This window comes from Mucilaginibacter metallidurans, from assembly GCF_003286435.2.
Lineage (GTDB): Bacteria > Bacteroidota > Bacteroidia > Sphingobacteriales > Sphingobacteriaceae > Mucilaginibacter > Mucilaginibacter gossypii.
In genome coordinates this window covers 6794980-7256352 of sequence record NZ_CP043449.1, presented here as the reverse complement: position 1 = coordinate 7256352, position 461373 = coordinate 6794980, and the positions used below count along the sequence as shown (strand labels likewise).

At 43.0% G+C, this 461373-nt stretch carries 434 protein-coding genes, 3 pseudogenes and 1 riboswitch (2 of these 438 cut by a window edge); of the genes and pseudogenes, 210 read left to right on the top strand and 227 right to left on the bottom strand.

The genetic code is table 11. The annotated features are described in order from the left end of the window. The 26 genes from DIU38_RS31395 to DIU38_RS31270 form a co-directional block, all read right to left on the bottom strand. Positions 1 to 585, bottom strand: partial view of a type IV secretion system DNA-binding domain-containing protein gene (locus DIU38_RS31395; protein ID WP_112653887.1) — the 5' end (the start) only. It extends 1434 nt beyond the left edge of the window; 585 of the gene's 2019 nt are visible here — the first part of the coding sequence; the start codon lies at positions 583 to 585; its stop codon lies off the left edge, out of view. 106 nt (positions 586 to 691) lie between these two features. After that, positions 692 to 1459, bottom strand: coding sequence for a DUF4099 domain-containing protein (locus DIU38_RS31390; protein ID WP_167516324.1), 768 nt, complete (start codon positions 1457 to 1459; stop codon positions 692 to 694). 68 nt (positions 1460 to 1527) lie between these two features. Further along, a complete protein-coding gene (locus DIU38_RS31385) occupies positions 1528 to 7059 on the bottom strand; it encodes a helicase-related protein (RefSeq protein WP_112653889.1) in 5532 nt (1843 codons plus the stop codon). Continuing rightward, positions 7049 to 7423, bottom strand: a complete 375-nt coding sequence (locus tag DIU38_RS31380) for a hypothetical protein (protein WP_112653890.1) — start codon at positions 7421 to 7423, stop codon at positions 7049 to 7051. Before DIU38_RS31380 ends, DIU38_RS31385 begins: the two co-directional genes overlap by 11 nt. A 22-nt stretch (positions 7424 to 7445) precedes the next feature. Next, a complete protein-coding gene (locus tag DIU38_RS31375; protein ID WP_243770609.1) occupies positions 7446 to 8267 on the bottom strand; it encodes a DUF4138 domain-containing protein in 822 nt (273 codons plus the stop codon). 1 nt (position 8268) lies between these two features. After that, the gene (locus tag DIU38_RS31370; protein WP_112653892.1) at positions 8269 to 9441 is read right to left on the bottom strand and encodes a conjugative transposon protein TraM; all 1173 of its coding nucleotides are present in this window, start codon (positions 9439 to 9441) and stop codon (positions 8269 to 8271) included. 2 nt (positions 9442 to 9443) lie between these two features. Beyond that, positions 9444 to 9887: a hypothetical protein gene (locus DIU38_RS31365; RefSeq protein WP_146750362.1), complete on the bottom strand. Its 444-nt coding sequence runs from the start codon at positions 9885 to 9887 to the stop codon at positions 9444 to 9446. Continuing rightward, positions 9865 to 10479: a conjugative transposon protein TraK gene (gene traK / locus DIU38_RS31360; RefSeq protein WP_112653894.1), complete on the bottom strand. Its 615-nt coding sequence runs from the start codon at positions 10477 to 10479 to the stop codon at positions 9865 to 9867. Before traK ends, DIU38_RS31365 begins: the two co-directional genes overlap by 23 nt. Positions 10480 to 10492: 13 nt before the next feature. Beyond that, positions 10493 to 11638 (bottom strand): plasmid transfer protein, encoded by a 1146-nt coding sequence (locus DIU38_RS31355; RefSeq protein ID WP_112653895.1) that lies wholly within the window; start codon positions 11636 to 11638, stop codon positions 10493 to 10495. Continuing rightward, positions 11638 to 12417 carry a hypothetical protein gene (locus DIU38_RS31350; protein WP_112653896.1) on the bottom strand — a complete coding sequence of 260 codons (780 nt, stop codon included), beginning with the start codon at positions 12415 to 12417 and terminating at the stop codon, positions 11638 to 11640. Before DIU38_RS31350 ends, DIU38_RS31355 begins: the two co-directional genes overlap by 1 nt. A 64-nt stretch (positions 12418 to 12481) precedes the next feature. Beyond that, the gene (locus tag DIU38_RS31345) at positions 12482 to 13144 is read right to left on the bottom strand and encodes a hypothetical protein (protein ID WP_112653897.1); all 663 of its coding nucleotides are present in this window, start codon (positions 13142 to 13144) and stop codon (positions 12482 to 12484) included. Further along, positions 13141 to 13812, bottom strand: coding sequence for a hypothetical protein (locus DIU38_RS31340; RefSeq protein ID WP_112653898.1), 672 nt, complete (start codon positions 13810 to 13812; stop codon positions 13141 to 13143). Before DIU38_RS31340 ends, DIU38_RS31345 begins: the two co-directional genes overlap by 4 nt. A 5-nt stretch (positions 13813 to 13817) precedes the next feature. Continuing rightward, positions 13818 to 14345, bottom strand: a complete 528-nt coding sequence (locus DIU38_RS31335; RefSeq protein ID WP_208057646.1) for an MT-A70 family methyltransferase — start codon at positions 14343 to 14345, stop codon at positions 13818 to 13820. Positions 14346 to 14358: 13 nt separating this feature from the next. Beyond that, positions 14359 to 15024, bottom strand: coding sequence for a hypothetical protein (locus DIU38_RS31330; RefSeq protein WP_112653900.1), 666 nt, complete (start codon positions 15022 to 15024; stop codon positions 14359 to 14361). Next, positions 15021 to 17474, bottom strand: coding sequence for a TraG family conjugative transposon ATPase (locus DIU38_RS31325; protein WP_112653901.1), 2454 nt, complete (start codon positions 17472 to 17474; stop codon positions 15021 to 15023). The genes DIU38_RS31330 and DIU38_RS31325 overlap by 4 nt, the downstream gene beginning before the upstream one ends. Further along, positions 17455 to 17748 carry a plasmid transfer protein gene (locus DIU38_RS31320; protein ID WP_112653902.1) on the bottom strand — a complete coding sequence of 98 codons (294 nt, stop codon included), beginning with the start codon at positions 17746 to 17748 and terminating at the stop codon, positions 17455 to 17457. The genes DIU38_RS31325 and DIU38_RS31320 overlap by 20 nt, the downstream gene beginning before the upstream one ends. Then, complete coding sequence (locus DIU38_RS31315; RefSeq protein ID WP_112653903.1) at positions 17745 to 18053, bottom strand: DUF4134 domain-containing protein; 309 nt, start codon at positions 18051 to 18053, stop codon at positions 17745 to 17747. Before DIU38_RS31315 ends, DIU38_RS31320 begins: the two co-directional genes overlap by 4 nt. A gap of 71 nt (positions 18054 to 18124) precedes the next feature. Further along, positions 18125 to 18412, bottom strand: a complete 288-nt coding sequence (locus DIU38_RS31310; protein WP_112653904.1) for a DUF4134 domain-containing protein — start codon at positions 18410 to 18412, stop codon at positions 18125 to 18127. Then, positions 18413 to 18718, bottom strand: coding sequence for a hypothetical protein (locus DIU38_RS31305; protein WP_112653905.1), 306 nt, complete (start codon positions 18716 to 18718; stop codon positions 18413 to 18415). Next, positions 18715 to 19050: a hypothetical protein gene (locus DIU38_RS31300; RefSeq protein ID WP_146750361.1), complete on the bottom strand. Its 336-nt coding sequence runs from the start codon at positions 19048 to 19050 to the stop codon at positions 18715 to 18717. The genes DIU38_RS31305 and DIU38_RS31300 overlap by 4 nt, the downstream gene beginning before the upstream one ends. A 4-nt stretch (positions 19051 to 19054) precedes the next feature. Further along, on the bottom strand, positions 19055 to 19699 hold the full coding sequence (locus DIU38_RS31295; RefSeq protein ID WP_112653907.1) for a ParA family protein: 645 nt from the start codon (positions 19697 to 19699) through the stop codon (positions 19055 to 19057). A 17-nt stretch (positions 19700 to 19716) separates the two neighbouring features. Beyond that, on the bottom strand, positions 19717 to 20829 hold the full coding sequence (locus DIU38_RS31290) for a relaxase/mobilization nuclease domain-containing protein (RefSeq protein WP_112653908.1): 1113 nt from the start codon (positions 20827 to 20829) through the stop codon (positions 19717 to 19719). Positions 20830 to 21192: 363 nt separating this feature from the next. After that, positions 21193 to 21597: a plasmid mobilization protein gene (locus tag DIU38_RS31285; protein WP_112653909.1), complete on the bottom strand. Its 405-nt coding sequence runs from the start codon at positions 21595 to 21597 to the stop codon at positions 21193 to 21195. Between the two features lie 172 nt (positions 21598 to 21769). Continuing rightward, entirely contained in the window at positions 21770 to 22729 is a 960-nt protein-coding gene (locus tag DIU38_RS31280; RefSeq protein WP_146750360.1) for a hypothetical protein, read from the bottom strand. A gap of 11 nt (positions 22730 to 22740) precedes the next feature. Continuing rightward, complete coding sequence (locus tag DIU38_RS31275; protein ID WP_243770611.1) at positions 22741 to 23028, bottom strand: hypothetical protein; 288 nt, start codon at positions 23026 to 23028, stop codon at positions 22741 to 22743. A gap of 185 nt (positions 23029 to 23213) precedes the next feature. Then, a complete protein-coding gene (locus DIU38_RS31270) occupies positions 23214 to 23471 on the bottom strand; it encodes a hypothetical protein (RefSeq protein WP_112653912.1) in 258 nt (85 codons plus the stop codon). Positions 23472 to 23918: 447 nt separating this feature from the next. On the opposite strand from DIU38_RS31270, the gene DIU38_RS35015 reads away from it, so the two are divergent. From DIU38_RS35015 to DIU38_RS31245, 6 genes are all read left to right on the top strand, one after another. After that, on the top strand, positions 23919 to 24236 hold the full coding sequence (locus DIU38_RS35015; protein WP_407716475.1) for a DUF6660 family protein: 318 nt from the start codon (positions 23919 to 23921) through the stop codon (positions 24234 to 24236). A 387-nt stretch (positions 24237 to 24623) separates the two neighbouring features. Further along, complete coding sequence (locus DIU38_RS31265) at positions 24624 to 25694, top strand: retropepsin-like aspartic protease (protein WP_167516323.1); 1071 nt, start codon at positions 24624 to 24626, stop codon at positions 25692 to 25694. Between the two features lie 69 nt (positions 25695 to 25763). Continuing rightward, the gene (locus DIU38_RS31260; RefSeq protein ID WP_146750359.1) at positions 25764 to 26108 is read left to right on the top strand and encodes a hypothetical protein; all 345 of its coding nucleotides are present in this window, start codon (positions 25764 to 25766) and stop codon (positions 26106 to 26108) included. A 98-nt stretch (positions 26109 to 26206) separates the two neighbouring features. After that, positions 26207 to 26560, top strand: coding sequence for a hypothetical protein (locus DIU38_RS31255; RefSeq protein ID WP_112653915.1), 354 nt, complete (start codon positions 26207 to 26209; stop codon positions 26558 to 26560). A 654-nt stretch (positions 26561 to 27214) separates the two neighbouring features. Next, on the top strand, positions 27215 to 27640 hold the full coding sequence (locus DIU38_RS31250; RefSeq protein WP_146750358.1) for a MarR family winged helix-turn-helix transcriptional regulator: 426 nt from the start codon (positions 27215 to 27217) through the stop codon (positions 27638 to 27640). 1 nt (position 27641) lies between these two features. Next, positions 27642 to 28607 (top strand): prolipoprotein diacylglyceryl transferase, encoded by a 966-nt coding sequence (locus DIU38_RS31245; protein ID WP_112653918.1) that lies wholly within the window; start codon positions 27642 to 27644, stop codon positions 28605 to 28607. Positions 28608 to 28774: 167 nt separating this feature from the next. Here DIU38_RS31245 and DIU38_RS31240 read toward each other — a convergent pair whose 3' ends face one another. Beyond that, positions 28775 to 29152, bottom strand: a complete 378-nt coding sequence (locus tag DIU38_RS31240; RefSeq protein ID WP_112653919.1) for a YidH family protein — start codon at positions 29150 to 29152, stop codon at positions 28775 to 28777. Positions 29153 to 29163: 11 nt separating this feature from the next. After that, positions 29164 to 29613, bottom strand: a complete 450-nt coding sequence (locus DIU38_RS31235) for an MgtC/SapB family protein (protein ID WP_112653920.1) — start codon at positions 29611 to 29613, stop codon at positions 29164 to 29166. Between the two features lie 297 nt (positions 29614 to 29910). On the opposite strand from DIU38_RS31235, the gene DIU38_RS35010 reads away from it, so the two are divergent. The 18 genes and pseudogenes from DIU38_RS35010 to DIU38_RS31150 all read left to right on the top strand — a co-directional run bounded on the left by DIU38_RS35010 (position 29911) and on the right by DIU38_RS31150 (position 48415). Next, a complete protein-coding gene (locus tag DIU38_RS35010) occupies positions 29911 to 30225 on the top strand; it encodes a hypothetical protein (protein ID WP_407716474.1) in 315 nt (104 codons plus the stop codon). Between the two features lie 256 nt (positions 30226 to 30481). Beyond that, positions 30482 to 34870 (top strand): CusA/CzcA family heavy metal efflux RND transporter, encoded by a 4389-nt coding sequence (locus tag DIU38_RS31230; RefSeq protein ID WP_112653922.1) that lies wholly within the window; start codon positions 30482 to 30484, stop codon positions 34868 to 34870. Positions 34871 to 34877: 7 nt separating this feature from the next. Next, complete coding sequence (locus tag DIU38_RS31225) at positions 34878 to 36098, top strand: efflux RND transporter periplasmic adaptor subunit (RefSeq protein WP_112653923.1); 1221 nt, start codon at positions 34878 to 34880, stop codon at positions 36096 to 36098. Positions 36099 to 36110: 12 nt separating this feature from the next. After that, on the top strand, positions 36111 to 38240 hold the full coding sequence (locus DIU38_RS31220) for a heavy metal translocating P-type ATPase (RefSeq protein ID WP_112653924.1): 2130 nt from the start codon (positions 36111 to 36113) through the stop codon (positions 38238 to 38240). Then, complete coding sequence (locus tag DIU38_RS31215) at positions 38233 to 39552, top strand: Nramp family divalent metal transporter (protein WP_112654010.1); 1320 nt, start codon at positions 38233 to 38235, stop codon at positions 39550 to 39552. Before DIU38_RS31220 ends, DIU38_RS31215 begins: the two co-directional genes overlap by 8 nt. Continuing rightward, positions 39549 to 40229, top strand: a complete 681-nt coding sequence (locus tag DIU38_RS31210) for a hypothetical protein (protein WP_112653925.1) — start codon at positions 39549 to 39551, stop codon at positions 40227 to 40229. Before DIU38_RS31215 ends, DIU38_RS31210 begins: the two co-directional genes overlap by 4 nt. Continuing rightward, a complete protein-coding gene (locus DIU38_RS31205) occupies positions 40226 to 40957 on the top strand; it encodes a ZIP family metal transporter (protein ID WP_112653926.1) in 732 nt (243 codons plus the stop codon). Before DIU38_RS31210 ends, DIU38_RS31205 begins: the two co-directional genes overlap by 4 nt. Positions 40958 to 40967: 10 nt before the next feature. Further along, a complete protein-coding gene (locus tag DIU38_RS31200; protein WP_112653927.1) occupies positions 40968 to 41147 on the top strand; it encodes a hypothetical protein in 180 nt (59 codons plus the stop codon). A 3-nt stretch (positions 41148 to 41150) separates the two neighbouring features. After that, entirely contained in the window at positions 41151 to 41759 is a 609-nt protein-coding gene (locus tag DIU38_RS31195) for a hypothetical protein (protein ID WP_112653928.1), read from the top strand. Further along, positions 41756 to 43102: an RIP metalloprotease RseP gene (gene rseP / locus DIU38_RS31190; protein ID WP_112653929.1), complete on the top strand. Its 1347-nt coding sequence runs from the start codon at positions 41756 to 41758 to the stop codon at positions 43100 to 43102. Before DIU38_RS31195 ends, rseP begins: the two co-directional genes overlap by 4 nt. Next, a complete protein-coding gene (locus tag DIU38_RS31185; protein ID WP_112653930.1) occupies positions 43099 to 43710 on the top strand; it encodes an HD domain-containing protein in 612 nt (203 codons plus the stop codon). The genes rseP and DIU38_RS31185 overlap by 4 nt, the downstream gene beginning before the upstream one ends. Continuing rightward, positions 43707 to 44324: a hypothetical protein gene (locus tag DIU38_RS31180; protein WP_112653931.1), complete on the top strand. Its 618-nt coding sequence runs from the start codon at positions 43707 to 43709 to the stop codon at positions 44322 to 44324. The genes DIU38_RS31185 and DIU38_RS31180 overlap by 4 nt, the downstream gene beginning before the upstream one ends. Next, positions 44321 to 45055, top strand: coding sequence for a hypothetical protein (locus tag DIU38_RS31175; RefSeq protein WP_112653932.1), 735 nt, complete (start codon positions 44321 to 44323; stop codon positions 45053 to 45055). The genes DIU38_RS31180 and DIU38_RS31175 overlap by 4 nt, the downstream gene beginning before the upstream one ends. Before the next feature lie 17 nt (positions 45056 to 45072). Continuing rightward, the gene (locus tag DIU38_RS31170; protein WP_112653933.1) at positions 45073 to 45765 is read left to right on the top strand and encodes a DUF1345 domain-containing protein; all 693 of its coding nucleotides are present in this window, start codon (positions 45073 to 45075) and stop codon (positions 45763 to 45765) included. A 24-nt stretch (positions 45766 to 45789) separates the two neighbouring features. After that, a pseudogene (locus tag DIU38_RS34305) lies at positions 45790 to 46365 on the top strand (D-sedoheptulose 7-phosphate isomerase). Between the two features lie 11 nt (positions 46366 to 46376). Beyond that, positions 46377 to 46781 (top strand): hypothetical protein, encoded by a 405-nt coding sequence (locus tag DIU38_RS31160; protein WP_112653934.1) that lies wholly within the window; start codon positions 46377 to 46379, stop codon positions 46779 to 46781. A 29-nt stretch (positions 46782 to 46810) separates the two neighbouring features. Further along, on the top strand, positions 46811 to 47719 hold the full coding sequence (locus tag DIU38_RS31155) for a cation diffusion facilitator family transporter (RefSeq protein ID WP_112653935.1): 909 nt from the start codon (positions 46811 to 46813) through the stop codon (positions 47717 to 47719). 72 nt (positions 47720 to 47791) lie between these two features. Beyond that, positions 47792 to 48415 (top strand): TetR/AcrR family transcriptional regulator, encoded by a 624-nt coding sequence (locus DIU38_RS31150; protein WP_167516322.1) that lies wholly within the window; start codon positions 47792 to 47794, stop codon positions 48413 to 48415. On the opposite strand, the gene DIU38_RS31145 is transcribed toward DIU38_RS31150, so the two are convergent. Beyond that, positions 48410 to 48652, bottom strand: coding sequence for a helix-turn-helix domain-containing protein (locus DIU38_RS31145; RefSeq protein ID WP_112653937.1), 243 nt, complete (start codon positions 48650 to 48652; stop codon positions 48410 to 48412). The two genes, DIU38_RS31150 and DIU38_RS31145, sit on opposite strands and share 6 nt — an antisense overlap. A 114-nt stretch (positions 48653 to 48766) precedes the next feature. Here DIU38_RS31145 and DIU38_RS31140 point away from each other — a divergent pair, with 114 nt between their 5' ends. Beyond that, positions 48767 to 49039 (top strand): hypothetical protein, encoded by a 273-nt coding sequence (locus tag DIU38_RS31140; RefSeq protein ID WP_112653938.1) that lies wholly within the window; start codon positions 48767 to 48769, stop codon positions 49037 to 49039. Between the two features lie 84 nt (positions 49040 to 49123). Here DIU38_RS31140 and DIU38_RS31135 read toward each other — a convergent pair whose 3' ends face one another. Then, entirely contained in the window at positions 49124 to 49690 is a 567-nt protein-coding gene (locus tag DIU38_RS31135; RefSeq protein WP_112653939.1) for an RNA polymerase sigma factor, read from the bottom strand. Between the two features lie 396 nt (positions 49691 to 50086). Here DIU38_RS31135 and DIU38_RS31130 point away from each other — a divergent pair, with 396 nt between their 5' ends. The 4 genes from DIU38_RS31130 (at position 50087) to DIU38_RS31110 (ending at position 53622) form a co-directional block, all read left to right on the top strand. Then, positions 50087 to 50332 (top strand): helix-turn-helix domain-containing protein, encoded by a 246-nt coding sequence (locus DIU38_RS31130; RefSeq protein ID WP_112653940.1) that lies wholly within the window; start codon positions 50087 to 50089, stop codon positions 50330 to 50332. 287 nt (positions 50333 to 50619) lie between these two features. Then, a complete protein-coding gene (locus DIU38_RS31125) occupies positions 50620 to 51627 on the top strand; it encodes an ATP-binding protein (protein ID WP_112653941.1) in 1008 nt (335 codons plus the stop codon). Between the two features lie 73 nt (positions 51628 to 51700). Beyond that, positions 51701 to 52246, top strand: a complete 546-nt coding sequence (locus tag DIU38_RS31120; RefSeq protein ID WP_112653942.1) for a hypothetical protein — start codon at positions 51701 to 51703, stop codon at positions 52244 to 52246. 746 nt (positions 52247 to 52992) lie between these two features. Beyond that, positions 52993 to 53622, top strand: a complete 630-nt coding sequence (locus DIU38_RS31110) for a hypothetical protein (protein WP_112653944.1) — start codon at positions 52993 to 52995, stop codon at positions 53620 to 53622. A gap of 94 nt (positions 53623 to 53716) precedes the next feature. On the opposite strand, the gene DIU38_RS31105 is transcribed toward DIU38_RS31110, so the two are convergent. Next, positions 53717 to 54328, bottom strand: a complete 612-nt coding sequence (locus DIU38_RS31105; protein ID WP_112653945.1) for a helix-turn-helix domain-containing protein — start codon at positions 54326 to 54328, stop codon at positions 53717 to 53719. 873 nt (positions 54329 to 55201) lie between these two features. Here DIU38_RS31105 and DIU38_RS31100 point away from each other — a divergent pair. From DIU38_RS31100 to DIU38_RS31090, 3 genes are read left to right on the top strand one after another with little or no spacing between them, the layout of a single operon-like run. Continuing rightward, positions 55202 to 56560, top strand: a complete 1359-nt coding sequence (locus DIU38_RS31100; RefSeq protein ID WP_112653947.1) for a redoxin family protein — start codon at positions 55202 to 55204, stop codon at positions 56558 to 56560. Then, positions 56557 to 59754 carry a SusC/RagA family TonB-linked outer membrane protein gene (locus tag DIU38_RS31095; RefSeq protein ID WP_112653948.1) on the top strand — a complete coding sequence of 1066 codons (3198 nt, stop codon included), beginning with the start codon at positions 56557 to 56559 and terminating at the stop codon, positions 59752 to 59754. The genes DIU38_RS31100 and DIU38_RS31095 overlap by 4 nt, the downstream gene beginning before the upstream one ends. Positions 59755 to 59780: 26 nt before the next feature. Continuing rightward, a complete protein-coding gene (locus DIU38_RS31090) occupies positions 59781 to 61136 on the top strand; it encodes a RagB/SusD family nutrient uptake outer membrane protein (protein ID WP_112653949.1) in 1356 nt (451 codons plus the stop codon). Positions 61137 to 61176: 40 nt separating this feature from the next. On the opposite strand, the gene DIU38_RS31085 is transcribed toward DIU38_RS31090, so the two are convergent. The 3 genes from DIU38_RS31085 to DIU38_RS31075 all read right to left on the bottom strand — a co-directional run bounded on the left by DIU38_RS31085 (position 61177) and on the right by DIU38_RS31075 (position 62762). Next, the gene (locus tag DIU38_RS31085; protein ID WP_112653950.1) at positions 61177 to 61491 is read right to left on the bottom strand and encodes a hypothetical protein; all 315 of its coding nucleotides are present in this window, start codon (positions 61489 to 61491) and stop codon (positions 61177 to 61179) included. A 147-nt stretch (positions 61492 to 61638) separates the two neighbouring features. Then, positions 61639 to 62007: a MauE/DoxX family redox-associated membrane protein gene (locus DIU38_RS31080; RefSeq protein WP_208057648.1), complete on the bottom strand. Its 369-nt coding sequence runs from the start codon at positions 62005 to 62007 to the stop codon at positions 61639 to 61641. A gap of 173 nt (positions 62008 to 62180) precedes the next feature. Continuing rightward, positions 62181 to 62762 carry a Crp/Fnr family transcriptional regulator gene (locus DIU38_RS31075; protein WP_112653952.1) on the bottom strand — a complete coding sequence of 194 codons (582 nt, stop codon included), beginning with the start codon at positions 62760 to 62762 and terminating at the stop codon, positions 62181 to 62183. 207 nt (positions 62763 to 62969) lie between these two features. Between DIU38_RS31075 and DIU38_RS31070 the strand changes: the two genes are divergently transcribed. The 4 genes from DIU38_RS31070 to DIU38_RS31055 all read left to right on the top strand — a co-directional run bounded on the left by DIU38_RS31070 (position 62970) and on the right by DIU38_RS31055 (position 67050). Next, complete coding sequence (locus DIU38_RS31070; RefSeq protein ID WP_112653953.1) at positions 62970 to 64235, top strand: aminotransferase class I/II-fold pyridoxal phosphate-dependent enzyme; 1266 nt, start codon at positions 62970 to 62972, stop codon at positions 64233 to 64235. A gap of 2 nt (positions 64236 to 64237) precedes the next feature. Then, positions 64238 to 64819: a GNAT family N-acetyltransferase gene (locus DIU38_RS31065; protein WP_112653954.1), complete on the top strand. Its 582-nt coding sequence runs from the start codon at positions 64238 to 64240 to the stop codon at positions 64817 to 64819. Positions 64820 to 64880: 61 nt separating this feature from the next. Beyond that, on the top strand, positions 64881 to 65747 hold the full coding sequence (locus DIU38_RS31060) for a helix-turn-helix transcriptional regulator (protein WP_243770612.1): 867 nt from the start codon (positions 64881 to 64883) through the stop codon (positions 65745 to 65747). A gap of 196 nt (positions 65748 to 65943) precedes the next feature. Then, positions 65944 to 67050, top strand: coding sequence for an RteC domain-containing protein (locus tag DIU38_RS31055; RefSeq protein ID WP_167516321.1), 1107 nt, complete (start codon positions 65944 to 65946; stop codon positions 67048 to 67050). Between the two features lie 111 nt (positions 67051 to 67161). Here DIU38_RS31055 and DIU38_RS31050 read toward each other — a convergent pair whose 3' ends face one another. Together DIU38_RS31050 and DIU38_RS31045 are read right to left on the bottom strand one after the other, a co-directional pair. Beyond that, positions 67162 to 67491, bottom strand: coding sequence for a YnfA family protein (locus DIU38_RS31050; RefSeq protein WP_208057649.1), 330 nt, complete (start codon positions 67489 to 67491; stop codon positions 67162 to 67164). Continuing rightward, positions 67488 to 67880: a hypothetical protein gene (locus DIU38_RS31045; protein WP_112653958.1), complete on the bottom strand. Its 393-nt coding sequence runs from the start codon at positions 67878 to 67880 to the stop codon at positions 67488 to 67490. The genes DIU38_RS31050 and DIU38_RS31045 overlap by 4 nt, the downstream gene beginning before the upstream one ends. Before the next feature lie 70 nt (positions 67881 to 67950). On the opposite strand from DIU38_RS31045, the gene DIU38_RS31040 reads away from it, so the two are divergent. The 5 genes from DIU38_RS31040 to DIU38_RS31025 all read left to right on the top strand — a co-directional run bounded on the left by DIU38_RS31040 (position 67951) and on the right by DIU38_RS31025 (position 71903). Further along, on the top strand, positions 67951 to 68349 hold the full coding sequence (locus DIU38_RS31040; protein ID WP_112653959.1) for a MerR family transcriptional regulator: 399 nt from the start codon (positions 67951 to 67953) through the stop codon (positions 68347 to 68349). A gap of 908 nt (positions 68350 to 69257) precedes the next feature. Continuing rightward, positions 69258 to 70043, top strand: a complete 786-nt coding sequence (locus DIU38_RS31035; RefSeq protein ID WP_112653960.1) for a hypothetical protein — start codon at positions 69258 to 69260, stop codon at positions 70041 to 70043. A 168-nt stretch (positions 70044 to 70211) separates the two neighbouring features. Next, a complete protein-coding gene (locus DIU38_RS33665; protein ID WP_208809207.1) occupies positions 70212 to 70502 on the top strand; it encodes a hypothetical protein in 291 nt (96 codons plus the stop codon). Positions 70503 to 70579: 77 nt separating this feature from the next. Then, a complete protein-coding gene (locus tag DIU38_RS33660; RefSeq protein WP_208809206.1) occupies positions 70580 to 70963 on the top strand; it encodes a hypothetical protein in 384 nt (127 codons plus the stop codon). 163 nt (positions 70964 to 71126) lie between these two features. Continuing rightward, entirely contained in the window at positions 71127 to 71903 is a 777-nt protein-coding gene (locus DIU38_RS31025) for a CHAD domain-containing protein (protein ID WP_167516320.1), read from the top strand. 179 nt (positions 71904 to 72082) lie between these two features. Here the strand turns inward: DIU38_RS31025 and DIU38_RS31020 are convergent, their stop codons facing one another. Both DIU38_RS31020 and DIU38_RS31015 read right to left on the bottom strand, forming a co-directional pair. Continuing rightward, positions 72083 to 74092 carry a PAS domain S-box protein gene (locus tag DIU38_RS31020; protein ID WP_112653963.1) on the bottom strand — a complete coding sequence of 670 codons (2010 nt, stop codon included), beginning with the start codon at positions 74090 to 74092 and terminating at the stop codon, positions 72083 to 72085. Positions 74093 to 74305: 213 nt separating this feature from the next. Then, entirely contained in the window at positions 74306 to 77092 is a 2787-nt protein-coding gene (locus DIU38_RS31015; protein ID WP_243770613.1) for a hybrid sensor histidine kinase/response regulator transcription factor, read from the bottom strand. Between the two features lie 356 nt (positions 77093 to 77448). Between DIU38_RS31015 and DIU38_RS31010 the strand changes: the two genes are divergently transcribed. The 7 genes from DIU38_RS31010 (at position 77449) to DIU38_RS30980 (ending at position 87990) form a co-directional block, all read left to right on the top strand. Continuing rightward, positions 77449 to 78774, top strand: a complete 1326-nt coding sequence (locus DIU38_RS31010; protein WP_112653964.1) for a sugar porter family MFS transporter — start codon at positions 77449 to 77451, stop codon at positions 78772 to 78774. Positions 78775 to 78786: 12 nt separating this feature from the next. Next, positions 78787 to 79698 carry a carbohydrate kinase family protein gene (locus DIU38_RS31005; protein ID WP_112653965.1) on the top strand — a complete coding sequence of 304 codons (912 nt, stop codon included), beginning with the start codon at positions 78787 to 78789 and terminating at the stop codon, positions 79696 to 79698. A 29-nt stretch (positions 79699 to 79727) separates the two neighbouring features. After that, positions 79728 to 82868 carry a SusC/RagA family TonB-linked outer membrane protein gene (locus DIU38_RS31000; protein WP_112653966.1) on the top strand — a complete coding sequence of 1047 codons (3141 nt, stop codon included), beginning with the start codon at positions 79728 to 79730 and terminating at the stop codon, positions 82866 to 82868. 18 nt (positions 82869 to 82886) lie between these two features. Further along, positions 82887 to 84593 (top strand): RagB/SusD family nutrient uptake outer membrane protein, encoded by a 1707-nt coding sequence (locus tag DIU38_RS30995; RefSeq protein WP_112653967.1) that lies wholly within the window; start codon positions 82887 to 82889, stop codon positions 84591 to 84593. A gap of 120 nt (positions 84594 to 84713) precedes the next feature. Further along, complete coding sequence (locus DIU38_RS30990) at positions 84714 to 86243, top strand: glycoside hydrolase family 32 protein (RefSeq protein WP_112653968.1); 1530 nt, start codon at positions 84714 to 84716, stop codon at positions 86241 to 86243. Positions 86244 to 86499: 256 nt separating this feature from the next. Beyond that, on the top strand, positions 86500 to 87324 hold the full coding sequence (locus tag DIU38_RS30985; RefSeq protein ID WP_112653969.1) for a family 16 glycosylhydrolase: 825 nt from the start codon (positions 86500 to 86502) through the stop codon (positions 87322 to 87324). A 267-nt stretch (positions 87325 to 87591) separates the two neighbouring features. Further along, positions 87592 to 87990 (top strand): response regulator, encoded by a 399-nt coding sequence (locus tag DIU38_RS30980; protein WP_112653971.1) that lies wholly within the window; start codon positions 87592 to 87594, stop codon positions 87988 to 87990. Between the two features lie 407 nt (positions 87991 to 88397). On the opposite strand, the gene DIU38_RS30975 is transcribed toward DIU38_RS30980, so the two are convergent. Continuing rightward, complete coding sequence (locus tag DIU38_RS30975) at positions 88398 to 90617, bottom strand: alpha-N-acetylglucosaminidase (protein ID WP_112653972.1); 2220 nt, start codon at positions 90615 to 90617, stop codon at positions 88398 to 88400. 533 nt (positions 90618 to 91150) lie between these two features. Here DIU38_RS30975 and DIU38_RS30965 point away from each other — a divergent pair. After that, positions 91151 to 94471 (top strand): SusC/RagA family TonB-linked outer membrane protein, encoded by a 3321-nt coding sequence (locus tag DIU38_RS30965; RefSeq protein ID WP_112653973.1) that lies wholly within the window; start codon positions 91151 to 91153, stop codon positions 94469 to 94471. A gap of 11 nt (positions 94472 to 94482) precedes the next feature. Continuing rightward, the gene (locus DIU38_RS30960; protein WP_112653974.1) at positions 94483 to 96291 is read left to right on the top strand and encodes a RagB/SusD family nutrient uptake outer membrane protein; all 1809 of its coding nucleotides are present in this window, start codon (positions 94483 to 94485) and stop codon (positions 96289 to 96291) included. Positions 96292 to 96456: 165 nt separating this feature from the next. Here the strand turns inward: DIU38_RS30960 and DIU38_RS30955 are convergent, their stop codons facing one another. Both DIU38_RS30955 and DIU38_RS30950 read right to left on the bottom strand, forming a co-directional pair. Beyond that, a complete protein-coding gene (locus tag DIU38_RS30955; RefSeq protein ID WP_112653975.1) occupies positions 96457 to 98124 on the bottom strand; it encodes an ArnT family glycosyltransferase in 1668 nt (555 codons plus the stop codon). Between the two features lie 32 nt (positions 98125 to 98156). Then, positions 98157 to 99137 carry a glycosyltransferase gene (locus tag DIU38_RS30950; RefSeq protein WP_112653976.1) on the bottom strand — a complete coding sequence of 327 codons (981 nt, stop codon included), beginning with the start codon at positions 99135 to 99137 and terminating at the stop codon, positions 98157 to 98159. A gap of 111 nt (positions 99138 to 99248) precedes the next feature. On the opposite strand from DIU38_RS30950, the gene DIU38_RS30945 reads away from it, so the two are divergent. Continuing rightward, positions 99249 to 100010 carry a hypothetical protein gene (locus tag DIU38_RS30945; RefSeq protein WP_112653977.1) on the top strand — a complete coding sequence of 254 codons (762 nt, stop codon included), beginning with the start codon at positions 99249 to 99251 and terminating at the stop codon, positions 100008 to 100010. A gap of 15 nt (positions 100011 to 100025) precedes the next feature. On the opposite strand, the gene DIU38_RS30940 is transcribed toward DIU38_RS30945, so the two are convergent. The 3 genes from DIU38_RS30940 to lpdA all read right to left on the bottom strand — a co-directional run bounded on the left by DIU38_RS30940 (position 100026) and on the right by lpdA (position 102597). Next, positions 100026 to 100466 carry a sterol desaturase family protein gene (locus tag DIU38_RS30940; protein WP_112653978.1) on the bottom strand — a complete coding sequence of 147 codons (441 nt, stop codon included), beginning with the start codon at positions 100464 to 100466 and terminating at the stop codon, positions 100026 to 100028. A 1-nt stretch (position 100467) separates the two neighbouring features. Next, positions 100468 to 101085 carry a TlpA family protein disulfide reductase gene (locus DIU38_RS30935; RefSeq protein ID WP_112653979.1) on the bottom strand — a complete coding sequence of 206 codons (618 nt, stop codon included), beginning with the start codon at positions 101083 to 101085 and terminating at the stop codon, positions 100468 to 100470. 108 nt (positions 101086 to 101193) lie between these two features. Then, on the bottom strand, positions 101194 to 102597 hold the full coding sequence (gene lpdA / locus DIU38_RS30930) for a dihydrolipoyl dehydrogenase (RefSeq protein ID WP_112653980.1): 1404 nt from the start codon (positions 102595 to 102597) through the stop codon (positions 101194 to 101196). A gap of 277 nt (positions 102598 to 102874) precedes the next feature. Here lpdA and DIU38_RS30925 point away from each other — a divergent pair, with 277 nt between their 5' ends. The 4 genes from DIU38_RS30925 to DIU38_RS30910 all read left to right on the top strand — a co-directional run bounded on the left by DIU38_RS30925 (position 102875) and on the right by DIU38_RS30910 (position 109129). Continuing rightward, a complete protein-coding gene (locus DIU38_RS30925; RefSeq protein ID WP_112653981.1) occupies positions 102875 to 104731 on the top strand; it encodes a CocE/NonD family hydrolase in 1857 nt (618 codons plus the stop codon). A 149-nt stretch (positions 104732 to 104880) separates the two neighbouring features. Next, positions 104881 to 106551, top strand: a complete 1671-nt coding sequence (locus DIU38_RS30920) for a M1 family metallopeptidase (protein WP_112653982.1) — start codon at positions 104881 to 104883, stop codon at positions 106549 to 106551. Positions 106552 to 106563: 12 nt separating this feature from the next. Continuing rightward, on the top strand, positions 106564 to 108228 hold the full coding sequence (locus DIU38_RS30915) for a M1 family metallopeptidase (protein ID WP_112653983.1): 1665 nt from the start codon (positions 106564 to 106566) through the stop codon (positions 108226 to 108228). 157 nt (positions 108229 to 108385) lie between these two features. Beyond that, positions 108386 to 109129, top strand: a complete 744-nt coding sequence (locus DIU38_RS30910; protein ID WP_112653984.1) for a head GIN domain-containing protein — start codon at positions 108386 to 108388, stop codon at positions 109127 to 109129. Positions 109130 to 109278: 149 nt separating this feature from the next. On the opposite strand, the gene ftcD is transcribed toward DIU38_RS30910, so the two are convergent. From ftcD to DIU38_RS30785, 25 genes are all read right to left on the bottom strand, one after another. Continuing rightward, on the bottom strand, positions 109279 to 110970 hold the full coding sequence (ftcD, locus tag DIU38_RS30905) for a glutamate formimidoyltransferase (RefSeq protein WP_112653985.1): 1692 nt from the start codon (positions 110968 to 110970) through the stop codon (positions 109279 to 109281). A gap of 52 nt (positions 110971 to 111022) precedes the next feature. Further along, entirely contained in the window at positions 111023 to 112249 is a 1227-nt protein-coding gene (gene hutI / locus DIU38_RS30900; protein WP_112653986.1) for an imidazolonepropionase, read from the bottom strand. A 230-nt stretch (positions 112250 to 112479) separates the two neighbouring features. Next, positions 112480 to 114153: a urocanate hydratase gene (hutU, locus tag DIU38_RS30895; protein ID WP_112653987.1), complete on the bottom strand. Its 1674-nt coding sequence runs from the start codon at positions 114151 to 114153 to the stop codon at positions 112480 to 112482. Beyond that, positions 114131 to 115690 carry a histidine ammonia-lyase gene (gene hutH, locus DIU38_RS30890; RefSeq protein ID WP_112653988.1) on the bottom strand — a complete coding sequence of 520 codons (1560 nt, stop codon included), beginning with the start codon at positions 115688 to 115690 and terminating at the stop codon, positions 114131 to 114133. Before hutH ends, hutU begins: the two co-directional genes overlap by 23 nt. After that, a complete protein-coding gene (locus DIU38_RS30885; RefSeq protein ID WP_112653989.1) occupies positions 115683 to 116192 on the bottom strand; it encodes a MarR family winged helix-turn-helix transcriptional regulator in 510 nt (169 codons plus the stop codon). Before DIU38_RS30885 ends, hutH begins: the two co-directional genes overlap by 8 nt. Before the next feature lie 283 nt (positions 116193 to 116475). Next, the gene (locus DIU38_RS30880) at positions 116476 to 117303 is read right to left on the bottom strand and encodes an OmpA family protein (RefSeq protein ID WP_243770614.1); all 828 of its coding nucleotides are present in this window, start codon (positions 117301 to 117303) and stop codon (positions 116476 to 116478) included. Positions 117304 to 117326: 23 nt separating this feature from the next. Beyond that, positions 117327 to 117989, bottom strand: coding sequence for a DUF2461 domain-containing protein (locus DIU38_RS30875; RefSeq protein ID WP_112653990.1), 663 nt, complete (start codon positions 117987 to 117989; stop codon positions 117327 to 117329). Further along, entirely contained in the window at positions 117967 to 118371 is a 405-nt protein-coding gene (locus DIU38_RS30870) for a DUF983 domain-containing protein (protein WP_208057650.1), read from the bottom strand. Before DIU38_RS30870 ends, DIU38_RS30875 begins: the two co-directional genes overlap by 23 nt. A 53-nt stretch (positions 118372 to 118424) precedes the next feature. Further along, a complete protein-coding gene (locus DIU38_RS30865) occupies positions 118425 to 118703 on the bottom strand; it encodes a hypothetical protein (protein WP_091165046.1) in 279 nt (92 codons plus the stop codon). A gap of 25 nt (positions 118704 to 118728) precedes the next feature. Next, the gene (locus DIU38_RS30860) at positions 118729 to 119304 is read right to left on the bottom strand and encodes a DUF420 domain-containing protein (RefSeq protein ID WP_091165042.1); all 576 of its coding nucleotides are present in this window, start codon (positions 119302 to 119304) and stop codon (positions 118729 to 118731) included. 6 nt (positions 119305 to 119310) lie between these two features. Then, positions 119311 to 120009, bottom strand: a complete 699-nt coding sequence (locus DIU38_RS30855; RefSeq protein WP_112653992.1) for an SCO family protein — start codon at positions 120007 to 120009, stop codon at positions 119311 to 119313. Continuing rightward, entirely contained in the window at positions 120009 to 120347 is a 339-nt protein-coding gene (locus tag DIU38_RS30850; protein WP_112653993.1) for a cytochrome C oxidase subunit IV family protein, read from the bottom strand. The genes DIU38_RS30855 and DIU38_RS30850 overlap by 1 nt, the downstream gene beginning before the upstream one ends. Before the next feature lie 13 nt (positions 120348 to 120360). Continuing rightward, complete coding sequence (locus DIU38_RS30845) at positions 120361 to 121080, bottom strand: cytochrome c oxidase subunit 3 (protein WP_090530134.1); 720 nt, start codon at positions 121078 to 121080, stop codon at positions 120361 to 120363. Positions 121081 to 121101: 21 nt separating this feature from the next. After that, positions 121102 to 121686: a cytochrome c oxidase subunit 3 gene (locus DIU38_RS30840; RefSeq protein WP_243770615.1), complete on the bottom strand. Its 585-nt coding sequence runs from the start codon at positions 121684 to 121686 to the stop codon at positions 121102 to 121104. Between the two features lies 1 nt (position 121687). Further along, positions 121688 to 122554 carry a heme o synthase gene (gene cyoE, locus DIU38_RS30835; protein WP_112653994.1) on the bottom strand — a complete coding sequence of 289 codons (867 nt, stop codon included), beginning with the start codon at positions 122552 to 122554 and terminating at the stop codon, positions 121688 to 121690. Then, positions 122551 to 123609 (bottom strand): COX15/CtaA family protein, encoded by a 1059-nt coding sequence (locus tag DIU38_RS30830; protein WP_112653995.1) that lies wholly within the window; start codon positions 123607 to 123609, stop codon positions 122551 to 122553. The genes cyoE and DIU38_RS30830 overlap by 4 nt, the downstream gene beginning before the upstream one ends. A gap of 144 nt (positions 123610 to 123753) precedes the next feature. Next, on the bottom strand, positions 123754 to 125643 hold the full coding sequence (locus DIU38_RS30825) for a cytochrome c oxidase subunit I (protein WP_175490027.1): 1890 nt from the start codon (positions 125641 to 125643) through the stop codon (positions 123754 to 123756). A gap of 20 nt (positions 125644 to 125663) precedes the next feature. Then, positions 125664 to 126851, bottom strand: a complete 1188-nt coding sequence (locus DIU38_RS30820; RefSeq protein ID WP_090530148.1) for a cytochrome c oxidase subunit II — start codon at positions 126849 to 126851, stop codon at positions 125664 to 125666. A gap of 48 nt (positions 126852 to 126899) precedes the next feature. Next, complete coding sequence (locus tag DIU38_RS30815) at positions 126900 to 128168, bottom strand: quinol:cytochrome C oxidoreductase (protein WP_090530151.1); 1269 nt, start codon at positions 128166 to 128168, stop codon at positions 126900 to 126902. Between the two features lie 13 nt (positions 128169 to 128181). Continuing rightward, positions 128182 to 128766 (bottom strand): c-type cytochrome, encoded by a 585-nt coding sequence (locus DIU38_RS30810; RefSeq protein ID WP_112653996.1) that lies wholly within the window; start codon positions 128764 to 128766, stop codon positions 128182 to 128184. Next, positions 128750 to 129286 carry a DUF3341 domain-containing protein gene (locus DIU38_RS30805; protein ID WP_090530157.1) on the bottom strand — a complete coding sequence of 179 codons (537 nt, stop codon included), beginning with the start codon at positions 129284 to 129286 and terminating at the stop codon, positions 128750 to 128752. Before DIU38_RS30805 ends, DIU38_RS30810 begins: the two co-directional genes overlap by 17 nt. Positions 129287 to 129291: 5 nt before the next feature. Continuing rightward, complete coding sequence (gene nrfD, locus DIU38_RS30800; RefSeq protein ID WP_112653997.1) at positions 129292 to 130764, bottom strand: NrfD/PsrC family molybdoenzyme membrane anchor subunit; 1473 nt, start codon at positions 130762 to 130764, stop codon at positions 129292 to 129294. 26 nt (positions 130765 to 130790) lie between these two features. Continuing rightward, the gene (locus DIU38_RS30795; protein ID WP_112653998.1) at positions 130791 to 133853 is read right to left on the bottom strand and encodes a TAT-variant-translocated molybdopterin oxidoreductase; all 3063 of its coding nucleotides are present in this window, start codon (positions 133851 to 133853) and stop codon (positions 130791 to 130793) included. A 36-nt stretch (positions 133854 to 133889) separates the two neighbouring features. Next, on the bottom strand, positions 133890 to 135173 hold the full coding sequence (locus tag DIU38_RS30790) for a cytochrome c3 family protein (protein WP_112653999.1): 1284 nt from the start codon (positions 135171 to 135173) through the stop codon (positions 133890 to 133892). Between the two features lie 252 nt (positions 135174 to 135425). After that, positions 135426 to 136406, bottom strand: a complete 981-nt coding sequence (locus DIU38_RS30785; protein ID WP_090530168.1) for a deoxyhypusine synthase family protein — start codon at positions 136404 to 136406, stop codon at positions 135426 to 135428. Between the two features lie 207 nt (positions 136407 to 136613). On the opposite strand from DIU38_RS30785, the gene DIU38_RS30780 reads away from it, so the two are divergent. Then, positions 136614 to 137741 carry a BamA/TamA family outer membrane protein gene (locus DIU38_RS30780; protein ID WP_112654000.1) on the top strand — a complete coding sequence of 376 codons (1128 nt, stop codon included), beginning with the start codon at positions 136614 to 136616 and terminating at the stop codon, positions 137739 to 137741. A 134-nt stretch (positions 137742 to 137875) separates the two neighbouring features. Here the strand turns inward: DIU38_RS30780 and DIU38_RS30775 are convergent, their stop codons facing one another. Further along, entirely contained in the window at positions 137876 to 138475 is a 600-nt protein-coding gene (locus DIU38_RS30775; protein ID WP_112654001.1) for a hypothetical protein, read from the bottom strand. 44 nt (positions 138476 to 138519) lie between these two features. On the opposite strand from DIU38_RS30775, the pseudogene DIU38_RS30770 reads away from it, so the two are divergent. The 4 genes and pseudogenes from DIU38_RS30770 to DIU38_RS30755 form a co-directional block, all read left to right on the top strand. Then, positions 138520 to 139373 (top strand): annotated as a pseudogene (locus tag DIU38_RS30770) (transglutaminase family protein); the annotation flags it as partial. A 174-nt stretch (positions 139374 to 139547) separates the two neighbouring features. Continuing rightward, on the top strand, positions 139548 to 141077 hold the full coding sequence (locus DIU38_RS30765) for a sensor histidine kinase (RefSeq protein WP_208057651.1): 1530 nt from the start codon (positions 139548 to 139550) through the stop codon (positions 141075 to 141077). A gap of 3 nt (positions 141078 to 141080) precedes the next feature. Next, the gene (locus DIU38_RS30760; RefSeq protein ID WP_243770616.1) at positions 141081 to 141758 is read left to right on the top strand and encodes a LytR/AlgR family response regulator transcription factor; all 678 of its coding nucleotides are present in this window, start codon (positions 141081 to 141083) and stop codon (positions 141756 to 141758) included. 47 nt (positions 141759 to 141805) lie between these two features. Further along, positions 141806 to 142183 carry a nuclear transport factor 2 family protein gene (locus tag DIU38_RS30755; protein ID WP_112654003.1) on the top strand — a complete coding sequence of 126 codons (378 nt, stop codon included), beginning with the start codon at positions 141806 to 141808 and terminating at the stop codon, positions 142181 to 142183. 576 nt (positions 142184 to 142759) lie between these two features. On the opposite strand, the gene DIU38_RS30750 is transcribed toward DIU38_RS30755, so the two are convergent. The 4 genes from DIU38_RS30750 to DIU38_RS30735 form a co-directional block, all read right to left on the bottom strand. Continuing rightward, positions 142760 to 143188, bottom strand: a complete 429-nt coding sequence (locus DIU38_RS30750; protein ID WP_146750357.1) for a hypothetical protein — start codon at positions 143186 to 143188, stop codon at positions 142760 to 142762. A 107-nt stretch (positions 143189 to 143295) separates the two neighbouring features. Continuing rightward, on the bottom strand, positions 143296 to 144210 hold the full coding sequence (locus tag DIU38_RS30745; protein WP_112654006.1) for an alpha/beta hydrolase: 915 nt from the start codon (positions 144208 to 144210) through the stop codon (positions 143296 to 143298). A 207-nt stretch (positions 144211 to 144417) separates the two neighbouring features. Next, a protein-coding gene (gene prfB / locus DIU38_RS30740; protein WP_112654007.1) for a peptide chain release factor 2 occupies positions 144418 to 145510 on the bottom strand; the annotation gives its coding sequence in 2 pieces (ribosomal slippage) (positions 144418 to 145449 and positions 145451 to 145510; 1092 coding nt in all). A 100-nt stretch (positions 145511 to 145610) separates the two neighbouring features. Beyond that, on the bottom strand, positions 145611 to 146048 hold the full coding sequence (locus DIU38_RS30735) for a hypothetical protein (protein WP_112654008.1): 438 nt from the start codon (positions 146046 to 146048) through the stop codon (positions 145611 to 145613). A gap of 253 nt (positions 146049 to 146301) precedes the next feature. Between DIU38_RS30735 and pgi the strand changes: the two genes are divergently transcribed. After that, the gene (gene pgi / locus DIU38_RS30730; protein ID WP_112654009.1) at positions 146302 to 147948 is read left to right on the top strand and encodes a glucose-6-phosphate isomerase; all 1647 of its coding nucleotides are present in this window, start codon (positions 146302 to 146304) and stop codon (positions 147946 to 147948) included. Between the two features lie 10 nt (positions 147949 to 147958). Here pgi and DIU38_RS30725 read toward each other — a convergent pair whose 3' ends face one another. Continuing rightward, positions 147959 to 148144 (bottom strand): hypothetical protein, encoded by a 186-nt coding sequence (locus tag DIU38_RS30725; protein ID WP_149354210.1) that lies wholly within the window; start codon positions 148142 to 148144, stop codon positions 147959 to 147961. 161 nt (positions 148145 to 148305) lie between these two features. On the opposite strand from DIU38_RS30725, the gene tnpA reads away from it, so the two are divergent. Further along, positions 148306 to 148740: an IS200/IS605 family transposase gene (gene tnpA / locus DIU38_RS30720; protein WP_112653183.1), complete on the top strand. Its 435-nt coding sequence runs from the start codon at positions 148306 to 148308 to the stop codon at positions 148738 to 148740. Positions 148741 to 148833: 93 nt separating this feature from the next. On the opposite strand, the gene DIU38_RS30715 is transcribed toward tnpA, so the two are convergent. The 4 genes from DIU38_RS30715 to DIU38_RS30700 form a co-directional block, all read right to left on the bottom strand. Then, the gene (locus DIU38_RS30715; protein ID WP_112653184.1) at positions 148834 to 149907 is read right to left on the bottom strand and encodes a glutaminyl-peptide cyclotransferase; all 1074 of its coding nucleotides are present in this window, start codon (positions 149905 to 149907) and stop codon (positions 148834 to 148836) included. A 5-nt stretch (positions 149908 to 149912) separates the two neighbouring features. Further along, entirely contained in the window at positions 149913 to 150281 is a 369-nt protein-coding gene (locus tag DIU38_RS30710; protein WP_112653185.1) for a YraN family protein, read from the bottom strand. Beyond that, on the bottom strand, positions 150281 to 152224 hold the full coding sequence (gene dnaG / locus DIU38_RS30705; protein WP_112653186.1) for a DNA primase: 1944 nt from the start codon (positions 152222 to 152224) through the stop codon (positions 150281 to 150283). Before dnaG ends, DIU38_RS30710 begins: the two co-directional genes overlap by 1 nt. A gap of 386 nt (positions 152225 to 152610) precedes the next feature. After that, the gene (locus tag DIU38_RS30700) at positions 152611 to 153480 is read right to left on the bottom strand and encodes a DMT family transporter (protein ID WP_112653187.1); all 870 of its coding nucleotides are present in this window, start codon (positions 153478 to 153480) and stop codon (positions 152611 to 152613) included. A gap of 112 nt (positions 153481 to 153592) precedes the next feature. Here DIU38_RS30700 and DIU38_RS30695 point away from each other — a divergent pair, with 112 nt between their 5' ends. The 5 genes from DIU38_RS30695 (at position 153593) to DIU38_RS30675 (ending at position 157199) form a co-directional block, all read left to right on the top strand. Next, entirely contained in the window at positions 153593 to 154084 is a 492-nt protein-coding gene (locus DIU38_RS30695) for a DUF6252 family protein (RefSeq protein ID WP_112653188.1), read from the top strand. A 59-nt stretch (positions 154085 to 154143) separates the two neighbouring features. Next, a complete protein-coding gene (locus DIU38_RS30690; protein ID WP_112653189.1) occupies positions 154144 to 154353 on the top strand; it encodes a hypothetical protein in 210 nt (69 codons plus the stop codon). Positions 154354 to 154535: 182 nt separating this feature from the next. Continuing rightward, complete coding sequence (gene asnS / locus DIU38_RS30685; protein ID WP_112653190.1) at positions 154536 to 155975, top strand: asparagine--tRNA ligase; 1440 nt, start codon at positions 154536 to 154538, stop codon at positions 155973 to 155975. A 164-nt stretch (positions 155976 to 156139) separates the two neighbouring features. Next, entirely contained in the window at positions 156140 to 156604 is a 465-nt protein-coding gene (locus DIU38_RS30680) for an SRPBCC family protein (RefSeq protein ID WP_112653191.1), read from the top strand. Positions 156605 to 156656: 52 nt separating this feature from the next. Beyond that, the gene (locus DIU38_RS30675; protein ID WP_112653192.1) at positions 156657 to 157199 is read left to right on the top strand and encodes an RBBP9/YdeN family alpha/beta hydrolase; all 543 of its coding nucleotides are present in this window, start codon (positions 156657 to 156659) and stop codon (positions 157197 to 157199) included. A gap of 15 nt (positions 157200 to 157214) precedes the next feature. Here the strand turns inward: DIU38_RS30675 and DIU38_RS30670 are convergent, their stop codons facing one another. Next, on the bottom strand, positions 157215 to 157697 hold the full coding sequence (locus tag DIU38_RS30670; RefSeq protein WP_112653193.1) for a hypothetical protein: 483 nt from the start codon (positions 157695 to 157697) through the stop codon (positions 157215 to 157217). A 258-nt stretch (positions 157698 to 157955) separates the two neighbouring features. Here DIU38_RS30670 and DIU38_RS30665 point away from each other — a divergent pair, with 258 nt between their 5' ends. From DIU38_RS30665 to DIU38_RS30640, 6 genes are all read left to right on the top strand, one after another. Beyond that, positions 157956 to 158327, top strand: coding sequence for a methionine-R-sulfoxide reductase (locus DIU38_RS30665; RefSeq protein WP_091171965.1), 372 nt, complete (start codon positions 157956 to 157958; stop codon positions 158325 to 158327). A gap of 560 nt (positions 158328 to 158887) precedes the next feature. Beyond that, positions 158888 to 159862 carry a ribonucleoside-diphosphate reductase small subunit gene (locus DIU38_RS30660; protein WP_090530224.1) on the top strand — a complete coding sequence of 325 codons (975 nt, stop codon included), beginning with the start codon at positions 158888 to 158890 and terminating at the stop codon, positions 159860 to 159862. Between the two features lie 147 nt (positions 159863 to 160009). Continuing rightward, a complete protein-coding gene (locus DIU38_RS30655) occupies positions 160010 to 162382 on the top strand; it encodes a ribonucleoside-diphosphate reductase subunit alpha (RefSeq protein WP_112653194.1) in 2373 nt (790 codons plus the stop codon). Between the two features lie 164 nt (positions 162383 to 162546). Then, positions 162547 to 162753: a cysteine-rich CWC family protein gene (locus DIU38_RS30650; protein ID WP_112653195.1), complete on the top strand. Its 207-nt coding sequence runs from the start codon at positions 162547 to 162549 to the stop codon at positions 162751 to 162753. Positions 162754 to 162886: 133 nt separating this feature from the next. After that, positions 162887 to 163069, top strand: coding sequence for a hypothetical protein (locus DIU38_RS30645; protein ID WP_090530234.1), 183 nt, complete (start codon positions 162887 to 162889; stop codon positions 163067 to 163069). Positions 163070 to 163318: 249 nt separating this feature from the next. Next, the gene (locus DIU38_RS30640; RefSeq protein WP_112653196.1) at positions 163319 to 164008 is read left to right on the top strand and encodes a hypothetical protein; all 690 of its coding nucleotides are present in this window, start codon (positions 163319 to 163321) and stop codon (positions 164006 to 164008) included. Positions 164009 to 164246: 238 nt separating this feature from the next. On the opposite strand, the gene DIU38_RS30635 is transcribed toward DIU38_RS30640, so the two are convergent. Beyond that, on the bottom strand, positions 164247 to 164516 hold the full coding sequence (locus DIU38_RS30635; protein ID WP_112653197.1) for a DUF6881 domain-containing protein: 270 nt from the start codon (positions 164514 to 164516) through the stop codon (positions 164247 to 164249). A 180-nt stretch (positions 164517 to 164696) separates the two neighbouring features. Here DIU38_RS30635 and rpsL point away from each other — a divergent pair, with 180 nt between their 5' ends. From rpsL to DIU38_RS30560, 15 genes are all read left to right on the top strand, one after another. Further along, positions 164697 to 165110: a 30S ribosomal protein S12 gene (gene rpsL, locus DIU38_RS30630; protein ID WP_073405808.1), complete on the top strand. Its 414-nt coding sequence runs from the start codon at positions 164697 to 164699 to the stop codon at positions 165108 to 165110. Between the two features lie 19 nt (positions 165111 to 165129). Further along, on the top strand, positions 165130 to 165597 hold the full coding sequence (rpsG, locus tag DIU38_RS30625; RefSeq protein ID WP_022830654.1) for a 30S ribosomal protein S7: 468 nt from the start codon (positions 165130 to 165132) through the stop codon (positions 165595 to 165597). A 108-nt stretch (positions 165598 to 165705) separates the two neighbouring features. Next, complete coding sequence (gene fusA / locus DIU38_RS30620; protein ID WP_090530243.1) at positions 165706 to 167817, top strand: elongation factor G; 2112 nt, start codon at positions 165706 to 165708, stop codon at positions 167815 to 167817. Positions 167818 to 167972: 155 nt separating this feature from the next. Then, positions 167973 to 168278 (top strand): 30S ribosomal protein S10, encoded by a 306-nt coding sequence (gene rpsJ, locus DIU38_RS30615; RefSeq protein WP_022830652.1) that lies wholly within the window; start codon positions 167973 to 167975, stop codon positions 168276 to 168278. Between the two features lie 173 nt (positions 168279 to 168451). After that, positions 168452 to 168766 (top strand): hypothetical protein, encoded by a 315-nt coding sequence (locus DIU38_RS30610; RefSeq protein WP_112653199.1) that lies wholly within the window; start codon positions 168452 to 168454, stop codon positions 168764 to 168766. A gap of 7 nt (positions 168767 to 168773) precedes the next feature. Then, complete coding sequence (locus DIU38_RS30605; RefSeq protein ID WP_112653200.1) at positions 168774 to 168974, top strand: hypothetical protein; 201 nt, start codon at positions 168774 to 168776, stop codon at positions 168972 to 168974. A 154-nt stretch (positions 168975 to 169128) separates the two neighbouring features. Beyond that, the gene (locus DIU38_RS30600; RefSeq protein ID WP_091171949.1) at positions 169129 to 169482 is read left to right on the top strand and encodes a YciI family protein; all 354 of its coding nucleotides are present in this window, start codon (positions 169129 to 169131) and stop codon (positions 169480 to 169482) included. A gap of 164 nt (positions 169483 to 169646) precedes the next feature. Then, positions 169647 to 170873, top strand: coding sequence for an RNA polymerase sigma factor (locus DIU38_RS30595; RefSeq protein WP_112653201.1), 1227 nt, complete (start codon positions 169647 to 169649; stop codon positions 170871 to 170873). A 168-nt stretch (positions 170874 to 171041) separates the two neighbouring features. Beyond that, positions 171042 to 171512, top strand: coding sequence for a YHS domain-containing (seleno)protein (locus DIU38_RS30590; protein ID WP_112653202.1), 471 nt, complete (start codon positions 171042 to 171044; stop codon positions 171510 to 171512). Positions 171513 to 171556: 44 nt separating this feature from the next. After that, positions 171557 to 172000: a YHS domain-containing (seleno)protein gene (locus DIU38_RS30585; RefSeq protein ID WP_112653203.1), complete on the top strand. Its 444-nt coding sequence runs from the start codon at positions 171557 to 171559 to the stop codon at positions 171998 to 172000. Between the two features lie 149 nt (positions 172001 to 172149). After that, a complete protein-coding gene (locus DIU38_RS30580; RefSeq protein ID WP_112653204.1) occupies positions 172150 to 172833 on the top strand; it encodes a phosphopantothenoylcysteine decarboxylase domain-containing protein in 684 nt (227 codons plus the stop codon). Positions 172834 to 172863: 30 nt separating this feature from the next. Beyond that, entirely contained in the window at positions 172864 to 173262 is a 399-nt protein-coding gene (locus tag DIU38_RS30575) for a DoxX family protein (protein WP_112653205.1), read from the top strand. Between the two features lie 33 nt (positions 173263 to 173295). After that, a complete protein-coding gene (locus DIU38_RS30570; protein ID WP_112653206.1) occupies positions 173296 to 173796 on the top strand; it encodes a DinB family protein in 501 nt (166 codons plus the stop codon). Beyond that, positions 173784 to 175565, top strand: coding sequence for an NRDE family protein (locus DIU38_RS30565; protein ID WP_112653207.1), 1782 nt, complete (start codon positions 173784 to 173786; stop codon positions 175563 to 175565). Before DIU38_RS30570 ends, DIU38_RS30565 begins: the two co-directional genes overlap by 13 nt. A gap of 2 nt (positions 175566 to 175567) precedes the next feature. After that, positions 175568 to 176665 (top strand): thioredoxin family protein, encoded by a 1098-nt coding sequence (locus DIU38_RS30560; RefSeq protein WP_112653208.1) that lies wholly within the window; start codon positions 175568 to 175570, stop codon positions 176663 to 176665. A 91-nt stretch (positions 176666 to 176756) separates the two neighbouring features. On the opposite strand, the gene DIU38_RS30555 is transcribed toward DIU38_RS30560, so the two are convergent. Next, a complete protein-coding gene (locus DIU38_RS30555; protein ID WP_112653209.1) occupies positions 176757 to 177626 on the bottom strand; it encodes an alpha/beta fold hydrolase in 870 nt (289 codons plus the stop codon). A gap of 188 nt (positions 177627 to 177814) precedes the next feature. On the opposite strand from DIU38_RS30555, the gene DIU38_RS30550 reads away from it, so the two are divergent. Beyond that, positions 177815 to 178669 carry a LysR family transcriptional regulator gene (locus DIU38_RS30550; protein ID WP_112653210.1) on the top strand — a complete coding sequence of 285 codons (855 nt, stop codon included), beginning with the start codon at positions 177815 to 177817 and terminating at the stop codon, positions 178667 to 178669. 37 nt (positions 178670 to 178706) lie between these two features. Here the strand turns inward: DIU38_RS30550 and DIU38_RS30545 are convergent, their stop codons facing one another. Beyond that, entirely contained in the window at positions 178707 to 179939 is a 1233-nt protein-coding gene (locus tag DIU38_RS30545) for a serpin family protein (RefSeq protein WP_112653211.1), read from the bottom strand. A gap of 151 nt (positions 179940 to 180090) precedes the next feature. Here DIU38_RS30545 and DIU38_RS30540 point away from each other — a divergent pair, with 151 nt between their 5' ends. The 3 genes from DIU38_RS30540 to DIU38_RS30530 all read left to right on the top strand — a co-directional run bounded on the left by DIU38_RS30540 (position 180091) and on the right by DIU38_RS30530 (position 183955). Then, positions 180091 to 181335, top strand: a complete 1245-nt coding sequence (locus DIU38_RS30540) for an alkaline phosphatase family protein (protein WP_112653212.1) — start codon at positions 180091 to 180093, stop codon at positions 181333 to 181335. A 422-nt stretch (positions 181336 to 181757) separates the two neighbouring features. After that, positions 181758 to 182627 carry a hypothetical protein gene (locus DIU38_RS30535; protein WP_112653213.1) on the top strand — a complete coding sequence of 290 codons (870 nt, stop codon included), beginning with the start codon at positions 181758 to 181760 and terminating at the stop codon, positions 182625 to 182627. 497 nt (positions 182628 to 183124) lie between these two features. Then, on the top strand, positions 183125 to 183955 hold the full coding sequence (locus DIU38_RS30530) for a DUF6263 family protein (protein ID WP_112653214.1): 831 nt from the start codon (positions 183125 to 183127) through the stop codon (positions 183953 to 183955). A gap of 168 nt (positions 183956 to 184123) precedes the next feature. Here the strand turns inward: DIU38_RS30530 and DIU38_RS30525 are convergent, their stop codons facing one another. Beyond that, positions 184124 to 185023, bottom strand: a complete 900-nt coding sequence (locus DIU38_RS30525) for an alpha/beta hydrolase (protein WP_243771219.1) — start codon at positions 185021 to 185023, stop codon at positions 184124 to 184126. A gap of 180 nt (positions 185024 to 185203) precedes the next feature. On the opposite strand from DIU38_RS30525, the gene trxA reads away from it, so the two are divergent. From trxA to DIU38_RS30490, 7 genes are all read left to right on the top strand, one after another. After that, the gene (trxA, locus tag DIU38_RS30520; protein ID WP_090530271.1) at positions 185204 to 185500 is read left to right on the top strand and encodes a thioredoxin; all 297 of its coding nucleotides are present in this window, start codon (positions 185204 to 185206) and stop codon (positions 185498 to 185500) included. Positions 185501 to 185709: 209 nt separating this feature from the next. Further along, positions 185710 to 186363, top strand: a complete 654-nt coding sequence (locus tag DIU38_RS30515) for a TetR family transcriptional regulator C-terminal domain-containing protein (protein ID WP_112653217.1) — start codon at positions 185710 to 185712, stop codon at positions 186361 to 186363. Between the two features lie 4 nt (positions 186364 to 186367). Then, the gene (locus DIU38_RS30510) at positions 186368 to 187702 is read left to right on the top strand and encodes an ABC1 kinase family protein (protein WP_112653218.1); all 1335 of its coding nucleotides are present in this window, start codon (positions 186368 to 186370) and stop codon (positions 187700 to 187702) included. Positions 187703 to 187768: 66 nt separating this feature from the next. Continuing rightward, complete coding sequence (locus DIU38_RS30505; protein WP_112653219.1) at positions 187769 to 188083, top strand: Dabb family protein; 315 nt, start codon at positions 187769 to 187771, stop codon at positions 188081 to 188083. 79 nt (positions 188084 to 188162) lie between these two features. Then, positions 188163 to 189602, top strand: coding sequence for an SDR family oxidoreductase (locus DIU38_RS30500; RefSeq protein WP_112653220.1), 1440 nt, complete (start codon positions 188163 to 188165; stop codon positions 189600 to 189602). 145 nt (positions 189603 to 189747) lie between these two features. Then, positions 189748 to 190653: a TIGR01777 family oxidoreductase gene (locus DIU38_RS30495; RefSeq protein ID WP_112653221.1), complete on the top strand. Its 906-nt coding sequence runs from the start codon at positions 189748 to 189750 to the stop codon at positions 190651 to 190653. After that, positions 190643 to 191956, top strand: coding sequence for a cryptochrome/photolyase family protein (locus DIU38_RS30490; RefSeq protein ID WP_112653222.1), 1314 nt, complete (start codon positions 190643 to 190645; stop codon positions 191954 to 191956). The genes DIU38_RS30495 and DIU38_RS30490 overlap by 11 nt, the downstream gene beginning before the upstream one ends. Before the next feature lie 4 nt (positions 191957 to 191960). Here the strand turns inward: DIU38_RS30490 and DIU38_RS30485 are convergent, their stop codons facing one another. The 4 genes from DIU38_RS30485 to ggt form a co-directional block, all read right to left on the bottom strand. Continuing rightward, entirely contained in the window at positions 191961 to 192887 is a 927-nt protein-coding gene (locus tag DIU38_RS30485) for an FKBP-type peptidyl-prolyl cis-trans isomerase (RefSeq protein ID WP_112653223.1), read from the bottom strand. Positions 192888 to 192959: 72 nt separating this feature from the next. Then, positions 192960 to 193460 (bottom strand): FKBP-type peptidyl-prolyl cis-trans isomerase, encoded by a 501-nt coding sequence (locus tag DIU38_RS30480; RefSeq protein ID WP_112653267.1) that lies wholly within the window; start codon positions 193458 to 193460, stop codon positions 192960 to 192962. A gap of 401 nt (positions 193461 to 193861) precedes the next feature. After that, positions 193862 to 194305, bottom strand: a complete 444-nt coding sequence (locus tag DIU38_RS30475; RefSeq protein ID WP_090530294.1) for a MarR family winged helix-turn-helix transcriptional regulator — start codon at positions 194303 to 194305, stop codon at positions 193862 to 193864. Between the two features lie 157 nt (positions 194306 to 194462). Then, positions 194463 to 196184 (bottom strand): gamma-glutamyltransferase, encoded by a 1722-nt coding sequence (ggt, locus tag DIU38_RS30470; protein ID WP_112653224.1) that lies wholly within the window; start codon positions 196182 to 196184, stop codon positions 194463 to 194465. 244 nt (positions 196185 to 196428) lie between these two features. Between ggt and DIU38_RS30465 the strand changes: the two genes are divergently transcribed. Continuing rightward, a complete protein-coding gene (locus DIU38_RS30465) occupies positions 196429 to 196923 on the top strand; it encodes a hypothetical protein (protein ID WP_112653225.1) in 495 nt (164 codons plus the stop codon). A 27-nt stretch (positions 196924 to 196950) separates the two neighbouring features. Here DIU38_RS30465 and DIU38_RS30460 read toward each other — a convergent pair whose 3' ends face one another. Both DIU38_RS30460 and DIU38_RS30455 read right to left on the bottom strand, forming a co-directional pair. Then, a complete protein-coding gene (locus tag DIU38_RS30460) occupies positions 196951 to 200691 on the bottom strand; it encodes a S8 family serine peptidase (protein WP_112653226.1) in 3741 nt (1246 codons plus the stop codon). Positions 200692 to 200801: 110 nt separating this feature from the next. Continuing rightward, on the bottom strand, positions 200802 to 202451 hold the full coding sequence (locus DIU38_RS30455; protein ID WP_112653227.1) for an NAD+ synthase: 1650 nt from the start codon (positions 202449 to 202451) through the stop codon (positions 200802 to 200804). A gap of 146 nt (positions 202452 to 202597) precedes the next feature. Here DIU38_RS30455 and gldB point away from each other — a divergent pair, with 146 nt between their 5' ends. Then, positions 202598 to 203635 carry a gliding motility lipoprotein GldB gene (gene gldB / locus DIU38_RS30450; RefSeq protein WP_112653228.1) on the top strand — a complete coding sequence of 346 codons (1038 nt, stop codon included), beginning with the start codon at positions 202598 to 202600 and terminating at the stop codon, positions 203633 to 203635. Positions 203636 to 203700: 65 nt separating this feature from the next. Here the strand turns inward: gldB and DIU38_RS30445 are convergent, their stop codons facing one another. The 10 genes from DIU38_RS30445 to DIU38_RS30400 form a co-directional block, all read right to left on the bottom strand. Then, the gene (locus tag DIU38_RS30445; protein ID WP_090530314.1) at positions 203701 to 203898 is read right to left on the bottom strand and encodes a hypothetical protein; all 198 of its coding nucleotides are present in this window, start codon (positions 203896 to 203898) and stop codon (positions 203701 to 203703) included. A gap of 61 nt (positions 203899 to 203959) precedes the next feature. Then, positions 203960 to 204853: a DUF4349 domain-containing protein gene (locus DIU38_RS30440; protein ID WP_112653229.1), complete on the bottom strand. Its 894-nt coding sequence runs from the start codon at positions 204851 to 204853 to the stop codon at positions 203960 to 203962. A 300-nt stretch (positions 204854 to 205153) separates the two neighbouring features. Beyond that, the gene (gene atpG / locus DIU38_RS30435; RefSeq protein WP_112653230.1) at positions 205154 to 206041 is read right to left on the bottom strand and encodes an ATP synthase F1 subunit gamma; all 888 of its coding nucleotides are present in this window, start codon (positions 206039 to 206041) and stop codon (positions 205154 to 205156) included. 146 nt (positions 206042 to 206187) lie between these two features. Beyond that, positions 206188 to 207762, bottom strand: coding sequence for a F0F1 ATP synthase subunit alpha (gene atpA / locus DIU38_RS30430; RefSeq protein ID WP_112653231.1), 1575 nt, complete (start codon positions 207760 to 207762; stop codon positions 206188 to 206190). 42 nt (positions 207763 to 207804) lie between these two features. Continuing rightward, the gene (gene atpH / locus DIU38_RS30425; protein WP_090530328.1) at positions 207805 to 208347 is read right to left on the bottom strand and encodes an ATP synthase F1 subunit delta; all 543 of its coding nucleotides are present in this window, start codon (positions 208345 to 208347) and stop codon (positions 207805 to 207807) included. Between the two features lie 118 nt (positions 208348 to 208465). Next, complete coding sequence (atpF, locus tag DIU38_RS30420; protein ID WP_112653232.1) at positions 208466 to 208957, bottom strand: F0F1 ATP synthase subunit B; 492 nt, start codon at positions 208955 to 208957, stop codon at positions 208466 to 208468. 109 nt (positions 208958 to 209066) lie between these two features. Next, complete coding sequence (gene atpE / locus DIU38_RS30415; protein ID WP_110585792.1) at positions 209067 to 209276, bottom strand: ATP synthase F0 subunit C; 210 nt, start codon at positions 209274 to 209276, stop codon at positions 209067 to 209069. A 47-nt stretch (positions 209277 to 209323) separates the two neighbouring features. Then, positions 209324 to 210403, bottom strand: a complete 1080-nt coding sequence (gene atpB, locus DIU38_RS30410; RefSeq protein ID WP_090530337.1) for a F0F1 ATP synthase subunit A — start codon at positions 210401 to 210403, stop codon at positions 209324 to 209326. 14 nt (positions 210404 to 210417) lie between these two features. Continuing rightward, entirely contained in the window at positions 210418 to 210804 is a 387-nt protein-coding gene (locus DIU38_RS30405) for a hypothetical protein (RefSeq protein ID WP_112653233.1), read from the bottom strand. Continuing rightward, a complete protein-coding gene (locus tag DIU38_RS30400) occupies positions 210801 to 211031 on the bottom strand; it encodes an AtpZ/AtpI family protein (RefSeq protein WP_112653234.1) in 231 nt (76 codons plus the stop codon). The genes DIU38_RS30405 and DIU38_RS30400 overlap by 4 nt, the downstream gene beginning before the upstream one ends. A 70-nt stretch (positions 211032 to 211101) precedes the next feature. Between DIU38_RS30400 and porW the strand changes: the two genes are divergently transcribed. From porW to uvrC, 3 genes are all read left to right on the top strand, one after another. Next, positions 211102 to 214068: a type IX secretion system periplasmic lipoprotein PorW/SprE gene (gene porW / locus DIU38_RS30395; protein ID WP_112653235.1), complete on the top strand. Its 2967-nt coding sequence runs from the start codon at positions 211102 to 211104 to the stop codon at positions 214066 to 214068. Between the two features lie 3 nt (positions 214069 to 214071). After that, positions 214072 to 216336: a transglycosylase domain-containing protein gene (locus DIU38_RS30390; protein ID WP_208057652.1), complete on the top strand. Its 2265-nt coding sequence runs from the start codon at positions 214072 to 214074 to the stop codon at positions 216334 to 216336. 170 nt (positions 216337 to 216506) lie between these two features. After that, positions 216507 to 218330 (top strand): excinuclease ABC subunit UvrC, encoded by a 1824-nt coding sequence (uvrC, locus tag DIU38_RS30385; RefSeq protein WP_112653236.1) that lies wholly within the window; start codon positions 216507 to 216509, stop codon positions 218328 to 218330. 83 nt (positions 218331 to 218413) lie between these two features. Here the strand turns inward: uvrC and DIU38_RS30380 are convergent, their stop codons facing one another. The 8 genes from DIU38_RS30380 to DIU38_RS30350 form a co-directional block, all read right to left on the bottom strand. Further along, positions 218414 to 218809 (bottom strand): hypothetical protein, encoded by a 396-nt coding sequence (locus DIU38_RS30380; RefSeq protein ID WP_112653237.1) that lies wholly within the window; start codon positions 218807 to 218809, stop codon positions 218414 to 218416. 411 nt (positions 218810 to 219220) lie between these two features. After that, positions 219221 to 220198, bottom strand: a complete 978-nt coding sequence (gene porN, locus DIU38_RS30375; RefSeq protein WP_091171862.1) for a type IX secretion system ring subunit PorN/GldN — start codon at positions 220196 to 220198, stop codon at positions 219221 to 219223. A gap of 6 nt (positions 220199 to 220204) precedes the next feature. Beyond that, positions 220205 to 221725, bottom strand: a complete 1521-nt coding sequence (gene porM, locus DIU38_RS30370; protein WP_112653238.1) for a type IX secretion system motor protein PorM/GldM — start codon at positions 221723 to 221725, stop codon at positions 220205 to 220207. Between the two features lie 44 nt (positions 221726 to 221769). Continuing rightward, a complete protein-coding gene (porL, locus tag DIU38_RS30365; RefSeq protein WP_317132414.1) occupies positions 221770 to 222477 on the bottom strand; it encodes a type IX secretion system motor protein PorL/GldL in 708 nt (235 codons plus the stop codon). Continuing rightward, complete coding sequence (locus DIU38_RS34760; protein WP_317132454.1) at positions 222438 to 222569, bottom strand: GldL-related protein; 132 nt, start codon at positions 222567 to 222569, stop codon at positions 222438 to 222440. The genes porL and DIU38_RS34760 overlap by 40 nt, the downstream gene beginning before the upstream one ends. A gap of 62 nt (positions 222570 to 222631) precedes the next feature. Next, positions 222632 to 223948, bottom strand: coding sequence for a T9SS ring complex lipoprotein PorK/GldK (gene porK, locus DIU38_RS30360; protein ID WP_112653239.1), 1317 nt, complete (start codon positions 223946 to 223948; stop codon positions 222632 to 222634). A gap of 252 nt (positions 223949 to 224200) precedes the next feature. Further along, on the bottom strand, positions 224201 to 224959 hold the full coding sequence (locus DIU38_RS30355) for a uroporphyrinogen-III synthase (RefSeq protein ID WP_090530369.1): 759 nt from the start codon (positions 224957 to 224959) through the stop codon (positions 224201 to 224203). Positions 224960 to 224977: 18 nt separating this feature from the next. Further along, positions 224978 to 225883, bottom strand: coding sequence for a DUF4271 domain-containing protein (locus tag DIU38_RS30350; protein WP_146750334.1), 906 nt, complete (start codon positions 225881 to 225883; stop codon positions 224978 to 224980). Between the two features lie 467 nt (positions 225884 to 226350). On the opposite strand from DIU38_RS30350, the gene DIU38_RS30345 reads away from it, so the two are divergent. After that, complete coding sequence (locus DIU38_RS30345; RefSeq protein WP_112653241.1) at positions 226351 to 228228, top strand: glycoside hydrolase family 97 protein; 1878 nt, start codon at positions 226351 to 226353, stop codon at positions 228226 to 228228. Between the two features lie 113 nt (positions 228229 to 228341). On the opposite strand, the gene DIU38_RS30340 is transcribed toward DIU38_RS30345, so the two are convergent. The 4 genes from DIU38_RS30340 to DIU38_RS30325 all read right to left on the bottom strand — a co-directional run bounded on the left by DIU38_RS30340 (position 228342) and on the right by DIU38_RS30325 (position 231840). Then, the gene (locus DIU38_RS30340; RefSeq protein WP_112653242.1) at positions 228342 to 229046 is read right to left on the bottom strand and encodes a hypothetical protein; all 705 of its coding nucleotides are present in this window, start codon (positions 229044 to 229046) and stop codon (positions 228342 to 228344) included. Positions 229047 to 229653: 607 nt separating this feature from the next. Next, entirely contained in the window at positions 229654 to 230094 is a 441-nt protein-coding gene (locus DIU38_RS30335; RefSeq protein ID WP_112653269.1) for an Hsp20/alpha crystallin family protein, read from the bottom strand. A 100-nt stretch (positions 230095 to 230194) separates the two neighbouring features. Beyond that, positions 230195 to 231298, bottom strand: coding sequence for a baeRF3 domain-containing protein (locus DIU38_RS30330; protein ID WP_112653243.1), 1104 nt, complete (start codon positions 231296 to 231298; stop codon positions 230195 to 230197). Between the two features lie 20 nt (positions 231299 to 231318). After that, the gene (locus DIU38_RS30325; RefSeq protein WP_112653244.1) at positions 231319 to 231840 is read right to left on the bottom strand and encodes a YciE/YciF ferroxidase family protein; all 522 of its coding nucleotides are present in this window, start codon (positions 231838 to 231840) and stop codon (positions 231319 to 231321) included. Positions 231841 to 232183: 343 nt separating this feature from the next. Here DIU38_RS30325 and DIU38_RS30320 point away from each other — a divergent pair, with 343 nt between their 5' ends. The 3 genes from DIU38_RS30320 to DIU38_RS34580 are packed head-to-tail and all read left to right on the top strand — an operon-like array spanning position 232184 to position 233473. Further along, positions 232184 to 233089, top strand: coding sequence for a universal stress protein (locus DIU38_RS30320; protein WP_112653245.1), 906 nt, complete (start codon positions 232184 to 232186; stop codon positions 233087 to 233089). 18 nt (positions 233090 to 233107) lie between these two features. After that, the gene (locus DIU38_RS30315; protein WP_112653246.1) at positions 233108 to 233329 is read left to right on the top strand and encodes an SHOCT domain-containing protein; all 222 of its coding nucleotides are present in this window, start codon (positions 233108 to 233110) and stop codon (positions 233327 to 233329) included. A 12-nt stretch (positions 233330 to 233341) separates the two neighbouring features. Further along, entirely contained in the window at positions 233342 to 233473 is a 132-nt protein-coding gene (locus DIU38_RS34580) for a hypothetical protein (RefSeq protein WP_256337497.1), read from the top strand. Here DIU38_RS34580 and DIU38_RS30310 read toward each other — a convergent pair. The 6 genes from DIU38_RS30310 to DIU38_RS30285 all read right to left on the bottom strand — a co-directional run bounded on the left by DIU38_RS30310 (position 233448) and on the right by DIU38_RS30285 (position 238778). Continuing rightward, the gene (locus DIU38_RS30310; RefSeq protein ID WP_112653247.1) at positions 233448 to 234041 is read right to left on the bottom strand and encodes a CDP-alcohol phosphatidyltransferase family protein; all 594 of its coding nucleotides are present in this window, start codon (positions 234039 to 234041) and stop codon (positions 233448 to 233450) included. The genes DIU38_RS34580 and DIU38_RS30310 overlap by 26 nt on opposite strands. After that, on the bottom strand, positions 234035 to 234877 hold the full coding sequence (locus DIU38_RS30305) for a phosphatidate cytidylyltransferase (protein WP_208080586.1): 843 nt from the start codon (positions 234875 to 234877) through the stop codon (positions 234035 to 234037). Before DIU38_RS30305 ends, DIU38_RS30310 begins: the two co-directional genes overlap by 7 nt. Positions 234878 to 234957: 80 nt before the next feature. Continuing rightward, positions 234958 to 235818 carry a universal stress protein gene (locus DIU38_RS30300; RefSeq protein ID WP_112653249.1) on the bottom strand — a complete coding sequence of 287 codons (861 nt, stop codon included), beginning with the start codon at positions 235816 to 235818 and terminating at the stop codon, positions 234958 to 234960. A gap of 95 nt (positions 235819 to 235913) precedes the next feature. Next, positions 235914 to 236918 (bottom strand): lysylphosphatidylglycerol synthase transmembrane domain-containing protein, encoded by a 1005-nt coding sequence (locus tag DIU38_RS30295; RefSeq protein ID WP_112653250.1) that lies wholly within the window; start codon positions 236916 to 236918, stop codon positions 235914 to 235916. Between the two features lie 20 nt (positions 236919 to 236938). Further along, a complete protein-coding gene (locus DIU38_RS30290) occupies positions 236939 to 237589 on the bottom strand; it encodes an SDR family NAD(P)-dependent oxidoreductase (RefSeq protein WP_243770617.1) in 651 nt (216 codons plus the stop codon). A 565-nt stretch (positions 237590 to 238154) separates the two neighbouring features. Next, the gene (locus DIU38_RS30285) at positions 238155 to 238778 is read right to left on the bottom strand and encodes a nitroreductase family protein (RefSeq protein ID WP_112653251.1); all 624 of its coding nucleotides are present in this window, start codon (positions 238776 to 238778) and stop codon (positions 238155 to 238157) included. Between the two features lie 524 nt (positions 238779 to 239302). Here DIU38_RS30285 and DIU38_RS30280 point away from each other — a divergent pair. Then, positions 239303 to 239500, top strand: a complete 198-nt coding sequence (locus tag DIU38_RS30280) for a hypothetical protein (RefSeq protein WP_112653254.1) — start codon at positions 239303 to 239305, stop codon at positions 239498 to 239500. Between the two features lie 68 nt (positions 239501 to 239568). On the opposite strand, the gene fdhF is transcribed toward DIU38_RS30280, so the two are convergent. The 4 genes from fdhF to DIU38_RS33305 form a co-directional block, all read right to left on the bottom strand. Then, on the bottom strand, positions 239569 to 242241 hold the full coding sequence (gene fdhF, locus DIU38_RS30275; RefSeq protein WP_112653255.1) for a formate dehydrogenase subunit alpha: 2673 nt from the start codon (positions 242239 to 242241) through the stop codon (positions 239569 to 239571). Between the two features lie 56 nt (positions 242242 to 242297). Continuing rightward, positions 242298 to 242555, bottom strand: coding sequence for a DUF2061 domain-containing protein (locus DIU38_RS30270; RefSeq protein WP_112653256.1), 258 nt, complete (start codon positions 242553 to 242555; stop codon positions 242298 to 242300). Beyond that, positions 242548 to 242985, bottom strand: coding sequence for a universal stress protein (locus tag DIU38_RS30265; protein WP_112653257.1), 438 nt, complete (start codon positions 242983 to 242985; stop codon positions 242548 to 242550). Before DIU38_RS30265 ends, DIU38_RS30270 begins: the two co-directional genes overlap by 8 nt. A 336-nt stretch (positions 242986 to 243321) precedes the next feature. After that, on the bottom strand, positions 243322 to 243459 hold the full coding sequence (locus DIU38_RS33305) for a hypothetical protein (RefSeq protein ID WP_167516319.1): 138 nt from the start codon (positions 243457 to 243459) through the stop codon (positions 243322 to 243324). A 389-nt stretch (positions 243460 to 243848) separates the two neighbouring features. Here DIU38_RS33305 and DIU38_RS30260 point away from each other — a divergent pair, with 389 nt between their 5' ends. Beyond that, positions 243849 to 244478, top strand: a complete 630-nt coding sequence (locus tag DIU38_RS30260) for a hypothetical protein (protein WP_112653258.1) — start codon at positions 243849 to 243851, stop codon at positions 244476 to 244478. 903 nt (positions 244479 to 245381) lie between these two features. On the opposite strand, the gene DIU38_RS30255 is transcribed toward DIU38_RS30260, so the two are convergent. Further along, positions 245382 to 245813 (bottom strand): helix-turn-helix domain-containing protein, encoded by a 432-nt coding sequence (locus DIU38_RS30255; protein ID WP_112653259.1) that lies wholly within the window; start codon positions 245811 to 245813, stop codon positions 245382 to 245384. A 138-nt stretch (positions 245814 to 245951) separates the two neighbouring features. Here DIU38_RS30255 and DIU38_RS30250 point away from each other — a divergent pair, with 138 nt between their 5' ends. Continuing rightward, positions 245952 to 246359: a helix-turn-helix domain-containing protein gene (locus tag DIU38_RS30250; protein ID WP_112653270.1), complete on the top strand. Its 408-nt coding sequence runs from the start codon at positions 245952 to 245954 to the stop codon at positions 246357 to 246359. Between the two features lie 236 nt (positions 246360 to 246595). Here DIU38_RS30250 and DIU38_RS30245 read toward each other — a convergent pair whose 3' ends face one another. From DIU38_RS30245 to DIU38_RS30205, 9 genes are all read right to left on the bottom strand, one after another. Then, positions 246596 to 246898: a DUF6804 family protein gene (locus DIU38_RS30245; protein WP_208057653.1), complete on the bottom strand. Its 303-nt coding sequence runs from the start codon at positions 246896 to 246898 to the stop codon at positions 246596 to 246598. Next, positions 246888 to 247733 (bottom strand): hypothetical protein, encoded by an 846-nt coding sequence (locus tag DIU38_RS30240; RefSeq protein ID WP_146750335.1) that lies wholly within the window; start codon positions 247731 to 247733, stop codon positions 246888 to 246890. Before DIU38_RS30240 ends, DIU38_RS30245 begins: the two co-directional genes overlap by 11 nt. Further along, the gene (locus DIU38_RS30235; protein WP_149354209.1) at positions 247733 to 248617 is read right to left on the bottom strand and encodes a hypothetical protein; all 885 of its coding nucleotides are present in this window, start codon (positions 248615 to 248617) and stop codon (positions 247733 to 247735) included. Before DIU38_RS30235 ends, DIU38_RS30240 begins: the two co-directional genes overlap by 1 nt. 38 nt (positions 248618 to 248655) lie before the next feature. Further along, on the bottom strand, positions 248656 to 250227 hold the full coding sequence (locus DIU38_RS30230) for an Hsp70 family protein (RefSeq protein ID WP_149354208.1): 1572 nt from the start codon (positions 250225 to 250227) through the stop codon (positions 248656 to 248658). An 11-nt stretch (positions 250228 to 250238) separates the two neighbouring features. Next, positions 250239 to 250616, bottom strand: a complete 378-nt coding sequence (locus tag DIU38_RS30225; protein ID WP_112653262.1) for a hypothetical protein — start codon at positions 250614 to 250616, stop codon at positions 250239 to 250241. Next, entirely contained in the window at positions 250609 to 253050 is a 2442-nt protein-coding gene (locus tag DIU38_RS30220; RefSeq protein WP_112653263.1) for a tetratricopeptide repeat protein, read from the bottom strand. The genes DIU38_RS30225 and DIU38_RS30220 overlap by 8 nt, the downstream gene beginning before the upstream one ends. A 404-nt stretch (positions 253051 to 253454) precedes the next feature. After that, a complete protein-coding gene (locus DIU38_RS30215; RefSeq protein ID WP_112653264.1) occupies positions 253455 to 254096 on the bottom strand; it encodes a hypothetical protein in 642 nt (213 codons plus the stop codon). Further along, positions 254093 to 255049 (bottom strand): relaxase/mobilization nuclease domain-containing protein, encoded by a 957-nt coding sequence (locus tag DIU38_RS30210; protein ID WP_112653265.1) that lies wholly within the window; start codon positions 255047 to 255049, stop codon positions 254093 to 254095. Before DIU38_RS30210 ends, DIU38_RS30215 begins: the two co-directional genes overlap by 4 nt. Further along, on the bottom strand, positions 255024 to 255428 hold the full coding sequence (locus tag DIU38_RS30205) for a plasmid mobilization protein (RefSeq protein WP_112653266.1): 405 nt from the start codon (positions 255426 to 255428) through the stop codon (positions 255024 to 255026). Before DIU38_RS30205 ends, DIU38_RS30210 begins: the two co-directional genes overlap by 26 nt. Before the next feature lie 658 nt (positions 255429 to 256086). Between DIU38_RS30205 and DIU38_RS30200 the strand changes: the two genes are divergently transcribed. Continuing rightward, positions 256087 to 256962: an IS110 family RNA-guided transposase gene (locus DIU38_RS30200; protein ID WP_149354207.1), complete on the top strand. Its 876-nt coding sequence runs from the start codon at positions 256087 to 256089 to the stop codon at positions 256960 to 256962. Here the strand turns inward: DIU38_RS30200 and DIU38_RS34575 are convergent. From DIU38_RS34575 to DIU38_RS30165, 9 genes are all read right to left on the bottom strand, one after another. Continuing rightward, positions 256959 to 257090, bottom strand: coding sequence for a hypothetical protein (locus DIU38_RS34575; protein ID WP_262714343.1), 132 nt, complete (start codon positions 257088 to 257090; stop codon positions 256959 to 256961). The two genes, DIU38_RS30200 and DIU38_RS34575, sit on opposite strands and share 4 nt — an antisense overlap. Positions 257091 to 257239: 149 nt before the next feature. Beyond that, positions 257240 to 258214, bottom strand: a complete 975-nt coding sequence (locus tag DIU38_RS30195) for a DUF5712 family protein (protein WP_112659104.1) — start codon at positions 258212 to 258214, stop codon at positions 257240 to 257242. 26 nt (positions 258215 to 258240) lie between these two features. Next, on the bottom strand, positions 258241 to 258792 hold the full coding sequence (locus tag DIU38_RS30190; RefSeq protein ID WP_112659102.1) for a BfmA/BtgA family mobilization protein: 552 nt from the start codon (positions 258790 to 258792) through the stop codon (positions 258241 to 258243). 225 nt (positions 258793 to 259017) lie between these two features. Next, positions 259018 to 259167 carry a hypothetical protein gene (locus tag DIU38_RS33300; RefSeq protein WP_167516280.1) on the bottom strand — a complete coding sequence of 50 codons (150 nt, stop codon included), beginning with the start codon at positions 259165 to 259167 and terminating at the stop codon, positions 259018 to 259020. A 111-nt stretch (positions 259168 to 259278) separates the two neighbouring features. Further along, the gene (locus tag DIU38_RS30185) at positions 259279 to 260223 is read right to left on the bottom strand and encodes a toprim domain-containing protein (RefSeq protein ID WP_112651014.1); all 945 of its coding nucleotides are present in this window, start codon (positions 260221 to 260223) and stop codon (positions 259279 to 259281) included. 219 nt (positions 260224 to 260442) lie between these two features. After that, on the bottom strand, positions 260443 to 261642 hold the full coding sequence (locus DIU38_RS30180; protein ID WP_112651016.1) for a primase-helicase family protein: 1200 nt from the start codon (positions 261640 to 261642) through the stop codon (positions 260443 to 260445). Positions 261643 to 261650: 8 nt separating this feature from the next. After that, positions 261651 to 261998 (bottom strand): helix-turn-helix transcriptional regulator, encoded by a 348-nt coding sequence (locus DIU38_RS30175; protein WP_112651018.1) that lies wholly within the window; start codon positions 261996 to 261998, stop codon positions 261651 to 261653. Positions 261999 to 262127: 129 nt separating this feature from the next. After that, positions 262128 to 263081 (bottom strand): hypothetical protein, encoded by a 954-nt coding sequence (locus DIU38_RS30170; RefSeq protein ID WP_112651020.1) that lies wholly within the window; start codon positions 263079 to 263081, stop codon positions 262128 to 262130. Between the two features lie 2 nt (positions 263082 to 263083). Next, positions 263084 to 264160 (bottom strand): site-specific integrase, encoded by a 1077-nt coding sequence (locus tag DIU38_RS30165; protein WP_112651022.1) that lies wholly within the window; start codon positions 264158 to 264160, stop codon positions 263084 to 263086. Positions 264161 to 264359: 199 nt separating this feature from the next. On the opposite strand from DIU38_RS30165, the gene hemW reads away from it, so the two are divergent. From hemW to DIU38_RS30145, 5 genes are all read left to right on the top strand, one after another. Further along, a complete protein-coding gene (gene hemW, locus DIU38_RS30160; protein WP_112651024.1) occupies positions 264360 to 265481 on the top strand; it encodes a radical SAM family heme chaperone HemW in 1122 nt (373 codons plus the stop codon). A 100-nt stretch (positions 265482 to 265581) separates the two neighbouring features. Further along, on the top strand, positions 265582 to 266127 hold the full coding sequence (locus DIU38_RS30155) for a fasciclin domain-containing protein (protein ID WP_112651210.1): 546 nt from the start codon (positions 265582 to 265584) through the stop codon (positions 266125 to 266127). 251 nt (positions 266128 to 266378) lie between these two features. Continuing rightward, positions 266379 to 267257, top strand: coding sequence for a cupin-like domain-containing protein (locus tag DIU38_RS30150; protein ID WP_112651026.1), 879 nt, complete (start codon positions 266379 to 266381; stop codon positions 267255 to 267257). A 125-nt stretch (positions 267258 to 267382) separates the two neighbouring features. Continuing rightward, complete coding sequence (locus tag DIU38_RS34300; protein ID WP_244311245.1) at positions 267383 to 267532, top strand: cupin-like domain-containing protein; 150 nt, start codon at positions 267383 to 267385, stop codon at positions 267530 to 267532. After that, complete coding sequence (locus DIU38_RS30145) at positions 267496 to 268263, top strand: cupin-like domain-containing protein (protein WP_244311321.1); 768 nt, start codon at positions 267496 to 267498, stop codon at positions 268261 to 268263. Before DIU38_RS34300 ends, DIU38_RS30145 begins: the two co-directional genes overlap by 37 nt. A 134-nt stretch (positions 268264 to 268397) precedes the next feature. Here the strand turns inward: DIU38_RS30145 and DIU38_RS30140 are convergent, their stop codons facing one another. Next, the gene (locus tag DIU38_RS30140) at positions 268398 to 269375 is read right to left on the bottom strand and encodes a phytanoyl-CoA dioxygenase family protein (RefSeq protein WP_243770620.1); all 978 of its coding nucleotides are present in this window, start codon (positions 269373 to 269375) and stop codon (positions 268398 to 268400) included. Between the two features lie 126 nt (positions 269376 to 269501). Between DIU38_RS30140 and DIU38_RS30135 the strand changes: the two genes are divergently transcribed. Further along, positions 269502 to 270353, top strand: a complete 852-nt coding sequence (locus DIU38_RS30135) for a helix-turn-helix domain-containing protein (protein WP_090530392.1) — start codon at positions 269502 to 269504, stop codon at positions 270351 to 270353. 39 nt (positions 270354 to 270392) lie between these two features. Here the strand turns inward: DIU38_RS30135 and DIU38_RS30130 are convergent, their stop codons facing one another. After that, positions 270393 to 270875: an adenylyltransferase/cytidyltransferase family protein gene (locus DIU38_RS30130; protein WP_167516318.1), complete on the bottom strand. Its 483-nt coding sequence runs from the start codon at positions 270873 to 270875 to the stop codon at positions 270393 to 270395. 190 nt (positions 270876 to 271065) lie between these two features. After that, positions 271066 to 271485 carry a YybH family protein gene (locus DIU38_RS30125; protein WP_112651032.1) on the bottom strand — a complete coding sequence of 140 codons (420 nt, stop codon included), beginning with the start codon at positions 271483 to 271485 and terminating at the stop codon, positions 271066 to 271068. A gap of 182 nt (positions 271486 to 271667) precedes the next feature. Between DIU38_RS30125 and DIU38_RS30120 the strand changes: the two genes are divergently transcribed. The 6 genes from DIU38_RS30120 (at position 271668) to DIU38_RS30095 (ending at position 278295) form a co-directional block, all read left to right on the top strand. Continuing rightward, positions 271668 to 272546: a carbohydrate kinase family protein gene (locus DIU38_RS30120; RefSeq protein ID WP_112651034.1), complete on the top strand. Its 879-nt coding sequence runs from the start codon at positions 271668 to 271670 to the stop codon at positions 272544 to 272546. Positions 272547 to 272737: 191 nt separating this feature from the next. Beyond that, entirely contained in the window at positions 272738 to 273835 is a 1098-nt protein-coding gene (locus tag DIU38_RS30115; protein WP_090531322.1) for a vWA domain-containing protein, read from the top strand. Between the two features lie 95 nt (positions 273836 to 273930). Further along, on the top strand, positions 273931 to 275436 hold the full coding sequence (locus DIU38_RS30110; RefSeq protein ID WP_112651036.1) for a sigma 54-interacting transcriptional regulator: 1506 nt from the start codon (positions 273931 to 273933) through the stop codon (positions 275434 to 275436). A gap of 39 nt (positions 275437 to 275475) precedes the next feature. Next, entirely contained in the window at positions 275476 to 276741 is a 1266-nt protein-coding gene (locus DIU38_RS30105; RefSeq protein WP_243770889.1) for a metallophosphoesterase, read from the top strand. A 33-nt stretch (positions 276742 to 276774) separates the two neighbouring features. Continuing rightward, the gene (locus DIU38_RS30100; protein ID WP_243770621.1) at positions 276775 to 277665 is read left to right on the top strand and encodes a UbiA prenyltransferase family protein; all 891 of its coding nucleotides are present in this window, start codon (positions 276775 to 276777) and stop codon (positions 277663 to 277665) included. Positions 277666 to 277668: 3 nt separating this feature from the next. Beyond that, positions 277669 to 278295, top strand: coding sequence for a class I SAM-dependent methyltransferase (locus tag DIU38_RS30095; RefSeq protein WP_112651040.1), 627 nt, complete (start codon positions 277669 to 277671; stop codon positions 278293 to 278295). Between the two features lie 180 nt (positions 278296 to 278475). Here the strand turns inward: DIU38_RS30095 and DIU38_RS30090 are convergent, their stop codons facing one another. The 3 genes from DIU38_RS30090 to DIU38_RS30080 are packed head-to-tail and all read right to left on the bottom strand — an operon-like array spanning position 278476 to position 282687. Next, a complete protein-coding gene (locus DIU38_RS30090) occupies positions 278476 to 279168 on the bottom strand; it encodes a response regulator transcription factor (protein ID WP_090530416.1) in 693 nt (230 codons plus the stop codon). Positions 279169 to 279171: 3 nt separating this feature from the next. Next, on the bottom strand, positions 279172 to 280818 hold the full coding sequence (locus DIU38_RS30085) for a sensor histidine kinase (protein ID WP_112651042.1): 1647 nt from the start codon (positions 280816 to 280818) through the stop codon (positions 279172 to 279174). Positions 280819 to 280824: 6 nt separating this feature from the next. Then, positions 280825 to 282687: a S9 family peptidase gene (locus DIU38_RS30080; protein WP_167516317.1), complete on the bottom strand. Its 1863-nt coding sequence runs from the start codon at positions 282685 to 282687 to the stop codon at positions 280825 to 280827. A gap of 184 nt (positions 282688 to 282871) precedes the next feature. Between DIU38_RS30080 and DIU38_RS30075 the strand changes: the two genes are divergently transcribed. Together DIU38_RS30075 and DIU38_RS30070 are read left to right on the top strand one after the other, a co-directional pair. Then, positions 282872 to 284680, top strand: coding sequence for a tetratricopeptide repeat protein (locus DIU38_RS30075; RefSeq protein WP_112651044.1), 1809 nt, complete (start codon positions 282872 to 282874; stop codon positions 284678 to 284680). A gap of 124 nt (positions 284681 to 284804) precedes the next feature. Then, the gene (locus tag DIU38_RS30070; protein ID WP_090530427.1) at positions 284805 to 285107 is read left to right on the top strand and encodes a DUF4286 family protein; all 303 of its coding nucleotides are present in this window, start codon (positions 284805 to 284807) and stop codon (positions 285105 to 285107) included. Between the two features lie 121 nt (positions 285108 to 285228). On the opposite strand, the gene DIU38_RS30065 is transcribed toward DIU38_RS30070, so the two are convergent. From DIU38_RS30065 to DIU38_RS30050, 4 genes are all read right to left on the bottom strand, one after another. Next, positions 285229 to 285678 (bottom strand): hypothetical protein, encoded by a 450-nt coding sequence (locus tag DIU38_RS30065; protein ID WP_112651046.1) that lies wholly within the window; start codon positions 285676 to 285678, stop codon positions 285229 to 285231. Positions 285679 to 285846: 168 nt separating this feature from the next. Beyond that, a complete protein-coding gene (locus tag DIU38_RS30060; RefSeq protein WP_112651048.1) occupies positions 285847 to 286335 on the bottom strand; it encodes a molybdopterin-binding protein in 489 nt (162 codons plus the stop codon). A gap of 169 nt (positions 286336 to 286504) precedes the next feature. Continuing rightward, the gene (locus DIU38_RS30055) at positions 286505 to 286840 is read right to left on the bottom strand and encodes a winged helix-turn-helix domain-containing protein (protein ID WP_112651050.1); all 336 of its coding nucleotides are present in this window, start codon (positions 286838 to 286840) and stop codon (positions 286505 to 286507) included. Between the two features lie 47 nt (positions 286841 to 286887). Then, positions 286888 to 287400: a YdeI/OmpD-associated family protein gene (locus tag DIU38_RS30050; protein ID WP_112651052.1), complete on the bottom strand. Its 513-nt coding sequence runs from the start codon at positions 287398 to 287400 to the stop codon at positions 286888 to 286890. A 173-nt stretch (positions 287401 to 287573) separates the two neighbouring features. Between DIU38_RS30050 and DIU38_RS30045 the strand changes: the two genes are divergently transcribed. Continuing rightward, positions 287574 to 288002, top strand: a complete 429-nt coding sequence (locus tag DIU38_RS30045) for a nuclear transport factor 2 family protein (protein ID WP_167516316.1) — start codon at positions 287574 to 287576, stop codon at positions 288000 to 288002. A 71-nt stretch (positions 288003 to 288073) separates the two neighbouring features. On the opposite strand, the gene DIU38_RS30040 is transcribed toward DIU38_RS30045, so the two are convergent. The 4 genes from DIU38_RS30040 to DIU38_RS30025 all read right to left on the bottom strand — a co-directional run bounded on the left by DIU38_RS30040 (position 288074) and on the right by DIU38_RS30025 (position 292148). Beyond that, the gene (locus tag DIU38_RS30040) at positions 288074 to 288727 is read right to left on the bottom strand and encodes a GDSL-type esterase/lipase family protein (protein WP_149354205.1); all 654 of its coding nucleotides are present in this window, start codon (positions 288725 to 288727) and stop codon (positions 288074 to 288076) included. Next, on the bottom strand, positions 288727 to 289218 hold the full coding sequence (locus tag DIU38_RS30035; RefSeq protein WP_091171669.1) for a cytidine deaminase: 492 nt from the start codon (positions 289216 to 289218) through the stop codon (positions 288727 to 288729). Before DIU38_RS30035 ends, DIU38_RS30040 begins: the two co-directional genes overlap by 1 nt. A gap of 170 nt (positions 289219 to 289388) precedes the next feature. Further along, positions 289389 to 291287: a DNA topoisomerase IV subunit B gene (locus DIU38_RS30030; RefSeq protein ID WP_112651058.1), complete on the bottom strand. Its 1899-nt coding sequence runs from the start codon at positions 291285 to 291287 to the stop codon at positions 289389 to 289391. A gap of 156 nt (positions 291288 to 291443) precedes the next feature. Continuing rightward, a complete protein-coding gene (locus DIU38_RS30025; protein ID WP_112651060.1) occupies positions 291444 to 292148 on the bottom strand; it encodes a hypothetical protein in 705 nt (234 codons plus the stop codon). 297 nt (positions 292149 to 292445) lie between these two features. Between DIU38_RS30025 and DIU38_RS30020 the strand changes: the two genes are divergently transcribed. From DIU38_RS30020 to DIU38_RS29995, 6 genes are all read left to right on the top strand, one after another. Next, positions 292446 to 295184 (top strand): DNA gyrase/topoisomerase IV subunit A, encoded by a 2739-nt coding sequence (locus tag DIU38_RS30020; protein ID WP_112651062.1) that lies wholly within the window; start codon positions 292446 to 292448, stop codon positions 295182 to 295184. A 174-nt stretch (positions 295185 to 295358) separates the two neighbouring features. Next, positions 295359 to 296120, top strand: coding sequence for a hypothetical protein (locus tag DIU38_RS30015; protein WP_112651064.1), 762 nt, complete (start codon positions 295359 to 295361; stop codon positions 296118 to 296120). 423 nt (positions 296121 to 296543) lie between these two features. Next, positions 296544 to 296819: a co-chaperone GroES gene (gene groES / locus DIU38_RS30010; protein ID WP_090530466.1), complete on the top strand. Its 276-nt coding sequence runs from the start codon at positions 296544 to 296546 to the stop codon at positions 296817 to 296819. 150 nt (positions 296820 to 296969) lie between these two features. After that, positions 296970 to 298601, top strand: coding sequence for a chaperonin GroEL (gene groL, locus DIU38_RS30005; protein WP_091171658.1), 1632 nt, complete (start codon positions 296970 to 296972; stop codon positions 298599 to 298601). Positions 298602 to 298967: 366 nt separating this feature from the next. Beyond that, positions 298968 to 299759, top strand: a complete 792-nt coding sequence (locus DIU38_RS30000; RefSeq protein ID WP_112651066.1) for a mechanosensitive ion channel family protein — start codon at positions 298968 to 298970, stop codon at positions 299757 to 299759. Between the two features lie 284 nt (positions 299760 to 300043). Next, positions 300044 to 301561: an NADP-dependent glyceraldehyde-3-phosphate dehydrogenase gene (locus DIU38_RS29995; protein WP_149354204.1), complete on the top strand. Its 1518-nt coding sequence runs from the start codon at positions 300044 to 300046 to the stop codon at positions 301559 to 301561. 214 nt (positions 301562 to 301775) lie between these two features. Here the strand turns inward: DIU38_RS29995 and DIU38_RS29990 are convergent, their stop codons facing one another. Then, positions 301776 to 303830, bottom strand: a complete 2055-nt coding sequence (locus DIU38_RS29990) for a M13 family metallopeptidase (RefSeq protein ID WP_112651070.1) — start codon at positions 303828 to 303830, stop codon at positions 301776 to 301778. An 88-nt stretch (positions 303831 to 303918) separates the two neighbouring features. Beyond that, entirely contained in the window at positions 303919 to 304158 is a 240-nt protein-coding gene (locus DIU38_RS29985) for a helix-turn-helix domain-containing protein (RefSeq protein ID WP_112651072.1), read from the bottom strand. A 407-nt stretch (positions 304159 to 304565) separates the two neighbouring features. Here DIU38_RS29985 and DIU38_RS29980 point away from each other — a divergent pair, with 407 nt between their 5' ends. Further along, positions 304566 to 305705 carry an acyl-CoA dehydrogenase gene (locus tag DIU38_RS29980; protein WP_112651214.1) on the top strand — a complete coding sequence of 380 codons (1140 nt, stop codon included), beginning with the start codon at positions 304566 to 304568 and terminating at the stop codon, positions 305703 to 305705. Positions 305706 to 305762: 57 nt separating this feature from the next. Then, the gene (locus DIU38_RS29975; protein ID WP_112651074.1) at positions 305763 to 307004 is read left to right on the top strand and encodes a peroxiredoxin family protein; all 1242 of its coding nucleotides are present in this window, start codon (positions 305763 to 305765) and stop codon (positions 307002 to 307004) included. Between the two features lie 116 nt (positions 307005 to 307120). Here DIU38_RS29975 and DIU38_RS29970 read toward each other — a convergent pair whose 3' ends face one another. The 8 genes from DIU38_RS29970 to pafA form a co-directional block, all read right to left on the bottom strand. Further along, the gene (locus DIU38_RS29970; RefSeq protein ID WP_112651216.1) at positions 307121 to 307837 is read right to left on the bottom strand and encodes an ABC transporter ATP-binding protein; all 717 of its coding nucleotides are present in this window, start codon (positions 307835 to 307837) and stop codon (positions 307121 to 307123) included. Between the two features lie 4 nt (positions 307838 to 307841). Further along, positions 307842 to 309317 carry a DUF5687 family protein gene (locus DIU38_RS29965; protein ID WP_112651076.1) on the bottom strand — a complete coding sequence of 492 codons (1476 nt, stop codon included), beginning with the start codon at positions 309315 to 309317 and terminating at the stop codon, positions 307842 to 307844. Positions 309318 to 309510: 193 nt separating this feature from the next. Next, entirely contained in the window at positions 309511 to 310791 is a 1281-nt protein-coding gene (locus tag DIU38_RS29960) for a replication-associated recombination protein A (RefSeq protein ID WP_112651078.1), read from the bottom strand. 243 nt (positions 310792 to 311034) lie between these two features. After that, positions 311035 to 311379 carry a four-helix bundle copper-binding protein gene (locus DIU38_RS29955; protein WP_112651080.1) on the bottom strand — a complete coding sequence of 115 codons (345 nt, stop codon included), beginning with the start codon at positions 311377 to 311379 and terminating at the stop codon, positions 311035 to 311037. 155 nt (positions 311380 to 311534) lie between these two features. After that, entirely contained in the window at positions 311535 to 312653 is a 1119-nt protein-coding gene (locus DIU38_RS33295) for a DUF6515 family protein (protein ID WP_167516315.1), read from the bottom strand. 149 nt (positions 312654 to 312802) lie between these two features. Then, the gene (locus DIU38_RS29940; RefSeq protein WP_112651084.1) at positions 312803 to 313375 is read right to left on the bottom strand and encodes a thiamine diphosphokinase; all 573 of its coding nucleotides are present in this window, start codon (positions 313373 to 313375) and stop codon (positions 312803 to 312805) included. A gap of 268 nt (positions 313376 to 313643) precedes the next feature. Further along, on the bottom strand, positions 313644 to 314270 hold the full coding sequence (locus DIU38_RS29935) for a thiamine phosphate synthase (protein WP_112651086.1): 627 nt from the start codon (positions 314268 to 314270) through the stop codon (positions 313644 to 313646). 118 nt (positions 314271 to 314388) lie between these two features. Beyond that, positions 314389 to 316071 carry an alkaline phosphatase PafA gene (gene pafA / locus DIU38_RS29930; RefSeq protein WP_112651088.1) on the bottom strand — a complete coding sequence of 561 codons (1683 nt, stop codon included), beginning with the start codon at positions 316069 to 316071 and terminating at the stop codon, positions 314389 to 314391. A gap of 222 nt (positions 316072 to 316293) precedes the next feature. Here pafA and DIU38_RS29925 point away from each other — a divergent pair, with 222 nt between their 5' ends. From DIU38_RS29925 to DIU38_RS29905, 5 genes are all read left to right on the top strand, one after another. Further along, positions 316294 to 317829 carry a carboxylesterase/lipase family protein gene (locus DIU38_RS29925; protein ID WP_112651090.1) on the top strand — a complete coding sequence of 512 codons (1536 nt, stop codon included), beginning with the start codon at positions 316294 to 316296 and terminating at the stop codon, positions 317827 to 317829. Positions 317830 to 318000: 171 nt separating this feature from the next. Next, a complete protein-coding gene (locus DIU38_RS29920) occupies positions 318001 to 318402 on the top strand; it encodes a hypothetical protein (protein WP_112651092.1) in 402 nt (133 codons plus the stop codon). Next, entirely contained in the window at positions 318366 to 319274 is a 909-nt protein-coding gene (locus DIU38_RS29915) for a hypothetical protein (RefSeq protein ID WP_146750291.1), read from the top strand. Before DIU38_RS29920 ends, DIU38_RS29915 begins: the two co-directional genes overlap by 37 nt. 282 nt (positions 319275 to 319556) lie before the next feature. Then, positions 319557 to 320030, top strand: coding sequence for a transcription elongation factor GreA (greA, locus tag DIU38_RS29910; RefSeq protein ID WP_090530524.1), 474 nt, complete (start codon positions 319557 to 319559; stop codon positions 320028 to 320030). A 141-nt stretch (positions 320031 to 320171) separates the two neighbouring features. After that, positions 320172 to 320567 carry an HIT family protein gene (locus DIU38_RS29905; protein WP_112651096.1) on the top strand — a complete coding sequence of 132 codons (396 nt, stop codon included), beginning with the start codon at positions 320172 to 320174 and terminating at the stop codon, positions 320565 to 320567. A 114-nt stretch (positions 320568 to 320681) separates the two neighbouring features. Here the strand turns inward: DIU38_RS29905 and DIU38_RS29900 are convergent, their stop codons facing one another. The 5 genes from DIU38_RS29900 to DIU38_RS29880 form a co-directional block, all read right to left on the bottom strand. Continuing rightward, complete coding sequence (locus tag DIU38_RS29900) at positions 320682 to 321989, bottom strand: carbohydrate porin (protein ID WP_112651098.1); 1308 nt, start codon at positions 321987 to 321989, stop codon at positions 320682 to 320684. Positions 321990 to 322025: 36 nt separating this feature from the next. After that, on the bottom strand, positions 322026 to 322676 hold the full coding sequence (locus tag DIU38_RS29895; protein WP_112651100.1) for an HD domain-containing protein: 651 nt from the start codon (positions 322674 to 322676) through the stop codon (positions 322026 to 322028). A 53-nt stretch (positions 322677 to 322729) separates the two neighbouring features. Beyond that, positions 322730 to 322969 carry a helix-turn-helix domain-containing protein gene (locus DIU38_RS29890; protein WP_091171621.1) on the bottom strand — a complete coding sequence of 80 codons (240 nt, stop codon included), beginning with the start codon at positions 322967 to 322969 and terminating at the stop codon, positions 322730 to 322732. A 251-nt stretch (positions 322970 to 323220) separates the two neighbouring features. Continuing rightward, positions 323221 to 323718, bottom strand: a complete 498-nt coding sequence (locus tag DIU38_RS29885; protein ID WP_112651102.1) for a hypothetical protein — start codon at positions 323716 to 323718, stop codon at positions 323221 to 323223. After that, positions 323719 to 324894, bottom strand: a complete 1176-nt coding sequence (locus DIU38_RS29880; RefSeq protein WP_112651104.1) for a THUMP domain-containing class I SAM-dependent RNA methyltransferase — start codon at positions 324892 to 324894, stop codon at positions 323719 to 323721. It lies immediately after the preceding gene. A gap of 87 nt (positions 324895 to 324981) precedes the next feature. On the opposite strand from DIU38_RS29880, the gene DIU38_RS29875 reads away from it, so the two are divergent. From DIU38_RS29875 to DIU38_RS29865, 3 genes are all read left to right on the top strand, one after another. Further along, positions 324982 to 325350 (top strand): DUF3127 domain-containing protein, encoded by a 369-nt coding sequence (locus DIU38_RS29875; protein WP_112651106.1) that lies wholly within the window; start codon positions 324982 to 324984, stop codon positions 325348 to 325350. Between the two features lie 221 nt (positions 325351 to 325571). Continuing rightward, positions 325572 to 327383: a sensor histidine kinase gene (locus DIU38_RS29870; RefSeq protein WP_112651108.1), complete on the top strand. Its 1812-nt coding sequence runs from the start codon at positions 325572 to 325574 to the stop codon at positions 327381 to 327383. Between the two features lie 128 nt (positions 327384 to 327511). After that, positions 327512 to 328204: a response regulator transcription factor gene (locus tag DIU38_RS29865; RefSeq protein ID WP_091171612.1), complete on the top strand. Its 693-nt coding sequence runs from the start codon at positions 327512 to 327514 to the stop codon at positions 328202 to 328204. Between the two features lie 131 nt (positions 328205 to 328335). Here the strand turns inward: DIU38_RS29865 and DIU38_RS29860 are convergent, their stop codons facing one another. From DIU38_RS29860 to DIU38_RS29850, 3 genes are all read right to left on the bottom strand, one after another. Further along, on the bottom strand, positions 328336 to 328803 hold the full coding sequence (locus tag DIU38_RS29860) for a phosphatidylglycerophosphatase A family protein (protein WP_112651110.1): 468 nt from the start codon (positions 328801 to 328803) through the stop codon (positions 328336 to 328338). 205 nt (positions 328804 to 329008) lie between these two features. Beyond that, a complete protein-coding gene (locus tag DIU38_RS29855) occupies positions 329009 to 329830 on the bottom strand; it encodes a TerC family protein (protein WP_112651112.1) in 822 nt (273 codons plus the stop codon). A 3-nt stretch (positions 329831 to 329833) separates the two neighbouring features. Next, the gene (locus DIU38_RS29850) at positions 329834 to 330796 is read right to left on the bottom strand and encodes a hypothetical protein (protein ID WP_090530557.1); all 963 of its coding nucleotides are present in this window, start codon (positions 330794 to 330796) and stop codon (positions 329834 to 329836) included. A 552-nt stretch (positions 330797 to 331348) separates the two neighbouring features. Here DIU38_RS29850 and DIU38_RS29845 point away from each other — a divergent pair. From DIU38_RS29845 to DIU38_RS35005, 3 genes are all read left to right on the top strand, one after another. Beyond that, on the top strand, positions 331349 to 331930 hold the full coding sequence (locus DIU38_RS29845) for an RNA polymerase sigma factor (RefSeq protein ID WP_112651114.1): 582 nt from the start codon (positions 331349 to 331351) through the stop codon (positions 331928 to 331930). After that, positions 331927 to 332433: an anti-sigma factor gene (locus tag DIU38_RS29840; protein ID WP_112651116.1), complete on the top strand. Its 507-nt coding sequence runs from the start codon at positions 331927 to 331929 to the stop codon at positions 332431 to 332433. Before DIU38_RS29845 ends, DIU38_RS29840 begins: the two co-directional genes overlap by 4 nt. Positions 332434 to 332743: 310 nt before the next feature. Then, positions 332744 to 332926, top strand: coding sequence for a LytTR family transcriptional regulator DNA-binding domain-containing protein (locus DIU38_RS35005; RefSeq protein ID WP_112651118.1), 183 nt, complete (start codon positions 332744 to 332746; stop codon positions 332924 to 332926). A 145-nt stretch (positions 332927 to 333071) separates the two neighbouring features. Here the strand turns inward: DIU38_RS35005 and DIU38_RS29830 are convergent, their stop codons facing one another. The 4 genes from DIU38_RS29830 to DIU38_RS29815 all read right to left on the bottom strand — a co-directional run bounded on the left by DIU38_RS29830 (position 333072) and on the right by DIU38_RS29815 (position 336787). After that, complete coding sequence (locus DIU38_RS29830; RefSeq protein ID WP_112651120.1) at positions 333072 to 333968, bottom strand: SDR family oxidoreductase; 897 nt, start codon at positions 333966 to 333968, stop codon at positions 333072 to 333074. 75 nt (positions 333969 to 334043) lie between these two features. After that, positions 334044 to 334415, bottom strand: a complete 372-nt coding sequence (locus DIU38_RS33655; RefSeq protein WP_208057654.1) for a Crp/Fnr family transcriptional regulator — start codon at positions 334413 to 334415, stop codon at positions 334044 to 334046. 346 nt (positions 334416 to 334761) lie between these two features. After that, on the bottom strand, positions 334762 to 335583 hold the full coding sequence (locus DIU38_RS29820) for an alpha/beta fold hydrolase (protein WP_112651122.1): 822 nt from the start codon (positions 335581 to 335583) through the stop codon (positions 334762 to 334764). Between the two features lie 328 nt (positions 335584 to 335911). Beyond that, positions 335912 to 336787, bottom strand: a complete 876-nt coding sequence (locus DIU38_RS29815) for a winged helix-turn-helix domain-containing protein (protein WP_243770622.1) — start codon at positions 336785 to 336787, stop codon at positions 335912 to 335914. 123 nt (positions 336788 to 336910) lie between these two features. Here DIU38_RS29815 and DIU38_RS29810 point away from each other — a divergent pair, with 123 nt between their 5' ends. Next, positions 336911 to 337516, top strand: coding sequence for a YceI family protein (locus DIU38_RS29810; RefSeq protein WP_112651126.1), 606 nt, complete (start codon positions 336911 to 336913; stop codon positions 337514 to 337516). A gap of 89 nt (positions 337517 to 337605) precedes the next feature. Here DIU38_RS29810 and DIU38_RS29805 read toward each other — a convergent pair whose 3' ends face one another. The 4 genes from DIU38_RS29805 to DIU38_RS29790 form a co-directional block, all read right to left on the bottom strand. Further along, positions 337606 to 338106, bottom strand: coding sequence for an RICIN domain-containing protein (locus tag DIU38_RS29805; protein ID WP_112651128.1), 501 nt, complete (start codon positions 338104 to 338106; stop codon positions 337606 to 337608). 332 nt (positions 338107 to 338438) lie between these two features. Next, positions 338439 to 338633: a hypothetical protein gene (locus DIU38_RS29800; RefSeq protein WP_112651130.1), complete on the bottom strand. Its 195-nt coding sequence runs from the start codon at positions 338631 to 338633 to the stop codon at positions 338439 to 338441. 84 nt (positions 338634 to 338717) lie between these two features. After that, positions 338718 to 339989 (bottom strand): DUF1501 domain-containing protein, encoded by a 1272-nt coding sequence (locus DIU38_RS29795; RefSeq protein WP_112651132.1) that lies wholly within the window; start codon positions 339987 to 339989, stop codon positions 338718 to 338720. Between the two features lie 18 nt (positions 339990 to 340007). Next, positions 340008 to 341951, bottom strand: a complete 1944-nt coding sequence (locus DIU38_RS29790; RefSeq protein ID WP_112651134.1) for a DUF1800 domain-containing protein — start codon at positions 341949 to 341951, stop codon at positions 340008 to 340010. Positions 341952 to 342115: 164 nt separating this feature from the next. Here DIU38_RS29790 and DIU38_RS29785 point away from each other — a divergent pair, with 164 nt between their 5' ends. From DIU38_RS29785 to DIU38_RS29760, 6 genes are all read left to right on the top strand, one after another. Beyond that, entirely contained in the window at positions 342116 to 342484 is a 369-nt protein-coding gene (locus DIU38_RS29785; protein ID WP_112651136.1) for a hypothetical protein, read from the top strand. 144 nt (positions 342485 to 342628) lie between these two features. Beyond that, positions 342629 to 343096 (top strand): response regulator transcription factor, encoded by a 468-nt coding sequence (locus tag DIU38_RS29780; protein WP_112651138.1) that lies wholly within the window; start codon positions 342629 to 342631, stop codon positions 343094 to 343096. 110 nt (positions 343097 to 343206) lie between these two features. Further along, positions 343207 to 343746 carry a DUF4199 domain-containing protein gene (locus tag DIU38_RS29775; RefSeq protein WP_112651140.1) on the top strand — a complete coding sequence of 180 codons (540 nt, stop codon included), beginning with the start codon at positions 343207 to 343209 and terminating at the stop codon, positions 343744 to 343746. A 151-nt stretch (positions 343747 to 343897) separates the two neighbouring features. Beyond that, positions 343898 to 344797 carry a LysR substrate-binding domain-containing protein gene (locus tag DIU38_RS29770; RefSeq protein WP_243770623.1) on the top strand — a complete coding sequence of 300 codons (900 nt, stop codon included), beginning with the start codon at positions 343898 to 343900 and terminating at the stop codon, positions 344795 to 344797. A gap of 77 nt (positions 344798 to 344874) precedes the next feature. Next, positions 344875 to 345885, top strand: coding sequence for an NAD(P)/FAD-dependent oxidoreductase (locus DIU38_RS29765; protein WP_112651142.1), 1011 nt, complete (start codon positions 344875 to 344877; stop codon positions 345883 to 345885). Positions 345886 to 345887: 2 nt separating this feature from the next. Next, positions 345888 to 346205: a 2Fe-2S iron-sulfur cluster-binding protein gene (locus tag DIU38_RS29760; RefSeq protein WP_091167599.1), complete on the top strand. Its 318-nt coding sequence runs from the start codon at positions 345888 to 345890 to the stop codon at positions 346203 to 346205. A gap of 381 nt (positions 346206 to 346586) precedes the next feature. Here the strand turns inward: DIU38_RS29760 and DIU38_RS29755 are convergent, their stop codons facing one another. From DIU38_RS29755 to pdeM, 4 genes are all read right to left on the bottom strand, one after another. Continuing rightward, positions 346587 to 347372, bottom strand: a complete 786-nt coding sequence (locus DIU38_RS29755) for a succinate dehydrogenase/fumarate reductase iron-sulfur subunit (protein ID WP_091167597.1) — start codon at positions 347370 to 347372, stop codon at positions 346587 to 346589. Between the two features lie 102 nt (positions 347373 to 347474). Next, positions 347475 to 349409, bottom strand: coding sequence for a fumarate reductase/succinate dehydrogenase flavoprotein subunit (locus DIU38_RS29750; RefSeq protein ID WP_091167595.1), 1935 nt, complete (start codon positions 349407 to 349409; stop codon positions 347475 to 347477). Between the two features lie 42 nt (positions 349410 to 349451). Further along, positions 349452 to 350243 (bottom strand): succinate dehydrogenase cytochrome b subunit, encoded by a 792-nt coding sequence (locus tag DIU38_RS29745; protein WP_090530615.1) that lies wholly within the window; start codon positions 350241 to 350243, stop codon positions 349452 to 349454. 181 nt (positions 350244 to 350424) lie between these two features. Then, positions 350425 to 351150: a ligase-associated DNA damage response endonuclease PdeM gene (gene pdeM, locus DIU38_RS29740; protein ID WP_243770624.1), complete on the bottom strand. Its 726-nt coding sequence runs from the start codon at positions 351148 to 351150 to the stop codon at positions 350425 to 350427. Positions 351151 to 351255: 105 nt separating this feature from the next. Here pdeM and DIU38_RS29735 point away from each other — a divergent pair, with 105 nt between their 5' ends. Continuing rightward, positions 351256 to 351630: a DUF6249 domain-containing protein gene (locus DIU38_RS29735; protein ID WP_090530618.1), complete on the top strand. Its 375-nt coding sequence runs from the start codon at positions 351256 to 351258 to the stop codon at positions 351628 to 351630. A gap of 117 nt (positions 351631 to 351747) precedes the next feature. Here DIU38_RS29735 and DIU38_RS29730 read toward each other — a convergent pair whose 3' ends face one another. Both DIU38_RS29730 and DIU38_RS29725 read right to left on the bottom strand, forming a co-directional pair. Further along, on the bottom strand, positions 351748 to 352263 hold the full coding sequence (locus tag DIU38_RS29730) for a DinB family protein (RefSeq protein ID WP_243770625.1): 516 nt from the start codon (positions 352261 to 352263) through the stop codon (positions 351748 to 351750). Next, on the bottom strand, positions 352238 to 353455 hold the full coding sequence (locus tag DIU38_RS29725) for a sensor histidine kinase (protein ID WP_112651146.1): 1218 nt from the start codon (positions 353453 to 353455) through the stop codon (positions 352238 to 352240). The genes DIU38_RS29730 and DIU38_RS29725 overlap by 26 nt, the downstream gene beginning before the upstream one ends. A gap of 169 nt (positions 353456 to 353624) precedes the next feature. On the opposite strand from DIU38_RS29725, the gene gltX reads away from it, so the two are divergent. Next, positions 353625 to 355157 (top strand): glutamate--tRNA ligase, encoded by a 1533-nt coding sequence (gene gltX, locus DIU38_RS29720; RefSeq protein WP_112651148.1) that lies wholly within the window; start codon positions 353625 to 353627, stop codon positions 355155 to 355157. Between the two features lie 135 nt (positions 355158 to 355292). Here the strand turns inward: gltX and DIU38_RS29715 are convergent, their stop codons facing one another. From DIU38_RS29715 to DIU38_RS29695, 5 genes are all read right to left on the bottom strand, one after another. Continuing rightward, the gene (locus DIU38_RS29715; protein WP_112651150.1) at positions 355293 to 356051 is read right to left on the bottom strand and encodes a 2-phosphosulfolactate phosphatase; all 759 of its coding nucleotides are present in this window, start codon (positions 356049 to 356051) and stop codon (positions 355293 to 355295) included. A 51-nt stretch (positions 356052 to 356102) separates the two neighbouring features. Further along, entirely contained in the window at positions 356103 to 357188 is a 1086-nt protein-coding gene (gene gcvT, locus DIU38_RS29710; protein WP_112651152.1) for a glycine cleavage system aminomethyltransferase GcvT, read from the bottom strand. A 437-nt stretch (positions 357189 to 357625) separates the two neighbouring features. Continuing rightward, complete coding sequence (locus DIU38_RS29705) at positions 357626 to 358114, bottom strand: TlpA family protein disulfide reductase (RefSeq protein ID WP_167516314.1); 489 nt, start codon at positions 358112 to 358114, stop codon at positions 357626 to 357628. A 39-nt stretch (positions 358115 to 358153) separates the two neighbouring features. Continuing rightward, positions 358154 to 359170, bottom strand: coding sequence for a Gfo/Idh/MocA family oxidoreductase (locus tag DIU38_RS29700; RefSeq protein ID WP_112651156.1), 1017 nt, complete (start codon positions 359168 to 359170; stop codon positions 358154 to 358156). A gap of 121 nt (positions 359171 to 359291) precedes the next feature. Further along, on the bottom strand, positions 359292 to 359900 hold the full coding sequence (locus DIU38_RS29695) for a DUF4142 domain-containing protein (protein ID WP_090530637.1): 609 nt from the start codon (positions 359898 to 359900) through the stop codon (positions 359292 to 359294). A 197-nt stretch (positions 359901 to 360097) separates the two neighbouring features. On the opposite strand from DIU38_RS29695, the gene DIU38_RS29690 reads away from it, so the two are divergent. From DIU38_RS29690 to DIU38_RS29660, 7 genes are all read left to right on the top strand, one after another. Then, a complete protein-coding gene (locus DIU38_RS29690; RefSeq protein WP_090530639.1) occupies positions 360098 to 360703 on the top strand; it encodes a hypothetical protein in 606 nt (201 codons plus the stop codon). Between the two features lie 39 nt (positions 360704 to 360742). Next, entirely contained in the window at positions 360743 to 361402 is a 660-nt protein-coding gene (locus DIU38_RS29685) for a DUF6624 domain-containing protein (RefSeq protein ID WP_112651158.1), read from the top strand. A gap of 243 nt (positions 361403 to 361645) precedes the next feature. Further along, entirely contained in the window at positions 361646 to 361984 is a 339-nt protein-coding gene (locus tag DIU38_RS29680; RefSeq protein ID WP_112651160.1) for a hypothetical protein, read from the top strand. Positions 361985 to 362164: 180 nt separating this feature from the next. Continuing rightward, a complete protein-coding gene (fumC, locus tag DIU38_RS29675) occupies positions 362165 to 363562 on the top strand; it encodes a class II fumarate hydratase (protein ID WP_112651162.1) in 1398 nt (465 codons plus the stop codon). A gap of 54 nt (positions 363563 to 363616) precedes the next feature. Then, positions 363617 to 364201 carry a fumarate hydratase gene (locus DIU38_RS29670; protein WP_146750290.1) on the top strand — a complete coding sequence of 195 codons (585 nt, stop codon included), beginning with the start codon at positions 363617 to 363619 and terminating at the stop codon, positions 364199 to 364201. Further along, positions 364201 to 364995: a S1/P1 nuclease gene (locus tag DIU38_RS29665; RefSeq protein ID WP_112651166.1), complete on the top strand. Its 795-nt coding sequence runs from the start codon at positions 364201 to 364203 to the stop codon at positions 364993 to 364995. The genes DIU38_RS29670 and DIU38_RS29665 overlap by 1 nt, the downstream gene beginning before the upstream one ends. A 125-nt stretch (positions 364996 to 365120) precedes the next feature. Next, on the top strand, positions 365121 to 365555 hold the full coding sequence (locus tag DIU38_RS29660) for a low molecular weight protein-tyrosine-phosphatase (RefSeq protein WP_112651224.1): 435 nt from the start codon (positions 365121 to 365123) through the stop codon (positions 365553 to 365555). Positions 365556 to 365714: 159 nt separating this feature from the next. Here the strand turns inward: DIU38_RS29660 and DIU38_RS35000 are convergent. Further along, a pseudogene (locus tag DIU38_RS35000) lies at positions 365715 to 366220 on the bottom strand (GNAT family N-acetyltransferase). 163 nt (positions 366221 to 366383) lie between these two features. On the opposite strand from DIU38_RS35000, the gene DIU38_RS29645 reads away from it, so the two are divergent. From DIU38_RS29645 to DIU38_RS33650, 3 genes are all read left to right on the top strand, one after another. Next, complete coding sequence (locus DIU38_RS29645; protein ID WP_208057655.1) at positions 366384 to 367613, top strand: DEAD/DEAH box helicase; 1230 nt, start codon at positions 366384 to 366386, stop codon at positions 367611 to 367613. A 185-nt stretch (positions 367614 to 367798) separates the two neighbouring features. Continuing rightward, positions 367799 to 368794, top strand: a complete 996-nt coding sequence (locus tag DIU38_RS29640; protein WP_112651170.1) for a glycoside hydrolase family 43 protein — start codon at positions 367799 to 367801, stop codon at positions 368792 to 368794. A 318-nt stretch (positions 368795 to 369112) separates the two neighbouring features. After that, a complete protein-coding gene (locus DIU38_RS33650; RefSeq protein ID WP_208057656.1) occupies positions 369113 to 370729 on the top strand; it encodes an aminopeptidase P family protein in 1617 nt (538 codons plus the stop codon). Positions 370730 to 370937: 208 nt separating this feature from the next. On the opposite strand, the gene DIU38_RS29625 is transcribed toward DIU38_RS33650, so the two are convergent. The 5 genes from DIU38_RS29625 to DIU38_RS29605 all read right to left on the bottom strand — a co-directional run bounded on the left by DIU38_RS29625 (position 370938) and on the right by DIU38_RS29605 (position 381063). Beyond that, positions 370938 to 372845 (bottom strand): beta-N-acetylhexosaminidase, encoded by a 1908-nt coding sequence (locus tag DIU38_RS29625; protein ID WP_112651172.1) that lies wholly within the window; start codon positions 372843 to 372845, stop codon positions 370938 to 370940. A 308-nt stretch (positions 372846 to 373153) separates the two neighbouring features. Continuing rightward, entirely contained in the window at positions 373154 to 374284 is a 1131-nt protein-coding gene (locus DIU38_RS29620; protein ID WP_112651176.1) for an acyltransferase family protein, read from the bottom strand. A gap of 187 nt (positions 374285 to 374471) precedes the next feature. Next, positions 374472 to 376253, bottom strand: a complete 1782-nt coding sequence (locus DIU38_RS29615; RefSeq protein ID WP_112651180.1) for a RagB/SusD family nutrient uptake outer membrane protein — start codon at positions 376251 to 376253, stop codon at positions 374472 to 374474. Positions 376254 to 376276: 23 nt separating this feature from the next. After that, a complete protein-coding gene (locus DIU38_RS29610) occupies positions 376277 to 379777 on the bottom strand; it encodes a TonB-dependent receptor (RefSeq protein WP_208057658.1) in 3501 nt (1166 codons plus the stop codon). A 221-nt stretch (positions 379778 to 379998) separates the two neighbouring features. Beyond that, entirely contained in the window at positions 379999 to 381063 is a 1065-nt protein-coding gene (locus DIU38_RS29605; protein WP_112651182.1) for a FecR family protein, read from the bottom strand. 241 nt (positions 381064 to 381304) lie between these two features. On the opposite strand from DIU38_RS29605, the gene DIU38_RS29600 reads away from it, so the two are divergent. Continuing rightward, complete coding sequence (locus DIU38_RS29600; RefSeq protein ID WP_091167536.1) at positions 381305 to 381865, top strand: RNA polymerase sigma-70 factor; 561 nt, start codon at positions 381305 to 381307, stop codon at positions 381863 to 381865. A gap of 257 nt (positions 381866 to 382122) precedes the next feature. Here the strand turns inward: DIU38_RS29600 and DIU38_RS29595 are convergent, their stop codons facing one another. Together DIU38_RS29595 and DIU38_RS29590 are read right to left on the bottom strand one after the other, a co-directional pair. Then, on the bottom strand, positions 382123 to 383460 hold the full coding sequence (locus tag DIU38_RS29595) for an efflux RND transporter periplasmic adaptor subunit (protein WP_090530676.1): 1338 nt from the start codon (positions 383458 to 383460) through the stop codon (positions 382123 to 382125). A 36-nt stretch (positions 383461 to 383496) separates the two neighbouring features. Next, positions 383497 to 384942, bottom strand: coding sequence for a TolC family protein (locus DIU38_RS29590; protein ID WP_112651184.1), 1446 nt, complete (start codon positions 384940 to 384942; stop codon positions 383497 to 383499). Positions 384943 to 385043: 101 nt separating this feature from the next. On the opposite strand from DIU38_RS29590, the gene DIU38_RS29585 reads away from it, so the two are divergent. Continuing rightward, positions 385044 to 385667, top strand: a complete 624-nt coding sequence (locus DIU38_RS29585) for a polysaccharide deacetylase family protein (protein ID WP_112651186.1) — start codon at positions 385044 to 385046, stop codon at positions 385665 to 385667. 83 nt (positions 385668 to 385750) lie between these two features. On the opposite strand, the gene DIU38_RS29580 is transcribed toward DIU38_RS29585, so the two are convergent. From DIU38_RS29580 to DIU38_RS29565, 4 genes are all read right to left on the bottom strand, one after another. Further along, complete coding sequence (locus DIU38_RS29580) at positions 385751 to 386545, bottom strand: alpha/beta hydrolase (RefSeq protein ID WP_112651188.1); 795 nt, start codon at positions 386543 to 386545, stop codon at positions 385751 to 385753. Between the two features lie 305 nt (positions 386546 to 386850). After that, on the bottom strand, positions 386851 to 387708 hold the full coding sequence (locus DIU38_RS29575; protein ID WP_112651232.1) for a helix-turn-helix domain-containing protein: 858 nt from the start codon (positions 387706 to 387708) through the stop codon (positions 386851 to 386853). Between the two features lie 105 nt (positions 387709 to 387813). After that, complete coding sequence (locus DIU38_RS29570) at positions 387814 to 388509, bottom strand: alpha/beta hydrolase (protein ID WP_112651190.1); 696 nt, start codon at positions 388507 to 388509, stop codon at positions 387814 to 387816. 95 nt (positions 388510 to 388604) lie between these two features. Continuing rightward, the gene (locus tag DIU38_RS29565; protein WP_112651192.1) at positions 388605 to 389453 is read right to left on the bottom strand and encodes a helix-turn-helix domain-containing protein; all 849 of its coding nucleotides are present in this window, start codon (positions 389451 to 389453) and stop codon (positions 388605 to 388607) included. 194 nt (positions 389454 to 389647) lie between these two features. Here DIU38_RS29565 and DIU38_RS29560 point away from each other — a divergent pair, with 194 nt between their 5' ends. Beyond that, positions 389648 to 390394 carry a class I SAM-dependent methyltransferase gene (locus DIU38_RS29560; RefSeq protein WP_112651194.1) on the top strand — a complete coding sequence of 249 codons (747 nt, stop codon included), beginning with the start codon at positions 389648 to 389650 and terminating at the stop codon, positions 390392 to 390394. Positions 390395 to 390397: 3 nt separating this feature from the next. Here the strand turns inward: DIU38_RS29560 and DIU38_RS29555 are convergent, their stop codons facing one another. The 3 genes from DIU38_RS29555 to bshA form a co-directional block, all read right to left on the bottom strand. After that, a complete protein-coding gene (locus tag DIU38_RS29555; protein WP_112651196.1) occupies positions 390398 to 391786 on the bottom strand; it encodes a voltage-gated chloride channel family protein in 1389 nt (462 codons plus the stop codon). Positions 391787 to 391844: 58 nt separating this feature from the next. Beyond that, a riboswitch (Fluoride riboswitch) is annotated at positions 391845 to 391909 on the bottom strand. 109 nt (positions 391910 to 392018) lie between these two features. After that, positions 392019 to 392210: a hypothetical protein gene (locus DIU38_RS29550; RefSeq protein WP_090530691.1), complete on the bottom strand. Its 192-nt coding sequence runs from the start codon at positions 392208 to 392210 to the stop codon at positions 392019 to 392021. Positions 392211 to 392304: 94 nt separating this feature from the next. After that, positions 392305 to 393459, bottom strand: coding sequence for an N-acetyl-alpha-D-glucosaminyl L-malate synthase BshA (bshA, locus tag DIU38_RS29545; RefSeq protein WP_090530693.1), 1155 nt, complete (start codon positions 393457 to 393459; stop codon positions 392305 to 392307). A 176-nt stretch (positions 393460 to 393635) separates the two neighbouring features. On the opposite strand from bshA, the gene DIU38_RS29540 reads away from it, so the two are divergent. The 10 genes from DIU38_RS29540 to DIU38_RS29495 all read left to right on the top strand — a co-directional run bounded on the left by DIU38_RS29540 (position 393636) and on the right by DIU38_RS29495 (position 405088). Next, positions 393636 to 394058, top strand: a complete 423-nt coding sequence (locus DIU38_RS29540) for a VOC family protein (RefSeq protein ID WP_112651198.1) — start codon at positions 393636 to 393638, stop codon at positions 394056 to 394058. Positions 394059 to 394243: 185 nt separating this feature from the next. Continuing rightward, complete coding sequence (locus DIU38_RS29535) at positions 394244 to 394918, top strand: energy transducer TonB (protein WP_167516313.1); 675 nt, start codon at positions 394244 to 394246, stop codon at positions 394916 to 394918. A gap of 47 nt (positions 394919 to 394965) precedes the next feature. Next, entirely contained in the window at positions 394966 to 395469 is a 504-nt protein-coding gene (locus DIU38_RS29530; protein WP_112651202.1) for a hypothetical protein, read from the top strand. Between the two features lie 233 nt (positions 395470 to 395702). After that, a complete protein-coding gene (locus DIU38_RS29525) occupies positions 395703 to 398021 on the top strand; it encodes a PSD1 and planctomycete cytochrome C domain-containing protein (RefSeq protein WP_112651234.1) in 2319 nt (772 codons plus the stop codon). 4 nt (positions 398022 to 398025) lie between these two features. Beyond that, complete coding sequence (locus DIU38_RS29520) at positions 398026 to 399483, top strand: DUF1501 domain-containing protein (protein WP_112651204.1); 1458 nt, start codon at positions 398026 to 398028, stop codon at positions 399481 to 399483. Positions 399484 to 399686: 203 nt separating this feature from the next. Continuing rightward, positions 399687 to 400712: an NHL repeat-containing protein gene (locus DIU38_RS29515; RefSeq protein WP_112651206.1), complete on the top strand. Its 1026-nt coding sequence runs from the start codon at positions 399687 to 399689 to the stop codon at positions 400710 to 400712. Between the two features lie 25 nt (positions 400713 to 400737). Further along, the gene (locus tag DIU38_RS29510; protein WP_112651208.1) at positions 400738 to 402894 is read left to right on the top strand and encodes a DUF2231 domain-containing protein; all 2157 of its coding nucleotides are present in this window, start codon (positions 400738 to 400740) and stop codon (positions 402892 to 402894) included. Positions 402895 to 403370: 476 nt separating this feature from the next. Further along, entirely contained in the window at positions 403371 to 404378 is a 1008-nt protein-coding gene (locus DIU38_RS29505; protein WP_112657063.1) for an NAD(P)H-dependent glycerol-3-phosphate dehydrogenase, read from the top strand. A 30-nt stretch (positions 404379 to 404408) separates the two neighbouring features. Next, positions 404409 to 404720, top strand: a complete 312-nt coding sequence (locus DIU38_RS29500) for a hypothetical protein (protein ID WP_112657065.1) — start codon at positions 404409 to 404411, stop codon at positions 404718 to 404720. 47 nt (positions 404721 to 404767) lie between these two features. Next, positions 404768 to 405088 carry a hypothetical protein gene (locus tag DIU38_RS29495; protein ID WP_112657067.1) on the top strand — a complete coding sequence of 107 codons (321 nt, stop codon included), beginning with the start codon at positions 404768 to 404770 and terminating at the stop codon, positions 405086 to 405088. Positions 405089 to 405323: 235 nt separating this feature from the next. Here the strand turns inward: DIU38_RS29495 and DIU38_RS29490 are convergent, their stop codons facing one another. Further along, complete coding sequence (locus DIU38_RS29490) at positions 405324 to 407186, bottom strand: DEAD/DEAH box helicase (RefSeq protein WP_112657144.1); 1863 nt, start codon at positions 407184 to 407186, stop codon at positions 405324 to 405326. A gap of 375 nt (positions 407187 to 407561) precedes the next feature. Beyond that, positions 407562 to 408029 (bottom strand): DUF4293 domain-containing protein, encoded by a 468-nt coding sequence (locus DIU38_RS29485; protein WP_112657069.1) that lies wholly within the window; start codon positions 408027 to 408029, stop codon positions 407562 to 407564. Between the two features lie 129 nt (positions 408030 to 408158). On the opposite strand from DIU38_RS29485, the gene DIU38_RS29480 reads away from it, so the two are divergent. The 3 genes from DIU38_RS29480 to DIU38_RS29470 all read left to right on the top strand — a co-directional run bounded on the left by DIU38_RS29480 (position 408159) and on the right by DIU38_RS29470 (position 411445). Then, positions 408159 to 408680, top strand: a complete 522-nt coding sequence (locus tag DIU38_RS29480; RefSeq protein ID WP_167516312.1) for a DUF892 family protein — start codon at positions 408159 to 408161, stop codon at positions 408678 to 408680. Between the two features lie 55 nt (positions 408681 to 408735). Continuing rightward, positions 408736 to 409521 carry a tRNA pseudouridine(38-40) synthase TruA gene (gene truA, locus DIU38_RS29475; RefSeq protein WP_112657071.1) on the top strand — a complete coding sequence of 262 codons (786 nt, stop codon included), beginning with the start codon at positions 408736 to 408738 and terminating at the stop codon, positions 409519 to 409521. A gap of 175 nt (positions 409522 to 409696) precedes the next feature. Further along, positions 409697 to 411445 (top strand): ABC transporter ATP-binding protein, encoded by a 1749-nt coding sequence (locus DIU38_RS29470; RefSeq protein ID WP_112657146.1) that lies wholly within the window; start codon positions 409697 to 409699, stop codon positions 411443 to 411445. A 79-nt stretch (positions 411446 to 411524) separates the two neighbouring features. On the opposite strand, the gene DIU38_RS29465 is transcribed toward DIU38_RS29470, so the two are convergent. Next, complete coding sequence (locus DIU38_RS29465; RefSeq protein WP_112657072.1) at positions 411525 to 411725, bottom strand: hypothetical protein; 201 nt, start codon at positions 411723 to 411725, stop codon at positions 411525 to 411527. A 403-nt stretch (positions 411726 to 412128) separates the two neighbouring features. Here DIU38_RS29465 and DIU38_RS29460 point away from each other — a divergent pair, with 403 nt between their 5' ends. The 5 genes from DIU38_RS29460 (at position 412129) to DIU38_RS29440 (ending at position 416163) form a co-directional block, all read left to right on the top strand. After that, on the top strand, positions 412129 to 413007 hold the full coding sequence (locus tag DIU38_RS29460) for a cell division protein FtsX (RefSeq protein WP_091167461.1): 879 nt from the start codon (positions 412129 to 412131) through the stop codon (positions 413005 to 413007). 91 nt (positions 413008 to 413098) lie between these two features. Beyond that, positions 413099 to 413392 carry a DUF3098 domain-containing protein gene (locus DIU38_RS29455; RefSeq protein WP_112657074.1) on the top strand — a complete coding sequence of 98 codons (294 nt, stop codon included), beginning with the start codon at positions 413099 to 413101 and terminating at the stop codon, positions 413390 to 413392. Between the two features lie 95 nt (positions 413393 to 413487). Then, on the top strand, positions 413488 to 414282 hold the full coding sequence (locus tag DIU38_RS29450; RefSeq protein ID WP_112657076.1) for an undecaprenyl-diphosphate phosphatase: 795 nt from the start codon (positions 413488 to 413490) through the stop codon (positions 414280 to 414282). 156 nt (positions 414283 to 414438) lie between these two features. Further along, positions 414439 to 415161 (top strand): tRNA pseudouridine(55) synthase TruB, encoded by a 723-nt coding sequence (gene truB / locus DIU38_RS29445; RefSeq protein ID WP_112657078.1) that lies wholly within the window; start codon positions 414439 to 414441, stop codon positions 415159 to 415161. A 75-nt stretch (positions 415162 to 415236) separates the two neighbouring features. Then, the gene (locus tag DIU38_RS29440; RefSeq protein WP_112657080.1) at positions 415237 to 416163 is read left to right on the top strand and encodes a bifunctional riboflavin kinase/FAD synthetase; all 927 of its coding nucleotides are present in this window, start codon (positions 415237 to 415239) and stop codon (positions 416161 to 416163) included. Positions 416164 to 416261: 98 nt separating this feature from the next. On the opposite strand, the gene DIU38_RS29435 is transcribed toward DIU38_RS29440, so the two are convergent. After that, complete coding sequence (locus DIU38_RS29435) at positions 416262 to 416885, bottom strand: LysE family transporter (protein ID WP_112657082.1); 624 nt, start codon at positions 416883 to 416885, stop codon at positions 416262 to 416264. Positions 416886 to 417052: 167 nt separating this feature from the next. On the opposite strand from DIU38_RS29435, the gene DIU38_RS29430 reads away from it, so the two are divergent. Both DIU38_RS29430 and DIU38_RS29425 read left to right on the top strand, forming a co-directional pair. Next, positions 417053 to 417979: a cobalamin-binding protein gene (locus DIU38_RS29430; protein ID WP_112657084.1), complete on the top strand. Its 927-nt coding sequence runs from the start codon at positions 417053 to 417055 to the stop codon at positions 417977 to 417979. A gap of 132 nt (positions 417980 to 418111) precedes the next feature. Next, positions 418112 to 420667, top strand: a complete 2556-nt coding sequence (locus DIU38_RS29425; RefSeq protein ID WP_112657086.1) for a family 20 glycosylhydrolase — start codon at positions 418112 to 418114, stop codon at positions 420665 to 420667. Between the two features lie 266 nt (positions 420668 to 420933). Here the strand turns inward: DIU38_RS29425 and DIU38_RS29420 are convergent, their stop codons facing one another. The 4 genes from DIU38_RS29420 to DIU38_RS29405 form a co-directional block, all read right to left on the bottom strand. Next, on the bottom strand, positions 420934 to 423012 hold the full coding sequence (locus DIU38_RS29420) for a TonB-dependent receptor (RefSeq protein WP_112657088.1): 2079 nt from the start codon (positions 423010 to 423012) through the stop codon (positions 420934 to 420936). 413 nt (positions 423013 to 423425) lie between these two features. Further along, positions 423426 to 424556 carry a TlpA disulfide reductase family protein gene (locus DIU38_RS29415; protein WP_112657090.1) on the bottom strand — a complete coding sequence of 377 codons (1131 nt, stop codon included), beginning with the start codon at positions 424554 to 424556 and terminating at the stop codon, positions 423426 to 423428. A 97-nt stretch (positions 424557 to 424653) separates the two neighbouring features. Next, entirely contained in the window at positions 424654 to 425841 is a 1188-nt protein-coding gene (locus tag DIU38_RS29410) for a TlpA disulfide reductase family protein (RefSeq protein ID WP_112657092.1), read from the bottom strand. Positions 425842 to 425899: 58 nt separating this feature from the next. Beyond that, positions 425900 to 427081, bottom strand: a complete 1182-nt coding sequence (locus DIU38_RS29405; RefSeq protein ID WP_091167431.1) for a formimidoylglutamase — start codon at positions 427079 to 427081, stop codon at positions 425900 to 425902. 165 nt (positions 427082 to 427246) lie between these two features. On the opposite strand from DIU38_RS29405, the gene DIU38_RS29400 reads away from it, so the two are divergent. Continuing rightward, positions 427247 to 428215 carry an NAD-dependent epimerase/dehydratase family protein gene (locus DIU38_RS29400; RefSeq protein ID WP_112657094.1) on the top strand — a complete coding sequence of 323 codons (969 nt, stop codon included), beginning with the start codon at positions 427247 to 427249 and terminating at the stop codon, positions 428213 to 428215. A 70-nt stretch (positions 428216 to 428285) separates the two neighbouring features. Beyond that, positions 428286 to 429575, top strand: coding sequence for an HAD-IB family phosphatase (locus DIU38_RS29395; RefSeq protein WP_090530777.1), 1290 nt, complete (start codon positions 428286 to 428288; stop codon positions 429573 to 429575). On the opposite strand, the gene DIU38_RS29390 is transcribed toward DIU38_RS29395, so the two are convergent. Next, positions 429572 to 430054, bottom strand: coding sequence for a universal stress protein (locus DIU38_RS29390; protein ID WP_167516311.1), 483 nt, complete (start codon positions 430052 to 430054; stop codon positions 429572 to 429574). The two genes, DIU38_RS29395 and DIU38_RS29390, sit on opposite strands and share 4 nt — an antisense overlap. Positions 430055 to 430138: 84 nt before the next feature. Between DIU38_RS29390 and DIU38_RS29385 the strand changes: the two genes are divergently transcribed. Then, complete coding sequence (locus DIU38_RS29385) at positions 430139 to 431092, top strand: tryptophan 2,3-dioxygenase family protein (protein ID WP_112657098.1); 954 nt, start codon at positions 430139 to 430141, stop codon at positions 431090 to 431092. Between the two features lie 128 nt (positions 431093 to 431220). Further along, positions 431221 to 432291 carry a branched-chain amino acid aminotransferase gene (locus tag DIU38_RS29380; protein WP_112657100.1) on the top strand — a complete coding sequence of 357 codons (1071 nt, stop codon included), beginning with the start codon at positions 431221 to 431223 and terminating at the stop codon, positions 432289 to 432291. A 171-nt stretch (positions 432292 to 432462) separates the two neighbouring features. Here DIU38_RS29380 and DIU38_RS29375 read toward each other — a convergent pair whose 3' ends face one another. Together DIU38_RS29375 and DIU38_RS29370 are read right to left on the bottom strand one after the other, a co-directional pair. Next, positions 432463 to 433011: a histidine phosphatase family protein gene (locus DIU38_RS29375; protein WP_208057659.1), complete on the bottom strand. Its 549-nt coding sequence runs from the start codon at positions 433009 to 433011 to the stop codon at positions 432463 to 432465. Positions 433012 to 433031: 20 nt separating this feature from the next. Then, positions 433032 to 433313 carry an ATP-dependent Clp protease adaptor ClpS gene (locus tag DIU38_RS29370; RefSeq protein ID WP_090530789.1) on the bottom strand — a complete coding sequence of 94 codons (282 nt, stop codon included), beginning with the start codon at positions 433311 to 433313 and terminating at the stop codon, positions 433032 to 433034. Between the two features lie 99 nt (positions 433314 to 433412). Between DIU38_RS29370 and DIU38_RS29365 the strand changes: the two genes are divergently transcribed. Next, entirely contained in the window at positions 433413 to 434282 is an 870-nt protein-coding gene (locus DIU38_RS29365; RefSeq protein ID WP_146750436.1) for a DOMON domain-containing protein, read from the top strand. Positions 434283 to 434366: 84 nt separating this feature from the next. On the opposite strand, the gene DIU38_RS29360 is transcribed toward DIU38_RS29365, so the two are convergent. The 4 genes from DIU38_RS29360 to dcd form a co-directional block, all read right to left on the bottom strand. Next, the gene (locus DIU38_RS29360) at positions 434367 to 435113 is read right to left on the bottom strand and encodes a TonB-dependent receptor (protein WP_149354202.1); all 747 of its coding nucleotides are present in this window, start codon (positions 435111 to 435113) and stop codon (positions 434367 to 434369) included. Between the two features lie 81 nt (positions 435114 to 435194). Further along, complete coding sequence (locus tag DIU38_RS29355; RefSeq protein WP_149354201.1) at positions 435195 to 437207, bottom strand: hypothetical protein; 2013 nt, start codon at positions 437205 to 437207, stop codon at positions 435195 to 435197. 88 nt (positions 437208 to 437295) lie between these two features. Next, positions 437296 to 440013: a TonB-dependent receptor plug domain-containing protein gene (locus tag DIU38_RS29350; protein ID WP_112657106.1), complete on the bottom strand. Its 2718-nt coding sequence runs from the start codon at positions 440011 to 440013 to the stop codon at positions 437296 to 437298. Between the two features lie 159 nt (positions 440014 to 440172). After that, a complete protein-coding gene (gene dcd / locus DIU38_RS29345; protein ID WP_112657108.1) occupies positions 440173 to 440709 on the bottom strand; it encodes a dCTP deaminase in 537 nt (178 codons plus the stop codon). A gap of 211 nt (positions 440710 to 440920) precedes the next feature. Between dcd and DIU38_RS29340 the strand changes: the two genes are divergently transcribed. The 5 genes from DIU38_RS29340 to DIU38_RS29320 are packed head-to-tail and all read left to right on the top strand — an operon-like array spanning position 440921 to position 443962. Further along, entirely contained in the window at positions 440921 to 441562 is a 642-nt protein-coding gene (locus DIU38_RS29340; RefSeq protein ID WP_090530799.1) for a 4'-phosphopantetheinyl transferase family protein, read from the top strand. Next, complete coding sequence (lipB, locus tag DIU38_RS29335) at positions 441559 to 442317, top strand: lipoyl(octanoyl) transferase LipB (RefSeq protein WP_112657110.1); 759 nt, start codon at positions 441559 to 441561, stop codon at positions 442315 to 442317. Before DIU38_RS29340 ends, lipB begins: the two co-directional genes overlap by 4 nt. Then, the gene (locus DIU38_RS29330) at positions 442318 to 443040 is read left to right on the top strand and encodes an SGNH/GDSL hydrolase family protein (RefSeq protein ID WP_112657112.1); all 723 of its coding nucleotides are present in this window, start codon (positions 442318 to 442320) and stop codon (positions 443038 to 443040) included. 56 nt (positions 443041 to 443096) lie between these two features. Continuing rightward, a complete protein-coding gene (gene parS, locus DIU38_RS29325) occupies positions 443097 to 443504 on the top strand; it encodes a type II RES/Xre toxin-antitoxin system antitoxin (RefSeq protein WP_243770626.1) in 408 nt (135 codons plus the stop codon). Further along, entirely contained in the window at positions 443501 to 443962 is a 462-nt protein-coding gene (locus DIU38_RS29320) for an RES family NAD+ phosphorylase (protein ID WP_112657116.1), read from the top strand. The genes parS and DIU38_RS29320 overlap by 4 nt, the downstream gene beginning before the upstream one ends. Before the next feature lie 4 nt (positions 443963 to 443966). Here DIU38_RS29320 and DIU38_RS29315 read toward each other — a convergent pair whose 3' ends face one another. Beyond that, on the bottom strand, positions 443967 to 445394 hold the full coding sequence (locus tag DIU38_RS29315; protein ID WP_112657118.1) for an L-serine ammonia-lyase: 1428 nt from the start codon (positions 445392 to 445394) through the stop codon (positions 443967 to 443969). A gap of 130 nt (positions 445395 to 445524) precedes the next feature. Here DIU38_RS29315 and DIU38_RS29310 point away from each other — a divergent pair, with 130 nt between their 5' ends. After that, positions 445525 to 445962, top strand: coding sequence for a DUF5684 domain-containing protein (locus tag DIU38_RS29310; protein ID WP_112657120.1), 438 nt, complete (start codon positions 445525 to 445527; stop codon positions 445960 to 445962). 5 nt (positions 445963 to 445967) lie between these two features. After that, on the top strand, positions 445968 to 446294 hold the full coding sequence (locus DIU38_RS29305; protein ID WP_112657122.1) for a DUF2752 domain-containing protein: 327 nt from the start codon (positions 445968 to 445970) through the stop codon (positions 446292 to 446294). A gap of 11 nt (positions 446295 to 446305) precedes the next feature. Here DIU38_RS29305 and DIU38_RS29300 read toward each other — a convergent pair whose 3' ends face one another. Further along, complete coding sequence (locus DIU38_RS29300) at positions 446306 to 447064, bottom strand: RDD family protein (protein ID WP_112657124.1); 759 nt, start codon at positions 447062 to 447064, stop codon at positions 446306 to 446308. Positions 447065 to 447151: 87 nt separating this feature from the next. Between DIU38_RS29300 and DIU38_RS29295 the strand changes: the two genes are divergently transcribed. The 7 genes from DIU38_RS29295 to DIU38_RS29265 all read left to right on the top strand — a co-directional run bounded on the left by DIU38_RS29295 (position 447152) and on the right by DIU38_RS29265 (position 455804). Then, positions 447152 to 448126, top strand: coding sequence for a stage II sporulation protein M (locus DIU38_RS29295; RefSeq protein ID WP_112657126.1), 975 nt, complete (start codon positions 447152 to 447154; stop codon positions 448124 to 448126). Then, entirely contained in the window at positions 448110 to 448955 is an 846-nt protein-coding gene (locus DIU38_RS29290; RefSeq protein WP_112657128.1) for a hypothetical protein, read from the top strand. The genes DIU38_RS29295 and DIU38_RS29290 overlap by 17 nt, the downstream gene beginning before the upstream one ends. A gap of 7 nt (positions 448956 to 448962) precedes the next feature. Continuing rightward, a complete protein-coding gene (locus tag DIU38_RS29285) occupies positions 448963 to 449736 on the top strand; it encodes a DUF4129 domain-containing protein (RefSeq protein ID WP_167516310.1) in 774 nt (257 codons plus the stop codon). Continuing rightward, positions 449733 to 450908 carry a DUF4350 domain-containing protein gene (locus DIU38_RS29280; RefSeq protein WP_112657132.1) on the top strand — a complete coding sequence of 392 codons (1176 nt, stop codon included), beginning with the start codon at positions 449733 to 449735 and terminating at the stop codon, positions 450906 to 450908. The genes DIU38_RS29285 and DIU38_RS29280 overlap by 4 nt, the downstream gene beginning before the upstream one ends. Positions 450909 to 450911: 3 nt before the next feature. After that, positions 450912 to 451889, top strand: coding sequence for an AAA family ATPase (locus tag DIU38_RS29275; RefSeq protein ID WP_112657134.1), 978 nt, complete (start codon positions 450912 to 450914; stop codon positions 451887 to 451889). Positions 451890 to 451898: 9 nt separating this feature from the next. Further along, positions 451899 to 453245, top strand: coding sequence for a DUF58 domain-containing protein (locus tag DIU38_RS29270; RefSeq protein ID WP_112657136.1), 1347 nt, complete (start codon positions 451899 to 451901; stop codon positions 453243 to 453245). Positions 453246 to 453530: 285 nt separating this feature from the next. Next, a complete protein-coding gene (locus tag DIU38_RS29265; RefSeq protein ID WP_112657138.1) occupies positions 453531 to 455804 on the top strand; it encodes a Tex family protein in 2274 nt (757 codons plus the stop codon). 245 nt (positions 455805 to 456049) lie between these two features. Here the strand turns inward: DIU38_RS29265 and prfA are convergent, their stop codons facing one another. Both prfA and DIU38_RS29255 read right to left on the bottom strand, forming a co-directional pair. Next, positions 456050 to 457123 carry a peptide chain release factor 1 gene (gene prfA / locus DIU38_RS29260; RefSeq protein ID WP_091167385.1) on the bottom strand — a complete coding sequence of 358 codons (1074 nt, stop codon included), beginning with the start codon at positions 457121 to 457123 and terminating at the stop codon, positions 456050 to 456052. Between the two features lie 329 nt (positions 457124 to 457452). Then, positions 457453 to 458199 carry a UDP-2,3-diacylglucosamine diphosphatase gene (locus tag DIU38_RS29255; protein WP_091167651.1) on the bottom strand — a complete coding sequence of 249 codons (747 nt, stop codon included), beginning with the start codon at positions 458197 to 458199 and terminating at the stop codon, positions 457453 to 457455. 114 nt (positions 458200 to 458313) lie between these two features. Here DIU38_RS29255 and DIU38_RS29250 point away from each other — a divergent pair, with 114 nt between their 5' ends. Then, positions 458314 to 458556 carry a hypothetical protein gene (locus DIU38_RS29250; protein ID WP_112657140.1) on the top strand — a complete coding sequence of 81 codons (243 nt, stop codon included), beginning with the start codon at positions 458314 to 458316 and terminating at the stop codon, positions 458554 to 458556. Positions 458557 to 458567: 11 nt separating this feature from the next. Beyond that, the gene (locus DIU38_RS29245; RefSeq protein WP_112657142.1) at positions 458568 to 458915 is read left to right on the top strand and encodes a hypothetical protein; all 348 of its coding nucleotides are present in this window, start codon (positions 458568 to 458570) and stop codon (positions 458913 to 458915) included. A gap of 123 nt (positions 458916 to 459038) precedes the next feature. On the opposite strand, the gene DIU38_RS29240 is transcribed toward DIU38_RS29245, so the two are convergent. Beyond that, positions 459039 to 459794, bottom strand: a complete 756-nt coding sequence (locus tag DIU38_RS29240; protein WP_112652635.1) for an outer membrane beta-barrel protein — start codon at positions 459792 to 459794, stop codon at positions 459039 to 459041. Between the two features lie 342 nt (positions 459795 to 460136). Between DIU38_RS29240 and DIU38_RS29235 the strand changes: the two genes are divergently transcribed. Then, on the top strand, positions 460137 to 461373 hold the 5' portion of the coding sequence (locus tag DIU38_RS29235; RefSeq protein WP_112652634.1) for a prolyl oligopeptidase family serine peptidase. It continues 881 nt past the right edge of the window; 1237 of the gene's 2118 nt are visible here — the first part of the coding sequence; it begins with the start codon at positions 460137 to 460139; its stop codon lies beyond the right edge, outside the window.

Below are 461373 nucleotides of genomic sequence, written 5' to 3'. Positions count from 1 at the left end.
CGTCAGGTTTATCCAGCCCCGCCGGACCTTACGTTTGTAATAGAAGAGCATCGGGATATTCACGGAATATTCCGTCGCTATGATCGTTTCCGGTTGCTGGAAACTTTCACCCTCTATATTCCAGACATCTTTACCTAAACCTGATCGTATCAGCTTGGAAATATTGTCCATGGCGATACTGGTCAGCAATGCCCCGGTCACCGATAGCATAAAATAGATCAGATCCCACCAGCGGGTATAGGCAAATACCAGGGGCCCGTCACGCCCGTAACAAAAAAGGCTGCCGAAAAATAACAGCAGCCCTAATGTGAGCGGGTAAACAATATGTTTTTTTGGTTCAAGATCAACTTCCTTTTTTGCAACTGTACCGATACTGACCAGACAAATGAGGGCTAAAGTAGCCAGCTTGCTGTAAATGAGGTTCTGGTAGAAAGGAAGCAGGCTGATCCGGTACAGCGCGTGGTGAAAGATTCCCCAGATCGGCGCCCGGATATAAATAAAAATGGCCGCTTCCAGGGCGACCATGATATAGATCAGACATTGCAGGAAGCCATGCAGCTTCTGCTGTTCGCGTGTTTCTTCCATTTGATTGTTTTTTAAAGGCAGTCAGGAGGGCTTTGCCGTTCTTCCATAAGTGACTTGCTTTTTGGGCTTGAAGGAATGCTTCGGCGTTTTCCAGCATTTAAGATGCTCAGCGTTTCCTGCCTGAAACTTTTAAATTCTCCTGAAAGGTTGGTTGGATTGCCGCATTCATGGCATCATTTTCTTTTTTAAAAGCCGGGCTTTCCTCAGCGATCTGTGCTGTTCCCAATGGCCTGATACCTTCAAGAAGTTCATAGGCCCTTCCATCTTCGGTGTCTTTCGAAAGAATAAGCGACCACCGGTTCGCTAACAAACCGTTGCTGTCCGTAGCTTTATAAACCAGGCTGGTTCCATCCGGCAGGGTTAAGGGGATCGCACGACTGAAGTCGAGCTTTTGGGCCGGACTTAATTCAAAACCATTAATACGGTCCGGCACGGGTACTTTTTCAGGTGCATAGGAAATAAATTCACGGGTTTCCGCATCGTATTCATAGATATACTCATATTCCTTCGACACCTCAGGAGCAATCACGGCAGTCGCCATCCTATAACGGGCGTGCAATTCCCGGCCGTCTAAAAGTGCCTGAATGCTGTCATCTTCTCCTGCAAATGGAAGTTTCGGTTGATGATAAACGGGATGAACACGAATAAATGCCTGCCCCTCGCTATCCCGGTGCAATGATAATTTTGCATCCATTTGTGCGATATTCATGCCATTGGAGGTGAGATCGTGCAGACGCATCAGGGAAGTCCGGCGGCCGGAAAGTAATACATCCAGGTCCTCCGGTTCGATCCTTAAATCGCCGTATTGATCATATAATCCCAGGGACCTCATTTCGGAATCGCTCAGTTCATGGAGCGCAAAAGAGTTACGCATACAAATCATTTAGAGTTAGAACCGCTTGAATGCGGCTAATGCGGTTCGCCGAAGGAGAAAAGGCCATCTTATCTTCCGCCAAATTTTCGTAGCTGCGGTTTTTCTTCCTCTTCCTCCTCTTTTGCTTCGTCATTGTTAAGCGATAACACGTTGTCCTCATCAATATCCTCAACCTCATCGGCATCAATATCCACGATCTTCATCTGGTTATCGCGGATAGTGCCGGCGATCTGTTCCTGCAGGCGGGCAGATTCAGCTTTGAGTTCGGCCAGTTCCTCTTCCTTATCAAAGGTACGGCCCATGATCTTGATGAGTACGGCCTTTTCTTCGTCGGCGATCTTCAGGTCCTTCTGGTACTTCTCGCGCAGGCTGGTTACACGGTCAATGGCACTGATGTAATAGCGTGCGGCCAGTTTCGCGTTGTCGATGTTGGGATGCCCGCTGTTATATAAATACTTGATACCTGAGGCCGGGCTTTCGGCATAGAGGCTGTTGTGATAGCTGTATTCCATAATGCCGTTCCGTTCAATGCCTTCGCGCTGCTGCCGCACATACAGTTCAAAGCCGTATAAGGTGCCGATCTGCTTGTCCTCACTTTCTCCTTTTGCAGGTTTCCAGTTCTGGTACAGGTCGATGATGTGGCGGCCAATGACTTCGGGATCTGCGGCTTGCAATTCAAAGAGCTGGATCGGGTTGTGCTTGGTGCCCTCGGCGTCATGGGTAAGCTGGCCTTGATAGCTTTTCTCGTCGCCGGCCAGTTTTTCCAGTGTCCCGCGCGTTTTTTCCGTATCCCGGTCAATGGTTTCAATGCGGTATCGCGCTTTTGACACTTCTTTAAAATGCGTGGATTTGGAACCTTCCAGTACCGCGATCTTTTTATCGATACGGGTTTTGTCCAGCAGCGAAGTGTCGCCCGACAGGATGGCAATATACTCGGCGAAGTTCATACCGCCCTGCTCGTCCAGAGCGCCCTCATCGATGGAGCGCACGCTGAGCTGGCTGTTTTTGATCTGCGAAATAAAGGTCTGCTTATTTTTCAGCAGGTTGAACTTGTAAGTGTCGAGTGATTGCTCGGTTGCCAGGATGCCTCGGTACACTCTATTATTAAAATGCTGCTTGGCGACCCAGTTGCCGGGGCGTGCGCCGCGCCCGCCGCGCTGGTTGAGGTCGGCAGGACGCCAGGGCAGGTCCAGGTCCCACATGGCGACCACGCGGTTCTGAATGTTATTACCGGTACCCAGCATATCCGTGCTGCCGAACATGGCGCGGATATGGCCCTCGTTCATCAGGCGGAACATTTCCGGGCGTTTCTTTTCCGGCCAGTCGTGGATAAAGGATATCTCGTGGGCCGGGATATTAAAATCCTGCACGAGCTTGTCTTTTAGCGCATTGTAAATATCGAATTGGTCCTTCTTAGGGGTGCCGATGTCGCAAAAGACCAGCTGCGTACCCCGCCATTCCTGGCTCTTATGATAGTATTCATTGATCAGACGTGCGCAGGTGTTGACCTTGTTGTCCGGGTGGTCGCCGTATTTTTCCGCGTCGATCAGGCGCATATCGGCGGACATTTTCTTTGCATAATTGGTCGCGATGAGCATCCGGGCATTATCTTCTTCCTCGGTCAGCGGCGCCCGCCCGATCAGGGTGGCATCGCCGGTTTTTGCAAAGGCCATGAGCCGCTGGATAAAATCCACCTGGTCAGGCGTTGGCTTGAGGTTGATCAGCCGTTCCTCGATCTGCGGCCTGTCCTGTTGGATCTGCTCGGCGGTCTTGTAGTCCGTGATCTCGTTGTAGAACAGCGCCAGCTCAGGCACCTTAATAAAATGCCGGAAGCGCTCTTTCTGGATGATCTCGTTGGTAACCGAAAACTCAAAGTCTACGGTTTTTCGCGCATAGACGGCTGCCCAGGCATCAAAGTTGCTGATCTGCTGCCGTTCCAGTTCACGCGGCCGTAAATACTTAAATATTAAGTACATTTCGGTCAGGCTGTTCGAGATCGGCGTACCGGATAAAAAGGTCACGGCCAGGTCCTGGTCAAACTTCTGCTGCAAAGAGCGGACGGCAAAGAGCATGTTCAGTGCGCGTTGGCTGCCCTGGGGATTACCGAGTCCGGCAACCTTGTTGTGCCGGGTGGTAAAGGTCAGGTTCTTGAACTTATGCGATTCGTCCACGAACAGGTGGTCGATGCCCATCGTTTCAAAGGTGATGCCGGTATCCTGGTTGTTTTCAATGGCATACACGGCGGCATCCAGTTTCGCCTGAAGGTTCCTCTGCTGGATCTGAAGACCTTTAAGCATCTTGCGGGTGATCTCCCCGCCGAGTTCCCGCGCGGTATCTAAATCCAGTTCCACGTTGTTCAGCTCGATCTGCGTGATCTCACGCACGATCTCGGGCGCCTGCGGGATTTTGCCGAACTGGTCGTGCGTCATCACGACGCAATCCCATTGGTTGTTGGCGATCTGACGGAAAAGCTGCTGCCTTTTGCCCGGTGTAAAATCATTTTCACCGGGAGCCAGCACCCGCGCGGCCGGGTAGGCTCTTCTGAAGGTATCTGCGACTTGTACGGCATTGGCTTTTAGCCCTAAAATTGAGGGTTTGAAAACAATGCCCAGCCGTTTCATTTCCATGGCGGCAATGATCATTGTCAGCGTTTTGCCAAGGCCCACCTCATGGTCGATCAGGGCGCCGCGGTTCTGAATGATCCGCCAGGCGGCGTTTTTCTGCGAATCGTAAAGCGCGGGGATACGCAGCGCCTGCAGGTCCAGACCGGGGAACGTCAGGTGGCTGCCGTCATACTCGCGCAGTACATAACAATTATAGGTATCGTTATATTTTTTTTCCAACGCTGATTTCTCGTGGTCCGGCAGCGCCTGCAGCCAGACCAGGAAACGTTCGCGGATGGTTTCGATCTTCTGATGCGCGGCCTGGGTCGCCTCGTTGTCCGGAACTTTCACTTCCTCACCGTTGCGCTTTGTCTTATAGGTAAAAAAAGGCGAGGTGTTTTCCAGTGCGTATTCCAGCAGCGTATGGCCTTTCATTTTCTGGCCGGAACGCGGTGTCACGCTGAACTCCCCATCGGTCACGGCATTGCCGCCGGAATAGCCGACCTTGAACATATCCATCGACGGGAAATACGCTACCTGCGTTTTCAGGCCGAACAGCGAAGTGGCAAAACGCTGATAGTAGTCAGCCGGTATCCAGCGTTCCCCCAGGTTAAAATCCAGCAACTCAAAAGGGATCGGCTCGGGTTGTACCCTGGTAATGGCAGCGAGGCTCCGCGCGACCTGCAGGTCGTCCGGCAGTTCCGTAGCTACGGCTTCGGCCTCGGCGAGTTTCTGCACGACGTTCCCCGACAGGTAATGGTCGCTGGTTTCCCAGGCCATACCTTTAGGGTTCAGATAAATGTGTTTTTCAAGCGCGGCGACCAGTTCGCCCTCCGGCAGCCCGGTCATCTCGCTGATATAGGGCAGATCGACTTTTCCTTTGTCATTCAGACAGCGGGCCAACGCATCGGCGGGGTCGTCAGTTTTGAGCGCTTCCTGCCGTGGAAACACCGGCCCGTTGAGAATATCCGAGCGCACAATGCGCCCTTCCTGCTGTTTTTCCAGCGAATACAAAATGGTAAAACCAAAGGGAGGGTCGTTCAGGATACGCGAGCGATTGAGTGTTTTGTTCAATTCACCATAGGTTTCCGTAAAGGACTGATAATGCCCGTTGAGGGTTGCGCGTAATCCGGGTTGCTCTGTGAGCGATTGCATTTCTGTATCAAAAAGATCGACATAAGCATCCCGGACGGCAACATAAGCCTTATAAAAGGCGCGTTGGTGCTGGTCCTCGAAAGGAAAAAATTCAGCTTCCGTCTCACCCGGTGGACCGATCAGCCCGGCTTTATCGCCATGTATCACGAGCGTATCCTTTACATAAAATGGTTTGAGGTTACGAAAGCCCCTTGGCTTTTCGGCTACCAGTCCGAAGGCAGGTTCCAGGCTGCGGTCGCCTTCATAGACATAATTATATCCAAAACCCTTTAGTTTTGCGGAGAGCACCTTCAGCTCATCAGATAAGGCATTACCACTTAACCATTTGGCTGATAATTTAACTTCCGCGGCATTGGAATACTGCTTATATACATATCGTCCGGTTGCCTTTGAACGGGCGGTCAGCAATACTACCGTATCATGCTCGGGCCTGTCGGTGGTACGAATCGTGCTGATGATACGGGCGGACGATGGTACTACCGTCGCTTCATCGGTATCGGACAAATAAGCCTGCGCCTTACCCACCGGTTGGGGTGCGGTATCAAAAAGTCCGAGCTGGGCAACAACCTTAGTTTCTTTTGGAATGGGAACATCCAGAAAGGTAAACTTTTTGGTTTCTGTTTTTACCGCTTCATTGCGGTGTAACAATTCCCCTTTTTCAAACCCTAACTGTTGCTGCAAGGTCTCAAACCGTATTTTATCGAACCGGGCGTCCAGGTCATTGGCCAGTTGTTCGACCATGGCCGGAAACAGGGCTTCCATATCACCGTTATGCCAGACGACCCGCGCGGGTTTGCCGTATTGATTGGTGCCTTCCGCAATTTCGTCCGCCATGATCAGTTCATGGTGACGGTGGACATAAGCGTTTAATAAATAGTTTCCGTTTTCACCTGTCTGCTCGACGGTGGATAATAACAGTTCCTCCGCTTCTGTAAAACTGTCCTTATGGTCATTCTTTTGCACCAGTAACAAGTGTGAAGGTGCTTCCACATTGGCATTATCCTTCATCAGGTTATCCGGCAGTATCAGCAGACTGACAAAATCCGCCTGCGTAAACAGGTATTTGCGGGCCATAACATTACCGGGCGTGTTTAAAAATGCATCCGTGGTAAGAAATGCCAGCAGGCCGCCGTGACCAATCTTATCCAATCCTTTTGCAAAAAAGTAGTTATGGATGCGATCGGTGATACTGTTGTTTTGAAATGCCTTGTCAAATACAGAGATATTGCCGAACGGGATGTTAGAAGCGATCAGGTCAAACTGCCCCTTTTCATCGGCGGCCGTTTCTTCAAAACCTTTTATCTGAACATCCGAGGGTACTGAAAGCGTTGAACAGATGGCGGAAAGGAGTTTTCCGGTCAGTGAATCTTTTTCTACCGCCGTGATGTTTTGCAGTTCCGGTAAGAGGCGCACTGCTTCCGTAATAAATATGCCGGCTCCGGCGCTTGGCTCATATACGCGTTTGGGAAACAATCCCCGGTCACCGAGTGCAGTATAGATCGCCCTGGGTACGAGGTCTGGTGTATAATAAGCGGTAAGCGAACTATCCTGCAGGTCGTCGAATGCCCGTTTATAACCGTAGCTGCTCAACTTGTCTTTTAATAATGCGTGCAGTTCCATTACCTGCGGATAAAGCCGAAGGTCGGCTTCCGAGGCTTTCATTTTTACCCATTCCTCGCGCTCCGCGTCAGGATAAAGCACCGCCTTCAGACCGCCGAAACCGGAATAGGCTTTGAGTGAGTCAAGCTCATCGCTGTTGAGCCTGCGTTTGCCGTCCCAGTCTAACACGATGCGCAGGGCGGCGATATTGGCCGCCAGTTTCTCACGTGCATTATAGGCCATCACCGCCTCCTTCCAGTAAATAATCGTCAATGGCGGTGATCACCGCATATCGTAACAGGCGGCTGTCGTCCGCTTCCGGCCAGCCGAATTCCTTTAAGGTAATTTCGCAGGCTGCGCAGATATTGAGCAGTTCATAACGGATAATACCTGACTCATGAAAGCGGAGCCAATGCCCATGAAAGTCCTCTTCCAGGACATCTTCCAGAAAATCGAGCGGCGATGATGGCAGGCTTTCGGCAAGGCTGTCAATACCGTCAAAGTCTGCAAGGTATTCCGTTAACGCGTTTCCATCCTGCAGGCGGACATACAAGGCAGGGTCAAGCCGCACCAGCGCTTCTGCGAGGCGAAATGTAGGTTCTGCCATAATTTGTTGGAATTAGGCCCGGCTATCTTGGAAAGACATCGGCGTGAAGCAGATCCTTATAATCAGCTTTCAGGGTCAGGGTGCGCCCCGAAAGCTGTTTTTCACTAAGGCCAATGGCAAATACTTTATTGCCCGGAAAGGTTAGTTTTTTAAATGCGAAGATATTCCGGTAATACCGATCAAAGGAAGGAATGTCCTGTAATACAAAAACGGGTTTAACCTCGACGGACTGTATCGTACTGGCCTTGGTTACTTTCTTGTCCTCGATACTGAAGTGCAACTGGTCAATCGTGTAAGGAAGCCTGGTTTGATTACGAAAGCCGATATCCAGAAAAATATAGTCGCCAAGCGTGTAGATATGGTATAAAAAGCCCTGCAAGCCAAACCCTTTTGCTTTTTCTACCTTATCATCAGGCCGCATGGCCAGCAACCGCAGCGCGTTAGCTTTCAGCTCCGGCTGTGAAAGGCCAACTTCGGGATTATCCAGCGGCCGGCAATCCGATGATTCCACGGCTATTTCCGTCTGTACGGTACCGTCGTGATCATCCTGGCAGAGTACAACGCGATATTGTGCGATAAATTTTTCGCCGGTGATCGTAACCACGGCATCGTTAAAGCGCGTGATGGAATCGCGGGTATGTATGCGCAGGATGTTCGGCACCGGAAGATCACCTGAAATGGCTTTAACGGAAATATCCACAAAGCGGATCGGTTCCGGTGAAACAAAATGGACGGACACGTTTTCAGGCAAATAAACGACCGGGAGGTCGCGTTTTTTTAGCTGGGCAAAACTTTGCCCTTCCATGGTAATGAATGCAGCAAGCAATAACAAATATTTTTTCATGTTAATGGGTATTTTGAATGGTTTGCGGATCGACCAGGTACACATAGGTCCCGTATTTGATCTTTGCCTTATTTTTGCGGATAGCACCGGCAATGGCCGAAGAAGTGGATTGAAATATTTTATCCACGGAGCTCATAAGCAGTTGGTTCCCGGCGCTGCCGGATTCGATGCTTACGCCCTGCATCGTATTACCGCTCAGGTCTTTGGTGAAATCGCGGAAGGCAGATGCGGGAACATACAGCCCTAAAATCCCATCCTGGTCGTATACCGATAATTTTACCGGCAGGATCTGACCACCGGATAGTACCGAGTTGATCACGAAGGTCACCCGTTGCTGGGTAAATCCATTGACCAGGCCATAGAGCGTGCTTCCTTTAGGGATCAGGTTTTTACCAGCCCAAATATCTTCCATCAAGCGCAGGCGGATGCGCGAACCGGCATAGGCAGTTACCTCTTCGTCGATGATCGCCGAGATCAGCTCACTGTGCCCCTCCGGCCTGATGGTGTTGAAATCGACGCTGCCTTCCGGAGCTTTGCGCACTTCGAGGGCTACCGGCTGATTGGCAAGTGCTTTAGCTTTCGCCTGTTGTTTTTGCAGTTCAGCTTTAAGGGCAGGGTCATTCGCTTTTTGCATGCTGTCCACATAGGCCATCTGCTGCTTGAAAACTGCCATAGGATCTTTATCCCTTTGCGTTGCGGTATTCCCGGCATAGTCAGCCGGAGCTGTTTTTGTTTTGCGTTGTGCGGCAAGGGCGTTCAGTGCTGCGGAAACCTGCCGGTCCTGTACAGATGCACTTTGTTTAGGCGGCGGACCGACCATGCCGGAACTGAAGCGCGCTTTCATGGCACGGTCTATGGAATCCAGCTGCATCCGTTGTTTATCGGAATAGCCTGCCGATAATTTGGTGGCTGCGGTTTCGTCATTGGTTACAGGCGTTACCGCTGTGAGCCCGTCGCTTTCTTTATAAGTGTTACGAAAGGCATCCAGCTTATCGGAAAGCGCACTTTTCTTGACATGGGCCGAAACGTCGCCCACATTGCTTTGTATAGCCGCAGCCTGATTAACCGGCACTTTTTCCTTTGCCTTTCCATGAAATACATAAAAGAACAGGCATAGAAAGGGCAGCAATATCAGGGGCACGATATAGCGCGGCTGTTTGAAGTTGATTTGCATAATTAATGAATTTGATGTTGAATAGCGGCAAGGGAATCCAGGGCTCTTTCAAGCCGCAAACTATCCACAGGGGATATCTTCCCTTTAGCCAGGATGTCTTCCACTTCCTGCTTCAGTCCCAGCGTATGTTTCAGTGCCGTCCCTGTTTTCAGTATCCTGGAAAAGCCGTCATCCAGCGGATGCGGGCTTTTTACTTTGGCGGGGTTGTGGTGAGGCGCAGCCGAACCTGGACCACGCCCTTGGGTGGGATGATGAAATATGGTAAAAGACAGGAATACCGACAGCAACAGCAGTACGACCATGCTACCAAAAATGGTCTTGGGGTAGTTCGTACAAAATTGTCCGAAGCTTGTTCCGGCCTGCTCAAAGTAGCTGCCGAATTCCTGCCGCAGCGATCTCCAAAGCGTCTCGCCGGGATCTCTGTTAGAATGAATTCTTTTGAACATCGGAAAGGTCTTTATTTTCAAGGGTCTTCCAGCCGGTGATCAGCACACCATGCGGATTATTGTCGCTACGCGGAATATCTTTCAGGGAGCCTTCGGTGATCAGGGAGCGTGTCAGCGTGGAGCTGCGCCTGTCGATCCGCAATTTGCCATAATAACGGAAATAATGTCTTGGCATATCCAGTACAATAGAGTCCGTTTGCAGGGTCAGTACCGAACTGGAGGACAGAATAGAGGTGAAAAAACCTTTTTCTTTCAGGTCATCATATTCCCGTGCACCGGATTCGTCGATCAGGTACATGGCCCGTTTTAGCTGGTATTCAATGTATTTGTCATCCGGCGTCAGCGAAAAGAACAGCGAATGAAACAGGTCAACGTGTGCCCGGTATTCTGCGGGACGGTTAACTTGAATGTCGGTCTGCCTGGCAAGTATCGGAATATTGTTATCCAGGATATAAACGCTCTGGCGCGCATTCGCTACCTGCCTGAAGGCAAAAACCGATACGATACCGCTGATAACCACCGAACAGATGAGGCTTCCCAAAGCAACCACCGTCGCGAGCCGGATCTTGGCTTCGATATTTTTAATAAGCATGAAACGAATTGTTTTACAGCATGGCACCGCCGGCCTTGCGGGCAGCCATAACTACCATCGAGGCGTTGCGGCCAAATGCTGAAGAAGCTGAGCTGATCCCTGACGTGGAGATAATCCAGGTTGAGATCGATGGAACCGTGAACATACAGACGGCACCGATAAAAAATACGACGATCACTTCGCCGAAAGACAGTACGCCGTTTCCGGCAAAAACTGCGAACTTGGTCATGAGGCCGCTTGCTCCCGGCCGGAGCAGTTCCTGGTATTTGCTGATCTCCGAAGAAAGCGCGTACTTCTGCATCAAGGCGCAGAGATACATGATCAGGTAGGCAATCCCACTGTAAAGATTGACAGAAACGAACCTCGCGACCCAGGTTGAAAAGCTATCCCTGAAGGCCGGGAGAATACTGACCGCCACGGCAAAGGGCCCGAGGATGATCAGTATACTCGAATAAATGATCTGGATCATAAAAATGATGTAGGTCGCAATCCTTAATATCCAGATACCGGCCAGTTCCAAAATCTGCGTCATGAGCAGTTGGATGCTGATCTGCAGCCGGGCTTTGAGCTCCATTAACGGAGCGACAACTGTTGAAATACCTTCTTTGACGGTCGATGTAACGGCGTCCCAGGCTTTGCCATACCAGGTATCCGACTCTTTGGCTGCGACCTCGGTCTGAGCCTGAAAGTTATAGAGTGAATCTGCTACCTGTTTCATGAGGTCCGCCCGCTGAAATCGAAGCTGGTTGACGTTATCCTGCTCGGAGGCAAACATTTGCTGGGTTTCATTGGCTACCAGGTCAGTGGGAAAGGCTACCATTTTCGCAAAACCGCCCCACCAGAGAATGACCATGGCCAGGCCGAAGGGCCTTAACAATGGCATGATCTCCAGTTTTTTATCCCCCGCCATCATCTCATAGCTCTTGATCGCAAAGAAGATGATCATAAAGATGGCGGCCAGTGCTTTCGCATCGGTGATAAAAATGTCGAAATTCGACCATATCGAATCTTTCAGTCCCGTCAGAAAGGTCATCATTCCCGACTCATAAACGCCGTCCCCCTGTAAAAATTCAAGGGACTTTCCGTATGTGCTATCCTGTGCAAAGCAGCTAACGCCTATTATGCAGAGGATAATCATCAATAATATTTTCTTTTTCATCAATACTGCCTTTCTGCCAATACTTTTTTGGCCAGTTGTACATCGGTATCCGGCGTCCAGTCCGTGGTAATGACCGGCGTACTTTTGGCTTTGGCCTGCTGGCTCACCATGCGGATATTTTTTTGTGCGGTGGCGACCCGTGTTGCCCAGGTCGCTGCCAGTGTCCGGTATTCCTTCAGGTAACGGTAATAAGCCATAATGCGTGAACCCCGGTCCATATCTGTTGTCCGGGCGGCATTAACGCGTTCTTTCAGCATGGCCAGTTCATTTTCGTACCAGGGCAGCAGTCCTTCGGCAACAACGGCCGTCCTGACCTGTGCGGGCAGGGGAGCCAGGATCGAGGCGTCTGTATAATTGAGAACGGGAGCCAGTTCCTGGCTGTAATATAACAGCCAAAGCGGATCGGCATCGGAGAGCAACCCCGATTGCTCGGCAATGGAGGTCAGGGCCGTATTCCTGATCGTATCGGAATTTAGTTTATAGCTGTTATCAGTCGAATTCATCGTGCCCACCAGCGCCAGGCGCTGCGTTTGCGGTCCAGTAGCCGATAATGGCCGCAGGTCGTTCTTATGGTAATTCGGTTCAAACAAACCCCAGGTCAGCCAGTAATATGGGTTCAGGCTAAGGAAGCCGGCTTTGGGTGTAAATTTGTTCTGGTCCCACTGAAGATAGACCATTCTTTCTTCCTGGTAGCGGACACTTTCATCGGCTACTACCCGTTGGGCACAGGCGCGCAGGGTAATAAGCGGTGTTAGGATCATTAATAAGATAAATCTCATTTGTTTAAAATTTTGAATGAGTTAATTGTTTTTTATCGGCATTCAAGGATTTTGCATTGTTGAATTATTGCCGCAAAAACTTTGCGTTTTGAATGATTTGCGCCGCAAAGGCGCGATCTTTATTGATATAGCTGGCGAAAGGATTCAGTGTTTTAAGTACGCCCCGCTCTTTCGCCCAGTACATGGCCTTCCAGGTGCCGTAAGCCATGCCGTCCAAAATTTGGAGCTGTTGAACGACCTTGCGCAGCAATTGATCACGCCCATTGTAATCGGCAAGCACATTTCCGTCCGACTTAAGGATAAATCCGGAAATATCGCTGACCATGGCGGTTGCCTTAGGGCCGAATTCATTCTGGATCTTCATCGTGACCAAAAACAACAATGGATCATCCTTGGCCAGCATCATGCTTTCGTTCAGGTAATAAATGATGTCGGTAGTCGTCCGGGAGATCTGTTTCACCATCAGGCCGTCTTTTAATGCTGAATTCACATTGGCCAGCGAATTATAGATCATGGTCTGCGCCGCAACGACGGATGATTCGTTGGCGTTAATGGTATTCACGTTGTCGTTTATCTTTTTCAGATAATCCTGGTGTGTACCTTCCGCAGCCATGCGCACGGCCTGGTTTTCCTGAACGACCAATAAATGCTGCGGATCAACAACCATTTCCTGCGCCAGCGCGACCGTGGACAAAAAACTTAAAATTATCAGGGGCAAGCCTTTCATTGCTTTAAGTATTTCGCATTGGTCAGGATGTCGCTGATCATGTGCTGATCTTCATAGACGAAATCGTCGAACGGGTCAACGTGATGTAAGAGCGAGGCCAGGGTTCCGAACTGAACATTACGTACCAGGCGGTTGCTCATATCTTCTATATTGCTGAGTTCCGTGATGACATAATCAAAGAGCAGCTTGCGGTCGGAAGACTTCATTTGGTTAACATCTCCGATAGAGATGATCAAACCGGCCAGGTAGCGGATCAGCATTTGTGAATGCTCGGCAAAGTCGATCTCCGTCTGGTAAGCCAGGGCGATGATCGCCGGGTTCTTTTGGGCAAGCTGAACCAATTGCGACTGCGAACGGATAATACTGTTCACCATTGGTTCGGCTTCGATTCCTATGTTGGCAGCGGTGATCGCCGTACCCAAAGTAGAGTATCTGTTTTGCAGTGTACGATACATATCCTTGAACTTGCCAAGCAGGGTCTTATTGGCCGTTTCCGTAGTCGTGACGGTAGCCTGCTTATCCCGTGCATCGGTTTGAAGTGTATGTTCCGATTTGGAATAGGAAACAAGTTGTAAAAGCTCGGGAATATTGAGCACCTTTCCCTGGCCGTAAGACAAAACCGAAAGTAGGCTGCATAAGAACGTTAGCAGCACATATTTTTTGATCATAAAAATCAGAGGTTAAAAAAACCGGGCTGGTCACCATACTGGTCCCAGCCTTGCCGTGATTGCCGGCTAAAAACGTCAAAGCGTCGGGCATCCGGGTACAGTTGTTCAATCAGCTGATAAGCGATTTCAGGTTTTCGGCTGTGTTCCCTGGACGCCTCATGAAAAACCGACAGGAATTTGCCGCGAACAGCAGGTGCCACCGGGATAAAACCGCCCTTGTAATACCAGATCAGGTATTCGTGCGCAAAGCGGATGCTATGGCAGGGTGCCATGCCATTGCCTTTGTCCCAGATCAACCGGCAATGGCGGCGGTAGCCCCTTTCGTTCACCAACTGTTCACAGGGAGACAAAAAGCTTTCGACCGTCCAGATAAATAAGGAATGCGGTGTTGCGGCGCGGCTGAAAACATCCTTGTCCAGCAAATCGAAAATGGCCGTAACCGATAGCGTGCCGTAATCCAGATGCCGTCCCTGGTTCGGGCGGACCTTGCGCAGGCCGCCCTTAAGCTGGGGCCAGGGCGGGTCGATCAGCAACACCCCGTACGGTTTAGCGATGCAGGTACTTGGCTTCACTGATAACCGAGTTGGCGATACGAACATCCTCGCTCTGCCACGTAGACCACGGGTTGAGGGACGCCCAGATGCCGCGCAACTGTGCCCAGTACATGGCCCGCTGCATGCCATAGGCCAGTCCGCGCAGCGCATGCATTTCGGTAACGATATGATTGAGCAGTTTCCCGCGTTCGGAGCTGTCCATTAAGTTATCGCTACCGCCGCGCAGTACATAGGCGGATACATCGGTTGCAAGGGCTACGGCCCGTTTTTCGAAATCCTGGGCACCCTGCTGCGCGAATAAAAGCAGCACCGGGTTGCTGCGGGCGGTCTGTACCGCCTTCCCGACATCGCTAACAATGTCTGAACCGGTTTCTGCGATATCCTTGATCGAATAAAGGTTATTGATTACCGATGCTACTTCGGACAGCCCTTTATAGATCTTATTCTGCAAATCATTGACAATAACCAACTGCCCGCTGACGGCAAGCTGTGCAGTTTGTATCGCCGTTAATTTATTGTTGGTATTGTTCAGTTGATTATTAATGATGGCGCTGTTCGCCAGCATGGCGCCCGAAGTCACCGGGTCAACGACCAGTTCCTGGGCATGCAATGCCAGGGCGAAAAAAAGGCCGGATATTAAAAGCAGGACTGTTTTCATGTAAAAAAAGTTAATGGTTTGTTGTGCTGGTTGATCTTGTTAATGAAGTCACCGGGAGCAGTTCCGCTCCTGTCCATATCCATCAAAAAGGCGTCCAGTGCGGCCGGATAAGTGCCGAAGTAATGTACATAGACCTGAACCGCGTTCTTTTCCGGTTTTTCCGTAGTATATACATAATACTGATGACGGCTCACTTCAACCCCGTACACTTCACCTACTGAACCCCGGCGGATGTAAACCTCATTAAAGCGTGCCCGGTTGTCCTTATTGTCCAACTGATTAATGGTGAAGATCTTCCGTTGTTCTGTCGGGGATATCGAAAGCACTTTGGCGATCTCGCCGTAATTATCCCTGAATTTTCTTTGGTCCAGCAGGATGACCGTATCAGAGTTGTTGATGATACTGTCTTTAACAACGGGGTTGCTGATAATATCGGAAAGTTCCTGCGTTACTTCGATGACCTCTCCCCAGAATTTGCGGACGGTTTTGTTCAGGTATAATAAAAATGAACTCATGATGGGTGACATCAGCGCCCGCCAGGCTTCTTCGAGGATCAGCACTTTTCGCTGATTCTTGCGGTTACGCATCTTCTGGATAAAAACATCCATAATGATCAGCGTCACGATGGGGAGCAATACGGCATTATCCTGTAAGGCATCAATTTCATAGACCACGAACGGCTCGGTCAGCAGCGACTGGTCACTGGCTTCATTGAGGATGCTTTCATATTCACCGCCCCGGTAAAACTTTTTCAGCACATAACGAAACTCATCAAGATCAAAGGGAATCCGCTCTTCGTTTTTGATCTCCGGAATTTTGTTAAGCGCGAATTCGTAAAAACCATTGAAAGACAGATCAACATTCGGTCCTTCGGAAAAAGCAAGGGCATAATATCCGCTTACGGCAGCGGTCAGTACATCCCGCTCAATGGTAGAAACAGAACCGCCGGCCCCTTTCCAGAGCAGGGCGATCAGGGTGACCAGGTTATCTTTCTTTTCCAGATTGTACTCGTCTTCAGTGATCAGGAAAGGGTTCATCGTGATCGGTCTTTCGTCCGACCAGGTGATATATTTCCCGCCATAGTAAGCGCAAAGACCTGAATAAGAATGCCCGACGTCAACGATCACCACATCTACGTTAAAGAGGAGGTACTGCTCTACTAACGAGTTCATAAAGAATGACTTACCTGATCCGCTCGGGCCTAAAACGAACTTATTTCGGTTATTAATGCGCCCTGTACGCATGGGAAGGTCGGCTGGGTCTATAGCGACCGGGATGCCTTTACGGTCGGTCAGGCGGATGCGAAACGACGATGGTTCATCCTCCATCTGGCGTTCTTTAAAAAAAAGGCATAGCGCAGCGTCGCTGGTGGTCAGAAACCAATCATAGTTCTTTAATTCAACCCCGTTGCCCGGCATTGCAGCGCGAAATAATTCCAGTTGGTTATAAGCGTTCTGGTTCGGAATGATGCCTAACTGAAACAATGCGCTTTCAATAAAATTCACTGAGCGCTGTATGTCCGAAGCGGGTGCCGACAAGACAATGCTGTAATGCACGTTAACCAGCAACTGGCCATTACGGGCAACATCTTTCAGTAATTGATCGATGTCCTCTACGCAAAGTAAGTTGGCAGGGTCAGGGATACCGGAGTGACGCTTGCGTTTGACTTCCAGCTTATTGAGTAAAAACTGCTGCGCCGGGATCTCGATCACCTGGTTATAAAGGATCGCCTCAAAGGCCGGTACGCTATTCAGAAAGGAAAGCATGTCCACCGGAAATCCGCGCACAGCTTCGTTTTCATTAAGTTCGGTAAACGTGCCTATTTCGGAAGGCATATCCACATTTTCGCTGTTGACGAGTGGAATACATCGGATAGCACGGTCGCCCATCAATATCTCGGTATCGGTCGGTTTAAAGTTATTCAGTGAAAAGGACCCTTTGCCAAAGCGCATGGCCAGTACCCGGCGGATAAGGTCACTGATCTGCGTCTCATTTAATAGGATAGGTTCGCATTTCGCCGCTTTTAACACATCGGTAACCTTGATAATTGCTATGCGGAAGTCTCTTAGCTGCTTGGCATCATAAACATAGAAACGGCCTTTTTTTACCTGCCTTGTAATGGTCAGGTAAGTATCGATGCGCAGTGCCGCCCTTCCTGCAAAATGCGCATTAAACTTTTGTTGCAGATATTCGGTTGCTGTCGGCGGGTCGAAGGGTGCTTTATATAAAATATCCTGTTTTTGCAGCAAATAACCATCACCGAGAATTTTGATAATGCCGGTCAGCATATTCTGGAATTCATCGTAATCCGCTGCGGCCGCAGAATGCTGGATGACCGGGTTTTTCATGGCGACCACGACGGAAAATTCGCCGCTTGCACCATAGAGGATATCGAACTCTTTACCGGTGTCAACACCGATATAAGGTGTTTCAAACTTCCGGGCGTTCATAAATAAATGGGGTGACGATAAAGATGCCTCTGTGCCTGGTCTTGTTATATAAGCCCTTTTTCTGGCGGGAGGCGATGTAAAGGAGGCCGCCGACGATGCAGCCTATCAATACGACGGTTCCGAGCCACATGTTGATCACGGCCATCGTGACAGAACCCAGAACGAGGCCGGTAAGCACTGCGCCGATCCCCCAGTAAATAAATTTGCCCCGGAAACCCTTGTAAATAAGGGGCCGCGAAAGCCCCTTATAAACTGTAAATTTCCGAGCTGTCATAAACCAAAGAAGGCTTTGATGATCAGCGATGAGAGGACTAAAAAGAGACACGAACCTCCCCATCCCATTAACTCCTTGTTAATATCCTGGTCACCGCTGTTCCATTTCGAATAGACGCGGATACCGCCGACAATGCCGACTATACCGCCGATTACCAGGGTGATGTCGGTAACAGGGTCTACATAGGTTTTCAGGTTGGAAGTAGCGGCATTAAGGCCGTTGACGCCGCTTTGGGCAAATACGAAGATTGGGCTGACGATAAGCGCCAGTACCCAGGCCAGCTTGCGCCGGATGTTTTTAAGCATGAAAAAAGCATAAAAGAGTTTTTTTGAGCCGTCTTAAGGATTTTGTGCGGCTATCATGAAAATCAATGGTTTTAAATACCAAAAACTGCCTGGCAGAACGCGCCGAGTAAAACCATAAACAAGGCGGAAAAGAACCAGGCAGCCACCTCTGAAGTGAAGCGTTCGCGGCCCATTTGTAAATTGTGGTAAATACGTACCGCGCCGATAATGCCCAATATGGCGGCTATGACGAGCGACAGGTCACGCGCCGAGAAAAAGGATTGTGTTAGATCTGAACGCGCTTCCTGCATTTCGGTGATACCGGGCTGACAGATTGCTGTGGCCGGTATCAGCAGGAATACTACCAGCAGCTTTTTCATTCAGAAAGTTACGGACTGGTTGTAGGCGATCAGCTCCAGTTTAGCAAGCTGGAAAAGGTCTTTTACCCTAACCCCGCCAAGGGCCGAGGCAGCCGCTTCATTGCTGCCTTTTTTGGGTTCCACCTTTTTTTCTTCCAGTGTTTCCGGGACTACCTGAAGGGGTGCAGTGGCTTCCTCAAAATGGAGCTCGGGTCCCGCATCGTTGCCGCCCTTCTTTTTATTGCGAAAAAAGTCCCAGGCAATGTTCAGTAAATAATAAAACGCATACAGGGCGGCTAACCAGGAAATAAATTTGATCCAGGTCATAAAGTCATGTTTTGAATAAATTGTTTAATGATCGCTTTAAGTTCGGGGTTGCCCTCGAATAGCTGTTTGACGGCGAAAGCTACCAGGCGTGTAACATCAACGCCGGTAGCCATTTTAAAATGGTTGAGTGTCTTAACCGTCTTTTCATCGAACCGTACGTGTACCAGGCTTTTGTGGTCCGAATTGTCATAAGCCCTGATCAGCTGAAGGATTTCCGCTTCTGCTGTTTTCGGTTTTTTGTTCTTCTCAACCTTTGGTTGCTCCTGGGTTTTGGCTGGCGGCTGTGCGATACGGTTACGTATCTCATCAGCCAATGAGGTGATCTTTGTCATCGCATTAGCCATTTGCATCCATCGACAGTTTTTCCTCAATAACGCGGTAGATCTGGTCAAAAACCGGGAGGATCACAGGGATGACCGGCAGTGGTGTCATAAAAGTGGTAACCCGTTGAAAATCGATCCTGTCCGGGATCATCGGAGCCATGATGCCGAGTTTGGAAAGTTGCTTGTTTACTTCCTGCATCGTTTCGTAGCGTACATTAGCTTTTACCCGGTTGGGAATGAATATGATCGGGATTTCCGGGTTGAGCTTAAGCAAAACGATTGCAAACAGAACTGTGGAGTCGAAGCTGAACTCGTCATAAGAAAAGGGGCAGATCAACAGGTCTGCCCAACCAAAGACAGGTAACAACCCGTCATCATCCAGTTTTCCGGGCAGGTCAATAATAACCGCTTCATTTGGGGTTTGCAGGATGGCGCTCTGTAATACCGGGTAATGAGCCAGTTGAGCGGCGACTACATCATATGGCGGTTTGTTTTCAAGCACTTTTGCTTTTTCAAACTTCTGCGCGATAGACTGCTGATAATCCATATCGATCAGCGTCACCTTCTGGTGCTTGACCATGGTCAGGTAGTTCGCAAGCAAAAGGGCAATCGTGCTCTTTCCGCACCCGCCTTTCTGGTTGCCGATTAGAATGTTCATGAAATTTTGATTTTAAGTTAACGGGTATTGGTGCGCGCTTTTTTCTGCCTGCGCCTGCGTGGCCCATGGATCTGCTGATCATCCACGTCGTTGGCCAGATACGGACGGAAATAGGTAAGGTGGGCATTTTTCAAACTATGCTCTTCCGTTTGGCTAATGGTATTACCGGCCGAAAAACCGTCTGAAAAGTCGAAGTCTGCACTTACCAATTGTGCCAGTCGCATGATTTCGCTGCCTTTGAATACACGGTGCTGCGGATGATCAATGATGGTGTAACCGTACGGCTCCTTCTCCCCGGAAGCATGAAAGATCAGTTCAATACCGAATTCCTGCTTCAAAAAATCGCCGAGCTCCGACCGGTACGGCCCCGTTTGGGCTGTTCTGCCGCCAGTAAGGTTTACGATCCCGCGTTCGGGTAAAGGATTATAAACAGCCCTGTATTTATTAAAGATCGCCTTCCACCGAACGGCCTGTCTTTTGTCCGGTATAAATGCTGCCAGGCGTTCTTCCACACGTTTTTCGTTGATTGTAAAAAGCTGCCGCCCGAATTTGTAAAGTAACAGATGACCTTCTTTTTCCCGGATGTTGTAGCCCATTCCTTCCAGTAAAAGCAATAGCTGCGCTTTGGTAGAGCACTGATATTGCAGGGCTTTACCTGCATCTAATTGGGCCTGGTGGGCTTCGTCTTTTTGCAGCAGGCGATTAAGCTGGCTTACCGCGCGGTTATGTTCAAAGGCGCTGTCGATTTTGTTACCCTGGCGGTCAACCCGCGTGGTGACGATGTGCACGTGCGACTGGTCGGTATCCCGGTGATGCACCAATATATAGGGCTGATCCTTATACCCCATCTTTTCCAGCCACTGCACAGCCAAATTTGCAAGCTTGTCCTTATCAACTGAATGATCGGGTGCCGACAGCATGGCATGAAACTGGGGAAGCTTCACATTGCGGTTAAGGCCTGACAACGCTTCCAGGTAATTCCGGTAATCTTCAGGCCGTACTTCATGCAAATTGCGCAACGCTCCAAAGCCGGATACTTTCATCAGCGTAGCCTGCCCCTTTGCGATCTTATCGAAATTATAGGGGATCGCTTTGAAGGAGGCGCGGGCCCGGAAGATTTTAATTATCATGGAACATAGTACTCAAATAACAAAAGAACCAGGTATCAATAGGGCAAGCGAACAATGGAACTTTAGCACGGTATAGCCTGGCAGTAATATAACGGCGCAGCTTGACAGCGACCGAACAACAGCTCACGGTAATTAAGGAGCTATGGAACCCTGTAACAATGGATAGGGATTACAAAAGAACCAGCTATCAATTCAACTGATGAGCACTATAATTATGTATCAGACCAACAAGGTAATCGTGCATCAACAGAACAACGTAATAAAATAGCCAAATATCCAATCATCGCCGGAACACCCGAACTTGCTAACATTAATGCCCTGTAACACCATAGCAGTGTATCAAACATGCCTTGTATCAGCCGATCAGGGTATCAAAGACCTGATCAGTTTCCGGAACAACATGGCCAGTTCGTTTTGTTCATTTTGATGACGACGAAGTAAATGAAGGTATTCGTCAATGATTGCAACTGATAATAGCCCACGTTTTTGAAGCCGGTTTGCATACCGGGCCAGTTGATTGATATTATTTCCGCTCCGGGATAATTCCAGGCTGACGGCATCCAGACGTTTCATCAGTTCAGCGGCATTGACAGCAAGACCCTTGCCCTCAGAAAGTAATTTCCTGCGGACCAATTCGGTCTTCTTCAAACCAAGTTCCTTTTCCAATCGCTCCACCTGGCGGTATTCGGCTTCCGTAAACCGGACATCGATCTTAAAGGATCGCCTGTCGTCACCCACCGGCGGCCTGCCGCCTTTGTTCCTGGTCATAAGCAAAGAAATTGAGTCGCGAAATTTCTTCCCCCGGCATCAGCCGGGCAAGATTCTTTTTGGCAGACCGGAAATCCCGAAGGGTTTCCGTCGGACAAAAAGACATCTTGCAGGGTGAAAAACAAGAGGGCCCCTGCATTAATAAAACGGCACTTTTTGCAAAAAAGAAACCTTAACGTATAAAAGGAATTTCGATGTTTTTGAAAAGGTCTTTGGGCTTTTGAGCCTCGTAAGCGGCGCGCGCTTCAGTGCGGCGCTTTTCACTGTAATCGTGATGCCCGCTGAATGCAGGCGTCCCGTCGGCAGCATAAGGTAATTCTGTGATAAACTGGCGCAGTGACTGGTGTCCTTCTGGCGTGTGGTCGAAATAAACGGAGATCGCCGGATAACGCATGGCGGTCTTGATGGCGGCGGCAAGCAAGCTGTAACTATTAATGATCAACGCGCTGTCCGGCAGTTCGGGATGATCATGCTTCCAGCTGAGGTAATCAAAGATATCCTTGAACACGCAAAGGCGGCGGCTATCGCCCGTCAGCAGGGTAAGCCCTTTGTTACCCAGGCATCCTTTAAAATATTTGTTCCGCACCTGCCAGCTGCCGGAGTCATTCCGGTGACCGGCAGCAAAAAATTGCCGGGGTTGTAGCTTGGCATGGACACTGTGATAATGAACCTCCTGCAAAATGCCCTGCGCTTCTTCCCATATTCCACGCTTTTCCAGGAATAACCGGATTGAAGGTGTTTTGCCAAGGTCACAAACCTTATCCACGCGATAATAAGGTTGGATCAGGGTTTTATGCCGTTTACGACGTGATGGTTTTAGAATGGAAACCGCCGCAGGGATGGCCTGCTCCATGATCTCATGCAGCTTGCCGCATACCTCTTTGATCTCCAGTCCGGGCCAGAAGGCTAAGCCAAAATCGATCACATTGCCTCCTTTTCCGGTGCCGTGGTCATACCACATGCCAAGGTTATCGTTTACGCAAAGGGATGGTTTTTTGCCGTCTTCGTGCAGCACATTTCTGTACAGGATCTCGCGTCCGGAGTTATGCGCTGGCTGGTATCCCAGCCTGGCCAGCAGCCCGGTTAGGGATACCTGTTCCCGAATGGCAGTGGGGTTCATTGTCAATTCCATAAAAAATTAAATTATAGTTGGCGCCAGATTTCCAGGCCTCTGACGATAGCCTCTATCTCTATGCGGTCTATACGCCAGGCTGCGGAGTTATTGCCGTCGCTTCGTATACTGAGCTCACCGCTTGCCAGTAACTGCTCGATATAGCGCCTGCCATAACGGCGGTACGCTTCCCGTTTCTTCAGGTATGGCGGCAGCTTTCCGGTCCGGATGAGCGCGATAATGGCGCCGAGTTCGGCGGCCTGGCGTACGATGGTACGCAGCTGGTGAGCGCTTAAAAGATTTTCCATAAGTTGAGCCAATAAAAAAGGGGGCCACCAGGGCCCCCTTAAAGACATGTTCGGGACATACTTGCGTCGTATTCTACAATACGGGCCTCTCAGCCTGCCCGGGCGCTTTCAGCATGTTGCGGCTTTACGCTCACCTTCGCCCGATTTCCGCTTTAGCGGCGGATAATGTTTCGTCCCCAGATGTCAAATAACGTCCGTTACCTTTCTGCCACGGGCAGGTAGGTCAGCCGGTTACTATGGGCACTTACGGCCTCCAAAGCAGCGCGGCTAAGCGTCTTTCCATCAGGGATAATGAGCCTTTCGGCGAGCCAGCGGTCCACACAGGTGCGGCCATAGCGCCGGTAGGCTTCCGACTTACTGATCGTTTCTGGCAGGAGGCGTTCCGTCGCCAGTACCTCACTGGCACCGGCGACCGCAGCCGCTGTAAATAATCCGATCAGTTCGTTTGGTTTCATAGCCTGAGGATGACAGGACAAAGGTTGCCGGACGTGGAATTTTTCTCTCAAGAGGCACTACAGGGGGCACCAACGATTTTTAAATATATTTTTTTTAAATAGCTGTAAACGAGTTGATTTTATTTTGATAAAATATTACATGAATAGCGGGGGCATGCAATTAACACCGAAAAGTTTGGCCCAAATCAGGAAGCAGATTAAGGGATAGCTGTGATTAACCAGGCTGGTATTAACGAGATATACCGCCTACCCTCGAATTAAGATCGCCAGGAAATCAGAAAAGCCTTTATCTAATAATCATTTTTGTCTGCATTGGGTCACGCATGTCCTGATATTCGTGTGAAGCAGTTATATTGATCACTGGAACCAGCAAACCATTACGATTGAAATTATCGTTATTTTTTAAATGGCACAATTTGATTTGGCTATTCTATATCTTTGGCTGTCATGAAGTGGATCAGCATTTTGATAGCGCTAATTATTCTGCAAGGTAGCTTTGAGCCTTGCCAGGATAGGATAAATGTCAAACCCGGCGTAGCGATGCTGACTTTAACTAAGAGCCAATTTTCATCCCCATCCAAACAGGATTTATGTTCACCGTTTTGTTGTTGCGGGTGTTGCTGCTGCCGGACGGTAATTGTTCCTGTTAATTATGGTTTACAAATTTCAGAATTAAGCCTTTTTAACGTAAAAGGCTACACCGCTATTCATTATATCATAACCCGGACCTCTCATTTCTGGCATCCTCCAAAGCTAATCGCTTAACTTATCTAAAAAAATCAGTCTGTCAGACCATAAGTGCGAATAGCCTGCTTGACGAAAGTCCGGCTGACCGTTACAGGTCACTTAAGCTCGACGCTATTTAAATTTCCATCTTATTAAAATTCTTCGTGATTCGTAGGACTCCGATCAACTTTAAGATTTAATGTTTGACCGACTCTTGATATGATCAATTGATACTTTTTTTATCAACCGTTTTATTCAGCCAAAAGACTGTTGAAAATTTAATTTTTAAAATCAGACGACATGACACCGTTCATACACATCAAAACATCTGTCCTCATTTTTCTGCTTTTTAGCGTGTACAATACCACTTGTTCTGCTCAGCAATTTTCATTTAACCAGGGCGGCACAGCTAAGCATAATTATTATGTGGAGATCCCATATGAAATAATAAATGGTAAAATTTTTGTCAATGTCGTCTTAAACGGTAAAACACGCCGCTTCATATTTGATACGGGTGCTCCGGTTGCTATTAATAATAAACTGACGAGGGAGATTAACCCTAAAGTCTTGCATCGTAACAAGATAAAGGATGTGAACGGGAATGCAGATTCACTAAATTTCGTAGAGTTAAATGACCTGAAATTAGGCGAACTCTCATTTTCGGGAATTCCGGCAGTTTCGGGAATAGCAGGCTTTTACGATTGCTGGAATACCGAAGGCGTAATTGGAAGCAATCTACTGCGTAATTCTATCGTTTCGATGGATAATCAAAAAAAGGTCCTTATTCTTACTGATAATGCGGAGAAAGTTAAACTCAATGAGCAGGACGCAATCCCCATGAGGTTAGATAGCTCAGGCACCTCGCAAAGTATGCCTGTAATTCCGATCTATTTAAACAACAACATACGTTTATGGCTGGAATTTGATACCGGGGACAGTGATTTCTTGCGCTTTACTGATCAAACTATGAAATCAATAGAACCTTATGATTGCTTTAAAGTGATGGCTAAAGGTTATGGAGCGATGTCCATGGGATTATTTGGGTTGGAGGGTGCGGCGGATAAATATCTGTTAAAACTGAATACTTTAAAAATAGGGGACGCCCGCTTTGATCAGGTTATTACTATACCCAATAATGAGGGACGCCCGGCAATAGGTTCCGGAATTCTCGACTACGGGAATATCACATTGGACTACATTCACCATAAATTTTACTTTAAACCTAAAAAAAAGGATTTCAATATGAATGAACCTCAGTGGCCGTTCCAACCTACGGTGCAGGATAATAAATTAGTCGTTAGTCTGATCTGGGATAATGCGCAAAAGTTGGTTAAACCGGGAGAGCAAATTATCAATATTGACGGGAAAGATTTCTCAACAGTAGATTTGTGTAACTTACTTATTAACCCTTCCATCTTGGCCGGAAAAACCTCCGCAACCCTTCGGGTTAAAGATGCTACAGGGAAGGTTAGAATGGTCAGGATACAAAAACGGTAATTTCGCAAGGCAATCAAATTATTTCAAACAAAATGCGTTTATGCGACTTGTACTTATAATCTGTATAAAATGAAACAAGTTTTTCTCATTGTTTTCTGTGGACTCAATATGATGCTGACGATGCTTTTCGCATCGCATGACCACTATAGTTCCGCAACTATGAAAAATTCTTCCACATGTTTTTATGTGAGCAAAATTTGTAAAGATTGTCAGGCAGTTGACTCCTTTAATATGACATCTGAACAAGTGCGTCATGAAATAACTTTACTAAAAAAAGCTACACTTGGTTTTTCCTTTAAATTTTTTGACTTAACCTCCCTGAACCTGTCAAAAAACTTATATGTGCGCTTAGATGTCGAACAATTTAGCGTTTGGCTCCCGAGCTATTTGCGACAGCAAGCATTGCTGATCTGATCAAATTTTTTCTCTTGTTTATCATTTCCTGCCGCATAACGGATTTATCGTGGCTTATCATGTCGCTTATTTTTTTATTAATTATATAATCTACAATTATGGAAACACAAAATCAAAATCCGGGACAACCGGGACAGAACGAGGAACAACATCCACACACAGAACATCATGCACACCAGGAACATCATGGCGATGCCAACAACGATCAACAAGAACAACACGTTGAACAAGAGCATCATCAGGAACAGGAGCATCATCCTCATCCGGAACACCATGAAGGCCCAGGACATGAAAACGAATTAGAGCACCATCAAGAACCGGAGCACCATGAACATTTGGAACATCATGGCCACCCAGAGCATGATAAAGGTGCCGATCAAACGGCAGAGCAAGAACAACATCCTGAAGCTGAACATCATCAGGAAGATGAACATCACTCGGTCAAGAAATAAGATAATTTAATATAAAGTAAATAGTCAAGAATCCAATCTCTTGGCTATTTACTTTATATTAAAATAGTACACCCATTTAATTTATAAATAAGAGGAAATTGAGGATACCATTCGACATCAGCGCATAACAACCCTTGCTCATCGCTGAAGTTTTATATGGAAGCCGTTTATCAGTTATACAGAATTACTACATTTGTATATGACAGGTTGTGAAATTAAACAGTTGAAAATAGTGCTGCTGCTTACTGCTTACCTGTTCGTGGTTCTGACCCATATCTTCTTTATTCCCTGTCATACCAGGACCCAAGTTAAAGCCACCAGTTGCTATAATTCTATTTTCAAGAGAAAAGTAGAAAGCCGGAATGCTGGTAAACCATCGTTGCTGCATCGCACTGACAAAACTGTGCTCAATAATAAAAAGGATGGGGGTAGCCTGATCTTATTTTCCACCAGATTATTTTTTGTCTGCTATTTTAAACTTCTTCCGTCTTTACACCCGATTTTATTACGACGATATAAAAATCTCTATTCTCCCCCTTACCAATTATATCTTTCTTCCATGCGTATTTGATATAAGTGAAGTCTCGATATGTGTTAACAATCCCGCAACCGGGGTTCGATTTTCACGACACTTTGTTTTATCAAATCTTTATTATGCAATTGTTATTTTCAAAAAGCCTGCGCCGATTGAGCAGGCTGTATATTCGCGCCATCGCAAGGGAATTACCCGAGTTAACCAGTGAATGCTTTATCGAGGTGCTACAGCTATTTTCTACGAGAAGCAAACCTTTTACACAAAAGGAAATAGCTGATATATTACAAGTCGACAAATCGCGCGTCGCCACCCTTGTCGATGAACTGAAAGTCCAGGGATACATTTTCACTGAAAAAGACCCTTTGGATAGACGGGCGCACTTTGTTTTCCTAACAGAAAAAGGCTTAGAACTGGTTCCGGTTATCAAAGATGCTATTGAAAAGGTCAATGTTAGGCTTTGTAATGGACTGGATACCGAAAAAATTAACGCCTTCCACCTTACCATGGTAAAAATGGAACGGAACCTTAACCAATCCTTAATCTGATATGTATCCGACCATTTCCGACCTCTTATATGATCTCTTTGGATTCAATATTCCACTTCCATTTCAAACTTTCGGCTTTTTTGTCGCTATTGCTTTTGTAGCTGCAACCTACCTGTTGAAAAAGGAATTAAAAAGGAAAGAGTTGGCAGGACAGTTATTGCCGCAGAAAGAGTTTCCGTCTGCACGACATTGGTTTTTTGCAAGCCGGACCGGGCGGACTGTTAACCAGGGAAAGTTGGTCTGGCCCCATGAACGGGTAGATACGATGTTGGTTATTGCAGCCATAGGAGGCCTTGCCGGGGCGAAACTTTTCGATGGGCTGGAAAACTGGAACAGCTACATGACGCATCCCGAGAACTTTATAGCCTTTAGTGGGCTGACCTTCTATGGAGGATTAATCGTGGCAACTACTGGAATAATGATATATGCCCACCGAAAAATGATCAACCAATGGCAGCTTGCCGACAGCGCCGCGCCTGCTTTAATGATAGGTTATGCCATTGGCAGGATCGGGTGCCACATGTCCGGCGACGGTGACTGGGGTATTGAAAATCCTGATTCAAAACCATTTCACGGTCTGCCGGATTGGTTGTGGAGCTATACTTATCCGCACAATATAAGTGATCAGGGAATTTTAATTCCCGGATGCGAGGGGAAGCGCTGTTTTGTCCTACCGCACCCTGTTTATCCCATCGCATTTTATGAATTTATGATTTGCGCCTTGTTATTTTTTGTGTTATGGATAATCCGTAAAAAAATTAAAACAGCCGGTTGGCTATTCGGCATTTACGTGGTAATGAATGGCGTGGAACGATTTCTGGTAGAAATGATCCGCGTCAACAATAAATATCAATTTGGTTCTTTACGATTCACACAGGCAGAACTGATTTCATTAACGCTATTTCTCACCGGAACCGCAATCTTGATTTTGAGATCGAAGCGTGTAACAGGTGAAATAAAATATTGATCTTTTACATCTCATAATGCTACACCTTATCATTTTAATTTTAGTTGGATAATTTACCACTGGATTTATTGGAACGCTGACCGGGTTAGCTGGCGTAGTCATCCTTACGACGTTTTTCGGGCTCCTGCCGGATTTAGTAATTACCAACAAAAATTACGCGGCTCAAGTTATAAATTCGGCAGCAAATAATATAACAAAATCAAAGCGCCGCCAATTATCAGCGCGGTAAGTAGGGCTAATAGTTTTGAATTAGGAACGAATGATTGGCTTAATAACTGTTTTTCGATATGGCTATATCGGAGAAAACCGATCAACGCTGTAAGTGCTCCTATAATAACAAGTACAATTCCGATAACTGCGGAGAAACCTCTTGTAGGAACGGTTTTTATACTATAAACAGCGATTGATAGCTGCTTTAGAAACAAGGAAAACTTAACAACCACAAACCCAAATCCCATTAGAGCTATGCTTGTCCTGATCCAGGCCAAAAAGGTACGTTCATTGGCGAGATGATCACTCGCTCCGGGTTTTGAAGATTTTTCCATGTTAGGTATTCTTATTCATTGCCATCATGATGGATTGATTTCTTCCATTTAACATACCAGGGCTGATGATGCAGCGCCAAAATGAAATAGAGTACAGCTGTAGTTCCGGCAGCAATGATATATTCATTTAAACCAATGGTGACGCCTACTGCTGCGGTGCACCAAACCGTCGCAGAGGTCGTCAGTCCATTGGAATTTCTTCCGCCATTATCCCGCGATATGATCCCGGCGCCAAGAAAGCCGATGCCGACAACAATATTGGCTACGACGCGTGAAATCGCTGCCGTATCACCCAAATGTGCTGCTAACGATGTAAAAATAGCTGCTCCGACGCATACTGCCGAATAAGTTCGGATTCCAGCGTCGCGCCCGTGTTTTTCACGGTCATAGCCGATGGCGGCCCCCAGGATGGCCGCTATTATAATTTTCAATAAGACGATCAATTCGTTTTGATAGGTCATCTGTTCTGTTAAAAAATGTTAAAAGTTTAACAAACGATAAATTTAAAAGTCTTAAAACAAGCTTAATTAATCGCTGTTGAGGATTTTGTAAAGACAAAAGTCAAACTTCTGATATATTGTTTTAAAAATTGATTTAATATCTTTGCGCAGCTTTAATTAAGAAAGATTGTGGTGTAAAAATAACCATGAATCATAGTTGTATTTTGAATTAAAATTCAGTTAGTAAATGTGTTATCTTATTAGGGGCCGGATGGTGTCATTTGATATTTAAAGATTATTTATATAGCTTTGTCGGCAATGAAATTTGGCAGTTTTTTTATGTGCTTTATTATACTCGTGCTGGGATTAGTTCCCTGCAAGGATAGTAATGCGCTGTCTAAACCGCTGACTAAGTTATCAATAGAAGCCAGAAATCAACATTCTTCACCTTTACAGGATCAATGCTCGCCATTCTGTCATTGCTCTTGCTGTAATGCTCCTTCTGTAGTAACGATGAGAGTGCAACTGTATTTTATCTCATTTCAATTAAATAATTCCTATCCCGAATTAGCTCCCCTACAATTAAAGAACAGGGAACTAACTATTTGGCAACCTCCTAAATTTGTTGCTTAATCCTTTTGAATTCATGCGTTCCCGCATGAAATAAAATCCTGTTTATTTTTTAATTTTTTTGTTATGGCTCGAAAAAAAAGGGCCAGTCCGAACAAGCATCGTGTTGTTTACTACAACCGAAAGGTTGCACCTAAACCAACATGGATGCGGGTTACCAGAATCATAGGCATCATTTTTTTGACGGTGTTTATGATCCTGGCAATGATCGGTATGGTTAGAAAGTATTACCGTATGGTAACAAAACCCCAAACCCAACATGTTAAATAAGATTATTCATTTTTCCATCAACAATAAGCTTGTGATCGGGATCTTTACGCTTGGGCTGGTCGCCTGGGGGATCTGGTCACTCAAAAAGCTACCCATAGATGCCGTTCCTGATATTACGAATAATCAGGTTCAGGTGATCACCCTAAGCCCCTCGCTGGCCACCCAGGAGGTAGAAAGACTTATTTCCTATCCCGTCGAACAGACTATGGCGACTATTCCGGAGATCGAACAAGTACGTTCGATTTCAAGGTTCGGTCTCTCCGTTGTCACCATTGTGTTTCACGATGACGTTGACATTTACTGGGCTCGCCAGCAGGTCAATGAAAAACTGTCAGAGGCCAAAAATAATATCCCGGCGGGTTTAGGCAATCCGGAAATCTCACCAATCTCCACTGGTCTTGGCGAGATCTATCAATATGTGATCCATGCCAAGCCGGGGTATGAAAAAAAATATGACGCGCGTGAATTACGAAGTATCCAGGACTGGATCGTTCGCCGCCAATTGCTTGGCACACCTGGCATCGCCGAGGTCAATAGCTTCGGCGGATTGCTGAAACAATACGAGATCGCCCTGGACCCTGACAAGCTGCGCAGTTTTAACCTGAGCATTACCAATGTTTTCGAGGCATTGGAGCAGAACAATCAAAATACCGGTGGCGCTTACATAGATAAAAAGCCCAACGCCTATTTTATTCGTAGTGAAGGCCTCGTTGGTTCGATCGATGATATCGGAAAGATTGTAGTCAAGAATAATACCGATGGCACCCCTGTCTTGGTGCGCGATATTGCAATTGTTAAGATCGGTAACTCTATCCGCTTTGGGGCTTTGACACGTGCTTCCAGAGAAAACAGCGGTGAGGCCGTGGGTGGTATCGTGATGATGCTCAAGGGCGCGAATGCTAATAATGTGGTGACCGCCGTTAAGGAAAAAATTGCCCGCATCAATAATACTTTGCCCGAGGGTGTTGTTGTAGAACCGTTCCTTGACCGAAGTGCGCTGGTTAGTCGTGCCATAGGCACAGTAGAAAAAAACCTGATCGAGGGTGCGTTGATCGTTATCTTCGTCTTAGTCATATTCCTTGGCAATCTTCGTGCAGGCTTGGTCGTGGCCTCGGTCATACCCTTGGCCATGTTGTTCGCTATTTGTATGATGAATCTCTTCGGGGTTTCCGGTAATTTAATGAGCCTCGGGGCAATTGACTTCGGACTCATTGTGGACGGAGCAGTTATTATCGTAGAAGCGACCATGCATATTTTGTATGCGAAGCAAAGGAACAAGGCTTATACACAGGAGGAAATGGATGCCCAGGTTGAAACTTCGGCAGTGCGTATGATGAGTGCCGCCGCTTTCGGGCAGATCATTATCCTGATCGTATATTTCCCAATTTTGGCACTGGTCGGTATTGAAGGTAAGATGTTCCGGCCGATGGCAGAAACTGTGGCTTTCGCTATAATCGGCGCATTCCTTTTATCACTGACCTATGTACCGATGATCTCCTCCATGTTTTTGAGCAAAAAGCCGAAAAACGGCAAGAACTTCTCGGACAAAATGATGGATGCGGTTCATAAACGCTATGAGCCGATGATCAAAGGGGCGCTAAACCGCCGGATGCCAATTATCATCGTTTCGGTGGTCTTGCTGGCAGCAGCAGTGTTCACTTTTACACGTATGGGTGGTGAATTTATCCCGACGCTGGAAGAAGGTGATTTTGCGGTTGAAACCCGCTTGCTGACCGGCAGTTCCCTTTCCCAAACTATTGATAAAGTTAATCAGGCCTCGCAAATCCTTGTGAAGAAATTCCCGGAAGTCAAAGAGGTGATCGGTAAGATCGGTGCAGCTGAAATACCCACCGATCCGATGCCGATGGATGCCTGCGACCTGACCGTGATCCTGAAAGACAAAAAAGAATGGACGACTACACATGACCGTGAGGAGCTGGCCAATCTGATGGCCAAAGAACTGGAAAACGTGCCGGGCGTGACCTTTGGTTTTTCACAACCAATTCAGCTACGTTCCAATGAACTGATTTCCGGAGTACGTCAGGATATCGGGATCAAGATATTTGGTGACGACTTGCAAACCCTGGCCGATCTTTCTCAAAAGATAGGTAAGATTGTGGGTACGGTGTCGGGCGCTAAAGACTTGTATGTTGAACAAGCTACCGGCCTGCCGCAGATCGTCGTCAAGATTGACCGTGATAAAGTAGCACAGTACGGCCTAAGCGTTGCGACAGTAAACCAGGCGATCAATGCCGCCTTTGCGGGGCAGTCAGCAGGTCTGGTATATGAAGGTGAACGCCGTTATGATATGGTGGTTCGTTTATCTGATCTGAACCGACAGAATATTGACGATGTAAAAAATCTGTATGTAACCGCCCCTAATGGCAACCAGGTGCCGCTGGAACAATTGGCCAGCGTGCAGTTCCAGGTTGGGCCAAACCAGATCCAGCGGGAGGATACCAAACGCCGTATTGTGGTCGGCCTGAATGTGCGCGGCAGGGATATTCAATCGGTGGTGACCGAGATACAAGCTAAGATCAATCAGCAGATCAAAATGCCAGCAGGTTATTATGTAACCTATGGCGGACAATTTGAGAACCTGAAAGAGGCGACCGCCCGCTTGTCTGTCGCCGTACCGGTGGCCTTGCTACTGATCCTATTATTATTGTATTTCTCTTTTGGCTCCATCAAGCAGTCCATCCTGATCTTTTCGGCTATTCCTATGGCAGCTATTGGTGGCGTATTCGCGTTGCTGCTGCGGGGCATGCCTTTCAGTATCTCTGCGGGTGTTGGTTTTATAGCCTTGTTCGGTGTAGCTGTATTGAATGGTATCGTATTGATTACCGAGTTCAATCGCCTGAAAAAGGCGGGGCAGACTGATGTGAAAAAGATTGTATTGGAAGGTACGCATGAACGGTTGCGGCCCGTACTGATGACCGCTATGGTGGCCTCGTTGGGTTTTATGCCGATGGCGATATCATCTGCCGCAGGTGCCGAGGTACAAAAACCGCTGGCGACTGTGGTGATCGGTGGTTTGATCACTTCTACTATTTTAACTCTAATCGTTTTACCGGTGCTATATACTTATTTCGAAAATTTCCGCAGAAACCGTAAGGGTGGTAAAGCGGTGAAGGTAATCGCTTCGCTATTGTTATTCCTGGGATTCGGGCTATCATCAGCTAAAGCACAGACCCTGGTTACACCGGGTCAGCCCATCAGTATGGACCAGGCTGTATCCACTGCCCTCACCAACAATTTCGGTGTGCGGTCGTCCCAGTTGCAGATCAGTCAGCAAACTGCACTCAAAGGGAGTGCCTTTGACCTGGGTAAGACCAATGTGAATGTTCAATACGGCCAGTTCAACAGCATCAAGCGTGATAACCAGATCAATGTTCAACAAAGCATTCCTTTTCCGGGCTTATTTAAAAGCCAGCGACAGGTATTTGAAGCCCAGGAAAAGAATGCCCAGATCGGATTGACCTTGACACAGGCGCAACTGCGTTACCAGGTACGCCAGGCTTATGGACAGTTATCCTATTTTACTGCTTTAAGCGACCTGTACCTGCGGCAGGACTCGATCTACAACGAGTTCTATCGTGCGGCTTCAGTGCGTTACAAAGCTGGTGCAAGTAACCTCCTGGAAAAAACCACGGCAGAAACCCAGTTGAACGAGATCCGCAACCAGACCACCCGGAATAACGGCGATATCGCGGCAGCCAGTGCCGAATTACAGCGGCTAATGAATACGACCGATTCCGTAGCACTGGCCCATGGGGCGCTGAAAAAGGCGGTGGCGGAGTTCAAGCACCTTGACAGTGCGATCAACCAGAACCCGCAACTGGCTTATCAGCGTCAGCAGATCGTTTTGGCCGACCGTAACATAGACCTGGAGAAAGCACGGTCAGGCCCCGATTTTACCATCGGGTATTTTAACCAGTCCATTATGGGTATTCAGAATGTGAATGGTGTTGACCGGAATTTTACCGGCGCGAACCGCTTCCAGGGGGTACAGGCCGGGGTTTCCATTCCGTTGTTTTTCAAGCCTTATGCGGCACGCGTTAAATCGGCCCGCATTCAGAAAGAGGTTTCCCAGGCGCAGCTGCAATTGTATGAGAAGAACCTTTCCAGCCAGTATGAACAGGCTTATCACCAGTTGCTCAAAAACGACCGCTCTGTTTCTTATTACGAAACCAGCGCGCTGCCTAATGCCGACCTGATCCTGAAGCAGGCACAGATCGCTTTCCGCAACGGGGAGATCAGCTATGTGGAATTTGTCCAGGCTTTAAAAACCGCCTCGGATATCCGTCTGGCCTATTTACAGGCACTTAATCAATACAATCAATCTGTTTACGACTTGCAATACCTTACCGGTTTATAATTAAAAGATGAAAAAACAAATCATAAAATTTACAGGGCTGATGATGATCGCATCACTGGCCCTAACGTTCGGCAGCTGCGGCGGCGGTAAAAAGGAAACCCCTGCCCAGGCTGATACGACCAAAAAGAAAGAAGATAGTAACGTCGCTGAGATCAGCGAAGCCCAATACAATACACTCGGCGTTAAACTGGAAAATGTTAGCCCGAAATCATTGAGCGGCGTATTAAAAGTAAATGGCTTTATCGATGTGCCACCACAAGACCTGGTCAGTATCAGTACGCAAATGGGTGGTATCGTCAAATCTATTCCTGTGCTGCAAGGCTCCGTCGTGAGTAAAGGTCAGGTGATCGCTGTTTTAGAAAACCAGGACTATGTACAATTGCAGCAGGACTACCTGGACAGTAAAAGCCAGCATGACCTGAATTCGGAAGAATATAAGCGTCAGCAAACCCTGGCCTCGCAAAACGTAACCGCTACTAAAGTTTTACAGCAGGCTAAGGCTAACTACGAAAGTTCTATGGCACGGGAAGCGGCGTTACGCCAGCGCTTAAAGCTGATCAATATTGATCCATCAAAATTAACGCCCGGCGCGATGCGTAGCACGGTGAATATTTATGCACCCATCGGCGGCTATGTGACCAAAGTAAATACTAATGTGGGCAAATTCGTTAATCCGAATGATATCATGCTGGAGATCGTCAATAGTAATAATCTTCACGTGGAGCTGAGTGTGTTCGAGCGTGACGCGGAAAAGGTTAAACCTGGTCAAAATGTGCGGTTCACGCTGACCAATGATTCTACCGAGCGGCAGGCTACAGTTTCCTTAGTCGGTAAAGAGATCAATACGGATAAGACGATACGCGTACATAGTATCGCGAAAGGCAGTTTCAATTTCCTTCCAGGAACTTACGTAAAAGCATTCATAGAAACCGGAAAAAATGCTACCCCAGCTTTACCTGAAAGTGCGGTGGTCAACTTTGAAGGTAAAAAATACATATTTATCCTGACCGGCACCGCGAACGAAAACAGGAAAGATGCCGGGGAAAAGGGTGAAGGCGAGCCCACAAAGGTTTATCGTTTTAGAATGGCTGAAATAACGACCGGTGTCAGCGAAGGGGGCTATATCGCGGTTGAACTGCCATCAAGCATACCGGCAAATAGTCAAATTGTAACCAAAGGAGCTTATGATTTGTTAAGCAAATTGAAAAATAGCGAAGAAGAGGAATAAATTCTAAAAACCATGAAAAAACAGGAAAGCAAAACTGCAGCGTCCCCTAAAGGGCACACACACGAACATCCGAGGGTGGATATCAGCCAGCCGGAGGATAAGGAAGAGAAAAAAGGTCATAAACATGATGAAGAAGACCATGAACATGAGGAGGGCCACGATCATGAGCATGGCGGTATTTTCGGCAAGAATACCGAACTGATCTTTGCGATCCTTTGCGGTGTTGCCCTGGGTGCCGGTTGGGGCCTGCATTTTGTAAAAACGCTGCCTGAATGGGTCAGCCTTTCCTGTTATATCATTGCTTATTTCTTTGGGGGCTTTTTTACTGCGAAAGAAGCAGTGGAGACCATTCTTAAAGGCGGCTTTGAAATTGACTTCCTGATGCTTGTCGCTGCTATCGGCGCCGCCATCCTGGGTTCCTGGCTGGAAGGGGCGCTGCTGTTGTTCTTATTCAGCCTTGGCCATTCGCTGGAACATTATGCGATGGGGAAAGCCCGGAAGTCCATAGCAGCGCTGACCAGCTTAGCCCCGCCGACCGCCCATGTCATCAGGGATGGCAAACAATCGGAAGTGCGGATCGAGGAACTAAAACTTGGTGACGTGATCGTGATCAAACCCAATAGCAAGATACCAGCTGATGGTGTGGTGGTTAAAGGTGAAGGCAGTGTAAACCAGGCTCCCATTACCGGCGAAAGCGTTCCTGTAGAAAAACGACCGGTTGCTGACACCAATAAAGATTACAGCGCTGAAAAAACGATCAAATCGGAACACCGGGTATTTGCTGGCACCATCAATGGCGGTTCGGCACTGGAGGTTAAAGTAATCCGCGAGGCGAAAGATTCAACGATCAGCCGCCTGGTTAAAATGGTCAATGAAGCGGAGAAACAAAAATCACCGACGCAGTTATTCACGGATAAATTTGAAAAATACTTTGTTCCCGCGGTGTTGGTGTTGGTGACTGCTTTATGTTTTGCCTTCCTGGTTATTGATGAACCATTCAGCAAAAGCTTTTACAGGGCTATGTCTGTTTTAGTAGCTGCCAGTCCCTGTGCATTGGCCATCAGCACACCGAGTGCGGTATTGAGCGGTGTTGCCCGTGCCGCCCGTGGCGGCGTGCTGATCAAAGGCGGCCGCCCGCTGGAAGACCTTGGCAATCTTCAGGCAATCGCCTTCGACAAGACCGGGACCTTAACGGAAGGTAAGCCAAAACTGACCCAGGTCATTCCTTTTGAAGGTTTTACTGAAGAACAATTGCTGGAAACAGCCATCGCGGTTGAAAAGTTGAGCGACCACCCATTGGCCGAGGCTATCGTCGTTGGGGGCATGGAACGATTAAAGAAAAACCATAAAATACCGGAAGCGGGGAGCGTGAAAGGTATCACCGGGAAAGGCGTTCAGGCCAAGATCGGCAGTCACGAGATCCTGATCGGTAACCTGGCCTTGTTTGGTAAAACCCTGCCAGACGAGTTAAGAAAGCAAGTCGAAGAGCTGGAGAAAGGTGGTAATACTTCTATGATGGTGAAATCCGGTAAGGACTTTCTGGGCATTATTGCGCTCATGGATACCCCGCGAAAAGAAGCTAAGCATGTGATCGCCGAATTAAAGGAACTTGGCATTAAAAAAATGGTCATGCTGACCGGTGATAACCAGCAGGTCGCTGAAGCCGTGGCCAAAGAAGTCGGTGTGACCGATGCCTGGGGTAACCTCATGCCGGAAGATAAGGTTGAAGCTGTAAAGAAGCTGGACAAGTCCGAGAAAAAAGTGGCTATGGTCGGCGATGGCGTCAATGACGCACCGGCTATGGCGAAAAGCACGGTTGGTATCGCTATGGGCGCTGCCGGCTCTGATGTGGCATTGGAAACTGCTGACATCGCTTTAATGGGTGATAAACTGGAAAGCCTGCCTTTCGCCATCGGACTTAGCCGCAAATCTCGTGGGATCATCAAACAAAATCTATGTATCAGTTTGGGTATGGTTGCCGTGTTGATCCCGCTGACCGTATTGGGTATTGCGTCAATAGGCCCGGCAGTAGTAGCCCACGAAGGTTCTACATTATTGGTCGTATTCAACGCGCTACGCCTGTTGGCTTATGACAGCGGCCATAAAAATGTTTCAAAATCTAAAAAGAAAAAGGATGCTTAAAAAAATCAAAAAGTTTTTAGGGGCGCTTGGTCCCGGAATAGTGACCGGTGCCAGTGATGATGATCCGTCGGGAATTGCCACCTATTCTCAGGCCGGAGCCAAATATGGCTTAACTACTTTATGGACGGTGATCATCACTTTTCCTTTAATGGCTGCTATTCAGGAAATGTGTGCGAGGATAGGGCTGATCACCTCGGTCGGATTGACTACAACGCTTAAAGCGCACTACGGTAAGGCGGTCTTATACCTGATGGTTATCTTTAGCGTCCCGGCGATTATTCTCAATATCGGGGCTGATATCGCTGCAATGGGTGCCGTCGCTAACCTGATGATACCATCTGTACCACCCATTTATTTCAGCATGTTCTTTACTTTTTTGTTACTGATATTTATCGTGTACCTGCCCTATCAAAAATTTGTAGCAGTATTGAAATATTTGTGTCTCACCTTGCTGCTTTATATTGTCGTTCCTTTTTTCACCAAACCCGATTGGGCGCAGGTGCTCAAACACACTTTCATTCCAACCTTCCGATTGGACAAGGATTTTATCGGCGTCCTGGTTGCTATTTTGGGTACGACCATTTCCCCCTACCTTTTTTTCTGGCAGACAGCTATGGAAGCCGAGGATGTGAAGACGGTCAAGCGGCAGCTGATCGTTAATAAACGAATGCTAACCCTGAGTGATGCTTTTCCGGATAACGGGGAAAAACGGGAAAGAAAGCTTTTGGGCCTGCTCATTCAAAAAATGAGTATTGATGTAAACCTGGGGATGTTCTTATCCAACCTCATCATGTTCTTTACCATCCTTGCGACCGGTACAGCCTTATTTAGCCATGGCGTCAGGAATATCGATACTGTCGAGCAGGCGGCCAAAGCACTGGAGCCGGTGGCGGGTCAATTATCCTACCTACTGTTTACCGTAGGGATTATCGGAACCGGTTTCTTAGCGATCCCGGTTTTGAGCGGTTCTTTATCTTATATCGTAACAGAAACCTTTGGCCTGAAAGGTAGTCTGGATAAAAAATTTCACCAGGCTAAAGCTTTTTATGTGATCCTGATCATTTCGGTATTGCTTGGTTTAGGTATTAACTATTTCGGAATCAATCCGGTGGATGCGCTGCTTTACACAGCCATCCTCTATGGCGTGACTTGTCCGGTTATCATCGGTATTGTACTGCATATCGCCAATAACAAAAAGATTATGGGCGAATACACGAATAAAACCTGGTCCAATGTTTTAGGCGGCCTTTGTTTGCTGGTGATGACAGCCGGAGCAATTTTTTTGGTCTATCTCCAATTTTTTAGTAAATGAGGCTTGGTAAATACACGTCGAAAACTTTTCAGATCATCTGCTGGTCAACTACACTGGCGATGAGCTGCTTCCTGGCCGCTGTTTGCCTGATGGTTTTCCACGTAAACCTCAGCACAATCAATGACTGGTTGGAAACAGCTGTTCAGCGGATCAAATGGCAGCAAGTTCGGGCTATGGCACCGCATTTTGTTAATGCCTCCTACTGGATTCCTTACTGGTGCGCGATCATACTGATGTTCTTATATAAAGAGCGTGTCAGGTTTATGTTCTGGCTGAATAAATTTTCCCTGTTCGGACTGATCCTGACAAGCTTGCTGTTTATCTCGAACCAGGCGGTTCGACAATTCTGGCCGGAAATCTGCGGCCGGTCTGAAAATTTTCTGCATCCAAGACCTTATGAAAACTGTCAGCTGTTTTTCGTTAGCGGAGCGGTGGTAACGGGCTTAAGCCTGCTTGCCATTTTTTGTCTACGCAACAGGCAATGGATAGTCAAGGTGATGCTCGCCATCAGTAGTATTTGTCTGTTGTTTGCAGCGCTTTTGCAGGGCAGTTTCTTTCCGCTACAATTGTTGATCGCTGTAGGGATAGCAGCTGTTGCCGCCGGGATCGGTTACGTTCAGATTACCCTGACCAACCAGGAACACTATTATGGTTTTAACAAGAATTTGAAGGTATGAGCCAATTAGAAAAGGAAATTGTTTTTACGGTGATCCCGGTCATACTGCTCATTGCCGGTGGGACTTTGAGTATTTTCACTAAGCCAAGCAGCGCTTTCAAAAGCATAACGCTCCACTTTGCGGCCGGGGTGGTGTTCTCCGTAGTTGCGGTGGAATTGCTGCCGGACATGATCAAGATTCACGACCCACTAATGATCGTGATCGGGTTTATTGTGGGTATCGGTTCTATGCTGATCGTCAAACAGGTCACTGAAAAAATAGAAGCTTCCGAGGAAAGGTCGGCAAAGCAAGGAACATTGCCCTGGGCCGCCTTATCGGCCATTGGCATTGACTTGTTGATCGACGGTATCCTGCTGGGCATTGGCTTTGCAGCCGGCCAGAAAGAAGGAACGTTGCTGGCTTTTGCGCTGGCGCTGGAATGTTTTTCATTAGGCATCGCAGTTATTACCACAATCCGCACCGCTTCGATCAACCGGGGCAAAATGTATATGGTCCTCGTCGGCTTAGGCATCGTTTTTCTGTTCGGCGCGGTAGCCGGGCTATTCCTGTTGCATAATGCGCCCGAAAAGATGATGGAATTTATCTTATCCTTTGGCGCCGCCGCTCTGCTTTACTTGGTGACCGAAGAATTGCTTGTCGAAGCGCATGAAGAAAAAGATTCGCCGGTTTACACCGCCTTGTTTTTTGCTGGCTTTCTGATCTTCCTGGTGTTGGGCATCATACTATAAATAAATACTAATGGAAACTAATCAATCAAATAACGAACAAACGCCGCTTAAAGACCTGGAACCGGAAGTTAAGGCCAAAGCATTGGAAATTGAAAGGCAGTTGAAAGAAACTGATATCCCTGAAGGCTGTACCCGTGAAGAAGAAGCGGTTAAGCGCGCACAGCAGTGGTTTTTAGATATGGAGGGATAGACAATGAACTTTCCGTTTAAAATAAGTGAGGAGTCTGGCCTATACCAGTATTTACATATCAAAGCCAGCCCGGAATTCCGAACGCTAAAAGACAGTAACCTGCAAATGCAGGTGTATCTCACGTTGGCTAAAAGGTTGTCGGTTGGCTTGAATGCTTATGCACTATTGCCTTTTTCACCGGATATCGCCGAGCTGTGGCCAGATTATATTCCGGTCAATTTTAACTATCGGTTCCTGGCTAACGATTTCAGCGGTCTGGGCGTTGATCAGGGCTTCCAAAGATTGAAAGATGGATCGCCATTGATGGTAATTTTTGCCTTAAAAGACCTGATGACCTTACGTAGCATACCAGAAGATTGCTTCGGTGACCGCGCCTCTTCGGTTTCCCTCATTTTTGTGCACGCAGGGCGGGAAGCCGCTTTGACAGCATTGCTGCAAGGTGAAAATCTTCCTGACTTAGCCACTTTTCTAATGAAAAATGAACTTTTTGTACATCTGACCTGCGGTAAGGAGCCTGGCTATTATGACGGTTTATTGCTCCATTCGCTTACAGATATAAGTGTACAAATCAAAGGTGCAATCCAATTAACCCAAACTGCCGGGCTACTATGAGCATATTGATGATGATCGGCCAATTCCTCTGCGGGCTGAGCCTGCTGGTTTTTTTTCATGAATTAGGTCATTTTCTTGCGGCAAAAGCATTCGGCATCCGGATCAAAAAATTCTACCTTTTTTTCGATGCGTTTGATAAGCGGCTCTGCCGCTTTAACTACAATGGCACCGAATTCGGCCTCGGTTGGCTGCCTGTCGGAGGTTATGTCCGTATGGCCGGAACCATGACCGGAACCGACGAAAGTGATCCGGGTGAAGATTCAGAAATTCCCTACGACCAGCGTTACGACCATAAACCGGTATGGCAACGGTTGATCGTCATGTCTGCCGGCATCATCATGAACCTGCTTTTAGCGCTGCTGGTTTACTGCGTAATGTTTCTTTATTACGGCAGGAACCAGGTAACTATTTTTGGTAAGAATTTAATCATTTTACCCGGTCAATTGGGGATGCAAGCCGGCTTACAGCCAGGGGATGAAGTAACGGCTATTAATGCCGATTCCTCACTGTATGAGGATGAACTGCTCAGCACGCATCTCATGCATGGCAATACGATATTATCCATTGTTCGCCGGCAGGGCAAAGAAAGGGTACATATGCATGTCGCCGTATCCCCGAAAATCATGCAACTGGTCGCAGATAAGGGTCTGACCCAGTTTTTCTCTATTAAGGCCGGCTTCCAGGTCGATTCAATATATACCAACCTTGATCTTCGAAAAAACAAGGAGTTTAAGAATGCCCATATCGTGGCGCTTAACGGTGATTCCGTCAACTCTTTCAATGATTTTATTATCCGGTTGAAAGAGACCAAGGCACGTCAGCTTTACCTGACGGTTATACATGATGGCAAAACCAGCACGATGCTGGCGCACCGCGATAAAGACGGTCATATCGGGTTCAGCCTGGATAATAGAGCACCTTTGTTACGGCCTGAACGGGTAAGCTTTGTTCAATCTCTGTCTGCGGGAGGCTCAAAAATGTGGAACAATATCGCTGAAAACTCCAAAGGACTCAGCCAGCTTGTTTCAGGTGAGGTCAAAGCCAGAGATGGGTTGGTAGGCCCCGTACGCATCGCCACTTTGTTCAGCGGTCATTTTGAAGCCAAGCGGTTCTGGGAATTAGTCGCCATGCTTTCAACCGCGTTGGCATTGATCAACGTCATTCCGCTGGCTCCAATGGATGGCGGTGTTATGGCCGTACTTGTGTATGAAGCTGTTACTCGCCGACCTGTCAACCGATCGTTTTTGGCCTTTTTTTATCTCGCCGGTATAGTTGCGATCATGCTGCTTTCAGGCTACGTCCTCTTAAACGATATCCGTGCACTTAATCTCATCACCCTATGAATGATCTGATCAAAAAAAGTGAACAATATGTTACCGCCCTGCTGGCTGAAAAATTGCCTGCGGGGATGGCTTACCATAACCTCCTTCACACGCGCGATATGGTGTCTGCTGTGCAGGAGCTTACAGAAAGCATCTTGTTAAACAATTGGGAACAGGAGATTCTGCTCGTCGCCGCGTGGTTTCATGACAGCGGTTATTGTTATACTTACCACGGCCATGAAGCCATTAGCATGACATTGGCGGGCGATTTCCTGCGGGGGCTTGGCAAAAATGAGATTTTTATCAATCCGGTTAACGATTGCATCCGGGCAACGCAGATGCCACAAGCTCCGCATACGATTTTCCAGGCGGTTATGTGTGATGCTGATATGCGTCACCTGGCGCTGCCGGACTACGCCGCTCACGCTGACAGGCTTCGAAAAGAATGGTTTCAGATGCTCCATAAAGAATTTTCGGATGCCGACTGGGACCGGCAAAACTTACAATTTATGAAGAGTCATACCTATTTCACAATACATGCTAAAACTCATTGGGAGCCGGAAAAGCAACAAAATATTAGCCTATTGCAGGACAAGTTAAACGATATAGACCAAAATTTCCCCTCATGAATATACAACGTTTTCGAAACCATGCTTGCTGGCTAAAGCTGACTATCATAACGGGCTTCCTGTTAGTAGCAGGTGCCAGTGTGAAAGCCCAAGCGTTGCCTGTTAAACGGCAATCGTCAAATTATCTGCATTTACTGCGAAATACATCCGACTCCTTACTGCGTTTACCTGTGGGAAAGGACGTGCGGCAATATTATTTCCAGGTGACACGTACGATTTACAGTGAGGCCTTGACCATAGCAAAAGCAGAAGTTTCGCAGCAAAGCGGAACTCAAAATGCGGTTTTTGCGCGGACTATCGTTCAATTGATCACAAAGCTCAATGGCGATCTGAAGGCCCTTCCTGACCAGCAGGGAGCTATCCCGGTATCAGCGTTCATCCAGCGAAATACTAATGCAGCGCTGGGAAATTTCGGAAGGTATCAGCAGCCCGAAGGTTTAAATCACGAGCGGCAGTATCTCTGGGTGATGATCCAGGTATTTGAAAACCTCAACCAGATCAATGTCGGTTATCTACAGGCTGGCCTGACACCGGAAGAGAAAAAGGCCGTTTGGCAACGCCTGAACGTGCAGCAGCAAATTACAGCTCAATTAAGATCAAAATATGAACCATGAAAATTTCTGACATGGTTAACCGTGTAAATATCCCCGAAGCATATCCCCGAAACCCCATAGCCAGGCTATGGGGCGGGGTTTGCCCAATTATCCTGATGGCTTTATTATGCCTGTTTCTACAGGCGAATGGACAGCCGCCTGACAATGCCAGACATTTTAAAGGATATCAGTCAGCCGATAATCTCAAACAAACACAAATATACACAACCCAAGATTCCGCGTTTGACCAGAGACCAAAACATAAATCACCCTATTTGATGGCTGATAAATTCCGGCTTTCTTACGCCATGGCCGCCTTTCCTGTCAGAACAACTTTGAGATCTGACGGTCGTCTTTCCTGGATTAATTACGGCCTTCAGTTAGGCTTTGATTTTCGGTTTTACCGCCAGTTATTCATTCAGTTCGAGGGTTCAAAAAATTTTGGTACCAACCGAACTTACTATTCGCAATATGGCTTGCATCTGGGCTATGATATCGAGCTAACCCAACAGCCAAAGGCGTTCCTTCTTACCCCTTTTGTGGGCTATAATTTTTTCAGATATGATCAAAGAAATACCGGACTAAAAGGCAATGCTAATTATTTGATTGGCGGGATAAGGTATAGCCTGGAAATCAATCGCCGATTATCGGTTTATGCATCGACGGGTCTTAGTAATCTGAAATTACAGGGTGACCCGCTATTATATCCAACCGATATCTCCGCCGCCGTTGGATTTATGGTCAAGTTATAACTAAATCAATATAGGAAATGACGAAATCAAAGCAAATAAATTTTGCCCGCCTGGACGCCCACCATAAATTGTATGTCGCGCTTACTTTGGCCGTAGTCTGCTGGTTGGCGACCCGGAGTGGCGGATTGTCAGCCCCCACGCAGTTTATGTTGTCCTGGTTAACTTACTCGGTGACCTCACTAACACTATCCGTATTGACGATCTTCAACGTACATCCAGCTGATTTCCACCAGGATGCCCACGAACAGGATTCCAGTAAAACATTGGTTTTTCTGTTCGCCATATTTGCCTCGGTCACCAGCTTATTTGCTATCGTTTTATTGCTCAGAAGCGGTTCAGATAGAGATGCGCAGCAATTGACCCTTCATGTGCTGTTGTCCCTAACCTGCGTAATCACTTCCTGGTTATTAGTGCATACAATATTCACTTTTCGATATGCTCATTTTTATTATTGCGACGTCGAAGACGGTTCAGACAGCAAGACTTTCCAACCTGGTGGACTGGATTTTCCGAACGAACCCAAACCGGATTATCTGGATTTTGCCTATTTCTCCTTTGTGATTGGGATGACTTTTCAGGTTTCTGATGTACAGATCACCTCCAGGCGAATCCGGAGGCTGGCCCTGCTTCACGGTCTGTTGGCCTTTTCATTTAATACCGTTATCGTGGCCTTAAGTATCAATGTAATCGCTGGCCTTGTACAAAAATAAATTGTAAAATAATCAAACTTGAATATGAACCAGAATGAATATATGATAGGCGAGATTGACGAACATATAAATGCCGTCCAATCACTCACCACACCTGAATTTTTAAATAAAATAGAACAGGCGGCCAGGATTGTCATTGCTACCATTAATAACGGTAAAAAGCTACTGCTCTTCGGGAACGGTGGCAGTGCAAGCGATGCCCAACACATTGCGGCGGAGTTTACGGGCCGCTAGTTTAATGAGCGGCGGGGATTACCTGCCATTGCACTGACTACAGATACTTCGGCGCTAACAGCTATTGGTAATGATTATGGATTTGCAGCCGTATTCTCACGTCAGGTAGAAGCATTAGCCCAGAAGGGTGACCTGGTGATCGGTATCTCCACAAGTGGCAATAGCGACAATGTGGTCAATGGGCTCATCGCGGCCAGGGAGTGGGGATGTCGTGTGATTGGCTTAACCGGCAACGGGGGCGGCCGGATGGTCGAAATGTGTGATGTTATGCTAAATGTGAATTGTCGGACTACGGCAAGGATTCAGGAAATGCACATCCTGATCGGACATCTGCTATGCAGTGCAATGGATAGGGCAATTATTTAAAAGAGATTAATATGAAAACGAACACTTATAAAGTCAACTTTCTTATCATCGCAATTAATCTGTTTATCAATATTGTTGGAATAACAGCGGCAGTTACTTTCGCTTTGGTCAAAAGCATTTTAATTATTAACGTTTTTACTTACTGCCTGTTGCTATATGTCATTTATTGCTATAGACAAGCAGCGTTATTTGAAACCCGTGACCGGCTGCAGGGTTTACTTGATACTCAGCGCGACCATCTGAGACGTCATAATTTTCAACATCTTTCGAACGAAAACTTCAATTTCCTGCTGCTGCAATATGGCAAAATGATGCAAAACTTATTGGAACAACAAGTGCAGTCCGGATATACCGCCAACCAGGATTTGAAAGAGCAGATTGACGGGCTTAATGAGCGTTTAGAGTCTCTTATTTAATCAACATTTATTTATAGTAAACAATCGAAATGGCACACGATCATCACGACCACGATCATTCAATAAAACTGGAGAACGTAAACACCGCTTTTATTATAGGAATTATATTTAATTTCCTTTTTGTTATCCTCGAAGTTATAGTGGGAATAGCAATTCATTCCATGTCGCTGCTTTCGGACGCTGCACATAATCTTGGTGATGTCGGCGCGCTGGCCTTGTCCTTATTGGCGTTCAGGCTTTTAAAGGTGAAAGCAGATCATCGCCATTCCTACGGCTTTAAGAAGGCGTCAATACTCGCGTCGTTATTCAATGCTGTGGTGCTGCTAATTTCCATGGGCGTAATTTTATACGAAGCGATCCGTCATATCTTTCATCCGGCACCATTACCTGGTATTACCGTATCTATTGTTGCCGGTATCGGGATTGTCATCAATGCGGTCACCGGAATCATGTTCGTTAAGAACAAAGACAAGGACATTAATGTGAAGAGTGCCTACCTGCACCTGATGTCAGACGCCTTGGTGTCTGTTGGAATTGTAATCGCCGGTGTGATTATTCACTTCACGCATTTTTATTTAGTTGATAGTATCGTCAGTATCCTGCTTGTAAGTTTTGTCGTGTACACAACGTGGAATCTGTTAAAAACCAGTATGCGTCTTTCAATTGATGGTATGCCTGAAGGAATTGAAATTAAGAAAATTCATGCAGAGGTCCTGAAGATTCCCGCAGTAATGGCTATTCATCATATTCATGTATGGGCAATCAGCACCCTTGAAAATGCAATGACGGCTCATTTCGTATTAAAAAACGAGATTTCCAATGATGAGATTGTAAAAGTAAAGCATGAAGTCAGGCATGTCCTCGAACACTTAAATATTCAGCACCTCACGATGGAAATTGAGATGGAAGGAGACAATTGTGATCGGGATCAATGTTGAGATTCCTGACTAAACAATGTCAGCACTGGAAAACCAACCAATTATGAATTATACAGAATGAAATTTTTACCTATGAAAAACAAAAAAGAAACCAAGCAAAAGCTCATTCAAGCAGTGGGTGAAATTATTAAACGCAAGGGATTTGCCGGGCTTAAGATTAGTAAAATAGCGAACCTGGCCGAAGTTGACCGTAAATTGATCTATCGTTATTTCACTAATCTTGATGGATTGATTGAGGCTTATGTTAAAGAAAATGATTATTGGATGCTATTCTCAGATGTTCTTAAAGAAGTCGCCGAGGAAACACCTTCGAGTAATGTAAAAGGACTCATTGTTGCGATCCTGCAAAATCAGTTCAGATATTTCTATTCAGGAAAAGAAATGCAGGAATTAATATTATGGGAAATATCGCAGGAAAATCCATTGATGCGCAGTATTCATCATGCGAGAGAATCTTATGGTCAAAAATTCCTGGCAATGACCGACACGCATTTCCAGAGAACGTCTGTCAATATCCGGGCTGTGACCGCATTGTTAGTAGGAGGAATTTACTATACTATATTACACGCGCGATTTAATGGCGGTATGATCAGTGACATTGATATCAATACTGACGTTGGTCAGGACAGTATTTTGAAAGCACTTGAACAGATTGTAGGCTGGGCATTCGAAGCTGCAGATAAAGAATTATTATGATCCGGAATTTTCAGGTAATTTGAAATCTTTACAAACGAATTCCAACAGCTCGTTTGGCTGCACATTTATAGCCAGCGCGATGAGATAAAGTTCTTCTACGCGCAGGTGAGATCTTGAGTTAATTGACAGTTGGCTTAACCGGTACGTACTTAAGCCTGTTTTTCTGGCTACATCGGCTTTATTTACCGATCTTTTAGCCAAATAAAGGCCTAAATTCGTTAGCGTTTCCTTTTGCAAAATTATTTTTTTGCTAAATGTATTCCGCGTATATCTTTATTGATAAAATATTTGTATTTGAATGTTTATTATCTACATTTATAGATAATATCTCTATTTTAAATTTGTAGTGCTATGGTTAACAAAATTTCGGATAAGACGGCATTACCAGACTTTTCATCTTTAACTGGCATCATGAAGCGGTTTCATGAGGTTCCCTATGACCAGTTGCAGCGGGAATTGAATGAATATTTTGAAAAAAATCTTGCTGCCACATCTCCGGAACTGTCAAATTTGCAACAAGCTAATTTAGTGAAATTCAGAGATCAAATTATGAAACTGATGAACGATTTGTTTGCCCAAGCAGATCTTGTTCAGGAATGCAAAAGTATAATAGACAAGCAATAACCGATTTTCCAATAAATGAGAGTGCATTCACTATAATATGGAGCAGTAAATTTTGTTCCTCTCACAAGTACAATATCCACATAATTAGATGAGGTAAAATAGCGGTCCCAATTTTCGTCTCAGAATTGTTCGTGCTTTATTGACCTGCTTGGATACATTGTTTTCAGATGTATTTAAACGTTCAGCTATCTCTTTATAAGATAACTGGTCTTTATGATTTAATTCAAAGATAATGCGCATCTTCGGAGGAAGTTCAGCGATTTGTTTATCAATATAAGCGCGAAAGTCCCGTTCACGGGTTTGATGATCTGTAGGAAGAATCGTGTTTTTATTGTAAAATCTAACCAGCGAATCGATATGTTTTTGTTCGACCTGCTCATGGGAAAAAAGATCAAATATTCTATTACGAGTTGAAGTGAACAGGTAAGCGGCAAGGTCTTTTACCTGGGAAATTCTTTCTCTTTTGAACCACAAATAGGTGAATATGTCTTGCGTAACGTCCTTGGCCTGATCTTCATTCCGTAATTTCTTATAAGCATGAACATAAATGAGTTCAAAATAGCGCTTGTAAATTTCCAGGTAAGCAGGATGGTTATCCACACTTAGCAATTGAAGTAATTCTCCATCTGAATATAAATTTAGGTCAGCCATTGCTAAACTGTTTTAATTGGGTGGTCTCCGGAATTTCACTATATAGCCCTTATCTGTTCAGATTTTGACGCTGAAATAGATAGGCGCTTATGTTCATCGATTTTACAATGCATTTATATCGGTTTCACTTAAGCAAATCAAACGATGTGACAAGGAAATAGAAACTTAGTAAAAAATAAAAGCCCGCAAGACAATCGCTGTCGCAGGCTTTTAACCTAAACCTTATCACAAATTAAGCGATGCCAAAATTTGGTGTGATGACCAACGCTCATTTATACAACACAAATTTACTTATCTTAATCAATAATCCTAATTTTTCATAAAAAAATGTGGGTTAGTTTGCCCACATTTTTTTATGAATATTAATTCATTTTTCCTATTCATTAAAATCTACTAATGATTAGCGAAAAAGGAAAAGAATCTCTGTTACAATTTGGCGAACATCTCAGAAATCTCCGGGTTTCTAAGAATTTGTCATACAGGCAGATGTCTTTACTTTGTAATGTTGATCATGCGAATATCAGGCGAATTGAACAAGGGAAGGTTAATCCCACGCTGCTGACCATCGAAGAATTATCGCTGGGACTGGATGTTCATCCATCAGAATTATTAAACTACAAAAATTTGGAAGGCAGACCTTAACCAGTTTGTTCACAAGCATCCGCCTTTAAAATTGATAAAAGTTATTATTACATTTGTAACAGGCTGTTTCACCCCTTAGAGATAGTCTACATATTTATTGAAGATATTGCGTTACGCAAAACTCGTTCATAGGAAACTGGTAATTTCAAACGAAAACGAGGGATAAGTGAAACGCTCATGCCAATGGTGTGGGCCTACTTATTTCGTTTTCAGGTATACCAGTACCTCTATGAGCAAATAGGTATTGCCTGCGCCATTTCTTTTTTGGCAGAGCTAAACCGTATCGTATGAAAATTAATAGCTTAATTTCTCGTAGTTATCAAACCACTTCGGTTCTTGAAGATACCCGTGACGTATTGCAATTTCTCCAGGAATGCGAATACCTGGCTGTGACTGATGAGGAATCGCAGATTTTGGGTATTGTAACCTTAAAAGATCTGAATGCTCAACCGGAAAGTCGGAATCTGATAGATTGTGACATTAATAAACCAATCGTCACTTACGAGCATACCATTAACGAAGTTTTTCATCTGATGAGGGAATCAGGCTTTGATTATTTACCTGTTTATGATCAACAAAATTTCGTCGGTGTTATCGAAATCATTGCTATAACAGGCTGCTTTGCTACCGTGTTGGAGGAAAGCAAACGGGAATATCAAAAAGTTATTCATGATCTCAGAAATCCGATCAGCAATATCTACGGCTTAATCGGCCTTTTTAATAATGCTGAAAATAATAACGAGAATATCGATGTACTCAAATTATGCGATATATCCTGCAAACACGCCCTTAATATTTTAGATGATCTTTTATACGTTGAAATTGAAGAAAGTAAGCCCTTAAGCAAGGTAATAACTGAATTGAACGGATTTTACAAGCAATGTCTTGATGAGCAAACCGGTTTATGCGTACAAAAAAATATTAAGATCATCGTTGATTTTTGCGACACAAAATACCAAAAAGTAATTGACCCTGTGACAGTCAAGCGCGCAGTTCAAAATGTAATTGCAAACGCGATCAAGTTTTCTTACCCGGATTCTTCTATTAAAATAATGACGAATATGGAAGATGGTAAGATGATCTTAACGATCGTTGATGCAGGCATTGGTATTCCCGACCACTATCATGATCAAATTTTTGAAAAATTTACGGTCGCGGGCAGGTCTGGTACCAAAGGTGAGCCTTCGACCGGTCTTGGCCTTTGTTTTACCAAACAATGTCTGGAACAACACGGAGGCGAGATTTATTTTAAAAGCACGGAAGGGAAAGGAAGTATATTCTATATCCGTCTGTAAATCGATATGTTAACGATGTCCCCACATTTTAAAAAAATGTGCTTTTATTTTGTAGGATTAACTATAAAGAATTATGAAAAAAATTAAGATGACTGCGGTAACTGCTTTATTGCTTTTTGTCGGTATTAATATTGCTCGGGGACAATTGCGCGTCCGTGTTGAAGCAGGCCAAATTTATCTAAAGGATTTAGTGCCGAATGAAGCTAAGTATAAGTCAATCAGTGACAGTCTTGATCAGAAGTTAAAAATAAATCCTAATGACACGACAAGTTTGTTTTACAGGTCAATGCTTTATTTGCAGTTTAATAGTCTTAAAGCGAGACCAGACCTTACTACCAATATTGTAACCGATCAACTATTGGCAGGCAAAAAATTAGCTGACAGGGCAGATAGCTTGGGTATGAAGAATTTAAATCTCAAAATTATAAGGGCCCAGCTGTGCAAGGAACTCACTTTCAGGTATGCACCCGCTGATACGTGGAGATTTAACACGGCACAAATGGCGTCGCGAAGACAAAAATTTGAATATTATAAAGCATCAGCAAACCGCCAATATGATTTACTGGCCGATTTAGATAAAGCGCATTCGTCAGACTATCAGCGGCTAAAGGTAAAATAGCAATCCATCAATATAAATTAAAGCAACGCCCGCAATGGCAAATGACATTTTTCAATCGCTCTTTTTGTTCTAAGATCAGTTAATATAGTTAAAGTGTGTTTGGAAGAAGAGCCAGCACACTTTTTTAACACGGGATATCTATCCTAACCAGTTGAAATTTAATTCTGTGATGGGAAAGTTTACCTAAGCCATTTAAATTCGATAAGTAAGTATAAATTAAAGATTATGTTGACATGCATTGGAATAGACGATGAAGAACATTGCAATAGGTATTTAAAAGAATGCTGTGATCAAATATCTAATGTTAATTTGGTTAAAACATTTACGGACCCGTTTGCAGCAGTTACATTATTGGCGACAGGAACAATTGAAGTATTATTTCTGGATTTCAATTTACGTAGCATTATCGCTCCGGACTTTATCTTGCACGTTCCCGCCAGCGTAAAGGTGGTGATCATATCATCGGAAATGGAAAGAACAATTTTAGCCTATAATATGAAGATTGCCGGGATTCTCCATAAGCCCTATACTTGTCAAAGCTTATCCGATACATGCAAGAAACTTACTAAGAAATCTCGTCAATAAATTTCAAATCCGGGCACTGGATTATGAATAGGTCGATCATAAATGAGGACATCAATAGAGTAATGCTAAGCACTTTAGTTATTTTGAAATGAATAGATTACCCTATAATGCCTTGTATGTAAGTGGCTAAGAGAGTATCTTTATACTTTAATTAATTACTAATGGAATCAGATGTCTTACTTAATAATTTACAAAAATCTAAACAGTTGATTGCGCGTTACGCTGACTTAGATTATGCGGCTTACACGCTTAAATATTATATTCAGCATTATGATAAAAAATCATTGTTTACCTTTTTATCTTTAATCCCGACGCTAATCTTGATTTATCTGCCTAAGCTTGTTATAAATTTCAGGGTCAATATGCTTATGTTTTTAATCGTCGCTGTAATATCGTTTGTTTTGCTGAAATATGGCTTCTTTAACTTATTAATACGCTTTAAACGCAAGGCATTGTGGCAAGAGAATCAGCCAAAATTATTAAACCTAATGGATAAAATGAATAATGTGGTTCATCAGTTAGATGCCTTTACCGTTCTGCCGCCAAAATACAGGACAGTTCACGCCGCAGATACCCTTGAAAGCTACATTGTCAATAAGCGCATTGATAACCACAAAGAAGGATTGAATCTTTATGAAGATGAATTGTTAAAAATGCAACAAAGGCAAAATCAAAGGGTTCAAATTCAGCAGAATTATGAGATGATCAATCAGAATAAAAAGATGATCCATCAAAATATAAAGATGATAAGAGCACAAGCTGTTACCAATGCTCTATCGATGTTTAAATAGTGGCCTCCCCCGTGTTATGTATCAAATGGGTGCAATGGTCTATCAAAGAAGATAATCATTCAAAGGATGAGCGTCTGCAAACTCTATTTCATTTTCACAATTTCAATAAATTCTTACCAGCTTTTGTGATAACATATCTCTGTTGTGGGCTATTCTTCTTTGTTTTATTAGTCAATTCCAACCATTTGTAATCTAAAAGTTTGCCAGCAACTCGTTTTAAAGTATTCGTGCTGTCGTCCATTTTTAATAGGTTAACCAAAATTTCGCTTCTACTTTTTGCTGTTGTACAATAGATGAGTATATCGATATAACGTTGAGCTTCTTTTGTGCCTATTTTATTAGCGACCAAAGGCCCATCGATATTTTTTACTTCTTCTATAACTTGGTCTATACGGCCTTGCCTCATTTTGGTAATAATCATATTACTACCTTCCTGCTGTTCAACAATATCTAAATTCAGCCAAGTTTCAACCTTGATATTAAATTGAAGAAGTATTTTTTTAAAAGTTACTAAGTTTAAGTTTTTACCCGCTTCGTAAGCGCTATATTGAGATCGAGACATGCCAATAATATTCGCAAATATCTCTGGATTAGGAAATCCTGCCTTATTTCTTAAGAATTTTAAATAAGCACCAATTAGTTGAAAAAAATAGTCATCGTCAGTATTGGGATCGTTTTCTTTCTTACCTCTGTTCGTATTCGCCATATATAAATCTGGCGAATACGGAAAGTTTTATCATCCTATTAAAGTAGGAATTAAATTTTGAAATTTGAATTATTGTAATTACATTTGAATAATCTATATATAGCTATTTACATACATATTGCTATTATATTTTTTTGTTGATTAGAAAGTTACTTATTCTATATTGATTAGAATATTGGTATTATTCAAGAGTCTCTCGTGCTAAATTCTGACAATTGCATTCGGAGGAGACAGTAGGTTTAATGCCCGTGATTCAATTTTGCGTACTTTTGTGCGTTCTATAGCGTCATGGGCCCTATTGTATACTGTTCCGAACGGGCCGTCAGAAGCCAAGCACGGCGGTATCGTAGGGCTCGCGCTATAGTAAGCCGTATATATATTGGTCGAGACTCGTTATTTATAACGAGTAAATGCGAAAACAAACTAAATTCACTTTCCTTTCTTCTAAATCGCTTTCTTTTACACAGAAAAAGATAAGCTCGTTTGTTTTTATTGAGGCAGTACAATCACAAATCAGCAACCCACAAATAGTTTTTTCATCGAATTATAATATACTATTGCCAGAGAGTGTCTACACGCGAAATAGACAACTGGTAGTCGAAGTTGGCGCTGGCGGCACCAAAGGTGCCGTACAGCACGGCTTTCGATGTTCGGATATTTCGCGCGCAGCAGACAACTGCAAACTGTTCAAAATTCGTTTCAAATCAATTATTAAACACCCTGTTTAATTTAAGCGCAAACGGCGATCAAGATCAGTTTAGTTAATTAACGGTCGCCGTTTTTCTTCAAAGTTCCTTATTAATCTAATAGCCTGTAATCAGGCGTGAAATACAAAATCTCATAAATGATTGCGGGTGAAAACCTAATTCATTTATGAAAAAAACTATACTCATAATAGTACTGGCTGCGCTTTGCCAAAATTTCCGGGCTCTGGCAAGCGTCACACACCATAATAATTACGCCCCTGATTTACCTGATACGTTATCAAAACCTGTAACTGTTGGACAGGCTATAACTGGAAACACATGGAGCGCTCCTTTAAAAATACTACAATCAAATAAAGAGTCTGTACAATCTCTAGAAAAATATCAAGGAAAGGTAATAATACTCGACTTTTGGGCTACATGGTGTGGCTCGTGTATAGAGCATATTCCAGAGTTAAATTCGCTGCAAGTCAAATATAAAAACGACTTAGCCGTAATTCTTGTAAATTCTTATAATACCGGAGATACTAAAGAAAAAGTTGTTCGTTTATTAAAATCTCAAAATAGTGAAATCAAGAATGGCTTATCGTTGCCTTGCATAATTGGCGATACCCTACTTGCTAAAACATTTCCGCATACTTTCCTTCCCCATCTTATTTGGATCGGAAAAGATGGTATCGTAAAAGCAATAACATCTGCTGAAGAAGTTACTACAAAAAACATTGACCTCTTATTGTCAACTAATGGTATTAGTACATACGGGAAGACGGATGAAGCACCTGAAAAACTGCTATACACCGATGAGAATTTGCCCTTAAATAACCTTATAGAATACAGCATATTACTCAAGGGTAAAATTGATGGTGTGGGTGGCGGATCACGGCCAAGAAAAATAAACGATACAGTTCGAGGAATGGTTTTCAGCAATCGTAGCCTTTTCACAATGTATGGAATGGCCGCAGATCGCCTTATCAAAAATTTCACACCTAAAAATATCATATTGGAGGTTGCAGATTCGTCCGTTTTTTTTAAGCCTCATTCAACATCCTTAAAGGAATGGCAGCGCACAAATTTCTATAGTTTAGACATTATTGTTCCGCCAGGACGTTTTGCGAATTTTTACGAATATATGTTGCAAGATCTGAATCGCTATTCAGGATATGTGGGGACAATCGAAACAAGGGAATTATCGTGCTGGGTTCTTCAGAGAACGAATCAAAGGGATTTGTTTTCAACGAAAAGTAACAGTTATATGAATACGTTATTCGAAACGAATAACAGACAACTAAAAAATGCTCCATTAAGAGATCTTTGCGAATGGCTAAATAGCCTCACTCCATCTAATCAACCCGTAATTGATGAAACCGGATATACGGGCATGATTGATATCCAATTCGATAACAATAGCACAAAACTGGATGGTGTCAATGATCAATTAGCCGCTCAGGGCTTACGATTAACTTTCACAAAATTACCACAAGTTGTGCTGGTAATTAAAAAAAATACCTTAAGCAAAGAATCCAAATGAAAATAATTTACACACTTCTTTTTGTGCTGATTTTAAGCACGTTAAAGACGATAGCACAAGTCACGATAACCGGGCATGTTGTTGATGAAACAAACAGGGAGCCACTTTTAGGAGTAACAGTTAAACTTCAAAACAATAAAGCGACGGCATTAAGTGACCGGGATGGGTCGTTCATTATCCGAACTGCTGTAATCCCTGACACTATTAAATTCACCAGCATTGGTTATAAAGTTTTCGTTTTACCAATAATAAAGGAAACGCACCTGCAGGATCTTTTAATTCAATTAAGTCCCGAAACAATGTCTTTAAAGGAAGTAATGGTTTCCACTGGCTATCAAACCCTTCCCAAAGAGAGAGCGACCGGTTCCTTTACCGTTATAAACAATCAAAAATTAAATGAGCAGGTCAGTACTGACATTTTATCTAAATTAGAATCAATCACAAGCGGTTTGACATTCAATCGTACAACAACTCAAACCCCATCTATTAGCATTAGGGGTTTAAGTACAATAAATGGTCCGACATCTCCATTAATTGTTGTTGATAATTTTCCCTATGAAGGTGATCTAACTAATATTAATCCTAATGATGTAGAGAATATCACTGTGCTCAAAGATGCCGCCGCCGCTTCGATTTGGGGAACGCGTGCAGGAAATGGTGTAATTGTAATTACCACAAAAAAAGGCCATTTCAATCAACCACTGCAGATTGACTTAAACGGAAGCATAACTTTAGGTAATAAGCCAGATTTATTTTACACAAAACAAATATCGTCTTCAGACTACATTGATGTAGAAAAAATGTTGTTTAGCAACGGTTATTACGATGGTAAAATAAATGATTCGTCGCACCCTGCTTTAAGCCCGGTTGTTGACTTATTGTTAGCTGCAAGAAATGGAACCATTAGCAGCGCATCAGCGAATAGTCAGATAGATGCGTTACGGAATATAGACGTTCGTAATGATTTTAATAAATATCTATATCGAGAAAGCGTTAATCAGCAATATGCACTTAGCCTTAAAGGTGGAACAATAAATCAATCCTGGCTCTTTTCGACAGGTTATGATAATAACGTAAATAATCTCGCAGCAGGTTATGATCGCTTAAATCTACATTTCCAAAATTCTGTTAATGTCTTAAAAAAATTACAGCTTAATAGTTCTTTCTACTACACTAAAAGTTTAGCAACAAGTGGCAGGCCCGGCTATGGTGATATTACGTCACAAGGTAATAGTTTATATCCATACGCAAGATTGGCTGACAATAACGGGAATCCTTTGGCTATTAATACCGGTTATGATCAGTCTTACATCAATACTGCCGGTAATGGAAAATTACTTGACTGGAATTATTATCCAATAGATGATTACAAGCATATACATAACAAAACAACTATTCAAGATATTATTGCAAATTTCTCTGCAAATTATCAATTTTTGAGTTTTTTAAATCTGAATGTTCAATACCAATACGAGCGGCAAAGCAACAACGCAAACAATTATCAGGATGCGGAAAGTTATCAGGCCCGTTCAATCGTTAATCAATTTATCCAAATCGATCCATCAGGAGCCGTCACTTACTTAGTTCCGCGCGGAGGGCTGCTTGACTTTTCAAATCAGCTAATTGAATCAAATAATATTAGAGCGCAATTCAATTTGAATAAAAGTTGGTCAAAACATGAGATCAATGCCATAGCCGGGTCCGAAATCAGAAGTGTAAATACGAACGGTAATGCAGACCGCCTATATGGATATGATGGCCAGAATTTAACTTATGGCAATGTTGATTTAACCAACCCCTATCCCTCCTTTATAGATGGGTCGCTCACGTATATACCTGATATGAAAAGCCTTACAGACACCCACAATAGGTTTGTATCTGTTTTTGCTAACGGAGCATATACCTATGACGGCAAATATACTTTTTCAATTAGCGGGCGCAGAGATGCTTCTAATCTTTTTGGTGTAAATACAAATAACCGATGGAATCCCCTTGGTTCAGCTGGATTAGCATGGGATATTTCGAGTGAGTCATTTTATAAAATATCCTGGTTGCCATATCTTAAAGCCAGGTTAACGTATGGTGTTAGTGGCAATGTTGATCTATCCAGGACAGCCGTTACAACAATCCGATACTCTTCGACTTCACCATATACTCAAACACCTGTAGCTGTTTACAGTAATTATGCAAATCCTGACCTTCAGTGGGAAAGAACAGCTATGTTAAATTTAGGAGTTGATTTTAAAATAATTAATGAACGGCTAAGTGGAAGTGTTGAGTACTATCAAAAGAAGGGCACAAATTTATACGGCAGTTCTTTAATAGATTATACATCAGGAATTGGTACTACGATTACAAAAAATGCAGCATCAATGAAAGGCCATGGAGTTGATTTAGTATTGAACTCAGTAAATACTACCGGCAATCTGAAATGGACTACCAGTTTCAATTTAAGCTTTTATAACGACAAGATCACATCATACTATTTAGATGATGATGCGGCAAATGAATTTATCGGTCCCGGTTATTTTGTGTCCGGGCTTGTAGGCAAACCTGTGTATTCTATTTTGTCGTTTAGATCGGCGGGGTTAGATCCACAAACGGGTGATCCAAGAGGATATATCAACGGAGTTGTTAGTAAGGATTATAATGAGTTGTATTATAACAGCAAAATTGGTGACTTAGTATATAGTGGTTCTGCCTTACCTACAAAATTTGGCTCAATTGGAAATACATTTAACTATAAAAGTGCATTTGTATCAGTTGTTATAACTTATAAACTGGGTTATTATTTCAGGCGAGCATCTATTGATTACTCGAATTTATTTGTTAATGGTCAGGGAAATTCTGACTATGCTCTACGCTGGCAAAAGCCCGGCGATGAGTTACGGAAAAAAGTACCATCAATGGTCTATCCGGATGTTCCAGAACGTGATTTTTTTTATAACGGTTCCCAGGATCTGGTTGAAAAAGGAGATCATGTAAGGCTTCAGTATATAACTGCCGGGTACGAATTTAACAGAAAGAGATTCCCATTGCTTCCGGTGAAATCATTGCAATTATATGCTAACTTAAGTAACCTCGGCATAATTTGGGCTGCCAATAAATATCACATTGATCCCGACTATTACTATAGTAATAACACCCTTAGGCCGCCACTTACCATTTCAGTTGGACTAAGATCATCTCTTTAATCACTTTATATCATTTTAATATTAATATGAAAAAGATTTTATATTGTTTAACTCTTACACTCATTGTATTTAGCCTGGGATGTAAAAAGTACCTTAATGAAAAACCCGATACAAAGCTGGAAATTCCAACCAGCTTAACAGATTTTCAGGCTTTGATTGATAATGTTTCAATTATGAATTTTGGTCCAAGTGCTGGAGAAACGTCTGCCGACAATTACTATTTAACGGATGCAGATTATGCTTCTCTATCACAAGACAACTATAAAAGGGAATACACATGGCAAAATGACTACCTGTTTTCCATTCTTGGTAATAATGATTGGTTTAATACCTACAGGCCAGCTTTTACCAGTAACACCATCCTGCAGAATTTAAGCCTGTCAAACTATTCTTCTGCAAGTCAAAGTACATATAATAATGTTAAGGGAGAAGCGTACTTTACAAGGGCTCAAGCATTTTTTCAGGCAGCCGATTTATGGGCGCAAGCCTACGATGTTAATACAGCTGGTTCACAATTAGGGATACCGTTGAGATTAGGGACAGATTTTAATGAGAAATCTACGAGAAGTACATTGGAAGAAACGTATGATCAAATCATTAGCGATATTAGATCCTCAATTAAATTATTGCCGGTTACACCAGCACATGTGATCCGGCCCTCTAAGCCCGCCGCTTACGCGTTACTTGCAAGGGTTTATTTGGCCATGAGGAAATACAACGAAGCTGGCCTATATGCTGACTCATGCCTTCAAATTTATAACACATTAATTGACTATAATACACTTTCCACAAGTGCAGCTTATCCTTTTAAACAATTTAATCCTGAGGTTATTCGCGAAAATAAAACCCCCGTTCCAATGCCTCTCAATAACTCACGCGCGAGAATAGATACCTTATTGTATTCATCTTATGCAAACAATGATCTTCGAAAAACTTTATTTTTCAAATCAAGCACTAACGGAACTTTTGTTTTCAAAGGTAGTTATGAAGGTGGCAGCAATCTTTTTTCAGGAATAGCAACGGATGAGATCTACCTGATAAGGGCTGAATGTTATGCACGTTCAGGCAGCATTACTAATGCGATGAAAGACCTGAACAACTTATTGATTAATAGGTTTAAGACTGGTACGTTTACTCCGTTAACGGCTGCAAACTCATCTTCAGCATTGAGTATTATCCTTGCTGAAAGGCGTAAAGAACTTCTTATGCGCGGACTACGTTGGATGGATATCAAGCGGCTTAATAAGGATGGTGCCAATATTACTTTAAAACGGCGTGTTAATGGGCAAACTTATACTTTACAGCCTAACGACTTGAGGTATGCATTGCCAATCCCGGAGGATATTATTCAAATTACGGGAATGGAACAAAATCCAAGATAATTTGAGAACGGCAATCAAAGAATTGCCGTTCTCAATTAAATTAGTCTCTTACTTCGTCCGCGTTATCCCGGATAGCAGTACTGCTATTGGCGTTTAAATAAGTTTGAAGGTCACCGTCTACTGTAATATAACAAGGAACAGCAGAGCCGGAACAGCTGGTCGGTACAGGATGGGTGGCATCAACCTTTGTGTAATTGGCAGCGCTTTTATCCTGGGATAACATGGTGCCGTTGAATATCCACTGCGCTGTCGCAAATTTGTGTTTATGTACAGGTTTAAATGCGCTTTGAGTAAAAGCTATAACTGTTCCTAAAACGATAGCTAACATTGAAATATTTAATCTTGAATTTTTCATAATGTTTAATGCTTTATTTGATCAAAAAGCATCCATAAAAACTTTAATTTTTAAATAATGTTAAATGCCTACTCTGTTTTCGGGTTTTCGGCTCCTCCTGTGCTATCTCCCGACGGTAAACTATTGTCGAAATAAGCAATCTTAAATTCATCGATATTTGGTCACCATCCTCCTTTCTCTGCTAATAGTGAATATGCCAAGGATACTTAACAGCAAAAAGAAGAGGTTGAAAAATAGGTGATTCTTCCAGCCAAGGGATTTAATGACGCCTCCGCACGAACAGGGCACACGGCCGTAGTAACCCAAAAGTACGAGGGCAATATAACCGGTAAATAGGATCATTAATACCGTTGATAGGTACAAGCCTGCTAAACGTGTTTGCTCGAATAATAACAGCAGGGCAGCAATTATTTCAATGCCCGGTAATGTCCATATCAGAACCGTGGCTAATGCATGCGGAAGGGCTTGATTATACATCTGCCCTTTGAATTGTTCAAAATCAAACAACTTGCTCATAGCAGTATATACAAAAAGAAGTATTAGCAAAAAGATAATTATATCAAAAAAATAGAAGCGTTTCATAGACAAAAGATGATAGACCAAATCTATGTCTACTTACTTTACTTTAATAGTAAGTATATCACCAATTGCTGTTAGTTTATCACTAATTAATGTTATAAAATCACTTTTTATTGTGATTTTTTTTGTTCTTTGGAGATAATACGGGTGAGGTTTTCCCTGGTCATCTGAAGATATGAGGCGATGATCCATTGTGGAACATGGGCGAACACCTCCGGGTGCTCCTTCCGGAAAAGTTGATAGCGGTGTTTTCCTTTCATGGCATGAAGTTGATGCGTTTTATACTCTTTTTGTAGAAAGCGCCGGTTGATTATGCCGACAAGCTTAATCGTTTCAGGATACTCACGCATGAACTGTTCAATCTTTAAGTAATTACAAGATGATAGTTCGCTATCAGTTAACAGTTCAATATATTCTTTTGAAGGCTGCTTCAGAAATCCTGCATAAGAGAAAATCACCTCGCCTGGATGCCAAAATCTAAGGGTATGTTGCTGACGTTGCTCATCATAAATATAGCCCCGTGCCATACCGCTAATTAGAAACCACAGTCGGTTCTCGGTCTGATCTTCACTCTGAATAATTTGGTGGGGCTTATAATGCTCCCTTGAAAGATTTATTGAAAGCTCCCTGCGCAATCCTTCAGATAGATCAGTAATACTTTCTAAAAAGCTGATAAATGGTTCTGTATTCATTTACAGAGAATTTAATTCGCAATAGGGTTAGGTTATCGCCTCGGCGAAATCCTCAAAAGCGTTTCAAAAATAAGTACCCAAAAAATAAAAAAATGGGACATGCGAAAAATATTGCCTAATAATTAAGAAAATATTAAATAAAACTTTACATGTCCCAACTTTTTAAAAAATGTACTCTTATTTTAGGTGCATAAAACCTTATACCTTATGAACATACCATATGAAAAAGCCAGTTTTAAGGATTTTGAGAACATTGAGGGTTTGGATGCTTATGCTACTGCAGAAGAGTTTACAAAGTATTTAGATTTCTTGAAAGTTAACGGACATCTTAATTACAGGATTGAATCACTATCTCCTTGTGGTCCTGAAATGGATTTGCTTTTACCTGGTGATGATGTGCCCACACGCTGCGTTTGCCTGGTATCAAACGACTACCTCAGCTTCAGTCAGCATCCTCAGATAAAGGCGGCTGTGATAGATGGTGTCCAGCGCTTCGGAACCGGATCTGGCGCATCGCCCGCGATTGGGGGGCATTTTGTTTACCACCAACAACTGGAGGAAAAGATTGCTGCCTTTTACAGAAAAAGCAATGCAATACTTTACACAACCGGTTATACGGCCAATAGCGCTACCCTGCAATGTTTATTACATAAAGAAGACTTGGCCATCTTAGATATGGCTGTCCACGCCAGTGTTTATGAGGGGTGCCTGACTACCAATGTAAAAACCTTCTTGCACAACAACATGCAGATGCTGGAACAAGTTCTTAAAAACGCTCAGGATAAATACCGGACAAAAATGGTGATCATCGATGGCGTCTACAGTCAGGACGGTGATATCGCTGAACTCAATGAAATTATTAACTTGACCCATAAATATGGTGCTTATTTAGTAATAGACGATGCTCATGGCATAGGTGTAATAGGTGATACAGGTCGAGGAGTAATTGAGATGTATAACGCCTTCGACAAAGTGGACATTATTACCGGAACTTTTAGTAAGGCGCTGGGAAACATCGGAGGTTATGTAGTCGCCAGCTCTGAGATCGTAACTTATTTAAAATTTCAGTCTAAGCAACATCTTTTTTCTACTACAGCTACACCGGCAGTCATGGGTATTCTAAAGGCTATTGATTTGGTGGACAATGAACCTGAGTGGCGCTTAAAGCTTTGGGATAATATTCAGTTTATTAAAGCCGGGTTGATAGAATTAGGATTTGATGTTGGCACAACGGCCTCTGCAGTCATTCCTGTTAAAGTCGGCGATATTCCAAAAACATTGGAAGCAGGCCGGCTTTTATTAAATCTCGGTGTCTACGCTAACCCGATTATGTACCCGGCGGTTTCTAAAAAGAACTCCCGCATTAGATTAAATATCATGGCTGGTCATACTAAAGAGCAATTAACCAAAGTGTTAGAAGCATTCAAAATAGTTGATCAGCAACTAAATATTTCAGGTAAACAAACCGTATAGCTATGATTGAAGCAATATTTGAAGATAGGGCGCACATCATTTCTTTGTTAGCAAAAGCTTTTAAAGATAATCAAAGTGTGAATTATATTGTTCGGGAGGACAATGACAAAGCAGCGCATATTCAAGCGTTGATGGAATATTCATTTGACATGTGCTTTCATTATGGTGAAATTTACCTATCTGATGATAAGTCAGCTTGTGCATTATTACTTCCTCCCAAATGTAAGCGTACTGATATGAGATCGGTGTGGTTAGACATAAAGTTAGTCTTTAATGCTATTGGGGTTAGTCGAATTGGAATAGCCTTAAAGCGTGAGAATGCTATTAAAGAAAAGCAACTCAAAGGTAACATTCAATATTTGTGGTTTATAGGTGTTGATACCACTCTTCAGCATCGAGGAATAGGCAGCAACTTGCTGAATGAGATTTTAGAAAAATCAGATTTAGAAGGAATGCCAGTTTGCTTGGAAACGTCAACGTTGAAGAATTTGCCCTGGTATGAAAAGTTTGGATTTGAAGTTTATGATAAGTTGAATTTGGGCTATCAACTATATTTTTTACAAAGGAAACCTCGTAGTTTATAAGAAGATGCTCGTATTCGGGACGCAGATCCACATTGTTACGTTTATCTTCATACTGCTGGAAATGGGTATGTTTATTTTTCAGCTTTTTTATTATTTGTTCCGGCCACAAGATCTCCAAAGAAAACTTTATCTGATCTTGTTAGCGTTAATGTTATTTTACAATATAACAGGGGGACTTTTTCCTGACCCGACCATTCATATCGATATAAGCATTCAGGAGATGGTTGCTTATGGTAGTGGTTTTTTAATGGCCTGTTATTTTCCTTATTACTTTTATAAAGCTTTTGATTTACCCACTCTCCGCTGGCACGCCTATTTTGGCGTTCCGCTCTTTTTGTTTTTACCTTATGTTATCTTCTTTATCATCATATACGCTATCAATGGCAATCTCAACGTAGATATTAAATATGGAATGATTGCCCCGTTTATTTACGCTCTCGTTCTGCTATGGGTTATGTTCATGGCTATCCGTAATAAGCATCGGAAAGAAAGAAATCAAAGTAAATATTTCGAAGAAATATTTATGTATGGTGCGGTTACGCCCTGGGCTTCCCTGGCATTTTTTGGCTTGGTGGAAAGCAGCCAATTAATTGAAGTTTTATGTACTAACACCGGAATTATTGGAATCACAATATTGTTTATCTGGAGATCGGTAAAAAGTGCGAGACAGGAATATGAAAGGCTGCTACAACTGGGAGAACATCAAACCAGCACAGAGGTTTTTGAGGCAATGTGTCGATTTTACAAATTGACAAGTCGGGAAATTGAAATTGCGTTGTTGGTTCGCCAGGGCTTAAGTCACAAAGAGATTTCGGATAAGTTGTTTATAGCGCTAAAAACTGTGGAGAATCATATCCACAACATTTATGAAAAAACACGGGTAAAAAATAAAGTTGCTTTAATTAAAAAACTGTCTCATAACGGCTAACAATTTTCATAGTGGATTTCACCTATTATTTCTAAATAAGGGAAAACACCTATTGTAAACAATAATTACCACAATCACATTTGCCTTAACTATAAGGTTAAAATACCAGCATTTCGGTTAAAATAATCTAAAAGTGCCTAACAAGCAAGTGACGCCTATTCGCAATTATATTATGTTTTAAATTACTATAATGTGTATGGTGGAACTGTTAACACAATTATTTAAACTATGGGAAAATTCTCATAGTCTTAATCTTGATAATGACTGCCGTGAAAAGCTGATTGATGATTGGTCAAAGTTATGTTGGCGGATACAAATTCAAATGCTTTTGGAACCGGCTGAAAAAGCTGCTTACATAAATGCGATAGCTGCGTTAAGTGAACAGATATATATCGTATATCGGAAAAATGCAGACGCTGATTATTTACGTAAAATACTTTCAGATTTAGAGTCGTTACTTGAAGATCGGGATCAGTCAACTATGTTTAAGGTCAGCCATTTCAAATCAGTAATCGCTGCCGAAGGGAGAAATATTATTTTTTCTATGAAATATAGGGAAATCAATATTGATTTGATTAACATCTTGCAATTCGCGTTTAATGACATAAACAGAAATTATCCCATTTCAAAAAGAACTACTGATTACCTACAAGCATTTTCATTTTGGATCAGCCGTCAACGTTTGTTGACCGCAGATCAGTTGATAGAACACCTAATCCTTATCAACTTCAATCATCCTCAGCTTGTAGAATATATTGTTAAGTTTTACGAAATAGCCGAATACCCAACTACATTGGAGCAATTATATGCAATGCAAAAATCCTTAATGGAAAAACAACGCCATTTCGAATACTTAAATCTGCTTTCATCAGAAACCCTTTTTTCTGGCAGTTCAACCATTATAAACTATTTACTTGACCTGGTTAGGGTCGATTTGGAATTTGTCCGTAAACAAATGAAGCGTCACCTGGTAGAGGGCAAAATGAGAGATTCACTACAACTTCCTCCTTCTTCAATTATCAATAAAAAAAGGCTTACCAAATGGCCGTCAGATAAGTCTGATTTGATCGAACTCGCTTATGCCATGTATATCTATATGCGCAAAAGAGGTGCACTGATAACAATTACCATGCTGGTTAAATGGTTTGAAGATGCATTTGGTGTTAACTTATCAAGATATTCACATCGTTTCGCAGAAATCAAAATGCGTAAATCTACCCGCCCCTCGAAATTTTTGGATACAATGGTTAATGAATTTCTTGATTATATTGAAAACAGCGATGCTTTTCAAACAGATTCATAATTGTAATTTAGGTTATTTAAAAACTTGTGACTGAATATAAAAGTTCAGATTCAATCACGTGCTTTATTGTCTGAAGGAATACTGACTAAAGCTAAATCTGTAGAAGAAAAATTATTTCCGGGGCATATATATAATGATGCAGGCGCCGATCACGGCTACCAGTGCACCGATCACATCCCAACGGTCGGGTTTGAACTCATCGACTTTCCAGGCCCAGATCAGCGCCATAAGAATGAAAATACCGCCATAGGCTGCATAGACCCTTCCAAAGTTGGCGGTTTGCCAGGTAGCGACAACGCCGTACAATGCTAATATTAAGGCGCCAATGATGCCCCACCATATAGGTTTGCCTTCTTTTAGCCATTGCCAGACAAGGTAGCCACCACCGATTTCAAAAACGCCGGCAAGTATGAAGATAAATAGTGATTTTAGATAATTCATAATTCCAATTCAGATGCAATAAACCCTTTTACACCCTTTGCTCCGGTGATCTTTAGCCACGCTGTTTGGTCGTTTCTAACGTCGATGCTAAAGTTAAAAAAATCACAGCACTGGCGCTCGGTCTTGATAAAATCGGTTAGTAGATCAATTTGATGGTCACTGCCTTCAAAACGGTATGCGTAACCATTGGTTAGCTCTTTTTTTTCTTTAATCAGCTTTTTGATCGTTGCAATGACCGTAGTTTTCCTTTTTTGCAGTTCAGGTGTTGTAAGCTTACAGATCATCGTTTTTTTAGTCATTGTAACAGGCATCTTGAGTTTATTGGTTTGTGCGAAACTGTTACCGTAAATGCAAAGGCAACATAGCAGTATAAGGCTAATTTTATTCATAACTTTTAAATTATATTTACAAATATAAACCGTGGAGTATAGTCCACTGTCAAGGTTTATTTTATAAAAAATGCTGATAGGAGAATTGGTTGCAAAAACAGGCTTTAGCCGGGATACCATCCGCTTTTACGAAAAGCAGGGGCTAATCATTATTGATCGTAAAGAACGGCGCAATAATAATTACAAGGAATACTCTGATGCAATTCTGCAAAAGTTACTGGTGGTTAAAAAACTTAAGGGGTTTGGCTTTACCTTGAATGAAACTTTAGATTATTTGGAATTAATTGACAATAATGCCGCGTCTTGCGCAAGTGTAACCGATAAGGTAAATGAGAAAGTAAAGCAAATCGAGCAAAAAATAACCGAACTGCTGGAACTGCGCAATTCAATGATTAATATGGTAACAACCTGTATTAATTGCTGTGAGCCTGCTAATCCGGAGGATAACTGTCCAATATTTACGGACTAATCAAGTGAAATTTTCAAACCTCACAGGACGGAAATAAGCAAATTCTTAATTTTAATTTTAAGCTACACCGCCGCCTTTCAACCCTTTTCAAGAACATCACTTTATTTAACATAACTTTTCCGGCCTTTCAGAAACATCATAATTATTCTGGAACGGATTGTGTTTTGCATAACCTTATTCACTGCATCGGTAATTTCAAACAATGAAAAGTTTTAAGCGCCGCGCTCATGTTATTTGCTTTTCTGAATATAATGGGAAATATTTTCTTGATTTTATCGAGAAACAGCTGTTCTTTCCAGCGCAGTTTCGTTAGAGTAACCCATGCATTTAAAAGTTTGCGATTATCATCAAATTATGCGATATTTGGTTAAGCTTCAGTTATAAAATTATTCGTTGTCCGTTCTTATAAATTGTCGCCCGCAAATGTTTTTGATAAAATTGTCCGATAATTGTCGGTTTAAAAATATCTGCTGCAAAGTAACTGATTTTAAGTTACTTATGATTAATTAGCATCCGACTGAAAATCCTTGTGTCACTGGTTCGATCCCAGTTGGTACCACAGCAAAAAAAGAAGGTCATTTTTCGATAAGAAGATGGCCTTCTTTCTGTTTAAAGGCATCTTTTTCTCTCCGACTAAATATTGATTGACTTTCTCTTTGCACTGTATTTATTTAAACAGCCTTACTTCCATTTAAATACCTCATTAACAATATATTAATAATTCACTAACAAATTGTTTATGATATATATTATTTGTAAGTTTATGTAACCAATTGCATTATTTATGGTGATAAAATTTTAGGCATTATTTTGTCTTACCTGGCTCTTTTACCAAGAAGTTGTCGCCCGCCAAATAAAACCGCTACCAGACGAAGTAAAGCCTTATATCATATTAAACCTTAAGCATTATGAATAAGATTTTAGTTTTCGCAGCTTTATTTAGCTTCCTGATTTTTGGATGTAAGAAAAAAGAGAAGCCGTCCGAGGCAGGCCTCTCGGGTGTATATGAACTTGAAAAACAAGTGCTTGATCGAGGAGGCAAAGACTCTGTTATTAAACGAACGCAAATTAAAATCTACACAGATCATAACTATTTATACGCCAGTATAGTTCCTGATTCATCTGTTGGGTTTGGTGTGGGCACTTATACACTTGACTCGGCTAACCGACTTAAAGAACATAGTATTTACACCAGCAGAGCGCTCGACTCATCCCTAACGTATAATCTTGAGGTTACAAAAAAACCTGATGGTTATAGCCAAGTGATTCCCGACTTTGCCACGGTAAAAGGTATAAAATATGCATTGAAGGAAGATTATAAAAAACTCCCACCGGCGGATAGCTCAGTACTTGACGGCTTGTGGAAAATGGAAAAAACCTACACGATAAAAGGCAAAGACACAATCCCAACTGATGTAACGCAGTATAAAATATTTTGGGGAGGGCATTTTATTTTCGTCCACAGGCTCGCTCAAAACAAGGAAAAAACCATCTTTAAAAATGGGTTTGGCACCGGGGTATTTACTTTTAGTAATGATACGCTTAGGGAAGAAGAGCAAATATCAAATTACCGGCTTCTTCAGGGTAACAAATTTACTGTTAAAGTTACGATGAATGGTCATGACCAATATACCCAGGTGATTAATAGTGCTACAAATGGCCAATCTGTAGAAATCTACAAGCGAGTCAAATAAAAATTCTTTATTTAACCTTGTGTCGCTGGTTCGATCCCTGTTGGTGCCACAGAAAAAGAAATCCTCTTAGTTAACGCTAAGGGGATTTTTTGCTTCTTGCAAATATCAATCTATTTTCATTAACTTTGTATTTCAAAGTACTTTTATAAACATAAATTGCAGGTAATCATGCGCGTTTCTACCACACTCGATCAATTGCACTCTTTGGCAAAAGGAAATAAATGGATGCAGCTTTTTGCTACTTTTAACAGGATAATGCTGGCGGCCGGTTTTTTTATTGCCGGTAGTGTTAAAATTATGGGTGAGCGGTTCGCCAGTGGTTTATCGTCCAACCAACCAATGGGCCATTATTTAGAAGCGTTGCACCATACAGGTTATTATTACACTTTTATTGGCATTTTGCAGGTGGCAGCCGCTATCCTGTTATTGATTCCCCGTACCCGACTCCTGGGGCGTTAATCTATTTTCCTATTATACTGAACATCTGCATACTGGCCTATGCCGTCAGGTTTGAAGGCACCCGCATCACCACCTTAATGGCATTTGCCAACTTATATTTGCTGGGGTGGGATTATGACCGTTTAAAATTCATTTTGCCATTCAAGCAAAAAAACAGCTATACAACGCAACCTGAAATACGGAGTAACAAGTTTCCGCTCGTGTTTTTTGGAGGCGTTTTTGCAACAATAGCCGCGGTAATAGTAATTAACCAGTTTATATATGATATCCGTCCGGGCAATTCATTAATGGAATGCAATAATGGATGTACCGGAAATGCCAAGCCGGAAGCTTGTAAGGTTTTTTGCGACTGTGTACATAACCTGGGTAAACCAATGGACAGTTGCCTGGCCCAATATGATAAAGTTCCGGTTAAAACTATCCAGCCATCGGGCACAGGCAATCCAAAACATAGCAGGTGAGCAATGATTGTTATTCTATCATTGCCTCACCAAGCATCCCATGCTGTTGTACGGCCGGTGATTTGTATGTAATAATATTGGATTAATTAGATCGCTTTTTAGCATCAAATTTGTCGCTTTAGCGTATTTTTGAATATGTGGCATCCTTTTTATGCCGCCGGCTATGAAAAAGAAGACGGAAAAGAAGTATATAATTAAGACATGGCGAAACATGAAACGCCATCTCCGCTCTTTTGTCAAAAACGGCGAACAGGAAGATTTGCATCGTTTTCGCACCGGGGTAAAAAAACTACGGGCGCTTTTGATCTTGGGAGACAGCGCGGCAAAGGATGCTGTGCTGGAGAAACGCTTCAAACCTGTTCGTAAGATATTTAAGCAGGCCGGCGAAATCAGGAATGCCTATATAAACCAGGAATTGGGCAAAGCAGTTGGTGAAAACACCGATTTTATCCGGGAGCAAGAGCAAATCATGAAAATCACCACCCGGGCATTTAACACCGATAAGGATCAGCACCGGGCTTGGCTCCGAAAAACACGCCGCAAACTGCTGAAGCAGATCAGGCCGATCAGTAAACATCACCTCTCCCTATATTACAGGCAACGACTGGAAATTATTGCTACAGCCTTAAGCCGCCCCCGTTTTAATGAGGAATTGCATACCTGCCGTAAACAACTGAAGGTACTTCTTTATAATTACCCCCTGGCTGGCCCGGAACTGGACCTCACTTTTAATGAACCTTATCTTGACCTGGTGCAGGCAGCCATCGGCGACTGGCATGACAATGAACTGGCCATCGCACTTCTTTCAACCACGGCGAATACCCGGAACAGCAAAGAGACACTCAAAGGACTAAAGAAGCAGGCCACCGTGCTTAAAAGACAACTCACCACACTCACCCGGAATTTCCGCGAACAGGCAAGTCCACCGGCCGCAATTTAACTATAGCGTAAAGATGTAAAAAAGTACAAATTCGAATTACCCTATTATAGGATACCTATAAAAATCGGGCTGTTGACATATACAAATGGCTTAAGAAATCGGTGTTGTATGTTAACATTTGCCTGCTGGCATATATTGAGTGCAAAGCCTGATGCCTTAATTGATGGAAAAGCACAACTTCAGACCCTCTCTTCTTCTTTTTTTCGGAGATGGCTATTAACGCTGTTTCGTTTTTTTAGCGGTAACACGAAGAAAAAAGTCGATCCCATTCGGGCCTCACTTTCTACCCAAATGCGGCCCCCATGCCGTTCAATAATCTCTTTGGTAATATATAACCCCAAGCCCAGGCCAGTAATGCTACTGTTTACATCTTTTGCACGATAAAACTGGCTGAATATGTGGCTGATATTTTCCTCATTGATGCCTATACCGTAATCTTTAACAGATACCTGAATTTCCGTTTCTGACCTTTTTGCTGATACTTCAATTCTATCAGATTCCGGCGAATATTTGATCGCGTTGGTGACCAAATTGGTTAGTACCTGATCCAGCCTCATTTTATCCCCTTCTAAAATCATTTCTCCACTTTCTTCGAAATAAATTTCATGTGATGTGTATGCTTCCCGGATAGCTTCAAGGTTTTCTTTGATAAGCCCCGTAAAATCAAATTCTTCAAAATAAAACTGCAATTTTCCCGATTGTATTTTTGAGATATCAAACAAGTCATTGATCAGGGCATTCAGCTTTTTTAACTGGGTTATAGCTTTTGCAACAAAAGGCCGGTTTACATCAATTACCTTTCGTTCCAGCAGTTGTAAAAAACCGCTCATAGAAGTGAGAGGGGTTCGCAATTCATGGGAAGCCAAAGCGATAAACTCATCTTTTTTCTGACTCAGCTCCTTTACTTCTGTAAACAGCCTGGAATTATCGAGTGCCACTGCCGCCTGGGAAGCCAGGCTAACCACGATGTCTTCATGCTCCTGCAGGAAAACCCCAGCTTCCGGGTGACCAAAGAATAAGCCACCAACAACATTGCCTGAACTGCTTATAACCGGCACGGCCAGGTAGCTTACCACCGGCAGATGCCCCTCGGGCATTCCAAAATACGGCGCATTTTGTCCATACCTGGGGTCTTTCGTTATATCATCTACCCTTAGTACGCCTTCAACGCTAAATGTGTGATGGAAAACTGCCGTATTCCGGGGCATTCCGAAATTTTCAAATGCCTCTTTTGGTGCGCCCGACAAAGAGTACAACATATAGGCTTCGCCGTCCTGATTGATGGTATTATAAAAAAATACGCCAAAAGTGGCACCGGTAATTTGTGTAGTGGCATCCGTTACTTTTTGCAGGATAGATTCGGTATCAAGTTTCTCCGAAATGGCTTTCCCTATAGTATTCAGGATCTTCAATTTTTCCGCCTGGTGTCGGATAGCCGTTTCGGCTTTTTTTGCGGCTGTAATATCCCTGGCGATCTTTGATGCACCAATAATGGTTCCATGCCGGTCCTTTACCGGTGAAACTGTAAGAGATATATCAATGGCGCTTCCATTTTTGTGCAGCCTAACTGTTTGAAAATGATCAACTTTATTACCGTTCCTGATGTTTTCAATGATGATATCCTCTTCGGACAGCCTGTCACGAGGAATGAGAATAGATATATGTTTACCGATAGTCTCTCTTTCCTGGTAACCAAAAATCTTTTCGGCACCACCGTTCCAGGTAGTGATGATCCCGTTAAGGGTTTTGCTAATAATGGCATCATCAGAATTTTCAACAATTGCAGCCAGCATGCCCCGTTTCTCTTCTGTATCTCTTTCGTCAGTCACATCACGCATAATGTGTGATGCTCCAATAACCTCCCCCTCTTCATTTTTTATTGGGGAAATGGTAAGTGATACCGGAAAATCGACATGTAGTTTGTCGTTGCGGACAGTATATAAGTGGTTTACTCTTTCACCTGACCATACACGTTCAAGAATAGCCAGTTGTTCCTGACGGACGCTTTCGGGGATCAGGCCAAGGATGTTCTGCCCTAACAACACCGGGGCCGGGCATCTAAACATTTTTTCAGCAGCCGTATTGCAATTTAAAATAATATAGTCAAGATCATGGCTCAATACCGCATCTTCCATTCCTTCAAAAATGGCGGTTAGTGTGAAGAGGTCAGGTAATAAGTTATTCTTCATGAAAAGCTACCTTCTTTTTGCGCTGCCTGTAAATATCTGTCTTATGTAGATGTGTGGTTATACATCTTATTAAATCATTGAAAACTCAACAGGCCGTTTCGATGCAGAATTAACAGGGATCGGCAAAAAAGGTTTTAATAACTGTGTATGCGGCGTTATCTTGTTATACAATAGCTAACGTTTATTCCTTCGTTAATGATCAGAAAATAAAACCTATGAATGCTGTTGCTTGCGTTTGTATTCACTTGGCGTACAGCCATATTTTGCTTTAAAAACCGTGGAGAAATAGTTTGGCGTAGAGAAACCCACCATATAGGTTATTTCGGATATCGGATACCCTTCATTCATTAACAAATATTTCGCTTTTTTTAGCCGGCGGTTTAATATGTAATCAGAGATGCTGCAGCCAAGCAACGCTTTAACCTTTCGGTAAAGCTGGATCCTTGAAACACCTATCAGTTTACATATTTCATCAACGCTAAAGTTTTCATTCGCTAAATTCTGTTCTACAATACCCGCAAAATCATTCAGGAATTTTTTGTCAAGGGCTTTTGATACAGGTACAGTTGATTTACTTACATCGCTGGTAAAATGTTCTTTAAGTGTTGCCCGGCTTTTGATCAAATTCTTCACGGTCGCGAGTAAATAATCAAAATTAAATGGCTTAACAATGTAGGCATCGGCCATGCAAGTAATCCCATCTATCTGTTGTTCAACACTGCCTTGTGCCGTTAAAAGAATAATAGGGATGTGCGAGGTACGTACATCAGTTTTTAGTTTTACTGTTAACGTTTTGCCAGACATCCCCGGCAGCACCACATCAGATATGATCAGGTCTGGAACACGCTCAAAGGTTTCATTTAATCCGCTTGTGCCATTATCCGCTGTAAATATCTCATAAGTAGTTCCCAATTTTTCACATAGGTAGTTCAGCAGGTCCTTATTATCTTCGATGATCAATATGGATTGCTCCCTTGGAGTGCCGAATATTTGCCCTTCATCCGTTAATGTAACAGGTGCAGCCAGGTCTGTAACATAAATTTTTGCCCGCTCTTCAAGATCTGTTTGTTTTGTGTTTATATGCTCATGCAAAGTTTGGCCAAAATGACCATTTCCTAACAGCAGGTTAATGGTAAAAGTTGTCCCTTCCCATTTTTTACTCCTAACTTCGATACTGCCATGATGCAGGGACACGATTTCTTTTGACAGTGCAAGCCCTAATCCGGATCCTCCTGAAGAGCTGTTTTCGGCCTGGTAAAACTGCTCAAAGACATGGGTGGTGTCCTGCGGCTCCATACCTATCCCGTTATCCTGGATGGCAATATCAACGGAGTTATCATCTCTGTTTTTGAAACTTACCTGGATACGGCCATTGTCGCTGGTGAACTTCAGCGCATTAGCTATGATATTAAAAAACACCTTATCTAACAGGTTAACATCATACCAAACAATTATCTGTTGCTCATCGCTTACCAGGCTCAGGCTGATATTGCGTTTCTGTGCATTTTCCTGAAAGCTGGTGATGATCTCCCGGGCAAACTCAACAATATTATTGGGCGATACATTGATCTGTTGTTTATCATATTCTATTTTACGGTACTCGATCAATTGGTTAACCAGGCGTAGCAAACGGTATACGTTTTTATGGATCAGTTTCAGGCTTTTCCCTGCAACCAGGTTTAGCTTTTCATTACTCATCATATCTTCTACTGGCGAGAGGATAAGTGTGAGCGGCGTACGGAATTCGTGAGAAATATTAGTGAAAAATTGCAATTTAGCCTCCGTAGCTACTTCAGCCTTTGCCGACATCTCGATCAGCTGGTTACGCTGTTGCAGAATTTCATTATTTTTTGCCTCCAGGCTTTTGTTGATCTTCCGGTTTTCCATGAGCCAGTAAAATGCAAGACCGCCAAAAACAATAGCTAACACCAGCGACATTACAATTACATTTAAAACCAATTGCTGGCTGTTGTACACCTCACGCTGCTCAGTCAATAATGTTCGTTGCCGTTCAATATCTTTCTGCTGACTGCTGATCTTGCTCCATTGCATTTTCATTAACTGTACATTGGCAGAGTCAATAACAACCGACTGTAGCAGGTTTTCCCTGGCAAACGACTCTTTATTCAGGATCCTGAAAGCGGTCATAATTGCTTCTTTACCCCCCGTAGGATATAGCATACTGGCATTGATAGTTTTTGAAGCAACCATTTGCAAGCCACCTCCATGCCCGGGCAAGGCATCAACGCCCAACACTTTGGTGCCATGAATTTTAAATTTGTCAAGCACCTCTCTGGTCCCGAGGGCCATTACGTCGTTATGTGCAAATATTACATCTGCATTTTTTATAACAGGCGCTATCCTGGTCAATTGTTTTTTAGCGCTATCCTTTAACCAATCGCCATATATCCTGTCGGTTATATTAATGTCAGTGTATTTCCTTAAACCGTCGGAAAAGCCGCGGTCCCTCTCAATAGCCGGAGACGAGCCGGGCAGCCCCATAACTTCTACAACGTTCCCCCTTCCCTTTAAAAGGGCACCTGCATATTCACCCGCCATTTTACCTATCTGGTAATTATCCGCACCAACATAAGCTGTATATAAAGCTGATGATGTTTTACGGTCGATCACAATTACCGGGATACCTTTATTGTACGTTTGCTCCACTATCCCGGTGAGGGGCTGCGCTTCGTTGGGTGATATGATCAACAGATCGACGCCATCGTCCAGCATTTTTTTCACCTGTTCAACCTGTTTGCTGCTGTTACCGTCCGCATCGGCATAAATAAACTGGGCGTCAGGGTGTAATGAAAGTTCCATCCTCATTTCATCAAGCATCGTGCGACGCCAGAGATCAGAACCAATACATTGCGAAAACCCTATCGTATACTGTGATGTTTTATCAGCCCGCTTACAACCGGCAGCAATAAGCATCATAAAACCGATCAGTAGGATACCGGTCCTTATGTTTTTTGCATGCCACTTATTAAGCAAGGTCATAAGCTCAGATTATTTGGAAGAAAAAGGTAATAAAACAGGGTTAATTATTGGTTTATTTTTTCCCTTTTAGGATTAAACAAAGTAAAGATATCTATAAACGTTCCTGAAAAACAAATTTATAGGGCCGGGCAACCTACCTCACAACCGGAGTGATGTAACCAAATTGAAAGTAACAGGTAACATAAACGAATATTTCAATTTCAAATTTCGCATTTTTTATTTTATCTAACTGAAAACCAATAAGATAAAACAAGATTGTTTTTTATACTTTATTGATACAAAATCAATAACCCTCACATGGCCCATTACCCTACTTTGGCCTCAATAAATCCAATATAACACCTTTTATAATTATTATGAGAAAACACTCCGTCCTGGCCTGGTCCATGGTCGTGGCCCTTGGTGGCTTCCTTTTCGGGTTTGATACTGCCGTAATATCGGGCGCTGAAAAATCTATCCAGCAATTCTGGCACCTATCCGTAGTGGAGCATGGGTTCACGATTTCTATCGCACTAATAGGAACAGTCATCGGGTCATTGTTAGGAGCCCGGCCTTCAGATCTGTTTGGCCGTAAAAACACGCTTTATTTTGTAGCTGCGGCATATTTACTATCATCATTGGGCACTGCACTGGCCGATAGCTGGTATGCATTTCTGGTTTTCAGACTGCTGGGCGGTCTTGGTGTTGGTATCTCATCGGTTACCGCGCCTATCTATATTTCAGAAGTTTCACCTGCTGACCGCCGGGGCAGGCTGGTGGGCCTGTTTCAGTTTAATGTGGTGCTTGGCATTCTGATATCATATCTGTCCAACTACCTTATCAGCCAGGTTGGCGAAACTTCATGGCGATGGATGCTTGGCGTACAGGCTTTCCCTTCGGCTCTGTTTTTAATACTGATCTACTTTATACCTGAAAGCCCGCGCTGGCTTATTCTTAAAAAGGGCGAAATGGAAAAGGCCCTCGGGATCTTACGGATCATTAATCCGCTTAACTGTGAACAGGAGCTGGCATCTATCAAACACTCAACTTTAAATGATACTGCTTCCGGCGGCAACCTCTTCTCGGGTCAATATAAAACACCTATAATATTAGCTGTGCTGTTCGCCTTTTTCAACCAGGTTTCGGGTATCAATGCTATCATTTATTACGCGCCGCGCATATTTGAAATGGCCGGATTGGGCGCCCATTCATCATTACTATCAACAGTTGGCCTTGGGGCAATCAACTTTATATTCACCCTTGCCGCCATTAATATTATTGATAAAGTAGGGCGCCGGATCCTAATGCTTATTGGTTCGGTTGGCCTTATCATTTCCCTGTTCCTGGTTGCCTACACCTTTTATTCCGGAAACATGAGCGGCTTTGCCATACCTGCATATATGATGCTATTCATTGCATTCTTTGCGTTTTCGCAGGGTGCCGTTATCTGGGTATTTATCTCGGAGATATTCCCAAACCAGGTACGTGCAAAAGGCCAGACACTGGGCAGCTCAACCCATTGGATCATGGCGGCATTGATCGCTTTCTCCTTTCCATATTTCGCCGAAAAGCTTGGCGGAACAATAACATTTTCCTTTTTCGGCACCATGATGATATGCCAGCTAATTTTTGTGTGGAGGTTGATGCCCGAAACAAAAGGCAGATCGCTGGAGCAAATTGAAACTAATATGGTAATGCATTAATCAGGATCTGCAATGATGAACTTACATACAAATACCTTAACACCGGCCATTTGCTACGGCGAAATACTTTGGGATGTTTTGCCGGATGGCCCGCAGCCCGGCGGGGCATTGCTGAATGTATCGTACCACCTTAATAAACTGGGTATGCCCGCCAGCCTGGTAAGTAAAATTGGTAATGATGCCGATGGCCAAAAGCTTGAAAACCTGCTCGATAACTGGGGCATAAAAAAGCACCTGCTGCAAACTGACACCGAACACCCAACCAGCCAGGTAATCGCCAAAATGAATAATGGCAACGAGGTATCCTACGAGATTATTTTTCCTGTAGCCTGGGACTTTATTAATGACAGCGAGCATATTAAAACACAGATCAGGCCGTCAACCTATTTCGTTTTCGGCAGCCTTGCGTCAAGGAACAACGTATCGCGTAATACCTTGTTTGAGCTGCTGGAAAGCGATGCTATCAAAGTATTCGACATTAATTTGAGACCGCCCTTTATAAGCCGTGACCTGCTGGCCGATCTGCTGCACAAAGCCAACATCGTAAAATTTAACCAGGCCGAGCTTGAGATGGTGCAGGGCCTGTTCAGAGGTTCGTTCTGGAAAGAATCGGAACAGATCAAATTTATCCAGGATCATTTTAACATACCCGAAATCATAGTTACCAAAGGCGAGTTTGGCGCTTCCTATTACAAAGAAGAAAAAGCTTATCACATTGCCGGGCGCGAGGTAAAAGTAAGCGATACCATAGGCAGCGGCGATTCCTTTTTAGCGGCATTCATAGCCAACCATTACCGTGGCGAATCACCAGAAATTTTATTAAAAAATGCAATAGCGATGGGCGGCTTCATTGCAACGAAGAAAGGAGGTTGTCCGGATTATAAAATCAAAGAATACCAAGACTTTATAAACAAGATGTTTTAATCAAACCAATTACTCTTAAACAAAAATCAATGAGAAAATTATTACTTATTTGTTCCTTTCTTATACTGCTCATAAGTGAAGGATATGCGCAATCCCGTACCATTACCGGGACTGTGTTAGATAACTCCTCGAAACCTATAGATGGAGTTACTATAGTGGTTGTTGAAACCCAAAAATCAACACTATCAGATGCAAACGGAAAGTTTAGCATCAATGTAAAAAATGGTCAATCAGTGCGGTTTTCTTATGTAGGCGCCAAACCAATACTGGTTACTATCACTGCGGATACCAAAACACTTGACGTAGTATTTAAAGACGCGGAAAACAAGCTGAATGAAGTAGTTGTAACCGGTTACACTTCTGAAAGAAAGAAGGATTTAACAGGCGCAGTTGCGGTTGTTGATTTGGCACCGGTAAAAAACAATAGTTCGGGAAATACCATGCAGGCCTTACAGGGGCGTGTTGCCGGTTTATATATTGAAAAAGATGGCTCGGCAAATGGAGCAACCAGCAGGATCCTGATCAGGGGCGCCAATACTTTGGGCAACAATAACCCGCTGTATATTATTGATGGAATCCCAACCACCAGGCCGGAAGTATTTCAAAACCTGTCGCCTTCAAATATTGCATCAGTTCAGGTATTAAAAGATGCCTCATCCGAATCAATTTATGGTTCACGCGCATCTAACGGCGTTGTCATCGTTACAACAAAAAACGGTGGCAACACCGAGGGCAAGGTACAGTTTCAGTTCAATAACAGTACTTCAATCCAGTCCGAAAAATCGTTACGGTTTAAAATGCTGAACTCGGTAGACAGAGGCAGGGCCTTGTGGCAAGCTTCAGTTAACGACGGGCAGGACCCCGCCGCGGGTTATGGAGAGATCTATAACTTTGATTGGAATAATAATTTCAGTAACCCTGTTTTAAACAGCGTTACGCCTAAACCGTTTGTAGGCGGCGACCCCAACACGCCCGCCGGCGATACCGACTGGCAAAGTGTATTATATAAAACAGCCTTTGTCTACAATAATGATTTCACGGCTTCGGTAGGCAACAAAAACTCTTCTATCCAAATAAATTTTGGAAACATCAAAAACACCGGCCTTGTGCGCTTTACCAAATACGGCCGTACCACCGGTAGCATTAATGCCATAACGCGGCCTTTTGATGGCAAAGTTACCTTCGGCGTCAATATAAAAATCACCAACTCAAACGAAACTCTTACCACAACAGACCTGGGTGGCGCTACTACTCCATTCCTGGCGGTTACGCTGGCACCAACCATCCCGGTATATCAAAAAGATGGTGTAACCTATGCCGGCGAATCAGGGGCTGGCTACTCAGACAGGAACAACCCATTGCACATGCAGGACCTCGCGAAATGGAATAACGCCAACAGGTTAAACACTTTTGGTAACGTATTTTTAGAGGTACAACCAATTAAGAATTTATTTTTCAGATCAAATTATGGTGCCGATAATGCAGACTACCTGAGCAAGGTAATCACGCCAACTTTTTCGGAGGGTGCATTAAACCGCACTACCAACAGCTTATTTTTTGATCAGAATCACTACCTGAGCACCACGCTTTCTAACACTTTGAGGTACAGCTATGATTTGAATAGCCAGCATCATTTTAAAATATTAGTTGGTACAGAGTATATTAAAACCTTTACTGATTTTCAAACTACCCTGAAACAAGGATACGCCATCCAAACAGAAGATTACTTTACCTTAGATGCCGGCACAGGAAATACTATTGTTACCGGCAGATCAACAGGTAACAGTTTATTTTCGCAGTTTGGCCGCTTTGATTACAATTATGCAGGCAAATATTTAGTATCGGCTACCGTTCGTCGTGACGGTTCATCAAGGTTCGGTGCCAATAATCAATACGGTATTTTCCCGTCCGCTTCAGTCGGTTGGAAAATAGACCAGGAAAATTTCATGAAAAACGGCACCCTTTTTTCTGAACTGAAATTAAGGGCAGGCATAGGCCGGGTAGGTAACCAGGAAATCGGCGACCTGTCGCGTTACGCGCTTTACAATACACGCTATGGCACTACCCAAAACCAACTTACACCCGGCTTTTGGGAACAATATATGAATGTGGGCACTGCATATTCATTATCCGGCGCCAATACAGGATCACTGCCATCGGGCTTCGTTCAAACCCAGGCAGAAAACCCTGCTCTTAAATGGGAAACAACCGACGAATTGAATACCGGGTTGGACTTTGCTATATTAAACGGTAAGATCTCCGTTTCATTCGATTATTTTACCAGAAAAACCACCGGCATCCTGATTACGCCTCCCGTTGCATCGGCACTGGGCGAAGGACAATCTAAAACTGTTAACGGTGCATCAAAAACCAATAGAGGCTGGGAGTTTTTAGTAACCTATCATGGCCAACGGTCAGGAGATTTTAATTACAATGTAACTTTAAACTTCTCTCATTTCAGGGATAAGATCACCGATTTACCAGAGAACGTTAGACCAGCCTACCCGGGCAATATAGATAATACCATCATAGGGCATTCACAGTTTGATATATTTGGTTATAAAACCAATGGCCTTTTCCAATCGCAGGCCGAAGTTGATGCTGCCCCAACGCAAATCGGCGCCGGGCCGGGCAGGATCCGTTACGTTGATATCAATCACGACGGAAAAATTGACGCCAACGATCAAACATGGATAGGCACTACACTACCAGCTTTAGAGTACGGCGCAAGAATTGATCTCACCTATAAAAAATTCGACCTATCCATATTCGGATCAGGTGTTGCCGGCCGAAAGGGGTTTGACGTATATACTCTGTTTAACAATTTGATGCATAGCCGGGAAAATGTAGGCCCGGGTGTATTTGATGGCTGGACACCGCAGCATACCAACACCAACGTACCGGCATTAACACTAAAAGACAATAACAACGAAGGCCGTACTTCCGATTACTTCATTGTAAACACCTCCTATTTTAAATTAAGGAACCTTCAACTTGGATATACCATTTTACCTAAAGCTGTATTTACCAGGCTAAGGGCGTTTGCCATGGCCGAAAACATATTTACTGTAAAAAGCAGTAAGTACCTAAGCCCTGATCCAGAGCGGATTGACCTCAACCCTATCCCAATTCCGCGGATCTTCAGTTTTGGCGTCAATGCATCCTTTTAACAATAAAAATCATTCAATATGAAATCGAAAATATTAGTAACAACTATTTTATCGGGGCTAATAATTTTTAGCTCCTGTAAAAAAGCATTAGATTATACTCCAAAGGGCGTGTTATCTTCTTCAGATTTAAAGTCACCAACGGCAGTCGAAGGTTTGGTGACCGCGGCTTATGCAGCTATTGGAAACGGTGATATGATAGGGCCTATATACAGCGACTGGGCTTATGGCAGCGTTCGTTCAGATGACGCTTATAAGGGCGGCGGCGGTACAGGCGATGTTGGCGAAGTTGACGCTTTGGAACATTACAACCTGGTAACACCCTCAATGGATTCGTTTGTGTCACGCACCTGGAAAAATTTGTTTAAATCTATTTCAAGGGCAAATGTGGCGATTAGGGCAGTTAACTCACTTTCGGATGCTGAATTCCCAAACAAAAAGGTCCGTTTGGCCGAACTGAGGTTTTTGCGGGCACATAGCTATTTTACCATGAAATTGCTATACAAAAACATCCCCATTTTTGACGAAACCGCAACTGCTGCCGACATCCTGAAAGTTTCAAATACTTTATCAAACGACGATTCATGGAATAAAATTGCCGCTGATTTTCAATATGCAGTTGATAATTTACCAACTACGCAACCCGATCTGGCCAGGGCCAATAAATTAAACGCTCAGGCTTATTTAGCTAAATTAAGATTGTACCAGGCCTATGAGCAGGATGATAAACACCATGTGATCAATATCAATAAAACAAGGTTACAGGAGGTTGTTACACTTACGCAAGCAGTTATCGCATCCGGTAAATATTCCTTAAGTGCAGATATTGCTGATAATTTTTTACCCGAAACAGAGAACGGACCGGAATCGGTATTTGCCATACAATTTACAATCAATGATGGTACTACCACCGGGCGTTTAAATTTTGAAGATGGCTTAAACTATCCGCACGGGGCACCTCAATACGGCTGCTGCGGGTTCCATGCTGCAAGTCAGAATTTAGTAAATGCCTATACAACTGATGCCAATGGTTTACCTAACTTTGATACATTCAATAACAGCATAGCCGATCTGTCAAAAGTCACTGTAGATACCAGGTTAGACCATACTGTTGGTATAGACGGGCATCCGTATAAATATGATAACACCAAACCTTTTAGTAACAGTTGGGTGCGTGACCCGGGAGTTTATGGCAACTTTCATACCATGCGTAACCAGCAGTTAGCTACAAGCGCATCTTATTTTAAACTGGGACCGTTTATGGGCTCGGCAAAAAATTATGATATCATCAGGTATGATGACGTTTTATTAATGCAGGCCGAAGCTTATATTGAGTTAGGGCAACAGGCAAGTGCGCTGCCATTAATTAATCAAATCAGAAACAGGGCGGCAGCCAGTACAGGGCGGCTTAAAAAGCTGGATGGAACTTTCCCTTCATCCTACAATGTAAAACCATACAGCCCGGCAAACTGGACACAGGAATATGCCCGTAAAGCTTTGCAATGGGAAAGGCGATTGGAATTTGCTACCGAAGGGGCACGTTTCTTTGACTTAGTTAGATGGGGAATTGCAGAAACAACTTTAAACGACTACATTAACGTGGAAAAAGTTAGGAGACCATTTTTAGCAACGGCTAAATTTACTGCCGGAAGAGATGAATATCTTCCGATTCCGCAATCGGAGATTACGTTCACCAACGGTTTATATAAACAAAACCCTGGCTATTAAACTATAATTAAACAACGGAACCCTGGCCTGATAACTCAGGCCGGGATTCCCTTTTTTATACCAAATACCATAAGTTTTTGCATACCCTGCCAAATGTATAACCTATTAAAAGCTTAAATTATGAAAACAAAATGCGGCACATTAATACTGCCTCTCCTTATTGCTTTAAACTGTATTTGTAAGGCCCAGGATTCCTCCCCAAAACCTTATGCCGATGAGCATCGCCCCCAGGTACACTTTTCACCGGCCCAACATTGGATGAATGATCCAAACGGTATGGTTTATTATAACCATACTTATCATTTATTTTTCCAGTATTATCCTAAAGACATTGTATGGGGACCAATGCACTGGGGGCATGCGGAAAGTAAGGACCTGGTCCATTGGAAACAGTTACCTATCGCTTTATATCCTGATAGCCTTGGATATATTTTTTCTGGTAGCGCTGTTGTCGATTCCAATAATACAACCGGGTTTGGTAAAAATGGCAAAATACCCTTGGTGGCCATATTCACCCATCATGATCCTAAAGGAGAAAAAGAGGGCACCGATAAGTTCCAAAACCAAAGCCTTGCCTATAGCCTGGATGGCGGCGGCACATGGACTAAATACAGCGGCAACCCGGTTTTGAAAAACCCCGGAGTCCGGGATTTCCGCGACCCCAAAGTCATGTGGTATGGCCCGGAGAAAAAATGGGTAATGACCCTTGCAACGCAAGATCATATCTCCTTCTATTCGGCCCCTGACCTGAAAAACTGGAAAAAAGAAAGCGAATTCGGTATCAAAGCAGGTGCGCACGGTGGCGTATGGGAATGCCCCGATCTGTTCCCGCTAAAAATGAACGGGAAAACCTACTGGATTTTGATCGTAAACCTTAATCCCGGCGGGCCTAACGGCGGTTCGGCAACGCAATATTTTGTAGGAGATTTTGACGGGAACAAATTTAGTCCACTTGATTCAAATACCAGGTGGCTTGATTACGGCCCCGACGAATATGCCGGTATTACCTGGAGCAATACCGGCAGCCGTAAAATATTTTTAGGTTGGATGAGCAACTGGCAATATGCCAACCAGGTACCCACAAAGGCCTGGCGTAATGCTGCAACCATTCCACGTGAGCTTAGCCTGAAACAAAGCAAAGGCCAAATTTTACTGGTATCCAAACCGGTGACTGAGCTAAAAAATATTGAAGAAAAAACAATTGTGTTAAAGCAACCCTTGGTTAACCGGTCTCTTGATCTTACTTCAAAAATTAATAAGCTCAAAAGCCGGTATGTCTTAAAAATGAGTTTTGCTACCTTAAAAGATTATAGCATCGGGCTGTCAAACACTAAAGGTGAAGAACTGCTTATTGGTTATGACCCTGCAAAAGATGAATACTATATAGATCGTACCAAAGCCGGAAAAATGGATTTCCAAAAGAATTTTTCGGGCCGTTTTACGGCTCCGAGACTAAGCACTGCTAAAAATTCCGACGTCATTTTGGTAGTCGACAAATCATCGGTAGAGTTATTTGCCGACGGAGGTTTAACCACCATGACTGCAATCTATTTCCCAACCGAAGATTTCAACAACCTTGCAGTTAAAACCACCGGAAAATTAGCCATTAATAATATCAGCATTTCCGGATTGAAATCTATCTGGAAATAACCGGCGACAGTAAGCTCTGAAAGGTTGTTTTCATCCCGAAAACAACCTTTTTCATTTCCGGGCATTTCGGGGCACTCTCTCCAATCGCTTTATCGTATCGTTATATTATAATATTAATATATAATAACCCCCATAAATTCCAGTTTTGCCCCCTATCCATGGAATTTTAAGTATGTTAATTTGTGTCACCAATTAACCAGTACTCTCATTAACTATCGGGAGAAGCACACCTATTAACCTAAAAAAAATCTTTATTATGAAAAATTTAACTTTTGTTTTAATTGCATTTATTGTGATTACATCGTTTTTTGCATGTAGAAAAGATAATGCAGCCACCGTCAACTCCGCCGCAAATACTTCAGCCAGTCATCTTGCAACTAATACGGTATCATGGGTAAATGTTATTCCTTCTACCTCCTTTAGCTCGTACAGCACTTATTGGAATGACCTGTATCCCTGGGGATCTGATCATAATGGGTCTGCCCGTATGCGCTCTCAAAATATTTCAGTTTCCGGAGGCGTGCTTACACTAACCAGTGCGCCCAGCGGCAGCGTTGGCAACAGCAATAAAGATCCATATTTACCGATCCATTATTATTCCGGGACAGTTTATGCCAAGACCGTACCTGTAGTAACCGACTCCTGGCCTAAGTGGCATTTTAAAGGTGAATTTCAGTGCGAATCACAAACTGGCACATGGCCTGCCTTTTGGGTTACAGGAGCTGACTCATGGCCACCAGAAAGCGACTTTATGGAATTTAAAGGAAGTGCAACCTGCTGGACAAACACCTACAAAAACGCAAGCGGAGGTTGGTCGAGTGTGGGTACAACTATTTCCAGCCCCGGAAACTGGCACACTTATTCGGTTTATATGACCAAGACCAATGCAACCGACGTGTCCATCGAATACTGGATAGATGGTGTTTTAAAAAGCACCCAAACGGGCGCTAACTTTGTCGGGAAAAACCTGAATATTATTATTGATTACCAAATGGAAGGGTCGTCAGGATCACCCGGTCCTACCGGAACCACCTATATGCGCGCAAGGAATGTAATTGTTGAAAAAAGCGCTACGTTATAGCTTTAACCAAATTATAAGCTTGCTTCTCCGGTACCGGCGATATTCCTGGTTCATTAAAACTAAAAAGGGTATGTATGCGCAAAAGCGAAATACGTGCCCTTTTAGCTATTACTTTCAAAAATAGAAACACACATAATTTATTAAATAAATTAATCAATACTACAATAACTTTTCCCAATTGCAGGTTGACCGTAGTAATACTATCCATTTTTTTTTAAAAGCGGATAATATATCTTAACTTATGCAACAATATCATAATTACCAATTATGTTCCGATTACTCTTTATTGATGACAGTAAACTTGACCATATTATACTGGATAAGCTTATTGCAGGAATTGACGATTTTAAACCTGTGTCACATAGTTACGACGGTGAAGATGCGTTAAAATCATTGATAGACAACCCGGCGGACTGCCCGGATGTTATTTTTCTGGACATTAGAATGCCCAGGTTTGATGGCTGGGATTTCCTTGAAGGCTTTAGGGACCTGTACCCTGCATTGCCGGTTAAACCACTCCTCTATGTATTTTCCTCATCCATCGATCCAACAGACCGTGAGCGGGCGCTTAGCTATAGCTATGTCACCGGCTTTTTTAGCAAACCGGTTTCACGGCCGGTGCTTGAGCTGGTATTAGCGGCCTGTGTTGAGCGTTCGAAAACATAAGGATGATTACTCATTTCACAGGTGTTCAATTTTAAAAAGTGTGAACACCTGGTATTTTTCGCCAAAAAAATAGCGCTAATAATCAACAACTTACATTTGGTTTAAAATACATCAAACCGTGTTTTGAACAAGTCATCTTTGATAATCAAGCTATTACAAAATAGCCTTCCCAAAAGTTGAACAGCTGCTTTTTAAAAAATTGAACACTGACAAGTTTATATTCCACCATCCGTGTTATCATTTTCCACATTTGGCCAGCGGAAGCATCTCTCGCACCAATTGGGGGCATTTTTTAAACAAAACGCAAACTCCATTTAAATAACAAAACCCGTCATCTCTGCCGGGCCTTGCTTATTTTAAGCTTTACTTTTATCTAATTGAACTATAGTTTTTAAACTTATATTTCATTACAAATAAGGTGCCCATTTTTTATAAATACCCAGCGCTACCGAATAAGTATCTCCGGTTGTATTCCATTTAAAAGGTTGCTGGCTTTGGTTGGTGTTTACCCATTTCCAGTCAAAAGCGGCGCGTTGCTTATCAAAGGCGTCCATGTCTGGTTCTTTGCCGGTATCAATGGTTTTACGTAGTTCATTAAAAAACAAAGTCCAGCGGCCTTTATAGTAAGTGCTGATCATTCCCGACCAATCTTTTGCTGCATAATCGGTTGTAACGTTGCCTTCTCCTCCCCAGGTGGTTATCAGCAGGCGGGCGTTTTTTTCGTAATAGTTTTTTTCTTCCTGCGTCGAGCCAAAATCGCGGGCCTCTTTTATCCATGCACCTAATAGTAATTCGTGCTGAGTAGCTGTTATACGGTCCACATCGTCGCACAAATCAAGAAACAAGCCGGTGTATTTATTAAACAATTGCTGATTTTTTGAATGGTATGCCCTGCCAACAGAATCCCTTAACGACACAGCGAGGTTTACCAGCACCTGCTTCTCCAGCATAGCCAGGTCTCGTGTATAGTTAGGATTGGCCTTTGATGCTGAATCGGCAAGCAGGAATTGCGGAAAAATATTAGCCAATGCCTGGTAATTGTATTTTCCGAGCCAGGTAAACCCTCCGTTCCCTTTTAACATCGGTTTTGATTGTATGATATTACCAAGCCCTACACCCGAAACATCAGAATTATAAATTACCGGGAGCAGCTTTGTCCAGGTAGCTGCAATAACCGGATCATTATGCCCGCAGCGGCTTTCAGCATATTTTTTTATCCAATCGGCCGGGTCTTTGGCATCGGTATTCCAGGCGTAATCAAATAGCCACTCGAACATAAATTCATTTACGCCAAAACCCTCAAGCGTTGAGCCGATGCCTGTCATTTGCCGGTGGTTTGGGTCATCCTCTGTTGCACTTAAAAGTTTTGCAGTTTTTAAAACCGGAGCGGCTAACTGTGTATTGCCCCCAAAGTTTCCGAGGTAACACCAGATGTATGGTGCATTAAAAAAACCGTCCGTCACGCGCCATACTTCGGTTTGCTCGCAAAAATAGTCCAGTATCATCATGTGATTTTGCGGAACAGCCTTTATCATGGCTTCTAATCTTGGGTTGGTCCAGTGTTTACGGTCGTAATAAAATGTCCAGCCCATCTGTATCCAAACAGCTTTAGGGTCTATGCTTTTCATACCGCTGTAAATGGTTGCCGCTGTTTTTGCCAGGTATGATGGCTCCCAGCTTGGTGGGTCCATCTCATTAAAAGGATCTGCCCCGTAATAATGGTCTGTACCCAAAAGTTTTTGCTGTTCACTCAAGTATTCCTTTTGTATCTTAACAAAAAGCGGATCCATCGGGTCAAGAAAATAAGCGTCATTTTCTGTGCCTGTATCATAAGAGCCCAGATCAGTGAGTTTAATATTAGGATATTTCTTTTTCAGGTCTTTTGGCACATGCCCTGCAAAAGCCGGCAAAATGGGGTGCATTCCTAAGGCCCTCTCGCGTGTCAGTATTTTTTTCTGAAGCTCGAACTGTCCATCTATAAAGCTTTGTGGAAGTGGCCCCTGCCAGCGGTCAAGGTTACCCATACGCTGCCAGGGTAAATGCACGGGGCCGGTAAAAAATGCGCGCGATTGTTCATCCGTCATTCCAAATTTATGCCAAACGCGTTGCCAGATGTATTCCTGCCCGGTTATAGCCAACGGCATGTTAATCCCGTTCATGGCCATCCAGTCTATAAAGTACTGCCAATCGCTCCACTTCCACCAAACCGTGGTGTAGCCAAAAGTGCAATAGTTTAAAAAGAAACGGTTATCAAAACGGCAGCGCTCACCTGCCGGAGTGAATGCTTTTGGAAGAACTGCGGGCATTATTACTGAATCTGCAGCATACCATGTTACGGAAACATGGCAAATGTTTTTCAGATAGTAGTTAAACCCTTTAGCCATGGCAATGGTGCTGCTTGCTTTAATAGCTATTTTGTTATCCTCATTAGCGAGGTAAAAAGTATCAACAGTAGCTGTTATAGGCTGTAAATGAAATTCACTCGCTCTGCCATGGGTTACCCGATTTATTAAAGCCTGAGCTTCAAGGATATTAGGGCCGTCACTGGCTTTAGCGGTGTTGAACAGCGACAAAAAAAATGTAAGAACTGAAAGAATTGCGATGGAAAAGTGTTTTTTTAAATACATAGCGGCTATTAAAGCCCTTAAAGTAATAAAATTATTTACCTTACAAAATGCAGCTTTTTAGTTTCCTTTCCTGATGCAAACTATAGCTCGCTCCTTTCCTCCATTTTTTAAATCCGTATCAAACAGACTTTTTGTGAACGGATAAACCGACTGTTTAATAAAACCTTTAGGATACGATGCTTTATGTACACCGGTACCTGCAGGCTAAACTCCGACCTGTGGGTCAGGAGGACGCAAGCAACATTGGCATTTGCCTGGCATTTCCGTGCCAGTTAAGCTACGCTTCTTTGTTAAAGAAAACCGCGAACCCTACTTAAATAAATCCATCTAAAGCGTCGATTTAGTACAATCCCCAATCACCATCCCTCTTGCAATCTACTCAAACATCCCCTCTCTTTCAATTCTGCAAAGCTCCCTGCCAAAAAGAATCTCATTCATTAATGAGTATAATAAAATCCTGCGTGTGTCTTTATAGTGATTGAGCGGATAGCGTCGATCATTACACTAAGTCATAAACCTAAAATTTAAAAACTATGAGTTTTTTTTACCAAAAAAAGTATTCGGCAAGGTGCCTTTTAGTTTTTTTGCTGCTGGTAGGCATGGGCTATCATGCTGCGGCGCAAAGCCGTCAAATCAGCGGTACTGTAACAGATTCTGTCTCCAGGGACCCTTTACCTGGTGTAACTGTGCAGGTTATTGGCACTACCAATGGCATTCAAACTGATGTAAACGGCAAGTACAAACTAACCGTTAATCCCGGAGCAAAGTTATCTTTCGCTTTTATAGGTTATAACACGCGTAAAGTGACCGTTGGCGATGACCCTGTTATCAACATTCAGTTATCAAACAAAAGAAGCGATCTGGAAGAGGTTGTAGTGGTTGCTTACGGTACACAAAAGAAACCGTCGGTGGTAGGTGCTATTGCCACAGTTAGTGCAAAAGTATTTGAAGACCGCGGGCCAACCAATAACCCTATTGCCAATTTACAGGGCCAGGTTCCGGGCATGGTGGTAACCAGGAGTTCGGCGCAGCCGGGTCGCGAAAACTGGAACTTCCAGATCCGCGGTGCAACCTCCGTTAACGGACAGGATCCCTTGGTCATTTTGGATGGGGTTGCCCTTAACAATAACAACGAGCTAAACTCTATCAACCCTAATGATATCGACAATATCTCAGTTTTGAAGGATGGCTCGGCTTCAATATATGGTGCACGCGCTGCTTATGGTGTTGTACTGATCACTACCAAAAAAGGTAAAGCAGGTAAAATGGTGATCCAGTATGACCCTTCTGTGTCCCAGAAATTATTAGGCCTTCAGCCCAAGATGACCAACATTGATCAGTGGGCAAATGGCCTGCTTCAGGCCCGAACAAATGATAACTATGGAGTAGCGCCAACAACCGACCTTTGGTACCAACTGGCCAACTTCGCGCTGGCCAATAAAGGCACGGTGGTACTGGCATCGCAGATTCCCGGAAACACCACCGGAGGTATCACTGCAAATTCGTTTTATAACGGCTTGCCTGTACCGGCATTCCTCGATGTAAAGGAACTCGACTTTATTGATGTATCACTACAACAGTACATATGGGGAAGGGCGACTTCAACACAACACAATTTTTCGGTATCAGGCGGAACAGAAAAAAACACTTATCGTGTTTCGTTAGGGTATTTAAATGACGGCAGCCAGCTCCGGATAGGCAATAACGGTAATCAACGTTATAACCTCAGACTTAATAACAGCTACAGATTCAGCGATAAAGTGCAACTGGAAACCAATATTTCGCTTGAGCAAAACAACATCCAGCAGCCAACCATGTATACTTCCGGAAGTTACAGTGCGCTTGGAAACGGATTTCAGATCGGTTTGCCTATGTTCACGCAATCTGGCCGGCCATATCAGTGGGGAGGAGTAACAAGTCCCGCGGGACTATTAAGGGATGGAGGCGACAACCTGGAAAATAATAGCCGGGCACTGTTAAACTCAACGCTTACCTATAATTTCATGAAGCACCTTACCTTTACCGGAACAGCGGGATATAACGTTTGGTGGCAGGATGACCGTGTGCAAACCAAAACAGTTCGCCTTTATTCATATGATGATAAATACCTGACCGGGACTACCGCACCGGCCGGTGGTACTTCAGGAGGGAGCCAAAACTATTTCCGTGCTAATATCAATGATAAATATTATAACCTCATTGGCCGCGTAACCTATGCCAATACCTTTAACAAAGTACATGACGTATCATTAATGATCGGCAGCTCCTACGAAAGGGATGAGTATGATATGTTTAATACCCGTACCTACAATTTGGGCAGCGATGATGTGCCTTCTTTAAATTTGGGGCTGAGCAGTTCGTTGGCCGGTTTTGTAACCAACGACGAACAGCGCAACCACTACGCCCTGGGTTCATATTTTGCAAGAGCTACCTACGCGTATAAAGGCAAATATCTGTTTGAAGGAACCGGCAGGTATGATGGTTCTTCAAAATTTATTGCAGATAAACGCTGGAAACCATTTTACAGCCTCATGGGCGGCTGGCGCTTAGGCGAAGAAAGCTTCATCAAGAAAACAAATATTTTTAGCGAGTTAAAGCTACGGGCCTCTTACGCTACGTCGGGCAGCCAGGGTGGCATCGGCCTTTATGATTACCTGCAATCGCTTAATGTCGGCAATAGCAATACCCTTTTAGGTTCAGCACTCGCAACCGCTACTACAACCACCGGAAACCTGGTTTCGCTTAACAGGACATGGGAAACTGTTATTAAACGGAACATTGGTATTGATTTCGGTTTGCTGAACGGCCGCTTAAACGGAACTTTTGAAGTGTTCCGTAATCAGAATAAAAACATGCTGGTGAGTGTTACCTATCCGGCCGTTTTGGGTATTGGCGCACCCCAGTCAAATAACGGCGACCTGAAAACCTGGGGATGGGAAGGGCAATTAACCTGGAGAGACCACGTTGGGCAGGTAACTTACAGCATTTCGGGTAATATTACCAACAGCCAAAACAAATTGGTATATTTTAACGGCGTTCCGGCGTTAGGTGCCGGTTATAACGCCACTGTTGAGGGGTATCCGCTTGGATCATATTTCGGCCTTAAATACGGAGGCCGTTTCCAGACACAGGCACAGGTTGATACCTATAACTCCACTTATTATGCCCCCGGCGGTGTGATCAATACTATTGGCATCCCTGTAGCTACCCCTTTAACCAACCTGCCGGGTCAAAACTCAGGCTTACGTCCGGGAGATAATTATTTTGTTGATGTTAACGGCGATGGTAAACTTACTACAGGTACATCGGCAAAAGACATGGGCGACCTTGTTTATTTAGGCAGCGACATTCCGCGCTATACTTTTGGTTTGACATTAAGCCTGCAATGGAAAGGTTTTGATTTCACAAGCATTTTTCAAGGGGTAGGTAAACGGACAATATTCAGGGCCAATGGTAGTGCAAATAACTGGCGCGTACCTTTTGCCGCCGTTTATCAGGCGCAAACCACCCAATGGGTTGGTAAAACCTGGACCCCTGAAAACACGAATGCCTATTACCCTAATCTGCATAGCAATGGAATTAATGGTTACAATTACCAGATCTCCAGCTGGTCTGTTGAAAACGGCGCTTATGTACGCCTGAAAAACCTTGTTATCGGTTATACCTTACCAAAATCGTTAACAGAGCGCACCAAAGCTATCAGCCGTTTAAGGTTTTACATTTCGGGAAGCGACCTGTGGGAATACAGCAAAATTCATGATGGCTGGGATCCTGAAATAACCAGGACCACCGCAGGCAATGAGCGTTATCCATTTTACAGGTATGTAACCGTAGGCGCAAACATCACTTTTTAATTGAAATGATTATGAAAAATATTTACCGGAGGATCTTCAGTATCCTTTCAATAATTATTGTTACAGGCTTGTTCGCCTGCAACAAGTCACTTAACCTTAAACCACAGGACCAGCTATCGGATGCGGCATATTTTAAGTCGGCCAGTGATTTTAAAACATTTGCTAACCAATATTATGGTTATCTCCGTAATTTCAACAATTCGTTTGCAGATAACCCTCATTATGACGGGCGTGCTGATGTATTTGGCGGAGGTGGCGTTTATGGCGCCGGTATCAATACTGTACCGGCAAGTGATTCGTACTGGAATAATAACTACTCCCGGATCAGGAATTGTAATTATTTACTTGAAAAGGCCGCCACTTTTTCTGACCAGGCCAGCATCAGCCAATTTGTAGCGGAAGCTAAATTTTTCAGGGCTTACTGCTACTTTGAATTACTGCAATTGTATGGCGGGGTTCCGCTGATCACCAAAACGCTGAACCTTGATTCGCCAGAGCTTTATGGCAGCAGGACATCTCGCGATCAGATAGTTGATCAGATTGTAGCCGATCTGGAAGCGGCCATACCAAATCTGCCTGCATCCATCTTAGCCAATTCTGCGGATTTTGGCCGGGTGAGCCAACCTGCCGCGCAAGCGTTTTTAGGCAGGGTTGCACTTTATGAAGGCACATGGCAAAAATTCAGAAACGGCGATGCAACCCGTTATAATATGCTGCTCGATAAATCGGCTGCGGCTTCTAACGCGGTGATAACCAGCAATCAATTTGCACTTTTTGGTACAGCAGCTTCAAATGCCCTGGGTGGTAACAGTACCATATTGGGCGACTCTGCGCAGAAGTACCTTTTTATCCTCGAAAATCCAAAATCAAACCCGGCTTCAGTTACCAAAACTGCTAATCATGAGTACCTTTTATCGTACCGTTATGATGATGTGAGCAAAACAATCGGAACAAATATCAGCAGGCAGGGAACACAGATTGGGCCTCAGCATAAATACGTGAACGCATTTTTATGCCAGGATGGATTGCCTATTGAGAAATCGCCCCTGTTCCAGGGTTTTGAAAGTTACGGATCGGAATTTATAAACCGCGATAATCGTTTAAAGTATACTATCCAGGTTAACAATATGTACTACTGGTACGGTAACGCCAATTACCGGGTAACCTGGCTAAATGACGCCGCTGATATTGCTTTATCTATGGGAAAAGTTGTTAAGATTGGCGGTTATACCAATCAAAAATGGGTAACCGAACGCAACTGCCCGGATACCAAAGAGTCGGAAGATTACCCGGTGATCCGCTATGCCGAAGTACTGCTGAACTATGCTGAAGCGGTTTATGAACGTGACGGTGCCATAACAGATGCCGATCTCAACAAATCGCTCAACCTGGTACGTCTGCGTGTTAATAAAAATATGCCGCCATTAACAAATGGTTTCGCAGGTGCAAACGGATTGGATCTGCGTACGGAGATCAGAAGGGAACGCTTTATTGAGCTTTATTATGAAAACTTCAGGTTTGACGATATTAAGCGCTGGCATAGTGCCGCTACCGACCTGGTTAGCAACACCGGCGGTACCGCCTATGGAAACCTCAGTGCTTTTGTAAGCCCATGGCCGGTAGGCATTAAATTTAAAGGTACACAGGCCGATGTTGGGCCAAACGCTTTAAAGCCAGCCCCTACCAACGCGTTAGATGCCAATGGCCAGCTGATCCTTGACAATACAGCGCGCAATTTTTCGGAAAAAAATTATTTATATCCGATTCCGGCACAACAAATTACCCTTAATCCCGCATTAACACAAAATCCGGGCTGGTAAATTTATTTAAAACAATCAAAAGGCTGCCTCAGGGACAGCCTTTTGATTGTTTTGTGTTATCACCCTATAATTACAAACCTGGCCTAAACAGTTGCTCCCATCAAGGCGTTTAAACAAGAAGGTAGTTGTTAATTTGGGCATTGCCAATTTATAGTGGGCATTACTCTACCTGATCCTGATCAGATAAAATTGATCCAAAGTAGTACTCCTCTTCTTTTTGATGATAAAGGGCAAGCTCAGATTTTCATGAGGAAAATCATGGAAAGCTTTTATTATAGTATAAGCAATCCCCTTGTCTTTTAATTCGGCTACCGCTTTTTTATCGGCTACTATAATCCGGCTTTTCAGGCTATCGGTTTTTAGGATAGCATCAATATTGTTATAAGTAACGCCGCCTTTGTAGTAAAAATCGAACGTATTTGATAAAACCGCGGCACTCACTTTTTCCCGTGGATAGTTTTGATTGAGGTATTCGGCGGCCGAAAGATCCCCGCGGTAATCAACAATAATAGGATAAGCTACGGTCACCAGGTAAGCATTCACTAAAACAGACACGGAGCAGGTAAATAAAAACACAGGCTGATAAATTTGAGTCGGCTTTTTGTAAATGTAGATGGACAACCCAATAAACCCTGCAATCAACAAAACAAAAACAGGCCAGCATTCGGGCGCGAAAATGAAATTAAGCGCAATAACAGCAACCAATAAAAGCCCTGTCATGATATATTGAGTTATCTTGAAAAACTTAAATTCGGCGCCAGCTTTTAATGAACTAATAAAAACCGCCGTAATTATAGCAAAAAATGGGAACAGGATATTAGTGTAAAATGGCAGCTGAAATTTGGAAGCTGAAAAGATCAGCAACATTAATACGCTTCCCGAGATACATAGATACTCGGGCTGGGTTATACCTTTAATCATTTTCCTGATGGTAGCATAAAGTGCATAGAACAGGAGAATAGCCCATGGCGCGAAAGCCCACAGCAGGGTATGAACAAAAAATAGTTTGTCGCCGTGTGTATTCGTAATGTAACCGTTATTGTTGAAACGCCCGAACTGGCTGTCCCACAAAAACCAGTGGATGCCTGAAATCCCGGTGCGACCGAAAACAACTTTTTCGGGGTGAAGGTCAAACTGGGTATATACCGAATAAATTTCGGGTAAAGTAAATATCACCACCAATATAAACGAGAACAGCCATTTCCAATGGAACACGCCTTTGATATTTCCCTTAAATAAATAATCGCCAATGATAGCCGCTCCAATCGGGATGAGCAGATAGATGCCTTTAGTCATCACTGCGCAGGCAGTAAATATGCATGCCAGCAGCACATCGGCCATGCTGAACCGTTCTTTTACCTTATAAAAGTGATAAACAGCGCCCATCAGCAAGCCCATAATATAAGGTTCGGCACGTACATCCGTATTTGACATCACGCTGTGCAGCGCGGTAAGCAGGATCAGGATAGCGATAATAGCTGTTTCATCGCCATAAAACTTTTTGGCAAGTTTGTAAGTGTACGCCACCGACATGAAAAAAAACAGCAGGGCGGGCAATTTATAAGCAAAAGTATTAATGCCGAAAATCTTAAAACTGATAGCGATAACCCAGAAGGGGAAATGCGGTTTATCAAGCCAGTCGGCACCGTGATACATCAAGTCGGTAAAGTTATTGCTTTGTGCCATGCTCCGGGCCAGGGCCGAATACAAGGCCCCATCATCAGTAAAGAATTTGATGCCGATACCGGCTACATTAAGCACGATAGCTAATAACAGCACAATAAAATAAGGCCGTTTTTGCGATGAAAAAATTGAAGCTGCTGTACTCTCCACTAAAAATATTTATGCCCAAAAATAGCTGAATTTTAATTATTCCAGGGCAGGTATTTGGGTTGATCATGGTTGATCAGTTCGGGCTTGACTGAATTTAACACCTGACCGTTCAAAACCCGTTCGTACAGGGCTAAATATTCCTTTGCCATCTTGCCGATACTGAAATTATCGGCAGCATATTGATGGCAATATTGTTTATTAAAACTTTCAACGTTTTTAAGTCCGGCGGCTAATTCCGATTTACTGGCCGAAAGTAAGCCAACTTCAGCGGGCACCAATTCAGGCAGTGAGCCATATGGCGTACCGAAAACCGGGCAACCAAAATAAAGGCTTTCAACAATAGCTATTCCAAATGGCTCATGCCACAGTACCGGGAAAAGCAGGGCTTTTGAACCGTTCATTACTACCGATTTTGCCTCATCACCAACCATTCCCTTAAAACGCACATTTAAGTTGGGTGTAAAGCGTAATCCCATTTTCAAGTTAAGCCGGGTACCTCCAAGTACAACCAGCTTATTACCGCTCATGGTAGCTACATCAATAGCCCCTTTTACATTTTTAACCCGCCAGGCTGCTTTGGCGAGGAAATGGGTATGGCTTCGTTTATTGTTGAGATTGGGTTTCTGGTAATCAGAAGTGTCTATAGCATTGTGTACAAAAACCGTTGAGCCGTGTCGTTGAGCGTGATTAGCCGATACAAATACCGAGTTAACATCTAATTGCACACCACCAGGGTTATTATGAACAGTTACGATATAAGGCTTTTTAGTAAAACCACTCACCTGGAACTGGAAATGTACCACATCAATATCATCAGGCACCTGTTGGTTGATATCAACAGCCGGATCGTAGATCAGCACCTTTGCAAAGGGACAGGTTGAGCCCTCCCCCACTAAATAGGTAACTTTATGACCAAGCCTGTTTAGCTCCCGGCCAAGCCACCAGATGATACGCTCGGTGCCGCCATATTTTGTTGCCGGGATTGGGGTGTTGTTTACGATGAGGATGTTCATAGATGTTGGGGCAAAGGTAAGGTTTGAGGGCGATAGTTATAGCAACTTAACGGCTGTTAACTCTCTGATGTAAATGGCTATATTTATATCAATAATTTAAACCGTTCACAAATGCGTATTTCAAGCAAGTTATTACTTATCAGCTCTGTTTTTTTATTAGGATGTGGCAATAGTTCTGATCATTCGGCGAATAATGAGCTTACTTATAAAGACACAGCCGCTAACTTCCAACCTATTGTAACTGACTTTAGCAATCCCGTACTTTTAGACAGTTCGCAAAATGTGCTATTTCCGTTGGCAAATCCAATTGATGACGATAGAATGAGTTTCAAATCGAGCGAACAGGTATCTTATTGGAATATTGCATTTTATAATTCGCTAAGCAAAAAATATCATTTACTCGATAACCGTAAAATGATAATTCTCCAATATGAAGATCAGAAAGAGTTGAGTTCGGGTCCAGATGTATATTCATCAGAAGTGCATGATCCTAACCCAGCACAAGGCTTGAATATTGATGGGAAGTTGATTTGTTATTCGGTAATAATTGAGGATTTTAACAAAGATCAAAAACTCACCTATGCTGATCCGAAATATCTTTTCACATCCGACGATGCCGGAAATAACTTCAAACAGATTTCGCCCGCAAACCTCAATGTTGTTAGCTGGCAACGTGTTGCTAAAACAAATAAGCTGCTTATTGAAGTTCAATCGGATAGTAATAACGACAAGCTATTTAACAACAAAGATCACATAGTACCATACGTGTATGACCTCAAAAAAGGCGGACCTGCCGAACCTGTTTTTAGTAAGGAGTTTAATCAAGCTGTCGATAAGCTTTTTAAAGAGCAATGGCCTGGTGCAAAAAAATAATCTTTTTACAGCATCTTACTTCCTAAACCACTTTCTGCTCGCCACCAACAACCCAAACTCTTCTGAAGGGTATTTCTCCGTTGATTTATGATGAATTTTATGCGCCCGGCGGATGCCGGCCAGGTAGCGGTTATCACTTTTGAAAGCCTTAAACCGGTTATGGATAAACCAATCGTGGAAAATAAAATAAATGATACCGTAAATGCTGATACCAGTACCAATCCAAAACCGGTAGTCCAGAGTTAAATGCCCTATCCACATCAGCCATAAAGCAAAACCAGCGAAGCCAATGCTGAACAGGTCGTTCAGTTCAAACCAGCCATGCCTTTGTTGATGATGCGTTTTGTGAATAAACCATAATGGCCCATGGAAAAGGTATTTGTGCATGGCCCAGGAGATGAGTTCCATCAACAAAATAGTTAATAACATAATTCCTATATCTGCCAATACTTTCATATCATTTAGCGGCTATGCTTCGGGCTATCAGTTTTTTCATCTCTTGGGTGTTTTCATCTTCGTGATCACCATAGCCGGTTTTCTTGAAAATCAACTTCCCTTTATTAAAGATAACTACTGTTGGATACCCTCTGAAACCAAACTGTCTGTCGGGGCATTTGGTTTTATCATCGGGCATATATTTTGCCAATACCTTGCCGGTGTAAATCTTTTCATTGCAGCCGGGTATAAAGTAAACCGGTAATTTAAAATCGTCCCGCATACTGTAATGTTTATACAGGTTAACAAAGTTAACCATCGATTTATCCTGTGCTATAAAACGCTTAACTATCCCGCTATCGGTTTGGCATAGGGTTATGAAACAAAATTTTTTGTTGTCTTTATACTGGGCGTAAAGCTTGTGCAGCATACCCATTTCACGAAAACAAGGCGGACAAGGCACAAACCAGCAATCAATAAACAGCACTTTGTTTTGACCTAATTGCTTTAGCGTGGTATGCTTTCCGTTGATGTCGTAAACCTCAATATCAGGTATTGATTTAATTTTGGAGGGGTGTGCATTAACTACACAGCCAAGCAAAATAAAAAATGCGAATAAGGAGCAGGTTATTACTTTCATAGCCGAAGTATTTACCGCTAACTTAAAATTAAAAAAGCGGCTATCAAATGATAACCGCTTTTAAATATTTGAAATTAAAAATCCGACATCGGAAATCCGAATTCCAAATTAAATATGTATCGCCCTGTTTTCAGTAGCAGCTAAACATGCTTCACGCATAGCTTCGGTATAAGTTGGGTGGGCATGGCTCATGCGCGAAATGTCTTCGGCACTTGCGCGATATTCCATCGCCACAACAGCTTCGGCTATCATATCGGCAGCACGCGGACCAATCATGTGTACACCTAAAATTTCGTCGGTAGTGGCATCAGCCAATACTTTCACAAAGCCGTCCAGGTCACCGCTGGCACGGGCACGACCACTAGCCTTGAACGGGAACGAACCTGTTTTGTATTTAACACCTGCTGCTTTCAGCTGTTCTTCTGTTTGACCAACAGCGGCAACTTCTGGCCAGGTATATACTACACCGGGGATCAGGTTGTAATCAATATGCGGTTTCTGACCTGCAATAATTTCGGCAACCAGCGTACCTTCGTCCTCCGCTTTGTGAGCAAGCATAGCGCCTTTAATTACGTCGCCAATAGCGTAAACACCTTTTACTTTGGTTTCCAGGTGCTCATCAACCGTAATTTTACGGCCGCGCTCTTCAACAGTGATGCCAATGTTTTCCAAACCTAAACCATCAGTGTAAGCTATACGACCAACAGCTACCAGGCAGTAATCGCCTTTCAGTTCTTTCTTTTCGCCTTTAGGGGTATCAAAGCTAACGGTTACTTCTTTACCTTTTACTGTGGCACCTGTAACTTTGTGGCCCAGGTAAAATTCCATACCCAGTTTGGTCAGTACTTTTTGTAATTCGCGACCCAGGCCTTTATCCATAGTTGGGATAATGCCGTCCATAAATTCAATTACAGATACTTTGGCGCCTAAACGGGCATAAACCGAACCCAACTCCAAACCGATAACGCCGCCACCAATCAACACCAGGTGTTTTGGTACTTCGCTCAGGCTCAATGCTTCTGTTGAAGTGATAATGCGTTTTTTATCGATAGGCAAAAATGGCAATGCCGATGGTTTTGAACCTGTAGCGATGATCACATTTTTACCGGTAATCTCAGTAACGGTACCATCGTTCTTTTTAACAGTGATGGTGTTTTTATCTTTAAATGATCCTACACCAAAGTGGGTGTCAATCTTGTTTTTCTTCATCAGGTAGCTGATGCCGCTGGTATTGGCATCAACAACTTCCTGCTTGCGTTTAATCATCTGTCCAAAATCTATCGAAAGATCTTTAAGGTTGATGCCATGGGTTTTAAAGGCATGGGCGGCATTGTGGTAATGCTCAGATGAATCCAACAGTGCCTTCGACGGGATACAGCCTACATTAAGACAGGTACCGCCAAGGGTATTATACTTTTCAACAATTGCGGTTTTTAAACCAAGCTGGGCACAGCGGATAGCGGCTACATAACCGCCAGGGCCCGAACCTATAACTATAACATCATATTGCATAGTAGTGTGTATTTTATGGTGGGCAAAGTTAAGGATTTTAAAGTTGCTTTTGAGAGATTAGTGATTGGAGATTAGAGGTTAGCATTTATTTTCTGAACCATGATTTTAGGGATTTAATCCCGGTTCAGACAAAAATCCGAAATCGAACATCCGAAATCCGACATAAAATTTACCCCATACCAACCGCATTTTATCCCATTTTGTAACAGAGTTATTGATAAATCGGTTTATCGTTAACTCTTTATTAAATTTAACCCAATTTAACACGACTGATCTTATGAAGAAAATTAACTTACTTTTTGTGCTGGTATTATTATATGCCGGCGTTAATGCTCAAAGCAACTATGTAAAGGAGCATTTTACCAAAAAAGAGGTGTACATCACCATGCGCGATGGTGTAAAACTGTTCACTTCCATTTATACCCCAAAGGATGCTTCATCGCAAAATAAGTACCCGATGATGATGATGCGTACCTGCTACAGCATCGCCCCTTATGGCGAGGATAAATATCCTCAAAGGCTTGGCCCGTCTGAAATTATGATGAAAGAAGGTTATATTTTTGTTTATCAGGACGTACGCGGCCGTTGGAAAAGTGAAGGCAACTGGACCAACATGACGCCGGTTATCGATAACAAGAAAAGCAAAAAAGATGTTGACGAAGGTTCTGACACCTATGATACTATCGACTGGCTGGTTAAAAACGTAGCCAACAACAATGGCAAGGTTGGCCAGTATGGTATCTCCTACCCGGGCTTTTATACTGCTGCGGGCATCCTGTCAAACCACCCGGCACTTAAGGCATCATCGCCGCAAGCCCCTATTTCCGATTTCTTTTTTGACGATTTTCACCACAACGGCGCTTTCATTGAGGGGTACTTTTTCACCTTCCCGGTATTTGGTGTTCAAAAAACTGATACAACCAGCAAAGCCTGGTACTCCATGCTTAAACCCGATAGCAAAGATGGTTACCAGTATTTATTAGATCTTGGCCCGCTAAAAAATGCCGATAAATTTTATCATGATAACTTCTTTTGGCAGGAAACTATTAACCACCCTAACTACGATGAGTTTTGGCAAAAGCGCGGCTTGCTAAAACATTACGGCAAAGTAAAACCTGCTGTAATGCTGGTTGGCGGCTGGTTTGATGCCGAAGATTTAACCGGTCCGCTGGCTATTTATAAAACCATCAACAAAACCGATCCAAATGCTTACAATACTATTGTGATGGGGCCATTCGGTCACGGCCGCTGGTCGCGCGAAACAGGGCATACCATGCACAGCAATGTTTACTTTGGCGATAGCATTGCTACCTTCTATCAAAAAAATATCGAAGCCAAATTCTTCAACCACTTCCTGAAAGGTAAGGGCGATAAAAAATCCGGCTTACCAAATGCTTACATGTTTAATACCGGCAAAAAAAAATGGGCTACATTTGATAAATGGCCTGCCGCCAATGCCGTGCACGAAAAAATGTTTTTAGGTGCCGATGGCAAGCTTGTAAATACCCAACCTGTAACTCAGGGCTCTGTATCATACATCAGCGATCCGCTTAAACCGGTTCCTTATACCGAAGATAACACCACCACCATGGGCTTTACGCCGCACAATTACATGAGCGAAGACCAGCGTTTTGCAGGTCGCCGTCCGGATGTGTTGGTTTACCAGAGCGAAGTATTAAATGATGATGTTACCCTTGGCGGCGAGATCATGGCGCACCTTAAAATTGCCACCACAGGTACAGACGCCGATTTTGTTGTTAAACTGATTGACGTATATCCGGCCGATGAACCGAACAACCCGTATATGCCAAACAAAAACATCATCCTGAGTAATTACTGGCAAATGGTACGTTCGGAAGTAATGCCGGCACGTTTCCGCAATAGTTTTGAAAAGCCGGAGGCCTTGGTGGCCAATCAAAAAACCGATGTAAATTTCCGCCTGCAGGACGTATTGCACACCTTTAAAAAAGGTCACCGTATCATGATCCAGGTACAAAGCACCTGGTTCCCGATAGTAGCACGCAACCCACAAAAATTTGTGGAAAACCCATATAAAGCTGATGAAAGTGATTACATCAAGGCAACGGAAACGGTTTATAACGATAGCTATATTGATGTGCAGGTGTTGAAGTAGAGGTTAGTGATTAGAGGTTGGAGGTAAGAGATTAGTTTTTCTCCACTTACCTTAAACAATTGGCCGGACAGTCCAATCCCGGCCAATTGTTTTTTATAAATAAGCTTTAACTTAGTTTTATAGATCCTTTACCCCACACAATTAAGTACATGAAAATAAAACAACTATATCTCGCAGCACTTGCCTTACTAAGCACTGCAACAATCACCCAGCAGGCAAAGGCCCAGCTCCTGAAGGAAAAAGAGCAATTCACCCATGCCGATTCATTGCGTGGAATGCTTACGCCTTTGCGTACCTGTTATGATATCAATTACTATCACCTTGACGTTAAGATTGATATCGATAAAAAGTTTATCAGCGGCAGCAATCAGTTTAAATTCACCGCCACACAGGATTTCAATAAACTCCAGTTCGACCTGTTTGCTAACCTTAACATTGCTAAAGTTGTTTATAAGGGGAAAGAACTTGCCTATACCCGCGATGGCAACGCCGTATTCCTCAACTTTCCGCAAACCATAAGTAAAGACAGCAAAGATGAGTTTACCGTTTACTATTCCGGTAACCCAACTATAGCTAAAAACGCCCCCTGGGATGGCGGACTGGTATTTAAAAAAGATTCATTAGGCAAACCCTTTGTAGCAACCGCCTGCGAAGGGATTGGTGCCAGCATCTGGTGGCCCAATAAAGATCAGCTGGCCGATGAGGTGGACAGCATGATGATCAGCATCAGTGTGCCAAAAGGTTTGAAAGATGTATCCAACGGTCGCCTGCGCAAGGTGACGCAGCTTAAGGATGGCTATACCCGGTTCGACTGGTTTGTGGCCAACCCGATCAACAATTACGATGTTGCTGCCAACATTGCCGATTATACTCATTTTGAAGACACCTACATGGGCGAAAAAGGCAAGCTTACGCTTGATTATTGGGTTTTGCCAACCAGTCTGGAAAAAGCAAAAAAACAATTTGCCGCCAATGTTAAGCCTATGTTGAAAGCCTTCGAGCACTGGTTTGGCCCTTACCCTTTTTATGAAGATGGCTATAAACTGGTTGAAACCCCGCACCTGGGCATGGAACACCAGGGAGCAGTAGCCTATGGCAATCACTTCATGAATGGCTATATGGGCTATGATTTATCGGGTACAGGCTGGGGCAGCAAATGGGATTATATCATCGTGCACGAAAGCGGGCACGAATGGTTTGGCAATAACATAACCGATAAAGACCTTGCCGATATGTGGGTCCACGAAAGCTTTACCTGTTATTCCGAATCACTTTTTGTGGAGGATAACTGGGGTAAAAAAGCCGGACAGGAATATAACTACGGTTTAAGGCTCACCATTAATAATGACGGCCCTATAGTTGGCGTTTACAATGTAAACAAAGAAGGCTCGGGCGATATGTACTCCAAAGGCGCTGTTTTCCTGAACATGATCCGCACTGTTATTAATGATGATGAAAAATGGCGCGGCATCCTGCGCGGGCTTAACAAAACTTTTTATCATAAAACAGTTACCTATGACGATGTGGTGGGCTTCATCAACCAACAATCGGGCGTGAACCTTTCGCCTGTTTTTGAGCAATACCTGCATTACCGCAGCCTTCCGGTGCTTGAATTTACCAGCCATGAAAACAAGCTTTACTGCCGATGGATAGCCGAAGCCAAAGATTTCAATATGCCCATCAGGGTACGTGTAAAGGGCGGCGAATACAAATTCATCACCCCAACAAAACAAATGAGCCCGGTTGAAATTGCAGGTGCTACTAAAGATAATATCGAAATTGATTATTTAAACTACTACGTGGGTGCGCTCATGGATTAACCCTCAACATACATGAAAAATAAGTTCTTAAATATTTTTGCAGTCGCCTTAGGTCTTACCGTAGCTGGCATAACGCCAACTCAGGCACAGTTAGGCACCAACAGGCAAACATTTACCCGCGCCGATTCGCTCAGAGGGAGCTTAACACCGCTGCGTACCTGTTATGATATTAACTACTATCACCTGGATGTGAAGTTTGATATCGATAAAAAATTCATCAGCGGCAGCAACCTGTTCAAATTCACGGCTACTCAAAATTTCACCAAACTTCAGTTTGATCTGTTTTCCAATTTAAAAGTAGAGAAAGTGGTGTATGAGGGCGCCGAAATTCCCTTTACACGCGAGTTTAATGCGGTGTTTGTTACCTTCCCTAAAACCATAAAAAAAGGCAGTAAGGACGAGTTTATTGTTTATTATTCCGGTAACCCAACTATTGCCAAACGTGCGCCATGGGATGGCGGCGTGGTATATACTACAGACTCATTGGGCAAACCATGGGTGGCAACTGCCTGCCAGGGTATCGGCGCCAGCATCTGGTGGCCAACCAAAGATCATCAATATGACGAGGTGGACAGCGCCCTGATCAGTATCAGCGCACCTAATGGTTTAAAAGATGTATCCAACGGCAGATTACGCAAAGTAACCGACTTAAATAACGGCTATACCCGCTTCGATTGGTTTGTGGCTAACCCTATCAACAATTATGACATAGAAGCCAACATTGGCGACTATGCCCACTTTGAAGGTGCTTACCAGGGCGAAAAAGGCCCGTTAACGCTGGACTACTGGCCATTAAGTTACAATGTTGACAAAGCCAAAAAACAATGGGAGCTTGATGCGCCACGAATGCTCAAGTCGTTTGAATACTGGTTTGGCCCCTATCCTTTTTATGAAGACGGCTATAAACTGGTTGAAACCCCACACCTCGGTATGGAGCACCAAAGCGGTACTGCTTATGGCAACCACTACAAAAACGGTTACCTCGGCCGCGACCTTTCAGGCACCGGCTGGGGCCTAAAATGGGATTTCATCGTGGTACACGAAAGCGGTCACGAATGGTTTGGCAATAACATTACCTCAAAAGATGTTGCCGATATGTGGATCCACGAAAGTTTTACTAACTATTCCGAATCGCTGTTCATTGAAACCTATTACGGTAAACAAGCCGGGCAGGAATACGTGAACGGAACCCGTAAAAATATCCGTAACGACAAACCAATTGTAGGGCCGTATGGTGTAAACATGGAAGGTTCAGGTGATATGTATTATAAAGGTGGTAACCTGTTAAACATGGTGCGCACCATTATCAATAATGATGACAAATGGCGCAGCATCCTCCGCGGGCTTAACAAAACCTTCTACCATAAAACCGTTACCTATGACGATATTGTAGGCTATATCTGCAAACAGGCAGGCATGAACCTGGCGCCTGTTTTTGACCAGTACCTACATTATAAAGATATCCCAACCCTGCAATTTGTAGTTAAAGATGGTAAGCTTTATTCCAAATGGATTGCTGATGCCGAAGGTTTCAACATGCCGGTAAGGATGCGCGTAAAAGGCGGCGGCTATATATTTATTAAACCAACCACACAGTTTAACCCTGTAAAAATTGACGGTATTACGAAGGATAATGTAGAGGTGGATACTTTCAATTATTATATTAAGGTTGATTAAATGGTTGATTGGGTGAGTGGTTTAACCCCAAACAACCACTCACCCAATCAACCTAATCAACTACTCACCGTCCCCCCCCCCACAAAAAAATCAAATCCTGTGCAACTTTCCTCCCCCTTCCGGCGTCTAATTTGAAAACGAAACTAAAACAACCGTCATGAAATCGATTTCAAAAATATTATTGGCCGCCGTGTTGGCAGTAGGAACTACAGGTTACGCATCGGCAAAGACAGTAAACCCAATTGTTAAACACGCCGACCAAACCACGCAAGACCGCCATTTATCGGGCTTCAGCGCTATTGACCTAGCAGGCTCTTTTGATGTCTACTTTACACAGGGCTCAAACGAATCGGTAAAAGTTGAAGCACCTTCGGATGTTATCGACAAGATCATTACTGAAGTGCAGGGCGGGGTATTGAAGATCTACAGCAAAAAAGGAACTAACTGGGATAGCTGGAGCTTTGGCCGCAGCCGTAAAATGATTGTACATGTTGTAGCTAAAGATATGACCAGCATTAACGTTGCCGGTTCGGGCGATGTTTATTTTAAAGACGGCATCAGCACTACCTCATTAAAATTAAAAGTTGTTGGCTCGGGCGATATGCTGGGCAAAGTGAATGCTAAAAACCTGGATAGCAGCATTTCGGGCTCTGGTGATATGAAACTTTCGGGCCGTGCCGATAATTCAAGAGTAAATGTTGTAGGCTCGGGCGATTTTACCGCCCGCGATTTGATCACCATTAATACCGAGGTACACATAGCAGGTTCAGGCGACGCTACCATCAATGCCAGCAGTAAAATTGATGCATCGGTAAGCGGCTCGGGCGATGTGCATTATACCGGCGGTGCTAAAAATATTTCAAGCTCAAAAGCAGGGAGCGGAGATATCGAGAGGATATAGAAACTCAGCGAAATCCTCTCCAAAGGAGCCGCCTTAACTATTTAGAAGCGTCATTGCGAATTAATAAAGCAATCACCAATTAGCAGGTTCGCCCTGTAAAGTTCGCGATTGCTTTATTAATCCGCAATGCCGTTTGTAAGGACCTTCAACTACTCCAACCCTATTTTCTCATTCACCAGTTCAATGATCTCCGCCTCCAGCGCAATCGCTTTCCGCTCAATTTCATTACCGCGGTAAATAACGTCAACTACATAGCTCTTATCCTTATAGCCCGAAGCATTGATCTTTACATTCATAAATGCACCCAATACCGCGGTACGGGCACAAAGGGCGGCTACGCCGGCATCAGTTATGGAATTGGGGTTGCCGCTTAGCGCCATTGCTTTTATTACTTCCATGCTACCTAAAGCTGCCTCCATTACTTTAAAAGGAATTTCAATAGCATAACGGGTAGCATCCTGTATTGCTTTATCACGGGCTGCTTTTTCCTCATTGTTTGATTTGGGCAGGGAGAATGCTTGCATGATCTGGTTAAAGGCTATTGTATCCTGGTCAACTAATGCTAAAAGTTCGTTTTTAAATTGCTGACCTTTTTGTGCCCAGTCGCTAAATTCCCGCCAGCGGTTGTCCCAGCCCTTTTTATGTGAGCTTAGGTTAGCCACCATGGTAGCCAGCGAGGCTCCCAAAGCGCCAACAGCGGCTGAGATCGAACCACCGCCAGGTGCCGGGCTTTCGCTCGCGGTTTCATCGGCTAAATCGGCAAGGCTCATGTTAATGAGCTTGCTGCCTGCTTTATCTTTCAGTAAATATTCAATAATGCGTTCTTCAGGCTTGAAAGGTGAAAGTTCATCAAGCCCCATTGATTTAATGGCTATCCTGATCAGTTCTTTTTCGCTTACTCCAGTAGAGCGTTGCTGCTTCTCCAAAAAATATTTACCCGCATCAAGCATCGCCTTCAAGGGGATCAAGCCCACCAGCTCACTGCCTGTTACCCTGATACCGCGTGCAGCAGCTTTATCACACACTTCATCAAAAGCCTTATGCACCGGGGTAATATTAATATTGGTCAAATTCATCGAGATCTGGGCAACACCATATTCTTCAATATACCAGCCGATAGCTTTTACCGCCTTTAATGAACCGGGGATGGTTTTGGCTTTGCCGGTTTCGTCGTATACTATTTTACCATTGATCGGATCTCCTTCGCGCAGGGTACGGCCAGCCTCACGTACATCAAAAGCAATAGAATTTGCCCTGCGGACAGAGGTGGTATTCAGGTTAACATTATAAGCCACCAAAAAATCACGGGCACCAATCACAGTAGCCCCCCGTTTAACATCGTTCTCCGCTGGACCGAAATCGGGTGCCCATTCAGGTTGTTTGATCTTCTTAAAGAAGCCTTCATATTCACCGGCACGTATCACCGATAGATTGCTCCGGCTTTTGTTAGGCTGTGCAGCCTCATACAAATAAACCGGGATCTGTAACTCCTCCCCCACACGTTTGGCCAACTGCTTAGCATATTCGGCAGTTTCCTCCATGGTGATATTACTAATGGGTATCAGCGGACACACATCTGTTGCGCCCATCCTTGGGTGCTCGCCTTTTTGTTTGCTCATATCAATCACCTCGCCCGCTTTTTTTATGGCGCGATACGCTGCTTCAATCACTTTTTCCGGTTCGCCCACAAAAGTTACTACGGTTCGGTTAGTGGCCTTTCCCGGATCAACATTGAGTAATCTTACCCCCTCAACAGATTCAACTGCATCTGTTATATTTTTAATGATATCGAGGTTAACACCTTCGCTAAAATTGGGTACGCATTCTATTAATTTGGTCATTGGTTCATTAGTTCAATGGTTCATTGGTAGCTAAGCAAATCGTAATATCTGCTTAATCGTTATTTTCTGCCGTCCAAACGCGGGCCGGTTTTAGTTTTCCCTGGTGATATAATATCTCGCGGTAATCGTTACATGGGTAGTCTTGCATATCGGCAAGCTTGCCTTTAGTTAATATACCGCGATCATTTAATTTTAATGCCTGTGCCGCGCGATAGGTTAAACCGGCGAAAACTTCGATAGTGCTTAACTTCTCAGCCGCAGCCATTACTGATGCCTGCATTAACAAATCGCCCATTGGGGCCGAGCCGGGGTTCCAATCGCTGGCAATAGCGAGGCAGGCTCCGGCATCAAGCAGTTTCCGGGCAGGGGCATATCCCATTCCCAAACCAAGCGAGGCACCGGGTAAAGTTACAGCAACAGTATCTGAATTGGCCAATAATTTTATTTCATAATCACCGCTGGCTTCCAGATGATCGGCGGAAGCCGCCCTTGCTTTAACTGCAACTTCACTGCCTCCGGTTGTAAACTGATCGGCATGAACAGTGGCCTCGAAACCCATTTGCTTGGCCCTGCTTAAATAAAATAGGGCATCGCTGGTATTGAAAGCGCTTTGCTCAATAAAAACATCCACCCGTTTGGCCAAACCCTGTTGCTTTATCTTCGGCAACAGATCATTTAACAAATATTTCAGGTATTCATTTCCTTCACCATCAAAATCTTTCGGTTTAATGTGTGCAGCGAGGCAGGTTGGCACAATATGAGCATGAGTTTTGTTAGCAGCCTGATGAATAGCTTTTAGCTGTTTGAGTTCTTCAGTGGCCGACAATCCGTAACCGCTTTTGATTTCAATAGTTGTTACCCCCTCTGCCAAATGACGGGCTATCCGTTTCGCCAGTAAATTGCTTAATTCAGTTTCTGTAGCCAAACGGGTTTGAGTTACCGAATCCCAGATCCCGCCCCCCGATGCGGCAATTTCCAAATAACTTTTGCCAGAATTGCGCATGGCATAATCCTTAGCCCTGCTACCAGCAAAACAAAGATGCGTATGGCAATCCACAAACCCGGGCAGTAATACATGATCGCCGGTAATTTCTTCTATTTGTACCGATGGATAGTTTGTGCGGAGTTTTTCAAAATCATCAACAGCAAGTATCAGCCCATCTTCAATTAACACACCCCCATTGGCAATTATGTGCAATTGCTCATCTTTCAGGGCACCTCTAATCGGCAAGCCTGTTAAAGGCAGTATTTGTGTAAATGGACCTGTTAGTTTTTTCATCGTTCTATCTTAGATCGGGGGTTGCTTCGTATCTACCCATGACATAATAAAAATCAAGGTCATACTGAACTTGTTTCAGCACCCCACTCGCTAAGCGGCCATACTAAGCAAAGCGGCCACCTGTCCTATGGGATGCCGAAATAAATTCGGCATGACGGTAGGCATATGTTATCTTCCTTCAAAGGCCGCGGATTTTAATTACTCGTAATGACCTTTTTACATATTATGCTTTACCACACTTTCAACCCAAACTTATCCGCCCACTCCGCAGCCTTATCATATCCGGCATCAGTATGTCTGAAGATACCCATGGCCGGGTCATTATACAGCACCCTTTTTAAACAGGTTGCTGCGCGATGGCTGCCGTCGGCGAGTACCACCATGCCGGCGTGTTGAGAATACCCCATACCTACCCCGCCGCCGTGGTGGAACGAAATCCAGGTTGCTCCACCCGAGGCATTGGCCATCAGGTTAAGCAGCGGCCAGTCGGACACAGCGTCTGAGCCATCTAACATAGCTTCTGTTTCGCGGTTGGGAGATGCCACTGAGCCGCAATCAAGGTGGTCGCGACCGATCACTATAGGGCCTTTTACCTTGCCGGAGGCCACCAGTTCATTGAATATCAGCCCAGCTTTTTCACGCTCGCCCATGCCCAGCCAGCAAATGCGGGCAGGCAGGCCCTGAAATGCTATTTTCTCCCTTGCTTTTTTAAGCCAGGTAATTAATGGCTTATTTTCGGGGAAAGCTTCGATTAACGCCTGATCGGTAGCATAAATATCCTCCGGATCGCCGGATAACGCTACCCACCTGAAAGGCCCTTTCCCCTCGCAAAACAGCGGGCGGATATACGCAGGCGTAAAACCCGGAAAATTAAAAGCATCAACCTCGCCGCCCTGCCGGGCAAACTCGCGCAGGTTGTTACCATAATCAAAAGTTACCGCACCTATTTTTTGCAGTGCCAGCATCAACCCAACATGCCTTGCCATACTTTTCAGCGAACGCCGTTTATACTCCACTGCATCATTTTTTCTTAATGCAGCAGCCTCATTTAATGACAGATCATTAGGAATATAACCATTTAAAGGGTCATGTGCCGAAGTTTGATCAGTAAGTATATCAGGAACGATATTATCTTTCAATAACTTTTCGAGCAAATCACCGGCATCGCTCACTAATCCTACCGAAAGTGTTTCTTTTTTGGCGATAGCTTCTTTTATCCAGGCGATGGCTTCATCATATGATGAAGTCATCCTGTCAATATATTTCGTATCAACCCGTTTTTGAATCCGTGATGCATCTACATCGGCACCTAAAAACACAGCACCCGCCATAGTTGCTGCCAACGGCTGAGCACCGCCCATACCACCTAAACCGGCACTTACAATAAGTTTGCCTGTCAGGTCGCCATTAAAATGCTGATTACCGCATTCCACAAAAGTTTCATAGGTGCCCTGTAAAATACCCTGCGTACCAATATAGATCCAGCTACCGGCTGTCATCTGCCCGTACATCATCAACCCTTTTTCGCGCAGCTCATTAAAATGCTCCCAGTTGGCCCATGCAGGTACCAGGTTACTGTTGGCAATCAAAACCCTTGGCGCTTCGGGGTGGCTACGGATAATCCCTACGGGTTTGCCCGACTGGATCAGCAGCGAGTGATATTCGTCCAATTCCAGCAGCAACTCAATAATTTTGCGGAGCGCCTCCGGGTTACGGGCTGCCTGACCGATACCTCCGTAAACCACTAACTCATCAGGATTTTCGGCTACCTGGCCATCGAGGTTGTTAAGCAGCATCCTGATCGGGGCCTCGGTTTGCCAGCTTTTGGCATGAAGCTGCATACCACGCGGTGCTTTATACACCGGATGATTAGCATAGGTTTTAATAAATTCCGAACTCGTCATGACTTAAATCTATTTGGTGAGCAATGGCAGCTTCACCTGCAGTTTTCAGCAGGGAGCCATCCGTAATCAGTTTGTGAAGACTGTTAATATCAACAGCAAAAACGCGGTCATCCTGTATAAAAGCCACATGCTGTCTTACCAACTGATGGCAAGCTTCAATAACCGGCGTCGATTTTAGCGGCCTGCGGAAATCCATAGCCTGTGCCGCGTAAAGCAGTTCAATAGCCTGAATGTATTCAATATTATCTATCACCTGGTGTAACTTGCGCCCGCTTATGGAACCCATAGATACGTGGTCTTCCTGCCCAAGTGAGGTTGGCACACTATCGGCACTGGCGGGGAAACACAGGGTTTTATTTTCGGTAACGAGGGCGGCAGTAGTATACTGCGGAATCATCAAGCCCGAATTAAGCCCGGCATCATGCGTAAGCAGTTTGGGCAAACCGTAACGACCTTCGCTCATCAGGTAGCAGCGCCTGTCGGCAATGTTACCAATTTCGGCTGCTGCTGTGGTTGCATAATCAAGCGGCAAAGCAAGTGGTTGCCCATGAAAATTGCCCCCGCTAATGGTATCATCGGCATTAAAAATAACCGGGTTATCGGTAACCGAATTGAGTTCGATTTCCGTAAGCTCTTTCAGGTGCAGCCATGCGTTACGTGAGGCACCATGTACCTGCGGCATACAACGCAACGAATATGGATCCTGTATCCTATCACAACTGATGTGCGACGAATTGATTTCCGATCCGTCAAGCAAAGTAAACAGGCGATGGGCTACCATCCTTGTACCTTTAAAAGGCCTGATCTGGTGCAGCCGCTCATCAAAAGGACGGATAGAGCCCATCAATCCCTCTAATGACATGGCACCGATGAGGTCGGCACGGTTCAGGGTGTCATCCAGTCGTTGTACAGCTTTAACCGCAAAAGCCAGGATAAACTGTGTGCCATTGATAAGAGCAAGACCCTCTTTGGGGCCAAGCAATAAAGGCTGTAAACCGTGTCTTTTTAAAAGCTCACCGGCCGGTATCCTCCCGCCATTCTCAAATACCTCCCCCAAACCAATTAATGGTAAAAACAGGTGCGATAAAGGCGCAAGGTCGCCGGAAGCCCCAACCGAACCTTTTTCGGGAACTACCGGGATAATATCATTATCGATATGCCAGATGATCCGTTCAAGCGTTGCAAGCGCAATACCCGAATAGCCCTGTGCCAAAGCCTGCACTTTAGTAATCATCATGAGTTTGGCAATTTCCTGCGGGATGGGTTTCCCGACACCTACGCTATGACTTTTGAGGATATTACTTTGCAGCAAACTGGTGTCTTCCTCCGAGATCCGGGTATCGCACAGTGGGCCAAAGCCGGTGTTAATGCCATAAACCGGGTGATGGCTATGCACAATCTTTTCCACCTCGCGCCATGAAGATTTGATCATATCGGCGGCTTCTTTGTTAATGATGCCTTTGGTTTTGCCTGCTGCTATATCAAGACAAATACCTATTGTAAGATGGTCGGTGCCGTAATTAAATATATCAGTCATTGCCGGCGGGTTTTAAATTGGTATTCAGTTTTTCAACGATGTTATCGGCCAGTTTAGTTTGGCGAAAAGTATTTTCAAGCGCGCTTATTGCGGGCAATAATTGTTTTGCAGTTTCGTCTTTAGCAACAAGTTCGGCCATCGACAGGCTGATAGCATCCCAAACCGGTACTACCTGCTTTAGCAACTCACGCCCTTCGGCAGTAAGGGTAACCAGTTGCCGCCTGCCATCGTCGCTACAGGTATCAGTACTTACAAGTCCTCTTTTTTTCAGGTTGGTGATCAGCTGACTGGCAGCCGGATGTGATACTTCTATCTGTTCACTTAATTCTTTGATAGACAAAGCATCATTCTTTGACAGTAAATAAAACACGGGAAACCAGCTGGCATCAAAATCGATACCTGCGGTTTGATAAGCACGATTAATTTCGGCCAAAAAAGCTTCACTAAGCCGCCTCAAACGGCTGCCCAAAACCAAATGACCGAGGCTTTGATATAAATTCATGATGCAATTTATATAAGCGCTTATATAATTGCAAATTTTATTTGGAGCTTGTTAGAATCAGTTAAAAAATTGTGTTCTTTTTAATGTAGAGACGCATAATTGCGTCTACAGTATGCAAGTTAAGGTAGTTAAACACATGCAAAGCTGCTTGACCTATGGGAGACGCAATTATGCGTCTCCACATGAAAGCTCTCCGCCAAAATTTAAACAACTTCTTAGGAGCGGGAAGGAATCTGCTTGAAACAAAAAAGCTCCCGGTGGTTATCCGGGAGCTTTTCATTTATTACTTAGTGATCAGGTTGTATAACTCATCGAGCTTAGGGGTAAGCACGATCTCTATTCGCCTGTTCTTTGCGCGGGCTTCATCAGTGCCACTGGCATCTATCGGCTGAAACTCACTCTTACCTGTTGCCGTGAGCCTGTGCGGGTCAACACCTTCAGTTTCGGTCAGGTAGCGGGTTACCGAGGTAGCGCGTAAAACGCTCAAATCCCAGTTATCTTTGATCTGGCCAAGGTTCTTCACCTTCTTATCATCTGTATGGCCTTCAACCGCCATATTGATGTCTGGTTCCTTGTTTACTACCACCGCTAATTGCTTCAACGCAGCCTTACCCTTCTCATCAATAATGATACTGCCCGAAGGGAACAATAACTTATCAGCTAATGATACATAAACCTTGCCATTTCTGATATCTACCGTTAAACCGCTTTGCTGAAAGCCTAATAACGCTTTCTGCAATTTATCTTTCAATGCATTAGTAGCCTCATCGCGTTTCTTTAAAATATCTTCTACTTCCTTTAAACGGGCTTCACGTTTTTTCAAATCAGCGGCCAGTCTTGAGGTTTGGGCGGCCAATTCGTTAGCTTTTGATGATGTTGCATCCAGGTTGCTGTTTAATACACTGTTGTTTTTGCGCAGATCGGCAAGCTGGTTGTGCAGGCGGGCTGTATCTGCCTGCAGCTGTGCAAGCTCTCCTTCAAGGTTTGTTGTGCGGTTAGCTAAAGAGTCACGTTCGGCAACAAGGCTTTTGTATGCTTTTGGAGACATTACCTTGCATGAGTACATTGTGAAACATACAACAGCGGCTAAAAATGCATATCTAATTTTCATAGTTATTAAGGGGTTATATCGAATTAAGAAAGGGCGTTCTTCAAAAATACATTAAGCGGATGGATCATGCTGCATACATCAGCAACCAGCTTTTCCGCACCAGGGGCCGTTAGCTCTTTATCTTCCAGCTTATGCCAGGCTACAAAGCTTTTAAGCTTTAGCAGGTCGATATTTTCATTATCGGGTTCGTATCCCTTCGGTATCGATTTAAGCTGCTCCTGCTTTCTGAAATCACCAAATAGCTTAACAAACTCCTTTTGGTCGATGATTCTTTTCAGATCGGCAGCGTTGTAATCAATTTCCTGGCGAATGGCTTTCAGATGTGGCGCTTCAGGCATCCAGTATCCGCCGCCAATAAATGAATTGCCCGGCTGGATATGCAGGTAATACTCAACCCCACCTCCTTTTAAGCCCGAGGTTGGCAAGCTTACCCCAAAGTTATTTTTGTAAGGCGCTTTATTTTTACTGAAGCGGATGTCGCGGTAAATGCGCATCACACATTTTTTGGCATCGAGGTTCTCGTCCATGCCTGCTTCAATTTTACGAACGCTGTCAAGCACCTTCGCTGTAAAATCAATTACATTTTCGCGGGCCTTATCGTAGCGCTCCTTATTGGCGGCAAACCATTCACGGTTATTATTTTCGGCGAGATCTTTTAAAAACTCAATACTTTCCTGGTATATCATCGGTATCTAAATAGCTTTGGTAATGTATTTTGGGTGATAACCAATACAACAAAAACACACGCGAATATCTGAAATTTACAGGAGCAAGTATAAAACAGCCTAAAATTATAGCGCCAAGATATAACCATGGCGAATCCTGGTTATGGGTAACCAAATAAGTAAGCCAGGCAATGCCGAGGGCCTCGCCCACATTCAGTGCATAACTAACGTACATGGCGGCATAAAAATAGCCAGGCTCTATCTCAAAAAAGAGGTTGCAATGAGGGCAGTTAAGATTTATTTTATTGGAGAAACTGTAAGGGCTACCCTTAAACATATCGCCGCGCCTGCAGCGCGGACATTTACATTTAAGCATAGCCCATGACTTTGGTGTTTGAGACACGATAAGTATCTTATAAGGTTACAAAAGCGGCAAATAACACCCGCAGCTGCTTATTAATTCAGATTAAGTTTTTCGCCGCGCATCTCTAGCTTAACATCTTTACGGCGGTATTTTTTATACCAGATGTAACCACCTAATGCGACAGCAAAATAAGGAGCGCCCAATAAAAACAGGATCCCGTTATTTAAACCCCTTGTTTTTGAACTACCGCTTTGAGCGTTGGTTTCGACAGTAGCAGCGCATTGTGCGCACTGAGCTTTTACAGGTTCACGGGCAATCAGCATAAGGCCGAGGGCCATTACAAAAAGGATAACTTTAAAACCTTGTTTCATAAGTGCAAATTTAACCAATTATAAATTAAAAATGATAAAACGGGCGGATCATTAAATAAACCACCACACCGCTCGCGGTAACGTACAGCCATATCGGAAATGCCCAGCGCACCAGCTTACGGTGCTTTTCAACCTGCATTTGCAGCCCGCGGTAAAAGCTCAATAATATCAACGGTAAAACAGCTGCTGCAAGTATAATATGAGGCGTCAAAATGGTTAAGTATATTGTCCTCAAAAAACCGGCAGATGTCCTTTCTGCTGCTGACAATTGCCCATCGCCGTTAAGATCTCCGTAAACGATCTCGTTACGCATCAGGTAATGAAACAGGATATACGATACAAGGAATAACGACGATAAACAGAACGTAACAATGTTAAGTCGTTTATGCAGTGTTATATTCCCTTGTTTAATTTGATATAACGACAAAAGAAGCAATAAGGTACAAGTGCCGTTAAGTACAGCATTAAGCATCGGCAGGTAAGGTGTAAAAGCAGGAGCCACAGCCGGGCCCGGTATCAGGTGCCTGTTTAACAAAACAACTACTGCAATTACAAATATGGTAACACCCGCAACAAAGCGGATTATAAATTTATCACTCATGGCAAATTAATATAACGGCTTATCAACTTTACGAAGCTCTTCGGCTATCAACACTTTTATCTCATCGTTAAGGCGGTTTACCTCTAGTGTTACCGCTGCTTTGTAATATCCACGAATCCGGTGTTCCTGATCAACCAGTACAAAATCATCGCTGTAAACAAAGTCGCTACCGGCTTTTGCAGCATTTACAAACAGCCCATTACGGGCAAAGTTGTAAACCGATGAAGTATCGCCACTGCACATCAGCCAGCGGTTTGATTCGGGCTTAAATGTTTGCAGGTATTTGTTTAATACTTCCTGAGTATCATGTTCCGGATCAACTGTGATGGTTAAAAAGTAAACCATCTTGTTTTTGTAATACGTACCCACCAGCCAGCTCATGTTTTTGTTGATGGTTTGGCAAACCGTAGGGCAGTTAGCGTAAAAGAAATTAACTACAAAAATCTTTCCTTTCAGTGTGTTCAGTGTAACCGGCTTTCCTTCCTGATCGGTAAGTTTAAAATCAGGAATGGTGTGGTAAATGGTATCAGGAATGTACTTGCCGTGAAATTTATGCCCTGTTTTGGCAACCACCTTTGGCCCAAAAACAGCGAGGGGCTTATACCTGTTTTTACCTTTAGCGGTAAGTAAATAATATAAAAATCCCGGTACCGCTAATATGAGTACCAGGATCAGGATCTTTTTTAATATAGAAGCCTTGTTCATTACCTCAGGTCAACCCAGTGGTGACTTTCGTTTGTAAGTACCAGGATTAAACCGATTATAAATATTACCGGAATTGCTATTGACAATATGAGACCCATTTTCTCAAACTTCAAGTGCATGAAATATGCAACTATATAAAATGCTTTAAGCAAGGTTAAAACGATATATACAGGATTGGCATACTGTATCGGAAGAATTCCTTTAGGCACACATACAAGCGCGATAAAGAATTCGATACAGGTAATAACAGTTAAGATACCTGCAACCTGCCATATCCGCTGTCTGCTCATGGTTTCATGATCACCATCGTGATGAATTTCGTGCGATTCTGCTGACATATGATAAATATTTTTAAACTAAGTAAAAGAATGTAAATACGAATACCCAAACAAGGTCTACAAAGTGCCAGTACAAACCAACCTTTTCAACCATTAAATAACTGCCTCGTTTTTCGTATGTGCCCATTAACACGTTTACCGTAATAATAATGTTGATAATAACACCTGTAAATACGTGGAAACCGTGGAAACCTGTGATAGTAAAGAACAAGTTAGCAAACTCCTGCGAAGTCATATGTTGCACAGCTTCGGTGCCGCCGGTAAATAACTTTTTAAGTTCTTCGGCAGGCGGAACACTTCCCCACCAGAAACCTTCATGGTGTAAATGTCCCCATTCCAAAGCCTGGCAACCAAGGAACATGAAACCGCCTATCACTGTAGCTATCATCCAACCTACTACCTCTTTTTTAGCATTACGATGGCCCGCCTCTACAGCCAATACCATAGTAACAGAACTTGCAATGAGGATGAAGGTCATTAAACCCACAAACACCAATGGTGCACCGTGATCAACTAATCCGGGTACTGATTGAAAAACCTTATCCGCACCTGGCCATACGCTTGCGCTGAAACGCAATGAACCGTAAGCTATCAATAACGATGAAAAGGTAAATGCATCCGAAAGGAGGAAAAACCACATCATTATTTTTCCGTACTCCACGTTGAACGGGGATCTTCCTCCCGACCAGGGCGAAGTTTTTACTTCGTCAATTTGTGAAACTGTTGTACTCATCTGTACTAATCTATGGGTGTATTAATTATGATTCAAAAGTAAAAAAACATAGAGATAAATCCATATAATATCGAGAAAATGCCAGAAAATGGAAGTTAATTCCATCTTAAACATATTCCTTACCTGGGGGATATTACGGTATGTACCTATAAGTGTATTTATTAGCAATAACAGCGCCGCAAAAATGTGTACCAAATGCGCGCCAACAAAAACATAAACAAAGGAGCGTGAAGCATTAGGATCAACAAAATAGATCTGCATTTTGAAGGTTAACACATAGCAGGCATAGATCTGTAAGGCAAAAAAAGCCAGCCCTAAGCCCAATGTGATCCATAAATACAGCTTCTGTTTGTCAAACTGCAACGCCTTGGCAGCCTTTGACGCTAAAAACAACGAGCCGCTGCTTAACACTATAACAATAGTGCTATACAAAAACGACTGCGGCATGATCACATTTAAACCGTGCCCGCTGCCTCCCGAATAAACGATAAAGCCGCTGGTAAAAGCTGCAAAAAGCATAAACGATGTGAATATGAAGATCCACATACTAAACTTTTTGGCACCAAGGTTCAGCCTGTCGTTATCTTGTTCCATCCTTGCCATCATCTCACTTAACTATAAAATCTACTAAAAACATTATCTGAACTACCGGCAGGTAAAAAAACGAGCCGAACATTAATTTACGAGCCTCGGGTATTTGCCGGGTACGTAACAGCATAAATGACTGATATAAAAATATTAAGCTGCATATCAGCGATACACCGCCTACCCAGTAACCACCATAACCGTAAAAGGTTGGCAATAAACTTACGGGTACTAAAACGATGGCAAATATAAACGTAATTACCGCACTTGTTAAATCTCTTTTACCTGACGGCAACAAGCGAAAACCTGCGAGCTTGTAATCATCATCCAAAACCCAGGCAATAGCCCAAAAATGAACAAACTGCCAGATAAACTGTATAGAGAATAAGATTAAGGCTATTTCGTCTATCCTACCGTGAACCTGCGCAGCTACATAGCCTATAAGCGGCGGCAATGCTCCGGGGATAGCGCCAACAAAAACTGCTGCAATACCCGATTTGCGTTTCAAAGGCGTATACGCAAATGCATACAATAAAATCGAAAATACAGATAGTAAGCCGGTTAACAGGTTTAAGCTGCCTAACAAGTAAGTGCCGGCCATGCCCATGCCTAAACCTAATACCAATGCCTGCCCCGTAGTCATTTTGCCTGAAGGGATTGGCCTGTCCATAGTACGCTTCATCAGCCTATCCAAATCTTTTTCGATGATTTCGTTAAATGCATTGGCTGCCGATGTAACCAGGAAACCACCTATAATAAGCTTTACCCAATCAATCCAAACAATATGGCCATTTGCGCGACATCCGATTAAAAATGATATCGACGCCGAAAATACCACCAAGGTAGTAAGTCTTGTTTTGATCAATTTTGAAAAATCAGCCCATTTCATCTGCTTACCTCCCTACCCTTAACACCCTGAAATAAATTCAAAAGCAAATAAAACTGTGCCCCAAATATTAAACTCGCCAATACAATATGTGCAGCCTGGGCAACAGGCGGCAATGCGAGATATGATAACAAGATCCCGGTAACTATCTGCAACGTGATCATTAAAAATGTAAAACTCATCAGCTGCTGCTGAATAGAATGCCTGTTAAAGCCTTTACGGATCAAAGCAAACAGAGCAACGTTCAATATCAACACCAAAATGGCTATATCCCTGTGATGTTGAAATATCTCGCCGGCATTGGTGATCCAATCTTTACGGTAACCTCCCTGAAAATGATTGGCAACCGCATCTATTTTCTCACGTACCTCGGTTCCGAAAGCAATTTGCAGAATACTTACAAACAGTGCAGCAAGCGTTATAACGTAAACCAAAGGTGACGACCCTGAAGTACTTTTACCCGAAGTCCGCGCTACATGATAAGTGTAAATACAAATGGCTAAGATAGCCAGCGCTAAAAGCATGTGTACGGTAACAATCCAAGCAATCAAATTGGTAGATACCACGATTGAGCCTAACCACGCCTGAAACCCCACAAGCACCAGATTAAAAATACTCAGGATGGCTATCCTCTTATCCGTTTTCCAGTAGCTGAATGAAAAAACAACCGAAAGCAAAAGAAAAAAGCCAGATAAAGCACCAATAAGGCGGTTGATATACTCAGTCCATGTTTTGCCTGCATTAAACTCCTCAGGCACAAGGATAGAACGATCTTCGCGGATCCGTTTTGCCAGATCACTGTAACCAAATACATCAAGTGTTTTTGCAAAACGCTGGTTCTTTTCAACCCGTTTGGCTACGTATTTCTGTTTATAATCTTTAGGCAGATCACTTATATCAGTAGGCGGAATGTACCTTCCAAAACATTTTGGCCAGTCGGGACATCCCATGCCTGAACCTGAGCTACGCACAACACCACCGGCAAGAATCAAAACAAAGAGCAGAACAATGGTTGTAATATTGATCTTTTGAAACCTATTTTTTCCGGCTGTGCTCATCTAAATAGTTCTAAAAATTTAGGGTACCTATTCTGAATTTGAAGATTTAAAAATTTATTGATTTGAAAATATCGATTTTCAAATTTCCCACATTTTCAAATCTTCAAATTAGGATGGTACCCTAAAAGATCAGATAAGTATAAATTATTTTACTTGTTCGTTTGCTTTCAGCGTACTTGTAAACTTATTAAGTTCTTCCAAACCTGCAGGATTATCTTCAAAATCGTGCGGAAGGTTTGAGCTCATAGTTTGCGAGTAAGGAACAGTTTGAGGGATATAATCCTCTTCTGCACCTGGTTTGCTGTAATCATATGGCCAACGATAAACGGTTGGAATTTCGCCCGGCCAGTTGCCGTGTAAGTGCTCAACAGGAGTAGTCCACTCAAGTGTATTTGACTCCCATGGGTTTTGAGTTGCTTTTTGTCCTTTGAAGATAGATACAAAGAAGTTATAAAGGAAACCAAATTGGGTAAGTGCAGCGATAATAGCAGCCCAGGTTACAAATGTATTGATGGTTAACCATTTTTGCATTGAAGCAAATTCGGTGAAGGCATAATATCTACGTGGAACACCGTCAAGACCCATAAAGTGCATTGGGAAGAATACCAGGTAAGCACAGATAAATGTTAACCAGAAATGCAGGTAGCCTAATTTCTCGTCCATCATACGGCCGAACATTTTAGGGAACCAGTGGTAAACACCTGCAAGCATACCAAATATAGCAGCCGAACCCATTACCAGGTGGAAGTGGGCAACCACAAAGTAAGTATCATGTAAGTTGATATCCAAAGTAGCGTTACCCAGGAAGATACCTGTTAAACCACCAGAGATAAAGAACGATACCATACCGATAGCGAACAGCATAGCAGGTGTAAACCTGATGTTACCGCGCCAAAGCGTAGCTAACCAGTTAAATGTTTTTACTGCCGATGGAACCGCGATGATCAACGTAGTGATCATGAACACACCACCCAGGAATGGATTCATACCTGTAACAAACATGTGGTGGCCCCATACGATAAACGATAATACCGTGATACCGATCAGAGAGTAAACCATCGCGTGGTAACCAAAGATTGGTTTACGTGAGTTTACCGACATTACCTCAGATGAGATACCCATCGCAGGCATAATAACGATATATACTTCCGGGTGACCAAGGAACCAGAACAAGTGCTGGAACAGGATCGGGCTACCACCTTCAAATGGTTGCTGTACGCCGTTTAATACGATATCAGATAAATAGAAGCTTGTACCAACGCTGCGGTCAAATATCAACAATACTACACCGGCAACTAAAACCGGGAAAGCAAGGATACCTAATATAGCAGTAAGGAATAAAGCCCAGATAGTTAATGGCATTTTCCAAAGATCCATGCCTTTTGTACGCATGTTTAATACAGTACTTACGTAGTTGATACCACCCATTAATGATGATGCAACGAACAGTACCATACTGATCAGCCAAAGGGTCATACCCTCGCCTGAACCCGGCATTGCTTTTGGCAATGCAGATAATGGCGGATAGATTGTCCAGCCACCGCTGGCAGGGCCTTTTTGTACAAAGAAAGATGACAACATGATAACGCTGGCTAAAAAGAAGAACCAGTATGAAAGCATGTTCATGAAAGGCGAAGCCATATCACGTGCACCTACCTGCAATGGAATTAATAAGTTGGCAAAAGTACCGCTCAACCCGGCAGTTAGTACGAAGAATACCATGATAGTACCGTGTATGGTAACCAAAGCAAGGTAAAAATCGGGGCTGATACGACCGTTGGGTGCAAAACGACCCAACAAAGTTGTTAACAGCGGGAACGTTTTATCAGGGTAAGCAAGCTGGATCCTAAACAGGATTGACAAAATCATTGCGATAACCGCCATCGTAATACCTGTAATCAGGAATTGCTTGGCAATCATCTTGTGGTCCATGCTAAATACATATTTAGACAGGAATGATTGGTCATGATGGTGTTCGTGACCGTGTTCGTCGTGGTGGGCTCCTGCGTGGTCGTGAACTGCTAATGTTGACATATCTCTATTTCTTATCTTTATTAATTATTTAACGCTAACCTATTTGTTGAAGCACCGCTTTGCTCGTTGTTTGCTGCTGCAAAATGAAGCTCTTTTCTTAAAGCATCATTGAGGTAAGGTTTTTGCCTTGACAGCCATGACTGATATTCGGCTTCAGAAACAACACGCACAACTTTTTGCATGTTGTAATGGCTTCCACCGCATATTTTGTTGCAGTAAAGGGTATATTCAAATTTAGGGTCGTCTAATTTGGTACGCATTTCTGCGGTAGTAATAGTCGGGGTAAATTTAAAGAAGGTTGGTAAACCAGGTACCGCGTTCAACTGAACCCTGAAGTGAGGCATATAAACGCTATGGATCACGTCCTGTGCAAGAATATTCAGCCTGATTGATTTGTTAACCGGCAGATACATAGTATCAACCTTCAAGTCATCAAAACTGCTTTTCTTTTTAAAGTTAACACCTAACAAGTTAGCGCCTGTAACCAAACGGAAATCTTTGGGGCCTAATACACCATCTTTACCAGGGTAACGCAATTCCCAGGCAAACTGGTGACCGGTTACATCTATATTGATATCATCTTTAAGATTTTCGCTGTTCATGATCTTCTGCCAGGTAAAGAAACCAAACACAACCAGGATAGTCAGAACGATGGCTGGTGCAATTGTCCAAACTTTTTCGATGGTATTATTGTGAGGCAGGAAGTGTGCACGACGTTTATCAGAATGACGGTATTGGAACAGGAATGTAAACAGCAGGATCTGGGTAACAAAAAATACTATCATTGTTAAAACAGTAGTGACGGTAAACATCTCATCTATTTTAACGCCATGAGCCGAAGCGGCTTCCGGCAATGTCATACTGCCCTGTTCGGTAAATGACCAGTAAGCACCGTATAAACCTACAAAAAGGAAAACAATACAAATTACAGCCATCACGGTATTCCACTTAATGCCTTTTTTGCCCTGCATCTTTAAAGTAAGATCGTAGATCTTGAGGATTTTACCAACAATGGCAACGCCTAAGCAGATCAGGAAAAATATAAGCACATAATACGCAATCCCGGTCCAGTCAACCTTAGGGGCCTCTTCCTGGCCCGGAGCAGCACCTGCCGCAGTTTGCGCCATCAGCAGGTTTGTGCCCAGGAGCATAAACGCAGCGAAGAACGATAGTAGTTTTTTAGAATTTATTAGTTTTCTGAATCCCATTTTAGTAAGCTGTTTGGTATTCTGTATATGGTGCAAATGTAATAATTATTATATGTGATGATGAAGGCTTTCCTGTAAGAACGGGTGTTTTTTAGGAACCAACGATTTGAACTTGGTTAAAGCTGTCATCGCAGTGAAGGTAAATAAACCTCCGAAACCTAAGAACACGCCTATCTCAATCGGGCCAATCTCAGTTAACCATGATGAAGTTGGGCCAACTGTACCAGGCATGATCATCATAAAGTAATCTAACCAGTGACCAACAATCAGGATAATACACATAATCTCAACAGTACGATAGATACGTTTAGAGTCACGTGACATCAACACTAATAAAGGAGTAAGGAAATTTACTACGATGTTGATCCAGAACCAAGGTTTAAACTCAGGCTCCCAGCGTTTAAAGAAGTAAACTGTTTCCTCAGGCATGTTAGCATAGTAAATCAGCAAGAACTGAGCAAACCATACGTAAGTCCAGAAGATAGAGAAACCGAAGATAAACTTGGTTAAGCTATGCATATGATCTTCTGAAACCCATTCAAAGTAACCAATACGTTTTAACCTGATTAATGTAAGTGTAATAACAGATAAACCGCTAACCCACATTGCTGCGAAGTTATACCAACCAAACATAGTTGAGAACCATTCTGCTTCTAATGACATGATGGTATCGAACGCGTATATTGGTGTAGTAAAACCAAAGATCACCAGGAATAAGCATGACATGTTAAAGCTCTTTTTGTAGTAGAACATGCCGCCCAAATCATCTTCCGCTTCTGAATATTTAGCCAATAAACGACCAAATATGCAATATGAACCAAGGAAGCAAATTAAACGGATTATAAATCCAACTTTATTCATGTAACCGGCTTTGCCAGCTATAATGGCGTTGTAATTTTCGTTATGAGGATCAGTAACACCGGCAGCAGCCCAAATTTTGTACAGGTAAGGAGCTACAACCTGCTTACCTTCTTCATTGGTTACTGTATGTGTTAATGAAAACCCTGCGATAACTACCACAATAAGAGTAATTGCTGCTATCGGCAAAACTTTACCAAAAGCTTGTGGAATCCTGATCATTGATGCAGACCAACCAGCTTGTGCTGCATATTGCACGGCGCAAAAGAAAATACCGCACATACAAACCGCTGCAAAGTAATAGGTCATTAGCAACAGGTTGGCAAAGGTACGCTCAGCGTAGCCAAGCGCAAAGCCACCAAGTATGGCAACCAAACCAATCACGATGCATATTAAGCTCCATGTTTTGGCTTTGCCGACAAATTCGTATTGCCCGTCAAAATTATTATGAGTCTTCATTAATATCTTTTTCTTATAAGGTTTGTAAATGGTGAACATACATGATCACTTTCCAGCGTTCTTCGGGAGCAAGCTGAGAAGCGTATGAACCCATAGCATTTACACCGTAAGTAATGGTATGATAAATTTTACCGTCTGTAAGGTCTTTCATGTTACCACCGCGTGATGACTGGCCTTTCGAATATGATGGAGGGGCCGGATAACCGTGCTGTACCACTAAACCGTCACCCTGACCGTTAACACCATGGCAAGGTGAGCAAAAGTGCTCAAACAAAATCTTACCTTCGGCGTAGTTAGCCTGAGTTTGTGCCAGTACAGATTTAACCTCAACACTGGCTAATTCATAACCTTCTTTGGTATTTGGATAATCAAATTTGGTAAAGCCAACCGGGATAGTTCCGGCAGGTGGTACCTGAGCAGTTTTACCATCTTTAAAATTGTTATTTTTTTGATCCGGATCGTATGCCAAATGCTCGTACATATTAGGTGCATACTCCCAGCCGGTACTCCTTTTATCCTTGCACGATGTAAAAATTATCGAAGCAGCGATAATAGTAACAATTGTTCCTAATATTTTAATTTTATTCATAGCTAACATATTTTCTGTCGTTATGCTTAACTTCTGTAGCGCCCGCTTCTTTTAGTAAATTAGTTATATCGTCGTGAGAAATGTTTCCTTTAGCATTGATCGCTATTACAAACTTATCATCAGTTGCACGCAGGTCCATTACCCTTGGCGCACGGCCCGGGAAAAGGTGACTTGCGAAGAAGAAAGTAAAGGTCATACCAAATGAAGTCCATAATACCGTCCACTCAAATGTAACCGGGATAAAATCCGGGATAGCAAAGAAGTTTTTACCACCGATATTGATAGGCCAATCATGAACAAGCATATAATAAACCATGCTGAACATAATGGTACCGCCCAAACAACCGAACATAAATGCTGCATAACCTAAACGCGAATCCTTAATGTTCAATTTAGCCTCAATACCGTGGATAGGCATAGGCGTATAAACGTCATAAATAGGTACGCTGTTCTTTTGCAGCTTATCAATCCCGTGCATCATTTCATCGGGATCATCAAAAACGCCTAATATATATTTAGTGCTACTCATTAGTATTATGCTTTTAAGTATTCAGACTGTTCAACACTATCAAATTTCTCCAGCGAAGCGATGTAAAATTCTGCTTCGGCCGGTACAACATGGCCTTCGTCCATAAGTTTCTTCTTGGCCTGCTCGCTTGAGCTTTTCAGCAGTAATTTCACTTCGGCCATAGCCACAGAAGGTAATACCCTGATGAACAACAGGAACATGGTAAAGAATACACCAATTGAACCGATGAACACACTTACGTCAACCCAGGTTGGATAGAACATAGCCCAGCTTGATGGTATAAAGTCGCGGTGCAGTGAGGTTACTATAATTACGAAACGCTCAAACCACATACCGATGTTAACCACGATTGACAGTACCCATGACAACGGAATGTTGGTACGGATCTTTTTGAACCAGAACAGCTGAGGGGTAATTACGTTACAGGTCATCATGCTCCAGTAAGCCCACCAGTACGGACCAGCGATACGGTTTGCGAAAGCATATTGCTCATACTCGTTTTGAGAGTAGAAAGCGATGAACAACTCTGTTAAGTAAGCCACACCTACTATCGAACCTGTTAACATGATGATTTTGTTCATCGATTCGATGTGGAACATGGTGATGTAGTTTTCCAGACCTAAAACCTTACGTGCAATAAGCAACAGGGTTTGTACCATGGCGAAACCCGAGAAGATCGCACCTGCAACGAAGTATGGAGGGAAGATGGTAGTGTGCCATCCCGGTTCCAATGAAGTTGCAAAGTCCATTGATACGATGGTGTGTACCGAAAGTACCAGTGGGGTTGAAACACCTGCCAGGATCAATGATACTGTTTCAAAACGTTGCCAGGTTTTAACTGAACCTGTCCAGCCGAATGACAATACCGAGTAGATACGGCGGCGGATACCTTGTGCACGGTCACGGATGGTAGCGATATCAGGCAATAAACCTGTGTACCAGAATACCAATGAAACCGAGAAGTATGTTGAGATCGCAAATACGTCCCAGATAAGCGGTGAGTTCCAGTTTACCCATAACGAGCCGTATTGGTTTGGCAACGGTAATGAATAGACAGCCATCCACGGACGGCCCATGTGAGCGGCGATATAAGTAGCCGCACAAATTACCGCGAAGATTGTCATCGCTTCGGCCGAGCGGTTGATAGAGTTACGCCAGTTTTGACGGAACAGTAACAATACCGCCGAGATAAGCGTACCGGCGTGACCGATACCTACCCACCATACGAAACCGGTAATGTCCCAGGCCCATCCTACTGTTTTGTTCAGGCCCCATTCGCCCAAACCGAACCAGAAGGTCCAGCTGATTGCGAAAACCCAAAGCGAGGCGCCAAGCGAGGCTACACTAAAGCCGATCCACCAGGCTCTACCCGGCATATTTTCTACAGGGCGTAATACATCATTCGTAATTTTTGCATACGTGATGTCCTTACCCGTAATTAACGGTTCCCTTATTATTGATTCACTATGAGATGCCATATATCTTAATCTCTGTATATAAAAATTTATGCCTGAGCTTCAGTTTCTATTATATTTCTAACTTTTGTCTGGTAACCAATACCTGGTTGTACGTTAAGTTCTTCAAGCACGTAGTAAGTTCTTTCGCTTGCAAGTGCTTTTGAAACTTCAGAGTTAGGATCATTCCTGTTACCGAATACGATAGCGTTGGCAGAACATGTTTGCTGACAAGCCATTTTGATTTCGCCATCTTTAAGCGGGCGTTTTTCAATTTTAGCTTTCAGTTTACCAGCTTGGATACGTTGGATACACATTGAGCATTTTTCCATAACACCACGGAAACGTGTAACCACATCCGGATTAAGCACTAATTGTGTATGCTCACCTTGCAGGTAGTTATCAAAACGTGCATCGTTCCAGTAGTTGAACCAGTTAAAGCGACGTACTTTGAACGGACAGTTGTTAGCGCAATAACGTGTACCTACGCAACGGTTGTAAGCCATGTGGTTTAAACCTTCTGACGAGTGAACGGTAGCTAATACCGGGCACACAGTTTCACAAGGTGCGTGGTCACAGTGCTGACAAAGCATTGGCTGGTGAACAACCGATACATTGTCAAAGTTCTCAAGCTTATCAATTTCCTTTTCTTTGGTAACTGCTTCTTCGCTGTTGCCATGGTCATTGTAACTATAGTAGCGGTCGATACGGATCCAGTGCATTTCACGACGACGTGAAACCTCATCTTTACCTACAACCGGGATGTTATTTTCTGCAGAACATGCAACCACACAAGCACCGCAACCGGTACAAGCGTTAAGGTCGATAGCCATTACCCAGTCATAAACAGGGCGATCATGGTTATCCCAAAGCGATTCGGCATTGTAATCTTTACGACCGTGCTCATTACCGCTTCCAGCAGCAGGGTTCTTTTTGTATTCAACAAAAGTAGCCTCGCGGATCACGCTCCTGCCCTCGTACGAGTGGTGGGTTTGTGTTTGTGCAAGCGGCGATTTGTAACCGGCCGATTTAAATGACGCTACCGCTGCAGTTTGGAAAGTACCATTACTTAAGCTAAAGAACGGGAAAGCATTTTTACCAACGTTGTTACCAACCGGGCCAGCATTTGTACGGCCATAGCCTACAGCAACAGATAAAGTTCCCTGAGTTTGACCAGGCTGGGCTAACACCGGTAACTCAACTGAGTAACCGTTAGCTTCAATCTTGATCACATCACCTTCTTCCAGTTTCAATTTCTTCATATCAGAAATTGACATGGCAGCAAAGTTATCCCAGGTAACTTTTGAAACCGGATCAGGAAGTTCCTGCAACCATGGGTTGTTGGCACGTTTACCATCACCTATAGCCTGGCTTACATAAAGCTGTAATTCAAATTTGTCACCTTCAGCGGCAACAGCTTTGCTTTGGGTTAATATTTTTTGGGTTACACCGGCAAGGTCAAGACTAAAGCTGTAAGCGCCTGCGGTTGCTGGAGCAGCTATAATCATACCTGTTTGCAATAAGGTTTCCCATCCTTTTTGACCAGACAAGCCTCCTTTTGCCAACAAACCCGAATCCCAGGTTTTGCGTACGTAAGTGTAGTAATCTTTTATTGGGTTTTCCATCCAAACCAGTAAGCTGTGCTCTGCCTGGCGGGTGTTGTAAACCGGATTAATTGTTGGCTGAACTACTGTGTAGTAACCTTCAACAGCGTTAGCATCGCCCCATGTCTCTAAATAATGGTGGTTTGGAGCATTAACAGTAGCTAATAAAGCTGTCTCGTCGTCATGATCAGCAAATGATACTGTTAAACGAACGTTTTTCAACGCTGCTTTAAACTCATCATTTTTATAGTAATCATAAGCAGGGTTAGCATTCAGGAAGAACACTGCGCCAACATCACCGCGTTTTACTTCGCTTACAAATTCAACAAATGCAGCGTCGTTACCGGCGTATTGTTTTGATGGGTTATCCAAATCGATAGTAGTACCGTAGCTACCTAACAATGAGTTGATAGCGTTTACCAATACTTGTGTAGCAACATCGTTTGAACCTGAAACAACCAATGCTTTTCCTTTAGCTGCTACTAATTCTTTAGCGGCTAACTGGATAGCGGTATCAACTTTTTTGCTGCCGGTTGCTTTTGAACCAGGTAAAGTAGTACCAGAGATTGCATTGTAAAGATTTATTAATGCAACGCCAATTTCAGATGGTTTGGTAGTGATACGGGCATCGGCGTTAGTACCGGTCATGCTCATACCAGTTTCAAACTGAATGTGACGAGACATTTTTTTGTTGGCCAGCGATTTGCTGTTACGGTTTGAAACGTACTGGCGGGTAAATTCTTCGCCAGAGATCCATGTGCCTAAGAAATCAGCACCAAAGCTTACAATTACATCGGCTTTATCAAAATTGTAGTGAGGCAATACTGCTTTACCAAAACTGTTTTGATTAGCCTGAATGATACCGGTGTAGGAAACCGCATCATAATTGATATGTTTTGTAGTAGGGTATTTAGCGATGAACTCGGCAATAACTGCTAAGGTTGAAGGGCTGTATACAGTTGAAGTAACCAAACGGATACCTTTTCCTGATGCAGCAACAGCTGCAAGCTCTTTCATTACATAAGCATCAACCTCGGCCCAACCTGCTTCGACACCTTTTAACTTAGGGTCTTTTAAACGGTTAACATCATACAGGTCAAGTACCGAAGCCTGGGCCTGGGCGCTTAAACCACCTTTTGAAAACACATCGTTAGGGTTACCTTCTACTTTGATAGGACGACCTTCTCGGGTTTTAACCAAAATAGCCTGACCTTCATAGCTTGAAGAGTAATAGTTAGCCACACCCGGGGTAACCTCTTCAGGTTTGATCAGGTACGGAATTGATTTATGCACCGGCACTTTCTGACAAGCTGCCAATGTAACCGCACCAACACCAAAGCCAAGCGCTTTTAAAAAGTCGCGGCGGGGAGTTTTAGCTGATAAACCAGATCCACTAAGCACTTCCTCGATAGGAATTGGCTCTGCAAATTCGTTCTTATTTTTCTCAACAAATTCTGGTGTTCTGTTTAGTTCTTCTAAACCTTTCCAGTATTTTTTATTGCTGTCCATTTAAGCTGTATAAACTGTAATGCTAAATTCTTTTTATTAATAGTGACACTTACCGCACTCGATACCACCCAATACGGCGGCTGTAACTTTCTCACCTTTCTTGATCTTATCGTGTGCAGCCAGGATGCTGTCATAGTAAGCATTGCCTTTACCGTTAACTTCGGTACGTTTGTGGCATTGGATACACCATTTCATGGTAAGCGGAGAGTATTGGTAAACCTCTTTCATTTCCTGTACCGGGCCGTGGCACTGCTGACATTTAATCCCGCCAACTTTTACGTGTTGTGAGTGGTTAAAGTAAGCCAGGTCGGGCAGGTTGTGGATACGTACCCACTGAATTGGTTTAGCCGCGGTGCTGTCATACTTCTGTGTTTTTGGATCGTAACCCAGAGCGTCATAAATCTTGTGAATCTCTTCCGATTCGGTTTTAACAACCTTGTGGCAGTTCATACACACGTTTAATGAAGGGATAGAGGCATTTTTTGACTTGTATGCACCTGAGTGACAGTACTGGCAATCAATTTTCATGATACCGGCGTGTAACTCATGCGAGTATTTAATAGGTTGCACCGGCTGGTAACCCTGGTGAACGTTGGTGTTCCATAAAGTAACCCAACCCCAGCTGCACATTGCAACGGTACCGGCAACCAATATAAAGAATACCAGTTTTTTGTTTTTAAGGATCTTAGTGATAAATTCCTTTTTAGCATCAACCGCTACAGCACCTTCCGGAGTAACAACCTCGTCTTCAATAATAAGATCTTTGTTTTTAAGCAAAATGCGCTCTAAAGAACCTACTACCCTGTTTAGTACCAGGATAACGATGAAAGCGATAACGATAATACCGATCAAACCGTAAACAACCATATCGCTCGGGCCGCTTTCAACTTTCGCACCCGGAGCAGCGGTAGCACCGCCTGCAGGTTTAGCCTGCATGTCTTTCCAGGTAGTACGAACGTAGGTAATAATGTTGCCTACGTCGGCATCGCTAAGGTCAGCGAATACGGTCATGCCCGACTGGTTATACTCATTATAAATTTTGAGTGCCTTAGGGTTTTTAGCAGCAATCAGCGCCTGGTTATTCTGAATCCACTGGATAAGATACTTATCGTCGGTTTCTTGAGTAAGCTGCGGGCCTAATGCCGGACCAATTAAACGGGTGTCGATTTTGTGACAGGTAGTACATTTTGATTTGAAAATGGCCTCGCCTTTAGCAGCGTCAGTTTGCGCGTACGCAGTTGATAAACTCCAAAAAGCAAACCCGGCAATCAGTAAAACCGACCTTGAGAATTGTTTAAGAATCAATGAGAAACTTCTCATACAGTGTATTTATGCTAAATAATTTTTATATTAATGATTGAAACTGTTGTAAGATGTATGTTTCATCGGATAATTACAGGCACAAAAGTATAATTTTATACACTATCGGTGACACATAAATGACACCAACCTATAATTTATAATCGTTCTAAATAGACAAAAAACTGCGTTTAAACGCTGCTAAATGCATATTAATGTCATTTGACATTTTTAGGGAATAATTATTATCCAACTTTAATTATAAAATTTTATCTATTGTTTTAATAACCAGGCAAAAATAAGCGGTGCAACAATCGTAGCATCGCTCTCTACAATAAACTTAGGTGTGTGGATGTCAAGCTTGCCCCAGGTTATTTTTTCGTTCGGAACTGCGCCCGAGTACGAACCATACGAAGTAGTTGAATCTGAGATCTGGCAGAAATAGCTCCAGAATGGCACGTCATGCATTTCCATATCCTGGTAAAGCATCGGCACAACACATATCGGGAAGTCGCCGGCTATACCACCACCTATCTGGAAAAAGCCGATGCCTTTGCCAGATGAATTTTTAGTATACCAGTCGGCCAGCCATGCCATGTATTCGATACCGCTTTTCATGGTTGAAGCTTTAAGCTCACCTTTAATTACGTATGAAGCAAAGATGTTGCCCATGGTTGAGTCTTCCCAGCCTGGTACTACGATAGGCAGGTTCTTTTCGGCAGCAGCCAGCATCCATGAGTTTTTAGGATCAATTTCATAGTATTGCTCCAGCTCGCCGCTCAACAATATTTTGTACATATATTCATGTGGGAAATAGCGCTCGCCACTGTCATCAGCATCTTTCCAAATTTTATGAATGTGTTTTTGCAAACGGCGGAAAGCTTCTTCTTCAGGAATACAGGTATCAGTAACACGGTTATAGTGATTTTCGAGCAGGTCCCATTCTTCCTGAGGGCTCAGGTCGCGGTAGTTAGGCACCCTTTTGTAGTGTGAGTGTGCCACAAGGTTCATGATATCCTCTTCAAGGTTAGCACCTGTACATGATATAATAGCAATTTTATCCTGGCGGATCATTTCGGCCAGTGAAATACCCAGCTCGGCTGTACTCATGGCACCGGCCAAGGTTACCATCATTTTACCGCCTTCTTCAAGGTGTGTTTCATAGCCTTTAGCTGCATCCATTAATGCCGCGGCGTTAAAGTGCAGATAATTTCTTTCAATAAACTGCGAAATAGGTCCTCTTGTAGTGCTCATAATATTTCAATAAAATTTCAGCCGCAAAAGTAGACATTTTAGTTAAATTGAATTTTAAATGAACCTTTATCTTTTTATAACCATTTCATGCCTAAAGTTAGCTTCCTGTCCCCTACCCCTTCAGCATATTGTCATCCTAATTTTAAAAATGCCCGTTCGCAGAACCTTATAAAACAAAATGGGTTATATTAGCCACGACAAACATCTATGAAGAAACTTGTTACCTTAATATTGGTCTGCGCTTTTTCAACCAGTGCCTTTTCACAAATCTCCCGCATTGTAAAGCGAATGTATTTTGATAAAGATACCACCCGCAAAAGCAGTTTTGTTATTTTGCCTGTATTAAGCTCCGCCCCGGAAACCGGCCTTGAAGTTGGCGGTGCGGGCCTCCTTTCTTTTTATACCGATACTTCAAAACTCAATACAAGGGTATCCAATGTTTTTGGCTATGCCTCCATTACTACCAAAGGCCAGAGCCGCTTAAGCCTTACTACCAGCTACTGGACACCCGGAAACAACTATCACCTTACAGCCGGCATCAGTTACATCAATTTCCCTTTCAACTTTTATGGTATCGGCAACAATACATTAGAGGCCAATTCCGACAGGATTGGTCAAAAGCGGTTCAAGGTTAATTTTACCGCCGAAAAAAAAATATCCAATAACCTGTATGCCGGCATAACAGGCGGTGCCTGGGATTACAAATTCAGAGACGATGATAAGACAGGTATATTTTATACCGATCCTCGCGTTGAAGACCATGGCGGTGGTCCAAGCGCCTATATAGGACCAACCATCACATTCGATAACAGAAACAATAATACATACACCACCAAAGGGCTCATCGTAAACGCCTATTTCCAGGCTATACACGGCATGTTTGGCAATAATGACTATAAAGGCGGATTCTTTAATATCGAATACTCGCAGTTTTTTTTGCTGGCACCTAAATGGGTACTCGGCCTCGATGTGCAGGAACAAAGCCTTACCGGCAGCACTTCGCCATTTTATTTACTACCCGGCCTGGGAAGCGACGAACTGATGCGCGGTTATTACAATGGCCGTTTCCGCGACCGTAACATGATTGCCGGCCAGGCCGAACTACGCTACCGTTTAAGCGACCGCATTGGGTTTGCCGGCTTTGTTGGCGGGGGCGAAGTTTTTAAAAGCAGCTTCAGCACATCCGAACTAAAACCCAACTATGGCGGCGGCATCCGTTACTTTTTTGATGTAGAAAAAGGGCTTGCCGTACGTATTGACTATGGCGTAGGCCAGAAGATCCCTAACGAAAAAAGGCTAACAGGCTTTTATATTGCGTTGGGACAGTCGTTTTAAGGTTGTCTGAATCAGAATTTACAGAATTTCAGGATTCGCAGAATTGTAAGAAATAGGGGCTTGATATTTAGCGAAGATTAAACTGTCAAATTCAGAAAATTCTAAAATTCTGTAAATTCTGATTCAGACAAATATCAATATCTCACCCTAAAATCTTCCTTACTCATTCCTGGCTTAAAAAATACCAGGCCGATATAAAAGAGATCAATAGTTACCCTAACCTGCTGGTTTAGTTTAAGCTGCTCCCATGATTGCCTGGTGGATGCATTGCGATAGATGTTTGTAAATATTATAACGCTGTCATCATGGATAGACGGAATAATCTTTTCAAGATAACTAACAGGTCTTTGTTTTAAGGCATCTGCCAGTATCATGTCAACCTGGCGAATGCCTAATGTTGTTGATGAAACACTTTGAACCTCGGGGTTAGATTGTTTAATAACAAATTCGGTGATGTAATCCTCCGCATCAGCTAACAATATCGTTTGTGGCTCAAGGTAAACACAAAACCTATAAAGCAGATGGTAAAATTTTAACGGCAGTGTATTTATCACACCCTTGTCAGAATGTTGTTTTTGGGCGATTTTTTTAATATCGCGGTACACTTTTTGGCCTCGATAATCGTAGATAACCGTATCAATCAGCTTGTAAACAAATGGAGAGTGTATGCCGTGCCTGTTGTTGGCCAAAAAACGGTGCCGCAGGTAATTAAGCCCATACCTTATATTATACATTGCTGTAAAAATAGAAAAGGTTTAGTATTTTAGCATTACAGCGTATGATAAATCCAACTGAAGTAAATTCATTGATCCGCCTGCTGGATGATCCGGACAGCGAGATCTTTGAGCATGTGTATAACAAATTGTTTTCATATGGAGCAGAGGCTATTACTTATCTCGAGTCGGCCTTTGAACAGGCTTTTGACCCTATTCAACAAGAACGCATTGCCAACCTGGTACATGAAATTCAGTTCAGTAATCTTAAAAACGATTTAAAACTTTGGAACCAAAGCGGCGCATTCGATTTGTTGCAGGGCATCCTCATCATTAACCGATACCAATATCCCGACCTTGATGAGCAAAAGGTAATTAACCAGATAGAAGCTATTAAACGAGATATCTGGATCCAGATGATGAACGAGGCCAGTCCAAAAGAGCAGATCAAGCTCATTAACCATGTGTTTTACAATATCTACGGCTTTAGCGGTAATACAGCCAATCACCTCGATCCGCAAAACAGCTATCTGAGCCAGGTATTGGAAACTAAAAAAGGCAACCAGATCTCATTGGCGATTATATACTCTATCATTGCACAAAAGCTGGATATCCCTGTTTACGGCGTAAATCTTCCCCAGCATTTTATCCTCGCCTATCTTGACGAGAGTATGCAAAGCGAGTTTGAAAGCGGGATCCTGTTTTATATCAACGCCTTTAACAAAGGCTTCCTGTTCGGCAGGCGCGATGTGGATATGTTCTTGAAACAGCTTAACCTTAAGTTTGATAAGCAATTTTACGAGCCCTGCTCTAATACCGATATTATTAAACGAGTACTCCGCAACCTCATCAGCGCTTATGAAAATCTGGCTCGGCAGAAAAGGTGAGGGAGTTGAATGAGCTGCTAAATATCATGGAAGCCCCCCCCGCCCCTAAAGGGGTGCTTTTGATTTGCAGGATTTCATCTTTTCACCTGCTATTTGTTCCCCCTTTAGGGGTTAGGGGCTCTTCATCACACCGATACTGTGTTTCATCCCATTTATTTATTCAGTAGTATTGTGCATTATACCTTGCTGGCATAATTCAAAATACGATGAACGATCTCCTGAAAAAAAACCTTAACCTTGGCAAAATTGAATTTTGGGCCGCAAGCACTATTTATACTTTTGCTGTTATACTGCTGTTAACCAAAGTTGCCGACAGCAATTATAAAGAAATATGGACCCCATACAGGTACATGTTCAACAACTATCACCTCCACTACTCCTATTCTAAATTTTACTTTTTCCCCGAAGTATTTAGATATACCGGCTACTATGGTGCTTTTTTACTTTGGAACTTTGTTATTGTTCCTGCCCTTGCCGAAAAAAGACGAATTGCCTGGAACATTATTTTGGCGGCAGCCCTGCTTGTTGCCCTCTGGGGTTTATTCGGTATAACCGATACCTGGTTAAAGGGCTACCTGTTTTACCATAAATCTGCCGAATACGTATATAACATCGTTTTTAAGACAAATGTATTATATGCTTTATGGGTAATGATGATGCTTACTTTTTACAGCATGATCAAGTATTCGGCAAGTTTCCTGTTAGGGAATGTCGAAAAAATCCAGACAAAATACAGGGTGCTTACTCACGATTGCATTATTGCAATTGTGGTTTTCATGATCATTGCGTTTTTTATGGCGCTTTTTGATGCACCGATTGAGTTGATAAGCACGTTCGTGATCGTAGGTCCGGTAGCTATTGGTATTTATGCCTTATCATTTTACAGTCTCATTCCACAAACATTAAGCAATAACCGCGGAATATTTAATTACCTGTTAAAGATTATTGGCATTATGATCATTATCGGGGTGCCGATAGGCTTTATAACTGCTTTAATTTTTGATCAAAAAGATCCCGTGCTCATTATTTTCGGCTTCAATTGCGGTATACAGATTCTGATTACAGGCCCCTTTGCCTGGATAGTTTACAAACGCAAACTGGCGGGTAACCAGGAGATCACCTACCTAAAAACAGCCCTGGGCCGCTCTACTGCCGATCTGGATTTTCTTCGCTCACAAATTAACCCGCATTTCCTGTTTAACGCATTAAATACACTTTACGGAACAGCTTTACAGGAAGATGCCGAACGTACAGCCGAAGGTGTACAGCGACTGGGCGATATGATGCGTTTTATGTTACAGGAAAACATGCAGGAAAAGATCTTGCTGGTACGCGAGATCGATTACCTGAACAATTACATTGCCCTGCAAAAGCTCCGCACGCAAACATCGCCAGACATTACCATCATATTGCAGATTGAGGAGCATATGACTGCCCTGCAAATTGCACCTATGCTGTTGATCCCTTTTATTGAAAACGCCTTTAAACACGGCATCAGCCTGCGCGAACCTTCGCATATCAACATTAGCCTGCAAACCAAAGAAAACACGCTTTACTTTGATGTACACAACAGCATCCGTCCTAAAGTGGTTAACGATACCGAAAAATACAACAATGGTGTAGGACTGGAGAATGTTAAACAGCGGCTGGCACTTTTATATGCTAACAAACACGAGTTGGTGATCCGCGAAAGCGCCAAAGATTTTTTCATACATTTAACTATACAACTGCAATAAGCTTTGATTACTGCCATAGCCATTGATGACGAACCTATAGCACTTGATGTGATCCGCTCGCATGCTTCAAAAGTGCCTTTTGTTGACCTCAAAGCCGAGTTTACCGATGCCTTTAAAGCGATGGATTATCTGCAGCGCGAACCTGTGGACCTGTTGTTCCTGGATATTAAGATGCCCGATATTTCGGGCATCGATCTGTTAACATGTCTCAATAAAAAACCGCTGGTGATATTTACCACCGCCTACACCGAACACGCTGTTACCAGCTTTGAACTGGACGCGGTAGATTATTTATTGAAACCCTTCGCGCTTACCCGGTTCATAAAAGCCTGCAACAAAGCCTATGAACTTTACAGTTTCAGGAACACGGCCGAGGTTAAGGATTACATTTTCCTGAAAACCGGCTATGAGCAGGTGCGCGTTAACTTCGACGACATTTATCATTTAGAAGCCACAGGTAATTATGTAAATTTTATATTAAAGGATAGCAAAGTGCTTACCCGCATGACCATCACTGAAATTGAGGCCTTGCTTCCGACTGAGAAGTTTATCAGGATCCATCGGTCGTTTATTGCCGCTGTAAATAAAATTGATAAGATAGAACGCCATCAGGTAACAGTAAATGGATTTTTGCTGCCTGTAGGCGGTGCTTATGTGCCGAATTTGGGAATGATTAAATAATCCCTTACAGATCGTTTATACGCTGGCATAATCATTATCTTTAGCTTATGCAGCAACGCGAACTTATCATCAGCAATTATGTAAAGGCCTATAACAACTTTGATGTTGAAGACATGCTTAAAAACCTCGCACCATCCGTTAAATTTCAAAACATATCAAACGGTGATGTGGATATGGAGCTTGATGGTATAGCAGCATTCAGGAGCCAGGCCGAACACGCAACTGAGCTTTTTGAACGCCGCGAGCAAATTATCCGGTCTTTTAAACACACCGGCAACAAAACCGAAATAGCTATTGACTATAACGCAATTTTAGCCGCCGACCTGCCAAATGGCTTAAAGAAAGGTGATGAGTTAAATCTGAAAGGGCATTCAATTTTCACTTTTGACGGAGATAAAATTGTTGGGATAATGGATATTAGTTGATAAAACTCATGCTAAGTTTGAAAGTCCGGCGGACATGAAGATGTGACTACAAAAGAAGCCTATCAGTTTGAGCCTGTCGAAGACTTGAGCGCAGAGGCCCTACCCACTATGCTCCTACGGGCTACCCATGACAAGATAAAAAATGTGGTTTTTCGCAGCAGATCAGCTTCGGATGAAAACGAGCAGAACGATGCTGGGCGGTGCGGCTGCAGGGGCATGGCAAGTTTTTTCAGAAGCGGAGGCATTGCGTGCGAATCGGGGCAAAATAATTGCAGCCCGTGGTTCTGTTCGTTTTGCAGGGTGAAGGCCGCGCCGATGGCTATGAGGCCAGGTTGTGCGCAAAGAAGCCTCTCTGCTGCAAGCCTTTTTGGTTACTTTTGTGGCGACAAAAGTAACTGGCCCCGCGCGACCAAGAGCGCGACGATGTAAGTCAAATACTAATGAAGCCCGTTACCAGCCTGTCGGGGGTTGCTTCATTCCTTACAGCAATGACGTGTGACGCAAATGTCATTTTACCTTCAGAGGCCACCGGATTTAAATCACTGAGCATGACACCCGTTTTTAAACATCAACGTTTTACTCCACCACCAGCTTCTTCAACGTAATCCCAACCGTAGCTGTTTTCCTTTTAGCCGACGCCCCGTAGCTGAATGCTATCTTATACATCTTTTTTGATTTGATCCAATTTACAAACTTCGGGTCGCAAACCGGGTTCAGTTTATAAACATACTGTTGAGGCAGGGGCTTAACTTCAGATACTGCTATGTAGATAGAACCGGGCGTTTTACAATCTGCAGGGGCATCAACATCTCCTTGCTGATCCGCTACCAGGTACACCGCTATGTTCAGCGTTTTATGATCGGTATACACATAGCGCTTTTGCAGATTGTTTAAAACGTAAGTAAGGTCCTGATTAGATACGCTTTTGTATTTGATGGATTGGGCGATAACATTAAAGCAGGCACCGGCAACAAGCAACGCTGCTAACAGTATTCTTTTCAACATAAAATCATCATTAAGGTCGAACTTCAAGCTTTCAAAAAAAGACTGTTTACCTCAACAATAAAATTAGCTTACTGTTTTTAAAGCAGAAAAATTTCGTTCCAGCGGGATTACTTCCCGCTCAAAAAGCCGTTCTCCTCCAGCCACGCGGCAGCCCATTCAAACCACTTACCTTTATTTTTAGAATTGTTCATCCCGAAGCCATGACCGCCTTCCTGGAAAAGATGCATTTCGGCCTTCACTTTATTTTTTAAGAGGGCATCATAAAATAACAGACTGTTTTGCACAGGCACTACGTTATCATCCTCGGCGTGCACTAAAAATGTCGGCGGGGTATTGGCAGTAACCTGTTTTTCGTTCGAATACAGATCTAACTGCGCTGCCGATGGGTTTTTACCTATTAGGTTTTCCCTCGAGCCAACATGGGCATATTCACCAAAAGAAATTACAGGATAGATCAGCATCATAAAATCAGGGCGTACGCTGATGTTTTCTTTATCTTCAATAACCGGTTTATCAAAATGAGTTCCTTCCGTTGATACTAGGTGGCCCCCGGCCGAGAAACCGATAATACCTATTTTAGATGGGTTGATATTCCATTCTGCGGCATTTTTACGTACGGTGTATATGGCCATTTGCGCATCCTGTAGCGGCCCAATAGATTTATCAGCCATAATATCATCACTTGGTAAACGATATTTTAACACAAAAGCGGTCACCCCAATTTGAGCGAAGGCTTGTGCTACGGCTTTACCTTCATGATCTGAAGCCAGTCCTGAATAGCCACCGCCAGGGCAAACAACAATGGCAGCGCCGTTAGCTTTACCTTTTTCGGGCAGGTAAGGCGTCAGCGTTGGCTCAGTTACCATGGTGATCCAGCTCCTGTTGTCTGTTTTTTCAACATAAGCTGCCGGGGCTTTTTTTGAATTGGGAACACCTTTAGGATAAAGCAGCATCGGTTTTTCCTGTGCGAAGGATACAAATGTTATAACTGTCAAGACTAAGGCAGATAAGAAGGTTTTCATATTTTTAAAAGGCAAATTGGATGTGTCCAAAATACAATTAATCTTCCAAAAACAAAACGGAGTATCAGAAATGATACTCCGTTTTTTATACTATACCGTCATCCTGAACTTGTTTCAGGCCCCCACTTACTTGGCCTACGCCATACGGACGGTATACCGGCATGTGGGGTACCGAAATAAATTCGGCATGACCTTACTTTCTTATTTTTAACTCTTTGGCCCGCCAAATTCCATCAGGTAGGCTTTCAGGAAATCATTCAGATCACCATCGAGCACTGCCGCAGCGTTGGAAGTTTCGTGATCGGTACGGAGGTCTTTTACCAGTTTATATGGGTGCAAAACATAGTTACGAATCTGTGAGCCCCACTCTATCTTCTTTTTATTGCCCTCAATAGCATTGGTTAATTCCATACGTTTGCGCATTTCAATTTCGTATAATTGTGATTTCAGCAAGCGGATGGCGTTATCTTTATTTTGCAATTGCGAACGCGATTCCTGGTTTTTGATGATGATGCCCGATGGCTTGTGATATAAACGCACGGCCGTTTCTACCTTGTTCACGTTCTGACCACCGGCACCGCCCGAGCGGAAGGTTTCAAATTCAATATCGGCAGGGTTTACCTCAATTTCAATAGTATCATCAACCAGGGGATAAACATATACCGAAGCAAACGAAGTATGGCGTTTGGCGTTAGCATCAAAAGGCGATACGCGCACCAGGCGGTGTACCCCATTTTCACCTTTCAGATAGCCATAGGCAAACTCGCCTTCCAACTGCAGGGTAACGGTTTTTACGCCGGCCACGTCGCCTTCCTGGTAATCCTGCTCGGTTACTTTATAGCCGTTCTTTTCGCCCCACATAATGTACATACGCATGAGCATGCCGGCCCAGTCGCAGCTTTCGGTGCCGCCGGCACCCGCCGTAATCTGAAGCACCGCATTTAGTTGATCTTCTTCGGCCGAGAGCATGTTTTTAAACTCAAGCTCTTCAACGGCTTTTATAGCTGCATTATATTGCTCCTGCATTTCAGCCTCGGTGGCGTCGCCGCCCTGGTAAAATTCAAAAAGCACGCCGGCGTCATCAACAACCGATACTACCTTCTGAAAAGCATCCGTCCATACTTTTTTTACTTTGATGGATGCCAATACCTTTTCGGCCTCTTTGGGGTGATCCCAAAAATGCGGACCAATGGTTATTTCCTGCTCCTCTTTTAATAGTTCCAGCTTCTTATCAATGTCAAAGATGCCTCCTCAGGGAAGTTACTCTATCCCTTAAATCCTGAACTTGTTCTTTAGTCATGCGGCAAATATATATAATTTGAAAAATTGCTATAAATAAAAAGGCCTGCAAATTGTTTAACAATCAGCAGGCCCGTTCATTAGGCAGATGTAATAGTATGTTAGGCAACCATCAGGTTGTTCACAAGCGGGTTCAGATCGGTACGGTTACCGTTTAGTTTAGTTAACATAGTACCCAAAGCAAATTCTTTAGCCTCACCACTTTTAGTTTCCTTAACCAGCTCATTCATTACAGTTGGGATCAAAGCCTTTGCAACTGTTAACGCATGTGCCGGATCAATACTGTAAAAAGTGTTAAGCTTATTTGCAAAGCGGTTGGTTATGCTCGATACTAATGAATTGTTGTAACTACCCGAAAACTGGAAGTACTTAATAAGTTCCTTCACCTTGCCGCTTTCAAGCTGGCCTTTTAAAACTTCAATGATTGAACTTGAAGCTTCATTGATCACCGCTTCATGATATTTAGCAGGGATCACCGGGTTGTTGATAACAGCCGTCCCGGCGTTATCTTTTACAAGCAAAAACAGTTTTTCGAACATAGTAATACGTGTTTTTAAAGTAAATTTACAAATTGATGATAAATTCCTTATTTGATTACCATCGATACAAATATATTAAATAAAAATTTTAAACTTCAAAATATATTTGTAATTTCTTTGTAATTCTCATAATTTTTTGGTGTAAAGTAAACACTATGCCAGCCGTGTTTAATTAACACTATGCCAGACTATTATTTTATTTAACAGTTACCTTTCAATTAACTTTTTACTTTTGTTGAAAAACAACACAATTATGCTGCCAACTACTGATTTTACAACAACCCAGGCTTACAAATATCTTACAGATCATTACATCGATATTGTATCAAAAAGCCTGAAGGAAATGTTTGATGCTGATGACCAGCGCTTTAATAAATTCTCGATCCAGTTTGAGGATATCCTGCTTGATTATTCAAAGAACCGTATCGACGATGAAACCATCGCTTTATTAATACAGCTGGCCAAAGAGTGTTCACTAAAAGAGGCGATAGACGCCATGTATTCGGGCGAAAAAATCAATGTTACGGAAGGCCGGCCCGTGCTGCACATCGCATTACGTAACCGCAGCAACACTCCTATTTATGTTGATGGTAAAGATGTTATGCCCGATGTAAATAAAGTGCTTGACCAGATGAAATCTTTCAGCGAAGCTATTATCTCGGGCGAGTGGAAAGGTTATACCGGCAAAGCTATTACTGATGTGGTTAATATCGGTATCGGCGGCTCTGACCTTGGCCCGGTAATGGTTACTGAAGCTTTAAAAGCATACAAAAATCATTTGAACCTCCACTTTGTAAGTAACGTGGATGGTACTCATATAGTTGAAACCCTGAAAGCAGTTGATCCTGAAACTACGCTGTTCCTGGTGGCTTCAAAAACTTTCACTACCCAGGAAACTATGGGCAACGCCCACAGCGCCCGCGACTGGTTCCTGGCCAGCGGTGCTACTGAGGCCGATGTAGCTAAACACTTTGCCGCCCTTTCAACCAATGCAGCAGCTGTTGAAAAATTTGGCATCGATACTAAAAACATGTTTGAATTTTGGGATTGGGTTGGTGGCCGTTACTCTTTATGGAGCGCTATCGGTTTGTCAATTGCCCTGAGCATTGGGTTTGAAAACTTTGCCGATTTGCTTGCCGGTGCCCACGCGACTGACAATCATTTCAAAAATGCCGAATTTGCCCAAAACATCCCGGTTATTATGGGACTGATCGGTATATGGTATAACAACTTCTTTGAGGCCGAAACCAATGTTATCTTACCTTACGACCAATACCTGCACCGTTTCTCTGCCTATTTCCAGCAAGGCGATATGGAAAGTAATGGCAAACATGTTGACCGTAATGGTAAAGATGTTGACTACTCTACCGGTCCGATCATTTGGGGCGAACCCGGTACAAACGGTCAGCACGCTTTTTATCAATTGATTCACCAGGGCACTAAATTGATCCCTGCCGATTTTATCGCCCCGGCACAATCGCACAATCCACTGGGCGAACATCACAACATGCTGCTGTCAAACTTCTTTGCTCAAACCGAAGCTTTAATGAACGGTAAAACCGAAGAGGTAGTTATTGAAGAACTAAAAGCTGCCGGAAAATCAGATGAAGAAATTGCTAAGATCGCTCCGTTCAAGGTATTTGAAGGCAACCGTCCAACAAACTCATTCCTGATTAAAAAGATCACACCATACACTTTAGGTGCTTTAATTGCCATGTATGAGCACAAGATCTTCACCCAAGGTATTATCTGGAATATATACAGCTTTGACCAATGGGGTGTTGAGCTTGGCAAACAACTTGCCGGCAAAATCCTTCCTGAACTGAAAGATAATGCCGAGATCAGCAGCCATGATTCATCAACCAATGGCCTGATCAATCAATATAAAGCGTGGCGATAGCTCCACCCCCCTAAAGGGGGAGCTCTTTTTTCAAACGTGAAACGCCCGAAAAATCCGGGCGTTTCACGTTTGAAAAAAGTTTTAAATTATAGCAGAAGCCTTTCCAGCGATTTCGGCTAAAGCCGGTTTGCAATTCCCTATTATTCCGTTGGTTAAAACCAACGGCAATGAATTTTAACAGTTCGTTGATTAACATTTTATAGTCGTAAATTAAACCGGAACAAACAATGGTTAATACAGCCCCAATAAATGACTTTTCATTGCCGTTGGTTTTAACCAACGGGTAAGATCATCAACATTTAAAGGGCTTTAGCCAAAATAAACCATACCTTTAAGGAAAGAACAACCTCCTAAACTATGTCATTTGTAAAAATCTGGATCCATTTGGTATTTGCAACTAAAGACAGACAGCCCTTGCTTACTCAAAACATAAGATACCAGATACATAAACACATCATAGAGAACTGCAAAGAGAAAGGGATATTCTTACAAGCGATTAATGGCTATACCGATCATATCCACTGCCTTATTTCTTTAGGAAAAGATCAAAATATTGCCAAAATAAGCCAGCTAATTAAAGGAGAATCATCTCTTTGGATAAATAAGAACAAACTAATAAAACAACAATTCGGTTGGCAGGACGACTACTTTGCAGTATCGGTAAGTGAATCACAGATATCAACTGTCATTAGCTATATTAACAATCAGGAAAATCATCATCAAAAGAAATCATTCAGTGATGAGGTTGAAGAATTTATGAACCGATATGGCTGGGAACTGATCAATAACTAAAACACGAAACGCCCAGGTAATCCGGGAGTTTCATGTTTATAAAAATAGTCTTTCAAACTATGGTTTCCCCTTCAGGGGATTGGGGGGGCGAGGCTATGGAACCGGCACAAACTTAACCTGGTAAAGGTGCGGCCATTTTTTACCGGTAACAAACAGGCGTTGACCTTTGGCATCCCAGGCAATTCCGTTTAGCACGTTATTATTCCAGTCCCTGTCCTGCGGACGGCTTGCCACCGGGTAGATCTCTTTCATATCAATTATCTGCTCCACCGCACCGGTTTTAGGATTGATCACCAATATGTTATCGGTTTGATAAACATTAGCGTATATCTTACCGTTGATGTATTCCAGTTCGTTTATTGAATCTATCTGTTGTTTATCGTCACATACATCAATGTGGCCTATCTGATGGTAATCATTTTTATCCAGGAACCAGATCCGGTTGGTGCTATCGTCCATATAAAGTTTGGTTCCGTCAAAACACATTCCCCAGCCTTCCGGGCCAACGTTGTTGGTAAAATTGTTAAGTAGCTTCAATGTATTTTTATCATATACAAAGCCTACTTTTTCTTTCCAGGTAAGCTGCACTACTTTATCACCAATAACCGAGAGGCCTTCACCAAAATATTGCGTATCAAGTTTGGTTTCCTGTAAAACCCTACCTGTATTGAGATCAACCTTTCTGATTGTTGAATACCCTTTTTCACCAGTGCTTTCAAACATAACCCCATCAACGTACTGCAAGCCCTCGGTATACGCGGCGGTATCATGCGGGAAAACTTTTTCAACCTTATAAGTGTACCTGGCCGGCGCTTTTGCTGCCAGTAACAGGATATTGGTTGTTACCTCATTGCTTTTACCGCCTTCATAAACCTTAGCTGTGATCATCCTGATACCCAAGCCAATGGTATCTGTTTTAAGGCTGATGCCTGCAGTATCTTTGCTGGAAGCAATCTTTACCGAATCGAGCAGGTAAACTACCGAATCGACTTTACTGCCTGTAGGATAGCTTACTTTGATATCGATCTTATCGCCGGCTTTATAGTTTGCACCGGCGTCGGGAGTGATGGTATAATCTGTAGCCGAGCTATCAGGTTTATGGTTACAGCTGCAGCCGAAGGCCGTTAGGGCAAGGGCGGCAAAAAATAGCTTTAGTTTATTATTCATAAGTGTTATGTGGCCGAAGGCCAAAACGCATCTTCTATATGGTTTAGTATATAATTTCCACTGCGGTCAAACAAAATAGCGATGATATCAAACCGCACTTCGCCCTGATGGTTCATGAGGTAGATGTATTCATCGGCAGCTTCGGCCAGCAGTTTTTGTTTACGGTTATCAACAAAATCCTCAGGTTCGCCAAAACCATTGCCTGTACGGGTTTTTACTTCGGTAAATATAATAACCTTGTCTTTATAAGCAATTATATCTATCTCAGCTTTTCCGTAAGTCCAGTTTTCATCAAGAATTTCGTAGCCTGCTTTTTCGAGGTGGGTTTTGGCTAATGCTTCGCCGGTGCGGCCAAGTTCGAGGTGTTGGGTCATTATTTTATGATTACGGAACCCAAAAAGTCAGATATTGATTTTTCTACCTTTTTCATACGCATGTACTGGTTAAGCAGTATTTCCTGGTCGGCCTCAGTATCGGCTTTTTGAAGCTGGGTGCGCAGGTCTTCCAGCATCTTACCAACCTTGTGCTTTTTAAGGTGAAATATAGCACCAAGAATAGTTGCCTTCATATTAACCTGCTCATCGTTCACCGTGATCTTATGCATTTCGTACCAGTTCTCACTGAGCGAATATTTACTGGCTAACATGTTAATAGTTAAATCAACTATAGCTTTGTCCTTATGGTGAATAAAATAAGCCTCATCCGGCAGTACGCCGTTTTCTACTTCGCGACGGTAAATTTCGGTAATCTGCTTACAAACCGGATGATCAAAGGTAACATCACTTAATTCAGCTATGATGAACGGGCCTATATAGGTATTGGCGATGCCATCCCAGTCGATCATACGGCTTCCATAATGCAGCAATAAACGCACAATTTCCTTTTCCTGAAAAGCATCTTCTTTAGCAACTTGTGGCTCAAGTTCAACAGGCTCATCAAAAAAGTGGGGTTCGTCGGGCATTTCGGCAAACCTGTTGTTTTGCTGCTGACGCTGCTGCTCCTCCTTTTTGGCTTTGGCAGTGCGCATTTTATTGAGCTCGGATAAAAGGGCGCGCTCGTCTATCTGCAATAAGCCGCTACACTCTTTTATAAATACTGATGCCTTGATGTTATCCGGAATCTTGGCGATACTTTCAACCACCTCACGAATTACGTCGGCTTTCCTGATCGGGTCGTTTCCAACTTCTTTAAGCAGGATCTGGGTTTTATACAGGATAAAGTCCTTCTTATTTTCCTCGATGTGCTTTTTAAAAGCACTTGACCCTTTCGATTGTACAAATGAATCAGGATCATGTCCATCCGGAAACAGCACTACTTTTACATTAAGCCCTTCCTCCAGGATCATATCCAAACCACGCAGCGAAGCCTTGATCCCGGCTGCGTCGCCATCATATAATATGGTAATATTTTTAGTAAAACGGGCAATGAGCTTAATCTGCTCGGTTGTGAGTGATGTGCCTGATGAAGCCACCACGTTTTCAACCCCCGTCTGATGTACAGAAAGTACATCGGCATAACCTTCTACCAGGTAACAGTTATCCTGCTCACGAATAGCCTTTTTAGCGAAGTAGAGGCCGTAAAGTACATTTGATTTATGGTAGATCTCCGACTCGGGCGAGTTAACATACTTGGCTACGTTTTTATCTTTTTTTAGTGTACGGCCGCCAAAACCAATTACCCTGCCGGTAAAACTATGGATCGGGAACATTACCCGACCGCGGTACCTGTCGAACAAGGCCCCGTTATCCCGCTTTACCGACAGACCGCTCTCGACCAGAAACTGCTCTTTATAGCCGTTCCTGATAGCGGCACCTGTAAAAGCTTCCCATTGATCGGGCGAATAGCCCAGCTCAAACTTTTTGATAGTTTCGGCGGTGAACCCGCGTTCTTTAAAATAACTGAGACCGATGCTTTGCCCTTCCTCCGTTTCGAGCATGGCCTCGTGAAAAAACTTAGCAGCAAATGCCGATACGATCATGAGACTTTCCCGGCGAAGATCCTCCTCGCGGTTTTCGGGAGCTTCAACAGTTTCTTCAACCTCGATGCCGTACTTTTTAGCAAGCCATTTCAAGGCCTCAGGATAACTGAACTTTTCCAGCTCCATTAAAAACGTAACAGCCGAACCGCCTTTTCCTGTTGAGAAATCTTTAAAAATACCTTTTGCCGGGGATACCGTGAACGAAGGGGTACGCTCGTTCGCAAAAGGCGAAAGGCCTACGTAGTTAGCCCCGCGTTTTTTTAACTGCACAAATTCCCCTATCACCTCCACAATGTCGGTGGCTTCCATAATACGGTCGATAGTGGATTTTTGAATCATGAGTTAAAGCAAATGTAGGGAAGATAGATCGTTGCCCGTAATTCGAAAACGTTAAAATACGGTTTTGTTTGATAACGAGCTGTTTAAAATTCAATCTCCTTAAGAGACAAGTTACCATTTAACGCTTTGAGTTAAGATCCTGAGATATATACCAATTTAATTACTGCTATGACAGGGGTTAACAGGGTTAACAGAAATTCAATAATCTAAACACAATAAACTTATAATCAATTACTTAATAAAGCAATAGGGTTACATTAAATACTGTTAAAGTATTAGAAAAGTAATAAAATTATACAATCGTACTTCGATCGTTGCTACCGAAGCGAACTAAAGATATTAACATCGTGATATGATACAGCTTCATTTGTACTGCGCTTAAACGTTTAAACCAAGGTATTCGCTTTTTGATTTCGGGGTTTTAAAAATGTTACCGCTATCCCCGCCAATACAATTATGCTGCCGGCAATCTCATTAAAACCTAAACGTTCATGCAGCAAAAACGCGGCAAGCAGCCCGGCAAAAACCGTTTGGCTTAATAAAGCAATAGAAACCCTCGTTGGTTCCAGATAGCGCAACGAATAATTAATAGTGAGCCAGCCTGCTAACTGGCAAATAAGCCCCATACCAATAAAGCAAAGCCATGCTTTTAATGAAAGATGAACAATATCGTTATGCATAGATCCATTGATCACCAATAAAAAAATACTGGCGCTCAGCATACTGTAAAACATAAAACTAAACACATCAATACCGGCCATAATATTTTTGGTGATCATGATATAGGTAGCATAAAAAAAACTGGCGAGTATAGCCAGCAGTATGCCGGCGTTAAGTTCCATGTGCAAAATGTGTTCATAACCTACCAAAACAACCATGCCGGCGATGGCAATGAGTGTGCCTATCCAAAATAGCCGACCTGATCCTTTTCTTAAAAACAGGAAGCTCATCAGGCCCACCCAAACCGGGGCCAGGTTGGCAATAAGGGTTGATACAGTGGCGCTGATCTTTAACAGCGAAATATTCCATACCGCAATATCAAGGGCGAAAACCATGCCCGCAGCTATGGAAATAAGCAATTGCTTTTTATCTATTTTAAGTTTTTGCCTAAATACACAAAATGGGGCAAGGCAAATCCAGGCTATAAATACCCGGTAAAATGCCGATCCTATAGGTGATACCCCGGCAAGCTTTACAAATATCGGCGAAAAGGAAATACATAAAATACCAATAACAAGGCTCACTTTAGGATTCATGTGCAATAAAACAAAATGAGCGGCAAACTTACTGAAACCACGTATAATATGCCTTACTTTTAAATATCTTTATATTTCCTGTACAATTTATTAACCTATCATCAGTAAAGCAATGAAATATCCCTGTTTGATATTAGCCATAGCCGTGGCCCTGCTTTTTTCAGCCTGCAAAAAAAAGGACTGCTGTAATTTTCCGGTCATACCCGATTTTATGCTTGCGCAAAAAAACAACATCAAATGGGAGGCTAACCCTTCCGGTTCGAATATAATGGGTGATACCATTACCATATCAGCAAAAACCACCATTGGAGGTGAAGAAGAGCAGGTAGGTTTTAAAATTGTGTTTGATGGTGTTGGGTATTATACCCTCAAAGCAAACGAAAACTATTACCACATTACAAAAAACGGCTCCTCGTTAGCCAGATACAAACCTGACCCTACCCATCTTAGTTCGGTAACTATAATTTCGTACAACCAGGCCGATAAAATACTGCAGGGATTGTTCGAATTACGTTTTCTGAAAGTAATTGATAGCCAAACCGAAAGTCATCCGGACAAGGTTACTTTTAGCGAGGGCAAGTTTAAAGCTAAACTCAAATATTAACTTTTATATTAATTGTAACTAAGCTTAATTATGATTCGTATTAGTTGTAAATTTGTTTTATGAAAAAAGTTCTATTATTAACCGCCTCAGTATCACTTCTGTTATTTGCTGGCTGCCAAAAAAATGGCGTAGCCCCAAAACAAGACAGTGTTAGTGCAAAAAAAAGCATTACCAACCAGTCATTGAATAAAAGCAAAGACACTATTATGGTAGGCGGCGCGACGACAAACACGTTACTCCGTGACACAATCATGGTTACAAACAAGTAAGCGTCAAAAAGAAATAGCCGGGATACTTCATGTTCCCGGCTACATTTTTAGTCGCTGGTTTCCTTTTCCCCTTTCTCCTGATATACTTTTCCGTGTTAACATGCTAATGTTTTTTAGCTCATGTTTCAAAGTGCGCTTTCATAATTAATTGTATTTTTGCGACTCTAAAAATTATACATGATATGAGTCAGCGAACTAAGATCAAAGCATTGCTGCAAAGCCAGCAAACCGAAATTGATGTAACAGTTAAAGGATGGGTGCGCGCATTCCGTTCAAATCGTTTTATTGCTTTGAATGATGGCTCAACTAATAATAACATCCAGGTAGTTGTTGATTTTGAAAATACCGACCCGGCATTACTTAAACGCATTACCGTTGGTGCAGCACTTAGTGTTCAGGGTAAACTGATAGCATCTTTAGGTAAAGGCCAAACCGTTGAGGTTGTTGCAAATGCAATTGAGATATTGGGAGATTGCGATCCTGAAACATATCCCCTCCAATTAAAAAACAGGCCGAGCCTTGAATTTTTGCGGGAAAAAGCACACCTACGTTTTCGTACAAATACCTTTGGTGCGATATTCAGGGTACGTAACAGCCTGGCATTCGCGGTGCACCAGTTTTTTCAGGAGCGCGGGTTTGTTTACCTACACACACCAATTATCACTGCTTCGGATGCAGAGGGTGCAGGCGAAACATTTCACGTTACCAACTTCGATTTGGATAACATCCCAAAAACAGATACCGGCGAGATTGACTTTAAACAAGACTTTTTTGGTCGTGCTACTAACTTAACCGTATCCGGACAGCTGGAAGGTGAGCTTGGTGCTATGGCCTTGAGTGATATTTATACATTCGGCCCAACTTTCCGTGCCGAAAATTCAAACACCACACGCCACCTGGCCGAGTTTTGGATGATTGAGCCGGAAGTAGCCTTTAACGATCTGGTTGACAACATGGACCTTGCCGAGGACATGCTGAAATATGTGATCAAATACGCGTTGAATAAAAATGCCGATGACATCGAATTTTTAACCCAACGCCTAACTGAAGAGGAAAAAACCAAACCGCAAAACGAGCGCTCAGAAATGACGCTGCTTGAAAAACTGCAGTTTTGCTTAAATAACGATTTCGAGCGCCTAACCTATACCGAGGCGATTGACATCCTGAAAGAATCCCCCCCAAACAAAAAGAAAAAGTTTGTTTATCCTGTTGAAGGCTGGGGTACCGACCTGCAAAGTGAGCATGAGCGTTATCTGGTTGAAAAACATTTTAAAAAGCCGGTGATCCTGACCGATTATCCAAAGGAGATCAAAGCGTTTTACATGCGTCAGAACGACGATGGCAAAACTGTGCGCGCCATGGACATCCTGTTCCCGGGCATTGGCGAAATTGTAGGTGGTTCACAACGTGAAGAACGTTTAGACAAGTTAGAACAACGCATGAACGAAATGGGCATCCCTACCGAAGAACTTTGGTGGTATTTGGATACCCGCCGTTTCGGCTCTTGTCCGCATGCCGGCTTTGGTTTGGGTTTTGAGCGGTTGGTGCTGTTTGTTACCGGCATGGGCAACATCCGCGATGTAATCCCCTTCCCGAGATTCCCCAAGAATGCGGAATTTTAACCGTTGATTGTTTTTTGATTTTGATGATTACGCTGATGTAATTGTTTAAATTTATGTCATTGCGAGCGATAGCGCGGCAATCTCGTAGCAAATGCGTTGCGAATATGCATGGCTACGAGATTGCTTCGTCGTTCCTCCTCGCAATGACATTTTTTATTTACCATATGTCTTCACAGATCTTACTCGTTACCCATATTAATGCGCCTGTTGAAAGAGTGTTTGACATTTCCCGTAACATTGATGTACATGTAGAGTCAACAAAACATACTGGCGAACGAGCTATTGCCGGTCGTACAAGCGGCTTGATTGAACTCGGCGAAACTGTTACCTGGCGGGCAAAGCATTTCGGCATATGGCAAAACCTTACCTCAAAGATCACTGAAATGGAATATCCAAATTACTTTACCGATATCCAGGTTGAGGGTGCTTTCAAAAGCTTTACGCATGAGCATTATTTTTATCCTATCCTTCACCAAACCATGATGCGGGATATTTTCACGTTCGAATCGCCCGGCGGAATATTGGGAGAAGCGGTAAACTTCCTGTTCCTGTCTAACTACATGACACAATTGTTGGTAAAGAGGAATAAAGTGATTAAACAGGTGGCTGAAGGTCGTTCAAACTCGTGACCGAGGGTTAAAGTCCCTATATTGAGCTTTCATTTATTAGGTTATTTAAACTATGGTTTTCAACGCTGATATTCTTATACACCCGGGATTGGGTAATTCAGGTTCACAACACTGGCAAAGTATTTGGGAAAAGCAGTTCAATTTTACCCGTATTGAACAACAGGATTGGGACACGCCGATTTGCAGCGATTGGATAAAAACTATAAATGATTATGTAAACCGCTATGATCCGGAAAACGTAATCTTAGTTGGTCATAGCCTGGCTTGTGCTGCCATAGCCTCGTGGGCAAAGCGATATGCCATTGGAATAAAGGGTGCGTTACTGGTTGCGCCGAGCGATACCGAAGCAGATAGTTATCCAACCGGCACAAGTGGTTTTACCCCGATGCCATTAGGCAAGCTACCATTCAAATCAATAACCGTATTTAGCAACAATGATTTCTATGTAAGCAGGGAACGGGCCTCATTATTTGCAGACAGTTGGGGAAGTGAAATTGTGAATATTGGCGATGCCGGCCATATCAATGTATCAGCGGGTTACGGAGAGTGGAATGAAGGCCTCGAACTGTTAAAAAAGCTGGATGCGGGATATTAAGCCGACGACGGCAGATCAGGCAATGCCGTTTACTGAAAAACTTATCACTTGTTTAGTTTTAAGATTTATCCTTACCTGAAAATAGCAGTTGCCACCGTCCATAACATTGACCAAATGCTTCTTCCAGTTTGCAGGAAAGCGTATTGCGCATAAACAATTTAGATACACTTCTTTTTCGCCCTTTCCATTTATCATGGCTAATACTTGTTTATAGTATTTATCGGGGTTATATATCGCACCATATTCTTTCTTTTTATTGTGATCTTCAACAGCCTTGATCAACATGTTGTCTATTTCTACAAAATCTGCGTCAGCCAATTGTGTAGTACAATACTCTTTTCCAAACCACGAATCAATGAATTGCTGATTTACAGGCAAGACTGCGTATTTCGACATATCAACAACGTGAAGGTGCTGATACTTAAACAATGAGTTAGGTTTGCTAAGCGGGTTAACCGATTGCAGCAAAATGAATATGGATAAGATCGCAATGCGCATAGTTAGAGACTAATAAATACTAAGTTAACGTGAGTTCAGCTGAAAGCCAAAACTATGCTTAATCACAAGCTGAAAAATCCGCGGAAGTTGCTTGTAATTTGAGATTTGCACATCTGCCCATCTAAAATCCCGTCAAATCAGTGTAAACATCAACCAGTAAAACATTATATCCTCCCGGGTTGTCGTATCTTTATATAGATGAAAAACCGAAAAGGATTCTTGATCGGTGAAATCAAAAAAATCGGAGTAATTAAAAATATGGAGTACAATCAATTAACACCCGAAGAAGAAAGGGTAATATTATACAAAGGCACCGAAAGGCCGTTCACCGGCTCTTTACTGAACAATAAGGCGCAAGGTTTATACGTTTGCAAACGCTGCGATGCGCCGCTGTATCGATCGGAAGATAAGTTTGAGTCGTTTTGCGGCTGGCCGAGTTTTGACGATGAGATTGAAGGAGCTGTTCGCCGCGAAGTAGACGCCGATGGCCGCAGGGTAGAAATCCTGTGTGCAAATTGCGGCGCACACCTGGGCCATGTGTTTGAAGGTGAATATATGACGCCAAAAAACACCCGCCATTGTGTAAATTCAGTGTCGATGAAATTTGTTCCGGTTGAGGACGCAAAATAATTCGTAAAACTTTCAGGAATACGCCCGTTGATTCATGATTAACGGGCGTAATTGTTTTCCACATACCGGCTTGCAACAACCTTTTAACTTCGCATTTAAATATTGATACCTGCTGCAAGCAAAAGCATTTCATTATTGGCAATAATTGTCGGTGTTAAGTCAAGTAATTTATAATGTTAAATTATCGTAATCTGCAAGTATAAAGACCTGCAAATTTCAATCAAATTTTTAATCGGCTGTTTTCAAGTCCATTAATTTTTCATCAATATAACAAGTGCCGATAAAGTGTGGATAACTCGGGGGTTTGTGAAAAACTATCATTCACAACTACACAACTCAAACATTAACTTTGCTCAGCAAGGTAATAAAAAAGGCATTCAGCCGGCAGCCAGAAGCATCCGTCAACTTCTAATTAAATAACTGGCTGTCAGAAAGTTACACAATACAGTTGCTAAGGAGTAAACCCGAAGGCATCAAAATTTAAAGCTTTATTGAAAAGTAGGGCTTGCTTTCGTGTCTGAATACCTGATTAAAGAAAGAAACTAAAAAAGTAGACACCAATGAGTTTGGAAAACGAATTATTACTACGGGAAAACAAGGACCGGTTTGTTATCCTTCCCATTAAGTATCCCGCAATTTGGGAGATGTATAAAAAAGCGGAGGCCAGCTTCTGGACCGCCGAGGAAATCGACCTATCGGACGATATCAAACATTGGGAAAGTCTTAATTCGGGCGAGAAACATTTTATCTCGCATGTACTCGCTTTTTTTGCCGCAAGCGATGGTATCGTGAACGAGAACCTGGCGGTAAACTTCATGAGCGAAGTACAATTGCCCGAAGCACGCTGCTTTTACGGTTTCCAGATCATGATGGAAAACATCCACTCTGAAACCTATGCCCTGCTGATAGACACCTACGTAAAAGATCCGACCGAAAAAGACCGCCTTTTCCATGCTATTGAAACCGTACCATGTGTTGGCAAAAAAGCCGAATGGGCGCTAAAATGGATCAACAACGGGAACTTTGCCGAGCGTTTGGTTGCATTCGCGGCGGTTGAAGGGATCTTCTTTTCAGGCAGCTTTTGCTCCATATTCTGGCTTAAAAAACGCGGCCTGATGCCGGGCTTAACTTTCAGCAATGAGCTGATCTCGCGCGATGAAGGTTCGCACTGCGAATTTGCGTGCTTATTATATGGCATGCTTGAAAACAAACTACCGCAGGAACAGGTTACCAAGATCATTACCGATGCGGTAGAGATAGAAAAAGAATTTATAACCGAGGCATTACCGGTTAACCTGATAGGAATGAATGCCAAGCTAATGAGCCAGTACATTGAGTTTGTGGCCGACAGGTGGCTTAGCGAACTTGGTTACGATAAATTCTATAACGCAACCAATCCGTTCGATTTCATGGAAATGATCTCGTTACAGGGCAAAACCAACTTTTTTGAAAAGCGTGTAGGCGATTATCAAAAAAGTGGTGTACTAAATGCATCGGCCGAAAGCAAAAGCTTTTCGCTTGATGATGATTTTTAATTGAAGAGGTTAGAGATTGGTGATTAGAGGTTAGGTAGTCTCAGGCCAATCCCAAAATCAAGAAAAATCAAGGTTCAGAAAATAATCAAATCACAATAATATTAACTAAAAAAGCTTCGCTTTTAACGGGGCAAAAGGAGGGGCAAAATGTTCGTAGTAAAAAGAGACGGAAGAAGAGAATCCGTAAAATTTGACAAGATCACCGCACGTATTGAAAAACTGTGCTATGGGTTTCAATTAGTTGATCCCATTGATGTGGCTAAAAAGGTAATTGAAGGTTTATTTGATGGCGTAACCACCTCCGAGCTGGATAACCTGGCTGCCGAAACCGCCGCTTCATTAACCACCAAGCACCCTGATTATGCTTTGCTGGCTTCGCGTATCGCGGTATCAAACCTGCACAAAAACACCATTAAATCGTTTTCGGAAACCATGCGCCTCCTGCATGAGTATGTTGACAAGAAAACAGGTAAAGATGCCTCGCTTATCGCTGACGACGTTTATGAAGTGATTAAAGAAAACGCGGAACTGCTTGACAGCACCATCATTTATGACCGCGACTTTGGTTTTGATTACTTCGGTTTTAAAACCCTCGAAAAATCATACCTGCTAAAAATAGACGGTAAAATTGCCGAGCGCCCGCAGCATTTATTTATGCGTGTATCTGTAGGCATCCACAAAAACGATATCGAAAGCGCTATCAAAACCTACCATTTAATGAGCGAGCGTTGGTTTACCCATGCTACACCAACTTTGTTTAATGCAGGTACACCAAAACCTCAAATGTCATCATGCTTTTTGTTAACCATGAAAGATGATAGCATTGAGGGCATCTATGATACATTAAAACAAACTGCTAAAATTTCGCAAAGCGCGGGTGGTATCGGTTTAAGTATCCACAACGTAAGGGCTACAGGTTCATACATCAGCGGCACTAATGGTACCAGCAACGGTATCATCCCAATGCTGCGTGTATTTAATGATACTGCACGTTATGTTGATCAGGGCGGCGGTAAACGTAAAGGTGCCTTCGCTGTGTACTTAGAGCCTTGGCATGCCGATATCTTTGAATTTTTGGATTTGCGTAAAAACCATGGCAAGGAAGAAATGCGTGCCCGCGACTTGTTCTATGCCCTTTGGGTATCAGACCTGTTCATGCAGCGCGTTGAAGCCAATGAGGATTGGAGCTTATTTTGCCCGCACGAAGCACCGGGCTTAGCCGATTGCTGGGGCAAAGAATTTGAAGAGCTGTACATTAAATACGAAAAAGAAGGCCGTCAGCGTCGTACAGTAAAAGCACAGGAACTTTGGTTTGCAGTGCTTGATGCTCAGGTTGAAACCGGTACGCCATACTTATTATATAAAGATGCGGCTAACGGTAAATCAAACCAGCAAAACCTGGGTACCATTAAAAGCTCAAACCTTTGCACCGAGATCATCGAGTATACCGATGCAAACGAAGTAGCTGTTTGTAACCTGGCTTCATTAGCATTACCACGTTACATCAACAATGGTGCTTTTGATCATGATAAACTGTACGAAGTAACTTACCAGGCAACTATCAACCTTAACAGGATCATTGATGGTAACTACTACCCGGTTAAAGAAGCTGAATACTCAAATCTGCGTCACCGTCCTATTGGTTTAGGTGTACAGGGCCTGGCTGATACTTTCATTCAACTGCGTATGCCGTTTGAAAGCGATGAAGCTAAAAAACTAAACATCGAGATCTTCGAAACCATCTACTTTGCAGCAATGACAGCTTCAAAAGATATGGCTATAAAAGATGGCGCTTATGAAACATTCAAAGGCTCACCATTGTCACAAGGTAAATTCCAGTTCGACCTGTGGGGTGTAAAACCAGAAAGCGGCCGTTGGGATTGGGAAAACCTGCGTTTAGATGTAATGAACCATGGCGTACGTAACTCGTTATTGGTTGCACCAATGCCAACTGCTTCAACATCACAAATACTGGGTAACAACGAATGCTTTGAACCCTATACTTCAAACATTTACACCCGCCGTGTATTAAGTGGTGAATTCATTGTAGTAAACAAATATTTGCTGCGTGACTTAGTAAACCTTGGTCTTTGGAGCACCAGCATGAAAGATAAGATCATCAGCGCAAACGGTTCAATCCAGGAAATTCCTGAGATCCCCGCTGATATCAAAGCATTGTACAAAACTGTTTGGGAGATCAAAATGCGCAGCATTATTGACATGGCTGCCGACAGGGGCGCGTACATTTGCCAGTCGCAATCATTGAACCTGTTCATCAACTCGCCAAATGCTTCTAAACTGACTTCAATGCACTTCTACGCATGGAAAAAAGGCTTGAAAACAGGTATGTACTACCTGCGTACACAAGCAGCATCGCAAGCTGTTAAATTTACAGTTGAAAACCAGGGCGGTAAAAACATGGATCCGGTTATCCCGGCCGTTGTTGACGCCGTGGCCGACGAAATTCCGGCAGGCCCAACCTGCTCAATGGAAGAAGGCTGCGTGACTTGCTCTGCATAAGTTTTTTTTGTCGATAGACGATAGTCCATGGACCATAGCCAAAAAGCTATAGTTCATGGACTTTTTATTTTAATGACATTCATATTTTACAAGCTATCCCGCGGTTAGGTAACTTAGTAAACTTTTTCCATGGACTATGGACTATTAACCATCGACCAAACAAAATGCACAAACACGAAATCATCCGTTGCGAACGCTGCCAAACACCTTTTGAATGTAAAGCTAATTCATTTACCAAGTGCCAGTGCAGTACCGTGCAGCTTACTATTAACGAGGTGCAATATTTGAGCGAGCTGTATGATGGGTGTTTGTGCGCCAATTGCCTGCTCATTATTCAGCAAGAGTATAGAGAAAGCATAGGGTTGGTTTGATGATTATAACCAGCATCATTGACAACAAATAGTTCGCTTCTCTCCAAATTAATCCCCGATTAATCCTTTTCCATTTCCATCAGTCATATATGTGTACATCTTCAATATAGATGATGATTAAAGATTTTACACCATGAAAAGGAAATTTGTTGCTTTGGCACTATTAATATCAGCGGTAGTATCTGTAACCTCAGGTTGCGTTGTTCGTGAAGATTATGGTCACCATCACAGGTACCGTAACGGCTATAACAACGGGTATAATAATGGTTACCATGACGGTGACGATCACGGTCATTATCACGACCGCGGTTATTAATGTTTTTAATTTAAGTTTTCCATAAGTAGTTTAGTGAGTGATGAAAGAGGGCGCTGGTTTTACCGGCGCTCTTTTTATGCCCATCTGATTTATTCAGCACAGAATTTCATTATGGTTTTAAATGAAAAATAGATAAAAATCAGAATTTAAAACCATCAAAATAAACCAGATCAAAATTTAATTCTGTAAAATTTGATTTTTCAGAATCATTTTTCGTAGATTTGGTTCAACATTATAAACCTATCAAAAATGACCAGCATTAAAATTATCACGGGCTATATATGCAGGTTTGCATTTATAGCTGTAGTTGCTTTGACCGGCCCGGGCATTACACCGGTTATCGCAAAAGTTGCAAAGTCGCCAACAATAATTATTGCCGATACACAGCTCAAAGCTTTTGAAGGCATTTATCAGCAAAAGGATAACGAGTATAGAGCATATAAAGTAACGACAGATGGTGATAAACTAATTGCCCAACAGCTTGGCGGAGATCAAAAGCTAACTTTAACCCGTAAATCAGATCTTGAATTTGAATTTTTAGATGATGACGGCGATGAAAAAATCCCTGTTGTATTTTCAAAGAATGAAGCCGGCGAAATAAACCAGATCACTTTAGGTGGCAGGCAAATATGGGCAAAGATAAACAGCTACACCCCACCTAAAGAGGTACAACTGAAACCCGAACAAATAAAAGTTTTGGCGGGCAAATATCAGTCGGATGAGAGGGCTGATCTTTTTCTGACTATAACCGCGATACCCGACGGATTAACGCTCAAACAATCATGGGATGGCAAGGAAATCAATTTTAAACCATTGTCTGAAGTGTTATTTTTAAATCAAGCCTTGGGCTTTCCCTTAAAGTTCACTAAAGACGCGAGCGGCAATCCAACCAAAGTATTGGCTTTTAACCGCGACACCTGGAATAAGGTAAAAGAATAAGCTCCCTGATTAAACCATTATATAAAGTATTACGGGCCGGCCCGCTGTCACCTAAACCTGGTTACATCGGTGTCCGGCCCTTTTTTTACCGTTGATATTTATGATTACGTTGATTTCGCTGACTACTTTTTCTGAACAGTGATTAAAGAATTAACAAAATGCAAGCGAATTTTATAAATTCTTTAATTCGTTTAATCCGAGTTCAGACAACTAAAAAGGCTTAAGAAATTTTAGTATTTCACTGTTCATTTAGCCATATATTTTCAAACTCCTCTTTAGTAATCTCAAACTCCGCAAATTCGTCTGCCTCCAAAGGCGCTTCGGATAATTTACCGTATTGATCCTCGGGGTGATTTTCATCATATTTTAAAACAGTCCCATCACCGTATACCTCTATCTGCCTCAAGGCATAATCATCTTCACCACATTCAAAGTACCATAATGAGGTACCCCAGAAATCAAATTCATCACCTCCCGATTCGTCCCAATTTCGTTTGTAATATTTCATCGTCTTACTAATTCATTCTAATATCGTATTTATCAGCAAAACAAATGAGTTATGTGGCCCACATCCTCAACTTCTTCCCCTCAAAAAAACTTTCACACAACTACTTGAAAATCAAAAATAATGTTCGTACTTTTGCAGTCCCGAAATGCGGGATAAAATAATTAGACAAAAAAGCAAGAAATGCCTACTATTCAGCAATTAGTTAGAAAAGGTAGAGTAGCTCTGGTTGACAAGAGTAAGTCGCCAGCGTTGGACAGCTGTCCACAGCGAAGAGGCGTGTGCACCCGTGTGTACACCACTACCCCTAAAAAACCAAACTCAGCAATGCGTAAAGTTGCCCGTGTGCGCTTAACCAACGGTAAAGAAGTAAACGCTTACATCCCTGGTGAAGGTCACAACTTACAGGAGCACTCTATCGTTTTGATCCGTGGTGGTCGTGTTAAAGACTTACCAGGTGTACGTTACCACATCATCCGTGGTGCACTGGATACATCAGGTGTAGCTGGCCGTAACCAACGCCGTTCAAAATATGGCACCAAACGTCCTAAACCAGGTCAGGTAGCAGCAGCGCCAACAAAAGGTAAAAAGAAATAATTAAGGAGGATAGAAAGCAATGAGAAAGTCAAAACCAAAAAAGAGAATTATCCTTCCTGATCCAAAGTTCAATGATACTTTGGTAACAAGGTTTGTAAACAACATGATGTATGATGGTAAAAAATCAACCGCATACTCTATTTTTTACAACGCTGTTGAAATTGTTGAGAAAAAAACAAGCGAAAACGGCTTAGAAACCTGGAAAAAAGCTTTAAACAATGTAATGCCTGCTGTTGAAGTAAAAAGCCGCCGTGTAGGTGGTGCTAACTTCCAGGTACCTACAGAGGTTCGTCCTGAGCGTAAAATAGCTTTAGGTATGAAATGGTTAATCAGCTATGCCCGTCGTCGTGGTGAAAAAACCATGATGGAGAAATTAGCCGGCGAAATCATCTCAGCAGCTAAAGGCGAAGGTGCCGCTGTTAAGAAGAAAGAAGATACGCACAAAATGGCTGAGGCTAACAAAGCGTTCTCACACTTCAGGTTCTAAGATTTAGATTACACCGATTTAATAATAAGATTACACCGATTATTTACGTTTACACTTTTTAATCGGTGTAATCATTAAAGGGTCAAGTGAAATCACAAAACAAATAAAATGTCAAGAGATCTAAAATATACAAGAAATATTGGTATTGCCGCTCACATTGATGCTGGTAAAACTACCACTACCGAGCGTATCCTTTACTATGCTGGTGTAAGCCACAAAATTGGTGAGGTACACGAAGGTGCCGCTACTATGGACTGGATGGCCCAGGAGCAGGAACGTGGTATCACCATCACTTCGGCTGCAACAACCGTAAACTGGAAATATCGCAACCACAACTATCACATGAACATCATTGATACCCCGGGTCACGTGGACTTTACCGTAGAGGTAAACCGTTCATTACGTGTACTTGATGGTTTGGTGTTCTTATTCAGCGCGGTTGACGGTGTTGAGCCTCAGTCAGAAACTAACTGGCGTTTGGCTAACAACTACAACGTTCCGCGTATTGGTTTCGTTAACAAAATGGACCGCTCTGGTGCCGATTTCCTTAATGTGGTAAAACAGGTTAAAGAAATGTTGGGCAGCGTTGCTATCCCATTGCAGTTACCTATCGGTGCTGAAGACCAGTTTAAAGGTGTAGTTGATCTGATCAACTTCCGTGGTATTGTTTGGAATGAGCACGATAAAGGTATGACCTTTACCGAAGTGCCTATCCCTGCCGATATGCTTGACGAAGCGACTGAGTGGAGAGAGAAATTATTGGAAGCAGTTGCTGAGTTTGACGACTCTTTAATGGAGAAATTCTTTGAAGATCCTACAACCATCACTGAGCGCGAAGTATTAGACGCTTTACGTCAGGCTACTTTGGCCGGTAAAATCGTTCCGATGACTTGCGGTTCATCTTTCAAAAACAAAGGTGTACAAACCATGCTCGACTATGTGATGGAGTTAATGCCTTCACCTCTTGATTCAAAAGGTGTTGTTGGTACTAACCCTGACACAGGTGCCGAAATTTTGGTTAAACCAGATGTTAAAGAACCATTTGCAGCATTAGCATTTAAAATTGCTACCGACCCGTTTGTGGGCCGTTTATGCTTCATCCGTGTTTACTCTGGTAACCTTGATGCTGGTTCATACGTGTACAACATGCGTTCAGAAAGCAAAGAGCGTATTAGCCGTATCTTCCAGATGCATGCTAACAAGCAAAACCCTATCCCTAACGTAGGTGCAGGTGATATTGCTGCGGTAGTAGGCTTTAAAGATATCAAAACAGGTGATACCCTTTGCGACGAGAAACATCAGTTGGTTCTTGAGTCGATGGTATTCCCTGAGCCGGTTATCGGTTTGGCAATTGAGCCTAAAACTCAGGCCGACGTTGATAAATTAGGCATCGCTTTAGGTAAACTGGCAGAAGAGGATCCAACTTTCCGGGTACAAACAGATCAAGATACTGGTCAAACAGTTATCTCTGGTATGGGTGAGTTACACCTTGATATTTTGATGGACCGCTTAAAACGCGAGTTTAAAGTGGAAGTTAACCAGGGTGCTCCTCAGGTAGCTTACAAAGAAGCTATCACCGGTACTATCCAGCACCGTGAAACTTACAAGAAACAAACTGGTGGTCGTGGTAAATTCGCGGATATCCAGGTTGTTATCTCTCCAGCCGACGACAACAAAGAAGGCTTGCAGTTTGTTAACGAAATTGTTGGTGGTTCAATCCCTCGTGAGTTTATCCCATCTGTTGAGAAAGGTTTCAAAGCCGCTATGGACAATGGTGTACTTGCAGGTTACCCACTTACAAGCTTAAAAGTTCGTTTGATTGATGGTTCATTCCACGCAGTCGATTCGGACGCGTTATCATTCGAGATCGCTGCACGTTCTGCTTACCGCGAAGCATTGCCAAAATGTAAACCGGTATTGCTTGAGCCAATCATGAAAATCGAGATCCTAACCCCTGAAGAAAACATGGGTGACGTTATCGGTGACATGAACCGTCGTCGTGGCCAGCTGCAAGGTATGGACACCCGTAACGGCTCACAGGTAATCAAAGCTATGGTACCACTTTCTGAAATGTTTGGTTATGTAACCCAATTACGTACTATCACTTCAGGCCGTGCAACTTCAACTATGGAGTTTGACCACTACGCTGATGCACCTCGTAACGTACAGGACGAAGTTGTTGCCAAATCAAAAGGTCGCAAACAAGTTGCTATCGACTAAATTCAATGATTACACCGATTGTTTGTGATTCCACAGATAATCGGTGTAATTAATAAATAACCAATGATCTCACCTAATAAATAGCTCTTAGGTTGATCAATTAAAAATCGGTGAAATCACCATTCAATCGGTGAAATCCCAAAAACAAAATAACAATGAGCCAAAGAATCAGGATCAAATTGAAATCTTACGATTACAACCTGGTAGACAAATCTGCCGAGAAAATCGTAAAAACAGTAAAGCCAACAGGCGCTGTAGTTAGCGGACCACTTCCGTTACCAACCGAAAAGAAAATTTTCACCGTATTACGTTCACCACACGTAAACAAAAAAGCACGTGAGCAATTCCAACTTTGCTCATACAAACGCTTATTAGACATTTACAGCTCTAACTCAAAAACTGTAGATGCCCTGATGAAGCTTGAATTGCCAAGCGGTGTTGAGGTTGAGATCAAAGTTTGATAGACGACCGGCCCACTGAAAGGTGTGGGATCAAAAAATAAAAAGACCATTTGCGTAAGCGGATGGTCTTTTTTGGTTTATAAATTTTACATTTAGTTATGCGAAGTTTCCTTTTTTTATTGGCAATTATGCTATTAAGTTTTAGCTGTTCAACACAGCGTAAAATACACAAAATGGCAGAAACTTTTGGTAAATGTAAAGCAAAGTGGCAATACTTCAAATTAACCCAACCTATAAAAGGAGTAGTTATATTACATACAAAGGGATATTGCGGATATTTTCATGTACATGCCAACACCATAATCATTGTTAATAAAACTGATACAATCCGCATAGACGGTCCGTGTTATACTGAAAATACTGTCCCTTCCGATTCTGTACTTGTGAGTCCCTATGAAACCGATGGAGTAACAGGAGCAATTGGCGATCTCAAATACGATTGTACAATCAAGAAAACATGTTATGGGATAATTGCTAAAATCAAATAATAAAGCGATGAAAGCTAACACAACAAATATAATAGGTAAAGAAAATAAAGCCCGGGCATTGTCTCCTGATGCCAAACAGCTTGACTATAAATCAGATGAGATTTTACCATTGTGGGTTTTGGAAAGGATTGCTAAAAGTCAGACAGACATTGCCGAAGGGCGAACTGTTAGTTTCCTGGAATTTAAAAAACGATTATCTATCACATAAACTTTCTGATTTTTGAAATTACCCGGTTCAGAAAAATCCCGAAATTGAACATTTCAAATTCAAAATAAATATTACCCGCCCTGTCCTATTTAGCCATTCCCATTTGATATAGAGGTGTAATTCATATATTTATTAACCTTTAAAATTTAAAAAGATGGACGAATTCGTTTTAATTTTCAGGCACGAGGACGGCACCAAAGTGGCTTCTCCCGAACAGATCCAAATCTGGATGAAACAAACTATGGACTGGATTGGCGGCATAGCTGCTCAAAACAAATTTGTGAGTGGCACTGGCTTGCCTTTTGCCGATGCCAAAATTGTAGGTCACGGTGGCGTAGTTACCAACGGCCCTTTTGGCGAGATCAAAGAAACGATAGGCGGCTTAATCACTGTAAAAGCCGAATCGGTTGAAGAAGCTGTGGAGTTTGCCAAAGGCTGCCCTGTTTTGCAGGGCGATGGTAATACCGTTGAAGTACGGAAGGTTGCCAAAAATGACGGGGTACATTAAGGATAATTTTATAAATCATGTCATTGCGAGGAGCAGCTCCGGCAAAAGAGTATCCGGCGCAACGTGGCAATCCCGTAGTTATGCCTGCGAGATATGCAAAGCGGCGAAGCACAGCTATGAGATTGCCGCGCTATCGCTCGCAATGACATTTTCCCATTTGCCCCATGCAAAACCCCGAAATCATTCCCCATCTATTCCGCACCGAGTACCGCAAAATAGTATCGGTGCTGTGCCGCCGCTTTGGATTTGATCGGATGGAAACTGCCGAGGACATCGCCAGCGATACCTTCCTTACCGCAGCCCAGGCCTGGAGTTATAAAGGCATCCCGCCTAACCCAACCGCCTGGCTGTATAGCGTAGCCAAAAACAAGGCGAAAAATCATTTACAACGTAATAGCATTTTTGAAAACAAAATATCCACGGAAATCCAAACCGCGGAGACCTATGAACCGGAAATCGATCTTTCGCTCCAAAACATCACCGACAGCCAGCTGCAAATGATGTTTGCAATCTGTCATCCTGCCATCCCACCCGAGGCACAGATCGGGCTTTCGTTACGCATTCTTTGCGGTTTCGGAATTGATGAAGTGGCCGAAGCCTTCCTGACCAATAAAGAAACCATTAACAAACGCTTATTCAGGGCCAAGGAAAAGATCCGCAATGAAAAAATAGAAATCCAAATGCCTGGTCCGGCTGAAATTGATAACCGGCTCGAAAACGTGCTCACCACTATTTATCTGTTGTTTAGCGAGGGTTATTATTCTGTTAGTGATAACCAGGTTCTGCGTAAAGACCTTTGCTTTGAGGCCATGCGCCTTTGCCACATGCTTATTGAAAACGAAGGCACCAACAAACCGCCGGTTAACGCATTGCTTTCGCTCATGTATTTTCATGCCTCGAGGTTTGAAGCCCGCACAGATCAAAACGGCGGACTAATTTTATATGAAGATCAGGACACCAACCTCTGGAACTATGACCTTGTAGCCAAAGGTGCCTTTTATTTAAACCTAGCCACTACCGGCACTCAATTATCAAAATATCACATTGAAGCCAGTATAGCCTATTGGCATACCCAAAAAACCGATTCCAAACAAAAATGGGAAAACATATTGCAGCTTTATAATCGCCTGCTGCAAATAGCATACTCACCTATAGCGGCACTCAACCGCACCTTTGCGCTTGCCAAAGCCAACAGCCCCGAAGAAGCCATTAGTGAGGCCAAAAAATTGAAACTCACCGGCAACCAGTTTTACTATACCCTGCTTGGCGAACTATACACCGGCATTGACAATGAACAGGCAAAACTAAACTTTGAACAAGCACTAACGCTGATAAAAACACCTGCTGATAACGCCATTATTCAAGGCAAAATAGATAAACTTCAGAATTAACATTAGCCCAGATCGGCAAAAAAAGGCCGATAAACAAAATTTAAACCTATTTCATTTCCTTTACAAATCCCTTCGCTCCCCTGTTTAAATATTTTTCTGATTCGCTGTAAGGTTTGATAGTCCGCCCCGACAAAGGAGGAAAAACCAAACATCAAGTTTAACACAATCATGAAAAAATTATTCAATTTATTGTTAGCTACTGTATTTGTTGTAAGCATGGCTTCGGCACAAAGCCAGACAAACGTTCGTAAAAAGCAGTTCAATTTAGATAAAACAGACTTGGCGCTCGAAGGCTATGATCCTGTAGCCTACTTCACTCAGCAAAAAGCCGTAGAGGGCAAAAAAGAAATCTCCCTTGCAAACGATGGCGTTACTTATTACTTCGCTTCCACTCAGGACAGGGACTTATTTAAAGCCAATCCTGCTAAATACGAACCACAATACGGCGGCTGGTGCGCTTACGCCATGGGCGCCAAAGGCGAAAAAGTAGAGATAGATCCCAAGACCTTCAAACTCGTTAATAACAAGCTGTACCTGTTTTACAACAAGTTTTTTAATAATACAAAAAAGTCCTGGGATAAGGACGAGGCTAACCTCAAAACCAAAGCCGATGCCAACTGGGCTAAAACCATCCGATAAACAGCTTTCAATAATCAATTATAAATCAATCTAAAATCAAAAAAATGAAACGTTTATTAATTATCGCGGCACTCGCATTTGTTACCGCAGTTCAAACCTATGCCCAGCAATCAGAAATATTTGCTCCGGGCGGCAAGGCTATTAAAGGCTATGATCCGGTTGCATTTTTCAAAGAATCGAAACCGGTAAAAGGCTCAGATAAATTTCAATACAAATGGAAAGAAGCTACCTGGCTCTTCTCCAGCAATGAAAACCTCGAAGCGTTTAAAGCCGACCCTGAAAAGTATGCCCCACAGTATGGCGGTTACTGCGCTTATGGCACTTCACAAGGTCACAAAGCCCCTACCCAAACTGATACCTGGACAGTACTGAACGATAAGCTTTATTTCAACTACAACGATAAGGTAAAAGAACTGTGGATCAAAGACCAGGCAAACCTCATTAAAGTGGCCGATGAAAAATGGCCTGAGGTAAAGGGGCAAAAGTAAAAGCAATTCAAAATCCCTTCTTGAGAGGGGCGCGAAGGCAAGGTGCGACGGCAGGGGGGTATGCAGTACGCTTTTCAAGGCAGCTCCCTCAGCCCCTCTCAAGAGGAGAATCATGCAAGCCCATGCTTTCAAGAACCACATCAAACAAGATGAAAACCACACACAACAAACCCATAGTACTAATCACCGCCGGCCCCACCCGCGAGGCTATTGATCCGGTACGTTTCATTAGTAACTATTCGTCGGGCAAAATGGGTTATGCCATTGCCGGGGCCTTTTTAGATCAGGGCTTTGAGGTGATTTTAGTTTCGGGGCCGGTAAATATCAGTTTATCTCACAGCAGCCTCAGAGTTATCCATGTTAATTCGGCTGATGAAATGTATGCGGCCTGTCAACAATATTTCCCCGTAGCCCGGATAGCAATCTTCGCCGCAGCAGTGGCCGATTATAAACCGGCACAGATATACGCTCAAAAAATGAAAAAATCGACCCAGGAGTTTAGCCTGCAAATGGTTAAAAATGTCGACATCGCCTTTGAGTTCGGTAAGATCAAGCGCAAGGATCAGGTATCAATCGGCTTCGCTCTTGAAACTAACGATGAGGAGCAAAACGCGCTCAAAAAACTATACAGTAAAAACCTCGATTTGGTGGTGCTCAATTCTGTACAGGACGAAGGCGCAACATTTGGGTACGACACAAACAAGATCACGGTCATCAACCGCGATTTCCTGTTCCAGGCATACCCGCTTAAAAGCAAAGCAGAGGTAGCCCGGGATATTGTTATGGCCGCCATCAAAGTGGGCCAAAGACTGCAAGCGCCTGTACAAGCATAAATATTTTCAGCAAATACACCACTCAATATCATGACTTACACACAATTTAACATACTTGTTTGGGCCCTGCGCCTTGTAGCAGCCATCATCATGCTGCAAACCTTGTTCTTCAAATTCACCGCTGCCCCCGAGTCGGTTTACATATTTGCCAAACTGGGTATGGAACCCTGGGGCAGGATTGGCCTTGGCAGCATGGAACTGGTAGCCGCCATACTGATCATTATCCCCCGCACTACCGGCATAGGCGCTTTGATAGCCGTAGGGTTAATGGCCGGCGCCATATTTTTTCATCTTACCAAACTGGGAATCGTAGTACAGGGCGATGGCGGTCAGCTTTTTATCCTGGCAACTATCGTGTTCGCAACATCAGCCATACTGCTTTACATTTTCAGGAAAGAGGTTTTAAACCTCATCCCTCTTCTTCATTAATAAAATTAAAAACCACTGCTAATAATTAGCATCATGCAATTGAAAGAACCTATCTCCAACCTGCTGGAGCAGCTACAATATGTAATTGACGAATTAAGTCCTTTACAATACACCCAACCGGTAAAACTGCTGTCGCAATCAAGTATCGGCCAGCATACCCGTCATATTCTTGAGTTCTTTATTGAATTGAATAAAGGTTACGAAACCGGCATGGTTGATTATGATAAACGCGTCCGCAATAAAGCCATTGAAGCTGATAAAGATTTCGCCGTCACAACCATTCGCCAGGTAGAAGCAAACGTTCAAAAGCCTGATAAAGAATTATTGCTACAAGCCGAATACGGCGAAGGCGAAGAACATTCGGCACAGGTATTTTCAAATTACTACCGCGAGCTGGTTTATAACCTGGAACATACCGTTCATCATATGGCCCTGATCCGTATTGGCGTAAACGCGGTATCGGATGTGGTTATTCCTGATGAATTTGGCGTTGCCGCGTCAACACTTAAGTACCGTAAGGCATGTGCACAGTAACCTATATCCCTACAAAAAGCGGGTTCCAGCTTACCTCCAACCGCGATGAAAACGTTAACCGCAAGCAGGCCATAGCACCACGCAAATATCAAAATGGCAATTACACCCTATTGTACCCAAAAGACGCCGACCGCAACGGCAGCTGGATAGCCACCAAAAACAATGGCGACACTGTTGTATTGTTAAATGGAGCTTTTGTAAAACATACGGCCGTACCTCCCTATAAAACCAGCCGTGGGCTGGTACTAATGGAGATTATCAATGCACAGAACCCTTTCCTTTTTTATCAGGACATTGATCTTATAGCTGTTGAGCCCTTCACTTTAGTGCTGTATGCACAAGGCAGTTTATATGAGTGCCGCTGGGACGGCGAGCGGAAACATATTAAATTGCTGGATGGCAAGGACGCACATATCTGGTCGTCGGCCACTTTGTATGATGAGGTGGCAGCCGCCAAACGTGTCAATTGGTTTAATAACTGGTGCAAATCAGCCAATCCGGATCAGGTGGAAGATATCATGTATTTTCATCACCATGCCGGCGAAGGTGATGATACCGACGCATTGGTAATAAACCGTAGCGGTAAAATGAAAACGGTAAGTGTTACCAACATCAACGTCAGTCTGCAAAACATTACCATGACCTATCATGATTTGAGGGATGGCAATGAATATGTGCATGATCTTGCTATAGAAGCTGATAGCAACAGACCTGTTGTATTGCCCCGTTTTTTTGGCTTAAGAAGATTTTTAATCAGGCTTTTTAATTGGGAATATTGGTCGCTCAATATGTTTTACGCACCTGTTATGTTTTATTGGTTTTGGTTGAGTTTTAAGGCGCGTTCGTTTTTCTTTTTCAGCACAGCTAATCCACTGATCGAAAATGGTGGTTTTACATTGGAAAGCAAAGCCAGTATCTATAACCTCATCCCCCAACAATATTATCCAAAAACCATCCTCTTTAAAACAAAAACAGACTTTAGGCAAATCAAATCGGTCATAAAGGATAAAAATTTCGACTTCCCCCTAATTGCCAAACCGGATATTGGTGGCAGAGGCGTACAGGTTAAACTGATACATAACGAAGTAGAATTGCTGGAATATACCCAACAAATCAGGGTTGATTTCCTGGTGCAGGAATATATTAAGTACAAAAGCGAAGTAGGCATATTTTACTACCGCTTACCGGGCGAAGCCAAAGGCCAGGTAACCGGTATAGTTGGCAAGGAGTTTTTAGCCCTAACCGGCGATGGCAAACATACCATGATGGAGCTCATTATCAAAGAGCCCCGCTACCTGCTGCAGCTGCCCGTATTGATAGACACCTATGGTGAAGAGCTGAAACAGGTTTTACCTATTGGCAAATCAAAAACGCTGGTGCCTTATGGTAACCATGCCCGGGGTGCTAAATTCATTGACCTTAGTCATCTTATTACCGATGAATTGACGGAGGCAATAGATGACATATGCCGCCAGGTCCCCGGGTTTTATTTTGGCCGGCTGGATGTAATGTATAACACCTGGGATGAGCTATGCCGCGGCAAAAATCTATCCATCATAGAACTGAACGGTGCCGGCAGCGAACCAACTCATATTTACGATCCCAAACATTCAATATTCTTCGCCTGGTACGAGATCATCAGGCATTGGAAGCTCCTTTATCGCGTAAGCAAACTTAATAAACAACAAAAAAGTATTAATTACATGACTTATAAGCAAGGCATTACCATGCTTAAAAATAACACCGAATATTTAAAGCTGGTATCGTGACCATGACAAAGCAATTAAAACTATTTTGGGTGGCATTCAGCATTAGTTTTGTTGGTGCGCTGCCCATTGGTACATTAAATACCAACATAGCCAACTTCGCCCTCAACAATGATATTGCGGGGGCTGCCTGGTTTGCCTTTGCCGCTATTTTGGTTGAGGTAGTGATCGTTCGCATTGGCCTTGTGATGTTTGACCACCTGGTTCGTTTAAAAAAACTGTTCAAAATATTAAGTATAGTATTTTGCATCGCTATACTCATGCTGGCCTATAAAACCCTCTGGGCCGCGTTCCACATGCATAATTTCCGGGATGTACTGCCCTTTGCAGAGATAAACCCTTTTTATTCAGGTTTATTGCTAAGCTTGCTCAACCCGCTTCATTTACCTTTTTGGATGGGCTGGACAGCCTTTTTAAAAAAACGCAAAGTGTTAAGCAATGAAACCCGCGATTACAACATTTTTATAATTGCCATTGGCACAGGAACACTACTCTCTTTTATTATCTATGGTGTTGTGGGTAATTACCTAATGAATATACTTAAAGCACAGCATAACCTAATCAATTGGATATTAGGATTAACTCTTTTATTGACAGGCCTGGTACAGGCCTATAAACTCATTGCAGCACAAATGCAACTAATTAGAAATCAAATGAAAAAATCAGCTCAAATATTATTGGTGTTTTTGGCTACTTCGGTAATTGGCCTTGCATCATGTACCCCCAGGTACAAACCAAGACTTAGCTCACAGCAGGGTATCAATTTTAAAACTATTTCTCTTGCAGATGCGCAGGCATTGGCCAAAGCCGAAAACAAACCGCTGTTTGTATTTGCCCATGCGTCATGGTGCCCAACCTGTAAACAAATGGAGCAGGAAGTATTGATTAAACAAGAATTAGGTAAAGCTTATAACCCAAGTTTAGTTAATGTAGCTATTGATATAGATAGCGGGGACGGTAAAAAGTTAAAGGAGCAATATCCTATTAGGGCCACTCCTACCCTGTTCTTTTTCAACGCCGATGGTTCGCTGGCCAAAAAGCTGGAAGGTTTTACTACTGCTGATTTTTTGTTGGCGGAGAAAGGGACGTTGACAAAGCAATAGGCCCTTCTAAATCTTCCCGGAAGGACTATTTTAAGAAACTTTTTCACCCCCCTCCAATGGAGAGGGTTGGGTGAGGCCATTGATTACTCAATTACTTAGGCAATCCATCCAAAAAGCCCAGCACATCCAGGCCTATTTCTCTGGCATGTGTTTCCAACGCAAAGTGGCCTGTATTATAAAATTTAACGGTAGCATTGGGGTTATCTCGTTTGTAGGCTTCGGCTCCGGCAGGTAAAAAGAAAGGATCTTTGTTACCCCAGACAGCTAAGAGCTTTGGTTTATATTCGCGGAAATAAGCCTGGAATTTAGGATATAAAGCCACGTTGGTACGGTAATCAAGCATCAGGTCAAGCTGGATCTCCACGTTTCCCGGGCGATCGAGGAAGTGCTGGTCTAAGCCGTATGACTCAGGGGCTATCAGCGACGGATCGGATACGCCTTCAAAGTATTGAAATTTAGTTACTTTTTCGGTTACGAAGTCCTGCAATGCATCCCTGTTTTCCTGGGTTGGATATTGCCAATATTTTTGAATAGGATTCCAGCCTGTGCTCAGGCCTTCTTCGTATGCATTACCATTTTGAGATATGATGCCGGTTATTTTTTCGGGGTTAGCAACAGCCAGCCTTAAACCGGTAGGGGCACCATAATCAAATATGTAAATGGCAAAACGTTTAAGCCCAAGTTCATCAATAAACGATTGCATGGTATTAGCCAGGTTATCAAAAGTATATTGAAATTGGGTATGATCGGGCGCGTCAGAATATCCAAAACCGGGCAGGTCGGGCGCCAGTACATGATACTTTGTGCTTAACGTCGGGATCAGGTTCCTGAACATGTGTGAAGATGTAGGATAGCCGTGCAATAACAATATTGTTGGGGCGCCTTCAGGCCCTGCTTCGCGATAAAAAATATTTAAGCCCCTGGCTTTGATATTACGGTAATGAATTTGATTTTTTTCCATGGTTGAATTTTTAAAGTTGAATTCGGTTTTGATTGTGCATTGGCCCCGTTGGTAATTACAGTAGCTATAATTGCGCTTAGTATGAGATTTTTAGTTTTCATTATTGTGTTTGATGAGTCAAAATTAATATCGACATTTGATTATTAAAAACGATTAATAACGATATATAAAATCATAAATAAAGATTTATGAATACTAACGATCTGAAGATTTTTGAAGCAGTAGCTACCAACGGAAGTTTTACTAAAGCGGCCGAAGCGATGTTTACCGTACAGTCTAACGTTACGGCACGTATTAAAAACCTGGAAGAAGAGTTTGGTGCCGATTTGTTTACCCGCACATCGCGCAAAGTAACGCTAACCAGTGCCGGCGAAACACTGTTGCAATACAGCAAGCGGATAGATCACTTAGTGCATGAAGCCAAACAGGACATTAAAAAATTCAGCCGGGTAAGCGGCAGCCTTAAAATAGGATGCATTGAGACCACCATGGCTTTTAAAGTACCGGATATCCTCACCCGCTTTACCGATACTTATCCCGATGTCGACCTGGAATTTAGGTCACAAATGCGCAGTGACCTCATTAGCGATGTAATCAATTACAAACTCGATGCGGCCTTTGTATCAGCCCCTATCAACTCGCCCGAACTGGAACAGGTACATATCAAAGAAGAACAACTGGTGATCCTCGCCCCCGCACAAGGCCTGGAACTTAAAGAACTCCTTACTTCCTCGCCACTCAAGATCATTGTGTTTGACCAAGGCTGCGTATTTCGGGCCCGATTAGAAGCGTGGTTAAATTCAAAAGGTATTATCCAATATAAAAGTATTGTACTGAACTCATTGGAAGGGATAATTAACTTTGTGGAAGCGGGTTTGGGGATCAGCATCCTTCCTGCCGAACTGATTGAGCAATACTACGCAGGCCGCAAACTAAAAACACATACCTTAAACAAAGAACTGGGCACTATGTCGACGGTGCTCATCTATCGTAAAAACATTCCCCAATCAAAACCTTTGAAGGCTTTTGTAGAAATGTATTGAGCGGTGCTGTGGTCCTGGCATAAACCCGGAGCGCATTTTATTCACTCAGCGCGGGGTTCCTCACTATCCCTGCAAATAGTATCAGCCCGGTTTTCATTTCCCGTATTGCAAAAATGAAAGGTTTATTAAAAACATGAGTTGGTGGAGCTGCCGTAGTCACTATGCCAACAGATGTTACTGCCGCGGCTTCGGTACCGTCTTCATTCACATCAATATAAGCTTTGTGTTTCACCTCGGATATACTAAGGCCACCACCCGCGTTAATGCGACTAAAATCAGCCATATCGCTAAAGGCAATGCTCATCCCTAATGATTTTAAAATATCATTCAGCGTAATGTCATAGCTAAATTTAAACCTGGGCATGGTAATGTCCGATTTGCCGGCGGTGAGTTTACCCATCAGTAAATTCCATTTATCTGAATCGAGGCCCTGTGCAAAGCTTTTTATATCTCCATCAGGCATCATCAATATCATGCTGTATTTACTGTTGCTATAAGGCAGTTCAACCACGTTTGTACCGTTATAATACGCGCTTTTAAGTTCAGCATGGCTATTGGTCATAAAATCAGCTTGTACAGTGCCTCCATTTGACAAACTAAATGGCGCCTTGAAGGTTGCTTTTGCATCAAAACGGGTTTTCCATATGCTTTTAAAATAAATGGCATTAATGAGGTACATCCGGGCCCCATCCGAAATTTTATCCAGGATCTTTGGAATCTTGCTGTTAGTTTGCTGGCTTACCCAACCATTAATAGTAGTTAGGGATGCTGATTCATTGCTAAAATCGAGGGCTTTCACCTCGGCATTATAAAAATCGGTATTGGTTTTCAGGAATGCCGGCAGCACCGTAAAATTATTAGCGTACCAAATGGAATTGGCTATTTTAAGTGTGGTATTTGGATCGAGATCGGGGAGGTTTGTGATGAGGTTATGATAGTAACTGTTAACCTGTTCTTCGGTAAAACTGCTAAACTCCATGGTTTTGCGGATATCGGTAAGTGTTTGCCCATTGGCACCGTTACTGGTCATACCTATGGCAAAGCTTACGCTTAATGGCGAAATGATGAGGTTTTTATCCGCGTTAAGGCTATTAACATTAGCGCTGAAAAGCTTTAAGGTAAAAGCATTACCAGGCCCAATCTGTTGCTGTTCGGTTGCGGAAAGCACCAGGTCTTTACCCGGATCTTTATTAACTGGGCTGATACCTCCCTTTTTACAGGCGGTTATAGCTAAAATCCCAAAACAAAGTAAGGTTAGTTTGCGCGTCATGGCTGATAGGTTTATAATTACATTACGCCTTATAAATCATTTACGCTACAGCATGTTAAAAATATAACAGCCCAAAAAGCATAACAATTTTTTAACGCCTGTACTTTTAAAACACCGTAATTTAGCCCTTTAAAAACACTTACTTATATCGATGCGAAATCTACTTAAAACCGCAGCTTTTTTCCTCCTGATATCGGCCGGGCTAAATACCACCGCCCAAACCCGCAAAGCAGTCTTTATTATTGCTGATGGCATCCCGGCAGATGTTATTGAAAAATTGAATACCCCTAACCTGAAACTGATAGCTAAGCAGGGTACCTACCTTCGTGCGCATGTTGGCGGCGAAAAAGGTGGTTATTCGCAAACGCCAACCATATCGGCAAATGGCTACAACAGCTTACTTACAGCTACCTGGGTTAACAAACACAACGTTTGGGGCAACGACATCAAGGCTCCAAACTATAATTACTGGAATATATTCCGGATGTTTAAAAATTCTTATCCCAACAAAAAGACAGCCGTATTTAGCAGTTGGACAGATAACCGCACCAAGCTAATTGGGGACCGGTTATCCGCAGCAGGTAACATCCATCCTGATTTTGCTTATGATGGTTATGAACTGGATACGGTTAAATTTCCGCATGATAAAGCCGGGAACTATATGCACCTGATAGATGAGCAGGTAGCAGCAGCGGCAGCGGATTGTATTAAAGATAAAGCTCCCGACCTTTCATGGGTATATCTGGAATATACCGATGATATGGGGCATAAATACGGCGATAGCCCGCAATATTATGATGCTATTGAAAAAATGGATGCACAGGTAGGCAAGATCTGGGCAGCAATACAATACAGGAAGCAACATTTTAAAGAAGACTGGCTGATTTTTATCACAACAGATCATGGCCGCGACGAAGCAACCGGTAAAAATCACGGTGGTCAAAGCACCCGCCAGCGCTCAACCTGGATGGTTACCAGCTACCGCCCGCTTAATAACTATGCTAAATTCTATACCCCGGGTATTGTTGATATAACGCCCTCTATCAATAGTTTTTTAAATGTAAAAGTACCCGAAGCACAACAACGTGAGATGGATGGGATCTCGCTTATCGGTCCGCTATCAGTGGCAGAGCCTGCCGCTAACTATGTGCAGGGCTTATTGGATATCACATGGAAAGCGCTGGATCCCAAAGGCAGTGTTAAGGTTTGGGTAGCAGCCGATAATACTTTTAAAGAAGGTAAGGCCGATGATTATAAGCTGTTAGCTACTGTACCGGTTACTAATGAGCATGTGCTGGTTGATGTTAAAAATATGCCCTCTAAATTTTATAAGATTGTTATTGAAGGATTGAATAATACAGCGAACAGGTGGGTTGTACTTGATGAAAAGAAGTAACCTGGCTCATTATTTAGAAATTTTCATAACGCCTCCCTGCACTAAATGTAAGGAGGCGTTATTGCTTTGTATCTCTTGTAAAAACATCCCGGTTAAGCTTTCCCAACCCAATCAGCTCAAAATACAAACTACTTTGTATTGTGTGCCCTCCCCGGGCTCCGTAAACTTGTGATATAAAAACAATCCAAATCACAATGAAAAAGCCACAATCATGTACCTCTGGTGTAACGCCCGCTGCCAGCAGCACGTTAAATTTTATTATGACAAGCCCCGCAGCTCCGTTAATAAACCAGCCGTTTTATCCCCAAAACAAAAAATTACCGGTTGCTTTTTTGCAGGTAAATTGCATACATTAGATCATTGCCTGCTGGCGTTGATCTGTTCATCACAATCATCAAAACACACCTAATCCGTTTACTAAAATGATCTGTAAAACCAAAATATGGGCAATTATTTGCTGTGTTACCGGTGCATTTTGTTTGAGTACACAAGCTGCTTATAGCCAAAACCAGTTTGAAAAAGAACTCATGCAAAAAATAGACAACTTTCTGGCCCCTGTCCCTCAAACCAACCAGCAAACAATATCAGCACAAAATGAGCTTTACCCAAGTGATGCCCCCGGCGGCATATTAATTCCATCGGGCTTTGGGGGATACGGCACCTATCTGTTTGGAGGCCTTGGCGCTACCTACCCTGAAGTGTACAGGGACAACAAAGCCGACCTGATTGCCTCGGTGGGTGCATGTGTTGGCAACCCTGTAAAAGCAATAAACTTTGCCGCCAGTTTAAATATAACGGATGTGCACCGGTTCAGGGATTTCTCAGGTAACTTCATTGTAAGCCGTAAATTATTTGCAGGTACAAGCATTTCGGCCGGGGCTTTGCAGATGTTTGCCAACGTAAGGCAATCAGACGCATCAGGTTCGACCTTTTATATGGCTGTAAGCCACGCTGTACAAACTATTAAATCATTAACGCCAGGCTGCTCAAGGCTCAGCTATACAATTGGTATTGGCAGCGGCAGGTTTTATGAAAAAAGTCCGAAAGATATAGCTGCAGGCAAAGGAAAACACGGCACCGCTGTATTTGGCAGTATATCTTATGAGCTTATCCAGCATGTGAACGTGAATGCCGAATGGACCGGCATGAACCTTGGTATTTCAGCAGGCATCAGGCCGTTCCCCGTGCCTTTGAGTTTAGCTGTGGGGGTTGCAAACCTTACCCGGTATACCAATGATAAGGCCAATATGGTGTTCTCTATTGGTTATCCGCTCTCCCTAAGCCGACGATAATTCCTTCTCAGCAAAAAATTAATTATTTCATTAAAACATATAAAATCTATGAAAAAGATAATCATAGCAGCATTAGTCGTGTCCGCAACTTTAGTTATAAGCATTAAGCGGACTTCTGCCCAAAGCAGAAACAATCAATCGGATTGGAATGTACCACCACCGATACCTCCTTATACACCACCGCCACCGGTAATTCCGCCACCCACAGTGCCGCCACTACCTCCACCGCCGTATAAACCGGTAATACCAGTGCCACCGATTAAACCACCTAACATTCCGCCCACTCCGCCGCCACCGGGACCGGGGCCACATATGCCACCGCCAACCCATATGCCGCCGCCTACTCATATGCCGCCGCCTACGCATATGCCACCCCCAACGCATATGCCACCGCCTACGCACATGCCGCCACCCACCCATATGCCAAACCATTAGTAAACAGCGATTTAGATTTAGTTTTTCAATCCAACAGGGGATAATATAAATCGATTAAAAAAATGAAAACACACCTCTTCAATATAAAAACGGCATTAATGGCTTTATTGCTGTTCACAGCCTGCGTCAGCAAAGCCCAACGCCGCGAACTTACGTTTAAGCAGGGCGATGAGTACAATAAAACAACCTATATAAGTGCGGCAAGTATATTGCAGCGGGGGAAGCAAACATTCAATATCAATACAACATCATCAATGTCAAAAACCTATAAGGTTACAGGTATTACCCGTAGCGGGTTTGTTTTAACTGTTACCACAAGTCACATCAACGATACAATGGATGCCTTTGGTAAAAAAATGGAATACAGCTCAGACAGGCCTGCCGATACCAGCTCATATATCCAGATGGCACTGCAAAGTCTTATAGGCAAATCGGTAACGCTCAGCATTGATAAAAATGGGATCATAACCGATGTAAATGATCCGGATGAGCGATACGCTACCGATACGCTGTTATTATTCGCAGGTTTTAAACAGGATCAGTTTATAACCGGCACACGCTTAAACCTGGTTGCAGATAACTCGGAAGCATTAAAAACGGGTGCAAGTTGGGTGAGCAATATATCTTCGGGTAATGAGAAGATAAACACTACTTATACAGTAAGCCAATCAACACAGCCTGAAAAGTATACTAACCTGATGCTTACCAGTACATCATCAGCACCTGAACAAAACAGTAATACGAATGGTGTACTTGTGGTTGATAATGCTTCAGACGTAATATTGGTTTCAACAGTAAAAACAGCTACGCTGAGTTACAAATTTGTTAATGACGCCACTTATTCATTTAGCCGGCGTACCGAAGTAGTGGAAAATTGTATAAAAATGAATTAATACGAACCGGGGAGATTCATTACAAAACGCAGAGCTTTTACCAAAAGCTGGTACAAGATACATTAGTCCCGAACGTAGGGGTACAATAGGGCTATTGTTAAAAGAAGAGGCTATGCTGTTAAGTTATGCATATGCCTCTCTTTTTATAATCCTATTTTTTTACCGTACTTAATGAAGTTTCATCCTTTTGGCTGTTGCCGGGTGCAGGTAATTATTATCGCTCAACCAGTCGGCCATGCGCTGGGGCCATGTGCTGATGCTTTGCAGCTTTGATCGATAACCCATATTAAAGCCATGATCGCCCTGGGTATAAATATGTACTTCAACCGGTATTTTCGCTTCCCGGTAACGCTGCAGTAATTTTACTACCGATGGAGAGCAGCAAACATCATCATTGGCGGCTAACAAAAACGCCGGCGGGGCGTCATAAGGTAGTTTATCGGGAATATAAAGGGGTCCCGGATAGATCTGGATCAAAAACGAGGGACGGGCATTTAACCTGTCGACCGGGTCAGCAGCTCCGGGGTCACCTTTACCCTCGCCATAAGCAACCATATCAACTACCTCGCCGCCTGCCGAAAAACCCATCATCCCGATGCGGTTTGTATCCAAACCATATTCAGCTGCTTTGCTGCGTACCAGCCGCATCGCCCGGTAGCCGTCCTGTTTGGCATGTACATCAATTTTGTATGGTGATAGTGTATCTCTGCCTAAACGATATTTCAGTACAAAAACGGTAACACCTAAAGTATTAAGATATTTTGCAGGGTCAATACCCTCGGCAGTATATACCAGCAAACGATGGCCGCCGCCGGGGCATATCACCACCGCGGCGCCATTGGCTTTATCCTTCGGCGGCGCAAAAACAGTAAGTGATGGATTGTGAATATTTTTAACCCAATAGTCTTTAGCCTGTTCGGGCTCATTGCGGCGGTTTTCAAATCCCGGCGCTCCGTTTGGCCAAAGCGGTATAACAGTGCCCTGGGCCACACCCGAAAAAGGCAATACAAGGACCGCCAAGAATAGGTAAGTGCTTAGTTTTGTTTGCATAAAGTAAATATAACTCATAGATGAGGGTTCATAGTTAATATCCTAAACTTTTACACGAGTTAATGGTTAAATTTGAGTAGTTCGTGGTTCATAGATGATAGTTCATGGATTGACAGGTAATAATTTGATATCCTGTCATCTATAAAGCGATTCGTTCTATGATCTATGAACCATGACCCATGAACTAATAAAATACTTATGGCAAATTTCCAGGAAATAATAGCATCAGAAACACCGGTGCTGGTCGATTTTTCGGCCGAATGGTGCGGGCCTTGTAAAATGATGCCGCCTATACTGCACGATGTTAAAACAGCGTTAGGTGATAAGGTAAAGATCATCAAAATAGATATTGACAAAAATCCTGCTGCAGCCAGTGCTTACCGCATACAAAGCGTACCAACCCTCATGATTTTTCAAAAAGGGCAAAGCAAATGGCGCCAAAGCGGCGTGGTGCAGGCCAGGCAGCTGCAACAGGTGGTGGAGCAGTTTTTGTAATTATAAACAGCCTGGCGCAGTTTACTCACCCGATCTGCGCTTCGCTGGACCACCCTCTCTCCGGCTTCGCCGCAAAGAGGGTAAGGAAAAATATAAAAGGTAAACGCCCCCTCTTTACGCTTGCGTAGAGAGGGGTGGCATGCGCAGCGATGTCGGGGTGAGTCGACATGATGTTAGTTTCAAGTACAATTAAATTAATCCCAATCAACATGGCAACTATCGAAAACATCCAGAACGCCTATATCGATTATGTGTTAACCGAAGGCGAACAGCCTAAATCGGTTTATATCTTCGCAAAGCAAAATGAAATGAGCGAAGCCGAATTTTACCAGTTCTATGGCTCATTTGAAGCGGTTGAACAGGGCATTTGGGCTGGTTTTGCCACCAAAACACTGGCCGAGATCCGTGCCCAGGAAGTTTGGGAAGGCTATACAGCACGTGAAAAAGCTTTATCATTTTTTTACGGTTTTTTTGAGTTGTTGAAAAGCAGCCGCAGCTTCGCGGTTTACAGCATTAAAAAGCAGCCTAAAGGTTTTACTACGCCCAGGGTATTCAGTCCGCTGAAAGACCTTTTTGAGGGCTTTGCAGATGAGATTTTGAAGGAAGGAATTGAAAGCACCGAACTAAGCGATCGTAAATACTTCTCCAAAAAGTATAAAGACGCCTTATGGATCCAGTTCGTCTTCGTACTTAACTTCTGGATCAACGATAACTCGGCCAGCTTTGAGAAAACCGATGAGGCCATCGAAAAAGGCATTAATGTAACTTTTGATCTTTTTCAACGCTCACCTATCGACAACCTTTTTGAATATGGTAAGTTTTTGGTGCAAAACGGCGGGATAAAGGATAAGATGGGATTTTAAAATTATGGCAGATGAAACTCCGGGAGCCACTCCCGAACAAAATAGCATACCCACTACCAAAGTACAGCGGTCGGCCAAATTTGTAAAAACAGGTATTAAAATTGGCGGCAACTATATTAAGCATTACTCCAAAAAGCTATTCAACCCTGATCTGGATAAATCGGAGTTGAACGAGGATAATGCCGCTGATATCTATCAATCATTAAGTGAGCTTAAAGGTAGCGCGCTCAAGGTAGCGCAAATGCTCAGCATGGATAAAAACCTGCTGCCGCAAGCTTATGTTGATAAGTTTACCCAATCGCAATATAATGCTCCGCCGCTTTCCGGGCCTCTTATTGTGCAAACATTCAGGAAGTATTTTGGCAAAAACCCCGATCAGATTTTTGATAAGTTCAATATCCGATCTACCAATGCAGCTTCGATAGGCCAGGTTCACCAGGCCGAGCTAAATGGCAAAAAGCTTGCAGTTAAGATCCAGTACCCTGGTGTAGGCGATTCTATCTCGTCTGACCTGAAACTTGTTAAGCCTTTTGCCTTCAGGATGCTGGGCATGAGCGAGAAGGAACTGGATGTTTACATGAAAGAGGTTGAAGAACGCCTGCTCGAGGAAACCGATTACGAGCTTGAAGTTCGCCGGTCTGTTGAGTTTTCCAATGCCTGTGCCAATCTTAACAATGTTGTTTTCCCTAAATATTACCCGGAGCTAAGCAGCAAGCGTATCATTACCATGGACTGGCTGGAAGGCAAACACCTGAAAGAGTTTTTGGCCACCAATCCATCGCAGGATCTTCGCAACCAGATAGGTCAGGCTTTGTGGGATTTTTACAACTTTCAACAACATGAGCTCCGCGCCGTACATGCCGACCCGCATCCCGGTAATTTTATGATCACGCCGGAAGGTAAACTGGGCGTCATTGACTTTGGCTGCATTAAAGAAATGCCCGAGGACTTTTATTATCCGTTCTTTTCCCTTACATCAACCAATTTACTGGATAACAAGGAAGAAACCATCAAGGCATTCCGCCAGCTGGATATGATCCATAAAGGAGATACCCCGGCACAGATCGAGTTTTATTATACCCAGTATAAGGAGATGATAAGCCTGTTCGCCCTGCCGTATATTACCGATACTTTTGATTTTAGCCAGACGGCTTTTTTTGATCAGTTGTATGGTTTTGGCGAGCGTATATCAAAAATGCCGGAATTTAAACAAGCCCGGGGCGTTAAACATTTTATCTACGTAAACCGCACCAATTTTGGGTTGTATAATATTTTACATGAGCTAAAGGCAAAAGTTAAAACGGATACTTTTAAACCGCACGTTGTATTGGAGTATTAAAACAGTTTACAGCGAACATTACAAGCAAATTATTCATCTATATTTGATTAAATCCATAATACCCTTATGCCAATACTCCAAAACACTTTTGTGCACCATGTACACTTCTGGCTTAAAAACAAAGCCGATAAAGATAAACTGATTGAAGGGCTTAATATCCTTCTGCCTATTCCGCATATCCGCGATATACATATCGGCGTGCCGGCCGATACCAATCGCGATGTAATTGACCGCTCTTACGATGTATCGCTGTTGATTTTATTTGATACCCCCGAAGCGCAGGAAGCTTACCAGGTTGACCCTACCCATGTGATATTTGCCGAAGAATACGCTAAGCCACTGTGCAGCAAAGTGGTAGTGACTGATAGTGTAAACATATAGGATATAACTATTTATTAATTTATTATGAAGGCAGGCGTTTAGCTTAAAACAGCCTGCCTTTTTTGTTGTTTCACTATGCATGAAGGTTTTACTTGCTGGTGCTAACGGCTATATAGGTACGCGGCTTATCCCGGTTTTACTGGAGAAAGGCCATGATGTAGTTTGCCTGGTACGTGATAAACGTCGTTTTCACGAGCATAGCGATTTTAGCGGTAAAGTCACCCTAATTACCGGCGATCTGCTTAAAGAGTCAAATATCGAAGCATTTCCTGAAGATCTCGATGCAGCTTATTACCTGGTGCACTCCATGGCGCAAACTCATGATTTTGCCGCGCTCGAGGCTCTTTCGGCCCATAACTTTGTAAAGGCACTTGATAAAACCAGGTGCAAACAAACCATATTTTTAAGCGGGATAACCAACGATCAACATCTTTCGCGCCACCTGGAATCACGGCGGCATGTGGAGGATGTACTGAAAGAAGGCAAAGCCGCCTTAACCGTTTTGCGGGCGGCTATTATCATCGGTTCGGGTAGTGCCTCGTTCGAGATCATTCGTGACCTTACCGAAAAGCTTCCTGTGATGACCGTTCCTCGTTGGGTCAATACAAAATCCCAACCCATTGGCATCCGTGATGTACTTGGTTATCTGGAAGGTGTAATGCTAAATGAAAAATCTTACAACCGGGCCTTTGATATAGGCGGGCCGGATATCCTTTCTTTCAGGCAGATGATGCTTACTTATGCTGAGGTACGTAAGCTGAAAAGGTACATTATAACCATACCCTTCCTATCTCCTAAAATATCATCGTATTGGCTGTATTTTGTTACTTCTACAAGCTTTACACTTGCTCAAAGCCTTGTAAACAGCATGAAGAACGAAACCATTATGCATGATCATGGCATTGATGAAGTTGTGCCACGTAAATGCCTTACTTATAAAGAATGCCTTGAGCTTGCCTTTGTTAAAATTGAGCAAAACTCCATCGTTTCCAGCTGGAAAGATGCTTTTAACCAGGGTTACCTTAATCCCGGTTTTATGGACCAGATCAAGGTACCTCAAAACGGCACGCAGGAATACAAAGTAAAAATGCCTTTTGAACGCCCGGCCAACGAAGTGTTTACCAACGTGCTTTCTATAGGCGGCAACCGGGGCTGGTATTATTGGGACTGGATATGGAACATCCGCGGTTTCCTGGATAAGATCTTTGGTGGTGTTGGCTCGCGCCGGGGGCGCACAAGCAATATCAATATAAGTCCGGGTGATGTAATTGATTTTTGGCGGGTTTTGCTGGCCGACCGCGAAAACAAACGCCTGCTCCTGTACGCTGAAATGAAATTACCGGGCGAAGCATGGCTTGAATTTAAAATAATTGAACGCCATGGTAAGCAAAGTTTAAGCCAGGTAGCTACCTTTAGGCCCAACGGCCTGTGGGGCCGCTTGTACTGGTATGCCATGTGGCCTTTCCACCTCTTTATATTTAACGGTATGGCAAGGGAAATTGTTAATTACCGCGAATGATGTTCATTGGTTCATTAGTTCAATTGTTCATTGGTGTAAGGCGCAAATTCTTGTTGTGTAGCTATTAAAACCTGCTAATGACCACTTGTATAACCAAACAGGCAACCAATGACTAATGAACCAGTGAACTAATGAACTAACAAAAATGAAAAGTATACTACTAACCGGCGGATCGGGATTACTGGGAACACATCTCACTAAAGCATTATTGGCTAAGGGTTATACCGTAAGTCATTTAAGCAGAAAAGCCGGTAACAATCCGCAGGTAAAGACATTTGTATGGGATATCAACAAAGGCATCATTGATGAGCATTGTATCGACGGGATTGATACCATCGTGCATCTGGCCGGCTCGGGCATTGCTGAAAAGCACTGGACCGATGCCCGTAAAAAAGACCTGATCGAGAGTCGCGTAAAATCAATTGAGCTGGTGTATGATCTGCTGAAACGCAAACAGCATCAGGTTACTTCAGTTATCTCCGCATCAGGCATTGGTTATTACAGCGACCGTGGGGATGAACTGATGTATGAAACAAGCGCTCCGGCCAGGGATTTTATATCCCAATGCTGTGTACTGTGGGAAGCTGCCGTTGATGAGGGCCAAAAGTTTGGGATTCGAATTTTGAAATTCCGTACCGGTGTAGTACTGGATAAAGATGGCGGTGCATTACCAACCCTTGCAAAACCTATAAAACTATATGTTGGCTCGCCCATTGGCAGCGGTAGACAATGGGTGCCCTGGATCCATTGGCAGGATGTTGTGGATATGTACCTTTTAGGGATCGAAAATAAGAACCTTAGCGGCGTTTACAATATGGTTGCACCAAATCCTGTCACCAATAAGCAATTAACCCAGGCAGTTGCCAAACAATTACATAAACCACTGTGGGCGCCAAATGTGCCGGGATTTGTGCTCAAACTTTTATTGGGCGAGATGAGCAGTATAGTACTGGGCAGTACCAAAGTATCGGCACAAAAAATTGAAGATGCCGGTTTCAAATTTAAATTTGCTGATATAGATACAGCATTAAGTGAAATTTATGGATCATAAAACACCGGTTAGCATATTCTGGTTCCGCCGCGATTTACGGCTTGATGATAATGCAGGCCTTTATTATGCCCTTAAAAGCGGCAATCCTGTTTTACCCGTATTTATTTTTGATAGAGAAATTCTTGACAAGCTTCAAGATAAGGACGATGCCCGCGTTACGTTCATCTATCAAACTATTGAAAGCTTAAGTACAGCATTGCATAAGCATGGCAGCACTATGTTGATACTTTATGATAAAGCAATACACGCCTGGGATAAGCTCATCAAAGACCATAACATTGCCGCGGTTTACACCAATCACGACTATGAACCCTACGCCACTAAACGCGATGATAGGGTACGCGCAAAACTTGAAGAGCATGGCATCCCATTTAAAACCTATAAAGACCAGGTAATTTTTGAAAAGGATGAAGTTATAAAAGACGATGGCAAGCCTTACACCGTTTACACTCCATATCAGCGTAAATGGTACAGTACGCTAAAACCATTTTATTTAAAGGCCTATCCAACAAAAAAATATCTTAAAAATCTTTATCAAACCGAAGCATTTCCTATCCCATCGTTAAAAGAAATGGGCTTTGAAAAAAGCAATATACCCCTGCCCGACAAAAGTTATGAAGGTGTAATTAAAGGTTATAAAGAGCAGCGCGATTTTCCGGCCATTAAAGGCACCTCACATATTGGCATGCATTTACGCTTTGGTACCGTAAGCATCCGGGAGTTGGCAGCTACGGCCTACAGTCATGATGATAAAACCTGGCTTAATGAGCTCATCTGGCGCGAATTTTATATGATGATATTACATCATTTCCCTCATACGATGGACCATGCTTTCAGGCCGGAATATGACCGCATCCATTGGATAAACGATGAAAAACAGTTTGATGCCTGGTGCAAAGGCGAAACCGGTTTCCCAATCATTGATGCAGGGATGCGCGAACTGAATACAACCGGCTTTATGCACAATCGCGTGCGTATGATAGTGGCCAGCTTTTTAAGCAAAGACCTGCTGATTGACTGGCGATGGGGAGAACGCTATTTTGCCCGTAAACTGTTGGATTATGAAATGGCAAGCAATGTAGGCGGCTGGCAATGGGCTGCAGGTTCAGGTACCGATGCGGCGCCGTACTTCAGGATCTTTAACCCCGATGCCCAAACCAAAAAGTTTGACCCGGAACTTAAATACATAAAAAAATGGGTTCCGGAATATGCCGACTTCAGCAAATATCCAAAACCCATTGTTGATCACAGCAAAGCCCGCGACCGTTGTTTAGCAGCGTTTAAAAAAGCGCTGGCTAAGTGATATATTAATTGGTAACCGTAGCTACAGTAAAGTCAAAATACAACACCACATTTGCAGCTATTGATGAACCACTGCCAGTGTTGCCATAACCAAATCTCGAAGGTATTATGATAGATACTGCAGACCCGGCTGTTTGCCCGGTTAAACCTTCCTGGGCACCTTTAACTAAACCGCTAACTGTAAAAGATGAAGAGGTTGTCCCTTGCAGGGAGGTACTGTCAAACACTGTATCATTTAAATATTTGCCCGAATAGGTACAAGTTATGTATGAATCGAGGTCTATTAAATCAGAACCGGTGCCAGGTGTAGCTACTTTTATATACACCCCATCGGCTGTTTTGGTAAACCCGGTAAGCCCTTTGGTTTTGATATAATTTTTAATAATAGCATCATCATACAGCTCTTGGTTTGAAACCACATTAATATAATAATCCAAACTTTGGTTACCGCCGATATGAGTATTTGCATTGCTTGAGCTGCCCGATCCGTAACCGTTAACGCCATAAGCCAAATGTGATGGGATGATCACCCTTGCCGCCGTACCTTTATATTTTATGAGGTTGTGGATAGCTGTCTGTAAACCTTTGGGCAGTGAGTTGCTAACATGTCCCAGATAACCGTAAAAATGGTTTGTATTAAGCGAGTCAACAGATACAAACTTACCATCGAGCGTGCGGACGGTGAATACAAATGAGATCTGATCTGAATAATCCATCGGTGTACCGCGGCCTTGTGAAAGGATCTTGTAGTAAATACCGGTTGTATCACCGTCGGTGGTATCACGCAACATACCTGTGATGCTGTTTGCCGCTATATAATTCTTGATCTGGGTGTCGTCATATTGCTTAATGTCCGGATCGTTCCTGTCTTTCCGGCATGATATAAGGCCTATAGAGATAAGTACTAAGAGCGTAAAAATAGTTTGTTTCATTTATTATAATTTGTCTTTTTAACCGCCTAAAGCTTTTGCTCGCTGGCTATATGTCCCTTTTATCTGGCTTTATCAATTGGTTACGTTATACAGCTGAATTTGAAAATCAAGTACCGAGTTGGCCGGCAAATGTATCGAATCCTGCGCATATGGCCCATAGGCATAACGCGATGGAATCAGCAACCGAACCTTACCTCCCGGTTTGATCTGCGGGATACCTAACTGCCAGCCTTTAATTACCCCCCCCAATATATAGGTAGGATGAAACTGATCCGTTTGGGCAAATACAACGCCCGATGTTAGTATTTTACCGGTATAACCAACTGTAACCTGTGTCGAACTGGTGTAAAGCACATTACCTGCTCCCCCTTCTCCATCGTTTACTATGTAATAAACACCTGTTGTATCCACCCGCTTCGCCTTTAGCGATGTATTAGCAGCAAGGTAGTCGCTGATGATCTTATCATCAATAGCGGCCTGTGCCCGGTATTGTATAGCAGGGTCAACAGATGATTTAACACATCCAAAAACAATGGTGCTTAACAGCAGTAAAACTAACAGTATCCTGTTCATCAATTCAAAAGGCAAATTTATTCTTTTAAAATAGAAAAACGGCAGCTTAACACTTTTTAACAATTAATAAAAAGCAGGCACCGTTTAAAACACCCGATAAGGGATATTTCGAAGGTAAAACGCTCGATTTTAAGTAAAAGTGTGGGCGCTGCGCGGTCATTTTATCATTTGGTCATTAAGTCATTGCCTGGCATACTGTCGATAACTCAACGACTCCAAGCATAATGACTAATGACACGAAGTAAATGCCTCGATGACTGCAAAGCAAAATGAAAGCGTAGCATAATAACGCGCAACATAATGACCCAATGACAGCGCAGCGCAATGACGTGAAGCATAATGACCAATGACTGCGCAGCATAATGACAGCGCAGCGCAATGACGCGGAGCAAAATGACCAATCAGGGTTTATAGTTAACGGTAAGCTTGTTCAGCTTTTTAAGCGTTTCGATGAGGTGTTGTTTATCGGCTTCGCTGATGTTAGCATCAAGGTAATTATTGAACTGGCGTACTATTACACGGGCCTGATGTCGTTTTTCTTTACCTAATGCAGTAAGGTAAATTTTAACCGAACGCTTATCACCCTCATTGCTTTCGCGATATATCAGCCCGGTAGTTTCCAACTGACTAAGCATGCGCGACAAGCTGGTTGATTTAAGCCCCAGCAAGGCAGCAGCCTGCGATACGGTGGTACCTTCTTTTTCGTCGATATTAATGAGCAGGTAACCTATTGATTGTGTAAAGCCAAACTCCGTCACCAACTGGTTGTAACGGTTAGCCATGGTTTGCCACACTATCTTTATAAAATAGTCGATAGTTTCCTGGTGTTTTACATTATTATGCATGCATACCAAACGTAAGAAATGCTTATTGATTACGCAAGGGCTTTGTTCATTTGTTCATTTGTTCATTTGTTCACTGGTTCATTGGTACTGTACAGCTGAAAATTATGCAGGCGCATCCTCACCAAACACCAATGAACTAATGAACCAGTGAACTAATCTACCAACCCATCTTAGTATCATCCCCTCTCGGGTCGGCTCCGCCTTCGTAATAACCCCATTTAGTTTTGAGGATAGCGTCAACACGGCCAATGGATTTGGTGGTTACAATCTTATATCCTTTGCTTTGTAGCTTGCCAACTGTAGTACTGTCAACACCGTCCTTCTCAATAGTTACTTCGTCGGGCAGCCACTGGCTGTGGAAACGTTTTGATGCAACAGCCTGCTGCATGTTCTGATTAAATTCAATTACATTGAGTATGGTTTGGAAAACAGAAGTAATAATAGTTGAGCCGCCGGGGGTTCCTACTACCATAAACAGTTTACCGTCCTTTTCAATAATGGTGGGTGTCATGGACGATAACATCCGCTTGCCAGGCTGGATACTGTTAGCCTTGCCACCAACCAGCCCGTACATGTTTGGCACACCAGGCTTGGAGCTAAAATCGTCCATTTCATTATTCAGCAAAAAGCCCGCACCGCTTACAAAGATCTTTGAGCCAAAGCTATCATTCAACGTAGTAGTAACAGATACCGCGTTGCCCTCCCTGTCCACAATGGAATAATGCGTGGTCTGGTCGCTTTCATAACCAACAAATGAGCCTGGTTGGATACTGGTACTTGGCGTAGCAGCATCCCAGCTAAAGCTTTTCATACGCGATGTAATATAAGCCGGCTGGAGCAGGCTATCAACCGGCACTTTATAAAAATCCGGGTCGCCAAGGTATTTAGAACGGTCTGCGTATACCCGGCGTTCGGCCTCCACGATAAGCCTGATGGTAGAATCCTGATTGTAGCCCCATCCTTTCAGCGGATAAGGCTCAACCGATTTCAGCAATTGCAATAAAGCAATCCCCCCGCTTGAAGGCGGCGGCATGGTAATGATCTTGTATTCCTTGTATTTACCAACGATTGCATCACGCCAAACAGCATGATAGTTTTTGAGATCAGCTTTCGTGATAAGGCCATTACCCAGTTTCATTTCATCAACAATCAAATCCGCAACAGGTCCATCATAAAAACCGTCACGGCCTTTATCCCGGATCTGCTCAAATGTTTTGGCAAGATCTTCCTGTATCAATAAATCGCCTTCCTTCCATTCCCCTTCCTTTACCAAATAATTTTTACCCGGGTTTAGTTTTTTAAATTGTCCGGCGGTACGGTTAAGATCGCTGGCCAAATGTTTGGTTATTTTAAAACCATTGCGGGCAAGTTTAATGGCCGGTTCAATCAAATCGGCCCATTTCAGTTTGCCGTACTTATGATGAGCCTCAATCATTCCATCAACTGATCCCGGCACGCCCGATGCTTTGTGAGTGTACAAACTCATATTGGGGATTACATTACCGGCCGAATCAAGATACATATTAACATTGGCTACCCCCGGGCCTTTTTCCCTAAAATCAAGTGTGCTTGTTTTACCGTTACCGGCACGGTAAACCATGAAACCGCCGCCACCTATGTTCCCGGCTTCGGGCAAAGTTACTGCCAAAGCAAATTGCACTGCTACAGCGGCATCAACTGCATTACCTCCTTTCTTCAATATATCAAGCCCCACCTGTGCGGCATCGGGATATGCGCAAACTACCATTCCGTTACGGTACTGACCGCTGTTATTGAGCCCGAGCTGCCCCGGTGCACATCCCGACAAAATAAAAAATATTACGGATAAAAACAGGATCTGGCATTTCGGATTGTTTATTTTAAGGCTATTTATAGTCATTACAGCAATTTAATTTTCACTAAAATAACTTATTTGGACACTTAATTTAACAATTCGGAACCATTCTTTTCTATTGAAAACCAATTCAATACCAATCAAAGCACAATGTTTTTTAAACACCAATAGCATAAAAAAGCAATTCTGGCGTTTATTTGCATGAAATAAAAAAGCTCAAAATTGAGCTAAACAAGCTGGTCACTTTTTTGTTACAGCTACATTATTGTCAATCATTAAATTCATCTGCATGAAAAAACTAACGTACCTTTTATTATTTTCCGTATCCTTTTTATTGATCAGCAAAAACTCACAGGCCCAAGACTATAAAACAGCAGTAGGTTTAAAATTTGGCGCATACGAGGTTGGCCCCTCTGTTAAATATTTTATGGATAAAGGCACCGCGCTTGAAGGCATCCTGGGTATCCGCGATCACGGCGTGGTATTAACCGGCTTGTATGAATTAAACCAGCAAGCTTTTAATGTTGATAAACTGAGCTTTTATTATGGCTTTGGCGGTCACCTTGGTTCGGTAGGCAATGGCTACTACAAACGTTTTGGCGGCGACGACGAATACTACAACGGCAAACACATCCTGATAGGTGCCGATGCTGTTATCGGTTTGGAATATGTTATCCCTAATGCGCCAATTGCGATCAGCCTTGACCTTAATCCGCGACTTGAACTGGCAAGAGGGCCATTTTTTGATATCGCACCCGGACTGGGATTAAAGTATACCTTCTAAAAAATAAAAGAGATTATCATCACCTGCCTAACGGGTGATGATAACTTTTTGCGAATAGACCTTCTGTCCAAGCAATACCCTAAGCACATATACCCCAGGCGTTTGCCTGCTCACATTCAAAATAGTGCTGTAATTACCCTGATCAATATTTTGCTGCCCACCCTGGTAAACCGCTTCACCTAAAGCATTAATGAGAGATAATTTCATGGTGGTGGCTTCTTTGGCCGCAAATACCACGTTTAAATCAGTACTTACCGGTATCGGGAACACGCTCAACCCAATTTCATTTTTATTTCCGGCCCTGCCTTCGCGTGCGTAAACATAATTATCTGATTGCGCCACGCAGCCATTGGCCAGTGTAACCTGCACCTGGTATTTTCCACTTTGTACAGGGTTGTAAGTTGCAACGGTGGCCCCGCTTATTACATTGCCATTTAACAGCCATTGGTTGCCATCGGTAAAGTTTGAGTTAAGGGTGTTATTGGTTTGGGTAATAAGCGGTCTGCTCAACGTTACAGCTTTACGCGTAGCCGATGCACAGCCCAGGCTTTGCACCTTCATATCGTAAAAATAATAGTAGTACCCTTTGTAGGCGGTAGTATCGCCATTGGTTGCAGTAGCGCTGTTACCGGTAATACTAAATATATTACCGATCTTAAACGGATAACCTGTTACGCCTCCGTTGTTACGATATATTGTAGCCTGATCAGCAAAATCAACCGATATCTGGTAGTTGCCGGCACCTGGTAACGACAGGTTTAAATCATACACCTGTCCCTGATCGTTAGGGTCATCGGGCTGTGCGCCTGCCAGAGGAGTGGTACGGGTTGCAACAGCATTTATAGTAACCGACGATACAATTTGCCCGTTAGCATTGGATACATTAAATGTTATTTTCCCCGAATTGCCAATGTAAAGACGCGCGCTTTTAATTAATACCGGCACCTTAGTGCTTACAGTTACATAAGGGGTAAACTGGTTATACCCCCCAGCCGTAAATACACTTTTAGTAGCAGGACCAATTGTCCCGCTAAAATCATTAACGCCTGCATAGTAAGTATTATTAACCGGCGCCTGAGTTGTTAACGCTTCGCTTCCGGCGGCTATGGGCAATTCATCAGTTGCATTCTGATACCATAGTACAGTACCGTCACCAGTGCCAAATAACTCGTATTGATTGGTAGTGGTGCAATAATAAGCACTCAGATCGCCAATAGTTGCCGGCGAATTAATGGTGATATTGGCTGTAACCGAATTATTGCTGCTAACCGGATCGCCGGTAAGTCTACTGGTAGCGGTAATAGTATAGGATGCCCCTGCAACCGCATTAAACTCCTGGCTAAAGGTAAAGTTATCCTCGGCCAATGCTGGCAATGATGCCTTATAGATCTCGTTGTAAGTAGTTGTAACATTATTGGCATTGGTAATGGTAACTGTTACCGGGATATTGTTTATAGCCGCGTTGCCAAAATTTTTAAGCCTCACAGTAACCGGTGTACTCGCCGAGCACGAACCGCTGCTGCCCGGGCTAACAATGGAAATAACGCCTGCGTCAATACTGGTTTGCAGAAATTGCACCCGGTAATCCTGGGTTTCGCCTTTGGTATAGCTGCCGCAAGCTTTAATGGTTGATGCATCGCCGGTTTCAGTAAGCACAACCCGCATCAGGCTATAAGCCCCGGCAGTTACTGTTCCCGGCACGGTAATGTTGGTATTATAGGTACCGGTTCCATTAATGATCCCGGTTGTTGCTGCCAGTTCATTATCTTCAAACACACCGTTAGCATTCCAGTCTATAAACACTTTTGCAGCTTTATTAAAACTGTTGCCGCAAGTGCCAAGGGTGATGCTCAAGGGATACGTTTTAGCCTGCTCAAGTTGTACGGTAAGGTTGGTATAGTCCGAGTAGCCAGTGCAGCCTGCAGCGGGGCTATTATCAATATTAGCGAGTTTTAAATTATCAATCTTTGAGTCGGCATTTGAAAGCGGAGCCGAAGCACAGTAAGCAGTTCCCCCAACCCCGGTAACAATAAGCGAGTATGCCTGCGACCCGGATGACAAGCTTCCTTTATGCGATACTGTAATAGTATAAGCCCTGCCGGGAACCGAATTAGGGATATATACCTGTTCAATGTTATCCCTGATATTGTCCCCTTTAGTTGCAGCAAATCCGGGCTTATTAGGGTCAAGCACCCAGGGGGTAAAGGTTGTTGTACCGTCGCTCACCCTGATATCGAGGTCATTCACCAATTTAGGAGTTCGGCTGTTGATTACGCCTTCGGTGGTTGGCGTACCTTGCAGATCGGTCCATGATATGGTTGCGGCCAGTAAGCGGTTACCGGATGCTATTACGTTATAGGTTTGTGTTTGTCCCTGTGTAAGCGTTTTTTCGCTTACCATGCTTTTACGACCATTATTGGTTATTGCTTGTGCAGCCTCGGTCATATTAAGCAATCCCCAGCCATAAATATAATCAGGCCCTATATTACCGGCATCAAAGGCAGTATGACAAACCAACCCTTTCAATGTGGCCGACCGCATAAATGTTCCTCCATTTTGTTTAGCATAGTATTCCTGCAGCAAATAAAGCGAGCCCGTAACATTAGGGGCAGCCATTGAGGTGCCTGATAAAGTAGCGTAGGAGGTAGTGTTATCAACCCCTACCGAAAGTACGTTAACACCATCGCCCACAATATCGGGTTTGATACGGCCATCGTCCGTTGGCCCCCAGCTACTGAAAGGCGCTATGGCTACATCACTCCGGTTTTTTGGCCCATACAATAGCGGGTAAACTGCACCTACAGTAAGTATGTTTTTGGCATTACCGCTGGTGCTTATAATATCATAACTATCATTATTGCTGATCCCGGCAGGGCGGGCGCCTTTGTTCACAAAAGTTTGATCGGTTTTACTTTTGTAACCATAGTAGGTTTCGCCTACCGCAGGGCCATTACTTGAACGCTCATTACCCGCCGATTCAACAATGAGGTAATATGGGGCATTATAAGCTATCTTATCCCAGTTGGCTGTTTTGGTATCATAAAAGCCAAAGTTATAATCTACCGTGTCGCCTGGTAAACCATTCCATTCCCAGCGTCCGGCCGAATCATTATAATCCCAACCCGTTACTACCCCGTATGAGTGATTGGAAAGTAGAAGATTGGCAGCAGTGGCACTCATGGTGGTTTCATCATTATTAAAATCATACGACTGAAGCGTTGTTGCCCCAAACGACATGCCCTTAGCCGGTGCATAAATGCCTTTGGCAATCATGGTACCTGCCACGTGTGATGAATGATCATTTACCGGTTCGGTTGTTTTTAGTGTGATGGTTTTACCTGCAAATTCCTGGTGCGCTTTGTAAACCGCGCCGCCATCCCATATGGCCAGCTTGTTGGTCAAAAAATCTGAAGATCCTGACAAGTTCAAACCTAATGAACCTCCGGGCTGCAAAGTATTAGTACCTGTGGTGGCTGCCGCGGTTGTATTGTTATGCGTAATAAGATATACAGGGAAACCTAATTTATTAACTCCCTGTAAGGTAACCAGGTTGCCGTTTTTTGTACGGCGGGATAATGTCCATCCATGCGTGGCCGCTAATGACACTGCCTTGTCGTGAGATGCTTTATAGTTTGTGAGCGATTGCTGTGAAATATCGTTAAGCTGAAGCCTGTTCTTTTCGCTGATCAAAGGCTGTTGGGCCATAGCGTCGCTTACTGAAAACAACAGCAAAAAGCAAAAGGAAACAATTGTGTAAAGTTTGATCATTGGTTTGAAAGATAGGCAATTTTAAGAAAAATCAACCTCAACTAAAACAAAACAACCAATGCTTTACAATATTCGTAAACTTGACAATTAAAGAGTGAAAAAATTAGCCGTTACGACAGGTATTTGCCCACAATTGGCATTCTGCGCCCCATGCCAAATGCTTTTGGCGATACCCTTAAAATAGGCGGAGTTTGGTAACGCTTATGCTCGGCCAAATTGGTAAGCTTAATCACCCGACGAACAGTCGCCTCATCATACCCCATCCTGATAATCTCAGCCGATGAACAACGGTTTTCGATATATTCCGCCAGGATCTTGTCGAGCACATCATATTCGGGCAGCGAATCGGTATCTTTTTGATCGGGCCTTAACTCGGCCGATGGCGGTTTAACGATGGAATTAATAGGTATGATCTCCTTATCGCGATTAATGTATCGCGCAAGCTCAAAAACCTGGGTTTTGTAAACGTCGCCAATAACAGAAATACCGCCGCACATATCTCCATATAAAGTACCATAACCTACAGCGGCTTCGCTTTTGTTACTGGTGTTCAGCAAAATATACCCGAACTTATTGCACATCGCCATTAATAAAACAGCCCTGCTGCGCGATTGGATATTTTCCTCCGCGATATTAAAAGGCAAACCATCAAACTGTGGGTTTAATGCTGTTTCAAAGGCCTCTGTAATGCTTTTAATGGGCACTATTTCGTGTTTGCAACCAAGGTTATCAACCAAATCCTGAGCATCTTTTAATGAATGATCTGTTGAAAAGCGTGAAGGCAGTAATACAGCCATCACATTTTGCGGCCCCAGCGCCTCTGCAGCCAAAGCACATACCACAGCTGAATCTATCCCGCCTGATAAGCCTAAAATTGCCTGCTTAAAGCCCGATTTATAAAAATAATCGCGGATGCCGAGGATTACTGCCTGGTAAATTTGCTCAATATCTCCCGGACGTTCGGTTTTTATCGTTGTTGGATGATCAAAGCTTAGCGTGTTATCCTCATTCAATGTATAGTAAGCCATGCTTTCATCAAAATAAGGCATCTCATCAATTAGCTTACCTGTATTATCAAACACCAATGAACCACCGTCAAATATCAGTTCAGTTTGCGCTCCCACATGGTTAACATATAACAGAGGCAACTTATAACGGCTGGCGTTATCACTCAATATCTCAATACGTTCTTCATCATGGTTATAGGCAAAAGGCGATGCAGCGATGTTGATCATCACATGCGGGTTTTGATGAATGAGGGTATCCATCGGTCGGGTAACATACAGCGGGTTTTCGATGGTATTCCACAGATCCTCGCAAATAGTAAGCGCTATTCGCTTGCCTTTAAACTCAATACAATTAAACTCGGTTGAAGGCTCAAAGTAACGGTATTCATCAAATACATCGTAATTAGGCAGCAAGGCTTTGTTTACCACTGCTTTCACCTCGCCATTCTCAATAAAATAAGCAGAATTGCTCAGATCTTTACCCTCTGTTTTATGGTTGGGTGTTGGCAAGCCTATGATGCAGGCTATATCAACACATACTTCAGCTATCTTTTTAGCAGCTTCATCGCACAAGCCTATAAATTCATCAAACTCTAAAAAATCGCGCGAAGGATAACCGCAAACACATAGTTCGGCAAATACAACCAGGTCGGCCCCGTTATTTTTCGCCTTAATAATATGATCAATGATTTTATTGGTGTTCGATTCAAAATTACCTACGTGATAGTTGAGCTGGGCTAACGCGATTTTCATAGTATATGTATATTTTAGTCTTCAGTCGCAAGTCTTTAGTATAAAGTCAAAAAAATGAGACTTTCGATTTAGGACTACCGACTATTGACTTAACAATAGTAGCAACATTAATGCAAATAAATTTACTTTTGCCTTAAAGGATAAAGATGAACCCTACCCGGTATATAGCAAAGCAAATTTACTTAATTTTTTCCATCGGCCTGATATTAAGCAGCTGTACCCGCAACAAAAAAATTGATGTAAGCAATATCAACGTTAATGTCAAAATTGAACGGTTCGACCATGATTTTGATGCCATGCACAATAAACCGATGGCCTTGCAAGCTTCCTACCTGCAAAAACAATACGGCAGTTTTTACCCTGATTTTATTGAACGTATTTTACAGGTTGGCAGTACTAAAGATACCGCCTATTTTAAAGCCCTCCGCCAGGTGTTTGCGGGCAAAGCCTATAACGACCTCAAGCACGACGCCGATGCCGCCTTCCCTAATATGGACCGGCATAACGCCAGCCTTACCGAAGCTTTTAAATACATTAAATACTATTACCCCCAAAAACCGCTTCCGCGGGTATATGCTTATATTTCCGGTTTCCAGGCCCAAACTACCATTGGCGATGGCTATTTCGGCGTCGGGATAGATTTGTTTCTGGGTGCGGATTCGCGTTTTTATCCTTCGCTCACCAATGCTTTTCCGCATTATCTTTCCAGGTGGTTTACCCCAGATAATATTACGCCGCGCGTGGTTGAAGGCATAGCGCGAGAAGATATGTTCCCGGAAGATGATAATGATAAAGCGCTCCTAAATAAAATGATCTATAACGGCAAGATCATGTACTTTATGGACAAGATACTGCCGGATGTGGCCGATAGCACCAAGATCCGTTATAGTACCGAACAATTGAAATGGTGCCATGAATTTGAAAGTAAGATCTGGGGATACTTTTTAGAACAAAACCTGCTGTACGAAACTGATTATCAAAAAATCCAGAAATATCTTACCGAAGCACCTTTTACTCCCGGCCTTGGCGAAAAGAATGAATCGGCACCGAAACTTGCTGTGTGGACGGGCTGGCAGATAGTAAGGAAATATATGGATAAGCACCCTGATGTAACGCTACCCCAGCTGATGGCCGATAAAGATGCCCAAAAGCTCCTGAACGAATCGGGATATCACCCCAAATAAAAGGCACAAAAAAAGCGCTTTCATTTGAAAGCGCTTTTTTATATCATTTCCCTGTTACAGGTTTATTACTTCATAATTGCGAAAACGCATTTCAAAGCGATCAGGATACCAATGATCAAAATAATATTTGATATAGAAGTAAACATGAAGCCTGTGTTGGCATCGCCGGCAAAACGCAGGAACACGCCTACTATACCGATAACAATAGCTACAGTTAATAATTTGTAATGACCTTCTGCGTTAGCATTTTCCATTGATTCCATGGTACCGATTTTTAATGTTTGCGCAAAAATAGAAATGTTTACCGAAAAAGCTATAAAGTTTTTATGATTTTATGCCGCTGGCAAACCATGCAGGGTGTTTACGCTTGTAATAGCGGTACAGCACCCATAAAACTGCCGACAGCACTATAAATACCCAAATGTTTGCCAGGCCTAACAGCAATTCAACAAACAAGTGCCAGCCATTGCTCAAAGCTATCATCAGCCTGTTAAAAAATGGCAACTGATAGGCAGAAGGATCGTCGTTGGCTATCATTTCCTGATTTATAAAATTGCTTTGGTAAAAGCTAAGTGTAACAATGCTGTATTTTACCGCTTCATCTGTGCGCATATTGCCAATTTGCTGATCAACCATATCGTCCTTCAATAACATCACATTTACGGGATTTTTGATTACAATTTTGCCTTTCTTTTGCTGCTCTACTAAATCCTGACGGTTTTTCAATTTCAGTTTTTCGAAAAGATAGTCAAGCGTACGGTCTTCAATATCCATTTTGCGCAGCGTAACATACATACCCATGTGTGCCACTTCCGTCATAAAGCTTTCAAGCTTCTCTGAAGGAAGTTTAACCGTCATATCGGCATCAGTTCTTAGCGCCGATACTCGTTTAACCGAATCATTACTCACACGGATATCTTCTGATCGCTCTACATAAGCCTGCATTTGATGATGCACTACCATGCCACCGTCGCGGGCGGTAAGCGCCGCTATGGCATCGCCTGTTTGCTGAACACTTTTTACTTTAAAACGCATGTCGGCAGTTTTTACCAGTTTGGTTGTCGGGATATCCACCTTTGATGTGTCGGTCATCTTAGCCACCGTATCCGCGCTCGATGAAGAAGCTTTGTCATCGCGGATGGCTTCATAATTTGAGCCCTTACAAGCGCCCAGCAGCAACACGCCCGCCAGCAACGCCAGGAATAACTTTGTTTTCATAACTGTTTAATTTTCTTTGGTATGCATTGATACCGGTAAGTAGCAAGAGGTAACCCTGACCGTTGATTTTTGTTATGATTATGGTGATTTCGCTGATTTTGTCTGAACCAGGATTTTTTGGATTAAACTGATTTGGGGATTTGCTTTTTTACAAGTGCTGGTTGAGTTTAGCGATAGCGTAACTTTAATCAGCGTTTGGGTAACGGGCTATCAAGACAATCCTCCAATCCCAAAAATCAAGGTTCAACAAAAAAGGCCTTCCTTCCGGAAAGCCTTTTCTATATAAAAGTACTCTTAAACTTAGTTACCGCCTGAAAGGGCTGCCGCGCCACTCACGATCTCGGTAAGTTCGGTAGTAATGGCTGCCTGACGGGCCTGGTTGTATGAAAGTTTTAATGATTTCAAAAGCTCACCTGCGTTCTCGGTTGCTTTATCCATCGCTGTCATACGGGCGCCGTGTTCAGAAGCGTTTGAATCCAACACCGCGCGGTAAAGTTGAATCTTGATATTTTTAGGGATCAATTGCTCAACAATTTCCTGTTGTGATGGCTCAAGGATGTAATCAACATTAGTTGCTTTTACTTCCTCTTTCTTTTCGGCTTTTGGCACAGGCAATAACTGCTCAGTGATCAGGTATTGTACCGCAGCATTACGGAAGTGGTTATACACCAGTTCCACACGGTCGTAGTCGCCGTTAACAAAGCCCTGCATGATAGCTTCGGTAATTTTTGAAGCATTCTCGAAGTTAAGGGCCGAGTACAGATCGTTGTTGTTACCAATTACGTTGTACTTACGCCTTTGATAAAACTCCTGTGCTTTTTTACCGATAGCAACGATAGATACATTACCGGCGGCAAGTTGCTTAGGATATTTTTCGGCTATAAGGTTATTGGCAGTTTTAATAACGTTAGTATTGAAAGCACCGGCCAAACCACGGTTTGATGATACCACAACTACCAATACACGTACCGGCTCACGCTCCTGAAGGTAAGGAGAAGTGTTATCCTCCAAACTTGCAGATAAGTTAGCCAGCAGATCCTTCAACTTACTTGCGTAAGGGCGCAGCTGAACAATAGCGTTGGTAGCACGTTTCAACTTAGCAGCCGAAACCATTTTCATAGCTTTGGTGATCTGCTGGGTTGATGATACAGATTTGATCCTGTTTCTTACTTCTTTTAAATTAGCCATTCTTTATTGAGATGTGAGATTTGAGATATGAGATTTGAGATAGCCTCACATCTGCACTTTCAATCTGTTTATCTAATTTATATAAAGATGTCAGATGTGGAAGAGACCAGTCTCATATCTCACATCTAACATCTCAAATCTAAAAATTAATACCTTGCTGACAGTTCTTTAGCTACTGTTTCCAATACGCCGGTAAGCTGGTCGTCAAATTTACCTGCTTTAAGGGCAGCTAAAACTTCAGGGTGACGAACTTCCAACTGATCGGTAAATTCGGTTTCGAATTCCCTCACTTTATTTACCGGTACGTTACGCATTAAGTTTTTAGTACCTAAGTAAATGATAGCAACCTGTTTCTCTACAGTTACCGGTGAGTATTGACCTTGTTTCAGGATCTCTACGTTACGGATACCTTTATCTAACACGTTTTTGGTTGAAGCGTCAAGGTCAGAACCGAATTTTGAGAATGCCTCAAGCTCACGGAACTGGGCCTGGTCAAGTTTCAAAGTACCGGCAACTTTCTTCATTGATTTGATCTGCGCGTTACCACCTACACGTGATACAGAGATACCTACGTTGATAGCCGGACGAACACCTGCGTTGAACAAGTTAGATTCAAGGAAGATCTGACCGTCGGTGATAGAGATTACGTTGGTTGGGATGTATGCAGATACGTCACCAGCTTGCGTTTCAATGATTGGAAGAGCTGTTAATGAACCACCACCTTTAACGATGCCTTTGATTGACTCAGGAAGGTCGTTCATTTGCTGAGCGATAGAATCGTTTGAGTTGATCTTAGCGGCACGCTCTAATAAACGGCTGTGCAGATAAAATACGTCACCCGGATAAGCCTCACGGCCCGGTGGACGACGTAACAACAATGACACCTCACGGTAAGCAACAGCTTGTTTTGACAAGTCATCATAGATGATTAAAGCCGGACGGCCTGTATCACGGAAGTACTCGCCGATAGCTGCACCTGCAAACGGAGCAAAGAACTGCATGGTAGCAGAGTCTGAAGCGTTAGCAGCAACTACGATTGAGTATGGCATAGCGCCGTTCTCTTCAAGCGTACGAACGATGTTAGCAACAGTTGATGCTTTTTGTCCGCAAGCTACATATATACAGATTACAGGTTTACCTGCATCATAAAATTCTTTTTGGTTGATGATGGTATCGATACAAACCGCAGTTTTACCTGTTTGACGGTCACCGATAACCAACTCACGCTGGCCACGACCGATAGGGATCATCGCGTCGATAGCTTTGATACCGGTTTGTAATGGCTCGGTTACCGGCTGACGGTAGATTACACCAGGAGCTTTACGCTCAAGCGGCATCTCGTAAGTTTGACCGGTGATTGGGCCTTTACCATCAATAGGGGCACCCAAGGTATCAACAACACGGCCAAGCATGCCTTCGCCTACGTTGATTGATGCAATCCTATTGGTACGTTTAACGGTATCACCTTCTTTAATATCGTCAGATTTACCTAACAATACCACACCCACGTTATCTTCTTCAAGGTTAAGTACGATGCCTTGCAATCCTGTGCCAAACTCAACCAACTCACCCGACTGTACTTTAGTTAATCCATAAACGCGTGCGATACCGTCACCCACTTGGAGTACAGTACCCACTTCTTCTAATTCAGATTCTGACTTGAAGCCGGCCAACTGCTGACGCAAAATTGCTGATACTTCGTCTGGTCTTACCTCTACCATTGTTTAAAATTTATTTAGAGTTTTACTTTTAATACTTACTAATTACGCCTTTACAGCAAATTCCTTTTTCATTTTCCTCAGGCTTGCGGCAATACTGGTATCAACCTGCCTGTCACCTATAGTTAACACAAAACCGCCTATCAAAGCCGGGTCAACTTTAGTTTCCAGCACTACTGTACCGCCAACTGATTGTTGCAATTCGGCAACCAATGTCTTCTTATTAGCTTCAGAAAGCGCAGTAGCTGATGTTACCTTAGCTTTGGTGATATGGTTTTTAACATTGTACAGGTTAATGTACTCGCCGGCGGTAAAATATAATACTTCGCCGCGGCCTTTGTTAACCATCAGCTTAAAGAAAGCGATAGTAGTTTTGCTAACCTTATTTAAAAATATCTCGTCAAGGATCTTGATCTTTTTTGAATGAGATATAATAGGATTAGCCAATACTGCTACCAGTTCGGGGCTGCCCTTCAGGGTTTTTAAGAAAAGGTCCATATCGGCTTTGACCTCTGCAACAATTCCTTGTTCCTGTGCAAGATCAATGATCGATTTGGCGTACCTGGTTGCTACCGTGATTTCTGACATGTTTTTTTATTTCGGATTTCGAATTTTCGATTTCGGAATTTTCAATTTTCATTTCGGTTTTGAATAGGTCAGCGAGTACCGGATTAAATCCGAAATCCTACGCCCCAAATCCGAAATCTTATAACTTCACTTCTTTCAATAATTGGCTAACCAATTCGTCTTGTTGCTGCTGATCTTCAAATTGCTTACGAAGGATCTTCTCGGCAATCTCCAAAGATAAAGTAGCTACCTGGTTTTTAACATCAGCTAAAGCAATTGCTTTTTGGTTGTTAATTTCAACACGGGCAAGCTCAATCATACGTGCACCTTCTTTGTGTGCAGCCTCTTTAGCATCAGTTACGATTTGATCTTTAGCTTTACGTGCTTCAGACAGGATCAGGTCGCGCTCTGCACGGGCTTGTTTAATTAACGATTCATTTTCGTTAGTTAAACGGCTCATTTCTTCTTTAGCGGCTTCTGCTTTTAATAAAGCATCTTCAATTGAACGTTCACGCTCGCCAATAGCGGCCATGATCGGCTTCCAGGCAAATGCCCTTAGTAAAATAAGTAAGAATAAAAAGGTTACGGATGTCCATACAACCAAACCCCAATCAGGCATTACTAAATCCATCTTTTATATTATTGTGTGACTATAGTTCCAATTAACATTATTCATTCAAGTAAAAACCGGTGTGTAACCAACCGTTACACTACCCGGTTCTTATTTTTTTCGGGTAAAATTATTTGTTACCCAACAGTGCAACGATCACACCGAAAAGAGCAACACCTTCAACAAGTGCAGCAGCGATGATCATGGCAGTCTGAATTTTTGAAGCAGCTTCCGGCTGACGAGAAATACCTTCCATCGCTTTACCACCGATTTGACCGATACCAATACCAGCACCGATAACTGCTAAACCTGCACCTAATGCAGCAATACTTCCAACCATTGTTTTTAAATTTAAATGAATATAGTGTTATTATTAATTACAAATTATTAATGATGATGCTCCTCAACAGCACTGCCAATAAACAACGCGGTAAGCATTGTAAAAATAAAAGCCTGTAAGAAAGCTACCAGCAACTCAAGCACATCGATAAATAAAGCGAAGGCTATTGATACCGGCGATACCCAAAGTGTCTGGAATATAAAGATTAATGAAATCAATGCCAATACGATAACGTGGCCCGCCATGATGTTTGCGAACAAACGCACCATTAACGCAAAAGGCTTTGAAATGATACCGGCAAGCTCAACCACCCACATAATGGGATATAGCCAAAACGGAACGTCAGGAGCAAAAATGTGTTTCCAGTAATATTTGTTACCATTAAAGTTAACCACGATAAGGGTAATAACAGCAAGCACCATGGTTACTGCGATATTACCTGTAAGATTTGAACCTCCGGGGAAAAACGGCACCATACCAATCAGGTTATTGATCAGGATAAAGAAAAACATGGTTAACAGCAGCGGCATAAAGCGCGCGTATTTGTAACCGATGTTCGGCAGCGCTACTTCGTCACGAATAAACAGGATAAGCGGCTCCAATAATGATTGCAAACCTTTAGGCGCTTTACCTACGCGCTTTTTATATGAGCCGGCTACGCTAACAAATATGATGATCAGCAATATTACCGACATCCACATTGAAAACACGTTGCGGGTAATTGACAAATCAAAAATCTTTGCGGTTTCATCAACGGTTGTACCATCGGCGCCAACAACTTTAATTTTGTCTTTAATTAAAGCATAATTGTGGTATTTACCCTGGTGGGCTTTCTCACCATGCTCAAATTCAGAAGCCGAAAATACTTCCAGTCCGCCGTCTGTATAAAGTATAACAGGCAAACCGATAGCAACCTTACCACCTATGTGAAAATAGTGCGAATCGGCAATGTGTTCAAGAATGGCTTCATTAGGGTCAAATTTTTCCTTTTCTTTACTTTCAACAGTTGTTGATGACTCATTTTTTTCTTGTACAGCGTTAGCATTTAACGTTACAAACAGCGAAAAAACGCCTAAAATGATGCTTAAGGTAATTTTTTTTGAGTTCAAAATATGGCTAAAATCCATTAGCAGAGAGATTTTTACTTTAATTTTTGGTTGCGCAAGGTACGTAACAAACCGTAAATTTCAAAGGCGAGGTTAAAGAAATATACGTAAAAAAAATTAGCAACAAATATCACCCCATTTACTTTGATTTTAACTAAAAAAAACAGGCAAAAAAACATGCAGGTCAAAAGCTTGATCATGGTTGCCCCAAGGAAGGTTTGAGCATATATTTCCTTGTTAATTTTGGTTACCATCAATATGGAAACAATGGTGATAAATGTGAGCCCGGTTACAAAAGCATATGTCATCCAGAAATGAGGATCGAGCCAGGCGGCATGTGTTGATTTGCTTAACAGAAATGGCGGCACAGCTATGATAACTGCAAACAGCAGGAACGATAAAATAACAGTGTGAAGTTTCAATTTTTAACAGATCTGATGACGATAAACAAAGCAATGAATACCCCGATAAGGGCAAGTATGGCAGTAGCCCATTTTACATCATGTTTGCCGGCTTCATCAATTTTATAACCGGCAAATGTAAAAATGCCAATGATAACAACCATCTGAAAACCGATGCTGCTGTATTTAGCATAAGCGCTTAAAGGCTTACCTACCTCATCTTCGTTATTTTGTTCATCTTCGGGCATGCGCAAATTTATTAAACCTATTGCATAATCTTTAGTATTTTAGCAATGCTTTTTTAACTACCATATAGCATTGAGGCGATTATCATCATCCTATAAATCAAACACCCACTTTTTTTTTCTGTTTGCAGTTATACTGGTAGCGGCCGGTTGCTCGCTTGAAAAACAAAGCGGCTTTAACCGCACCATGCAAAACCTGACTGCCCATTACAACATACTATTTAATGCCAATGAAATTTTAAGGCTCAAGCAGGAAAGCTACGCAGCATCCTTTCCCGATGCCTATAGCGAGCTATTAAATGTGTACCCCGATACTACTGTACAAACAGGTACACCTGACAAGGACCTGGAAGAAGCCATTGTAAAAGCCAACAAGATCATCAGTATAAAAGAACAGAGCCACTATTTGGGCGATGCCTATTTGGTGTTGGGCAAAGCAAGATATTTAGAAGCTAATTATTTCGATGCTGTTGAGTATTGTAATTATGTAACCCGTTCGTTCGGCAAGCAAGCTAATTTAAAACAGGAGGCTTTGGTATGGAAAGCCCGCGGGCTTATGTACCTTAACCAGTTACCTTTAGCTAAACTGGTAATTGATTCGGCCATACAGGATATCAACCCTAAAAAAAATGTTACTGCCGATGTTTACGCCACCAAGCTGCAATATGATATCTTAACCCAAAACTATGCCGAAGCCGAAGAGATGGCTAAACTGGCCATTAAATACAGTTATATCAGCAATCTCAAACTCCGCTGGATATTTATCCTGGGCCAATTACAGGAACTCAACCTCAAGCCGGCCGATGCCTATGAAAGCTATACCCGCATAGTTAAAAGCAACGCCAGTTTTGAAATGGCATTTAATGCCAACCTTAACCGGATCCGCATCCGCGACAATCAAAACGGTGTTAAGGCCAGTAAGATCGGCCTATTACGTGCCCTGCTTAAGAATGAAGACAATGCCGATTTTTACGACCAGATCTATTACCAGATTGGTGAACAACAGTTCAAAGCCGGCGAAATCGACAACGCGCTGAAAAGTTACAAGCAATCGGTACGGGTTAGCACCAAAAATCAAAACCAAAAAGGGCTGTCATACCTGCGCATTGCCGATATCAACTTTAAAAACAAGGCCGATTACACAAACGCCAGGCTTTATTATGACAGTACGCTCAATAACCTGTCGACAAATTATCCCGGTTATCAGCTCATCCGCAAAAAGGCCGATAACCTGCAGATTCTTACCCGGCTTCTTGAAACCATCTCGCGCGAAGATACCCTGCAAATGCTTGCCGCTTTGGATGAAAAAGCCCGTGATGCCCATATAGATGAAATGGTAGCCCGCAAAACACGCCAGCAGCAACAAGCGGCTTTGGAAGCCACCGGTGCCGCTGCCAATGTCAATAACGGCACTATGTCAAATACGCTCGACAGGAACAGTAATTCATCTTCCTCAAATAAAAACAGCGGCAGTACGTTTTACTTTTACAATAACAGCGCCATAAGCCAGGGCTATAACGACTTTAAGCGTTTATGGGGCAACCGCAAACTTGAAGACAACTGGCGTAGGAGCCGTCGTTCAAATACTGGTATTCCTACAGCCAATACCGGCATTGGCTCACAGGTTAATGATCCGGATGCTCCGGTTGGTAGCGTAGCGTACAATAGCACAAATGTATCGGCCGGTACTTTCAGGCAGGACTTGGTCAAAAACCTGCCTCTCACCCCTGCCCTTTTGCAGCAATCCAATTTCAAGATCTACAACGCTTATTTTGAAATGGCCAATTTTTATCGTGATGTATTGGAAGATAAAAAGGAAGCCATTGCCACTTACGAAACTTTGCTTAGCCGCTTTCCTCAAAGCAGCGATAAACCTTCTATCTATTATAACCTTTACAGACTTTATGCCGATATCGATGCGACAAAATCAAACGATTACAAGAACAGGCTGCTTAAAGAGTATCCGGAAAGTGTATTTGCTAAAGTAATTCTCGATCCGGATTATGCACGCAAGCTGGCAGATGTAGATGCTGTATTTAACGGCTTTTATAACGAAGTGTACGATCAGTATGCTCAAAAGCAATACGCAAAAGTGATTGAGAAAGCAAATGATTTGCTTAACAAATATCCTGACAACCGGTATGCAGCGCAGTTATACTATCTAAAAGCTATTGCTGCCGGGCATATGGAAAAGTTGCCCCCATTTCAGGCCGATCTGCAGTTAATCGCTGCAACATATCCGCAGGATAAGCTCATCGTCCCACTGGTCAACCAACACCTGGCCTATATCGATTCAAATAAGGCCGAAATAGCTGCGCGTCCGGTGGTATTATTTAATGATGATCCTAACGAGATCCCTTTTACCCCACCGGTAGCATATCAAAAACAAACAGAATACCGTCCGCCATATACCCCATCGGCACAAAATGTAACTCCCCAGGAGCGCCTGCCCGAACGGGACACGCATATAATAGCCGGGGCTAAAACATCGGCACCACAAATTCAGCAGGCTGCAATTCAACAACCAAAACAACTTGCCGTAGGCCAGATCCCTTTACCGCAGCATCAAATGCCGGATACTTCAAGGGATATAGCCACGCAGCCGGCACCAAAACAAAAAGATACTGTGGCTACTGTTCAACCGGCCGCCCTTAACAATACACCTGCGGTAAACTACATATTCAGCAAGCGCGATAGCAGCAACTATTACTTTGTGATAAATGTATCCAGTGGTACAACTAATCTGGCTTCTACACGTTTTGGAGTAGGGCAGTTTAACCGTACACGATACACCCGCAGCGAAGTAATCCACCACGTTAAAAGCGTTGGCCAAAATAACCAGCTGATATATGTTGGCCGTTTTTACAGCCTTGCCGATGCTAAAGATTATGCACGTACCATAGTACCTCTGCTACCCGATATTATGAAGGTTCCAAAGGATAAATACAGCATTTTTATCATTACCAAAGAAAATCTGGATAAATTAGCAACCCAAAGTATATTGGATAGTTATTTTGACTACTATCAGAAATTTTATTAGAAAATGAGAACCACTAACACAAGGTTTAACTCGAAAAATCAACTCCAGCCTGCAGATATAAGAAGATACAACTGGTACATATGGCGAATTGTGCTTGGCCTTTTTGCTTTTGTTGTTATGATGATAACACTCACTATTTTTGATGTGTTCGGTCAGCTGCCTTCGTTCCGCGACCTGGAAAACCCCAAGAGCAACCAGGCTACAGAGATCATCTCGTCCGACAAACAGGTATTGGGGACCTACTATATCCAAAACCGCTCAAACGTTACTTACCGCGAACTGTCACCAAATGTAATTAACGCTTTGGTTGCTACCGAAGATAAACGCTTTTATGACCATTCAGGCATTGACTTTGGCCGAAGCTTTACCATTTTCGCGCATTTGCTCATCGGGCAAAAGCAGGGTGGCAGTACCATAACGCAACAGCTGGCGCTTAACCTTTTTTCAGAACGATCTGCCAATCCATTCAAGCGGATCATTCAAAAACTACAGGAGTGGGTTACAGCTGTTAAGCTTGAACGTCATTACACCAAAGAAGAGATCCTCACTATGTACCTTAACACGGTCGACTTTGGTGCTTATAACACTTATGGTATCAAATCGGCCGCGCGCACTTATTTTAACACTACGCCTGATAAACTAACACCCGATCAGGCTGCCCTGTTAATAGGCATGGTTAACGGCCCCGGCATTTATTCGCCTATCCGTCACCCGGATAATGCACTTAAAAGGCGTAACCTGGTACTAAACCGTATGGCCGAACAAAATTACCTGAGCGAAGGCCAGGTTGAAGAATATAAACGCAAGCCACTTGGCCTTGATTTTCACCAAAACAATCACTTTGACGGCCTTGCTCCTTACTTCCGTTCGGTATTGAAAAAAGAGCTTCAAAAGATCTTTAAAGAACAGAATATTAACCGCCCTGATGGCTCACCTTATGATCTTGACCGCGACGGCTTAAAAATATATACCACCATTGATGCTACCATGCAGCAATATGCCGAGGATGCGCAGCGCGATTATATGAAAGATCTGCAGGCCCAGTTCAATGATCACTGGCGCGGCCGTAACCTTTACAAAAGCATCCATAACTTCAAATTTTTGCTTGACCAGGGCATGCAAAAATCCGACAGGTACAAGCAACTGAAGCAACAGGAAAAATCTGACGAGGAAATTGAAGAAAACTTCAAGACCAAAACCATGCTTAACCTGTTTACCTGGCACGGCAATATCGATACCATGATGAGGCCAATTGACAGTATTATCTACTGTAAAATGCTTTTGCGTAATGCTCTCATGAGTATGGATCCCACAACCGGCTATGTTAAGGCATGGGTTGGCGGCACCAACTTTGAACATTTTAAATACGACCAGGTAAAGAATGGCACCCGCCAGGTAGGTTCAACAGCCAAACCATTTACTTATGCTGTGGCTATCGACAACGGCTACTCGCCATGTATGAAAATCAATAACGTGCCTGATACTATCCGTGGTTATGGCGCGCCGTGGTGCCCGCGCTCGTCGCCATCCGAAACTTTGCCGGGCTTTATTACTTTAAGGCAGGCACTGGCGCACTCACAAAACTGGGTTACGGCCCACGTTATGGGCGAGGTTAAACCAGAACCTGTTGTTGATCTGATCAAAAAGATGGGTATTACAACCAATGTTCCGCCTTATCCTTCAATTTGCCTGGGTACGTTTGATGCTTCTGTGTTTGAGATGACCGCCGCTTACTCCGCTTTTGCCAACCACGGCCTGTGGACAGAGCCTACTTATATTTTACGCATTGAAGATAAAAACGGCAACGTATTGTATACCCATACTCCGCGCGTGGTGCAAGCCATGAACCCGCAAACGGCTTATGTGATGACCTATATGCTTAAAGGTGTTATTGAAGATGGTACCGGTTCAAGATTAACCTATAAATATGGTTTACGCAACCCTATCGGTGGTAAAACCGGTACAACCCAAAATAACTCCGACGGTTGGTTTATAGGTATAACCCCACAACTGGTTACCGGCTTATGGACAGGTTGCGAAGATCGTGACATTGCCTTCCAGAGCACCCGTTTGGGCGAAGGTGCCAACAGTGCCCTGCCGATATTTGCCATGTACATGAAAAAGGTATATGCCAATGCAGCTTTAGGCATTAAAAAGAATGTTGATTTTGATGCCCCTGCAAATGGAGTTAGCATCATATTGGATTGCGGAGCCTATAACCAGCAGCAACAGGGGACTACCGACGTGGATAAGAAATTGGGATTTTAATTATTTTTGTTCAGGGTTAATGCCCATCGTCATTGCGAGGAACGAAGCAATCCCCGATTAGCAGAGCCTCTCTGTATAGTTTGGGATTGCTTCGTTCCTCGCAATGACGTTTTAGAAGAAATGTTTCCTTTTCAGTGAGGAAATTTCTGACGTTTTAAAATAATAATTCAGTGAGCGAGAAATTCGATTATAGAGCTGCTTTAAAAAACATCCCTCACAAACCCGGGGTTTACCAATACTGGGATAGTGAGCAGGAACTGATATATATTGGTAAGGCAAAAGATTTGCGTAACCGCGTTGGCTCGTATTTTAACCAGGATATCCATATTAATGCCAAAACAAGGGTATTAGTATCCAAGATCCGTGCTATTACTTTTACCATCGTTGACACTGAGGTAGATGCCTGGTTGCTGGAAAACAGCATGATCAAGAAGCATCAGCCTCGCTACAATGTCATGCTTAAGGATGATAAGACCTATCCATGGATCATCATTAAAAACGAAAATTACCCACGCATCTTCTGGACCCGCCGTATAATCAAAGACGGCTCCAAATACCTTGGCCCTTATGCATCGATAAGCATGATGCATAACATTTTAGGGCTTATTAAGGAAACTTATCCTCTACGTACCTGCAACCTGCAGCTTACCCGCGAAAATATTGATAAGGGCAAGTTTAAAGTTTGTTTGGAATACCAATTGGGTAATTGCAAAGGCCCCTGCCAAAACTATCAAACCGAAGAAGACTATGATAACAGCATCGAAGAAATTAAGGATATTCTGAACGGGAAGATTGGTGCAGTTCTTCGTCGCTTAAAAAATGAGATGGAAGCGGCTGCTATGGAAATGAATTTTGAGCTGGCCCACCGGCTTAAACGTAAGTTTGAACTCCTTGAAAACTACCAAAGCAAATCAACCGTTGTTAACTCATCTATAACCGACGTGGATGTGTTCAGCATTGCGTCAGAGGAAAAACTGGCATTCGTAAACTTCCTGAAGGTGATGAATGGTACCATCATCCAAACACAAACCATCGAACTAAAAAAGCGACTGGATGAAAGTGACGAAGAGTTGCTTACACTGGCCATATCCGAGTTCAGGAGCCGTTATAACAGCGACAGCAAGGAAATCATCGTACCGTTTGATATCGATCTTGAGGACCATCCAAACATCAAATTCACGGTACCAAAACTGGGCGAAAAACGCAAATTGCTTGACCTTTCGCAAAAGAATGTACAGTTCTTTAAGAAGGAAAAGATTGACCAGTACGAGAAACTGAACCCCGAGATCCGCACCGAACGGTTGCTCACGCAGATGATGAAAGATCTGCGCATGAACCAGCTGCCACGCCATATTGAATGTTTCGATAACTCTAACTTCCAGGGCAAATACCCGGTATCGGCCATTGTAGTGTTCAAGGATGGAAAGCCCTCCAAAAAAGATTACCGGCATTTTAACGTAAAAACCGTTGAAGGTCCTAACGACTTTGCCACTATGGAAGAAGCTGTACACCGCCGTTACCGCCGCATGCTGGATGAAGGAACAGAATTACCGCAGCTGATCGTGATTGATGGAGGTAAGGGCCAGTTATCATCGGCCATGCATAGCCTTAAGTTATTGGGTATAGATAAAAAGGTAACCGTGATAGGCATTGCCAAACGCCTGGAGGAGCTTTATTATCCCAACGATCAGTACCCCATGTATCTCGACAAAAAATCGGAAACACTTAAAGTGATCCAGCACCTGCGTGATGAGGCACACCGTTTTGGGATCACCTTCCACCGTAAAAAGCGCGATAAGGGCACATTGGTAACAGAACTTGAGCTGATAGAGGGCATAGGCAAAACCACAGCCGAAAAGCTGCTTAAATACTTTAAATCGGTAAAGAAGATTCGCGAAGCTAACGAGGAAATGCTACTCGAAGTAGTAAATCTTAAACAGGCCAAAGCCATATTGACGTATTTTAATACAGGAGCAGAAATTAAGCAAGGATAGCTCCCAGATTACTACGCCTAAAATAACAAAGGCCTGGTTCAATCAACCAGGCCTTCTTTATATATTGATGTTTGTGATTTTTATTACTGGGCGATGTAAAATGATTTTTGATCGCCATCCTGATAAACATGGATTGATTTTTTAACTACCTGTTTGTCGGTAGTGATCTCCATAGTGTATTCACCATCTTCTAAACCGGTTAACACATAACCTTTGCTTACATCGGTTTTGCTTGGCACAATGTCTTTCAATAAAAGCTCATTTTCTTTATTGTAAACTTTTACTACTGACTTTCCATTTTCAGTTTTTGCAAAGTTCACTTTCAGACCGCGATCATGATCAAGGGCTTTAAAGCTTACAACTTCTTTGGCTTTAGGGGTAACATCGATTTTGTCTTCGTCGGCTTTGGCTGCTGTAGTAGCAAATACACCTGCAGTTAATAATACAAATAAGGCTGATAATTTTATTGAGGTTTTCATGATCGTAAGGTTTTAATGTTTTAAATATGTTGTGTTGTTGTTTTCAATGATCAAATGAACAACATATATTTTGATCGCTAAAAAGTGTTATACCAGCTGTAGATATAAATAGACAAAGCCTCAAAAACACTCGGCAAACCCTAAAAAGCCCTTGTTTACTATTATTTCAGGCGTTGGTCGGAATTTTGGGGGAGTTGGTAGAAAGGAGTAAGCGATTGGTCATGCGTGGGGTGAAAATCGCATATGAAAAGAGATAAGCAATTGTTATCCTGTTAAATGTTTACCGGCTAAATAAGCACGGCAGCAGGTGCGATGAAAAATCTTAGCCGCCTTCCCGATAAAACAGATCTTAAAACAAAACAGGCGATGAAAATTCATCGCCTGTTTTATAATCTTGTTAATCTTAATGTATTAGTACTGCCAAAGATTAAGCTCCCAGTCAAGAAGGGACTTTTTAACCCTTTCTGATTCGTAAAGCTTATCAATACCCTGAGCATAATCTTTTATACGCTCATCTTTGTCGTTACTTTCTTTTACGATATAACTGGTAAAGATGCGTTTTATAAACACGTCGTCAAAGCTTAAGCCGGTGGCATCACTGTTACGGCTAACCACTTCTTTGGTTGCAAGTACCGCGCGTGCTTCAGGAAAATAAATCCAAAAAGCGGGCTGAAAATCGATGTCGAGTGTACCTGTACCTTTAGGTTTAACCAAAGGAGCAATACCTATAATCCGGGGCTCAAATACCGAGCGCTGTTTATCAAAGATCCAATCTTCTTTAATGCGGAATTTAAGCACGCTATCCGGATTAAACTCACCTGCAACAAGCGTAGATGATATAACGTTATTATCCTTATCGCGCTTTTCAACCACGCTGCTGTCAGATGCTAAACGACCACGGGCCTGTGCACCTGTTAAAGGAGTAGTAAAACCATCCCCATTGGGATCGTCCTTTTTGCCCGGAGTTGGGTCGTATGCGGTAAGCTCGCCTTTGGCTATGGCGTCAAGTAATACATCTATTAAACGGCCTTTGGGTGAAGCCAGGTACTGGTTCATCTTTTCGCGTACATCAATTTCGCGCCAAACGCGTTTGGCAAATGCTACATCATTTTCACGCAAGTTAGGATACGGCGTAACCTTGGCGTTTAAAATATTGTTCTTTTTGTAATAGCCGTCAAGCGGCCTGTCAAAAGGCTTTGCTGCAATTTTACTTGCAGTATCAAGGGGCTGCTGGCTGGTAACATTATCCGGCTGAACCTGTACAGGTTTCTGAGTTGTTTGCCTGGCGGTAGTTGTCTTTTTTGCCGGCGGCCTCTTGGTGCGTTTTTTTTGCGCATAAGCGCTTACACAAGCCAGGCACAGGATAACAACTAAAATTCTCTTTTTCATACGCGTTTAATTTGCGGATAATACAATAGGGTCAAGTGACCTCGGTGAATGGTCAGGGCCTACCGCAACGATATCCTTAAATATAACAGTAGTTCCTGGTGTAACCGTATTCAAAGCACTATGCATAGCGCCGGTTAATTCACCACCCGAGCCTGATAAAATAATGGCATCCTGGCGCGGTTTTACAACCAGCATAGTAAAGTGCGTTACGTTAAATTTAGCGTCAAAGTCAAAGTTATCCAGCTGAGCAAAAAGCCTGTCTTGTGCCCTGATATTGGCTGAACTGGTGTTACCTCCGCTTTTACCTGCAAACTGTGGCTTAGGGTCAGGGATCCTTTTGATACGGAACTCCGTTGAACCTAACACCGCTCCTTTTGCACCACTAACAGAAATCGTAGCTTTGCCTATGCTGTTTACAATTGCTGTGTAATGGCCACCCGAACCACTCAAAGAGCCGGCGCCGCTAAAATGTACATTCAAGTCGCTGGCTGCTACGCCAGGCGCAGATACCGAAATAGGATTCGGTACACCGATATAAAGTACATTCATTTTATCAGGAGAAATAACTGCCGAAGGCCTTGCAACTGTATATTCCTGCTTGAAAGGATAGGGATCATTTTTACCGGTTGTATTATTTTTAACCGTAATAACCCCTTCTATAGTATGTTTTCCTTCGCCGCTTGCTGTAATTGTATAATTACCTTTGCCATCTGTTACAGAAACCTTACTCCCATTAACAGTAATATCAGGATTTGATTTTGAATCGTAAGCAGTTAAAAAGATCTGGGCGGTATATGGCTGCCCGGCTATCACATAGCTGCTTGGAGCTACCACTACTGCGCTAAACTTATCGAGCGTAACCTGGGCCTGGTCAATTTTACCTAATAATTTCTTAACTACTTCGTTTTCGGCGTTTTTGCTATCAGCTTCAATTTTGGCTAAAGTAGTGAGGGCCGCGCCTAAAGGTATGCCATCACCAAAGTTAGCTTCCTGCCATGATTTTCTAACATCCCCATGCGGTTTAGGCGCTACGGTATTTAGTGAAAACTGTACGCCTACACTGTCCTTACCTAAAGCTACCATTAACCTTTGGCGGGTTTCATCAATTTTAGCTTTCAGTTTCTCCCCATTTTTTTGATTGATCATGATACGGGGCGATATATCCAGGTTATCCCGTGCGTCAACGTCATCAATTTCCGGGTTAATGCCGCCGCCTTCCTGAATCAGCTTTGCTTTCAGCTGTTCAACGTAGGTATTTAGTTCTGCAGCTATAGCACTTGCCTGTTTAGCCTTATCATAAATTGGTTTCGCCCGTTCAGCCTGTTCTTTCAACTTTGTAGCCTCAAAAGCGCTGTATGTGTTTTGCAAACCAGTATTAACATTCCTGGTTGATGCATCCAAACTATTCGTGATATTCTTAAACGCGTCCAACAGGCTATCCGGTACGTTAAGGGCAATGAGGCCCAATAGTACCAGGTATAGTATACCTATCATTCGCTGTCTTGGGGTTTCCTTACCTCCGGCCATTTATTATAAATCTTTTCTGGTAATCAATCAATTATTTAATTATATTAAACACGCGGCTGGTTCATAGCTGTGAGCATGTTACCATAAATTGCGTTTAATGATGCCAGGTTCTTAGCCAATCGCCCTACCTCTTCCTTAAACTGTTTTGAATCATCCATTGATTCATTAAAGTTGTTCATGGTAAGCGAAAGGTTCTGGTAAAATTTATTCATTGATTTTAAGTGCGCGCTTGAATCTTGCAATTCCAGCTCGTAAACCGCATTAAGTGCCGATAAGTTTTTAGCCAATTGGTTAACCTGATCGTGATATGCCTTTGAATCAACATTGGAGTTTGCCATTTCGGTCAAATTGGCCGATGCCTTGTCAAATGACACACTTAGTTTTTCATAACTTGCAGTAGCCTCTTTAACTTTGCTTGTGAAAGCTATAGTAGCTTCCCCTGCATCGGTAACACGTGATATAGCGGCTACCTTATCGCCAAATGTACGTAAACCATCACCAAGGCTGCGCACCAGCTCAGGGCCAATTTTTGCGTCTTCCATCATTTTATCCAGCGCAGCAGTTGTTGAAGGGCTTGTATTACCACCGCCCCTTACAGTGGCTTTCGGAAGCTCTCCCTGAAAGTCTTCATTTAATTCGGGATACACACGTGCCCAGTTAATTTCTTTATCTTCTCTCTGAAATCCTAATATAAAAAACAGTATAGCCTCAGTTATAAGTCCCCTGCTATCCAGTAAGTGGCACCGGGCCAATGCAAAATCTTAAACATTAACCCTATAATCACCACAGTAGCACCCCATGATACGATGTTGCCTATTCCGTAAGGTTTTTTCTTTCCAGCCATAATAATTCAGAAGTAAACTTTTATTTTTTAATTTGATTTGCTTGCGTTTAACTAACTCTTGATTAGCGTTTATCTGTAATGTCGCGCCCTAAATATTTGGTGACGCAGCGGAAACCGATATATGATTTAGCAGTGTCCTGGTATTCGTAGGTCCGGGTTGAGTTTTGAAGAAAGTATCCAATATCTTTCCATGAGCCCCCGCGTACAACTTTACGCTTCAATATTTCGGGGTCGGTAGACTTAGCTTCGTAATTGAATGTTGGTGCAAGATCATGCACAAATGTTGACGCTGATTCATCAAAAGCAGATAATGTCCATTCAGCTACGTTACCTGCCATATTGTATAAACCATAATCATTAGGAAAGTATGAACGTACCGGCACAGTATACGCGCCGCCGTCATCGGTATAATTACCACGCCCCGGCTTAAAGTTAGCCAATAAACAACCTTTTGCATTTTTAATGTAAGGCCCTCCCCACGGATAATCGGTACCTATCCTGCCGCCACGTGCCGCGTACTCAAACTCGGCTTCCGTAGGTAAGCTGTAAGGTGCACGGTGAGGTAAATGGCGCTTATCTTTATAAGCGTCATTATAGCGCGTACGCCATACACTGTAAGCTCTGGCCTGCCTCCAGGTTACCCCTACAACAGGGTAATTACGGAATGCAGGATGTGAAAAATAACTTTCAACCATAGGCTCGTTGGCGGCATATGAAAAATCGCTTAACCAAACAAGCGTGTCCGGATATACCGCCACAGTATCACGAACAATGAAGTCTGAACGATGTTTTGTTTTATCGTTATGATGATCTGCGGCATCGCGCAGGGTAAACAAAGCGTAGTTATATTTAAGTAAGCGCACGTCAACCTCATTACGGTCAAACACACGGTCATCACCCTGGTAGTACATACCCTGCAATTTTTGAGCATTGTTTGCCTGGTTGCCTTTACTGCTCCAGATAGGGTTTTTCTTCACAAACTCCCAGTTGATGAATTTTTTACCGCCATTATTATTACCGGCGCCACCTTTGGGCTGAATGAAATACTTATTATCGTTGATATAATTGGTAATAGCTATTGAATCGCGCACCCAGTTCACAAACATTTTGTATTGACTGTTGCTGGTTTCGGTTTGATCCATAAAAAAAGGAGAAACAGTAACCTGTTTAGTTTGGGCTATCTGGGCAAAGGTTACGTCCTGATCAGTTTGCCCCATAAGGAAACTACCACCCGGAATATAAACCATTCCGTAAGGCACCTCGGCCCTGAATGATCTTGCAGGAACTCCCACAACTTCCCCCCGGTCACCGCCTCCGCGGCCACAACCACTTAATACACCACCTGCTAAAACAATTATTAAAAAGTAGATCTGCTTCATTTTACAATCAAAATCAGTTATATAACTATAACACAATGCAACGTCCGAATATATTACATTTTACTCAATGTAAGCTATAAAAAACGATAATTTGGCTTCCTGAACCGATAAACTGTGCACTTATCTTCTCAATGCCATACAAAACGCTATATAATTAACAAACCGCTAACCAATTGTTAACATGACAATTAGTTAGCGGTTATACGTGTAAATATGGTAAAAAGTTGCAGCCTGGTTAAATAAATTTCCAATTTATTTGTTTACAAGCTTAACATACTGCTCAATAGCCATTGTCATTGACGGCGCGCCGGGGGTTGGAGCTGGTATATCCAAAATTAAGCCAGCCTCAAGCACAGCCTTATGAGTAGTCGCCCCAAAAGCGGCGATGCGTGTATTGTTTTGCTTAAAATCGGGAAAGTTTTTATACAGCGATTGTATACTTGACGGGCTAAAAAATGCTATAACATCATAAAACACATCGGCGAGGTCAGAAAGATCGCTGCAAACCGTGCGGAAAAGCACCGCTGGGGTAAAGTTATAACCGTTCTCCAGCAAAAAACGCTGGGTTTCTTCGGCAGCAACATCCGAGCATGGGTAAAGGAATTTTTCCGACGAATGCTTTTTCAAAACCTCTGCCAGGTCAGCAGCGGTTTGCTTGCCAAAAAAGATCTTACGTTTACGGTACTGAATGTACTTTTGAAGGTAAAGCGCTATGGTTTCTGAAAGGCAAAAGTATTTCATTTCAACAGGCACCTCAAAGCGCATCTCCTCGCATATGCGAAAAAAATGATCGGCAGAATTACGACTGGTAAAGATCACAGCGCTAAAATCAGCTAAGTTAATCTTCTCTTTTCTGAAATCCTTTGCGGGCACACCCTCAACATGAATAAATGATCTGAAATCAATTTTCAGGTTAAGCTTTTTAGCCAGCTCGGCATAAGGATTTTTATCATTTTCGGGCTTAGGCAAAGTAACCAGTATGCTTTTAACCTTTTTCTTTCTATCTTCCAATTCAGTGCTTTTAATAACCTAAATTTTAATATTCAATGCCTTTATTAAAATCAAAACAGGGCAAATTTCGAGGGCACAAAGATACGTAAATAAATAAAACTTATGAAATCGAAAGGTAGAAATTATATTTACGCTGCTCCTGATGTATTGCCATATAAAAATTACAATGATGATAATGAGCGTAACTGTAAGTAGTACAGGAATGTATTGTGCACCAAGCAAGCTGAAACAAATAACCACCGGCAAAAAAACAAACGCGATATTAAAATAGGTAAGATGCAGAATATTAAGATATTCGGTCACCAGTTTATTAATATCAAACACAAATCCTAAAAACTTGAGTATTAAAAACTTGAGCGAAAATAAAACAATAATGACTATGGTAAGAAAAGTAAACAGGCCGCTTCCTGCTATTTTATAGTAAACGCCTTTGTATGCAGCCAGTTGATATAAAAACAAACCGAACGTAGCACAAAATAACAAAAACAAGCCCAGGAAAGCCCACGAACTAACCGGACTCTCTTCTTTACCGGCTATCGAAAGTACGCGTTTGCTGTAAAAAGAGGCAAATACGTTACTGACATCTTTGCCCAGGGCAAGGTTAAGAATAGCTGTATACAACAGCATGGCAATAATGAGCACAATAACCCAGGGATCACGCGAAGGGCGGTTATGCCCCTCCATTACCCTGCTCTTTGACCTGGAATGAAGATCAAGAAAGCCGTAGCCATGGTATAATTCGCGGGCAAAAACGCTATCGGCATATTCGGCACGCATGGCTGCATCGGGCACCCTGAGGTAACGCATAGCAATAGAGTCTGCAATAAATTTATCTCTGTTTTGCATGGCATAAGCTACCGAATCAAGCACCGAATTGCCAGGACGAAAAGCGCGTGTTGGTGATTTTACAGGCGTATCAGCCACTATTGAATCCTGTTGCGCAAAAGCAGCAGTACAATTCAATAAAAACAGCAGGCAACACCAAATAACCAAACAGATCCTCAAAGCTTAAAAAGGGCTTATTATTTTTTGCAAAAGTAGGGTAATTATCTGAACCAGAATTTTATCAATTAATATTTTTTTGAATTTATTTGAACCTTAAAAACTTGCTATTTATTAAAAAGTCGGATTCTTATAAAGAAAAGTCTAATTAATACAATCTGGTTAAAAGGTGGTAAAATATATTTGTTGCAGGATAAGCCGGGGTGGTTAACTGTTTAAGGGATGGCTGAAATTTAGCAATATTAAGCAGTTATGTAAATTATTTGCCAAACCGTTAGTCAAACAGCTCAACGCCGACATTAAACCGATAATTAAACAAATAAGCTAAATACCAATCTGGAATATTTAAATTCTTTGCACTGTTTATTTAAATGCCAAAAGCGCTAATTATGAAAATAAATACCTGCTTATTACTACTTGTACTGTGTTTGTATTACAATGGGTACGCCCAGCAAAAGACCATCACAATTAGCAGCCCCGACAAACAAATCAATGCCCACATATTCATCATCAAAGGCAAATTATTATACAACGCAGCAGTTAACAATACAATGTTAATAGCACCATCGCGCCTGGGTTTAACTGTTGATGGTATCGATCTGGGAGTTGAAACCAAATTTGCAGGTGCTACTTCAAATAAAAAGATAAAAGAAACCTATACTATCAACGGCGCTCACAAAACGGCACGTAACGAAGCGAATGAAACTACAATTCCTTTGCTAACAGCAGAGAAGAAATTCAACTTGATTGTGCGTGCCTATAATGACGGCATTGCTGTACGTTACACATTACCTTACAATACCAAAAAAATCAATGCCGACTCGACCTCATGGGAGTTTGCCGAAAAAGTAACGCAGGTTGCCTGGTCGGGTTATAACGAAGGTTATGAGGGCCTAAGCCATGTAACTCCATTGCCATCAGTTCCACAAAATACACCGATAATGGGGCCCTTAACTTTTAATATAAACGGGATTTTTGCCTCGGTTTCCGAAGCTGATTGCGAAGACTTTTCAGACATGTCTTTTATACGTCATGATAATTCTTTCAAAGCAAATTTCCCCTTTGCCCCTAACGGCTGGGATGTCCAACCGGATAGCGATACCGAACATTCTGTACTTAAAGGCATTTATGAAAATCAAAAAGTATCTCCCTGGAGGACAACCATCATAACTAAAAATTTAACTGAACTTGTAAACTCAGACCTACTCACTAACCTTTGCCCGGCACCACAAAAGGGTAGCGATTTTAGTTGGGTAATGCCCGGGCGTTGCTTATGGCAATGGTGGAGCGTTGGGGCTCCCCGGTTTGCCGAACAAAGAAATTGGTATGATGCGGCAGCTAAATTAAAATGGGAATATTATTTAGTAGATGATGGATGGCGAAATTGGAGCGAGCCGGGTAAAGATCAGTGGCAGCTTTTGGGAGATGTAATAGCATACGGAAAAAGTATTGGCGTAAAATCAATTGTTTGGGTTGACTCTAAAGAAATGCGATCTGCAGCGGCACGCTATTCTTATCTAAAGCGAATCAAAGATCTGGGAGCAGCGGGCATTAAAATAGATTTCATCCCCCCTGCAACGTCATCTATTATGCAATGGTACATGGGTACCATGCAGGATTGCGCAGACCTTAAGTTGATGCTTAATTTTCACGGAAGTGTTAAGCCAACGGGATTGACAAGAACCTATCCCATGGATATTACAAGAGAAGCAGTTAGGGGTAACGAATATCACATGACCCGGTATAAAAGGACAGCGCCGTTAGACCATGACGTATCTGTGCCATTTACGCGTTTTACAGCCGGTGCTGCAGATTTTACTCCGGTAATACTCAACCCGGAGCAACTTACATCGCAAAAATTCACCTGGGCCCATGAATTTGCTCAATCCATCGTATATCTTTCTCCTATTACACACTTCGCGGACGAATATAAATTTTACCTGGAGAGCCCGATGTTTGATTTATTTCAGAAGATACCCACAACCTGGGATGAGACAAAAGTTTTAAGCTGTACCCGAATGGGTGAAATTGTTGCTTATGCGCGTAAAAAAGGAAACACCTGGTGGGTTGGCATAATGAATGGTGCCGATGCTCGCGAAATCAAGGTTCCGTTAAACTTTCTGCAGCATTCAACAAAAGGGACATTGATATATGATGGAGAAGATACCAACGCATCTATTCACCGCGAAGAAAGATTACTTAGTCCCAAGGATACGATTAGTATGAAGCTATCGCCGGGAGGCGGCTTTGCAGCTATGTTACAGTAAACAAGGCGTTATATGGCATATGGCGCGCACGGGCACAAGCCAAGCCAGTTAAGCACTTGTTTTGTATAACGATGCGAAATCAACACAAAACACATGATCAATTAATAAGTATGTTATTCCGTAACGCCTGTAGCAGCCCAAAAAACAAGGTATCCGGCTTTATCTTTACTTACAGTGACCTTTTTAAGGATGCGTCCGGGATCAGGATGAATATTCAATACATCAATATTATGATGATCATTTTCTGTTATCTTATTTCCCGGGCCCCATTTAGCCAGGCCATGTACTAAGTAGCTCAGGTTTGAGTTACCTTCAGGTATATCATTATAATAATCGGGCAATTTAAAACCTTTAAACTCGCTACCATCGCTATAAATTAGTGTAATATGTAGTTGCGAAGGCCCTTCGGAACTGGTAAGGCTAAGATACAAACCCGAATATTTTTTTTGAGGCACATCAAAGCTAAAACTATCAGCACCCGCAATACAGCGGGCTTGATTATCTTTCTTTCCGTTTTTATAATGGAGCAATATAGCCGGGTGAGCCGAATTTGCTGCAATTAATGGATCATCGGGCAAGGCACGTACAGCTTTGTCCCCGTTTAATAATGCAGCCGCCATGGTAAGGTAACCATCCCCTTTGCCACCGCCATCAATACCGGTTACCCAACTTTGTAGTTTACCACCGGCAACTGTAGTTACAGTACGGGCGTTTAAAAGTTTACTGATATTGATCTGGATAACTTTATCACCTCCCTGACTACTGGCCACAGCACTGGATAACAGAATGATAAAAAACATAGCGTATTTAAAGTTCATTATTAGGATAGTTGGTAACTAAAGATAGCAGAAAGTGTAAAACCTTATTGCATTAATATTCGTGTTGGCCAAAAATAATTGCGCTACCTTTGCCGCATGGACGGAATAGAATGTATAACTAACTAACAAGCTATTACACGTCAATACAGAAAATTTATTAAACGCCGGTTCTGTTGAATCTGAACGCCCGAATTTAAAAAGGGATGGATCTGAATGTCATTTACCCTTCGATTTGCGCTTTTGCTATTGATTTTAAAACATAGACGGTGGGAATATTCTAATCAATAGTCAGTTATCAGTTTGAACGTAAAAACGAGATATAACCTGCTAAATGCTATGTAAATTCCCACCTTGGCAGGATCGTTGAACATGTTATTCGCCGATGTAGCATTGGTATAAGTGAAATTGCCCGAACGCTACAAGCCAGCCGCCTTGGCGTTTTATAAGTTGTGTGATAATCTGCAGAATGCTGTTAAAGCCAATTTACATACATTCATCGAAGAAATGATGACGCAAAGTGGTAAATTCTCTCTGTACCTATCAGGGGTACCGGATAAATAGCCCCCGCCACCTTTGGGCGGGGCACAAGCCATTTTAAATATCAGGCTTAATTTACCGCGATATGTTTTGCGGAAGGGCTTTTAATCTGGTGATTATGCGGAACCGTAATTTTCAGCACGCCGTCTTCATATTTGGCGACTACCTTTTCCTTATCGGTTCCTTCCGGAAGTGTGAAGCTGCGGCTAAAGGAAGAATAATTGTACTCTTTACGGGTATACTTTTCCTCTTTTTCTTCCTTGCTTTCCTCCTTTTCGCTGCTGATCGTCAGCACGTCGCCATCCACATCGATCTTAAAATCCTCTTTTTTTAGCCCCGGTGCCGACATCGATAAAATATATTGGCCCTTATGGTCGATAATGTTCACTGCCGGAACGTGCAGTTCCTTCCTCAAAAAACCGCCATCGAATAATTCGGTCCAGGGCTTGAAAATATCCTCAAATAAGGCGGGTACTTTGTCGGTAAATTTGCTTACCACTTGTGTTTTCATGACATTAAATTTTAAATGATTAATAATTTTCAAATCTAAAGGCGGCTTGCCACCAGAAATAGGATCCCGGTCATCCCCAAAAATGACCCGAATCAGGAATTCATGGCGCATAGTATTTGACCAGGGCGACATGGCCAAAATCTTCAAGCACACCGTCGGCCACGAATTCTGCGTCGCCGCCGCCCTTCAACACCTTTTCCAGCGCATCGTCGACTGCGTCGCGGATGTACGAAAAATGATCATAGGGTTCGGTCAGCGCTTCAATCATCCCGGGTTCAGCGCTATGCCTGGCCGGAAAACTATAATTCCTTTCCACGACCAGCAACTGGCCTTTGCCTTCGGCGGCGGCCCGCCAAACATCGTAAACCCCTTTAGCCAGCCGCTGCTGGCCGGCGGCCTCATCCAGCCGTTCCAATAATTCATATTCGCGTTGCTTTTGCAGGCCGGCCAGACAAGGTGCAATCACCTCCTGTAATTCAGTTAGGGTAGCATGTTCATAATTACCCGCTTCCTGACCGATGATCGCGGAAGTATGTTTGCTGATTTTTCCAAAATGGCCGAGTATCCTTTCAGCACCAAGCAGCAGAACAGGTAAAGAATACTCATGGATCAAATTGCCCAGCTCCTCGTCTATATGGCGTAGAAAATTGTCGACAAATACCTGCTTATGCTCGGTGACGTCTGAAAAATTTCCAACCCTTTCCGGGCCATCCGGCACATAATCATAAATTGACCGTGGTATGTTAGAAGGCAATGGCTGCAAAGTGCCGCGATCTCCGAGAAAAATCTTGGTTTCCTGACCGCTTAGCACCAGCAAAAGAACTTTATGGCGCTGTTTGGCGTCGTACAGCAGATCGCGGATCTCAAAAGATTCGTCGATCACCAGCTTTTCGGTTACGGAACAATCAGTGTACAGCACCTTTTCAAATACCGGCGACACATAAATAGCAATTCCTTTCTTGTCAGCGGGCAGGATCAGCCCCTCCAACAGGCTTTGCAGCTTTTTGGTCAGGAGCGCACATTGCTCTTCTGGATAATCGCGGCGCAATTCCCGCGCAGCGTTATCGGCTGCTATCTTTAGCTTATGTGCTATTTCTGCCTTAAGGCTAACCTGCGCATCCATTGGCAGGATCAGCGATAAAGCAGGACGGTAATGTAGGGCATTCAGCACTTCAATGATATCCGGGCTAAGTTGAGTTTTCATGGTTCTTTTTTCTTAATATCCTATTCGGTCGCTGCGGCCGGCGACATAGCCTTCCGATTTAGTTCATGTTCGGCCAGGTATGAAAGCCGCTCGTCAATTTCTTTCTCATCCAGCTCCGCCTGGTGAAACATCAGGCCGGCCTTTTCCAGTCTGACAGCCCCGGCAAACGCAGCCATCGTACCATAAACACTGATCTTGAAATGATTAATGCTTTGTATGGCCGACAGCAGGCAAACATCTCTTACCTCGGGGCGGGTACATGCGAAAAGCCTGTCATCCGCATCCGCGATAAAAGCGCTCATTACACCGTTGCTCGGTATGCAGGCGGTGATCTGTTCTTCCCGGCGGAATGCTCCCAATTGCCGGATATGTTTTTCAACAACATCCTGGTAGCCCAGCATCAGCATTTTCAAGGAGGCCGAGTTACCTTTGTTTATCCACCCAAGTACGCTGCTTTTCAAGAGCATTTCTGCACTGATCATCCGGCTGACATCCTCATACAGGAGTTGGCGGAGAGAGGAAGTGGTTGACATCGTTTCCATTGCAAAGTTTATGGGTCAAAACTACCCTTATGGTAGCGGGATAGCGATGATGGTTGTCATGTCGGTAATTGATATTCATCACCTTGGCGATTTAAAGTGCTTGAGATCAGGCATTGCAGTGTCGGCAGTCATTCTTCGGTACCGGCCCGCCGAGTAACTTTGATTTCAAATTCAGTATAATGGCCCAAAAAAGCAATAAGCCGACTACTATAACCGATGCGCATCTGCTAAAAACGGATTTTCCGATCTGCGAAAAAGACGAGCAGGCGCAATGCATGGAACGGATGCGGAAGCTGCAAGCTGAAGCACTAAAATTATGGCGCGCATTAAAAAAGAAATGTAAATGAAAAAGTTGCTTGTACTCACCGATTTTTCAGCTAATGCGGCTCATGCCGAAGTGGCAGCGCTGGATATGGCCCGCAAACTGGGCGAGGGCATCCTCTTATATCATACCCTACCTTATGTCCCGTTGATACCGGGCAATGGCGGCGGCCCCTATGTGACCGAAACAGCCGGGATGCTCTTTGAAGACAGCAAAGAACGCCTGATACAAGAGGCCGACAAACTCAGGGAGACTGCCGTCATGACACGGGGCTTCCATGTGGACATCGGGGAAAGAAACGGCGAAGGAATCCTGGGCGACGTCATCGGTGAACTTACTGCAGCGCCGGATATTGAAATGGTGATCATGGGTGGCAGGTCTGGCGGCGCACTGGAGCATCTGCTCGGCGGCAGCGACACAACGGCGGTCATCCGGAAAGCCCGCAAACCGGTACTGATCATTCCTCCTGATGCAGCTATAAACCTTTCTGGAAAAATTGTTTTTGCCACGGACTTCGGCATCGCCGATATAGCCGCAATAAGTTGCCTGCAAGAGCTGTTGCCACGTATGAGTTTTGGCCTTGACATTGTCCATATCATCCAACCTGGAGAAGTAGTTACCCATATCGGCGCCGAGGTCGCCTTCCGTAAATACCTTGATCATCACGGGCTCAACTATAACCATGTGCAAGCTGATGACATCCATAAAGGACTGCAGAATTACTGTAATAAAAACGGTGCCAGTATTTTAGCCATGACCCATGGACAACACTCCTTTATTTCCAGGTTCTTTGGTCATAGTGAATCACAGGCAATGATCTCCGGTCAGCAATTGGCAATTTTAGTTTTTCCGCCCGGTCTTAAATATGACGGACAACCTGGCAACCAGCCTCCGCCGCGGAACTTACGCAAAACGCCTTTACTATAAATTAAAAAATTTCGACCCATGTTTTATTTTTATCACGGTTACCATTTTTGGGGAATGCACTTGTTATGGTGGCTCCTTTGGTTAGTTATATTATTTTGGATATTTGCAACGCCCTATGATCTTCCAGGTCAACGGAAAAGAAAGGATTCGCCCCTTGATATCCTGAAGAAGCGCTTTGCCTCGGGCGAAATAACCGAAGAGGAATACAGGGAAAGAAAGAAGATATTGGAAAATGAATGATATAAAACGGTCATGAAACGTTTATTGAAAACACGAAAAGTAAATGGAGACATAAATCCGTATCCCTTCCTGCTCCTGGTGGCCGTGATCCTGGCCCTGATCTTCATCGTGTTCCATTTTATCTTCCAGAGCCGCGCTTTTTAATCTGCCTGAGCATCCAGTATAGGCCTTTGACATTAGCTTGCCATTGCGGCAGTATCAATACGAGCAGGATTTCTTCGGCGAGGTCAATGATAGTTAAGCCGGCGGTGAGGTAAAACAGGAACGCCACAGGTTCGGGCAGGAAAAAGACCAGAACCAGGAATACCCCCTGCAGTACAGCGGCGACCTTTGCAGCGTACGTATGAAAACTGGTCAGTTTACCATAACGGATCAGCGCCATGCAGTTCTGCATAACATAGAGCAGGGTCATGCCCCCAACCAGTAGCCATTCGCCGCGCAAAAAGCCGGGCCGATACAGGAGGATACCCAGGATCGCCACCAGTATGGTCAGGTCGTCGGCAACTGAATCGATGCGCGCCCCCGGCAGGCTAATCACTTTAAAACTGCGGGCCAGCCGGCCATCGATGGCATCTGTAAAAAAGCTTAGGGCCAACAACCATTTAAAAACAGTGAACTGTCCTGTCAGGAGCAAGAACAACAACAGCGGTGCGGCAACCAGTCGGTAAAAAGTGATCAGGTTAACCACCCGGTAGACTTTGTTGCTCACCATGCCAACAAGATTAAATAAGCAAAAATAAATGGTGCCGAACCTAACAGGCTGTCGAACCGGTCCAGCATCCCGCCATGGCCCGGCAGGATCGTACCGGAATCTTTGATATCGAGGCTTCGTTTAAGCAGCGATTTAACCAGGTCGCCAAAAGTGCCGGTGATGACGATCGTGACCGACAATATAGCTAATTCCGTTGGACTTAAAAGCGTGAAAAACTGAGCAAGCACACATGCTGCGATTAAGGCCGCGGCCAGGCCCCCCACACTGCCCTCCCAGGTTTTTTTTGGAGATATCCGCAAAAACAGCGGATGCCTGCCCAGCCAGCGTCCGGACAGATAGGCAGCTGTATCATTGGCCCATAACAACAAAAAACAACCCGCGGGCAGCGCGAAATGGTAGCTGCCGTGCGGCCTGGCTAAAAATGGAATCGCGGCGAAGCAACAAAGGGGCAACGTGATTATAATGACACCTAAAAAGGTTATGGCCAACCCCTGGAAAGGCTTTTTGGTGTGGCGGTAAAGCGCTGCGACAAAAATGCTGAAACCGACGGGTATCACCATGAGCGTCCATTTCCAACTGGTTAAATGGGTTATGGCGCCAAAGCCTGAAAGCATCAGGACCATAGACAACAAAGCGGCGCCTATCTTCGAAGTCTTTGCACCAGGTATTTCCAGCAGGCGGTAAAATTCCATGAGGCTGAGCAGGTCGATCAGCAACAACAGCGTCATAAAACTATAAGGGCCAAACCAAGTGGCAGACATGATTACTATAACCAGGCCTGTGCCGGTAAAGGTACGACGGCTAAATTCTGTCATGGCGAAGTGAATTTTCAGCACAGATCAATAGGGGTATTTTCCCGTCTCCGACTGCATTCTTCAGCGTTTTTTTATAGAAAAAAGTCCAAATACAATGACGATCATGATTTTTTTTGATAAACCGGGAACACCAACAACGGTATCTTCTGATGTGCGAGTTCTTTTTTCGCTACGCTGTCATTGAACAACCGTTTAAAAAAAGTGTACTGATGATGGGTCATGGCCAGCAGATCCGCGCGGGTTTGCACGCAGAGCCGATTCAAACGACCGACCACTTCCTTTCCCCTGATCCCTTTAATGGAAACAGGGCGTTTTAGCTCCACCAACTGACGGCTGAACGCATTTTCCTTTTCGATCTTTCCTTCATCGTTCTCACCGTTCAGGGTAACGTGAACGATCTCACTTTGGAAATCCAGGGTTTTGCTTAATTCCTCCAGGTAAAGGATCGCCTTCAAGTCCTCAGGTTCAAAATCGGTGGCAAAAACGATTTTAGATAGCTGGTCCAGGCCAGCTTTCGGTGGCACGACGAGTACCGGGCAATTTGCTGTTTCTATAACCTTCCAGGTATCACTACCAAAAAAAACATGATCGGCGGCACAATCGGTGGAGGCTCCTATCACGATCATCTCAAATGCTTGCCCGGCAATTTCCTTCCGCAATTCTTCCTGAAGGCTACCTTCACAGTAACGGGCACTGAGCTGTGGTTTATATTTGCCGCCCGTGCCGGAAATATGGTCTTCCAGTTTCGATAAAGCATCGTGAACGGCTTCTTTGCCCTCATCGGGTCCAAGTATTGCGCGGGCGATCATGGCTCCCCCGGCGTAGCCCGGCATGACCGGAATCTTCGGTTCACAATGCCATAACACCAGCCCGGCATGCAGTTGATCGGCGAGCCAGGCCGCAGATTCGGCCGCATGCGCAGCGTTTTTTGAAAGGTCTGTCAATACAAGTATGCTTTTCATAAATAGTATATCAACTAATGACTACTGCAAAATACCAATTGTTCAGTGGCTGGTAAATGACGGAGCGCACATTGGAATATGATCCTGGGCCAGGTTTAGCCGCGTCGGAGGTCCCGGTAAAGGAACAGCCCCACCGGGATAGGCAGCCAGAACGTGAAAAAGCGAAAAAGCAGGGTTAAGACCAGCGCTGCGTGTACCGGTACCCCCAGCAGCGTAAAAAAGAAGGTCATCGCGCTTTCGTAAGCGATTAGTGCACCTGGCGAAATGGGTAATGAACCGATAACCAGGGTCAAAAGTAACCCGAGCATAATTTTGGAGCCCTCAAGTGTTACATGAAAGCCCTGCAGGATTGCAAAGACGGTTAGGGCATCAAATGTGAGGATAGCCATTTGTAGCATGACCGCAGTGGTGACAGAGCCGTTGTTTTTGAATAAGGCCCGCCAGTGGGTTTGTTCGCCTTTTCTTGAAGACAAAAGACTGGCTTTTGCAATATGCCGCCTAAGCCATTTATACCGTTTCAGTTTCCGGAAAATAAAAGAGAGTGCTCGCCTGTCGGCGACGATAAGCATCAGTATGCTCAACGCTGTAAAAAATACAATCCCGGTGCCCACCGTATAACTGATAACACGGTTTACCCTTACGGTATGAAAGGCGTACCAGCCATAAAAAGCAGCTAACAGCACCAAAATAGCCATATAATAGCAAATAGACTCCAGGACCAGGGCCTTAAATGCGGCCAATGCCGGAACCTTTCTTTTGACCAGCTGGCCGAATATGTAGCTATTGCCGCTTATTCCCCCTGTCGGTAACGCCTGGTTAACAAACATGATCACTACTGACAGCTTAAATAGGGTCAGAATATCAGCGTTCCCGGTTTGACCGTTCAGAAGTGTGCGGAGAATCAGTACATTGAACAGATATGTTGTTAGTTGAGCCGCCAGGGCCAGCAAAAGCCAGACCATGCTCATCTGCAGCAATAGCGTACGAATGTCCCTCAGCTTACCGATATAATGAATGACAAGATAAAATACCACGACGGACAGCGTGTAAAACAAGATACGCGCAGGGCTGAACAGTTGTTGTTTTTTCGGGCCAGCCATGATCGTTTTATCTGATCAGATCATTGCGCTAAATAACCTCCGTCGACATTATAGTAAGACCCGGTAACGAAGGACGCTTTGTCAGAATTAAGCCAAAGCGCCAGTTCGGCCACTTCCTCAGGCTTGCCCAGCCGGCCCATCGGGTGCAATCCCTTAAGCAGGTTGATGGTTGTATCGTCCAGGATATCCAGCAACGGGGTTTGAATATAGCCCGGACCAACAGCATTGATGCGTATTCCCTGATCAGCGTATTCCAATGCTGCGGCCTCTGTTAAGCCAATCACGCCATGTTTAGCGGCCACATAAGCCGGCGAACTTTTGGTACCTACCTTACCCAAAATAGAAGCCATATTCACAATGCTTCCTCCCCCAGAATGGGCCATGGCCGGGATTTGGTAGTGCATCCCATAAAAGACGCCGGATAAGTTAATTGAAATAACTTTGTCCCAGCCATCGAGCGGATACTCACTAACAGTATTTAACGGACCGCCAATCCCGGCGTTGTTAACCGCGATATGAAGGCCACCGAATTGCTGGACAGTTTGTTCAACCAGCTTTTTATGCTCATCCGGAACAGAGGTATCCGCTTTAACAAAAATGGCATCTCCGCCTTTTGCTTTGATCGTTGCAAGTGTTTCCTTTCCTCCTTTTTCATCGATATCGGAAACCACAACTTTAGCGCCTCCGAGGCGTACAAAATGGCGATTGCCTTGCCAATTCCTGAACCGGCGCCAGTAACAATAGCCACCTTGTTTGCTAAATTGTTCATAACTATCAATCTAAATTATTGTTGATTAAACCTTCTTTTGTATAAGATAAAGATACCGGAAGCAGCGAAAACGCCCATGTCTTTAGTCATGAATCCTTATGACCCTGATCACAATTTTGAAGAGCGGCATAACGTCAGAGATCCACGCTGTAACGTATAGACAACGTAAAATAAGGATACGTTTTGCCGATATCGTTTCCCTTTTATAATGGCCTTTTAACGCGAAATAGCCTGGTTCGGCACATACTGAAAAAGTATCCGCAAAGCGGTAGCTGATGAGTCAACGCGTTCAAAGGCCACTAAAAGTATCCCGTCAAAGAACGACGCCCATCATGCAGTTAAGTAACTGTATTACACTGTGTGCGGAAATTATAGAAAATGCAGGGCTCAGCGCTATTGCGTCACGAAGCGAGATATTTAATGCGATATTGGAAAGATATACCTTACCCGCCTGATAACCAAAGGCCTCAGCAGCATTCCATCCGGTCAATAAAAATGGCATTATTTTTCGCCCGCGGATGCGGATCGGGTTTTTCAGCGCCGTAACCGAAAATGATCGCCAACTCAACTTCTTCTGCGGATGGTATCCCAAGCTTATGATAAACCGGTGTTTGTTCAATGTATTTACCAAACCCTACAGGGCAGCTATCCAGGCCCAGCGATTTGGCGGCCAGCATCATGTTTTGCGCACACATACCGATATCCAAGCCCGCCCATTCATTGCCTTTGGGCGAGGTGATAAATACAACGACCGGCGCGCCATGAAAGATCGGATCGTCGGATTCCAGGCCAACAGGCCCTGGTGAAAAATGCAACATTGTTTTGAGCGTTTTCACTGGATGTTTAACCGCAGCATGTGCAACTGCTTTTAACGCAACCTTGCCAATCGCTTTAGAAAATGATGTGATAGTATCCCTGTGGGTCACGATATAGAACTTCCAGGGTTGCCCGTTCATGGCAGAAGGGGCCATTCGTCCGGCATCTATTACCTTTTCCAGGATATCGTCATCGGGCATATCCGGCAGATATCGCCGCACCGCTCTTCTTTTAAAGATCGTTTTCAAGGTTTCGTTGTCTGTTGCTGTCTTCATGATCGCTGGGTTCAAACTTTTTCAAAATAGTTCCGGAAAAAGGCCTTCTCCAGGAGGGGGAAAATCATAGGGCGATGGTTCCTGAGGCAGCTCTTGGGGCTTTGTAGCAGGGGCTTCGGCCGGGGAGACGGGCGCAACGGGTTCAGCAGAAGGTTTTACTTCCGGTTGTGGCGGCACCGAGGGAGCTTCCGGCAGTACAGGCCTGCTATCGTTTCTTTTATTTTTCATCGGTGAATTTTATTAACAAAGTACCTGAATAGCACACAGTTTATAAATGATCAATATCAGAATCTCAAATGATGCTTGTCATCGATCCCGGAACTCGTTTAAGATCACATTTTAAAGATGCCACCGCATTTTCTGCGGGCGGAATGCAGACCATCTTTAAATTATAAAAACCCGATCAGCCGGCACCCCCAAAAACTGTTAAATCAAACCTGCATTCAATTGGGTTGGGGTTACGGCATTATCTTACTATATGTGATCCTTTCGCCCTTGATAGAAAAAGTACGGGAGACCTTTAAATGACCATATTAAACCGCAAAGCGGTGGAAAGACCGGAGGCCGTTAACAAGGAGAAAGTTAACGTGTACCTCAAAAGCACGTTTGCAAAAGATACAGCATTCAAAAAAGTTTTTACGCCCGCCTTGGGCAAGGGGATCAATAACAGTCCGCATTACAGCTTTACGATCGGGCAGGCAGAATTTTTGAACGCAATATGAATGAGGCAGAAAGATCATTTTATTAGAAAAGGTAGTATATATTCGCCCCTTTCTCCTGCATACGTACTTCACGCCGAACATTTTTCGATTCTAACCGCTGTGATTTTGTATTCGGGTGTTTGCACATATTTGTCACGCAGCGGACTGGTTATTTTATTGATAAAAACCCGGGCATCATTAAATGTACTGAATGCCTCACCTTTATTTAACGATTTATCAATACATACAGTCAGGGAGGCCTCGCCATATTTGCTGACCACTCTTGCAGTATCTCCATCTTGCAAGCCGATGATATTTGCATCTTTTGGGTTTAAGTGAAGCAAATCTGCAGGGCAAATATCTTTGTTAGCCGTTCTGTAGGTCATGTTACCTGCGTTAAAATGATAAAGCGTCCTGCCGGTTATCAGGATAAACGGATATGCGGGTGTTACCTGTTCAGTAGTAGGGCAAAATTCAATTATTGATAATTTTGCCCTGCCGCCTTCTCGTGGAAAAGTTTCGGTATGAAGAATGGTTGTTCCGGGGTGATCTGTAGTTGGACAGGGCCATTGGATACCATTATTATCCAACCGCTCATAAGTTATACCATAGGCCGCACTCCAGGTATCTCTTATTTCATTCCATATGTCCTGTGCAGATGAGAAGTTAAATAGTTCCTTCTTTTTCATCGCAGCCGCCATAATGCAAACAACCTCCCAATCTGCTTTCACTTCTTGTGGCCGGGATACTGCAGCTCTTACTTTTTGAATCCTTCTTTCCGCATTCATGAAGGTTCCCGCTTTTTCAAAAGAAGAAGCGCAGGGTAAAAAAACATCGGCAAACTTTTTCGCCGTTTCGTTCATAAACATATCCTGAACAATAATAAAATCAAGCATATCAAAAGCTTCTTTGGTATGCTTTGAGTTGGGCATAGTAAAAAAAACATCATACCCTATGATCCACATTGCCTTTAAATCTCCCGCTACAGCGGCATCAAGCATTTCAGGGAGAGTTAATCCCCGGGTGGCTGGAAGATATGTCTTCCATAGCTCCTCAAATCTTTTTCGTTCTGTTTTTACGGAGGCCATCCCGGTATATACCGCAGGGTCGCAGCCCATAACAGCCGATCCCTGCACATTATTTTGCCCGCGTAAAGGGTTTATGCCAGCACCTTCTTTACCAATATTCCCGGTAAGCAGTGCAATTGTTATGAGCGCCATAACATTCTCCGTCCCTTGCGTATGTTCCGTTAACCCAAGACCGTGAAAACACATGGACGGGGATTTTTGCGCAAACAGGCGGGCCGATTCTCTTATCAGGCGTGGATGAACACCGCAGATTTTCGCTGCTCTTTCCGGTGTCCATTCTGCTATAAATTTTTTAAACTCATCCCATCCTTCGGTTCTGTTTATAATAAATTCTTCGTTATGCAACTTTTCGGATACGATAACGTGGGCCATTGCATGAAATAAAGGGATATTGGTTCCCGGCTTTAACTGAAGGTGAAAGGTGGCATATTCTGCCAGTTCTGTTCTCCGTGGATCTATCACGATGAGATTAGCGCCTTTAATTGCAGCTTGCTTAATTCTTGCACCTACTACCGGATGGCTCTCGGTGGTATCAGCTCCTGCAACCAGTATTGTTTTTGCCCTTTCAATGTCATCAAAAGAATTTGTGGACGCGCCCATGCCCAAAACCATGCTCATGGCTTTGGCTGTAGGCTGGTGACAAACCCTGGCGCAATTATCCACATTATTTGTCCCGATAACAGCCCGCGCAAATTTTTGTATACAGTAATTGTCTTCATTAGTGGCTCTTGCCGAGCCGATGATGCTTATGCTGTCAGCTCCGTGCTTTTTGGAGATCGATGTTAATCTTTCCGCGCAATACTTAATGGCTTCATCCCATGATGCCTTCTTCCATTTACCGGCGTATCGTATCATAGGTTGTGTGATCCGGTCGCCGGCATACATGTATTCCCATGCATAACGACCTTTAACACAAAGATGCCCCTTATTAACCAGGGCATTTTTGGCAGGATGTACCCCTACAATTTTCTGTTCTTTTACTCCAATTTCTATTTCGCATCCCACCCCGCAATAAGCACAAACTGATCTTGTTATCTCGTCGGGCGTACCCAATTTGATCGCCTGCTTGTCTTCAATGGCCCCAGTAGGGCATGCATCAGCACATGCGCCGCAACTTACGCATGAGCTTTCGGCGAACAAACTCTTAGAATCGGAAATAATTTTAGTCTTATCGCCACGGTTTATGATATGCCATACAAACTGTCCCTGTAGCTCATCACATATCTTTACGCATCTTGAACAGTTAATGCAACGTCCCATATCCACTTGCATATAGGGATGTGAACTATCAATAACCGGGGTGGTTGTATTTTTAGTTTCTTCTGTTATGCCGTAATGTTTTAGCCATTGATGAAATTCCTTTTGCGGGAATCTTGTTACCTCAGAAAAAGGATAATCCCTTGCCAACATTTGCAATATGCCTTTCCTGTAATCCTCAATTTCAGAAGTATGTGTTTCCACTACCATTTTATCAGTAACGAGGGTGCGGCAGGCCGGTTGCAATTGGTCCTGGCCTTTTACCTTCACCAGGCATGAACGACAAACAGAAAAAGGATGCAGGCGCTCATCATAGCAAAGAGCCGGCACATCAACGCCAATGCGATGAAGCAGGTTCAGAATAGTCTGACCTGCTTCGCCGTGATGCTCTTTATTATTAATGATGACACTATACATATCAAAGCATTGTATACGGGTAAATAGGTGGTAAAACTACAGGCACTATACCCCCATTATTGATCTGTTGTTTTATAAATAATTTTACCCCATCTAATTTTATCCCAAATTCTTTCATAAAAAAAATAACCGACAATGGTGTAAACATTACTGATTATCATAAAACCAACCGCAACTTTTATTTGTCCGGTAAACAGATAGATGGCTGCGAAATCAAGAATTAAAATGGCGGCCCTATAACTGATAGCTTTTACAATAGACCTGCGGACAGTTTCTTCTGCGTGATGAGTACCGGGAAATAGTTTTTCAATCATGTTTTGTCGGTACAATAAATATGGGTATTGTTGAATGCCTGATCACTTTTTCCGATACACTACCTACCAATAAACTGGATAACGCGGTTCTGCCATGTGTTCCAAGTACTACTAAATCAGCTTCCCATTCTTTTGCAACTCTCAGAATAGCCTCATAAGGATTTCCTTGTTCCACAAATGACCAAATTTTAAAATCACCAAATACTTTTTCAATTAATATTTGTTGATTATCAACATGGTTACTTTTAATAATTTCTGCCAATTCCCGACTTGTTGCCCCGGTTTCGCTTACTAAAACTGTTGTGTCAACAACGCTTACTAATGCGATTTCCGCATTGAGTTTCTTTCCTAATTGAAATCCTTTTAGTGCAACAATTTCAGATGTCGGGCCATCATCTGTTGCTATTAATATTTTTTTAAAATCGCTCATATGGTTATGCCTTATTTAAATTGGTGCTTACAATAGGCCCGAAATGAAAGAGCTATAAATTATATCAATTAAGTTGTGTTAGCCCTTTTTATAAAGATATTCTGAAGTTAATTACAAAAGAATGATAATAATCATTCTTTTAAATATTGAATAATACGCGATGGATTTTGATTAACCACCAAATTTCATTTTTAGAGCATAATGAGGCGCTGTATAACAGACGCCTTCCTAAAGCAATCATAATTCCTTACTTGTTTTCTCAATTTTGTAAAACAAAGAATTTCAGGCTATCCTTTTTTTTCATTTAAAGCTCGTGGCCATAAAAGCATTTCGTTTTCAACATTTGTTACTCACCGTAAAATCGCTATCGTTGTTGCCCGGGAAATGGTTTAGGGCTATGAAACAAGCATTTACCAGCACCACATCGGCACCCGGTTTTGCTGCGATTGCCAATACGCTATCGGCCGTACGCATAGTCCTGGCAAAAAATCGTCATAACCGGAAAGTCAATTTCATGCTAAGTTCGGGTGTAAGAGTATTTTTAAAATGCTCCCCACCAAATCAAGTGCCCGGTCTCACTTTTACTATCTTTAAATTTACGCATACCTAACGCATCTCATACCTTACGTGCGCGAGGAGAAGACCTCTGCGGGCCAAAAATTTAAAAACTCAGCTTGAGTCGTAAAAAGCACCGGTGATTAACCGCTTCATATTTTTGCGCTTGCTCAGCAAAAAATGACTGCCATACCAAATTCACATCGAGGTTTGTAATGTAATTTTTATCATTTCATAGTATAACCGCAATCATTTTGCATCACACTAAATACTTATAATTTACAGTGGTTTATTTAAAGTTGTAAGTTATGAAAAGAATAAAATTGACGGGCATAGCCCTGTTACTGATCGTGGCCGGATGCGCCACATCCAAAATTACAAGCTCCTGGAAAGCCAAAAATGCTGCCCCCCATAAATATAATAAGATACTGGTATTAGGACTTGTCCGGGCCGCAGACCGGACTCTTCAAGAGAACATGGAAAACCATATGGCGGGCGATTTAAAGGCCCGGGGTTATAATGCCGTAGCATCAGTACAGGAATATGGCCCCAAAGCATTCGACAAAATGGACGAACAAACGGCAATGAACAAAATTAAAAATGACGGAATTGACGCGGTTGTCACTATCGTAATGCTCAATAAGGAGAAAGAAAAAAGCTATGTCCCGGGCCATATTTATTACTATTCACCCTATAGCTATTATTACAATCATTTCTGGGGGTACCATACAGCAATATACCGCCGCATTTATGAGCCCGGATACTATGTGACAAATACCCGGTACTTTTGGGAAAGTAACCTCTATGAAATGGACACCCAACAATTGATCTACTCTGTACAAACACAGTCTTTTAATCCATCTGATTCAGAGGCCCTTGGCCATGAGTACGGGCAACTAATCCTTAAAGACATGGTAAAACAACAAGTAATTCAATAGGAAACGGGATAAAGCCTGAGGTCAAGAAATACCCACTTGTCCTTATCATATAGTTTGTCTAACAAATCTTCATCTATGTCCTGAACTAAAGCCATCTCTTTTGGGGAAATATCGTTTAAGGTGAATAATAAAGCACTTCAATTTATAATTAAATTCTTGACCAAATATTGATCAAATTAGTCTAACAGGTTATAATTTACTTTGACAGGCTGCGTATAACCGTGGCCTGAAAAATTTAATTCGTTCTCTATTTTACTGCGAAGTGCATGATCTTAAGATTATCTTTGTCTGACTCAGTGCCCCAGGTGCCCGGAACAAAATATTCCTTGTCAATATAAATATTCAGAAACCCGTAATTGCGCTTACATTTGCCAAATGGCAGGAATGTAATTATCCGTTGATTTTCAAATAGTTAAAAACATAAAGTAACAAATAAGTAACATCACAAGTACGATAAACTACCATAAATCACGATAAAGTAGCCCTAACCTCGCTTCTATTTTTCCCGCCAATCTGAAAGTGATAGATGAATTTTTTATATTATACGGTATAGTTGTAGATCAGCATTAAGAACGTTGCTAAAATAAGATAAGTTCCTGCGCTGATCTAAGCTATACACATAAACTGGCATTACACCGCTTAAACAACCGGCAGCAGCAAGCAGAAAACTGTCAAGGGTGGTGCTGCCCAAAAAAAAACAAACACCGCACCATTTACATGCCCTTTACTGTTTTCTGTGGTGCTAATTTTGTGACTGCGGTGTGTTGCCTTCTCTTTTAAAACCACGGCGGCTATATTATGAGGTACGAATTTCATTGCCGCCAAATGCAGGGAGGCTGGCGGAGAATGAAATGTAGCGTGATAACGCGTGATGTAATGAACCGCTTGCCGCAACTGCAGGCTTTACGCCTTGCCTTCGTACTTTTCCTTTAGTTCAGCATATAATAGCCTTAAAGCCTGGTTATCCTGTTCCAGTTCATATTGGCAGTAGGTGGAGTGGTTAAGTTCAGCCTGCAAGGTTAAGGCTGTATTACCCAAACTTACAATATTGAAATAGTAACTTGGCGGTAGGTTTTCCAGCATACCGTTTTGCTTATACCTTGATATTTCGTCCATCGCATATTTAAGCAATCTTTCCTTGCCCCCCTCAGTATAAATAAATTGCTCGGCATCTATCTCGTAAAGTTTAGCCAGCTGTAAAGCCTGCTTGGCCGTAACATCTGATATTGAATGTTCCAGTTCCTTGTACTCACTTTCTTCAATCTGCAAAACCTTGGCAATCTGCGCTTCTGTCAGTCCCTTTGCTTTCCTTGCAACATATAACAACCTGTTCATAACAAACTATTTAAGTGTGCCAAACCGAATGGCGAAACAAATTAAATTATAGGCTGTGCGGTACTGAACCAATCAGGCATGTATTTTACCTATATTGGTGTTATATTTACCGATAATAAACTTTTGTATATTTGGATTATGGAAACATCAACTAAACCATCAAATACGCACATCGGTAGAAAAATCAGCCGTATCCGGGAATTACGCGGCATTAAGCAGGAAACCTTAGCATCAGAGCTGGGGGTTAGTCAACAAAGTATTTCGCGAATGGAACAAAGCGAGGTTTTAGAAGAAGATGTTTTAGAAAACATTGCAAAAATATTAGGAGTAACAACGGACGCTATCAAAAACTTTTCTGAAGAAGCCGTGGTTAACTACTTCAACACTTTTAATCAATCTGTATCCAGCAGCAATTTTGGGCATAATAATACCTGCACATTTAACCCGCTTGACAAGTTAATGGAATTAGTAGAGGAAAATAAAAAGCTCTACGAACGTTTGTTACTGGCTGAAAGAGAAAAGAATGAATTTTTAAAGGGTAAATGATGTTTACTAATATTATTAATCATTACAGCACGAAATGCATCGTTAATCATAAGACTCCAATTAATTTTCATATCACACGAGTAAATTAGTTGTGATTTTTGCTGGTTTGAATCGGTATAAAAATCAAATTAGGTAAACCGCCGAAACCAAAAAACAGTGCCTCCTTTTTACTTTTACCTCTGCGCGGGCCACCTTTCAATGCTGGCAAAAGGTCTTCTTTCGATGTGTCAAATTTATTATAGTTGACGATTATCCTTTTTAATAAATATTGATACTATCAATCCGACTCCAACTGCTATATCAACAATATTCCAAATCTGTCTCCCCAAAGGTATTTTAAAAAATGGCTGAAATAGCAAAGCAAGTGTACCGTATATAAAAATCGATTTATTATAACCGCCTTGGTTGGCCTGGTATGCCAAAAACACAAAACCGACAAATGCAGAAAATCTCACAAACTCATAATATCCATATTGCATCCTAAACAAACAAAGAAACAACAGAATTGATAAAGCGATTTTTATAGATTTACTTATCATCCTTTTTGTACGTATTATATTGTAAATTCCTTTCAATGCTTTTTAGGACAAAGATTATCATGAAGAAAAATACCACGCCAAGTGCGAACGCCCCTAATGAACAGCTGAAAATATAGATCAAGCTTTTTTTAAATCCGAAAATAGAAAATATGAATTTTGGTATTTCCCAAAACAAAAGCCAGATGAGAGGAAGAAATGATAAGATTTGAAGCCGCTCTTTCGCTTTTTCGCTTAATTTGTTTGAGGCATATAAAAGATTCATAAGTACGGTGGGAATGGATATTGCTGCAAAAAGTATATCTGCCACTAAAAATGAAAAGAGTATGTGATTCCGATCTAAAAGAACACTTTTAGCATAAAGTACAAATTCTGCCCTGTGTGAATTACTATAAAAGATTTCTTTTGTTGTCTTCCATGCAAAATTAAATATGGTGGATGTATCAGCCAATAAATCAAATTTGCTTAGATTAATAACAACAAAAAATGAAACAATGTAAAGCAACAAGGGGGTAAAATTAATTAGTTGCTTAACATATTTCGGTTTAGAAAATACAGCATTAGGTATATCTGAAGGGTTTATCTTATTTCTTTCCTCTACATCATCCAGATATCCTAATGGCCTAACTGAACTTCCAAACGGGAGCCAGCCAAGCTTAAAATCAATACCAAATATTTTGTCTTTGAATATTGAAAACCAAGCATCTCCAAATTGACTAACTTCTATGATTTTTATTTTCCAAATCATACAAATCAAACCGTAGCATAGGGTCGTAGTACTGGCAATTGTAGAAATAAAAACCCCTAAATAGAAAGCATTAATACTGAAAAATTCCATTAGAAACCAATTTTACCTGTTTTTGCATCTTGTTGAGCACTTTTTGGCAATAGACTAATCAATCCCCAATTTATTTCTCGTAACCTATCGAAATTTTTATTTTGAATTGCCAAATTGCCCGCTTCTATTAAGCTTTTTCCTTGATCTTGATCATTAAATAATTGCGGTTTCTCTATTAGCCTTTGAAATCGCCCTTCTAAAAATGAAGGTGTTTTCCAAAGAATGTTAAATCCCAGATCTGTCATTTCCTCAATTGCTTCCAATATTTTAATGGGTGTAATGGAATTTAAAAATGCAGGCTCCCGGCCAACTATTTCGCGAAATAGTTTATGGTCATGGTCATTCCCATTTTCTTCTACAATTTCTTTACACCATTCTTTTTCTTCGTTGTATTTGATTTTCAGTAAAGAGATTCGTTTATCTCTTGTTGCATTATCAATTTCTTGTGCAATTTTTCTTTTGTCGGCTTCGAATTGAAATTTTTTGTCAGTAACATCATCACCTGTTAAATTATTGGAATTAATAACAAGTATTTCTACTTGCTTTTTAAGTGTAGATAGTTCTTCAGCTGTTTCGTAATCTTCCCGTCCAACAGCTTCTTTAATTTCACTATCTAACTTTCCGCTAAGTGTTTGTACTTCTTCCTGAAGCTTTGAAACTGGCAAGTGCCTCATCGACGGATTGAAAACCTCCGTAAACTGTTGATCTGACATAGGAATATAAACGGTTATTCTTAAATCTCTACTTTCAGACATTTCAAGGGTAACTTCTATATCCGCTCCCCTAAGAATATCTCTACTGACCTTTCTTCCGTCAATTTCAATGTAACCAATGGTTTGATTAGCCTCCGGCAAAGAAGTTTCTGGACCTTCTAAAACGTTCACTATGAATTTTTCTTCGCCGCCTTTAATAATTGACTTATTTAAAACATAGGATTTAGTGATTTTCTGCGGAGTAATGTATTTTTCTGGAAAAGCAATTCAAGCTTTGTAATCTTGCTTTCCATTTCAGGCTCAGAGTCCCTTTCAAGACAAATGTCATGCGCTAATGGCTGACCCGCTACATTAAATTTTCCCTGAGCTATTCCAATTAGTTCCGAATCAGTTTCGATTACATTATTTTGGCTGTCAAGTATCGTAAGGCGGAAAAAATTATATGAATCTTTTAAAAGTGGTAAATCTTCTGAAATTCTATTTATTAAAGGTTTTCTGCCAGTATCATATCCTTTATCGTCTCTTGTAATTTGGTAAAATAACCCATCTATGTTTCCATCAATTCTAACTGCTAACAATTCCTCATCTTCTTTAGTGGTTTTTTGATATGCCAACCTAACTTTGAGACCTGATATATTTTTCTTTTTTATATCACCCTCAAAAATTTTTTCTTTTGTTCCGGCATAATATGCAGCACCGATAGCAATTGCAGTTGTGGGATCAATGTTACAGTTAATAGGAATTTGCAATAATTCTTCAACTCGTTTTCTAACATAGGGTATAAAGGTTGAGCCTCCAACCATCAGTGTAAATTGAATGTCAGAAGATTTTAGCGAATTGCGTACAAGGATTTTTTTTATCATGTCTATTGTTTTATCAATAGACTCTTTGATAAGTCCTTCAAATTCAGAACGTGTAATATCAATACTAATATCAATTTCTTCATCATTATCATCACTAATATCACGGACTTCTATTTCAGACGAAGTTCGATTAGACAATGATAATTTTGCATCTTCCGCAACTTTTAAAAGTCTATAGTAAACATTGTTTAACTTTCCAGAGGCACTTTTTAATTCATTTTCCAGATCGGAAAATTGAAAGTTTTTATTTAAGTATGGTACTACGATTTTTTCAACTATTAAATTATCGAAATCTGCGCCACCCAAATAATTATCTCCTTCGTGGTCAAGAACTTTCATTTCCCCGTCTTTGATTTTTATTAGTGCAACATCGAAAGTGCCACCACCCAAATCATAAACTAACCATTGACCATTTTCTAATTCTTTTTCTTTGCGTTTATTAGCATAGGCTAAACTGGCTGCAATTGGTTCCTGTAAGAGAATAACTTGTTTGAATCCAGCTAAATATCCAGCTTCTTTAGTTGCGTTTGACTGTATTACATCGAAAGAGGCAGGAATAGTTATAACTGCGGCTTCAATTGTTTCACCAGAATGAACAAATCCTTTAAGTTCTTTTAGGATTTCTGCTGATAATTCTACCGGAGTTTTTGATTGGTTAATACTTTTCACCTTAAAGCTCTCGGTGGTGCCCATTTTTCTTTTAAAACTCCCAAATACATTTTTTCCATCCCTTTCAAAATAGGTTCGTGCATTTGTTCCTACAACCACCTTATCTTTCTTGTAATAGACTACGGATGGAAGGGTTTCTCGTCCAGTTTCCAATGGGTTTTTAAAGACCTCTACCTCACCTTTTACAAATTTAGCAATGGCGGAATTTGTTGTACCTAAATCAATGCCATAATTTATCATCTTTTCCATTGTATGTAATTTTAATTTTCTGATTGAACTATTACTACCCCCTTTTGTACAACAAGCCGCGAGTTGCCTGACTTCGCAAAAATGATGGGCTTTATAACATCAATTATTTTTAAATTTTCGTGGCTTGTTCCTGAAATTGTTGCTTCACAATCGAGTCTTGTCTCATTATATTTTTCGCCGAGGGGATTATGATAATACAGTCCGCTAATTGAAAATCCCTGATATTCAATTCCACTTTCCAAAGCATCATTTTCAAAATAATTTTTTAGCCGTTCAATATTTCGGGCGATAGAATTTTGTTCTTCTATTTTTACTACCTTCTGTTCGATTTCAAACAATTGGTTCAGAAGAAATAAGTAAGGCTTTAATGCTTTTAGTATATTACTCATTGTAAAAATCGGTTTCGTTTATTTTATTGGTATTAAAGGTATTGTTATTAATACCTGTAGTATCAATATTTAATTTTAGTGAAAAACTCGGGATTTGATATCTTCTCCCTTCATGTAAAATGTTATAATCTAAAATATCCTGGCCCTTTTCAAATATTGAATTTCGAGTAAATCTGCCTATACAATTTGATTGGCCACCCATTATACTCCAATCATCACCATAGGCGATTTTTAAATAGTATTTCCCCTCGGGAATATTTTTAATCGAATAGGTAGAATTTTTATTAATAAAAACATAGCGAATACATTTATTAGTTATAAAATTAATAAGCTTGACTGCAACACACGCATTACCACCAACTGTTATTAATAATCTGTTATTTAACTCTCTATTGTATCTATATCTTATACCATTGCACCCCGCAATTTCACCATCGGGAACAGAAATTATTTGGGGAGTACATTTATTAACTTTATAGTCAGGGACATCATATCCTTTTACTTTTGCTATCTTCCAATCATTACACGCTCCGTCGTTGTCATTGATCATTTCTTTTGTGTCGCCTCGATCGTAGTAATATTGACCAACATTTGGATTTAATTCAATTGCCTTATCCATGTCTTGAATAGCTTTGACATAATTTTTAAGATAATAGAAGGCCAATCCCCTGGCGAAATAATTAGACGCGTTGCCATTATAGTTTATTGCTTTTGTATATTCATCTGCTGCCCCTTTATTATCATTTTTATCATATTTAATATCACCTATCCATCTGTAAGCATTAGCATTGGTTGAATCTAATGACAAGGCCTTTTGGAGGTACTTGTTAGCGGTATCAATTTGCTTTAACTGATAATTAGAAAAACCCAAATTTGAAAATAATATCGAACTATTCAGTCCAAACTTTTGGGCCTTTAAATAGTCTATAATTGCATCGTTATAGTGACCTAAATTCGCTTTACTTGCTCCTCGTGCTAAGAAAGCGTCTGCGTAATTGGGATTTTTTTTTATCGCGCTATCGTAGGCAGGTATTGCATCACTATAATTTGAATTGCTAAAAAGAGATTGACCCTTTTGAAAGTAATCTTCGGCTGAAAGCACTATTACTGAATTATTATCCTTGTCTACCACTAAATTGTTTGACGACTTCAAAGAATAATTATATATAAAGGTTATTACAAGGGCGCCAATCAAATAAAAAGCATACCTATTTTTATTTTCTTTCTTTTTATAAGTTAATTTATCATATAAAATCTTCAGATAAAGCAAAAAGTTATAAGAAATAAATAATTGTGCAATAATTGGATAAAAGAAACCTAAACCAGCTGCTGCAATTAAAATTAGATTCCTTTTTAAAAATGAAAGTATGCTAAAATCTTTATCTTTATAGAGAGCGAATACAGGAAATATCATCGTTATCAATGATAAAGCAAGTATTATTGCTTGAATGGGAGCATAAAAGAACCCTGCTGCAAATGCGCAACATACAAATACCCAATAAATAATTCCGTCACTATTTTTTTTTGGTTTTTCTACCGCCGGTTGGGCATCCACTATTTCAATATGATTAGGCTTTACTATGGGCTGGCTAACAGTTTTTACTTGTTTATGAATATTGTCATCATTGTTTTTTTTAATGATAAAATAACCCTTAGTAACTGTTTGCTTTACCAAACCATCAGTTACAATACTATATGCAATTTCAATTATTTCAAATGCAGCTTTATATTGTTCAAATGGTTCATTATTTAAATCTCTCGCTAAATTTCGAATAGTCTGAGCGAGTTGGTTTCGCACGGTATTGAAGTAAGCTGGCAATATATTTACAAGTTCAATGTTTACCTTCCGGTTAACAAGATCTGGTAATCCGTTGAAATTGAGTTTAATATAAGGGCTTGTTTTATTTTCTATGTCTTTAATAATTTGAATTATCTCACTTTCAACATCCTTAACAGCTATATAAGTAGAATTATAAATTTTTTCAAGATAGGTTTCGTGCACAATAGGTTTAATGGATAAAAGCAGTTTTACATCACTAAAATTTTGCTTTTTGAAATTTTTAGAAAGTGATTTATCGAACTGGAGTGAGAAATACGGACTAATAAAAGCGATAAATTCAGGAAGGGCATAAATACTTTCAATTTTAAAATATCTAAAGAAATCCAAATCTCCATCGAATAAAAAGTCATTTAAGCGCAAATTCTTAAAAATGAAAAAATGAAACTCTTTTTTATTTTTATCATCAAGTTCATCGATAATTGACAAACAAGCCGATTTTGTTATCTCAACACCATTGTAATCAATCGCTTCGTTGTCACTAAGTTCGATGTTTGCTAACAAGATCTTTTTTGCCTTTCGAATTGTTGAAGAGTCTATTTCAGATAAACTATCTGCTTGTATGCTTAAGAGATTAAAAGGATTTATATAGTGCATTACTAATCTGCCAAAGGGTGATTGATTTTAGCTTTAATGCCTATTTCACTTTTTGGAACCTCCCGTTTTATAACCACATTATTGATTTCGAAAAAGGTGTTAGGTTCACAAAAAAAGATAATTGTATAGGCTATGCAAATCTAATTTTATTAGTGACATTATTCACCCGACAAATATTTTTGTCTAAAATTTTATGTATAACTATTATTGCTAATTTCCTTTCATTCAAATTGATAATTATTAATTCGGCTTAAAAAAGTTTGCCCCGGTAAACATTTGGAGAGCATTATGTAAGAATATATGTGTCGTACGGCTGAAAGATCAACTATGTATGAAACCGCATCGGTATCTTGTCATCAAATTCGCACCACCAGCCGATGCCTATTGTCGAAATCATTTAAAAATTAGTGATGTTTCAACTTGATCAACGTTTTGTATGCAACTTTGATTCTCCGTTGTTTTTGGTTTACAATGTCTGCTGCTGCTGATCTTTCTTTCGCCTCATTTTCCAGACGTATTGTTTCACCTTCAGCTGCATCAGGATTGTTATAATAATGTTGTTCTGCCCAATTCGCTTGAATCGGATAGCACTGCCGCAGCATGCGAAATTTGATATCATTGGCCTGTAAACGCATATTTTCACTCCATAAATGGCCGCACAAACCGGAACTGATAGCAGTTACAATCAACAATACTACCCCGGCAATAATCCAGCCCTTAGTTTTAGGGTCAAACTCGTGTTTTACTTTTACAGGCAATGATTTTCTAATTGCCTCCAATATGGTTTTAACCTCTATCAAAGTAGTTTGTATTTGCTCCGCAGGATAGCTGATATTAAGCAGGGTAACAGCCTGTTTAAGTTCCGCATTCTCCTTGTTATATCTCACCAAAAAAACTTCAAAAATCTTTTGCAAGGCCTCAAAATGGAGTGTATAATCGGCTGTTTTAGGCTCCCGCTTCTCCTGATCTGTTATTTTTTTGATAAGGCTATCAATAATCTCATCTTGCCCGTCTATCCTTTCGGTAAGTTCATCTATTTCTTTCATCGTGATATTCCTCTGCTTTGCTCCTGTTCGTTCTTCTTTCTGCGTTTTCTTTCCGGCCCATCATTTTCTTCAGCAATATTTCCCAGCAAGCCTTCTAATAAATCTGCCCCCGATGATAGCGTTTGCCGCAAATAATGGGTTTCCGGTTCCGGCTTTTGTTGATTAATTCTTTCCTGTTTGGCGTTTTCTACCACTTCCCTCAACTGATCGGCTAAACTCTTTTCCGGCTGGTGCTGCTCAATTGCCTGGCTTAATTTGGCGTAGCTTAAACTGCGGTCGATTTCCGACCCCTTAAATTTGTACTCGCCCTTGCTGAAACTGATACCCTGTATTTCGTTACTACTGCTCTTATATTTAAAGTGCATTCCGATACCCTGTTTGGCTAATACCCTTTTCAATTCGTCCATGTTTTTTACTTTTTTGCTGGCCGACTTTATGGCATCGTACAATTCATATTTGACCTTGTCTTCGCCTTTTAGCTGCTGACGGTTAACCTGTTCTTTCCCCGGCGAAAGATAAAAGCCGTGCTTTATAGTCATATCCCTACATACTACGACATTCCGTTGCTTCTGAAAATTATCAGGGATCGTTTTACCATCATTATCTACCCGGTTATAAACTATATGTAAATGGGGATGATTTTTGTCCTGGTGCTTTACAATCAGATACTGCGTTTCCTTAATCTTCATTTTTTGTAAATACTCTTTAGCCATATTCACCATTACCTCATCATTGAGTTTAGCCAGGTCATTAATGCTCCAGCTTAAAGCAATGTGGCCTACTGCCTGTCCTAAGTTTGGGTTATACTTTCTTTGCAGGTTAAAGTCGTCGATGATTTGGTTTACCTCCCGCATCCTTAAACCCGCGCCTTCCAGTATAACCGCATCATGCTTTTGAACGACATAGCGGATACAGCCGCCAAAACTTCTACCCGTTATCACTTTCCCGATCATCCTTGTTTAACTTTTTAAAAGTTTCGTCAACCTCTTTTATAACCTGTTCGCATTGCCGTACCACCCTCAAAAGTCCAAGCTGGTGTGCCAGTTTGGTTAATTGGTTAAGGTTGTTGGACAGTTCAGCCAGCATCCAAAGGATGCGCCGCTCATCGGCGGTTAGCCGGGGAATGATCTTTGCATTTTTGGCGGAAGCCCTTATCCAGGTACTTGAGCGCATCCCGGCGGCATTAGCCTTAGTCTCGATCTGAAAGCGTTCGGTTGCCGTCATTCTCACCCGGATAATCAATTCTCGTTTAACCCTCTTTTTGGGCGCACCGCCCTTATTTTTTTGCTGGTCGCCTGGTAATTTATTCTTTGATTTTGCAATTACTTCCATTTTTAAATTTCTTAGTCTTTCTGCGCTTCACCCTCATGCAACCATCGGGCGCATGAGGCAAGTTTGCCCGGTGCCGTAGGCATCCGGGAAGTTTTTGTGGCAACAAAAACACAAACTCATACTTTAGTAGCCGTAATCCAGGAGATAGATTAATGAGTAACTAACACAAACGTGCAGCATGATTTATATGAATGTATAGCAAGATCTTACCATACCTATCAGAAGATTATAAAGGCAGAGACAAGAGTACCGAACATTAACATGCAACAACTTACAGGATGTATGCATAGCGAGATAATACCTTGTTTTTGTAACGCAAACAGGAATACCGGCCCGAGAGTACCTAACATAGCTTTGCAGCAGAATAGATGCATGCTTAGCCAGATAATGCCTCCCCGGTCTCCTGTTTCGTTTATTTGTAATTAGTTAGTAAACAATAAGATATTGATATAGAGAGGGGACGGCAAAAGAGCATCCACATAGCTTGCAACATCATAAGTAATGATGTATGCCTGAGCAAGACCTTACCATTGCCGGGTTCTTATCCATGAGTCTCAATAGTATTTTAAGCCGGGGGACAGCTCCCTGAGCCTGTGTAGAATATGAGTATAGACTGTGGGATATATCTCTCTGTTTCGATTTCTGTAACAATTCAATTATGAGCAAAAAAGTAACATTGAAACAGTGCCTGGGTATTGACGTATCCATGAAAAAGATTGATTGCTGCCTGTCCTTCTACACAGAAGACCTGAAGATCAAGGTAGTGGCAACAAGCGGATATGAAAATAACCCTGACGGATTTGTAAAGCTCCGGGAGTGGTTAAACAGGAAACAGGATAATAGCCTTGCCTTGCATGTCAATATGGAGGCGACCGGCACCTACCATGAAGAAGCCGCCTATTTTCTTGCCGGGGTCGGTTACCGGTTGAGCGTTATTCAGCCCACTAAAGGCAAACAGTATGCCAAGAGCCTGGATGAGAAGAATAAAACAGATAAGATCGATGCCGGTATGCTGGCCCGTATGGGACTGGAACGGGACCTTATGCCCTGGAGCCGGCCCAATGAGCAGCTGCGCCGCCTCAAAAGAATGAGCAGGGAACGCATCGGTTTGATCCGGGACAGAAACGCCTTAACCAATCAGTTACATGCCCTGAACCATTCTTTCGATGCTTTCAGGGATAGTGTAGAGCGCCTGAAAGAACGTATCGCTTTAGCAACCAAACAGCTTGGTGAGATAGAAACACAAATGCGGGAACTGACAGATAGTGACCCTGAACTCTCCAAGCGAACCAAACACGTCATTACCATTCCGGGGGTCAACTTTGTTACAGCTATTACAGTTATTGCTGAAACCGATGGTTTTGCCAATGTCGGTAACCGGCGGCAGCTGGTCAGCTATGTGGGTTTGGATGTGGTTATGAAAGAGTCAGGCACCCTTTCATGGCGGCCCCATATATCCAAACGGGAAATGCCTACATTAGGGCGGGGCTGTATATGGCTGCTGTCAGTTCTATTATTCACAACAAAACCTTAAAGACTTATTTTAACCGGCTTAAAGATAATGGCAAACCGGGAAAGACGGGTATCGTTGCCCTGGAAAGAAAACTGCTCGTCCTGATCTATACCCTGTATAAAAACGGTCAGGATTATAGCCCGGATCACCGGTAGCCTAATATCTGGTACTGCTTTTTTTAAAAAGAATAGCCCGCATAAACGGGCTATAGTAGATGGTCTTTGCCCTAAAGTAGGGCATAACCTCTGGTACTGTAAAGATAAGCATTATTCTGTATTTAGGATACCATGGCATAGTTTCAACGCGTGATCTGCTGACCCTGCGATCTTTTCTTTCTTTTTTTCTTTTGCTCGGCTTCGCTCTCCGGGACGATATTAGCACCTGCTGTATACATCGGTTCCAGCATTACTTCCAGGAAACTCGCCGCTGTTTTGCCTGCTGCTGCCAGCATACCGACTGTGGTCGTAAACAAGCCTTCTGCAACGCCCTGGGCAAGTTCATTAGCTACCGATCTGCTCTGGTAATTCTGCGAAGCGCCCTCGGCCAGTACGCCCAGCTGTTCCCGCTGCGCCAGTTTGCCGTTCTTCTGAACATTAGCGTAGGCCAGTGTATCTTTAAGTTGCCTGTCAAATTCGAACAAGCTGTCAAAAAGATTTTCCCCGCTTTGCTTGAAAGCCACCCTGTCAAACTGCCCCATCTTTTTAGAGTGCTCCGCATTCTTGCCCCGCGAGGTGTTCATCGGGCTAAGCTTGATCTTGTTAGTCGCATCCTTACGGCTGACAATGACCTGCACATGCATCTGCTCGCCGTCCTTGCGGTCGCCGCGCTTTTTAAGTCTCTGTTTGACCTCCGGGTCTTTGTGGCTATAGTAACGGTGATTTTCCAGCTTGGCGAACCATACCAGGTCTTCATGGCTGTGAATACCGTCTTTTTTAAAGTTCTGTGCGTAAGCATCCATTACCCTGACGGCGAACCCTTTCATTTGCTCTTTTGCGCCATCTTCGCCGTATTGCTCTTTTAGAAACGCGATCTCTTTCTGGCTGGGGCTGATATTGACCAGAAAGAATTTGGCATCCTCCTTACTCAGCTTAGCGATATTGTTATTTATTGTCCGCATTACCTTATACGGTTCGATCCTAGTCTGCTGGCCGTTAAACCAGTACTCCGGTTGTTGTTTATGATCGAGCCGGTTTTCTTTTTCAAGATAATGCACCAGCCCTGCGCTGCTTCCTTTGTTCGCCGCTTCTTTACTGTCTGTAATATTAATAAACATACCCCCTAACATTCTTGATTTATTACTTATAATAAACTGATCTGCGATTTGGTAACCGCAATCAGCTCTTCTTTTTCCCTGCCCGATGTCATCATGCCAAACGCATCTCTGGACCGGATATACCCATCCAGGATATGAAGGAACTGCGACTTGAGCGCTTCCTTGCTTTTAAGCCCTTTCTGCATCGTGTCCATGATTATCCCGATGGCGTTTAGCTTCCCGTCCTGGGTATGTTGATTATTCAGCAGGTCTGTATTGGCCTTGAGTATTTGAGTATTAAAGCGTTCAATGATCTGGCCTTGCGATACAGATACCCTGTCCATTTCCGTTTTCATGGGTATGAGCAGCATGTTTTCCTGGCTTTTGATAAAACCGATATACTGCTGGTGGTTCTTCATCAGGGCATTCTTTAACAACTCATCATTCAGATCTATCGGATCCTTCTTGCTTTTATAAAAATAGTCTACCATCTGGATAAAGACCTGGCGCTTTGTCCGCCCCAGTTTAAGGGCGATCTTTTCAAACTTCTGGTCAACCAATATGGGGTATCTTACTGATCTTACATTAATATCTTCCATCGTTCATTCGTTTTACCAGCACAATCCTGTATATCGGAATATGCCTTTATCTGTTTATACAGGATACCCCTAAGTATCCTGTTTTCTTTTATTTCACCGGCAAAAACGCCCTAAAGTATCCCCGGAGGATACGTAAAACCCCCGTAGCGATAGCGTAGGGCAAGCAAAGTAGGGCTCCGCCCAACTTCCGCTTGCTCCTTATGCTTTTCGCATAAGGACAAGACTTTATCCCGGTACAAAGTCCCCGGGTACAAATCCTCGTGGCACAAACTCCCCTGGTACAAAATCTCCCGGTATAAAATCTCCCGGTATAAAATAAAGCACGCGTTTCGTAAAGGCTGCCATCAAAAAATTACTTAAAAATTTGCTTTTCATAATAGTATCTTGCTCCTTACAGCGGATAAAAAACGGCCATTGGCCGTTCGCCCTTTATATAGATATACATCTATACCGCAAGCGGTATTTTGCTGGTGAAAAAAAAGCGGTTTACCGCCCAATTCCCAGCCCCCTTTCTTCAGGCGCTTCGCGCCTGATCTGCGCTTGCAAAGCGCCTCTTTGTTGGGCACTCAGGTATTCATTCACATCGTTATAGCCTTTGTAAAACTCACTGGCATCGATGCCGTTGATATCTGCTTGTCTCAACTTTTCTGCGGCGGTTTGTCCGGCCTTGTCGTTGTTTAAAAACAGAAATACATCTTTGTAACTTTTCAGTATTTCGATGCTCCGCCCAATCAGGGCGACTGAATTAAGGATGATCACATCGGTTTCGGGTCTGCGCAATTGCTTCAATTCTAATAGTGACAAAAAGTCCATGAAACCTTCAATTACGCAAACCGCTTGCGTGCCGTTGTGATTCTTAAGTATGGTGATATCCTTTGGCGAGGACGAGCCTTTAAACCAGTCATTACGCAATTCGTAACCGCCGGAGCGGTTCGCAAAACCGATAGCGTTATAGTTCTTACCTGCGATGGCAAAGCGAACTTCTTTACAATATGTTTTTGCCAGTGGCTGACTGATACTTCTTTTTTTGATATAGGCCACCATCGCCGGGGTTTGAAGTTCCGTTACGTCCAGTATTTCGATATGATTTTCTTTGGCAGCCGGAGATTTTGGTCCGGGTGTAAAAGTTATTATCATTTTCGCATCAGGAGAAAGATGGGTATAGCCGCTGCTCAGCAGCGGCAAAAAATCCTTTACGCTGCATTTGTATAACCGGATACCCAAATCAATCATATTACCGCCCTCACCTATGCCGAAGTCAAACCATGCGTTAAGCCGGGTGTTAACCTTAAAAGAAGCGTGACTTTCTTCATGTAATGGGGAAAGGTACCAGTAGTTATTACCCCTGATATATTGTGGTTGGTAACCGCATTTTGCCAGGTATTCGATGATCGGGATTTGCCGGGCTTCACCGCAACTCAATGTTCTCATACGCTTTAGTGTTTATTTTTGATGATTTGACGAAATCATCACTTAATATTTTGTTGTTCAATTAGTTAACTCATCATCATTTATTCATCAAATTTGTCATCAAATCATTTTGGTGGTTTTTTCTTTCATCAGCAATTGGCGTTGATGATACTTTGATGAAGTTTTGATGACTGTATTTTTTTTGATTATCAATAAATTACATTACCTGTCATCAAATCATCAGGAGTCGTTGATCTTTTCAATCACTTTGATACTCATGTTAAAGTAGCGGCCTTTCTGTGTGCTCTCATAGATAGTACCGTCCAGCCCAATCTTGTACTGGTTATAGGAGTTGGAATTGGCAGCCGGTTTCAGGTTCCACACGTTCTGTAGTACCCTGCGGATAGCGGTGGTATCATGGTTGCGGAAACCTTTTTTATTCAGCCAGTCCTGCACATCGCCCACACAAAATTTCACTTCCTCTACTTCCTTTCCGTCCGCTATTGTCAATAGTAGCCCGGCAATTTCCATCTCCAGTTTGTTCCGGTTTTGCCGGATAACTTTTTTGAGTGCGGGTGTAGCGATCTGCTGGGCGGTAAACCACATCCGGCTTTGTTTTGGCGTAGACAGCTTCCTACCTGTCAGGTAGTGAATGAGTAAAGGAATTTCCTTTTTAAGTGCGGGCAACAAGCCCTGATCTTCCTTTTCCAGTACGGGTATCTTTCGTATCCAGTACCGGGTTTCGCCGGGGTCAACCAGTACAAAATTGTCCTCGTTATTACTGCATAAAATGAACTTCCCGAAAAATTCGATTTCCTGTCTGTCCTGTCCTTTGGCCTCGGATTTGTAGAATGTGGCAGTACTTAGATTTTTCAGGCGCTCGGAGTCTTCTCGGCGTTCCAAAAAAGTTTCATCCACTCCTATGATGACCTTATGCGCCCATTCTGCGTTAAAGTTTGAACGAAAGTCCTCGTTTGTGTTGATGGTCATGTTATCCCCGAAAACCGCTTTCAGCAGATTTAAAAAAGTGGTCTTTCCTGTATTCCGCTCGGTGCTGACCAGGCAAAGGATGGGCAGCATCTGCATCGGCATTTCGAGCAGGATTTTTAAATAATCCAAACCGTATTCGAGTTGGTCGCCGAAAATATGACCCAGGTAGGCCAGCGTCCGCTCCGGCTGTCCAATCTTCGGAATATGTATAAATGGATGATACCGATTATAAAAATTGCCGATAAAGCGCTGGTAATGCAGGTGTGATGGTACAAAGCAAAAGCCATCATACTTTGGTATGCCGGACAGATAGCTCTTGCCATGATCTTGCTTAATGCACTCTACCGACCAGGGAAGGAGCAGTGTCATGCGGTCACCCGAAGCGAGGGGCTTTTGAACGATCTTGTAATAGGCCGTGCCGATTCGGAGATAAGGATATTCCTGTTCCATATTTCCCTTTATTTTCTGCGCAAACGGCGTTTAAAAACAAAATTTTCTGCTTTCTCGGCTATTTCTTTGTCGGTTAGCCTTTTATGGGACATCAGCCAGCTAACGATCTCCTTTTTAGAGAACCTGACACCACCATTAGGAAGAACAATACAGGGAATCTTTCCTGCGGATTTTAACTGGTAAAGGGTTTGGCGTGCGTAACCTGTAGTTTTCTCTGCTACTTCATAGCCGCCTATTTCATCTTCGTCACTCGGTACCGGTAGTGGTGCGGGCAAAGCTGTTGCGGATTCTTTTAAAATGGTCAACAGATCTGATACTTTAAGATCTATTACCCTGGTGTTTTCATTGATATTCATTCGACCTCCGTTTTGGTTAACGGAAGCAAAAAAATAGAACAAAATAGACCTATACGACCGATTGGGCGGTATCGTACAAACGTACTTTATGTCACGCTTGGGTACATTATGGAGTTCTATCCAAAACGTTTATTCTTTTAGGATTGATTTATATACCTCGACATAATCATCGGGTAAGGTTTTAAATCTTTCGTTCTCTAATACGACAAGTCCTTTGTTTTGACCGATCATAAAAACGGAATGCAATAATCCCCTGTGGCTTTTTTTCAAAATATCCTCCGAAAGTATTTTCCGGTCTTTAATGCAGTATTTAAGGAAACCTGCCAGCGTTTTGTCCGGTGCACCATTACGTATAATTTCGGTAAGCTCTATTTTTCCCTGCTCATTATATTTAAAAAGTGGCCCGCTTTTACTGTGCCTGTTCAGGTCATCTATTAATTTTTTAAATGCCATTTCCTTTTCTTCTATTGTTTTACCTTGCCGCCAAAAATCATAGAATGACTGCGGTTTACGCAATAATTGAAAATCCTCCTTGTCTATCTGACCAAGTGCAAAAAGTTGCTTTTGCCAGTCCTTGCTCCAAAACAGATAGAAAACAGCGTCGATATTTTTCTTGTTACCGGCCGGAAAAATCTGACCAATCAAGACGTAGCCTATAAAACAGGTAATAATAAATCCCAAAAGACTTATAGCAACAAAATATGTGCCTTTAGAATAGACACCTAAACCCAAAAACAAAAGGCCGATCAACAGAAATGACAGGCCATAGAAAACCATCAGCAGGTAGTGAAAAAAACTTACATTGATATAAAACAAGCGAAGCTTGCTAACTTCTATCGGGTCAAGACCATCAAAAGTACCCTTAACCTGCAATAAACGCTCCTGTGTCGGCAAATGATGAAAACGGCCACTAAGCTCATCCTGCCAGTTTTTAAAACTTACCGATAAAAATAATTGGACGGGCAATAGCCAAATGCCTAATACGCCAAAGGTAATAATCAGCGGCAAGCGTATTCCCGGAACCAAAAGGTAGACCAGGGTAAACGCAATTACTAAACCGATTTCAAAAAAAACCTTTTTCATATTCAAAGTTTAGGGAATTTCAACATTTCGTTTCTTTTCTTTTCGTCAACGATTTTAGCATAGATTTGGGTCATTTCGATTTTACTGTGTCCCAGCAGTTCTTTCATGGTATATATATCGATTCCAAAAGTCAGGCCAATGGTTGCAAAAGTGTGTCGGGCAGCATGGAAATGGAGGTTTTTTTTCAGACCGGCTTCCAATGCCCAGAATTTTAAGTAAACATTCACCACCTGACTTGTTGGCAAATCCCAAAACACTTTCTTATTTGTAGGATGCTTGACCACTTTTGCAATAATCATTTTTGCTTCATCGGCCAATGGTACAGTAACAATTTTCTTTGTCGTTTTTGCCGGTCGAAAAATCAGCTGTTCGTTAACAATTTCATCGTAATGCAATTTCTTAATATCCGAAAACCGCAAACCAGTAAAACAAGAAAAAATAAAAGCTTCCCTGATCTGGCTGTTTCCTCTTTTGGGAACGTAATTAGCTAAGGTTCTTACTTCTTCAATAGTGAGCGTGGTGCGCTCCGAGTCTTCCTCTTCGATAATCTTAAAACTACCAAAAGGAGAAGTTTGAATAATCCCTTTAATTACCAGTTTATTGAAATGCTGCCTAAACACGGACATATAGGCATTAGTTGTATTTCTGCTAACCTGATTAAGCAGGTAACTCTGAAACTTATCTAAAAATTCTTCATCTACTTCCTGGAATAATATGGTTCGTTTGGGGCAATACTTTCCAAGATGAATGATCAGGCATTCCAGTTTATAATTAAATTTCTTTGCAAGGCATTGATCAAGATAGTCTTGAAGATAATAATTGATCTTGGCAGGTTGCTTATAGCCATGCTCCGAGAAATTCAGTTCATCCTCTCTTTTATTACGAAGTGCTTTAATAATCTTCAGTTTTTCTTTATCAGGCTCGCTAATACGGCTTGCTGCATCAGAATAGTCTTTATCGACGTAAATCTTAAGAAACTCGTAATTGCGTTTACCTTTACCCTCACCGGTATTGGAATAGACATCCAAATAAGCACTAAATTTGCCTGTGCTTAGCTTTTTGTATCTAATAGTTACCATGACTTATTAATTACTGTTTATTTGTTACTTTTGTTACTCGTTAAACCTGAATAGTAACACCCGAGTAACAAAAATAACATAAAATAGAATAAAAAACAAAAGATTAAGGAAGCTATTAAAACATTTTTAATATTGATAATCAACACATTAACATCATTAATCTATCCCATTCTTTACGGGATTATATACTCTTAAAAGCATGGCAGGAATTTACATACATATCCCCTTTTGCAAGCAAGCTTGCCATTATTGCGATTTCCATTTTAGCACATCGTTAAAGTACAAAGATGAAATGGTGCATGCTTTGATCAGTGAGATCAAGCTGCAAAAAGGTTACCTCAACGGTGAAACCATCGAAACCATTTACTTTGGCGGCGGCACCCCATCTGTTTTGGATAGCGATCAAATCAGCAGGATCATCAACACGGTGACCGAACTCCACACCGTATCGTCTACCGCCGAAATAACCCTGGAGGCTAACCCCGATGATCTGAAACCCGACAAACTCAAAGCCCTTAGGCAAACACCCGTTAACCGTTTCAGCATAGGGATCCAGTCGTTTTTTGACGAGGACCTGGTTTGGATGAACCGTGTACACCGCGGGCAGGAAGCAGAATCATCAGTAAAACGCGCCCAGGACGCCGGTTTTGAAAACATTACGGTCGACCTCATTTACGGTTATCCTACGCTTAGCGATACCAAATGGAAGCAAAACCTTGATAAGGTATTTGAGCTTAATGTTCCGCATGTGTCTACCTATTCGATGACGGTTGAACCGCAAACTGCACTTGCAGCCTTTATCAGCAAAAAAAAACAGCCCCCCATGAATGAGCAACAAAGCGCAGAGCAATTTATAGTGCTGATGGATGCCATGCAGGCACATGGGTTTCAACATTACGAAATCTCCAACTTTTGCAAGCCCGGCCAATACTCCCGTCATAATTCAAATTACTGGAAAGGGGTAAAATATTTAGGAATTGGCCCCTCGGCGCATTCTTATAACGGCGATACACGGCAGTGGAACATCGCTAACAACGCGAAATATATGCAGGCGCTTGAAACCGGAAAACTACAGGCCGAAACCGAGGAGCTAACCGAAGAGAACCGCCTGAACGAATATATCATGACCTCATTACGCACAATCTGGGGCCTTGAACTGGTTAAGCTCAACCAGATAGCCAAAGGCGCATCAGCCGAATTACTCAAAGCTGCCGCCGAATATTTCGATAGGGAATGGATCATACAAAAAGATAATGTTATTTATCTTAGCGCAACAGGTAAACTGTATGCCGATCATATTGCAGCCGGATTATTTTTCTAAACCTTTGAGGTTTTTTACAGTCAGTACTTTGTTACAAAGCAAAATGGTTTTAAAAACTGTTTATATTTATCAAATCGCAATGTTTTATATGCCTGCAATTATGAAAAAAGTACTCATTATCGCCCTATCGTTTATAGCTATTACCATAGCCCCAAAAGCTTTCGCCCAAAAAACTGTAGGCGGTACCGTCATGTCGCCCGCTAAAAATATCGTACAAAACGCATCCGGCTCAAAAGACCATACTACGCTGGTAAACGCTATTAAATCTGCCGGTTTAGCGCCTACCCTATCAGCGGCCGGTCCGTATACTGTTTTTGCACCTACTAATGAAGCTTTTGCCCAGCTTCCTGCCGGCACCGTTGACAACCTGATGAAACCTGCAAGCAAGGCCAATCTTATTAAACTGCTTACTTATCATGTGGTGCCCGGCAAATTAACCTCGGCCGACCTGTTAACTAAAGTAAAGGAGGGCAAAGGCAAGCTGGAGCTTAACACATTGAGTGGGGGTACGCTTACTGTGATGTCGCAGGGGGCAAAACTTTACCTTGTTGACGAAAAAGGTGGCAAATCATTCATCACCATAGCCGATGTTGCCCAAAGCAACGGCGTTATCCAAGTAGTTAATTCGGTTTTGAAGCCCAATTAAGTTAGTTGCAGTTTGTAGTGGCAGAAGCAGTTAGTGGTGGCAGTTGTACAAGTGGTACACTGATTAGAGTGAGATAGCCAAAATATACTTTTTTGAATACACTCTATGAAACTGCACCGGCAACTTTCTACTGCCACTGCGGCTCCGTACTGCCACTAAAATACAACTGTCAGCACAATTTCAAAATCGGCACAAATCGTTTACATATTATTTACAAAGAATTAATTTTACTCGTTAATTAATTTGTGAAAATGAGTATAACGCTTACACCTATTGATAGTGTAGACAATATAAGCAAAGAGGATTTTGTTAACAACTACTTAAATCCGCGTAAACCGCTTATTATCCGCAAAGCTACCGAAAGCTGGCCTGCCCTGCAAAAATGGACTTTTGAATACCTGAAAGAGGTAGTTGGAGATAAAACCGTTCCGCTTTATAACAGTTCAAAGGCCGATCCTTCCAAAGCTATCAATGCATCTGCAACTGAAATGAAGTTTGGCGATTATATCGATCTTATCCAAAAACAGCCAACTGATTTAAGAATTTTCCTGTTCGACCCAATTAAACATGCCCCAAAACTGCTGGAAGATTATCGTTCGCCATCTGATTTAATGGGTGGTTTCCTGGATAAATACCCCAATATGTTTTTCGGCGGCGCCGGTTCTGTAACATTTTTACATTACGACATCGATCTTGCACACATTTTCCATACACATTTTAATGGCCGCAAACATGTAATGCTGTTCGATCAGAAATGGACCGAACGCCTATATTGCATCCCTTTTGCTACCTATGCTTTGGAAGATTATGATATTGAAAACCCCGATTTCACCAAATTTCCGGCACTTGACGGCATTGAAGGACAAGAGGCCATTTTAGAGCACGGCGATACCCTGTTTATGCCAACCGGGTACTGGCACTGGATGAAATACCTCACCGGTTCATTTTCGATATCGTTACGCGCCTGGGATAAATCATGGGCCATTAAAGCCAAAAGCTTGTATAACCTAACTGTGCAGCGCAAGTTCGATAACCTGATGAAAGCCCGCTTTAAAAAGGATTACATGGACTGGAAGGAGAGCCTGGCTATCAAACGTGCTAACAACGCCCTTGTATCAGGCAAGCCATAATATTAAGATATATTTATACTACTTTGGGGTTTATTTCGTTATTTTGAATGCTTTTAAACGAGTAAGAAACAATATTGTAACTTTATTTTAAAATAAGCGTAATCCCCCTAAAGTAATAAACTATTATGTGCTTCATTCTTAACCCGATCGATACGGTTGAAAATATTTCTCCCGAAGACTTCAAGAAGAATTATTTAGACCCTCGTCGCCCGCTGGTTATCAAAGGGCTTACCAAAAGCTGGCCTGCCGCGAAAAATGGACACCCGAATATTTAAAGCAGGTTGTGGGCAATAAAGTAGTGCCATTGTATGATAATTCAAAGGCCGATCCTTCAAAACCTATCAATTCGTCGGCAACTGAAATGCCCTTTGATGAATATATCGACCTTATCCGCAGTAAACCAACCGAGTTAAGGATTTTTTTCTTTAACATATTTAAGCAAGCGCCACAACTTTTGGATGATATCGTATTACCTAAGGACCTGATGGGGGGCTTTTTGGAAAGCATGCCCGCCATGTTTTTCGGCGGTTCAAACTCGGTTACTTTTTTACATTACGATATTGATCTTCCGCATATTTTCCATACCCATTTTGGAGGGCGTAAGCATGTGATCCTATTTGAAAACAAGTGGAAGCGCCGCCTGTACTGTATCCCCAATGCTACATATGCACTGGAGGATTATGATGTACTAAATCCTGATGTAAAAAAATTCCCGGCGCTCGACGGCGTGGAAGGCATTGAAGTTTTCCTGGAACATGGCGATACCTTGTTTATGCCAACCGGCTACTGGCACTGGATGAAATATGTTGATGGTTCATATTCCCTGAGCCTTCGCGCATGGGATGCCAGTATAAGCCGTAAAGCGGCAAGCTTGTATAACCTGGCCGTTAAAGGTGGTGTTGATAGCGCTCTAAAAATGATGTTCAAAGGCAAATATGCTAAATACCGCGAAGGACTGGCCGTTAAATGGGCTAATAGAGAGCTCGCCGCGGGGAAACCTTTTTAAAGTCGAAAGTCTTAAGTCATGATATTGAGTAGCGATGGATTTGTCCATCGCTATTTTGTTTTATACCCAAGACCGTGTCTTCACAACCGGCTTGTTTATCAAATACTCCCGAAAACGTGTATATGAGATACAATCTACCACCGCTCCAGGCCCAAAAGCTTTTTACCCAGATCGCTAAGCTCAGCTACCGGATTTTGCTTTTCCCGTTCCAGCGGATCACCCGGAAAAGCGTAGCCCTGCATGGCTTCGCGGCTTTGCCAACTGTTAATGCGCCATTTTCTCAGCTCCTCATTGTCTTCCTGGGCGGGCATCATGGATATATACTGCGCTATACGCACTTTATCTGCACTGGTATTAGGTCTTATGCCATGCGGTTGCAAACTATTAAATATCAACAGATCACCTGCTTCCAGTTTTACTTTTACGGTTTCAAAACCGGTGATATCAGGTTTATAATGATCCCTATCTTCTGGTTGAGTTAATTTCCAGGTATCGTATGTACGATATAGTTCCGGGATGCATTGAAAACCACCCATGTTTTCATCAGTCTGATCGGCGAGGGCCAGTACGCCCTGCACATTTTGAGGTTTGGTTTCCGGGTCATAATCCCAATGAATAAAACCTTTATATTCAAAGCCAGGCCTTAGCGGAAAATTCAGATTGGCCCGGTCAATAGTTACCCATAGTTTTTCGGTACCCCAGATATCTGTAAAAGCCGCATGTACTTTAGGATATTGCCGGTTATCCCACATAAACTGCTGATTATAAATTTCAACCATGCCGGTATTGTTCAACTCGCTCATTTGCATTTGGGCATTGGGCTTTTTATACCAGGTAGTGATATCATTGGCATCCTTATCTTCATATTGCCACAGATAATTAGCTAATTTTTCAACCTGCTCTTTAGGTACCGCATTTTTGATGATCACATAACCATTCTCTATCCAAAATTGCCAATCGGCCTCGCTAAGCACTTTCAGCGATGCATTGTTTTTACGTTCATTCAGGCGGATCTGGCTTGATTTAGCGGTTGACGGATTACCAGGGATCTCTTTATGTGCATTCGCCAGCGTGGTTGCCATGGTCATGGCTGCGTTTTCGGTCTTCATCATTTTCTTTTTGATTTATAACTCAAATTTAGGTTGGCATGGAAGATGGATTATCCTGTACAATGACCAAAATTTGCTCTGCATTGATCACTTTGTTTATCTTTACTAAAACTTAATGCTCAATATAGCATGGATAAGATCCAGTTAGAGAAGATCAATTTTGAACCTGGCAAATCGTTCAAACTCTTTTCACCCCGGCTTCGCAACACTTTTCTGTGGCATTATCACCCCGAATACGAATTGGTTTATGTTGAGGCCGATGCAGGGATCAGGCACGTAGGTTCACACATTTCCGGCTACACCCAGCATGACCTGGTGCTTATTGGCAGTAACCTTCCCCACCTCAACTTCGATTACCGGCTGCGGAGCGAATACCATCAGATAGTGGTGCAGCTAAAAGAAGATTTCATGGGAACGGCAATAGGCATCACTCCCGAATTTTCGACCATCGGGCAGCTTTTCAAAAAAGCCGCCAACGGTATTGCTTTTTATGGAGATACCAGGACTACGGCAGTGCGAAAACTGAAACTTTTACCGGGGATGGATTCTTTTCAGCAATTAATGGGTTTGATGGAGATCTTTAATATCCTGGCTGGTTCAAAAGAATTTACGATTTTAAACAATGACGAGCCGAACCTGCAGTTTTTTTTAAAAGATAAGATCAGGATGGGGGCTATTTATGAATATATCGGCAGTAATTACAATCTTAAACCCGATGTAAATGTAGTGGCGGCTAAAGTGAACTTTACTACAGCGGCTTTTTGCCGCTATTTTAAAAAACAAACTAAAATGACCTTCACCGATTTCGTGAACCAATACCGTGTTGATGTAGCCAAAAACCTGCTCATGCAGGATAAAAACGTTACTGAAACCTGTTACGCTGTAGGATTTGAAAGCTTATCATATTTTAATAAACTCTTTAATAAAATAGTTGGAAAAAATCCCTCCGATTTTAAGCGGAACTGGTTTGCTAAGGATTGATCGGGAATAACGTTTGTAAAATATTGCCACCCAAATTATTCAGCCTGATTTTTTATAGTAATCCTTAACCACATCGGGCAAAAGATGCAGGTATAAGTCAGGCTCTTCCCTGAGTTTTGCCGCTGGTACCGGTACAATTTTACAGGGTTCTTCATAAATAACGCTTTCACAATCCAGGAACCGCCCCATATAAGCGCCATAGGCCTCGGATGCAAATATAACATCAATAGGCGGCAGCTTTTTTTTAAGATAGCTGGCCCAAAGTCTCGACATATTTTCTATCGAGTCGGCCGCACCCGGCAGCATAGCTTCATCGTAGCTTAACAATATAGGCTTAACCTTGTCATAACCTGCGTAAGTTTTTTCCAGCCAGTCAAGCCGCACATCACCTGCAATTGGCTCATCGTCGCTGGCACCGATAACTACTATTAGCTCATCACAGTGTTCAAGGGCATAACTTATCAAAGTCATATGTCCAATATGCAACGGCAAAAACTTCCCAATGATCAAACCTCTTTTCATGCAGTATCTTTTTGAGATCCGAAATTGCAAACCCTCCTTTAAGAGAGGTGTGTTGAAATGTGCGTGCGTGTCGTCCATTAAGTGAATAAACACACCCCTCCTCCCCTCTCAAGAGGGGAATCGCGCATTCCCTGCGCTTCTGAATCTCTACATTATTCTCCTAATCTCTTGTCTCCAATCACTAATCTCTCTACGAAGTGTGGTCACAAACTATCTTCCACTCACCCTTAATTTTCCTAAACCATAGCGTAAAATAGCCGCCTGGCGTATCTTTTTCACGGGTTAGTTTCCATCCACCCAAAACAAAAGCATTGGTTGCATCCAATACCTTTAGCTGTATGATATTAAAGCTAAGCTGCCCCATGGCAGCCTTATCCGGATAAGTTTGTTTGTAATGATCAAGTGTTGTTTGCCAGCCGTAAGCTGGCGCCGTTTTTCCTACAAAAACCAGCGAATCTGATTTCCAGTAAGTTTGCATAAACGCCTCAATATCGCCCCGGTTCCAGGCCTCCTCTTGTGTATGCATTACTTTCAAAATGGCTTGCCTGTTCTGCGCAAAGCAGCATGTGGCAGCAAGCATACACACAAAACCCAGCAATATTATTTTCATATAATAAAGGTATACAATTTTCTGATTCACGATTTGCCCGATTAACAGATTACCTGTTGTTATATCGGCAAAGTAAATCCATTAATCCTAAAAATGACTAAAATCATGGTTCAAACAAAAAATAAAATCCAACTTAATACAGTATATTTGGTTTTCATCGTCAGTAAAAAAACAAATTAACTATGAGAAATCAGGTATTAAGCTTCGGCGAAGTTTTATGGGATGCTTTTGGCGACGGAAAAAAAGCTGGTGGCGCACCCATGAACGTAGCCCGGCATCTGGTACAGCAGGGTGTAAAAACAGCGTTTGCGAGCTCTGTGGGTATGGATAACTCGGGCGATGCACTGATAGGCTTTTTAAAAAGCAGTGACCTGTATTCGGACCTGATTCAGCAGGACGATGAATTTCCAACCTGTGAGGTTACCGTACAGCTTGATGAAAACAATACCGCTACCTATATTATTCCACAACCCGTTTCATGGGATAACATACAACCATCGGCTGCACTCACTAAAGCAGCCAAGGCAGCCAGGGCCATTGTGTTTGGCAGTTTGGCTTGCCGTACCGCTACTACCCGCGAAACATTGTTAAACCTGCTTGATGAAACCCCGGCGCTAAAAATATTTGATGTAAATCTTCGCCCGCCGCATTACACCCTGTCAACTATTGAAACATTGGTGGCCCGGGCCGACGTAGTGAAAATGAACGAGGAAGAAGCCAACCTGCTCATCGGTGGAAGTAGTGCTTCCCTGCGCGATCAAATTGGCGAGTTCCGTTCCAAATACCATAGCCAAACCATTTGCGTAACCCGCGGCGAGCATGGTGCACTGGTATGGCACGACCATGAATTTTATGACAGTCCCGGCTGCCCGGTAAAAGTTGCCGACACCGTAGGCGCCGGCGATGCTTTCCTGGCAACATTTGTATCCGGCCTCCTTTCGGGAAAACCCATGCAGCAGGTGGTAGATAAAGCGTGCTCCGTTGGCTCATACGTAGCCAGCCAGCGAGGCGCTAACCCGGTATACCCGGCTGAGCTCCTGAATAGTTTGGCTTACATTTAATTTCGGATTTGGGAATTAGGATTTCGGATTTGGTTTAACAGGCTATTGCTGCTATTAAAAATAAATCCGAAATCGGATATCCGAAATCAAAAATCTAATTGTCATACTTAACTAACAATTTATTTTATCACTTCCGCAGCGAAACTTTTCCTAAAAATATTCCGTTCCTTTATGTACAGAAAGGACAAAATATGCGCGGTTTTGGATTTTCCAAATTTAAGCCCAACCAAATCCCTAAAGGCGGATTTGACGAATTGTTAAAATTATTCCTCGAGTTGCTCAACTATACATCGGGCGATGCAGGCGAAGCTTTAGCCTGGCTTAACGAACTCGATAAACAATATAACCTTACCAACGATGATTATGGCATGGGCGATTTCATCGATGAACTAAAGCAAAAGGGTTATCTCGACGAAAATAATGAGAATGGCGAGTTCCGGATTACGGCAAAAACTGAGCAAAGCATCAGGCAATCCGCTCTGGAAGAGATCTTCGGCAAGCTAAAAAAATCAGGCAAAGGCAACCACCGCTCGCCGCAATCAGGCCAGGGCGATGAAAAAAATGCCGAACGCCGCGAGTTTGAGTTTGGCGACAGCCTTGATCAGATAGACATGACCCAGTCTATCCACAACGCCCAGGTTAATCACGGTATAGGCGATTTCATGATGACCGAACGCGATCTTGAGGTAGAGGAAATGGACTACAAAACCCTTACTTCAACTGTGCTCATGATCGATATTTCGCACTCCATGATTCTTTATGGCGAAGACAGGATCACTCCGGCCAAAAAAGTAGCTATGGCCCTTGCCGAACTGATCCGCACCAAATATCCTAAGGACACGTTGGATATTGTTGTATTTGGGAACGATGCATGGCCAATAACCTTGCAGGATTTACCTTACTTGCAGGTTGGCCCATATCATACCAATACCTATGCAGGTTTGGAGCTGGCTACCGATCTGCTCCGCCGCCGTAAAACGCACAATAAACAAATTTTCATGATTACGGATGGTAAGCCAACCTGCTTAAAGGAAGGCACCAGGTATTATAAAAACAGCATTGGTTTGGATAGGAAAGTGGTTAACAAAACCCTTAATATGGCTGCCCAATGTAAGCGGTTAAAAATACCTATTACCACATTTATGATAGCTAAAGACCCTTATTTGCAGCAGTTTGTTCGTAAATTCACAGAAACAAACGGAGGCAAAGCCTTTTACAGTTCCCTGAACGGTCTTGGTGAGTACATTTTTGAGGATTATATCAGAAACAGAAGAAGGACTGTGAGGTAAATTATTATTTGAAAATTAGTCAATTTGATAATTTGAAGATGTTTTGATACGTCCATTTTCAAATTATCAAATTGTCAAATTCCTTAATTGAAAACATGAGTAAATTATTAGATATAAAAACCCTCGGCCAGCTAAAGCAAACAGGCTACAAGAGCCGTTCGGTTAAAGACGAATTGCGTGCCAACCTTATTGAACAGCTTAAAAAGCGCGAAGGCGGCTTTGAAGGCATCATCGGTTTTGAAGATACTGTGATCCCTGATCTGCAAACTGCTATCCTGTCACGTCACAACATTTTACTGTTAGGCTTACGCGGCCAGGCTAAAACCCGTATTGCACGCTTGCTGGTTAACCTGCTTGATGAGTATATCCCATATATTGAAGGATCAGAGTTATTTGATGACCCGTACAACCCCATATCGTGGTTTGGTCATAGCATCATAACCGACAAAGGAGATGATACCCCCATCGGCTGGATCCACCGCTCTGAGCGTTATACCGAAAAATTGGCCACCCCTGACGTTACCGTAGCTGATTTAATTGGTGATGTTGATCCAATCAAAGCTGCCACCTTAAAATTAACCTATTCGGACGAGCGTGTAATCCACTTCGGCTTGATCCCACGTGCACACCGCGGCATTTTCGTGATCAATGAGCTGCCCGACTTGCAGGCCCGGATCCAGGTATCGCTGTTCAACATACTGCAGGAAAAAGATATCCAGATCCGTGGTTTTAAATTACGCTTACCACTGGATATCCAGTTTGTGTTTACCGCCAACCCTGAAGATTATACCAACCGTGGTTCGATAGTTACACCGCTTAAAGACCGTATTGAGAGCCAGATTTTAACACATTATCCACGTTCGGTTGAAATTTCGCGTAAGATCACCCAACAGGAAGCATCCCTTACCGATGATCAGCGTATCGCTATTGAGGCTGATGGTTTAGTTAAGAACCTGGTTGAGCAAATTGCTTTTGAAGCCCGTAACTCCGAGTATATCGACAAAAAATCGGGTGTATCAGCGCGTTTAACCATTTCGGCCTATGAAAACCTGATCAGTAATGCCGAACGCAGGATGATCATCAACCACGAAAAAACTACCTTTGTACGTATCACCGACTTTTTAGGCGTGATCCCTGCCATCACCGGTAAAATTGAGCTGGTTTATGAGGGTGAACTGGAGGGACCAGGCAAAGTGGCCAATATCCTGATAGGTAAAGCCATCAAAAGCTTACTGCTATCGTTTTTCCCTGACCCGGAAAAGGCTAAGAAAGCCAAAGCCCCTAACCCATATGCAGCTATCATTAACTGGTTTGGCGATGGCAACAATGTAGCTTTGGTTGATGATATGCCCATGCAGGAATACAAAAAAGCGTTGGAAGAAGTTGTGGGGTTGAAAGACCTTGTAAAAAAGATCCACCCGCGTTTGGGCGAAAGCCAGCAATTGCTGCTGATGGAATTTGTACTTCACGGCCTGTCGGAATTTTCACAATTGAACAAAGGTTTCCTGGATAATGGCTTCGCGTTTTCGGATATGTTTAACAGTTTATTTAACTTGCAGCCCGATGACGATGACCTTGACATTGACGACGACCGATACTAAAATATATGGCGCTATATGATTTTTAAAGCGCTAAGCATATTGTTCTGGATCATAATTGAGCTGCTGGCCGACCGGTATGTTTTATATGGCATCCGTGGCGCGTTCAAAAAATGGCGAGTGCTTCAATCAAAAGCATTCGCCATTTTTTTTTGGGGCTTTTCGGCCTTGTGTGTGGCCGCGCTTTTAACTGCCGGTTATATTACCATAGCAGGTACGGGTGTACGCGCTGCCTGTTTGCTGGTAACATTTATCCTGCTCATCTGTAAATTTACTTTTATACCATTCATTTTTGCCGATGATATCAGGCGAAAAATTGCGCTGAAAAGGAAAAAAACTGATACCTCAGTTCCTCTCTCAACTGCTCCTGCCGCTGCTACTAATATTGATGCCATTCCCCGTTCCGAGTTTCTTTTAAAAGCAGGCTTGCTTGCCGCAACCGTTCCCCTGGCCGCTATAAAAAAGGCCATGCCCAAAGGTTCGTATGATTATCATGTACTGTATCAAACTATGTATCTGCCTAATCTGCCAAAGGCCTTTGATGGCTTAAGGATCGGGCAGATCTCGGATATTCATTCAGGCAGCTTTTATAATAAAAAAGCGGTGCTCGGTGGTGTTGAAATGCTGTTGAAAGAAAAACCCGACCTGATATTTTTTACCGGCGACCTGGTTAACGATGAAGCATCGGAAATGACCAGCTACCAGGACATTTTCACTAACGTAAAAGCCCCCCTTGGTGTTTTTTCAACACTGGGTAACCATGATTATGGCGACTATGGCGACTGGAACTCCCCGGCGGATAAAAAGAAAAATCATGATGACTTGATAACCACCCATAAAAACATGGGCTGGAACCTGCTCAGGAACGAAAATCGCCGTCTAAAAATCAACGGAGAAGAAATAGGGATCTTAGGTATTGAAAACTGGAGCGAATACAGCCGCTTCCCCAAATACGGGCGTATGGACCTGGCCGTAAAAAACACAGATGACCTGCCGGTAAAGCTCCTGCTCTCGCACGATCCATCGCATTGGCGGGCCGAGGTATTACCTAAATACCCACAAATTGATGCTATGTTTGCCGGGCATACCCATGGCATGCAATTTGGCGTACGTACCCCACATTTTCAATGTAGCCCTATAAAATATGTTTATAATGAATGGGCTGGTCATTATCAGGAAAACAAACAACAATTATATGTAAATGTAGGTTTTGGTTTTGTTGGTTTAACCGGCAGGGTTGGAATATTGCCGGAGATTACGATATTTACATTAAAAGCAGGCCGCGATCCCTCATTACCAATTTCCTAAAAGATCCAGGCAGAAGCTGCTATCCTTTTACCGATGAAGAAATTATTACAGTCTGTATTAGATTTTCTGCTCTTCAGTAATATTTTCATGTCGCTTTGTGCTGTAGCACAGGCCTTGTTAACCTTTCACTTAATAGGATCAAAACCAGTGTTCCCTGTTTTGGGCTTGTTATTCACTTCAACACTGGGTATTTACAATTTTTGTATTCTCATCACCCGTCCAACTAAACCACAACGGTCGCCTTATAAAAGGGTACGCTGGTTTTTTGCACATTATCGGCTTATGGTAACATTTACCATCGTGTCGCTACTATCGTTGGTCCCGCTTTTCTTTATCATCACTACCGAATCAAAGATCCTGCTCATATTTCTCAGTGTTTTATCATTTGGCTACGGTTTACCCTTGTTTAGTGTAGGCGATCATAAATTTGGTTTAAGAAATATCCCCGGTTTAAAACCGTTTTTAATAACCCTGGTATGGACAATGAGCTGTGTACTGTTCCCGGTATTGGAATCAATGCATAATCACCTAACCGATATCAGCATGCGCGATACTACTATACTCATAGCTAAACGCTTTTTGTTTATAGGTGCGCTTACAATACCTTTCGATATCAGGGACCTTTTCGACGACCGTAAAGTGGGCCTTAAGACCATCCCGGTAGTTTGGGGTGAAAAAAATGCTTATCTGTTTTGCCAGGTATTGCTCACCGGCTACATTGTACTTATGTTCCTGTTCAGGCAAAATGGCTTTAGCCTTGATTTCTTTGCACTCACACTTACCATGTTCCTTACCGGATGGCTCATCTTCAGATCGGCCTGGGAAAAGAATGAGTACTATTACTTTTTTTATATGGATGGGGTGCTGATTTTACAGTATGTTATTGTAGTAGCCTTTAACGCCCTCAAATACTTTTTTCGTTAAAGCATGGCGGCCAATTATAACAACTCTGCATGGTTTTATGATCGGCTTTCAAGATTGGTATATGGGCGGGCATTAATAAACACGCAGGTATATTTATTGGGTTTTATCCCGCCTAAAAGTAAAATCCTGATAGCAGGCGGCGGCACCGGCTGGATATTAGAAGAACTCACCAAAATACATCCTTCGGGTTTAGATATTACCTATGTGGAAATCTCGGCTAATATGACTGAGCTCTCGCAAAAAAGGCAAACCGGCCAAAACACAGTTGCCTTTGTTAACGATGCTGTTGAAAACGTTGAACTTACTGCCGGCTTTGATGTGGTTATCACGCCCTTCTTGTTCGATAACTTTGTGGATAAAACGGTTGATAATGTTTTTAATCATTTGCACAACCCGCTCAAACCCGGTGGCCTCTGGCTCAATGCCGATTTTCAGCTTACCGGCCGCTGGTGGCAAAACGTGTTACTCAAAAGCATGTTTGTTTTTTTCAGGTTGCTTTGCGGGATAGAAGCAAGTAAGCTGCCAGCTATCGAAAAACATTTTGATGCTGCGGGATACAATGTGATTGGGGATAAAACATTTTTTGGGGATTTTATTGTAGGGAGGGTATATAGGAAACTATCATATTAAAATTGTCGTTGCGAGGAATAGCACGGGCAAAAGCGCCAGAGGCGACGCGGCAATCTCGTATCTATACAGGTCGGACATGCATTAGATACGAGATTGCCGCGCTTCGCTGGCAATGACATATTTTCAAAAAAGCCTATTTACAGACCTACAAACTGCCCACTTAAAGCAGCAAACTGAAGACTACTGATTATAAACAAACTTATATCCTATCCCCCTTACAGTTTGCAGGTACTGCGGCGAATCGGCATTGGTTTCAATTTTTTTACGCAAGCGAACGATGTGCATGTCCAGGGTGCGGGTATTTACATCGGCGTTGTAGCCCCAAACTTCCATCATTAGTTCTTCGCGGTTGATAACCTTGTTTTTGTTTTTGAGGAAATAAAGCAGGATCCTGTTTTCGAGGATAGTTAGCTCTATCTTACGGCCATCGCGGATAAGGAGGTGCGTGTTAGGCAGGTGCTCCATGTTGGCAAAACGGTACGATTCGGGCTTTTCGCTGTTAAGAGAAAACTTGATCTTGTTTTCAATCAGGGCCACCAATACGTCCATGTTATATGGTTTGGTGATATAGTCAGATACCCCAAAGTTATAGGCTTCTATCTTGTCAACATCCTGCGCCTTAGCGGTCATCATAATGATGAGTTTATCGAACCCTTTTTCGCGGATATTACCGCAAACCTCCGAGCCCGGTTTGCCGGGCAGCATCCAGTCTAACAGTACAATATCAGGCTGCTCGGCCAATATCATGGTTTCGGCTTCATTGCCATTACCGGCTTCCAGTACCTTGTACCCCTCTGATTGCAAACGCTCTGAAACCAGGAAACGCAGGTTCTCGTCATCTTCAACCAGCGCAATTTTAATTTCTTTGTTCATATCTTAATTTTCGTATGGAAGCGTAACTATAAATTCCGAACCTTCGTTAACCTTACTGTAAACGGTTATATCACCGTTCATAAAATTAACCAGTTCTTTACAAAATGCCAAACCCAGGCCAACGCTCCCGTTTTGATTGTATTGGTTTTCTATTCTGTAAAACTTCTTAAAAACGTTATTCAGTTCATTTTTTGGTATCCCTATCCCCTTGTCTGCAAACGAAAACACAATATTGCGCTTTTCCTGTGAAATATTGATGAACAACTCCTTTTGCTGAGGGTGCGAATACTTGTATGCATTTTCAATAAGATTTTGAAAAACACTCCCTAATAATACAGGATCAGTATAAAAAGTTTCAACCCTGTTGATTTTAAATTTAATATTAAAATCAGCATACTTTATTTTAAAGGTATCAATATACCGGCCAATAAAGCTCTCTATATCAATTTCTTCCTCTTTTAAAGTAATGGATTTATTTTCAATCTGCGTAAAGGAAAGCAGCTTATTCATGAGCTCGTTGAGCTTATCAGCTTCCTCATCTAATATTTTGCCATAATGACGGCGCTGCCTTTCGGTAAGTTCGCCATCGCCGCGCAAATTTGAGCCGGCTATTTTGATTACGCTTACTGGTGTTTTAAACTCGTGGGTAAAGTTGTTGATAAAATCATACTGAAGCTTGAACAGTTTCATATTCACGTTCAGATTACGGTATATAAGCCAGCCTATCAGCATTAAAAACAGGGTCATTAATAATACAATAGCTCCGATGGGCATAAAGCGGCGATTAATTTCGGCAGTTAAGTAGCCCTGTGCCGAACTAAAGAACAGCTTGTAATCAGAAAAAGCAACAGGTAATGACACCTCGGTTATCAGTTTATCGCCCTCACTGTCAATAGGGTCATATACAACGGGTTGAATGGATACATTTTCGTACAGCTCGGGATGCGTATTTTTCACCTTGATCAGGTACGGGTCGAGGTAAAAGGTCATCATGTTTTGCTTGTATGAAGCTCCTTTGCTGTTACCCAACATTTGCATGTCACGATAGATACGTACATCCTCGCGCCTGAGAACATTGGTATAACTGATCTTGTCGGGTTTCACATCCCAAAAAGCTTTAAAAAGTTCATCCTGACTTGATACGCGTGATGTATCTGAAAAGGCTATATAATTACTTAATTTAATAGCCATCTCTCTGAAATCATCTTCATTGACTGTTCTCCGCTGCTCGGCCCCGTACACCTTGTCATTAACGTGCCAATACTGATAAACAGCCTTAGCGGCTATGTTCAAATTATTTTTGCGTACGGTCATCGTAGTTTTGCCGCCAATGAGGGCATCATAAAAGATAACCCGGCGCACAAAATTATAATCATGAAAAACAGAGGCCGCATATTTACCTGCCGATGCCGAATCAAGAAAACCCTGATAGGAGGTTATTTCAGGGATCTTATTCTGAAAAAACTCATAATACGGTTTAATGGTTTGTTCCAGTACCTCAACCTTTTTTGAGGAAAACTCATTTTCAACATACTTTGCGGTGAGGTTATAAGATATAAACAGGGCTACCACAAAAGTTATGGAAATGAACACCAGGAAAATGGTGATCAGCGTAAAGTTTTGCCGGTAAGCGTTTTTCTGTAATGCCATGTCGGCTTATGGTTTAACCCGCATATTCTTATCCAAAAACTTTTCTATTTCGGCATACATTTCCATACGGTTATGTTCGCTCCTGAAATATGCACGTTCATTGGGTTTTAAAAAATATTTCACATCAACGTTACGTTTACGCAGCTCGCGTACAAACTGGTTAAGCTCGCTGATATTAGCCCGCTGATCTTTGGCACCCTGGAATATAATTAGAGGAACCTTAATTTTATCGGTATGAAAAACAGGCGATATCGCCCTCAACTGATCTGCGTCAGTTTCGGGGTTGCCAACCATTTCGTAAGTCATTTTTAAATAAGGTTTAACAAATGGTGGTGCATCTTTAATATAGGTAAAAAAGTTAATAAGCCCGTATTGTACTACAGCACAACTATATAACTCGGGATGAAAAGACACACCATAAAGCGCTGAAAAACCGCCAAAACGCCCGCCAAAAATGGCAATCTTTTTAGGGTTTGCAACTTTAGTATCAATAAGCCAGTGTACCCCATCGGTAATATCATCTTGAATTTTGCCGCCTACTTGTTTATATCCCGCACTTCGGAAGGCCTTGCCATAGCCTGTTGATCCGCGGTAATTAACCTGGAACACGGCATACCCACGATTGGCTAAAAACTGCACCTGGTCATCATATCCCCAGGTATCACGCCCCCATGGGCCATCGTGCGGCATAACTACTACAGGGTAGTTTTCATTTTTATCGCCCCTTGGTAAGGTTAAATAACCATTAATCAGCAAGCCATCGCGCGCATGGTATGATATAGGTTTCATGGCGCATAATTCGGCAGGTACAAGGCTTGAGTTGATATCGCTTAGCTTGGTTAACTTGCCACTGTTTTTTTCAAAAAGATAGTATGAACCGGGATTACGGTCGGTATAAGTGTTGAGGATAAATTTATTCTCGGAGCTGTCGCGGTCAACCACTCTGATCTCATTACCCTTAAGCTGTTGCTGAATGGTTTGGTACATCTGCTCAACATCAGGTGCCAGAAAATGCTTACGCGGCATTGATTCGTCCCAGCCGGTAAATTCTATCCGGTGTTTATTTTTCGAATACTCAAAACTGGTGATATCCGCTTTGCTGCAGCTAAAAATCGTCCGCTCTTCTTTACCATCTTCCGCATTAATCTCAACCAGGGCCATCTTATCGCGGTTTACGTTTGATAACGCATAGAAATAATTTTTTATACCTGTAAAAGCTATAGGCCTTACTGCATTCTTAAAATTATTTTCGATTATAGGCTTAAAGGGCTTATCCTCATCGGGGCGAAATAAGATGGTTTCGTTAACCCCGTCTGATGCCCTTTCCAGCCTGATCCTGCCGTCGGCATCTGCAAACCACTCAGTAATATTACCCGGGTTAAGCAGGTAAGTCTTCATTTCGCCGGTTTTTACGTTGAGGCGGTAAACATCAAAGTTACCCGGATCACGCTCATTAGTTTTAATAGTGATGATATCTGGCTGCTGCCGGTTACGGTTAACCAGGCCAATCCTCACATTACCGAACGATAATATAATCCGGCTTTTATTGGTAGCCACATCAAAAGCATACATCTTAACCGAATCGGTAGCGATAAGATCCTGCGAAAAAACAAGCTGGTTATTGTATGTCCAAAAATAATCACCTCTGATTGAATAGTCCTCAAATTGAGTAACCATTCGTTCCTTACCATCGGCTAATGACTGTATAAATATGTTCTGCTTATCTTTAAATGGCTTAAGGTATGAAACATATTTACCATCGGGCGAAATTCGGTAAAAGCTCCTTTCGGGTGTTTTAAAAAAGTCAATAATAGGTATCTGCCTTACTTTACTCCTGTTGCAGGAAAAGAAGACGATAATGCAACTCACAATAAGAAAAAATCTAACCCGGCTCAACATAGCTACAAATACCCCATTTTATTCACGTACTCAAATTAGATAAATAAGTTCGATGTTATCAAGATGTCACTACAATTTTACCCTTATATACCGTTATATAAATAATATGGCAAACCGGCTTAAGCAATCCTATTAATTGATTATTTTTGAACAGATGAGGGCTTTATATATTGTTATTATTATTGCTTTTTGCTTTAGCAGCAGGCTGCTTGCACAGGACAATGAACTGCTGTTGGCCAGGCAATACAATGCTAACGGCGAACCGCAAAAAGCACTCGAAATTTATCAAAAGTTATACAAGCAAAACAACGAGAATTACTATAGCGTATACGTAAATACACTGCTCAATCTTAAAAAATTTGATGATGCCGAAAGCGTCACCAAAAAACTGATCCGCCGCCATCCTGATGACCACCAGTATGCTATAATGCTGGGTAACATTTATACACAGGGGGGCAATATGGCCAAAGCTGACGCTATTTATGACGACCTGATCAAAAACCTCCCGGCCGACCAGGGTGAAATAGCTGCCCTGGCATCCCAGTTTTACCAAAGCGCTAATATTGATTATGCAATTAAAATTTTTCAGCAAGGACGGAAATTGCTCAAAAATGATAACATGTTTACTTATGAGCTTATTAACCTTTACCGTTTTAAGCGCGACAAAATATCATTAACCGATGAATACCTGAACTTTTTACCTCAAAACCCCAACTTTATAAACCAGGCCGAGAATGCTTTTTCAAATGTATACGAGGGTAGCGCTGATTATGATATGCTTAAAACAGCTTTACTGAGACGCATTCAGAAAGATCCGCAGCAAACCATTTATGCCGATCTGCTTACCTGGCAATACCTGCAGCAAAAAGAATTTGATCTGGCCCTTAACCAGGCACTGGCCCTGAGCCGCAGACAAAATGACGATGGTAACAGCATCTATGATCTCTGCCGTACCTTCATTGCCAATGAGGCTTATGACGAAGCCATCCGCGGATATGAATACATTATCAGTAAAGGGAAAACAACCTCCCTATACATCCTCTCAAAGATTGAGCTGATCAACACCAAAAACCTGAAAGTAACATCGGGCAAATACCTACCCGAAGATTTGCTTGGACTTGAAAAAGATTATAACGACTTGCTCACCGAATTTGGCCGTAACAGCAGTACCGCCTTTGCCATGCAGAAGCTGGCCAATCTGCAAGCTTTTAAGCTTCACAAGCTTAAGGACGCCCCAAAATTATTGGAAGAAACTACCAGGTTAAATGATATCAGGCCAAACCTTTTAGCCGATTGCAAGCTTGATTTAGGCGATATTTACCTGCTTAACAACCAACCCTGGGAGGCCACACTGCTTTACAGCCAGGTTGAGAAAGATTTCCCAGCTACTGCCATCGGGCAGGATGCCTTATTCAGAAATGCTAAAATGGCTTATTATACCGGAGATTTCACCTGGGCAAAGGGACAGTTGGATGTGCTGAAAGTTGCTACATCGCAATTAATAGCAAATGATGCACTTAACCTATTGCTGCTGATCCAGGATAATCTTGCTGCCGATAGCAGCGGGGCGGCGCTTAAAGTGTACGCCCGGGCCGATTTGCAGATTTTTGCTCAAAATCCCGAAAAGGCAGTAATGATATTAGACAGTATTGGCAAAAAGTTCCCGAACAATGCTTTAGATGATGATATCATGATGTCAAAATCTCGCATCCTGATCCAGCAGAAGGATTATGCCGGCGCGGTACCCCTTCTGAAAAAAATACTTGAAGAACATCCCGCCGACCTTTGGGCTGACGATGCCGTATTTATGTTAGGCGATATTTATGAAAACAGGCTAAACGATAAAACCACTGCCAGGAACTACTACCAGAAAATCATAACCGATTATCCCGGCAGCCTCTGGATCAACGAAGCCCGTAAACGCTTCAGGCTCTTAAGAGGCGATAAACCGGATGCGTCCTGATAGGTCATTGTTTCATTGCGTAATTAGGTCATTGCTTAGCAAAGGGAGTTTACTTTTACGCCTGACCAATGACAAAATGACCAAATGACTTAATGACCTAAATCGAAAATGATTATTTTTGAAGATGATTGTATACAACGATACCATAATAATTGACGAAACCATTCATGACGAATGGCTTAACTATATCAAAACCATCCATATTCCGGCTATCATGGCTACCGGACATTTCAGCTCGTACCGCATCCTGACTGTTATTGATTCGCCTAACGAAGGGGTTACCTACTGTATTCAATACAATGCTGATAGCATTGAGCATTTTCAGCAGTTTTACATGAACCACCTGCACAAATTTCAGGCTACCCACCAGGAAAAATTTAACGAAAAATTTGTGATGTTCAATACCCTGATGGAAGAGGTGGAATAAATTAATTGTGCCAGAGGTGCAGGACGTTGAAGTTGTGTACCTCTGGCACACACTAACAATTTGATTATTTATTTTCTACAAACCTTTTGCATCTCTGGTGCTGACCGTCCTATGGCGAGTTTTATTCTTCAAGAGCTCCAGGTATCATTAAAAGAATCAAAAATATGGCTGCCAGTGTCACAATTAGACAAATCAGACCGGCAAGCAATGCACGCCATATGGTAAAAATTTCACCTCCAGTGGCAAAATGTTCCTTCATTTGTTCGCCCTGGAACTTTTGTACAAGCAGGAAAGTCCCCCAGGCATAAGCCAATGGAAATATAAATCTTGGAAACCGCTCTGTATTTGAAGTAATAACAGCCAGGCCAATAATTGCGATCAATGCGACAACGGCAATTATCCATGTTGTGGTTGATTTATCTTTCTCGTTAAACGCTTTGTAGTTCTGAGATACCAAATACCCCGCGGCTAATGGCCCGAATATAAATGTTGCTACCCTGATTGAGTTAAGGGTGTATATTTTAGGTTTCTCTTCTTCAAGTTGCTCTACAGCCTGGCTATATGGAATCATGAAAGGTTTAAATTAATTAAGCTATTTAAATAAAAAAGCACCACTCCGAGATACGAAGCAATCCCCCCATTAGCAGACCCGCCCTGTATAGTTTGCGATTGCTTCGTACCTCGCAATGACATCTTTAAACAGCTTCTAAGATAGCATTTCAAATTAAATATACCTATCCTACTTCGCAAACATCACCTTCATAGCAATTACCTGCTTTATACAACGCGCAGGTTTCTTTTCATCCTGAACAATGATGCGGAACGGCCCATCGGCAGGGGCCAGGGGCTGGCCATCGATTTTATCAGCAAGAATGATCACGCGGTCGGTAAAACCTTTGTCCAGTTCGGCAAGGGCAAAAAGTACCTGGTAGCCGTCACTGGCTTCAACTAAAAGATATTTGACCAGGTTTTTACCATGTAAGTCGGCGCCCAGGGTAACACCTGCTTTAGTCAGTATTTCGGATACAATTACGCCCGAATAGATGTGGGCTTTTCCGTCCTTGTCCTTACGGGTAACGGAGGTTTGCTTGTATTGCTGCAACTCGGCAGGGCCAATGGTTAGTGGATTTGTTACTTCTCCGGTTATTTTTACTACGGCTTCTTTTGTTTGCGCCTGTGTTGTTAAACCGGCTATCAATAGCAGCAATATAAGGGTATATTTTTTCATGGCTTATGTTAGTTTTTTTTGATTGCTGTAGATCTGCAAAACGCTTATATCATATAGCGATTTCGTTATATTTTAAAAAACACAACGCAAAAATGCAGAATAGGATCGACAAATCAATCCACCACGAATACCGTTTTTTAATTTTCAATACTAAACCCAGAAAAAACTTTTACTTTTTGCTATTCCTTTCTAAAAATTGAGAGAATTTTTGCTGCAGATCTTTAAACTCCCCGATAATTTCCAGCCCAAATGGTGTAAGCAAGGCTACTCCACCACCCTTTCCCCCTCTTTTTGAAATTACCAGCGGCTGCTTAAAACCATCATTCATGTGGTTCACCAAATCCCAGGCCTGCTTGTACGACATTTTCATTTGCAGCGCGGCCTGCCTGATGGAGCCGGAGGCATGGATCCGCTCAAGTAACTCGACCCGGCCATGGCCAAGTACTTTTTCCTCGTCCATTTCTATCCAGATGCGACCGTTAAGTTTAAATGAAGGGATTTCCATTAATAATTATTAATCATCAAATTTATTACAGCTGATACACTACACAGTTACTCCCTTGCTTTTTTTTGCGCGCGCAGCATTTGGCCGTAATCCATACGGCGTGCCATGGCGTTAACGGTTTGTGCTATACGGTTAGCGCGGGTAACTTCGGTTTTGGCACTCTCAATCCATTTTATAAAATACCCCCGGTGACTTTCGGCAAGACTATTGAAAAAATCGCCGCCATCGGGTTCGTATTCCAAACACTCCAGCAAATCATCAGGAACAATGTATTTAAAATCATTATCAGGTTCAAGCCGTACCCGGAGCATGGCCCCGCGATGTTTATGGATTGCTTTACAGATTTCCCGGCGCAGGGCCATGATAAAATTCCCCTCTCCCATTGGCATCAGGGCCATACCACGCACCTCAAACTCATCAAGCTTACCCTTTACACGAAACGATTTCTTATTGCCAGGCTTCATTTCTTGCGCCACATCTGCCGGAATTTCAATGTAGGTCCACCCGGTTTTTTCGCCCTGTTCGGCAAACTGTAAAATAATGGTATTAAAATCAACCATAAGTATTATTTAATAGCATATTGTAATCATCACCACTAAAAAATATGCGAAAATGTTAAATGTTTGTTAAATCGTCATATTTAGTTGTAGAGGCTGTAACGTAATGCATGGTAGCGATGTCTTATGAGTATAAAAACAATTTAAAAGTTAAAAACCTAAAAAACAACAACAATATGAAAACCTTAAAATCAATCATGCTTGGCTTAGCCTTATTAGTAATAGGCACTGCAGCAAAAGCAACAAATAAAATTGAAGGCGATAATTTAACCAAAAACTACGCCATCAACACTTATATAGATGCCATGACCCGCGGCAAAATGCAGGGCTTTAACGAAGTGGTAGATCAATCGGCAAAATTCAGCATGTTACGCGGCACTAAAGTATTAAGTTTTACCAAAACTGAAGTAGTTGACTTATTAAAAGCCAATAAAAATACCGAGCAGGATTGCATTACCAGCACTTCAATTGTTGAAAGCAACAATGACCTTGCCGTAGTAAAAGTTGATATGAAATACAGCACTTTTACCCGCAGCAACTATGTAACCGTTACCAACACCGGCAGCGGCTGGAAAATTACAAACGTGTACAGCGTTTTTAAATAAGTAAGTTTTAGTTTAGTGTTTAATATGTAAGTAGGTAAAGGCCCGTTGGTGCGGGGCTTTTTTATTTTATTTCACCAGCGGATCAAGTACCTTTTGCCATTGATCATAACCTTTGCTGTTAAGGTGCAGGTAATCGTTATTAAACAAACTTGAATCAGGGGCTGTAGTACCGGCTTGTAAATAGCCGGAACCAGGTCGACATAATAACTTTTTGGTTTACCTTTCAGATAGCTTTTCACGAGCTCATTCGCGGCATAAACCACATCATAATATTTAGCGCGCACCGGGCTCGGTTTAATCGACATGAAATACACTTCGGCACCCGGCAATTTCTGATGGATTAGTTCCCACAGCTTTGCAAATGAAGCGGCAACCGCCTGGGCCGATTTACCTGCCGCTATATCGTTTTCGCCGGCATAAACAAAAATTTTGCGTGGCTTGTATGGGAGCAGGATGTAAGGCGTGTAATAATCTGCTATCTGCCATAATTCGCAACCGCCTACTCCCCTCCTTATAATAGGCCTGCCGGCATAACGCTGCTCGAGATCTGTCCACTTACGGATAGATGAACTGCCGATAAATAAAATACCACCTGGTTTTGGAAAGCTCAGGCTATCCTGATGTTTAAATGCCCTGATCTCATTATCAAACGGGAAACCCTGTTGGGCAAATACATCAATACTAAATGCAAGACCTATGAAGAGAAAAAAAAACTTCAGTTTCATTATGGAGTAGCTATACGTTCTTCAAAAAATAAAAACGGCAATTGGTTTTCAATGCCTTTGATGATCCAAACCGGTCCATCTTCGGCATGCAATATAATTTTTATTGATTGATTTTGCTGCTTTTCGCATTCAGCTAATACCTGTAAACATGATCCGCATGAGGTAATTGGTTTTACAATAGGAAAATCATCTGAGTGTGCAGTTACCGCCATAGCCTCGATAGGATCATCAGGGTGATTGGCTCCCCAGTTAAACAATGCCACCCGCTCGGCACATAAACCCGATGGATAGGCTACATTTTCCTGGTTACTGCCATAAATAATTTTACCGCTTTGCAAACGAAGTGCAGCCCCAACACGGAATTTGGAATATGGAGAATGTGAGTTTTTTAATGCTTTCTGTGCTTCAAGGCACAGCTGCCTGTCGGCTTTATCAAGATCGGCCAGCGACTCATATTCGTCAAAGGCTATTTTAATTTCGTGACTTATCATATATTATCAACCCTTGTTAAAAAATCGGGGGAAACAAGATAAGGAAATTTTTCAATAAAAACCCTGATTTTTAGGATTATTTGATTTCCACGATAAAAAAAACTGCCTGATTAAAGTATCCTCATATGTTAAGCAACTCAAGGAAATCCTCCAATCAGGCAAATCAAGGTTTATACTGCCACCGGCAACTCTTCCTCAGCCTCAGTTTCTTTAGCTATTGTTGGGTTGATGGTTTCATCATCCTTTTCAACCCGCAGGTTATTAACGATATGCATTTGACGGGCTGGAGTATTTTTGCCCATAAAATATTCGAGGAGCGCCTTTACATTGGCATCCCTTAATATTACAGGGTCAAGCCGCATGTCTTTACCAATAAACAAACCAAATTCTTCGGGCGAGATCTCACCTAAACCTTTAAAGCGGGTGATCTCGGGTTTATTACCCAATTTAGCTATGGCGTTACGGCGTTCCTCATCGCTGTAACAATAAATGGTTTCCTTTTTATTTCGTACGCGGAATAACGGTGTTTGTAATATGGAAACATGACCGGCTTTCACCAAGTCGGGGAAAAACTGCAAAAAGAAGGTCATCAACAGCAGGCGGATGTGCATCCCGTCCACATCGGCATCAGTAGCTATCACAATGTTATTGTAACGTAAAGCATCAAGGCCGTCCTCAATATTCAGTGCATGCTGCAGCAGGTTAAATTCTTCGTTTTCGTAAACTACCTTTTTAGTTAGGCCAAAGCAGTTAAGGGGTTTACCTTTTAAGCTGAACACAGCCTGGGTCATCACGTCGCGCGATTTAGTGATAGAACCACTGGCCGAGTCACCTTCGGTAATGAACAACGTGGTATCCTGTTTACGTTCGTGCGTATCGTCAAAATGCACTTTACAATCGCGCAGCTTACGGTTATGCAACGATGCTTTTTTTGCACGCTCGTTGGCCAGTTTTTTAATACCGGCAATATCCTTACGCTCCCGTTCTGATTGCAGGATCCTTTTTAGCAAGCCATCAGCCGCTTCTGTGTTTTTATGCAGATAATTATCAAGCTCCTTTTTAACAAAATCGTTAATAAAACCACGTACAGACGGGCCTTCCGGACCAATATTTTGTGAACCCAGTTTGGTTTTAGTTTGCGATTCAAATACCGGTTCCTGAACCTTTATGGCAATAGCTGCAACAATTGAAGCCCTGATATCCGATGCATCAAACTCTTTTTTATAAAACTCGCGCACGGTTTTTACCACAGCTTCGCGAAACGCCGCCTGGTGCGTACCGCCCTGGGTAGTATTTTGACCGTTAACAAATGAGTAGTATTCTTCGCCGTATTGCTGGCCGTGGGTCATGGCTATCTCAATGTCTTCGCCTTTAAGGTGGATAATTGGGTACCGTAAAGTTTCAGCATCGGTATTGCGGGTGAGCAGGTCATACAGGCCACGCTCCGAAAAATACTTTTGATTGTTAAAGTTGATGGTAAGGCCCGCATTCAGGAACACGTAGTTCCAGATCATACTTTCTACAAACTCCGGGATAAAACGGTAATGTCTGAAAATGGTATCATCGGGTATAAAATTGATAGCGGTACCATTACGCTGGGTGGTATCTTTTTCGCTCTCATCACGAATGAGCTCACCTTTGGCAAATTCGGCCAGTTTGGTGCGCCCGTCGCGGTATGATTGTACTGTAAATGAGTTGGAAAGCGCGTTAACTGCCTTGGTACCCACCCCATTTAAACCTACCGATTTTTGAAAGGCCTTGCTATCGTATTTACCGCCTGTATTTATTTTGGATACACAGTCGATCACTTTACCCAAAGGGATACCGCGGCCATAATCGCGCACCGATACCTTATGGTCGCTCATGTTCACCTCAATGGTACGGCCCGATCCCATTACAAACTCGTCTATCGAGTTATCAATGATCTCTTTAAGCAGTACGTATACACCATCGTCATAAGCAGAGCCATCGCCCAGCTTACCAATATACATACCGGGGCGTAAACGGATGTGCTCCTTCCAATCAAGGGAGCGGATACTATCTTCACTATAATTAACTGGTTCTGCCATGTATATAAAGTAGAAAATTAAACAGCGTAAAAATACGCCTAACTGCAAAAATAAAACTTCCCGCCTGAATTAACGGAGAGCAAATATCAACTTATTAACATCGGGGAATTATATAAAGGAAATGACACAGCAGAGAGATTACTTTTCTTTATCTCTCTACGGCTTAAACTTCAAGCAATTACTTGCCCTGTCTACATTTTTAAAAAACTCTGGGCCTTTATCATTAGTAAAACAAACAGCCATAATGGTGCCGGTATGGTTACGCTGTAATGCAATAAGCAGCGCGTATTTATAATGCTTGGTAGCAGGCAAATCGAGCAGGTTTAACAGGTATGACTTACCGGCATCAGCTTTATATCTGTTTAAAACGTTAACCGGTATGCTCCGCATAAAGTTATCCCTTTCGCCGGTAAAAGCTATGGCGTGCGCCCTGCTCATGTTTATATATATCGAATCGGGATTTTCGGTTTCCCGGTCAATATCATATTGCCCCTGCTCATAACTGGTATAATTTTGTTTCTGGGATTTTACCTGGAACCATACTTCAAAATCCTGCCCCGGCAACTGCAACGCATAATCAAATGAAAAATCCTCATCATTGGGAGCGGGAATCTCTTTAAACCCCCTGGGTGGGGTATAAATTACATTGGCCTGGGCCAAAAGCTTGGTAAATTCTTTAAACTGATCAGTACCTGCTGTTTTGAGCTTTGAGTAGCCAGCCTTAACCTTCGCAGTTGTATGTTTCTTATTATTTTGGGCATATAACGGCCTTGGACTTATCTGAGCTATGCTTTTTGTAAAGCACAGCAACGACAAAGCCATAAGCAATAAGGGCCGGGTTAACTTCAAAATAGTTTTCATTTAAGGGGCAGCCAGGAAAAAAAACCTGGTTAAAGCACCATAGGTAAATATATAAACAAATTAATTAATCAACACCCTCGCGCATTCAAATAACCGCTATGCTTTAACGACAATATCAATCAATTATTTGTTACATTAATAATTTTTACGCACGCAATTGGTAATTGTTGCAAACCTACCCAAACGTAACAATTTTGTTATAAACCAATATTAACAAGACATTAAAATGTAGCTCACTTCATCTGCACATCAGCACATAATCCGTATCTTTACCAATCCAAAAGTTTTTATTGAATAATGAGTGAAGATCTGCATCAAAACGATACACCAAACCCTAATGAAGAAAAACTCCACGCCGTTGCCTCACTCGATGGGTTATATGAAAATTGGTTTCTTGATTATGCATCCTATGTAATTCTCGACCGGGCTGTTCCGCATATCAACGATGGTTTAAAACCCGTACAACGCCGCATCCTGCATTCGTTGAAGGAAATGGACGACGGGCGTTTTAACAAAGCCGCCAATGTTATCGGTAACACCATGAAATATCACCCTCATGGTGATGCTTCTATTGGTGACGCGATGGTGCAGATTGGTCAGAAAAACCTGTTGATTGATTGCCAGGGAAACTGGGGCGACCCGGTAACCGGCGACTCGGCTGCGGCACCCCGTTATATTGAAGCGCGCTTATCAAAATTTGCACTTGATGTTGTTTTTAACCCGGATACAACCGTTTGGCAGGCCAGCTATGACGGCCGTAACAAAGAGCCTATTACCCTGCCGGTAAAGTTCCCCTTGCTGCTTGCACAGGGAGCCGAAGGTATTGCGGTAGGTTTGGCTACCAAAATCTTACCTCATAACTTTATCGAGTTAATTGATGCTTCCATAGCCGTATTAAAAGGTGAACGCCCTAACCTCATGCCTGATTTTCCGACAGGGGGCATGGCTGATGCTTCACTATATAACGAAGGTCAGCGAGGAGGTAAAGTGAGGGTAAGAGCTAAAATTGTTGAGCGCGATAAAAAAACGCTTGCCATTACCGAAATACCATTTACTACTACTACCGGCAGTTTAATTGACAGCGTGATCTCGGCCAACGATAAAGGTAAGATCAAGATCAAAAAAATTGAGGATAATACCGCCAGGGATGTAGAGATCATTATTCACTTGGCTCCCGGCATCTCGCCCGATGTAACCATCGACGCTCTTTATGCCTTTACCGATTGCGAGGTATCCATATCACCAAACACCTGCGTAATACAGGATGATAAGCCGCGCTTCATGAGCGTGAACGATATGCTTACCGAAAGCACATTCTTCACCAAAGACCTGCTAAAACAGGAGTTGGAGATCAGGCTGAAGGATTTAATGGAGAAGATCTTCTTCAGTTCATTACTTAAGATCTTTATTCAGGAAGGGATGTATAAAAATCCTGAGTACGAAAACTCGGGCAATTTTGAAGTGGTGTTGGAAGTGTTGAACCGCTTGTTTGAGCCTTTCTTTCCGCAGTTTTACCGCACCATACAGCCCGAAGATTATAAAAAGCTGATAGACAAACCTATGAGCAGCATCACCCGCTTTGATGTTAAGAAAGCGGACGAGCAAATGAAGGCGCTCGAAAATGAGATAAAACAGGTAAAACATCACCTGAAACACCTTACCGAGTATACTATTGCCTGGTTCGAAAAACTGAAGGATAAATATGGTAAAGGCCGGGAGCGCAAAACCGAACTGCGCACCTTTGATAAGGTTGAAGCTGCACAGGTAGCATTGGCTAATATCAAGCTATATGTTAACAGGGCCGACGGTTTTATTGGATCTGGCCTGAAGAAAGATGACTCGGTTGAATACGTCGGCGATTGCTCAGACATTGACGAGATCATTGTTTTTAGGGGCGATGGGCGCTGTATGATTACCAAAGTGCAGGACAAGGTTTTTGTGGGTAAGGACATCATTCACGTTGCCGTGTTTAAAAAGAACGATGAGCGCACCGTTTATAATATGATATATAAAGACGGCGAGAGCGGCATCAGTTATATCAAACGATTCTCGGTAGTGGGTGTAACCCGCGATAAGGAATATGACCTTACCAAGGGCACCAAAGGCTCAAAAGTATTGTACTTTACCGCTAACCCTAACGGTGAGGCCGAGGTGGTGAACGTACAGCTTAAACCTCATTCCAAACTTAAAAAACTACAGTTTGATGAGGATTTCGCATCTATAGCTATCAAAGGCCGCGGTTCGATGGGTAATATCATTACCAAATACCCGGTTAAAAAAATCATACTGAAAAGCAAGGGTGTGTCAACGCTGGCCGGACGTAAGATCTGGTATGATGATATCCTGAAGCGCCTGAACGCAGATGGCCGCGGCAAATACCTGGGCGAATTTGATGGTGACGACCGTATTCTCACCGTGCTTAGCAATGGCGTTTATGAATTAAGCAGTTTTGATCTTAACAACCACTTTGATGATAAGATGATCCTTATCGAAAAGTATGAGCCGCAGGCAGTTTTCTCGATCGTGCACATCGAGGGTAAATCCAAAAACTATCTTGTTAAGCGTTTCTCTTTTGAAAACATAGCCGTTGGTAAGCAGGTAAGCCTGATCAGTGAAGAAGCCGGATCAAAAATGGTATTGATCGGTCACACCGCGCCTGTAATCAGCATGACGCACTTGAAAGGCAAAGATCAAACACCTGAAACCCTCGAACTGAATTTAGCAGATGTTATTGATGTAAAAGGAATGAAAGCCATGGGCAACCGCCTTTCACAACATCCGGTAAAATCAGTTGAGCTGATAAGTGATGGCATTAACCAGGCAACGGAAACTGCCGAAACCGACATTAACGAAGAAGCTACTCTTGCATCAACAGATACACATGAAGATGAGCCTGTAGTTTCTCAGGAAGACGGGCCGGCAACACCAGCCGATCAATCTGAAGAGTCGCCAAAGCCACCTAAAAAGATCGATTTTGAGATCACCAACCCCGACGATATCGACATGGATGACCAGGGACAATTAGGGCTATTTTAACATACAGCCACCGGCAACAATAACCGGTGGCTTTTATTTACCTGCCGATTAATCCCGTTTATCCAATACTCAAACAATTAGCAAAAAAATCATTTTACAGCTATAAATACCTCTTGTTTGAAGCTACATTTTCATTATTTTTGATTATTACTAAATCTTATATCATAAACAGGCATGTACTTCGGCGGTGGCAATTATTATTATATTATATTGATATTAGAGGCATTTTGTATCATTCACAGCCTGCGGCGCGGCACCCAGCAAAAATGGCTTTGGGTCCTGATAGTAATACCCGTATTTGGCTGCTTGTATTATATATACAGCGAAATCCTGTCCAATCGCAGCATCCGTGCACCTAAAATAAATGTTGAAGCGGTAATAAACCCCGGGGCCAAAATAAAACGCCTTGAAGATGAAGTAAGGTTTACTGATACCTTTGCCAATCGGGTAAAACTGGCAGATGCCTACCTGGAAGCCGGACTTACTGATAAGGCACTCGAAATATACAAGAATAGTCTTACCGGAGCCTTTGCCGAAAACGAACATGTGATGGCACAGCTCATTGTGGCTTACTTTGAAAAAGGCCAGTATAACGAGGTTATTCCTATTGCTAAAAAGCTTTATAAGCTACCACAATTTGCCCGTTCAAAAGCGCACATCCTGTATGCCAAATCGCTTGAGCTTACTTACCAGAAAGAGTTGGCCGAAAATGAATTTAAACTGATGAAAGGGCGTTACTCCTATTTTGAACCCCGCTATGAATACGGCATGTTCCTTACCCGTTCCGGCCGCGATGACGATGCCTGGCAAATTTTCACGGATATGCTCAACGAGCAATCGCAGTTAAGCCCTGTTGAGCGAAAAAGCAATAAAGTATGGTTTGCAAAAGCTAAGGATGAAGTGAAGAAGTTATCAGCGGTGAGGAAAACGGCGTAAGACTCGTTCAGATACAACATTCTTTCTTAATCGCTCCCGACCAATAAAAACTGGTTGTCATTTCGACGAACAAGTGAGGGAATACGCGTGGGAGTGAGGAGAAATCTTATACGCCTTGTATAAATCATACATTATCGCTCTGCAAAGCCTAAAAGATTTCTCTTTCGCCCTACCGCGCACTCCTCCCCCCTGCTCTATCGAAATGACATTTTTTTTAAAGCATCATCCCCCTACCGTCATCCCTAAGTCATACTGACAACCTGACACCATCGGGTTAAAAAATTGTTAAGCTGCAAAACGTAAATAACCTTTTGCTGACATTAAAACAGTTTAGCCTGTCAATACTTGCCATAATACCCGCTTGGCATAATTGATGTTGCATATCGGGCTGAAAAACTTAAATAAAAATAAACAGTTATAACTATGTCATTAAACATTAAACCGATCGGCGATAGGGTTGTAGTGGAAGCTGCAGCAGCCGAAGAGAAAACCGCTTCAGGTATCTTCATTCCTGATACTGCCAAAGAAAAACCTCAACGTGGAACCATCGTTGCTGTTGGACAGGGAAAAGTTGATGAGCCTTTAACCGTACAAGTTGGTGACCAGGTTTTATATGGTAAATATGCAGGTACTGAAATTACCTATGAAGGTAAAGAGTACTTAATTATGCGTGAATCAGACATATACGCAGTTCTTTAACCAATTAGTGAATTAGTGAGTTATTGAATTAGTGAATTTATTCCTATTCAAACCGCTGGTTTAAAATCAAAGAAATTAAAAAAAATAGATTATTGAAAGCGAAATCAAATCACTCATTCGCTAATTCAATAATTCAATAATTAAAACATCATGGCAAAACAAGTTAAATACAATGTTGAAGCACGCGACGCCCTGAAACGCGGTGTTGATATCCTTGCTAACGCAGTAAAAGTAACCTTAGGCCCTAAAGGCCGTAACGTAATCATCGATAAAAAATTTGGCTCACCAGCCATCACTAAAGACGGTGTTACTGTTGCTAAAGAAATTGAATTAAAAGATGCCCTTGAAAACATGGGTGCTCAAATGGTTAAAGAAGTAGCTTCAAAAACTGCCGATATTGCAGGTGATGGTACTACTACTGCTACTGTTTTAGCTCAGGCTATTGTAACTGCAGGTATTAAAAACGTGGCTGCCGGTGCAAACCCAATGGATTTGAAACGCGGTATCGATAAAGCGGTTGCAGCAGTTGTTGAAAACCTGAAAACTCAGTCACAAACTGTTGGTGAAGACAATAACAAAATCAAACAAGTTGCTTCTATTTCTGCAAATAACGACGAGGTTATCGGTTCGTTAATTGCTGAAGCAATGGAAAAAGTTGGTAAAGACGGTGTTATTACCGTTGAAGAAGCAAAAGGTACTGAAACAGAAGTTAAAACTGTAGAAGGTATGCAGTTTGACCGTGGTTACCTTTCTCCTTACTTCGTAACCAATGCTGATAAAATGGAAGCTGAACTGGAAAATCCTTACATCCTGATCTATGATAAAAAGATCTCTTCGATGAAGGAATTGCTTCCTATCCTTGAAAAACAAGTACAAACCGGCAAACCATTATTGATCATTGCTGAAGATCTTGACGGTGAAGCTTTAGCTACTTTGGTAGTTAACAAAATCCGTGGTTCACTGAAAGTTGCTGCTGTTAAAGCTCCAGGTTTCGGCGACCGTCGTAAAGCTATGTTAGAGGATATCGCTATCCTTACCGGTGGTACTTTGATCTCTGAAGAAAGAGGTTACAAATTAGAAAACGCTGATCTTAGCTACTTAGGTACTGCTGAGAAAATCGTTATCGACAAAGATAATACTACTATCATCAATGGTGCTGGTTCTGCAGAAGAGATCAAAGGCCGCGTAAGCCAGATCAAATCACAAATTGAATCAACAACTTCTGATTATGACCGCGAAAAATTACAAGAGCGCTTAGCCAAATTATCTGGCGGTGTTGCTGTACTTTACGTAGGTGCTGCTACCGAAGTTGAAATGAAAGAGAAAAAAGACCGTGTTGACGATGCTTTACACGCTACACGTGCCGCTGTTGAAGAAGGTATCGTAGCTGGTGGTGGTGTTGCCTTCATCCGTGCTGTTGCTTCTTTAGCTGACCTTAAAGGCGATAACGAAGACGAAAACACTGGTATCCAGATCATCCGTCGCGCTATCGAAGAGCCTCTACGTCAGATCTGCGAAAACGCTGGTATCGAAGGTTCAATCGTTGTGCAAAAAGTTAAAGAAGGCACTGCCGACTTTGGTTACAATGCACGTACCGATAAATACGAAAACCTGATTGCTGCCGGTGTTATCGACCCAACTAAAGTAGGTCGCGTAGCTTTAGAGAACGCTGCTTCAATCGCTTCAATGTTATTAACAACTGAAGTTGTATTGGCTGATGATCCTGAAGATGCTCCAGCTGGCCCACCAATGGGTGGCGGTGGCATGGGCGGCATGATGTAAGAGCCCCCAAGCCCCCTGAAGGGGTGTATAGAAACTTATATACTTTCAAAACCCTGTATGCTTTTGCATACAGGGTTTTGTGCTTTAAAAGAGGCCGTTATAGTCATCCTAAGGTAATTCAACGGTCATTTATTAATCATTTGATTAATTTCCAAATCCTCTGGGCGTAGTAATACGTAATTTTGCATAACAAATCTGATACAGCACTAATCAGGCACAGGATTTGAATTATGCAGGTCATGAAACGTCTATCTCAAAAAACAAAACAAATACAAAGCACCCTGGTTGAGTGGGTGTTGTTTAAGGGCCCCGAGCTCTTCGTTTCCCTGTACAGTTAATAGATAATTATTAACTTTGCGCCCAGTTATGAAACTGGACGAATTTTACACTGAGTTCCACCATTGGCTTATTAACCGCGGCCCTAATTATGTAGGTGGACTAATCATATTTTTTATTGGGTTATGGTTTATTAAGTTTTTGCGTGCAAGGCTGCGCATGCGTATGATGAAGCGTGGTATTCATTCATCACTGCAGCCATTTTTCTTAAGCTTAACCATTACAGCTTTATATGTTTTGCTCATTATTTGGGTAATGAACATCATAGGGCTTGAAATGAGCATTTTCACCACCATTATCGGCGCATTTTCAGTAGCAGCCGGTTTGGCGCTGTCGGGCACATTTCAAAACTTTGCAGGTGGTGTGCTGATTTTGTTATTAAAACCTTTTGAGATAGATGACAGCATTGTTGCGCAAGGCCAGGATGGCAGGGTGGTATCTATACAGATGTTTTATACCGTACTTATTACTGCCGATAACAAAACCGTCATTATCCCTAACGGAAAGCTGTTTAATGAAGTTATTGTAAACATAACGCGCGAAGGCCGCCGCCGTCTTGATTTTGAATTGCGGGTGGGCTATAACAATGATATAGAAAAGGCGAAGGCCATCATGACAGGCGTAGTAAATGCCAATGAAGATATCCTTCATGATCCGGCCGCGCGGGTGGGTGTTATTAGCCTGGATAACGATTGTGTAAGGTTTACCATTAATGTTTGGGTTGATCCGGCCGATTTCCTCAATGCTAAAATAAACCTTCAGGAACAAATGCTTAAAGAGCTTGCCGCAGGTGGCGTTAATTTCCCTAAACCAGGATTTTGAAAAGAAGCAGGAAACCGGGAATCAAAGGCCCTTCAAAAGGATAATTCTTTCACGAAGGTGGATCGGATCATCAATAATGCCTTCGGCTATTAAAATCAGTAAACAATTATAACACATAAAGCTTGCTTGTTAAAGCAGGCTTTTTTTATCTTAGGGAAATCAAACCCTTGAAAAAATATGAGTTTTAAAACCCAGCTCAGTTCAATTTTTATTGATGAAAATAATATCCCCCCGAATTTCAGATTGAAGAAGTACACCAGCGCGAATACCTGAGCGGTGGCGAAATGAAACCATGGAACGGCGAAGTAAGTGAAGTTTACTCACCTGTTGGTTTTTGGGCAGAGGACGGTACTTTTACCCGGAAGCTGATAGGCACTTACCCGGTTTGCACCGAAAAAGAAGCTTTTGAAGCCCTGGATGCCGCGCTTGAAGCCTATGACAATGGCCGCGGCGAATGGCCCACCATGAGCATTGCCGACCGTATTAAATGTATGGAGCGCTTTATTTACAAAATGAGCGAACAACGTACGCTGGTGGTAAAATTGCTGATGTGGGAAATAGGTAAATCATACGCTGATTCGGCTAAAGAATTTGACCGCACTATTGAATACATCAATGCCACCATCGACGCGTTAAAAGATATCGACCGCCAGTCGTCACGCTTTGAAATGGCCGAGGGCCTGGTGGCCCAGATCCGTCGTTCGCCCCTGGGGGTAGTGCTTTGTATGGGGCCGTTTAATTACCCGTTAAACGAAACTTTCACTACGCTGATCCCCGCGCTGATTATGGGGAACACCATTTTATTTAAACCGCCTAAACACGGCACACTATTGCATTACCCATTGCTAAAAGCCTTCCAGGAATCATTCCCTAAAGGAGTGGTGAACACCATTTATGGCAGGGGCGCAGTGGTAACACCCGGGCTGATGTCATCGGGCAAGGTGAATGTGCTGGCTTTCATTGGCTCAAGCAAAGTGGCAAATGATTTGAAAAAGCGCCACCCTAAAATTAATCGCTTAAGAGCTGTTTTAAGCCTGGACGCCAAGAACGCAGCTATAGTCACCAAACATGCCGACCTGCAGCAGGCTGTGAGCGAATGCATTTTAGGCTCGCTGTCATTTAACGGCCAGCGTTGTACTGCTATTAAAGTGATATTTGTACATAAAGCCGTTGCTGATGAGTTTTTAAAACAATTGAGCGAGGCCGTTGCCAAACTTAAGTTCGGACTGCCCTGGGAAAAGGACGTAAAACTTACCCCGCTCCCCGAACCTCATAAACCGGCTTACCTTACCGATATTGTAAATGACGCCTTAGCTAACGGTGCAAAGGTGATTAACGAAAACGGAGGTGAAACATCGGCTTCGTTCTTTTTCCCGGCCATAGTTTACCCCGTTAATGAAAACATGAAACTGTACCGCGAAGAGCAATTTGGACCGGTGATCCCAGTAATTCCGTTTGAAGATATTGAGGAGCCTATCGCTTACCAGATAGATTCGCCACATGGTATGCAGGTGAGTATTTTCAGTAATGATGCCAGGGAAATTTCGTCACTGATCGATCCCTTTGTGAATTTAGTAAGCCGCGTAAACATTAACAGTCAGTGCCAGCGCGGTCCGGATGTATTTCCGTTCACCGGGCGCAAGGACAGCGCCGAGGGTACACTTTCGGTACATGATGCGTTAAGGTCGTTCTCAATCCGTTCATTAGTTACCACTAAAATGACCGAAACCAACAAAAACATCATCAACGAAATTGTGAATGACAATGATTCCAATTTCCTGAGCACGAAGTTTATATTGTAGGGAACCGTTAGGACGTCATGAGGAGTAGCCCCAGGACAATCCTAAAACTACAATACATATTACGAATGACAATTAACAACTTACAGTCATGCAACTATGATACACGAAGCAATCCCGATTTACAGTCGCCCTGTATGGTTTGGATTTGCTTCGTGTCTGTTTTAAACGTTATAATTGTGATCATGTAACGGCCAGTTACATCATTACCGCTACGCTACCATATCTTCACTCGTTTATCCGGGTCTATCCACATCTTATCACCTTTTTTAATATGAAAGGCTTCGTAAAATTCAGGCACATCGGTAAACGGCCCGTTAACACGCATAAAACCGGGCGCATGTTCATTGGTTAGGATCTGGCTCGAAAGTGATTCTTTCCTGTCCTGCGTAAGCCAGCCTAATGAGTATCCTAAAAAATAGCGCTGTAAGGGTGTCAACCCGTTAATGAGTTTACCCTCTTTATACTGCTGTGTTTTTTTGAACGCGTCAAGACCTATTACAATGCCGCCGAGGTCAGCAATATTCTCGCCCTGAGTGGCTTTGCCATTTACATGCAAACCATAGATGCTGTAACCATTAAACTGGTCGATAAGCATTTTGGCACGCTGACTAAATTTTACCGAATCCTGCGGTTTCCACCAGGCTTTAAGGTTTCCGGCAGCATCAAACTGACGGCCCTGGTCATCAAAACCGTGGGTCATTTCGTGGCCAATAGTTGAGGCAGCAGCATAGCCGTAAATGACGGCATCATCAATATTTTCATCCTTGTAACCGGGAATGGTAAAAATGCCGGCAGGCAATACAATCTCGTTGTTTGATGGGTTATAGTAAGCATTATAGGTTTGAGGCGTGATGTCCCATTCAGTACGGTCTACAGGTTTGCCCAATTTAGCTGCACTGAAATTATGCCACCATTCGTTTGCCCGTAATACGTTGAGGGCGTAAGGGCCCCGGTTAATTTCCAGTGTTGAAAAATCCTTCCATTTATCCGGGTAACCAACTTTAGGGACAACTTTTGATAATTTGTAGTAAGCTTTCTCCTTGGTTTCGGGGCTCATCCAATCCAGCTTTTCAATATGCTCTTTAAAGCTGGTGCGCATTTCTTCAACCAGTTTTACATAGCGCTCTTTTGTCTTTTCGGGGAAATATTCTTTTACAAAGATTTGCCCTAATACCTCGCCCATCAAGCCGTTTTCAGTATCCAATACCCTTTTCCAGCGTGGAAGTTGGGCTGTACTACCATAAATCACCTTATCATAAAACCGAAACACTTCGTGATCAAACGGTTTACTGAGGTATGGCCCAAAAGCAGTGACCAGGTTCTTGCGAAGATAATTCTTCCAGTCATCTATAGTAAAAGTTTTTAGTGCTTTATTAAGCGCCCTGTAATATTCAGGCTGTCCTACAATTACGGTGTCGGTATTTTTGTAGTCCATCTTCTCAAAGGTGGGCCTCCAGTCAATATCCGGGGCCAGCTTGCTCAGCGCGGCAAGTGGCATTTTGTTATAGTTATGATAAGGATCGCGCAGGTCCTCCAGTTTCCGGCTGCTATCAGCCAGGAAAGTTTCCAGCGAATAAGTTTTCTTAGCGGCGGCAATTGCTTTATCGGCAGGCAGGCCTGCCAGTTTAAATATGGCGGGCAGGTAATTATTTTGATAGTCGGTACGGATGGCTACGCTATGCTCATCTTTATTAAAGTAGTAATCGCGGTTTGGCATACCAATGCCCGATTGGTATAAACCCAAAGCCATCTTTGCACTGTTCTTAGCATCCTGCCCAACATAAGCGCCGATAGGCTGTGTAACGCCAATCCTTTGTAAGTGTGCGAATTCCACAACCAGGCTTTTGATATCCGTTATCCGGTCAATTTTATCCAGTTCATCTTTTAGAGGTGCAAGCCCCTGTTTTTCGATGTTAACGGTATCCATCCCGCTGAAATAAAAATCGCCTATTTTTTGGGTGTTGCTGCCCTTCGGAGTATTAGCCTTAAGCGCATCCTCGTTGATCTTTTTCATCTTGTCGCGCAGCTCCTCCTGCACCACATTGCCGATGCCCCAGGAGGCATATGCAGCCGGAATAGGGTTTTTACGAAGCCAAGTTCCGTTGGCATACTTAAAAAAATCGTCACCGGGTTTTACGGTGGTATCCATATTATGGATTACGGGGTCGCCGGCTTCGTAAGCTTTTGTTTTGTCGGTTTGGCTGCAGGCGCTAAGTAAGGTGCCAAGCGCGGCGGCAACTATGGATAAGGATTGGGTTTTTCTGTTCATTTTTTAGGTGTGTGTATGAATTAAAATACAACAACTGTATGGTAAAATAGAATTTAGGACAGCTTATTTTTTAAAATATGATAATTTATTATATCTCCTGGAAAAAACCTGCTAAGGAAACGTTAAAATAATAACAAATTTTACGAAGTGTTTCCAACCTGATATCAATAATACCTGATTCGAGCCTGGCAATATTTATGTGTGTTTCGTTAAAAAACTTCTCCTGGGTAACCTGATTTTGTTTGCGTAAGGTTTTAATCTTCAAGGCAACTTTGCGTTTAAATGCGCTATTAGTGTCGTTAAGGTATTCAAAATCAGTTAAAAGCATGACTGGATCGGATAATATAATACTTTGTACTTTTTGTGTAAGCTAAATATAAAATAACATCATTACATTTTATATACAGATATTATTCTTTTATAAAAATGAGCAACTAACGTTTAAACATGAAATATTAATGCCACAATTTTATAATTATGGCAAAGGATTTGTATATAGTTATTCGCCCTGTATCATCTGTGAAAAAATAAAAGATTTAGTAACATCTACCTGTGAAAAATTAAATTGAATTCTCAGACGCCCAAGTTGAGATTTTTTGTTCTTTGTTTTGGGTTTAATCAATAGTTTAAATTAATTAGGGAAAGGGAGCTTCAAAAAAAGCTCTCTTTTTTTGTTTATAAAAATTACTATGCATGCATAGTAATTTTTATATATTTATGCTTTTAATTATACCCATGTATTTTGAACTGACCGAAGAACAAAAAATGATTCGCCAGGCTGCGCGTGATTTTGCGCAAACAGAATTGAAGCCGGGTGTTATTGAACGCGACGAACAGCAAAAATTCCCTGCCGCACAGGTTAAGAAACTTGGTGAACTGGGTTTCCTGGGCATGATGGTATCTCCGCAATATGGCGGCGCTGGCATGGATGCCATATCATATGTGCTGGTGATGGAAGAACTTTCAAAGATTGACGCATCCACGTCAGTAATTGTTTCTGTGAATAATTCGCTGGTATGCTATGGATTGGAGAAATATGGCAGCGAAGAACAGAAGCAAAAATATCTGGTACCGCTGGCCAAAGGCGAATGCATCGGCGCTTTCTGCCTTTCGGAGCCGGAAGCCGGCTCTGACGCTACATCACAAAGTACTACAGCCATTGATATGGGCGATCATTACCTGCTTAATGGTACTAAGAACTGGATCACCAGCGGAGGCAGCGCATCTACCTATATTGTAATAGCACAAACCAATGCCGAAAAAAAGCACCATGGTATTAACGCTTTTATTGTTGAAAAAGGAATGCCGGGCTTTACTGTTGGCCCTAAAGAGAACAAGATGGGCATACGCGGGTCGGATACCCACTCGCTGATGTTTGCCGACGTAAAAGTGCCTAAAGAGAACCGCATTGGCGAAGACGGTTTTGGGTTTAAGTTTGCCATGAACGTACTGGATGGCGGCCGTATAGGTATTGCGTCGCAGGCTTTGGGTATTGCATCCGGCGCTTATGAACTGGCCAAGCAATATGCTAAGGAGCGCAAAACTTTTGGCAAACCGCTTGCCGATCACCAGGCTATCCAATTTAAGCTGGCCGATATGGCTACCGAAATTGAGGCAGCCCGTTTGATGTGCCTTAAAGCGGCATGGTTTAAAGATCATGGAAAACCCTATGCCCAGGCATCATCAATGGCAAAACTTTATGCATCTGAAGTAGCTATGCGCACCACCACAGAAGCGGTGCAAATTCATGGCGGGTACGGTTACGTGAAAGAGTATCACGTTGAACGCCTGATGCGAGATGCCAAAATAACCCAGATTTATGAAGGAACATCTGAAATTCAAAGAATTGTCATTTCGCGCGGATTGTTGAAATAATGGCGCTGTTTTTATACCTTTGAAAGTATATAGATTAAGTAGACTATATATTTAAGCATGACTTTCAAAAATATTATAGCCGGTATTTGCGGATTACTATTTCTGCAAACCGGCTTTGCTCAAACCAAACTAAAAACAGGTGTATGGCGCGGTGCGCTTAAAACTAAATCAGGCACCGAAATCCCTTTTAATTTCGAGGTCAACAATAGCGGGAGCAAACAACAATTAGCTATCATTAACGGTGCCGAGCATTTTAAAGTAACAGATGTTGCTACCAAAGGCGATTCTGTTTTTATCCATATGCCGCTGTTCAATTCAGAATTTAAGCTGAAACTTAACGGAGATAGCCTTAACGGCAACTGGGTAAGGCACCTGGCCGATAATGATCTTCTGGTTCCGTTCGGCGCCCGGCCCAACACTTCATGGCGCTTTTTTAAGAATACCGAAAAACCGGCATTTAATATCGGCGGCCGCTGGTCGGCAGTGTTTGGTGAGGGCGAGGGCCGCGATACCACTGTTGGCGAGTTTAAGCAGGACGGTAATAGACTTACAGGTACTTTCTTAACCACCACCGGCGATTACCGTTATTTAGAAGGCTCGGTAAGTGGCAATAAACTTTACCTCTCTACTTTCGACGGTGGTCATGCCTATACTTTTACTGCTACCATTAGCGATGATAAGACCTTAACCGACGGTAAATTTTTCGCCGGCTATTCATCTGTGCAGGCATGGACTGCTGTAAAGGATGAAAATGCCAAACTTCCCGATGCATATTCACTCACTTCATTAAAACCGGGGTATAAAAAAATAACTTTCAGCTTTAAGGACCTTGATGGCAAAACTATCTCGCTTGATGATGCCAGGTTCAGAAACAAAGTAGTAATTGTACAGATATTGGGCTCATGGTGCCCTAACTGCATGGACGAAACTGCTTATATGGTCAACTACTATAATAAATATCACGATAAAGGTGTTGAGGTAATTGGCCTGGCTTATGAGCGCACCACCGATTTTGAGAAATCAAAGAAAGCGCTGCAGCAGGTAAAAAACAGGTTTAAAGTGCCTTACCCGCTGTTGGTGACCGGCTATACCAGCGATAAAAAACAAACCGCCCAAAGCCTGCCTATGTTATCAAAAGTGGTTGGCTTCCCTACCACCATCATTATTGATAAAAACGGCGACGTACAAAAGATCCATACAGGTTTTAGCGGCCCCGGTACGGGGGAGCATTATACCGAGTTTATCACCGAGTTTGAGAAATTGACGGATGAGCTAATCCAGGCCCCGCCCGCCCCCTAAAGGGGGGGCTTATATGCACGCGCGCTTTTCAAAAGAAGATTTTAAACAAAAAAACGCATTGCTGTCGGCAATGCGTTTTTTATGCTTAAAAAGGGGTCTTGACGGTAGTTACCCTTTTAACGGGCAGGAGGGGCGACCTCAACGCCAAAATACGCTTCCAACTCATTTAACGTTGATGAGCTGGTTGCAATATCTTTAATGATCACGCCCTTTTCCATCAGCAGGATCCGGTCGCACACATCGGTGATATGGTTAAGATCATGGCTGGATACTATGGTAGTTACACCCTTATTCCTGTTCAGATCTTTCAGCAGGCTTTTAAGCCTGAACTGGGTACTTGGGTCAATATTGGCAAAGGGCTCGTCCAGCATCAGCAATTGAGGTTCCTGCAACAGGCAGGCCGCTACACCAACTTTGCATTGGTTACCTTTTGACAGGTCGCGGATGTACTTCCCTTTCTTCAGGATCTCGCCGTTAAAAAAATCGGTCAGGCTAACCAACACCTCGTCAACATATGTGCGGTTATGACTATGCAGCCCTCCTATAAAATAAAAATACTCTTCAGGTGTAAGGTAATCTATCAGGAAACCTTCGTCGAGATAAGCAGCGGTGTAATCTTTCCACTTCTCATGATCAGCTACAGTTTCACCGTTGGATAAAATCTCGCCACTTTCGGCGCGAATAAGGTCAAGCACCATCCGGAACAGTGTGGTTTTACCTGCGCCGTTATTACCTACAAGGCCAACGCTTTCGCCTTTGTTAATTTGCAGGGCAGGTACATCCACAACGGTAATCCCGTTATAAACCTTTTTTAAATTTCTTACTTCAATCATAGAATTATTTATTTCTGAAGCCTTCGGCAACGGTGTAACGTTTTTGTATAAAATCCTCTTCCAGTTTTTTAACCCAAAAATCGCGGGTTAAAATGAATATGATCCCTGTACCGGCCAGCATGGCCAGGCCTATATCAGCATGTTTAAACAGGGAGAAAGGGAGGTAAATGATATACGGCGTGATCATCAAGGGAAATGAAATAAGCATTTGCGTTGCCCCCACCCCTTCCCAATTAAACGACGCGCCTTTTGACAGATCTATCCGTTTGGCATTGCGGTTAGCAAAAAACAGCACAATGGTTGTGTTGATGCCGATGTTCCACAGGTACATTACAAAATGTACCAAAACAATGCGCCAGCCAAAATAAGCATAAGGCGTAGTCAATATAAAAGCCACGGTTGATACCATGGTAAACAGCAGGTATTTTGCCTTTAAAAAATCGCGGAAATTAATTTTGCTTACCAACAGGCCATCAAAATGAGCGCCTTGCCAGCTATACATGAACTGCCCATAACTGATAATAAAAATACCAGTCATGAACATGCCCACAAAAATGTACCAGGTTTGTCCGTAATGGCTGTTGGTATAAAATATGAGCCCGTAAAACATAAAGAACAGCCCCATAACCAATGCCGATCGCGGCCGTTTATTACGGAATATCAGCTTCAGCTCGTTTGCAACAAGGTCGCCAACTTTACCAAACCTGTTTAACAGCGGAAACTCCGTACTGCTTTTATAAGCCGATGCCTTGCGCGAACTCAGCTCTTCGAGGTACAGGTTTTGTTTTAAGTAGGCAAAATTGATGTAATACATGGTTGCAGCAAGCACAACAGGCAATAATACCAATACCGGTTTATTTAGCAAATGGCCAAAATACAGATAGGAAATATTACGTACCGAATACAGGTGAAACCTGAAATCGCCGGTAATAATAAGGATGAGAGCCGCTGCGAAAACCAGGAGAACCCAGCCGTTAAGATTAGCCTTGCGTTTAATAAACAAGGCCATGTAATTATTGAAAAGCATGAAACCGATAATAGCCAATATAAAAGCCAGCGCAGGCCAAACACCCGAATCGGTAAGGATTACTTTTAGAATAAAAGGTACAAAAAGTATAATGGGCCACAGGTTAAAAACCGAGAGCATGGCCGTAAAGGCCAGATAGCCGATCACCGTATTCCTTTTTATAGGTAAATGAAGATATGGCTGCACCCGTAACGTTGGCAGCTCCTGCAATTGCATGCGCATCATTAGGTCAAACAAAAAATAAAGCAGGATGATACCGCAAAAAGAAACCACTATGTCATTATGCGGAAAAACCTGCCCCAAAATTTCATTCAAAAACAAACCGGCAAGCAAAATACATCCAAAAAGATAAAGGATAAGTAAGCCCATCACGACACGGATAGCAATACTTTTACCTGTGTTTTTTGACCGCCAGAAAGCTTTAAGTTCGTGCCCGAGAAAGGTAGTGATCATAAGTATAGACAGTTAAAGGTTAAGGTATAGGTTTTATATAAAGCTAAAAGCAGACTGCACAAAGTCCAAAGCTATAAATGTTCTATATAAAAGCTATAGGTACGGTGCGCAAAGCCTAAAGTTATAAATTAATTAATATTGGTCAATTTGTTATATGATATTAATTAACACCCTTTATAAAGCGAAGCTTAAGTTAGTATTTATACCTGTCGCCCCAAAGTTTTCTTAACTTTTCTTTTGATTCGTTTTCGCGCGCATTGTTACCGGGGTCGTAAATTTTTGTTCCGCGGATAGCATCCGGCAGAAAATCAAGGTCGGTAAAATTACCTTCGTAGCTATGGGCGTATTTGTAATCCTTGCCGTAGCCAATGTTTTTCATGAATTTGGTTGGGGCGTTACGTAAGTGCAGTGGCACAGGCAAATCGCCGGTTTGGCGCACCAATGCTATGGCCGCACCAATAGCTGTTGTAGCCGAATTACTTTTGGGCGATGTTGCCAGATAAATAGCCGTTTGCGATAATATCAGTTGCGATTCGGGCATACCAATCTTATTAACCGCCTCAAAACAACTTTGTGCAAGCAGCAAAGCATTGGGGTTAGCGTTGCCAATATCTTCGGATGCAAGGATCAGCATACGGCGGGCAATAAACAAAGGGTCTTCACCGCCTACGATCATCCTCGCCAGCCAGTAAACTGCACCGTTGGGGTCAGAGCCCCGCATGGATTTGATAAAAGCCGAAATGATATCATAGTGCTGTTCGCCGGTTTTATCATAGAGGGCCATGTTTTGCTGTACATGGTCCAATACAACCTCATCGGTTAATATTATCTCAGGTGTGTCAAAAGCGTTTACCAGTAGCTCGAAAATATTGAGCAGCTTGCGCGCATCGCCTCCCGAAAGGCGCAGTAAAGCTTCGTAATCTTTTATGGTGATGTTTTTACCCTGCAAAACCACATCCTCTTTCATCGCCTTGTTCAGGAGGTCGATGAGATCGGTTTCGGACAGCGATTGTAAAATATACACCTGGCAACGCGACAGCAAAGCCGAGATAACTTCGAAAGATGGGTTTTCGGTAGTAGCGCCTATCAACGTAACAATGCCCCGCTCTACAGCACCTAATAAGGAATCCTGCTGCGATTTGGAAAAGCGGTGGATCTCATCGATAAATAATATCGGCAGCACCTCGCCTTGTTTCTTTAACAACGACGCTTTTTCTATCACCTCCCTTACGTCTTTTACGCCCGAGTTAATAGCACTCAAAGCAAAAAACGGACGAAACAATGATTGCGAAATAATGTAAGCCAAAGTAGTTTTACCTACTCCCGGCGGGCCCCAGAATATCATCGACGGCAATGAACCCGACTCTATAGCTTTGCGTAATACCGCTCCCTGCCCAACAAGATGTTTTTGCCCAACATAATCATCAAGCGATTTGGGGCGCATACGTTCGGCTAATGGCGGAAGGTTGTTCATAAAAGTAAAATTCAGAAAAGAAAACGCTAAATCCTAAAAAAATTAGTAAAATAGTGTTTGTGCTTACGCAGGGTTTTCAACATCCCTTCTTGAGAGGGGGAAGAAGGAGCGGTGGCAGGGGTGTGTTTCTGCGGTAGACTTATCAAAAGCAGAAACACACCCCTCCCCCCTCTCGAGAGGAGAATCGCACGACCCTCCCGCTTTTTGACGACTATTCTCAAACAGGAGCTAAATGTAATTATCTCAATCCTGTGTAATGGGCTCATGATGTGCATGGCAGGCTTCTGCGCAATCGATACAGGCTTCGGCACATGCCCGGCAATGGTCATGCTGATGTTTGCCGCACTCAGCGGCGCAAAGGCGACAGATCTCCTCGCATAAAACCAGGTATTGGTGGGCAATAACTGAATCTCTTTGCAATAGGCGGGCTCCCTGGACACATATGTCAGCGCAGTCCCGGTCAAGACTAATGCAGTTGGTCATCATTTTAACATCATCTTCGTGCAGGCATGCAGTAGCACAATGTTCGCAAGCTAAAGCGCAATCCAATAATTTTTGAATTATAACGCGGTGATCATGATTTTGCATAATGGTAGATTTTAATTATTACTTAACATACTACCCTTTACAATTAAAGAAAGTTTGAATTAATTTGAATTATTCGGTTCAGATTCTGCAAGAATCAAAAAAAAAGACCGCTTCCAAAATGGAAGCGGCCTTAATATATATTGAATTTTTATTAATTACTGTTGGTTCGGGTTTTGGTCGCCGTTGCCATCTTCGGGATCATCAGATGGGGTGCCTACAATTTTGTAAGCTCTATTGCCGTCATCCTGAGTTTCCTGGTAGTAATAACCATCAGGGGATACAAACAGCTTTTCACCATTGATCTTGATCTTGCGGCAATCCGGTGGCAATTGAGTTACAATGTCACCAATTTGCGGACCCTGGTCAACACTGCTGCCATCGCCGTTGCCCTGATCGGTATTTAATTGGCCATCTTTACCTGCAATAACGTAAACAGTTGAGCCGTCATCTTTGGTGTATGGCTGGTAGTAAACACCATTTAACTCATAGTACTGTTCGCCATTGATCATGATAGATTCGGCACCTGAAGGCAGGGTTTTAATCTCGGCCCCTATCGGCGGTTCAACAACGGTATACTGGTCATTGTATTGACGGTAGTACAAACCATCGCTGTAAAAATATTGGTAATCGCCCCACCAGAAAGGATAGTAACCATAAGGCAAGAAACCTATGCTAAAACCTAACCGCGGATAATAGAATGAATTATAGTAGTTACGGTATGGATAATAGTAGTGGCTGCCAAAATAACCGCCGCGGCCACCGTAATGGTAAGTACCGGGATAAACCCTGCGACCACCGTATGCGTATGAACCGCCTCTGTAATAAGTACCGCGACCGCCATTATAAACGCGCCTGTCTACAGTAGTATAGCTGCGGTTACCATTATATACGGTACGGCCTGTGCTACCGTAGCTACGTTGGGGTGCTACAGATGTGCCATTTGGCCTTATCGCGTAATCACGACCTCCATAACTGCGTTGTTGAGGAGTGCCATAGCTGCTGCGCGAATCGGTGCCGTAGCTACGCTGCGGCGCTGCTATTGAGGTACGTGTGCTACCATTAAATGAAGTTGACGGACGGGAAAAACTACCACCAGAAGGACGGGAAAAACTACCGCCTCCGCCACCACCGCCTGACGGTCTTGAACCACCGCCCCCTCCGCCACCGCCGCCGCGAGAACCGCCGCCACGTTGTGCATCAGCATTGAATGCCAGGGATAAGCTCAATAAGCCCCCTAATGCAATTGTTAATAGATTTTTATATGTCCTTTTCATGATGAAAGATTTTTTAACAGATCAGCATGGTATTTTTGCTGATATAAATATATAGACTATTAAATGTTTAAACGGTTTAACGCGTTTTTAATTATTTTTTACTCAAAAAGCGAACCAATACCAACCATACGTACCAGCTATTGTTTTCGCTACGCTATATCCTCGGCAATGAACAAAAAAGGTTGCTCAAACTGAAGGGTAAAAAAACCGTCGTGTGTGGTTTTATACCTGTTATTGCCTGTGGTTTCAAGCCCGCTTATTTGTAAGCCCGACGGATGCGAAAGTGTTTCAATGAACTCACCTGCGGGTTTCCACTTACTGAAGCCCGAATTAACCGGGTAGATCTTTTGCCGTTCCCTGAAAATCACCAGATTTATTTTATCAGCATAAAACAAAAAATCTTTCAGGTCCAGCACGTCGGTAATTACATTAACCGCCGGGTAATTATGCGTTACCAGGTATTTTAAAGCTGCACCTGCCGCATTGTCACCTCCCGAAGACATCACCTTCACATCCGACTGCAAATCACCCGCATCACCATCACTTATTATCCAGTCGATTTTAATACCTGATGCGTCCAGCTTTTCGGCAGTGTTGGCGGTGCAGATCACTGTCGGGCTCCACTCCAGCAACTGCCCCAGCATTTCATCATCAAAAGTATCCATACTTAAAACCAGTAAAGCTGGCTCCTGTTTTTCGCGTACTATATGATGTGATGACATTGCTAATGTAGATGGAACAGATGAATATTAAATGAAAATATAAAGATGAGGTTTTTATTGATTGGTGAAACCAAATCAATATTTTATGACGGTAGAATAGTTTTAATACCGATGTCATTTCGATAGAGCGGGGTGATCCCGCCGTTGGGGCGAAAGAGAAATCTTATACGCCCGGTAAAGCATTCACCGAAGTTAAAATAAGTCGTATAAGATTTCTCACTCGTTCCTCGTTTCGAAATGACAACGCTTCTTTAGATATAGATAGCTATCAGTACATCTTCCTATAAAACTCCTTCAACTTCTCAGCAGGATCAGCAGCAAGATTCATGGCTGATGATATCGCAATACCATCGATTCCCGTTTGAAGCAAGGGCTCAACATCATCCGGCTGGATGCCACCTGTTGCTATCACCGGGATACTCAGACCCAGTTTCTCCAGTTGGCGATATCCGTTAAAACCAAGCGGGTGATGCCCAACAGGCTCCTCTGTATTAGTGGATGCAAATGGCCCGTAAACATAATAATCAACCACTCCGGTACTTTGTAATTTCAATAATTCATCAGCACCTGCCGCCGATACGCCAAGAGTTTTATCCGGGCCGATAATCTTGCGGATACTGGCCAGATCGGCATCACTATCATCTATATGCACACCCTGCGCATCAACCCGGTCAAGCAAGTCGTAATGATTAGCGATGATAAGGGTCGCGCCCCATTCATCGCAAATTTCGGCTATTTCGTTTATCTCATCAATCAGCTCATCTTCGGGTTTGGTAAAGCAACGGTATTGTACCCAGTTTGCGCCCGCGCCGCAAGCCATCTGCACCTGTTGTACGTGGCTAAAATCAGGCAGGTCATGGGTAAGATAATGAAATTTAGAAATGTATTTTTTCATTTTATAAGTCCGAATTCGGTCAAGCCCTAAAGTCGGAAAGTTTTTAATTATTAACCGAAAAGTCCGAAAGTTTTGTATTGTAACCTTTCGGACTTTTCCGGCTTTCCTGACTTCAGACTTAGTTTTTCAGCACTTCGCTGATCGTTTTACCTACACAGCCATCAGGAGCCTGGATATGAAGTAGCGATGCTACAGTAGCCGAAATATCGGTCATATGTGTTTGGCGGGTAAGGCTGCCATGCTTAATGCCCCAGCCCATAAATACCAATGGGATATGCGAATCATAAGGATTCCAGGTGCCGTGTGTAGTACCGGTTGGCCCGCGGTCGTTTGTGCCGTGGCCGGTATACCATGCCGGTTTCAGGATGATCTGGATAGCACCGCTATGCTCGGCATTATAACCGTTAATGATCATACTGCGCAGGTCATCAGGAATATTAGCTTCCTGTATTTTTTGCAGATCGATTGCATAGGCAATGCCTGGTTGTTTCTTCAGGTATTCGATACAGTCTAACTTTATAGCCTCTTCGCTAACACCGGCTTTTGCAAGGGCCACGTTATTAAAATTAACCTGGTAATTATCCATACTGATGATCAGGTTATCTACTTTGTATTTATCGCTGATCATCGTGTTCAATTCTTTTGCGGCTTTGCCCTCATCCCAAACACCTGCCGGGATGTTGTGGTCTTTCAAAAAGTTAGGGTTATGGGCAGCACCATGGTCGGCACTCAGGAAAACCGAATAATTGCCTTTACCTACAGTTGCATCTAAATAATTAAAAAACGCGGCCAGGTCCTGGTCAAGTCTTAAATAAGTATCTTCAACTTCAACCGAGTTAGGGCCAAACTGATGACCAACATAATCTGTTGATGAAAGGCTCACCGCTAAAAAGTCGGTTACTGTGTTTTTACCAAGTCTTTCACCTTCAATAGCCGCTTTTGCCAAATCAAGCGTCATGGTATTGCCGAAAGGAGTAGAACGGATCATACCGATATGGCCTTTATAAAGCTCGGATGTTTTAACCGGTAAGGTAGGTGTAGCGGCACCGGCAAATTTGCCTTCATAACGATCGCTGTTATCGGGTGCGCTTTGTACATACGTATTAATAGGATATAACGGGTTCCAGTCCTGCTTCAGGTATTTTTCAGCAATTTTTTGATTGTTGAAAGTTTTAACCCATGCAGGCAGGTCATTCATATAATAAGTACTGGTGATCCAGTTACCACTGGCATCATCAAACCAGTAAGCAGCGTTAGCCGAATGACCGGCTGGCAGGATGCCGCCGCGGTCTTTTAATGCTATACCGATAACTTTTGAGCGAAAGTTGGTAGCCAGCCTCAATTCATCAGTAACCGTGCTAACCAGCAAGTTGCGGGGCGACATTTGCCCTGCTTTTGAAGTGCTGCCAACAGCTACAACCGTGCTGTCGTCGGTACAATACATGGATTTACCCGTAGCCTGGATAATGAAATCGTTACCCACTATGCCATGTATGGCGGGGATAGATCCGGTATAAATACAAGTATGGCCGGCAGCGGTTACCGTTGGGATATAGTCGATATTGGTATTCTCGCAGGTGAAACCCTCATTAAGCATGCGCTTAAAACCACCGGTTTGGTAACGGTCATAGTAGCGGTACAGGTAATCCCAGCGCATTTGGTCAACCACTAAACCCACAACTAATTTTGGGCGTGGAATTGATGCAGATGCCGGGGCAGCCGTTGTAGTTTTCTTTTTTTGGGCCGATACCGAAACGGTAGCGAAGGACAGGGAAATAAGCAGCAGATGTTTAAACTTCATCGCGAAAAAAGATTTTTGATTTCGCCAAATATCAGCAAAGCATTTAAAATGCAATGTGATGCTTTTGTTAATTATAGGGGATTGTTACAGAAGCCCCTCTAAATCTCCCCCGGAACGGGAGACTTTAAAGCCACCCAATCCGGGAGGGTTTGGGTGGGGCTGTGTTTACAAATTGTTCAAAACTTTGTAAGTTTAGCAAACCAATCATTAAACCTATAATCAATGAAACGCATCCTTTTATTGCCGTTTTTGCTGCTGTCCTGTTCTGTCATCGCTCAAAATAAAAATCTTGATGTTGTTACTACTGATGCAGGTAAAGTATCAGGCTTAACCAATCAGGCGGGCGATGTGCATATTTATAAAGGTATTCCCTTTGCTGCACCGCCTGTTGGAGATTTGCGCTGGAAGGAACCACAGCCGGTAAAGCCCTGGGAGGGCGTTAAAAAATGCGCCGATTTTGCGGCCAGCCCAATGCAGAGTAAACCAGATCCCTTTGGTGTTTACACGCGCGAATTCCTGATTCCCTATGAGCCTATCGGTGAAGATTGCCTGTACCTGAATGTATGGACGGCGGCTAAAACATCGGCAGAAAAACGCCCTGTGCTGGTTTATATTTATGGCGGTGGATTTGTAAGTGGTGGAGCTGGCGTACCTATTTATGATGGCGAGGCGATGGCTAAAAAAGGGATCATATTTGTGGTTATTAATTACCGCGTCGGGATTTTTGGTTTCTTCGCCCATCCCGAATTAACCAGGGAATCGCCGCATAATGCATCAGGAAATTATGGTTTGATGGATCAGCTGGCTGCATTAACATGGGTGAAGAAGAATATCGCGGCTTTCGGTGGAGACCCGAATAAGGTTACCATAGCGGGACAGTCGGCAGGTTCCATGAGTGTAAATTGTTTGGTGGCATCGCCATTAGGTAAAGGGCTGTTCGGTGGTGCAATTGCCGAAAGTGGGGCCAGTTTTATCAGTCAGCAAGGATCAGGCGGGTTGCGGGAAGCAGAGGCAGCCGGTGTAAAAACAGCGACTGCCTTGGGTGCAAGCACCATTGCCGAACTAAGGAGTAAACCCGCTGCCGAACTGGTTGGCAAAGGCCAAAGCCGCCCGGTTATTGACGGCTATGTTTTACCCGCAACCATCGCTGATATTTTTAATGAGCATAAACAAAACGATGTGCCTGTACTTACCGGCTGGAACGAAGACGACGCTTTTGTTGGTCCGCCAAAAACTGCTGAAGAGTATAAAAAGATGATAAAAAGCCAATATGGTGCCGATGCTGATGCATTTTTAAAACTATATCCGGCGGGTTCAGACCAGGAAGCCGCGACCTCCCAAACACGAATAAACCGCGATCAGATCTTCGGGATGCAGAATTATACCTGGGCCAATGTGCAAAATGAAAAAGGGAAATCTAAAATTTACGTTTACCGTTTTACCCGCCGCCTGCCAGCCACTGCCGATTTTGTTAAATACGGCGCTTTCCATACTGGCGAGGTTGCTTATGCCTATGATAACCTCAAATTCCTGAACCGGCCATGGGAACCTGTCGATCAGCAACTGGCCAATACAATGAGCACTTACTGGGTTAATTTCGTTAAAACCGGTAACCCGAACGGGAAAGGCGTACCTACATGGCCGGCTTATACAACAAGTGATCATAAAATAATGATATTGGGTGAGAAGCCGGGCGCAAAACCTTTGCCGGATAAAGCCGCTTTGGATTTTATGGTGAAGAAGGCCAACGGAAAGTAATGCATAGGTAAAGCCCCGGGATAATAAACGCTGCCAGATACATTTAGGTAGGGAAGTCTTAAACACCCCGCTTAAGAAACTGATGAGACAGCGAGGCTTGAAATGTTAGCGGATACCATAAAACAAAAGGATACGAAACTCCAGATTAATTAAAGTGCTACCTATATTTTAATGAAAGAAACCCACCTTATCAAACAAAAATTTAAAAGCGCCATACGACGGGGAACCGGCGAAGCGTATTTACTACTGCAACGCTATCCCGGTATTGATTTTTCGGGAGAGATCATCAAAGCCTGCGTCAAAAACTTCTCATACGATGGACAATGCGAAGGCAGCAGAGGGGAATATCTTTTTGAACTTATTGGCCTTTCGGGGAAAAAAGACAAAATAAAGAAAGCAGTATTAAAAGCCCTGCTAAAACCTCAGAAAGATACCTGGACACTGACACAGCTTTTCAGCCTGGCTAAAATGTTTGCCCGACAAGATGATGCCGAAGCCCGGAAAACCATTTACGATGCCTTTGTTCACAATCCTATTTGGCGATCGGATTGGCCGGCACCTCAGACATTATAGAACTTGATGGTATTGAAGGTTTGAAATTTATTGCCGAAGAATTTGGCAAACGCATAGAAGCAGATCCGGAAGACTGGCAGGACGAGGACCTCATTAATCAATTTCAAAAAGAAAACCCGGAAACCGACACCTGGACGCAACTGGATATCAGTGCCAAACAAAATCGCTTTATAAAGATCTACATCGATTCGGTGAGGGAAAACATGGCACAGCGTGCCAGAAAGGTAAAACCACCGGAACCCGTTTATAAAAATATAGTTGAGGAAACGCTGTTGAGACAAAGCCAACTTTGGTTTTACAATAGGAAACTAAAAAGCACCGAACTTAAATCAATCGGTCAGCAACTTATAATTGAACGAAAGAAAAGTAACCGGGAAAAATTACTTAAAGTTTTTACAAAGCATCCATTTCCTCTTGACAAAGAATTTCTTTTTGATTGGGCTTGTAAACATCCGGCAAAGAACAGAAGAGTTGTGACATTCGCTATTCAAGCGCTTAGTCTTTTTAAAAATAAAAGCATCAGGGAGTTCGCTTTAAAACAAATTGCTATTAGTAAACATCCAACACTATTTGTTGAGCTTTTAAAAGAAAATTATAAAAAGGGAGATCATAAACTGTTGACTGCCCTCATAGCAAACAGCAATAAAGGCATTGAATTAGAGGGCTTGATAATTGACATTACTAATATCTATTATGCCAATAAAACTCCGGAATGCCGGGAGCCATTGGAAGCACTTTATGATAAACACACTTGCGGTATGTGCCGGAAACATGTTGTTGAAATATTAAAGAACAATAATGTGCTAAGCGAGCGAATAAAAAATGAGATCAGGTTTGATTGCAATGAGGATACGCGAAAACTGTATAATTGACCATATTATTCCGATAATCCTTTTTGCGTATACTTAGCCCCCACTTTACCAATGAATAACAAGGCATTGTGTAATAATGTAACAAAAAAATTCCCTTCTTAAAAATTTGGATAATAAAACTTAAATCACTTATCTTCGTTTATTACCAAAACGCAAGACTATGTAAGCAGAGGGCTTACATAGTCTTGTTTGCTTTTATAAGCATTGCGTCCTTTCTTAAAACAGGGAAGGGCGGTTTTTTTTGGTTGATTAACAGTAATAATATTAATTAATTTTTGCGTTATGGCAGAGGTATCATACTATACCAAAGATGGTTTAGAGAAATTAAAAGAAGAACTACAGAGATTAAAAACAACCGGCCGTGCCGATATATCAAAAGCTATTGCTGAGGCACGTGACAAAGGCGATCTGTCGGAAAATGCCGAATACGATGCGGCTAAAGAAGCGCAGGGCTTACATGAGGCCAAAATAGCCCAGATGCAGGAAACACTGGCCAATGCGCGCCTGCTTGATGAATCAAAACTTGACGTTTCGAAGGTGCTTGCATTGTCGATAGTAAAGATCAAGAACCTGAAAAACGGAGCTACCATGAGTTATCAGCTGGTATCAGAGAGTGAAGCCGATCTTAAAACCGGTAAAATCTCGGTAGCGTCGCCGATAGCTAAAGGCCTGCTTGGCAAAAAGGTTGGTGAAAAAACCGAGATCACCGTACCTGCAGGTAAAATTGAATTTGAGATCCTGGAAATAAGCAGGTAATTTAATTTAGGTGAGTGGTTGATTAGGTGAACGGTTAAGAAATTAAAGAAATGGATCACCCAATCTAATTATCTAACGAAATCAACCACTCTCCAAATCAACGTAATCAACCATTCACTATCTATAATAAACCACTCATCAATAATGACCATCTTTTCAAAAATAGTTGCAGGCGAGATCCCCGCTTATAAAGTGGCCGAGAACGATGAATTTCTGGCTTTTTTGGATATTTTTCCGCTTACGGAAGGTCACTTGCTGGTGATCCCAAAGAAGGAGGTTGATTATCTTTTTGATTTGGACGATGATACTTATATAGGCTTACAGGTATTTGCCAAAAAAGTAGCCCTCGGTTTAAAAAAGGCTATTCCCTGCCCACGGGTTGGAGTAGCAGTTATGGGCCTTGATGTGCCCCATGCGCATATCCATCTTATACCCATGAATGATATGAGCAGCATTAACTTTTCGCTCCCCAAACAAAAATTTACCCCCGAACAATTTAACACTACTGCCGAGAAGATCAGACAGGCAATCAGTTAACAATTGGGATAACATTAATCAAGCTATTAGCTATAAGTTTTGCTCATGCTGCTTTTAGCTTATATATAGACAAAAAGGCCTCATCATAATATAAGTGACGAGGCCTTTTTATGTTTAAAACTCTACATGTGCCCTTAGCGAAAAGACATTTACCGGTCCCCTGTCCTTATTATAGGCAGGGTTGAGCAAAAACTGGTAACCGGGTGTAAGCCAGAACTTTTTTTGATATGCGTTTATTTTATAATCAAGTTCGGCAATAAATTCGGTGCCGTAATTAAGCTTGCCATCGCCTATGATGAAACCGTAGCCGCCGGCTGCAAGATAATCACGATGGGCGTTTGAGATGCCGTTGGCTACAAAAGCAAGGCCCAGTTCGTCATCGCCGCGGTTCCATGAACTTCCTTTAAGTACGCCGCCAAAACTCAATGAACGGTCAATCTCGGTAAAATACCATGTTTGGGTTTTACCATCATTATAACTCACTTTGGCAAATACCCCAAAATCTTTGGTCAGATATTGGTCGGCGCTGATGCCGAAACCATATTTGTGCCTGCCATAAGCTTGTGTGGTATCAACATTGGGGGCAACAGGGCTTTGCGCGATTGCCAGGCGATAATCTCCCATTTTGCCATTATTACGGAAACCTAAGATCCTGAAGGTACCTTTTTGGCCGTTAAGTGTATAGCGTTTTTCATATTCTAAGGTCTGGGTGTTTGCTTTACCAATTTTTTGATCCCAAATGGCGCCGTTGGCGGTAGTGGTTGACATGGTAAAGGCGAAACGCAAAGTCCAGTTAGGTTGCCCTAATTCGGTATGGATCCCCATAACATATCCGCGGGTATTGGCGGGATAATCCCATGCACCGTTATCCATTAAGCTCCAGTTCATGAACTGCGTACGCGGATCATGGCTAAATTCATTGCCGTCATAAAAATCGGCCATACCAAATTTACCTACGGTAACCGAAAAGTAACGCTTGCTTTTTAAACCGGCTAACTGGTTGGCATCATCGCTAACGGTGTCTTTATCCTTGCCCCATTCAAAGTTTTGGGTAAAATATAACCGGGCGATGTAGATCTTCGGCTCTGCGCCTCCTACACGAAAAGTTTCGCCATTAGGGAAACCTGCCGCACCCAGCGTTTTGCTCAGGCCCGATCCACCCGAAAGCTCGGGATTGAAATAAGCTTCGGCGCCTTTCCAGAGCCTTGCACCGCCAAAAAGCGTAGTAGTAATTGAGCTTTGTGTTTCTTCTTTGGTAAGTAAACTGTTATCGCCGTTATAATCGGCATGAAACGATGGTTTGTATTGGGTAATTACCGTTTGCTGGAAATGGAAGTTGAACCGCTGACGTTTAACTGTATCCTGCCCCAAAGCGACAGCGGTAATTAATACGGGTATTATAGTAAGTATAATTTTTTTCATGGGCTGTCAATTTTGGCGCAAAAGTAAGCTTTCGCGTTAACTTGAACCACATTCGTCAAAAAACTGTTTTAAATAATGCTCCATAAATGTGTGCCTTTGTTCGGCAAGTGCCTTACCAGCAGGCGTATTCATTTTATTTTTAAGTAGCAATAGCTTTTCGTAAAAGTGATTAATAGTTGGTGCGGTAGTGTTTTTATATTCTTCCCTGGTCATGTTAAGGTTTGGCGGGATCTCGGGATTGTACAATTCCCGGCCTTTAAAGCCTCCATAGGTAAAGGCACGGGCAATGCCGATGGCTCCAATAGCATCCAGCCTGTCGGCATCCTGTACTACAGCCAGTTCGGGCGAATGAAAGGACGGTTTATCAAAGCTGGCCTTGAATGACATATGCCTGATGATCTGCTGCACATGCTCAGTAACACCAGTATCAACATTCATACTTTGCAGGTAATTGCCGGCAGTACGCGGACCAATCTCTTCATCACCGTTATGAAACTTACTATCGGCAATGTCATGCAGCAGGGCAGCAAGTTCAACCACCAGCTGATCGGTTTTTTCTGTTTGATTGATGAGCTTCGCGTTTGTCCAAACACGGTGAATATGCCACCAGTCGTGACCACCTTCGGCATCCCTGAGGGTGTTGCGCACAAAATTTACAGTGGCTTCAATGAGTTTATTATGTTCCATCTTTTGCAAAGATACTAAGCAAAAGACAGAACAATGGGGTTGTGTATAAAACGTTAAGCAGCGGCTATTTTTTCTGTATCGATAAGTTCGGCAACTTCAATCTCCAAAATAGCGGAGATCTGAAAAAGCCTTTCCACTGTTATTTTTGTATAACCTAACTCAATTTTGCTATACGCGTTTTGTGATATACCCAGCTTGGCTGCAAGGTATTCCTGGGTGTAATTTAATCCCTCCCTGGTATGCCTTATGTTAGCAGCTATAGCCTTGATCTTTAAATTTAGCATATCTTTCATCCATTTACTTATTAGTTCGATTATAAATAACGAAAATAATGGGGTTATGGATTTCAAAATTTTCAATTTTTTTAATGGCTAACCAATTGAAAAGCTGATATCTTATACTTTTTTTAATTAAAAATTAACAGCCCTTTATAAGAGCCGGTATAAATACATAGGTTTTAACAACCATATTAATTAATAATAAAGACAAAAAAAGCGACAGGCCGCAAAGTCCGTCGCTTTCAAATTCCTTTTTATTAAAAAAACTACTCGCTTAAATTGTAACTAACAATTACCGTGGGCAATAAAGTAGCCGTTTCAAGCGGTACCTGGTTATAAGATATGATTGGCTTGCGTTTGCTGTAATAATCAAATGCCGCCTTTATAGTAGCATTGCTTGTATTTGCCGGCGCATTAAAGTTAATGGAAAACGGCAAAATAAAATCATGCAGTTTTTCATGATCGGGGATGATCCATTTATGATTTGATTTTTTTAGCGCCTCAATGATGGGTACTACCAGTATGGCATCATCCGCATAGTAAACAATTATTTTTTTGATCAAACCTTTTTCATCAGCGGTAAATTTAAACACCGCTGTTCCGCTTGCTTTCTTTTTAATGATCTCGGGTGATACAACAAGACTGTCTTTAAAAAAGCGGTTCATAATAGGACTACCGCCCTGAAACGGAAATGCCAATTGCGCTTGTGCTTTAACCAGTACTGATGATAAAATAAGTGTTATAAATAACAGGATCTTTTTCATTTAATTTTCTTCTTTCGGTTCGCGTTTGCTGCCCTGGTATAATTCATACTCAAACAAGCGGCAATCAAGCTTACCATTATAAAATTCAATTTTTCGGGCTGCCTTCAGGCCTATCTTTTTGGCCAGGTCGGGATTACCCGTAAAAACGTAACCATTATACCCAAGACATTTCTTTTTCATAAAATCGCCCATACGCTTATAGGTGATCTCCAGCTTAGTGTGTACGCCCAAACGCTCACCGTATTCGGGGTTAAACATTACTACACCAGTTTCTGCCGGAACCTCGGTATCTTCAAAATCACAAACGGCAAAATCGATCAAATGTTCTACGCCGGCCGTTCTGGCATTTTTACGGGCGATGTCAACCGCGTCTTCAGAGATATCGGTGGCAATGATCTTAAAGCCGGTTTCCTTTTTTGCTTTATCTTTTAAATTGCGGCGTTCGGCAAAAAATACGGTTTCATCGTAACCCAGTATATGCATAAAAGCATAATTCATCCTGAACAAACCCGGCGACTTATCTGTAGCCAGCAATGCTGCTTCAATAGCCAGGGTACCCGAACCGCACATAGGGTTAATGAATGTGCTTTTCATATCCCATTTAGTAGCCATAATGGTTGATGCGGCCAAAGCCTCAAGCATTGGTGCCTTGCCGGGTATCTTACGGTAGCTGTGCTTGGCCAGGGTTTCGCCCGATGTATCCAGGAAAATTTCGGCACGGTCATCCTGCCAGTAAAGATGTACCAGGGTTTTATTAACCTCCGGGCCCGAATCGGGCCTGATACCTTTAATGGATTTGATCCTGTCGGCAATGGCATCCTTTACCTTTACATTGGCAAACAGCGGGGTAAGGATGTGCTCGTTATTTACATTTGATGATACCGAGAAATAGCCGGTAAAATCAATCAGCTTTTCCCACTCAATGGTTACCAGCTCATCGTAAAGCTCTTTCGGGTCGCGGGCGGTAAAAGTTTTTAACGAATACAGTACCTGGCTTGCGCAGCGCAGGTTCAAATTAAGCGGAATAGTATCTGTAACGGTCCCTTTTAGTTCAACCCCGGTAGGGAAAACGCGGACCGGCTCATAGCCTAAAGCTTCAACCTCCCTTTGCAGGTAAGGCGAAAGCCTTTTGTTACATGTAATTATGATTTTACTTTCGGTGTGGAAAACTTGCATATTAATTCGGCAAAATTAAGAATTAAAAAGCCCCTATTTTAATTTCTTACTATTAACTTTACATTTTAAATTATTTGAAGACTAATTATGGAAGTTAAAGGTAAGGTACATGAAGTGTCGGCCACTCAGCAAGTAACCGATTCACTTAAAAAACGCGAACTTATACTTGAATATATTGAGAACCCTCAATACCCTGAATATTTAAAGTTTGAAGCTATACAGGATCGTTGCAATTTACTGGATAACGTAAAAGTTGGGGATGATGTAGAGGTTTCTTTTAATCTTAAAGGTCGCCCGTGGACAGATAAAATGGGCAAAAAAACCTATTTTAACTCATTGCAGTTATGGAGAATTACTCCGCTTGCTGCTGCTAACAACGCAACGGCTGCTCCGCAATACGCAGCACCTTCAGCTGATATCAGCTCATCGGCCGATGATGACGATCTGCCATTCTAATAAATAAAGAAAAGCATAAGTAAAATATTTCAAAAGGCCCTGTTAACGGGCCTTTTGTTGTTTATACGCTGCCCGTTATAACCCATAGCCTTAAACAGACGCCTCAGTTATTGATACAATAAAATATTAAGCAGCAGAGTTTTAAATTGAATGTACATTTGTTAAATTTTGTTAAATGCAATTTTTGTGTGCGGATTTAGGATAATTTTGTTTGTTAATAAATGAAGAAAAGGAGCATAGGTTTAATTATTGGCTTAATGAGCTTTGCGTTGCTGGGCGTAATGGCTATGCAATTTTATTTTCTGAGGCAATCATACCAGATGCAGTCCGATTCGTTCGACCGCCAGGTAAGGGAGGCTATGAACAATGTGGTAGATAAGGTTACCCGCCAGGATGCGAATAACTTTTTGAAAACCAAAACCCAGCAAGCTACCATCAGCACCGACAATGAAGAACAGGACATAAGCACAATAAAAGTAGCGGGAATACCAAAAACAAAAAAACATTCATCCGCCCGCGAAAAACGGATTGCTCTACTGCGCGATAGTTTGCAGCGCATGATCCAGCGTAAAAAAATGGATGATGAGCTTAACGGCTTACTACAAACAGAAGGTACGGTTGATTTTAAAGTACGTGTTGAAGAATATACAGACGAGTTTGGTGTAGTACATGAGCAACTTACACCCGAGATAGTGCATACCCGTATTACCCGCAGGGTAGGTCATCCTAAAAAACTTCATAAGTATGATACCCTGAGGTATGTCTACGTCGACCCCCAGTTTGGCAAACAAATGATCTCGGTGCCACGCATCAATCCGTTGTGGGTACAGGAACAAACCCGTAAGCAAAAGGAACGGCAGGTTCAACAAATAAAAAAAATGCTGGAGACCGATTCGCTTGAAAAGGCTAACAGTTTGAGCAATAAGCCCACCGTTATTGAGAACCTGGCCGAAGAATACCGTAAATCGGGCGAACCGTTGAATAAACGGATCAACCCTTTCTGGATAGATTCGTTACTGCGTTTTGAGCTTCATAATAAAGGCATTTTTCTGCCTTTCAGCTACGAAGTTACAACCGCCAACAGCGACTCGCTCATATTTTCAAATGCCAGCGACAGCCAGGGCGAAAAGCTGCCTGTGTTTGTGGCGGCAAATACTTACCAAACACCCATTTTTACCAAAGAGGTGATCAACGACCCCGGAAAGATCAGGCTTTCGTTTCCGCAAAAAAACTCATTGATATTAAGTAATATGACCGCTACTATGGCTACAACCGGTGGCCTTACCATGGTGCTGATCCTTTGCTTCGGTTATACCATATTTTCGATATTGAGGCAGAAAAAGATCTCCGAAATGAAGATCGATTTCATCAACAACATGACCCACGAGTTTAAAACCCCGGTGTCAACCATCATGATTGCCAGTGAAGCTTTAAGGGATAATGAAATTGCCGAAGATAAAAACCGGGTAGCCCGTTTAGCGAACATCATTTTTGAAGAGAACGCCCGTTTGGGCAGCCATATAGAGCGCGTATTAAACATTGCCCGCATTGAGCGTAACGATTTTAAACTGGATAAAAAACCGGTTGATGTAAATGAAATGGTTACCATAGTGCTTGACAGTATGGCGCTCAAACTGCAAAAATGCAATGCTAAAACCACACTACACCTTGATGCCGAAAAAGCCTATATTATTGCTGATGAGCTGCATTTTTCGAACGTATTATACAACCTGGTTGATAACGCCATTAAATACAGCAACGAAGCGCCTGATATAACTATAAGTACTTTTGTTAAAAACGGACAGATTGTTATTAAAGTAGCTGATAAAGGTATAGGCATGAGCCGCGACCAGCAATCAAAAATATTTGAACAGTTTTATCGCATCCCTACCGGCAACGTGCACAACGTTAAAGGTTTTGGGCTGGGCTTAAGCTATGTTAATACCATAGTAAAACGCCTGAATGGCACCATAAGCGTGAAATCAGAAAAAGAGAAGGGCTCGGAGTTTGAGCTGAAGTTTGCAGTGGCGTAATTGTTAAGTCGGAAAGTCGGGATGTCCGAAAGTCCGTAAGATAAGCTCAGCCACTTAATAAATAAAGACTTACGGACTTTCCGACCTCGGACTTCCGGACTAAAAAATCTTCCGGACTTGGAAAATATATGAAGAAAATACTACTGGTTGAGGATGATGCCAATTTAGGCCTGTTACTGCAAGACTACCTGCAATTGAAAGGTAAGTTTGATGTGGTTTTATGTAAAGATGGCGAAGAAGGCCTACGCGCCTTTACCAAACAAACATATGACTTGCTGATACTGGATGTTATGATGCCTAAAAAGGACGGTTTTACGCTTGGTAAGGATATCCGTAAGATAAATGCCCAGGTGCCTATTATTTTTGCGACTGCCAAAGGCATGATTGAAGATAAAACCCAGGCCTTCAATTTGGGGGGGGATGATTATATCACCAAGCCTTTCCGCATTGAGGAATTACTGCTTCGTATAAATGCGCTGTTAAAACGTACAGATAATATCGGCAAAAAGGAAGAGGAGAAACAAACCTCCTTTAAAATTGGGAAATATACGTTTGATTATACAACCCAGATGATCATGACAACAGACAACCAGCAAAAGCTATCTACCAAAGAGGCCGAATTACTGCGCCTGTTGTGTGTGCATAAAAACGAAGTGCTTACCCGCGAAGAAGCCCTGCTGAACATCTGGCATGATGACAATTATTTTAACGGTCGGAGTATGGATGTATTTTTGAGCAAGATCCGTAAGTATCTGAAAGACGACCCTAACGTGGAGATCATCAACGTACACGGACGGGGGTATAAGCTACTGATTAACTGAACTCAGGATTAATTTTGTTGAAAAAATTTGTGTGATATAAGCATCATGGGGGCTTAACCAAGTTAGCTATGTAACCACATATTTGATTTTATGGGCTAGGAAGAGGAAATCTCATAAACCCGCTCCTTTCACTAATGTGCTCCAAATTTCATCCACACAAAATATCCAATCCAAAGCAGGATGTTGGAGTAAACGCCAGCCAGCACATCATCCATCATTACACCCAAACCGCCGCCAAGATCTTCCATTTTGCGTACGCCAAGCGGTTTCACAATATCAAAAAAACGGAACAATACCAATCCGGCTAAAAGGAAATATAAGTTAGCAGGGATAAAAAGCATAGCTACCAGCATTCCGGCAACCTCATCAATTACCACACGCGAGCTGTCTTCGCCCCAGTCGGGTTCAACCTTATTGCCTACAAATACGCCAAGTGCGGTAACAAATATGGTAATAGCCAACAGGTACCATGGATTTTGCAAAGCCGGACTTTGCCACAGCAGCCAGATAAAGCCACAGGTAACTATAGCAGCGTAAGTACCCCCACCTTTTAAAAAGCCGATGCCGAAAATGGACGCTATTGTTTTATTTAAGAACATTTAATTTATATATCAAGTCATTAATGTTTTCATTCCCTCCCCAGGGAGAGTGCGGCTGGCGGTGTTGTGGCAAGGAGGGGTTTATCCGCTTTGCAAAATCATACAAAGTTCAGGAAACCCCTCCGTACACCGTCCCAAGGGAGGGAATCGCACGAGTTCTGCGCTTTTTACTGCTGCCTACTGCTAACTGCCACTGCCAACTGAACTACTGTTTATCCAGCACATCCTCCGCAGCCTCAGCTACTTTTGGTTCAGTAGTATGCCTTTTAGGGAAGTTGAACAGCAGCGACGTTAATACCGGGATAATAAATAACGCCACCGTAAACACCGAAGTGAAAATATCGGCGCTTTCTCCTTCCATCATTTTTGAAAATCCCGCTTCAGGATAAAGGTGGACGAATAACGATGAGGCCAGTTTAATGCCCAGTACGCCAATCACGATAAAAGCTACAGTTTCCAGGAAAGTAAATTTTTCCATCAGCCTTACAAAAGCCTGGGCAACAAATCGCATAGCCAGGATCCCGATAAACACGCCAATATAAATTAACATCTTATGGTCAGTAAATGCAACAGCTGCAAAAACGTTATCAATAGAGAAGGCAAGGTCCATCAGCTCCACTAAAGCTATGGTTGCCCACAAATTACCTATCAAACCAACGGTTGAGCGGTAAAGCCAATTTTTGTTTTTATCAACCGTTTCCTCTTCAGCATCGCCGTCGGCCTTTTTCAGTTTGCCTTTAAAATAATTGAAGCTCAGGTATATCAGGTAAAGGCCTCCAAGTGGTTTCAGCCACCAAACAGATACCAGCCATGCCGCTAAAAACAAACAAACGCCCCGTAAAACATATGCACCAATAATACCATAACGTAGTGCTTTTTTACGCTGATGCGGAGGCAGGTCAAGTACCATGGTAGCCAGTACGGCGGCATTATCAACGGAGAGGAGGCTCTCAATAACAATCAGGTTTAGGACAATTAATAGGCCGGCCTTAAGGTCGGGGCCGAGCAGGTAATGTAAAAACTCCATAAATTATATAATATCGGTATTAAGCATTGCTTTTAAAATATTGGCCTGCACATCCACATCGCTCAGGCTTTGTAAAAAGTTGATGTCGGCTATTTTTTTGTAGTTTTCGGCTAATAGGCTTTTTATTTCGGGAGGCATATAAGCTTTCATGGTAACTACATCGCTTTGCAGCTTATCAATTTTGTCCTGTAGCTCATGCATCAGTTTTTCCCTTTTTGACAGATTGTTATTATGCTCGATGCCCGAAAGCTTTGTAACATCGCAAAATAGGAATAAATTATTGGCAGGCGAAAATAAAAAGTGCCTGTCTTCATCCATAAATTTATATACCTCAAGTATCAGGTTACCGGCCTTTAACCCACAGTAAAACTCTGTACGGAACTCGCGTTTTAACAATACCCCCATCAGCTTACGCTGAATAGTAGCGTAGTTGTTATGATAGGTATCATTATAGTTATGCTGCACAAGTTCATTATACAGTTCGGGAGTTATGTTATAAAAAAAATCGGAACCATAGCGCAGGCTGAAGGCATTGATATTTTTGGAGAAAGGATAATCGGTTGAGTTATCTGAAAGTACCTGGTAAAGCTTCCGCAATGAAAGGTTCACTTTCAGCGCCTGCCTTTGCCTGTCAATCTTGAAATCCTGCTCGGTGAGTACATTATCATCCATCTTATCAATCATTTCCCGGGTAAGCTGGATCTCGTCGAGCACAAGGCTTACATTGTTCTCGTTGTTCTTCTTGATCTTGCGGAGCAGGTCGACCAGACTGGTGGTAAATTGCACATGAAAAAGTTCCAGCTTGTTGATATCGATTTCGGGATTGGTTTCAAAAAGCTTATGGATAACCTGGGTACGCAGGTAGATCTTATAAATGAGTTCATCTTCAAAAAATACCGACAGCAGTTGAAGCTTGCTGAGCATCCTGTTTGAGCTATTTAAAATATTTAGCCTGTTTTCATCCATCAACGTAAAATATCCCTTTTATAAATGTAAAAATACAAAATTATGAGATTGAATGTTGGGGCGTATGTTACGAATCGGGTGTGTATTTGGATTATTGACCTTAGAGGGCACCGCTTTAATTGAACCCAAATTTGCGTTAGATTGAAGCGGAAAACGGCCGGGAGCGTAATGCCTGCAGGCGTATGAGCGTAAAGCCCGGCCGCAGGCAACGCTATGATTGATTTCGGAGTTGGGATTTTCGAATTCGGATTTCTTTTAATATCATACCTGAGCTAAATGGACTAAGGATTTTTTTTTGGTTTAGCATTCGGTCAATTATCAAATTCTATAAATTCTGATTCAGACAATGGCGTTGCCTCCGGCCCGGGCTTTTCGTTGCAAGTCCTCGCCTTTCCTACCCGCAACCTCTCTATGCGCTCCGGGCTTTACACTGCAATCCCTAACGCGCCCCACGCGCAATCCCCTAATACCATATCTATTCCCATCAAAATAAATTATATTTACATAAAGGTGTAACCTGGCCCGCAAAAGCGTAGTCACAGAGGTTATATAATGCAGAGCAAGCTTTCAGATATCGAACTTATTGAGCAAACCCTGGCGGGTAACCAGTTCGCGTACGCTGATTTGGTTAAGCGGCACCAGCGTTTTGTTTTTACGCTGGCCCTACGTTTTGCAAAGGGCCGGGAAGATGCTGAAGAGATTGCGCAGGATTGTTTTGTGAAAGCGTACCGCTCGCTGGCTTCGTTCCAGGGGCAGTCAAAATTCAGTACCTGGCTGTATAGTATAGTTTATACTACAGCTATGACATTTTTAAGAAAGAAACGGGTGGATACCGATTCGATTGATGATGAAGGTACACTTGTACAGGTTGAGAGCCATGAATCGGCATATGATACCAACAACGCAGAAAACAAATCGCGGTCATATTACCTGAACCAGGCAATTGAGCAATTACTGCCCGATGACGCCACTATTATTACCCTGTTTTATAAGGGGGAGCAATCGTTAGAAGAAATTGCCCAAACAATGGGTATTGAAACAAATACCGTTAAGGTTAAACTATTTAGGGCACGCCAGCGTTTGAAAGAAAAGCTGGAGCGCAATTTAAAACACGAGGTGAAAGAACTAATATGAACACCATCGAAGAAAAACTTTGGAACTATATTGATGGTACCTGCACACCGGCTGAGCAGGAAGCCATTGCCCGGCTTATTGAGGAAGATGATCTGTACAAACAAAAGTACACAGAGCTGCTTGTGCTAAACCAGGAGTTTGCCGGCCTGGAACTTGATGAACCATCAATGGCCTTTAACTATAATGTAATGGAGGCTATCAGGGCAGATCAGGCACTGGCACCTCTAAAATCAACTATAAATAAAAAGATTATACTGGGTATTGCGGCTTTTTTTGTACTAAGCATATTGGCCCTGCTGGCAATCACCGTTTCAAATGTCCAAATTTCTGGAAATCCGTTCAGTGTTGTAAACATTAAGCTACCTGCAAATTTAAAATTGCCTGCAGCCAACACCATTTTCAATAGCGATTTCATGAAAAGTTTTTTCGTGTTTGACGTAATTTTGGCGCTATTTTTAACTGACAGTTATCTGCGTAGAAAAAAAGCTGCAAAAGAGGCATAAAGTGTTCAGTTTTCTATATGCCAAATCATCCAAAGTGTCATATTGACACGGGTCGCACCTGGCTTTTGTAACAGCAATCTCAGTTTTAACCTATGATTAATGTATCAACAAGAATACATTAAATAAAAATTTAAAAAGTCGCCGCTTTTGGCACAGTGATTGTAATAAGATTCACGAACTGGTAAACTTACCGGTTTAATTGTGATAAGGTTTAGGTTGAAAGTCTCCCGACGCAAGGTTGGGAGGCTTTTATTTTTTTAAGGCGATCCTTCCATCAAACCAATAACAGATTCCATTTAAAATTTCCCCGATGGAAAATTATATCCGGACCCATTTAACCAATGACAAGCCCATACTTACGCTAATGCCATTAAAAGAGGTCTTGAAAAAGCTGCCTTCTGCAAAATTTCGGCTCATTCACCACAGGTATATTGTTCCGGTAGGTAAAATAAAATCCTTACAAAATCATAAAGTGCAATTAGGCAGGTATTGAATTGTCGGTGAGCGGTGCTTACTATGAAGTTATCCTTGGTTTGGTTACCTAAGCTTGTTTTTTACTCATCACCCAATAACCAAAGCCATCGCAAAAGTATACGACGGCTTTTGTTCTTTGAGTAAACTTAAAGTTTTGGTCAATGTTATTGCTGGAAATAACCGGCAGCTCCCATATCAGCAATTAACCCGACAGCTTTAGGCTGCCAATTTAGGGCCGCGCGTGTTTTTTCGCTGGATGAGGGGCAACCCAATGATGCAAAGTGCAAAAACCAGCCAAAATGTGCCGCCACTCCATCACCTGTTTTGCTCAGTACAGGCAAATGCAGGCCCTGACCTATTGTTTCGGCAATTTCACGAAATTCGATACCTTCTTCAGCTACGGCGTGAAACACACGAAGCCCAGGTTGCTTTTCTATAATCAGGCGATATAGAACTGCGGCGTCTGAACGGTGAACGGCAGGCCAGCGATTGCTCCCTTCAGCTATATAGACCGATTCTCCTTTTTCCCGGGCCATGTTAATGATCATCGGTACAAAACCATGGTCGCCCTCACCATGCACACTGGGCGACAGGCGCACCGTATAAACTTTTACACCTTTTGCCGCGGCAGCCGCGGCGGCCTCCTCTGAAGCTACGCGCGGAATAACATCTGATCCTGCAGGCGGCGCGTCATCTTCTGTAACCAGCCGGCCATAATTCAAAAGTCCTACTCCGGAGGTAATGACTAAAGGTTTATTTGTTCCGGCCAGGGCATCGCCCAGGGCTTCAATTACCTTCCGGTCGGCTTCACAATTGGCCTTAAACTGTGAAAAATCATGATTAAAGGCCGTATGGATTACAGCATCGCACGCGGCGGCGCCTTGCTGAATAAGTTCCAGGTCGTTGATATCGCCACGGTATACTTCGGCACCGGTTGATGCCAATTGTTCAGCGCCTTTATCTGAACGGACGAGGCCAAGTACCTCATGGCCTGCCTCTAAAAGTTCTTTTACTATTGCTGAGCCTACAAATCCTGAGGCTCCGGTTACAAATACACGCATAGGTCAATGATTTTATTTGATACAAAATTCCCCAATAAAATCATGCTAAAGATGGTCAGCTGACCATAATTTCAATTAGCGCAGAAGCTGCGCGTGACGGATACGGGTAAGGGTTTTTATGGAGATGCCCAAATAAGCGGCAATCATACGCAGGGGCAAACGAGCCAGGTAGTCCGGGAAGGTTTGGATAAAATCTTCATACTTTTCTTCGGGCGTTGCGCTTAATGAAATCAGGATCCGCTTCCGGCTGTAATGGATATTACGGGCAATAAGGCCTTCGGCAAATTTTTTTAGTTGGGGCACCTCTGCCAGCAGCATATCGAAATCTTTTTTTTGCCAGCAGAGTATCGCGCTGGGTTCTATTGCTCCTATGCTTACTTGCGAGGGTACCTGCCGGTCATAACTTTCAACATCAAGCGTCCAGCTGTTTTCCGGTGCAAATTGCAAAATATGCTGATTACCTCCCGCCGAGATATTGAACGTGTGCAGTAGCCCGCTTACAACAAATACCTTGTGCCGGCAATTTCGCCTGCACTAAAAAGGAGTTCGTTACGGCGCAATTTTCTTGCCACTGCCAGATCACTGACCCTCCTGACCGCTTCCTCAGATAGGTCGCTCCTTCTCAGATATGTTTCAAATTCCGGATGCATCATCCAAAAATAATAAACATTTCAACAACAAATTTTCAGATGTGTATAAAATGAAATCCGGATAGATTATTGGGATGTCAATACAAACAAAAAGGCCGTCTCAAAAGAGGCAGCCTTTTGCAATACAGTAATTGATGAAAAAATTATTCTTTAATGAAAGCTAAAAGATCTTTGTTGATGGTTGCAGCCTCGGTAGTAGGCATACCATGCGGGAAACCCGGATAGGAGATCAATTTACCATTTTTCAAGTGCTTTATAGACTTTAGCGCCGAGTTTGCAAACGGAACGATCTGGTCATCTTCCCCGTGTAAAACAAGTACGGGAATATCTACACTTTTAAGGTCTTCTGTAAAATCTGTTTCCGAAAAAGCTTTTATACAGTCGTAATGTGCTTTTATACCGCCCATCATACCCTGTCGCCACCAGTTGTCCATGATGCCTTGTGAAACTTTAGCACCTTCACGATTATAGCCGTAAAACGGAATAGTCAGGTCCTGGTAAAATTGGTTCCTTTGGGTTGCAGTGCTTTCGCGGATCCCGTCAAATACTGCAATCGGAACACCATCAGGATTGCTTTCGCTTTGAACCATAACCGGAGGAACCGCGCTAATCAGCACAGCTTTGGCGATACGTCCTTTTCCATATTTTGCAGCGTAACGAATAACCTCTCCACCACCTGTAGAGTGACCGATGTGGATTGCACCCTTCAGGTCAAGCGCCTCAACAAGCTCGGCAACGTCAGCTGCATAGGTATCCATTTCATTACCTGTTGCGGTTTGGCTTGAACGTCCGTGGCCGCGGCGGTCATGGGCTATCACCCTATAACCTTGTTCAAGGAAAAAGAACATTTGAGCATCCCAGTCATCGGCAGATAAAGGCCAGCCGTGATGGAAAACTAATGGTTGCCCGGTTCCCCAGTCCTTGTAATAAATTTCGGTTCCGTCTTTTACTGTAATTTTACTCATTTTGTTTTTCAATTATGGTGATTAATAAAGCGCTGAAGATGCAGGGCGTTTTTAGCAAATGATTATCAATGTAACACCTTTAAGCTTTTCTTTAGATGTTCATTATGTCCACAAGTAAAGCTGGCCGGCATCCAAAAATAGTGAATTAAGGAAGAGCCTTTCAAAATCGTATCGAAATTTACCTGGATGCGATAAATCGGCTATTTTTTTGACGGAAAGCTTGATAACGTTTATCGTCGCCGCAAATCATTTATAAAAATCACGTTATTGTATTTAGACAGTGGATTATCTGTACAGATATACAGCGAAGCTTATAGTTACAAAAGAATTACCCGTTGATTTCCAGCTTATATCCCTTACCGTGTATATTCACCAGTTTAATGGCCGGATCATGCTCCAGTTTTTTTCGCAGTTTTGATATGAACATGTCAAGGCTCCGGCCAACAATTACGCCCTCATCTTCCCAAATCTCTTTTTGAAGCCTGCTCCTTTCAATGATCTCATTTGGCGACCGGGCAAAGATGAGCAGCAGTTTATTTTCTTTTAAGGTGAGCTCGGTAATCATTCCGGCGCTGTGCAACTGCCGCCTGGCCGGGTTAAATATAATATTACCTATTTTAAAACTATTATCCGGGGCAGAGCTGTTTACAACTGTATTTTTCCGGCCTTTTCCCGACATTGAAATTACAAGCCCGATAAACGCCAATAAAGGTATCCCGCCAATTAAATATCCTTTTTGAGGTGCACCCCATCCCTGGCTTTTGAATTTGAGGTTGATCACGTAGCAGCTTTTAGGTTGTTTCCGCCCCGAGCAGGGCATTATGTTGTCCTTTTTATTTTTGAATATAGCATAGCCAAATATAACACTGCTCCCTCCACAATTTAAAACATTCACAATATAGTCGTTAGCCAGGTTGTCCTTTGCCAGCGCGCTGCCGATTGCTTTTTCGAGCGAATCGGGCTGAAAAGAAAATTCATTTTCAAACCGTAACTCGTACTCATTTTCAGCAATCTTTTGTACCGGCATCACCCGAGATGTACTATCACCCGAATATAATAGCACCTCATGCCCAATTTTCCGGAGCAGAATTTCCTGCCGGGCCATATCAAAGTCATTCTTACCGGTAAAGCTGAAAGCAACACATAAAAGGGTCATGAGCAGCAGGGAACCAAGCCCCAGCAAGCGTTTGGTTGTCTTATTCATTGGTAGTTTGGAACCGGCCATATTCCTGGAGATTTAATTTACAAAGTTTACAATTTTATTTACAATATCGGCAATAACAAACGCGCTGAAGCTGAGTAGGTTTGCCAAATAAATCACTTATGTATGTTAAGAAAACACGCAATTATCCTGTTGCTATCTATGGCCCTGCTCCCGGCCGCTGCGCAGCAAACCTACCATTTAGATATTAAAAAAAGTAAAGTTTTATGGGATACCCGCAAAACCATGGGCGGCCATTACGGCTATCTGCTTTTTAAATCGGGCAGCCTGGAGTATACGGCTGGCGGTGAACCAAAAAACGGCACCTTTAGCTTGAATATGAATACCATGCACAATACCGATCATGCCGATGCGGCCGGGAATAAAAAGGTAGATGAAGAATTGAAAAAAGAGGGCTTTTTTGCAGTAGACCGGTACCCGGAAGCAACCATGGTTGTTAAAGAAATTACACGCGTTGGCCAGTCAACCAACTTTAAAGTCACCGGCGTCCTTACCATAAAAGGGATCAGCAATCCCATTGAATTTATGGCGGCTGTCATTAAAAAGAACGATATCATCAGCGCTAAGGCAAATACAACAATCGACCGCCTTAAATGGAAAATCGATATGCAGCCCAAACGGGAAGCATGGGACTTCTTTTCGGCGGTAAAAAACACAATTGTTACCGACGAGATAGCAGTTTCGCTGAATCTTATATTTACGGCCGATTAACGCACTGTTTTGGGCAGGTACCGTTGCAGAATCCTATTTCAGGCCTTGCTGTAATATTACCGGTTAGCACAGCATCTTCAGATGGTGAATCACATGGTAGGCGATTGTTCGTAAATATCCCAATACTGGTCTTTTGTATTTGTCTTTTTAGCTAAAACTATCTGTGAGTTAACTGCCCCCTTTTTATCAGAAGGAGTAATGTATAAGTCTGTCCCTTTCAGTTTAATCATGAAAGTATCATGATCTATTGCCTCAAACTCATATTGCTGATTGGCGCTGTTCGCGTTAAGCGGTTGTTCCTCTAAAGCTACGTTTACATCAGCGTCGCCCTTAGGCTGAAATGTTTTGTTGGTAAGCAAATTCTGAAGCTGATAGGTATTCCCTGCAACATGTTTAAAATTCCAGGTCATGCATTTCCAGTTTTCGGGATAGTAAGCAACCAGCGGGGTACCATTTTCTGAATGTGCGTCTTTAACCCGTAACAGCATCCCGGTTTGCTCATTTTTAATAGCATAGCTCCCCTTAATTTGTTGGGCCGAAACCGCGAGGCCAGGTAACAGGAAACATAACAGCCAGGCAATTTTTTTCATAGATATATCGATTTAAACAAATTTAGATACAAACCATAAACAGCTGTTATCAAAATTGATTCAGTTTTTAGTCGATATGTATCAAAGCGGTAGATGCGTTGCATGCGAATTGATTGTAACAAATGTGGTGTCCCAAAATTTTAATTCCCCATAAAAAATTAAAAAAACACCCAGGCCCTTTTTTCAGAAACAACATGATGTTCCAAATTTTAAGAGTGAAACACGAAACGCATTAAAACACCATTATCACTGATAATCAATGCTTTAACATTCTTAGTGAAACATCGCCAAATAATTGACAATCAATGATTAAAACTTCAAAGAATATAAAATTAATGTTTCAACAGTGTTTTTTCTAAGGCTTTTATGCTACTGATTTTTTGATATTTTTTGAGCAAAAATAAACCTGAAAGGTTTTGGAAAAAAAGTACTGACAAAACAGCACCACCATTTTTTATGGCTAAAAGCTGTTGCTTTCGCAAGCAAAATGCTTGCCCGGTTTTAGGCCGATTTACGTTATCGCCCAACTTCGGTCTGAATGAGCTGAAGTTAGAAACTTCAGCTCATTCAATCGTGGGTTAGGCTATCGCTAAAACCGCGGCAGCCCGCTTTTATCCCTTCATTACATTCACCCTATCCCCTTTCCAGTCGGGAAACAGTATATGATCATTATTTATCGCAAGATGCTTATCAGCTACTGAGCTGAACACACTTCTAAAGTCGGTAGTTACGGCAAGGTCGCGGCCATCTTCAAGGTTTTCAACGGCGAGCGGCTTTACATCGCCATACACTAAACCGCCGCTTACATCATTACCTAAAATAAAGTTACATGAGGCACGACCATGATCGGTACCACCAGTCCCGTTTTGATGTACGGTACGGCCAAACTCGGTCATGGTCATTACGGTAACATCGTCCTGGTAGGTGCCCAGGTCGGTCCACAGGGCCATTATGCTGTTGCTTAGGTCGGCAACATTACGGGCGAAGATGCCGTTTTCGGTTCCCTGGTTAAAGTGGGTATCCCAACCGTTCGATTCGGCAAAGGCAACTTCCAGTCCCACATCCATTTTGATGAGCTGGGCTATTTGTTTCAGCGAATTGCCCAATGCCGAGTTGGGGTAAACAGCGCCATTGGCCGGTGTATAATTTTTAACATCGGTTTTCTGCAGCATTTTCATCGCCTCAAAACTTTCCTTTCCGGTTTGCTTCAGTAAGCCTGATGCGGTTTGATCATACAGATCCTCAAAACTTTTTGCCGCGATATTGGCTCCGGCAGGGTTGCCTCGCATTTGAATGGCAAAATCCTGCAAATTGCTGATGGCTACCGAGGGGTTGTCGCCATAAAAAGAACGTGGCATGGCCGATGTCATGCTCACGGCCGTAAAAGGGGTAAGCGCATCATGCCCAAGCAAACCTACAGCCCGGTTAAGCCAGCCGCTTGAGGTACCTTTATTGAATGGAGTGCCCGATTCCATATAATCCTGCGCATCAAAATGCGAACGGGTATTATTGGGTGAGCCTATGCCATGAACAATGCCCAAACGTTTTTCGCGGAACATGGGTTCAAAGGCCTTCATGGCAGGGTGCAAACCAAAACGCCCGTCCAGGTCTATCAGCGGATTACCCGTGCCACTTTTGGCAGCCGACATGAACAGGTTTGGCCGGGCAGCTTTCAAATAATCGTCAGTAAACGGAGTAACGGCCATCAGGCCATCCATAGCTCCCCGCTGAAAGATACATACCAGCGTTTTTTTCTTTTTATAAGGCGATGAGATTTTTTCGCTTGCGGCTGCCTCAGCTAAAAAACCGGGTATGCCGCCCAGTAATCCTACGCCTAAAAGGGCCAGTCCGCCCGATTTTAAAAAGCCTCTTCTTGACACCATTTTTAAATCCTCCTGTTATTAACGCCTCTGATATTCGGGTGAACCAATGATAACGCCAACCACCTGCGCCAGCATAGAATTATTACCGGAGGTGCCTTGCATCGCTATAAAATTATTTTTCCGTTTACCTTTTAAACCCGCCTGCTGATCCATCATCTCATCGCTGGCAGCCACTGGTGCTGCGGTTGCTGCAGGAGTTTTAGCGCTGGCTTTGTCAACCTTTTCCATAAGTTTGGGATCGTTAAGCATAGGTGTAAGCCGTTTAATAGTTTCATCAAGCTTACGGCCCGGCATAATAATTTTACTATAGGTAATGAGCGCCGCTTGTGCGCTTTCGGGTTCGTGATGGTTATTAAGTGCAACAAGGTCAACCTTTACGCCGGGGATCCGGCCCGATGCCAGCGCCAAACCAAAATTCATACGGTTAAGCAACGCGCCGGTATTGATCCAGTATTGGCCTTTATCGGGGAAGCCGGTTGGGGCCTGGTAATAGTACATTTTTTCGCCCATTTTATTGATCCAGTTAAATAATTGGTAAGGTTGGGTAATATCGGCATGCAATGAACGCACGGAGCCTATGGCCAGTTCAAAAGGCGATTTTGTTTTTTCCCTTACGGCTGCCGCGCTCCAAAATTCAGGCGCATCAACCATGGTGATCAGTACCTGTTTAATATCACCATCCGTTTTCATAAAGGTACGGGCCATTTTATCAATAAGGCTCTGCGGCGGGTTATCGTTCACAAAGCGCACGGCTATTTTCTTTGATATAAACCTTGCCGTAGCTTGTTGATGTGCCAGCATATTAAGCAGTTGCACACCCTCCTCATACCCGCCTCCGGCAGCAAAATGATGGCCTAATACCGTCTTTTCGCCATTATCATGTTTGTTCGGGTTAAACAGAAAATCGCCCTCATGTACAAAACCGCGGCTTTCCAGTTTTTCATCCCCAATACGGTTCATGAGTTTTTGGCCCGCTTGTCCGTAAGTGCCCATTGGATAAACCGACCAGCCGGTAAGTACTTTAGCCGCCTGGGTAACATCCTGCTGGGTATAGCCGCCGTCAACGCCAAGGGTATGCAGTTCCATTACCTCGCGGGCGTAATTTTCATTAAGCCCCTGTGCTTTTTTTGCTTTGTTTAGTTTGGGCATATTGGCAAAACGACCTGTATCCGCACCCTGCATTTGCTGCATCAGCCGGCGGCGGATCGGCCTGTTACCTTGCTCCATATTGTCCTTATTCCCCGAACTGCTAAAATTATCCAGGTAATATAACATGGCCGGCGATTTGGCAGTGGCCAATAACAAATCATTAAATTTGCCAAGGGCATTCGGACGGATCACATCGCGCTCATAAGCGGGGATATATTGCGAACAGTCATTTTTCACTATAGATACATTGAAATGATTGAACCAGAAACTGGTCATTACTTCCTGTAATTGATTATTGCTGTAAGCAGCTCTTAATATTTTTTGGTTGATGAATTGGCGTAACAGCTCCTGCTCGGGCTTTAATCCGTTTTGCTGCATGTAGTTTTGCAACTGATCGCGATAAGCTTTGCGATCTGTTTTTACCGAATCTTTGTTAACTATACCGTCCCTTACAGCCATTCGCAAAACCTGCGCGCCTTTGGGGTATTGGGCAACAACTTCTGTATTGCTCAGTTTTAAGGCATCATATTTATTTAACAGTTGATTAAGGGAATCATCCGGGAGTTGGGCATCCAATTGTTGGACAAACCACTTTTCGGGGCCGATTTTGGCTACTTCTTCTACTTCGCCCGGGGTTGCCCCATAAGTAAAACGGCTCAGTAAATGAGCCGCGGCCTGTTCGGGTGTTAAACCCGCCTGCTTATAGGGAAATTTTAAACTTGCATTAGGATAGCCCGGCAAAAAGGCAGTAAATACGGTAAACAAACACAACAACATAACAAAGCCACACCAGTACTTAACAGCCTTTTTCATAGTATCCGGGTTATTAAATTAAAAATTTAACTTTTGCCTTAGTGTGACCATGAAAAAACCCATTGGTTTAATTTAATTGTCAAAGAAACTTATACGCATACCCATTTAAACCAAAACTCATCTATATTGTCAATAAATTAATTATCTGCAAAAAATAAAAAAATATGAAAAAACTACTGATGCTGCTGACCCTTGCCTGCGGACTAAACTACGCAGCCAACGCACAACAAAAGGTTGAAAAAACGCCCGCTCAAAAAGCGGCCAACAAAACCGAGCACCTGCAAAAAAACTTAAAACTTACTGCCGACCAGGCAAAAAAAGTGAACGTTATCCTGCTTGCCCAGGCAACAAGTATCGATAGCCTGAAAAAACTGAAACAGGATAAAAAAACCAGTCACCTGGCCGATCAAAAGATTAAACAACGCGCTACCGCCGGCTTAAACAAGATTTTCACCCCCGAACAACAAAAAGCCTATGCAAAATTAAAAGCCGATAAAAAAGCTAAGAAAGACGCGGCTAAAGCTGATGAATAAACGAAACCAGGGCTTTCAGGGTTAAGGGGAGCTCCTTTACAGATTATAAATTTAAGAGCGGGATGTTTTTCCGCTTTTTTGTTTTGTGTGCTTTTCTGCTTATCTTAAATAATCCTAATTTTAAGATAAATCGGTGATCATAACATGGCTTCTAATTTATTGGTAAAAAACAAACATACCATACTGTACGCGGTAGCACTTGCACTGCTGTTGTTTTTGCTGAAATGGCTTGAGCTTAAACTGATCATTGTTGATAATGCCTATGAAATTTACATGGGTGCCATAGCAGTATTTTTTACCGTATTAGGAATTTGGCTGGCACTTAAACTTACCAAACCCAAAACAGTTGTTGTAGAAAAACAGGTTTATGTAAATAACGGGCCTGAATTTATCATTAACCAGACAGAGGTGGAAAAGCTTGGCCTCAGCAAACGCGAGCTTGATGTTTTGCAATTAATGGCCGAAGGGTTAAGTAACCAGGAAATTTCAGAGCGTTTATTTGTATCGTTGAATACCATCAAAACACATTCGGCAAAGGTGTTTGAAAAAATGGAGGTTAAGCGCCGCACCCAGGCTGTTGAAATGGGGAAGCGGCTCAGCATTATTCCTTAACCCGCTTCATACTTTAGTACTAATGGCAGCATATTTTTCAAAATCACCCTAAAGTATGAGCCCGAAAAGTTTCTGACAAGCCAAATTTGTTCTATCAAAATATAAACGATATGAAAAAGAATGTATTTGTTTTTGGATCAATCTCCGGCCTCATCATCGCCGCTACCGGGGGAATTTCAGGGGCCCTTTGCTATAACAACCCCAACTTTCAGGGCAACATGTGGGTGGGCTATGGCTCCATGTTGCTGGCGTTTTCGCTGATATTTGTAGCCATCAAAAATTACCGCGACAAATACAACGAAGGCATAATTAGTTTCGGCAAAGCTTTTATGATCGGCCTTTACATTGTATTGATCACCTCAACAGTTTATGTGATTGTGTGGTTAATAGAGTTCTATAACTTTTACCCCGATTTTATGACCAAATACGTCGCCCATGTTTTACGGGAAGCCAAAGCCCATGGTGCTACGGCCGCCGAACTTAAGCAACAGGAAGCAAGCATGGCTGGTTATGTTAATATGTACAAAAGCCCCTTCGGCGTAATCGTGCTTACTTATATGGAGATACTGCCCGTTGGCCTGGTGATTGCGCTGATAGCAGCTTTGATCCTGAAACGCAAGCATGCCAGCCCACAATTGGCTACAAATTAAATAGATACATTGACATAACTTTATGTCATTGCTGTAAGCGAAGCGTTGCAATCTCGCAGCCAATGCATATTCGCACTGTATAGTATGCGGTTGCCACGCTTCGCTCGTAGTGCCATGCTGAATAAAAAGTATTTATTCCTAAATTGGCCCAATGATATTTGACTTCAGGCTGAAGGTTTTTTATACGGTTGCACAACGGTTAAGCTTTACCAAAGCTGCATCCGAGTTATTTATCACCCAGCCGGCGGTCACCAAACATATCAAGGAACTGGAGCAACAACTCAGCGTACAGTTGTTTAAACGAAACGGCAATAATATTTCCCTTACCACTGCCGGCAAGACCCTTGAAAAATACGCTGAGAAAATTTTTCAAACCTATACCGACCTGGAAACTGAACTGGCTCAGCTTAATAACCTGGAGGCCGGTACGCTGCACATAGGGGCCAGTACCACCGTGGCGCAAACTATTTTGCCCAAGCTTCTGGCTATGTTTAAAAAAACATATCCCAAGGTTACTTTCAATTTTATCCAGGCCAATACCGATCAGATCTCGCAGCTGGTACTTGCCGAAAAAATAGATATTGCCATTGTAGAGGGGGCTGCCCATTCGCCGCAATTATCCTATACCGATTTTATTAAAGATGAAATTGTACTGGTAACCAGTGCTAACAATAAGTTATCCAAAAAGACCGAGATCACTCCCAAACATTTACCCGCTATCCCGTTGGTTTTAAGGGAAGCCGGATCGGGCACCCTGGATGTTATCTTCAATGCCCTGGCCGCCGTGCAAATCAACCCTAAAGACCTGAACATCGAGATTCAACTGGAGAGCAGTATCGCTATAAAACAATACCTTTTATACTCAGAAACAGCGACATTTCTCTCCATCCAATCGGTAGTAAGCGAGTTAAAATACAACGAGCTCACCATTATTGATGTTAAAGGATTAGAGATTTTCCGCACTTTTCAGTTCATACAATTGCATGGCAAACACAGCAAACTGATAGAGTTATTTAAGCGTTTTTGCCTTGCCAATTATAACTTAAAGTAATCTTGTATTACTTTATATCATTTGATTGCCAGTTAGTTTAGCGGCAAATTTGATTGCTGAATCAAAGGCGATCATACATGGAAAAAATTACTACCGATATCTGCATTATAGGCGCGGGACCTGTTGGTTTATTTGCTGTTTTTGAAGCCGGGCTGCTAAAAATGCGCTGCCATCTTATCGATGTGCTGCCACAGGTTGGCGGCCAGCTTTCCGAAATTTATCCGCATAAACCTATTTATGATATTCCCGGTTATCCTGATGTTACCGCACAGCAACTGGTGGATAATTTGATGCTGCAGATAGCCCCCTTTCACCCCACCTTTAGTTTGGGCGAGCGGGTAGAAAACCTGCAACGCAATGATGACGGATCTTATAATATCATAACCAACGACGGTACAACCGTTCATTGCCAGGTAGTAGTAATTGCCGGCGGCCTTGGCTGTTTTGAACCCCGCAAACCAGAAATTGACCGCCTTACAGATTTTGAGGGAAAAGGAGTAGCCTATATGGTGAAAAACCCCGAACATTTTCGAGATAAAAAAGTGGTGCTTGCAGGTGGCGGCGATTCTGCCCTGGACTGGGCTGTTTTTCTGAGCAATGTAGCCGAGCGGGTTACCCTGGTCCATCGGGGGGATACTTTCCGCGGAGCGCCCGATAGTGCCGAAAAAGTATTTGAACTGGCCAGGGAAGGCAAGATCGACCTGGTCCTTAAATCAAATGTAGTTGCCTTAACCGGCGATGATCGTTTGCAGGAGGTCACCCTGCTTGACCGGGACCAGCAGGTAAGCCATATTGAAGCTGATCATCTCATTCCTTTATTTGGCCTTAGCCCCAAACTCGGCCCTATTGCCGACTGGGGATTGAATATCGACAGATCAGCCATCGCCGTAAATACAGTTGATTACAGCACCAATATTGAGCGCATTTATGCCATTGGCGATATCAATACCTACCCGGGTAAGCTTAAGCTGATACTCTGCGGTTTTCATGAAAGTGCTTTAATGGCCCAAAGTGCTTTCAAATATGTTTACCCCGAGCAAAAACTGAGTTTTAAATACACCACCGTTTACGGTGTAAGCGCATTTTAGCCATGATAAATTTAACCATAATTGACCGCGACGGAGGCAGCAGGGCCGTTGAAATTCCGGAAGGTATAAACCTGAGCCTGATGGAAGTACTGAAGGCATCTGAGTACGATATACTGGCCACCTGCGGTGGTATGGCGCTTTGTGCCACCTGTCACGTACAGGTGATAGAAGGGCCCGAGGAATATTTTACTGCTACGGATACCGAGCTCGACGTATTGGATACGCTACCCTACGCTCCACCTGCAAGCAGACTGGCCTGCCAGATCAGGATCTCTGAAGATATGGATGGGATGGTATTTAAGCTTGTGGGAGAGGAATAAGCCGAAAATCTTGAGTTCTAAGAAGCTGTTTAAGAATGAAGAATATTAATTGCCGTTGGTTTTAACCAACGGATTAAGAGCCGAAAACTCCTGGCTTTAGCCTAATTATGCAAGTGGATTTGGGCTGAAGCCCTCTTATTGCTTTATTCCGTTGGTTAAAACCAACGGCAATGAAGTTTTATTTACCTGTAAACGATATGCGTCGATATTTAAACAGTTTCTTAGTTTTAAGCCGGATAAAAAAATTTGTGTGCTTATTCCCCAAAAACCCAGGAGCGTTTTTATTACCTCATTTTATCAAGCCGTTTTAACATCTTCTGAATAAAACATAAAACGGCCCGGTTAAGCCGGGCCGTTTACTATATCCTAACAGGGGGGCAATTAATGACCTTGCTCATGTACTTCTTCTTCCCTGAACAGTTTCGCGCTAAAATAGTCATTGTTCATACGGGCAATGTTAGTCAATTTAATTTCCTTAGGGCACTCGGCTTCGCAGGCACCGGTGTTGGTACAGCTGCCAAAACCTTCTTCGTCCATTTGGGCAACCATTGATTGTACACGACGATAGCGCTCCGGCTGACCTTGAGGTAACAAGCCCAACTGAGTGATCTTAGCCGATACGAACAACATAGCCGAGGCATTTTTACAGGCAGCAACGCAGGCTCCGCAGCCAATACAGGTAGCCGAGTTAAAAGCTTCATCAGCAATAACTTTGGGGATTGGGATAGCATTACCATCAGGTACACCACCGGTGTTCACTGAAACATAACCACCAGCTTGCTGGATCCTGTCAAATGCAGAGCGGTCAACCGCTAAATCTTTTACGATAGGGAATGCTTCCGCGCGCCATGGCTCAATGGTGATAGTTTCACCATCGTGGAAGGTACGCATGTGCAGCTGGCAGGTAGTGATACCGCGTTTTGGCCCGTGCGGGTGACCATTGATATATAATGAACACATACCGCAAATACCTTCGCGGCAGTCGTGGTCAAAGTTAATTGGCTCATCGCCTTTGTGGGTCAGGCTTTCGTTAACCACGTCGAGCATTTCAAGGAACGACATGTCGGGCGAAATATTTTCGGCTTTGTAGCTTACGAATTTACCCGCGGTTTGAGCATTTTTTTGACGCCATACTTTAAGCGTCAGGTTCATATTTCCGTTACTCATCTTTGTTTTAGATTTGAGTTATCGTTGTTTTTGTTGATTGAGTGAGTAGTTGATTGGGTGAGTGGTTTTAACTTAAATAACCTATCACTAATCAACCATTCACTATGCGTAATTACGTTGTGATAAATGAACTGCTTCAAATGTCAGCTGTTCCTTATGCAATTCTTCCGGTTGGTTTTCGCCTTTAAACTCCCAGGCTGCAACAAACGCAAAGTTTTCGTCATCGCGGAGCGCTTCACCATCTGGGGTTTGTGATTCAACCCTGAAGTGGCCACCGCATGATTCTTTACGCATTAAAGCGTCGTCGATCATCAGCTCGCCAAGTTCAATGAAATCGGCCACGCGACCAGCTCTCTCTAACGAAGCGTTTACTTCTTCGTTTTCACCGGTTACGATAGCGTTTTTCCAGAAATCGGCTTTCAATGCCTGGATCAAACCTTTGGCTTTTTTCAGGCCTTCTTCGGTACGGGCCATACCGCAATATTCCCACATAATGTGGCCAAGCTCGCGGTGGTATTCGTTAGTGGTTTTAGTTCCTTTTAATGACAGCAATTTGTTTACGTGGGCAATTACGTCCTGCTTGGTTTTTTCAAACGCCGGGTGGTTGGTATCAACCTTTTTAGGGCCGATCTTAGCCAGGTAATCGCCAAGTGTATAAGGGATCACAAAGTAACCATCAGATAAACCCTGCATCAGTGCAGATGCACCAAGACGGTTAGCACCGTGATCGGAGAAGTTGCACTCGCCCAAAGCATACAAACCAGGTACGGTTGTGCTCAGGTTATAGTCAACCCAAAGGCCGCCCATTGTATAGTGAACCGCAGGGTAAATACGCATTGGTTGCTTATACGGATTTTCGTTGGTGATCTGGTAGTACATATCAAACAGGTTACCGTATTTGGCCTTAACGGTTTCTTCGCCCAGGCGTTTAATCGCGTCAGCAAAGTCAAGAAATACCGCGAAGCCAGAGCCGCCTACACCTTTGCCCTCTTCAACCATTTCCTTAGCGTTACGTGAGGCCACGTCGCGCGGAACAAGGTTACCGAAAGCCGGATATTTACGCTCAAGGAAGTAATCGCGGTCATCTTCTTTAACCTGGTCTGCTTTTAATGTGCCTTTGCGTAGCTGCTCAGCAATTTCAGCGGTTTTAGGAGCCCATACCCTACCGTCGTTACGCAGTGATTCAGACATCAACGTAAGCTTAGACTGGTGATCGCCGGTTACCGGGATACAGGTTGGGTGAATTTGAGTATAACAAGGGTTACCGAAGAAAGCACCACGTTTGTGTGCCCTCCAGGCTGCCGTTACATTTGAGCCGATTGCGTTTGTTGACAGGTAGAATACGTTGCTGTAACCACCGGTACATAATAATACCGCATGGCCGGCATGCGTATCGATAGCGCCGGTAAGCATGTTACGGGTAACAATACCTTTGGCATGGCCATCTATAGTTACCACGTCAAGCATTTCGTGACGGGTGTACATTTTCACTTTACCGGCATGGATCTGGCGGTTAAGGGCAGAGTAAGCACCCAATAAAAGCTGCTGTCCTGTTTGTCCCCTCGCGTAAAATGTACGCGACACCTGCGAGCCTCCGAATGAACGGTTATCCAGCAAGCCGCCGTATTCGCGGGCGAAAGGTACACCTTGCGCAACGCACTGGTCAATGATGTTTACCGAAACTTCGGCCAAACGGTGAACGTTGGCTTCGCGGGCGCGGTAATCACCACCTTTAATGGTATCGTAAAATAAACGGAAAACGCTGTCACCGTCATTCTGATAGTTTTTAGCGGCATTGATACCACCCTGTGCAGCAATAGAGTGTGCACGGCGTGGGCTGTCCTGGAAACAAAATGCCTTAACGTTGTAACCCAGCTCGCCTAAAGTGGCAGCTGCCGAAGCGCCTGCCAAACCGGTACCTACAATAATGATATCGTATTTACGCTTATTGGCGGGGTTAACCAGCTTCAGATCAAATTTATGCTTGCTCCATTTTTCGGCTAATGGGCCTTGAGGAATTTTAGCATCTAATGTCATCTCTTCTTTGTATTTATGTTTGTGGCTTTTGGCCAGCTAAACTTAGTGAGCTCCCTGGGTTGATAAATAGTAATAATAAACCGGCATGGCGGCAAAAAGCAGCGGAATGATAACCGCAAACAGCCATGTACCAATAAAGTAAACTACCGGTGTATATTTACGGTGTACCCAGCCCAGCGTACGGAACGCGCTCTGGAAACCATGTAACAAGTGAAATGCTACAGCGCCCATGGCTATTACGTAAAATATAACGTAGATAATGTTGCTGAAACTGTAAGCAACACGCGCGTGCAGGTCTTTTACCCTTACAACTTCCACATTGTTTTCGGTTGATACCGAGTGGCTGAATTCGGCATTGGCCGGGGTGTAATCGCTAACTTTGGTTTCGCCGGTTGCCAGATCGGTACGGTACTCTTTAAAGCCCATGGTTTTGTCGTTGTGGTAACGAAACCAGAAATCGCCCATGTGGATAACGATGAACAGGAACAGGACTGAACCAAGCAGGCCCATGTTTTTTGATGACCATGAGGCATCAGATTTTGCCGCTACCGCATAGCGTACAGGGCGGGCTTTACGGTTCTTGACAGTCAGGATCAAACCGTATAGTGCATGCACTAAAATGGAAAGGTACAACAGGTATGCAATAACTTCAATAGGCGGAAAATGCGTAAGGAAGTTGGCATACACGTTAAAACTGAAACCGTTATCGTTGTTAAACAACAGCAGGTTGCCGCCTACGTGCACAATTAAAAAGGTACACAGAAACAAGCCTGTTAAAGCCATGATCAGCTTTTTGCCCAGCGACGAGTTTAAGGTTTGTTTGAATTCGCTCATTATGAATTGGATTTATTAGGCAAAAGTATTTATTAAATAACAAAACATAGAAGAGGTTTTGGCTTATTGGAGACCAAAAAGCTATTTAGAATCAATCTAAAATAATGTCCTGGTATTCAACATCCAAATACAATACGATGACAGGGAAATTGATGAATATAGCGCATTTTGTAGATGAAAATCAGGCTATAGCCACAACTTTATCTTTCAAAACGGCAAAGATCCTGTCGTTTTGAAGGCTACGGATAGCCACCCGCCCGGTAAATTTTCCGAAGGATGGTAAAATTCCCTGTTTATTGCCAAAGGCAAAGCAAGGCAATGTAATGCTTTGACGTGCCCGGCCGCTTAAGTTTACCCCCGGATGGATATGCCCGCAAAAAACATAACCTGCTTTTTCGTCCTGGTCGTTGGCAAGCGGATGGTGCATCATGAGGAAGGGGCCGATCAACAGTTCGTCGTGCAGTTCGATATTCAGGTTATGATAATGCTTATCTGCAATGATATCATGATTGCCGCGGACCAGGATGATCTGTAACGCGGGGAACTGGCTGCGCCAAAGGATAAACCAATCCCAATCGTTATTCATATCGCTGTGGAACAGATCGCCCAAAAAAACTAACTTTTCCGGCTTGTGTTCATAAATAAGATCGGAAAGTACGGCCAGGTCACTTTGCTCCATATCCCTTGGTATTGCTATGCCGGCTTTACGGAAATGGCCCACTTTGCCCAAATGCACATCGGCAATTATCAAAGCGCTTTGCTGCTGCCAGTAAATAGCTTTTTGTGGTAATAATAAAAGATCCTGCCCCAGCAGGCTAAAAGGAGTAGCCGCACTTATCATTAAGGCAAAGTTAATAAATGCCCTCCGCCCTCCTAAAGGGAGCAGCAATAATTTTTTTTTAATCAAGGTGTAACCTGTTTAAAAAACATGTGGTCATAGCTTACAAATACACCGCAATGGCGTATTTACAGAGAGAAAAACAATATTAACTTAATTAAAAAAACAAATATTATGGGCGCAGGTGAATTGGGCGTATTAGCAGGAATTATAATACCCCTCAGCTTATTCGCAATGATCTTCGGGATCGTTTACTTAAACAAACGGGAGAAATTAGCTATGATTGAACGAAACATGGATCCGAGGAGTTATAAACCGCAATCGGCTCCTTACCAAAATTTAAAATGGGGCTTACTGCTTATTGGTTCGGGTATCGGGCTATTTTTGGCCTACGTTTTAAACCGTGGCATATTCAATAGTTTTGACGATGATGTTTTCTTTTTATACGTAGCATTGATCGCTATTTTTGGAGGGGCAGGCTTGTTTTTATCATACCGCATCGAAAAAAGAGAAGTGTTGGATAAAGAAGAATTGTACAAAGAAAAATAAGAAAACAGCTACAGCTTCTCTTTTACCCTCGCAAATCGCGAAGCTCAGACTTACGAAGTTTTAAAAACTTCGTAAGTCTTTATATTTAACGGCCTTACGATGTGCGATATAAATATCTTATCCTATTCCGTACCGCTCTTTAAATAAATTTAAATGATGGCGCTCATGCCCGGCCAGCATAAATACAAATGCTGCAACGGTAAACAAATGGTTGCTGGCAATACCGTTACGATTTAGCTGCTCATCGCTGAATGCTTTAATCATATAAAGGTTTGCCTGGCGCAATGCACGGAACTCTTCGGCAAGGTCTTTTATATTTTGACTGTTGAAATCGGTATTGTTAACATAAATATCCTGGTCAAAACCCGGCAGTTCGATATGATTGCGCGAAAACACGAGGGCACGATAGGCAAAGGTACGTTCGGTATCTATCATATGGCCCAATGCCTGCTTAACTGTCCATTTGCCGGGCGCATAAGCATATAGTCCCTGCTCGTCGGTTAAATTACTGAATAGCTGGTAACTGCTGTCCATTTGCTGTTCAAGCATGTTAATTACATCATTGTCGCCAACAAGGCCCACATATCCCGCTGCAAATGGCGAATAATCACCTGGTTTTGGTTTTGTTATCATTGCGCGTGTTTTTTAATACTATCCTGAAGGTTGTTCCTTTACCTATTTCCGAATCTTTCACAAAGATCTGCCCGTTATGGTAATTCTCTATTATACGTTTGGTGAGCGACAAGCCTAATCCCCAGCCGCGTTTACGGGTGGTATACCCAGGTTGGAAAACGGTATCAAATTTAGAACGGGAGATGCCTTTGCCGGTATCTGTAACATCAATAAAAATCTGGTTTTTAACTTTATTGCCGCTAATCTCAACCTTAATGCTTCCCTTACCCTCAATGGCATTGACAGCATTCTTCAGCAAATTTTCCAATACCCAGTCAAATAGCGGAATATTGAGCCCGGCCTTGAGGTGCGGATTACCCGTCATTTCAAAGCTGATGTTTTTGCTGACACGTACCTTAAAATAATCAACAAAATCTTTCACCACGGCATAAACTCCGTGCTCGTCCAATACCGGTTTGGAGCCAATCTTTGAAAAACGGTCAGCTACAATTTCAAGGCGCTTTACGTCATTCTCCATTTCGGCCACCAGCACATCGTCTTCGGCATTAAATTTCTCCTTCATCAGCTCAATCCATGCAATAAGCGATGATATAGGCGTACCCAACTGATGAGCAGTTTCTTTGGCTAAACCAACCCAAACCTGGTCCTGCTCTGATTTACGCGATGAACTGAAGGCTGTATACGCCATTAATAAAAATATAGCAATTACGGTAAGCTGAATATAAGGGAATAGGCGTAGCTGTGTTAGCAGCGGCGAATCTTTATAGTAAACAAAGTTTTCTTCGCCCAAAACCTGGAGCTTAATAGGAGGATGCTGACCCTTCATATAGGCGAGCTCTTCTTTAAAGTAAGCCGGATCGTACTTTTTCCTCTTGTTGTTTTCGGCTTCCAGCTTAATAAAAGTCTTTGTAGTGTCTAAACCACGCTGTAAAACTATTTCGCCTTTTCCATCAGTTACAATGGCGGGTACGGTAAGGCTATCGCGCACGGCTATTACATAGTTTAAAAAGTCATTATCATCTGAGGCAAGAATCTGGCGCATACTTATGGCCCAAACCTGGGCACGGGTACGCTCAGAACGGGCAATGTTTTTTACCAGGTAGCTGGTGTAAAATAACGAACCGCTGGCAATTACCACTGCAAAGGCAAGGAGCAAATATTTCCAACGTTTTTTTTGTTGATATGGGTTCATGCTGGGCACAGCCCAAATAACGTAAAATTGCTTTGTAAAATATAATTTTTGTTAGTAGTTCATAGTTGATGGATCATCGTTCATAGCAGCGCCATTTCTTTTATAATGCCATGAACCATGATCTATGAACTATAAGCTTTGCGCTTAATAACCTATCTTTGCCCCCATCATGACCGATAAAAAAGTAAGAGTCCGTTTTGCGCCGAGCCCTACAGGTGGTTTGCACCTTGGCGGCGTGCGCACCGTGTTGTTCAATTATTTATTCGCCAAAAAGCATGGGGGCGATTTTGTTTTGCGAATTGAGGATACCGACCAAACCCGCTACGTGGAAGGTGCCGAAGAATATATTTTAGACTGCCTTAAATGGTGCGGCCTTCACCCCGACGAAAGCCCGGTTGCCGGCGGTCCTTACGCGCCATATCGCCAAAGTGAACGTAAACCACTTTACCGCGAATATGCCGAACGCCTGGTTATGGAAGGCCATGCTTATTATGCCTTTGATACCGCCGAAGAGCTGGACAAAAACCGAAAGGAGATCCCTAATTTTCAGTACGGCCTGGCCTATCGCCATACCTTAAGAAACTCGCTTTCGTTACCTCAGCATGAGGTTGATGCCTTGCTTGATGCAGGTACACCTCATGTGATCCGCATTAAAATGCCGGAGGGTGAAACCGTGAGTTTCAATGATATGATTCGCGGATATGTGAGCTTTGAAACCGGCCTGGTTGATGATAAAGTGTTATTAAAAGCCGATGGCATGCCTACTTACCACCTGGCCGTTGTGGTTGATGATTACCTGATGAAGATCACGCACGCATTTCGCGGCGAAGAGTGGCTGCCTTCGGCCCCAGTACATTTGCTGCTTTGGGAATACCTGGGCTGGAAGGCCGACATGCCCCAATGGGCACACTTGCCGTTGATTTTGAAACCGGATGGACATGGTAAATTGAGCAAACGTGATGGAGCCCGACTTGGTTTCCCGGTGTATGCCATGAACTGGTTTGATGCAAAAACAGGCGAGTTGACGCCGGGTTTCCGTGAATTAGGTTTTTTACCGGAAGCTTTCCTGAACCTGTTAGCAACTTTAGGCTGGAACGACGGTACCGAGCAGGAGATTTTTACGCTTGACGAATTGATAGAAAAATTCTCGATAGAGCGCGTTAACAAATCGGGCGCCAAGTTTGATTTTGAGAAAGCCAAATGGTTCAATGCCGAGTGGATTAAGAGGTCTGAAGTCGAAAGTCTGAAGTCAGATGTTATAAAAGTATTTGCTGATAAGGGTGTTACTGTTAACGACAATGAATACCTGACTAAGGTTATCACTTTAATCAAAGATCGCGTTGTATTACTTCCTGATTTTTACCAGCAGGCAGGTTTCTTTTTTGAGCAGCCTAAGGAGTATGACCTTAACGCGGTAAAACCTAAATGGACTGATGCCAAAACAGCGTTTTATCACGCGTTCATTGCTTTGCTAACTAACGAAGCAGCTATTGAAGCTCATGACCTGGAAGCTAAATTCAAAGCACTTGCCGAAGAAAAAGGCTTAAAAGTTGGTGATGTGATGCTGCCGTTCCGCATTATGCTGGTTGGTGGTAAGTTTGGGCCGCATGTATTTGATATTGTTGCCCTGCTCGGTAAAGAAGAAACCATCAGCAGGATTGAAAAGGCGCTTGTGGAGTTTGCTGCCCCCCCCGCCCCCTAAAGGGGGAGCTTACTTACGCCGGCTCTTTCGAGGCATCAACGACTTCTATTTTTGCTGTAAGGCACGAAACAATCGCCTATTGGCAGGTCCGCCCTGTATCGTTTGGGATTGCTTCGTGCCTCGCAATGACGTTTTTTAATACACAGCCAACTTCACCAGTTTCTCCCCTTCCAAAACAGGAATGGCGGTAGTTAAATCAACCTGTAAACAAAACTCGATATCTTTTTCGATGCCTAATTTTTTCAGGCGCTCGCCGTGCGATGTTTTTTTGAGATAACCATTGATATCGTTTTTCCCAACCTGGAAAAGATCGTTAGCGGCTAAGGCTGCATCGTCCAGTAAAAATCCTTTATCTTCTAACTGCTCAATTACAGCACCGGCAAACAGGGTATCCTCCAAATTGAAATTGTTTTTCCAGCCGGCACACACCAGCAACACATTTTCGTTTTGGGTATTAAGCCAGTTGCTTAAAGCGGTAAGGTTCAGGAACGAACCAATAACAATTTTTTTTGCGCTGCGCGATAAATGCAGTGCATGTGTGCCGTTGGTAGTGGTTAACACTATTGTTTTACCGGCCACCTTTTCTTTGGTATATGAAAATGGCGAGTTGCCAAAATCAAAACCATCAACTACCGATCCGTCGCGCTCGGCGGCAAGAAGGTAATCCAGCCCTTTCTCTCTATACGCGGCACACTCCTCAACTTGTGATACCGGTATAATAGCCTCAGCACCGTTTTCAATACCATAACATATAGATGATGTTGCCCTGAAAATATCAATAACCACTACAATATAATCTTCCACATTAAACAGTGGCAGTAATGCAGGCGTTAGGCAAACGTGTGCCCCCCGGCCCCCTGAAGGGGGAGTTAGAGTAATTGTATTTTCAGACATTTGTGTTTAATTAATTTAGAAAACTTTGAAGGTAGTTCCCCCTTTAGGGGGTTAGAGGGCTTTATAAAACGGAGGTTTTACAATCTGCGCTTTAATTTTATTATCTCTGATGCTGATGTAGATCTCGGTGCCTTCTTTGGCGAAAGCGGTATCTACATAGCCCATACCAATAGCTTTTTGTAATGATGGTGATTGTGTGCCTGAAGTTACTTTACCTATGGTGTTGCCATCGGCATCAACTATCACATAATCATGGCGGGGGATGCCGCGGTCTATCATTTCAAAACCTACCAGTTTGCGGTTTACACCAGCTTGTTTTTGTGCCTGTAATGCTTCAGCATTAGTGAATTCTTTGTTGAATTTGGTAACCCAACCCAAACCTGCTTCAAGCGGTGAGGTGTTATCATCAATGTCGTTACCATATAGGCAGAAACCCATTTCCAAACGTAAGGTATCACGTGCGCCTAAACCAATTGGCTTAATACCAAAAGGCTCGCCGGCTTTGAAAATTGCATCCCAGATCTGCTCCGCGTATTGGTTTTCAAAATAGATCTCGAAGCCGCCTGCACCGGTATAGCCTGTAGCTGATATCAATACATTGTCAACACCCGCAAAAGTTCCTTTTTTAAAGGTGTAGTATTCCATGGATACCAGATCAACCTCAGTTAGGGTTTGTAAAGCTTCGGCAGCTTTGGGACCCTGGATAGCCAGCAGTGATGTACGGTCGGATATGTTTTTCATATCTACGCCCTTGGTATTGTATTTGGAGATCCAGTTCCAGTCTTTTTCAATATTTGATGCATTAACCACCAGCATGTAGGTTTTTTCGTCGATCCGGTAAACCAGCAGATCGTCAACAATACCGCCGTTTTCATTCGGCAGGCATGAGTACTGCACTTTGCCATCGTATAATTTTGAGGCATCGTTACTGGTTACCCGCTGAATCAGATCAAGCGCGTTCTCTCCTTTTAAAATGAATTCGCCCATGTGGCTTACGTCAAAAACACCAACGGCCTTGCGCACGGTTTCGTGTTCGGCGTTAATGCCTGTGTATTGAACGGGCATGTTGTAACCGGCAAATGGAACCATTTTGGCACCGGCTTTTACGTGGATATCGGTTAATGCGGTATTCTTCATCGTCAACTTAAATATTGGCCGCAAAGGTAACTATTATGAAGCGAAATCGGTACCGTTGATTGGTTTTGATTTTGTTGATTGCTTTATGATCTTCTTATAGCCGCTGCGAGTTTAAGTAAGTTGAACCCCTCTGGGGTTCGGATAAGGGGGTGGGCCATTTTCTACAAACCTTTCCCCTCTGGGGATTTGTATATTTTATTAAACAACATTAATTGAGATGTACTTAAAGGCAAGTGCACCAGGGGTGCAAAAGGTTTGTAGCATGAAAAGTTATAAAAATATCCTGTGCCCCAGCGGGGCAAAACAACACACCTTGCTGATTAAACGACAAAACAGTTTTGTGGGGTAACTCAGACTGCGAGAGATCCTGAGGGGACGTTAAACAAAAAAAGCCGGTTAACGTTGCGTTAACCGGCATGAGCTATAAGTTAGCTACTTTATACTTTTTTAATCGTTTCCATCAACACCGGGATCTTAGGTACTTTGGGATAAGTTTGAAATAATTTGCCGTACTTATCATAAATAGCGATATATGGAGTTGTTTGTACACTATAAAATTTTTGTACCAGGTAGGTGTAGCCTTCGGTGCCGATGGTGATGTTATGGTATTTAGCCAGGTCAAAATCGCGCTGGAAAGTTTGGATCCCTTTAAGCATAGGCATAAAAGTGATCATCACTATCTGTACATTTTTTAATTTGGGCAGCTCGGGTTTCAGATCATACATCAGGTGCTGGCAATGGCTGCAATCGGGCGAAAAATAGATCACCATTACCGGTTTGTTTTTTTTCAGGTTGGCAGGAGTAACGTAGACACTGTCTGTAGTGAGGATGTGATATGGCGGCAAGCCGGAATTAGCAGGTGGCGTTTGTGCCTGGCTGCACCCGGCGGCAATAATCAGACAAAGCAGTAAATACAGTTTCTTCATTATTTTAATTAGCATTTAATAAGCATAGTTACAACATTTTTAGCTTTCAAGCAATTCAATTTGCCATGCAACATGCTCCTCGGTTACCGGGAATAACGCATTTTCGCGCACGGTATGATATACAGCATCAAATATGCCATTATAATTACCTTTGGGTGACTTTATCCACTCCACGGTCTTCTGCCCGTCGGCCCCCATGAGCACCAGTTTACCGTCGCTGCCTTCGGGTTCGATGCCAAAACCTTCGTCGGTAGGCATCATGTCGGCATCAAGCTGTGCTTCCTGAACATCGGTACGCATTTTTACAAAGCTGCCTAATGTTCCATGTACCACAAAGCCATAAGTATGCTCGGCAATGAGCAAGCCCGAGGTTAGATATACATTAAGTTGATTAGGATATTTAAGGTGGATATTGAAATAATCATCAACCTGCGAGTTTGGCCTGAATGCAGCGGTTGTTTTTTCATAGCTCAATGGCCTGCCAAAGATACTGATGGCATTATCAACCAAATGCGCGCCCAGATCATAGGTAAGGCCACCGCCCGGAACGCCCGCTGTTTCTTTAAATTGTTTTGCACCGATGGCCATGCGGTACCTGTCCAGCCTGAAATGAACTTCAATAAGCTCCCCTAACCTGCCGCTTTCAATCACCTCCTTTACCGAAAGGAAACCGCTGTCATAACGGCGGTTTTGGTAGATCATCACTTTCAAATCAAGCTTTTTACCCAGATCATACAGCGCTTTCACTTCGCTTGAAGTTACAGCTGCGGGCTTTTCAATCAGTACATGTTTACCTGCATTCAGAGCTTGTACAGCATAATCAAAATGAGTATTGTTAGGGGTATTAACGATGATGAGCTCTATTTCCTCGTCATTAAGCAGTTGGTCGATGCTATCATAGCTGATCACATCAGGGTATTTTTTGCCGGCTTTTTTTTCATGGCGCTCAACCACGGCCTTAAAAGTAAAGCCCGGATTGGTAGTTAAAAACGGGGCATGAAAAATCCGTCCCGACATTCCATAGGCCATGAGGCCGGTTACTATTGGTTTCGACATATTAAAGTAGATTTTGCTGTGTTAAAAGTATCGTTTTAGCTACACCTGTACAAGGGAATTAAACAGAAAAAGGGAGATTGTTACATCTCCCTTTTTCTGTCTTGAATTAATCAATAGCTGATTACTTCATGCCTTTTTGAATAGCTTCAATTTCGGCTAAATGGTGCTGGATAACAGGTAATGTTTTAGCTGCAAAGGCTTTAAGGTCGGCATCTTTGCAGTTTTTTGAAGCATCTTCAAACAATGATTCAACTTTTTTATGGCCTTTAACCATAGCATCAACATAGTCCTTGTCAAAATCAGCGCCTGTTTTGGCTGCCAGGTCGGCTTTCATTTTCTGGTGCTCATCATCAGGTGCCGATGGCAGGGTAATGTTTTTAGTTTTGGCTATGGCCATTAGTTCGTCGTTTGCTTTACTGTGGTCAGTAACCATCATTTTAGCAAAATCTTTTACTTTGGCATTGGTTGCCTTTTCGCTGGCCAACTGGCCAACAGCAACTTCGGCTAAGCCGGCATTGGCCGCTTCGGTTGCAAATTTTGCATCATCGGCGGTAACGGCAATGCCTGTAGCACCGGTAGTAGTTGTGTCTTTTACTTTGTTGGCACTGTCGGCAGTGTCAGTTGTTGCAGCTGCTGTGCTATCGCCGCTGCCGCTTTTTGCTCCGCCTTTACAGGCCTGGAATGATAATGCCGCCAGGGCCATCATTGCAATTAAACTTAACTTTTTCATAGTAGTGTTTATGTATTTGTTTTTACAGTTAACATTTTTTAGTTAATTAAGTTTGATTTTCTTATTTGTAAAATAAGAAACAACAGGTAATTGGGGTGCCGTTTGTTAATATTTAGTTTTTAATAAATATTTAACATTTGTTTAAAAGCACTTTTATAAGTTGTGTTTTATAATAACGCGACTAAATTATACCTGATATGTTAATAGGATCATTGTTTTTGGGCAAAGTGCATGAGGTTAACGGGCAGTGGATAGAGACCAAATTTGTGGTTATTGGCATTCCGCTGTTCCCAACCAGCTCCATGCTGGTAACCCGGTCGGCCTGGCGAAGCCGCAATGGGTTTAATATTCCGCTCAACCATCAAAGCATCATTGCAGGCTACGCCCGCATGTTTTCGGTGATCATAGCCTTTATTGCTTTCATCTTTTTTTTTAGCGAAAGGGATTCAACCGCTTTGTTAATCGGGGCCATTGGCCTGGCCCTGTGGTTGTATTTTTATTTTGTATTTGGCAGCGCCGATACTGCAGAAGCGGAGGAACGAAAAAAAATGGGCGACCTCACCGGTCTGTACATCAAACCGGAGTGGCTTAGCTATGATGATGCCTACCGGATCTATGATCGCCTCGAAAAAAAATACCGGGCAGAGTTTGACGGGGCCGACTGGCTCAACGATCTGCAGCAAAATGAAATAGCGCCGGCCAAGCTGCCATTGCTGTATGCGCTTTCGCGATTCAATTATTCTTTAGGTGCCACCGAATGCAATAAAAAATTGTTTGAAAAGGCGGATAGTTTATACTTGTGATACAGGTTTTTGCGTTTATTTGCTTAAACCTTATTGACCATGAAAAACCTGATCATCGCCTTGTTAATGATAACGGCAAGCACAGCATCTGCACAGCAAAAGTTTAACCCTATTTTGAAGAGACAGCTTGACAGTGTATTAGCACTTGATCAGAAATATCGCGAGATCTTAACTTATCTGATGGATCCGAGCAAAAAGGATTCGGTGTTAAAAACATTACCGGTTAAACCGGAAGAAGCTACAGGCCATTACTGGAAGCTTCAGAGCCAGGCCGATTCGACCAATTTGATTTTTATCGAGAACGTGTTTAACAAGTACGGTTACCCCGGCAAAACGCTTGTTGGCGAACCAACTAATGAAGCTGCGTGGTCGGTAGTGCAGCATTCCCCTAAAATAGATAAGTACCTGCCCGCGATAAAAACGGCTGCCGAAAACAAAGAATTACCTTTCAGGTTGTACGCCATGATGCTCGACAGGCAGCTGATGTATGAAGGTAAAGAGCAAATCTACGGTTCGCAGGCTACGTCAAAGCCATTGCGCAACGGCCAAAAGATTGGCTATTATGTGTGGCCGATAAAAGACGCGGCAGGTGTAAATGAACGTCGTAAGCAAGCCGGTTTTGATCAAACTGTTGAACAGAATGCCAAAAGATTGGGCTTTGATTACAAGGTTGTGAAAATTGAAGATGTGAAGTGGTAGCTATATGAGTAGGATAAAATCAAGAAACGTTATATAAACATCAGTCTGCTCTGTTTGATCGTCCCAATTTTTTTCTTCGGTTTTGAATGGATTGCTAACCGTGTTGGTTATAAGTGTCAAGTACAAGACTTCTTGAAAACTGGTAAGAACCGCTTGTCTGGATTAGGTGCTAATCATGTAAGTATTGTTTCAGTTCCGAATACTTCCTTTTTTATATGGCTTTCTTTTCATTAGCTTTATCTTATGTTTAATTGGCTCAAAAGAAAAAAGTCTATCTATAATAATTGGGATTTTGGAGATATAGCGGATTTTGATACGATTGAAAACCCCGACTCTCGCCAATTTGTTAATAAAGATGGTACCCGGGTAATATACGTTTCGGCACTTCACGTTAGTGGCGGCGATACTTTCTTAACTGATTCTTTCGCAGGTAAACCAACGATGGTGAAAAATGCCGATAGTTGGCAGTTAAAAGGGACAAAGAAATCAAAAAATCAAATACTTGTATGTGTTATTTCTGTAAGCAAGCAAGATGATATCGAGTGGGCAAATATTTTTTTTGATTCTATCGCTCCTCGTTAATAATCAAACTTATACACTACTGTAAATAATATTTTTATTCTACCTCTTCTTTCAACTTCGATACAATCAAATAATGAAATAGTATTCCTTTAAAAATCACGTCCCCTATCAAAAAGTTTACACCCTGCATTCCCCCGCATCATATAAAAACATAACTTTGCCCCTGCAAAATTTAATACCATGAGTTTCAGAACCGAACACGATACCATGGGCGAGGTACAGGTACCTGCCGACAAATACTGGGGAGCGCAGACCGAACGCTCACGCAATAATTTTAAAATTGGTCCGGAGGCGTCAATGCCAAAGGAAATTATCGACGCTTTTGCATATCTGAAAAAAGCAGCCGCTTATACCAATACCGATTTAGGTGTATTGCCTGCCGAAAAACGCGACCTGATTGCACAGGTGTGCGATGAGATCCTGGCCGGCGAACTGGCTTCGGAGTTTCCGCTGGTGATTTGGCAAACAGGCTCGGGCACGCAATCAAACATGAACGTGAACGAGGTTGTTGCTAACCGTGCACACGTATTACAAGGCAATAAACTGGGCGAAGGTAAAACCTTCATCCACCCGAATGATGACGTGAACAAATCACAATCATCAAACGATACCTACCCAACAGCTATGCACATTGCGGCATACAAGATCCTGATTGATGTAACCATCCCCGGTATCGAAAAACTGCGCGATACCTTGCAGGCTAAGGTTGAGGCTTTCAAATCCGTAGTTAAAATCGGTCGTACCCATTTGATGGATGCTACCCCGCTTACCTTAGGCCAGGAGTTTTCAGGTTATGTTTCACAGTTGAACCACGGCTTAAAAGCATTGCGTAATACGCTTGATCACCTTTCGGAACTGGCCCTTGGTGGTACGGCTGTAGGTACAGGTATTAACACACCTAAAGGTTATGATGTAAAAGTTGCTGAGTACATTGCCCAGTTTACCGGCTTGCCGTTCATCACAGCAGAAAATAAATTTGAAGCTCTTGCCGCTCATGATGCCATTGTTGAAAGCCATGGCGCTTTGAAACAAATTGCGGTTTCATTAATGAAAATTGCTAACGATATCAGGATGCTGGCTTCTGGTCCGCGTTCGGGTATTGGCGAGATCCATATTCCGGATAACGAACCAGGCTCATCAATTATGCCGGGTAAAGTTAACCCTACCCAAAACGAGGCTGTTACGATGGTAGCTGCACAGGTTATGGGGAATGACGTGGCTATTTCTATCGGTGGCTCAAACGGCCATTACGAATTGAATGTATTTAAACCGGTTATGGCCGCAAACTTCCTGCAATCGGCAAGGTTAATAGGTGATGCCTGCGTATCGTTCAATGATCATTGCGCAGTAGGCATTGAGCCTAATTATGATGGCATCAAAAAACACCTTGAAAATTCATTGATGCTGGTAACCGCGCTTAACCCGCATATCGGTTATGAAAACGCAGCAAAAATTGCTAAAACAGCCCTTAAAAACGGCAGTTCACTGCGCGAAGCAGCTATAGGCTTAGGTTTATTAACCAACGAGCAGTTTGACGAGTGGGTACGTCCCGAAAATATGATAGGCAGCTTAAAATAAGAAGCACCTCACCCCAACCCCTCTCCAAAGGAGAGGGGCTTTTAATTTCTGCTTATGCAAAAACGCTATAGCTTTCTCTTTTCTTTTTTCGGTTTCAGGCCTTTTGCCTTCAGCTTTCCGCTTTCGGCTTTTAGCTTAAAAAACGCCTTTTGCCTCATAGCTTTCAGCCTTCTGCTTTCAGCTTTCAGCTCCTGTACCATGAACCCGGATAAGCAAACACCCGGTGAGGGCTATTTACAGGGGGAGTGGAAACAGGACTCAATACCTGCGCAAAAAAGCCTGGTAACATATTCGCTATATGATATTAAATTCAGCTGTGATTCATTTCTTTTGAAGATCAGTACCGTTAGCAAGGTTAATTACGGGGCGGATACTTGTATGAGCAAGGGCCATTGGGATGAATATATACGGGGAACTTATTCGCAAAGGCAGGACACGCTGCACATTAAGGGGCAGTTTTGCAATGCCGATGGCTCATATAAAAATGAACAGGGCTGTTTCAGGTTTGGCGATTATGAAGAATATTTTAAGGTTCATAAGCAAAGCGACTCGCTGATCCGGTTTGTAAGTACATCCAACGTAATACCTTTTAACGCGCATTTAATAAAAAGAACAAGCTGCATTCCAAAACCATTGTAATGAAAACACAAACCTTAAAAAAACTTTTATTGCTGGTGGCGATATTTTATATCCCCCTGCAAAGCATGGCCTGGGGTACTAATGGGCACCGCATTTGCGGCCAGGTTGCGGATAGCTACCTAACCGCCAAAGCCCGTAAAGCTATTCAAGCCATTTTGGGTAATGAGTCGATTGCCATTACCAGCAACTGGGCCGATTTTATTAAATCAGACCCGGCTTACAATTACTTGTATAACTGGCATTTTATCAACCTGGAAAAAGCTTACAGCTATCCGGACCTGCAGGCTTATTTAAAGGCCGATACGATTACCGATGCCTATACCAAAATGAATTTCCTGGTGGCCGAACTTAAAAAGAAAACTGCTACCAAAACCAACAAGCTGCTTTACCTGCGCATGCTGATCCATATTGTTGAGGATGTGCACCAGCCGCTGCACACTGGTCACCTGAGCGATAAGGGCGGTAACGATGTAAAAGTACAATGGTTTGGTAAAGAGAGCAACCTGCACTCGGTTTGGGACAGCGAGTTGATTGACCTTCAGCAATTAAGCTACACCGAGTATACCGCGATGATAAACCACACAACAGCCGCTCAGCGCACCGAATTACAAAAAGCGCCAATGAGCCAGTGGATATATGAAAGCAACCAGATGGCAGATAAACTGTACTCCGAAACTAAAACCGGTGATAAACTTGGTTACAAATACAACTTTAGCCATATAGCAACCCTTAACCAGCAAATGGTTAAAGCCGGCGTACGTTTGGCCGGTTTGCTGAACCAGATATTTGGATAATTTGGGGCTCAAAGCGAAAGGCTCAAAGCCGAAAGCTTTTGAATCTTAAAAATATTAAAAATTGGCAAAGCCCGAAGGTAAAAAAAGCTTTTTGCCTTCGGCTTTTTTGCTTTAAGCTTAAAGAAATGAAAATACTAATGGTATGCCTGGGCAATATCTGCCGTTCGCCGCTGGCGGAGGGGGTTATGCAGCACCTGGCAGATGAAAATGGACTTGGCTGGGATGTTGATTCGGCGGGTACCGGAAGATGGCATATAGGCGAAGCTCCTGACAGGCGCTCCATTCGCGCAGCCCGTAACCATGGTATCGACATCAGCAAACAGATTTGCCGTCAGTTTAAGCGTACAGACTTTGACGAGTTCGACCATATTTTTGTGATGGACCGGAATAACCTGAGCGATGTGCTTGATATGGCCCGCAACGAAGAACAGGCTGCTAAAGTAAAGCTTCTGTTAGGTGATAAGGTTGTCCCCGATCCGTATTATGACGATAACCAGTTTGAACCGGTTTTTGAGCTGATTGAAAACGGATGCAGGGATATTATAGAGTATTTGAGGTAAAGGCTGAACCTGATATCCATTTTATGTCATTGCGAGGCGCAGCACGGCCTTTTGTGATGGCGCGACGTGGCAATCTCGTAGCCATACTAACCGCTGTGAATGTTTACCCTGCATAGCTACGAGATTGCCGCGCTGCGCTCGCAATGACATATTCTATATTTACTGCTTACTGATCACCCTAAAAAACGGCACCTCTTCCCCATACCAAAACACAATCCCTTCCCGTACAAAACCGGCTTTAATCAGCACCCTTTGTGATGCTGCATTTTGCGGATGGGTAACGGCGCAAATCTCTTTTAACCCTATATCATTGAATCCATAACTGATTAGTGCTTCGGCAAGTTCGGTAGCTATACCTTGTCCCAGTACTTGAGGTGCAGCCGGTAGCCCAGCTCAATGCGGCTCTTGTCGTAATCGCTTGGTTTAAGGGCGCAAACACCTATAAAATCGTTATCTGTGATATTAAAAATCCCCCATCTGCCCAGGCCCGATCCGTTCTGGTATTCCTTAAGCGTATCTTTAAAAACCTGTTTACTCTCTTGCGGAGTACGTTTTTTTACATATTGTGTAAGCCGGTCATCGGCATCTATTGTGGTAACAAGTTCTTCATCTTCGGCTGTAAATTCACGGATCAGCAAGCGTGGTGTTTGAGTGATAATATTCATAGGTTTTCAAAAATATATTTTTGAATTGATTGTACAGGTAAGTTGAGTGTCATATAAAAGGTGACCAGATTTATTTTGATTCTTTAAGGGAAGCTCAATTAATGCTAAAACCCTCATTTGCCGTTTAATTTTTATACCTTGCATAATTTACTTATAAGATATAGTGACTTTCCAGGATTTTAATTTTAACGAGCAATTATTTGAAGGTGTAGAGAGCATGGGTTTCGTAAACCCCACACCCATACAATCTATGGCCATCCCAGCCATTATGGAGGGGCGCGACCTGATTGCATGCGCTCAAACCGGTACCGGTAAAACCGGCGCTTATTTGCTTCCTGTTTTAAACAGCATCAGCAAAACAAATAAACACCATACCAGTGCCCTTATACTTGCCCCAACCCGCGAGCTTGCCCAGCAAATAGATCAGCAGGTTGAAGGCCTTGCCTATTTTACCGGTATCAGCTCTATTGCTGTTTTTGGCGGCGGCGACGGCATTGTTTACGAACAACAGCGCCGCGGCATTCAAAACAATGTAAATATTATTGTAGCTACCCCCGGCAGACTGATAGCCCACCTTACATCGGGCGTGCTGAAGCTTAATCACCTTACCCATTTGGTACTTGATGAGGCCGACCGGATGCTGGATATGGGCTTTTCTGATGATATCATGAAAATTATCAGCTACCTGCCAAAAGAGAGGCAAACTCTGTTGTTTTCGGCCACCATGCCAGGCCGTATCCGTTCATTGGCCAAAGCTATTTTGAAAGATCCGGAGCAGATCAATATCGCTATTTCGCAGCCGGCCGTTGGTATCGATCAGCAGGTTTACCGGGTTCATGATCAACAAAAAACGCCGTTGGTACAGCATATCCTGAAAGATTCGGCATTTACAAGCATCATCATCTTTGCATCGCGCAAGGAAATTGTTAAAGCGCTATACAAAGAACTTAAGGCGATTAAGATCAACGCCATGTCGTTCCATTCCGATCTGGAACAGAAGGAGCGTGAAGAGATCCTCCTTAAATTCAAAAACAAGCAATTACCAGTTATCATCGGTACCGACGCCCTTTCGCGCGGCATTGATGTGGAGGGCATCGACCTGGTGATCAACTACGATGTTCCCGGCGATCCGGAAGATTATATTCACCGTATTGGTCGTACGGCCCGCGCCGCTACCACCGGTACCGCCATAACCTTCGTTAACCACCGCGACGAGCGCAAGCTTAAAAATATTGAGAAACTGATTGAAAAGCCGATAAAGCTGATGGCACTGCCGGATGAACTGGCCACAATACAACCCCTGAAGCCCGAACAGCCTCACGGAGATGCCAAAAGGAAACCTAACCGTCGCTGGGGCAAAAAGAAGCCGAAACAGCAGAATACGGGTAATTAAAAAGTTTTCACGAATACCATTTTGGGTGTTGATTTAATTTAATCGAATTACACGAATTAATAGTTGGCAGTTAAAGCTCAACAATTTAAAAATTTGTGTAATTCATCTCAATCCGAAGTAATTTGTGTTTCACTACTAAAACGTTTTATCTATTTTAATATCTTAGACCAAAAATCTATTTCCCAATGATCATTCCTAAAAAACTGGTTTTACTGGCAACGTTTGGTGCGGCAATTATCATATCTGAAAATAAGGCATTAGCACAGGAGAAGAAAACATCAGGCAATCCTATTGTTGAAGGCTGGTATGCCGACCCGGAAGCCAAAATCTTCAATAAACAATACTGGGTGTATCCAACCTATTCGGCTAAATATAATGACCAGGTATTTATGGATGCCTTTTCATCGCCCGATCTGGTTAACTGGACTAAGCATCCCCGCATTATCGATACTGCCGCTGTAAAGTGGGCTAAACGTGCTATGTGGGCCCCGGCAGTAACTGAAAAAGACGGTAAATACTATATCTTTTTTGGCGCTAATGATATTCAGAACAATAACGAAGTTGGCGGTATAGGTGTTGCCGTTGGCGATAAACCCGAAGGCCCGTTCAAAGATCTTTTGGGCAAACCGCTCATTGGGCAGATCATCAATAAAGCGCAGCCTATAGATCAATTTGTGTTTAAGGATGACGACGGCCAGTACTACATGATTTACGGTGGCTGGGGCCAATGTAATATTGTAAAGCTAAAAAACGACTTTACAGGTATCGAACCGTTTAAAGATGGCGAAACCTACAAACTGATCACCCCTAAAGATTATGTTGAAGGCCCGGTGATGTTTAAACGAAAAGGGAAATATTACTTTATGTGGAGCGAAGGCGGCTGGACTGGTCCGGATTACCGCGTGGCTTATGCTATTGGCGATTCTCCATTCGGTCCGTTTAACCGGATCGGGACAATATTAAAACAAGACGCTAATATTGCAACAGGTGCAGGCCATCATTCGGTGATCCAGGTACCTGGCAAGGATGAATGGTATATTGTTTATCACCGCCGTCCCTTAACCGAGACTGATGGCAACCACCGCGTTACTTGTATCGATAAAATGTATTTTGACAAGGATGGCAAGATCCTGCCGGTGAAAATCACCAATGAAGGTGTAACGGCGAGGAAGATTAAGTAGATCGTTCAAATTTAATATGTCATTGCAAGCGATAGCATGGCAATCTCATAGCCAATGCTATTCGCCATGCCGGTTTGCTGTCTATGCGACGAGATTGCCACGTCGCCCCTGGCACACAAACCCGGGCCGCTCCTCGCAATGACATAGTTGTTTTTTTGTAGCCATTGGTTTCAGCGTTGATATTGTCCTTGCTAATTTGCACATCTGAAATCTTTTCATTTGCACATCAATCTTTTCACCCCAAAAGGGTGAGCGTGATAATCCCTGATATTTAGTATCTTAAACCGTTTTTTTGACTGACATTATTCCTTTATCATTATGACGCGATCATTTTTTCGGGCATTAGTAGTTTTACTTGCCCTCACCGGCGGCAACCGCTGTTTCGGACAAACCGCCGAAAACCTGCCCACCGATTATTTAAGCAAAGAGTTTCATGCCGGAAGACGCCAGGCCCTGCGCAATCTGATGCCCGCCAATTCGGTAATGGTGATCTTCTCGTACCCTGAACAGGTATTTTCGAACGATGTTAACTACGTTTATCATCCTAATCCCGATCTGTATTATTTTTCAGGATATAAAGAACCCAACTCAGTGTTGTTGGTATTTAAAGAAATGCAGGCTGTGGGCGACAGCAGCTATAACGAGGTGCTGTTTGTACGCCACCGGGATGCCGCTCGTGAGCAATGGACAGGCAGGCGTTTAGGCCTTGAGGGCGCTAAATCGCAGCTTGGTTTTAAGCGGGCTTACAACAGCGAGGATTTCGCGAAATTCCCCGTTGATTTTAAAAAATTTGCCAATGTGTATTATGATGCACTGCCCGAAGATGTTACCGGCGATGGATCGACCGGCGAGCTAAAAAAACTGATCGCAGCTTTTAAAAGTAAGGCTGGCATAACGGAAACCAACAGGCAGGTTATGAGTGATCTTAATTTGATAGCAAGAATGGTTACTCCTCAAAATTTAGCCCGTTTCATGACTTATTTCAAAGATAAGTTTGCTGATGAGGATCACAAAAATAATCCGCTTATACAACAATTGGCGGCCAAGCCCGATTCTGCAACGCTTGCCGATGTTAAGGCAAAGATTGGCACAACTTACGGCGGTAACACCGGATATACTGAATTTACTTCAAAGCTTCGCGGTGTAAAAACACCGGAGGAAATAGCCGTATTGAAAAAGGCTGTTGAAATCTCAAGCCTTGCCCATTTGGAAGTAATGAAATCGGTAAAACCCAATATGAGCGAGCGCGAGGTTGAAGGCATCATGACTTACGTGCATAAAAGATACGGAGCAGAAGACGAGGGCTATCCACCAATTGTAGGTGCAGGCGCAAATGGCTGTATCCTGCATTATGAAGAAAACTCGGCCACAAAAATTGATAACCAGTTATTACTCATGGATGTTGGTGCCGAATATCATGGCTATTCTGCCGACGTTACCCGCACCGTACCGGCTAACGGCAAATTTACCGAAGAGCAAAAAGCCATTTACCAATTAGTTTACGATGCGCAGGAAGAGATTTTTAAATTGTGTAAAGCGGGGGTCCCTTATGCAAACCTTGAGCAAAAATCGGTAGAAGTATTATCCGCCGGATTAATTAAGCTTGGTATTATTAAGGACGCTTCAGAAGTACGTAAATATTATCCGCATGGCTGCTCGCACCATTTAGGGCTTGATGTGCATGATAAAGGCGGTCGCGGTAATTTGGAAGAGAACTGGGTGATCACCGTTGAGCCGGGGATCTATATCCCTGCCGGCAGCCCCTGCGATAAAAAATGGTGGAATATTGGCGTACGTATTGAAGATGACGTACAAATTGGTAAAGACAGTGGAACCATCCTGTCGATAGATGCACCTCGCAAATGGCAGGATATTGAAAAAGCTGCTACCGAGAAAAGCATTTTTGAGGCTGCCAAATTTCCGGAGTTGAAATAAAAAAAGCACTTTATGTCATTGCGAGGAGCAGCGGGGGCTGCGCAATTGGGCGACGTGGCAATCTCGTAGCTTTGCATCGCCATAGTGCATCGCCGCTCTGTATAACTACGAGATTGCCACGCTACACTCGCAATGACATAGTGGTTGTGTAAAACACGAAAGCCCTCCGAAACTAAATCCGGAGGGCTTTTCCATTTATAAATAACTCTTATTTTTTGATCCTGCTCTTCAACTCGGCCAATGGCATCGTAACCATGCGGCCAATCGGTTTTTTACCGCGATAAGTGATCACCCTTAGTGTAGTTGCATCTTTAGGGGCATCTATAGGTTCAGTATACTTAGGATAAAACCTGTCGGGGAACGAGTTGTCGAAGCTGTAATAAGTGTCCAGCCCGTTTACCTCATTGGTTAAAGTGATTTTTAACGTGCTGTCAGGATTCAACACTGCATCAAATGATGGATCGTAAGCGCTTGGGGCTATCTTGGTTTCGGCTTCATCAAAGCGTGGGAAATGTTTCTCAACCCGGCTAAAAAATCCGTCCCAGTTTTTAGTTCCTTTTGGCGACCATACATCCTCGGCAATAGCCATGCCGCGTGGCCAGGTCATATATTCGGCTTGGCGGATGTTGTATACCTGCTCGGTCCATAAGTTGGCCTGGCCGCCTTTAATGAGGCGCGCATCAACGCTATCTGGTACAGGCTCCCATGAATAGGTTTTGTTTAAGCGAAGTGTGGCATAGATCTTGGTTTCGTTTACACGGTCGCTTTGCATATAGTCAAGATATGCAAATGTTGTTGGGCTCATTACCACCTCATGACCTGCTTTAGCGGCAATGATACCACCCTGAATACCGCGCCAGCTCATTACCGCGGCGTTAGGGCCAAGACCTCCTTCAATGATCTCGTCCCAACCCATAAATTTTTTACCTTTTGACTCAACGATTTTTTCAAGTCGCTTTTCGAAATAAGCCTGTACTTCGCTCATCGTTTTCAGGTTTTCTTTAGCCATTAATGCTTTTATGGCATCGCTTTGCTCCCAGAAATTTTTGGCGCACTCATCGCCGCCCAAATGAATATAGCCGAAGGGGAACAGTTGGGCAACTTCAGTAACCACCTTATCCATAAAAGTATAAACAGCTTCATTGGCCGGGCAAAGAGTATTGTCGACAATAGCGCGGTTATGCGGGCCACTCCAGTCCATAAAAGGTTCGCCAGAGTTTACCACATATTTATCGGCACCCGGAGTGCATGAAAGCTCAGGATAGGCAACTACCGCAGCGAGGCTATGACCAGGAACGTCAATTTCGGGCAGGATGTTTACAAACTTGTCTTTGGCGTATTGTACCAACTCTTTGATATCTTCCTGGGTATAAAAACCGCCGTAGGTACGTGGTTCATCAGGTGTAGGTGGAGTAAACGTACCAAACTGGCCTACTTTTTTTACGTTGTGCGATCCTACTTCGGTTAATCTTGGCAGGCTTTTGATCTCCACTCGCCATCCTTCATCATCTGTAAGGTGCAAGTGCAGCAGGTTAAATTTATACTTAACCATGGCATCGATGTATTGCTTAACCTCGGCTTTGGTAAAAAAGTGACGGGATACATCAAACATCAATCCTCTCCATCCAAACCTTGGATAGTCGGTAATTTCGACTGCCGGGGCAGTCCATTTTACGCCTTTGGCTACTTCCAGTCCTTCAATTTCTTTAGGCAGCAGCTGAAAAAACGTTTGTACGCCGTAAAATAACCCGGCAGCATCATTAGCGCGGACCACTACTTTTTTAGAGGTTACGGATAATTTATACCCCTCGGTTTTGAGAACTGTATCGGCTGTTTTATTTAGAATCAGCCTGATGGGCGCTGTTGGTGCAGCACTTTTTACAGTGATGAATGCCCCCGTAGCTGTAGATAGCTTTCTTTTAAGATAGGCGGTAACGTTTGCCACATCAGTCGAAGAACCGGCCTCTACAACAACCGTTTTGGGCAATACAAACTGGCCGGTAGTTTGGGTAACTTTTACCGGCTGCGGGATAAGCGCGAGCGCCGGTTTCGCTGTTTGGGCCGCAGAAAGCAGGTGTGCCATACAGCCGCAAAGCAATAAGGATAATTTCTTCATAAAGAATTGTTATTTAATTGGATGTACGTAAATTAAACTTTTTAAATAATATTAAGAAGTATATTTTCTGAACCATGATTTCTTGTCTGAACTCGAATTTTAAATGAATTATTGGAATTTTTTGAATTTGCTGAGCATTCGGGTAATTACTTAATTCCTTTAAAATTCGAGTTCAGGCAAAAACACTATCATGCGACCGTGAGGACACGGCCGCCGGGCAAAAAATCCCACCATCTTAAAAATTTCCCAAAATCCCGGTTCAGACAAAAATCGGTGAAATCAAAATCAATCGGTGTAATCCCCATAAATCACACCCTGATATAAATATTCCGTTTATCAAGTATATAGGCAACCAGCCAGCAAATCATCATAAAACTGATGGCAAACAATAATGACCCTATTGGGCCGGGCACTATAGCCTGGTAAAAAGCAGTGTTAATCCAGTCGACAGCGTTGGTTCCGCTTATGATGATCATACTTACCGGAATCAGCAGTATTTCGGATAGTACATAAATAGGCAGCGGATTTTTCCCCATGGTGGTGAAAAAACGGGCCCAGTTCCCTTTATTCCAATTATTGATCTCCAAAGCATATATCAAAGCTGAGAGGATCACTAAATCCAACCCTGTGGTAACCAGTACAAATGAGCTTGTCCATAATTTTTTATTGATCGGAAAAACCATGTTCCAGCATAAGGCCAGGAAGATGAACAGGCAGCCGGTTAACAGCAATTTGGTGGTGGTATCATATCCCTTACCTTTTTGCTGGATAAATTTACCTGCATAGTATCCAACTACAACGTTAACAATTGCCGGTAACGTGCTTAATACGCCTTCCGGATCGAAGGGAATGCCCTCGCCATGATATAAATGATCAGGGCCGAATAAAAATTTATCAAGATAAATGCCTGCATTGCCGGTCATGCTCAGCGGGTCGGCTGGGTTTCCATACACCAGCAGGATGATCCAGTAGATCACCAGAAATAACCCCGATAAAATGAAAACCGTTTGTTTGGACAGGAAATGGATCATGAGCGAGGCAAAGCAATAACACAGGGCAATGCGTTGCAAAACACCCATAATGCGGGTATGGGTAATTGTTTTTAGATGAAAATGCCCGCCGCTTGTTGAAAAGAAAGGGAACCAGTACATGAGGTAACCTATTAAAAATATGAGCAGGGTACGCCTGAAAATTTTGCTTAGCACAGCCGAGTTGCCCATTTCCTGGTAGCGTTTCATTGAAAAGCTCATGGCATTGCCTACGGCAAATAAAAAAGAAGGAAACACAAGATCGGTTGGGGTGAAGCCATGCCATGCGGCATGTTCAAGTGGCGAAAAAGGGGCTGCTCCGCTGCCCGGCGTATTTACTATGATCATGAAGCATAACGTCATGCCACGAAATACATCCAACGATAAAAACCGCGATGATGATTTGTCCATAAATGGGTTTAAAAATGTTTATAATCAGCTTTTCAGAAGCAGGGATGTTAAGGCAAGATAATAAACTTACCGGGAAGTATGCTTTCCCGATAAGTTGTCCGGTTATTTATAATTTTGCATTTTTTTGTTACCAACTGAACACCAGTTTATTAGCTTTTAGCTTTGCGCATTTTGCTTTCAGCTTTAATTAATGATAGCCCGGATTTTGTTTCAATTGCGGTGTGCCGCCCTTGGCGCTTAAGTCAATCTCTACCAGCGGTATCGGGAAATATTCGCTTTTACCTTTAATGAATTTACCGCCTTTTACATCACTGGTCAACGTACTTTGATATGCTATGTAAGCATTAAGCTCGGTATCGGCAATGCCCCAGCGTACAAGGTCAAAAAAGCGGTGCCCTTCCATGGCAAGCTCAATTTTACGCTCAAAATAAATGGCTTTAAGTGCAAAGTCCTTGCTGGCAAATGCACCGCCGGGATAAGGGCTCACTTTATAGTTAGCTGCTGCCTGAGTGGTGAAACCTGCTGTAGGGTCATCATTGTCTTTGTATTTATGTACAAAACCTTCGGGATTTGCTGCGCGGTTACGCACCATGTTTACATAGCTTTCGGCTTTATCAAGGCTACCAACCTGTGCTTCAACCTCAGCGGCCATTAACAGTACATCGGCGTAACGAATAATGTTGTAATTGATGCCTGAGCCTGGCGCCCATGAGGTATTATCGCCGTTTACATCCTGCTCGGCCTGGCCGTAAACGTTTTTGATAGGCGAATAAGGGCCACCGTACTGTTGATCGCGGATCCAGTCGGCTCCCGGGTGTAAGCCCCAGTCAAGATAAGGGATCCCGCGGCGGCCGGCAGTCCAGTCAAGGCGCGGGTCAATAGTACCTGCATCAGGAGTATAATCATCGGCCGATGCCAGCCCCATATCTGTTTTTATAGCGTGGCTGTTATAATCGTCAAGATATGGTAAACCCGTAGTTGAATTGGTGCGAAAATGATTAACCAGATCAATTGATGGCTGATAAAAGCCGCAGCAGCTAAACGGACTGCTATTGCCATATGGAAAGTTAAGCATATCGCCGTTGTTTGCCTGCGACGGGCCGTTAGGATCGGTATTGGCAGCAGCCTGAACAGCAAAAACAGATTCGGCGCTGTTGTTGGTAGCCGTTCTAAAATTGTCGTTGAATTTGGCGTTAAGTGCATACTTTTTACCATCGGAAGTTACACCCTGCGCAATAACCGCATCAAATACAAGCTTTGCTTCAGCATATTTATGCTCGTATAGGTATGTTTTACCTAAGTATGCACCGGCAGCCCATTTATTGGCGCGGCCAACTTCGGTTTGGGTATTAGGCAGATTGTCGTAAGCGTATTTGAAATCCGCTTCAATCTTTGGCCAAATATCTGTGTTGTTAGGTTGATTAATGTCGGTTGTTGTTTCATCAAGATAGGGCACATTATTGAACATCTTTTTCAGGTCGAAGTAATAATGCGCTCTTAAGAAACGGGCCTGTGCCAGTATATTGGTTTTGTTTGAGGCTGATATCGAAGTAACCTTATTGGTTATTTTAATGGTATTATTGGTGCGCGATACACCCTCATAATCGGCCCGCCATTTGCTGTCAAAAAAGCCATTGCTGGCATCGGCATTATATTTCATCATCGGTTCTATCGGTTGCTGATCGCCGGCAATACTGCCTTTTGATGCATCACCGCCTACTACACCGCCGTATACCCAGTTATCCGGCGAGGCTTCCCATGCTCCGCCGCCGCCTACTGAGGCGTCGCCGCCCTGCTGGCCATCCAACACTGCATAAGCACCTACAAGCAGTTCATTAGCTCCTGATTCTGTTTCGAGAAATTGAGGCTCGAGGGCGCCGTTAATAGGTTTATCGAGATATGATTTTTTACACGCGCCAAGCGATAGTATACTTAAAAGCGCTATGGAAATAAGTTTTTTAGCTTTCATTGTAATCCGTTTAAATATTGCTGTTATAATGAAAAATTAACTCCGAATATAAAGGTGCGCGGGCTCGCGTAACTACCCTCGTCAATACCAAAATCTTTGGTGTTGCCGCTCAGTTCAGGATCGACACCGCTGTAGCCTGTTAAAGTAAACAGGTTGGTTGCCGATACATAGATCCTTAACTTTTGGATCCCCGCCTTTTTAAGCCCTGCAATGTTAAAGGTGTAGCCAACCTGCGCGTTACGCATGCGCACGTAAGTGCCGTTTTCAACAAAGTATGAGTTTGGTGTGGCGCCGCTACTGGTTGATGCGTCAAGTTCCTGGATAGGTGCCTTTGCATTTTGATGAGTTGGCGTCCATGAATCGTTAAGTGCGGTATAGCTTTTTGCTGTACCGAATGAAGCATAGAAATCCCGCCAGTATTTAACGCTGTTCCATAGTTTATTGCCGAATGAGCCGTAAAGGAATACGCTGGCATCAAAGTTTTTATAGTTTACACCCAGGTTTAAGCCGGCAGTAACTTTCGGGTTTGGATTACCGATAAAAGTACGGTCGGCATCGGTAATGACACCATCACCGTTTACGTCTTTATACCTGAAACGGCCAACCTTTACATCTGATTGGTAGTAAGCATTCGGATCGCCGGTGCGGGTTTGTACACCTTTGTCGGCTGCGTCAATTTCGGCCTGCGAATTCCAGAAGCCTACGATCTGGTAGCCATAAAACTCGCCTAAAGAATGACCTACCTGGCTGCGGGTAATTGGGTTATCAAACCTGCTTGTTGCAGAACCAGGAAAGTAGTCCCTGTCATCAGATACTTTTAATACTTTATTATTATAAGTGGTTAAAGTACCTGTCGCATTAAAGCTCAGATCGCTGCTGGCCCTGAAATTGCCGGTAACTGAAAGGTCAAGACCATCAGTTTTCATTTTACCAACGTTTTGTGCCGGGAAAGCACCGTTGCCCGCAGTACCTAACTGGGTAGCGTTAAATAACAGGTCCTTAATGTCTTTGCGGTAGTAATCGGCAGTTACGGCTATTTTGCCGCCAAATAAGGTTGCATCAAAACCAAAGTTGGAGTTAATATCTTTTTCCCAAAGCGCGTGAGGGTTGGCTGTTTGGTCCTGATAAAAGCCCGGCGTTAGGTTAAGTGAACCATCGATAGGATAATACGACTGGCCAATATCATTGCTGAATGTAACATAAGCGTCTTTACTGCCCATATTGATCTGGTTACCCATAATACCCCAGCCGCCTCTTAGCTTCAGGTCGGTAAGCCAGGTAATATTTTTCATAAAGTTTTCCTGCGAGATACGCCAGCCCGCGCTGAATGCCGGGAAATAGCCATAACGTTGGTCAACCGGAAATTTTGATGAGCCGTCGCGACGGATAGTGGCGTTAAACAGGTAGCGGTCGTTATAAGTATAATCTAAACGGGCAAACTCCGAAAATAATGAGTTGTTAGATTTGCCGCTGTAGGTGTTTTTATTGGTAGTACCGGTAGACAGGTTTACATAATCAGGATCAAAAGTGTAAAAACCCTGGATGCTACCGCCAACATAACGGTCGTGATCTTCAACGGCCTCGGTACCTACCACTATGTTAATATTGTGTTTGCCAAATACTTTTTGATAGCTAAGGGTATTGGTCCAGTTATAAGTGTAGCTATTGTCTGATCCTTCGCTGTAAGTATTGGTTGAAGAGTTTTCAACGTTTTCATATGTAGGGAACGAAAACGAATGGTTGTTGCTGTTGATGATATCGCCGCCAAAACTGGTACGTAAGGTAAGGCCGGGAATAATGTCGGCTTCGGCAAATACGTTACCAAGCAAACGATAACTTGTTGACTGGTTGTTTTTTGTACGCTGCTGTATAGCAACCGGGTTATTGGCATCGCCAAGGCCCGTACCGTAACTGCCTGCGTAGTTACCTTTAATGTCGTAAACAGGAATAATGGGCTGTTCGCGCAGGGCATGTGCAATAACGCCGTCCGGGTCATTAGTGCTGACCTGCGAATGTGATGTTCCGTCATTTACCTGCGGCTGCCTGGTTATAGAATAAGCCAGGTTTTCGCCCAATCTGATGTGTTTAGTTACATTGTAGGTGGTATTGGAGCGCAGCGTGTATCGTTTAAGATAAGTATCAATCAGTGTACCTTGCTGGTTAAAATAATTTAACGAGAATAAATAGCTGGCGTTATCAGTACTGCCGCTCAACGATATATTGTGGCTATTCATCGGGGCCGATTTAAACAACTCATGATACCAGTCGGTACCGGCTTTGTTGGCCCTTGTTATCCTGTAAAAATTACCCAGGTCTGCAGCTGATGTATAAAAAGGGTTTACATAGTATTTTGATGGATCGACAGATGGGTCACCTTCTTTAGCACCTGCCGGGGTAATGTAATCAGGCAGTATAAAAGCCGAGCCTGTACCGGTTGGGTTGTACAAGGCATCTTTAATGCTGTTATCGCCCGAATTTTTCTTAGCGGTAAGTTTCAGATCGGCCATTTGTTGCGGCGTAATGGTATTCCAGACATTGCCGCCTTTGGGCCTTTGCGTGCCGTAATAGGCATCATATTGAATATTTACTTTGCCCTTACCCCGTTTGGTAGTGATGATGATAACGCCGTTTGCCGCCCTTGCACCATATATTGATGCCGAACTCGCATCTTTTAACACCTGGAAGGTCTCAACATCATTAGGGTTCAGCGTGCTTACATCATATGTTTCCACACCGTCAACTACGTATAAGGGAGTATTATTTCCGAAAGTATTAAAACCCCTGATGTGTACCTGCGGCTCTTCGCCGGGTTGTCCTGATCCGGTAACGGTAACGCCCGATGCCTGGCCTTGCAATTGCGAGTTTACTGATGACGATGCCTGTTTATTAAGGTCTTTAACGTTAACTACCGCAACAGCGCCGGTAAGGTCTTTCTTTTTCTGCGTGGTATAACCAACCACAACCACCTCGTTCAGCGCTTTTGACTCTTCAAGCAAAGTTACGTTGATGGTGGTTTGTCCATTTACCGGCATAACCTGCGTGGTAAAGCCTAAAAAGCCAAATTCAAGTGAGCCGTTACCGTCGGGCAGGGTTAGGGTATATTTACCGTTGATGTCGGTAACTGTGCCTAAATTACTGCCTTTGAGCTTTACACTAACGCCCGGTAAGGGCTGACCGCTCACATCTTTAACTACACCTGTTACAGTTACCGTGACAACAGGTTTTGCATCGGCAGGTTTTATAATGATGATATCATCAACCACCTGGAAAGTAAGCGGCTGTTTTTGAAGCACCTGTTTCATTACCGACTCAATAGGCGCGTCCTGCACATCCACGTTTATTTTCCTGTCAACATCAACCTGGTCAAGCCTGTAAAAAACGGTGTATTTACTGCTTTTTTCAATTTGCTTAAACATTTGCTTAACAGAAATATTGTTCATATTAAAGTTGTAAACGTTTTGTGAATAAGCGGCAGCGTGTATTTGCATAATGCCCGTCAAGAGCAGAACGGTTACCAGCTTCATAATTTTGATCGTTTTTTGCCACGGGCCGACGGCCAGAGCGGACTTTCTGTAAAAATTAATCATAAATTTGTTTGTTAATCAGTTAATACGATGCTTCCCCAAGCGTAGGGTATTAGCTTTGATTGCTTTAGGCCCGGGCGTGTTGGTAGCACATCCGGGTTTTTTTATGTAAAAGAGAATGTTAGTTTTTGATCATAGTTTCCTTTTTGTTTTTTTAGTCGTTAATCATTATTGTTGTTTCGTGTAATGTTCACTGTATTGCCATTTATCGAATAATTGATAGCGGTATTAGCTTTTATAATTGCCAGCACTTTTTCAATGCTCTGAATGTTTTTGAAACTACCCGAATAACGAATGCCGCTCAATTCTGCATCGGTCATGTTAATAGTGACGTTATATCTTCGTTCAAGCACTTTAGCTATCTCGCTAAGGGTAGCGCCATCAAATACCAGCAGGTTTTCCTTCCAGCCGTCATAGCGGTCAAGCTTTGCCGAATCAATCTCTGATACCTGGATCTCATTCAGGCTTTTGGGATCTGGTGTGGTATAGCTATAGTTTTCTTTTTTGGGATGATAATAAATGCGGAGCACCTGCCGCGGCTTTACATAAATGCGGCTCATTTCATGCGCGTTGTTTTCTATATTTCCCTCTACAGATACCTCGCCTTTTACTACTGTGGTTTCAAAAAACGGGTCGGAAGCATAGGCTTTAAGATTAAACTTTGTACCGATGTCCCTTATGGTATAGTTTTTTGTATTTACAATAAAAGGGACCTCCTTTTTACCCGGAGCGATATCAAAAAATGCTTCGCCTTCCAGGTAAACGGTACGGGTTATTTTGCCAAAATCGGCCGTATAATTAAGCTTGCTGTCTGCATTAAGCCAAACCTGTGTGCCATCGCTCAAAACAATTTTTTTAATGGCGCCGGGGTTAGCGGCTATTTGCCTTACACTTTCTGCATTTTTTGAATACCTGTTATATAAGGTAACGGTAACCGCTGCCAGTAAAGCAACAGCCGCTGCCACTTTGCCCCAACTGATCAGCCTTGCATAGCGCGACGGCTCCGCTGGTTCCATACCGGTCGAAAGTTTATTATAGGCATTGTCTTTATTTACAACCGCTGGCTGCAGGTAAAGCATGTTATGCCAGGTTTCATACAGTTGTACAAAATACTGCTCGTTTTCGGGGTGCGCACTTATCCATTGTTTAACCTGCTCAAGCTCCTGTAGGGTAGCTTCGCCCGTTATATATTTTACCAGTAGCAGTTTTACTTCTTCGTTATCCATTTGTAATATTATCGTTAAGACAATCGAAAAAACAGATACCCTCAAAACGAAAAGAAATATTTTTCAATTTTATTCGGCGAGTAACCTGAACGTCCCCTTCATATTACGCGTAACTGTTTTTTTACAGAATGTTTGTGATTAGCTTTTCATTATTTCCATATTAAATTTGATACAGAATGAAAAACTCTGTAACTTGTTAAAGTTTTTTAAAAAGTATTCGGATTAATTAAAGGCGGGATTAATGATCCAGGAAAACAAACTACCTATAACCTCATTTACACAGGGTGACGCGAAAACGTTTGAAACCCTGTTCAGGCTATACTATACCCGCCTAACTTTGTTCTCCAATCGTTTTGTAAACGATTTAACCGTTGCCGAAGAAATTACTGCCGATGTGTTCACCCACCTGTGGGAGCGCGGGCATGAGGTCAATTTTTGCTCATCGGTAAGTTCTTATCTTTTTAAAATGGTGCAAAACCGAAGCCTTAACTACCTTAAGCGCCAGAAAATAGAAAACCTTTACGTTAATTACCTCGAAAAAAACAACTTGTTTGATGAGTTGCGCAATACGCTCGAAAACGGACTGGAGGAAAAAGAACTCGCCCTGCAGATAGAAGCTGCCATAGCTACCCTTCCCGAAAAATGCCGCGAGATTTTTGTATTGAGCCGTTTCAGCGATATGAAATATCGCGAAATTGCCGTACAGCTTAATATCTCCCCTAAAACAGTAGAGCGCCAGATGAGCATCGCCCTCGAAAAATTACGCCAGGTGTTGAAGCATGTGAGTTATATGCTTTTTTAAATTGCCGGTAAGTTACTATATATAGTTGTCGAAAGGTTGGTCATCCCAGGTGTCGAAAACCGGCGAACAGTGAAGGTAAAATAACAAAAAGAGGCCTATCAAGCCGGAGCCCGTCGAAGCGTGGACGGCAGGACTATGACCGCCGTTCATCTTAAACTCGCGCCCATTTTTAACGAGGGCTTTAGTCATCGGAAATTCCGTTCACAAAAAAGCCCGGCGAAGCCGGGCATCTAAAATCTAATTCATCCGCATATCAATTACTTGGTATTATCAGCGTTAAATAGTTTTGACTTATCTACTTTCTGAACAGCTTGCCCATCGCTAAGCGTTTTTGAAATAGCCGAATATGGAGCTGATACAACTTCTTCGCCACCTTTAAGGCCGGATAAGATCTGGATGTAACTATCGTTCTGGATACCCGTAGTTACCTGTACCTGTTTAAGCTTACCTGCGTTTAGCACAAATACGTATTCTTTGGCTACCGGGCTGATTTGTGGTTTACTCTTATCCTCATCAGCTTTAGGCGGGCCGTTATTTTCTTTCTTTTCCTCGCGGGTGGTTACCGATTGGATTGGTACCGACAGCGCTTTGGCCGAATTAGTGCTGATATCAACAGTAGCTGTTAACCCCGGACGGAAAGGTGATGGATTATCGGCTGTTTTCTTTAACAGGGCGGCATATGAATCTGCATTGATCCTCACTTTTACAGTAAAGTTTGTTACCTGGTCGGCAGATGTACCTACCACGTTTGCCGAACTGCCTATTTCAGTTACCACACCGGTAAATTTCTTGCCTAAAAATGCGTCTACTTCAATTTTTGATGAATCGCCAAGAGAGATGCGGTTGATGTCGTTTTCATTCACGTCAACATTCACGTCCATTTTGCTCAGATCAGAGATAGTCATGATCTCGGTACCGGCAAATTGCTGGGTCCCCAAAACACGCTCACCTTTTTCAACAGATAGCTTTGAAACCACCCCGTCAACCGGCGAGTAAATAGTTGTTTTCGCGAGGTTATCCTGTGCTTCCTTAACCGATGCCTGTGATTGTGCCAGGCCATATTGCGAGCCTACCACATTTTGTTTGGCAGCTTCAAGCGATGCTTTAGCGCCTTCATAAGCAGCTTTGGCATTTTCAAATTCCGAAACGGTTAACACTTTTTTATCATAAAGCTCTTTACTGCGCTTGTAAATACCGGCCTGGTTAGCGTAGGTAGCTTCGGCTTGTTTAAGCATCTGGCTTGAATTACCTACGCTTGCTTTTTGGGTATTGTATGACGCGATAGCCCGATCGTAACCCGACTTTAAAATGTCCGGTCTGATTTTACACAACAGTTGGCCTTTTTTAACCACATCACCCTCTTTTATTGGCAGCTCAACCACCTCGCCCGATACTTCGGGGCTTATCTTAACCTCAACATGTGGTTTGATCTTTCCGCTGGCCGATACGGTTTCATTTATTTCGCGTGTTTCGGCCTTTTCGGTAGCTACCTGGGTTAGCGCGGGCTTGCCTATCAGGCCCGTTACCTTAGCAATGATCAGCAGGACAATCAGTGCGCCAAGACCTATCAGAATATATTTAGTAGTTTTTCCCATGACGGTGAATTTGGATATTTTACGGTTAAGATTTTATTAAAGTGTTATAGGGTTACCTAAATAATAGTCAATGACTTTGCTTCTGAAAATCACCTGGTATTGCGCCTCAATCATATCAAACTGCGATTTGTTAAGATTGGTTAGCGATGTATTATAATCAAGCGAGTTAACCAAACCTACTGTATAGCGTTGCTGGATAATATTAAACGCATCTTTATTTGCGTTATAAGTTTGCGTTGCCGATGCATAACGCTTATCAGCCGCCTGTAAATCCCATACCGCCTGGTAGATAATCTTGCTCAAATTGTTGCGGGCCAGTTGCGCTGTAACCTCGGCATTTTGATTTTGCAGTTTTGCTTTCCTAACCGCTGTGCGTGACAGAAACCTGTTGAAAATCGGAATCTGTAAGCTCACCCCTACCGATTGGTTAAAATTATCGCTCAGTTGCCTGAAGAATGGGTTGCTTTTATAGCCAACTTTATAGTTAGGCACTACAACCGCCTGTTGCGAATTTTGCACAAAACCAATAGTGTCAAATCTGCCTGTTGGAGTAACACCAAATGGTGTGTTCTTGGCATCAGAAAAGTATGAACCGGCAGCACCAAACAACACTACCGACGGATAGTAGTTGCCTCTTGCTATTTTAACACCCTGCGCCGCAGCTTTTTGACGTTGCTCAGCTAATAACACATCTGGGTTTACCGCAAGAGCGGTTTTTACAACTTCCTGGGCATCGTATACAGTTTTCACATTGTTTAACTTACTGATGTCGGGCCTTTCAACTCTAATATCAGTGCCGGGATCCATCTCCATATATTGCTTTAGGGTCAGGAGCGATTGCTCCAGTTGATTCTCGGCATTGGTATAGTTCAGATCGTTGGTCGAGAGCTGCGCTTTTGCCTGAGACAGATCGGCAAGAGTTTGATTACCTACATCAAATCCTTTCTGGGCGCGATCCAAAGCTATTTTGGATACATCAATTTGTTGTTGAGCGGCTGTTACCAGGTCCTGGTTGGTTAGCACCAGCAGGTACGTAGTAACCACGTTCAATATCAGGTCGTTTTTTACTTTGGCAACATTAGTTTTATCGGCATCAAGCAAAATCTTATTCTGGATTACCGTATTACGCAATTGTCCGCCTTGAAACAGTGTAACCTGCGAGGTAAAGTTACCATTAACCGCCAGGATCCGCTGGTTACTGAACTGGTTGGTTGAAGGGTCGATATTACGGCCGAAATTAAATGATCCCTGTGGGCTCACAGCTAAATTAGGCAACTGATTATATTTCGATTGCTTAAGGTCTTCGTTAGTGATGGCAGCTGTAAATTCGGCCTGTTTAATGGTAAGATTGCGTTCAAGGGCCAGGTCTACCGCCTTTTGCAAGCCTATTACTTCCTGCGCGGCGGCATTAAAGCCGCAAACCGAAAATATTATTGTGCAAATGAGCGTTGCTTTAACTGATAGTAATAATTTTAGTTTCATAAGGTTTTTCTATACAATGGTAAGCAACTGTTCATTACATTGCAGTGTTTATTTTTGTTAAATGTTGTTAATAGGGATAAAACACAAACTACCTCATCTGTATGTACCTGGCTAAAACCCCGTGGCTGCTGAAAAAGCTTTATCCCCAACTTACCTGGGATATAAAATCAACTGACCGTTGCATTTATCTCACTTTTGACGACGGCCCTATACCAATTGTTACACCGGCTGTATTAAATATTTTAAAACAATACAATGCCAAAGCCACCTTTTTTTGCATTGGCGACAATGTACGCAAACACCCCGATATTTTTGAACAGGTAAAAGCCGAGGGCCATGCCATTGGCAATCACACTTTCAACCATCTCAAAGGCTGGGAAACCGATACCCAAACTTACCTTGATAATTTTTTACAGGCCGATAAATTACTGGATACGCCGTTGTTTCGTCCTCCGTACGGGCGGATAAAAAGGGCGCAGATCCGGGCACTGAAAGCGGCCAAGCCCGGTCTGAATATCTTCATGTGGGATGTGCTGAGCGGCGATTTCGACATGACACTTAAACCAGAAGATTGCCTAAAAGATGTGCTTAAATATGCCGAAGCAGGATCAATGGTAGTATTTCATGACAGCATCAAAGCTTTTGATCGATTGGAGTATGTACTGCCGCGAGCTTTGGAGGTTTGGAGTAAGGAAGGGTATAGTTTTAGCCCCCTAACCCCCTAAAGGGGAAAATAACAGTTGGCAATAAAAAAACCGGATGCCAATATCGGCACCCGGTTTTTGAGTTTTTAAAAGCTACCGGTAGCTTATTTTTTTACAGAAGCATTTTCGGCTGCTTTTATAATTACAGCGGCAACTGCTTTAGGTTGCGATATGAAAACCACATGGCTTCCTTTTATTTCAGTTATTATTGTATTTGAACGTTTGTACATAGCACGTTCTATATATGGATTGATGCTTTTATCTTCAGTGGCAACTATGCCATAAGCAGGTTTAGTTTTCCAGGCTGCATTAGTGATAGGGGTGCCAAATCCTTTTGCATAAAAGGCACCTTGTGAAGCATACATGAAATCAGCATCTTCTTTGCTTATATCGGCACAAAAACCGGCATGGAATTTAGCTTTGTCATAATAAACAATGCCTTTATCATCAGGTGCCAGAACACCATTTTCAGGAGCAGGAGGAGCAGTTTGCAACCATTGAACAGATGTTTCACCTTTATCTGGCTGCAGTGCCGCGATATAAACAAGGGCTGCTACTTTTGGGTCGTTACCTGCTTCGGTAATTACCGTACCGCCCCATGAATGGCCTACCAATACCGCAGGTCCGTCTTGTTTGTCCAATGCTATTGTTACAGCTTTAACATCGTCTTCCAAAGAAGAGAGTGGGTTTTGCACCACTGTAACATTATATCCTTTTTTGGTAAGTTCATTGTATAATGCCTTATAGCCAGATCCATCAGCAAATGCGCCGTGTACCAGCACTACATTTTTTACGGCCTGGGCCTGTGATGAAATAGTAAAACCTAATACGGCTGCAAAGGTTAATGCCAGGCTAAGTAGACCTATTTTAATTCTGTTTTTCAATGTTGGAGTTTTCATATTGTTTTATCTTAAATGTTGTATTTGATTTAACAATACAAAAGTGCCCCAAATGCGGCAGGTGGGAAATGTCGCCAGTTCCCGAAAGATTGTAATATCTTCCCGAATGGTTTAAATGAGTTGGGAAAGTTCTTCAATTCCCTCCCTTGGGGAGGGGTGCGGCTGGTTTGCGCGGTGGCAGGGAGGGGTTTGTACGCCATGTAACGGATATATGGGGCTATGAAACCCCTCCCTACACCCTCCCAGGGGAGGGAATCGCACCTCCCCCACTTTTTACCTTTTTAGTTCAACACATTTGCTTCCTTTTACGCTGCCACAGGCTGCGCTTTCCCATTTCTGAACTCTGCGGGCGACTGCCTGGTATGTCGTTTGAAAAAATTACAGAAATAGGCAGGATCTTCAAAACCCAGTTCATAAGTAATTTGCTTAACCGACTTTGTGGTGTAGCTCAACAACCGCCTCGCCTCAACAATAATGCGCGCCTGGATCACCTGTTGCGGCGTTTTGTCGTTATAAAGGGAGAAAATATTTGAGAGCGTTTTGGGCGATTTATTCATCAGTCCCGCATAAAAGTTAACAGAATGTTCGCTTCTGAAATTCATTTCAACCAGCAGGTTAAATTTCCGGAAGATATCCAGTTTTTGATCCTGATTATTTTCTGCGGGGATGTATTCTGTGCGAGCCATCTGCGTTACCATGATGATCAGCCGCTTTAGCAGCATGATCAGCATGTCATTCTGAATTTTATCTTTAATATGCAGTTCCTGCGTAAAAATGTCCAGTAATACTTTAAGTTTCGATTGGCTGGGATCATCCAGTGGAATGAACAGCAGATCGCCCATCCCAAAAAGAAAACCTACGCAGCTTACTTCGGTATCATGGTCTATCAAACAATAAAACTCCCTGTTAAATTGCCAGGCGATAATATCAGCCGACCTTTCGAACGTAAAGGTTTGGTCGAACATGAGCGGTAACAGCGTATTCGCGTTAAATACATGATCTGCACCATCTATATTGATTATTTGACTCGCGCCGGTATTCCAGGCTATGGTAAAGTACTTCTTTGTTTTATCGCGGGTATAAAAGAAACGGTCAAAATTTTCTTCCCCGCTGATCAGTAACAGATCGCCGCCGGTTTTATGGTCGGAAACAATTAACTTCATTAATTTTTTGGTGCTAAAGATAAGGCAGATTGATGAGGTTTTAAACAAAACATCCGCATACGGTTTAATGCACACGGATGTTCATACAGTATTTAAACTGTTTTTTTACACTTCCGAAGCTTTTCTGGCTGCTTCAATAATCACATCGGCAACAATCTCTGGTTGCGACATGAAAATCACATGGCTGCCTTTTACCTCGGTTACAATAGTGTTTGATCGCTTATACATAGCATGTTGAATATCCGGATTGATACTTTTATCCTCGGTAGCAATTAAACCATAAGCCGGTTTATGACGCCAGGCCGCGTCAGTTATCGGCGAAACAAAACCTTTTGCGTAAAATGCACCTTGTGATGCATACATAAAAGCGGCTTCATCGGCATCAATGTCAGCGCAAAATCCAGCGTGAAACTTGTCTTTATCATAGTATACAATGCCTTTTTCATCGGGAGGTAACACGCCGTTTTCCGGTGCAGGTGGTGCGGTTTGCAGCCACTGCAGTGCTGATTCGCCGTTATCCGGCTGAAAAGCCGCGATATACACCAGCGCAGCTACATTTGGATGATTACCGGCTTCGGTAATTACAGCGCCACCCCACGAGTGCCCGGCAAGGATGGCGGGGCCACTAATCTTGTCTAATACAACATGGGTTGCTTTTACATCATCTTCCAATGAGCTTAGCGGGTTTTGCACCACCAATACGTTATAACCTTTTTTAGTAAGGATTTGATAGAGTGCTTTAAAGCCAGATCCGTCTGCAAACGCGCCGTGTACCAGCACTACATTTTTTAAGTTTTCCATGGTTAATTTGTTGTTTTATAATGATTTGATTTATCACAAAGCAACAAACTGTTTCAAGCTTAAACAATGTAGTAATAGCGGAAGTACATGTACAATTAGCGGTATTTTTTACGGAAAGCCCCCGGCGACATCTTTACCATCCCAATGAACATCTTCGAAAAATAGACGTAATCGGCGTAACCCAATTCATAAGCAATGGCCTTAATAGTTTTATCGGTATAAATCAGCAGGCGCTTTGCTTCAAACATGATCATATTCTGAATCCAGTAACTAACCGTTTGTCCGGATATTTCTTTAACCGCTTCGTTAAGATACGGGGTAGATATATTTAAAGCCGAAGCATATGAAGAGGGCTTTTTCAATGTTTTATATTCTGCAAAAATCAGCCTTTTAAAAGCCGTAGTGATCCTGACAGCGCTTGAGTCTTTCCTCCCGTGAGCTATTGTACTATCAACGTATTCTCCGGCAAACATGCCTGCTACAGCATCAATCAATCCCCGTTTTATATGTTCCTTACAGCTATTAACACTTGCATCTTTCACTTCAGCGCCCAGCAGTGAAATCGCCGATTTTAGCCTCCCGCCCCTTTCTGCGTTTATCGCCACAGGCGTTTGTACAAAACAACCTTCATCAAGAATAAACTTATAAGTTTGATTAAGCAAAAAGGCATCCACAGCAATAACGTAAGCATCGGCTTCGGTGTCAAAATGCTGCATTACCTGCCCAGGCAAAATGTAATAAACAGATTGAGCCGGTATCACCATCCCGCGCGAATCAACTACGAGTTTCAGGTTACCGTCCGTTACCAATACAAAAAGATAATGTTCGTTGCGGTGAGGGCTCTTAAGAAAATGAAGATCGCCCGCTTTTCTATAATCAACCACTTGCAAACCAAGCTCAATTACTTCATCAAGTTTGATTGTAGGAATAAGTTCATTGCTCATGAATGCTAAATTTAATACAGTTATTACACTGTTGTTTAATTAATTACACAAAGTTGCTTATTCATCGCATGATATATTTATGTACAATTCCCGGATGATTGTAATTATTTCCTGTTGATGTTACCATCTCAAATCCATGCTTTACAAAATAACAGTGTTTTGAACTATTGCCGAATTATCTTTCCTTTGCACCCATGAGCAACGAACTCACCGACAAGGCATTTTGGGCCGGTTACTGGGAATCAAAAAAAGACCTGGCTTTCAATGTGCCGGCTAATTATACTTTTCACAAGCTGCTAAAAAAAATTATCGATACCCATAAACCGGCGTCGGCTATTGAGCTTGGAGGTTTTCCGGGTTATTTTGCCATTTTTTTAAAGAAGTATTTCGGGTTAAAAACTACGCTGTTCGATTTTTATGTGCACCCAAAAGTTTTAAAGGAAGTACTGGATGCCAATCAGCTTAATGATCAGGACATTGCAGTTATCGAGGGCGACCTATTCAAATACCAACCCGAAACCGAATATGACCTGGTACTTTCATGCGGATTGATAGAGCATTTTAATGATACCAAAGGTATTATTGAAAAACACCTCTCTTTCCTTAAACCGGGAGGCACACTGTTTATTACCCTGCCTAACTTTACCGGTGTTAACGGGTGGGTACAACGCAACTACGACCTTAATAACTACGAAAAACACAACATCAATAGTATGAACCCTCCATTACTGGCCGGCTATTGCAAGGAACTGGGGTTAAAAAATGTTGAGGCATATTATTACGGCAAATTTTCTGTTTGGCTGGAGGATAAGGCTAACAAGCCTGCCATAGCTAAAGCGATCACCAAACTGGTGTGGGTAGCAGGCAAGGTTTTTACCAAAATCATACCGGTTGAATCAAAGCTGCTATCTCCTTATATTGTGGTTACCGCTACTAAATAGTGCTTATTCTCTCGCTTTAAGGAAACTATATTTCGCCAGTTTATGGTATAAATATCCGCGCCTTTTCATTGCTTCCGAAAGCGTTTTGTCATCAGCCGGCCCACCGGTTAACTTAGCAACTCCAATTCTTTGGGAGCCATATATACCCGTATGCCCGCTGAAAAGATAGGCTGTGAAACAGGCTACGGCAAACAACAGGGCGTGTTCGCCACCAAAAAGCTCTATACCCATAAAAGTACAGGCCAGCGGGGTATTAGTTGCGCCTGCAAAAACCGCTATAAAACCCAACGCAGCAAATAGGCTAACCGGCGCATCAAGTAAGCCGGATAGCGTATTGCCTAAAGTAGCGCCAATATAAAACAGCGGTGTTACCTCGCCGCCTTTAAAACCGGTACCTAAGGTTACGGTAGTGTAAATGGTTTTCCAGAGCCAGCTCCAGGTATCGGCACCGCCGGCATGAAAAGCTGAAGGGATTGTAACAGCACCAGCATGTTCGGCATCTACCCCTAAACTCAGATAATCGGGTTTGCCATTAACAAAAGTAAGCGCGATAATGATCAGTCCGCCAATAAACGGGATCAACCAGGGTGTTTTAATGTATTGGGTAAAAAAACTTTTGATGCCATGTACCATTTTGGCAAAAAGGTAACTGACCAGCCCGAAGGCGATAGAAGCTACTATAGTTTTGAAGATCATTAACAAGTCGGTTGAAACGTAGCCTGAAAACCAATGCGGGATAACGGGAATGATATCAATATGATAAGGAGTATGGTGAACACCCCAGGCGGCCACCGTAATATCGCCGGCAATGCCCGCTATAAGGCAGGGCAGCAGCGCGTTATATTGCACCCGGCCTATCGTCAGCACCTCCATTGCAAAAACAGCACCAGTTAACGGCGTACCAAATACCGCACCGAAACCCGCCGCTATGCCCGCGGTAAGTACTGTTTGGGTATCAGTTTCGTTCAGCTTAAGCCATTTGCCTATCATTTGGGCTAAGCTGCCGCCCATTTGTACTGCCGTTCCCTCGCGCCCGGCCGAGCCGCCAAACAAATGAGTGATAATGGTGGTAATCAGCACCAGTGGGGCCATACGCTTAGGGACCCCGCCACCAGGGTTATGGATTTCATCAATAATTAAATTATTCCCCTTTTCGGCCGGACCACCCCAAAATTTATAAATGAAAAATATCGTGATACCTGCCAACGGCAGCAAATACAATAACCAGTTATGTGCAAACCTAAAATGGATAGCCCAACTCAACAACCACAAGAATAAGGCAACCGCGCTGCCAATAACAACAGCTATGGGGATGATAATGACCGTCCACCGAAGGGCGTTTTTAAGAATTGCGAAATGCTGCGAAGAAAAAAGTTGATTTTGATTTTGCATGTTGCTGATATTTATGTACCCACAAAAAATTAGCACAGGATAAAAGCCCGTGAGTTAATTGTCTGTAGGCGCCATCAGCTTTTTAGGGCGGTTAAGTAGGAAGACACCATTTCCTTTTGTGACGCTAATATAGGTTTCTTTTCGCTAAAAATAAAATAGCCTTACTTAGCACGTATGCATGAGTAAGGCTATTTTCCCTTGTCTTTTGAACAGACCGGCTCAAGTTATCTACTTAAGCAACGCTTAGTGTTTCCACATCCTTAAGTGCCAGAAGCATTAATTTACCCTGGTATTCCACCCAGATGTCGGCGAAACTATTCTCATCGTACCCCATAAATTTTAATGGATGACCAATGTGCAGGTTTTTCCATTTCTTTCCGATGTACTTAAGGAGTTGTCCGCTTTTTAGTGTGTGCTTTGCCATAAGTTTTAACTTTTAGGAGTGAAAAACTAAATTAATTAACGAAACCGATAAAATTTAACTTTTAAAGAATATTTTTTGAATTGTATCAGGTTTATTACAACTGTTGGTTAAACAGCTTAGCTTTATTTTGCTCAATTACCTCAAGGTAAAAGTTTTCATATTTGGGCAAAATGGTAGATAATTCAAACTCTTTGGCGTGTGCCAGTGCATTTTCTTTAAATTTAGCTAAACGTTCTTCATCCTCCAAAATAAATATTGCTTTTTCTGCCATGCCTTCTACGTCTCCTGGCTCTTTCAAAAAGCCTGTTACGCCATCAATATTTAATTCGGGCAAACCACCGGCATTACTGCTGATCACCGGCACTTTGCAAGCCATAGCTTCAAGCGCTGCTAAACCAAAACTTTCTGATTGCGATGGCATCAGGAACAAATCGGATACTGAAAGGATCTCTTCAACAGCATCCTGTTTACCTAAAAAACGCACGTTATCGGTAACGCCCAAATCGCGGCAAAGCTGCTCGCACATGGAGCGTTCGGGGCCGTCGCCTACCATCAGCAGTTTCGACGGGATCTTTTTGATCACTTTAGCAAAAATCTTCACTACATCTTCGGTACGTTTTACCTTACGGAAGTTAGAGGTATGTACCAGGATCTTTTCGCCCGATGGTGCAATCGCTTTCTTAAAATGATCTTTAGGTTTAAGGCTGAACCTGCTAAGGTCAATAAAGTTAGGGATCACGAGGATATCCTTCTTAATATCAAAAAACTTATAGGTGTCCTCTTTAAGGTTTTGCGATACGGCTGTTACACCATCACTTTGGTTGATGGAAAAAGTAACAACCGGTTTAAAGGTGCGGTCTTTACCAACCAACGTAATATCTGTACCGTGCAGTGTAGTTACCACAGGGATATAAATGCCATAGGTCATTAATATTTGCTTGGCCATAAACGCTGCCGAAGCATGGGGTATAGCATAATGCACATGCAGTACATCCAGTTGCTCATGACGTACCACATCAACCAGCCTGCTTGCCAGGGCCAGCTCGTACGGCGGAAAATCGAACAGCGGATAGTTGGAAACCGAAACTTCGTGATAAAACAGGTTTTCGGAAAAGAGATCCAACCGGGCCGGCTGGTTATAGGTCACAAAATGAACCTGGTGACCACGGTCTGCAAGGGCTTTACCAAGTTCAGTGGCAACAACCCCGCTTCCGCCAAAGGTTGGGTAACAAACAATTCCGATCTTCATTAATATGTTTTAATTGGTGCAAGTTTAACTGCAATTTACATCAAATGTGTTAAGCTTGTGTAAAATGATGGATGGATGATAATTACTGCATATTTATTTTGCCGGCGTTGCCAACCATATCCGCTACCGAGTGTTTAAACATATATTAAATCCATAATAAACAACTGATTATCAACATGAGCAACCATATAAATTTAGCAATAAACGGGATACAACATATCGGCGTGCCGGTAACCAATATTGAAACATCACAACAATTTTACGCCAGACTGGGCTTTAACAATGTAATGCAAGCCCCTTTTACCGATAACAGCGGTACCGGCACCTGCGTTATGATGCAGCGCGGCAATATGATCATGGAGCTTTACCAATTGCCTGAAGCTTCGCTGGCCGGGATCCGTTCAAGATCAAACGGGCACATTGATCATGTAGCCTTTGACGTTAATGATATCGACTTCGCCTTTAAAACTATTAAAGAGGCCGGCTTTAATGTGCTTGAACCAGAGCCCGTGTTTTTACAATTCTGGAAAAATGGCTGCAAATATTTCAACATCACCGGGCCGGATGGCGAACGGTTGGAGTTTAACCAGGTGCTTTGATTTGAGAATTCGGGTCTTCGATTTTGGATTTAGTTATACAAAAACAGGTGTTCAGCAAGTTGATTGGCAAGCCGCTTGCAAATGGGATACTGAAAACAAATATGATTATCCGTTTAGTTATTCAACAACAATTCTTTCTAAGGCTATCTAAACATAATCCGCAATTTATTGTCGATATTTATACTATGCTTAAAGCGCTTTGTCTCCATATCGCGTTCATCATTTTTACAGCGGGTTATTTGCTTGCCCAGCAGCCTGCGTTTAAAGGCGGACAGCAGGCGTTTAATGATTTTCTGAAGACAAAGATCATTTATCCTGAATATTCGCGGCAAAATTGTATTTCGGGAACCATCAATGTTTCGTTTATGGTTGATAAAGATGGTGTGGTACATGATGCAAAAATACAGGATGGCCCCGGTATCGACCTTGACGATGAAGCTTTGAGGGTTATTAAACTTACATCGGGCCAGTGGATGGTTCCGGCGGGGTATAATCTTAAAACTAATATCGTTCAACCCATCCGTTTTGACCCTGATCCCACACGTTGCGGGCCTGCCAGCATCCGCGATATGCAAAGCGCTATTGCCAGCTATAAAGCTCAGCAGGAACTGGAAAACGCGGTTACCAATTACTACAGCAACAAATACAAAGGCAAGGCCGATACCACCAAAGAGGCTATCATTATTAACCTCAAAAAACAACTTGGCTATGATGATGATTTTATAAACGATGTACTAAGCCAGGCCGGCGAAAAATTTAAACAAGGCGACAAAGAAGGTGCCTGTCATGACTGGAATTTTATCCGCAACATAGGCAGCGATAAGGCCGATAATTTTATAAAGAAGTATTGCGCCCACTAACCCCTAAAGGGAGAATATACCGCCAAATTCCCTAACTTGCCCTTGTTATGAAAACCGAACCTGAACTTCGCAAAAAAATAAAAACCTGGGTAATTGTATTTATCATTGGTCTGGTACTAAGTGGTGTAACCGCCTTCCCTATCGAAACTGAACTTGCCTGGCTTGCTAATCATGCCTCCGTATCTCCGGGATTTATGCAGGACTGGCTAACCAATGTTTATCTCGCAGTAAAAACAACCAATCAAAACTATCCTTACCTGGCTTATGGCACCGACTGGCTGGCTTTCGGTCACTTGGTTATTGCTATGGCATTTGTTGGCCCGCTGAAAGACCCGGTTAAAAACATTTGGATAATTGAATTCGGCATGATTGCCTGTGTAATGGTGTTCCCGCTGGCCTTTATTGCCGGCCCAATCCGCGGTATCCCCGTTTACTGGCGGTTCATTGACTGCTGCTTCGGTATTTTTGGGATCATCCCTTTATATATCGTTTACCGGGATATTAAAAAGTTGGAAAAGATGAGCATTCAGAACATTGCCCCTTTACATTAAAAAACAAACATTAGCCAGTCAAATTCAATTTATTGCTCATCCGCTATTCCGTTTTTATTCTTTTAAAATACCCTCCTCTGCGTGTATGTTAAAACATTTGTACAAAATGTATGAACATATCATTTTTCATGCTATATTGCCCCCGCTAAATCAATTTGAGAACACAAATATGTATTTGCAAATTGTGCTATAAATTATATAACTTTAATTTCCGTTTAACCAATTTTAAACCCATGTACCGGAAGTTGTATTATGTGTGGCTTACAATAGCCATCTGCATGCTGTACACGCTTTATTCCTGCCATTCATCGGGCGGGTTAGCTGAAGAACAGGTGCCCGATACCATCAGCTACAACTTTAATATCCGCCCAATACTTTCAGACAAATGCTATAAATGTCACGGCCCTGATGCGTCACATCGCGAAGCCGACCTTAGGCTTGATCTTCCGGAGAGCGCCTATAAGGCATTAAAAGATAACCCATCATCGCATGCACTTGTCCCCGGAGATCCTATGCAATCGGAGGTTTATCGCCGAATCTCTACCAAAGACACCACCGAACAGATGCCGCCGGCGTCATCCAATTTAAAGAGGTTATCGCCCTATGAAGTTGAACTCATTCACAAGTGGATAAAACAGGGCGCCAAATATGAAAAACACTGGGCTTTTGTCGCTCCGCGAAATTACCCGGTTCCGCAGGTAAAAAACGCGGCATGGCCTAAAAATGAGATTGATAACTTCATACTGCAAAAAATGGAGCAGGCCAGCCTGGAGCCTAATCCCGAAGCGGATAAAGAACGCCTGCTGAAACGCATTTCACTCGATTTGACCGGTCTGCCGCCATCTCTTGCTTTAATGGATGAGTTTTTAGCCGATAAAAGCGCCAATGCTTATGAAAAAATGGTGGACAAGCTGATGGCAACTCCGCAATACGGCGAAAAAATGGCGCTGCACTGGCTGGATGTTGCCCGCTATGCCGACTCGCATGGCTATCAGGATGACAATTACCGCACCCAATGGCCATGGCGCGACTGGGTGATCCATGCCTATAATGAAAACCTGCCTTATGATAAATTCATTACCTGGCAGCTGGCGGGCGATCAACTCCCCAACGCCACTAAGGAGCAGTTGCTGGCAACAGGCTTTAACCGCAACCATAAAATAACCGAAGAAGGCGGCGTAATTGATGAGGAATACCGGGTTAGTTATGTAACCGACCGAACCAATACCTTCGGCAAAGCACTATTGGGCGTCACATTGGAATGCGCTCATTGTCATGATCATAAATACGACCCTTTTTCGCAAAAAGAATACTACCAGGTTTATGCCTTTTTTAACAATGTGAAGGAAGTGGGCTTGCAATCAACCGTGGGCGGGCCCGAAACCTATGCTAAAAACCCCATGATGAAGATCAGCAATGAGGATGTTAAAAAGATCCTGACTTTTGTGAACAAGCGCGATACCGATAAGCTCATCGTATCCATCATGACTGATAGCGACAAGGTGCGGCCAACTTATATCCTTAAGCGAGGTAACTACGATGCCCATGGCGATGAGGTGCAGGCCGGTACGCCCAAATCCATATTACCATTTGCCAATAACTACCCAAAAAACCGCTTAGGCCTGGCCGAATGGCTGTTCAATAAAAACAACCCGCTTACTGCACGTGTGTTTGTGAACCAAATGTGGCAGGAGTTTTTTGGAAAGGGCATCGTAAAAAGCTCTGGGGATTTCGGTATGCAGGGAGATCTGCCATCGCATCCCGAACTGCTGGACTGGCTGGCTGTTGATTTCCGCGATCATGGATGGAATATTAAACGGCTGGTAAAAGAGATGGTAATGTCGGCCACTTACCGGCAATCGGCAGCGGCCACACCCGAAAAACTGAAGGAAGATCCGGATAATACTTTATTAGCCCGGGGCCCAAGGGGCCGTTTACCTGCCGAATTTGTTCGTGACCTGGTGCTGGCCAGCAGCGGGCTGCTTAATCCAACCATCGGCGGCCCGAGTGTTAACCCTTACCAGCCGCCGGGCCTTTGGGAAAATGCCACCTCGGGCAGGGGGATTTTGGCAAATTACAAACAGGTGCACGGGCCAAACCTTTATAGAAGGGGAATGTACACATTGATAAAACGTACTGTTCCGCCAGCATCCTTAGGTATTTTTGATGCCAGCAACCGCGACCAGTGCGAAGTAAAACGCCTGTGTACCAATACCCCATTGCAGGCATTAGTAATGTTGAACGATCCAACCGTTTTGGAAAGCGCGAGGGTTTTGGCCGCTAAACTTTTGCAGGACAAAAGCACATCGACAGCAAAGATCACCAAAGCGTTCCGCTTGATCCTCTGCCGCCATCCGCAAGAAAAAGAACTGGCAATTTTAACTTCATACTATACAGATGAACTAAAAACCATAAAAAAGGCCGATGCCGAAAAACTGCTAACCGTGGGCGAATATCCGGTACCGGCCAATCTGGATAAAATAACACTGGCAGCTATGATGAAAGTGGTTGATACCATGTATAATCTGGAAGAAGCCATAACAAAAACCTGAGCACATGGAAAAAGATTTTTTAGAAAACAGGCTTAACATCAACCGGCGCAGGTTTCTTTCCAGGCTCAGTTTGGGCATTGGCAGCGTGGCATTGGGTTCATTGCTCATTCCTGATCTGTTTAGCGGCAAAGGAGATGAAGCCGAGGCTGATTTTATCCCCGGCATCCCCAATTTTGCGCCAAAGGCCAAACGGGTAATCTACCTTTTCCAGGATGGGGCTCCCTCACAACTGGAGTCGTTTGATTACAAGCCCAAGCTGCGTGAAATGATGGGGCAGGAGCTGCCGGCATCCGTACGCGGCAACCAGATCCTTACCGGCATGACGGCTAAGCAGGCTTCGTTCCCGCTGGTAGGTTCTTTTTATGATTTTAAGCAATATGGCGAGTCGCGCGCCTGGATCAGCGATATGTTCCCGCACATAGGCAAAATTGCCGATGACATCTGCATTATTAAATCGCTTAACACCGATGCCATCAATCATGATCCGGCACTTACCTTTTTCCAAACCGGGGCACAGCAGGGCAACCGGCCCAGCATGGGCTCGTGGGTAAGTTACGGCCTCGGCAGCGAAAACAAAAACCTGCCGGCTTTCACCGTATTGCTATCTAAAGGCAAGGGAAACGGGCAGGGTGTTTACTCCAAATTGTGGAGTAATGGCTTTTTAGATTCTATTCACCAGGGCGTACAGTTCAGCAGCGGCGAAGACCCAATCCTGTACCTGAATGATCCTGAAGGACTGAACCGTCACGAGCGCCGTAAAATGCTGGATAAACTGGCCGAGCTCAATGACATGAATTATAAGGAGTTCGGTGATCCGGAAATAAACACCAAAGTGCAGCAATATGAAATGGCTTACCGCATGCAAACCGCCGTACCCGAAATTATGGACGTAAGCAAGGAATCCGATGATATTGTGAAAATGTACGGGCCGGAGTGCCTTATTCCCGGCACTTATGCGGCTAACTGCCTGCTGGCCCGCAAACTTTCTGAAAACGGCGTTCGCTTTGTGCAGCTCTATCATCAGGGCTGGGACCAGCACAGCAACCTACCGCAGGAAATGGCGGGGCAGGCCAAAGATGTAGACCAGGCATCGGCAGCACTGGTTACTGATTTGAAACAACGTGGCCTGCTGGATGAAACACTGGTAATCTGGGGCGGTGAGTTCGGGCGAACCAATTACAGCCAGGGTAAACTGGAGAAAGCTAATTATGGCCGCGACCATCACCCGCGCTGTTTCAGTATCTGGATGGCCGGTGGTGGTATCAAACCAGGGATAGTTTACGGCGAAACCGACGAGTTTGGCTACAACATCGTAAAAGATTCGGTGCACGTGCATGATTTTCATGCCACCATTTTAAATCAATTAGGTATCGACCATAAAAAACTAACTTATAAAAGCCAGGGCCGCAGGTACAGATTAACGGATGTGGCGGGGAATGTGGTGAAGGGGATAATAGCGTAGGCCCCCTCTAAATCTCCCCCATTCAACTATGTCATTGCGAGTTACGAAGCAATCGCACGGATGCCGAGGGGCAATGCAAGTCCGCCCTGTAAAGTTCGCGATTGCTTCGTTCCTCGCAATGACGGGATGAACAAGGATTCAAAAAATCGGAGTAATCAAAAGAAATAATCAGCGTAATCAACGCAATCATAAAAATCAACGGTATGGAAAGAAGAGAATTTATCAAGCACACTTCAGTTTTATCAGCGGGCTTTTTTATAGCCAAAGATTTGTTAGCGAAAGACGATGGCCCAATTTACGGTCATGGTAATATGCGCTACCGTATGGATAAAAACTGGAGCAAGGCCGATTCGCAGAAGAACCCGGTGAATGATTGCCATGAGATGGTGCAGGATTCAAAAGGCCGCATTTTGCTGCTCACCAACGAGACTAAGAACAATGTACTCATTTATAATAAATCGGGCAAGCTGCTAAGTACCTGGGGGCATGATTTCCCTGGCGCACATGGCCTCACCCTGTTTAATGAAAACGGCACCGAAGTACTGTTCATAACCGATACCGTAAAACACCAGGTTTATAAAACCACGCTTGATGGCCGTATTTTAATGACCATTAATGTGCCGCTCGAAACCGGCGTCTACAAAAAAGCCGAAGAATTCGTGCCTACCGAAACTACTATCGACAGCAATGGCGATATTTTTATTGCCGATGGCTACGGGGCCCAATACGTTACCCATTATGATAAGGATGGCAAACTTAAAGGCTTCTTCGGTGGTAAAGGCGAGGGCGACGAACACCTGGATAATGCGCACGGTATTGTGATTGACAGGCGATATGATACACCCACATTGCTGGTTACCGATCGTACCCGTAATTGCTTTAAACGCTTCAGCATGGATGGCAAACTACAGGAAGTGATCAAACTGCCGGGAGCCTGCGTTTGCCGCCCGGTAATTAAGGGAGATCATTTGTATGCCGCTGTGCTGCGCTCGCCCGATCTGAGCAAGGAAAATACCGGCTTTACTACCATATTAGATAAAAACAACAAGGTAGTATCCAACCTCGGCGGTACCGAACCAGTGTATACCGACGGCGTACTGCAACCAATGGCCCAGGCCGAAAAGATTTTCCTGAACCCACATGATGTTTGTGTGGATAACGACGAGAATTTGTATGTAGCACAATGGGCATCGGGCAAGGTATATCCTTATAAATTCACAAGGGTTTAATTAATACACATACAGCCCGGCGTATATGAAAAGCAGCCACAAAGGTTTTGCGGAAGGGACATTATTTGCCCTTAATATTTTTATTGTAGTGCTGCTTATAGCCGGCGATAGCCTGGTTGTGCCCCGCTGGCTGCAACCTGTTGGCCGCATGCACCCGCTGATCCTGCATTTTCCCATCGTGATACTGATGCTGGCCATGGTGATGGAGTTTTTCCGTTACCGGGCCGAGTTTATTAACGAAAAGCTGTATCAAACTTTCACAAGCTACCTGCTGCTGCTGGGTGCATTACTGTCATCAATAACGGTGATCATGGGTTTGTTCCTTTCAAGAGAGCCAGGTTATGAGGGCGATACATTACAATGGCATAAATGGTTTGGAGTAAGCGTGGCCTTTGTCGGGTATGGCGTGTACCTCATCCGCCATACCTCAAAATATACCGTAAGGTTCGCTAAAGCCGGAGCTATAATAACCGTTTTCTGTTTAATTGTTGCCGGGCACCTTGGTGGCAATCTTACCCATGGCAATGATTTTGTTTTGGGGCCGGTAATGGATAAGAGCAAAAACGTGGTACCGATAGACCAGGCCCTGGTTTATAACGATGTGATCCGCCCTATATTTGAGGTTAAATGCCAAAGCTGCCATAATATCGATAAAAAGAAAGGCGGCCTGATGCTTACTGATTCGGCGGCGATAATGAAAGGCGGCAAAACCGGCAAGCTATTCATAGCCGGCGACCCGGCCATGAGCCTGCTGCTGCAACGTGTGCACCTGCCCGAAACCGAAAAGAAACACATGCCGCCTACCGGCAAAACGCAGCTTACCGATGATGAAAAAATGTTGCTTTACCTGTGGATAAAAAGCAAGGCCGGTTTCAGTAAAAAAGTGATTGATTTACCTGCCAACGATTCATTACGGATGATAGCCGCCACCCGCTTAAAACCCGCAGAAAGGGAAGAAGAGGTTTATGATTTTTCGGCAGCCAATGAAAAAGAAATTCAAAAGCTGAACAACAATTACCGGGTGGTTTATCCGCTGGCCAGTGAGTCGCCGGCGCTCGCGGTTAATATTTACAATAAAAGCACCTATAATGTAAAAGTGCTGGAGGAGTTAAGTTCTATAAAAAAACAGGTAGTATCGCTCGATCTGAACAAGATGCCCGTAAAGGATGCCGACCTGAAAACCATCGCCAAATTTGAAAACCTTCGCAGGCTAAACCTTAACTTCAGTGATGTTACGGGCAAAGGCTTAAAGGAATTAGCAGGTTTAAAATATCTCAAGAGTATTTCATTAACGGGTGTTAAACTTAATATAGCCGATGTAAAACAGCTCATCGCTATAAAAAGCCTCAATGAACTCGCTGTATGGGATAGCGGCCTAAACCCGGCCGACCTGCAACTGCTTCAAAAACAAAACCCCAAACTTAGCCTGTTAACCGGCTTTAAGGATGATGGTAAGGCGCTTAAGCTCACCAGTCCGCAGTTAAAAAATACAGCAGTTATATTTAAGCAGAATTATGCTTTGCAACTTAGCAACCCTATAAAAGGTGCGGATATCCGGTACACTACTGATGGTTCGGTGCCTGATAGTATCAAGGCTGCATCTTACAAACCAGGCATTGTATTTACCCAAAGTACCGTGATCAGGACAAGGGCATTTAAAGCCGGATGGATTGGCAGCGATACCGTACAATTCAATGTTTATAAATGTGCCTATACACCCGATAGCATTAGCTTTGTCAAATATCCCGACGACAAATACAAAGGCGATGGCGCTAAAACAATTATCGATAAAGAATTAGGCGGCGACAATTTTGGCAACGGAAAATGGGTTGCATCGCAAAAGGATCTGGCGGTGATCATGTGGTTTAATAAACCGATTGATCTGCATTCGGTTAGTCTCAATGTAATGCGTAATACAGGTTCCCAGATCTTTTTACCCGCCGGGGTTGAGGTTTGGGGAGGCTCTGATCAAAACCATCTCAAGCTGTTGAGCACACTTAAAACAGTGGCACCAAAAAAATCTGATCCGTTTGCTCTGATTCCATTGGAATGTAAGTTAAAATCCGAACAAAAGATATCCTGCATCAAACTGGTTGCCCAATCGCTTAAAAGCGTGCCGGCATGGCATCCGGCCAAAGGCAAACCGGGCTGGGTGTTTTTGGATGAGGTGTTTTTGAATTGATACTTAACAACTAATAGTATCTTGCGTTCACCCGCTATTCTTTAACCAACCATCCCGACAAAACAAACCCGGGAGCATGCAAACTATCTTAAACTCTTTATCTTAGAAACTGTTTATTTTTGACAAATATCGTTTACAGGTAGATAAAACTTCATTGCCGTTGGTTTTAACCAACGGAATAAAGCATTCACAACAAGAGGGCTTCAGCCCAAATCCGCTTGCATAATTAGGCTAAAGCCAGGAGTTTTCGGCTCTTAATCCGTTGGTTAAAACCAACGGCAATTAATATTCTTCATTCTTAAACAGCTTCTTAGAAAAGAAAAACGGAAGCATCGGCCCGGAGCCAGGTTATTGTCTTGCAAAAAAGCTCAAAAAAGTAGTTAAGCCCACTTTTCTATCATTCGCCAATCTGCATAATATTTCATTAATTTGCTTGGCCGATTAAAACCAGGCAGCGATATTTCTATTATTTATTGATGGATAAAAAATTAAACAAGATCACAGTTGTTGGCGGGGGGAGCTGGGCTACGGCTAATATCAAAATGCTTATCGACAACACCACCCCTAAAGAAATTTTTTGGTGGATGCGTAATGCCGAAGCTGTGGAATATTTGAAAAAGTTTGCGCGTAACCCGCATTACCTGAGTTCGGTGGAGATCAAACTTCCCGAACAAAATATATCTACCGATCTGAAACCACTCATAGCGGCTGCTGACATTGTGTTGCTTAATGTGCCGGCTGCTTTTTTGAAAGACGCACTAAAAGATATTACTACTGCCGATCTGAAAGGTAAAAAAATAGTATCGGCTATAAAAGGTATTGTCCCCGATGAAAACCTGATAATTGCCGAATTCCTCCATCAAAAGTACGATATATCGTTTGATGATTTTATGGTGATCAGCGGGCCGTGCCATGCCGAGGAAGTAGCGCTCGAAAAATTATCATATTTAACTATAGCTTCCGGAGATACAAAACTTGCCTCGCAGTTTGCGGGAATGATCAATACCCGGTATATCAAAACAAACATTTCTGATGATATCTATGGTACAGAATATGGGGCTGTTTTGAAGAATGTATACGCAATTGCCAGTGGTATTTGCCATGGTGTGGGCTATGGAGATAATTTCCAGGCGGTGCTGATATCAAACGCCATTCGCGAATTAGAGCGTTTTGTCGCCGCTGTACATCCTATCGACAGGGATATTAAAGAGTCAGCTTACCTGGGCGATTTGCTGGTTACCGCTTATTCGCAATTTAGCCGTAACCGCACCTTTGGTAACATGATAGGCAAGGGATATACAGTAACATCGGCCCAATTGGAAATGAACATGATTGCCGAGGGGTACTATGCAGTAAATTGCCTACACGAGGTTAATAAGCAATACGGCGTGAGCATCCCTATCTGCGAAGCTGTTTATGCAATTTTATATCAAAAACGCTCACCTGTAGTAGAAATGAGAAATTTGGCCGAGAAATTGAGTTGATTTTATTAAAGAAACTTAATTACTGTCAATATGAAAAATCTGTTTAAAATAGCCCTGTTTGCTGCCGGTACATTTATGGTTAGCCCGGGCTTTGCCCAAACGCATAAGGATTCAACCCTCGGTGGGAAGATCAGCAAAACCACAAAAAAAATAGGCCATAAAACATCCGAAATTGCGGCTAAAGGCGCAGCTACGGTAGCTGATAAGAAATATGCCGGCAAGGCTGGCCCTAATGGCGAAACCATTTACATTGATAAATATTCGCATTATTTTTATGTGAATAAAAAAGGTCACCGGGTTTATCTGAAAAAATCTGAACTGATTGATAAACCTGCCCAATAATTAAATTCAACAAAGGCGTAAGCCGTTCTAAAAAATCCTGATCCGTCATGAAAAAGTTTGCTCCCATATTTGCTGCAGTTGCAGGCATGTTATTGATATACGCTTGTTCTCAGCCGCCGGCCGCCAATAAAAAGCTGGAAGGTAACTGGAAATCAAAAGATGGTGTTACCAAGCTTTCGATAACGGATAAAGATTTTATTATGGACGACGGACAGGCCAGCAAAGAGGATTATTTTGTAAAAAATGATACGATTTATACCTCATACCAGGGGAGCAGGCCTTATACCAAGTTTTTTATTAAGGAACTTACCGACAGTAAGCTAACACTTTGTTATCCTGATTCGGACATTGTTGAATTTAGCCGTTAATGTAAGCGGAAAGCTAAATGCCTAAAGCGGAAAGCTCATAAGTTTAATGGATGGGTTGAAGTTTGCTTATGACCAGAAAAGGCGGGCTTATATATAAAACAAAAGCCTTTGTTCCCGTATGCAGCGGTAAAAAGGCTTTGTTAACAAAACTAAACTAAAACTAATGCTTCTTACTAAAGGAAGCTCATGAAAACCACCACATGCTTTGCACATGGTGGTTTTTTATGATGGATGATTAAAATCTCCTTCTGCGCTCAGGACGATCTTCACGGGGTTTGCCTGAAAAGTCGCGGAAACCACCGCCATTGCTGTGCTCGCGCCTTTCGTTGCCACGGTAACCACCGCCTTCACGACGCTCGCCACCACGGTAACCACCTTCACGGCGGTCTCCGCCACGGTATCCGCCTTCTCTGCGGTCGCCACCGCGGTATCCGCCTTCACGGCGTTCGCCACCGCTACGGTTATCGCTGGTGCCTTCGCCTGAGATCTCGATCCTTACCGGGCGACCTTTATATTCGGCTTCTTTAAAGCTGGCCATCACTTTATCAACATCTTCGTTTTGTACTTCAAAGAAAGAGTACACACCTTTAACATCGATTTTACCTACGGTACGGCCGCTTATTTTGGTTGTGTTGCAAATGTAACCCAACAAATCGCCGCGGTTAAATTCATCAACCGAACCTAAGTTTATAAATAAACGGGTAAAGTTACCACGGACACCATTGCCGCGTTCGCCGCGATCTTCAAACCTGTTACGGCCTTCTTCAACGCTGGCATTCAGGTCGGGAGCGTTTTTATAATAATCAAGGAAACGGTTAAACTCAATTGAAGCAAATCGTTTGATGAAATCTTCCTTGGTGAAATCTTTAAACTCGTCATAAATACGCGGCAGGTATTGCTCAATCTGCTCTTCGTTTACAGTTACGTTATGTACCTTGTGAACGATAGAGAATAATTGTTTTTCGCAAACATCAAAACCTGTAGGGATCTCAGCTTTCACGAATTTTTTACCAATAACACGCTCAATTTGGCGAATTTTGCCTAATTCTTTGGCGTTAACGATAGAGATTGATACACCGGTTTTACCTGCACGGGCTGTACGGCCGCTACGGTGGGTGTAGTTTTCAATTTCGTCGGGTAATGAATAGTTAATAACGTGAGTTACGTCGTTAACGTCGATACCACGCGCGGCAACATCGGTTGCAATTAATAATTGCAGGCTGCGCTCACGGTAGCGTTTCATCACTTTATCGCGTTGTTGCTGTGAAAGGTCACCGTGCAACGAATCAGCATTGTAGCCGTCTTTGATCAGGGCCTCAGCAATTTCCTGGGTTTCAATTTTGGTACGGCAAAATACAATACCAAAAATATCAGGATTAAAGTCAACAATACGTTTAAACGCGGCATACTTATCACGGGCACGTACTATATAGTACTCATGCTCGATATTGGCATTGCCGGTGTTTTTTGCGCCCATGGTAAGCTCGAAAGGATCGGTCATGTATTTTTTCGCGATCCGCCTAACTTCGGCAGGCATGGTGGCCGAGAATAGCCAGGTTTTTTTCTCTTCGGGTGTGGTAGATAAGATACTATCAATGTCTTCCTGAAAGCCCATATTGAGCATTTCATCAGCCTCATCCAATACTACATACTTCACAGCCGAAAAATCAATAGCCTTACGGTTAATGATATCAAGCATACGCCCTGGTGTAGCAACTACGATCTGTACGCCGCGTTTGATCTGGCGTAGCTGATCCATAATGCTTGCTCCGCCATAAACAGCAACAACGTGTACGTTGCTCATTTTTTTGGAGTAGTTCTTAATGTCGTTCGCGATTTGTAAACAAAGTTCGCGTGTTGGGCATAAAACAAGTGCCTGTGGATGATTTTCTTCGAAATCAAGCAGTTCCAACAATGGTAGGCCAAAGGCAGCAGTTTTTCCGGTCCCGGTTTGGGCTAATCCGACAAAATCGTTGCTGCCTGTTAACAATACCGGGATTGACTGCTCCTGGATTGGTGTAGGATTCTCAAATCCTAACTCAGAGATGGCATTAACAATATCATGACGGATTCCCAGTTCAATAAATGGGTTGTTCATGAATTTAAATAACGAATTTGACAACATCGTCAAATCGGGCGCAAAGATAGTGTTAATGTTTTATAATTCCAATAGGCGGGTTGAGATAAAATGAAGTTTGGTAGTATTATTGAGAATAAGCCACTAATTGGCTGAAAAAAAACCAGTTAATTAATAATTTCATAACAAGGATTACTTTTTTCTCCGGTTTTTAAAGCCCGATTTTTGATAATAAGGGGCTTTAGTAAGCATGAAAATCATCAATCCATTACCTGGTTTTTACACCGGGATTGCAAAAAAGGGACTTAAGGCTTCAGCCACAAGCTCCAGGCATGAAAAAGAAAAACCAGACTTTTAACTTCCGACTTAGTACTGTCGACTTAACGCTAACCCGGGTTACCTCAACCTGTCGGCCGATTTTACCAGCTTCTCATCTTTTTTTATGCTTTTTTGTGCGAAGATGATCAGTATGATGCTTAATGAAGTAAGGAACAGGCCAATACCCATCGTGCGTGTGTCAAGGGTAATGCTGCCTGCTGCGCCTTTAACAGTTTGTGCCATCCAGAAACTGTAGCCAATAAGTACCAGTATAGCACTGTAGCAGAAGGCTATTTGCTGTTTTCGGTTTTTATATAGAAAAATGATAACCAGGGGAATGAGGGCAACAATAGCTGTTATAGCGGTGAGTGCCACAAATGTTTGGGTATGTTGCTGTACGCCGTTCACATCCTGGTAAATACCGGTAACCATAATGCTGGATGGTTTATCATTAACATAGACGTTGTGGGCAAGCGGAAAAAAGAAAAGGGCGAACAGCACAAGGCTGGCGAACAAAAGGTAAATGCTTTGGATGCGTTGCAGCATGATATTAAAAATTATAAAGGCAAATATAAATGTTTTGCTTATTGGAGAAGCACTAATTTAATAGCGATATCGCTTGCTTTGAATGATAATTATTTAATGTATATTTATTTGTATTTAAACAATTGTCAAATGCCCCGCATTAGTGAACAAAACCCCGAAGATGTTAAATTTGAGAACGTCCATTTAAAAAGGATTTTCCTTGAGCACCTGAACAGTATTTATTTTGGTAAAAAACATCTGATTGATTTTTTTGAGGAGATAAAAGAGCTTGCATCCTTAGCTTATTTAAAGGAGGCCGTACAGGAATGTTATGAAGCTACCCAAAAGCAGCTTACCCATCTCGATTCTATTTACAGCGCCATTAATGAAACGCCATCAAAAACGACGGTACTTGGCATAAAAGCCATGACGCTTGAAGCTTATATATCGGCAATTAAAACCGGGAAAACTGCCATGGAGCGTGATGTGTTCATTGTATTTTATGTGCAGATCATCGAAGGGATTGAAATAACCTATTTTGATGTTTTGCGTAACCTGGCAAAAACCATTGGCTATAGCAATTCCTTTATCAATAAGCCTTTTAATCTGGCTGTTAAAAATAAACTGGCGTTTGAGGCTATCTATAAGGCCTATATAACCGAACCCGCATAATACTATGACCAAATTATGAACCCGGCATAGGTGGCAGATTATTAACTTTGCCGTCGTGAGCAACAACCAGCGTTATTTTATTGAACTGGCCTACAACGGCACTGCCTATCACGGCTGGCAAATACAGCAAAATGCCGTAAGTGTACAGGAATTGCTGAACAAGGCACTAAGCACAATTTTACGGCAGCCCATAGAAACAACCGGCTGCGGCCGCACAGATACAGGCGTACATGCAAAGGAGTTTTTTGCGCATTTTGACGCCCCCCTACCCCCTGAAGGGGGAGTAAGTTCATTAGAAAGCACCCCCTTCAGGGGGCGGGGGGGGCTAAACGCTCTGCTCCCTCATGATATCGCCATAAAAAATATTATCCCGGTACATGCCGATGCGCATGCCCGTTTTGATGCCACATCGCGCTCGTATCAATATCATGTTCACTTTAATAAAGACCCTTTTTTGCAAGGGGCTTCCTGGCAATTGCGTGATGTGCCCAATCTGGAACTAATGAACCGGGCAGCGGCTATCATAATGGAGTATATTGATTTTAGCTGTTTCAGCAAATCAAACACCCAGGTTAAAACCAATAACTGTAAAATAACCCGCGCCGAGTGGGTGAAAACAGAAAACGGCATTGTCTTCCATATAACTGCCGACAGATTTTTGCGTAACATGGTACGGGCCATTGTGGGTACGCTGATGATGATCGGCCGGGAAGAAATCTCTCCCGAAAGCATTCGCGAAATTATTGAAAGTAAGAACCGCTCAAACGCTGGCACCAGCGTACCTGCCTGCGGCTTGTATTTGACGGAGGTGAAATATCCATATAGCCTATCTATTCCATAAGCCCCCTAACCTTCTAAAGGGGGAATAATGGTGGAGAATGGAATTTTAAGATTTATAATTATACCTTACATTTGAAATAGTGGCAAAAAAGGAAGAAAATACTAATAAGCAGGCACCCTCTTCCGGGGGCGGCGTAACCGGAAAGGCCCTTGACTGGAAGCTGCTCGGCCGGGTAATGCATTACGTTAAGCCGTATAACAAAACCTTTGTTATAGCTACTTTCCTGACTATTTTTATAGCTGCCAATGCTTTGCTGCAGCCAATCCTGATCCAGCGTACGCTGGATGTCAACATTTTGAACGACGATTATAACGGCCTGGTTTTTATGGTTGAGCTAATGATAGCTCAATTGATTATTCAAACTATTGCGCAGTACTACCAAACTTATTTAACCAATGCGTTGGGCCAATATGTGATACGCGATTTGAGGATCGATATTTTTAACCACATTACCAGTTTAAGATTAAAATACTTCGACCGTACGCCTATCGGTATGCTTATTACCCGTACGGTGTCCGACCTGGAAACTATTGCCGATATTTTTTCGGAAGGGTTGATCTCTATCATGGGTGATATGCTATTGGTGGTTGCTGTGATAGGCTATATGCTTTGGCAAGACTGGAAACTGGCCCTGATTACGCTCATTCCGATGCCCTTCCTGTTTGCTTCAACCTATGTGTTTAAGGAGGCTATCAAGTCATCATTCCAGGAGGTACGCACACAGGTAGCACGGCTCAATACTTTCCTGGCCGAGCATATCTCGGGGATCAGCGTGATCCAGATCTTCGCCCGTGAAGACCAGGAGATGCGCAAATTTAAAGCCGTGAACGAGAAGTACCGCGATGCCAATATCCGCTCAAACTGGTATTATTCGATATTCTTTCCTGTAGTAGAAATTCTGTTTGCCATATGCATGGGCTTGTTGGTTTGGTATGGTTGCAAACGGATGCTGTCAGATAGTCAAATGCTAACTATCTCTGCATCAGGCAAAGGAATTACTCCGGGGTTGATCACCAGCTTTATTGTATTGCTGAATATGTTGTTCAGGCCTATCCGCCAGCTGGCCGATAAATTTAATACCCTGCAAATGGGAATGGTGGGTGCCGACAGGATTTTTAAAGTACTGGATACAGACGAGGTGGCCGAAAATAAAGGCACACTTACAACAGGCAGGCTGCAGGGCGATATTAGCTTTGATAAAGTATGGTTTGCCTATAATGATGAAAACTGGGTGCTGAAAAATATCAGCTTCCACATTAAACCAGGCGAAACCCTGGCTTTGGTAGGGGCAACCGGAGCAGGCAAATCATCAACCATTAATATCCTGAACCGTTTTTATGAAATTGGTAAAGGTTGTGTAAGGGTTGATGGACATGATATCCATGATTATGATGTAAACTACCTGCGTTCGCAGATAGCAACTGTGATACAGGATGTTTTTTTGTTCAGCGATACCATTGCCAATAATATCAGCCTCAATAATCCCGCTATCACCCGCGATCAGATCATAGCTGCAGCCAAAGATGTTGGTGCACATGATTTTATTGAACGGTTACCGGGTGGCTACGATTATAATGTGATGGAACGCGGCTCAACACTTTCGGCCGGGCAATCGCAGCTGATCTCCTTTATCCGGGCACTGGTTTATAATCCCGCAATTTTAGTTTTGGACGAAGCGACGTCGTCTGTTGACACAGAAACGGAGATCCTGATCCAGAATGCCATCAATAAATTAATGGAAGGCCGCACGGCTATAGTAATAGCCCACAGGCTTTCCACCATTCAAAACGCCGACAGGATCATCGTACTTGATCACGGCGAGATCATGGAAATGGGTACCCACCAGGAGTTGCTTAAAATTGAGAACGGCCACTACCGGAAATTGTACGACCTTCAGTTTAACTCGGCGGGGATTGCGAGATAACCCCACCCAACCCTCCCCAGCAGGGAGGCTTAAAGATCTTAATTAAGTCCTCCCCTTCCGGGGGAGATTTAGAGGGGGCTTATTTCGGTACACTTTTCACCGAATGAACCGGTTGTTCTTCTTTCTCATGCTTTTTGGCAATATCGCCTCCATGCGGATTATCGGCGTGATATTGTTTATCTTCTTTACGCACCTTGCTTTTATGCCCATTATCGGCTGGCCTGTGGGTAGGGGTATCTGATGGTGAAGGTTTATCTTTCTGGTTTGCTGGCTTTGTCATGATTGAATAACAACAGCAACCGTGCTTTGTTTAACTCCAGGTTTAGATCAGAATTTGATGTTTAATTTGTCTGAAATCAGAATTTACAGAATTTTTAAATTTTCAGAATTACCTGTCAGCGTAATCAAATCGTCACAAGTGGATAAGATTCTGTTAATTCTTAAATCCTGTAAATTCTGATTTCAGACAAAAAAATCAACGCAATCAGCGAAATCAAAAAGATCAACGGTCGGTTGTTAATAAATGTTAAATCTGTTAAGCTAAAGCGTTATTAAACATATTTATAAGCAATAAACTTTTACCTTTAGGGAGGGTTTCTTATTTTCGCAGAAATATGATGTTAACTTGAGGGGGATAGTGATCTCAAATCTCACGTCTAATATCTAACATCTAACAAAAGTAAATGGAAGAATTTGAAGCAAGCGCATCCTCTAAAAAGACAAAAACCATCTACATTTCAACTGTATTTGGTATTGCCATGGTGCTGTTAATGGTAGGGCTGCTGGGTTTAATACTGGTATACGCTAAAAATATTTCGAGCTATGTTAAAGAAAACATCGTGCTTAATATTTTTGTTGATGATGCCGCCCACGAAAGCGATGTATTGCAACTTCAAAAACAGTTGGATGGCAACGTAATGGTAAAACAAACCCAATACGTAAGTAAAGAGCTTGCCGCCCGCAACCTGCAAAAAGATCTTGGCGAAGACTTTGTAAAGTTTTTAGGTTATAACCCGCTATCACAGTCAGTTGATGTTTACCTGAAAGCGGATTATGCCAACAACAAGGATATCGAAAAGTTTAAAGCCGAGTTGCTGAAAAACCCCTTAATAAAAGAGGTTAAATATCAGCAGTCACTGGTTGACCAGATGAACCAGAACGTAACGACCATCAGTTTGATCATCCTTACCTTCGCCGGAATCTTTGTAGTGCTTTCGGTAGCGTTGATTAATAATACCATCAGGTTGGCGATTTATTCGCAGCGTTTCCTGATCAAGTCAATGCAACTGGTTGGGGCTACAAAAGGGTTTATCCGCAAGCCTTTTTTACTGTACGGGATCTGGCATGGCTTATTAGGCGGCCTGATTGCTATTATCCTGTTGATAGGTACGCTGTATGTAGCTTATGATAATGTACCCGACCTGGTGTTTTTACAAAACTACACTGAGTTTGGCATTGTGTTTTTAGTTGTTGTTGGCCTGGGTATTTTCATATCAGGCTTCAGTACCTTTTTAGCAGTTAACAAGTTTTTACGTTTAAAAATATACGATCTGTACAGGTAGAGGTTAAAGGCGAAAGGTGAATGCTGAAAGGCTTGATCTGAGCTCTCAACCACTAATTCATTAACTCAATAATTCAGTAATTAAAAGATATATGGCACAAAAATTTAAACCAGCGGCTCCTGTAAAAACAACTGCTGCAACATCGCCGACAGCTACCGGTGCTGCAAAAGCTACTGCGCCTGCACAACCGGTACAATTTATATTTGATAAAAGCAATTACCGTATGCTGATCATCAGCGTGGCGGTTGTGGCCTTCGGTTTTGTGCTGATGTCGGGCACAACTGACATTTACAGCACTACCAAAATAGTTATCGCGCCAATAGTAGTTTTGGCCGGTTTTGCTTTGGGTTTCTTCGCTATCCTTAAAAAGCCTTCGGCTAATTAATACAGTAACCATGCTGAATTTTACAGTAGATATGTTTTAGTGAAAGATATCTACTGTAATAACGTATATCTCTACCTCAACCCCTTAAAACCCCAATGAATTTAATCCATGTTATTATCCTTGCAATTATTGAAGGGATAACTGAATTTTTGCCCGTATCATCAACCGGGCACATGATCATTGCTTCATCAGTAATGGGCATAGCAGCCGATTCTTTTGTAAAGCTTTTTACTATTGCCATACAACTGGGTGCCATCTTATCGGTAGTGTTCCTGTACTGGAGAAGGTTCCTCCAATCGGTTAATTTTTATTTAAAACTGTTTATCGCTTTTATACCTGCAGCGGTATTTGGCGTATTGTTTAGCAAAAAGATAGATGCTTTATTGGAGAGCGCGCTTACCGTTGGTATTACCCTTTTTGTTGGCGGTATTATTTTATTGTTTGTTGATAAATGGTTCAACAAGCCTATGATTAAAGAAGAAAAAGAAATCAGCAATTTAACTGCATTTAAAATAGGTTTTTTTCAGTGTTTAGCCATGATCCCCGGTACATCGCGTTCGGCTGCTACTATTGTTGGTGGCATGGCGCAAAAACTAAACCGAACTGCAGCTGCCGAGTTTTCATTCTTTTTGGCGGTGCCCACTATGTTTGCCGCGACTGCAAAAAAACTATACGACTTCCATAAAGAAGGGCACGTATTTACCGGCGAAGAAATTAAATTACTGGCCATAGGTAATATCATTGCTTTTATTGTTGCCATGCTGGCTATTAAAACATTCATTACTTTTCTTGAGCGCCGTGGCTTCCAGATTTTCGGCTGGTACCGTATCGTGGTTGGAGCTGTTATTATAGGATTAATTTTGAGCGGGCACCAATTACAAACGATTTAAGCATTTAAGTATATCACATTAATTTTGCCGCGCCGGATCATTCTCATATCAAAAGAGATTGATCCGGCGTAGTAATTTATAGCTTGTCCGGCAATAGGGCCGAAAATCGTACCTTTGCGAAAAATCGGATAAATTGATCCGGTGTAAATAAAAGATTTGAAGAACACGTACACTAAAATAGAGGAATTTGCCGAGGGTCAGCTACTGCTGGTTAATAAACCGTATCAATGGACAAGCTTCGATGTGGTTGGCAAACTCCGCAATTCATTTAAGCCGCTTAAACTAAAGGTTGGCCATGCAGGCACGCTTGATCCGCTGGCTACCGGCCTGTTGATCATCTGCACCGGTAAAATGACCAAGCAGATTGATACTTTCCAGGCCGAAGAAAAGGAATATACCGGGACCATGGTATTGGGTGCTACTACCCCCTCGTACGATATGGAAACGGAGCCAGACAAAAGTTTCGACATCAGCCAACTCACCGAAGAAATGCTGCGTAACAACTGCAGACAGTTCATTGGCGATATCCAGCAATATCCGCCGGCGCACTCGGCCATAAAAGTTGACGGGGAACGTTTATATGAAAAGGCACGCCGCGGCGAGGATGTGGAACTGAAGCTGCGTAACGTCACTATAACCGAGTTTGAACTAAGCCGTATTGAGCTGCCCGAGGTTGATTTCAGGGTGGTGTGCAGTAAGGGCACTTACATCCGTTCGCTGGTGAATGATTTTGGCGCAGCTTTAGGCAACGGGGCTTATCTTTCAAAACTAAGACGCACACGCAGCGGTAGCTTCAGAATTGAGGATGCCTGGGAAGTGATGGAACTGGTAAATACTGTGAGGGAATTAAAAGTATCAGATGTACATACAGCGCGGTAAAGGAAATTTACAAAGCTCAAACACTCCGGTTTTTAATCCCATCAACTAAAAATTAACTTTGTGTTTTACTCATAAATGAGGGTTTACAATAATATCGACGAATTTACAGCGGTAAACAATGCAGTAGTCACCATCGGTACATTTGATGGGGTACACTTAGGGCACCGTAAAATTATCTCAGGCATTAAGGAGCTGGCCGAAAGCACAGGAGGCGAAACGGTGATCCTTACTTTTTTTCCGCACCCGCGCATGATCCTGCACCCGGAAGATGAAAGCCTGAAACTGATAACCACCATTGCCGAAAAGGCCGACCTAATGGACCGTATCGGGGTTGACCATCTCATTATAACCCCTTTTTCAAGAGATTTCTCCAATCAATCCGCCGAAAGCTATATCCGCGATGTGCTGGTTAATAAAATTGGTACAAAAAAAATAGTAATAGGCTATGACCATCGCTTCGGTAAAGACAGGCAGGGCGGCTTTGAAGATCTGCAGCGCCTTAGCCCCGTTTATGGCTTTGATGTGGTAGAAATTCCCGAACAGGACATCAACGAGGTGGCCATCAGCTCAACCCGCATCCGTAATGCCCTGCTGAGCGGCGATATTCATTTGGCTAATGCCTTTTTAGGCTATCCTTTCTTTATTACGGGAAAGGTTGTCCGCGGCGATCAGATCGGCCGTCAGCTTGGTTATCCGACAGCCAATATCGTGGTTGAAGAAAAATATAAGCTTATTCCATGCGATGGTATTTTTGCGGTAACAGTAATTATAGCTGATCAGAAATACAAAGGAATGGCCTACATCGGCAGTCGCCCAACGGTCAATGGCCTTAGCCGCAATATCGAAGTAAACATCTTTGACTTTAACGAAGAGATCTATAATCAGACTATCCGTATGGAGTTTTACCACTACATCCGGGGTGATGTTAAGTTTTCATCGCTTGATGAATTGAAAGTTCAGTTGGCCCAGGATAAGGTTGATGTGTTGAAAGTCATGAATTGAAGCATGATTTTTAGGATTTGAGGATTACCTTGAATTCAATATGGATTGGCAGCTTACGCACCGCATCAGGCAATCCCTAAATCAAGAAAATCAAGGTTTTAATGCTTAAAAAATGACAAGTAAATCTGTTTCACAATATGATACATCGCGAAAGCGAAAAATAATATAGCTATGCTGGTATTGATAAGCCTGGTGCTTAACGCAAATCTTTCCTGTATGTATTTAGCGAATTTGGCATAGATAAACAGGCATAAAAAAGCACCTGCTGCCGAACCCAGACTAAAAATAACAAGGGCTACCCTGCCGTCAAGGATCCATTCGTGTGTAATAAGGTAGGTGCCGGTCACCATCCAGAAGGGCACCTGCATGGGGTTTAGAAAGCCTAATAAAATACCGTATTTAATACTGGCGTGTTCAGAGTAATTGGTTTTAGGAGGGGCATTGCGATGAATCCAGGTGATATAACCCATTACACCAAACAAAACCACCATGATCCAGTCGATAATGGTGCCCAGTTTCAATTGTCCCGAAAGCCAGCGGGCAGCATGCATAATAAAATAGGTAAAGAAAAATTCAACTGCCGAAAAAGCTGTAATAAAACGTACAGCCTCTTTTATGCCACGGTTTATAGTGATCTGTACTAAAGTTAGGTTTATATTGCCGGGTGGTATATAGCCTATGAAATTAGCTATAAGCCCGATGAAAAAAGTCAAAAATATCATTGCAGCAAAGATAGGTTGTTAATTGGAGTTGGCAAATTATTGTCTGAACCACGATTTATAGGATTTGAGGATTGTCCCGATGTCGGCATTAGAATCCAATAATCTGACAAATCCGTTTAATCCCGGTTCAGAATCTTCCTTACATTTGCAAACTTTAACTTGTTAACATGCCAACAAAAAAAATAGTTTCGTTACTGCCGGCCGCTACCGAGATAATTTGTGCTTTAGGATTAGAGAAAAACCTGGTGGGGCGTTCGCACGAATGCGATTTTCCGGCATCTGTTAAAGAATTACCCATATGTACTGAAGCTAATTTTCCGGATGGTTTGAGCAGCGCCGATATTGATGTAAAAGTGAAAGAGATCCTGGCCGATGCACTATCGGTTTATACCGTAAAGCGCGAACAAATTAAAACCCTTGCGCCGGATGTGGTGGTAACCCAGGCCCAGTGCGAGGTTTGCGCGGTATCGTTAAAAGATGTTGAAGAGGCGCTTGAAAACTACCTGGATAAACAAGCTCAAATTATATCATTACAGCCCAATAGCCTTGAAGATATATTTATTGATATTACTAATGTTGCCAACGCACTTGATGTGCCGCAAGCCGGGGCTGAGTTAATTGAAAGCTTACAGGAGCGCGTTGATATTGTCAAGCACAAACTTAAGTTTATAGACAGCAAACCCACCGTTGCCTGTATTGAATGGCTGGAGCCAATAATGATATCCGGCAACTGGGTACCAGGCCTGGTAAACATAGCAGGCGGAACGCCCGTTTTAGCACAGGAAGGGAAGCACTCGCCCTATATTGAGTGGGATGAGATCCTGCAGCAGGACCCGGAAATTATTGTGGTGATGCCTTGCGGCTTCAGTATTGAACGTACCATGCGTGAGATCAACCTCCTTTTGGACCGCCCGGGTTTTGCATCTCTCAAAGCGGTAAAAAACGACAGGTTTTATATCGCCGATGGCAACCAATATTTTAATCGTCCCGGCCCAAGGATTGTCGACTCAATAGAGATCCTCGCCGAAATCATCCGCCCTAAGCAGTTCATATTTGGTTATGAAGGGGAAGGGTGGATTAAGTTTTCCCTTTAAGTCTTGAGTCACTACTGCTGCAGGTTTAGCGATAGCGTAACCTGTGGTGTGTCTCCACAAAAAACACTTATTAAAATAATTTAAAAAGTAATATATTTACCTGTCTGCTATCTCCCAGGCACAGGATCAATTATGAACAAAATTTTTACGCTGGTGGTTATCGCCGCGGTTTTTGTATGCAGCGGTTTTAAAATTAATGATGATAAAAAACCGAACGTAACCAACCTGCACCTCACCTGGCAGGTAATGGATAATAACTATCAAAATAAAAACCAAGCCCTCACCGCACTGGTGATTGCCAATAAAAGTCATGAGGTTTTGCCTGCAGGGGGATGGAAGATCTACTTTAATTCCGGGCGTGGTTTTACTAAAGCAGCCGTTAGCAATAACGCCCTGATTGAACAGGTTAACGGCGACTTATACAGCATAACCCCAACATCCGGCTTCAAAGACCTGAAACCCGGCGAAACCTCCCGGATTGAATTTGTGTGCGATGACCCTGTGGTAAACATTACCGATGCACCTGAAGGGCCATACCTTGTTTGGGATAATGCCCCTGAAAAAGGCTATTCTTTCGGCTCATATGATATTACGCCGTACAAACCAACTTACCAGGGCTTAATAACCCCCGAAATTGTTTATGACAGGAATAAAACGGTCACTGATATTCCGGCAGATCAGTTGGTAAAGGTTTTCCCTACACCGGTAAGTTATAGCCCGGGCAGCGGCAGTTTTTCGTTCGCTGCGGGCGTTCAAGTTTCATCTGCCGATGCGCGGTTCAGCAAAGAAGCGGCTGTTTTACGTAATTACATTGGCGGCATCTTCGGAAAAAAGGAAACAGTAAAACCGGGTAAAGTTATCTCATTTGAATACAAAGCCGGTTTGGGCAATGAGGCTTACGAGCTAAGTGTAAAACCAACCACTGTGGTTATCCGCGCATCTGCAAATACCGGCATCTATTATGGTATTCAATCATTCAAAAGCCTGATCCCGGCGAGCGCTTTAGCTAAAACGCCATCATCGGTACAAATTCCATGCGTTGAAGTTACCGATGCCCCTCGTTTTGCGTATCGTGCCGTAATGCTTGATGTAGCCCGTAACTTTCAGTCAAAACAGCAGGTGTTGAAATTACTGGAAGCGATGAGCCTGTACAAGCTTAATGTGTTGCACCTGCATTTAACGGATGATGAGGGATGGAGAATAGAGATTCCTGCGCTGCCTGAGCTTACTGCTGTCGGCTCGAAACGCGGGCATACCCTTGATAGCAAACGCCACCTGCCACCGTCGCACGGCTCTGGCCCGGAGGTTAATAACCCTTTTGGCACCGGCTATTATACGAAAGCAGATTATATCGAGATCCTGAAATACGCCAATGACCGTCATATCACTGTAGTACCTGAAATTGAAACACCGGGGCACGCCCGCGGAGCTATTAAAGCAATGAACGCTCGCTATGACCGATTAATGGCCGAAGGCAAAAAGGCTGAAGCTGAAAAATATTTACTGTATGATCCCTATGATAAATCTGAGTATCGCTCGGTACAATACTGGAACGATAATGTGATTGATGTATCGCTCCCTTCAACCTATAACTTTGTGGAGACTGTGGTAAATGACCTCATCAGCACTTATAAAGACGCCGAAGCGCCACTTCCCACCATCCACTTCGGTGGCGATGAGGTCCCTGCCAATGTGTGGGAAAAATCACCTGCTTATGCAGCGCTTAAGTCTACCCATCCCGAAATACAGAGCACTAATGATCTTTGGTATTATTTCTACGGAAGGATTAATGAAATCCTGAAAGCAAAAGGTATCCGCCTGTCGGGTTGGGAAGAAATGGCGCTGCGTAAAACAACCCTCGACGGTCAGCCGGCTTACGTACCCAATCCGGATTTTACAAAAGAACACTTACAGGTTGATGTTTGGAATAACGTGTTAGGCGGGGGACAGGAAGATCTGGCCTACCGTTTGGCTAATGGTGGTTACAAGGTGGTGTTAACCTGCGTTACCAACCTGTATTTTGATATGGCCAATTACAAATCATTTGATGAGCCGGGTTATTACTGGGGCGCATTTTTAGGCATTGATAAATTCTTCTCATTTATCCCCTACGATTATTTTAAAAATGCCGACGTTGATAAGCAAGGCAACCCGATAAACAGGAATATCTTCATCGGCAAGCAACGCCTTACCGATTATGGTAAAAGCAATATAGTAGGCTTGCAAGGTGCCTTATGGGCCGAAACAGTGAAAGGTCCCGAAAGAATGGATTACATGATTTTCCCGAGGCTGCTTGGCCTGGCTGAACGTGCCTGGGCGCAAGACCCGGCTTGGGCTACCGAAAAAGATCCTGTAAAAAGTAAAGAAGCATACCAGGCCGCCTGGTCAAATTTTTTAAATGTGTTAGGTAAACGTGAACTGCCCCGCCTCTCTTATTATAACGGTGGCTATGATTACCGTGTTTCTAAGCCAGGAATCAGCCTGCAGGATGGTAAATATTTTAGTAACGTAGAGTTTCCAGGCTTGACTATCCGGTATACAACGAATGGTAAAGATCCTGACGCTGGTAGTAAGGTTTATACTGGCCCTGTTAACTACAATGGCGGCGTTATCAAATTCCGCGCTTTTGATCCGAAAGGCAGGGGTGGTAATGTGGCTGAGGGAGGAAGTAATAATCTGAATCCGTAGTTTCAGTTGGCAGTTTTGGGTTTGCAGTTTGCAAGTTGAAAAAAGTCCGGTGTTTACTTCGTAAAAACACCGGACTTTTTTATTTACAAATGCCGCCACTCGGCAGGAGCCGAGTGGCAACTATTATACGGCCTCCGGCCGCCGTAAACAAGCAAGGCGTACATAGGCCAGAGGCCTGGAAATAATCGCCACTCGGCTGGAGCCGAGCGTCGGCAGTATTTTGGACTTTACTTACTATGATCTATGAACCATCAACTATTAACCATCTAATACATAAAATTCATCCCAACCGAGTAATTCCTAAGCGGAGCTGCATTATAATATCGGTTACCTACAGCATTCAAATCATTACCAAGGCTATATTTCTGATTCAGTAAATTATCCGCGGCAGCAAATATTTCAAAACGGATTTTACGGCCAATGGTTGGCTGATAGCTAACGCGGGACTGCAACAGGTTATATTTTGGCGCATATACGGTGCTTGCATCGTTCAGCGGAATTTTTGAAGTAAAGGTATGCTGAACAAATAATGCAATACTTTCAGGGAACCTGATCTGCAGGCTGCTCACAAATACGTTTTTAGGTACGCCCGTTAGCCTGTTACCCGAATAACTGGCATTGGTAACCATATAATCCCTAAACCGGAAATGACTGTACGTAAAAGATTCGTTGAGTTGTAGCCCACGGATGAAGTTATACCTGTTTGGGCGAATAATCCAATAGTATAATGACGCTTCGGTGCCTAACTGGTTGGTGCCACCGGCGTTGATATAATGTTCGGTTTCATTAGCATTTAGGCGGCGTACTATGGCATTGTTTAAGCGATAGTAGTAAACAGATGCATCCAGCATAAAAGTTTCGTCGCTATTGCGCAGGCGGAAACCTGCTTCATAATTCCAGCCGTATTGGGCCTGCAGGCTTGTGTTTACAATATTATCAGTTGGCCGTACCTCGGCAGTCGTAGGACTTGAATAACCGCGACTTACACTTGCCCGCCACGCCAATGCGTTAATGAACTGGTATGATAAAGCCAGCCTCGGCATCAATTGCGCGCTAAAGTTTCGGTTAGTAAAGTTGTTTTGATTAAGCGGATACAGGTTTTTAAAATCGTAGCCATAATCATTTAAGCTTACCGCGGCTTCAACATGCAGGCGTTTATAAACATCAGCAGCATAACGTACAAATACAAAATGCTGATTGGTATGGATATCGTCAATAGTTTGGGTGGTATCTTTTACGCCTTTTTTATTGCCATAATTGGCAATATGTGAGTTGGTTTGCTGCCATTCAAAACCGAGATCAACTTTCCAGTCTAAATTGGGTTTATTATCGCCGGTTAGTTCAAAATAAGTACGGAAGCCATAGGTATTTTCACTGCGTTGCTCATAATTAGTAATGAACGGATTGGCGAAATCAACGTGGTTCCCAAACACGGCCAGCACGTTGCGGACGTGGTCGTTAAAATGATATTCGTTGGTTAAGCCGCCTAAATACATTTTGGTAGTAATACCTATGCGTTGCTGAATAGCCCCGGGCAAAGTTGCCGTAGGCTGGCGGGCTAATCTCGGATTGGCGGTATACTGGGCCAGGTTTAAGCCACCCGGTGTTTGATAGGCCAGGTCCGAATAGATGCCCAGTGCTTTTAATGTGTTTTTACTGCTGTAGTTCCAGCTATCAGCCAGTTGCAGGTAGTTGCGGTGAGTATCGCTGTTTTGCCTGTAGCCATGATAGGTTTGAAAACTTTGGTTAATGTTGAGCAGGTAATTGGCGGTTTTTAATTGTACTGCTGCTTTTTCATGAAACAACCCGTATGAACCGCCATTTATCCCGGCCGAAATATAGGTACTGTCGTTATACCGGTTCAGCGGACTAAGAATGACTACCCCGCCTGAGTTTGCCCCAAATAAGCTGCCATCCGGGCCCTTTAATATTTCAACCTTTTGTATGGCTGCTATATCAATGGCATTTAAATAACTGTTGCCGCCGGCGTCGGTAAGCGGGATATCGTCAAAATAGATCTTTACGTCCCTCACGCCAAAAGGCGAACGCAATAAACTGCCCCTGATGGATAAACGATAGCTGCCTGGCGAACGCTCCTCGGTACGTACCCCAGGAACCGTATTTAAGGCGTTTACAAATGAATTATCAGGCTGGATCTTGAGCTGGGCTGCATTAAGCACACTTACCGACGCCGGTACGCTTATCACAGGCTGGTCGCTCAGATAACCTTTGATGATCACCGGTTTAAGCTCGGTGGTGTCTCTCTTAGGTTTAATCTTATTTTGTGCGTGGGTTACAGTAAAAGCTGCAAGTATAAGAGTTATAAGAGTAAAGCGTTTTAGCATAGATTGACAATCAGGGATGACCCTCAAAAATAGTTGTTTATACTTGTAAAAGGATATTGCAGATTTGTAAATATCTTGATGTTGAGCTTGGGTCAATGCCGCCCTTTTCCTTTTGCTTCCTAAATCTCAGGGACTGTTTAAAAACGGGAAATATTCATAGCGGTTGGTTTTAACCAACGGAAAAAAAAGCTAAAAAGTTTTGGCTTTAGCCCAATTGTGCAAAAGAATTTTGGCTGAAGCCCCTTATTATTACTCATTATTCCGTTGGTTAAAACCAACGGCTATGATTCCAATATGATACATAAATAATTCGACTCAAATTTAAACAGCTTCTTAGGGGTGAGAAACAAACATAAAAGCCTTAACAAATTGATTTTGCTAAGGCCTTACAGTCAATGACTTCAATAATATGATTAGATCTTTCCAAAAATCTCCGCGAGCTTATTCTCCAGATCTTCACCCCGCAGGTTTTTTCCTATGATCTTTCCGTTAGGATCTAACAAAAAGTTTTGAGGGATTCCGCGTACTGCATACAGATCGGCTGCTTTACTGTCCCAGAATTTAAGGTCGGATACATGGTTCCAGGTGAGGCCATCTTTGTGAATAGCTGCCAGCCATTTATCTTTTGCGTTCGGCCTGTCGAGCGACACGCCAAGTATGGTAAAGTTTTTGCCTTTATAAGCGTTGTAAGCCTTTACCACATTAGGGTTTTCGCGACGGCAAGGGCCGCACCATGATGCCCAGAAATCTATCAGTACATATTTACCACGAAATGATGACAGGCTAACCATTTTACCGGCAGTATCAGCTTCGGCAAACTCGGGGGCGGTTGCACCTAATGCCACAGCTTTTAATTTTGGTAGGCGTTCGGCAAATTTCTTGCCTGCTTCGGTTGCTTTAATAGCAGGACTGAAGTTGTTGAACAATGGGGCAATATCTACGTAATCGGCACTGTAGGCATATGATTCAAGCGCGTTAAGGCTTACATATGAATCGGGGTTTTCCTGGATAAACTTTTTATTTACCTGCGCATCCTGGTCGTCGATCTTTTTTTCTTCGGCATTTAGTTCGGCCATTTGCTCCGGCGTGGCGGTTTTACGTTTTGCCGAAAGCGCCTCATAGGCATCATTAATCGGTTTTTCGGCCAGGTTATATTTTTCGTTATCGTTATTGGTTTTGGTACCTTCTATTTTGGCATCAGCAATTTTATCAGTTGCGCTTACGTTGATGGTACCTGGTTCAAGGTAAATGGAACGATAATCTTCTGAGCTATGCAGACCGGTACCTTTGGGGTTAAACAAAATATAACCGCTTACAGGTGTTGTTGTGCTTGTTTTACCGGTAAATTTAAAGGCTCCTCCGTTCAATATTGCCGAATCGACAACCGTTTTTCCATCATTACGATATTGCACATAGACTTTCGCCGGTGCGTTATAGTCGCCAATTTTACCTTGCACAGTATATTGGGTATCTTGAGCAAAAGCTAAAGCAGGGGCGCTTGCAATTGCTGTTAAAGCTATTTTTTTAATTGAGGTCAAGTTCATATCGCAATATAATAAAATTAGCCGGGTATTAAATATCCGGCTAATTCAACGGTGAATATGACATATTAATTAATATTGCCCTGGCTGGGTCATAGTATTAATTATATTTTCCAAATAGCTGTTCCAGTTTGGCATCAAGATCTTCGCCGCGCAGGTTTTTTGCAATGATCTTACCCTGCGGATCGATCAGGAAGTTTTGAGGGATAGATGTTACCGAGTACAAAGCCGCAGCCTGGTTGTTCCAGAATTTAAGATCGGATAACTGAGTCCACTCAAGGCCATCGCTTTTAATAGCGGCCAGCCATGCCGATTTGCCGTCGGGCCTATCCAACGAAACCCCAACTACCGTAAAGTTTTTGTTTTTAAACCTTGCATAGTTACGTACCACGTTCGGGTTTTCCTGGCGGCAGGGACCGCACCATGATGCCCAAAAATCAAGTAATACATACTTGCCCCTGAACGACGATAGCTTTACAGGAGTTCCGTTAACGTCGTTTTGTGTAAAATCAGGAGCTTCGGAGCCAATGGCTGTAACTTTTAGGGCGTCAAGCTGCACCTTCATCATTTTACCGGCTTCGGTATCTTTGATTTTTTGAGATAACGAATTGTATAATGGCTCAACTTCGCTAAGGTCTGGGGCCGGTCCGCTCACCGAGGTTAGTGCAAGTAAACTTAAATAACTATCAGGGTTGGCTGCAATAAAGCTTTTTAAAGTTGTTTTTTGCTCTGTTTGCAGGGCTTTATACCTTGCCTGCATGGCACTCCTGAAAGCTGCCGATTTTTGCTGCTCTGGCGTTGCTGCCTTGGCCTCAGCCATCAGTTTTTCGCCTTTTTGATTGATGGCTTTTAACTGTGCCTGGAGTTTTACGTTATCTGCATTAAGTTGCGACCCGGTGATCTGTGCTTTATCTATCGAATCTTTACTGGTGATGGTAATGGTACCTTTTTCCAGAAAAAAATCTATGTCATCGGCCGTCTTTGAAATCAGGCTGCCGTTATCGGCATATTTATAGTTGCCATCGATAAATTTTTCGAGGGGTAAGCCCTTATAGTTAACGGCTAATGTGGCATTAACGGGGTTAAATATCGTGCCGGTAAATGAAAATGCTCCGTTAACCACATTGGCCGAATCGGTAACATTATTAGCACCCAGTTGGTACGATAAATATACTTTGGCGGGTGTGGTGACATTGCCTAATTTACCATTAATAACAAAGGTGTCTGTAGCCTGTGCAAGCGCCGTTACCGGCAGCATGGCGGCTATGTAAAAAAATAATTTCTTCATTAAAATATATAAAAACTCTACGCTGCTAACGTCTGAGCAAGGGTTAAAATTGTGAATATCAGTTTAATTTTTGATATGTGCGCCACCAAAGGTCCGGTAATTCGCCGGATGTTGCTGTTTTGTAATCGGCATAGCTGCAGGGTACCAAATGAAAACGCTCATTAGGCGAACCTGCCGAAGGGTAAGGCACCTGCATCCACCAGCGGTCGGATTTTTTACTTTTTACAAATATTACTTCCTGGTCGTCGTGGGTTAAGCTGGTTTTATAAATAAGGTATTGGGATTTAGGGTTAAGCGGAAAATCGCGCTTGCGGTTATAAAAACCGTCAATAAAATACCAGATCATTTGGGCCAATTGCCAGGCGGTTTGCCCGTTACTATCATAAGCCGGGTTAAATTCATAAAAACCTATCGAAGTAAGTTTATCATTAAAGCCCGCGTAACGACAAAGCTGGCAGGCTTCTTCGCCATAAAAACCATTTGGTGTGGCATTGGCATTCCCCATGGCATCGGCAGCCCGGATAGCACCGATATCGAAGCTCACCATGCTGGCATTGCGGATGGCAGGTTCAGTAACAGCAATATTGCCGCTCAGTTCGCCTAAACGGTGTACATCAAAATAAAGTTTGTCCATTACCCGCAGGCTGTCCTGGCTTACAAAATAGGTTTGGTAGCCAAGATTGCTGAAGTTGAACAGGTAATTGGGATCATGCAGGAATATTTTGTTGAGATAAGAAGCAGAAGTAGTTTCAATACTTTCGCCGTGATTATCTTCATCCAAATCAAAATGCGAATCGATTACCACCAGGTCAACCTTCTGTTCAAGCTCCTCATAACCCAGGTACTGGGCGTAAGTAAGATCCTGTCCCCCGCCTAAAATAACTGGGATGATGTCTTTTTTGATCAGTTCGCTCACTACCGTTTTAACAGCGAAGTAGGTGTCTGTTACCTTTTCGCCGGCACGGATATTGCCCAGATCGGCAATTTTTACAGAATAGCCGCCTTCGTTTAACTGATATAATTTTTCGCGGATGTAATCAGGGCCAAGTGAACAACCGGGGTTGCCAATTGCATTACGATCATCCATAACACCAATAATAGCGATATCAGTTTTCTCTTCCAAATCAGGAAAATCGACAGAATAATGCACAATTTTATCGCCAAGCTGGCTGGTATAATAGCCTTTTTTAGGAGCTATCTTTTTAAGATCAATCGGCGTAAAAAAATCAGCTAATGACATAAGTATTTAATGTGCGGATTTCAGATGTGCAAATGTGCAGATTTTTTAGCCTAAAGCTTAAGGCTAAAAGCAGAAAGCTTTTGTTACCATGTTGCTTAAGTTTAAAAAAGAAAGCTTTAGGCCTTAGGCTTCTGCTTTGAGCTAAAAAATATTCACATTTGCATCATGATCTTAATAACAGGCGCAACTGGTTTTCTCGGGGCCGAACTGGCAAAACTTTTAGTAACTACCACCGGCCGGCGAATCCGTTGCACCAAAAGGGCAAGTTCAGTTATCCCCAAGCTGCTGTTGCCATACCGGGAAAACATCGACTGGGTTGACGCCGATATGATGGATATTTTTGCGTTGGCCGATGCGCTTGAAGGTATTACACAAGTTTATCATTGCGCCGCCTGGGTATCATTAAAGCAGGCGGATAAAAAACCGATGATCAATACCAATGTTACGGGGACAGCCAATTTGGTTAACCTTTGCAATGAACGTGGCATAAGGATGGTGCATGTAAGCTCGATTGCTGCTATTGGCGCCGCCAAACCCGGAGAGTTAATTACCGAAAACCACCACCTTGAACAATCAACAGAAAATGATGGCTATGCCATATCCAAATTAGAAAGCGAAATGGAGGTTTGGCGGGGTATTGCCGAAGGTTTGGATGCTGTTATTGTTAATCCCTCGCTGATAATTGGCGCGAGTGCCGGTATCCAGGGCAGCGGCGCTTTATTCAACACGGTACGTAAGGGGCTCAAATTTTATACTTCGGGCACTATAGGTTTTGTTGATGTAGAAGATGTTGCCAAATGCATGGTAGGTTTAATGAACAGCAATATTACGGCCGAGCGTTATATCATCAGCGCCGAAAACCGGGACTACAAAGGTATGGTTACCGAGATAGCAAAAGGTTTCGGCATCAAGCCGCCCGCTATTTTTGCTAAACCCTGGATGATGGAACTGGCCTGGCGCGGAGCCGCTTTTGTTTCGGCTATAACCGGTGGTGTTCCGGCTATAGATAAAACATCGGCACAAACAGCTTCATTAACCCGCGAGTTTGATAATTCAAAAATTAAAAAAGCGATAGGCTTTGAGTTTAAGCCCATCAGTAAGACGGTAGGGGAAATTTGTGAGGCGTTAAAATAATAAGAGCTTTCAATTACCTATAAATTCTACCTGTTCTATCAGCAAATTTTTTCGCACCTTTGCAGCCAAGATGGAACAGTACTTTATTATTGATTTCGATAGCACCTTTACACAGGTTGAGGCCCTTGATGAACTGGCCCGGATCTCTCTAAAAAATCGCCCCGACCGCGAAGATATCTACAAACAGATAGAAGATTTGACCAATGCATCGATGGAAGGTAAACTATCGTTTACCGAAAGTTTAGAGCGCCGGGTAAAATTGCTCAACGCCAATCGCGATCATTTAAAGCAACTGATCAGCCATCTTAAAAAGAAAGTTTCTACCTCTTTTTCGCGGAATACTATCTTCTTTAAAAATCACCAGGACGAGGTTTTGATCGTATCCGGTGGGTTCAAAGAGTTCATTACCCCGGTAGTTACCGAGTATCATATCAAAAAAGAAAATATCTACGCCAACACTTTCGTGTTTGACGAGGAAGGCAATATTATAGGTTACGACCGCGAAAATCCCCTTTCGCAGGAGGGCGGTAAGGTAAAGCTGCTGAAAGAGCTTCAGTTACCGGGCGATATTTATGGTATCGGTGATGGTTATTCTGATTTCCAGTTAAAGGAATCGGGCATGATCAAAAAGTTCTTCGCTTTTACCGAAAACATCGAACGTAAATCAGTAGCCGAAAAAGCCGACCATATTACCCCAAGCTTTGACGAGTTCCTCTATCTGAATAAACTGCCGCGTGCCATCTCCTACCCTAAAAACCGTATTAAATGTTTGGTTGTGGGTAATGTGGATGAGGATGCACTTGATCAGCTTAAAAAAGAGGGTTACAACATGCGCCACCGCGACGATGTTGAAGAAAAATATCTTGAAGAAGCCGGTGTGTTATTTTGCGACGAAGAACATCAGCCAAGCGCCGAACAAGTTCAAAATGCAGGCAGGTTAAAGGTGATTGGTATTTTTGGCAAATGTAACCGCAAGCTGGCCGATGCTGCTGCCGAAAACGGGATCATTATATTTGACGACCCGAGACATAACCCACACAGTACTGACTTTTTGCCAAAAAGGGTAATGGCTTTCATGAACGAAGGTAAAACGCATACCAGCTGTAACTTTCCCGATTTGCAGCCGCCGCGTGTTAACAATGCCCACCGTTTAATTCACATCCATAAAAACGTACCGGGGATACTGGCTAAAATTAACGATGTATTTGCCCGCCATAATATTAACATAGTGGGTGAGTTCCTGGTTACCAACCCGCAAATAGGTTATGTAATTACCGATGTTAATACAGGCTATGATACTGAAGTATTGAACGAGTTAAAAGCGATTGAGCATACCATTAAGTTCAGGCTTTTATATTAATTTTTCGCTTCAATATAAGGCACAACCAATACAGGGATCAATGATTTGTTGACCACCTGTTCGGCAACGTTGCCTAAAAAGAATTTATCGATACCGGTACGGCGGTGAGTGCCTAAAACTATCAGGTCCGCATTAAATTCTTTACAGCATTCAATAATACCCTCGGCTGTTGAACCGTATTGGGTAAATTGAGCTATTTCCAGTCCCTCGCCCCATTCTTTTGCCGTCTGATCCAGCAATGCGGCAGAGCGCTCGGTTTGCAATGTTTCTAATTCTGTGCCTGGCAAATTTATATTAGGATCAAATGGCATCCCTCCTAATAAACCCTCCTGGGTATCAGTGGGCACAATAATCGGTTCAACTATATGCACCAAACCAACTTCGGCATTATAGGTATGGGCTATATCAAAAGCGTAGGCCGCTGCATAACGTGAAAATTCGCTTTCATCAATACCGATGAGTATCTTCCTGATCTTCATAATAATATTTATAAGGCTTGTATCCATTATAACAACCTAATACGGATATGTTTTAGCAGTATACTATTTTAGTACCTTTGAAGCATGCATTTCTCTACCGAAATTGAAGACCGGCTAAATCAACTGCAGGAAAAGTACGAAGCTATGGGCCAGGATATGAACTCATACCTTGATGGCCTGCTTTATGCAGATTTTTTAACCTATTGGGATTATATCCACCTGGATACCCTGCTTAGTTTACAAAACCCCAAAACCCCATTTCCAGACGAGGAGATTTTTATTATCTATCACCAGATCACCGAGCTGTATTTTAAGCTTGCCCTGCATGAGTGCAGGCAAATTGCTGAAGCAGCGCCGCTGACAGCTGAGTTTTTTACAGCGCGGTTAAAAAGGATCAACAGGTATTTTGGAGCCTTAACCCACTCGTTTGAGATCATGGTTGATGGCATGGAGAAAGAGCAGTTTCTGAAATTCAGAATGTCATTGCTGCCGGCAAGCGGCTTCCAGTCTGGCCAGTACCGGATGATCGAGATCTACGCTACGGATTTTATAAACCTGGTTGCTAAAGATAAACGAGAGGAACTGCAGCATGCAACTATTGAAACGCAATTTGAATACCTGTACTGGAAGTTTGGCGCTACCGAACTTTCCACCGGTAAAAAGACTTTGACACTTAAACAGTTCGAAAAAAAATATTCAAAAACATTTATTGAACTGGGCAAGGCCGCTGTTAAGCATAACTTTAATACGCTGGCTAAACAATTTGATTCGTCATCACAACTGACTCCTGAATTGCGTAACGAATTGCGCCAGCTGGATATCAATGTCAACGTAAACTGGCCGCTTTCACATTATAAATCAGCGGTGCGTTACCTGAACCGCGAGCCTGAGGATATTAAGGCAACAGGCGGCACTAACTGGCAAAAGTACCTGCCGCCACGTTTTCAAAAGCGAATCTTTTATCCTTGGGTATGGAGCGAAGAGGAAAAAGAGAACTGGGGTAAGGCCTGGGTTGATGATGTGCTGGATAGTAATTGAACCTGGCAATCATATTGTCAAAATGATGTTTTATATGTGATAATCACCATTTAACTATGCAAATTTTTGGCGTAGGCCATAAAAATGCCTAACTTGCCATTTTCTATAATTTATTAATTTTTAATGCCATGACCGAGACATTGGACATCAAGATCAGCAGGACAACTGCTTCCCGTTTGCAGCAAACGGACTTTGACAACTTACCTTTTGGAAAAACTTTTTCTGACCACATGTTTGTGGCCGATTACGCGGACGGTGAATGGAAAAATCTCTCGGTCATTCCCTACGGCGAAATTGGTCTAAGCCCTGCAATTTCAGCACTTCATTACGGACAAGCGTTTTTTGAAGGACTGAAAGCCTATAAACATGCTGATGGAAAAATTACCGTTTTCCGCCCGGATAAAAATGCTATCCGTTTCAACAAATCGGCCGAGCGCCTTTGTATGCCTACTTTACCCGAAGAGATCTTTTTGCAAAGTATAGCTACTCTGGTTGACCTTGACCGCGACTGGGTACCTTCAAAGCCAAACCATGCTTTGTATATCCGTCCGTTCATGTTCGCTACTGATCCGTACCTGGGGGTAACACCGTCTTCAACTTATAAATACATGGTATTGATTGGCCCCGTTGGCCCGTACTTTTCAAAACCATTGCGTGTTAAAATTGAAACACACTACACCCGCGCTGCCGAAGGCGGTATGGGTTATGCCAAAGCTGCCGGTAACTACGGAAGCTCCATGCTGCCGGCCCGCAAAGCAACCGAAGAAGGTTTTGATCAACTGATTTGGACTGATGCCAAAGAGCATAAGTTTATTGAAGAAATGGGCGCTGCTAACGCGATGTTCCTGCTGGATGGTAAACTGATCACAGCCGAAGCAAAAGATACGATATTAGATGGTGTAACCCGCGATACCGTTATAGCTTTAGCCAAAGAGTGGGGTATCACTGTTGAAGAACGCAAAGTTTCTGTAGCCGAGATTGTTGAAGGTGCTAAAAATGGCAAACTTACCGATGCCTTTGGTGCCGGTACTGCCGCAACTATAGCTCCTGTAGCTTCAATCAGCTACGAAGGCCAGGAGTATTTCCTGAGCGATCCGAAAACACGTGAGTTTTCGAACAAAGTATTTGATACTCTGGATGCCATTAAATATGGTAATGTTCCGGACACCCGCGGCTGGAATTACTTGGTTAGCGAATAATGGGCAGTTAACATAAAAATGTAAAACGCCCCGGAAAATCCGGGGCGTTTTACATTTACAAATCTCTATGTCATTGCGAGCGCAGCGTGGCAATCGCACGTGCGCAAGTCCGCTCTGTATAGCATGCGATTGCCACGCTGCGCTCGCAATGACATGATTTTAGTGATATTCTTAAAAACTACAACCCGCAGCCGGCGTAATCCCTTCTTTATCCATCGTTAACGATGGTTTGCCTTTTTTGAAAGTCACTATCCAGATGCTGTCGAAATCACTATCGGGCCATTCCAGGTCTTTAACTTTCATGCCTAAAGCTTTCAGTAAAGGTTTAATTTGATTATGTTCCCATACAATAAGGATGGTGCCTTTTTTTGAGGTAAGCTCTTTAGCCACGCCGTTATCATCCTCTTCTTCAAAATTACTGTTGATAGAAAGATTATATTTTGCAGCAAACGGCGAGATGGTTTGGAACATGCGCACCCTCGCGGTTGATTTACCCTGGTGCATTGCCGGTACATAAATATGATCGGGCAAACCGAATTTGACTTTTAAAACTTCGGGCAGTTTGAGCGAACGGTTAAACCCGGCACACGAAAGGTTATCCCCAACATCGGGCTTTTCGGCATGGCGGATGATTACCAGTTTCAGTTTTTTGCCCTGGCCGCAGGCGGTCAGGCTTGCCCAACCGACTAATAAAAAAAATAAAAATGATCTTTTTAGCATGTCGGTTATTTTTTAGCGTGTTATTCTACTGAAACTGTCAAGCCCTCCTGCTGAAGGATCTTCCGGTAGATCTCCATTTCGGTAAAGGAGCCTTCCAGTACGGCGCATTTGCCTTCGTTATGTACTTTCCATGCTATCTTTTCGGCTTGGGGTTCGGAGTAATCCAGGTATTTCATCATGCAGTGGATCACGTGGTCAAAAGTGTTAAAATCATCGTTCCAGAGTATTAAACGATGCATCTCTTTAAGTCCTGCAAGTAACTCTTCGAGGGTAAATGTTTCTTCCTGTACTTCAGTTGGCATACGTAACTACAAATTTACTCAAAAACAATAATAAAAAAGTTAAAATCGTGTTCCATGGTCTTAAAAATCATGTTACACAAAAACCCTAAAAAATTTCACATGAAAAAAGCATCCCCGGCTTTTGTTTTAGCATTAACTGCACAACTTTTGGCATCTCATCATTCATCGGCCCAAAGTACTAAAAACAGCTTACAGGGCCCGCCCGCTAATATTAACATTGATGGCGATCTGAAAGAATGGGGCGACAGCCTGCGTTATTACAACGAAGAGAACAAGCTGAACTACGCGCTGGCCAATGATAAGGATTACCTGTATGCAGCTATCCGCATTAGCGACAGGCTTGATAAGATGAAAGTGTTAAATGCAGGGATTACACTAAGCATTGATCCCAAAGGGAAAAAGAAAGATAGTTTTATGCTTACTTTTCCGTTGGCAGCCCCGGATGAGAAGCCGGAGTTTGCCAAGCCAAAAGATGATAACGGCGAAATTACCCAGGCCGACCGTGACGAGCTGATGCGCGAGCGGATAACTAAGCTGCGATATATTAAGGTTGTTGGGTTTAAGGATATTGATGGCGATATGATCACCACATCAAATACCTACGGCATTAAAACAGCCATAAATTACGATGCCAATGGCGATTTGGTTTATGAAGCGGCCATACCCTTGAGCTTTTTCCATGCCGGTAATGATGCTTTTAAAAGTGAGTGGGCTTTTAATTTTAAGATCAACGGTTTCCAGCGCCCGGCAGGCACAGGTGGGGGCGAGCAAGACGGTGGCAGCTTTGGCGGCGGTGGTGGTCGCGGCGGACGAGGAGGAATGGGCGGAGGCGGCATGGGTGGCAGCCGTGGCGGAAGAGGAGGTCGCGGTGGTATGGGAGGCGCTATGGGCCGCGGTGCGGCGGGCGGTGCAGGCGAAATATCAAAATCTGTTGATTTTTGGGAGAAGTATTATTTGAGCAGTAAATAAGTTTGCTCGCCAAAAATAAAGTCCGAAAGAGATAAACATTAGCATTGCTTAAATCTTTCGGACTTTCTGACTGCGGACTTAATATCATTCCACCTTATACCTATAAACCTGCCTTCCTAAATTACCATCGGCATCAATGCCTTCAATAACAATACGGTAAGTGCCCTTTGTATCTGCATTAAAATATTCAAACGTTGCTTTGCCGTCCTTATCTGTAAAAAGATCAGGTTGCCAATATATAGCGTTTCTCAGATCTGTGCCTTCTGTTTCATTAGCTGTGTGCCGGTATTTGGGCGAATAAAATACGCGGGATTTTGAAAATCCTTTAAATGGATAAGTTATGAGGCCGGAGGGAGATTCGCTGGTTACAAAATTGTTATTCCCGCGTTTGGTGGTGATCACCAGGGCACCAGCCCCCACGCTTGAGCCGTAAATCGCTATGCTTGCGCCACTACGCAATACTTCAATACTATAAATATCATTGGCGTTAACGTTATTTAGGGCATCGCCGTTTAAGATATTCCCATCAACAATAACAGACATCTTTCCGCTCCTCCTCCTCGTATTTCGTGGACTACCATCTTTTTCAAAATAAACACCAAAAACGCGCCCGATGAGGCAGTCAGACAAACGAATGCATCCACTACCAATTTTATCACCCATAATTACCTGGTCAGCATTGCCTGGCCCGTTCAGGTTCTGGGAATAGCTCATGTCCGGTTTTTTGTTAATTCTTTTAGCCGTGATATTTACCTGTTTAAGTACGGTGGTATCTGTACCTGCTTTGCGTTTGGTAGTTATTACAATGATGGGGCGGATGCTCTGGGTCAATGGGTGCGATTATATGAATGCTTTCAATCTCACTGGCTAATAAGCTGTTTAAGATATCAGGTGTGTAACTTATACCATCCACTAATATCCCTTGGTGGTATCTTGAATAGCTTGAACAGGAGACGCTGCCGGTTTGCGGATATAAGCTGATTTTTGGCCAAAGTAAAGTGGTTCAGTCCAAAACAATGCGTCTCCTAACGAACTGAAGTTTTTATTTCTTAACTTACTCATGTCAAGTTTTCTGTCCTGTATTGTGCCATATCTGTTTAATTCCGCCAAGCTTTTATTTTTTTCACCTTTTATTTTTACCTCCTTAAGCTGCACCCCGTTTTTAAGAGAATCTATCTGTCGTTTTTTCCTGATTTCGGTAGCATTCATTCGCAGAATTACGATTTGCTCCGGTGATAGATCAAGCAAATCGTTATTATCACCCGCGTGCTTAGACTTATTTATTACAGGATAGTCAGGCTGTTTTACAAAAATGGATACGTTTTTTCCGTTGTTTTCCTTGCGTGCCCTAAGTACTATTTTTGAGGTGTCGGAAAGATCAAGGTTGCTGAATTTAAAATCACCGTTGGCATCGGTTACGGTATCAATAAATAAATTATCAGCAGTTGATGTGAGGCTTATTTTTCCATTAGATAAAAGCCCTCCTGATGATGATTTCAATGTTCCGGTTAATGTAAGTGCATCTTCGGGCTTGTAAATAACAGCAGGCAGTTTCTCATCTAAAATATTTGGCCAATCAAACCTCCGGTACCCCTGGGTAAGCATTAATATATCAAGATCGGCATTTTTTTTATCGTCGATGTTTGTGAAATAATAATTAGGCTTTTCAATAAAGCCCTTTATATCTGAAGTAAATAACAGATTATTAATTATTGTCGGTTCTGCGTCTTCATTAAAGCTAACCCTGCTTTCATTAATTACCGCTACCGAAAATGAGCCTACAACAGCCTTGTTATCGATATCTACAGCTTTAATATCAATAGACATTTTTTGTCGGCCCCGGGCTTTGTCGCCGGCACCACTTATAGCCAGTTTGAGGTTGTCATTACCGCGGATAAAAACTACACGTTCATTTATTGGACTATGATCCGGCCCTAATAAAGTAAGTTGCAATATGCCGGATGGAAACCTATTCTTCTCTACTTTAATTAAAAACGATTGCTCTGATAATTTAAAGGCAGTAGTATAATAAACCTTGCCCGCTACCTGGCCAATCAAATAAAACGTCGAATCACGTTGTCGTGCAAATGTTGGCGCTCCCGGGGTGATCTTTATCCTGAGTGAGTCGGCCATGCTGTTATTGACAGTTAAAACAAGTCCATCATCTTTGGCCAAGGGGAGGTCAGTACTAAATTTGGTGCCGCTTTTATCAGTAATCTGTACTTTATAGTTTTTACCTTTTTGCGGTGTAAGTGCAAACACCCCCATCCCTAAATGCTGTGTGCTAAATTCAGTTACAACGGTTCCCGTATTATCTGTTATGATACCACTTACATCTTCGCCAAGGCCAGCGGCATTTAACACCTTTATGGCTACTTTTGAACGAAGGCCATTAATGAGAAATCCGCCTTCCGGAAAAAATTGAACGTCGGGTTGCGATATTAAATGCTGCTGTGCGGCTTGCCTGGTCAAAATTTCGATCCCTCCAATTTGGAAAGATTGATCATAAAAATAGTCCGTAACTGCGTTTCGCATCCAGTTTGTATACGCCCTAACATGGTAAGTTCCGTCAATGATTGAATTGCCTAATGCGAATTCGCTCCGTGTTGTGCCCGAAGCCAGTTTGAATATTTTACGATTTATTACAGAATCTTTGGGGTTTATAAGCTCCACATACAAAACACTACTTAATGCAGATAGTTGATGTTGCGGGCCAATAACTGTATAGGCTTTAAACCAAATAGTATCACCCGGCAAATAATTAGGTTTATTCAAGTGTAAATAAACTTTTTCAGTTGGATAGGCTGACGACCACTTATTAAGCGAATTAACAGCCTTGTTTAAAAGCAGAGTATTAGTTTGTGCTGTACATGCAAGTCTGTATAATAAAAAAATAGCAAAAAGGGTTATGCGAAAAGGTTTCATAAGGTTTAAGTGTTATTATTCTAATATATTAGTTAATATTAGACTTACACAATATAAATAGATTAATTACACCCTCATTCTATTTTTATTATTCCACCTTATATCTATAAACCTGCCTGCCTAAATTACCATCGACATCAATACCTTCAATTATTACACGATATGTACCTTTAGCGTCGGCATTAAAGAAGCTCATAGATGTATTGCCATCCTTATCAGTTAACAAGCCTGGTGCCCAGTAAATGGTGCTGCGGAGGTCCTGCATTTGGGCATTGGTTTTAGGATCATCATATTTAGGCGAATAAAATTCGCGCGCTTTATAATATCCCTTAGGAGCATAGGTGACAATACCCGGCGCGTATTTATTGTAAACACTTTCACCGCCGCGCTTGGTTGTAATAACCAAAAGGCCGCCAGCTCCCCTTGAGCCATAAATTGCAGTGTTGCCAATGCTGCGTAAAACTTCAATAGTGGCAATATCATTTACATTTAAGTTATCCAGGAAATCGCTTCCTACATAGGTTCCATCAAGTACAATTTGCATGGGAGTTCCCGGGCTGCGGGTTGAATAAGGCGTGCCGTTACGAAAAATCACACCGGTTAATCTGCCTTGTAAAATCTGGGATAGCATTCCACCCCCGTACATCAGATTTTTGCTGGTAAGTGTTTGATCTGCATTGCCGGGTCCATTAAGGTTAGAAGAGTTTTTAAATGGGTTTTCCCGCTTTTCGCGGATCACTACTTCCTTTAATACGATAGTGTGGTTGCCAATACCGTATTTTACCTGCTCGTCATAAAGCTTTTTACTGTTCAACAGATAGGCCGATGCGCCATCGTTGATGTTGACCTGGATATCGGGTGCGTTTTTATTAGGCCCAACAGATTGCGGAGTTACATTATCAAGGGTGATGTCGAGATTTTTGCGGTCTTTAGCAGTGCGCGCCTGGATCACAAACTTGATACTATCCCTAAAAACAAGGTCTTTAAAAGTAAACTTACCTTCGGCATCAGCCACGGTATCAATAATAAAAGTTCCTCCCGATGTTGAAAAAAGGGTAACCTTGCCATTAGGTACAGGCTTGCCACCAAAAGTTTTGAGGTGCCCGGTTACTTCCAGAGATTTTTCGGGCTTGAAGACTATTGGGGTAAATTTATCAGCAAGCAGTTGTTTCCATTCAAAGCGATGGTAGCCCTGGGTAAGCATCAGTGCATCAAGGTTGTCCTTGGTTTCGTTACTTACATTAGTAAAGTAATAGTTCGGTTTTTCAATATACCCTTTCAGGTCGGAGGTGAGCAGCAGTGTTGAAAATATAGAACTTTCATTTGCTTCATCAGTAGTAACTTTTGATTCATCAATAACCGATGCCGAAAAACTACCCACAACGGGTTTATCCTCACTGTTTTTAGCGTTGAGATTAATAGTAACTTTTTCGCGGGGTTTATAGTTCTGTTTTTCGGAAGTAACGGCAAGCTTAAGTTGATCGGGGTTTTGAACAAAGATGAGACGCTCGTTCAAAGGCTCACCGGTTGCCGAAAACAGCGTGAACTGTACAATGCCCGATGGGAATTTATTTTTAGGGATTGTAGCTGAAAAGGATGTTGCCCCATCCTTACTTTTGCCCGCATAACAAAGCTCGCCGCCAGATTGCGCTATCAGCGTTAAACCCGATAATGAAGCTGTGCCGTTACCGGTGCTTTTACCGGGAACGATGGATACAAACACCTTATCGTCGCGCATGCTGTTGACACTTAATACATAGCCATTATCAACTGCTTTGGGCAAATCGAAAACACCTTCAGAGCCATCAGCATAAGTGATGTGCGCTTTATAGTTTTTACCACTTTCAGGCTCAAAGGTAATAGTACCCATGCCAAAATGACTATTGCCCAATTGCGCAACCTGGTTGTTTTGATCGTCGGCAATAAAGCCTTTAATATCAACCCCTAACCCGTCGGCGCCAACAGCTTTAAAAGCTACTTTTTCAAAAACACCATTAATTAAATTTCCGCTCTCCGGGAAAAACTGAACATCAACCTTATTTGATAGCGTTTTTATAGGTACGGCTTTGGCTATAGTATGCTTTTCATCCAATTTAACCTCGGTATTGATATGGCCGGATGTTATTGAAACTGCCTGACCGGTTGTGAAGCTGACTGTGAGGTTCCCTTTATCATCAGTTATACCTTTCCCCCGGGCGATTGATTTCCCGTTTATTTCAACTTCATAGCTTACTGGTTTATTAACGTAGGCTATACCGTTGAGGTCTGTGTATGTAGTAATAGCAGTTACTTTTTGTTTGCCGTTTAAGGTGCTGTAGGCATAGGCGGTTTTGGTGAAAACCTTGTTACTGATTCCGTTTACCACAGTGATGGTTTTATTGAAGAAATAGGCCTCTCCCTCGTTTCGCATCCAGTTGGTATAAGCGCGGATGCGGTAATTTCCTTCAGTCATACTATCGGCCAAAGCAAAATCGCCCGCGGCCAGGCCGGCTGTTAAGGGAAGTTTAAGGCTGCGTTTCACCGAATCGTTATCATCAATAAGGTCAACATTCAGGGTTTCGCTATAAGCCGAAAGCTTATGCTCACTGCCAATGGTAACATAGGCTTTAAACCAGATATCCTCGCCAATGGCATAATAGGGCTTATCAAAGTGCAGGTAAACTTTTTCCTGCGGATGCTCGGTACGCCATTTATCAAGCTGGGCAATGATTTTTGTTACCAGTTCATCATCGGGTTTTATAAAAGCTAAGATAGCACCGGCAATTAAGGTGATCAGGATTCCAACCGATAGGCGTTTTAGGTTCATAGAAAGATAAATCTTGAACTACCAAGATACGCAAAAAAGTACCAAGTCGTATTAAGTCTGAAGTTCGAAGTCTTTGGTCGAAAATCTGACTTTATTTTCTATACTGAATACTTAAGATTACCAACTTGAGACACTCAACTTAATACTTGTGGCTTAAGCCTACCACTTATTCTTCCACATCATGCTTTCAACAGGGCGTGTAGTAGGGTTGTTGTATTTGGCGTTGGCTTTGCTGTTGTACAGCGTTTCGATCTCGCCTTCAACTACAAAATAAATAAGCTGACCAATGGGCATGCCGGCGTAAATGCGCACCGGCTGGGCACATGAAATTTCAAGTGTCCAGGTATTGCAGAAACCAACATCACCTTTACCCGCTGTTGCGTGAATATCGATACCTAAACGCCCTGTGCTTGATTTGCCCTCTAAAAACGGAACATGCCGGTGTGTTTCGGTGTACTCCATTGTTACGCCCAGGTAAAGGGTATTGGGCTGAAGCACAAAGCCATCCTTCGGAATTTCAAAACCATCTATCTCATTATGAACTTTAGCATCAAGCACCCGGCTACGGTAAGTAGCCAAATATTTACCCAAATGAACGTCGTACGAGTTAGTGCCCAGGTATTCGCGGTTAAATGGTTCAATAATAATATGGCCATGTTCAATTTCTTCGAGGATGCGCTTATCAGATAGTATCATACAGGCAGGTTATTGCTGGCGCTAAATTATGAAAATTAGCCTAATCGGCGCCGGCTTTTATAAACAATATTGGCCGGCGAAATGCGTTCAGATAGCGCAGAAACAACTCCTAAACCTGATATGGTTCAGCCGATTACGAATATGTAGCTGCGCTGATATTATTTAATTTTTTTTGACATATGTTTGCAACCTATTTTGCAATTTTACTTTTATGGCGATAGCATACAGGCAGCGTATTGATGATGACACCGAGTTTGCACTCTGGCGTATCGAGGAGGAGGCTACAGACCTGTACAGCCAATTGCAACTTGATCAGCAGGAAAAGGATTTTGTAGAAAGCCTGAGCAATGGCAAGCGGCACCTGCACTGGCTGGGTACTCGCGTGCTGCTGCGTAAAATGCTCCGTACCGATGAGTATATTGATTGTAAAGTTGATGAGCATGGCAAGCCTTACCTGGTAAACCTTCCTTACCATATCTCCTTAAGCCATTCATTTGATTATGCCGCTGTGATGATCAGCAAAACATATAAGGTTGGGATTGATATTGAGCAGATTAAGCAAAAAGTTGAACGCATTGCCAACAAGTTTATGCGTAAGGAAGAGTTGAAATTTATAAACGGGCCGCAAAAAATTGAGCAATTATATGTTTGCTGGTGCGCCAAAGAAGCTGTTTATAAGTGCAACGGGCAAAAAGAGGTTTCGTTTGCCGATAACATTTTTTTGGAGCCTTTTCAGTTTGAGCATCATGGCGTGGTAAATGCGCAATTAAATAAAAAAGATACCACCATTGATTATACAGTAGGCTATCTGCAATATGAAGATTATATGATAGGCTACGTAAAGGGCGAATGATGAAAAACAAGAAAGTATTTTTTCAGGACTGGGGCCTGGTTGATTACCAGCAGGCCTGGGATAAACAGGAAACCCTTTTTAGTGAAACGGTTAAAACTAAAATAGACAACCGTAATCGTGAAACGGCTTACGAAGCAGCTGCTAAAAACGCAGGGACTGTTGTGGCCTACGATACTATCGAAGCCGACGAAACTTTTAACTATCTGGTATTTTGCGAGCACCCGCACGTGTATACCCTGGGTAAAAGCGGCAAGCCCGAGCATTTATTGTTGGATGAGGCAGGCTTGAAAGAAAAGCAGGCTGTTTATTACCCGATAAACAGGGGCGGTGATATTACCTATCATGGGCCGGGGCAAATTGTTTCATACCCGATACTGGACCTTGATAATTTTTTTACTGATATCCACCTGTACCTGCGTACGCTGGAAGAAGCAGTGATCCTTACCCTCGCCGATTTTGGCCTGCAGGCCGGTCGTTATGAAGGTTATACCGGCGTATGGTTTGATGCCGATAATGACAAGGCCCGTAAAATATGCGCCATGGGCGTACGCTGCAGTCGCTGGGTTACTATGCACGGCCTCGCGCTTAATGTAAATACCGATCTGAGCTATTTTAAAAACATAGTGCCCTGCGGTATTGACGATAAGGCTGTTACCTCCATGCAGCAGGAACTTGGGTATGAGGTTGATATTAATGAAGTAAAAAAAATCCTTAAACATCATATTTCCGTACTTTTTGGTATGGAGATATTATAAATGAAGGGAATAATTTTCAGTTTACTCACAGCAATTACATTATCGGCCTGTGCAGGCAAAAACACGCCGGCGCCGGTTAGCTATAATAATCCCCCGTCAAAACCAGTTACCGTGATAAAGGATACCCTAACATACCTTGCCCTCGGCGATTCATATACCATAGGCCAGTCTGTGCCCCCTGAACAGGCATTTCCTAATCAACTGGCTAACCAGTTACAAGGCATTAAAGTAAATACGCCGACTATCATAGCCCGCACCGGCTGGACAACCGATCAACTCATTGAAGCTATTGATCAAAGCAGCATCAAAAGCAATACTTATGATGTAGTCACGTTGCTGATAGGTGTAAATGATCAATACGATGGCTTAAGCCAGGAAAATTACCGCATTAAGTTTGAGCAGGTTTTAAATACGGCCATTAAATTTGCTGGCGGTATCAGCGAGCATGTGTTTGTGCTGTCTATCCCCGACTATGGCGTTACTCCTTTTGCTCAAGGGCAGGATGCCGTTATCGCCCCTGAGATAGATCAGTTCAATGATATTAACCGTGAAATAAGTGAAAATGCTAAGGTTAATTATGTTGAAATAACAGGCATTTCTAAATTGGCGGCGAATGATCTTACCTTACTGGCGACCGATGGTTTGCATCCATCCGGTAAAATGTATGGAATGTGGGTTGATAAACTGAGGACGGCAGTAGTGGCTATTTTTGCTAAAAAATAAGATTTGCTTTTCGACGACAATTGTCGTAAATTCATTGACAATTTACGATGAATGCCATGAGTGCTCCAAAACCCTATAAATTTCTTGATGATGATGAGGTTAATTTAACCTTTATGGTAAGGGAAGGAATCTCATTCCCCTATCTTACCAAATTATCAAATCATATCCATTTTAATATTGATGACTGGGCTTCGTACCTTCATCTTTCCGAGCGAACTATTCAACGTTATAAAAAGGAAAACAAAACCTTTGATCCTATTTATTCTGAAAAGATAATCATGATCGAATTACTTTATAAGAAAGGTATTGAGGTTTTTGGCGATGAAAATAAGTTTTACGCCTGGATGGATTATAAAAGCATCCCCCTGGGCGGAGTAAAGCCTAAAGAACTTTTGGATACAGCCTTTGGGATCAATATGATCCGCGATGAATTGGGGCGTATTGAACATGGCATACTTGCATGATCGTTTATCGCTTAAGTAAACAAGCTTACATTCATGACTTAAGCGGCAGGGGCGCTGAACTAAACGGCGGGCGCTGGAACAGTAAAGGAACTGCCGTGGTTTATACCTCTTCGTCACGCGCATTGGCTGTACTCGAAGTAGCCGTACATACACCGCTTGGATTTATGCCTGCTGATTATTTTATGGCGACGATTGAGCTGCCTGATAATGCAGAGATGTTTAAGCCTGGCACTGCTCAGTTACCCGAAAAGTGGAATAGTAACCCCCTGATCAAAGCAACACAGCAAACTGGGGACAGCTTTGTGAAAGCCAACAAATATTTAGCGCTCCAGGTACCATCGGCCACTGTTGCGGGCGATTTTAACTACCTGCTCAACCCTCTACACCCCGATTTTAAAGCAATAAAAATTATTAATACCGAATTTTTTGAATTTGATTCAAGACTGTTTAAGAAGTAAACAATTAACATTCCGGCAAACTGATCGGGATGCTGATTGCCAATCCGCCATCACTTGTTTCCTTGTATTTCGAGTTCATGTCGAGCGCGGTTTGCCACATGGTTTTTACCACGGCATCAAGGCTTACCTTAGCTTTTTCGGGATTGCTTTGCAGCGCTAATTGTGATGCTGTTATTGCCTTAATGGCCCCCATGGTATTACGTTCAATGCAGGGGACCTGTACCAGCCCGCCAATCGGGTCGCAGGTGAGGCCGAGGTGATGTTCCATGGCTATTTCGGCAGCCATGAGTACCTGGCGCTGTGTACCGCCCATACATTCGGTCAAAGCAGCCGCAGCCATGGCCGATGATACACCTATTTCGGCCTGGCAGCCACCCATAGCTGCCGATATGGTAGCGCCTTTTTTAAAAATGCTCCCAATCTCGCTTGCGGTAAATAAAAAGTTGATGATCTTTTGTTCCGTGTTTCCATCGCAAAAAGCGATGTAGTATTGCAGTACGGCCGGGATCACGCCTGCGGCGCCGTTTGTTGGCGCGGTTACTACACGGCCAAATGAGGCGTTCTCCTCATTAACTGCTAATGCAAAACAGCTTACCCAATCTAAAGTATTTTTAAAGCTGTCGCCTGTATTCCTGATGGCCGCAACCCATTCATCATAATTGCTGTATTTATTGTTGCCGATGAGCTTTGCGTTTAATTTTGCGGCGCGCCTTGCCACATTTAACCCGCCAGGCAATTGGCCGGTAGTGTGACATCCCCGGTAAATACACTCTTTTAATGCCTTGAAGATATTCAATGCCCCGGTACGGGTTTCCTGTTCGCTACGCCAGGCCAGCTCGTTTTCGGCTACCACTTCCGAAATCCGAAGACCCGTTTTGATACACCAGTGCAGCAGATCGGCTGCGGTATCAATAGGGAAGGGAAGGTCAACCTCCGCTTTTGATTGCCCTGAAGCACCTTCCTTCACCACAAAACCACCTCCTATCGAGTAGTATGTTTCAGAAATTGCCTTTCCGGTGCTTAAAAATGCCTGGAAAGTTACTGCGTTTGGATGATAAGGTAAGCTTTCGTTAAACAGGAACAGCAGGTCATCCTCGGCATAAAAACTTAATGGTAAAATACCACCGATGATCAGTTGATGCGAGCTTTTGATCTGCTCAATTTTAGGTGTTACCTGGTCCACCTCGAAAGTAACCGGGTCATCGCCGCTTAAACCTAACAATATAGCTATATCCGTACCGTGCCCATGACCTGTTTTGGCCAATGAACCATATAATAAGATCTTAACCTGCTGCACCATCGGCAGTACCCCCTGTTGCCCAAGCGACTGCACAAACTGCTGAGCGGCACGCCAGGGGCCAAGCGTATGCGAGCTCGACGGGCCAATACCTATCTTAAACATATCAAAAACCGAAATCTGTTCTCTTTGCATCAAGTCAAAATTAAGGATAAATTATAATTACAGGTTCCATAATAAATACGTTCTCTTTAATTTTTATTTAAAAAAATTTATATTTTGCAATAAGTTATATAAACAAAAAACCTCAACTTAAACACTTAAAATGGAAAATTATCCTTCGCCCGGATTGGGCAGCATTCCCACTGTAGCCATCGTAATTTATTTGGCTATACTTATTTTAACAGCAGCAGGAGCCTGGAAAGTATTTGTGAAAGCCGGCAAACCCGGTTGGGCCGTCCTGATACCCATTTATAACTACATTGTTCTTTGTGAAATAGTAGGTAAACCTATCTGGTGGTTCCTTTTAATGATTTGCCCTTGTATTAATTTTATATTTGTAATATGGGTGGCTAATTTGGTAAGTAAAAGTTTTGGCAAAAGCGAAGGTTTTACCGTTGGCCTTATATTATTACACCCTATTTTTGTCATGATTTTGGGTTTTGGAGATGCCGTATATTTAGGCCCATCAGCCAAAGAAGCCAATATGAACAATCGTTTTGGCTCCGGCGATTACCAAAAACCTTTTGATCCGCAAGCATAATTATTATGCATTGTTATAATTTATTTTGCAGCCATTTGATATTCATTCAATGGCTGCAAAATCATTTAATACCCTGTCCTTTTAAGAAATTCACCGGCTATGATTGTCCGGGTTGCGGCTTTCAGCGTTCTGTTATTGCCTTATTGAAAGGTCATATGCATGATAGCTTACAGTTATACCCTGCTACCATTCCCCTGCTCGTTACTTTTGTTTTTGTATTGCTTGATGGCCGGTTAAAATTTGATAAAAAGCACATCGCAAAAAAAACGCTTTACCTGATAACCGGGAACATCATACTGATCGCGTACTTATATAAATTATATAATCTTTAAAAAAGCCCGGTTTAAACGCCCATACGCGCAACCACGTGGCTGTAATCTTTAATTACAGTTAACAAAAAGTCATACTCATTCATTCCCTGCGGAATATCCGCATGAATATATTCCTTAACACGCACAGCCATGTCATATACTATTTGGCTGTTACCTGTACTTTTAAAATTACTTATTACTTCATGTATCAACGTAATGTCTGAATCTTTTAAATCAGCTACGTTATTAAATGTGGGGTCGTATTCATCATCCTGGTAAGCAAAAACCAGGTCGCCTAATTGGGCTTTGGGTGTGGTTTTTATAACCGTTGTGCCGGCAACTATATCGCCAATGCGTTGTTTTTTTTCGGATACAGCTACAGATATCAGCGCCCCTATCCCAAAAGTAATCCCAAAGTCAACAAGCCTGAATACCCAGCGAAGCAAAAACTGCCCAAATGATGGCCGTGAACCATTGATGCTTACTACCTTGATTTTTACCGCGTATTTGCCAATAGTTTGGCCGTTAAAAAATACTTCGGCAACGAGATCGTAAAAAACAGCTGCAAGCGAATATATTATAGCTATTACTATTAATACTGCAGGAATGCTATCGCCTTTAAAGTTTTGTATTGTTGTTAAAAAAAAGAAGATAATTATAAAGTAACAAATATATCCTATTCCCATAAAAACGCCCATATCAACAATACGCGCCAAAACGCGTTCGCCTAAACCTGCTACTTCATAATCAATTTCAATATTTTGTGAAGTGTGTATCTTTACTGTTTGCATGCAATAAATATAATTAACAATTTAATTCTTTATATCTCAACATCAAATATTGTTATTATTTTAACAAAAAATTACTGAGCCTTTCACATGCGTGAGCCATTATTTATAAAACAGAACTCGGCCAAATGGAAAAGTTATGAAACTGAGCCTGCAAAAGACCCTGATGAACTTGCCGAGCGTTTCATAATCGTTACCGACGATCTGGCCTATTCAAAAACATTTTACCCAAAGTCAAAAACCACTTTGTATTTGAATGGGTTAGCAGCAGGCTTCCATCAATCCATTTATAAAAACAAGAAGGAAAAAGCTAACCGGTTTGTGTTTTTTTGGAAAACGGAATTACCGTTGCTATTTAAACAGTATCAAAGGCAAATATTGTATTCGTTTATTTTTTTCATAACCTTTTTTTTAATTGGCATTATATCAGCCAAATATGACCGCACCTTCATCAGGTTTGTTCTGTCGGATGATTATGTGAACATGACTAATGAAAATATCAGTAAGGGCGATCCATTTGGTGTTTTTAAAAGTCAGAATGAATTTGTGATGTTTTGGATGATTGCGAAGAATAACCTCACGGTAACCGCAATCACTTTTGTATTGGGTATTACCTTATCGGCCGGAACGGTGATCAATTTATTCCGTAACGGGCTCATGGTTGGCTGTTTCCAATATTTATTCATTAGCAAGGGTTTGGGTATACAGTCGGTTTTGGTGATTTGGATTCACGGTACGCTCGAGATATCAACTATTATTCTGGCCGGTGCAGCCGGGCTTATAATTGGCAATAGCCTGTTATTCCCTAAAACGTTTAGCCGTATGGTATCGTTAAAAAAAGGCGCACTTAACGGGCTTAAGATTATGCTTGGAATATCGCCAATTGTGGTGACCGCCGCTGTTTTTGAAAGCTTCATCACACGCCATACAGAAATGCCGGTATGGCTCAGCAGCTTGATTTTGGGAGGTTCTTTTTTATTTATAATTTGGTATGTTGTAGTTTATCCTGCGTACCTGTCACACCGTTTAAAAATTGTTGAAATCGCAAATGAAGGAGAATATTGAGTTAAGTAAAACACGTGAGTTTGGAGATATCATCAGCGATACTTTTGTTATTGTACGGCAAAATTTTAAACCGCTATTTAAATCATACCTTGCAATATGTGGTATATTTTTGTTAACCAGCACTTTGTTAACCATACTATCTAATTTCCAGCATACACAGGAGGGCGAGTATTCGGCGTTTTCGTTTTGGGGAATAGCAAAAATCCTTTTTGAGCAGGTTAACTATTCGGCTTTAGTGTTAACGGCGATAAGCTATCTGGCAGTATACCAGCAAAAGGAAAACCAGCCACCTACCACGCTTGAAGTTTGGGCTTATTTTAAATATTATTTTTTCAGGGTGCTGGGTACCCAGATTTTATTGAGTGTTGCCCTGGTTATCGCGTTTTTCTTTTGCTTTTTCCCTTCGGTGTACCTTGCTCCCATTTTTGGGTTAGTTACTCCAATAATGATTATAGAGAACGGGAGTGTCGAATTTGCGATAAGAAAATCATTCAAAATCATTAAAGAGAACTGGTGGTTTACATTCGGGGTTATATTACTGATGTCGATTATTGTTTTGGCAACGGTAATGGCATTGTTTATCCCGGCAATGATATTTTATGGTGGCAGCCAATGGCTAACAGGCACCTATTATAACACCACATATGCGATAGTTGAGGCTATTATTGAGCATGTTTGCCAGTTTTTGTGGTTGCTGCCCGTTATATCAATTACATTGGTTTATTTTAGCTTAACTGAACATAAGGAAGCAAACAATCTTGTAAACAGGATCAAATCATTTGGTAAAAATGATCCCGCTGCTGATCAGTTTTCAACAGAGCAATACTAACCGGCTTATGTTTAAACCATCAAACATCCTGCATCAAACAAATCTCGCTATGGGTGGGCATGTTGTACCTGCCGGTAAAGCATCTCCGTTACACGCCCCCGCTTTTATTAAAGTTGATACTGTAGACGTTGCTGTGAAGCATTTTAATGAAGCGGCAATGGATAAGTATAAAAATGATAAAGACTTTAACTACCATGTTATAAAAGAAGGCCTAAGCTGGTGGGACCACTTTTGGAGCTGGGTGTGGCATTTGTGGGCAAGCTTTTGGAACTGGGTTGCCGAGTTGTTTCAAAAGTTATTCGGGAGTGCCAATATGGGCAAAAGCTCTGCTAATGTTATAAAATATGTGATACTGGGTGCAGGTGCTTTTGCTATCATTTATTGCATAATAAAATTGTTAGGCATCAGTTTCCCCCATCTTTTTAAAAAGCAGGCTAAAAGCGCATCGGTTCCCTACTCAGAAGCTGTTGAAAACATTCATGAAATAAGCTTTGATGAAGCTATAGATGATGCTTTATCAAATAAGAATTACCGCCTTGCGGTAAGGCTGCTTTATTTACGCAGCCTTAAACAATTGAGTGATCTTAACCTGATAAACTGGAAAATTGAAAAAACCAATACTGCCTATATTAACGAATTAACTAATGCAGGCCAGCGCGAACAATTTACAGTTGTTACCAGGCAGTTTGAATATGTTTGGTATGGGGATTTCCCGATAGACGGACAATCATATCAACGGATAAATAACATTTTTCAGGAATTTAAACAGAGCCTGTCATGAAAAGTTTAAGGGTTTACCTTATTGCATTGGGCAGTTTAATGCTTATTTACCTGGTTGCGCAATATAACCGGCCAAAAGCCATTAATTGGAACGAAACGCTGGATATAAATGACAAGATCCCTTTTGGTACTTATATTTTGTACAGCCAAATCAACGATATATTTCCTGCCGCAAATGTTACTACATACCGCGAGCCGCTTTATAATGTTATAAATGATCACGGAATAAAGCACGCAACCTATCTTATAATTTGCAGCTCGATAAACCTCAACGAATACGATTATATAAAGCTGAGGAAGTTTGTGAATGAAGGCAATGATGTTTTTATAGCCGCATCATACTTTGGTGAAGAACTGGGAAAGGACCTTAAAGTACAAACCCAGGTTGTATTTGAAAATAAAGATGCGCTCGGTATTCGCTTCTCAAATCCCAAAATAGATACTACGCAGCTTTACAGTGCAGAAAGGGGTATGAATACCGGGTACTTTAGCAAAATTGACACTGCCAAAGCTCTGGTACTCGGAAAAAACACAAAGCACAAAACCAATTTTTTAAAATATACCATTGGAAAAGGGCATATTTTTTTGAATGCTAATCCGCTTATGTTTACCAATTACAGTTTATTGACCAGCGGGGGCATGGATTATGCGGCAAAGGCACTATCTGTTGTGAAAAATGATGGTAATTTAATATGGGACCAGTATTATACCCTGGGCCGACCAGAAGACGAAACAACCATGCGTGTATTTTTACGAAACCCTTCTTTGCGGTGGGCATTTTATTTGTCCTTTTTCAGCATGGCACTTTTTATAGTATATGAAGCAAAACGCCGGCAGCGAATCATACCAGTAGTTGAACCGCTAAAAAATACTACTGTTGATTTTGTTACCGTTGTTGGGCAGGTATATTATGAGAAACGTGACAATGCCGATATTGCTCATAAAAAAGCCCTATACCTTTTAAGCTATATCAGGGATAAGTATTCGTTAAGAACCAATAACCTTGATGAGGAGTTTACTGATATGCTCGCCAAAAAAAGTGGCATTCCTCATTCGCTGGCTGCTAACCTGACTACGGCTTTGAATTTTATTACTACTCATGAAGACATTGCAGATCATGAGCTGATTAAACTGAACCAACTTATTGAACAATTTTATATCCAATCCAGGTAAAACATGGAAAACGAACTTTTTGAACAACGTACTGATCTGGGTAAGCTGCATACTGCTGTTGAACAAATCAAGGCTACACTTGCCCAAATTATAGTAGGCCAGCAAGAATCTATTGACCTATTGATAGCGGGGGTGCTGGCAGATGGTCATATCCTTATTGAAGGTGTGCCTGGTGTTGCCAAAACCCTTACCGCTAAACTTATCGCTAAAGCTATTGATGCCCGTTATTCACGGATCCAATTCACACCCGATCTGATGCCTTCGGACATTTTGGGAACTTCGGTCTTTAATCCTAAGACAACAGAATTTGAATTTAAAAAAGGACCGATATTCGGCAATATTATCCTTATTGACGAGATAAACCGGGCGCCCGCAAAAACACAGTCGGCATTATTTGAGGTGATGGAAGAGCGCCAGCTCACTATTGATGGGCACAGCTATAAAATGGAAGAACCATTTACAGTGCTGGCTACCCAAAATCCTGTTGAGCAGGAAGGCACCTACCGTTTGCCTGAAGCGCAGCTGGATAGGTTTTTATTTAAGGTGGAGATCAAATATCCAACGCTTGAAGAAGAAATAGCCATTGTAACCCAGCAACATCAGCAAAAAACCACCGATCAGCTAAATCAGATCAGCGCGGTATTGTCTTCTGTGGATATTACCGAGGTAAGGCAGCAGGTACGTGCTTTACATGTTGAACCCAAACTGCTTGAGTTTGCAGCCAAAATAATTCATGAAAGCCGCAATAGTAAATCGGTACAGCTTGGCGGATCGCCCCGGGCTTCATTAGCTATTATAAACGCGGCTAAGGCACTTGCTGCAATTAAAGGGCGTGATTTTGTAACCCCCGAAGACATAATATATGTAGCTGCGCCTGTTTTAAGGCACCGCATTATGCTTACGCCCGATAAGGAGATGGAAGGTGTAAGCCCTGATGAAGTAATTGCACAAATAATACAGAAAATAGAAGTTCCCCGCTAATACCCTGCTGTGAAAAAGCTGATCGGATTGTTTTATAAGAACCTTTTTTTTAATAACAGGCTATTCGCCTGCCTTGCCGGCAGCGTAGTGCTGTTTATATTCGGTTTCTTTTTCCCCTGGCTTGGCATCATACCGAGGCTGGCGTTTTGGATAGTTGTGCTCCTGGTAATACTTGATCTGTTGATGCTTTACAGAACATCAAACGGCGTATTTGCAAAGCGGATAGCTCCTGAAAGGTTAAGCAATGGCGACGAAAACGAATTAGGCATTTATATAGAGAGCTTTTACCCTTTTAATATAAATATTGGCATCATTGACGAGATCCCTGAGCAATTTCAGAAGCGTGACGTTTGGTTTAAAACCATGATGAAACCCAGGGAACACAAGCAGATCCTTTACCTCTTAAGGCCTACCCGCCGCGGCGAATATGAGTTTGGTTTTATCAGGGTGTTTGTGAAATCACCGTTGGGGTTAATCTCGCGCAGATACAATTTTGAACAGACCGAAATATTACCGGTTTATCCCTCATTTTTACAAATGCGGAAGTATGAACTTATGGCTATTTCAAACCGCTTAACTGATATCGGCATAAAAAAGATCAGGCGGATTGGGCATAGCCTCGAATTTGAGCAGGTGAAAAACTATGTATCAGGTGATGACTATCGTACCATTAACTGGAAAGCTACCGCCCGGCACAGCAACCTGATGGTGAACTCATACGTTGATGAAAAATCGCAGCATGTATATTGTGTAATTGACAAGTCGCGCTCAATGAAAATGCCTTTTGAAGGCCTGAGCCTGCTTGATTATGCCATAAATGCCAGTCTTGTTTTATCAAACGTGGCGCTGTTAAAAGAAGATAAAGCAGGGTTGATCACGGTATCGGAAAAAGTTGGGACTGTTATACCTGCGGATAGCAAATACACTCAGCTTAATAAGATCCTGGAGGTTTTATATAAGGAAAAAACCCGTTACCTTGAAACCAACATGGAGGCGCTTTATACTACTGTACGCAGGGTAATAAAACAAAGAAGTCTCGTTGTTTTCTTCGCTAATTATGAAAGCTTACCTGCGTTACAAAGGCAGTTGCCTTTTTTACGACGGATAGCCAAGTTTCACCTGCTGTTGGTAGTCTTCTTTGAAAATACGGAATTAAAAACCCTGAGCGAACAGCCTGCCAAAGATGTTGAAGGCATCTACATAAAAACCATTGCCGAAAAGTTTGCTTACGATAAAAAATTGATGGTAAAAGAGCTGGCCAGCCACGGCATCCAGTCGATACTAACATCCCCCCAAAACCTTACCATAAACACAGTAAACCGCTACCTGGAAATAAAGGCGAAGCAAAAGATATAGATGACCGTACATTTCTCGAATTGCCATTACGTAATTACCCATTGCGCTAATGTTACTTATCGTGATCATGCATTTTTTGCATTTTGAAACTTAAAGAAAAGATCAGCATTTTTAACATCGGGCGGTTTAGCGCGCCGCAGAGACAATTTAAAACTGCCAGCTAACAAAATGTACCCTATATTTACATTGCCAACAATAGCCCAATCAAAACTTTCAACTTTTTGTTAGCAATCTTTTTTTGAATTGTAAGCCTATTCCCTCAACTTCGCAGTCCGAATTTTGATTATGAGTATTCATTATAAAATAATAGCTGCAGAGCTTTCTGTAGCTGAGAAACAGGTTACCGCTACGGTAGGCTTGCTTGATGAAGGAGCTACCGTTCCGTTCATTTCCCGTTACCGTAAAGAACTTACCGGCAGTTTGGACGAGGTACAGGTTGCCACTATTCGTGATCGTGTACAGCAACTGCGCGAGTTAGATAAACGCCGTGAGGCTATCCTGAAATCGCTTACAGATATGGGTAAGTTAACGCCCGAGCTTGAAAAGCAGATCAACGAAGCAGAAACGATGGTTACTTTGGAGGACCTTTATCTTCCGTACCGCCCAAAACGCAAAACCCGCGCTACTACAGCCCGCGAAAAAGGCCTGCAGCCATTGGCCGATGTTTTATTGGAACAAAAAAATATCGACCCCGAACTGATAGCTGCCGAATACATCAGCGATGAAAAAGGTGTAGCCAGCGTTGAAGAAGCTTTAGCCGGCGCAAGAGATATTATTGCCGAAACCGTTGCCGAAAATGCTGAAATACGTACCAGGATACGTGAGCTGTTTGTAGAGAAAGGCACTTTTGCATCAAGAGTGGTTGAAGGCAAAGAGGAGGCGGGCATTAAGTACAAAGACTATTTTGAATGGACTGAGCCTGTTAAAACAGCGCCATCGCACCGCGTATTAGCCATGCGCCGCGGCGAAAAGGAAGAGATCCTATGGCTCGACCTGAAACCTGAAGAAGATGATGCACTGGAGATATTGGAAAATTCAGTTATCAAGGCAAACAACCCGGCTGCCGGACAAATCCGCCTGGCTATTACCGATGGCTACAAACGCCTGTTAAAACCATCGATGGAAACAGAGGTGCGCCTGCTTACCAAAAAGAAAGCCGACGAGGAAGCGATCCGCGTATTTGCCGAGAATGCCCGCCAGCTATTGCTGAGCGCACCGCTTGGTCAAAAACGTGTAATGGCGCTTGACCCGGGTTTCCGTACCGGTTGTAAACTGGTTTGTTTGGATGAGCAGGGCAAACTGCTTGAAAACACCACTGTTTACCCGCATACGGGTGCAGGTCAGGCGCGTGAAGCCGAAAAAACAGTACAGCACCTGTTCCAGAAATATAATATCGAGGCTATTGCTATAGGTAACGGCACCGCTGGCCGCGAAACAGAGGTATTTGTTCGCAACCTGAATTTACCGGGCGTGACTATTGTAATGGTTAATGAAAGTGGTGCTTCTATCTATTCGGCATCTGAAGTGGCGAGGGAAGAATTTCCGGACTATGATGTCACCGTAAGAGGGGCCGTATCTATTGGTCGCCGTTTAATGGACCCATTGGCCGAGCTGGTAAAGATCGACCCAAAATCAATTGGTGTAGGCCAGTACCAGCACGATGTTGACCAAAACAAGCTGCAAACCTCATTAGATGACACGGTGATCAGCGCCGTGAACGCGGTGGGGGTTGAGTTAAACACTGCCTCAAAACAAATCCTGGCTTATGTATCAGGCCTTGGTCCGCAACTGGCACAGAACATTGTAGAATACCGCAACCAGAACGGTGCTTTTAAACGCCGCGAGCAGTTGAAAAAAGTTCCGCGTTTGGGCGATAAGGCATTTGAGCAGGCAGCAGGCTTCCTCCGGATCCACAATGCTGAAAACCCGTTAGACACCAGTGCGGTTCACCCGGAGCGTTATGGTTTGCTTGAACAAATGGCTACAGATATGAAATGCACAGTGAAAGACCTGATGAGCAATCCAACCCTGCGTAAGAGCATTCCGCTGCAAAAATATGTTTCCGAAACCGTTGGTTTGCCAACCCTGAATGATATCATGGCCGAACTTGCCAAACCGGGCCGCGACCCGCGTGAGCAGTTTGAAGCTTTCAGCTTTACAGAAGGTGTAAATGCTATCGGCGATCTGAAAGTTGGCATGAAGCTGCCGGGCATCGTCACCAACATTACAGCCTTTGGTGCTTTTGTTGATATCGGCGTTCACCAGGATGGCCTTGTTCACCTGAGCCAGATCACCAATCGGTATATCAAAGACCCTAACGAAGTATTGAAAGTACATCAAAAGGTTGAGGTAACTGTTACCGAGGTTGATGTGAACCGCAAGCGTATTGCCCTATCCATGAAAGAGAACGACAAAAGCGAACCCAACCAGCGCAGAAACGATGACCGCCGTCCACAAGGGAATAACAACAAGCCCAACTTTAATAAAAGGGTTGAAAAAGAACCGGAAACCGATATGGCTTTGAAGCTGGCTGCGTTGAAGGGTAAGTTTAAGTTGTAATTAAAAAAAACGGGATTGCTCACGTGCTTGTTTACAAAGCCAGTCATGTTGAACTTGTTTCAACACCCCACTTGCTAAGCAAGCCTGCTAAGCAAATTTGCGACTCGTCCTGTGGGGTGCCGAAACAAGTTCGGCATGACGATCTTTTTAAAAAGTTAGTAGCAAACTCCCTGAATAGTTTCTCTTAAACAAAAAAATCCCCAACCTATCAGGCTGGGGATTTCTATTTAATATCTGATTATAACTTACGCTACTGTCCCTTCTTTCAGCTTCTCAGCATTCTCTGCAAACTGAAGCGATTCAAGGATTTCCTGCAGGTCGCCGTTCAATACGCCCGGCAGGTTGTAAATAGTTAGACCGATCCGGTGTTCAGTTAAACGACCTTGTGGGTAATTATAGGTACGTACTTTGGCCGACCTGTCGCCGGTTGATACCATGGTTTTACGTTTTTTTGATGTTTCTTCCAGGTGCTTTTGCAGCTCCATTTCGTACACCCTTGAACGTAGTACCTGTAATGCCTTATCGTAGTTTTTTAGTTGTGATTTTTGGTCCTGGCACTGGGCAACAATACCTGTAGGGATGTGGGTTAACCTCACAGCCGAATAGGTAGTATTTACCGACTGACCTCCCGGCCCTGAAGCACAGAACAAATCTTTACGGATATCACTTACCTGCAGATCGATGTCAAATTCATCAACCTCGGGCAGTACTACCACCGAAGCCGCTGAAGTATGTACACGGCCTTGTGTTTCGGTATCAGGCACACGTTGTACACGGTGTACGCCCGATTCATATTTCAGGGTTCCGTAAGCGTCTTCGGCGTTTACGTTAAATACAATCTCTTTATAACCGCCGCTGGTGCCTTCGGTATAGTCCACCAGCTCGGTACGCCAGCCGCGTTTTTCGCAATAACGCATATACATGCGGTAAAGATCGCCGGCAAAAAGGGCTGCCTCATCACCACCGGTACCACCACGGATCTCCACAATAGCATTTTTAGAATCTTCAGGATCTTTAGGGATCAGCATCAGGCGAATTTCTTCTTCCTTTACTTCCTGTTGAGCAAGCAGTTCGTCAAGTTCCATTTTGGCCATCTCACGAAACTCCTCATCTTTTTCGGTAGCCAGGATCTCTTTATTGGTTTCGATATTGCTCATAATGTTGCGATATATGTGATACTCGTCAACAATTTTGGCAAGGTCTTTATATTCTTTATTCAACTGGGCAAAACGCTTCATATCCTGCATTACCTCAGGATTGCTCAATTCACCTTCAACATTTTTCCAGCGCTCGTATATCAGCTCTAATTTATCTAACATATTTTATAAATAATGATGCAGCTAAAACTGTTTGATATTGAACCGGCTTATGAAAGATTTGACGTTTCGGGCGGCTTACAGGCTTACTGCAAAAAAGTGCACAAAAGTACGCATTTTACTGCATATTTTAATTCAGCGGATTGTAAGTTGTTTTTCTTAGTTTATAGATGATGGTTCATAGATCATAGAGCACCCCGCCAATGGTTCATAGTTTATGGACCATAGGTAGCTCGGCTTATAGATCATAGTTCATGGATCATAGCAAAGCCACCCTATCAATATCAATTAGTCCAATCAAAAACCATGAACCATGATCTATTAACCATGAACTAAACAAAATACTCCAGCCTCAATTCATTACCATCAAAAACCGCATAAGAAAAATATGAAATCCATTCGCCAAGGTTAATATAACGGCTTTGAGGGGTCATTTGAATATCAAGCGGCATATGGCGATGGCCAAAAACAAGGTAATCGTAAAAATTAGTCTTTAATTCTTCACGGCAAAAATTCACCAGCCATTCCTGCTCCCCCGGTTTTGGGTTTTCTTTCTTTGCATTGGTATCCCGGCTGTGGCGGCTCCATTTATTGGCTATTCCCACGCCAAGGTTTGGGTGAATGCGGGCAAACAGCCACTGGCAAAACCGGCTCCTGAAAAAACCTTTTAAAAACTTATAAAAGTTATCCCCTGGACCAAGCCCATCTCCATGATGAATGAAAAATTTCTTTCCGCCGCGCTCAATTTTTAATTCATTGCTGATAATAGTTGCGCCCAGTTCATTTACAAAATAATCAAACATCCACATATCGTGGTTGCCTTTAAACAGGTAAAGCTTTACACCGGCATCGGCAAGTTCGGCAAGTTTGCCAAGGAAACGGATGTAGCCTTTGGGCACTACGGTTTTGTATTCAAACCAGAAGTCGAAAACATCGCCAACCAGGAATAGTTCGGCGGCATCATGCTTAATACTGTCGAGCCAGCGCGTTATCTTATCTTCGCGTTGGCGGCTTGAGGCATATGTGCCTGTGCCTAAATGAACATCAGAAGCAAAATAGAGTTTGTCGCGAACCGGCATATCGGCAAAAATACGTTTTAACAGCCAAACAGAAAAGATAAAGATTGTTACACAATAACCAGCAAACAACGCCGTATCTTAGTGGTTATTCAGCATACATTAAACATTAAAATTATGGCAATCCCCGAAAACCCAAATCTTGACGATGCGCAGGAAGATAAAGACCCCGGCAATGAATATGAGCAGAATGAAGGCCAGGATACCGGTAACGAAATAATTGATAAAAGCGAACCGGATGTAGCCGGACTGAACGCGGCCTCCCGGGCATCAGAATCAGCGTTTACTTTAAATTTTGAAGATGGCTATGCCCCTGCTCCGGATAAAAATGACGAAGACCTGCAATCGCCAAAGCACTGATATATTAAGCAATGAAAAAAATATTACTGCCGGCTTTGATCATGGTTGTTTTTGCCGGTAAGGCATCTGCACAGTCAAAAGGCTTTACCATGGCTGATTTCAAGGCTAATATAGGCAAAACAGGCACTTTGTGCGATACCGTTTACTCGTACAAAGCAGTGAGCGATACACTTACCCTTTTGAACATGGGCGCAGCTTACCCAAGGCAAAAATATACCATAGCTGTAAAAGGCAGCACAATAAAGCTTGACCTATCTGCCATAAAAGGAAAACACGTATGTGCAACCGGCACATTTGAACTTTTTAAAGGCCAGCCCGAAATCGTAGCCGACAAACCAGAGCAGATCACAGTTAACTAATAAGCTATCAGCGCCTTATAAACAAGAAAAGCAGATCGTTGATCTGCTTTTCTTGTTTATAAGGGAATAATCTTATTAAGGTTTTTTAGCCTTAAGCTTTATGCATTTCGCCTTTAGCTTCAATTAAAAAGCTTTGTACAAGCCAAATACAATCTGCCCTTCGGTAATTGGCTGTTTGGTGACTAAACGGCCTACATTAAGCGTACGCCCGGTTGTTGTTACATCATATCCCTGCGATTTAACATAATTTCCTTTAAGCGATAAACCCCAGCCGGCACCCATATCAAACCTGATAGCCGCGCTGCCGCCGTAAGCGAAAGCATAGCCTTTAGCACTTTGCTGGGTAATGCTGCCGGTTTGCGCGTCAACACCGGTAACACTAATGGTTAACTGCGGTGATGTTTGGCTTTTGATAGCACCTGCCGATGCCCTTAAATCAAATGACAGGCTTCTCCATACAAAGGTGTATTGCGGGCCTACTAACAGGTTAAAGCTCCGGTAACGTTTATCGGCAGTTACAGTTCCCTGGTCGGCTTTAAAATCGGTTGTATAACCCTGCGATAGTATCAGGTCGTCATCATATGAAAAATTGCTTTGGTCCTGGTATGAGAAAGTGTAACCGATACCAAAATTTCTGTAGATGTAATATGCTCCGTCAAGCTGGAAGGTAACGCCCTTGTTTGCAAAGCCCGATTTATTATTCTTATAATCCACCTTTTGGAAATCGCTTAACGGATAAGAAATACCCATACCTAAGCCAACATAAGGTTTAAGTTTTACTTTGGTTTCGTCATCTTTATCGTTGGTATCCTGAGCTTTTGAAGTAAACGCCAGCAGCATTAAAAGGCCTGCTGTAAAAAAAGTAAGGGTTTGTTTCATGTTTGTTATTATGTAACTGTATTACCGTAAGTTGCCGCTGCATCCTTAACCGCAAAGCAAACGTGTAAAAAAACGCATTATTATTGATACTTCGGTGATAACAAGCTCCGCTTTCGGGTTAAAAATCACAACGGTTATCAGCTGCAAAAAATCAAAGGGGTTAGTTTTTAACAACTTGCCCTTATTTTACAGCAGTTTTTTCACGCCGCTAATATAGCCTGCAACGGGCAATTAAACAGCAACCGGGTGCAAAATTAACAACTTTTAACCTTTTGAACCGTTATTGCCTTGCGGTAATGTAGCCCGAATGGCTATCTTTAGTTGCCTGTAATTTAAACTATCATGACAAAAACGTTCTGTTTATTAGCATTAGCTGTTTTATCTTGCAGCTATACACATGCACAAATGACTATAAAAACACTTCCATATCCCAAAGCAAAAAAAGTTGATGTTGTTGATACCTATTTTGGCACACAGGTGCCCGATCCATACCGCTGGCTTGAGCATGATCATGCCGACGACACCAAAGCCTGGGTACAGGAAGAAAATAAGGTAACGTTCAATTATCTCGATCAGATCCCTTACCGCGCCGACATTCATAAGCGCCTGGAGTTTTTATGGAACTACGAAAAGTACAGCGCTCCCTTTAAGGAAGGCAAATACATCTATTTTTATAAAAACGATGGCTTACAAAGTCAGAATGTGCTATATCGCCAATTAGGCGATAACGGCACCCCCGAAGTTTTTCTCGACCCGAATAAATTCTCTGCCGATGGTACTACCTCTTTACAAGGCATCGAATTTAGCAAAAACGGTGAGCTGGCAGCCTACCAGATCTCTGAGGGAGGCTCGGACTGGCGCAAGGTTATCGTTATTAACACCGAAGATAAAAGCGTTGTGGGTGATACCCTGAAAGATGTAAAATTCAGCGGACTGGCATGGCATGGTACCGACGGCTTTTATTACAGCAGCTACGATAAGCCGACAGAAGGCAGCCAGCTTTCGGGCATGACACAATTTCATAAACTTTATTACCATAAGCTGGGCACACCTCAAAGTACCGATAAGCTGGTCTTCGGCGGTGATAAAACCCCTCGCCGTTACATAGGCGCTTATCTTACCGAGGATGAACGCTTTTTGGTGATCACAGCCGCCACTTCAACAACCGGCAACGAGCTTTATATCCGGGATTTAAGCAAACCCGGCAGCCAGATCATTAACGTTGTGAACAATTTTGATAACCAGCACAGCGTTTTGGATAATGTGGGGAGCAAGCTTTATATCCTCACCAATATCTACTCGCCCAATTTTAAAATAGTTACTGTTGATGCCGGCGAACCGGGTATCACCCATTGGAAAAACCTCATCCCCGAAACTAAAAACGTGTTAAGCGCCACTACCGGCGGAGGTAAAATTTTTGCTGAATACCTACAGGATGCCACCTCGCTGATTCAGCAATATAATATGGATGGCAAACTTGAACGTACTATCCAGTTGCCGTCAATAGGCTCTGCATCGGGTTTCGGCACAAAAAAAGAAGAGAAGGTTACCTATTACACTTTTACCAATTACATATACC

Excerpts from the sequence above, each read along its gene's own strand:
- DIU38_RS31390 (WP_167516324.1), bottom strand. The coding sequence starts at position 1,459 with ATGCGTAACTCTTTTGCGCTCCATGAACTGAGCGATTCCGAAATGAGG.
- DIU38_RS31385 (WP_112653889.1), bottom strand. The coding sequence starts at position 7,059 with ATGGCCTATAATGCACGTGAGAAACTGGCGGCCAATATCGCCGCCCTG.
- DIU38_RS31380 (WP_112653890.1), bottom strand. The coding sequence starts at position 7,423 with ATGGCAGAACCTACATTTCGCCTCGCAGAAGCGCTGGTGCGGCTTGAC.
- DIU38_RS31375 (WP_243770609.1), bottom strand. The coding sequence starts at position 8,267 with ATGAAAAAATATTTGTTATTGCTTGCTGCATTCATTACCATGGAAGGG.
- DIU38_RS31370 (WP_112653892.1), bottom strand. The coding sequence starts at position 9,441 with ATGCAAATCAACTTCAAACAGCCGCGCTATATCGTGCCCCTGATATTG.
- DIU38_RS31365 (WP_146750362.1), bottom strand. The coding sequence starts at position 9,887 with ATGTTCAAAAGAATTCATTCTAACAGAGATCCCGGCGAGACGCTTTGG.
- traK (WP_112653894.1), bottom strand. The coding sequence starts at position 10,479 with ATGCTTATTAAAAATATCGAAGCCAAGATCCGGCTCGCGACGGTGGTT.
- DIU38_RS31355 (WP_112653895.1), bottom strand. The coding sequence starts at position 11,638 with ATGAAAAAGAAAATATTATTGATGATTATCCTCTGCATAATAGGCGTT.
- DIU38_RS31350 (WP_112653896.1), bottom strand. The coding sequence starts at position 12,417 with ATGAGATTTATCTTATTAATGATCCTAACACCGCTTATTACCCTGCGC.
- DIU38_RS31345 (WP_112653897.1), bottom strand. The coding sequence starts at position 13,144 with ATGAAAGGCTTGCCCCTGATAATTTTAAGTTTTTTGTCCACGGTCGCG.
- DIU38_RS31340 (WP_112653898.1), bottom strand. The coding sequence starts at position 13,812 with ATGATCAAAAAATATGTGCTGCTAACGTTCTTATGCAGCCTACTTTCG.
- DIU38_RS31330 (WP_112653900.1), bottom strand. The coding sequence starts at position 15,024 with ATGAAAACAGTCCTGCTTTTAATATCCGGCCTTTTTTTCGCCCTGGCA.
- DIU38_RS31325 (WP_112653901.1), bottom strand. The coding sequence starts at position 17,474 with ATGAACGCCCGGAAGTTTGAAACACCTTATATCGGTGTTGACACCGGT.
- DIU38_RS31320 (WP_112653902.1), bottom strand. The coding sequence starts at position 17,748 with ATGACAGCTCGGAAATTTACAGTTTATAAGGGGCTTTCGCGGCCCCTT.
- DIU38_RS31315 (WP_112653903.1), bottom strand. The coding sequence starts at position 18,053 with ATGCTTAAAAACATCCGGCGCAAGCTGGCCTGGGTACTGGCGCTTATC.
- DIU38_RS31310 (WP_112653904.1), bottom strand. The coding sequence starts at position 18,412 with ATGAAAAAGCTGCTGGTAGTATTCCTGCTGATACCGGCCACAGCAATC.
- DIU38_RS31305 (WP_112653905.1), bottom strand. The coding sequence starts at position 18,718 with ATGACCTGGATCAAATTTATTTCCTGGTTAGCCGCCCTGTATGCGTTT.
- DIU38_RS31300 (WP_146750361.1), bottom strand. The coding sequence starts at position 19,050 with ATGACAAAGATCACCTCATTGGCTGATGAGATACGTAACCGTATCGCA.
- DIU38_RS31295 (WP_112653907.1), bottom strand. The coding sequence starts at position 19,699 with ATGAACATTCTAATCGGCAACCAGAAAGGCGGGTGCGGAAAGAGCACG.
- DIU38_RS31290 (WP_112653908.1), bottom strand. The coding sequence starts at position 20,829 with ATGATAATTAAAATCTTCCGGGCCCGCGCCTCCTTCAAAGCGATCCCC.
- DIU38_RS31285 (WP_112653909.1), bottom strand. The coding sequence starts at position 21,597 with ATGACCAGGAACAAAGGCGGCAGGCCGCCGGTGGGTGACGACAGGCGA.
- DIU38_RS31280 (WP_146750360.1), bottom strand. The coding sequence starts at position 22,729 with ATGGAATTGACAATGAACCCCACTGCCATTCGGGAACAGGTATCCCTA.
- DIU38_RS31270 (WP_112653912.1), bottom strand. The coding sequence starts at position 23,471 with ATGAAACCAAACGAACTGATCGGATTATTTACAGCGGCTGCGGTCGCC.
- DIU38_RS35015 (WP_407716475.1), top strand. The coding sequence starts at position 23,919 with ATGAAGTGGATCAGCATTTTGATAGCGCTAATTATTCTGCAAGGTAGC.
- DIU38_RS31260 (WP_146750359.1), top strand. The coding sequence starts at position 25,764 with ATGAAACAAGTTTTTCTCATTGTTTTCTGTGGACTCAATATGATGCTG.
- DIU38_RS31255 (WP_112653915.1), top strand. The coding sequence starts at position 26,207 with ATGGAAACACAAAATCAAAATCCGGGACAACCGGGACAGAACGAGGAA.
- DIU38_RS31250 (WP_146750358.1), top strand. The coding sequence starts at position 27,215 with ATGCAATTGTTATTTTCAAAAAGCCTGCGCCGATTGAGCAGGCTGTAT.
- DIU38_RS31245 (WP_112653918.1), top strand. The coding sequence starts at position 27,642 with ATGTATCCGACCATTTCCGACCTCTTATATGATCTCTTTGGATTCAAT.
- DIU38_RS31240 (WP_112653919.1), bottom strand. The coding sequence starts at position 29,152 with ATGGAAAAATCTTCAAAACCCGGAGCGAGTGATCATCTCGCCAATGAA.
- DIU38_RS31235 (WP_112653920.1), bottom strand. The coding sequence starts at position 29,613 with ATGACCTATCAAAACGAATTGATCGTCTTATTGAAAATTATAATAGCG.
- DIU38_RS35010 (WP_407716474.1), top strand. The coding sequence starts at position 29,911 with ATGAAATTTGGCAGTTTTTTTATGTGCTTTATTATACTCGTGCTGGGA.
- DIU38_RS31230 (WP_112653922.1), top strand. The coding sequence starts at position 30,482 with ATGTTAAATAAGATTATTCATTTTTCCATCAACAATAAGCTTGTGATC.
- DIU38_RS31225 (WP_112653923.1), top strand. The coding sequence starts at position 34,878 with ATGAAAAAACAAATCATAAAATTTACAGGGCTGATGATGATCGCATCA.
- DIU38_RS31220 (WP_112653924.1), top strand. The coding sequence starts at position 36,111 with ATGAAAAAACAGGAAAGCAAAACTGCAGCGTCCCCTAAAGGGCACACA.
- DIU38_RS31215 (WP_112654010.1), top strand. The coding sequence starts at position 38,233 with ATGCTTAAAAAAATCAAAAAGTTTTTAGGGGCGCTTGGTCCCGGAATA.
- DIU38_RS31210 (WP_112653925.1), top strand. The coding sequence starts at position 39,549 with ATGAGGCTTGGTAAATACACGTCGAAAACTTTTCAGATCATCTGCTGG.
- DIU38_RS31205 (WP_112653926.1), top strand. The coding sequence starts at position 40,226 with ATGAGCCAATTAGAAAAGGAAATTGTTTTTACGGTGATCCCGGTCATA.
- DIU38_RS31200 (WP_112653927.1), top strand. The coding sequence starts at position 40,968 with ATGGAAACTAATCAATCAAATAACGAACAAACGCCGCTTAAAGACCTG.
- DIU38_RS31195 (WP_112653928.1), top strand. The coding sequence starts at position 41,151 with ATGAACTTTCCGTTTAAAATAAGTGAGGAGTCTGGCCTATACCAGTAT.
- rseP (WP_112653929.1), top strand. The coding sequence starts at position 41,756 with ATGAGCATATTGATGATGATCGGCCAATTCCTCTGCGGGCTGAGCCTG.
- DIU38_RS31185 (WP_112653930.1), top strand. The coding sequence starts at position 43,099 with ATGAATGATCTGATCAAAAAAAGTGAACAATATGTTACCGCCCTGCTG.
- DIU38_RS31180 (WP_112653931.1), top strand. The coding sequence starts at position 43,707 with ATGAATATACAACGTTTTCGAAACCATGCTTGCTGGCTAAAGCTGACT.
- DIU38_RS31175 (WP_112653932.1), top strand. The coding sequence starts at position 44,321 with ATGAAAATTTCTGACATGGTTAACCGTGTAAATATCCCCGAAGCATAT.
- DIU38_RS31170 (WP_112653933.1), top strand. The coding sequence starts at position 45,073 with ATGACGAAATCAAAGCAAATAAATTTTGCCCGCCTGGACGCCCACCAT.
- DIU38_RS31160 (WP_112653934.1), top strand. The coding sequence starts at position 46,377 with ATGAAAACGAACACTTATAAAGTCAACTTTCTTATCATCGCAATTAAT.
- DIU38_RS31155 (WP_112653935.1), top strand. The coding sequence starts at position 46,811 with ATGGCACACGATCATCACGACCACGATCATTCAATAAAACTGGAGAAC.
- DIU38_RS31150 (WP_167516322.1), top strand. The coding sequence starts at position 47,792 with ATGAAAAACAAAAAAGAAACCAAGCAAAAGCTCATTCAAGCAGTGGGT.
- DIU38_RS31140 (WP_112653938.1), top strand. The coding sequence starts at position 48,767 with ATGGTTAACAAAATTTCGGATAAGACGGCATTACCAGACTTTTCATCT.
- DIU38_RS31135 (WP_112653939.1), bottom strand. The coding sequence starts at position 49,690 with ATGGCTGACCTAAATTTATATTCAGATGGAGAATTACTTCAATTGCTA.
- DIU38_RS31130 (WP_112653940.1), top strand. The coding sequence starts at position 50,087 with ATGATTAGCGAAAAAGGAAAAGAATCTCTGTTACAATTTGGCGAACAT.
- DIU38_RS31125 (WP_112653941.1), top strand. The coding sequence starts at position 50,620 with ATGAAAATTAATAGCTTAATTTCTCGTAGTTATCAAACCACTTCGGTT.
- DIU38_RS31120 (WP_112653942.1), top strand. The coding sequence starts at position 51,701 with ATGAAAAAAATTAAGATGACTGCGGTAACTGCTTTATTGCTTTTTGTC.
- DIU38_RS31110 (WP_112653944.1), top strand. The coding sequence starts at position 52,993 with ATGGAATCAGATGTCTTACTTAATAATTTACAAAAATCTAAACAGTTG.
- DIU38_RS31105 (WP_112653945.1), bottom strand. The coding sequence starts at position 54,328 with ATGGCGAATACGAACAGAGGTAAGAAAGAAAACGATCCCAATACTGAC.
- DIU38_RS31100 (WP_112653947.1), top strand. The coding sequence starts at position 55,202 with ATGAAAAAAACTATACTCATAATAGTACTGGCTGCGCTTTGCCAAAAT.
- DIU38_RS31095 (WP_112653948.1), top strand. The coding sequence starts at position 56,557 with ATGAAAATAATTTACACACTTCTTTTTGTGCTGATTTTAAGCACGTTA.
- DIU38_RS31090 (WP_112653949.1), top strand. The coding sequence starts at position 59,781 with ATGAAAAAGATTTTATATTGTTTAACTCTTACACTCATTGTATTTAGC.
- DIU38_RS31085 (WP_112653950.1), bottom strand. The coding sequence starts at position 61,491 with ATGAAAAATTCAAGATTAAATATTTCAATGTTAGCTATCGTTTTAGGA.
- DIU38_RS31080 (WP_208057648.1), bottom strand. The coding sequence starts at position 62,007 with ATGAGCAAGTTGTTTGATTTTGAACAATTCAAAGGGCAGATGTATAAT.
- DIU38_RS31075 (WP_112653952.1), bottom strand. The coding sequence starts at position 62,762 with ATGAATACAGAACCATTTATCAGCTTTTTAGAAAGTATTACTGATCTA.
- DIU38_RS31070 (WP_112653953.1), top strand. The coding sequence starts at position 62,970 with ATGAACATACCATATGAAAAAGCCAGTTTTAAGGATTTTGAGAACATT.
- DIU38_RS31065 (WP_112653954.1), top strand. The coding sequence starts at position 64,238 with ATGATTGAAGCAATATTTGAAGATAGGGCGCACATCATTTCTTTGTTA.
- DIU38_RS31060 (WP_243770612.1), top strand. The coding sequence starts at position 64,881 with ATGGGTATGTTTATTTTTCAGCTTTTTTATTATTTGTTCCGGCCACAA.
- DIU38_RS31055 (WP_167516321.1), top strand. The coding sequence starts at position 65,944 with ATGGTGGAACTGTTAACACAATTATTTAAACTATGGGAAAATTCTCAT.
- DIU38_RS31050 (WP_208057649.1), bottom strand. The coding sequence starts at position 67,491 with ATGAATTATCTAAAATCACTATTTATCTTCATACTTGCCGGCGTTTTT.
- DIU38_RS31045 (WP_112653958.1), bottom strand. The coding sequence starts at position 67,880 with ATGAATAAAATTAGCCTTATACTGCTATGTTGCCTTTGCATTTACGGT.
- DIU38_RS31040 (WP_112653959.1), top strand. The coding sequence starts at position 67,951 with ATGCTGATAGGAGAATTGGTTGCAAAAACAGGCTTTAGCCGGGATACC.
- DIU38_RS31035 (WP_112653960.1), top strand. The coding sequence starts at position 69,258 with ATGAATAAGATTTTAGTTTTCGCAGCTTTATTTAGCTTCCTGATTTTT.
- DIU38_RS33665 (WP_208809207.1), top strand. The coding sequence starts at position 70,212 with ATGCGCGTTTCTACCACACTCGATCAATTGCACTCTTTGGCAAAAGGA.
- DIU38_RS33660 (WP_208809206.1), top strand. The coding sequence starts at position 70,580 with ATGGCATTTGCCAACTTATATTTGCTGGGGTGGGATTATGACCGTTTA.
- DIU38_RS31025 (WP_167516320.1), top strand. The coding sequence starts at position 71,127 with ATGAAAAAGAAGACGGAAAAGAAGTATATAATTAAGACATGGCGAAAC.
- DIU38_RS31020 (WP_112653963.1), bottom strand. The coding sequence starts at position 74,092 with ATGAAGAATAACTTATTACCTGACCTCTTCACACTAACCGCCATTTTT.
- DIU38_RS31015 (WP_243770613.1), bottom strand. The coding sequence starts at position 77,092 with ATGACCTTGCTTAATAAGTGGCATGCAAAAAACATAAGGACCGGTATC.
- DIU38_RS31010 (WP_112653964.1), top strand. The coding sequence starts at position 77,449 with ATGAGAAAACACTCCGTCCTGGCCTGGTCCATGGTCGTGGCCCTTGGT.
- DIU38_RS31005 (WP_112653965.1), top strand. The coding sequence starts at position 78,787 with ATGATGAACTTACATACAAATACCTTAACACCGGCCATTTGCTACGGC.
- DIU38_RS31000 (WP_112653966.1), top strand. The coding sequence starts at position 79,728 with ATGAGAAAATTATTACTTATTTGTTCCTTTCTTATACTGCTCATAAGT.
- DIU38_RS30995 (WP_112653967.1), top strand. The coding sequence starts at position 82,887 with ATGAAATCGAAAATATTAGTAACAACTATTTTATCGGGGCTAATAATT.
- DIU38_RS30990 (WP_112653968.1), top strand. The coding sequence starts at position 84,714 with ATGAAAACAAAATGCGGCACATTAATACTGCCTCTCCTTATTGCTTTA.
- DIU38_RS30985 (WP_112653969.1), top strand. The coding sequence starts at position 86,500 with ATGAAAAATTTAACTTTTGTTTTAATTGCATTTATTGTGATTACATCG.
- DIU38_RS30980 (WP_112653971.1), top strand. The coding sequence starts at position 87,592 with ATGTTCCGATTACTCTTTATTGATGACAGTAAACTTGACCATATTATA.
- DIU38_RS30975 (WP_112653972.1), bottom strand. The coding sequence starts at position 90,617 with ATGTATTTAAAAAAACACTTTTCCATCGCAATTCTTTCAGTTCTTACA.
- DIU38_RS30965 (WP_112653973.1), top strand. The coding sequence starts at position 91,151 with ATGAGTTTTTTTTACCAAAAAAAGTATTCGGCAAGGTGCCTTTTAGTT.
- DIU38_RS30960 (WP_112653974.1), top strand. The coding sequence starts at position 94,483 with ATGAAAAATATTTACCGGAGGATCTTCAGTATCCTTTCAATAATTATT.
- DIU38_RS30950 (WP_112653976.1), bottom strand. The coding sequence starts at position 99,137 with ATGAACATCCTCATCGTAAACAACACCCCAATCCCGGCAACAAAATAT.
- DIU38_RS30945 (WP_112653977.1), top strand. The coding sequence starts at position 99,249 with ATGCGTATTTCAAGCAAGTTATTACTTATCAGCTCTGTTTTTTTATTA.
- DIU38_RS30940 (WP_112653978.1), bottom strand. The coding sequence starts at position 100,466 with ATGAAAGTATTGGCAGATATAGGAATTATGTTATTAACTATTTTGTTG.
- DIU38_RS30935 (WP_112653979.1), bottom strand. The coding sequence starts at position 101,085 with ATGAAAGTAATAACCTGCTCCTTATTCGCATTTTTTATTTTGCTTGGC.
- lpdA (WP_112653980.1), bottom strand. The coding sequence starts at position 102,597 with ATGCAATATGATGTTATAGTTATAGGTTCGGGCCCTGGCGGTTATGTA.
- DIU38_RS30925 (WP_112653981.1), top strand. The coding sequence starts at position 102,875 with ATGAAGAAAATTAACTTACTTTTTGTGCTGGTATTATTATATGCCGGC.
- DIU38_RS30920 (WP_112653982.1), top strand. The coding sequence starts at position 104,881 with ATGAAAATAAAACAACTATATCTCGCAGCACTTGCCTTACTAAGCACT.
- DIU38_RS30915 (WP_112653983.1), top strand. The coding sequence starts at position 106,564 with ATGAAAAATAAGTTCTTAAATATTTTTGCAGTCGCCTTAGGTCTTACC.
- DIU38_RS30910 (WP_112653984.1), top strand. The coding sequence starts at position 108,386 with ATGAAATCGATTTCAAAAATATTATTGGCCGCCGTGTTGGCAGTAGGA.
- ftcD (WP_112653985.1), bottom strand. The coding sequence starts at position 110,970 with ATGACCAAATTAATAGAATGCGTACCCAATTTTAGCGAAGGTGTTAAC.
- hutI (WP_112653986.1), bottom strand. The coding sequence starts at position 112,249 with ATGAAAAAACTAACAGGTCCATTTACACAAATACTGCCTTTAACAGGC.
- hutU (WP_112653987.1), bottom strand. The coding sequence starts at position 114,153 with ATGACGAGTTCGGAATTTATTAAAACCTATGCTAATCATCCGGTGTAT.
- hutH (WP_112653988.1), bottom strand. The coding sequence starts at position 115,690 with ATGACTGATATATTTAATTACGGCACCGACCATCTTACAATAGGTATT.
- DIU38_RS30885 (WP_112653989.1), bottom strand. The coding sequence starts at position 116,192 with ATGAATTTATATCAAAGCCTCGGTCATTTGGTTTTGGGCAGCCGTTTG.
- DIU38_RS30880 (WP_243770614.1), bottom strand. The coding sequence starts at position 117,303 with ATGAAAATTAGATATGCATTTTTAGCCGCTGTTGTATGTTTCACAATG.
- DIU38_RS30875 (WP_112653990.1), bottom strand. The coding sequence starts at position 117,989 with ATGATATACCAGGAAAGTATTGAGTTTTTAAAAGATCTCGCCGAAAAT.
- DIU38_RS30865 (WP_091165046.1), bottom strand. The coding sequence starts at position 118,703 with ATGAAACAAGGTTTTAAAGTTATCCTTTTTGTAATGGCCCTCGGCCTT.
- DIU38_RS30860 (WP_091165042.1), bottom strand. The coding sequence starts at position 119,304 with ATGAGTGATAAATTTATAATCCGCTTTGTTGCGGGTGTTACCATATTT.
- DIU38_RS30855 (WP_112653992.1), bottom strand. The coding sequence starts at position 120,009 with ATGAACAAGGCTTCTATATTAAAAAAGATCCTGATCCTGGTACTCATA.
- DIU38_RS30850 (WP_112653993.1), bottom strand. The coding sequence starts at position 120,347 with ATGTCAGCAGAATCGCACGAAATTCATCACGATGGTGATCATGAAACC.
- DIU38_RS30845 (WP_090530134.1), bottom strand. The coding sequence starts at position 121,080 with ATGAGTACAACAGTTTCACAAATTGACGAAGTAAAAACTTCGCCCTGG.
- DIU38_RS30840 (WP_243770615.1), bottom strand. The coding sequence starts at position 121,686 with ATGATGGCAAGGATGGAACAAGATAACGACAGGCTGAACCTTGGTGCC.
- cyoE (WP_112653994.1), bottom strand. The coding sequence starts at position 122,554 with ATGAAATGGGCTGATTTTTCAAAATTGATCAAAACAAGACTTACTACC.
- DIU38_RS30830 (WP_112653995.1), bottom strand. The coding sequence starts at position 123,609 with ATGAGCACAGCCGGAAAAAATAGGTTTCAAAAGATCAATATTACAACC.
- DIU38_RS30825 (WP_175490027.1), bottom strand. The coding sequence starts at position 125,643 with ATGTCAACATTAGCAGTTCACGACCACGCAGGAGCCCACCACGACGAA.
- DIU38_RS30820 (WP_090530148.1), bottom strand. The coding sequence starts at position 126,851 with ATGGGATTCAGAAAACTAATAAATTCTAAAAAACTACTATCGTTCTTC.
- DIU38_RS30815 (WP_090530151.1), bottom strand. The coding sequence starts at position 128,168 with ATGAAGACTCATAATAATTTTGACGGGCAATACGAATTTGTCGGCAAA.
- DIU38_RS30810 (WP_112653996.1), bottom strand. The coding sequence starts at position 128,766 with ATGTTAGCTATGAATAAAATTAAAATATTAGGAACAATTGTTACTATT.
- DIU38_RS30805 (WP_090530157.1), bottom strand. The coding sequence starts at position 129,286 with ATGAGTAGCACTAAATATATATTAGGCGTTTTTGATGATCCCGATGAA.
- nrfD (WP_112653997.1), bottom strand. The coding sequence starts at position 130,764 with ATGGCATCTCATAGTGAATCAATAATAAGGGAACCGTTAATTACGGGT.
- DIU38_RS30795 (WP_112653998.1), bottom strand. The coding sequence starts at position 133,853 with ATGGACAGCAATAAAAAATACTGGAAAGGTTTAGAAGAACTAAACAGA.
- DIU38_RS30790 (WP_112653999.1), bottom strand. The coding sequence starts at position 135,173 with ATGAGAAGTTTCTCATTGATTCTTAAACAATTCTCAAGGTCGGTTTTA.
- DIU38_RS30785 (WP_090530168.1), bottom strand. The coding sequence starts at position 136,406 with ATGAGCACTACAAGAGGACCTATTTCGCAGTTTATTGAAAGAAATTAT.
- DIU38_RS30780 (WP_112654000.1), top strand. The coding sequence starts at position 136,614 with ATGAAGAAACTTGTTACCTTAATATTGGTCTGCGCTTTTTCAACCAGT.
- DIU38_RS30775 (WP_112654001.1), bottom strand. The coding sequence starts at position 138,475 with ATGTATAATATAAGGTATGGGCTTAATTACCTGCGGCACCGTTTTTTG.
- DIU38_RS30765 (WP_208057651.1), top strand. The coding sequence starts at position 139,548 with ATGAACGATCTCCTGAAAAAAAACCTTAACCTTGGCAAAATTGAATTT.
- DIU38_RS30755 (WP_112654003.1), top strand. The coding sequence starts at position 141,806 with ATGCAGCAACGCGAACTTATCATCAGCAATTATGTAAAGGCCTATAAC.
- DIU38_RS30750 (WP_146750357.1), bottom strand. The coding sequence starts at position 143,188 with ATGTTGAAAAGAATACTGTTAGCAGCGTTGCTTGTTGCCGGTGCCTGC.
- DIU38_RS30745 (WP_112654006.1), bottom strand. The coding sequence starts at position 144,210 with ATGAAAACCTTCTTATCTGCCTTAGTCTTGACAGTTATAACATTTGTA.
- DIU38_RS30735 (WP_112654008.1), bottom strand. The coding sequence starts at position 146,048 with ATGTTCGAAAAACTGTTTTTGCTTGTAAAAGATAACGCCGGGACGGCT.
- pgi (WP_112654009.1), top strand. The coding sequence starts at position 146,302 with ATGCTGCCAACTACTGATTTTACAACAACCCAGGCTTACAAATATCTT.
- DIU38_RS30725 (WP_149354210.1), bottom strand. The coding sequence starts at position 148,144 with ATGTTAATCAACGAACTGTTAAAATTCATTGCCGTTGGTTTTAACCAA.
- tnpA (WP_112653183.1), top strand. The coding sequence starts at position 148,306 with ATGTCATTTGTAAAAATCTGGATCCATTTGGTATTTGCAACTAAAGAC.
- DIU38_RS30715 (WP_112653184.1), bottom strand. The coding sequence starts at position 149,907 with ATGAATAATAAACTAAAGCTATTTTTTGCCGCCCTTGCCCTAACGGCC.
- DIU38_RS30710 (WP_112653185.1), bottom strand. The coding sequence starts at position 150,281 with ATGACCCAACACCTCGAACTTGGCCGCACCGGCGAAGCATTAGCCAAA.
- dnaG (WP_112653186.1), bottom strand. The coding sequence starts at position 152,224 with ATGATTCAAAAATCCACTATCGACCGTATTATGGAAGCCACCGACATT.
- DIU38_RS30700 (WP_112653187.1), bottom strand. The coding sequence starts at position 153,480 with ATGAATCCTAAAGTGAGCCTTGTTATTGGTATTTTATGTATTTCCTTT.
- DIU38_RS30695 (WP_112653188.1), top strand. The coding sequence starts at position 153,593 with ATGAAATATCCCTGTTTGATATTAGCCATAGCCGTGGCCCTGCTTTTT.
- DIU38_RS30690 (WP_112653189.1), top strand. The coding sequence starts at position 154,144 with ATGAAAAAAGTTCTATTATTAACCGCCTCAGTATCACTTCTGTTATTT.
- asnS (WP_112653190.1), top strand. The coding sequence starts at position 154,536 with ATGAGTCAGCGAACTAAGATCAAAGCATTGCTGCAAAGCCAGCAAACC.
- DIU38_RS30680 (WP_112653191.1), top strand. The coding sequence starts at position 156,140 with ATGTCTTCACAGATCTTACTCGTTACCCATATTAATGCGCCTGTTGAA.
- DIU38_RS30675 (WP_112653192.1), top strand. The coding sequence starts at position 156,657 with ATGGTTTTCAACGCTGATATTCTTATACACCCGGGATTGGGTAATTCA.
- DIU38_RS30670 (WP_112653193.1), bottom strand. The coding sequence starts at position 157,697 with ATGCGCATTGCGATCTTATCCATATTCATTTTGCTGCAATCGGTTAAC.
- DIU38_RS30665 (WP_091171965.1), top strand. The coding sequence starts at position 157,956 with ATGGAGTACAATCAATTAACACCCGAAGAAGAAAGGGTAATATTATAC.
- DIU38_RS30660 (WP_090530224.1), top strand. The coding sequence starts at position 158,888 with ATGAGTTTGGAAAACGAATTATTACTACGGGAAAACAAGGACCGGTTT.
- DIU38_RS30655 (WP_112653194.1), top strand. The coding sequence starts at position 160,010 with ATGTTCGTAGTAAAAAGAGACGGAAGAAGAGAATCCGTAAAATTTGAC.
- DIU38_RS30650 (WP_112653195.1), top strand. The coding sequence starts at position 162,547 with ATGCACAAACACGAAATCATCCGTTGCGAACGCTGCCAAACACCTTTT.
- DIU38_RS30645 (WP_090530234.1), top strand. The coding sequence starts at position 162,887 with ATGAAAAGGAAATTTGTTGCTTTGGCACTATTAATATCAGCGGTAGTA.
- DIU38_RS30640 (WP_112653196.1), top strand. The coding sequence starts at position 163,319 with ATGACCAGCATTAAAATTATCACGGGCTATATATGCAGGTTTGCATTT.
- DIU38_RS30635 (WP_112653197.1), bottom strand. The coding sequence starts at position 164,516 with ATGAAATATTACAAACGAAATTGGGACGAATCGGGAGGTGATGAATTT.
- rpsL (WP_073405808.1), top strand. The coding sequence starts at position 164,697 with ATGCCTACTATTCAGCAATTAGTTAGAAAAGGTAGAGTAGCTCTGGTT.
- rpsG (WP_022830654.1), top strand. The coding sequence starts at position 165,130 with ATGAGAAAGTCAAAACCAAAAAAGAGAATTATCCTTCCTGATCCAAAG.
- fusA (WP_090530243.1), top strand. The coding sequence starts at position 165,706 with ATGTCAAGAGATCTAAAATATACAAGAAATATTGGTATTGCCGCTCAC.
- rpsJ (WP_022830652.1), top strand. The coding sequence starts at position 167,973 with ATGAGCCAAAGAATCAGGATCAAATTGAAATCTTACGATTACAACCTG.
- DIU38_RS30610 (WP_112653199.1), top strand. The coding sequence starts at position 168,452 with ATGGCAGAAACTTTTGGTAAATGTAAAGCAAAGTGGCAATACTTCAAA.
- DIU38_RS30605 (WP_112653200.1), top strand. The coding sequence starts at position 168,774 with ATGAAAGCTAACACAACAAATATAATAGGTAAAGAAAATAAAGCCCGG.
- DIU38_RS30600 (WP_091171949.1), top strand. The coding sequence starts at position 169,129 with ATGGACGAATTCGTTTTAATTTTCAGGCACGAGGACGGCACCAAAGTG.
- DIU38_RS30595 (WP_112653201.1), top strand. The coding sequence starts at position 169,647 with ATGCAAAACCCCGAAATCATTCCCCATCTATTCCGCACCGAGTACCGC.
- DIU38_RS30590 (WP_112653202.1), top strand. The coding sequence starts at position 171,042 with ATGAAAAAATTATTCAATTTATTGTTAGCTACTGTATTTGTTGTAAGC.
- DIU38_RS30585 (WP_112653203.1), top strand. The coding sequence starts at position 171,557 with ATGAAACGTTTATTAATTATCGCGGCACTCGCATTTGTTACCGCAGTT.
- DIU38_RS30580 (WP_112653204.1), top strand. The coding sequence starts at position 172,150 with ATGAAAACCACACACAACAAACCCATAGTACTAATCACCGCCGGCCCC.
- DIU38_RS30575 (WP_112653205.1), top strand. The coding sequence starts at position 172,864 with ATGACTTACACACAATTTAACATACTTGTTTGGGCCCTGCGCCTTGTA.
- DIU38_RS30570 (WP_112653206.1), top strand. The coding sequence starts at position 173,296 with ATGCAATTGAAAGAACCTATCTCCAACCTGCTGGAGCAGCTACAATAT.
- DIU38_RS30565 (WP_112653207.1), top strand. The coding sequence starts at position 173,784 with ATGTGCACAGTAACCTATATCCCTACAAAAAGCGGGTTCCAGCTTACC.
- DIU38_RS30560 (WP_112653208.1), top strand. The coding sequence starts at position 175,568 with ATGACAAAGCAATTAAAACTATTTTGGGTGGCATTCAGCATTAGTTTT.
- DIU38_RS30555 (WP_112653209.1), bottom strand. The coding sequence starts at position 177,626 with ATGGAAAAAAATCAAATTCATTACCGTAATATCAAAGCCAGGGGCTTA.
- DIU38_RS30550 (WP_112653210.1), top strand. The coding sequence starts at position 177,815 with ATGAATACTAACGATCTGAAGATTTTTGAAGCAGTAGCTACCAACGGA.
- DIU38_RS30545 (WP_112653211.1), bottom strand. The coding sequence starts at position 179,939 with ATGACGCGCAAACTAACCTTACTTTGTTTTGGGATTTTAGCTATAACC.
- DIU38_RS30540 (WP_112653212.1), top strand. The coding sequence starts at position 180,091 with ATGCGAAATCTACTTAAAACCGCAGCTTTTTTCCTCCTGATATCGGCC.
- DIU38_RS30535 (WP_112653213.1), top strand. The coding sequence starts at position 181,758 with ATGATCTGTAAAACCAAAATATGGGCAATTATTTGCTGTGTTACCGGT.
- DIU38_RS30530 (WP_112653214.1), top strand. The coding sequence starts at position 183,125 with ATGAAAACACACCTCTTCAATATAAAAACGGCATTAATGGCTTTATTG.
- DIU38_RS30525 (WP_243771219.1), bottom strand. The coding sequence starts at position 185,023 with ATGAGTTATATTTACTTTATGCAAACAAAACTAAGCACTTACCTATTC.
- trxA (WP_090530271.1), top strand. The coding sequence starts at position 185,204 with ATGGCAAATTTCCAGGAAATAATAGCATCAGAAACACCGGTGCTGGTC.
- DIU38_RS30515 (WP_112653217.1), top strand. The coding sequence starts at position 185,710 with ATGGCAACTATCGAAAACATCCAGAACGCCTATATCGATTATGTGTTA.
- DIU38_RS30510 (WP_112653218.1), top strand. The coding sequence starts at position 186,368 with ATGGCAGATGAAACTCCGGGAGCCACTCCCGAACAAAATAGCATACCC.
- DIU38_RS30505 (WP_112653219.1), top strand. The coding sequence starts at position 187,769 with ATGCCAATACTCCAAAACACTTTTGTGCACCATGTACACTTCTGGCTT.
- DIU38_RS30500 (WP_112653220.1), top strand. The coding sequence starts at position 188,163 with ATGAAGGTTTTACTTGCTGGTGCTAACGGCTATATAGGTACGCGGCTT.
- DIU38_RS30495 (WP_112653221.1), top strand. The coding sequence starts at position 189,748 with ATGAAAAGTATACTACTAACCGGCGGATCGGGATTACTGGGAACACAT.
- DIU38_RS30490 (WP_112653222.1), top strand. The coding sequence starts at position 190,643 with ATGGATCATAAAACACCGGTTAGCATATTCTGGTTCCGCCGCGATTTA.
- DIU38_RS30485 (WP_112653223.1), bottom strand. The coding sequence starts at position 192,887 with ATGAAACAAACTATTTTTACGCTCTTAGTACTTATCTCTATAGGCCTT.
- DIU38_RS30480 (WP_112653267.1), bottom strand. The coding sequence starts at position 193,460 with ATGAACAGGATACTGTTAGTTTTACTGCTGTTAAGCACCATTGTTTTT.
- DIU38_RS30475 (WP_090530294.1), bottom strand. The coding sequence starts at position 194,305 with ATGCATAATAATGTAAAACACCAGGAAACTATCGACTATTTTATAAAG.
- ggt (WP_112653224.1), bottom strand. The coding sequence starts at position 196,184 with ATGACTATAAATAGCCTTAAAATAAACAATCCGAAATGCCAGATCCTG.
- DIU38_RS30465 (WP_112653225.1), top strand. The coding sequence starts at position 196,429 with ATGAAAAAACTAACGTACCTTTTATTATTTTCCGTATCCTTTTTATTG.
- DIU38_RS30460 (WP_112653226.1), bottom strand. The coding sequence starts at position 200,691 with ATGATCAAACTTTACACAATTGTTTCCTTTTGCTTTTTGCTGTTGTTT.
- DIU38_RS30455 (WP_112653227.1), bottom strand. The coding sequence starts at position 202,451 with ATGAAAATCGCGTTAGCCCAGCTCAACTATCACGTAGGTAATTTTGAA.
- gldB (WP_112653228.1), top strand. The coding sequence starts at position 202,598 with ATGAACCCTACCCGGTATATAGCAAAGCAAATTTACTTAATTTTTTCC.
- DIU38_RS30445 (WP_090530314.1), bottom strand. The coding sequence starts at position 203,898 with ATGGAATCAATGGAAAATGCTAACGCAGAAGGTCATTACAAATTATTA.
- DIU38_RS30440 (WP_112653229.1), bottom strand. The coding sequence starts at position 204,853 with ATGAAAACAAAGTTATTCCTGGCGTTGCTGGCGGGCGTGTTGCTGCTG.
- atpG (WP_112653230.1), bottom strand. The coding sequence starts at position 206,041 with ATGGCTAATTTAAAAGAAGTAAGAAACAGGATCAAATCTGTATCATCA.
- atpA (WP_112653231.1), bottom strand. The coding sequence starts at position 207,762 with ATGGTAGAGGTAAGACCAGACGAAGTATCAGCAATTTTGCGTCAGCAG.
- atpH (WP_090530328.1), bottom strand. The coding sequence starts at position 208,347 with ATGTCAGAAATCACGGTAGCAACCAGGTACGCCAAATCGATCATTGAT.
- atpF (WP_112653232.1), bottom strand. The coding sequence starts at position 208,957 with ATGGATTTAGTAATGCCTGATTGGGGTTTGGTTGTATGGACATCCGTA.
- atpE (WP_110585792.1), bottom strand. The coding sequence starts at position 209,276 with ATGGTTGGAAGTATTGCTGCATTAGGTGCAGGTTTAGCAGTTATCGGT.
- atpB (WP_090530337.1), bottom strand. The coding sequence starts at position 210,403 with ATGGATTTTAGCCATATTTTGAACTCAAAAAAAATTACCTTAAGCATC.
- DIU38_RS30400 (WP_112653234.1), bottom strand. The coding sequence starts at position 211,031 with ATGCCCGAAGATGAACAAAATAACGAAGATGAGGTAGGTAAGCCTTTA.
- DIU38_RS30390 (WP_208057652.1), top strand. The coding sequence starts at position 214,072 with ATGAGAACCACTAACACAAGGTTTAACTCGAAAAATCAACTCCAGCCT.
- DIU38_RS30380 (WP_112653237.1), bottom strand. The coding sequence starts at position 218,809 with ATGAAAACCTCAATAAAATTATCAGCCTTATTTGTATTATTAACTGCA.
- porN (WP_091171862.1), bottom strand. The coding sequence starts at position 220,198 with ATGAAAAAGAGAATTTTAGTTGTTATCCTGTGCCTGGCTTGTGTAAGC.
- porM (WP_112653238.1), bottom strand. The coding sequence starts at position 221,725 with ATGGCCGGAGGTAAGGAAACCCCAAGACAGCGAATGATAGGTATACTA.
- DIU38_RS34760 (WP_317132454.1), bottom strand. The coding sequence starts at position 222,569 with ATGGCTGGAAAGAAAAAACCTTACGGAATAGGCAACATCGTATCATGG.
- porK (WP_112653239.1), bottom strand. The coding sequence starts at position 223,948 with ATGAAGCAGATCTACTTTTTAATAATTGTTTTAGCAGGTGGTGTATTA.
- DIU38_RS30345 (WP_112653241.1), top strand. The coding sequence starts at position 226,351 with ATGAAAATAAATACCTGCTTATTACTACTTGTACTGTGTTTGTATTAC.
- DIU38_RS30340 (WP_112653242.1), bottom strand. The coding sequence starts at position 229,046 with ATGAACTTTAAATACGCTATGTTTTTTATCATTCTGTTATCCAGTGCT.
- DIU38_RS30335 (WP_112653269.1), bottom strand. The coding sequence starts at position 230,094 with ATGAAAACACAAGTGGTAAGCAAATTTACCGACAAAGTACCCGCCTTA.
- DIU38_RS30330 (WP_112653243.1), bottom strand. The coding sequence starts at position 231,298 with ATGAAAACTCAACTTAGCCCGGATATCATTGAAGTGCTGAATGCCCTA.
- DIU38_RS30325 (WP_112653244.1), bottom strand. The coding sequence starts at position 231,840 with ATGGAAACGATGTCAACCACTTCCTCTCTCCGCCAACTCCTGTATGAG.
- DIU38_RS30320 (WP_112653245.1), top strand. The coding sequence starts at position 232,184 with ATGAAAAAGTTGCTTGTACTCACCGATTTTTCAGCTAATGCGGCTCAT.
- DIU38_RS30315 (WP_112653246.1), top strand. The coding sequence starts at position 233,108 with ATGTTTTATTTTTATCACGGTTACCATTTTTGGGGAATGCACTTGTTA.
- DIU38_RS34580 (WP_256337497.1), top strand. The coding sequence starts at position 233,342 with ATGAAACGTTTATTGAAAACACGAAAAGTAAATGGAGACATAAATCCG.
- DIU38_RS30310 (WP_112653247.1), bottom strand. The coding sequence starts at position 234,041 with ATGGTGAGCAACAAAGTCTACCGGGTGGTTAACCTGATCACTTTTTAC.
- DIU38_RS30300 (WP_112653249.1), bottom strand. The coding sequence starts at position 235,818 with ATGAAAAGCATACTTGTATTGACAGACCTTTCAAAAAACGCTGCGCAT.
- DIU38_RS30295 (WP_112653250.1), bottom strand. The coding sequence starts at position 236,918 with ATGGCTGGCCCGAAAAAACAACAACTGTTCAGCCCTGCGCGTATCTTG.
- DIU38_RS30285 (WP_112653251.1), bottom strand. The coding sequence starts at position 238,778 with ATGAAGACAGCAACAGACAACGAAACCTTGAAAACGATCTTTAAAAGA.
- DIU38_RS30280 (WP_112653254.1), top strand. The coding sequence starts at position 239,303 with ATGACCATATTAAACCGCAAAGCGGTGGAAAGACCGGAGGCCGTTAAC.
- fdhF (WP_112653255.1), bottom strand. The coding sequence starts at position 242,241 with ATGTATAGTGTCATCATTAATAATAAAGAGCATCACGGCGAAGCAGGT.
- DIU38_RS30270 (WP_112653256.1), bottom strand. The coding sequence starts at position 242,555 with ATGATTGAAAAACTATTTCCCGGTACTCATCACGCAGAAGAAACTGTC.
- DIU38_RS30265 (WP_112653257.1), bottom strand. The coding sequence starts at position 242,985 with ATGAGCGATTTTAAAAAAATATTAATAGCAACAGATGATGGCCCGACA.
- DIU38_RS33305 (WP_167516319.1), bottom strand. The coding sequence starts at position 243,459 with ATGCGTACGGCCGATAGCGTATTGGCAATCGCAGCAAAACCGGGTGCC.
- DIU38_RS30260 (WP_112653258.1), top strand. The coding sequence starts at position 243,849 with ATGAAAAGAATAAAATTGACGGGCATAGCCCTGTTACTGATCGTGGCC.
- DIU38_RS30255 (WP_112653259.1), bottom strand. The coding sequence starts at position 245,813 with ATGAACAGGTTGTTATATGTTGCAAGGAAAGCAAAGGGACTGACAGAA.
- DIU38_RS30250 (WP_112653270.1), top strand. The coding sequence starts at position 245,952 with ATGGAAACATCAACTAAACCATCAAATACGCACATCGGTAGAAAAATC.
- DIU38_RS30245 (WP_208057653.1), bottom strand. The coding sequence starts at position 246,898 with ATGATAAGTAAATCTATAAAAATCGCTTTATCAATTCTGTTGTTTCTT.
- DIU38_RS30240 (WP_146750335.1), bottom strand. The coding sequence starts at position 247,733 with ATGGAATTTTTCAGTATTAATGCTTTCTATTTAGGGGTTTTTATTTCT.
- DIU38_RS30230 (WP_149354208.1), bottom strand. The coding sequence starts at position 250,227 with ATGGAAAAGATGATAAATTATGGCATTGATTTAGGTACAACAAATTCC.
- DIU38_RS30225 (WP_112653262.1), bottom strand. The coding sequence starts at position 250,616 with ATGAGTAATATACTAAAAGCATTAAAGCCTTACTTATTTCTTCTGAAC.
- DIU38_RS30220 (WP_112653263.1), bottom strand. The coding sequence starts at position 253,050 with ATGCACTATATAAATCCTTTTAATCTCTTAAGCATACAAGCAGATAGT.
- DIU38_RS30215 (WP_112653264.1), bottom strand. The coding sequence starts at position 254,096 with ATGAAAGAAATAGATGAACTTACCGAAAGGATAGACGGGCAAGATGAG.
- DIU38_RS30210 (WP_112653265.1), bottom strand. The coding sequence starts at position 255,049 with ATGATCGGGAAAGTGATAACGGGTAGAAGTTTTGGCGGCTGTATCCGC.
- DIU38_RS30205 (WP_112653266.1), bottom strand. The coding sequence starts at position 255,428 with ATGGAAGTAATTGCAAAATCAAAGAATAAATTACCAGGCGACCAGCAA.
- DIU38_RS30200 (WP_149354207.1), top strand. The coding sequence starts at position 256,087 with ATGAGCAAAAAAGTAACATTGAAACAGTGCCTGGGTATTGACGTATCC.
- DIU38_RS30195 (WP_112659104.1), bottom strand. The coding sequence starts at position 258,214 with ATGTTTATTAATATTACAGACAGTAAAGAAGCGGCGAACAAAGGAAGC.
- DIU38_RS30190 (WP_112659102.1), bottom strand. The coding sequence starts at position 258,792 with ATGGAAGATATTAATGTAAGATCAGTAAGATACCCCATATTGGTTGAC.
- DIU38_RS33300 (WP_167516280.1), bottom strand. The coding sequence starts at position 259,167 with ATGAAAAGCAAATTTTTAAGTAATTTTTTGATGGCAGCCTTTACGAAA.
- DIU38_RS30185 (WP_112651014.1), bottom strand. The coding sequence starts at position 260,223 with ATGAGAACATTGAGTTGCGGTGAAGCCCGGCAAATCCCGATCATCGAA.
- DIU38_RS30180 (WP_112651016.1), bottom strand. The coding sequence starts at position 261,642 with ATGGAACAGGAATATCCTTATCTCCGAATCGGCACGGCCTATTACAAG.
- DIU38_RS30175 (WP_112651018.1), bottom strand. The coding sequence starts at position 261,998 with ATGAATATCAATGAAAACACCAGGGTAATAGATCTTAAAGTATCAGAT.
- DIU38_RS30170 (WP_112651020.1), bottom strand. The coding sequence starts at position 263,081 with ATGAAAAAGGTTTTTTTTGAAATCGGTTTAGTAATTGCGTTTACCCTG.
- DIU38_RS30165 (WP_112651022.1), bottom strand. The coding sequence starts at position 264,160 with ATGGTAACTATTAGATACAAAAAGCTAAGCACAGGCAAATTTAGTGCT.
- hemW (WP_112651024.1), top strand. The coding sequence starts at position 264,360 with ATGGCAGGAATTTACATACATATCCCCTTTTGCAAGCAAGCTTGCCAT.
- DIU38_RS30155 (WP_112651210.1), top strand. The coding sequence starts at position 265,582 with ATGAAAAAAGTACTCATTATCGCCCTATCGTTTATAGCTATTACCATA.
- DIU38_RS30150 (WP_112651026.1), top strand. The coding sequence starts at position 266,379 with ATGAGTATAACGCTTACACCTATTGATAGTGTAGACAATATAAGCAAA.
- DIU38_RS34300 (WP_244311245.1), top strand. The coding sequence starts at position 267,383 with ATGTGCTTCATTCTTAACCCGATCGATACGGTTGAAAATATTTCTCCC.
- DIU38_RS30140 (WP_243770620.1), bottom strand. The coding sequence starts at position 269,375 with ATGATGAAGACCGAAAACGCAGCCATGACCATGGCAACCACGCTGGCG.
- DIU38_RS30135 (WP_090530392.1), top strand. The coding sequence starts at position 269,502 with ATGGATAAGATCCAGTTAGAGAAGATCAATTTTGAACCTGGCAAATCG.
- DIU38_RS30130 (WP_167516318.1), bottom strand. The coding sequence starts at position 270,875 with ATGAAAAGAGGTTTGATCATTGGGAAGTTTTTGCCGTTGCATATTGGA.
- DIU38_RS30125 (WP_112651032.1), bottom strand. The coding sequence starts at position 271,485 with ATGAAAATAATATTGCTGGGTTTTGTGTGTATGCTTGCTGCCACATGC.
- DIU38_RS30120 (WP_112651034.1), top strand. The coding sequence starts at position 271,668 with ATGAGAAATCAGGTATTAAGCTTCGGCGAAGTTTTATGGGATGCTTTT.
- DIU38_RS30115 (WP_090531322.1), top strand. The coding sequence starts at position 272,738 with ATGCGCGGTTTTGGATTTTCCAAATTTAAGCCCAACCAAATCCCTAAA.
- DIU38_RS30110 (WP_112651036.1), top strand. The coding sequence starts at position 273,931 with ATGAGTAAATTATTAGATATAAAAACCCTCGGCCAGCTAAAGCAAACA.
- DIU38_RS30100 (WP_243770621.1), top strand. The coding sequence starts at position 276,775 with ATGAAGAAATTATTACAGTCTGTATTAGATTTTCTGCTCTTCAGTAAT.
- DIU38_RS30095 (WP_112651040.1), top strand. The coding sequence starts at position 277,669 with ATGGCGGCCAATTATAACAACTCTGCATGGTTTTATGATCGGCTTTCA.
- DIU38_RS30090 (WP_090530416.1), bottom strand. The coding sequence starts at position 279,168 with ATGAACAAAGAAATTAAAATTGCGCTGGTTGAAGATGACGAGAACCTG.
- DIU38_RS30085 (WP_112651042.1), bottom strand. The coding sequence starts at position 280,818 with ATGGCATTACAGAAAAACGCTTACCGGCAAAACTTTACGCTGATCACC.
- DIU38_RS30075 (WP_112651044.1), top strand. The coding sequence starts at position 282,872 with ATGAGGGCTTTATATATTGTTATTATTATTGCTTTTTGCTTTAGCAGC.
- DIU38_RS30070 (WP_090530427.1), top strand. The coding sequence starts at position 284,805 with ATGATTGTATACAACGATACCATAATAATTGACGAAACCATTCATGAC.
- DIU38_RS30065 (WP_112651046.1), bottom strand. The coding sequence starts at position 285,678 with ATGATTCCATATAGCCAGGCTGTAGAGCAACTTGAAGAAGAGAAACCT.
- DIU38_RS30060 (WP_112651048.1), bottom strand. The coding sequence starts at position 286,335 with ATGAAAAAATATACCCTTATATTGCTGCTATTGATAGCCGGTTTAACA.
- DIU38_RS30055 (WP_112651050.1), bottom strand. The coding sequence starts at position 286,840 with ATGGAAATCCCTTCATTTAAACTTAACGGTCGCATCTGGATAGAAATG.
- DIU38_RS30050 (WP_112651052.1), bottom strand. The coding sequence starts at position 287,400 with ATGGTTGATTTTAATACCATTATTTTACAGTTTGCCGAACAGGGCGAA.
- DIU38_RS30045 (WP_167516316.1), top strand. The coding sequence starts at position 287,574 with ATGAAAACCTTAAAATCAATCATGCTTGGCTTAGCCTTATTAGTAATA.
- DIU38_RS30040 (WP_149354205.1), bottom strand. The coding sequence starts at position 288,727 with ATGAAACTGAAGTTTTTTTTTCTCTTCATAGGTCTTGCATTTAGTATT.
- DIU38_RS30035 (WP_091171669.1), bottom strand. The coding sequence starts at position 289,218 with ATGATAAGTCACGAAATTAAAATAGCCTTTGACGAATATGAGTCGCTG.
- DIU38_RS30030 (WP_112651058.1), bottom strand. The coding sequence starts at position 291,287 with ATGGCAGAACCAGTTAATTATAGTGAAGATAGTATCCGCTCCCTTGAT.
- DIU38_RS30025 (WP_112651060.1), bottom strand. The coding sequence starts at position 292,148 with ATGAAAACTATTTTGAAGTTAACCCGGCCCTTATTGCTTATGGCTTTG.
- DIU38_RS30020 (WP_112651062.1), top strand. The coding sequence starts at position 292,446 with ATGAGTGAAGATCTGCATCAAAACGATACACCAAACCCTAATGAAGAA.
- DIU38_RS30015 (WP_112651064.1), top strand. The coding sequence starts at position 295,359 with ATGTACTTCGGCGGTGGCAATTATTATTATATTATATTGATATTAGAG.
- groES (WP_090530466.1), top strand. The coding sequence starts at position 296,544 with ATGTCATTAAACATTAAACCGATCGGCGATAGGGTTGTAGTGGAAGCT.
- groL (WP_091171658.1), top strand. The coding sequence starts at position 296,970 with ATGGCAAAACAAGTTAAATACAATGTTGAAGCACGCGACGCCCTGAAA.
- DIU38_RS30000 (WP_112651066.1), top strand. The coding sequence starts at position 298,968 with ATGAAACTGGACGAATTTTACACTGAGTTCCACCATTGGCTTATTAAC.
- DIU38_RS29995 (WP_149354204.1), top strand. The coding sequence starts at position 300,044 with ATGAAACCATGGAACGGCGAAGTAAGTGAAGTTTACTCACCTGTTGGT.
- DIU38_RS29990 (WP_112651070.1), bottom strand. The coding sequence starts at position 303,830 with ATGAACAGAAAAACCCAATCCTTATCCATAGTTGCCGCCGCGCTTGGC.
- DIU38_RS29985 (WP_112651072.1), bottom strand. The coding sequence starts at position 304,158 with ATGCTTTTAACTGATTTTGAATACCTTAACGACACTAATAGCGCATTT.
- DIU38_RS29980 (WP_112651214.1), top strand. The coding sequence starts at position 304,566 with ATGTATTTTGAACTGACCGAAGAACAAAAAATGATTCGCCAGGCTGCG.
- DIU38_RS29975 (WP_112651074.1), top strand. The coding sequence starts at position 305,763 with ATGACTTTCAAAAATATTATAGCCGGTATTTGCGGATTACTATTTCTG.
- DIU38_RS29970 (WP_112651216.1), bottom strand. The coding sequence starts at position 307,837 with ATGATTGAAGTAAGAAATTTAAAAAAGGTTTATAACGGGATTACCGTT.
- DIU38_RS29965 (WP_112651076.1), bottom strand. The coding sequence starts at position 309,317 with ATGATCACTACCTTTCTCGGGCACGAACTTAAAGCTTTCTGGCGGTCA.
- DIU38_RS29960 (WP_112651078.1), bottom strand. The coding sequence starts at position 310,791 with ATGAACAACCTTCCGCCATTAGCCGAACGTATGCGCCCCAAATCGCTT.
- DIU38_RS29955 (WP_112651080.1), bottom strand. The coding sequence starts at position 311,379 with ATGCAAAATCATGATCACCGCGTTATAATTCAAAAATTATTGGATTGC.
- DIU38_RS33295 (WP_167516315.1), bottom strand. The coding sequence starts at position 312,653 with ATGAAAAGGACATATAAAAATCTATTAACAATTGCATTAGGGGGCTTA.
- DIU38_RS29940 (WP_112651084.1), bottom strand. The coding sequence starts at position 313,375 with ATGTCATCACATCATATAGTACGCGAAAAACAGGAGCCAGCTTTACTG.
- DIU38_RS29935 (WP_112651086.1), bottom strand. The coding sequence starts at position 314,270 with ATGAAAAAATACATTTCTAAATTTCATTATCTTACCCATGACCTGCCT.
- pafA (WP_112651088.1), bottom strand. The coding sequence starts at position 316,071 with ATGAAGTTTAAACATCTGCTGCTTATTTCCCTGTCCTTCGCTACCGTT.
- DIU38_RS29925 (WP_112651090.1), top strand. The coding sequence starts at position 316,294 with ATGAAACGCATCCTTTTATTGCCGTTTTTGCTGCTGTCCTGTTCTGTC.
- DIU38_RS29920 (WP_112651092.1), top strand. The coding sequence starts at position 318,001 with ATGAAAGAAACCCACCTTATCAAACAAAAATTTAAAAGCGCCATACGA.
- greA (WP_090530524.1), top strand. The coding sequence starts at position 319,557 with ATGGCAGAGGTATCATACTATACCAAAGATGGTTTAGAGAAATTAAAA.
- DIU38_RS29900 (WP_112651098.1), bottom strand. The coding sequence starts at position 321,989 with ATGAAAAAAATTATACTTACTATAATACCCGTATTAATTACCGCTGTC.
- DIU38_RS29895 (WP_112651100.1), bottom strand. The coding sequence starts at position 322,676 with ATGGAACATAATAAACTCATTGAAGCCACTGTAAATTTTGTGCGCAAC.
- DIU38_RS29890 (WP_091171621.1), bottom strand. The coding sequence starts at position 322,969 with ATGAAAGATATGCTAAATTTAAAGATCAAGGCTATAGCTGCTAACATA.
- DIU38_RS29885 (WP_112651102.1), bottom strand. The coding sequence starts at position 323,718 with ATGAAAAAGATCCTGTTATTTATAACACTTATTTTATCATCAGTACTG.
- DIU38_RS29880 (WP_112651104.1), bottom strand. The coding sequence starts at position 324,894 with ATGCAAGTTTTCCACACCGAAAGTAAAATCATAATTACATGTAACAAA.
- DIU38_RS29875 (WP_112651106.1), top strand. The coding sequence starts at position 324,982 with ATGGAAGTTAAAGGTAAGGTACATGAAGTGTCGGCCACTCAGCAAGTA.
- DIU38_RS29870 (WP_112651108.1), top strand. The coding sequence starts at position 325,572 with ATGAAGAAAAGGAGCATAGGTTTAATTATTGGCTTAATGAGCTTTGCG.
- DIU38_RS29865 (WP_091171612.1), top strand. The coding sequence starts at position 327,512 with ATGAAGAAAATACTACTGGTTGAGGATGATGCCAATTTAGGCCTGTTA.
- DIU38_RS29860 (WP_112651110.1), bottom strand. The coding sequence starts at position 328,803 with ATGTTCTTAAATAAAACAATAGCGTCCATTTTCGGCATCGGCTTTTTA.
- DIU38_RS29855 (WP_112651112.1), bottom strand. The coding sequence starts at position 329,830 with ATGGAGTTTTTACATTACCTGCTCGGCCCCGACCTTAAGGCCGGCCTA.
- DIU38_RS29850 (WP_090530557.1), bottom strand. The coding sequence starts at position 330,796 with ATGGATGAAAACAGGCTAAATATTTTAAATAGCTCAAACAGGATGCTC.
- DIU38_RS29845 (WP_112651114.1), top strand. The coding sequence starts at position 331,349 with ATGCAGAGCAAGCTTTCAGATATCGAACTTATTGAGCAAACCCTGGCG.
- DIU38_RS29840 (WP_112651116.1), top strand. The coding sequence starts at position 331,927 with ATGAACACCATCGAAGAAAAACTTTGGAACTATATTGATGGTACCTGC.
- DIU38_RS35005 (WP_112651118.1), top strand. The coding sequence starts at position 332,744 with ATGGAAAATTATATCCGGACCCATTTAACCAATGACAAGCCCATACTT.
- DIU38_RS29830 (WP_112651120.1), bottom strand. The coding sequence starts at position 333,968 with ATGCGTGTATTTGTAACCGGAGCCTCAGGATTTGTAGGCTCAGCAATA.
- DIU38_RS29820 (WP_112651122.1), bottom strand. The coding sequence starts at position 335,583 with ATGAGTAAAATTACAGTAAAAGACGGAACCGAAATTTATTACAAGGAC.
- DIU38_RS29815 (WP_243770622.1), bottom strand. The coding sequence starts at position 336,787 with ATGAATAAGACAACCAAACGCTTGCTGGGGCTTGGTTCCCTGCTGCTC.
- DIU38_RS29810 (WP_112651126.1), top strand. The coding sequence starts at position 336,911 with ATGTTAAGAAAACACGCAATTATCCTGTTGCTATCTATGGCCCTGCTC.
- DIU38_RS29805 (WP_112651128.1), bottom strand. The coding sequence starts at position 338,106 with ATGAAAAAAATTGCCTGGCTGTTATGTTTCCTGTTACCTGGCCTCGCG.
- DIU38_RS29795 (WP_112651132.1), bottom strand. The coding sequence starts at position 339,989 with ATGGTGTCAAGAAGAGGCTTTTTAAAATCGGGCGGACTGGCCCTTTTA.
- DIU38_RS29790 (WP_112651134.1), bottom strand. The coding sequence starts at position 341,951 with ATGAAAAAGGCTGTTAAGTACTGGTGTGGCTTTGTTATGTTGTTGTGT.
- DIU38_RS29785 (WP_112651136.1), top strand. The coding sequence starts at position 342,116 with ATGAAAAAACTACTGATGCTGCTGACCCTTGCCTGCGGACTAAACTAC.
- DIU38_RS29780 (WP_112651138.1), top strand. The coding sequence starts at position 342,629 with ATGGCTTCTAATTTATTGGTAAAAAACAAACATACCATACTGTACGCG.
- DIU38_RS29775 (WP_112651140.1), top strand. The coding sequence starts at position 343,207 with ATGAAAAAGAATGTATTTGTTTTTGGATCAATCTCCGGCCTCATCATC.
- DIU38_RS29770 (WP_243770623.1), top strand. The coding sequence starts at position 343,898 with ATGATATTTGACTTCAGGCTGAAGGTTTTTTATACGGTTGCACAACGG.
- DIU38_RS29765 (WP_112651142.1), top strand. The coding sequence starts at position 344,875 with ATGGAAAAAATTACTACCGATATCTGCATTATAGGCGCGGGACCTGTT.
- DIU38_RS29760 (WP_091167599.1), top strand. The coding sequence starts at position 345,888 with ATGATAAATTTAACCATAATTGACCGCGACGGAGGCAGCAGGGCCGTT.
- DIU38_RS29755 (WP_091167597.1), bottom strand. The coding sequence starts at position 347,372 with ATGAGTAACGGAAATATGAACCTGACGCTTAAAGTATGGCGTCAAAAA.
- DIU38_RS29750 (WP_091167595.1), bottom strand. The coding sequence starts at position 349,409 with ATGACATTAGATGCTAAAATTCCTCAAGGCCCATTAGCCGAAAAATGG.
- DIU38_RS29745 (WP_090530615.1), bottom strand. The coding sequence starts at position 350,243 with ATGAGCGAATTCAAACAAACCTTAAACTCGTCGCTGGGCAAAAAGCTG.
- DIU38_RS29735 (WP_090530618.1), top strand. The coding sequence starts at position 351,256 with ATGGGCGCAGGTGAATTGGGCGTATTAGCAGGAATTATAATACCCCTC.
- DIU38_RS29730 (WP_243770625.1), bottom strand. The coding sequence starts at position 352,263 with ATGATAACAAAACCAAAACCAGGTGATTATTCGCCATTTGCAGCGGGA.
- DIU38_RS29725 (WP_112651146.1), bottom strand. The coding sequence starts at position 353,455 with ATGAACCCATATCAACAAAAAAAACGTTGGAAATATTTGCTCCTTGCC.
- gltX (WP_112651148.1), top strand. The coding sequence starts at position 353,625 with ATGACCGATAAAAAAGTAAGAGTCCGTTTTGCGCCGAGCCCTACAGGT.
- DIU38_RS29715 (WP_112651150.1), bottom strand. The coding sequence starts at position 356,051 with ATGTCTGAAAATACAATTACTCTAACTCCCCCTTCAGGGGGCCGGGGG.
- gcvT (WP_112651152.1), bottom strand. The coding sequence starts at position 357,188 with ATGAAGAATACCGCATTAACCGATATCCACGTAAAAGCCGGTGCCAAA.
- DIU38_RS29705 (WP_167516314.1), bottom strand. The coding sequence starts at position 358,114 with ATGAAGAAACTGTATTTACTGCTTTGTCTGATTATTGCCGCCGGGTGC.
- DIU38_RS29700 (WP_112651156.1), bottom strand. The coding sequence starts at position 359,170 with ATGTCGAAACCAATAGTAACCGGCCTCATGGCCTATGGAATGTCGGGA.
- DIU38_RS29695 (WP_090530637.1), bottom strand. The coding sequence starts at position 359,900 with ATGAAAAAGTTAAGTTTAATTGCAATGATGGCCCTGGCGGCATTATCA.
- DIU38_RS29690 (WP_090530639.1), top strand. The coding sequence starts at position 360,098 with ATGTTAATAGGATCATTGTTTTTGGGCAAAGTGCATGAGGTTAACGGG.
- DIU38_RS29685 (WP_112651158.1), top strand. The coding sequence starts at position 360,743 with ATGAAAAACCTGATCATCGCCTTGTTAATGATAACGGCAAGCACAGCA.
- DIU38_RS29680 (WP_112651160.1), top strand. The coding sequence starts at position 361,646 with ATGTTTAATTGGCTCAAAAGAAAAAAGTCTATCTATAATAATTGGGAT.
- fumC (WP_112651162.1), top strand. The coding sequence starts at position 362,165 with ATGAGTTTCAGAACCGAACACGATACCATGGGCGAGGTACAGGTACCT.
- DIU38_RS29670 (WP_146750290.1), top strand. The coding sequence starts at position 363,617 with ATGCAAAAACGCTATAGCTTTCTCTTTTCTTTTTTCGGTTTCAGGCCT.
- DIU38_RS29665 (WP_112651166.1), top strand. The coding sequence starts at position 364,201 with ATGAAAACACAAACCTTAAAAAAACTTTTATTGCTGGTGGCGATATTT.
- DIU38_RS29660 (WP_112651224.1), top strand. The coding sequence starts at position 365,121 with ATGAAAATACTAATGGTATGCCTGGGCAATATCTGCCGTTCGCCGCTG.
- DIU38_RS29640 (WP_112651170.1), top strand. The coding sequence starts at position 367,799 with ATGATCATTCCTAAAAAACTGGTTTTACTGGCAACGTTTGGTGCGGCA.
- DIU38_RS33650 (WP_208057656.1), top strand. The coding sequence starts at position 369,113 with ATGACGCGATCATTTTTTCGGGCATTAGTAGTTTTACTTGCCCTCACC.
- DIU38_RS29625 (WP_112651172.1), bottom strand. The coding sequence starts at position 372,845 with ATGAAGAAATTATCCTTATTGCTTTGCGGCTGTATGGCACACCTGCTT.
- DIU38_RS29620 (WP_112651176.1), bottom strand. The coding sequence starts at position 374,284 with ATGGACAAATCATCATCGCGGTTTTTATCGTTGGATGTATTTCGTGGC.
- DIU38_RS29615 (WP_112651180.1), bottom strand. The coding sequence starts at position 376,253 with ATGAAAGCTAAAAAACTTATTTCCATAGCGCTTTTAAGTATACTATCG.
- DIU38_RS29610 (WP_208057658.1), bottom strand. The coding sequence starts at position 379,777 with ATGAAGCTGGTAACCGTTCTGCTCTTGACGGGCATTATGCAAATACAC.
- DIU38_RS29605 (WP_112651182.1), bottom strand. The coding sequence starts at position 381,063 with ATGGATAACGAAGAAGTAAAACTGCTACTGGTAAAATATATAACGGGC.
- DIU38_RS29600 (WP_091167536.1), top strand. The coding sequence starts at position 381,305 with ATGATCCAGGAAAACAAACTACCTATAACCTCATTTACACAGGGTGAC.
- DIU38_RS29595 (WP_090530676.1), bottom strand. The coding sequence starts at position 383,460 with ATGGGAAAAACTACTAAATATATTCTGATAGGTCTTGGCGCACTGATT.
- DIU38_RS29590 (WP_112651184.1), bottom strand. The coding sequence starts at position 384,942 with ATGAAACTAAAATTATTACTATCAGTTAAAGCAACGCTCATTTGCACA.
- DIU38_RS29585 (WP_112651186.1), top strand. The coding sequence starts at position 385,044 with ATGTACCTGGCTAAAACCCCGTGGCTGCTGAAAAAGCTTTATCCCCAA.
- DIU38_RS29580 (WP_112651188.1), bottom strand. The coding sequence starts at position 386,545 with ATGAAAACTCCAACATTGAAAAACAGAATTAAAATAGGTCTACTTAGC.
- DIU38_RS29575 (WP_112651232.1), bottom strand. The coding sequence starts at position 387,708 with ATGAAGTTAATTGTTTCCGACCATAAAACCGGCGGCGATCTGTTACTG.
- DIU38_RS29570 (WP_112651190.1), bottom strand. The coding sequence starts at position 388,509 with ATGGAAAACTTAAAAAATGTAGTGCTGGTACACGGCGCGTTTGCAGAC.
- DIU38_RS29565 (WP_112651192.1), bottom strand. The coding sequence starts at position 389,453 with ATGAGCAATGAACTTATTCCTACAATCAAACTTGATGAAGTAATTGAG.
- DIU38_RS29560 (WP_112651194.1), top strand. The coding sequence starts at position 389,648 with ATGAGCAACGAACTCACCGACAAGGCATTTTGGGCCGGTTACTGGGAA.
- DIU38_RS29555 (WP_112651196.1), bottom strand. The coding sequence starts at position 391,786 with ATGCAAAATCAAAATCAACTTTTTTCTTCGCAGCATTTCGCAATTCTT.
- DIU38_RS29550 (WP_090530691.1), bottom strand. The coding sequence starts at position 392,210 with ATGGCAAAGCACACACTAAAAAGCGGACAACTCCTTAAGTACATCGGA.
- bshA (WP_090530693.1), bottom strand. The coding sequence starts at position 393,459 with ATGAAGATCGGAATTGTTTGTTACCCAACCTTTGGCGGAAGCGGGGTT.
- DIU38_RS29540 (WP_112651198.1), top strand. The coding sequence starts at position 393,636 with ATGAGCAACCATATAAATTTAGCAATAAACGGGATACAACATATCGGC.
- DIU38_RS29535 (WP_167516313.1), top strand. The coding sequence starts at position 394,244 with ATGCTTAAAGCGCTTTGTCTCCATATCGCGTTCATCATTTTTACAGCG.
- DIU38_RS29530 (WP_112651202.1), top strand. The coding sequence starts at position 394,966 with ATGAAAACCGAACCTGAACTTCGCAAAAAAATAAAAACCTGGGTAATT.
- DIU38_RS29525 (WP_112651234.1), top strand. The coding sequence starts at position 395,703 with ATGTACCGGAAGTTGTATTATGTGTGGCTTACAATAGCCATCTGCATG.
- DIU38_RS29520 (WP_112651204.1), top strand. The coding sequence starts at position 398,026 with ATGGAAAAAGATTTTTTAGAAAACAGGCTTAACATCAACCGGCGCAGG.
- DIU38_RS29515 (WP_112651206.1), top strand. The coding sequence starts at position 399,687 with ATGGAAAGAAGAGAATTTATCAAGCACACTTCAGTTTTATCAGCGGGC.
- DIU38_RS29510 (WP_112651208.1), top strand. The coding sequence starts at position 400,738 with ATGAAAAGCAGCCACAAAGGTTTTGCGGAAGGGACATTATTTGCCCTT.
- DIU38_RS29505 (WP_112657063.1), top strand. The coding sequence starts at position 403,371 with ATGGATAAAAAATTAAACAAGATCACAGTTGTTGGCGGGGGGAGCTGG.
- DIU38_RS29500 (WP_112657065.1), top strand. The coding sequence starts at position 404,409 with ATGAAAAATCTGTTTAAAATAGCCCTGTTTGCTGCCGGTACATTTATG.
- DIU38_RS29495 (WP_112657067.1), top strand. The coding sequence starts at position 404,768 with ATGAAAAAGTTTGCTCCCATATTTGCTGCAGTTGCAGGCATGTTATTG.
- DIU38_RS29490 (WP_112657144.1), bottom strand. The coding sequence starts at position 407,186 with ATGAACAACCCATTTATTGAACTGGGAATCCGTCATGATATTGTTAAT.
- DIU38_RS29485 (WP_112657069.1), bottom strand. The coding sequence starts at position 408,029 with ATGCTGCAACGCATCCAAAGCATTTACCTTTTGTTCGCCAGCCTTGTG.
- DIU38_RS29480 (WP_167516312.1), top strand. The coding sequence starts at position 408,159 with ATGCCCCGCATTAGTGAACAAAACCCCGAAGATGTTAAATTTGAGAAC.
- DIU38_RS29470 (WP_112657146.1), top strand. The coding sequence starts at position 409,697 with ATGCATTACGTTAAGCCGTATAACAAAACCTTTGTTATAGCTACTTTC.
- DIU38_RS29465 (WP_112657072.1), bottom strand. The coding sequence starts at position 411,725 with ATGACAAAGCCAGCAAACCAGAAAGATAAACCTTCACCATCAGATACC.
- DIU38_RS29460 (WP_091167461.1), top strand. The coding sequence starts at position 412,129 with ATGGAAGAATTTGAAGCAAGCGCATCCTCTAAAAAGACAAAAACCATC.
- DIU38_RS29455 (WP_112657074.1), top strand. The coding sequence starts at position 413,099 with ATGGCACAAAAATTTAAACCAGCGGCTCCTGTAAAAACAACTGCTGCA.
- DIU38_RS29450 (WP_112657076.1), top strand. The coding sequence starts at position 413,488 with ATGAATTTAATCCATGTTATTATCCTTGCAATTATTGAAGGGATAACT.
- DIU38_RS29440 (WP_112657080.1), top strand. The coding sequence starts at position 415,237 with ATGAGGGTTTACAATAATATCGACGAATTTACAGCGGTAAACAATGCA.
- DIU38_RS29435 (WP_112657082.1), bottom strand. The coding sequence starts at position 416,885 with ATGATATTTTTGACTTTTTTCATCGGGCTTATAGCTAATTTCATAGGC.
- DIU38_RS29430 (WP_112657084.1), top strand. The coding sequence starts at position 417,053 with ATGCCAACAAAAAAAATAGTTTCGTTACTGCCGGCCGCTACCGAGATA.
- DIU38_RS29425 (WP_112657086.1), top strand. The coding sequence starts at position 418,112 with ATGAACAAAATTTTTACGCTGGTGGTTATCGCCGCGGTTTTTGTATGC.
- DIU38_RS29420 (WP_112657088.1), bottom strand. The coding sequence starts at position 423,012 with ATGCTAAAACGCTTTACTCTTATAACTCTTATACTTGCAGCTTTTACT.
- DIU38_RS29415 (WP_112657090.1), bottom strand. The coding sequence starts at position 424,556 with ATGAACTTGACCTCAATTAAAAAAATAGCTTTAACAGCAATTGCAAGC.
- DIU38_RS29410 (WP_112657092.1), bottom strand. The coding sequence starts at position 425,841 with ATGAAGAAATTATTTTTTTACATAGCCGCCATGCTGCCGGTAACGGCG.
- DIU38_RS29405 (WP_091167431.1), bottom strand. The coding sequence starts at position 427,081 with ATGTCATTAGCTGATTTTTTTACGCCGATTGATCTTAAAAAGATAGCT.
- DIU38_RS29400 (WP_112657094.1), top strand. The coding sequence starts at position 427,247 with ATGATCTTAATAACAGGCGCAACTGGTTTTCTCGGGGCCGAACTGGCA.
- DIU38_RS29395 (WP_090530777.1), top strand. The coding sequence starts at position 428,286 with ATGGAACAGTACTTTATTATTGATTTCGATAGCACCTTTACACAGGTT.
- DIU38_RS29390 (WP_167516311.1), bottom strand. The coding sequence starts at position 430,054 with ATGAAGATCAGGAAGATACTCATCGGTATTGATGAAAGCGAATTTTCA.
- DIU38_RS29385 (WP_112657098.1), top strand. The coding sequence starts at position 430,139 with ATGCATTTCTCTACCGAAATTGAAGACCGGCTAAATCAACTGCAGGAA.
- DIU38_RS29380 (WP_112657100.1), top strand. The coding sequence starts at position 431,221 with ATGACCGAGACATTGGACATCAAGATCAGCAGGACAACTGCTTCCCGT.
- DIU38_RS29375 (WP_208057659.1), bottom strand. The coding sequence starts at position 433,011 with ATGCTAAAAAGATCATTTTTATTTTTTTTATTAGTCGGTTGGGCAAGC.
- DIU38_RS29370 (WP_090530789.1), bottom strand. The coding sequence starts at position 433,313 with ATGCCAACTGAAGTACAGGAAGAAACATTTACCCTCGAAGAGTTACTT.
- DIU38_RS29365 (WP_146750436.1), top strand. The coding sequence starts at position 433,413 with ATGAAAAAAGCATCCCCGGCTTTTGTTTTAGCATTAACTGCACAACTT.
- DIU38_RS29355 (WP_149354201.1), bottom strand. The coding sequence starts at position 437,207 with ATGAAACCTTTTCGCATAACCCTTTTTGCTATTTTTTTATTATACAGA.
- DIU38_RS29350 (WP_112657106.1), bottom strand. The coding sequence starts at position 440,013 with ATGAACCTAAAACGCCTATCGGTTGGAATCCTGATCACCTTAATTGCC.
- dcd (WP_112657108.1), bottom strand. The coding sequence starts at position 440,709 with ATGATACTATCTGATAAGCGCATCCTCGAAGAAATTGAACATGGCCAT.
- DIU38_RS29340 (WP_090530799.1), top strand. The coding sequence starts at position 440,921 with ATGGCGATAGCATACAGGCAGCGTATTGATGATGACACCGAGTTTGCA.
- lipB (WP_112657110.1), top strand. The coding sequence starts at position 441,559 with ATGATGAAAAACAAGAAAGTATTTTTTCAGGACTGGGGCCTGGTTGAT.
- DIU38_RS29330 (WP_112657112.1), top strand. The coding sequence starts at position 442,318 with ATGAAGGGAATAATTTTCAGTTTACTCACAGCAATTACATTATCGGCC.
- parS (WP_243770626.1), top strand. The coding sequence starts at position 443,097 with ATGAGTGCTCCAAAACCCTATAAATTTCTTGATGATGATGAGGTTAAT.
- DIU38_RS29320 (WP_112657116.1), top strand. The coding sequence starts at position 443,501 with ATGATCGTTTATCGCTTAAGTAAACAAGCTTACATTCATGACTTAAGC.
- DIU38_RS29315 (WP_112657118.1), bottom strand. The coding sequence starts at position 445,394 with ATGCAAAGAGAACAGATTTCGGTTTTTGATATGTTTAAGATAGGTATT.
- DIU38_RS29310 (WP_112657120.1), top strand. The coding sequence starts at position 445,525 with ATGGAAAATTATCCTTCGCCCGGATTGGGCAGCATTCCCACTGTAGCC.
- DIU38_RS29305 (WP_112657122.1), top strand. The coding sequence starts at position 445,968 with ATGCATTGTTATAATTTATTTTGCAGCCATTTGATATTCATTCAATGG.
- DIU38_RS29300 (WP_112657124.1), bottom strand. The coding sequence starts at position 447,064 with ATGCAAACAGTAAAGATACACACTTCACAAAATATTGAAATTGATTAT.
- DIU38_RS29295 (WP_112657126.1), top strand. The coding sequence starts at position 447,152 with ATGCGTGAGCCATTATTTATAAAACAGAACTCGGCCAAATGGAAAAGT.
- DIU38_RS29290 (WP_112657128.1), top strand. The coding sequence starts at position 448,110 with ATGAAGGAGAATATTGAGTTAAGTAAAACACGTGAGTTTGGAGATATC.
- DIU38_RS29285 (WP_167516310.1), top strand. The coding sequence starts at position 448,963 with ATGTTTAAACCATCAAACATCCTGCATCAAACAAATCTCGCTATGGGT.
- DIU38_RS29280 (WP_112657132.1), top strand. The coding sequence starts at position 449,733 with ATGAAAAGTTTAAGGGTTTACCTTATTGCATTGGGCAGTTTAATGCTT.
- DIU38_RS29275 (WP_112657134.1), top strand. The coding sequence starts at position 450,912 with ATGGAAAACGAACTTTTTGAACAACGTACTGATCTGGGTAAGCTGCAT.
- DIU38_RS29265 (WP_112657138.1), top strand. The coding sequence starts at position 453,531 with ATGAGTATTCATTATAAAATAATAGCTGCAGAGCTTTCTGTAGCTGAG.
- prfA (WP_091167385.1), bottom strand. The coding sequence starts at position 457,123 with ATGTTAGATAAATTAGAGCTGATATACGAGCGCTGGAAAAATGTTGAA.
- DIU38_RS29255 (WP_091167651.1), bottom strand. The coding sequence starts at position 458,199 with ATGCCGGTTCGCGACAAACTCTATTTTGCTTCTGATGTTCATTTAGGC.
- DIU38_RS29250 (WP_112657140.1), top strand. The coding sequence starts at position 458,314 with ATGGCAATCCCCGAAAACCCAAATCTTGACGATGCGCAGGAAGATAAA.
- DIU38_RS29245 (WP_112657142.1), top strand. The coding sequence starts at position 458,568 with ATGAAAAAAATATTACTGCCGGCTTTGATCATGGTTGTTTTTGCCGGT.
- DIU38_RS29240 (WP_112652635.1), bottom strand. The coding sequence starts at position 459,794 with ATGAAACAAACCCTTACTTTTTTTACAGCAGGCCTTTTAATGCTGCTG.